373 protein-coding genes, 6 tRNA genes, 2 other RNA genes, 2 pseudogenes and 2 riboswitches (2 of these 385 only partly in view) are annotated in these 461,373 nt (G+C 66.3%); of the genes and pseudogenes, 209 read left to right on the top strand and 174 right to left on the bottom strand.

The genetic code is table 11. The features are described from left to right. The 6 genes from ABC728_RS20030 to ettA all read right to left on the bottom strand — a co-directional run. Positions 1–1,418: the 5' portion of a sensor histidine kinase gene (locus ABC728_RS20030; RefSeq protein WP_416620729.1), read on the bottom strand. Its footprint begins 304 nt before the window's first position; only the first 1,418 of its 1,722 coding nucleotides appear in the window; the start codon lies at positions 1,416–1,418; the stop codon falls past the left edge of the window. 55 nt (positions 1,419–1,473) lie between these two features. Continuing rightward, on the bottom strand, positions 1,474–2,511 hold the full coding sequence (locus ABC728_RS20025; protein WP_416620730.1) for a peptidoglycan -binding protein: 1,038 nt from the start codon (positions 2,509–2,511) through the stop codon (positions 1,474–1,476). Positions 2,512–2,514: 3 nt separating this feature from the next. After that, entirely contained in the window at positions 2,515–3,732 is a 1,218-nt protein-coding gene (locus tag ABC728_RS20020; RefSeq protein ID WP_416620731.1) for a flagellar motor protein MotA, read from the bottom strand. Beyond that, positions 3,729–4,352, bottom strand: a complete 624-nt coding sequence (locus ABC728_RS20015) for a hypothetical protein (protein ID WP_416620732.1) — start codon at positions 4,350–4,352, stop codon at positions 3,729–3,731. The genes ABC728_RS20020 and ABC728_RS20015 overlap by 4 nt, the downstream gene beginning before the upstream one ends. Positions 4,353–4,504: 152 nt before the next feature. Continuing rightward, complete coding sequence (locus ABC728_RS20010) at positions 4,505–5,623, bottom strand: hypothetical protein (protein ID WP_445376469.1); 1,119 nt, start codon at positions 5,621–5,623, stop codon at positions 4,505–4,507. Between the two features lie 148 nt (positions 5,624–5,771). Then, positions 5,772–7,448 (bottom strand): energy-dependent translational throttle protein EttA, encoded by a 1,677-nt coding sequence (ettA, locus tag ABC728_RS20005; protein WP_416620734.1) that lies wholly within the window; start codon positions 7,446–7,448, stop codon positions 5,772–5,774. Positions 7,449–7,650: 202 nt separating this feature from the next. Here ettA and ABC728_RS20000 point away from each other — a divergent pair, with 202 nt between their 5' ends. The 6 genes from ABC728_RS20000 to ABC728_RS19975 all read left to right on the top strand — a co-directional run bounded on the left by ABC728_RS20000 (position 7,651) and on the right by ABC728_RS19975 (position 13,192). After that, the gene (locus ABC728_RS20000) at positions 7,651–8,127 is read left to right on the top strand and encodes a VOC family protein (RefSeq protein ID WP_416620735.1); all 477 of its coding nucleotides are present in this window, start codon (positions 7,651–7,653) and stop codon (positions 8,125–8,127) included. A gap of 87 nt (positions 8,128–8,214) precedes the next feature. Then, the gene (locus ABC728_RS19995) at positions 8,215–8,571 is read left to right on the top strand and encodes a hypothetical protein (protein ID WP_416620736.1); all 357 of its coding nucleotides are present in this window, start codon (positions 8,215–8,217) and stop codon (positions 8,569–8,571) included. 97 nt (positions 8,572–8,668) lie between these two features. Further along, entirely contained in the window at positions 8,669–9,766 is a 1,098-nt protein-coding gene (locus tag ABC728_RS19990) for an ATP-dependent 6-phosphofructokinase (RefSeq protein ID WP_416620737.1), read from the top strand. 72 nt (positions 9,767–9,838) lie between these two features. Then, positions 9,839–10,558, top strand: a complete 720-nt coding sequence (locus tag ABC728_RS19985; protein WP_416620738.1) for a TIGR02444 family protein — start codon at positions 9,839–9,841, stop codon at positions 10,556–10,558. A gap of 86 nt (positions 10,559–10,644) precedes the next feature. Beyond that, entirely contained in the window at positions 10,645–12,672 is a 2,028-nt protein-coding gene (locus ABC728_RS19980; RefSeq protein ID WP_416620739.1) for a M13 family metallopeptidase, read from the top strand. 76 nt (positions 12,673–12,748) lie between these two features. Next, entirely contained in the window at positions 12,749–13,192 is a 444-nt protein-coding gene (locus ABC728_RS19975; protein ID WP_416620740.1) for an acetyltransferase, read from the top strand. A 122-nt stretch (positions 13,193–13,314) separates the two neighbouring features. Here ABC728_RS19975 and ABC728_RS19970 read toward each other — a convergent pair whose 3' ends face one another. After that, the gene (locus tag ABC728_RS19970; RefSeq protein ID WP_416620741.1) at positions 13,315–15,831 is read right to left on the bottom strand and encodes a cation:proton antiporter; all 2,517 of its coding nucleotides are present in this window, start codon (positions 15,829–15,831) and stop codon (positions 13,315–13,317) included. A gap of 256 nt (positions 15,832–16,087) precedes the next feature. Between ABC728_RS19970 and ABC728_RS19965 the strand changes: the two genes are divergently transcribed. Continuing rightward, positions 16,088–18,328 carry a GGDEF/EAL domain-containing response regulator gene (locus tag ABC728_RS19965; RefSeq protein WP_416620742.1) on the top strand — a complete coding sequence of 747 codons (2,241 nt, stop codon included), beginning with the start codon at positions 16,088–16,090 and terminating at the stop codon, positions 18,326–18,328. On the opposite strand, the gene ABC728_RS19960 is transcribed toward ABC728_RS19965, so the two are convergent. Next, positions 18,268–18,645, bottom strand: coding sequence for an ArsR/SmtB family transcription factor (locus ABC728_RS19960; protein ID WP_416620743.1), 378 nt, complete (start codon positions 18,643–18,645; stop codon positions 18,268–18,270). The genes ABC728_RS19965 and ABC728_RS19960 overlap by 61 nt on opposite strands. Before the next feature lie 76 nt (positions 18,646–18,721). On the opposite strand from ABC728_RS19960, the gene ABC728_RS19955 reads away from it, so the two are divergent. The 5 genes from ABC728_RS19955 (at position 18,722) to dxs (ending at position 23,285) form a co-directional block, all read left to right on the top strand. Then, on the top strand, positions 18,722–18,994 hold the full coding sequence (locus tag ABC728_RS19955) for a sulfurtransferase TusA family protein (RefSeq protein WP_445376468.1): 273 nt from the start codon (positions 18,722–18,724) through the stop codon (positions 18,992–18,994). Between the two features lie 107 nt (positions 18,995–19,101). Then, a complete protein-coding gene (locus tag ABC728_RS19950; protein ID WP_416620745.1) occupies positions 19,102–20,031 on the top strand; it encodes a histone deacetylase family protein in 930 nt (309 codons plus the stop codon). A 79-nt stretch (positions 20,032–20,110) separates the two neighbouring features. Beyond that, entirely contained in the window at positions 20,111–20,362 is a 252-nt protein-coding gene (locus ABC728_RS19945) for an exodeoxyribonuclease VII small subunit (protein ID WP_416620746.1), read from the top strand. Between the two features lie 10 nt (positions 20,363–20,372). Beyond that, the gene (locus ABC728_RS19940; protein WP_416620747.1) at positions 20,373–21,272 is read left to right on the top strand and encodes a polyprenyl synthetase family protein; all 900 of its coding nucleotides are present in this window, start codon (positions 20,373–20,375) and stop codon (positions 21,270–21,272) included. 96 nt (positions 21,273–21,368) lie between these two features. Continuing rightward, complete coding sequence (gene dxs / locus ABC728_RS19935; RefSeq protein WP_416620748.1) at positions 21,369–23,285, top strand: 1-deoxy-D-xylulose-5-phosphate synthase; 1,917 nt, start codon at positions 21,369–21,371, stop codon at positions 23,283–23,285. A 245-nt stretch (positions 23,286–23,530) separates the two neighbouring features. Here the strand turns inward: dxs and ABC728_RS19930 are convergent, their stop codons facing one another. Then, on the bottom strand, positions 23,531–23,893 hold the full coding sequence (locus ABC728_RS19930; RefSeq protein ID WP_416620749.1) for a cupin domain-containing protein: 363 nt from the start codon (positions 23,891–23,893) through the stop codon (positions 23,531–23,533). Continuing rightward, complete coding sequence (locus tag ABC728_RS19925) at positions 23,893–24,354, bottom strand: nucleoside deaminase (protein WP_416620779.1); 462 nt, start codon at positions 24,352–24,354, stop codon at positions 23,893–23,895. Before ABC728_RS19925 ends, ABC728_RS19930 begins: the two co-directional genes overlap by 1 nt. A 119-nt stretch (positions 24,355–24,473) precedes the next feature. Here ABC728_RS19925 and ABC728_RS19920 point away from each other — a divergent pair, with 119 nt between their 5' ends. Both ABC728_RS19920 and ABC728_RS19915 read left to right on the top strand, forming a co-directional pair. Continuing rightward, the gene (locus tag ABC728_RS19920; RefSeq protein ID WP_416620750.1) at positions 24,474–25,751 is read left to right on the top strand and encodes a pseudouridine synthase; all 1,278 of its coding nucleotides are present in this window, start codon (positions 24,474–24,476) and stop codon (positions 25,749–25,751) included. Next, entirely contained in the window at positions 25,732–26,298 is a 567-nt protein-coding gene (locus tag ABC728_RS19915; protein WP_416620751.1) for an RsmD family RNA methyltransferase, read from the top strand. The genes ABC728_RS19920 and ABC728_RS19915 overlap by 20 nt, the downstream gene beginning before the upstream one ends. 14 nt (positions 26,299–26,312) lie before the next feature. On the opposite strand, the gene ABC728_RS19910 is transcribed toward ABC728_RS19915, so the two are convergent. The 4 genes from ABC728_RS19910 to ABC728_RS19895 all read right to left on the bottom strand — a co-directional run bounded on the left by ABC728_RS19910 (position 26,313) and on the right by ABC728_RS19895 (position 32,853). Continuing rightward, positions 26,313–27,782 carry a sensor domain-containing diguanylate cyclase gene (locus ABC728_RS19910; RefSeq protein WP_416620752.1) on the bottom strand — a complete coding sequence of 490 codons (1,470 nt, stop codon included), beginning with the start codon at positions 27,780–27,782 and terminating at the stop codon, positions 26,313–26,315. 272 nt (positions 27,783–28,054) lie between these two features. Further along, a complete protein-coding gene (locus ABC728_RS19905; protein WP_416620753.1) occupies positions 28,055–29,020 on the bottom strand; it encodes a ribonucleotide-diphosphate reductase subunit beta in 966 nt (321 codons plus the stop codon). Positions 29,021–29,261: 241 nt separating this feature from the next. After that, on the bottom strand, positions 29,262–32,252 hold the full coding sequence (locus tag ABC728_RS19900; RefSeq protein WP_416620754.1) for a transglycosylase domain-containing protein: 2,991 nt from the start codon (positions 32,250–32,252) through the stop codon (positions 29,262–29,264). A 145-nt stretch (positions 32,253–32,397) separates the two neighbouring features. After that, on the bottom strand, positions 32,398–32,853 hold the full coding sequence (locus ABC728_RS19895) for a GtrA family protein (RefSeq protein WP_416620755.1): 456 nt from the start codon (positions 32,851–32,853) through the stop codon (positions 32,398–32,400). Positions 32,854–32,937: 84 nt separating this feature from the next. Here ABC728_RS19895 and ABC728_RS19890 point away from each other — a divergent pair, with 84 nt between their 5' ends. The 7 genes from ABC728_RS19890 (at position 32,938) to ABC728_RS19860 (ending at position 40,616) form a co-directional block, all read left to right on the top strand. Beyond that, positions 32,938–33,957: a class I SAM-dependent methyltransferase gene (locus ABC728_RS19890; protein ID WP_416620756.1), complete on the top strand. Its 1,020-nt coding sequence runs from the start codon at positions 32,938–32,940 to the stop codon at positions 33,955–33,957. 130 nt (positions 33,958–34,087) lie between these two features. Beyond that, on the top strand, positions 34,088–34,480 hold the full coding sequence (locus ABC728_RS19885; protein ID WP_416620757.1) for a hypothetical protein: 393 nt from the start codon (positions 34,088–34,090) through the stop codon (positions 34,478–34,480). Between the two features lie 104 nt (positions 34,481–34,584). Continuing rightward, the gene (locus tag ABC728_RS19880) at positions 34,585–36,615 is read left to right on the top strand and encodes a TonB-dependent receptor family protein (RefSeq protein WP_445376467.1); all 2,031 of its coding nucleotides are present in this window, start codon (positions 34,585–34,587) and stop codon (positions 36,613–36,615) included. A 122-nt stretch (positions 36,616–36,737) separates the two neighbouring features. After that, on the top strand, positions 36,738–37,583 hold the full coding sequence (dapF, locus tag ABC728_RS19875) for a diaminopimelate epimerase (RefSeq protein WP_416620759.1): 846 nt from the start codon (positions 36,738–36,740) through the stop codon (positions 37,581–37,583). 161 nt (positions 37,584–37,744) lie between these two features. Beyond that, complete coding sequence (mtaB, locus tag ABC728_RS19870) at positions 37,745–38,947, top strand: tRNA (N(6)-L-threonylcarbamoyladenosine(37)-C(2))-methylthiotransferase MtaB (protein WP_416620780.1); 1,203 nt, start codon at positions 37,745–37,747, stop codon at positions 38,945–38,947. Continuing rightward, entirely contained in the window at positions 38,941–40,143 is a 1,203-nt protein-coding gene (gene ftsY, locus ABC728_RS19865) for a signal recognition particle-docking protein FtsY (RefSeq protein WP_416620760.1), read from the top strand. Before mtaB ends, ftsY begins: the two co-directional genes overlap by 7 nt. Positions 40,144–40,211: 68 nt before the next feature. Beyond that, positions 40,212–40,616 (top strand): VOC family protein, encoded by a 405-nt coding sequence (locus tag ABC728_RS19860; RefSeq protein ID WP_416620761.1) that lies wholly within the window; start codon positions 40,212–40,214, stop codon positions 40,614–40,616. A 95-nt stretch (positions 40,617–40,711) separates the two neighbouring features. Here ABC728_RS19860 and lepA read toward each other — a convergent pair whose 3' ends face one another. Next, the gene (gene lepA / locus ABC728_RS19855) at positions 40,712–42,514 is read right to left on the bottom strand and encodes a translation elongation factor 4 (protein ID WP_416620762.1); all 1,803 of its coding nucleotides are present in this window, start codon (positions 42,512–42,514) and stop codon (positions 40,712–40,714) included. A gap of 153 nt (positions 42,515–42,667) precedes the next feature. After that, positions 42,668–43,567 carry an alpha/beta fold hydrolase gene (locus ABC728_RS19850; protein WP_416620763.1) on the bottom strand — a complete coding sequence of 300 codons (900 nt, stop codon included), beginning with the start codon at positions 43,565–43,567 and terminating at the stop codon, positions 42,668–42,670. A gap of 336 nt (positions 43,568–43,903) precedes the next feature. Here ABC728_RS19850 and ABC728_RS19845 point away from each other — a divergent pair, with 336 nt between their 5' ends. Next, positions 43,904–45,187, top strand: coding sequence for a mechanosensitive ion channel family protein (locus ABC728_RS19845; RefSeq protein ID WP_416620764.1), 1,284 nt, complete (start codon positions 43,904–43,906; stop codon positions 45,185–45,187). Positions 45,188–45,251: 64 nt separating this feature from the next. Here ABC728_RS19845 and ABC728_RS19840 read toward each other — a convergent pair whose 3' ends face one another. Continuing rightward, positions 45,252–46,289 carry a DUF1838 family protein gene (locus tag ABC728_RS19840; protein WP_416620765.1) on the bottom strand — a complete coding sequence of 346 codons (1,038 nt, stop codon included), beginning with the start codon at positions 46,287–46,289 and terminating at the stop codon, positions 45,252–45,254. Between the two features lie 196 nt (positions 46,290–46,485). On the opposite strand from ABC728_RS19840, the gene ABC728_RS19835 reads away from it, so the two are divergent. The 4 genes from ABC728_RS19835 to ABC728_RS19820 all read left to right on the top strand — a co-directional run bounded on the left by ABC728_RS19835 (position 46,486) and on the right by ABC728_RS19820 (position 49,521). Next, the gene (locus ABC728_RS19835; RefSeq protein WP_416620766.1) at positions 46,486–46,890 is read left to right on the top strand and encodes a YciI family protein; all 405 of its coding nucleotides are present in this window, start codon (positions 46,486–46,488) and stop codon (positions 46,888–46,890) included. Further along, positions 46,887–48,143, top strand: coding sequence for an RNA polymerase sigma factor (locus ABC728_RS19830; RefSeq protein ID WP_416620767.1), 1,257 nt, complete (start codon positions 46,887–46,889; stop codon positions 48,141–48,143). Before ABC728_RS19835 ends, ABC728_RS19830 begins: the two co-directional genes overlap by 4 nt. Positions 48,144–48,231: 88 nt before the next feature. Continuing rightward, positions 48,232–48,696: a VOC family protein gene (locus tag ABC728_RS19825; protein WP_416620768.1), complete on the top strand. Its 465-nt coding sequence runs from the start codon at positions 48,232–48,234 to the stop codon at positions 48,694–48,696. Between the two features lie 96 nt (positions 48,697–48,792). After that, complete coding sequence (locus ABC728_RS19820) at positions 48,793–49,521, top strand: SIMPL domain-containing protein (protein WP_416620769.1); 729 nt, start codon at positions 48,793–48,795, stop codon at positions 49,519–49,521. A gap of 226 nt (positions 49,522–49,747) precedes the next feature. Here the strand turns inward: ABC728_RS19820 and ppdK are convergent, their stop codons facing one another. From ppdK to ABC728_RS19795, 5 genes are all read right to left on the bottom strand, one after another. Further along, positions 49,748–52,429 carry a pyruvate, phosphate dikinase gene (gene ppdK, locus ABC728_RS19815; protein WP_416620770.1) on the bottom strand — a complete coding sequence of 894 codons (2,682 nt, stop codon included), beginning with the start codon at positions 52,427–52,429 and terminating at the stop codon, positions 49,748–49,750. 429 nt (positions 52,430–52,858) lie between these two features. After that, positions 52,859–54,979, bottom strand: coding sequence for a glycine--tRNA ligase subunit beta (gene glyS, locus ABC728_RS19810; RefSeq protein WP_416620771.1), 2,121 nt, complete (start codon positions 54,977–54,979; stop codon positions 52,859–52,861). 51 nt (positions 54,980–55,030) lie between these two features. After that, on the bottom strand, positions 55,031–55,939 hold the full coding sequence (locus tag ABC728_RS19805; RefSeq protein ID WP_416620772.1) for a glycine--tRNA ligase subunit alpha: 909 nt from the start codon (positions 55,937–55,939) through the stop codon (positions 55,031–55,033). Between the two features lie 153 nt (positions 55,940–56,092). Beyond that, positions 56,093–56,347 carry a hypothetical protein gene (locus tag ABC728_RS19800; protein ID WP_416620773.1) on the bottom strand — a complete coding sequence of 85 codons (255 nt, stop codon included), beginning with the start codon at positions 56,345–56,347 and terminating at the stop codon, positions 56,093–56,095. 52 nt (positions 56,348–56,399) lie between these two features. Then, a complete protein-coding gene (locus tag ABC728_RS19795; RefSeq protein WP_416620774.1) occupies positions 56,400–57,221 on the bottom strand; it encodes a S49 family peptidase in 822 nt (273 codons plus the stop codon). Between the two features lie 206 nt (positions 57,222–57,427). Between ABC728_RS19795 and ABC728_RS19790 the strand changes: the two genes are divergently transcribed. Then, positions 57,428–58,120, top strand: coding sequence for a substrate-binding periplasmic protein (locus ABC728_RS19790; protein ID WP_416620775.1), 693 nt, complete (start codon positions 57,428–57,430; stop codon positions 58,118–58,120). Between the two features lie 7 nt (positions 58,121–58,127). Here ABC728_RS19790 and ABC728_RS19785 read toward each other — a convergent pair whose 3' ends face one another. Together ABC728_RS19785 and ABC728_RS19780 are read right to left on the bottom strand one after the other, a co-directional pair. Further along, positions 58,128–58,892, bottom strand: coding sequence for a tRNA1(Val) (adenine(37)-N6)-methyltransferase (locus ABC728_RS19785; protein WP_416620776.1), 765 nt, complete (start codon positions 58,890–58,892; stop codon positions 58,128–58,130). Continuing rightward, a complete protein-coding gene (locus ABC728_RS19780) occupies positions 58,889–59,104 on the bottom strand; it encodes a putative signal transducing protein (protein ID WP_416620777.1) in 216 nt (71 codons plus the stop codon). The genes ABC728_RS19785 and ABC728_RS19780 overlap by 4 nt, the downstream gene beginning before the upstream one ends. Positions 59,105–59,264: 160 nt before the next feature. Between ABC728_RS19780 and ABC728_RS19775 the strand changes: the two genes are divergently transcribed. Both ABC728_RS19775 and ABC728_RS19770 read left to right on the top strand, forming a co-directional pair. After that, complete coding sequence (locus ABC728_RS19775; RefSeq protein ID WP_416620778.1) at positions 59,265–60,287, top strand: polyprenyl synthetase family protein; 1,023 nt, start codon at positions 59,265–59,267, stop codon at positions 60,285–60,287. Between the two features lie 213 nt (positions 60,288–60,500). After that, positions 60,501–60,577, top strand: a tRNA-Pro gene (locus ABC728_RS19770). 176 nt (positions 60,578–60,753) lie between these two features. Here ABC728_RS19770 and ABC728_RS19765 read toward each other — a convergent pair. Beyond that, positions 60,754–61,872, bottom strand: a complete 1,119-nt coding sequence (locus tag ABC728_RS19765; RefSeq protein WP_445376466.1) for a branched-chain amino acid aminotransferase — start codon at positions 61,870–61,872, stop codon at positions 60,754–60,756. A gap of 88 nt (positions 61,873–61,960) precedes the next feature. Then, positions 61,961–63,685, bottom strand: a complete 1,725-nt coding sequence (locus ABC728_RS19760) for a gamma-glutamyltransferase (RefSeq protein ID WP_416618547.1) — start codon at positions 63,683–63,685, stop codon at positions 61,961–61,963. A 570-nt stretch (positions 63,686–64,255) separates the two neighbouring features. Here ABC728_RS19760 and ABC728_RS19755 point away from each other — a divergent pair. Beyond that, positions 64,256–65,542, top strand: a complete 1,287-nt coding sequence (locus ABC728_RS19755) for an MFS transporter (protein ID WP_416618546.1) — start codon at positions 64,256–64,258, stop codon at positions 65,540–65,542. 129 nt (positions 65,543–65,671) lie between these two features. Here ABC728_RS19755 and ABC728_RS19750 read toward each other — a convergent pair whose 3' ends face one another. From ABC728_RS19750 to ABC728_RS19735, 4 genes are all read right to left on the bottom strand, one after another. After that, entirely contained in the window at positions 65,672–66,361 is a 690-nt protein-coding gene (locus ABC728_RS19750) for a TetR/AcrR family transcriptional regulator (protein ID WP_416618545.1), read from the bottom strand. A 23-nt stretch (positions 66,362–66,384) separates the two neighbouring features. Further along, on the bottom strand, positions 66,385–68,088 hold the full coding sequence (locus ABC728_RS19745) for a gamma-glutamyltransferase (RefSeq protein WP_416618544.1): 1,704 nt from the start codon (positions 68,086–68,088) through the stop codon (positions 66,385–66,387). A gap of 33 nt (positions 68,089–68,121) precedes the next feature. Beyond that, positions 68,122–69,441: a spinster family MFS transporter gene (locus ABC728_RS19740; protein WP_416618543.1), complete on the bottom strand. Its 1,320-nt coding sequence runs from the start codon at positions 69,439–69,441 to the stop codon at positions 68,122–68,124. Positions 69,442–69,510: 69 nt separating this feature from the next. Continuing rightward, complete coding sequence (locus ABC728_RS19735) at positions 69,511–71,199, bottom strand: DUF885 domain-containing protein (RefSeq protein ID WP_416618542.1); 1,689 nt, start codon at positions 71,197–71,199, stop codon at positions 69,511–69,513. A 357-nt stretch (positions 71,200–71,556) separates the two neighbouring features. On the opposite strand from ABC728_RS19735, the gene ABC728_RS19730 reads away from it, so the two are divergent. The 3 genes from ABC728_RS19730 to ABC728_RS19720 all read left to right on the top strand — a co-directional run bounded on the left by ABC728_RS19730 (position 71,557) and on the right by ABC728_RS19720 (position 102,864). Beyond that, complete coding sequence (locus ABC728_RS19730) at positions 71,557–73,806, top strand: TonB-dependent receptor (RefSeq protein WP_416618541.1); 2,250 nt, start codon at positions 71,557–71,559, stop codon at positions 73,804–73,806. A gap of 417 nt (positions 73,807–74,223) precedes the next feature. Further along, positions 74,224–101,307 (top strand): autotransporter-associated beta strand repeat-containing protein, encoded by a 27,084-nt coding sequence (locus ABC728_RS19725; protein ID WP_416618540.1) that lies wholly within the window; start codon positions 74,224–74,226, stop codon positions 101,305–101,307. Between the two features lie 24 nt (positions 101,308–101,331). Beyond that, complete coding sequence (locus ABC728_RS19720) at positions 101,332–102,864, top strand: TolC family protein (protein ID WP_416618539.1); 1,533 nt, start codon at positions 101,332–101,334, stop codon at positions 102,862–102,864. 265 nt (positions 102,865–103,129) lie between these two features. Here the strand turns inward: ABC728_RS19720 and ABC728_RS19715 are convergent, their stop codons facing one another. The 4 genes from ABC728_RS19715 to ABC728_RS19700 all read right to left on the bottom strand — a co-directional run bounded on the left by ABC728_RS19715 (position 103,130) and on the right by ABC728_RS19700 (position 107,347). Then, positions 103,130–103,333: a DUF4287 domain-containing protein gene (locus tag ABC728_RS19715; protein WP_416618538.1), complete on the bottom strand. Its 204-nt coding sequence runs from the start codon at positions 103,331–103,333 to the stop codon at positions 103,130–103,132. Positions 103,334–103,490: 157 nt separating this feature from the next. Continuing rightward, entirely contained in the window at positions 103,491–104,933 is a 1,443-nt protein-coding gene (locus ABC728_RS19710; protein ID WP_416618537.1) for a helix-turn-helix domain-containing protein, read from the bottom strand. Between the two features lie 158 nt (positions 104,934–105,091). Continuing rightward, entirely contained in the window at positions 105,092–105,763 is a 672-nt protein-coding gene (locus ABC728_RS19705; protein WP_416618536.1) for an HAD family hydrolase, read from the bottom strand. Between the two features lie 15 nt (positions 105,764–105,778). Next, entirely contained in the window at positions 105,779–107,347 is a 1,569-nt protein-coding gene (locus ABC728_RS19700) for a diguanylate cyclase (RefSeq protein ID WP_416618535.1), read from the bottom strand. Between the two features lie 263 nt (positions 107,348–107,610). Here ABC728_RS19700 and ABC728_RS19695 point away from each other — a divergent pair, with 263 nt between their 5' ends. Then, complete coding sequence (locus ABC728_RS19695) at positions 107,611–109,848, top strand: S9 family peptidase (RefSeq protein WP_416618534.1); 2,238 nt, start codon at positions 107,611–107,613, stop codon at positions 109,846–109,848. A 31-nt stretch (positions 109,849–109,879) separates the two neighbouring features. Then, positions 109,880–110,371, top strand: coding sequence for a hypothetical protein (locus tag ABC728_RS19690; protein ID WP_416618533.1), 492 nt, complete (start codon positions 109,880–109,882; stop codon positions 110,369–110,371). Here ABC728_RS19690 and ABC728_RS19685 read toward each other — a convergent pair. The 10 genes from ABC728_RS19685 to ABC728_RS19640 form a co-directional block, all read right to left on the bottom strand. After that, positions 110,362–110,841, bottom strand: coding sequence for a hypothetical protein (locus ABC728_RS19685; RefSeq protein ID WP_416618532.1), 480 nt, complete (start codon positions 110,839–110,841; stop codon positions 110,362–110,364). The two genes, ABC728_RS19690 and ABC728_RS19685, sit on opposite strands and share 10 nt — an antisense overlap. A gap of 223 nt (positions 110,842–111,064) precedes the next feature. Then, on the bottom strand, positions 111,065–111,466 hold the full coding sequence (locus tag ABC728_RS19680) for a hypothetical protein (protein ID WP_416618531.1): 402 nt from the start codon (positions 111,464–111,466) through the stop codon (positions 111,065–111,067). A gap of 64 nt (positions 111,467–111,530) precedes the next feature. Then, positions 111,531–113,402, bottom strand: coding sequence for a DNA mismatch repair endonuclease MutL (gene mutL / locus ABC728_RS19675; RefSeq protein ID WP_416618530.1), 1,872 nt, complete (start codon positions 113,400–113,402; stop codon positions 111,531–111,533). A 94-nt stretch (positions 113,403–113,496) separates the two neighbouring features. After that, the gene (locus ABC728_RS19670) at positions 113,497–114,783 is read right to left on the bottom strand and encodes a pentapeptide repeat-containing protein (RefSeq protein ID WP_416618529.1); all 1,287 of its coding nucleotides are present in this window, start codon (positions 114,781–114,783) and stop codon (positions 113,497–113,499) included. Between the two features lie 119 nt (positions 114,784–114,902). Continuing rightward, positions 114,903–116,546: a glucose-6-phosphate isomerase gene (pgi, locus tag ABC728_RS19665; RefSeq protein ID WP_416618528.1), complete on the bottom strand. Its 1,644-nt coding sequence runs from the start codon at positions 116,544–116,546 to the stop codon at positions 114,903–114,905. 183 nt (positions 116,547–116,729) lie between these two features. Then, the gene (locus ABC728_RS19660; RefSeq protein WP_416618527.1) at positions 116,730–117,278 is read right to left on the bottom strand and encodes a hypothetical protein; all 549 of its coding nucleotides are present in this window, start codon (positions 117,276–117,278) and stop codon (positions 116,730–116,732) included. Then, positions 117,275–117,901 (bottom strand): hypothetical protein, encoded by a 627-nt coding sequence (locus ABC728_RS19655; RefSeq protein WP_416618526.1) that lies wholly within the window; start codon positions 117,899–117,901, stop codon positions 117,275–117,277. Before ABC728_RS19655 ends, ABC728_RS19660 begins: the two co-directional genes overlap by 4 nt. A 169-nt stretch (positions 117,902–118,070) precedes the next feature. After that, a complete protein-coding gene (gene greA, locus ABC728_RS19650) occupies positions 118,071–118,544 on the bottom strand; it encodes a transcription elongation factor GreA (RefSeq protein WP_416618525.1) in 474 nt (157 codons plus the stop codon). An 82-nt stretch (positions 118,545–118,626) separates the two neighbouring features. Continuing rightward, positions 118,627–121,911 carry a carbamoyl-phosphate synthase large subunit gene (gene carB, locus ABC728_RS19645; RefSeq protein ID WP_445376465.1) on the bottom strand — a complete coding sequence of 1,095 codons (3,285 nt, stop codon included), beginning with the start codon at positions 121,909–121,911 and terminating at the stop codon, positions 118,627–118,629. Between the two features lie 186 nt (positions 121,912–122,097). Continuing rightward, positions 122,098–122,577: a hypothetical protein gene (locus ABC728_RS19640; RefSeq protein WP_416618523.1), complete on the bottom strand. Its 480-nt coding sequence runs from the start codon at positions 122,575–122,577 to the stop codon at positions 122,098–122,100. A 217-nt stretch (positions 122,578–122,794) separates the two neighbouring features. Between ABC728_RS19640 and ABC728_RS19635 the strand changes: the two genes are divergently transcribed. After that, positions 122,795–123,688 carry a DMT family transporter gene (locus ABC728_RS19635; protein ID WP_416618522.1) on the top strand — a complete coding sequence of 298 codons (894 nt, stop codon included), beginning with the start codon at positions 122,795–122,797 and terminating at the stop codon, positions 123,686–123,688. Between the two features lie 109 nt (positions 123,689–123,797). Here ABC728_RS19635 and ABC728_RS19630 read toward each other — a convergent pair. The 10 genes and pseudogenes from ABC728_RS19630 to ABC728_RS19585 all read right to left on the bottom strand — a co-directional run bounded on the left by ABC728_RS19630 (position 123,798) and on the right by ABC728_RS19585 (position 129,917). Further along, positions 123,798–123,873: transfer RNA gene (locus tag ABC728_RS19630), tRNA-Phe, on the bottom strand. A gap of 129 nt (positions 123,874–124,002) precedes the next feature. Then, positions 124,003–124,200, bottom strand: a complete 198-nt coding sequence (locus tag ABC728_RS19625; RefSeq protein WP_416618521.1) for a DNA gyrase inhibitor YacG — start codon at positions 124,198–124,200, stop codon at positions 124,003–124,005. Continuing rightward, on the bottom strand, positions 124,193–125,377 hold the full coding sequence (locus ABC728_RS19620; RefSeq protein WP_416618554.1) for a ribonuclease E/G: 1,185 nt from the start codon (positions 125,375–125,377) through the stop codon (positions 124,193–124,195). Before ABC728_RS19620 ends, ABC728_RS19625 begins: the two co-directional genes overlap by 8 nt. After that, entirely contained in the window at positions 125,377–126,036 is a 660-nt protein-coding gene (locus tag ABC728_RS19615) for a Maf family protein (RefSeq protein WP_416618520.1), read from the bottom strand. Before ABC728_RS19615 ends, ABC728_RS19620 begins: the two co-directional genes overlap by 1 nt. Positions 126,037–126,052: 16 nt before the next feature. Beyond that, positions 126,053–126,271: a translation initiation factor IF-1 gene (infA, locus tag ABC728_RS19610; protein ID WP_028097283.1), complete on the bottom strand. Its 219-nt coding sequence runs from the start codon at positions 126,269–126,271 to the stop codon at positions 126,053–126,055. 148 nt (positions 126,272–126,419) lie between these two features. Beyond that, positions 126,420–126,860 (bottom strand): arsenate reductase ArsC, encoded by a 441-nt coding sequence (locus tag ABC728_RS19605; RefSeq protein WP_416618519.1) that lies wholly within the window; start codon positions 126,858–126,860, stop codon positions 126,420–126,422. 11 nt (positions 126,861–126,871) lie between these two features. Then, positions 126,872–127,354, bottom strand: coding sequence for a UPF0262 family protein (locus tag ABC728_RS19600; RefSeq protein ID WP_416618518.1), 483 nt, complete (start codon positions 127,352–127,354; stop codon positions 126,872–126,874). A gap of 40 nt (positions 127,355–127,394) precedes the next feature. Then, positions 127,395–128,695: pseudogene (gene hisD / locus ABC728_RS19595) on the bottom strand (histidinol dehydrogenase). Continuing rightward, positions 128,685–129,356, bottom strand: coding sequence for an ATP phosphoribosyltransferase (gene hisG, locus ABC728_RS19590; RefSeq protein ID WP_416618553.1), 672 nt, complete (start codon positions 129,354–129,356; stop codon positions 128,685–128,687). The pseudogene hisD and the gene hisG overlap by 11 nt, the downstream one beginning before the upstream one ends. A 114-nt stretch (positions 129,357–129,470) precedes the next feature. Next, a complete protein-coding gene (locus ABC728_RS19585) occupies positions 129,471–129,917 on the bottom strand; it encodes a DUF2948 family protein (RefSeq protein WP_416618516.1) in 447 nt (148 codons plus the stop codon). Positions 129,918–130,226: 309 nt separating this feature from the next. Here ABC728_RS19585 and fsa point away from each other — a divergent pair, with 309 nt between their 5' ends. The 3 genes from fsa to ABC728_RS19570 are packed head-to-tail and all read left to right on the top strand — an operon-like array spanning position 130,227 to position 132,645. After that, positions 130,227–130,907 carry a fructose-6-phosphate aldolase gene (fsa, locus tag ABC728_RS19580; RefSeq protein WP_416618515.1) on the top strand — a complete coding sequence of 227 codons (681 nt, stop codon included), beginning with the start codon at positions 130,227–130,229 and terminating at the stop codon, positions 130,905–130,907. A gap of 53 nt (positions 130,908–130,960) precedes the next feature. Beyond that, entirely contained in the window at positions 130,961–131,701 is a 741-nt protein-coding gene (locus ABC728_RS19575) for a DUF484 family protein (RefSeq protein ID WP_416618514.1), read from the top strand. Then, on the top strand, positions 131,695–132,645 hold the full coding sequence (locus tag ABC728_RS19570; protein WP_416618513.1) for a tyrosine recombinase XerC: 951 nt from the start codon (positions 131,695–131,697) through the stop codon (positions 132,643–132,645). Before ABC728_RS19575 ends, ABC728_RS19570 begins: the two co-directional genes overlap by 7 nt. Before the next feature lie 193 nt (positions 132,646–132,838). Here the strand turns inward: ABC728_RS19570 and ABC728_RS19565 are convergent, their stop codons facing one another. Together ABC728_RS19565 and ABC728_RS19560 are read right to left on the bottom strand one after the other, a co-directional pair. Then, entirely contained in the window at positions 132,839–133,573 is a 735-nt protein-coding gene (locus ABC728_RS19565) for an SDR family NAD(P)-dependent oxidoreductase (protein WP_416618512.1), read from the bottom strand. 169 nt (positions 133,574–133,742) lie between these two features. Beyond that, the gene (locus tag ABC728_RS19560) at positions 133,743–136,865 is read right to left on the bottom strand and encodes an Rne/Rng family ribonuclease (protein WP_416618511.1); all 3,123 of its coding nucleotides are present in this window, start codon (positions 136,863–136,865) and stop codon (positions 133,743–133,745) included. A gap of 663 nt (positions 136,866–137,528) precedes the next feature. Between ABC728_RS19560 and ABC728_RS19555 the strand changes: the two genes are divergently transcribed. Further along, positions 137,529–138,722, top strand: coding sequence for an N-acetylmuramoyl-L-alanine amidase family protein (locus tag ABC728_RS19555; protein WP_416618510.1), 1,194 nt, complete (start codon positions 137,529–137,531; stop codon positions 138,720–138,722). Positions 138,723–138,899: 177 nt separating this feature from the next. Further along, the gene (locus tag ABC728_RS19550) at positions 138,900–141,359 is read left to right on the top strand and encodes a penicillin-binding protein 1A (protein WP_416618509.1); all 2,460 of its coding nucleotides are present in this window, start codon (positions 138,900–138,902) and stop codon (positions 141,357–141,359) included. A 278-nt stretch (positions 141,360–141,637) separates the two neighbouring features. Here the strand turns inward: ABC728_RS19550 and ABC728_RS19545 are convergent, their stop codons facing one another. After that, on the bottom strand, positions 141,638–143,059 hold the full coding sequence (locus tag ABC728_RS19545) for a methyl-accepting chemotaxis protein (protein WP_416618508.1): 1,422 nt from the start codon (positions 143,057–143,059) through the stop codon (positions 141,638–141,640). Between the two features lie 311 nt (positions 143,060–143,370). Between ABC728_RS19545 and lpdA the strand changes: the two genes are divergently transcribed. Beyond that, entirely contained in the window at positions 143,371–144,780 is a 1,410-nt protein-coding gene (lpdA, locus tag ABC728_RS19540) for a dihydrolipoyl dehydrogenase (protein ID WP_416618507.1), read from the top strand. A gap of 260 nt (positions 144,781–145,040) precedes the next feature. Here the strand turns inward: lpdA and gcvA are convergent, their stop codons facing one another. Beyond that, positions 145,041–146,006: a transcriptional regulator GcvA gene (gene gcvA, locus ABC728_RS19535; RefSeq protein ID WP_416618506.1), complete on the bottom strand. Its 966-nt coding sequence runs from the start codon at positions 146,004–146,006 to the stop codon at positions 145,041–145,043. A 131-nt stretch (positions 146,007–146,137) separates the two neighbouring features. Between gcvA and ABC728_RS19530 the strand changes: the two genes are divergently transcribed. Further along, positions 146,138–146,344 (top strand): hypothetical protein, encoded by a 207-nt coding sequence (locus tag ABC728_RS19530; RefSeq protein WP_416618505.1) that lies wholly within the window; start codon positions 146,138–146,140, stop codon positions 146,342–146,344. A gap of 13 nt (positions 146,345–146,357) precedes the next feature. Here the strand turns inward: ABC728_RS19530 and gor are convergent, their stop codons facing one another. The 4 genes from gor to ABC728_RS19510 all read right to left on the bottom strand — a co-directional run bounded on the left by gor (position 146,358) and on the right by ABC728_RS19510 (position 151,404). Continuing rightward, complete coding sequence (gor, locus tag ABC728_RS19525) at positions 146,358–147,725, bottom strand: glutathione-disulfide reductase (RefSeq protein ID WP_416618504.1); 1,368 nt, start codon at positions 147,723–147,725, stop codon at positions 146,358–146,360. Positions 147,726–147,920: 195 nt separating this feature from the next. Next, the gene (gene cysQ / locus ABC728_RS19520; RefSeq protein ID WP_416618503.1) at positions 147,921–148,703 is read right to left on the bottom strand and encodes a 3'(2'),5'-bisphosphate nucleotidase CysQ; all 783 of its coding nucleotides are present in this window, start codon (positions 148,701–148,703) and stop codon (positions 147,921–147,923) included. A gap of 7 nt (positions 148,704–148,710) precedes the next feature. Further along, positions 148,711–151,041: a xanthine dehydrogenase family protein molybdopterin-binding subunit gene (locus ABC728_RS19515; RefSeq protein WP_416618502.1), complete on the bottom strand. Its 2,331-nt coding sequence runs from the start codon at positions 151,039–151,041 to the stop codon at positions 148,711–148,713. A 93-nt stretch (positions 151,042–151,134) separates the two neighbouring features. Continuing rightward, positions 151,135–151,404, bottom strand: coding sequence for a BrnA antitoxin family protein (locus ABC728_RS19510; protein ID WP_416618501.1), 270 nt, complete (start codon positions 151,402–151,404; stop codon positions 151,135–151,137). Positions 151,405–151,591: 187 nt separating this feature from the next. Between ABC728_RS19510 and ABC728_RS19505 the strand changes: the two genes are divergently transcribed. Then, complete coding sequence (locus tag ABC728_RS19505) at positions 151,592–152,299, top strand: SOS response-associated peptidase (RefSeq protein ID WP_416618500.1); 708 nt, start codon at positions 151,592–151,594, stop codon at positions 152,297–152,299. After that, positions 152,296–152,835, top strand: coding sequence for a thermonuclease family protein (locus tag ABC728_RS19500; protein WP_416618499.1), 540 nt, complete (start codon positions 152,296–152,298; stop codon positions 152,833–152,835). The genes ABC728_RS19505 and ABC728_RS19500 overlap by 4 nt, the downstream gene beginning before the upstream one ends. A gap of 70 nt (positions 152,836–152,905) precedes the next feature. On the opposite strand, the gene ABC728_RS19495 is transcribed toward ABC728_RS19500, so the two are convergent. Continuing rightward, positions 152,906–152,980 (bottom strand) — tRNA-Val (locus tag ABC728_RS19495). 185 nt (positions 152,981–153,165) lie between these two features. On the opposite strand from ABC728_RS19495, the gene ABC728_RS19490 reads away from it, so the two are divergent. Beyond that, positions 153,166–153,990, top strand: coding sequence for a DUF3108 domain-containing protein (locus ABC728_RS19490; protein WP_416618498.1), 825 nt, complete (start codon positions 153,166–153,168; stop codon positions 153,988–153,990). A gap of 13 nt (positions 153,991–154,003) precedes the next feature. Here ABC728_RS19490 and gph read toward each other — a convergent pair whose 3' ends face one another. Continuing rightward, on the bottom strand, positions 154,004–154,681 hold the full coding sequence (gene gph, locus ABC728_RS19485; RefSeq protein ID WP_416618497.1) for a phosphoglycolate phosphatase: 678 nt from the start codon (positions 154,679–154,681) through the stop codon (positions 154,004–154,006). A gap of 85 nt (positions 154,682–154,766) precedes the next feature. On the opposite strand from gph, the gene glmU reads away from it, so the two are divergent. The 4 genes from glmU to ABC728_RS19465 all read left to right on the top strand — a co-directional run bounded on the left by glmU (position 154,767) and on the right by ABC728_RS19465 (position 160,526). After that, positions 154,767–156,128: a bifunctional UDP-N-acetylglucosamine diphosphorylase/glucosamine-1-phosphate N-acetyltransferase GlmU gene (gene glmU / locus ABC728_RS19480; protein ID WP_416618496.1), complete on the top strand. Its 1,362-nt coding sequence runs from the start codon at positions 154,767–154,769 to the stop codon at positions 156,126–156,128. 163 nt (positions 156,129–156,291) lie between these two features. Beyond that, a complete protein-coding gene (locus ABC728_RS19475) occupies positions 156,292–156,519 on the top strand; it encodes a hypothetical protein (RefSeq protein WP_416618495.1) in 228 nt (75 codons plus the stop codon). Between the two features lie 250 nt (positions 156,520–156,769). Further along, positions 156,770–159,235: a TonB-dependent receptor gene (locus ABC728_RS19470; RefSeq protein WP_416618494.1), complete on the top strand. Its 2,466-nt coding sequence runs from the start codon at positions 156,770–156,772 to the stop codon at positions 159,233–159,235. Between the two features lie 115 nt (positions 159,236–159,350). After that, complete coding sequence (locus ABC728_RS19465; protein WP_416618493.1) at positions 159,351–160,526, top strand: alpha/beta hydrolase-fold protein; 1,176 nt, start codon at positions 159,351–159,353, stop codon at positions 160,524–160,526. A 282-nt stretch (positions 160,527–160,808) separates the two neighbouring features. Here ABC728_RS19465 and ABC728_RS19460 read toward each other — a convergent pair whose 3' ends face one another. Then, a complete protein-coding gene (locus ABC728_RS19460) occupies positions 160,809–162,548 on the bottom strand; it encodes a tetratricopeptide repeat protein (protein WP_416618492.1) in 1,740 nt (579 codons plus the stop codon). Positions 162,549–162,948: 400 nt separating this feature from the next. Here ABC728_RS19460 and ABC728_RS19455 point away from each other — a divergent pair, with 400 nt between their 5' ends. Further along, entirely contained in the window at positions 162,949–163,218 is a 270-nt protein-coding gene (locus tag ABC728_RS19455; RefSeq protein WP_416618491.1) for a hypothetical protein, read from the top strand. A 216-nt stretch (positions 163,219–163,434) separates the two neighbouring features. After that, entirely contained in the window at positions 163,435–163,908 is a 474-nt protein-coding gene (locus tag ABC728_RS19450; protein ID WP_416618490.1) for an MmcB family DNA repair protein, read from the top strand. 7 nt (positions 163,909–163,915) lie between these two features. On the opposite strand, the gene ABC728_RS19445 is transcribed toward ABC728_RS19450, so the two are convergent. From ABC728_RS19445 to ABC728_RS19435, 3 genes are all read right to left on the bottom strand, one after another. Next, on the bottom strand, positions 163,916–165,271 hold the full coding sequence (locus ABC728_RS19445) for a hypothetical protein (protein ID WP_416618489.1): 1,356 nt from the start codon (positions 165,269–165,271) through the stop codon (positions 163,916–163,918). Beyond that, positions 165,252–165,827 (bottom strand): BON domain-containing protein, encoded by a 576-nt coding sequence (locus ABC728_RS19440; protein WP_445376464.1) that lies wholly within the window; start codon positions 165,825–165,827, stop codon positions 165,252–165,254. Before ABC728_RS19440 ends, ABC728_RS19445 begins: the two co-directional genes overlap by 20 nt. Before the next feature lie 128 nt (positions 165,828–165,955). After that, positions 165,956–166,783 carry an N-acetylmuramoyl-L-alanine amidase family protein gene (locus tag ABC728_RS19435; RefSeq protein WP_416618487.1) on the bottom strand — a complete coding sequence of 276 codons (828 nt, stop codon included), beginning with the start codon at positions 166,781–166,783 and terminating at the stop codon, positions 165,956–165,958. 330 nt (positions 166,784–167,113) lie between these two features. Here ABC728_RS19435 and ABC728_RS19430 point away from each other — a divergent pair, with 330 nt between their 5' ends. After that, complete coding sequence (locus ABC728_RS19430; protein WP_416618486.1) at positions 167,114–168,952, top strand: ABC transporter ATP-binding protein; 1,839 nt, start codon at positions 167,114–167,116, stop codon at positions 168,950–168,952. Positions 168,953–168,995: 43 nt separating this feature from the next. Here the strand turns inward: ABC728_RS19430 and ABC728_RS19425 are convergent, their stop codons facing one another. Both ABC728_RS19425 and ABC728_RS19420 read right to left on the bottom strand, forming a co-directional pair. Next, positions 168,996–169,931, bottom strand: coding sequence for a bifunctional riboflavin kinase/FAD synthetase (locus ABC728_RS19425; RefSeq protein ID WP_416618552.1), 936 nt, complete (start codon positions 169,929–169,931; stop codon positions 168,996–168,998). Positions 169,932–170,050: 119 nt separating this feature from the next. Continuing rightward, the gene (locus tag ABC728_RS19420; protein WP_416618485.1) at positions 170,051–171,235 is read right to left on the bottom strand and encodes an MFS transporter; all 1,185 of its coding nucleotides are present in this window, start codon (positions 171,233–171,235) and stop codon (positions 170,051–170,053) included. A gap of 99 nt (positions 171,236–171,334) precedes the next feature. Between ABC728_RS19420 and ABC728_RS19415 the strand changes: the two genes are divergently transcribed. Beyond that, positions 171,335–172,240, top strand: a complete 906-nt coding sequence (locus tag ABC728_RS19415) for a LysR family transcriptional regulator (protein ID WP_416618484.1) — start codon at positions 171,335–171,337, stop codon at positions 172,238–172,240. Between the two features lie 4 nt (positions 172,241–172,244). Here ABC728_RS19415 and ABC728_RS19410 read toward each other — a convergent pair whose 3' ends face one another. Next, positions 172,245–172,727, bottom strand: a complete 483-nt coding sequence (locus ABC728_RS19410) for a MaoC family dehydratase (protein WP_416618483.1) — start codon at positions 172,725–172,727, stop codon at positions 172,245–172,247. A gap of 185 nt (positions 172,728–172,912) precedes the next feature. On the opposite strand from ABC728_RS19410, the gene ABC728_RS19405 reads away from it, so the two are divergent. Further along, on the top strand, positions 172,913–173,815 hold the full coding sequence (locus tag ABC728_RS19405) for an alpha/beta fold hydrolase (RefSeq protein WP_445376463.1): 903 nt from the start codon (positions 172,913–172,915) through the stop codon (positions 173,813–173,815). Between the two features lie 44 nt (positions 173,816–173,859). Here ABC728_RS19405 and ABC728_RS19400 read toward each other — a convergent pair whose 3' ends face one another. Further along, a complete protein-coding gene (locus tag ABC728_RS19400; RefSeq protein ID WP_416618481.1) occupies positions 173,860–174,597 on the bottom strand; it encodes a PhoH family protein in 738 nt (245 codons plus the stop codon). A gap of 678 nt (positions 174,598–175,275) precedes the next feature. Between ABC728_RS19400 and minC the strand changes: the two genes are divergently transcribed. From minC to ABC728_RS19380, 4 genes are all read left to right on the top strand, one after another. After that, entirely contained in the window at positions 175,276–176,094 is an 819-nt protein-coding gene (gene minC, locus ABC728_RS19395; RefSeq protein ID WP_416618480.1) for a septum site-determining protein MinC, read from the top strand. A gap of 39 nt (positions 176,095–176,133) precedes the next feature. Beyond that, positions 176,134–176,949 carry a septum site-determining protein MinD gene (minD, locus tag ABC728_RS19390; RefSeq protein ID WP_416618479.1) on the top strand — a complete coding sequence of 272 codons (816 nt, stop codon included), beginning with the start codon at positions 176,134–176,136 and terminating at the stop codon, positions 176,947–176,949. After that, complete coding sequence (minE, locus tag ABC728_RS19385) at positions 176,946–177,239, top strand: cell division topological specificity factor MinE (RefSeq protein ID WP_416618478.1); 294 nt, start codon at positions 176,946–176,948, stop codon at positions 177,237–177,239. Before minD ends, minE begins: the two co-directional genes overlap by 4 nt. Positions 177,240–177,386: 147 nt before the next feature. After that, a complete protein-coding gene (locus ABC728_RS19380; protein ID WP_416618477.1) occupies positions 177,387–178,964 on the top strand; it encodes an ABC transporter substrate-binding protein in 1,578 nt (525 codons plus the stop codon). Between the two features lie 32 nt (positions 178,965–178,996). Here ABC728_RS19380 and ABC728_RS19375 read toward each other — a convergent pair whose 3' ends face one another. Next, complete coding sequence (locus ABC728_RS19375) at positions 178,997–179,437, bottom strand: hypothetical protein (protein ID WP_416618476.1); 441 nt, start codon at positions 179,435–179,437, stop codon at positions 178,997–178,999. Continuing rightward, positions 179,437–180,761: pseudogene (fliI, locus tag ABC728_RS19370) on the bottom strand (flagellar protein export ATPase FliI). Before fliI ends, ABC728_RS19375 begins: the two are co-directional and overlap by 1 nt. Before the next feature lie 168 nt (positions 180,762–180,929). Between fliI and ctrA the strand changes: the two are divergent. Both ctrA and ABC728_RS19360 read left to right on the top strand, forming a co-directional pair. Continuing rightward, positions 180,930–181,640 (top strand): response regulator transcription factor CtrA, encoded by a 711-nt coding sequence (gene ctrA, locus ABC728_RS19365; protein WP_416618474.1) that lies wholly within the window; start codon positions 180,930–180,932, stop codon positions 181,638–181,640. Continuing rightward, the gene (locus tag ABC728_RS19360; RefSeq protein WP_416618473.1) at positions 181,637–182,704 is read left to right on the top strand and encodes an NAD(P)/FAD-dependent oxidoreductase; all 1,068 of its coding nucleotides are present in this window, start codon (positions 181,637–181,639) and stop codon (positions 182,702–182,704) included. Before ctrA ends, ABC728_RS19360 begins: the two co-directional genes overlap by 4 nt. A 52-nt stretch (positions 182,705–182,756) precedes the next feature. On the opposite strand, the gene ABC728_RS19355 is transcribed toward ABC728_RS19360, so the two are convergent. Both ABC728_RS19355 and ABC728_RS19350 read right to left on the bottom strand, forming a co-directional pair. Continuing rightward, on the bottom strand, positions 182,757–183,998 hold the full coding sequence (locus ABC728_RS19355; RefSeq protein ID WP_416618472.1) for a CobW family GTP-binding protein: 1,242 nt from the start codon (positions 183,996–183,998) through the stop codon (positions 182,757–182,759). 87 nt (positions 183,999–184,085) lie between these two features. After that, on the bottom strand, positions 184,086–184,598 hold the full coding sequence (locus ABC728_RS19350) for a Fur family transcriptional regulator (RefSeq protein WP_445376462.1): 513 nt from the start codon (positions 184,596–184,598) through the stop codon (positions 184,086–184,088). A gap of 184 nt (positions 184,599–184,782) precedes the next feature. On the opposite strand from ABC728_RS19350, the gene ABC728_RS19345 reads away from it, so the two are divergent. The 6 genes from ABC728_RS19345 to panC all read left to right on the top strand — a co-directional run bounded on the left by ABC728_RS19345 (position 184,783) and on the right by panC (position 190,951). Then, positions 184,783–185,487 carry a DUF6134 family protein gene (locus ABC728_RS19345; RefSeq protein WP_416618471.1) on the top strand — a complete coding sequence of 235 codons (705 nt, stop codon included), beginning with the start codon at positions 184,783–184,785 and terminating at the stop codon, positions 185,485–185,487. Next, complete coding sequence (locus ABC728_RS19340; RefSeq protein WP_416618470.1) at positions 185,484–187,022, top strand: cryptochrome/photolyase family protein; 1,539 nt, start codon at positions 185,484–185,486, stop codon at positions 187,020–187,022. Before ABC728_RS19345 ends, ABC728_RS19340 begins: the two co-directional genes overlap by 4 nt. 91 nt (positions 187,023–187,113) lie before the next feature. Next, on the top strand, positions 187,114–188,715 hold the full coding sequence (locus ABC728_RS19335) for a tetratricopeptide repeat protein (RefSeq protein ID WP_416618469.1): 1,602 nt from the start codon (positions 187,114–187,116) through the stop codon (positions 188,713–188,715). Between the two features lie 80 nt (positions 188,716–188,795). Next, on the top strand, positions 188,796–189,554 hold the full coding sequence (locus tag ABC728_RS19330) for an SDR family NAD(P)-dependent oxidoreductase (RefSeq protein ID WP_416618468.1): 759 nt from the start codon (positions 188,796–188,798) through the stop codon (positions 189,552–189,554). Positions 189,555–189,596: 42 nt separating this feature from the next. Further along, entirely contained in the window at positions 189,597–190,037 is a 441-nt protein-coding gene (locus tag ABC728_RS19325) for a nuclear transport factor 2 family protein (protein WP_416618467.1), read from the top strand. 74 nt (positions 190,038–190,111) lie between these two features. Beyond that, positions 190,112–190,951, top strand: coding sequence for a pantoate--beta-alanine ligase (gene panC, locus ABC728_RS19320; protein WP_416618466.1), 840 nt, complete (start codon positions 190,112–190,114; stop codon positions 190,949–190,951). A gap of 102 nt (positions 190,952–191,053) precedes the next feature. Here panC and ABC728_RS19315 read toward each other — a convergent pair whose 3' ends face one another. Together ABC728_RS19315 and ABC728_RS19310 are read right to left on the bottom strand one after the other, a co-directional pair. Beyond that, entirely contained in the window at positions 191,054–191,473 is a 420-nt protein-coding gene (locus ABC728_RS19315) for a VOC family protein (RefSeq protein ID WP_416618465.1), read from the bottom strand. 17 nt (positions 191,474–191,490) lie between these two features. Beyond that, on the bottom strand, positions 191,491–191,652 hold the full coding sequence (locus tag ABC728_RS19310; protein ID WP_416618464.1) for a hypothetical protein: 162 nt from the start codon (positions 191,650–191,652) through the stop codon (positions 191,491–191,493). A gap of 58 nt (positions 191,653–191,710) precedes the next feature. Here ABC728_RS19310 and amt point away from each other — a divergent pair, with 58 nt between their 5' ends. Next, a complete protein-coding gene (amt, locus tag ABC728_RS19305) occupies positions 191,711–193,846 on the top strand; it encodes an ammonium transporter (protein ID WP_416618463.1) in 2,136 nt (711 codons plus the stop codon). A gap of 19 nt (positions 193,847–193,865) precedes the next feature. Here the strand turns inward: amt and ABC728_RS19300 are convergent, their stop codons facing one another. Then, positions 193,866–195,095 carry an SLC13 family permease gene (locus ABC728_RS19300; protein ID WP_416618462.1) on the bottom strand — a complete coding sequence of 410 codons (1,230 nt, stop codon included), beginning with the start codon at positions 195,093–195,095 and terminating at the stop codon, positions 193,866–193,868. 199 nt (positions 195,096–195,294) lie between these two features. Here ABC728_RS19300 and ABC728_RS19295 point away from each other — a divergent pair, with 199 nt between their 5' ends. Further along, entirely contained in the window at positions 195,295–195,669 is a 375-nt protein-coding gene (locus ABC728_RS19295) for an ArsR/SmtB family transcription factor (protein WP_416618461.1), read from the top strand. Further along, on the top strand, positions 195,647–196,564 hold the full coding sequence (locus ABC728_RS19290) for an SRPBCC domain-containing protein (RefSeq protein WP_416618460.1): 918 nt from the start codon (positions 195,647–195,649) through the stop codon (positions 196,562–196,564). The genes ABC728_RS19295 and ABC728_RS19290 overlap by 23 nt, the downstream gene beginning before the upstream one ends. Positions 196,565–196,607: 43 nt before the next feature. Here ABC728_RS19290 and ABC728_RS19285 read toward each other — a convergent pair whose 3' ends face one another. The 3 genes from ABC728_RS19285 to pdxH all read right to left on the bottom strand — a co-directional run bounded on the left by ABC728_RS19285 (position 196,608) and on the right by pdxH (position 199,191). Then, entirely contained in the window at positions 196,608–197,468 is an 861-nt protein-coding gene (locus ABC728_RS19285; protein ID WP_416618459.1) for an MBL fold metallo-hydrolase, read from the bottom strand. Between the two features lie 208 nt (positions 197,469–197,676). Continuing rightward, positions 197,677–198,579 (bottom strand): cation diffusion facilitator family transporter, encoded by a 903-nt coding sequence (locus tag ABC728_RS19280; protein WP_416618458.1) that lies wholly within the window; start codon positions 198,577–198,579, stop codon positions 197,677–197,679. 21 nt (positions 198,580–198,600) lie between these two features. Then, positions 198,601–199,191 (bottom strand): pyridoxamine 5'-phosphate oxidase, encoded by a 591-nt coding sequence (pdxH, locus tag ABC728_RS19275; RefSeq protein WP_416618457.1) that lies wholly within the window; start codon positions 199,189–199,191, stop codon positions 198,601–198,603. 157 nt (positions 199,192–199,348) lie between these two features. Between pdxH and ABC728_RS19270 the strand changes: the two genes are divergently transcribed. Then, positions 199,349–199,819, top strand: coding sequence for an RT0821/Lpp0805 family surface protein (locus ABC728_RS19270; RefSeq protein ID WP_416618456.1), 471 nt, complete (start codon positions 199,349–199,351; stop codon positions 199,817–199,819). A gap of 162 nt (positions 199,820–199,981) precedes the next feature. Then, the gene (locus ABC728_RS19265; protein ID WP_416618455.1) at positions 199,982–200,941 is read left to right on the top strand and encodes a DnaJ C-terminal domain-containing protein; all 960 of its coding nucleotides are present in this window, start codon (positions 199,982–199,984) and stop codon (positions 200,939–200,941) included. Between the two features lie 360 nt (positions 200,942–201,301). On the opposite strand, the gene ABC728_RS19260 is transcribed toward ABC728_RS19265, so the two are convergent. After that, the gene (locus ABC728_RS19260) at positions 201,302–201,499 is read right to left on the bottom strand and encodes a hypothetical protein (RefSeq protein ID WP_416618454.1); all 198 of its coding nucleotides are present in this window, start codon (positions 201,497–201,499) and stop codon (positions 201,302–201,304) included. Between the two features lie 93 nt (positions 201,500–201,592). Next, positions 201,593–202,153 (bottom strand): UbiX family flavin prenyltransferase, encoded by a 561-nt coding sequence (locus ABC728_RS19255; protein ID WP_416618550.1) that lies wholly within the window; start codon positions 202,151–202,153, stop codon positions 201,593–201,595. A gap of 287 nt (positions 202,154–202,440) precedes the next feature. Between ABC728_RS19255 and ABC728_RS19250 the strand changes: the two genes are divergently transcribed. Then, the gene (locus ABC728_RS19250) at positions 202,441–202,608 is read left to right on the top strand and encodes a YdcH family protein (RefSeq protein ID WP_416618453.1); all 168 of its coding nucleotides are present in this window, start codon (positions 202,441–202,443) and stop codon (positions 202,606–202,608) included. Positions 202,609–202,675: 67 nt separating this feature from the next. Here the strand turns inward: ABC728_RS19250 and thiC are convergent, their stop codons facing one another. Beyond that, on the bottom strand, positions 202,676–204,517 hold the full coding sequence (gene thiC / locus ABC728_RS19245; protein WP_416618452.1) for a phosphomethylpyrimidine synthase ThiC: 1,842 nt from the start codon (positions 204,515–204,517) through the stop codon (positions 202,676–202,678). 67 nt (positions 204,518–204,584) lie between these two features. Beyond that, positions 204,585–204,713: riboswitch (TPP riboswitch) on the bottom strand. 107 nt (positions 204,714–204,820) lie between these two features. Here thiC and ABC728_RS19240 point away from each other — a divergent pair. Beyond that, positions 204,821–206,284 carry an ankyrin repeat domain-containing protein gene (locus ABC728_RS19240; RefSeq protein WP_416618451.1) on the top strand — a complete coding sequence of 488 codons (1,464 nt, stop codon included), beginning with the start codon at positions 204,821–204,823 and terminating at the stop codon, positions 206,282–206,284. A 20-nt stretch (positions 206,285–206,304) separates the two neighbouring features. On the opposite strand, the gene panB is transcribed toward ABC728_RS19240, so the two are convergent. From panB to ABC728_RS19225, 3 genes are all read right to left on the bottom strand, one after another. Further along, the gene (gene panB, locus ABC728_RS19235) at positions 206,305–207,129 is read right to left on the bottom strand and encodes a 3-methyl-2-oxobutanoate hydroxymethyltransferase (RefSeq protein ID WP_416618450.1); all 825 of its coding nucleotides are present in this window, start codon (positions 207,127–207,129) and stop codon (positions 206,305–206,307) included. A gap of 150 nt (positions 207,130–207,279) precedes the next feature. Then, positions 207,280–208,191: an RNA polymerase factor sigma-32 gene (locus tag ABC728_RS19230; RefSeq protein WP_416618449.1), complete on the bottom strand. Its 912-nt coding sequence runs from the start codon at positions 208,189–208,191 to the stop codon at positions 207,280–207,282. Between the two features lie 197 nt (positions 208,192–208,388). Next, on the bottom strand, positions 208,389–210,515 hold the full coding sequence (locus ABC728_RS19225) for a protein-disulfide reductase DsbD family protein (RefSeq protein WP_416618448.1): 2,127 nt from the start codon (positions 210,513–210,515) through the stop codon (positions 208,389–208,391). A 304-nt stretch (positions 210,516–210,819) separates the two neighbouring features. On the opposite strand from ABC728_RS19225, the gene trxB reads away from it, so the two are divergent. Continuing rightward, positions 210,820–211,773, top strand: a complete 954-nt coding sequence (gene trxB / locus ABC728_RS19220) for a thioredoxin-disulfide reductase (protein ID WP_416618447.1) — start codon at positions 210,820–210,822, stop codon at positions 211,771–211,773. A gap of 301 nt (positions 211,774–212,074) precedes the next feature. Beyond that, positions 212,075–212,986, top strand: a complete 912-nt coding sequence (locus tag ABC728_RS19215; protein WP_416618446.1) for a LysR family transcriptional regulator — start codon at positions 212,075–212,077, stop codon at positions 212,984–212,986. A gap of 321 nt (positions 212,987–213,307) precedes the next feature. Here the strand turns inward: ABC728_RS19215 and ABC728_RS19210 are convergent, their stop codons facing one another. After that, on the bottom strand, positions 213,308–214,309 hold the full coding sequence (locus ABC728_RS19210) for an MBL fold metallo-hydrolase (RefSeq protein ID WP_416618445.1): 1,002 nt from the start codon (positions 214,307–214,309) through the stop codon (positions 213,308–213,310). Between the two features lie 201 nt (positions 214,310–214,510). Between ABC728_RS19210 and ABC728_RS19205 the strand changes: the two genes are divergently transcribed. Beyond that, positions 214,511–214,747 carry a hypothetical protein gene (locus ABC728_RS19205; protein ID WP_416618444.1) on the top strand — a complete coding sequence of 79 codons (237 nt, stop codon included), beginning with the start codon at positions 214,511–214,513 and terminating at the stop codon, positions 214,745–214,747. A gap of 14 nt (positions 214,748–214,761) precedes the next feature. Here ABC728_RS19205 and ABC728_RS19200 read toward each other — a convergent pair whose 3' ends face one another. Both ABC728_RS19200 and ABC728_RS19195 read right to left on the bottom strand, forming a co-directional pair. Continuing rightward, positions 214,762–215,337, bottom strand: a complete 576-nt coding sequence (locus tag ABC728_RS19200) for a hypothetical protein (RefSeq protein ID WP_416618443.1) — start codon at positions 215,335–215,337, stop codon at positions 214,762–214,764. Next, positions 215,334–215,939, bottom strand: coding sequence for a hypothetical protein (locus tag ABC728_RS19195; RefSeq protein ID WP_416618442.1), 606 nt, complete (start codon positions 215,937–215,939; stop codon positions 215,334–215,336). Before ABC728_RS19195 ends, ABC728_RS19200 begins: the two co-directional genes overlap by 4 nt. A 263-nt stretch (positions 215,940–216,202) precedes the next feature. Between ABC728_RS19195 and ABC728_RS19190 the strand changes: the two genes are divergently transcribed. The 8 genes from ABC728_RS19190 (at position 216,203) to ABC728_RS19155 (ending at position 224,523) form a co-directional block, all read left to right on the top strand. Next, a complete protein-coding gene (locus tag ABC728_RS19190) occupies positions 216,203–216,625 on the top strand; it encodes a VOC family protein (protein ID WP_416618441.1) in 423 nt (140 codons plus the stop codon). Positions 216,626–216,646: 21 nt separating this feature from the next. After that, entirely contained in the window at positions 216,647–217,366 is a 720-nt protein-coding gene (pdeM, locus tag ABC728_RS19185; protein WP_416618440.1) for a ligase-associated DNA damage response endonuclease PdeM, read from the top strand. A 271-nt stretch (positions 217,367–217,637) separates the two neighbouring features. Further along, entirely contained in the window at positions 217,638–219,116 is a 1,479-nt protein-coding gene (locus ABC728_RS19180) for a cryptochrome/photolyase family protein (RefSeq protein WP_416618439.1), read from the top strand. 16 nt (positions 219,117–219,132) lie between these two features. Beyond that, on the top strand, positions 219,133–220,467 hold the full coding sequence (locus tag ABC728_RS19175; RefSeq protein ID WP_416618438.1) for an NAD(P)/FAD-dependent oxidoreductase: 1,335 nt from the start codon (positions 219,133–219,135) through the stop codon (positions 220,465–220,467). Next, positions 220,464–221,297, top strand: a complete 834-nt coding sequence (locus ABC728_RS19170; RefSeq protein WP_416618437.1) for a DUF1365 domain-containing protein — start codon at positions 220,464–220,466, stop codon at positions 221,295–221,297. The genes ABC728_RS19175 and ABC728_RS19170 overlap by 4 nt, the downstream gene beginning before the upstream one ends. After that, entirely contained in the window at positions 221,294–222,532 is a 1,239-nt protein-coding gene (locus ABC728_RS19165; protein WP_416618436.1) for a class I SAM-dependent methyltransferase, read from the top strand. The genes ABC728_RS19170 and ABC728_RS19165 overlap by 4 nt, the downstream gene beginning before the upstream one ends. A gap of 43 nt (positions 222,533–222,575) precedes the next feature. Next, positions 222,576–223,913, top strand: a complete 1,338-nt coding sequence (locus ABC728_RS19160) for an MFS transporter (protein ID WP_416618435.1) — start codon at positions 222,576–222,578, stop codon at positions 223,911–223,913. A gap of 49 nt (positions 223,914–223,962) precedes the next feature. Continuing rightward, positions 223,963–224,523, top strand: coding sequence for a DUF3833 domain-containing protein (locus ABC728_RS19155; protein WP_416618434.1), 561 nt, complete (start codon positions 223,963–223,965; stop codon positions 224,521–224,523). A 56-nt stretch (positions 224,524–224,579) separates the two neighbouring features. On the opposite strand, the gene ABC728_RS19150 is transcribed toward ABC728_RS19155, so the two are convergent. From ABC728_RS19150 to ABC728_RS19125, 6 genes are all read right to left on the bottom strand, one after another. Continuing rightward, positions 224,580–225,371 (bottom strand): hypothetical protein, encoded by a 792-nt coding sequence (locus tag ABC728_RS19150; protein ID WP_416618433.1) that lies wholly within the window; start codon positions 225,369–225,371, stop codon positions 224,580–224,582. A 148-nt stretch (positions 225,372–225,519) separates the two neighbouring features. Next, a complete protein-coding gene (locus ABC728_RS19145) occupies positions 225,520–226,290 on the bottom strand; it encodes a GIN domain-containing protein (RefSeq protein WP_416618432.1) in 771 nt (256 codons plus the stop codon). Positions 226,291–226,474: 184 nt separating this feature from the next. Beyond that, a complete protein-coding gene (gene ligA / locus ABC728_RS19140; RefSeq protein ID WP_416618431.1) occupies positions 226,475–228,610 on the bottom strand; it encodes an NAD-dependent DNA ligase LigA in 2,136 nt (711 codons plus the stop codon). A 57-nt stretch (positions 228,611–228,667) separates the two neighbouring features. Then, positions 228,668–228,964, bottom strand: coding sequence for a hypothetical protein (locus ABC728_RS19135; protein WP_416618430.1), 297 nt, complete (start codon positions 228,962–228,964; stop codon positions 228,668–228,670). 101 nt (positions 228,965–229,065) lie between these two features. Beyond that, complete coding sequence (gene rnhA, locus ABC728_RS19130) at positions 229,066–229,557, bottom strand: ribonuclease HI (protein ID WP_416618429.1); 492 nt, start codon at positions 229,555–229,557, stop codon at positions 229,066–229,068. Beyond that, positions 229,554–230,522, bottom strand: coding sequence for a homoserine kinase (locus ABC728_RS19125; RefSeq protein ID WP_416618428.1), 969 nt, complete (start codon positions 230,520–230,522; stop codon positions 229,554–229,556). The genes rnhA and ABC728_RS19125 overlap by 4 nt, the downstream gene beginning before the upstream one ends. Positions 230,523–230,872: 350 nt before the next feature. Between ABC728_RS19125 and ABC728_RS19120 the strand changes: the two genes are divergently transcribed. From ABC728_RS19120 to ABC728_RS19110, 3 genes are all read left to right on the top strand, one after another. Then, positions 230,873–231,016, top strand: coding sequence for a hypothetical protein (locus ABC728_RS19120; protein WP_416618427.1), 144 nt, complete (start codon positions 230,873–230,875; stop codon positions 231,014–231,016). 58 nt (positions 231,017–231,074) lie between these two features. Beyond that, complete coding sequence (locus tag ABC728_RS19115) at positions 231,075–231,749, top strand: PspA/IM30 family protein (RefSeq protein ID WP_416618426.1); 675 nt, start codon at positions 231,075–231,077, stop codon at positions 231,747–231,749. 77 nt (positions 231,750–231,826) lie between these two features. Then, positions 231,827–232,120 carry a PspC domain-containing protein gene (locus ABC728_RS19110; protein ID WP_416618425.1) on the top strand — a complete coding sequence of 98 codons (294 nt, stop codon included), beginning with the start codon at positions 231,827–231,829 and terminating at the stop codon, positions 232,118–232,120. Positions 232,121–232,199: 79 nt separating this feature from the next. Here ABC728_RS19110 and hisS read toward each other — a convergent pair whose 3' ends face one another. Together hisS and ABC728_RS19100 are read right to left on the bottom strand one after the other, a co-directional pair. Beyond that, complete coding sequence (gene hisS / locus ABC728_RS19105; RefSeq protein WP_416618424.1) at positions 232,200–233,585, bottom strand: histidine--tRNA ligase; 1,386 nt, start codon at positions 233,583–233,585, stop codon at positions 232,200–232,202. Positions 233,586–233,762: 177 nt separating this feature from the next. Beyond that, complete coding sequence (locus tag ABC728_RS19100) at positions 233,763–234,284, bottom strand: pentapeptide repeat-containing protein (protein ID WP_416618423.1); 522 nt, start codon at positions 234,282–234,284, stop codon at positions 233,763–233,765. 171 nt (positions 234,285–234,455) lie between these two features. On the opposite strand from ABC728_RS19100, the gene ABC728_RS19095 reads away from it, so the two are divergent. The 3 genes from ABC728_RS19095 to metH all read left to right on the top strand — a co-directional run bounded on the left by ABC728_RS19095 (position 234,456) and on the right by metH (position 240,551). Then, the gene (locus tag ABC728_RS19095; RefSeq protein WP_416618422.1) at positions 234,456–236,657 is read left to right on the top strand and encodes an ATP-binding protein; all 2,202 of its coding nucleotides are present in this window, start codon (positions 234,456–234,458) and stop codon (positions 236,655–236,657) included. 92 nt (positions 236,658–236,749) lie between these two features. Beyond that, positions 236,750–237,817, top strand: coding sequence for a homocysteine S-methyltransferase family protein (locus tag ABC728_RS19090; RefSeq protein ID WP_416618421.1), 1,068 nt, complete (start codon positions 236,750–236,752; stop codon positions 237,815–237,817). Positions 237,818–237,869: 52 nt separating this feature from the next. Beyond that, the gene (gene metH, locus ABC728_RS19085; protein ID WP_416618420.1) at positions 237,870–240,551 is read left to right on the top strand and encodes a methionine synthase; all 2,682 of its coding nucleotides are present in this window, start codon (positions 237,870–237,872) and stop codon (positions 240,549–240,551) included. Between the two features lie 255 nt (positions 240,552–240,806). Here metH and ABC728_RS19080 read toward each other — a convergent pair whose 3' ends face one another. The 3 genes from ABC728_RS19080 to ABC728_RS19070 form a co-directional block, all read right to left on the bottom strand. Next, complete coding sequence (locus tag ABC728_RS19080) at positions 240,807–241,247, bottom strand: DUF29 domain-containing protein (RefSeq protein WP_416618419.1); 441 nt, start codon at positions 241,245–241,247, stop codon at positions 240,807–240,809. Between the two features lie 342 nt (positions 241,248–241,589). Next, positions 241,590–242,120, bottom strand: a complete 531-nt coding sequence (gene moaB, locus ABC728_RS19075; protein WP_416618418.1) for a molybdenum cofactor biosynthesis protein B — start codon at positions 242,118–242,120, stop codon at positions 241,590–241,592. Between the two features lie 67 nt (positions 242,121–242,187). Then, the gene (locus tag ABC728_RS19070; RefSeq protein WP_416618417.1) at positions 242,188–243,111 is read right to left on the bottom strand and encodes a 4-(cytidine 5'-diphospho)-2-C-methyl-D-erythritol kinase; all 924 of its coding nucleotides are present in this window, start codon (positions 243,109–243,111) and stop codon (positions 242,188–242,190) included. 208 nt (positions 243,112–243,319) lie between these two features. Here ABC728_RS19070 and pepF (ABC728_RS19065) point away from each other — a divergent pair, with 208 nt between their 5' ends. The 4 genes from pepF (ABC728_RS19065) (at position 243,320) to ABC728_RS19050 (ending at position 249,718) form a co-directional block, all read left to right on the top strand. Then, positions 243,320–245,239, top strand: a complete 1,920-nt coding sequence (gene pepF / locus ABC728_RS19065; protein WP_416618416.1) for an oligoendopeptidase F — start codon at positions 243,320–243,322, stop codon at positions 245,237–245,239. 295 nt (positions 245,240–245,534) lie between these two features. Beyond that, positions 245,535–247,442 carry an oligoendopeptidase F gene (gene pepF, locus ABC728_RS19060; protein ID WP_416618415.1) on the top strand — a complete coding sequence of 636 codons (1,908 nt, stop codon included), beginning with the start codon at positions 245,535–245,537 and terminating at the stop codon, positions 247,440–247,442. Positions 247,443–247,511: 69 nt separating this feature from the next. Next, positions 247,512–248,975 (top strand): aminodeoxychorismate synthase component I, encoded by a 1,464-nt coding sequence (pabB, locus tag ABC728_RS19055; protein ID WP_416618414.1) that lies wholly within the window; start codon positions 247,512–247,514, stop codon positions 248,973–248,975. Next, the gene (locus tag ABC728_RS19050) at positions 248,972–249,718 is read left to right on the top strand and encodes an aminotransferase class IV (RefSeq protein ID WP_416618413.1); all 747 of its coding nucleotides are present in this window, start codon (positions 248,972–248,974) and stop codon (positions 249,716–249,718) included. The genes pabB and ABC728_RS19050 overlap by 4 nt, the downstream gene beginning before the upstream one ends. Positions 249,719–249,748: 30 nt before the next feature. Here the strand turns inward: ABC728_RS19050 and ABC728_RS19045 are convergent, their stop codons facing one another. Next, positions 249,749–250,234: an Lrp/AsnC ligand binding domain-containing protein gene (locus ABC728_RS19045; RefSeq protein WP_416618412.1), complete on the bottom strand. Its 486-nt coding sequence runs from the start codon at positions 250,232–250,234 to the stop codon at positions 249,749–249,751. A gap of 133 nt (positions 250,235–250,367) precedes the next feature. Between ABC728_RS19045 and putA the strand changes: the two genes are divergently transcribed. Together putA and ABC728_RS19035 are read left to right on the top strand one after the other, a co-directional pair. Beyond that, complete coding sequence (putA, locus tag ABC728_RS19040) at positions 250,368–253,496, top strand: bifunctional proline dehydrogenase/L-glutamate gamma-semialdehyde dehydrogenase PutA (protein WP_445376461.1); 3,129 nt, start codon at positions 250,368–250,370, stop codon at positions 253,494–253,496. Positions 253,497–253,743: 247 nt separating this feature from the next. Next, positions 253,744–254,466 (top strand): response regulator, encoded by a 723-nt coding sequence (locus ABC728_RS19035; protein ID WP_416618410.1) that lies wholly within the window; start codon positions 253,744–253,746, stop codon positions 254,464–254,466. Between the two features lie 21 nt (positions 254,467–254,487). On the opposite strand, the gene ABC728_RS19030 is transcribed toward ABC728_RS19035, so the two are convergent. Together ABC728_RS19030 and ABC728_RS19025 are read right to left on the bottom strand one after the other, a co-directional pair. Continuing rightward, positions 254,488–255,255 carry a response regulator gene (locus ABC728_RS19030; protein ID WP_445376460.1) on the bottom strand — a complete coding sequence of 256 codons (768 nt, stop codon included), beginning with the start codon at positions 255,253–255,255 and terminating at the stop codon, positions 254,488–254,490. Continuing rightward, a complete protein-coding gene (locus ABC728_RS19025) occupies positions 255,147–255,848 on the bottom strand; it encodes a hypothetical protein (RefSeq protein WP_445376459.1) in 702 nt (233 codons plus the stop codon). The genes ABC728_RS19030 and ABC728_RS19025 overlap by 109 nt, the downstream gene beginning before the upstream one ends. Before the next feature lie 271 nt (positions 255,849–256,119). On the opposite strand from ABC728_RS19025, the gene ABC728_RS19020 reads away from it, so the two are divergent. Further along, entirely contained in the window at positions 256,120–257,043 is a 924-nt protein-coding gene (locus tag ABC728_RS19020; protein ID WP_416618408.1) for a peptidoglycan-binding domain-containing protein, read from the top strand. 188 nt (positions 257,044–257,231) lie between these two features. After that, positions 257,232–258,299 carry a Glu/Leu/Phe/Val family dehydrogenase gene (locus ABC728_RS19015; protein ID WP_416618407.1) on the top strand — a complete coding sequence of 356 codons (1,068 nt, stop codon included), beginning with the start codon at positions 257,232–257,234 and terminating at the stop codon, positions 258,297–258,299. A gap of 53 nt (positions 258,300–258,352) precedes the next feature. Here the strand turns inward: ABC728_RS19015 and ABC728_RS19010 are convergent, their stop codons facing one another. From ABC728_RS19010 to ABC728_RS19000, 3 genes are all read right to left on the bottom strand, one after another. Next, positions 258,353–259,906, bottom strand: a complete 1,554-nt coding sequence (locus tag ABC728_RS19010) for a SpoVR family protein (RefSeq protein ID WP_416618406.1) — start codon at positions 259,904–259,906, stop codon at positions 258,353–258,355. Then, positions 259,903–261,225 (bottom strand): YeaH/YhbH family protein, encoded by a 1,323-nt coding sequence (locus ABC728_RS19005; protein ID WP_416618405.1) that lies wholly within the window; start codon positions 261,223–261,225, stop codon positions 259,903–259,905. The genes ABC728_RS19010 and ABC728_RS19005 overlap by 4 nt, the downstream gene beginning before the upstream one ends. Positions 261,226–261,620: 395 nt before the next feature. Beyond that, complete coding sequence (locus tag ABC728_RS19000) at positions 261,621–263,570, bottom strand: PrkA family serine protein kinase (RefSeq protein WP_416618404.1); 1,950 nt, start codon at positions 263,568–263,570, stop codon at positions 261,621–261,623. 1,083 nt (positions 263,571–264,653) lie between these two features. Here ABC728_RS19000 and ABC728_RS18995 point away from each other — a divergent pair. Then, positions 264,654–264,845 carry a hypothetical protein gene (locus ABC728_RS18995; protein WP_416618403.1) on the top strand — a complete coding sequence of 64 codons (192 nt, stop codon included), beginning with the start codon at positions 264,654–264,656 and terminating at the stop codon, positions 264,843–264,845. A gap of 355 nt (positions 264,846–265,200) precedes the next feature. Continuing rightward, positions 265,201–267,228, top strand: coding sequence for a putative bifunctional diguanylate cyclase/phosphodiesterase (locus ABC728_RS18990; RefSeq protein ID WP_416618402.1), 2,028 nt, complete (start codon positions 265,201–265,203; stop codon positions 267,226–267,228). 47 nt (positions 267,229–267,275) lie between these two features. Here the strand turns inward: ABC728_RS18990 and ABC728_RS18985 are convergent, their stop codons facing one another. Then, the gene (locus tag ABC728_RS18985; protein ID WP_416618401.1) at positions 267,276–267,803 is read right to left on the bottom strand and encodes a hypothetical protein; all 528 of its coding nucleotides are present in this window, start codon (positions 267,801–267,803) and stop codon (positions 267,276–267,278) included. Positions 267,804–267,990: 187 nt separating this feature from the next. On the opposite strand from ABC728_RS18985, the gene ABC728_RS18980 reads away from it, so the two are divergent. Then, complete coding sequence (locus tag ABC728_RS18980; protein ID WP_416618400.1) at positions 267,991–268,383, top strand: dihydroneopterin aldolase; 393 nt, start codon at positions 267,991–267,993, stop codon at positions 268,381–268,383. Between the two features lie 69 nt (positions 268,384–268,452). On the opposite strand, the gene ABC728_RS18975 is transcribed toward ABC728_RS18980, so the two are convergent. From ABC728_RS18975 to hflK, 6 genes are all read right to left on the bottom strand, one after another. Then, positions 268,453–269,694, bottom strand: a complete 1,242-nt coding sequence (locus ABC728_RS18975) for a threonine ammonia-lyase (RefSeq protein ID WP_416618399.1) — start codon at positions 269,692–269,694, stop codon at positions 268,453–268,455. Positions 269,695–269,944: 250 nt separating this feature from the next. Continuing rightward, entirely contained in the window at positions 269,945–273,553 is a 3,609-nt protein-coding gene (locus ABC728_RS18970) for a hydantoinase B/oxoprolinase family protein (protein ID WP_416618398.1), read from the bottom strand. Between the two features lie 253 nt (positions 273,554–273,806). Beyond that, positions 273,807–275,363 (bottom strand): DegQ family serine endoprotease, encoded by a 1,557-nt coding sequence (locus tag ABC728_RS18965; protein ID WP_416618397.1) that lies wholly within the window; start codon positions 275,361–275,363, stop codon positions 273,807–273,809. A gap of 215 nt (positions 275,364–275,578) precedes the next feature. Continuing rightward, positions 275,579–275,764, bottom strand: a complete 186-nt coding sequence (locus tag ABC728_RS18960; protein ID WP_416618396.1) for a DUF2065 domain-containing protein — start codon at positions 275,762–275,764, stop codon at positions 275,579–275,581. A 97-nt stretch (positions 275,765–275,861) separates the two neighbouring features. Beyond that, positions 275,862–276,737 (bottom strand): protease modulator HflC, encoded by an 876-nt coding sequence (hflC, locus tag ABC728_RS18955; RefSeq protein WP_416618395.1) that lies wholly within the window; start codon positions 276,735–276,737, stop codon positions 275,862–275,864. 12 nt (positions 276,738–276,749) lie between these two features. Beyond that, the gene (hflK, locus tag ABC728_RS18950; protein ID WP_416618394.1) at positions 276,750–277,916 is read right to left on the bottom strand and encodes an FtsH protease activity modulator HflK; all 1,167 of its coding nucleotides are present in this window, start codon (positions 277,914–277,916) and stop codon (positions 276,750–276,752) included. 174 nt (positions 277,917–278,090) lie between these two features. On the opposite strand from hflK, the gene apbC reads away from it, so the two are divergent. Both apbC and ABC728_RS18940 read left to right on the top strand, forming a co-directional pair. After that, a complete protein-coding gene (gene apbC, locus ABC728_RS18945) occupies positions 278,091–279,248 on the top strand; it encodes an iron-sulfur cluster carrier protein ApbC (RefSeq protein ID WP_416618393.1) in 1,158 nt (385 codons plus the stop codon). 217 nt (positions 279,249–279,465) lie between these two features. Beyond that, positions 279,466–279,762, top strand: coding sequence for a hypothetical protein (locus tag ABC728_RS18940; RefSeq protein ID WP_416618392.1), 297 nt, complete (start codon positions 279,466–279,468; stop codon positions 279,760–279,762). A gap of 175 nt (positions 279,763–279,937) precedes the next feature. Here the strand turns inward: ABC728_RS18940 and ABC728_RS18935 are convergent, their stop codons facing one another. Both ABC728_RS18935 and ABC728_RS18930 read right to left on the bottom strand, forming a co-directional pair. Next, a complete protein-coding gene (locus ABC728_RS18935; protein ID WP_416618391.1) occupies positions 279,938–281,101 on the bottom strand; it encodes a cystathionine gamma-synthase in 1,164 nt (387 codons plus the stop codon). Between the two features lie 31 nt (positions 281,102–281,132). After that, positions 281,133–281,756: a CatA-like O-acetyltransferase gene (locus tag ABC728_RS18930; RefSeq protein WP_416618390.1), complete on the bottom strand. Its 624-nt coding sequence runs from the start codon at positions 281,754–281,756 to the stop codon at positions 281,133–281,135. A 205-nt stretch (positions 281,757–281,961) separates the two neighbouring features. Between ABC728_RS18930 and ubiA the strand changes: the two genes are divergently transcribed. Then, a complete protein-coding gene (gene ubiA / locus ABC728_RS18925; RefSeq protein ID WP_416618389.1) occupies positions 281,962–283,023 on the top strand; it encodes a 4-hydroxybenzoate octaprenyltransferase in 1,062 nt (353 codons plus the stop codon). After that, a complete protein-coding gene (locus ABC728_RS18920) occupies positions 283,001–283,672 on the top strand; it encodes a class I SAM-dependent methyltransferase (RefSeq protein WP_416618388.1) in 672 nt (223 codons plus the stop codon). The genes ubiA and ABC728_RS18920 overlap by 23 nt, the downstream gene beginning before the upstream one ends. Here ABC728_RS18920 and ABC728_RS18915 read toward each other — a convergent pair. Next, positions 283,635–284,090 carry a DUF3291 domain-containing protein gene (locus tag ABC728_RS18915; protein WP_416618387.1) on the bottom strand — a complete coding sequence of 152 codons (456 nt, stop codon included), beginning with the start codon at positions 284,088–284,090 and terminating at the stop codon, positions 283,635–283,637. The two genes, ABC728_RS18920 and ABC728_RS18915, sit on opposite strands and share 38 nt — an antisense overlap. 123 nt (positions 284,091–284,213) lie before the next feature. Between ABC728_RS18915 and ABC728_RS18910 the strand changes: the two genes are divergently transcribed. Together ABC728_RS18910 and ABC728_RS18905 are read left to right on the top strand one after the other, a co-directional pair. Continuing rightward, positions 284,214–285,725, top strand: coding sequence for a UbiD family decarboxylase (locus ABC728_RS18910; protein ID WP_416618386.1), 1,512 nt, complete (start codon positions 284,214–284,216; stop codon positions 285,723–285,725). A 103-nt stretch (positions 285,726–285,828) separates the two neighbouring features. Then, positions 285,829–286,224: a hypothetical protein gene (locus ABC728_RS18905; protein ID WP_416618385.1), complete on the top strand. Its 396-nt coding sequence runs from the start codon at positions 285,829–285,831 to the stop codon at positions 286,222–286,224. Between the two features lie 60 nt (positions 286,225–286,284). On the opposite strand, the gene rpoH is transcribed toward ABC728_RS18905, so the two are convergent. Together rpoH and ABC728_RS18895 are read right to left on the bottom strand one after the other, a co-directional pair. Continuing rightward, on the bottom strand, positions 286,285–287,169 hold the full coding sequence (gene rpoH, locus ABC728_RS18900) for an RNA polymerase sigma factor RpoH (protein ID WP_416618384.1): 885 nt from the start codon (positions 287,167–287,169) through the stop codon (positions 286,285–286,287). Between the two features lie 127 nt (positions 287,170–287,296). Beyond that, positions 287,297–288,280: an RluA family pseudouridine synthase gene (locus ABC728_RS18895; protein ID WP_416618549.1), complete on the bottom strand. Its 984-nt coding sequence runs from the start codon at positions 288,278–288,280 to the stop codon at positions 287,297–287,299. 125 nt (positions 288,281–288,405) lie between these two features. Here ABC728_RS18895 and ABC728_RS18890 point away from each other — a divergent pair, with 125 nt between their 5' ends. From ABC728_RS18890 to ABC728_RS18880, 3 genes are all read left to right on the top strand, one after another. Further along, on the top strand, positions 288,406–288,804 hold the full coding sequence (locus ABC728_RS18890; protein ID WP_416618383.1) for a hypothetical protein: 399 nt from the start codon (positions 288,406–288,408) through the stop codon (positions 288,802–288,804). A gap of 44 nt (positions 288,805–288,848) precedes the next feature. Then, positions 288,849–289,877 carry a threonine aldolase family protein gene (locus tag ABC728_RS18885; RefSeq protein WP_416618382.1) on the top strand — a complete coding sequence of 343 codons (1,029 nt, stop codon included), beginning with the start codon at positions 288,849–288,851 and terminating at the stop codon, positions 289,875–289,877. 58 nt (positions 289,878–289,935) lie between these two features. Continuing rightward, positions 289,936–290,011, top strand: a tRNA-Glu gene (locus tag ABC728_RS18880). Between the two features lie 112 nt (positions 290,012–290,123). Here ABC728_RS18880 and ABC728_RS18875 read toward each other — a convergent pair. The 5 genes from ABC728_RS18875 to ABC728_RS18855 all read right to left on the bottom strand — a co-directional run bounded on the left by ABC728_RS18875 (position 290,124) and on the right by ABC728_RS18855 (position 295,664). Next, a complete protein-coding gene (locus tag ABC728_RS18875) occupies positions 290,124–291,254 on the bottom strand; it encodes a THUMP domain-containing class I SAM-dependent RNA methyltransferase (RefSeq protein WP_416618381.1) in 1,131 nt (376 codons plus the stop codon). Positions 291,255–291,367: 113 nt separating this feature from the next. After that, positions 291,368–292,879, bottom strand: a complete 1,512-nt coding sequence (locus ABC728_RS18870; protein WP_416618380.1) for an AMP nucleosidase — start codon at positions 292,877–292,879, stop codon at positions 291,368–291,370. A gap of 123 nt (positions 292,880–293,002) precedes the next feature. Beyond that, positions 293,003–294,025, bottom strand: a complete 1,023-nt coding sequence (fliG, locus tag ABC728_RS18865) for a flagellar motor switch protein FliG (protein ID WP_416618379.1) — start codon at positions 294,023–294,025, stop codon at positions 293,003–293,005. A 184-nt stretch (positions 294,026–294,209) separates the two neighbouring features. Continuing rightward, the gene (locus tag ABC728_RS18860) at positions 294,210–294,728 is read right to left on the bottom strand and encodes a hypothetical protein (protein WP_416618378.1); all 519 of its coding nucleotides are present in this window, start codon (positions 294,726–294,728) and stop codon (positions 294,210–294,212) included. Positions 294,729–294,851: 123 nt separating this feature from the next. Further along, positions 294,852–295,664, bottom strand: coding sequence for a glycine zipper 2TM domain-containing protein (locus ABC728_RS18855; RefSeq protein ID WP_416618377.1), 813 nt, complete (start codon positions 295,662–295,664; stop codon positions 294,852–294,854). Between the two features lie 224 nt (positions 295,665–295,888). On the opposite strand from ABC728_RS18855, the gene ABC728_RS18850 reads away from it, so the two are divergent. The 6 genes from ABC728_RS18850 (at position 295,889) to ABC728_RS18825 (ending at position 301,368) form a co-directional block, all read left to right on the top strand. Then, positions 295,889–297,169 (top strand): 3-deoxy-D-manno-octulosonic acid transferase, encoded by a 1,281-nt coding sequence (locus ABC728_RS18850; protein ID WP_416618376.1) that lies wholly within the window; start codon positions 295,889–295,891, stop codon positions 297,167–297,169. Continuing rightward, positions 297,169–298,167, top strand: coding sequence for a tetraacyldisaccharide 4'-kinase (gene lpxK / locus ABC728_RS18845; protein ID WP_416618375.1), 999 nt, complete (start codon positions 297,169–297,171; stop codon positions 298,165–298,167). The genes ABC728_RS18850 and lpxK overlap by 1 nt, the downstream gene beginning before the upstream one ends. Continuing rightward, positions 298,154–299,056: an LpxL/LpxP family acyltransferase gene (locus ABC728_RS18840; protein ID WP_416618374.1), complete on the top strand. Its 903-nt coding sequence runs from the start codon at positions 298,154–298,156 to the stop codon at positions 299,054–299,056. Before lpxK ends, ABC728_RS18840 begins: the two co-directional genes overlap by 14 nt. Positions 299,057–299,117: 61 nt before the next feature. Then, positions 299,118–299,585 (top strand): putative quinol monooxygenase, encoded by a 468-nt coding sequence (locus ABC728_RS18835; RefSeq protein WP_416618373.1) that lies wholly within the window; start codon positions 299,118–299,120, stop codon positions 299,583–299,585. A 117-nt stretch (positions 299,586–299,702) separates the two neighbouring features. Continuing rightward, a complete protein-coding gene (locus tag ABC728_RS18830; protein ID WP_416618372.1) occupies positions 299,703–300,929 on the top strand; it encodes an acyl-CoA desaturase in 1,227 nt (408 codons plus the stop codon). A gap of 130 nt (positions 300,930–301,059) precedes the next feature. Then, positions 301,060–301,368: a hypothetical protein gene (locus ABC728_RS18825; RefSeq protein WP_416618371.1), complete on the top strand. Its 309-nt coding sequence runs from the start codon at positions 301,060–301,062 to the stop codon at positions 301,366–301,368. Between the two features lie 118 nt (positions 301,369–301,486). On the opposite strand, the gene ABC728_RS18820 is transcribed toward ABC728_RS18825, so the two are convergent. Continuing rightward, positions 301,487–302,251, bottom strand: coding sequence for a TlyA family RNA methyltransferase (locus ABC728_RS18820; protein ID WP_416618370.1), 765 nt, complete (start codon positions 302,249–302,251; stop codon positions 301,487–301,489). Between the two features lie 65 nt (positions 302,252–302,316). Here ABC728_RS18820 and ABC728_RS18815 point away from each other — a divergent pair, with 65 nt between their 5' ends. Next, positions 302,317–302,454, top strand: a complete 138-nt coding sequence (locus tag ABC728_RS18815) for an entericidin A/B family lipoprotein (RefSeq protein WP_416618369.1) — start codon at positions 302,317–302,319, stop codon at positions 302,452–302,454. Between the two features lie 65 nt (positions 302,455–302,519). On the opposite strand, the gene ABC728_RS18810 is transcribed toward ABC728_RS18815, so the two are convergent. From ABC728_RS18810 to ABC728_RS18790, 5 genes are all read right to left on the bottom strand, one after another. Beyond that, positions 302,520–303,860, bottom strand: a complete 1,341-nt coding sequence (locus tag ABC728_RS18810; RefSeq protein WP_416618368.1) for a M16 family metallopeptidase — start codon at positions 303,858–303,860, stop codon at positions 302,520–302,522. A gap of 8 nt (positions 303,861–303,868) precedes the next feature. Beyond that, positions 303,869–305,308, bottom strand: a complete 1,440-nt coding sequence (locus ABC728_RS18805) for a M16 family metallopeptidase (protein WP_416618367.1) — start codon at positions 305,306–305,308, stop codon at positions 303,869–303,871. A gap of 123 nt (positions 305,309–305,431) precedes the next feature. Further along, positions 305,432–306,034 (bottom strand): manganese efflux pump MntP, encoded by a 603-nt coding sequence (locus tag ABC728_RS18800; protein ID WP_416618366.1) that lies wholly within the window; start codon positions 306,032–306,034, stop codon positions 305,432–305,434. Positions 306,035–306,038: 4 nt separating this feature from the next. Beyond that, a riboswitch (yybP-ykoY riboswitch) is annotated at positions 306,039–306,215 on the bottom strand. Positions 306,216–306,289: 74 nt separating this feature from the next. Further along, positions 306,290–306,655: a hypothetical protein gene (locus ABC728_RS18795; protein WP_416618365.1), complete on the bottom strand. Its 366-nt coding sequence runs from the start codon at positions 306,653–306,655 to the stop codon at positions 306,290–306,292. A gap of 15 nt (positions 306,656–306,670) precedes the next feature. Beyond that, positions 306,671–307,141, bottom strand: a complete 471-nt coding sequence (locus ABC728_RS18790; RefSeq protein ID WP_445376458.1) for a hypothetical protein — start codon at positions 307,139–307,141, stop codon at positions 306,671–306,673. Between the two features lie 348 nt (positions 307,142–307,489). On the opposite strand from ABC728_RS18790, the gene ABC728_RS18785 reads away from it, so the two are divergent. The 3 genes from ABC728_RS18785 (at position 307,490) to ABC728_RS18775 (ending at position 309,921) form a co-directional block, all read left to right on the top strand. Continuing rightward, entirely contained in the window at positions 307,490–308,332 is an 843-nt protein-coding gene (locus ABC728_RS18785) for a hypothetical protein (protein ID WP_416618363.1), read from the top strand. A gap of 130 nt (positions 308,333–308,462) precedes the next feature. Further along, the gene (gene ftsE / locus ABC728_RS18780) at positions 308,463–309,161 is read left to right on the top strand and encodes a cell division ATP-binding protein FtsE (RefSeq protein WP_416618362.1); all 699 of its coding nucleotides are present in this window, start codon (positions 308,463–308,465) and stop codon (positions 309,159–309,161) included. Positions 309,162–309,213: 52 nt separating this feature from the next. Beyond that, a complete protein-coding gene (locus ABC728_RS18775; protein ID WP_416618361.1) occupies positions 309,214–309,921 on the top strand; it encodes a pseudouridine synthase in 708 nt (235 codons plus the stop codon). 7 nt (positions 309,922–309,928) lie between these two features. Here the strand turns inward: ABC728_RS18775 and ABC728_RS18770 are convergent, their stop codons facing one another. Next, a complete protein-coding gene (locus ABC728_RS18770; RefSeq protein WP_416618360.1) occupies positions 309,929–310,564 on the bottom strand; it encodes a beta/gamma crystallin-related protein in 636 nt (211 codons plus the stop codon). Positions 310,565–310,761: 197 nt separating this feature from the next. On the opposite strand from ABC728_RS18770, the gene ABC728_RS18765 reads away from it, so the two are divergent. Further along, positions 310,762–312,378 carry a peptide ABC transporter substrate-binding protein gene (locus ABC728_RS18765; RefSeq protein ID WP_416618359.1) on the top strand — a complete coding sequence of 539 codons (1,617 nt, stop codon included), beginning with the start codon at positions 310,762–310,764 and terminating at the stop codon, positions 312,376–312,378. Positions 312,379–312,421: 43 nt separating this feature from the next. On the opposite strand, the gene ABC728_RS18760 is transcribed toward ABC728_RS18765, so the two are convergent. After that, on the bottom strand, positions 312,422–313,420 hold the full coding sequence (locus ABC728_RS18760) for a zinc-dependent alcohol dehydrogenase family protein (protein ID WP_416618358.1): 999 nt from the start codon (positions 313,418–313,420) through the stop codon (positions 312,422–312,424). Positions 313,421–313,646: 226 nt separating this feature from the next. Between ABC728_RS18760 and ABC728_RS18755 the strand changes: the two genes are divergently transcribed. From ABC728_RS18755 to ABC728_RS18715, 9 genes are all read left to right on the top strand, one after another. Beyond that, positions 313,647–314,879, top strand: a complete 1,233-nt coding sequence (locus tag ABC728_RS18755) for a metal-dependent hydrolase family protein (RefSeq protein ID WP_416618357.1) — start codon at positions 313,647–313,649, stop codon at positions 314,877–314,879. Positions 314,880–314,941: 62 nt separating this feature from the next. Continuing rightward, positions 314,942–317,626: a LuxR C-terminal-related transcriptional regulator gene (locus ABC728_RS18750; protein WP_416618356.1), complete on the top strand. Its 2,685-nt coding sequence runs from the start codon at positions 314,942–314,944 to the stop codon at positions 317,624–317,626. Positions 317,627–317,744: 118 nt separating this feature from the next. Then, positions 317,745–319,322: a hydantoinase/oxoprolinase N-terminal domain-containing protein gene (locus ABC728_RS18745; RefSeq protein WP_445376457.1), complete on the top strand. Its 1,578-nt coding sequence runs from the start codon at positions 317,745–317,747 to the stop codon at positions 319,320–319,322. A 22-nt stretch (positions 319,323–319,344) separates the two neighbouring features. Next, entirely contained in the window at positions 319,345–320,448 is a 1,104-nt protein-coding gene (locus ABC728_RS18740) for a DUF917 domain-containing protein (RefSeq protein ID WP_416618354.1), read from the top strand. A gap of 117 nt (positions 320,449–320,565) precedes the next feature. Further along, complete coding sequence (locus ABC728_RS18735) at positions 320,566–322,572, top strand: molybdopterin-containing oxidoreductase family protein (protein WP_416618353.1); 2,007 nt, start codon at positions 320,566–320,568, stop codon at positions 322,570–322,572. A gap of 52 nt (positions 322,573–322,624) precedes the next feature. Beyond that, entirely contained in the window at positions 322,625–323,170 is a 546-nt protein-coding gene (locus tag ABC728_RS18730; RefSeq protein ID WP_416618352.1) for a nuclear transport factor 2 family protein, read from the top strand. A 71-nt stretch (positions 323,171–323,241) separates the two neighbouring features. Then, positions 323,242–325,374 carry a TonB-dependent receptor gene (locus tag ABC728_RS18725; protein WP_416618351.1) on the top strand — a complete coding sequence of 711 codons (2,133 nt, stop codon included), beginning with the start codon at positions 323,242–323,244 and terminating at the stop codon, positions 325,372–325,374. A gap of 76 nt (positions 325,375–325,450) precedes the next feature. Beyond that, complete coding sequence (locus tag ABC728_RS18720; protein WP_416618350.1) at positions 325,451–325,861, top strand: ester cyclase; 411 nt, start codon at positions 325,451–325,453, stop codon at positions 325,859–325,861. A gap of 190 nt (positions 325,862–326,051) precedes the next feature. Then, on the top strand, positions 326,052–326,501 hold the full coding sequence (locus ABC728_RS18715; protein ID WP_416618349.1) for an acyl-CoA thioesterase: 450 nt from the start codon (positions 326,052–326,054) through the stop codon (positions 326,499–326,501). On the opposite strand, the gene ABC728_RS18710 is transcribed toward ABC728_RS18715, so the two are convergent. The 4 genes from ABC728_RS18710 to ABC728_RS18695 form a co-directional block, all read right to left on the bottom strand. Next, positions 326,483–326,704 carry a hypothetical protein gene (locus ABC728_RS18710; protein ID WP_416618348.1) on the bottom strand — a complete coding sequence of 74 codons (222 nt, stop codon included), beginning with the start codon at positions 326,702–326,704 and terminating at the stop codon, positions 326,483–326,485. The two genes, ABC728_RS18715 and ABC728_RS18710, sit on opposite strands and share 19 nt — an antisense overlap. A gap of 467 nt (positions 326,705–327,171) precedes the next feature. Then, on the bottom strand, positions 327,172–327,921 hold the full coding sequence (locus ABC728_RS18705; RefSeq protein ID WP_416618346.1) for a TrmH family RNA methyltransferase: 750 nt from the start codon (positions 327,919–327,921) through the stop codon (positions 327,172–327,174). Between the two features lie 230 nt (positions 327,922–328,151). Further along, the gene (guaB, locus tag ABC728_RS18700) at positions 328,152–329,621 is read right to left on the bottom strand and encodes an IMP dehydrogenase (protein WP_445376456.1); all 1,470 of its coding nucleotides are present in this window, start codon (positions 329,619–329,621) and stop codon (positions 328,152–328,154) included. Positions 329,622–329,937: 316 nt separating this feature from the next. Next, complete coding sequence (locus ABC728_RS18695; RefSeq protein ID WP_416618344.1) at positions 329,938–331,248, bottom strand: CAP domain-containing protein; 1,311 nt, start codon at positions 331,246–331,248, stop codon at positions 329,938–329,940. Between the two features lie 214 nt (positions 331,249–331,462). Here ABC728_RS18695 and ABC728_RS18690 point away from each other — a divergent pair, with 214 nt between their 5' ends. The 22 genes from ABC728_RS18690 (at position 331,463) to recN (ending at position 357,385) form a co-directional block, all read left to right on the top strand. Further along, positions 331,463–332,338: a DMT family transporter gene (locus ABC728_RS18690; protein ID WP_416618343.1), complete on the top strand. Its 876-nt coding sequence runs from the start codon at positions 331,463–331,465 to the stop codon at positions 332,336–332,338. 184 nt (positions 332,339–332,522) lie between these two features. Beyond that, a complete protein-coding gene (locus tag ABC728_RS18685; protein WP_416618342.1) occupies positions 332,523–333,197 on the top strand; it encodes an N-acetylmuramoyl-L-alanine amidase in 675 nt (224 codons plus the stop codon). 45 nt (positions 333,198–333,242) lie between these two features. Beyond that, positions 333,243–333,671: RNase P RNA component class A (rnpB, locus tag ABC728_RS18680), an RNA gene on the top strand. A 625-nt stretch (positions 333,672–334,296) separates the two neighbouring features. Further along, positions 334,297–334,785: a division/cell wall cluster transcriptional repressor MraZ gene (locus ABC728_RS18675; RefSeq protein WP_416618341.1), complete on the top strand. Its 489-nt coding sequence runs from the start codon at positions 334,297–334,299 to the stop codon at positions 334,783–334,785. Next, the gene (rsmH, locus tag ABC728_RS18670) at positions 334,785–335,750 is read left to right on the top strand and encodes a 16S rRNA (cytosine(1402)-N(4))-methyltransferase RsmH (protein ID WP_416618340.1); all 966 of its coding nucleotides are present in this window, start codon (positions 334,785–334,787) and stop codon (positions 335,748–335,750) included. The genes ABC728_RS18675 and rsmH overlap by 1 nt, the downstream gene beginning before the upstream one ends. Further along, complete coding sequence (gene ftsL, locus ABC728_RS18665) at positions 335,747–336,184, top strand: cell division protein FtsL (RefSeq protein ID WP_416618339.1); 438 nt, start codon at positions 335,747–335,749, stop codon at positions 336,182–336,184. Before rsmH ends, ftsL begins: the two co-directional genes overlap by 4 nt. Beyond that, on the top strand, positions 336,181–337,992 hold the full coding sequence (locus tag ABC728_RS18660) for a peptidoglycan D,D-transpeptidase FtsI family protein (protein ID WP_416618338.1): 1,812 nt from the start codon (positions 336,181–336,183) through the stop codon (positions 337,990–337,992). The genes ftsL and ABC728_RS18660 overlap by 4 nt, the downstream gene beginning before the upstream one ends. Before the next feature lie 20 nt (positions 337,993–338,012). Further along, positions 338,013–339,461, top strand: a complete 1,449-nt coding sequence (locus tag ABC728_RS18655) for a UDP-N-acetylmuramoyl-L-alanyl-D-glutamate--2,6-diaminopimelate ligase (protein ID WP_416618337.1) — start codon at positions 338,013–338,015, stop codon at positions 339,459–339,461. 84 nt (positions 339,462–339,545) lie between these two features. Further along, the gene (locus ABC728_RS18650; protein WP_416618336.1) at positions 339,546–341,009 is read left to right on the top strand and encodes a UDP-N-acetylmuramoylalanyl-D-glutamyl-2,6-diaminopimelate--D-alanyl-D-alanine ligase; all 1,464 of its coding nucleotides are present in this window, start codon (positions 339,546–339,548) and stop codon (positions 341,007–341,009) included. Position 341,010: 1 nt separating this feature from the next. After that, entirely contained in the window at positions 341,011–342,096 is a 1,086-nt protein-coding gene (gene mraY, locus ABC728_RS18645; protein WP_416618335.1) for a phospho-N-acetylmuramoyl-pentapeptide-transferase, read from the top strand. Positions 342,097–342,103: 7 nt separating this feature from the next. Next, positions 342,104–343,504: a UDP-N-acetylmuramoyl-L-alanine--D-glutamate ligase gene (murD, locus tag ABC728_RS18640; RefSeq protein WP_416618334.1), complete on the top strand. Its 1,401-nt coding sequence runs from the start codon at positions 342,104–342,106 to the stop codon at positions 343,502–343,504. Between the two features lie 2 nt (positions 343,505–343,506). After that, complete coding sequence (locus ABC728_RS18635) at positions 343,507–344,631, top strand: FtsW/RodA/SpoVE family cell cycle protein (protein WP_416618333.1); 1,125 nt, start codon at positions 343,507–343,509, stop codon at positions 344,629–344,631. Further along, on the top strand, positions 344,628–345,734 hold the full coding sequence (gene murG, locus ABC728_RS18630; RefSeq protein WP_416618332.1) for an undecaprenyldiphospho-muramoylpentapeptide beta-N-acetylglucosaminyltransferase: 1,107 nt from the start codon (positions 344,628–344,630) through the stop codon (positions 345,732–345,734). Before ABC728_RS18635 ends, murG begins: the two co-directional genes overlap by 4 nt. Positions 345,735–345,796: 62 nt before the next feature. After that, entirely contained in the window at positions 345,797–347,227 is a 1,431-nt protein-coding gene (gene murC / locus ABC728_RS18625; RefSeq protein ID WP_416618548.1) for a UDP-N-acetylmuramate--L-alanine ligase, read from the top strand. Beyond that, complete coding sequence (gene murB, locus ABC728_RS18620) at positions 347,227–348,180, top strand: UDP-N-acetylmuramate dehydrogenase (RefSeq protein ID WP_416618331.1); 954 nt, start codon at positions 347,227–347,229, stop codon at positions 348,178–348,180. Before murC ends, murB begins: the two co-directional genes overlap by 1 nt. Before the next feature lie 239 nt (positions 348,181–348,419). Further along, the gene (locus tag ABC728_RS18615; protein ID WP_416618330.1) at positions 348,420–349,352 is read left to right on the top strand and encodes a D-alanine--D-alanine ligase; all 933 of its coding nucleotides are present in this window, start codon (positions 348,420–348,422) and stop codon (positions 349,350–349,352) included. Then, complete coding sequence (locus ABC728_RS18610; protein WP_416618329.1) at positions 349,340–350,251, top strand: cell division protein FtsQ/DivIB; 912 nt, start codon at positions 349,340–349,342, stop codon at positions 350,249–350,251. Before ABC728_RS18615 ends, ABC728_RS18610 begins: the two co-directional genes overlap by 13 nt. A 14-nt stretch (positions 350,252–350,265) precedes the next feature. Then, a complete protein-coding gene (gene ftsA / locus ABC728_RS18605; protein ID WP_416618328.1) occupies positions 350,266–351,546 on the top strand; it encodes a cell division protein FtsA in 1,281 nt (426 codons plus the stop codon). A 120-nt stretch (positions 351,547–351,666) separates the two neighbouring features. Beyond that, complete coding sequence (ftsZ, locus tag ABC728_RS18600) at positions 351,667–353,346, top strand: cell division protein FtsZ (protein ID WP_416618327.1); 1,680 nt, start codon at positions 351,667–351,669, stop codon at positions 353,344–353,346. A gap of 387 nt (positions 353,347–353,733) precedes the next feature. Beyond that, on the top strand, positions 353,734–354,627 hold the full coding sequence (lpxC, locus tag ABC728_RS18595) for a UDP-3-O-acyl-N-acetylglucosamine deacetylase (protein ID WP_416618326.1): 894 nt from the start codon (positions 353,734–353,736) through the stop codon (positions 354,625–354,627). Between the two features lie 225 nt (positions 354,628–354,852). Then, a complete protein-coding gene (locus ABC728_RS18590; RefSeq protein ID WP_416618325.1) occupies positions 354,853–355,680 on the top strand; it encodes an outer membrane protein assembly factor BamD in 828 nt (275 codons plus the stop codon). A gap of 28 nt (positions 355,681–355,708) precedes the next feature. Then, positions 355,709–357,385, top strand: coding sequence for a DNA repair protein RecN (gene recN / locus ABC728_RS18585; RefSeq protein WP_416618324.1), 1,677 nt, complete (start codon positions 355,709–355,711; stop codon positions 357,383–357,385). A 32-nt stretch (positions 357,386–357,417) separates the two neighbouring features. On the opposite strand, the gene ABC728_RS18580 is transcribed toward recN, so the two are convergent. Then, positions 357,418–357,900: a peroxiredoxin gene (locus ABC728_RS18580; protein ID WP_416618323.1), complete on the bottom strand. Its 483-nt coding sequence runs from the start codon at positions 357,898–357,900 to the stop codon at positions 357,418–357,420. Between the two features lie 167 nt (positions 357,901–358,067). Between ABC728_RS18580 and ABC728_RS18575 the strand changes: the two genes are divergently transcribed. Both ABC728_RS18575 and pal read left to right on the top strand, forming a co-directional pair. Next, the gene (locus tag ABC728_RS18575) at positions 358,068–358,646 is read left to right on the top strand and encodes a YqgE/AlgH family protein (protein WP_445376642.1); all 579 of its coding nucleotides are present in this window, start codon (positions 358,068–358,070) and stop codon (positions 358,644–358,646) included. A 226-nt stretch (positions 358,647–358,872) separates the two neighbouring features. Beyond that, positions 358,873–359,403: a peptidoglycan-associated lipoprotein Pal gene (pal, locus tag ABC728_RS18570; RefSeq protein WP_416618321.1), complete on the top strand. Its 531-nt coding sequence runs from the start codon at positions 358,873–358,875 to the stop codon at positions 359,401–359,403. A 166-nt stretch (positions 359,404–359,569) separates the two neighbouring features. On the opposite strand, the gene epmA is transcribed toward pal, so the two are convergent. Next, a complete protein-coding gene (epmA, locus tag ABC728_RS18565; RefSeq protein WP_416618320.1) occupies positions 359,570–360,628 on the bottom strand; it encodes an EF-P lysine aminoacylase EpmA in 1,059 nt (352 codons plus the stop codon). 68 nt (positions 360,629–360,696) lie between these two features. On the opposite strand from epmA, the gene ABC728_RS18560 reads away from it, so the two are divergent. Further along, entirely contained in the window at positions 360,697–361,665 is a 969-nt protein-coding gene (locus ABC728_RS18560) for a lipid II:glycine glycyltransferase FemX (protein ID WP_416618319.1), read from the top strand. Positions 361,666–361,843: 178 nt separating this feature from the next. On the opposite strand, the gene ABC728_RS18555 is transcribed toward ABC728_RS18560, so the two are convergent. The 4 genes from ABC728_RS18555 to ABC728_RS18540 all read right to left on the bottom strand — a co-directional run bounded on the left by ABC728_RS18555 (position 361,844) and on the right by ABC728_RS18540 (position 364,718). Beyond that, positions 361,844–362,323: a DUF6265 family protein gene (locus ABC728_RS18555; protein WP_416618318.1), complete on the bottom strand. Its 480-nt coding sequence runs from the start codon at positions 362,321–362,323 to the stop codon at positions 361,844–361,846. Between the two features lie 117 nt (positions 362,324–362,440). Further along, positions 362,441–362,917 (bottom strand): DUF6265 family protein, encoded by a 477-nt coding sequence (locus tag ABC728_RS18550; RefSeq protein WP_416618317.1) that lies wholly within the window; start codon positions 362,915–362,917, stop codon positions 362,441–362,443. Between the two features lie 47 nt (positions 362,918–362,964). After that, on the bottom strand, positions 362,965–363,567 hold the full coding sequence (locus ABC728_RS18545; RefSeq protein ID WP_416618316.1) for a glutathione S-transferase N-terminal domain-containing protein: 603 nt from the start codon (positions 363,565–363,567) through the stop codon (positions 362,965–362,967). Then, positions 363,564–364,718 carry a YbfB/YjiJ family MFS transporter gene (locus tag ABC728_RS18540; RefSeq protein WP_416618315.1) on the bottom strand — a complete coding sequence of 385 codons (1,155 nt, stop codon included), beginning with the start codon at positions 364,716–364,718 and terminating at the stop codon, positions 363,564–363,566. The genes ABC728_RS18545 and ABC728_RS18540 overlap by 4 nt, the downstream gene beginning before the upstream one ends. 110 nt (positions 364,719–364,828) lie before the next feature. Between ABC728_RS18540 and ABC728_RS18535 the strand changes: the two genes are divergently transcribed. Further along, positions 364,829–365,740, top strand: a complete 912-nt coding sequence (locus tag ABC728_RS18535) for a LysR family transcriptional regulator (protein ID WP_416618314.1) — start codon at positions 364,829–364,831, stop codon at positions 365,738–365,740. Positions 365,741–365,776: 36 nt separating this feature from the next. Here the strand turns inward: ABC728_RS18535 and ABC728_RS18530 are convergent, their stop codons facing one another. The 4 genes from ABC728_RS18530 to ABC728_RS18515 all read right to left on the bottom strand — a co-directional run bounded on the left by ABC728_RS18530 (position 365,777) and on the right by ABC728_RS18515 (position 371,498). After that, on the bottom strand, positions 365,777–366,031 hold the full coding sequence (locus ABC728_RS18530; protein WP_416618313.1) for a hypothetical protein: 255 nt from the start codon (positions 366,029–366,031) through the stop codon (positions 365,777–365,779). Positions 366,032–366,098: 67 nt separating this feature from the next. After that, a complete protein-coding gene (locus ABC728_RS18525; protein ID WP_416618312.1) occupies positions 366,099–366,698 on the bottom strand; it encodes an EF-hand domain-containing protein in 600 nt (199 codons plus the stop codon). 450 nt (positions 366,699–367,148) lie between these two features. Next, complete coding sequence (locus tag ABC728_RS18520; RefSeq protein ID WP_416618311.1) at positions 367,149–368,840, bottom strand: methyl-accepting chemotaxis protein; 1,692 nt, start codon at positions 368,838–368,840, stop codon at positions 367,149–367,151. A gap of 798 nt (positions 368,841–369,638) precedes the next feature. Further along, positions 369,639–371,498, bottom strand: a complete 1,860-nt coding sequence (locus ABC728_RS18515) for a ribonucleoside-diphosphate reductase subunit alpha (RefSeq protein ID WP_416618310.1) — start codon at positions 371,496–371,498, stop codon at positions 369,639–369,641. A 413-nt stretch (positions 371,499–371,911) separates the two neighbouring features. On the opposite strand from ABC728_RS18515, the gene ABC728_RS18510 reads away from it, so the two are divergent. Beyond that, the gene (locus ABC728_RS18510; protein ID WP_416618309.1) at positions 371,912–372,982 is read left to right on the top strand and encodes a serine hydrolase domain-containing protein; all 1,071 of its coding nucleotides are present in this window, start codon (positions 371,912–371,914) and stop codon (positions 372,980–372,982) included. 145 nt (positions 372,983–373,127) lie between these two features. Further along, positions 373,128–374,489: a CRTAC1 family protein gene (locus ABC728_RS18505; protein ID WP_416618308.1), complete on the top strand. Its 1,362-nt coding sequence runs from the start codon at positions 373,128–373,130 to the stop codon at positions 374,487–374,489. Here ABC728_RS18505 and ABC728_RS18500 read toward each other — a convergent pair. Next, positions 374,467–375,294, bottom strand: coding sequence for a hypothetical protein (locus tag ABC728_RS18500; protein WP_416618307.1), 828 nt, complete (start codon positions 375,292–375,294; stop codon positions 374,467–374,469). The two genes, ABC728_RS18505 and ABC728_RS18500, sit on opposite strands and share 23 nt — an antisense overlap. 171 nt (positions 375,295–375,465) lie before the next feature. On the opposite strand from ABC728_RS18500, the gene dgcA reads away from it, so the two are divergent. From dgcA to ABC728_RS18485, 3 genes are all read left to right on the top strand, one after another. Further along, complete coding sequence (dgcA, locus tag ABC728_RS18495; protein ID WP_416618306.1) at positions 375,466–376,473, top strand: N-acetyl-D-Glu racemase DgcA; 1,008 nt, start codon at positions 375,466–375,468, stop codon at positions 376,471–376,473. A gap of 131 nt (positions 376,474–376,604) precedes the next feature. Further along, positions 376,605–377,735: a pentapeptide repeat-containing protein gene (locus tag ABC728_RS18490; RefSeq protein WP_416618305.1), complete on the top strand. Its 1,131-nt coding sequence runs from the start codon at positions 376,605–376,607 to the stop codon at positions 377,733–377,735. A 137-nt stretch (positions 377,736–377,872) separates the two neighbouring features. Next, on the top strand, positions 377,873–379,021 hold the full coding sequence (locus tag ABC728_RS18485) for a pentapeptide repeat-containing protein (protein WP_416618304.1): 1,149 nt from the start codon (positions 377,873–377,875) through the stop codon (positions 379,019–379,021). A gap of 17 nt (positions 379,022–379,038) precedes the next feature. On the opposite strand, the gene ABC728_RS18480 is transcribed toward ABC728_RS18485, so the two are convergent. After that, the gene (locus ABC728_RS18480; RefSeq protein ID WP_416618303.1) at positions 379,039–379,980 is read right to left on the bottom strand and encodes a nucleoside hydrolase; all 942 of its coding nucleotides are present in this window, start codon (positions 379,978–379,980) and stop codon (positions 379,039–379,041) included. An 85-nt stretch (positions 379,981–380,065) separates the two neighbouring features. Between ABC728_RS18480 and ABC728_RS18475 the strand changes: the two genes are divergently transcribed. The 6 genes from ABC728_RS18475 (at position 380,066) to ABC728_RS18450 (ending at position 384,736) form a co-directional block, all read left to right on the top strand. Next, entirely contained in the window at positions 380,066–380,674 is a 609-nt protein-coding gene (locus ABC728_RS18475) for an HAD-IB family hydrolase (protein ID WP_416618302.1), read from the top strand. A gap of 105 nt (positions 380,675–380,779) precedes the next feature. Next, positions 380,780–381,769 (top strand): metal ABC transporter solute-binding protein, Zn/Mn family, encoded by a 990-nt coding sequence (locus tag ABC728_RS18470; RefSeq protein ID WP_416618301.1) that lies wholly within the window; start codon positions 380,780–380,782, stop codon positions 381,767–381,769. Positions 381,770–381,781: 12 nt separating this feature from the next. Continuing rightward, on the top strand, positions 381,782–382,594 hold the full coding sequence (locus ABC728_RS18465) for a metal ABC transporter ATP-binding protein (RefSeq protein ID WP_445376641.1): 813 nt from the start codon (positions 381,782–381,784) through the stop codon (positions 382,592–382,594). Beyond that, entirely contained in the window at positions 382,594–383,502 is a 909-nt protein-coding gene (locus tag ABC728_RS18460) for a metal ABC transporter permease (RefSeq protein WP_416618299.1), read from the top strand. The genes ABC728_RS18465 and ABC728_RS18460 overlap by 1 nt, the downstream gene beginning before the upstream one ends. Continuing rightward, positions 383,499–384,458 carry a metal ABC transporter permease gene (locus ABC728_RS18455; protein WP_416618298.1) on the top strand — a complete coding sequence of 320 codons (960 nt, stop codon included), beginning with the start codon at positions 383,499–383,501 and terminating at the stop codon, positions 384,456–384,458. Before ABC728_RS18460 ends, ABC728_RS18455 begins: the two co-directional genes overlap by 4 nt. Beyond that, complete coding sequence (locus tag ABC728_RS18450) at positions 384,455–384,736, top strand: hypothetical protein (RefSeq protein WP_416618297.1); 282 nt, start codon at positions 384,455–384,457, stop codon at positions 384,734–384,736. The genes ABC728_RS18455 and ABC728_RS18450 overlap by 4 nt, the downstream gene beginning before the upstream one ends. On the opposite strand, the gene ABC728_RS18445 is transcribed toward ABC728_RS18450, so the two are convergent. The 3 genes from ABC728_RS18445 to ABC728_RS18435 form a co-directional block, all read right to left on the bottom strand. After that, entirely contained in the window at positions 384,711–386,318 is a 1,608-nt protein-coding gene (locus tag ABC728_RS18445) for a hypothetical protein (RefSeq protein WP_416618296.1), read from the bottom strand. The two genes, ABC728_RS18450 and ABC728_RS18445, sit on opposite strands and share 26 nt — an antisense overlap. Positions 386,319–386,520: 202 nt before the next feature. Continuing rightward, positions 386,521–387,240 carry a Bax inhibitor-1/YccA family protein gene (locus ABC728_RS18440; protein ID WP_416618295.1) on the bottom strand — a complete coding sequence of 240 codons (720 nt, stop codon included), beginning with the start codon at positions 387,238–387,240 and terminating at the stop codon, positions 386,521–386,523. A gap of 130 nt (positions 387,241–387,370) precedes the next feature. Next, positions 387,371–388,309, bottom strand: a complete 939-nt coding sequence (locus ABC728_RS18435; protein WP_416618294.1) for a complex I NDUFA9 subunit family protein — start codon at positions 388,307–388,309, stop codon at positions 387,371–387,373. 186 nt (positions 388,310–388,495) lie between these two features. Between ABC728_RS18435 and ABC728_RS18430 the strand changes: the two genes are divergently transcribed. From ABC728_RS18430 to ptsN, 9 genes are all read left to right on the top strand, one after another. Continuing rightward, a tRNA-Leu gene (locus ABC728_RS18430) sits at positions 388,496–388,580 on the top strand. A 203-nt stretch (positions 388,581–388,783) separates the two neighbouring features. After that, positions 388,784–388,868 (top strand) — tRNA-Leu (locus tag ABC728_RS18425). A gap of 211 nt (positions 388,869–389,079) precedes the next feature. After that, the gene (locus tag ABC728_RS18420) at positions 389,080–389,691 is read left to right on the top strand and encodes a ribonuclease D (protein ID WP_416618293.1); all 612 of its coding nucleotides are present in this window, start codon (positions 389,080–389,082) and stop codon (positions 389,689–389,691) included. A 114-nt stretch (positions 389,692–389,805) separates the two neighbouring features. Next, entirely contained in the window at positions 389,806–390,483 is a 678-nt protein-coding gene (gene lptC, locus ABC728_RS18415) for an LPS export ABC transporter periplasmic protein LptC (protein ID WP_416618292.1), read from the top strand. Beyond that, complete coding sequence (locus ABC728_RS18410) at positions 390,480–391,457, top strand: LptA/OstA family protein (protein ID WP_416618291.1); 978 nt, start codon at positions 390,480–390,482, stop codon at positions 391,455–391,457. Before lptC ends, ABC728_RS18410 begins: the two co-directional genes overlap by 4 nt. Then, the gene (gene lptB / locus ABC728_RS18405) at positions 391,454–392,233 is read left to right on the top strand and encodes an LPS export ABC transporter ATP-binding protein (protein ID WP_416618290.1); all 780 of its coding nucleotides are present in this window, start codon (positions 391,454–391,456) and stop codon (positions 392,231–392,233) included. The genes ABC728_RS18410 and lptB overlap by 4 nt, the downstream gene beginning before the upstream one ends. Positions 392,234–392,467: 234 nt before the next feature. Further along, on the top strand, positions 392,468–394,000 hold the full coding sequence (rpoN, locus tag ABC728_RS18400) for an RNA polymerase factor sigma-54 (protein ID WP_416618289.1): 1,533 nt from the start codon (positions 392,468–392,470) through the stop codon (positions 393,998–394,000). 115 nt (positions 394,001–394,115) lie between these two features. After that, positions 394,116–394,733: a ribosome hibernation-promoting factor, HPF/YfiA family gene (hpf, locus tag ABC728_RS18395; protein ID WP_416618288.1), complete on the top strand. Its 618-nt coding sequence runs from the start codon at positions 394,116–394,118 to the stop codon at positions 394,731–394,733. A 69-nt stretch (positions 394,734–394,802) separates the two neighbouring features. Then, complete coding sequence (gene ptsN, locus ABC728_RS18390; protein WP_416618287.1) at positions 394,803–395,261, top strand: PTS IIA-like nitrogen regulatory protein PtsN; 459 nt, start codon at positions 394,803–394,805, stop codon at positions 395,259–395,261. A 445-nt stretch (positions 395,262–395,706) separates the two neighbouring features. Here ptsN and gltB read toward each other — a convergent pair whose 3' ends face one another. The 5 genes from gltB to clpS all read right to left on the bottom strand — a co-directional run bounded on the left by gltB (position 395,707) and on the right by clpS (position 405,462). Then, positions 395,707–400,248, bottom strand: coding sequence for a glutamate synthase large subunit (gltB, locus tag ABC728_RS18385; RefSeq protein WP_416618286.1), 4,542 nt, complete (start codon positions 400,246–400,248; stop codon positions 395,707–395,709). 2 nt (positions 400,249–400,250) lie between these two features. Then, a complete protein-coding gene (locus ABC728_RS18380; protein ID WP_416618285.1) occupies positions 400,251–400,913 on the bottom strand; it encodes a glutathione S-transferase family protein in 663 nt (220 codons plus the stop codon). A gap of 56 nt (positions 400,914–400,969) precedes the next feature. Beyond that, complete coding sequence (locus tag ABC728_RS18375; RefSeq protein WP_416618284.1) at positions 400,970–402,421, bottom strand: NAD(P)-dependent oxidoreductase; 1,452 nt, start codon at positions 402,419–402,421, stop codon at positions 400,970–400,972. 407 nt (positions 402,422–402,828) lie between these two features. Further along, entirely contained in the window at positions 402,829–405,129 is a 2,301-nt protein-coding gene (gene clpA, locus ABC728_RS18370; protein WP_416618283.1) for an ATP-dependent Clp protease ATP-binding subunit ClpA, read from the bottom strand. A gap of 6 nt (positions 405,130–405,135) precedes the next feature. Continuing rightward, the gene (clpS, locus tag ABC728_RS18365; RefSeq protein ID WP_416618282.1) at positions 405,136–405,462 is read right to left on the bottom strand and encodes an ATP-dependent Clp protease adapter ClpS; all 327 of its coding nucleotides are present in this window, start codon (positions 405,460–405,462) and stop codon (positions 405,136–405,138) included. Positions 405,463–405,610: 148 nt separating this feature from the next. Between clpS and ABC728_RS18360 the strand changes: the two genes are divergently transcribed. After that, on the top strand, positions 405,611–406,549 hold the full coding sequence (locus tag ABC728_RS18360; protein WP_416618281.1) for an undecaprenyl-diphosphate phosphatase: 939 nt from the start codon (positions 405,611–405,613) through the stop codon (positions 406,547–406,549). A gap of 4 nt (positions 406,550–406,553) precedes the next feature. Next, a complete protein-coding gene (locus ABC728_RS18355; RefSeq protein WP_416618280.1) occupies positions 406,554–407,363 on the top strand; it encodes a TrmH family RNA methyltransferase in 810 nt (269 codons plus the stop codon). A gap of 45 nt (positions 407,364–407,408) precedes the next feature. Here ABC728_RS18355 and ABC728_RS18350 read toward each other — a convergent pair whose 3' ends face one another. Beyond that, positions 407,409–409,406, bottom strand: coding sequence for an HWE histidine kinase domain-containing protein (locus tag ABC728_RS18350; protein ID WP_416618279.1), 1,998 nt, complete (start codon positions 409,404–409,406; stop codon positions 407,409–407,411). A gap of 251 nt (positions 409,407–409,657) precedes the next feature. Between ABC728_RS18350 and trpA the strand changes: the two genes are divergently transcribed. The 4 genes from trpA to ABC728_RS18330 all read left to right on the top strand — a co-directional run bounded on the left by trpA (position 409,658) and on the right by ABC728_RS18330 (position 414,233). Beyond that, positions 409,658–410,515 (top strand): tryptophan synthase subunit alpha, encoded by an 858-nt coding sequence (gene trpA, locus ABC728_RS18345; protein ID WP_416618278.1) that lies wholly within the window; start codon positions 409,658–409,660, stop codon positions 410,513–410,515. A gap of 219 nt (positions 410,516–410,734) precedes the next feature. Continuing rightward, positions 410,735–411,685, top strand: a complete 951-nt coding sequence (gene accD, locus ABC728_RS18340) for an acetyl-CoA carboxylase, carboxyltransferase subunit beta (protein ID WP_416618277.1) — start codon at positions 410,735–410,737, stop codon at positions 411,683–411,685. Further along, entirely contained in the window at positions 411,682–413,007 is a 1,326-nt protein-coding gene (locus tag ABC728_RS18335) for a bifunctional folylpolyglutamate synthase/dihydrofolate synthase (protein WP_416618276.1), read from the top strand. Before accD ends, ABC728_RS18335 begins: the two co-directional genes overlap by 4 nt. A 290-nt stretch (positions 413,008–413,297) precedes the next feature. Further along, entirely contained in the window at positions 413,298–414,233 is a 936-nt protein-coding gene (locus tag ABC728_RS18330; protein WP_445376291.1) for an IS110 family transposase, read from the top strand. Positions 414,234–414,358: 125 nt separating this feature from the next. On the opposite strand, the gene trxA is transcribed toward ABC728_RS18330, so the two are convergent. Beyond that, a complete protein-coding gene (gene trxA, locus ABC728_RS18325) occupies positions 414,359–414,682 on the bottom strand; it encodes a thioredoxin TrxA (RefSeq protein ID WP_416620556.1) in 324 nt (107 codons plus the stop codon). Positions 414,683–414,929: 247 nt separating this feature from the next. Between trxA and ABC728_RS18320 the strand changes: the two genes are divergently transcribed. The 3 genes from ABC728_RS18320 (at position 414,930) to fumC (ending at position 418,949) form a co-directional block, all read left to right on the top strand. Next, positions 414,930–416,069 carry a hypothetical protein gene (locus ABC728_RS18320; RefSeq protein ID WP_416620557.1) on the top strand — a complete coding sequence of 380 codons (1,140 nt, stop codon included), beginning with the start codon at positions 414,930–414,932 and terminating at the stop codon, positions 416,067–416,069. Positions 416,070–416,080: 11 nt separating this feature from the next. Continuing rightward, complete coding sequence (locus ABC728_RS18315) at positions 416,081–417,472, top strand: hypothetical protein (RefSeq protein WP_445376640.1); 1,392 nt, start codon at positions 416,081–416,083, stop codon at positions 417,470–417,472. A gap of 82 nt (positions 417,473–417,554) precedes the next feature. Beyond that, on the top strand, positions 417,555–418,949 hold the full coding sequence (gene fumC, locus ABC728_RS18310) for a class II fumarate hydratase (protein WP_416620559.1): 1,395 nt from the start codon (positions 417,555–417,557) through the stop codon (positions 418,947–418,949). Between the two features lie 55 nt (positions 418,950–419,004). On the opposite strand, the gene ABC728_RS18305 is transcribed toward fumC, so the two are convergent. From ABC728_RS18305 to thyA, 3 genes are all read right to left on the bottom strand, one after another. Continuing rightward, entirely contained in the window at positions 419,005–420,009 is a 1,005-nt protein-coding gene (locus tag ABC728_RS18305; protein ID WP_416620560.1) for a TIGR00266 family protein, read from the bottom strand. Between the two features lie 255 nt (positions 420,010–420,264). Then, positions 420,265–420,876 carry a DUF1013 domain-containing protein gene (locus ABC728_RS18300; RefSeq protein WP_416620561.1) on the bottom strand — a complete coding sequence of 204 codons (612 nt, stop codon included), beginning with the start codon at positions 420,874–420,876 and terminating at the stop codon, positions 420,265–420,267. Positions 420,877–421,127: 251 nt separating this feature from the next. Beyond that, complete coding sequence (gene thyA / locus ABC728_RS18295) at positions 421,128–422,024, bottom strand: thymidylate synthase (protein WP_416620562.1); 897 nt, start codon at positions 422,022–422,024, stop codon at positions 421,128–421,130. Between the two features lie 95 nt (positions 422,025–422,119). Here thyA and ABC728_RS18290 point away from each other — a divergent pair, with 95 nt between their 5' ends. The 7 genes from ABC728_RS18290 (at position 422,120) to ABC728_RS18260 (ending at position 428,447) form a co-directional block, all read left to right on the top strand. Beyond that, positions 422,120–422,626, top strand: coding sequence for a dihydrofolate reductase (locus ABC728_RS18290; RefSeq protein WP_416620563.1), 507 nt, complete (start codon positions 422,120–422,122; stop codon positions 422,624–422,626). Between the two features lie 167 nt (positions 422,627–422,793). Then, positions 422,794–423,288 carry a PaaI family thioesterase gene (locus tag ABC728_RS18285; RefSeq protein ID WP_416620564.1) on the top strand — a complete coding sequence of 165 codons (495 nt, stop codon included), beginning with the start codon at positions 422,794–422,796 and terminating at the stop codon, positions 423,286–423,288. After that, positions 423,261–423,872 (top strand): TetR/AcrR family transcriptional regulator, encoded by a 612-nt coding sequence (locus ABC728_RS18280; RefSeq protein WP_416620565.1) that lies wholly within the window; start codon positions 423,261–423,263, stop codon positions 423,870–423,872. Before ABC728_RS18285 ends, ABC728_RS18280 begins: the two co-directional genes overlap by 28 nt. An 88-nt stretch (positions 423,873–423,960) precedes the next feature. Further along, complete coding sequence (locus ABC728_RS18275; RefSeq protein ID WP_416620566.1) at positions 423,961–424,602, top strand: elongation factor P hydroxylase; 642 nt, start codon at positions 423,961–423,963, stop codon at positions 424,600–424,602. Between the two features lie 83 nt (positions 424,603–424,685). After that, positions 424,686–426,065, top strand: coding sequence for a pyridoxal-phosphate dependent enzyme (locus ABC728_RS18270; protein WP_416620567.1), 1,380 nt, complete (start codon positions 424,686–424,688; stop codon positions 426,063–426,065). A 175-nt stretch (positions 426,066–426,240) separates the two neighbouring features. Beyond that, positions 426,241–427,020 carry a 16S rRNA (uracil(1498)-N(3))-methyltransferase gene (locus ABC728_RS18265; RefSeq protein WP_416620568.1) on the top strand — a complete coding sequence of 260 codons (780 nt, stop codon included), beginning with the start codon at positions 426,241–426,243 and terminating at the stop codon, positions 427,018–427,020. A gap of 59 nt (positions 427,021–427,079) precedes the next feature. Next, entirely contained in the window at positions 427,080–428,447 is a 1,368-nt protein-coding gene (locus ABC728_RS18260; RefSeq protein ID WP_416620569.1) for a glutamate--cysteine ligase, read from the top strand. 203 nt (positions 428,448–428,650) lie between these two features. On the opposite strand, the gene ABC728_RS18255 is transcribed toward ABC728_RS18260, so the two are convergent. Next, a complete protein-coding gene (locus ABC728_RS18255) occupies positions 428,651–429,880 on the bottom strand; it encodes a DUF2336 domain-containing protein (protein ID WP_416620570.1) in 1,230 nt (409 codons plus the stop codon). A 79-nt stretch (positions 429,881–429,959) separates the two neighbouring features. Continuing rightward, positions 429,960–430,760, bottom strand: coding sequence for a substrate-binding periplasmic protein (locus ABC728_RS18250; protein ID WP_416620571.1), 801 nt, complete (start codon positions 430,758–430,760; stop codon positions 429,960–429,962). A gap of 358 nt (positions 430,761–431,118) precedes the next feature. Between ABC728_RS18250 and zapE the strand changes: the two genes are divergently transcribed. Together zapE and ABC728_RS18240 are read left to right on the top strand one after the other, a co-directional pair. Continuing rightward, positions 431,119–432,237 carry a cell division protein ZapE gene (gene zapE, locus ABC728_RS18245; RefSeq protein WP_416620572.1) on the top strand — a complete coding sequence of 373 codons (1,119 nt, stop codon included), beginning with the start codon at positions 431,119–431,121 and terminating at the stop codon, positions 432,235–432,237. Between the two features lie 32 nt (positions 432,238–432,269). Then, entirely contained in the window at positions 432,270–432,497 is a 228-nt protein-coding gene (locus ABC728_RS18240; RefSeq protein ID WP_416620628.1) for a ribbon-helix-helix domain-containing protein, read from the top strand. Here the strand turns inward: ABC728_RS18240 and ABC728_RS18235 are convergent. Further along, positions 432,487–432,675 carry a DUF1192 domain-containing protein gene (locus tag ABC728_RS18235; protein ID WP_416620573.1) on the bottom strand — a complete coding sequence of 63 codons (189 nt, stop codon included), beginning with the start codon at positions 432,673–432,675 and terminating at the stop codon, positions 432,487–432,489. The two genes, ABC728_RS18240 and ABC728_RS18235, sit on opposite strands and share 11 nt — an antisense overlap. A gap of 93 nt (positions 432,676–432,768) precedes the next feature. Here ABC728_RS18235 and ABC728_RS18230 point away from each other — a divergent pair, with 93 nt between their 5' ends. From ABC728_RS18230 to ABC728_RS18210, 5 genes are all read left to right on the top strand, one after another. Then, positions 432,769–433,764, top strand: coding sequence for an NAD(P)H-quinone oxidoreductase (locus tag ABC728_RS18230; RefSeq protein WP_416620574.1), 996 nt, complete (start codon positions 432,769–432,771; stop codon positions 433,762–433,764). 90 nt (positions 433,765–433,854) lie between these two features. Beyond that, positions 433,855–434,223, top strand: a transfer-messenger RNA (tmRNA) gene (gene ssrA / locus ABC728_RS18225). 207 nt (positions 434,224–434,430) lie between these two features. Next, positions 434,431–434,934, top strand: coding sequence for an SspB family protein (locus tag ABC728_RS18220; RefSeq protein WP_416620575.1), 504 nt, complete (start codon positions 434,431–434,433; stop codon positions 434,932–434,934). A gap of 204 nt (positions 434,935–435,138) precedes the next feature. Then, entirely contained in the window at positions 435,139–435,885 is a 747-nt protein-coding gene (locus ABC728_RS18215; protein WP_416620576.1) for an enoyl-CoA hydratase-related protein, read from the top strand. Positions 435,886–435,967: 82 nt separating this feature from the next. Further along, positions 435,968–436,837, top strand: a complete 870-nt coding sequence (locus ABC728_RS18210; protein WP_416620577.1) for a MipA/OmpV family protein — start codon at positions 435,968–435,970, stop codon at positions 436,835–436,837. 43 nt (positions 436,838–436,880) lie between these two features. Here ABC728_RS18210 and glgB read toward each other — a convergent pair whose 3' ends face one another. Then, entirely contained in the window at positions 436,881–439,097 is a 2,217-nt protein-coding gene (gene glgB, locus ABC728_RS18205) for a 1,4-alpha-glucan branching protein GlgB (RefSeq protein ID WP_416620578.1), read from the bottom strand. Between the two features lie 99 nt (positions 439,098–439,196). Continuing rightward, on the bottom strand, positions 439,197–440,039 hold the full coding sequence (gene hexR, locus ABC728_RS18200; RefSeq protein ID WP_416620579.1) for a transcriptional regulator HexR: 843 nt from the start codon (positions 440,037–440,039) through the stop codon (positions 439,197–439,199). Positions 440,040–440,417: 378 nt separating this feature from the next. Between hexR and zwf the strand changes: the two genes are divergently transcribed. From zwf to eda, 4 genes are read left to right on the top strand one after another with little or no spacing between them, the layout of a single operon-like run. Further along, positions 440,418–441,896, top strand: coding sequence for a glucose-6-phosphate dehydrogenase (gene zwf, locus ABC728_RS18195; protein ID WP_416620580.1), 1,479 nt, complete (start codon positions 440,418–440,420; stop codon positions 441,894–441,896). After that, positions 441,880–442,584, top strand: coding sequence for a 6-phosphogluconolactonase (gene pgl / locus ABC728_RS18190; RefSeq protein WP_416620581.1), 705 nt, complete (start codon positions 441,880–441,882; stop codon positions 442,582–442,584). Before zwf ends, pgl begins: the two co-directional genes overlap by 17 nt. A 42-nt stretch (positions 442,585–442,626) precedes the next feature. Then, on the top strand, positions 442,627–444,459 hold the full coding sequence (gene edd / locus ABC728_RS18185) for a phosphogluconate dehydratase (protein ID WP_416620582.1): 1,833 nt from the start codon (positions 442,627–442,629) through the stop codon (positions 444,457–444,459). A 15-nt stretch (positions 444,460–444,474) separates the two neighbouring features. Further along, complete coding sequence (gene eda, locus ABC728_RS18180) at positions 444,475–445,107, top strand: bifunctional 4-hydroxy-2-oxoglutarate aldolase/2-dehydro-3-deoxy-phosphogluconate aldolase (protein WP_416620583.1); 633 nt, start codon at positions 444,475–444,477, stop codon at positions 445,105–445,107. Positions 445,108–445,839: 732 nt separating this feature from the next. Here the strand turns inward: eda and ABC728_RS18175 are convergent. Continuing rightward, positions 445,840–446,370 (bottom strand): GNAT family N-acetyltransferase, encoded by a 531-nt coding sequence (locus ABC728_RS18175; protein ID WP_416620584.1) that lies wholly within the window; start codon positions 446,368–446,370, stop codon positions 445,840–445,842. 11 nt (positions 446,371–446,381) lie between these two features. Continuing rightward, the gene (locus ABC728_RS18170; RefSeq protein ID WP_416620585.1) at positions 446,382–447,410 is read right to left on the bottom strand and encodes an NUDIX hydrolase; all 1,029 of its coding nucleotides are present in this window, start codon (positions 447,408–447,410) and stop codon (positions 446,382–446,384) included. A 252-nt stretch (positions 447,411–447,662) separates the two neighbouring features. Here ABC728_RS18170 and ABC728_RS18165 point away from each other — a divergent pair, with 252 nt between their 5' ends. Then, the gene (locus ABC728_RS18165) at positions 447,663–452,516 is read left to right on the top strand and encodes an NAD-glutamate dehydrogenase (protein ID WP_416620586.1); all 4,854 of its coding nucleotides are present in this window, start codon (positions 447,663–447,665) and stop codon (positions 452,514–452,516) included. 13 nt (positions 452,517–452,529) lie between these two features. Here the strand turns inward: ABC728_RS18165 and ABC728_RS18160 are convergent, their stop codons facing one another. Then, positions 452,530–452,952 (bottom strand): YbaN family protein, encoded by a 423-nt coding sequence (locus tag ABC728_RS18160; RefSeq protein ID WP_416620587.1) that lies wholly within the window; start codon positions 452,950–452,952, stop codon positions 452,530–452,532. A 207-nt stretch (positions 452,953–453,159) separates the two neighbouring features. Here ABC728_RS18160 and ABC728_RS18155 point away from each other — a divergent pair, with 207 nt between their 5' ends. Next, positions 453,160–453,999 (top strand): isopenicillin N synthase family dioxygenase, encoded by an 840-nt coding sequence (locus ABC728_RS18155; protein ID WP_416620588.1) that lies wholly within the window; start codon positions 453,160–453,162, stop codon positions 453,997–453,999. A gap of 102 nt (positions 454,000–454,101) precedes the next feature. Further along, positions 454,102–455,171, top strand: a protein-coding gene (locus ABC728_RS18150) for an IS630 family transposase (protein ID WP_445376639.1) whose coding sequence is annotated in 2 segments (ribosomal slippage) — positions 454,102–454,591 and positions 454,591–455,171 — 1,071 coding nt in all. Because the reading frame shifts where the segments join, the coding sequence is not laid out codon by codon here. A gap of 202 nt (positions 455,172–455,373) precedes the next feature. Here ABC728_RS18150 and ABC728_RS18145 read toward each other — a convergent pair. Then, positions 455,374–455,847: an OsmC family protein gene (locus ABC728_RS18145; protein WP_416620590.1), complete on the bottom strand. Its 474-nt coding sequence runs from the start codon at positions 455,845–455,847 to the stop codon at positions 455,374–455,376. 133 nt (positions 455,848–455,980) lie between these two features. Further along, positions 455,981–456,811: a substrate-binding periplasmic protein gene (locus ABC728_RS18140; protein ID WP_416620591.1), complete on the bottom strand. Its 831-nt coding sequence runs from the start codon at positions 456,809–456,811 to the stop codon at positions 455,981–455,983. Positions 456,812–457,059: 248 nt separating this feature from the next. Here ABC728_RS18140 and pyrC point away from each other — a divergent pair, with 248 nt between their 5' ends. Further along, positions 457,060–458,124 carry a dihydroorotase gene (gene pyrC / locus ABC728_RS18135; RefSeq protein ID WP_416620592.1) on the top strand — a complete coding sequence of 355 codons (1,065 nt, stop codon included), beginning with the start codon at positions 457,060–457,062 and terminating at the stop codon, positions 458,122–458,124. An 85-nt stretch (positions 458,125–458,209) separates the two neighbouring features. After that, the gene (locus ABC728_RS18130) at positions 458,210–458,884 is read left to right on the top strand and encodes an orotate phosphoribosyltransferase (protein WP_416620593.1); all 675 of its coding nucleotides are present in this window, start codon (positions 458,210–458,212) and stop codon (positions 458,882–458,884) included. A 22-nt stretch (positions 458,885–458,906) separates the two neighbouring features. Here ABC728_RS18130 and ABC728_RS18125 read toward each other — a convergent pair whose 3' ends face one another. Together ABC728_RS18125 and ABC728_RS18120 are read right to left on the bottom strand one after the other, a co-directional pair. Then, positions 458,907–459,518, bottom strand: coding sequence for a hypothetical protein (locus ABC728_RS18125; RefSeq protein ID WP_445376638.1), 612 nt, complete (start codon positions 459,516–459,518; stop codon positions 458,907–458,909). Between the two features lie 317 nt (positions 459,519–459,835). After that, positions 459,836–461,373, bottom strand: partial view of a methyl-accepting chemotaxis protein gene (locus tag ABC728_RS18120; RefSeq protein ID WP_416620595.1) — the 3' portion only. It continues 181 nt past the right edge of the window; the window shows 1,538 of its 1,719 coding nt (coding positions 182–1,719); its start codon lies beyond the right edge, outside the window; it ends in the stop codon at positions 459,836–459,838.

The raw sequence follows: 461,373 nt of genomic DNA, 5'->3' as shown, positions 1-461,373 counted from the left end.
TTGACGGCATTGTTGATCAGGTTCAGCAGCACCTGCCGCAATTTCATGCCATCCGCCCGCAGCATGGGGCCCGCCGCCGCCACCTGCGTGTCCAGGGACAGATGGCCCATTTCGACCCGGCCCCGCATCAGCCGGGTGCAATCATGGACCAGCCGCGACAGATCGACGGTTTCCAGCGTCAGTTCCATACGGCCCGCCTCGATCTTCGACAGGTCCAGGATGTCGTTGATCAAGGCCAGAAGGTGAAGGCCTGAATCGCGGATATCCTCGGCATACTCCGCGTATTTGGGGTTGCCCATGCTGCCATGGATGCGATGGACCATGACCTCTGCGAAGCCGATGATCGCGTTCAGCGGTGTGCGCAGCTCGTGGCTGGCGACCGCCAGGAACTGCGACTTGGCGGCCGTGGCCTGCTCCGCCTCCGCGCGGGCCTGGCGGGCCGCCGCCTCGCTGGCCTCCAGCTTGTCGACATAGCGGTGGACCAGAAGCAGCAGGGCCAGCACGATGATGGTGCCGATGGCGCCCTGGAGCAGGGCCTGGTTGCGCAATTGCCGATAGGGCCGCAGCACATGGTTCAGATCCTGTCCCACGGATACCAGAAGCTGGGTGCCGGGCAGCAATTCGTAACTGGCGATGTGGTCCGCCCCGTCCAGCGGGCTGACCGCGCGGACCAGCCCGTGTTCGCCCCCTTCGCGTGCGGCCCCGACCGCGGGCAGGTCGGGATAGGACTGGCCCACGATGCCGGGCGTGCTGGCCCCGCGGGCATAGACCGTGCCGTCCAGGTCCAGCACCGTGGCCACCGCCGACAGGTCCAGGTCGACGGCACTGAAGAATCCAGCGAAATATTCCGACAGGACATCACCGACGATGACGGCCCGCAACGTGCCGTCGGGCTCCTCCACCCGCACCCAGAAAGGGATGGACGACATGAGCGGCGTGCGCCCGATGATCGGCTTGCCAAAGCCCAGACGCGGCGCCCCCCGCGCGGTGGCCTGCTGGAAATAGTCACTGTCGGACATGTCCAGCCCGACCGCGCCCGGCCGGGTGGCATCCACGACCGTGCCGCGGGCATCCATGATGCCGAAGAATTTGGAAACGCGGTCAAGGCCGGCCACGCGCCGGCGCATGGCCTCCAGGTCGGCTGGATATCCCGCCTCCACCCGGTCGGACACTTCCTGAAGCAGTTGCTGTACCTGACTGACCGTGCGGCTGACATACTGGCCGAAGGCGCGGGTCAGGTTGGCCGAGTCACGCTCCGCATCGGCCAGGGCATCGCGGTAGGATGTCTGTATCTGCCAGCCGACGAGCAACCACAGCCCGCCCAGCACCATGGCCGACAGCAGGTTGATGCCGGTGCGGCCCAGCAGGGCCGGGGGGCGGCGGCGGCGGCGCCCCGTGTCTCCGGTCTTTCTTCCCATTACGGGTCTAATATCACGCAGGCGGGCGGTCGTCAGCAAGTGCGCTGAAACAGGTCTAGCGGCTGTCCAGTTTCAACTCGATCCGCCGGTTCATGGCCAGCGCCGCGGGGCCGGTCCCCGGCTCCAGCGGCTGGAATTCGCCGAATCCCGTAGCCGCCAGCCGTTCCGGCGGCACGCCCATTCCGATCAGGTAATTCACCACGGAGATGGCGCGCGCCGTCGACAGTTCCCAGTTGCTGGCATAGCGCCCGCCCCGGATGGGAACAATGTCGGTATGACCGTCGATACGCAGGATCCAGTTTATCTCCGGCGGCATGCGGGCGGACAGGTCCATCAGCGTGCGCGCCAGACTGCCCAACTGCACCTGCCCCGCCTCCCCCAGTTCGGCCGAGCCGCTGTCGAACAGCACTTCCGACTGGAAGACGAAACGGTCGCCCACGATGCGCACATCGTCGCGATTGCCCAGCACCTCGCGCAGGCGGCCGAAAAATTCCGACCGGAACCGCGCCAGTTCGGCCACCTTGCTGGCCAGCGCGGCATTCAGGCGCCGGCCCAGTTCGGCGATCTGCACCTCCTGCTCCCGCGCCCTGGTCTCCGAAGCGTCGAGGGCGGTGACAAGCTGCTGCAACTGCTGGCGCAGGGCCGCAAGCTGCTGGTTCAGCAAATCGACCTCGCCGCGGGCGGCGGCACTGATGCGGCGCTCCGCCTCCAGTTCCCGGACCAGGGCGGCATGGCGCTCATCGGCCGATATCGCCGCATCCTCTGCGGCCCCCAAGGCGGAAAGCCGGCTTTCCAGCACCTCCCGCTCCGCCAGCGTGGCGCGCAACCGTTCGGTCAGCAACCCCAGATCGGCCTGCAGGCGCGCACTGTTGTCGCGTTCCAGGGCCAGGGCGTCGGCAAGCTGTGCGATGCGGCTGTTGAGGTCGGCCAGTTCCCGGTCGCGGCCCTGCAAGGCCGTGGACAGGTAGAACTGCCCCACCACGAAGACCATCAGCAGGAAGATGACCACCATGGTCAGGCTGGACAGCGCATCCACCCAGCCCGGCCAGATGTCCACTTGCTCCCGCCCGGCGCGGCGGCGGACATAGGCCATGGATCAGCGCTCCGTGTCGCCCAGCGCCGCGACGGTGCGGGCCAGGATCTTGATTTCGCTACGGATTTCCTGAGTGGACTGGACCCGCCCCTGGCTGGTCTCCTCCAGGATGCGGGCTGTGTAGAGTTCCAGGTTGCGGATATGTGCGCGCGTGGCATCATCGATCCCCAGGCTGCCGCCATCGGCCAGCGCACCCGTCAGCTTCTCCATAAGCGGGCGCATCTGGGCCGTCCCCTCGGCCAGGCGCAGCATCAGGGTCTGCTCGGCCCGCATCTGGTCGGTCAGTGTGGCCAGCCGTTCCGTCAGGTTGACCAAATGCTGGTTCTGGGCCTTGCGCCCTTCCTCCGCGCTGGCCATGGTGAATTGCAGACGCTCGATATTCTCTGCCGTCTGTTCCAGCAACGCCTGGATATAGACGGGCACGGAGGCACCGCCACCGCCGCCGTCCCCTTCGCCCAGCGCACCGCTGGACAGCCGCGTGATGCCGGCCAGCCAATCCTCCAGTTCCGTGTAGAACCGGTTCTGGGCCTGGCCCGCCTGCAATTCCAGAAAGCCCAGGACCAGCGATCCCGCCAGACCGAACAGGGAGGAGGAAAAGGCCATCCCCATCCCCGACAGCGGCGCCACCAGACCCGCCTGTAAATTGCTGAACACGCCCGCCACATCGGCATTGTCGGGGGTCAGGCTGGCGATGACGCCGCCGATGGAGAAGACGGTTTCCAGCAGGCCCCAGAAGGTTCCCAGCAGGCCCAGGAAAATCAGCAGCCCGATCAGATATTTGGATATCTCCCGCCCCTCGTCCAGGCGGGTGCCGACACCGTCCAGCAGCGACCGGCTGGCCACCGCGGACAGGGTGAACCGCCCGCCCTGACGCTCGCCCAGCATACGGGCCATGGGGGCCAGCAGGCGCGGCGGCGTGGGGCTGGGCCGATTGGCGCTGAACGCCTCCAGCCAGGCGACCTCCGGCCCCAGTGTCAGTACCTGTCGGAAGATGAACCAGACACCCAGCAGCAGGGTGAACAGGATCAGCCCGTTCAGGGCCGGGTTCGCCAGGAAGGCCTTGGCCAGGGCCGGTGACAATACCGCCGCGATGACGGCGACGGCGACGGCGAACAGCGTCATCCGCAGCAGGAACTTGCGGGGGCGGCTGGCCGGGGGCGCCGGCGGCGGGACGGCTTCGGAAGCGGGGCCGGGGCGGCGGTCGGCGGACAGGCTGGTCATTGGCGGATCACCAGATCGATACGGTCGGGCGGCGGGCTGGCGGAAGCGGCATCGGGCGGCGATGCCTCGGCGAAAACCAGCAGGCGCAGGGGATCGAGGCCCTGCTGCACCAGCCGGTCCCGCAGGGCGCGCACCCGCAGCAGGGCGATGCGCCGCCCATCCCCGGCCCGGTCGGCCGGGCCCGTGGCATGGGCCCGCAGTTCCAGCCGTTCAGACGGCCGGGCCCGCAGGCGGGCAACGATATCCGCCAGCACGGCATCCGTGCCGGCCGGCAGCACATCCGCACCGGGCGCATAGACCAGCGTGCTCTGATCGGCCGGCAGGCGTGCCGGCGCCGCACCGTCCGGCAGTCCCGGAACACGCGGGGGCGGCAGTTCGGCAACGGGTGCGGGGGGGATATCACCCTGGTCGGGTGCAGCGGGCAGCGGGGGCACGGACAGGTCGGGCCGGGCCGGCGCGCGCAAGGGCGCGCGCGTCACGGGGGGGCGGTCGGCGCCGGCGTCGGGCAAGGGGCCGATGCTGTTCTGCGCCAGTGCGCCGACCGGCAGCACGAACATCAGAACCGACGGCAGCAGCAACCGGCGAACGGAAAAGGACAGGCGCATCATCATGCCCGGCATGAAACCTCACAATTATGACCCCGGCATGTCGCGACAACGCTCCGGCGACGGGGCCGGCATGGACGATACTGGACAATGGCCCGACGGACCACCCCGTCATCTGGCATTTTCCCGTCGGCCGGACCGGAAAAGGCCCCCACCGCCGTCCGGTCCTATTCAGGCTGGGTGCGAGGCGCGCGCTCGATGCGCTGCGGTGGCGACGGCCGGTCCCGGCGACGCTCCTCATCCAGCCGGCGGCGGGCTTCCTCCATGGCGCGGCGCTGTTCCTCGGCCTGGCGCTGGCGAGCCTCGTCCTGTGCCTGGCGCTGCTCCTGCTCCACCTGACGGCGGACCTCTTCGGCGGCCCGCCGCTGTTCTTCCGCCTGACGACGCGCATCATCGCGCGCCCGGCGCCTTTCTTCCTCCAGGCGCTGGCGTGTATCCTCGTCGGCGCGGCGATCCCGGTCGCGGCGGCGATCCATTTCCTGCTGCTCGCGCCGGCGGCGTTCTTCCATGCGGCGGCGCGCCTCCTCTGCCGCACGGCGCGCCTCCTCCTCATTGGCGAAGGCCGGGGGTGGGCGGTCGCGATCGCGCTCCCATCGGCCGGGACGCTCCGCCTGCCGGCGGCGTTCCTCCTCCAGGCGGCGCTCGGCTTCCTCCCGCCGCCGCCTTTCCTCACGCAGGCGTCCTTCATAGGACCGGCGGCGGCTTTCAAGGTCCAGCATCATCATGCGGTGACGCCGGTCCTGCTCCCACCACCAGGAATTGCTCCCGCCCCATGTGCGGAACATGGAGCCGGAATCATAAAGAACGCCCGGCCCCCAGTAGAGCGCGTTGCGGTCGACCCCCATCACGACGGTCGATCCCGGCTCGTACCGGACGGGCGGACCGCCCGTGCCCATGCCGGAACCGGTTTCCAGCAATACCTGCAATTCCTGTCGTTCGGCCGGGTCCAGGGCACGGCCCGGCGTGCCCGTCATCGGGTCACCGGCACAGATGCGGCGGAATTCTTCCACCCGCGGATTGGATAGGGGAATGCTGGCCCAGACGACGGGATCATCCTCGATCATCATGGCAACCAGGCGCCGCTGTTCCGCCGCCTCTTCCGGCGACAGGGGCCGGCCGGGCAACCCCGCCTCGGGGCTGCCCATGCAGGCCATGCGCAATTCCAGCAGGCGCCAGGAGGTCTGGGCCATCCAGCGATAGCGGGCTTCCTGCCCCCCATCCTGTGGAAACTGGGTACAGCCGCCCAACAGCAGAAGGGCGGCAGCGGCGATCGACAGAAGGCGCATGCGGGTGGACCGTTCAGCGGTTCCTTTCAGCCGGCGACGATCGCCGGCCCGCCCATCAGATATCACCCGAATGGCGAAATTAGGACAGGCTGGCAGCCATCAGACCGTCGGCCAGGATTACAACCCCGGCCGATGGTCCGATGGCGGATCAGCGCTCCAGCGGCTTGTACTTGATACGGTGCGGCTGGTCGGCCTCCGCCCCCAGGCGGCGGCGCTTGTCAGCCTCATAATCAGCGTAATTGCCCTCGAACCAGACGACCTGACTGTCACCCTCGAACGCCAGGATGTGCGTGGCCAGACGGTCCAGGAACCAGCGATCGTGCGAGATGACCACGGCGCAGCCGGGGAAGGTGGTCAGCGCCTCTTCCAGGGCGCGCAACGTTTCCACGTCCAGATCGTTGGTCGGTTCGTCCAGCAGCAGGACGTTCGCGCCGGACTTCAGCATCTTGGCCAGATGCACCCGGTTGCGCTCACCGCCCGACAGCTGGCCCAGCTTCTTCTGCTGGTCCGGCCCGCGGAAATTGAAGGCGCTGACATAGGCGCGGCTCGGCATGGACTTCTTGCCCAGCTCGATCACGTCCAGCCCGCCGGAGATTTCCTCCCAGACATTCTTCTTGTTGTCCAGGCTGTCGCGGCTCTGGTCGACATAGCCCAACTGCACCGTCTCGCCCACGCGGAAGGTGCCGCCATCGGGCTGTTCCTGCCCGGTGATCATGCGGAACAGGGTGGTTTTACCGGCACCGTTGGGGCCGATGATGCCCACAATGCCACCTGGCGGCAGGCGGAAGGAAAGATCGTCGATCAGCAGCCGGTCGCCAAAGCCCTTGCGCAGGTTCTCGGCCTCAATAACCACATTGCCCAGGCGCGGCGGCGTGGGAATGACGATGCGGGTTTCGCCGATGGCTTCCTTCTGGTTGGCGGAAGCCAGCAATTCCTCGTAAGCCTGGATACGGGCCTTGGACTTGGCCTGACGCGCCTTCGGGCTGGCGCGCACCCATTCCAGTTCCTGCGCCAGTTGCTTCTGCTTGGCGCCCTCTTCCCTTCCTTCCTGCTCCAGACGCTTCTGCTTCTGTTCCAGCCAGGCGGAATAATTGCCCTCGTAAGGGATGCCCGACCCGCGATCCAGTTCCAGAATCCAGCCGGTGACGGCATCCAGGAAGTAACGATCGTGGGTGACCATCACCACGGTGCCGGGATAGTCGGCCAGGAAGCGCTGCAGCCAGGCCACGCTTTCGGCGTCCAGATGGTTGGTCGGTTCGTCCAGCAGCAGCATGTCGGGCTTGGACAGCAGCAGCTTGCACAAGGCCACGCGGCGCTTCTCACCGCCCGACAGCTTCGACACATCGGCATCCCCGGCGGGGCAGCGCAGCGCGTCCATGGCGATTTCGACCGTGCGGTCCAGATCCCAGGCGTCGGCCGCGTCGATCTTTTCCTGCAACTCGGCCTGTTCGGCCATCAGCGTGTCGAAATCGGCATCCGGGTCGCCCATGGCTTCCGACACGGCGTTGAACCGGTCCAGCAGGGCCTTGGTCTCCCCCACCCCTTCCATGACATTGTCCCAGACATTCTTGTCGGGGTTCAATTGCGGTTCCTGCGGCAGGTAACCGACCTTCACACCCTCGGCGGACCAGGCCTCGCCGTTGTAATCCTTGTCCAGCCCGGCCATGATCTTCAGCAAGGTCGACTTACCCGCACCGTTCACGCCCAGCACGCCGATCTTGGCACCGGGATAGAAGGACAGCCAGATGTTCTCGAACACCTTCTTGCCGCCGGGATAGACCTTGGTCACACCCTTCATCACATAGACATATTGATAAGCGGCCATGGGGGCTTCCTTCAGGTAGGCGTCTGCAAGAGGTTTGCGGGCCTTGTACCGCAGCGGGACGCGGGGTGCAATCGGGGTGGGTCGCGCGCCCGCGGAAGGCCGGGGTAAAAAATCCGTCCCCCCCTGTCGGGCGGCGGGACCGCCGGCCGTCCTTGGGAGAGCAGCCGATGCGGACAGCCAGGATCAAGGAGAGGCCCGACCCATGACGACCGTCAAGCAGCATCTCTGGTTCGAGAAGGACATGGAAGCGGCTGTGCGCTTCTATACGGGGCTGATCCCCGGTTCCATCCTGGAATGGGTCACGCCACTGCCGGCCGACACCCCCAGCGGCCCGGCCGGCAGTGTGCGCCTGGCCGTCTTCACCCTGGGCGACCAGCGCTACATGGCCATCGAGGCGGGACCGCTGGACGCCTTCAATCACAGTTTTTCCATCATTGTGGAATGCGATGATCAGACCGAGATCGATCGGCTATGGTCCGCCCTGTCGGAGGGCGGGCAAGTCGAGCAATGCGGGTGGCTTCGCGACCGCTGGGGCCTTTGCTGGCAGATCACGCCAAGGCGCCTGGGTGAATTGATGCAGGGCGATCCGGGGCAGGCGCGGCGTGTGACGGAAGCGATGCTGAAGATGGTGAAATTCGATATTGCAGCCCTGGAAGCAGCCGCCAAAGCCGGGCCGTAAGCGCAGGAAAAGGGGTTTACAGACGCACCCTATCCCGATGATGTCCGCAAACCCCTAACAGGACAGGATTTTCTCTGTTAGGATCAGATGTTGACCACGTCGCGGCAGGTCCCCATGGGTATGTTCGATTTCCTGAAGGTGGATGTTGTCGAGAAGGTGCGGGTGCCCAACTACACCGCCCATCTGAAAATCGACGGCAAGTCACTGACCATTGCCAACCTGGGGCTGAACAGCGTCACCGTGGCCGGGGCCAAGCTGAAGGTCGGGCAGGCCGTGACGTTCGATCTGGACCTGAAGGACCCCAAGCAGAAGTTGTCGCTGAAGGCTGCCGGCACGGTCGCCGCGGTGGAAAAGGCCGGCACCAGGATCAATTTCACCAACCTGCCCGAGGATAGCCGCAAGGCCGTGGCCCTGTTCCTGGCCCGCTACGCCATCGCGCGCTGAAGCCGGCAGCGGCACTGGAAAGGTTGCCCACCGCGCGCGCTTCCTGGCAAAGTCCCCCCTGCGGCGCAATGCCGGTGAGCAGGAGGAAGGGACGTTCATGAGCGCCAACAAGCGGATCGGCATCCTGACCAGCGGCGGCGATTGCGCCGGGCTGAACGCGGTCATCCGGGCGGCGGTCCATCGCGCCGCGCATTACGGCTGGGAGGTCGTGGGGATCGAGGATGGCACGCAGGGCCTGCTGTCACGGCCCGTCCGCTATATCACGCTGGACACCAACCGTGTCGATTGCGCCATGATGCGCCAGGGCGGCACCATCCTGGGCACCACCAACAAGGGTGACCCCTTCGCCTATCCCATGGCCGACGGGTCCCGCAAGGACCGGTCGATGGAGATCATCGGCGGCCTGCGCGAACTGGGCGTGGACAGCCTGATCGGCATCGGCGGCGACGGATCGATGGCCATCCTGCGCAAACTGGCCGATGTCGGCGGGCTGAAACTGATCGGCATCCCCAAGACCATCGACAATGACCTGGGCATCACGGAGATGTCGGTCGGCTTCGACACGGCCGTGGCCGTCGCGACGGAGGCGCTGGACCGCCTGCAGCCCACCGCCGCCAGCCATGACCGCGTCATGGTGCTGGAGGTTATGGGGCGCGACGCCGGCCACATCGCGCTGTCCGCCGGCATCGCGGGCGGGGCCGATGTGATCCTGCTGCCCGAACTGCCCTGGTCGGTGGCCGGCATCGCCGACAAGATCCGTCGCGTACAGGCCGACGGACGCAATTTCGCGCTGGTCGTCGTGTCGGAAGCCGCCAAGACCATGGAAGGCGGCACAGCCAAGCAGGAATTCGCCGACGGGCAGAAGCGCTATGGCGGCATCGGCAATTATGTCGGCCACCTGATCGCGGAGGCGACGGGGGCGGAGACGCGCGTCACCGTGCTGGGCCATGTGCAGCGCGGCTGCCCGCCGGGGCATAATGACCGCGTCGTGGCATCGGCCTTCGGCGTGGCGGCCGTGGATCTGCTGGCGGCGGGAAAGTCCGACCGGCTGGTCGCCTGGTCCAACCGCCGCGTCATCGACATCCCCATCGCCGATGCCATCGCGACCTATGCCGCCGTGGACCTGGACGGTACGCTGATGCGCACCGCCCGCGGGCTGGGCATCTATCTGGGGGACGAGCCGCGGGGCGGATGAACCGGGCACAGAGGGGGTGTGAAGGGCCGGAGGGGTGCAACGGCCATAGGGTGCAAAGATAAGGATGGCGTGATGGGCAGCAACGCGGGCACGGTCGCCGACCGGATCATCACCCTGGTCCGGGCCCGTCCGGGCCTGACGGAGATCATGATCGCCGAACATCTGTTCGGCCACGGGGCCCGGCAGCAACGTGTCAACCAGGATTGCCGCCTGCTGGTCGCCGCCGGTGCGCTGGAGCGCCGCGGCGGTGGCGGGCCCGGTGATCCCTATCGGTATCATCCGCCCAGGGCTGCCCGTGTGCCGGCCGCCCCCTCGGACATTCCCGACCTGTGGCCTTTTTCCCTGGCGGTCTATGCGGGGCCGGACGTGGCGGCGGCCTGCCTTTTGGCGCAGGACGAGCACGGGGCCGATGTGAACCTGCTGTTATGGGCCGCCTGGCTGGGTGCCCGCGGCCATGTGCTGACCCCGGTCGAACTGTCCGCCGCCCGGCATGCGACAGCCCCCTGGCGACAGGATGTCGTGCAGCCGCTGCGCGCGCTTCGCCGCCGCCTGAAATCGGGGCCAGCGCCCGCACCGGAGGATGCAGCCACCCAGGCCCTGCGCGCACAGGTCAAGGCCGCGGAACTGGAAGCGGAGCGCATCCAGCAGACCGTTCTGGCCCGCCTTCCCCTCCACCGGCGCACCGATGCGGGCTGGGACGAGGCCCTGGCCGCCAACCTGTCGCTGTTGCTGCCCGGTGACGCCGCCACGGCTGTAACAGAGCCGTTACACAGCGCCATTCGCGGCCTGTGAAACCCGGTGCTACGGTCGCTGTCCAAGAGCCGCCGTCAGGCGGCCCGACAATACACGTCAGCAATCCCCGTACCGGAGTGAACAGCATGAAGGGCCTGTCCGCCAGCACCTGCCTGGGCGCCCTCGGCCTGACCCTGTTGATGGGTCTGGGCCAGCCCGCGATGGCGCAAGCTTCCAGCACGCCGGCCGTCGATCCCGGCATCAGCCCCTGCGATGATTTCTTCCTGCATGCCTGCGGCCCCTGGATCAAGGAGAACCCCATCCCGGCCGACCGGGCCCGCTGGGGCACCTTCGACGCGCTGCAGCAGAGCAACCAGAACCTGCTGCACGCCATCCTGGAGAAGGCAGCCGCCGGCACCGAACCGGGCACGGCCAAGATCGGCGCCTTCTATGCCGCCTGCATGGACGAGGCCGCCGTCGACAAGGCGGGGCTGGCACCGGTGAAGCCGCTGCTGGACCGGATCGCCGCCCTGAAGGACAAGAAGCAGGTCGCCGGTCTTGTGGCCGTGCTGCACGACGCCGGGGTAAACGCCCTGTTCAGCTTCGGCCCGCAGCAGAGCTTCGCCAGGGCAGAGGACACCATCGCCGCCTTCGACCAGGGTGGCCTGGGGCTGCCCGACCGCGATCTCTACCTGAAGGATGATGAGCGGTCGGTGACGCTGCGGGCGGCCTATGAGAAGCATGTAGCCGCCATTTTCACCCTGGCCGGCGACGATGCCGCCACGGCAGCGCGCAAGGCAGCAGCCGTGATGGCGTTCGAGAGGAAGCTGGCCACGGGCACGATGCCCAAGGTGGAACGGCGCGACACCAGCCGGCTGGACAATCCCACGACGCTGAAGGATTTCGCGGCCGGACATGCGGGCGTGGACTGGGCCGCCTATGTCAGGACGGTGGGCGCTCCGGCTTTCACCGAGATGAATGTCAACGATCCCGGCTTCTTCACGAACCTGGACAAGACGGTCGCCGACAGCGACCTGGGCGATATCCGCACCTATTTCACCTGGCAGGCACTGCGCCGGTCTTCCCCGTGGCTGTCGAAGCCCTTCGTGGAGGAGAATTTCGCGTTCTACGGCAAGACCCTGTCGGGCGCGCAGGAATTGCGGCCGCGCTGGAAGCGCTGCACCGACGCCGCGGACAACGCGCTGGGCGAGGATCTGGGCCGCCATTACGTGGAAAGCGCCTTTGGGCCGGAACACAAAAAGCGCATGCTGGTCATGCTGGACGATCTGCGCGCCGCCTATGCGCAGGAAATCCGGGATCTGGACTGGATGGGGCCGGAAACCAAGGCCAAGGCCCTGGAGAAGCTGGACGCCATGGCCCAGAAGATCGGCTATCCCGACCAGTGGCGCGACTATACGGCGCTGACCGTCGCCAGGGACGCGCTGCTGGGCAACCTGTTCCGGTCCGCCGCCTTCGAGAATGCCTATCAGAACGCCAAGATCGGCAAGAAGGTGGACAAGAACGAATGGTACATGACGCCACCCACCGTGAACGCCTATTATGATCCCAGCCAGAACAACATCAATTTCCCGGCCGGCATCCTGCAGCCGCCCTTCTTCGACTTCAAGGCCGACGATGGGTTGAACTACGGCGCCATCGGCGCCGTCATCGGGCACGAGATGACCCATGGGTTCGATGATCAGGGCCGCGCCTTCGATGCCCACGGCAACCTGAAGGATTGGTGGACGGAGGCCGACGCCACGCGGTTCAACGAGAAGGCGCAATGCCTGGTGGACCAGTACGGCGCCTATACTGTGGCCGGCGACACCCCCCTGAACGGCAAGCTGACGCTGGGGGAGAACACGGCCGACAATGGCGGCCTGCGTCTGGCGCTGGCCGCCCTTCGCAACCGCCTGGGTGGGCAGAACGCCCTGAGCGCGCGCGGGGCCGATGGGCTGAGCGCGGAACAGAAGCTGTTCTATGGCTGGGCCGGGGTCTGGTGTTCCTCCGCCCGGCCCGAGGCGGAACGGCTGCGGGCGCAGACGGACCCGCATTCGGCCGCCCGCTATCGCGTCAACGGTACGGTGGCCAACATGCCGGAATTCGCCAAGGCCTTCAATTGCAAGCCCGATGACGCCATGGTGCGCGGCGCCAAGGCATGCAAGGTCTGGTAATCCGGCCCTTTTTCGGCAAGCATGCAGGGGCCGGCCCGGTGACGGGCCGGCCCTTTCCATTAGTGCCCGGATCCCGATGCCCCTGCCCGCCCTGCGCCTTTCCACACCCGACGATGTCGCCGCCATCCATGCCGTCTGGCGCGCCGCCGTCGATGCCACGCATGGCTTCGTGGCGCCGGCCGACCTGGATTTCTATGAAAACCTGCTGCTGACCCTCTATCTGCCGCAGGTTCCCGTCTGGCTGGCAACACTGGAGGATGGGACGGCCACCGGCTTCATGGGATTGACGGGCCCCAAGATCGATGCGCTTTTCGTCCATCCCGCCTTCCACCGCACCGGTGTCGGCCGCCGGCTGATCGACCATGCGGCCAGTCTGCATGCGCAATTGCTGGTCGATGTGAATGCCCAGAACCCCGGCGCGGTAACCTTCTACCGCACCCTGGGCTTCCGCGTCGTGGGCCGTTCCCCCATCGATCATGGGGGAAAGCCCTATCCGCTCATCTTCATGGCACGGGTATAGAGCGGTTCTCCTTTGACTGGAAAGCCGCGTGAAGCCGCAGATGCGGCGCCGGCAATTGAGGGCGGTGACCAGAACCAATAGGTTCTGGTCACCGCAAAATAGTATGAGTGATGGAGCCGTAATCAGGCGGACAGGCGCCTTTCGATGGCGCTGTCGATGTGGCGCTTCAGGTCGGGATCGGTGGTGTAGAGACGGTTGAAATCGCGGCGATCCAGCAGCAGAAGCCGGCAATAGGCGATGGCCGTGACGTCGGCATTGCGCGGCTGGTCCAGCACCAGCGAAATCTCGCCGAAGAAATCGCCGCTGCCCAGGCGGATCGGCGCCTCCAGCCCCGGCACATGCACGGCGACGGCACCTGAAGAGATGAAATAGACCGTGTCGCCCCGCTCCCCCTTGCGCACGATGGGCTGACCGGGGAAATAGAGTCGCGGCTTCAGCAGCCGTTCGATCTGCGCCAGCCGGTCGGGCGCCAGACCGGTGAACAGCGGCACGCGGGCCACCAGTTCATGCGTGGCCAGCCCCAGGTCGAGTTGCGGCGGCTTGCTGACACCCTGCCAGCGCTCCCGCAGGTCACGTTCCAGGTCGTTCAGGATCTCGCGGCTGATCAGCGCCTCCTCGAACAGGGACTGGGTCGATCTTTCCTCCATCCGCAGGCCCGCGCGGATCAGGTACTGCGACTGCACGGCGTCCAGATAGGCCGGGTATTGCAGCCGGATGGAATCCAATGCCTCGTCCACGATCTTGAGGCGCTGGACCAGCCGGGTCCGCACGGCGTCGGCCGTGGCCTTGCCCAGCATGGGCACCAGGCGGTCCCCGGTGAACTCCATCGTCTCCTTCAGGCAGAAACGCAGGGCGGTCAGCATGGCATAGCGCTCCGACAGCCGCGCCGACACCGGCCGTTCCAGGCCGAACCGCCGATGCAGCCAGAGGGCCAGCCGCAGCGACCGGCCCGGCCGCAACTGCTTGGCCGCCACCTTCTCATAGGCTGCGGCCCCACCCGTCTTCAGCGCATCCTGCAGGCGCCCCGCGGCGGCCGTCAGCGTCTGCACCGACAGGCGGGAAATGACACCGTCGCGGAAATAGGACAGGAACCGCTGTTCCTCGTACCGGGCCAGGGTGGAGAGGCCGATATAGACCTTGTCATCCGGCGACAGTGCGCCATAGCGGCTTTCCAGATCCAGCTGCTCCTGCGCCAGTTCGGCGCCACGCTCCAGCAGGGGCTCCACCGCATGTTCGACCGGAAAGCCGAACCGCTTGGCCACTTCCTCCAGGTCGCGGCGGACATTGGTCAGCGACAGGCCGACGGCCCGGTTGCGCAGGTTCAGTTCCACCGGCGTCAGCCGGTCCAGCTTCAAAAGCCTGATCAGCGGCCGCAGTGTCGTACCCTGCACGAACAGGGTGAACAGCACGAACCCGGTGACGACGACGGCTACATGCTCCTTGATATAGACGGGAAGCTGCGGATGCTCGGTCACGGCCAGCGCCAGTGCCAGCGATACGGCACCACGCAACCCGCCCCAGGTCATGACGATGCGGAACCGGTTGCCGATCCGGTCGCTGGCACCGATCCAGGCCAGCATGGGCAGCAACCCGAAGATCACCAGCGCGCGGGCCACCAGTGCTGACACGATCAGCGCCCCCAGCAGGGCAAAATGGCTCCATTTCGCATTCATCAAGGTCGGCGGCACCAGCATCGACGCGAACAGGAAGATCAGGGAATTGGCCCAGAATCCCAACTGCTTCCATACCTGGTCCAGGCTGGCCCAGCTTTCCGGGCTGACCCGTGTGCGGCCCGACGACGCCATGACCAGACCCGCCACCACCACGGCCACCACGCCCGACACCCCCAGGAAATGTTCCCCAAGGATGAAGGTGAGATAGGCCAGCGTCAGGGTCAGCGTGATTTCCGACAGGGTCTGGCCCCGCAACGGCGTGATGATCAGGGCCGCGGCCCAGGCCATGGCCCAGCCCACCACGACGCCGCCCGCGAATTTGACAATGAAGTCGGAAGTGGCCTGCCCCAGGTCCGGTTCCCCGCCCTGGGTCAGCAATCCCAGCAACAAGGTGAACAGGACGATGGCGGCGGCATCGTTGAACAGGCTTTCGCCTTCCACCAGAATGGTCAGCCGCCGGGGCGCGCCCAGGTCGCGGAAGATGCCGACGACGGCGGCGGGATCGGTGGTGGCGATGATACTGGCCAGCAGCAGGCAGATGATCAGGGCCTTCTGCGTCGGCATCCCGTGCCAGATACCCCACACCCACCACATGGCCAGGCCGGAAATCAGCGTGGCGATCAGCACGGCCACGACGGCCAGCAGCAGGATGGGCCCCAGATCGTCCATCATGCGCCGCACATCCACGCCCAGCGCGGTTTCGAACAGCAGGATGGGCAGGAAGATATAGAGGAAGGCCGACGAGGTCAGCTCCACCTCCCCCACCGCATGGATGAAGGCGTTGAACGGTCCCGTCCCCTCGCCGAACAGCGACCCCGATCCGTGCAGCAGCAGGCCGAAGCCGACGCCCAGCGCCGCCAGCACAACCGTGTAGGGCAGGCGCAGACGCTGGGCCAGTGGCGGCAGCAGGCTGACCAGCCCCAGCAATCCGGCGACGGCCAGCAAGGTGTTGATCAGGGGTTCCATGATGCGATGGGGCACCGGCAAGGGCGGGAACGGTGGCGGACAGCATGACATGGAAGCGGGCCGCGATGCCAGCACCGCCACCGGCGTGCAACCGGGGAGCCGGAATGCGCGGGCGTGGCCTGAACGGTCGTATGGCGCGGCGCCATAAATTCATCTACCTTGCGGAGCCTTGAGAAACAGAGACGATCGTTGCAGAGCGGGAACAGATCGTCCAGGGCGTGGGGCGCCATGGACAAGGTTGGGGGGCGGTCGCGAAATGGTGGACGATCTGGTTGATTTCGCGGCCGAGCCGACGGGGGAGCCCGCGGCGCCCGAACTGCCCCCCTGGCTGGTCCTGATCGCCGATGACGACCCGTCCGTCCATAATGTCACGCGGCTGGCGCTGCGTGACATGCGGCACGATGGCCGCCGCCTGCTGTTCCTGTCCGCCTATTCAGCGGCAGAGGCGCGGCAGATGCTGGCCGTCTATCCCGATATCGCCCTGATCCTGCTGGATGTGGTGATGGAGAAGGATGATGCCGGCCTGACCCTTGCGCGCGCCGTGCGCGAGGAATTGGGCAACCACCATGTCCGCATCATCCTGCGCACAGGCCAGCCGGGACAGGCGCCCGAGCGCGAGGTGGTGGAGCGCTACGACATCAATGATTACCGCGCCAAGGACGAGTTGACGGCGCGACGGCTGTGGACCTCCGTCTACACGGCCCTGCGTGCCTATGAGCAGGTCCGCGCACTGGCGGATAACCGTGCCGGGCTGACCCGCGTCCTGGACGCCACGGCCCGCCTGTTCGGTGAACGCGACCCCGACATCCTGGCCGCCATCGCGGTGCAGGACCTGTGCGCCCTGGCCGGGCCGGGAACGGTGGGATTGCTGGTCCGCGGCGAGCTGGTGGGCGGCGTGCCCACGGGGGAACCGCTGGTGCTGGCCGGCACGGGCGGGCATGGCGGTCCGCTGGCTCCCGGCCTGCTGTCGCATCTGGTCCCGGCGGAACGCGGACAGCAGGTCGTCCGCGCCCTGACGGCCGACGGCCCGGTGGGCGGCGACGACTGGTTCGCGATCGCGGCCGCGCTGTCGGACGAAACGGCGATCGTGCTGCATCTGGCCAACCTGCCGGCCGGCCGCATGCCCCAGGCCGGCATGATGGCCCTGTTCGCGCGCACGGTGGCGGTGGCGCTGGAGAATGCCCGGCTAGTGGCACAATTGTCGAAGGACCGCACGCATGACCGCGCCACGGGCCTGCTGAACCGGGTCGGCTTCATCCAGGCGATCGAGGCACGGCTGGAGGAATTGCAGCATGGCGGGGTGGAAAGCGCCGCCGTGGGCATCATCGACCTGCGGCATTTCCGCGACATCAACCAGGAACTGGGCGTGGCCAGCGGCGACCGGCTGTTGACCACCACGGCGCGGCGCATCCTGGACGCCGCCGGCCCCGGCGCGGTCTGCGCCCGCACGGGCGGCGACCAGTTCGCCCTGCTGCTGCCCGGCTCCCCCCGGCTGGCCGAAGCCAGGGACCAGTTGCACGCTGCCGCCAGCGCCGTCAGCGAGCCCTTGGTTCTGGCCGGGCGGGAGGTGCATCCCATGTCCTCGCCCGGTCTGGCCTGGTGCAACTGCATGGGCCGGCATGGCGAGGAATTGCTGGCCCGGGCGGAAGAAAGCATGCAGGCATCCAAGCGCGCCTTCGGCCGCCTGCAGGAGGTGGTGATCGGCGCGGAGCCGCTTGATGGCGGCCGGCTGGGCCTGACCATGGAACTGGGCAGTGCGCTGAAACAGGGTCAGTTCGAGCTTTATTACCAGCCCATCGTCGATGCCGGAACGCGCGAGGTGGTGGCGTTCGAGGCGCTGGTGCGCTGGAATCATCCGTCGCGCGGGGTGGTGATACCCGCTGCCTTCATCCCCACAGCGGAGGAAACGGGCCTGATCGTGCCCATCGGCACCTGGGTGATGCGCGCCGCGGCCGAACAGACGGCCACGTGGACGCGGGCCGCCGGCCGCCCGGTCTGGGTCAGCGTCAACATTTCCGCCGCGCAATTGTCCGAGCCCGGCTTTCTGGACCATGTGCGCTGCGTGATCCGGGAGACGGGCGTCGATCCGACGCTGCTGAAGCTGGAAGTGACGGAAAGCACCATCATCGGTGATCCGGGCCACGCCGCGGAAATCCTGACGGGCCTGCGCGGGCTGGGCATCCGTCTCTGCATGGATGATTTCGGCACGGGCTATTCCAACCTGGCCTACCTCCAGACCCTGCCCTTCGATTTCCTGAAGGTGGACCGGGCCTTCGTGTCCAGCATGATCGACCGGTTCGAAAGCCGGACCATCCTGCGCACCATGCTGGCCCTGGCCCAGCAATTGTCGCTGGAAGTCGTGGCGGAAGGCGTGGAAACGCAGGAGCAGGCGGATGAGCTGGCGCGTCTGGGCTGCGGCTTCCTGCAGGGCTTCCTTTACGGCCGGCCCATGCCAGCGGCCGCGGCCGGACGCCTGATCGGCGCCGGTGCGGCGTGACCATCGTCGGCCATGGGATCGGCATCGACCGGATAGATACGCGCCAGGAGGGACAGGACGGCGGTCACCGCCTCCCCCCGCAGGCTGTAGAAGATGGTCTGCGCCTGACGGCGGGTCTGGACCATACCCTCCAGCCGCAGCAGGGCCAGATGCTGGCTCAGCGCCGATTGTGACAGGCCGACAAGGGTTTCCAGTTCGCCCACCGCCTTCTCGCCTTCGGCAAGATGCAACAGCACGCACAGGCGTCGTTCATTGCCCATTGCCTTCAGCAGGGCGGCCGCATCGGTGGTCTTGACAGGCAGGACAGGCGCATTCATAGGGCTTTAACTGTATCGCGGGGGCAGGGCGTCAAGCCCGCCGGGACGATAAAATTCCAGCCAGGGAAACGGTCAGATGGACAGCACCGGCATGCAAGCCGACCTCACGCTGGACTGCACGGGCCTGAAATGCCCCATGCCGGTGCTGCGTGCGGCCAAGGCGCTGCGCGCCATGCAGCCGGGCCAGATTCTGCACGTGACCGCCACAGACAAGGCGGCACAGAAGGATTTCGCCACCTTCTGCCGGGAAGGCGGACACATCCTGCTGGGCACCGATGCCTTGGGGCCGGCGGCCGGCGGTGATGCGACACGTTTTCGCATACGGCGAGGCGGCCATGCGCCGGCCTGATGATCTGCCGCAATGACGACGACCGGCATCCGCCCCCATGATATCCTGGCGTGCCCGCCGGCGTTAATCAGGCGGGCGGAGAACCGACCAGGGGGACGTGACGCCGGATGAACACGCTGCTTTTCTCGCATTCCGACTGCCTTGAACATGACACGGGCTATGGCCATCCCGAATGCGCCGACCGGCTGCGCGTCGTGCTGTCGGCGCTGGAGGACGAGGTCTTCATGTTCCTGGACCGGCGCGACGCGCCGCTGGCCACCCGCGAACAGTTGGAGCGCGTGCATCCCGCGGCCCATGTCACGGCCCTGCTGGATGCCATTCCGGCCCAAGGCCATGGCAGCATCGATGCCGACACCGTGCTGTCGCCCGGCACGGGCACGGCCGCCCTGCGGGCGGCGGGCGCCGTGGTCGCCGCCGTCGATGCCGTGTGCGGGGGACAGGCGCGCAATGCGTTCTGCGCCGTGCGCCCGCCCGGCCACCATGCCGAGCCTGACCAGGCGATGGGCTTCTGCCTGTTCAATAATATCGCGGTCGGGGCGGCCCATGCCCGTGCCATCCATCGCGTTCAACGGGTGGCCATCGTCGATTTCGATGTGCATCACGGCAATGGCACACAAACCTTCTGCCAGCACGACGCGGACCTGTTCTATGGCTCCACCCACCAATGGCCGCTTTATCCCGGCACGGGGTCCGTGCGGGAGAAAGGCGATTTCGGGAATATCGTGAATGCCTGCCTGCCGCCCATGTCCGGCAGCCCCGAATTCCGCCATGCCATCCAGGCCCAGATGATCCCGGCGCTGGATGCCTTCCGGCCCGACCTGCTGATGATTTCCGCCGGGTTCGATGCCCATATGCGCGACCCGGTCGGGGGGCTGGACCTGACAGACGATGATTTTGTCTGGGTCACAGGCAAACTGATCGAGGTGGCGGACCGCCATGCCCGCGGCCGCATCGTTTCCGTGCTGGAGGGTGGGTACGACCTGCGCGCGCTGGCCAGTGCGACGGCCGCACATGTAAAGACCCTGATGGTGGCCTGACGCCTTCGGCCATGCGTGGCACTTGAACCGGCGGGCCGGGGGACATACAGTCCGGCCTTCCGAAAGCCAATGCGATGCCATGACCGACCAGACCCTGCCCCCCGATATCGCCGCGCTCTCCTTCGAAGATGCGCTTGCCGAGCTGGAGCGGATCGTCCGCCAGTTGGAGGAGGGCAAGGCCAAGCTGGACGACGCCATCCAGTCTTACGAACGCGGCACCTGGCTGAAACGGCATTGCGAAGCCAAGCTGCGCGAGGCGCAGGCCAAGGTGGACCGCATCACCATCGCCGCCGATGGCACCATCAGCGCCGAACCTGCCCGCCTGGATTGAGGTCCCCTTGATGCCGTCATTGCCCAAGACATTGACCACCGCCATGGCGGATACCGTCGAACAGGTGGAAGCCGCCATCGAGGTGCTGCTGCCCCGCACCAGCCTCATGGAAGCGCGGCTGTTCGACGCCATGCGCTATGGTTGCCTGGGCGGAGGCAAGCGGCTGCGGCCCTTCCTGGTGATGGAAAGCGCCCGCATGTTCGGGGTGAACCCGGCCTGTGCGCTGCGCACGGCCGCCGCGGTGGAGTTCATCCATTGCTACAGCCTGATCCATGACGATCTGCCGGCCATGGACGACAGCGAGTTGCGGCGGGGCCGCAAGACGGTGCATCTGGAATTCGATGAGGCGACGGCGATCCTGGCCGGCGACGCATTGCTGACCCAGGCGTTCGAGATTCTGGCCAATCCCGAAACGCATGAGGATGCACAGGTGCGCTGCCGGCTTGTGGCCGGTCTGGCCAAGGCCGCCGGGCCCAGGGGCATGGTCGGCGGACAGATGCTGGACCTGATCGCGGAGACGACACCACTGGATATCGGGGCCATCACGCGGCTCCAGCGCCTGAAGACGGGGGAGATGATCGCCTTTTCCGCCGTGGCCGGCGCCATTCTGGGCCGGGCCGGCTCGCCGCAGCACCATGCGCTGCAGGCCTATGCCCACGATCTGGGCCTGGCCTTCCAGATTGCCGACGACCTGCTGGATGTCGAAGGCAGCCAGGAAGAGGTGGGCAAGCCCGTGGGCAGGGACAACGTCGCAGGAAAAGCCACATTCGTGTCCATCCTGGGCGTGGAGCGGGCCCGCGACCAGGCGCGCCGGCTGGCCGGTCAGGCGGCCCAGCACCTGGAGATATTCGGGGACCGGGCTGAAATGCTGCGTCAGGTGGCGCATTATGTGGTCGAGCGGCGTGCATAAGGGCAGCCGCCATCGCGGATGACACCCGGGGGCCGCAGACCGGCGGTGCCCGGCGTTCAAGGGGCGCTGGTGGAAACAGAAAAAGAGGAAGGGACCATGTCCCAGTCGAAGACGCCGTTGTTGGACCAGGTCAATATCCCCGCCGATCTGCGCCGGCTGGCACCCACGCAATTGCGCCAGCTTGCCGATGAGTTGCGGCAGGAAACCATCGACGCGGTGTCGGTGACGGGTGGCCATCTGGGCGCCGGACTGGGGGTGGTGGAGCTGACCGTCGCCATCCATTACTGCTTCGACACGCCGGACGACCGGCTGATCTGGGATGTGGGCCATCAGGCCTATCCGCACAAGATCCTGACGGGGCGGCGCGACCGTATCCGCACCCTGCGCATGGGCGGCGGCCTTTCCGGCTTCACCAAGCGGTCGGAGAGCGAGTACGACCCGTTCGGCACGGCGCACAGCTCCACCTCCATCTCCGCCGGGCTGGGCATGGCGGCCGCGCGCGATCTGGCCGGGCGGACCAACAATGTCGTGGCCGTCATCGGCGACGGGGCCCTGTCGGCCGGCATGGCGTATGAAGCCATGAACAATGCTGGTGCCCTGCAATCGCGGCTGGTCGTCATCCTGAATGACAACGACATGTCCATCGCGCCGCCTGTGGGCGCGCTGTCGGGCTATCTGTCGCGGCTGATCTCCTCCAAATCCTACCGCGGGTTCCGGGATTTCTCCAAGCAGGTGGCCGAACACTTGCCCCGCCCCCTGCTGAACGCCGCCCGCCGGGCGGAGGAATATGCCAGGGGCATGGTGACCGGCGGCACGCTGTTCGAGGAACTGGGCTTCTATTATGTCGGGCCCATCGACGGCCATAATCTGGACCATCTGCTGCCGGTCCTGGAAAATGTCCGCGACGATCCGACAGGTGGCCCCGTCCTGATCCATTGCGTGACGCAGAAGGGCAAGGGCTACGCCCCGGCCGAGGCATCGGCCGACAAGCTGCACGCCGTGGGCAAATTCGATGTGATCACGGGCACCCAGGCCAAGCCCAAGGCCAATGCCCCGTCCTACACCCGTGTCTTCGCCGAAAGCCTGATCAAGGAAGCCGCCAGGGACGAGAAGATCGTCGCCATCACGGCTGCCATGCCGTCGGGCACCGGGCTGGACCTGTTCGAGCAGAAATTCCCCAAGCGCAGCTTCGACGTGGCCATCGCCGAACAGCACGCCGTGACCTTCGCGGCCGGCATGGCCACCGAGGGGTTCAAGCCCTTCTGCGCCATCTATTCCACCTTCCTGCAGCGCGGCTATGACCAGTTGGTCCATGACGTGGCATTGCAGAACCTGCCCGTGCGCTTCGCCATCGACCGCGCCGGCCTGGTCGGGGCCGATGGGGCCACCCATGCCGGCGCCTTCGACGTGGCCTATCTGGCCTGCCTGCCCAACATGGTGGTGATGGCCGCGGCGGACGAGGCGGAACTGGTGCATATGGTGGCAACCTGTGCCGCCCATGATGCCGGCCCCATCGCCGTGCGCTATCCGCGCGGCGAAGGCGTGGGCGTGGAAATGCCCGAACAGGGCCTGCCCCTGGCCATCGGCAAGGGCCGTGTCATCCGCGAAGGATCGAAGGTCGCCATCCTGTCACTGGGGGCGCGTCTGGCGGAGGCGCAGAAGGCGGCAGAAGATCTGGCCGCCCTCGGTCTGTCCACCACCGTCGCCGATGCCCGGTTCGCCAAGCCCATCGACATGGAACTGGTGGAACGGCTGGTCCGGGACCATGAGGTGCTGATCACCATCGAGGAAGGCAGCATCGGCGGCTTCGGCAGCCATGTGCTGCACCACCTGGCGACCAGCGGCCTGCTGGATCTGGGTTGCAAGGTCCGCCCCATGGTCCTGCCCGACACCTATCAGGATCATGACAGTCCGGCGAAGCAATACGAGCAAGCCGGCCTGACCGCCCGCGACATCGTGGCCACGGCGCTGAAGGCGCTGGGGGTGGAGGGGAAGGCGGCCGTGGGGGCGTAGCCAAGCCCACGAATGTGGGCGGCGGCGGTTGAGGCCGGTGATCGGTTGCGATCACCGGGCCTAAGGTACACCGCTGCCCTCAGAGAATCCCAGGAGAGATCTCACATTTTCCTTGATTTTCAGAGGCTTAAACAAGAGATTTCGAGGATTCTCTGGTCATTTGGGTATATAAGAGCACAACGCCCGGATCGCTCCCCCTCGCAAATGACGGCTCCGAATCGAACTGGTGGATGGTTGAGCCACGGTTACTCGTAGACCGCGTAATATTTGCGCGCCGGCTCCCTGATATCCCAGACGCCGGTGAAGCCGGCCGGCATGATGAAGGCGTCGCCAGCCCTGAAGGTGCGGCTGGAACCGTCATCGCCCGTCACCACGACCAGCCCTTCCAGCAGATGGCAGAACTCGTTCTCCGTGAAGACGACGCGCCAGGCGCCGACGGCGCCCGTCCAGATACCGCAGTTGAAGCGGCCATCGGTGCTGCTGAACCGGTTGCTGACGGTCTGCACGGGATCGCCGCCCAGCAACCGGTCCGACGCGGGGCGGTAGGTTTCGGGCGCCGGACCGGGGTCGGCCAGGGCGATGATTGCGGGAAAGGGCTGGTCATTCATCACGTCACCTCCGTCCGGGGACCGGCCTGGCGCCGGTCCTTGAAGAAATCGCGCAGCAGGGCAGCCGCCCTGCCCTCCCCCAGGCCGCCATAATGGTCGGGCGCATGGTGGCAGGTCGGTTGCTGGAAAAAGCGCGGGCCATGATCCACGGCCCCCCCCTTGGGATCATAGGCCCCGAAATAGAGCCGCCGCAGCCGGGCGAAGCTGATCGATGCCGCGCACAGGGCACAGGGCTCCAGCGTCACATAAAGATCCAGCCCCGGCAGGCGCGGACTGCCCAGCAATGCCGCGGCCTGCCGGATGGCCAGCACCTCTGCATGGGCCGTGGGATCGCACAGTTCCTCCGTCCGGTTGCCGGCGGCAGCCAGCACGCGCCCCGTGGCCGGGTCGATGATGACGGCACCCACCGGCACCTCGCCGCGAACGGCCGCGGCCGCGGCTTCGGCAAAGGCGATATCCATGGGCGACGGGCGGAAACGGGGATCGGTCATGATGTGCGCAAGGCTGCATGGGACGGTCGCGCCCGTCAAGCCGGGGCCCGCTTGCGGGGCGGGGGGCTTTGCGCGTAATCTCCGGCCCCATGTCCCAGAATTCCTATGACCCCCTGCGTCAGGTGCCTGTCGAAGACGGCACCGATGATGCCGAAACGGATGACGCCACCAACCTGCCGGGTGGGGAGCGCATCGCCAAGCGGCTTGCCCGCGCCGGTGTCTGTTCCCGGCGCGATGCGGAGCGCTGGATCGCCGACGGCAGGGTGCGCGTGAATGGCAGGGTGCTGGACACCGCCGCCTTCCTGGTGCGTGACGGCGATCGTATCCAGGTGGACGGCCAGAATGTCGGGGAACCGGAACCGACGCGCCTGTGGCGCTATCACAAGCCCGAGGGGCTGGTGACGTCCGCGCGTGACGAAAAGGGCCGGGCCACGGTGTTCGACCATCTGCCGGCGCACATGCCGCGCGTGATCTCCGTCGGCCGGCTGGATCTGTCGTCGGAAGGGCTGCTGCTGCTGACCAATGACGGTGCGCTGGCCCGGCACCTGGAACTGCCGGCCACGGGCTGGCTGCGCCGGTACCGCATCCGCGTGCATGGTGTGCCGACACCGGAAACCATGCGCAAGCTGGCCGAGGGCGTGGTGGTGGAGGGGCTTGCCTATGGCCCTATCGAAACTGTGATCGACCGCACCGTCGGTTATAATTCCTGGCTGACCGTGGGCCTGCGTGAAGGCAAGAACCGCGAGGTCCGCCGCGTCTTTGAATGGCTGGGCCTGCCCGTCAGCCGCCTGATCCGCGTCGCCTATGGCCCGTTCCAGCTGGGCAAGCTGGAACGGGGCGCCGTGGAGGAGGTGCCGCGGCGCGTGCTGCGCGACCAGATCCCCGCCTTCTTCCCCGAAGGGCAGGAAGAGGGAACAACGGAGAGCGCCGGCCAGCCCGCCGCCGCCCCGCGCATGCGCTATGACCGCCTGCCCAAGGCCATGGCCCCGGCCGCGCCCGCCGGCGCGACCAAGGGCGGCCGCAAGCCGTCGGCCGCCAAGGCCCGCGACAGCGTGGAACGGCTGGTGGGCGGACGCGCCAAGCCGGCCCCCGCCCGCAAGCCCGCTGCACCACGGGACGAGGTGGAGGCACCGAAGCCCGCGAAGCGCGGCCCCGCCGCACAACTCAGCGAGAGCGCCCGCCGTGCCGTGGCCAAGCTGGACCGCGTGCTGGCCAAGGGCGACATTGCCGACGATGCGCCCGCCCCCCGGCGCAGTGCCCGCCCCGCCCCCGCGAAAACGGCCAGCACCCCCGTGAAGCCGTCGCCCGGCGGCAAGCCGGCCCGGCCGGCATCGAAGGGGGGCCCGCGTGCGGATCGTCGCCGGTAGGCATCGCGGGCGCCGGCTGGAGGCACCGTCGGGTCCCGATGTGCGCCCCACCAGCGACCGCACACGACAATCCCTGTTCAACATCCTGTCGCATGGTGACTGGATGGCGGATGGCGGCGACGCGCTGGAAGGGGCGGATGTACTGGACGCCTTCTGCGGCACCGGCGCCCTGGGGCTGGAGGCATTGTCGCGGGGGGCCGCCCGCGCCGCCTTTCTGGACCGGGCGCGGCCATCACTGGACATGGCGCGGCGCAATGCGGAAATGCTGGGCGAAACGGGAGAGTGCCGCTTCGTGCTGGGCGATGCGGGACGCCCTCCCGCCGCCCCCTTTGCCGCCGGTCTGGCCTTTCTGGACCCGCCCTATGGCCAGGGACTGGCACCGCCGGCCCTGTCCGCGCTGTCGGCAGCCGGCTGGCTGGCACCGGGCGCCCTGGTCTGCGTAGAAGTGGCTTCAACCGATGCCTTTGCGCCTCCGCCGGGTTTTGATCCGCTGGATCACCGCGACTACAGCCAGGCCCGCATCTTCTTTCTGCGACATCGCGGCTGATCCGCCCCGGACGATCACACCGCCGCCCCCAGTATCAGGCTGGGTACCGGCGGGCGGTGTATTTCGATGCGGTTGCGCCCGTTGCGCTTGGCATCATAGAGAGCGCGGTCGGCCAGTGTAAGCAACTGCTCCAGGGTCGTGCCCTCCGGCTGACCAAAGGTCCCTGCCAGACCGATGGACACGGTGACATGCTGGTGCGGGCTGCCGCCGTGCCGGATGCCGATGGCGGCCACCAGTTCATGCACCCGCTCGGCCACGGTGATGGCGCCCGCCATGTCGGTGTCGGTCAGCAGCACACCAAATTCCTCGCCCCCCAGACGGGCTGCGGTGTCACCGCCGCGCGGCACGGCCGCCGCGATAGCCTGTGCCACAGAACGCAATGCTGCGTCGCCGGCCCCGTGACCGTAGGTGTCGTTAAAGGGCTTGAACAGGTCGATATCAATCATCATCACCACGGTGTCGTGCGGCTTGCGCGATATCCGGGCCTGCTCGCGGCGCATAAGGTCGTCGAACATGCGGCGGTTGGCGATACCCGTCAACGGATCGGTCGTCGCCAATTGTTCCAGCCGGCTGTTCGCCTCCGCCAGTTCGGCTTTAGCCCGGCTGCGCTGCAGGGCATCCAGGTGCGCCTTGATGATCAGGGTGACGAAGCCGACTAGCAGGGCTGCGGCCGTAAAACCCACGGTCAGCGCGTTGGCGCGCCAGTCCTGATAGATGTCGTGCAGCGGCTTGGCCAGTTCCAGCCGCAAGGGCCATTGGGTCACAGGCGTGGTGATCACCAGATGATCATCGACACGGCTGGCTTGTGGACGGCCGGATCGCACGGCGCCTGCAATCGGCAGCAGTACCGTTTCCTGCCGGGTGATCACCGCGTCTGCTTCCGGAAGGGCCGGCTTGCGGGCCAGCACGGTGCTACCATTCAGCAGCAGGGTGACGCTGGCATTGGGCGGCAGGGTGATGTCGGCGAACAGACTGTCGAAATATTCCAGACGCATGGAGGCGGCAACGACACCCTGGAACGACCCATCCGGACCGCTGACCCGCATCGACAGCATGAGCACGGGCTCTCCCGTCGACAGGGCCAGATAGGGACCGGAAATCAGCAGGTCACGATCATTCCGGCGGCGATGATGATCGAAATAGGGCCGCCAGCTCCGGCTTTCGCCCGTCACCAGCCCATCCCCGGCCCCCATCATGATCGTGCCCGTTGCATCCGTTACGAACAGCACGCCCATTTCGTGCGGTATGGCGGAATGTTCGAACAGGAACCGTTCCCGCAATTCCGGCGGTATCTGGCTGAAGGCCGGCGATGTGATCGTATCGCGCAGGGTTCCCAGAAGGAATTGGAACAGGTTCAGGTGGCGGTCGATATCACCGGCGATGGCACTGCCAAGGTTGGTCGCCTCGGCTTCGGCCCGGATACGGGCGTTACCGCGATCCAGATAAATCTGGGCCATGATGATGAAGGACATGGCCAGGGCCATGGCGATGCCCAGACCGGGCAGAAGCCATCCGGGCCGGGAAAACGTCCAGCCGACCGTCCCTGACCTAAGCCTATGCGGTATGCCCAAAGTGTTTTTCATGACAACAGGATAACTGCCATCGATCCACCGGGAAGGGCTTCCACCTCATCCGCAAGGATAGGTTATCTTTTCCGGCAACCGGCCTAGAACCGCTGAAACGCCCGCATCAAGAATCGCCATAAAAAAGGGCGGCCCCGCAAAAGGCCGCCCCGGTCATCGGTACGTACCGATGCTCAATCCGCGAAAGCGTCTTCCCAGGAACCCTTCGTGGCGGCCTTCGAATATTCCGTGGCCCGGTTCTCGAAGAAGTTCGTATGTTCCACGCCATTCAGGATGGCATCCATCCACGGCAACGGATTCTTGTCTGTCTTGTAGATGGGCTGCAGGCCGAGCTGGGCCAGACGACGGTCGGCGATATAGCGGATATATTTCTTCACATCCTCGCCTTCCAGGCCCTTCACCGCCCCCATCTCGAACGCCAGGTCGATGAAGGCATCCTCGTGGTGCACGATGGTCTCGCACGCCTTGTAGAGTTCGCGTTGGAATTCCTCGTCCCAGACCTCGGGGTTTTCGCTGATGAAGGTCTTGAACAACTGGATGATCGACTGCGTATGCAGGCTTTCATCACGCACCGACCAGGTCACGATCTGGCCCATGCCCTTCATCTTCCCGAACCGCGGGAAATTCATCAGGATGGCGAAGCTGGCAAAAAGCTGGAGCCCTTCGGTAAAGGCGCCGAACACGGCCAGGGTCTTGGCAATGTCCTTTTTACTGTCGACGTTGAACTCCTGCATGTAATCATATTTGTCCTTCATCTCCTTATAGTGGAGGAAGGCGGAATATTCGACCTCGGGCATGCCGATCGTGTCGAGCAGATGGCTGTAGGCCGCGATATGCACCGTCTCCATGGCGGAGAAGGCCGCCAGCATCATGCAGACCTCGGTCGGCTGGAACACGCGGCTATAGTGCCGCATGTAGCAATTGTTCACCTCGACATCGGCCTGGGTGAAGAAGCGGAAAATCTGGGTCAGCAGGTTCCGTTCGGCATCGGACAGGTTGTTGCGCCAATCCTTGACGTCATCGGCCAGGGGCACTTCCTCCGGCAGCCAATGGATGCGCTGCTGGGTGAGCCAGGCCTCATAGGCCCAGGGGTAGCGGAAGGGCTTGTAGACCGGATTGGGCGTCAGCAGGGAGGACATGGCACCAACACTAGATGTAGGGGGTGGATGCCCTAACCTAGCACAATGGAACCGGGGGGAAAGGCCCGCTCCTGTGGATTGATTGTGGATAACGGGGGTGGTGGTGGCCAGTGCCGCCCGCCGCCTGCGTCCCCGCCCGCACGGCCAAATGGGCATACCCCATCCGATAGCCGGCCCGCGGGCAGCCGATTGCGGGGCCCGCGGCCCGTCGGGAAAAAAGCAGGGGGGAATCGGGCCGGTCCTATCGTCCCCGGTCGGCCGTCTGCGTATCGTCGTTCAGCAACGGATTGAGTGCCGGCGCCAGGATTTTCAGCAACTGTGCCGGCAGGGCGGACGTGAAGCGGTATTCCGCCGCCTCCGGCCCGTGAACATGGGCCGTGATCACCCCGAAGAACCGGTCACCGATATAGAAGACGAACGTGGCCGTGCGGTTGACGACACGGCTTTCCAGCACCACGCCGCCAGGACCGTAGCGTTCGAACCGGTGGTCGCCCGTGCCGGTCTTGCCGCCGACGGGGATTTCCGCGCTGTCGGCGGCCGTGAAGGCACCCTTCACACGCCGGGCCGTGCCATTGTCCACGATATCGCGCAGGTGCCGGCGAACCACGCGCGCCACTTCCGGCGCCATCACCTGTTCGGCCCTGTCCAGCAGGCTGGCCGGCACGAAACTGGTCTCATACGGGGTGGCGCTGGCGAAATGCAGGCGGTTGACGCGCAGGGTGGGCAACCGGACACCATCATTCAGGATGATGCCCATCAGTTCGGCCAGGGCCCCCGGCCGGTCGGCCGAACTGCCGATGGAGGTGGCATAGCTGGGCACCAGCCTGCCGAACGGATAGCCCAGACGCTGCCATTCCTCATGAATGCGGGTGAACGCCTCCTCCTCCAGCACGATACCGATGCGCGTGTCCTGTGCCCGCTTGGACCGGGAGGAAAAGAGCCAGTTATAGCTTTCCTGCCGCGACTCGCTGCTATCCTTCAGCATGTCGCGGCGCTGGGATGCGGGGCTGTCCTGGAGATAGGATACCAGCCACAGTTCCAGCGGATGCACGCCGGCGATATAACCGCGGTCGTTCAGCGACCAGTTGTCGGGAGCGTAGCGGTCGTAAAGCGCGCGGACCTGCGCTTCCGGCGGCCCGCCGGCCGGCATGTGCCGGTCCAGGAAGCGCGCCAGGTCCTGCACGGGCGCGTTGGGCAGCGCCGAGCGGAAGATCACGGACAACCGGTCCGGCAGGGGCCGGATGCGTCCGGCCAGCTTGTCCAGGGCGGCGGCCGGCTCCAGCCCCTGATAGGTCGACCAGAACCGGTTCAGGAAGGTGCTGCCCTCCTGGTCGGCGAACTGCGACAGATAGGTGCGGCGCGCCGGATGGCGGGGATCATCCATCAGGTCGGTGCGGTTGTCGGGGCCTTCCGCGATGTAATGGTTGGCGATGTCCCGCATCATGCGGATGAAGACCAGATTGACGGAATGGCGGAACGCCTCCGCCACGCTGATCACCTTTCCATCGTCCAGCCTGTCGAAATTGCCGAAGCTGTGCAGCCCGCCGCCGGTGAAGAAGCGCTCCGCCGGGCTGGCCGAATAGGGGCGCTGCATCGCCAGGTCGAGCAGGCCCGCAATGCCCAGGCCCGGCTGGGCCGACATGGTGCGCAACACCCATTGCGTCAGCCGGTCCGGCGCATCCAGGGCCGCGGCATCCAGTTCATAGGTCTCCCGCCCGACATAGCGGTCGTGAAGCTTGGCGATGATCTCCAGATAGGTCACCAGCGTTCGCAGCTTGGCCGTGGAGCCGAGATCCAGCTTCGCCCCCTCGTTCAGGTCCAGCGGCTGGGGCAGCGTATCGACCTGCACCCGCACAAGGTTGGCGTCCGCCGTGCGCTCGAACAGGGTGACCGAATAGACGATGCGGGCCGGATCGGCCTGGTTCAGCAACCGCTCGCCGACCAGGCCCAGGGCGGCGGCCTGCACGGGATCGGCCAGCTTGCGCAATGTCTGCGTGACGCGCGCCTGGGTCGGCTGGTCCAGCGTGGTGTCCACAGCCAGGTCCAGCCTGTCCAGCGCGTAGAGGCTGGGGACACCCAGCATGCCCAGCAGGCGGGAGCGGATGGCGTTGGTCGCCTTCTGTTCCACGAAGCTGGGTTCCGGCATGGAAGGCGGCTCGGCCCGGAATCGCAGGGGGAAGAAGCGCGCCGCGTCTGCCAGGGGTGCCGGCACGATGCCCGACCGCTCCAAAAGGCGCAGATGGCCGTTGGCCAGTTCGTTCAGCGCCTGCCGGCCGGTGCCCGTGCCCAGATAGGCAGATGGCCGGCGCTGGGCCAGCAGCAGGCTCAACACCTGCTTGTAAACGACGGCCTGGAGCTGAAGATCCTCCTCCGTCCGCGGACGGTCGCGCAGGATGCGGTTGGCCAGGGCGAAATCGGTGCCGTACCAGGCCCACAGCCCGTCGCCCAGGCCATTCACCTCGCCCATGCCGGGCCGGGCGGACAGCGGCGTGGAATTCAGGTAATCGACCAGGATCTGATGGCGGGCCCGTGTCGTGTCCGGCCCGCCCTTGTAGGCGCGGACGGAAGCCGACATCATCTGCCGCAGCTTTTCCATGCCGCTGCCCGTGCGGCCTTCAGGCGAATGCCGGTATTTCTCGATCTGCGTGGCCAGGGTGGAACCGCCGGCCCGCGGATTGTCGGGATTGACCAGTTTCAACGGGATATTGGCCAGGGCCAGGGCAAACCGGTCCCATTCCACGGCCGGGTTGCGATGCGGATGGGTCGGGTCCAACAGCTCCCGGTTCTCGATGAACAGAAGCGTATCAGCCACCAGCCTGGGCACTTCCCCGAACCCGGCATAGGTGCGCTCCGGATAGCGCGCGTCGAACAGGGGGTGACCGTGCGGGTCGCGGATCGACAGGCCGCCGGCCGTCTTCTCCGCATAGGGGGCGAATCCGCCGAAATCCATGTAATCGCGCAGGGCCGGACTGGGCCGCGCCTGCAGGTCCACGCGGTAGTTGGCGGCCACCAGCCGCTCCACGAAGCCCGGGATGCCGGCATAGCCCAGGCGCTGGTCATAGGGGCCGGGGCCGGGAAACCGGATATCGGGGTTGGGGCCGGGCTCCAGTTGCCAGGTCAGGTCCCGACCATAACGGGCCAGCACCTCCGCCTGCAGGCGCGAGGTCCTGGTTTCGTGCCAGACCATGGCACCCGCACCGGTGACCAGCGCCAGGGTCAAGCCCCAGGTCATCCACCGATAGAACCGCGCCGACGGCATTCCCCGAAACGCTCCCCCGATCTTTGTTTCCGCCCATCCATAGCATGGGGGATGCAAGCACCGCTACGTGGGCCGTGGGGCGTCACCGGCTGAAAGGACGGGGAAGGACCCGCGTTTCCTAACGGGATTGGCGGAAAACCAGACGCCTGGACAAGACAAAGTTGAACACCAGCCCCGAGACGCTGCCGGCCGCCACCCCGGCATAGGGCAGAAGCGCCGCCAGCGCCGCCGGCCACAGGCCGACCCAGGCAATGACGGGCCCGCCCAGTTGCAGGACCACCACATAGACGGCGTAATTGACCAGCGCCCCGACGGCATTGGCCGCCAGGAACCGCAACCATTGCCGCAACGCCCCACGCCGGCTGACACCCGCGAAGGTATATTGCCGGTTCATGTACCAGGTGAAGGTGGCCGCCATGAGATAGGAGAAGACGCGGCCGCCATAGGGGTCCAGCCCCAACAGATGCAGCGCCACGGCCAGCGCCGCCATATCGACGAACAGCCCCCCGACCCCGATCAGGGCGAAGGTGAGGAACTGGCGCGGAACGGGTTTGGTCATGGCAGGAGCGGTCATGGCGGCGGTTCCATGCCTACACGCTTTTGCCCGGCGGGTCACGCCGCTCGACAGCGCGTCGCAGATGGGATAGGCGTGGCAGCCATGTCGATCGCCAAAGCCATCCACCACCCGTTCGCCACCGGCCTGCTGCCCCTGCCCGCGCGGGGGACCGGCTTCATCCTGAACGCCGGGGCCGACAGCGCCCTGTCGCCGGACCTCCGCCCCCTGATCTGCGTCACCGGGTTCAAGCCGGCACATGATGCGCTGGTGCAGGCCGGGTTCCAGGTGGTGCGCGACCTGCCCGCCGGCCCGTACCGGACCGGCCTGTGCCTGATGACCAAGCACAAGGCTGAAAGCCTGGCCGCCATGGCGCAGGCCTGGGAGGCGCTGGAGCCCGGCGGGCTGCTGGTCTGTTGCGGCGACAATGATACCGGCGTGGCCAGTCTGATGAAGGCTGCCAGGCAGGCTTTCGGCGAGATGGAGAACCTGTCCAAGCATCATGCCCGTGTCTTCTGGACCGTGAAGCAGGCCGGGCCGCCCCCGGCCATTCTGGCCGAATGGCAGGAAGGGGCCACCGTGCGGCGGGTGGAAGCCACCGGCTTCATGGCCGGACCCGGCATGCATGGCTGGAACAAGGTGGATGCCGGCTCCCGCCTGCTGGCCACCCAGTTCCCCGGCGCCATCCGGGGGCGGGTCGCCGATCTGGGGGCCGGGTGGGGCTATCTCTCGGCCGAATTGCTGCGCGCCGGACCCGGCCGCGTGGCAGGCCTGGATCTTTACGAAGCCGATGCGGCGTCGCTGGCCGCCGCCGCGACCAATGTGGCGCCCCTGGCCGGCGGCACGGTGCTGAAATACCATTGGGCCGATGTGACGGCCGGCCTGCCGCGCGGGCGTTTCGACTGGATCATCACCAATCCGCCCTTCCATGCCGGCAAGGCCACCGACGTGACGCTGGGCAGCCAGTTCATCATCCGCGCGGCGGAGGCGCTGGGGACGGGCGGCACCCTGCTGCTGGTCGCCAACAAGCACCTCCCTTACGAAGCCGTTTTCGACGGACATTTCAAATCGCGCCGCACCGTGGCGGAGGCGGAGGGCTTCAAGGTGATCGAAGGCCGGAAGTAACCCTTGCCCCGGCAACGGCCGGCCATTTCCAGACTGCGGAACCCTTTTCGGGTGGATTTATGCACGGGTGATGGGGTAGTCCCTCCCTGATCCGCCCCATGGAAACGCCGACCCCGAGGCTGCCGCCACCGTGCATCCGCTCCGCCATTTCCTCCTGAACCATCGGCTGCTGGCCGGCGTCGTCATGATGCTGGCCTTGTCGATGAAGCTGATGGTGCCGCCGGGCTTCATGCCGGTCACGCCGGACGGCCAGTTGGGCATGAGCATCTGCTGGGGTGCCGGTCCCAAGACCGCGGACCTCGCCGGCAAGGCGGATAACGGCAAGCCGGTGCCCAGCCCGCAGGGCACGCCCTGCGCCTTTGCATCCCTGTCCATGCTGTCCCTGGCGGCAGTCGCGGCGATCCTGGCCTTCGCGCTGCTTCAGCCCGTCATCACAAGGGGCCCCTGCCCTTCCCGGACGGCCCCGCCATCGATACCGGCACGCCTGCGGCCACCACTGCGCGCACCACCCCTTCCTGTCTGACCGATATCCGGACTGCCTGCTGCCGGGACGGCCCCGTCCCGCGCCTGAACATTCGCCCCCTCGGGAAAGGCCGCAAGGGGGCGCGCCCCCAAGGATATGTCAGCATGAAGAATCTGCTTCTGGCGTCGAGCGCCCTGCTCGGCCTCGCCATCACGCCTGCCGTCGCGCAGGATGCCCGCCCCGTCGCGGAGGGCGACATCGTCGTGATCGGCAACCGCGCCATCGAAGAGGCCGAGGCCGCCATCCGGCGCACGGCCGGCGCCGTGGAGGTGGTGCCCGACACCGCCTTCAAGAACAGCCCCGTCCAGACCATCAAGGACATTCTGGGCTATGTGCCCGGCATCGTCGTGCAGCCGCGCTTCGGCGACGATGCCCGCCTGTCCATCCGTGGTTCCGGCCTGTCGCGCAATTATGGCAATCGCGGGCTGTCCATCTATCTGGACGGTGTGCCCATGAACATGTCCGACGGGCTGGTCGACCTGTTCGAGGTGGATCCCAGCGCCTATCGCCATGTGGAAATCTTCAAGGGTGCGAATGCCCTGCGGTACGGGTCAAACGCGCTGGGCGGGGCCATCAACCTCGTCACTCCGACGGGACGCGACGCCGCCCGCTTCGACGGCCGCCTGGATGTGGGCAGCTTCGGCTACGTCAAGGGACAGGCCAGCACCGGCGGCGTGTCGGGCGCGCTGGATTATTTCATCACGGCGTCGGGACAGGATGCCGACGGTTACCGCGACCATAGCGACGGCCACCAGGTGCGCGGCAGCGGCAATGTCGGCTACAGCATTTCGCCGGACGTGGAGACCCGCTTCCATGTGAATGCCAATTCCATCCGTCAGCGCATCCCGGGCGAGATGACGAAGCAGGAAGCGCTGGAAACCCCGCGCGCCGCCCACCCGGCCTGGATCGACCAGGATCAGCAGCGCAACATCAACTCGGTACGCCTGGCCAACAAGACCACGGTGCGCCTGGACCAGACGCGGATCGAATTCGGCCTGTTCGGCCAGCACCGGCATGTCATGCACCCGATCTTCCAATGGCTGGATTTCAAGGTGAACGACTATGGCGGTTTCGTGCGTGCCGTGGACGACCGGTCGCTGGGCGACCACCGCAACCGCCTGACCATCGGCGCCAATATCCATAACGGCCGGATCGATACAAGGCAGTATATCAACCTGTCGGGCGCCGTTAAGGGCGCGGTGGCCGCTTCCATGCTCGACAAGTCGGAGAATATTTCGGCCTATGCCGAAAACGCCTTCCATCTCCGCCCCGACCTGTCGCTGATCGCCGGCGTCCAGTACCTGCACGCCAGCCGCGACCGGCGCGACCGGTTCCTGTCCAACGGCGATCAGTCGGGCCGCAAAAGCTATGACCTGTGGAGCCCGCGCGTCGGCGTGCTGTGGGACATCGATACAGGCTGGCAGGCCTTCGCCAACATCTCGCGCAGTGCAGAGGTGCCCAGCTACGACGCCAATTCCTTCGCCACACCGGCCAGTTCCAACCTGACGGCCCAGCGCGCCACGACCTATGAGATCGGCACCCGCGGCGGGCGGGAGGATGTGGCCTGGGATATCACACTCTACCGTGCGGAGATCAGGAACGAGCTGCAATGCCTGACCACGGCGCCCTGGGCGGCCTGCAGCGTCGTCAACGTGGACAGCACCGTCCATCAGGGGATCGAGGCCGGGCTGGAGGCCGTCCTCCTGAAATCGGCTGGCGTGGCCGATGACCGCGTGATGCTGAACCTCGCCTATACTTATAATGACTTCTTCTTCGACGGGGACGCCCTCTATGGTGACAACCGCCTGCCGGGGGTGCCCAGGCATTTCCTGCGCGCCGAACTGCTCTACAAGCATCCGGAAGGGTTCTATGCGGGACCGAATGTCGAATGGGCGCCCGGCCATTACTATGCAGACAATGACAACAGTCTGACCATCGGGTCCTATGCCCTGCTGAATTTCCGGGTCGGCTACGATACCGGCAGCGGCTGGTCCGGCTATGTCGAAGGCCGCAACCTGACCGACAGGCACTATATCTCCAGCGTCGCCATCGCCGGCACGGCCGGCCCCGCGTCGCAGATATTCAATGCCGGCACAGGGCGGGCCTTCCATGGCGGGCTGCGTTACCGCTGGTAGGCCGTTGCGGTCAGCAGGTGGCGGGCAGGTGCCCGCCCGCCCCTTGCATCCCCGCCCCTTGCATCCCCGCCCCGTCCCCAGCAGACATTTACGCTGGGGCAGCGGGGGCTTATATAAAGCCCATGACGATACAATTCCTGAAGATGCATGGGCTGGGCAACGATTTCGTGGTCATCGATGCCCGCAACCGGCCCGTCCCCCTGACGGCGACGCAGGTGGTTGCCATTGGCGACCGCCGGCGCGGGGTGGGTTTCGACCAGCTGATCCTGATCGAACCACCGCAGGACACGGCGGCAGACATCTTCATGCGCATCCTGAACCCCGATGGTAGCGAGGCCGGGGCCTGTGGCAACGCCACGCGCTGCGTCGCCTCGCTGGTTGGCCGGGGCCTGGTGCGCGACGAACTGGTGATACAGACCATTTCCGGCCTGCTGCGCTGCTGGCTGCATGCCGATGGCACCGTGACGGTGGATATGGGACCGGCACGGCTGGACTGGCAGCAGATCCCCGTGGCGGAAGCCTGTGACACGCTGCATCTGCCGGCATCGGCCGGCCCCTTGTCCGATGGCGTCGCCGTGAACATGGGCAACCCCCACGCCGTGCATTTCGTGCCGGACGCGGAAGATGTGGACCTGACACGCTGGGGCCCGGAGTTGGAGCGCCACCCCTTCTTCCCCGATCGCGCCAATATCGAGGTGGCAAGCGTGACCGGACCGTCATCGGTCCGCATGCGCGTCTGGGAACGCGGGGCCGGCATTACCGATGCCTGCGGGTCGGGCGCCTGCGCCGTCGGCGTGGCGGCCATCCGCCGGGGTCTGGTGACGGGGCGGCGCGTCTGCGTCACCCTGGATGGCGGGGTGCTGGATATCGAATGGCGTGAGGATGGCCATGTCCTGATGACGGGACCCGTCGCGACATCCTTTGCCGGCACGCTGGGCGCCGATCTGCTGGGTGGAGAGGCGCTGTGAGCGTCGAAACGGCCCTGACCGATACCGCCGGAACGGCCCTGGCCGATACAGCCCATGTGCATGAAAGTGGCGAAGGCGGCCCGCCGGAGGTGACCGGGGGGCTGGGCGAACCGACCCTGGTCACCTTCGGCTGCCGCCTGAATGCCTATGAGTTGGAGGTGATGCGCACCCATGCGCGGCAGGCCGGGCTGGATGATGTCGTCATCGTCAATACCTGCGCCGTGACGGCGGAGGCAGAACGTCAGGCGCGGCAGACCATCCGGCGCCTGCGCCGCGAACGGCCGGCATCGAAGATCATCGTCACCGGCTGTGCCGCCCAGGTCAACCCGGAGACCTTCGCCGCCATGGGCGAGGTCGACCATGTGCTGGGCAACGATGCCAAGCTGACGGCCGCCCCCTGGGCGGCGTTCGGCGGTGCGGATGCCGAGCGCGTCGTCGTCAACGACATCATGAGCGTGAAGGAAACGGCCGGCCACCTGATCCAGGGGATGGAGGGGCGCGCCCGTGCCTTCGTGCAGGTGCAGAACGGCTGCGACCATCGCTGCACCTTCTGCATCATCCCCTATGGCCGCGGCAATTCCCGGTCGGTACCGGTGGGGGAGATCGTGTCCCAGGTCCGCGCCCTGGTGGAAGCGGGCTACAACGAAGTCGTGCTGACCGGGGTGGATGTCACCTCCTATGGCGCGGACCTGCCGGGCAAGCCGTCGCTGGGGCAGATGGTCCGCCGGTTGCTGGCACTGGTGCCCGACCTGCCGCGCCTGCGCCTGTCGAGCCTGGATGCGGTGGAGATGGATGACGACCTCTGGCGTCTGGTGGCCGAGGAGCCACGTCTGATGCCTCACCTGCACCTGTCCCTGCAGGCCGGGGACGACATGATCCTGAAGCGGATGAAGCGCCGGCACCTGCGCGCCGACGCCATCGCCTTCGCCGACAGGGCGCGCCGCCTGCGCCCCGACATGGTGTTCGGCGCCGACATCATCGCCGGCTTCCCGACCGAGACGGAGGCGATGTTCCAGAACAGCCTGGACATCGTGGAGCAATGCGGCCTGACCTGGCTGCACGTCTTCCCCTACAGCCCCCGCCCCGGCACCCCCGCCGCCAAGATGCCCCAGGTCCCCGGCCCCGTCCGCAAGGAGCGCGCAGCCCGGCTGCGCGCGGCCGGCACCGTGCAGGTGGCGCGCTATCTGGCCGCACAGGCGGGTCGTTCCGCCAACGTACTGATTGAACGCCGGGGCCTTGGCCGGAATGAAGGCTTTGCCGAAGTGGCCATGGCGGATCATTATGAACCCGGAACGATCATCCGCTGCATCATCACCGGTGTGGCCGGGACGCAATTGACCGCGCGAGCCATCGACCCATGCTGAACTGGTTCAAGAAGAAGCCGGCCACCCCGCCCGCACCCCAGCCGGCCCCCGCCCCGCCGCCCCAGCCGGAGATCACACCACCGGTTGATCAACCCGCAGCCGACCCTGTCGGGCCGGCCGGGGATGCGCAGGCGGCTCCGGCACCGCTGGAAACGGCGGTGGATGGGACGATGGCAGAAGAGATCGTGGTGGCTGCCCCCACCCCTGTTCCCCCCCCCGTCCCGCTGCCTTCCCCCCTGGCGGTCGCCCTGCTGCCGGAACTGGAGGACAAGCCGGAGAAGAAAAGCTGGTTCTCCCGCCTGAAGGACGGGCTGTCCAAGTCCACCAGCCGCCTGACCGACGGCATCACCGGCATCTTCACGAAGAAGAAGCTGGATGACGAGGCGCTGGAGGAACTGGAGGAACTGCTGATCCGGGCCGATCTGGGCCCTGTCACGGCTGCCCGCCTGACGGCGGGGCTGGCCAAGACCCGCTTCGGCAAGGAGGTCTCCGCCGAGGAGGTAAAAGACTATCTCGCCACGGAGCTTCAGAAGATCGTGGAGCCGGTAGCCCGCCCGCTGGTCATCGACCCGTCGAAGAAACCGCACATCATTCTTCTGGTCGGCGTCAACGGCACCGGCAAGACGACCACCATCGGCAAGCTGGCCCGCCAGTTCCGGGATGAGGGCAAGATCGTCTGGCTGGCCGCCGGCGATACGTTCCGCGCGGCGGCCGTGGCACAGTTGAAGGTCTGGGGCGAGCGCACGGGCTGTCCCGTCGTGGCCCGCGACACAGGCGCCGACGCGGCCGGGCTGGCCTATGACGCGGTGGAACAGGCGACGAAGGCCGGGGCGGACGTGCTGCTGATCGACACGGCCGGGCGCTTGCAGAACAAGGCCGGCCTGATGGAAGAGCTGCGTAAGATCGTGCGCGTCATCAAGAAGCTGAACCCCGAGGCGCCGCACACCACGCTGTTGACGCTGGACGCCACCACGGGCCAGAACGCACATAGCCAGATCGAGGTGTTCAAGGACATGGTGGCCATCAACGGCCTGATCCTGACCAAACTGGACGGGTCGGCCCGCGGTGGTGTGCTGGTGGCCCTGGCAGAGAAGTTCAAGCTGCCCGTCCATGCCATCGGCGTGGGCGAAGGCGTCTATGACATGCGTCCGTTCGAGGCCCGTGCCTTCTCACGCGCGCTGGTGGGGATGGAATAGGCATACCCCATCCTGTCGGCATCGGCGCAGCCGGCACCGATGCCCAACCCGACCCGATGGAGGAAACCATGCCCCGCCAGATCTCGACCTTCCTGATGTTCCAGGGCAAGGCAGAAGAGGCCATGCGCTTCTACACGTCGCTGTTCGCCGACGGGGAGATCACGGCGCTGTTCCGTTACGGTCCCGACCAGGGCGGCGTGGAAGGCACGGTGATGCAGGCCGCCTTCCGCATGGCGGGCCAGAATTTCGTCTGCATCGACAGTTCGATCGATCACGGTTTCGGCTTCACCCCCGCCATCACCCTGTTCATCGACTGCACCGACGATGCCGAACTGGAGCGGCTGTACCAGGCCCTGTCGGTCGATGGGCAGGTGCTGATGCCGCTTGGCGAATATCCTTTTGCCCAGCGCTATGTCTGGCTGGTCGACCGTTTCGGCCTGAGCTGGCAACTGGCCCTGAAACGGGTGGGCTGAGAATTCCGGCCATAGAATAAGAAAAGGGGGCAGGTGGAAAACCACCTGCCCCCTTTTCTTCAGCGCAACGACGGGCGGCCGTCACATCCGCCCGATCAGTTGTCGCCCATCTTGAGGGCCGCGATGAAGGCGCTCTGCGGGATTTCAACCTCGCCGAACTGGCGCATGCGCTTCTTGCCTTCCTTCTGCTTGTCCAGCAGCTTGCGCTTGCGGCTGATATCGCCGCCATAGCATTTGGCCAGCACGTCCTTGCGCAGGGCCGCGATGGTCTCGCGCGCGATCACCTTGGCCCCGATGGCAGCCTGGATGGGAATCTTGAACAGATGGCGGGGGATCAGGTCCTTCAGCCGCTCGCAAAGCTGACGGCCACGATATTCGGCCTGGCTGCGATGCACGATCATGGACAGCGCGTCCACCGGCTCCGCATTGACCAGGATCGACATCTTGACGAGATCACCCTCGCGATAGCCTTCCAGATGATAGTCAAAGCTGGCATAGCCGCGGCTGATCGATTTCAGCCGGTCATAGAAATCGAACACCACCTCGTTCAGCGGCAATTCATAGACCAGCATGGCACGGCCGCCGACATAGGTCAGGTCCACCTGGATGCCGCGCCGTTCGGTGCAGAGCGCCAGCACACCGCCCAGATATTCATCCGGCAGCATGATCGTGGCCTTGATCCACGGCTCCTCGATATGGTCGATCTTCACCACGTCCGGCATGTCGGCCGGATTGTGCATCTCCAGCACCGTGCCATCGGTCATGAACATCTTGTAGACCACCGACGGCGCCGTGGTGATCAGGTCCAGATCGAATTCGCGCTCCAGCCGCTCCTGGATGATCTCCAGATGCAGCAGGCCAAGGAAGCCGCAGCGGAAACCGAAGCCCAGCGCGGCCGAGCTTTCCGTCTCATACTGGAAGCTGGCATCATTGAGCGCCAGTTTGCCCAGGCTGTCGCGCAGATGCTCGAAATCGGCGGCATCGGCGGGGAACAGGCCGCAGAACACGACGGGGATGGACGGCTTGAAGCCGGCCAGCGGCTTTTCGGCCAGCCGGCGTTCCTCCGTGATCGTGTCGCCGACCTTGGTGTCGCGGATATCCTTGATGGCGGCCGTGACGAAGCCCATTTCGCCGGGCCCCAGCCTGTCGACCGCCACCTTCTTGGGCGTGAAAATGCCGACGCGGTCCAGTTCACGGGTGGCGCCCGTAGCCATGAAGCGCACCTTCTGGCCCAGCTTCAGTTCGCCGTTGAATACCCGCACCAGGATGATGACGCCCAGATAGGCGTCATACCAGCTATCGACGATCAAGGCCTGAAGCGGCGCCTCCCGGTCACCCTTGGGCGATGGCAGGCGGGCGACGATGGCCTCCAGCACGCCTTCGATATTCAGGCCCGTCTTGGCCGAAATCTCCACGGCGTCCGAAGCATCCAGCCCGATCACATCCTCGATCTGCGTCTTCACGCGGTCCACATCGGCGGCCGGCAGGTCCACCTTGTTGAGAACGGGTACGATCTCGTGGTTGGCGTCCAATGCCTGATAGACATTGGCCAGGGTCTGCGCCTCCACCCCCTGGCTGGCATCGACCACCAGCAGCGACCCTTCGCAGGCCGCAAGGCTGCGCGAAACCTCATAGGCGAAATCGACATGGCCCGGCGTGTCCATCAGGTTCAACTGATAGGTCTCGCCATCCTTGGCATTGTAATTCAGGCGCACGGTCTGCGCCTTGATGGTGATACCGCGCTCCCGTTCGATATCCATGTTGTCGAGCAACTGCGCCTTCATGTCCCGCGCCTCGATGGCGCCGCAGAATTCGATCAGCCGGTCGGCCAGCGTCGACTTGCCATGGTCGATATGGGCGATGATGGAGAAATTGCGGATTTTTGACAGGTCGGTCATGGATCAAGCCAGGGTGCAGGGATGCGGCGCAAGATAGGGGGTGGCGGACCTTCTGGCAATGACCCGTGGGGGGCATGGGCTGGCAGGGGTGATATGTGGCCGGCCAGCCGGCCACATCGATGGCGGTATCCGGCCGGCGGCGGCCCCGGCTGTTCAGTCGGCCGGCACCGGACGGAAGGCGCCGACATGCGCGGGATAGCGTGGCCCCAGGGCGGAGAGCGGCGGCACGATCCCGGCGAAGGGGTCCCCCGCAGCAGCGTCCAGAAAGGCACGCACCATCAGGGCGGCGTCGGCCGTGTGCATATCCAGGAAGCCATGCCCCCAGCCGGGCACCTCAATCAGGCGGGCGGTGCGGGCAAGGCCGTCCGCCCGGCGGGTCTGCACATCCAGGTCATCGCCCGTCACCAGCACCAGGGCGGGCTGGTCCAGTCCGGCCATGCGCCCCGCCAGGTCATAGGCGAAGGCCGCCTGATGTCCCCAGGCCGACTTGGCCCCGCCCAGCAGCGCATCGGGGAACTTCTCGGCAATCGCCTCCAGATCGGCACCCGGCCGCATATGGTAGTAGTGGAAGCCCTGCCAGCGGGCCAGCAGGTGGCTGCCATCGGCCTGCACCGGCTTTTCCCGGTAAAAGGCGCGGAACTGCTCCCGCTCCTGCGCCGTGATGACGGGGGCGGCCACCATGACCAGCCGGCGGATGCGGGACGGGGCCTGCCGGGCCATTTCAACCGCAATCATCGAACCCGTATGATAACCCATGACATCCACCGGACCCTCAATGCCCAGCGCCGACAATCCGTCCAGCAGGGCGCCGGCATAGTCGGCGATGGAAGGGGGCGACGGCGGCGGGTCCGACAGGCCGAAACCCGGGGTATCGAAGGCGATGGCCGTGCGGTCGGCGCCCATCTCGCCCAGAAAATCCTCAAATACCCGACCGCTCATCGGGCTCATATGGATGCAGAGCAGCGGGGGCCGCCCCCCGCCCCCTTCCCTGGCGATGCGAAGGTGCATCTGACCGAAGCGGCCATCCACATAGGCCCGCCGAACCATCACCATCACGCCCGCTCCATATAATGATGTAACATTAGGTCATTTAATGATGACGATATCCGGGCATGCCGTCAATTCCATCGGCGTCACGCTCTGTGATGGCATCGCCTGCTTATCGCCGGAAGGGAACAGCGCGGGGATTTTCGCCATCAAACCGCGTCATGAAGACCGTTGGAGAGGTGACAGGCACCTGACGACATCGATGCCGGTCAGGATTTCCTGGCATCAAAGGTAGAATTTGACGGGCACCGCCTCTATATTCGCTGGGTCTTCCATCCAGATGCTGGCTTCACACCCGTTGCCGCAGGCGATGAACGCAATTGAATTTGGAAAGGGAAATCGATGGATTCGGATTATTTTCATAATCTGATAGCGGAAAATGCCGACCTGATCCGGACACTGATCGGCTTGACCATTCTGATACTGGCCGCCTGGATTACCAATTCTGTCGTGAAGAAACTGGTATTGCGCCTGATCCAGCGGGGGCTGTCCCTGACCCGCTATGGCAGCGACGAGGCATTGGCCAGCGAGGGGTTGATCCCGCGTCTGGCCAATGTCATGCCGGCGCTGGTCATCATGGCCGGCATCAACCTCGTGCCGGGCCTGCCCGATGCGGTGGTGCTGGTCGTCCGCAATGTCTGCGCGGCCTTCATCATCCTGACCCTGGCGCTGGCCGTCAGTGCCGCGCTGAATATCGTCACCATCGTCTATAGCCGCCGGCCGGATGCCCACCGCAAACCCATCAAGGGCTATGTGCAGTTGGTGAAACTGGTGGTCTTCGCCATCGCCACCATCCTGGTCATTGCGGCGCTGATGGACCGCTCGCCCCTGATCCTGCTGTCGGGCGTCGGTGCGCTGGCGGCCGTGCTGATGTTGGTCTTCCAGGATACGCTGCTGTCCCTGGTGGCCAGCGTGCAAATCTCCTCCGGCGACATGGTGCGTGTCGGCGACTGGATCGAGATGCCGCAGATGAATGCCGATGGCGATGTCATCGACATCGCCCTGCATACGGTCAAGGTCCAGAACTGGGACAAGACCATCACCACGCTACCCACGCGCAAGCTGATCTCCGAGCCCTTCAAGAACTGGCGCGGGATGCAGGAATCCGGTGGGCGGCGCATCAAGCGTTCCCTGTTCCTGGATCAGAACAGCGTGCGCTTCCTGAACCCGCAGGAGATCGAGAATCTACATAATTTCAAGGTCCTGGCCGGCTATCTGGACAGCAAGCAGCAGGAAATTGCCCAATGGAACGCCACGTTGGGCAAGGATGATGAGTATAATATCCGGCGGCTGACCAACCTGGGCACCTTCCGCGCGTATCTGGACCAGTATCTGCGGCAGCATCCCGGCATCCATCAGGGCATGACCATTCTGGTCCGCCACCTGGCCCCAGGGTCAGAAGGGCTGCCCATGGAAATCTACTGCTTTACCAATGACACGGCCTGGGGAAATTTCGAGGCCATCCAGGCCGATATTTTCGACCATTTGCTGGCCATCCTGCCGGAATTCGGGCTGCGCGTCTTCCAAAGCCCCGGCGGATCGGATCTTCAGCAGCTCAACAGGCTTCTGGCGATGCCCCCGCTGCATGCCGCCAACGAGGGGGCGGGCGCCGCAAATCCTGGCTGACCATCTGGCCCCAAGCACAGGTCCTGTGGCGGGGGGGGCGATATCGCCCCCCCCCGCCCATTCTTCAGCCCTTCTGTTCAGCGCGCTTCCGGGCCAGCGGGGAGACATAGCCCGGCACCTCCGGCGGCACGTCCTCCGCATAGGCTTCCAGGGTGCCGCGCACGCCTTCATCCGGCCCGTCCGTCGGTTCCTCCAGCAGGTCCGGCCGGTCGCGTTCCACCCGCTTCAGCACGGCGCGGGGAATATCCTCAACCGTGCCGGTAATCTTGTAACTGTGCATGCGCCCGGTCAGCACGCCATGCACACCGCTTTTGCCCATCAGCATCCAGGGCCACCAGGGGCCCTGCCGCATGAAACCGGCATGGAAACGGGCAGACGGCAGCGAGCGGTCATCGATCTCCGCCGTCGGGGTGAAGATACAGAAATGCTCCGACGGGTTGGCCCGGCGGCCCGTGGATGCCTTGGGCCAGCCTTCGGGCGTCACGGGGTTGGTATATTCATGGGCGTAATCCCAGCTCAACAGGTACTGGTCGCCGATCCGCTGCCAGGGCAGCAGGAAGGGCTTGCCCTTCTGGCCCTGCGTTCCATTGTCGTTGTTGATCGTTTCCCCGTCACCGATCTTGAACACCTTCTGTTCAAGGGTCAGCGTTCCGCGCCAGCGATCGTTCAGGAAGGGGAAGACCTCCACCCGCTCCCCGGTCCAGGGATTGTCCCAGTAATCCAGGATCTCCCCTGTCGCCAGGTCGGTGAAATAGCCGCATTCCTTGCCCATCACCTTGACCGACCCGTCCGGCTGGATGACGTTACGGTTGTTGCCGAAGCCGCAATAGCCGAACAGCGGCATGGCGCGCTTGTCACCGACGATGGCGTACTGCACGCCCTGATAGCCCGACAGCACCGCCTTCGGACCAATGGTCCCCCACATCTTGGCAAAGCCGTAGAGATTCTCCCGCGGGTCCATTACATCCAGCGGCCGGATATCGCCCTTGGCCCTGCCTGTCGCGCCGAAGGCCGGAGCGGATGCCGCCATGGCACCCATACCCGCCAGCCCACCGAACATCGCGCGCCTGGACAGTGAATTGAACATCGCTTCCTGGATCATGGCCCTTACCCGTCTTGTTGGCTTTAAAGGGGCAGCCGCCCCCTGAAAACCTTCGGCCATGATGGTTCGGCCGGCGAAGAATGAATGTCCGCCCTATCCGACCCGCGGGAATCCCACCGTCTGGAAATTTTTCTGAAAGCCCTGTCGGCACGGGGCATAATCCAGCGTCCTGTGGATGAGGAAGGAGGGCCCGCACATGCTGTACGCCATTTTGTGCTACAATGAGGAAGATGTGGTCGGCGCCTGGTCGGCAGAAGAAGATGCCATCGTCATGGACCGGCTGGGCCGCGTCCAGGAGGGCTGGGCGAATGCCGGCAAGCTGGGGCCCGTCGCACGGCTGCTGCCCACGACAGCCGCCGCCACCCTGCGCAAGGGCAAGGAGGAACCTCTGGTCCTGGATGGTCCGTTCGCGGAAACCAAGGAACAGTTGCTGGGCTTCTACATCGTCGATTGCGACGGGCTGGAGGAAGCCATCGAGAAGGCCCGCGAACTGGCCCGCGCCAATCCCGGCACCGGGTCCTATGAAATCAGGCCCGTGGCGCTGTTCCGGCCCGGAGGGCCGCTGGCCCTGTCCCAATCCGAAGGGCCGCTGGCCCCATGAGCGACATCGCCTGGATCAACGCCGCCCTGGCCGCGGCACGACCCCAGGCGATGGGTGCGCTTCTGCGGTATTTCCGTGACCTGGACCTGGCCGAGGAGGCCTTTCAGGAAGCGGCATTGCGCGCGCTCTCGTCCTGGCCCCGCAACGGTCCGCCACGCGACACCGCCGCCTGGCTGATCATGGTCGGCCGCAATGCCGGCATCGATCAGACGCGCAGACGGGCACGGCATGTGGCCCTGCCCGAGGATGATGCCGCCCTGTCCGACCTTTCCGACGGGGAGGCGGCGGCGGCCGAGCGGCTGGATGCCGCCGATTATCGCGACGATGTGCTGCGCCTGCTGTTCATCTGCTGCCACCCCGACCTGCCGTCGACGCAGCAGATCGCGCTGGCCCTGCGCATCGTGTCGGGCCTGAGCGTGCGCCAGATCGCCCGTGCCTTCCTGGTCGGCGACAGCGCCATGGAACAGCGCATCACCCGCGCCAAGGCCCGCATCGCCGCCCGGCCCGTGCCATTTGAGGCGCCGGGCGCCGCCGACCGGCCGGAACGGCTGGCCGCCGTCGCCGCCATGGTCTATCTGGTCTTCAACGAAGGCTATTCGGCCGGCACCGGGGAGCAGTCGGCCCGCGCCCCGCTGTGCGAGGAGGCGATCCGCCTGGGCCGCCTGCTGCTACGCCTGTTCCCGGCCGAACCGGAGGTGATGGGCCTGCTGGCCCTGATGCTGCTGCAACATGCGCGGCGCGCGGCCCGGTTCGCCGCCGATGGCTCCGTTATCCTGCTGGAGGAACAGGACCGTTCGCTGTGGCATCGCCCGGCCCTGACGGAAGGACTGGCGCTGCTGGACAAGGCCGTCCGCCACCGCCGGTCCGGCCCCTATCAGATCCAGGCCGCCATCGCGGCCCTGCATGCCCGTGCGCCCACGGCATCGCAAACCGACTGGGCACAGATCGAACTGCTCTATGGGGGGCTGGAGCTCCAGCAGCCATCGCCCGTGGTCACGCTGAACCGTGCCGTGGCCGTGTCCAAGGTGAAAGGGCCGGAAGCGGCGCTGGCCATGGTGGAACCGCTGGCGGCCCGGCTGGACGGATATTTCCATTTCCATGGGTTGCGCGGCGCGCTGCTGATGCAGTTGGGGCGCAGCGGACCGGCGCGGGAGGCCTTCGGCCGGGCCATCGCCCTGGCCAGCACCCCCGCAGAGGCCAGCCATATCCGCCAGCATCTGGACCGTTTACAGGCCGACGGCCCGGGATCATGATTTTTGCGCGGCATTGTCGGGACCGGCCGGGGGCCGGCGTCCTTGGGATATGGCAACCGGCCGCCACGGCACACAGAAGGGAAGCACCATGTCCGAAACGACCAATCATGCCCACAACGTCCCCGGCGTGATCCCGCATCTGATTGTACGCAACGCCCATGCGGCCATCGACTTCTATATCCGCGCCTTCGGCGCCACGCCGGTCATGCAAATGCCGGCGGAGGACGGGAAGCGCCTGCTGCACGCCCAGTTGCTGATCAATGGCGGCCCGCTGATGCTGTGCGATGATTTCCCCGAATATTGCACCGAGAGCCCGACGGAATTCCCCAGGCGCCCGCCTGTGACGCTGCATCTTGCCGTGGGCGATATCGATGCCGTCTTCGCCCAGGCGCTGGCCGCCGGTGGTGAGCCCGTGATGGCGCCGGCGGACATGTTCTGGGGCGACCGCTATGCCCAGTTGCGCGATCCGTTCAACCATATCTGGTCCCTGTCCACCCCCAGCAAACCCGGGGCAAAGGCCCAGGATTGCGGCCCGGAAACGGCGAAGGCGTGACCGCCATCGCCGCGGCGTCGCTGTCATGACGCCATGACAGCGACATGATCGCCTCGCAGGGTGGGGCAACCCATCCCCCTGCCCGGCGAGGCGATCATGCGCACATCCGTTCTTCTTGCCACGTCCCTCATCGTTTCCGTGGGCATCGCCCTTGGCGGCTATCTCGCCGGTTCGCAACTGGCCCGGATGCGGCTGGCCGATCGCGTGGTCAGCGTGAAGGGGCTGGCCGAGCGGGAGGTGCGCGCCGACCTGGCCATCTGGCCGCTGCGCTTCGTCGCCACCGGCAATGATCTGGGCCAAGTCCAGGCCAAGAGCGCCAAGGACGAGGCCGCTGTACTGGCCTTTCTGGCCCACCACAGGATCGGGGCGGAAGCGGTCGTGTCGCGCGGGCTGGACGTGGTCGATCTGCTGGCCCAGCAATATCGCCAGGGACCTGTTGACAGCCGCTATATCGTCACCCGTACCCTGACCGTGCGCACGGGCGATGTCGACGCCGTCGTCGCCGCCAGCCAGGACATGGCCAGCCTTCTGGACCAGGATGTCGTGCTGGGGGGCGACCAGGGGGGCGGCAACGGGCCGACCTATGCTTTCACCCGCCTGAACGATGTGAAGGCCGAGATGATCGCGGAGGCGACGCGCAACGCCCGCGCCTCTGCCCAGCAATTCGCGGCCGACAGCGGCGCCACCATCGGCGGCATCCGCCGCGCCAACCAGGGCGTCTTCCAGATTCTGGCCCGCAACGAGGTGCCCGGCAGCTATGAAGGGCGGCAGGTCGACAAGACGGTGCGCGTCGTTTCCACGGTCGACTGGGACCTTTCGGAATAACCACCCATGAAAAAGGGGGCCGTCGCCGGCCCCCTTCCCTTCCCCATGTTCAGGCTGGAAAGCCTGGTCGCGGCCTATCTCATACCAGATCCCGGTGAGAGCAACTCACCGGGATCTGGAACGGCAGCGACCGCCGCCGCGCGCCACGTGGCGCGTAGCCAAGCAACGGATGTGGGCGCCGGCGATTGCGGTCCCGGTGATCGGTTGCGATCACCGGGACTTGATATCACGCCTCGCTGGCGCGCTGTTCGCCCTCGATGGCGGCCTGTGCGGCCGCCAGGCGGGCGATGGGCACGCGGTAGGGGGAGCAGGACACATAGTCCAGCCCCACCTTCTCACAGAAATAGACCGAGGACGGGTCGCCGCCATGCTCGCCGCAGATGCCGAGCTTGATGTCGGGCCGGGTCTTGCGGCCACGCTCGGCGGCGATCTGCACCAGTTCGCCCACACCATCGGTATCCAGCGTCACGAACGGGTCATGTTCCAGGATACCCGTCCGCTGATAGTCGGGCAGGAAGGAACCGGCATCGTCGCGGCTGATGCCGAAGGTGGTCTGCGTCAGGTCGTTGGTGCCGAAGCTGAAGAACTGCGCCGTCTCGGCGATCTTGGCCGCCTGCAGGGCCGCACGCGGCAGTTCGATCATGGTACCGACCAGGTACTCGACCTTGCGGCCGGCGGCAGTGCTGACCTCCCCGCCCACGCGGTCGATGACCTCCTTCAGGATGTCCAGTTCCTTCTTGGTGCCGACCAGGGGGATCATCACTTCCGGGGTCACAGTCTCACCCGTCTCCTTGAACACCTCGACCGCCGCCTCGAAGATGGCGCGGGCCTGCATCTCGTATATCTCCGGATAGGAGATGCCCAGACGGCATCCACGATGGCCCAGCATCGGGTTGGCCTCGTGGAGCTGCAGGGACCGGTGCTGAACCTTGGACAGGTCGGTGCCGGCGGCCTTGGCAACCTCTGCCATCTCCGCGTCCGAGTTGGGCAGGAATTCGTGCAGCGGCGGGTCGAGCAGGCGGATCGTGACGGGAAGGCCCTTCATGATCTTGAACAGTTCGACGAAATCCTTGCGCTGCATGGGCGCGATCTTGGCCAGGGCGACGCGGCGGCCGGCCTCCGTATCGGCCAGGATCATCTCACGCACGGCAATGATGCGGTCGGCGTCGAAGAACATATGCTCCGTCCGGCACAGGCCGATGCCTTCCGCCCCGAACTTGCGGGCCGTGCGAGCGTCCAGCGGCGTTTCGGCGTTGGTGCGCACCTTCATGCGGCGATGCGCGTCGGCCCAGCCCATCAGTTCGGCGAAGTCGCCGGACAGTTCCGGCTGGATCGTCTGCACCTCGCCCAGCATCACCTCACCCGTCGACCCGTCGATGGTGATGATGTCACCGGCCTTCACCTCCACATTGCGGACGGAGATGATGCCCCGCTTGTAATCGATGCGCAGCTCGCCGGCACCGGCCACGCAGGACCGGCCCATGCCGCGGGCCACGACGGCCGCGTGGCTGGTCATGCCGCCGCGGGTGGTCAGGATGCCTCGGGCGGCGTGCATGCCGTGGATGTCCTCCGGGCTGGTTTCCACCCGGCAAAGGATGACATTCTCGCCCAGGCCCGCCAGCTTCTCTGCCTCTTCCGCCGTGAAGACGACCTTGCCGCTGGCGGCACCGGGGCTGGCCGGCAGGCCCTTGGCGATGATCTGCTTCGTCGCCTTGGGGTCCAGCGTGGGATGGAGAAGCTGATCCAGCGACTTCGGCTCGATCCGCAGGATGCCTTCCTTCTGCGTGATCAGGCCTTCGCGGACCATGTCCACCGCGATCTTCAGCGCGGCCGGGGCCGTGCGCTTGCCCGACCGGGTCTGCAGCATGTAGAGCTTCGACTGCTGGACCGTGAATTCGATGTCCTGCATGTCGCGATAGTGCCGCTCCAGCTTCAGCCGCACCTCGTTCAACTGCCGGAACACCTCCGGCATGCTCTCTTCCATGGCCGGCAGGTCGGAGCCGTTGGCGATCTTGCCGGCGATGGTCAGGTGCTGCGGCGTGCGGATGCCGGCCACCACATCCTCGCCCTGGGCATTGATCAGATATTCGCCATAGAAGGCGTTCTCGCCCGTGGACGGGTTGCGGGTGAAGGCGACGCCCGTGGCGCAATCCTCGCCCATATTGCCGAACACCATGGCCTGGATGTTCACCGCCGTGCCCCATTCGGCCGGGATGTCATGCAGCTTGCGATAGGTGATGGCGCGGGCATTCATCCAGGAACCGAACACGGCGCCGATGGCGCCCCAGAGCTGTTCCTGCGGGTCCTGCGGGAAGGGGCGGCCCAGGGCCTCCTGCACGACTTCCTTATAGCCCTTGATCACCGCCTGCCAGTCCTCGGCCGTCAGTTCGGTGTCCAGGTTCAGGTCATGGTCGCGCTTGTGGTCTTCCAGCACTTCCTCGAAATGATGGTGGTCCACGTCCAGCACGACATTGCCGAACATCTGGATGAAGCGGCGATAGCTGTCATAGGCGAAGCGGGCGTCACCCGACCGGCGGGCCAGACCCGCCACCGTCACATCGTTCAGCCCCAGGTTCAGCACGGTGTCCATCATGCCGGGCATGGAGGCGCGGGCGCCCGACCGCACGGAAACCAGCAGCGGGTTTTCCGCATCGCCGAACGTCATGCCCACGATCCGCTCGATCTCCGCCAGGGCGGCACCGACCTCGGTGCGCAGCGTGTCGGGGTATTGACGGCCATTGGCGTAAAAGTAGGTGCAGACCTCCGTCGTGACCGTAAAGCCAGGGGGCACCGGCAGGCCGAGATTGCTCATCTCCGCCAGGTTGGCACCCTTGCCGCCCAGGAGGTTCTTCATCTCCGCGCGACCTTCGGCCTTGCCTTCACCGAAGCTGTAGACCCACTTCGTCATGATCTTGGTCCCGTTTGATTATGGGGTTGGGATTGGTCTGGTGGTGACGCTGTGAAACACCGTGCAACAGGATTGGGGATGTCATTGCACGGCAGACGGGCCGGGGCCCGGATGGGGGATGTCGATTGGCGACCCTGTACGGTGGTAACGACGCGGGCAGCACCCACTGTCATCCCCGCGAAAGCGGGGACCCAGCGTAAGGCGCGGTCAGCGCCGATATGAGTCATGTCGCGGCTACCGCCGCTCTCGCTGGATCCCCGCTTTCGCGGGGATGACGGTGGGGCGGGCGGGTGGAAGGGGCGGACAGTGTCGTGCCCCGCCACTACCAAACTACCGCACTGCAACAAGGATAACGTAATTCCACTACCTACACCGCCGCACCCCGCCCGCCGTTTGGGGCGGGGGGTGCAGGGGTGATGGATCATGGGGTCAGCCTTCGATCTTCGAGAAGTCGGCGATTTCAGAGAAAAGCGCACGCAGCGCCGCATAAAGTCGAAGCCGGTTCTCGCGAACATCAGCTTCGGGTGCGTTCACCATGACATTGTTCGCGAACTGGTCAACCGGGCCACGAAGAGCGGCCAAGGCAACCATGGCCTCTTCGAATCTCTCGTTCGAAATCAATGTTGGAATGGTTGAATTAGCCGTACCCAGTGCGTCATAAAATTCGATCTCAACCGGCTCGCCCCGCCGCTCCGGCATGCCCGTTACGATACGGTCTTCCTTACCCTCTTCCTTAAAAAGAAGGTTGATCCCGCGTCGATATGTGCCAAGGAGGTTGCCGCCGTCTGGAGAAGCAAGAAAACTTGAAAGCGCCCTGACCTTGTCGATCAACAGCGTCAGGTCAGTTACTCGACCATTGTTTTCACGAACTGCCCGAATAACGTCAGCCCGGATGCCTTGCTCCCGAAGAGCAACTTCCAGTCGGCCGTAGAAGAAGAAGACCAATTCGCCGACAGTGGTATCGGCGGCTCCGGCAGCTTTGAAAATTGCTGCCAAATCGACTCTGAGGTTGTTCTCAAGAATTAGCCGGATCACACCGAGCGCTGCACGGCGAAGACCAAATGGGTCGCGGCTACCGGTCGGGAGTTCTTCGATCCCAAAGAACTGGACCAGCGTATCGATCTTTTCGGCCAGGGCCACGGCCACCGACACCTTGTCGGTCGGCACGCGGTCGCTCGGGCCCAGCGGCTTGTAATGGTCGGCAATCGCCTCGGCCACGGGGGCGGGCAGCCCTTCGTGATAGGCGACGTAGCGGCCCATGATGCCCTGGACCTCGGGGAATTCACCCACCACGCCCGTGGTCAGGTCGGACTTGGACAGGCGGGCGGCCAATGCTGTCTGTTCCACCACCGTCGTGTCCCAATTCAGGGCCTTGGCGATGGAAACCGACAGAGCCTCAATCCGCTCCACGCGCGCATGCAGCGTACCCAGCTTGGCATGGAAGGTGATGTCCTTCAGGCCGGGCAGCCGGTCTTCCAGCTTCACCTTCAAATCCTGGTCCCAGAAGAACTTGGCGTCCGACAGGCGGGCGCGCAGCACGCGCTCGTTCCCCGCCACCACGGCCACACCGCCATCAATGGTGTTGCGGTTGGCAACCACCACGAAGCGCGGGGCCAGCCTTCCATCGGCGGTTTCCAGGGCGAAATAACGCTGATGCGTGCGCATCGACGTGGTCAGCACCTCGGCCGGGACGTCCATGAACTTGTCATCGATGGCACCGGTCAGCACGACGGGCCATTCGACCAAACCCACCACTTCCTCCAGCAGGCCGGGATCATCCTTCAGGACGAAGCCCTCCGCCACGGCGGCCTTTTCCGCTCCGGTCAGGATCAGGCGTTTGCGGAACTCCCGATCCAGCACGACATGGGCCTTCAGCAGCTTGTCCTTGTAGTCGGCGAAGCCGGTGACGGTGAATTCACCGGGGGACAGGAAACGGTGGCCCTGCGTCTTGTCGCCATAGGGGATGGTGACGGCCTTGACCTCACCGGCCAGACAGACAGTGCCGTCCGACTGTTCCGGTGCCGTTTCCGCCGTCGCCAGGGTCAGGGCGCCGGGAATGACCGCGCCGTCGAACAGGGCCAGGATGGAATGCAGCGGGCGGACCCACATGAAATCATTGGCCCCCCAGCGCATGGATTTGGGCCAGGGCAGTTCGCGGATGGCGGCATCGATGATACCGGGCAGGGCGTCGATGGTGGCGCCGCCCTTCTTCTCGATCACCGCGAAATAGAACACGCCCTTGCCGGTGTCGCGCTGTTCGGCCTGATCGATGCTGGACAGGCCGGCGGATTTCAGGAACCCGGCCAGCGCCTGTTCGGGCGACCCGACGCGCGGCCCCTTGCGCTCGTCACGCACATCGGCCTGGGCGGCCGGCACGCCATCCACCACCAGGGCCACACGGCGCGGCGTGGAATGGGCCTCCGCCCGATCGAAGGTGATGCCGGCGGCCGTCAGCTTGTCCGTCACCAGGCGCCGGAAATCATCGGCCGCACGCACCTGCATGCGGGCCGGGATCTCTTCCATGAACAGTTCGATCAGCAGTTCGGCCATTTTGGTCACAAGCGTCCGGAGATTATTGTTCTGGTATCGTAATGATCAGCTTCAGGCGGCCTGCCCGCGGCGGTAGCCATCGGCCAGCCACGCCTCGCAGCAGGCCTTGGCCAGTGTGCGCACCCGCAGGATGTAGCTCTGCCGTTCCACCACCGAAATGACACCGCGCGCATCCAGCAGATTGAACAGGTGGCTGGCCTTGATGCACTGGTCATAGGCCGGCAGGGCCAAACCGTGGGACAGCAGGGAAGCACACTCCTTCTCCGCGTTCTGAAAATGCTGCAGCAACATCCCCGTATCCGCATATTCGAAATTATGCGCGGAATATTCCTGTTCGGCGCGGTGGAACACCTCGCCATATTTCACGGCCGGACGATCACCCACGGGATCGTTGAAGCGCAGGTCATAGACGTTTTCCACGCCCTGGATATACATGGCCAGACGTTCCAGGCCATAGGTCAGTTCCGCCGCCACCTTGTCCACCGCGATGCCGCCGACCTGCTGGAAATAGGTGAATTGCGACACTTCCATCCCGTCGCACCACACCTCCCAGCCCAGGCCCCAGGCGCCGAGCGTCGGGCTTTCCCAGTCATCCTCGACAAAGCGGATATCGTGCAGGGCGGGATCGATGCCCAGCGCCACCAGAGACTGCAGGTACAGGTCCTGGATGTTGGCCGGCGACGGCTTCATGATCACCTGGAACTGGTAATAATGCTGCAGCCGGTTGGGATTTTCACCATAGCGGCCATCCTTGGGCCGGCGGGACGGCTGCACATAGGCGGCGTTCCAGGCGTCCGGGCCCAGCGCGCGCAGGGTGGTGGCCGGGTGGAACGTGCCGGCACCCACTTCCATGTCATAGGGCTGCAGAACCAGACAGCCCTGGGCCGCCCAGAAATTCTGCAAGGTCAGGATGACACCCTGGAAGGAGAGGGGCTGTTTGCCCGATGCGCTGGCCGCCATTGTCCTTGAACTTCACACTACTGTTGCAGTGCGTGGCACCTTAATGAGCGTCAAGGACCAAATCAAGGCAGCCGCCCGGTTACGTTCTGTGCGGGGAACGCAGGGCTGGCGATGGTTTGTTGCGCACAAAGGGTGATGGCGGCCGCCCCCGCCTCAGCGCGGGCAGCCCGGCGTGCCGCACTTGCCCGCACCGGCCGCGACATAGACGCCGCAGACGGTGCATTTGGCCATGTCCTGCGTATCGGCGGGTTCCTGGCGGCCGGTCCCCTTGCGCGCGGGTCGTTCCCCGCCGCCATTGCGGCGCAGCGCGTCCTGGCGTTGGCGCTGTATCCTGCCCAGCAGGCGGAAGCCGTACCAGACGACGAACAGGATGCCGATCAGGGTGAGGAGTTTGGTGAGGGAGATCATGGGCGCCAAAGGTGGGAGAAGCCGCCGCGCGGGGCAAGTGAAATCGGCAGGCTCACAGCCCGTAGCGGGCAAAGGCAGCCCGTTCGGCCGCCATGTCGGCCAGGCCGTCGGCCAGCCTCCCGGCGTCCAGCCCGATCAACCGCCCCAGCCCGCCCCGCCGGGCCGGGTTGATGGTGCGCACCTGCACCTTGTCGCCGAACCGTTCACGCAACACACTGTGCAGGCAGCCCAGCCGGTCGGCCAGGCCCAGTTCCACGGCGCGCCGGCCCGTCCAGACATTGCCGTTGAACAGTTCATCCTCCGTCGCGTTCAGGCGCCCGGCCCGCCGTTCGCGCACCCATTGCTTGAACTGCTCATGGATATCGACCTGCAGATCGCGCACATGCGCCACATCCTCCGGCCTTTCCGCCTGGAACGGGTCCAGCATGGATTTGCGGGTGCCGGCCGTATAGATGCGGCGGTCGACACCCAGCTTGTCCATCAGGCCCGTGAAGCCGAAGCCGGCAGAGATGACCCCGACCGACCCCACGATGGAACCGCCATCCACCACGATCTCGTCCCCGGCGCAGGCCAGCCAATAGCCGCCGCTGGCGGCCAGATCCTCCACGAAAACCAGGACAGGCACGGATTTCTCCACCGCCAGGGCGCGAATCCGGCGCGCGATCAGCGCCGACTGTACAGGTGAACCACCCGGCGAATTGATCGCCAGCGCCACGGCCGCCAGATCGGCCGGGGCGAACGCCCGCTGGATATCCTGTTCCAGCCCCTCCAGCGACAGGCCCCGGCGTTTCGTGCCGATGACACCGGAAAGGCGCAGCACGTTGACCAGCGGCGAAACGGACAGGCCGGCAATCTTCTTCAGGCGGCGGATCATATCGGTGAACCTTCGGTCTTCATATCAACCAGCAGAAGGTGGGGATGCGACCCGCCGACCGGAAGACCTCTCCACCATCCGAAAGAACAATAGCGGCATTTGACCTTGCCCGATGCAATGTGCAGTCTAAGCATATGAAAAAGGGCAATATCAAAATATACCTTTATGCATACGCCCTTCTTCTCGCACTGGCCGTGGCGGGGGGGATGCCCACCCACGCGCACGCCGGCAGCAGGAATGTGGATATCCTGGCCGTGCAGTCGCCGCCGATGGCGATGGAAAATGCCGAGGCACCGGGCGCGGTCCTGGAACTGACACTGGCCGCGATCCGCCGCGCGGGCATGGAGCCGCAGCTCCGGTTCATCCCGTGGCGCCGGGCACAGGAAATGGTGGTGGCCGGCAAGGACATGCTGATCACACCCGTCACCTGGCTGCCGTCCCGCGACGGGAAATTCACCTGGATTGCGCCCGTGTGCCGGATCGAACGGGCAATCGCCAGCCTGAAGGCGCCGATCGACAGCCTGGAACAGGCCATGGCCGAACGGCGGACCCTGGTGGTCGGTGCCGGCAGCGCCCAGGAGCAGCAGTTGCGGGACATGGGCTATCCCGCCGAACTCATCAGCACGCCGCCGCTAGGCTCCCGGGAAGCCGACATGCTGGCCAGCGGCCGGGTCGACGGGTGGTATGGCAGCACGCTTCATATCCGGATGCGCTGGCAGCAGGAGGGCCGCGGCCTTCCCCTGCATATCGGGCGCAAGGTGGCAGATGACGAGATATTCCTCGCCTGCTCGCGCGATTGCAGCCCGTCCCTGGTCGCGGCCCTGCGCACCGCACTGGAAAGCCTGCAGGAGGACGGGACGCGGGACCGTATCCTGGCCCGCTATAGCCTTTCCTACTGATCCCCCGTCACCCGACGGGCAGGGGCATGCCATCGCGCAGGATCGCTTCCGCCGCCGGCATATATCCCTGTCCGTCCCCATGCAGGACCAGACCCGGCAGCAGGGACAGGGGACCTCGCGCATCCCGCCGCGCGGAAAGGATGATCCGCCGCGCCGGCTGGCCCGCGCGCGGCCACAGCGGCAGAAGCCGGATATCCCCGAACCGCCCCGCCAGCAGCGACAGCAACAGGTCCAGCCGGTCGGCGGGATAGATCAGCGTCAAGGTGCCACGGCTGCGCAGCAGGCGCAGCGCAGCCTGGATGAAACCGGCCAGGTCACCGGTCCCCTCCCCCGCCCCCTCCCCATGGCTGGCCGCCTTGTGCCCGCTGGGTGACGGGGTGTGCCGGCCGGCCGGCCAGAATGGCGGGTTGGCCATCACATGGTCGAAGCTGTTGGGCCGCAGGTCCGGCGGCGGATGGGCAAGGTCACCCTCCAGGATGCGGACCCGTGCGTCCAGGCCGCTGGCCGCCGCCGCCTGCCGGGCCAGGCCGGCGGCCATGGGCTGGATTTCCAGCCCCGTGACCTGAAGCCCGGGCACCCGCGCCGCCAGGCACAGCAGGGCCGCCCCCGTGCCACAGCCCAGTTCCAGCACGCTGTCCCCCGCTGCCGCCCCCACGGCGGCAGCCAGCAGCACGGGATCGATGGCGGTACGATATCCCTGCCGGGGCTGGAACAAAGTGACGCGCCCACCCAGAACGGGGGTACGTTCCACCAGGGACGCATCGTCCGTCATGGCACCACCGGCAGGCCCGCGTCGCGCAACAATGCGCGCGCCGCCGCAAAATCGGCATCGGCCACGCATAGACGCCGGGGAATGGCACCGATGCTGCCTTCCAGCGCCGATGTATGCTGGTCCAGAAGGATGGCGAGGATACCCGCATCGGCCAGCAGCGATTGTGCAAAACTCAGCTCAACGGGGTCGTTGCTGCGGATCAGGGGCTGCATCTGGGTCCTGTCAGGTGGCAAGCTCAAGGCGGACATGCCGCGCGCAGGCGCGTGCGGGCCTTGACCCCACGCCCTGCCCCGCTATGCTCCCCCGCAATCCTGGGCCCGTCAACCGGGCTTCGATCCTGTTTGCCGTCTTCTCGCGATGGAGCCTTGACCCGTGGCCACCGTGACCACCCTTGATCCCAAGCGCCGGAAGCCGGACACGAACGCGCTCGACCAGCTTGTCGCGCTGGTCGCCGATGATCTGGCCGATGTCAACGAGATCATCGTTGACCGCATGCATTCACCGGTGGAACTGATTCCCCAGCTGGCCGGCTATCTGATTGCCAGCGGTGGCAAGCGGTTGCGCCCCGTGCTGACCCTGGCCGCCGCACGCATGTGCGGTTATCAGGGCGAACAGCACAAGCCGCTGGCGGCCTGTGTGGAGTTCATCCACACCGCCACCCTGCTGCATGACGATGTCGTCGATGAAAGCGATCTCCGCCGTGGCCAGGCCAGCGCCAATGCCGTGTTCGGCAACAAATCCTCCGTGCTGGTCGGCGACTTCCTGTTTTCCCGCGCCTTCCAGGTGATGGTGGAGGCGGGGTCGCTGGATGTGCTGCGCATCCTGTCCAATGCCTCGGCCGTGATCGCGGAGGGCGAGGTTCTCCAACTCACCACCTCCAACGATACGGAGACGAGCGAGGAGGCCTATCTGGAGGTCATCAGGGCCAAGACCGCGGAACTATTCGCCGCCGCCTGCCGGATCGGCGCCGTGGTGGCTGGCCGTTCGGCGGCAGAGGAAGAAGCGCTGCGTTCCTACGGGCTGAACCTGGGCGTGGCCTTCCAGCTTGTCGATGATGTGCTGGACTACTCCGCAGCGCAGGCCCGGCTGGGCAAGACCATCGGCGACGATTTCCGCGAGGGCAAGATCACCCTGCCCGTCGTGCTGGCCTTCCGCCGTGGCGACGACGAGGAGCGGGCCTTCTGGCGCCGGACGATGGAGGAGCTGGACCAGGGCGAGGATGACCTGGACCGGGCCATTGCCCTGATGAACAAACACAATACCCTGCGCGACAGCGTGGAGCGGGCCCGCCATTACGCATCGGTGGCCCGCGATGCGCTGGGACTGTTCCCGTCCAGCCCCGTGAAGCGGGCGCTGCTGGAGGTACTGGAATTCGTTGTGGACCGCGATTACTGACGCGGCGGCTTCCAGATGGATATTGCCAAGGCCGGGAAAGGATGCCTTTCCCGGCCTTTTTCTTATCGAAAAGAGGGGCTTGCCGGCGCGCGGCTGCCATGCGGCACCCCGGGGGTGGGAAAATGCGATCTAGTGCTTGCATGGTCCATTCGATGGCGCTATACAGCCGCCCACGCAAACGACGCCCCCGGCGAAACGATGCGTGAAGCATGACGGAGTATAGCTCAGCCTGGTAGAGCGCTGCTTTCGGGAGGCAGAGGCCGGAGGTTCGAATCCTCTTACTCCGACCAGCTAGACATGTAAAACGGCTCGGGTTTTCCCCGGGCCGTTTTGCTTTTGGCGGGTTTGCGGCGCCAATACCCACAAATGAGAACGGCACCCGACCGATCACGATCAGGTGCCGTTGAAAGCCAACATATCGGACGGCGGCAGTCACCGCCGCACCCGTTCGATCCAGGGGCCGGTATCAGGCCACCGGTCCCTGCCCCCTGCCAGACAGGCCCGTCAGGACGGTGTGGCGCCAACCCAGCGGGTCAGGGGCATCCCCGCGCTGTATGGCGGTGAGCCGCGTCCTGAGGCTTCTTGTGACCTCGCCGTCGGTGCCGCCGCCGATGGTGAAGCTGCCATCCTTGTAGCGGACGGTGCCGATGGCGGAGACGACAGCGGCGGTGCCGCAGGCAAAGACCTCGCGCAGGCGGCCGCTGGCCGCGTCCTGGCGCCACTGGTCGAAGGAATAGAGGCTTTCCTGCACGCTCATCCCCTGACCACGGGCCAGCCTGATGATGCTGTCGCGGGTGATGCCGGGCAGGATGGTCCCGGTGAGCGGCGGGGTCAGCAGCGTGCCATCGTCGAAGACGAAGAACACGTTCATGCCGCCCAGTTCCTCCACCCACTTCTTCTCCGCCGCGTCCAGGAACACCACCTGGTCGCAGCCCTGGCGGATGGCCTCGGCCTGGGCGATCAGGCTGGCCGCGTAATTGCCGCCGCACTTGGCAGCCCCCGTGCCCCCGGCCGCCGCGCGGGTATAGTCCGTCGAGGCCCAGACCGACACCGGCTTGGCCCCGCCCTTGAAATAGGCGCCGACCGGGCAGGCCACGACGCAGAAAATGTAGCTGGCCGCCGGGCGCACACCCAGAAAGCTCTCATTGGCGAACATGAAGGGCCGCAGATAGAGGCTGCCCCCCTCCTCCTTCGGGATCCAGTCGGCATCGGTCCGCACCAGCGTTTCCACCGCCTCCAGGAAAAGCTGCTCGGGCAGGTCCGGCATCGCCATGCGCGCCGCAGAGCGTTGAAAACGCCGCGCATTCTCCAGCGGGCGGAAAAGCACCACCTCCCCATCCGCTGTCCGATACGCCTTCATCCCCTCGAATATCTCCTGCGCGTAATGCAGGACGGACGCCGCAGGGTCCAGCGTGAACGGACCCCGCGCCCGCAACTGGCCATCGTGCCAGCCCTTCTCCGCAGACCATTCGATCGTGACCATATGGTCGGAGAAGACCTTCCCGAAACCCGGATCGGCGATCAGCCGGCGCCTTTTATCTGCGGGTGTCGGTACGGGATGGGGAATGTGCCGGATATCGGCCATGGTTTCCGATCCTTGGAAGAACGATGCAATGTTCCCGGCCGGCGGCCAGACACCGCGCAACAGGGCCGGCCGCCGGTGCGGTGGCGTGTCAGAACGCCACCGCGTCGCCATTGTTGCGGTTATGCGAGGCGGCATGCAGTTCACCGGTCTTCGGATCGCGGCTGATGGCCACCCATTTTCCTTCACCGCCCAGCCGCGCCTCTTCCAGCGGCATTTCACGGAAGGCGTAGCCGGTGCCTTCCAGTACCTTGCGGTCGAAACGCCCGACGGGCACCACCAGGGTCGTCTCCCCCGTTTCAGAATTGACCGATGGCAGGAAGAAGTCCGGTGTGTTGATGGCTTCCTCCACATTCATGCCGAAGCAGGTATAATTCAGCAGCCCCTGGAAGGTGCGGTGATGCAGGCCGGCGCCCATGGAGGCGAAGCCCAGGACGGCATGGCCATCCTTGAACAGGACACCCGTTTCCGTCGGCGCGGGCAGCCGTTCGCCCGGCTTGACCCGTGCCACGGCCGCCTGCTGGAAGGAAGCGGCGTCGGAGATGGAAACGCCATCGACGAAGATCGCCGTCTTGCCCCAGTTGACGGTATTGATGGAATGGGTGATGGCAGCGATGTTGCCTTCGCCATCGATGGCCACCACGTCGTCGGAATGCATCGGCGTCGTGCGCTTCCATTTCGTGAAGGTCTTACCCGAAGCCATCTGCGCCCAGAGGGCCGCGGCATGTTCCTTGGTGATGCGGGAGGCCGGGCTGAAATCAATGCCGGGGAAGATGGCAGCGCGCGCCGCCTCGGGGAACATCGTGATGCCGAACAACTGCGTGATGTCCAGCGCCTTGCGCAACTGCTCCGACGATCGGGTCCAGTGGGTGCCCCCACACAGGCCGGCGGCATCGGCCAGGTTTTGCGCCTCCACCAGGGAATAGCCCCCGAAATTGGGCATGGGGCTGGTGCGCACCGAATAGCCGTTGCGCAATTCCGCCACCAGCGGATCGGCCCACAGGACCTGATAATTGCGCAGGTCTTCCAGGGTCATCTTGCCGCCATCGGCCTGCACGGCGGCCACCAGCTTGCGCCCCCAGGGGCCGTCATACATATGGTCCGCGCCATCCTTGGCCACGGCGCGCAGCGTCTGGGCCAGGGCCGGCTGGCGGAAGATGTCGCCCTCGGCATAGGCGGTGCCGTCCGGCTTCACCAGCGTGGCCCGCGTTTCGGCCAGACGGCGGATGTCGGCATCGCGGAAACGGAAGATGTCGGCCAGGAAGCCCGTCACCGGGATGCCCTGTTCCGCCATGTAGATCGATGGTTCGAACAGGTTCGCGAAGGACAGCTTGCCGAAACGGCGATGTGCCGCCTCCACCCCGCGCATGAAACCGCCGACCAGCGCCGTGCGGCCGCTGGGCGCGCCCTTGCCCCGCAGCGCCTCCTGACTGGAGAAATCATAGCCGCCGGGAATGCTCATGGGGTCGGTCTCGCCGGCCACCGTGTTCCATTCGGCGTTCATCGTATAGGTCTTGCCCGTCTTGGCCTCGTGATAGACCAGCGACATGATCCCGAAGAAGCTGATGGGCGCGCCGACGGCCAGCACCACCTGGGCCAGGGCCGCCGTCATGGCCGCGTCGATGGCGTTGCCGCCCTGGACCAGCGCCTCCAGCCCGGCCCGCGCGGCCAGGCCGCTATAGGCGACCGTGACGGCGCCCTTGCGGCCGCGCGCGGCACCCGCAACCGTATGGTCCACGCCCTGGGCCTTGAGGTAGCGCTCATAATCGCCGGCAGCCCACCGGGTGGGCGTCAGGTCGACCTTCGGCCGAGCCATGATCGCCGGCGCGGAAACCGCAAGAGCGGGCACGGCAAGCATTCCGGTAAGGGCGGTACGCCGGGTGACATGCATGGTCTTTTCCCTATCGTTGGTAGTCGTTTCAGGCCGCCCCTGTCCGCGGCCGACAGCCCGGGGGAACGGGCCTGTCGTCCCGCCCCCCGATGGGGTTTTCCCGCCGCGCCCCTGTGAAGGGCGCAACGCACAACCGGCAGGCCCGCACGAGCACGGGATCGCCGCCTTAACAATACATTTCTGTATTTATTTTTTGCTGTCAAGCCTAAGAGCATTTTCGTGCGGAACACGCCATTTGCTCACATCGATTGAGGATAGCCGTGATGACCCGCTCTCATCACCGGCATGGCTCGCGGATCGCTTGTCGACAAAAACAAGACACTAATGTATCTAAATTCCGAACCCGTCTTCGGCCCCCTTGCAGGTTGCCCGGCGGGCCGCGGGACCAGTGGCGGCCCCCCGCACCCACACCCGCGAAAGCCATTGCATGAGACGGTATGGAGCAAAGGTGCCGATGCGCACTCATCCGGAACGAAAAGACTGGAGACGCAGCCGATGACGACGGACGCCCCCCCTTTCCTCAGGCGCTATTGGGTGCTGCTGGTCATCACCCTGGTCTATGCGATGAACATCGCCGACCGTTTCGTGCTATCCACGCTGATCGAGCCCATCAAGGCGGAATTCCAGCTTTCCGACAGCGCCGTGGGCTTTCTGACGGGCGTGGCCCTGGCCTTGTTCTATGGCGCGGCCGGGCTGCCGCTGGGGGCACTGGCCGACCGCACGCACCGGCGCAACATGATCATGTGGGCGCTGGCCATCTGGTCGGCCTTCACCGCGCTGTGCGGCATGGCACAGAATTTCTGGCATCTGCTGCTGGCCCGAATCGGCGTCGGGGTGGGTGAGGCGGGGGGCACCCCGCCGTCCCATTCCATCATCGCCGATTATTTCCGCCCGTCAGAGCGGATCGTGGCCATGTCGATCTATGCCCTGGGCATCGCGCTGGGCTCCGCCATCGGCGGCATCGGCGGCGGGTTGCTGGCCGAGAAATATGGCTGGCGTTCCGCCTTGATCATCTTCGCGTTCGGCAGCCTGCCCGTGCTGATCCTGCTGCTGAGCGTGCGGGAGCCCAAGCGCGGCGCCAGCGACCCGCATGCGATCGTGTCGGCCGCGGGAACGGGGGTGGGGCTGCGGCCGGCCCTGCGCTTCATCCGCTCCCAGCGGGCCCTGCTGCATGTCATGGCCGGTGCGACCATCGCCACCTTCTCCGGGATGGGGCTGATCTGGTGGACGCCGGCCTTCCTGGGACGCTCGCACGGCCTGTCCGTCGGCGAGGCCGGAACCATGGTCGGCTTGATGAGCGGGGCCGGCGGCGCTGCGGCCATGGTGGCCGCCGCCGTGGTGACTTTGAAGCTCGCCCGGATGGAAGCCAAATGGCAGTGCCATTTCCTGGCCTTGATCACCCTTCTGATCACGGTGCCGGGCGTGGCCGCCCATCTTGTGGACGACCGCGATGCTGCGGTCTGGCTGCTGTGGCTGTTCGTGCCCTTCGCCAACCTTTATGTCGGCCCGACACTAGCCCTGATGCAGAATCTGGTACGCTCGGACATGCGGGGGGTGACGGTGGCAGTCATGCTGTTCTCCGCCAACATCGCCAACCTGGCCCTGGCCCCGCAATTGATCGGCTTCGCGTCCGACCTGCTCGCGGCACACATCGCCGAACCGGCCCATTCGCTGCGCATCGCGCTGGCCATCGCCGGGCTGACCGGCCTGTGGGCGGCCGGTCATTTCTGGGCCGCCATCCGGTCCCTGCCGGGCGACCTGCGGCGCGCCGGCAGCGCCTGACGACAAAGCCCCCGGCGGGTTGGACCCGCCGGGGGCTTCTTGTCTCCTGCCGCCCGATGCGGACTTGCAGGTCATACCCTGGTCCCGGGGCGTTCTACCCCCGGGACCAGGGTATGAGATGGCCGATGTTCAATCCATCAGATCGCCCGGCGCGACCTTGCCGGTGAGGATCTTGTAATAAAGCGGCATGGTCGCCCGGCGGTCCGCCCGGCGTTCCTTCAGCGACAGGGTATAGTAGCCGACCTGGTGGAAGTAGAGCACGCGCGCCCGGATGGCGCATTCCGCCTCGTCATAGCCCATGTTGCGGAAGATGTCGCAGAACAGGACCGTGCGCTCCTCGTCCACCCGGCGCAGCAGGGCCGACGCCGTCTTGGAATGGCGGGCCCAGTCGCGCACGGCATTGTCGAAGCTGGGGGAGAAATCCTTCTCCTCCAGCCAGGTCCGGATCAATGCCTTGAACTGCGCCAGCCCATCGCCGCCATTGCCCTCGATGGCGGTGCGCAGGGCCGTGGTGTTGGTGTCGCGCCAGTAGGTCAGCAGGGCCGCCAGCAGCTCCCCCCGGCTTTTGAAATGCCAGTAGAAGCTGCCGCGGCTGACCCCGATCTCCCTGGCCAGCCGGTCGATCTTCACAGCATCCACGCCCCGGGCGACCAGGGCCTTCTTGGCGGCAAGAACCCAGTCATCCCGCCCCAGCCGGGGACCGGAAGGTGTCTTGCGGGGTCGTCTGGCCGGCAGGGCGCCGTCCGGTTCGGTGGCCGCCGGCATGGCGTCGTCCGGCCCGCCACCGGCCAGGCCGGTATCCGGCATGATGTCTCGCATGTTCAATTCCGGAACCGCCCTCCTCACGCGGGAATGCCATCGGCCGCCGCACAACGGCGCGGATCGGCCACGGCCGTCAGATGTCCCGTCACCTCGTCGCGCGCAATCACGGAAAAGCTGCCCATATGGTAGTCATAGCCGGGCAGGACACCGACCCTGACCCCCAGCTTGTGCAAATCCTCCACGACGCCGGGTTGCAGCCGATCCTCCACCACCACCCCCCGGTTTTCCGTCATGGGCAGCATCCGGGGCGCATCGACCGCCTGATAAGGGTCCAGCTTGAAATCCAGCAGATAGGTCAGCACCTGGGGCAATGTGCAATGGATATTGCCCGGCGATCCGGCAGAGAAGACGGGCTTTCCATCCTTCAGGACCAGCGTGTTGCCGATGATGCAGCGCGCCTTGGCGCCCTTCACCAGCGTGGTGTCCATCGAGCTTTGCAGATGGCCGAAGGTGGCATGGCTGCCGACCATCGGCACCCCGCCGACCACCTGGCCGGGAATACCGGACCCTTGCAGCGTGTCCATCATCTGGACCCAGTTGCCTTCCGCATCCGCCACGGCAATCTCGCAGGAGCCGGAAGGCTGCTTCTCGGTCTGTGAAACCAGCCGCGGCCGGCCACCACTGCCGCCCAGCGCCGACATGAAATCGCCGCCGCCGGGCACATCGCCGGCCAGCCGGAGATGGGAGGTCAGATCGACCCGGGGCCGGCTGCCGCGGATCAGGCGCGCCAGATGGGCATGATAGGTATCGTCCAGCACGGCGTCGCGCGGCACATCATAGATCGTGTCGTCCTGCGCATATTCCCAATGGCGCTGGCCCTGGCGCAGGGCATGCCCCATGGCCCAAAGATGCTCCGCCGATCCCGGCTGCATGTCCCGGATGCCCAGATGCTTCAGGACACCCATGGCAACGGCCGTGAAGAAGCCCTGGGCCTGCGGCGGTCCCAGGCAGACGATCTCATACTCATTATAAGCGAAGCGAAGCGGCTCCACCCAGCGGGGCGGCGTTTCCACCATATGGTCAGGCGTGATGGCCCAACCCATCTGGTTCGCCTTGGCCACGAAGGCCTGTGCCCAGGGCCCCCGGATCATATAGTCCGGCCCCTGGTCGCGGACGCCCCGCATGGTTTCCGCCAGCCCCCTTGGCACGAAAACCTCGCCGACATTGGGGAAATAGCCGTCGGGTTGATAGAAATCCCGCCCTTCCGGGAAGTGGGTGATGAACTTCTCCCCGAAGACATTCACCCCATATTCGAAGGTGGACACGACATGACCGCTTTCCGCCCACGTCACCGCATCGGCACACAGCCTGCCCCAGGGCAGGACGGCGAACCGCTCGTGCATCGCCTTCAAGCCGGGCATGAAACCCGGAATGATGGCGGATGGCGGCAGCAGCGCATAAGGCCCCGCCCCCTGCGGCACGGGCCGGAAAGGCGAGAGACCCGACGGATGGCCCCCCAGGCTGTCGAGCTGATGCAGCGTCCCGGTCTTCGCCTCGTAATAGAGACAGGTGACCAGCCCGGCATGATTGGTCATGAACGGTTCCACCGCCGCCTGCACCATGGCACCGGCGATGGCGGCATCCACCGCATTGCCCCCCTGGCGCAGGATGTTCACCATGGTCTCGGTGACAATGGCGGAATCCGTCGTCACGGCCGCCTGCAGGCCTGAAACCGGGGCCTTCGGGCCGGGGTTGCGGATATAGCGGGACAGGTTGTCCGGCATGTCATTCTCCTGTCTTGAAACGCGCGAGGGGCATCAGGGTTCGGCATCCGCATTGAGATGCCGAGCCGCCCGCAGCATGAAAATCCCGCTGGGCACCAGGGCCAGCAGGATGATGATCAGCGCATAGCGCAGGCTTTCCGCCGGACCCAGGCTAGGGGCCAGCATGTCGCTGATCAGGCCCGTGGCGACCGGCCCCAGGCCCAGGCCGATAAGGTTGGCGAAGAAGAAAACCAGCGCCACCGCCATGGCACGCCGCGGCGACCCGCACACCACGTGCAGGGCGGAGAACATGGACGGGACGGCACCGGTCAGGACGATGCCCGTCACGCTCAGCACGGCCAGCATGCTGACCATGTCGGGCATGAGGAAGGCCACCTGATAGAAGGGGGCGACGAGCAGCAGACCCCATCCCGGCATCCGGGCCAGCCAGGCCGGGTCGCGTTTGGCCAGCTTGTCCGCCAGCGCACCGCCGGCCAGATTGCCGATCACCGCCCCCACAGCCGACTGGATGCCGATGATCATTCCGACGGTCGCCAGATCGATCTGATGAACCCGGACCATGAACGACGCGAGGAAGATCAGGGCACCATAGGACACCAGGAAATAGAAGGTCATCGAATAGATCATGTTCCGGTAGGACGGCTTGCGCATGAGAATGCGGAATGTCGCCATCACGCTTTCCCCGCCGCCGGCCGGGGGACGCAGGGTGCCGCCGGCAAGGCGCGGTTCCCGCAAAACGGTGCGGGTGACCAGCGCCAGCGCCAGCCCCGGCAGCCCGACAATGATAAAGGCCGCACGCCAGCCGTAATGCACGGCGATCCAGCCGCCCGCCACCAGCCCCAGGATATAGCCGGCGATGGAACACATCAGATAGGCGCCCAGCGCCTTTGCCCGCTGGTCGGGCGGGAAATAATCCGCGATCAGGCTCTGGGCCGGCGGGATGGCACCAGCCTCGCCCACACCGACGCCGACACGGGCGGCGGCAAGCTGCCAGAAATTCTGCGCCATGCCGCACAGGACCGTCATCAGGCTCCAGACGGTCAGGGCCAGCGTGATGACGAAGCGCCGGTCCCCCCGATCGGCCCAGCGCGCCACGGGAATGCCCAGCGTCGCATAGAAAAGGGCGAAGGACAGCCCCGACAGCAGGCCTAGCATGGCGTCGGATACGCCGAACTCGGCCTTGATCGGTTCCAGCAGGACGCCGACGATGTTGCGGTCGACATAGTTCGACGTGCCGACCAGAAACAGGACGAACAGGAACAGGTTGCGCTGGCGTGGTGTGTAAAGCCGCCATGGCTCGGCACCCGGCGACAGCGGCGCCCCGACGGCACCGGGGGTCGTGGTGGTGGACATCAGGCGGGGTTCCCTTGTGCGGGCGGCTGCGGCGTGCCCCCCCGGGGGAACACCGCACGGGGTCGCGGGTCAGGCAGCAGCGCGCCGGGCCGTCCAATCCGCCATAAGATCGTCCAGCACCTGCAGGGTGACCGGCCCCGCCGCCATCAGGGCGTCGTGGAAATCACGGATCGGGAAGTCGTCGCCCAGCGCCGCCTCCGCCCGCCGCCGGACATCCTTGAATTTCAGGTTGCCCAGTTGATAGGCCAGTGCCTGGGCCGGCAGCGCAATATAGCGATCAACCTCCGCCTCCATGGTGGAGGCGGGCATTGCCATGTGCTTGCCAAAGAAGGCAAGGGCCCGATCACGGGTCCAGCCCATGTGATGCAGGCCGGTATCGACGACCAGCCGCACGGCGCGCCACATCTCCATTTCCAGCCGGCCGTAAAGCTTGGCCGGCGCGTCATAGAACCCCATGTCCTCCCCAAGGCGCTCGCAATAGAGCGCCCAGCCCTCCAGGCACGCCGTGTAGCGCAGCGCACCGAAGCGGCGGAATGCGGGCAGATGCTCCATCTCCTGAATCAAAGCCAGATGCATGAGATGGCCCGGCCATGCCTCGTGCAGCGCCAGGGGCACATGCATGTAACGCGGCAGCTTGCCCGGTACAGAACTGACCCAATGGACGCCGGCGGCCGTGCCGTCGGCGGGATTGGGCTGGGCATAGGCGGGCGGCATCTTTTCGGCAATGGCCTCCGGAATGCTCTGCACGCCATAGGTGGCGCGGGGCACCCGGCCGAAGAATTCCGGGATGCGGGCATCGATGCGCTTGGACAGGATCTCGATCTCACCCCGCAATATCGCGGCCGTGGGGGCATATTGCGCGGGGTCCGCCTGCAGGGATTCCCGCCAGCCCGGCAGGTCGCCGGGATATCCACCGGCCGCCGCCGTGGCCAGCATCTGCGCGCTGATACGGTCCACCTCGGCCAGCCCCAGCGCATGGATGTCACCCGGGGACATGTCCAGCGTCGTCGATTGCCCGACAAGATAGCGGTAGAAGGCATCACCGTCCGGATCATCGGTGCAGGCCAGGCTGTCGCGCGCCGCGGCCCCCAATGTTCTTTCCAGGAAATTCGCATAGGCGTGCAAGGCGGGATAAAGCTGATCGGTGATCAGCGCCAGTCCCTGTTCCGCCAGATCGGCCAATGCGGGTGAGCGGCCGGCCACACGCAGCAGGGGCTGGGCGAAGGGATGGGACCTTACCGGCACCGCCAGCGTCCCGCGCACCTGTGCCACCGCCCGGTCGATGACCAGCCGCGGATAGCGGTAGCCGCGATCCCGCCCGGCCAGGAGCGAGGCCCGCGCATCCGCCATGGCCGCGGGCACCGTCGCCAGACGGGCAAGATAGCGGCGGGCATCAGGAACATTGGCCAGGGCCGTGATGTTCGCCCAATATATGAGCATGAAATCCGGACCCAGCGGATAGAGCGACGGGCGCAGATGCGCACCGCAGGCAACCATGTCGCAAAGGGCCGTGAACTCGCGACGCAGCAGCGCATGGGTCGCCCGGTCCTGCGTATCCAGTCCCCTTGGGTCGATTGACGCCAGTTCCTTCACAGCCACCGCCGCCCAGGCCGCACGCCGTTCATGGTCGGCCGGCGCCTCCCGCATCAATGTATCCGCGTCACCGGGCTGGCCAGCCTGGATCGCCATTAGGGGGAACTCTTCCCGCTGGAACGCCCAATAGCGTTCGGCCAGTTCGCCGATCTTGGCCTTACACATGTTTCGTCCTTTCCCGATGTCCCGCCTGTTCATTCTGCTGTACGGCCCCGCAGGCCGGAGGCGCAGGCCCGATCATCCTACCTGCCGCACCATCACAATTCAATACTGTATGGAATTTATGGTTCCCGACCGACACAAACGTCGAGACGGCAGATATCCGCCGTGGCCTTGCTGAGGCAGACAAGACCCGACCTCCGCTCGCGACGAAATCTTCGCCCCAGCAACCGGTTCGCCGACACCCAATCAATTTACGTACAATACTGTATTGTCAAAAATTGGAAGTGCGTCTAAGGTCTATTCCGGAATGGCAGGCCACCCGAAAAGAGCCGGCCCCTTGAACAGCGGAAGGTGATGCACATGCGCAAAGGAACGTTCCACGCACTCTGGATGTCGAGTGCCTTCATCATCCATGCGCCGATGGCCGGCGCCCAGGCAGTGGACGCGGGCTCCGACTTCATCCTGGAGGAAATCATCGTCACGGCGAACAAGCGGGCGGAGCGGATACAGGATGTGCCCTCCTCCGTGACCGCGGTCGGCGAACAGTTGATCGGCCGCGTCATGGCCAACAATCTGGACGATGTGTCGGCCTATGTGCCGGGGCTGGACGTCCGGCCGTCGGGGGTGGATGGCAACCGGCTGGTCTTCCGTGGCCTGTCGACGGGGCCGAACGATCTCAGCCCCACGGCCGGGGTCTATATCGATGATGCATCATTCGGCGCCCGCAGCGGCTTTGCGCTGGGCGCCCTGTTCAGTCCCGACATGGACCCCAGCGAACTGGCCCGGGTGGAGGTGCTGCGCGGTCCCCAGGGCACCCTTTATGGCGCCAGCACGCTGGGCGGTCTGGTGAAATACGTCACCAAGGCCCCCGACACCCACGCCACCTCCGGCCATATCAAGGTCGATTACGGGCATGATGCGGGGGCGGACGCCAACCGTCATACGGTCCGCGGCGGGATCAACGTCCCCTTGATCGACGGCAAGGCGGCCCTGCGGCTGAGCGGCCACTACGCCTACCGGGAAGGCGACCTCACCGATGTCCGCACGGGGCGCGACGAACTGAATGCCAACCGGCGCAAGGGTGGCCGGGCGGACCTGCTGCTGCTGCCCAACGACGACCTGACGATCCGCATTGCGGGTACCGTCGCCATCAACAAGACCCCGCAAAGCGGCAGTGTCCTGGGCAATGCCGTCACCCTGCTGCCCCTTTACGGCGAGTACGGCACCTTTCGCAACGTCGACAGCTTTTCCAAGTCCCGGTACCATTTCATCCAAGGCAATGTCGAATATCGGGTCTCCGACGATCTGACGGCCACATCGACGACCGGGTATTCCAAATTCCGGGTCAATATTCTTTCCGACTACACGCCGACCTTTCAGCCGGCATTCGGCCCGGCCCTGGGACCTTTGATGCAGTTCTATGGCACGACCAGTCCCAGCACGGAGAAGCTGACGCAGGAATTGCGGCTGGCCTCCTCCGGGTCGGGCCCCGTGGAATGGCTGGCGGGCCTGTTCTATGATCATGAGAAGAGTGATTATCACAGCGGTATCAATTCGATGTACCAATATGGCACCGCCACCCCACCGGCGGCGTTGCAGCCGACGGTGGCCGCCCTGGCAAACTATCAGACCGTGGCACTGGCCAGCCGGTATGTCGAATATGCCGTGTTCGGCAATGCCAATTACAGCATCACGCCCGAATTCGATCTCGGCGCCGGCCTTCGCTACAGCTACAATGACCAGAAGCTGACGCGCGTGGCATCGGGCTATCTGGTCAATATCGGCGCTTCGCCGCGGCTGGCGGTGGCCGATTCCGATGACGGCGTCTGGACACAGACGGTCGATGCACGCTGGCGTTTCCAGCCTGACACGATGCTTTACGGGCGCGTGGCGCGCGGTTACCGCCCCGGCGGGCCCAACACCAGCGGCGGCACGTTCGACCCCGACACAACCTGGAACTATGAGCTGGGCCTGAAATCCACGCTGCTGGGCAGCCGGCTGACCACCAACATCGCCGCCTTCTACATCGACTGGACGAACATCCAGCTCAACTATTTCAACGGCACCAACACCGTTATCGGCAATGCCGGCGATGCCCGCAGCAAGGGCGTGGAGCTGGAAACCAGCTTCACGCCGTTCTACGGCCTGACCTTCGCCGGCAATCTCACCTACACCGATGCGGAGATCACGGGTCTGTTGCCGGGGGCCGTCGGCGGTGCCGCCATCGGCAATACGCTGCCCTACAGCGCCAAATGGGCCGGTGCCGTCAGGGCTGATTACTATTTTCCCCTGACCAACAGGGTGGAAGCCAATGTCGGCGGCGGCGTGCGGTATCGCAGCAGTTCCACCACGACATTCCCCGGCGATACCGGGTCGCGTTACTACAAGCTGCCTGAAACCACCTTCCTGGATCTGCGGGCCGGGGTGGACCTGGATACACGCTACACGCTCAATCTTCAGGTCCTGAACGTCACGGATGAGCGCAACCTGCAGGGGGCATCGCAATCGCTTGCCGTGCCCGCCGCCACCGCGGATGCGATGGGCCAGCCGGCAACGTTGGACTTCATGCCCGGCCGTACATTCTACCTGTCCGTCGGCGCCCGATTCTAGGTGTCCGTCCGGCAAGTTTCAGATGGCTTCATCCCATCACCGTCACCCCAGCGAAGACCGGGGCAACGGAATGAAACGTTAACACGCTGCAAAACAAGAGAGATTTTCCGAACAGGTTCTAAACCTTCTTCATCATGGAACAGGCCCGACGGTGACCGCCGTCGGGCCCGAAACACGTTCAGGCTTCTTTTGCTGCTGCTCGATTGATGTGCGATTGCAATAAATTGAGTGGCGACGACGGTATCAGCGCCGTGACCGGGCATGCTGGTGAGCGCCGCCGGCCGATAGCGGGAAGATCGAAGCAATTTCATTACGATAAGCGCCCCGCTAACGCATTTACTTTTGCGCTGAACGAGAGATATACCTTTGGTTGGGTCTTGATGCCCCGGAACGGGGTAGTCCATTCGGGGGTAATAAATGTCGCGTTCGGTGCAAACGGGCCGCAAGGGTCGCAAGGGCAATCGTGGACTTTCGGCCCCCCTGGCCCTTGAACCGCGCATGATGTTTGACGCGGCGGCCGTCGCCACGGCCGCCGATGTCGCGCAGGATGTGGCGGCCAAGCCACTGCCCGACCATCCGGCGGATGATCTGGGCGTGGCCAGTTTGCTGGCTGGACTCAGTGACGTTGCCCCCACCCCGACCGCCATATCGGAACCCGTCCGCCGCGAAGTGGCGTTTATCGATACCGGCGTGGCCGACTGGCAGACCCTGCGGGATGGGATAAAGGACGGGGTGGAGATCGTCCTGCTGGATGGCAGCAAGGATGGCCTTGCCCAGATGGCCGCCTGGGCCGAGGGCAAAAGCGGGTATGATGCCATCCATGTGTTGAGCCATGGCACTGAAGGCCAAGTGACTCTGGGCACGCTGGCGTTGAACGCTGCGGCGACCGAGGCACGGGCCGCCGATCTGGCGACGCTGGGTGCGGCGCTGAGCGCGGAAGGTGATCTGCTGTTTTATGGGTGCGGGGTGGCTTCGGGCGACGGGGCGGCTTTCGTGCACCTCTTGGCCGGTTTGACTGGTGCCGATATCGCGGCGTCGAGTGATCCGACCGGCGCTTCCAGCCTGGGCGGCAACTGGACGCTGGAGAAGCAATTTGGCACTTTTGAAACCGCAAGCCTTTCGATTGCAGCCTATACCCACATTCTCGCCGATGATGCCGGCGAGCAAAACACGGTATTCGATTTCGATTTGGCCACGTCTCCCACGATAACTGTTGATGCAAATACCTATGCATCGGCAAGTACCGTTCAGCAAACATTGTCGGACGGTACAAAAAACAACACGATCCAGCTTGTCGCGTCCTCCAGCGGCGATACAAGCGGAGCCGATAATTCCTCTGTTTTGGTCGCGGCGCAACTCGTGGACGCTGTGGGTTGGGGAGCTGCAGGCAACGGAAACGGAACTGCTTACGCAACATTCGATGCCGGTGTCGATGTCGATGCCCTCAAGACTTACGAGTTTACCGTTACCGGGGGGAAAATATTCGATCTCGTGTCGATGGGGATTATTTCGACCGATTCGACAGCGAGAAGCCTGACGATCACTACGGACAAGGGAGCCAGTGAGACAGTAGATGTCATCGACACTGAAACAGCCACCTTTACACCGGCTGATGGAGCGGCGTTTGACAATGTTTCATGGGTCCGGATTACGGCAACCGACGGGAATGCCGTCAATCTTGCGTTCGACGATGTGACACTTGAGGATATTCACACACCCGTCAACCCCGACGCCCCCGTCATCCACGATCTGGATGGCGATGTCACCAATCTGGGTGGATTTGCCTTCATTGATGATTTCAATCCTGGCACGGGTGCCACCGTCAGTGACGCGCAGAATGATTGGGATGGCGCCACGCTGGTTGTGGAGCGCACCGGCGGTGCGTTGAGCATTGATAATTTCGACTTCAGTACGATCCTTTTTGTCGCAAGCAATGGTACATTGTCCAAAAACGGTGGGGGTGATTTCGGCACTTATTCCACTATCGGGAACAAGATGTCCATTACCTTCAATGGTAGTGCTGATGCGGATTTAATCGGTCAGGTTTTAAGAAGCATAAGCTATAGCAGCACTAAATCCTATGGCGATACGCCGCTTACCATCACGCTGACCGATGCTGCCAATAACAGCACCACCGTTACGACCACGGTCAACATCGATACCATCTATATCGATAATGCCACCGATACGGCGACCATCGACCTGAGCGATGGCGTCAGTTTCAGTGAAGCGATTGCTATTGCGGCGGCTGATACAAGTGGCTTGCAAACGCTGATGTTCGACAGCGCCCTGATGAGCGGTACATCGATTACCCTGGCCGGCGATATCACCATCAATGAGAATTTGGACTTTGCGGCCCAGACTGCTGGCAGCGTGACCCTGACCGGTAGCACCATTACGCTCGGCGCCGGCACCACGCAGGGTTTCTATATCGCGTCGGACACGACGCTGACCATTGCCAGCGCCCTGGGCGGCAGCGGCGGCTTAAACAAGGGCTCGCCGGGCACACTGGTCCTGTCGGGCACACAGACCGGCACCGGTACCATGAATGTCACCGGCGGCACCCTGTCGGTGGCCAGCGATGCCAATCTGCTGTCGGGCGCGCTGACCCTTAATGGCAGCACCGCGACCTTGGCCGTCACCGGTGCAACCACCATCGACAACGCCATCACCCTGGGCAGCAATGGGGCCACGGTCAATGCCGGTGCCGATGTTACCCTGTCTGGTTTGATCAGCGGCACCGGCAATCTGGTCAAGTCCGGGTCTGCAACCCTGACCCTGAGCAATACCGGCAACGAAGCGGCCTGGTCGGGCGCCATCACGCTGAGCGCAGGCGCGCTGTCGATTGCCGATGATGATGCGCTGTCCAGCGGCACCTTGAAGTTCAATGGCGGCACCCTGATCGCCACGGACACGACCACCGTCGACAATGACATTTGGATGGGCCCCACCGCCATGGCTGATGGCAATGGCACCATCAATGTCGGTACCGGGGTGACCCTGACCCTGTCGGCCGCCAGCCTGGGTGGCGGCGGTGGTACCCTGACCAAAACGGGTGCCGGCACGCTGGCGTTGGGCATGACCACGGCCCACCCCACTGCTTTTTTTGACGTTGCGGCGGGCACGCTGGCCCTGGCTGATGGCGGCATGATCAGCAGCATTCTGACCCTGTCCGGCGGCAACCTGTCGCTGGCGGGCGGCACGCTGACCGGCGACGTCTCACTGAACGCCAGCGCCACCATCACCACCACTGGCGACGCCACCATTTCGGGCTACTTTATGGGGGGGTCTTCTGCCAGCCTGACCAAGGCGGGCACGGCACAACTGACCCTGTCCGCCAGTAATCTTGATCTTGAAGGTGCGATTACCGTTTCCGCCGGTACGCTGGTGGCGGGGCACAATAACGCCCTGGGCGGCGGTTCTGGCACCACAACCGTCAACAGCGGCGCATCGCTGAAGCTGGCCGATAATGTGACGGTTGGACAAAACATCAATCTGAGCGGCACCGGGGTTGGCGATGCCGGCGCGCTGATTGGCGGCGTCGATTCCGTGGTTACGGGTAACGTCGCTGTCACTTACGATGGCACATCAATCGGTGCCGCCAGCGGGGCGAGCCTGACCATTTCCGGCGTGCTCACAGACAACAACAATAAGCTGATCAAAACCGGCGCGGGCAATCTGGTGCTGACGGGCACCAACTCGTTGATCTATCTGGTGGATATCGAGGCTGGGACGCTGACGGCGGGTTCGGCCGGCGCGCTCGGCACCGATACCACAATGGTTTTGAGGACCGATAGCACACTGTCGGTCACGGCCAATGTCTCGGCTGATCGAGGCATCAAAATGGAAGCCGGTGGCGGCACTCTTGATGTCGCCACGGGTGTCACATTCAACGTGGTGGGCTTGGAGAATGGCGGCGTCGGTCTAACAAAGGCGGGGGCCGGCACGCTGGCGCTGACCAACGCCGGCAATAACGGTGCCTTGTCGGGGCCCTTCTCGATTTTGGCGGGCACGGTCGCGGCCCAAGGCAGTCTGGATGGCGGCGCGGTCAGCGTCGCGTCGGGGGCCACATTGACCCTGACGGGCGCCTTGTCCCTCCTGGAGGGCCTGTCGGGGGACGGAAATGTCGGGCTGGGCAGCTACACCCTGACCACCGCCGGCAGCACCGACACCACCTTCTCCGGCGTGATGAGCGGCACGGGCGGGCTGACCAAGACGGGCAGCAGCACGCTGACGCTTGCCGGCCAGAACAGCTTTACCGGTGCCGTTACCCTGTCGGCCGGCGGGCTGACCCTGGCCAGCACGGGCTCTCTGGCCGATGGCGCAAATGATGTTTCCGTGGCGACCGGTAGCACCCTGACACTGAACAGCGCCAACGCGCTGAAGTCGCTGACCGGTGACGGCAGCGTTGTGCTGGACACCACCACCACAGTTGGCCGCAACAACTCCAGTGATTTCGCCTTTGCCGGTACCCTGTCGGGCAGCGGCGGTCTGACCAAAGAGGGCAGCGGCAAACTGACCCTCAGTGGCACCAACAGCAGCTATTCAGGCCGCTTGACGCTGTATGGCGGCACGGTGAGCATCGCCGGCAGCAGCAATGTCGGCACTGGTGCCATCTGGACGATGGATACATCGACGCTGGAGATTACTGGCAACGCCAGCTTGACAAATGATTTCAGCGTGAGCGCTGCCTCAACGGTCAATGTTGGCAGCGGCACAGCGGTCACACTGTCGGGCGCTGTTTCTGGCATCGGCTCGCTGATTAAAGCCGGTTCTGGTCAACTGACCCTGACGGGTGACAACAGCTATTACGGCCACACGACGGTTTCCGCCGGCACGCTGATCGCTGGTCATGCCAACGCGCTGGGCGACAACATCGCGAACCTGGATGGCGGCACCAGTGTCAACCTGAACGCCGAACTGCTATTGGCCGATGGCATCACGCTGGCCGAAGACCTGATCCTTGCCGGCGGTGGTTTGGGGGTTGTCCAAGATGGAACCGCCACGGCCAGCGGCAGCATAACGCTGACCGGCCATTCTCAACTGCTTCCGTTTGGCAGCGACAGCAGCCTGACCCTGTCTGGCATTATCAGCGATGGCAGCTCGAGCTTCGGCCTGATGGCGAGCGGTGACGGCACGGTTATTATTAGCGGCAATAATACGTTTGACGGCAATTTCACCGTCAGTACGGGCATTGTGGTTTTGGCCCATGCCAATGCTTTGGGTTCAGCCAGCGGCACCAACACGGTTCAGGATAGCGCTACGCTGAAGATCGATGCCGGCATCACCCTGTCAGAGGCGGTGAACATCACCGGTACCGGGGTCGATGACCAGGGCGCGCTGGTGGGTGGCGATGGCGCGGTGATGGCCGGCAACGTCACCCTGGGCGCCGGGGGCGCATCGATCGCCGCCACCTCGGGCAACACCTTCACCATCAGCGGCGAGATCAGCGGCACCGACAACGCCTTGAGCAAATTCGATGCCGGTACGGTCATATTGTCCGGCAACAACACGCACAACGACGCCACCATCGTTGAGGCCGGCACCCTGGTTGTTGCGCATGCCAATGCCCTGGGCACCACTGATGGCGTTACCGAGGTCCGCAACGGCGCAACGCTGCGGGTGGCGGATTCGATCTCGATTGCTGAAAGCCTGGTCCTCATTGGCACGGGCGTTGGCAGCGGGGGCGCATTGGTTGGGGGCGCGGGGGCAAGCGTGTCCGGCAGCATCACCCTGTCGGCGGATGCTTCAATCGGCGTAGGAACGGGCGCGACCTTCACCATCAGCGGTACAATTTCCGATGGCACGAACAGCTATCGGCTGACCAAAGTTGACGATGGCACGCTGGTACTCTCGGCGGCCAGCAATAGCTTCGATGGCGGGTTAACGATTTCCGGCGGTACGGTTAGTGTTGCCAATGTCGGCAGCCTGGGTACCGGTACAATTACGCTGAACGACGGTACGCTGACTTATACCGGCTCTAACGCCACTCTGGCTAATGCGGTTGCCACGACCAATCAAAATGGCACCCTCTCGCACACGAATAACTTAACCATTTCGGGCCTGTTGTCGGGGGCTGGCACGCTGACAAAGACCGGCAACGGGACTCTAACCTTATCCAATACCGGCAACGAAGCCGCGATGAGCGGCGGCATAACCGTAACGGCAGGCACACTGATCATCACCAATGATGATCAGTTGAGCGCCGGCACGCTGACGCTGGAAGGCGCCACCCTTTCCAGCAGTGGCATGACAACTATTGACAATTCGATAGTGCTCAATAGTGGACAAAATATCTTCTCCGTGACGGGTAACGCATCTTCAAATATTTTGACGTTATCCGGCATTATTTCAGGTGATGGAATTCTGGTCAAAAACGGTGCCGGCGCAGTATCATTGACCGGTGATAACACCTATAGCGGCGGCACCACGATTCGCCGCAGTACATTGCAAATTGCCGGCGCCAATAGTTTGGGCACCGGCGCTTTGACCATTGAAGATACGCATTCTGACCTTGCGAGCACCCTGACCACAGCTTCATCCTCCAACTTTACCCTGGCAAACAATATCTCCGTCTCTGATTCCAGCATCGACAGCACGCCGCTGGCCATTCGCGTAACCGGTTCCGGCACCTTGACCCTTGGTGGGGTTATTTCGGGCAGTGGCCCTTTCCACAAGGTGGGATCGGGCACGTTGGTGCTGGGCAACACCAACACCCTGACCGGCGGCATTGTGGTGGATGATGGTACCCTGGGGGTTTCCGCCGATGCCAATCTGGGTGCGGGCGGGCTGGTGCTGAATGGCGGCGCGTTGGGCGTGACCAGCGCCACCACGCTGACCAAGGACATCACCATCGCGGCGGACAGCACGATCAACACCGCCGGCACCTTGACCCTGTCCGGTGTGATCAGCGGCGCAGGCAACCTGACCAAGACCGGCACCAGTTCCCTGACCCTGTCAGGCAACAACACCTATCAAGGGGCCACAACGGTTTCTACCGGTGTGCTGATTGTTGGGCATAACAATGCGCTGGGCACCAATGACGCTGGCACCACCGTGGCCGACGGTGCAACCATGCGCATTCTTGATGGGCTGACAATTGCCGAAGACCTGACCATCAGCGGTGGCGGTGTCAGTAACGGCATTGGCGCGGTGAAGGTGAATACCGGCAGCGCCACGATCAGCGGCAACATCACCCTGGCGGGCGATGCGGATATCGGCGCCTATGTCGGCGGCGATGTGTTGACCATTACCGGCGATATTTCCGGCAACTTCGATCTGACCAAGGTCGGCGCCGGCACGGTGGTGTTGAGCGGTACCAACAGCCACATTGAAACCACCTTGAGCAGCGGCACGCTCAGCATCGGTGCGGATGCCAATATCGGTACTGGCCAACTCAATTTGGCCGGCGGCACGACCCTGACGCTGACGGGCACAACCATCAATATCGACAATGCCGTGGTTCTAACCGGTTTGGCCACCATTTCGGTGGCGACCGGCGATGCAGCAACGCTGTCGGGTAGTATCTCCTCCACGAGTGGGGGCTTCAACAAGATCGGCGCTGGCACCCTTACACTGGCCACCAGCGGTTCCAACATCAGCCAAAGCCTGCAAATTGACGCCGGAACCGTGCTGATCAATGATGCAAGCTTTCAGGCATACAGCATCATCGTCAACAGCGGAACGCTGGGCGGCTCAGCCCAGATCACGGGTGCCATCACGGTGTATAGTGACGGCATATTGTCACCAGGCAACAGCCCCGGCTTGATAACGGCTAACAGTTCAGTAATTTTTTCCAGCGGCTCAGCTTTCAATGTTGAAATTGCCAGCTCCGATACTGTCCCGGGCACGGATTTCGACCAAATTACAGCCGCAGGCTTTACAGTCATTGATGGCGTAACGCTGAATGTGTCCGTCATCGGTTCGCCGACGCTTTCCGCCGGCACGACCTATACGATCATCAACAAAACCGACAATGACGCGGTTGTCGGGACCTTCGCCGGCCTGGCAGAAGGGGCAACCTTCACCGGCGACGCGGGCCAGTTCAGCATCAGCTATACCGGCGGCGATGGTAATGATGTGGTGCTGACCTATCTGGGCACCGCCCCCACCCTGACCGACCTGTCGGGTGACAGCGTGGCGCTGACGGTGGGTACGCCGGTGCGGCTGGATAGCGGCACTGCTGCGATGGTCAATGAAGCGACGCTGGATGCGCTTAATGGCGGGGCCGGCGATTGGGCCGGCGCCAGCGTTTCAGTGCAGCGGGTAACCGGGGGCACGGCGGACGCAACGGTGAATGATGTGTTCGCGTTCGACACCACGGGCGCCGATTTCATCCTGACCGATGGCAAGCTGCGCACTGTCAATGGTGACACGGAATTCGCCACCGTCACCAATGCTGGCGGCGTACTGACGGTCACGTTCACCGGCACCAATGCCGCCACCACGGCGCTGGTGCAGCAGGTGGTGCAGCGCATCACCTATGCCAATGACACACCCTATGGCGATGCCACCCTGCGCGTGACCGTCGACAATGGAACCGGCAATAGCGCCACCGCCGATGTGACGGTGACCAGCAACCTGATCTATGTCGATAGCAGCAGCGACGATGCAACCGGCAATGCCGCCGACGGCTTCAGTCTGCGGGAAGCACTGGCCCGCGGTGTGACGCAAGCCGGGGCGGATACGATCAAGGTGGTCCTCGCCGATAATTCCACCATCACGCTGGGCAGCGGTGTGACCAGCGGCGTGGACGATACGCTGGACCTGGACGGGGCCAATGGACTGACCATCGCCGGCAGCACGCTGACCCTGGGCGGCACGCTGAGCATCAGCAACGGCACCGGCGACACGGCAATCATTTCCACGGTGATTGCCGGCAACAATCTGGGGCTGACCAAGACCGGGGCCGGCACGATCACCCTGTCGGGCACCAACACCTACACCGGCGCCACCACCATTTCCGCCGGCACGCTTGCCATCAGCGGTGGGGAAGCCCTTTTCAATAATGGCGCTGTGAACGTGGAAAGCGGCGCCACGTTTGCGTTGGATGCCACCGAGACCATCGGTGTGTTGAGCGGTGCTGGCAGTGTCACGCTGGGCAGTTACATACTGGCCCTGGGTTCGGGTGGTGGCTCCGGCACCTTCTCGGGCGTCATTTCCGGCTCGGGCGGACTGATTAAGGCCGGTGGTGGCACCCAGACTCTGACCGGTGCCAACACCTATACCGGGGAAACCAGTGTTTCAGCCGGCACATTGGTGGCAGGCCACAGCACGGCGCTGGGCAGCAGCGGCGCCGGCACCACGGTTACCAGCGGCGCCACGCTGAATGTGGCCGATGGCGTCACCCTGGCGGAAAACCTGACTTTGACCGGCACCGGCATCAGCACTACCGGCGCACTGATCGGCAGCGGCACCGCAACGGTCAGCGGCACTGTCACGCTGACGGGCAATACAATTATCGCAGCCGGACCAAGCGCCAACCTGACGCTCAGCGGCGTCATCAGTGGTGATTTTCTACTGGTCAAGATGAACACGGGCACGCTGACCCTGACCGGCGACAACAGCAACCATGGTGGCGGGATCACCATTAACGCCGGTACGCTGGTCGCCGGTCACAATAATGCGCTGGGCAACACCACCGGCACCACGACCATAGGCAGCGGTGGCGCCCTCGCCCTGGCCGATGGCGTCACGGTGGCTGAAAATATCACCATTGCCGGCACCGGGATTTCCAACACCGGGGCATTGCGGGTCGATAGCGGCAGTGCCACGCTCAGCGGCACTGTCACCATGTCCGCCGCCAGCCAGATCGGCGCGGCCTCGGATGCCAGCCTGACCCTCAGCGGGGCCGTCAGCGGTGCCTTTAGCCTCACCAAGGTCAGCGCCGGCACGCTGACACTCGGCGGGGTCAACACCTATACAGGCAACACAAATATCACTGGCGGCACCCTGCTGGTCACCGGTTCGCTGGGTGGCACATCGGCCGTTTCCTTGTCGAGCGGTGCGACGCTGGGTGGCACCGGCACCATTTTTGCCGCCAACTCAACCAATCAGGTGACAATCGGCAGCAACGCCACCCTGTCGCCGGGTGTCGCCGGCACCAATAATGGCGTCGGCACACTGACCATCAATGGCAATCTGGAGATACAGACCAGCGCCACCCTGGCCGTTGACATCGCCGGCGCCACGGCTGGTACGGGCTATGACCAGGTGGTGGTCAATGGCACGGTATCGGTGACCAATGCGGTGATTTCCGCCACGCATTCTTACGCTGCCGACAGCCTGGACCAATATGTGATCATCAGCAATGATGACGCCATGCCGACCATCGATGCCATCACCGGCACCTTTACCGGCGTAGCCGAAGGCGGCACTGTTACCGCAGGCGGTAATGGCACTGTACTGACGGCCTCTTACACGGGGCCCGGCGGTACCGGGAATAATTTCACCCTGACAGCGCCGGCAAACAATGCGCCGGTGATTACCAACCTTGCGGGTGACAGCGTCGCCTGGGCCGGTGTCGGGGGCACCATCGGGTTGGATGCGTCCAACGATGTGACCATCAGTGACGTGGAAAATGATCTGGCCGGCAACTGGGACGCGGCCACTCTCACCATTCAGCGCAAGGACAATGCGCTGACCAGCGATGTTTTCGGCTTCGACCTGGAAGGGTCCGGCATCAGCACCAGCGGCACCGATCTGGTGTCCAACAGCCAGACAATTGGCAGCTACACCAACAGCAACGGCGTGCTGACCATCACCTTCAACGCCAATGCCACGACTGCCCTGGTGCAGGAAATCACGGGTCGCGTCACCTATCGCAACGACACGCCGACCGGCGATACAATCATTCGCTTCACGCTCAGCGATGGTCGCGGGGAATCGTCCACGGCCGATGTGACCGTCACCAGCGACACGATCTTTGTAACAAACGCCACTGACACCGCCACCATCGACGTGACCGACGGTGTCAGCTTCAGCGAAGCCGTGGCGATTGCCGCCGCGGATACAACCGGCACACAGACCATTGTGCTCGCCGGTTCCTTGGCCGGCACCACCCTGACTCTGGCCGGTAATCTGTCGCTCGGCGAAAGCCTGACCATCGATGCCGACGCCGCCAGCGGGGCGACCATCGCGGGCAGCACACTGACCATCGTTGCGGGCAATACGCTGACCCTCTCGAACGGAACCAGCGACACGGCGACGATCAGCAGCGTCATTGCCGGCTCGGGTAGTCTGACCAAGACGGGTGCGGGCACCATCACCCTGTCGGCGACCAACACGCTGACCGGCGCGCTCAGTATCACAGGTGGTACGCTGGCGGTCGGCGCGTCCTCCATCTCGACCACCTCGGGCCTGACCCTGGATGGCGGCACGCTGGCCGGCACGACAGACATCAGCTATTCCAAGGCCATCTCGCTGGGCACCGGCGGTGGTACAGTGGATCTGTCATCGGGCAGCGCAAACCTGTCGGGTACCATCAGCGGCAGCGGCAAGCTGACCGCGACCAGCACCAATGCCGGCAAGGCCCTGACGCTTTCCGGCAGCAACACCCATACCGGCGGCACCACGCTGGACAGCGGCATTCTGCAGTTCAATACCGACAGCGCCGCCGGCACCGGCACCCTGACCATCAATGGCGGCAAGGTCCGCGCCGGTCTGGCCGCCCGCACACTGACCAACGCCGTGGTGCTGGGCGGCAACATGACCCTGGCGGGTTCCTACGCCCTCACCCTGTCCGGCTCGGTCGATCTGGGCAATGCCAGCCGTTCCGTCGATAACGGCCTCACTGTCGACCTGACCTTCGGCGGCGCCGTCAGCAATGGCAGCCTGACCATCAATTCGAACGGTACTGGCAAGGTCATCCTGTCCGGCACCAACAGCATGAGCGCCGTCTCTGTCACCAAGGGCGTTCTCAGCGTGGTGGACGGCGACAATCTGGGTTCCGGCACGCTGACGCTGAACAACGGCACGCTGACCGTGACGGGCAGCAATGCCACCATCAGCAACGCCGTCACCCTGGGCAATGGCGGCGGCACCGTCAGCAACGCCAACGCCGTCACTCTGTCGGGCGTGATTTCCGGCACCGGCAGTCTGACCAAGGCCGGTGCGGGGTCTTTGACCCTGTCGGGCACCAACACGCATAGCGGCGCCATCGATATCGAAGCCGGCACCCTGATCGCATCGGGTGGCTCCGCCATCGGCGACAACAGCGCCGTCACCCTGTCCGGTTCCGGCGTGCTGCAGGTCAACAGCAGCGAGACCATCGGCGCCCTTTCGGGTAACGGCACGGCCGGTACGGACGTGTCGCTGGGCAACAATGTCACGCTGACGGTCAATCAATCGACCATTACGACATTCAGCGGGGTGATCGGCGGGGGCAATGGCGGCAGCGGCCTGATCAAGACCGGCACCGGCACTCTCACGCTGAGCGGCAACAACAGCTATACCGGCACCACCACCGTCAATGGTGGCGGCCTCACGCTGAACCGCGCCGGCGGCGCGATCAGCGACAACAGCGCGGTGACCGTGGGGGCCGCCGGTACATTGACGCTGACACAGGACGAGACCCTGGCATCCCTGGCAGGCGCAGGCACGGTTTCGCTCGGAACAAGCGAACTCACCATCGGCATCAACAACACATCCACCACCTTCTCCGGCAGCCTCCAGGGTACTGGCACCCTGATCATGGAAGGGTCGGGTACCTTGACCCTGTCCGGCACCGGCCATGATGGCGCGACCCACGTGAAGGGCGGCGGCACCCTGTCAGTGGCCAGCGACAGCAACCTCGGCAACGGCAGCCTGACACTGAATGACGGGACGCTGACGGTCACATCCAGCACCACGATCGACAACGAGATCATTCTGGGTGTCAACAACGGCACGATTACAGCCGATACTGGCGTCGTCGTCACACTGATGCAGGGGATCGCCGGCAGCAACAGCACGCTGGGCAAGTCGGGCACCGGCACGCTTATCCTGAACGGCGGTAATACCAGCCTCATCTCCCTTACGGTCGACGCAGGCACCCTGCAGGTCGGCAGCGGCGCCACCGTGAGCGCCACCAACGGGTTGACCGTCAAGAACGGCGGCACCCTGTCGGGTAACGGCACCCTCGCAGCCTCTGTCACCATCGACAGCGGCGGCACGCTGGCGCCGGGGGTGGATGGTATCAATAACGGCGCTGGAACGCTGACCCTGGATACCGGGGCCAACCTGATCCTGAACGGCACGCTGAAGCTTGATCTGGCCGGGGCAACGGCGGGCACGGGCTATGACCAGGTGGTGGTCAAATCGGGCAGCGTGACGCTGGGGGCCGACAGCAGCTTCGACACCACTCATTCGACCTCCGGCAGCAACACCTTCGTGGTCATCGACCAGCAGGGCAGCGGCACCGTCAGCGGCGTGGTGGACGGCGTCGCCGAAGGTGAGGTGCTGACCAGCAACGGAAAGCGTTATTTGGTCGGTTATGCCGGCGGCAGCGGCAATGATGTGACCCTCTTCGACAGTCCAGGTCCCGTCGTGGAGCTCAACGGAGACGGGAGCGTCGCGCTGGACGATGCCGATGACGGCCTGCTGTCGGCGACCACCATCAGCAGCAGTGACGGCAACTGGAACGACGGCACCCTCACCCTGCAGCGCGTCACCACCGGCGGCACAGCCGATGGCAGCCCGAACGACCTGTTCAGTTTTGTGGCAGGCAATGGCCTGACCTTCACCGGCAGCATCACACAGGGCCAGGATTCCAGCGGCAGCGTGTCCGATGGCGGGACCGGTTTCGCCTCCTGGTCCTATGATACGGTGACCGGGACGCTCACCTTCACCTTCAACGACAATGCGACCGATGCAGGGGTACAAGCCCTGGCCCGCGCCATCGGCTATGCGAACGAAACCCCTTATGGCGATGCAATCATCCGCTTCACGCTGCGCGATAGCAACGATGGGGGCGCATCGACCATCGACGTGACAGTCGCCAGCAATGTCATCTATGTGGACAGTGACAGCGACGACGGCGACGGCGACGCGGCGGATGGCTTCTCGCTGCGCGAAGCCATGGCGCGCAGCGTGGCACAGGGCGGCGCAGATACGATCAAGGTCAAGCTGGCCGACAATTCAACCGTGACGCTGAGCAGCGGCGCGACGGTTGGTGCGGGTGATACGCTGGATCTGGACAGCGCCAACGGGCTGACCATCAGCGGCAGCACCATCACCATGGAAGGCGCCTTCACCCTCAGCAATGGCAGCGCCGACACCGCCATCATCAGCAGCACCATCACGGGTGCCGCAGATCTGACCAAGACCGGGGCCGGCACCATCACCTTGTCCGGCACCAACACCTATACCGGAACGACCACTGTATCCGCGGGTACGCTGGTGGCCGGTGATGATGGGGCCCTGGGCACCACGGCCGGCGGCACCACCGTATCCTCTGGCGCCACCCTGCAGGTCGCCGCCGGGATCAGCATCGCCGAGGCGCTGACGCTGAGCGGCACGGGGGTGGACAATGCCGGCGCGCTGGTCGCGTCGGGCAATGGCACCGTCTCGATCACGGGGGCCATCACCCTGGATGCGGCAGCGACGGTTTCGGCAGCGGATGCCGATACCACCCTGTCGCTGTCGAACAATATCGGCGGTGCCTTCGGCCTGACCAAGGCCGGGGCCGGCACCTTGTCGCTGGGCGGCAACAGCCAGGGCTTCACCACCCTGACCATCAGCGCCGGCAGCCTGTCGGCGGGGCTGGATGCCAATCTCGGCTCCGATGCGGTCACACTGGAGGATGGGACGACCTGGTCCATCGTCAACAATGGCGGCACGATCGACAACGCCATCGTCCTGAACGGCTCGGCGGCGCTCAGTGCCACACTGACGACGACCCTGTCCGGCAACATCACCGGCAGTGGCAGCCTGACCAAGCAGAGCGGCGGCACGCTGATCCTGTCGGGCACCAACAGCTATACCGGCACCACCACCATCACCGGCGGCACGCTGTCGGTGGCGGGCGATGGCAATCTGGGCAGCGGCACGCTGACGCTGAATGGCGGTACGCTGAGCCTGACCGGCAGCGGCGTGACCATCGACAATGCCATTGCTATCGGCAGCAATGGCGGCACGATCAGCAACGCCAATGAGGCGACCCTGTCCGGCGTGGTTTCCGGCACCGGCGGTCTGACCAAATCGGGCGCGGGCGTGCTGACCCTGTCGGGCACCAACACCCACACCGGGGCGGTCACTGTTTCGACCGGCACCCTGGCCGTATCGGGCGGCGCGTCGATCGGCGACACCAGCGCGGTGACGGTGGCGTCCGGGGCGATCCTGGCGCTCGCTGGCGGCGGTGAAACCATCGGGTCCCTGGCGGGGGCGGGCACGGTCAATCTGGGGTTGGATCCCAGCCAATCGCCGACCTACCAGCTGACGGTCGGCGGCGACAACAGCAATTCGGTCTTCTCCGGCGTGATCGCGGGCACCGGTGCCGGCATCACCAAGACGGGCACGGGCACCCTGACCCTGACCGGGGCCAATACCTATACTGGCACAACCACGATTTCTGCTGGGACGCTGCAGATTGAGGGCGGCGCTGCCATCGCCGATACCAGCGCGGTGACGGTGGCGGCGGGCGCCGAACTGCTGCTGTATCTGGACAACGAGACCGTGGGCGGATTGTCGGGCGCGGGCACTGTCTCGTTGAATGACGGCACGCTGACGGTGGGCGGTGATACCTCCAACAGTTTCTCCGGCGTGATCCAGGATGGTGCCGGGGGCAGCGGCGGGCTGACCAAGGCGGGTACCGGCACCTTTACCCTGTCAGGCAACAATACCTATACTGGCAACACCCAGATCCAGGGCGGTACACTCAGCGTGACAAGTGGCGCTAATCTGGGCACTGGCCATATTGCCATCGCCACCGGCACCACCCTGCAGGTCACAGGCACGGGCGTCACCATTACTAACAATGTTATTCTGGCCGCCACGGCCCCTGGTGGAACGATCCAGGTAGACAATTCGGCGACCTTCTCTGGTGTACTTTCCCAATCCATCGGCAGCGGCACGTTGGTAAAGACCGGTGCAGGCACGCTGACCTTGTCGGGCACCAACACGTACTCCGGCACCACCACGGTGTCGGAGGGCACGCTGGTGGTGGGCAATGACGCTGCTTTGGGCACCAGCGCAGGCGGCACGGTCGTCACATCGGGCGCCACCTTGCAGATTTCTGCCGGGATCAGCATCGCCGAGGCGCTGACGCTGAGCGGCACGGGGGTGGACAATGCCGGCGCGCTGGTCGCGTCGGGCAACGGCACCGTCTCGATCACGGGGGCCATCACCCTGGATGCGGCAGCGACGGTTTCGGCAGCGGATGCCGATACCACCCTGTCGCTGTCGAACAATATCGGCGGTGCCTTCGGCCTGACCAAGGACGGGGCCGGCACCTTGTCGCTGGGCGGCAACAGCCAGGGCTTCACCACCCTGACCATCAGTGCCGGCAGCCTGTCGGCGGGGCTGGATTCCAATCTGGGTTCCGATGCGGTCACGCTGGAGGATGGGACGACCTGGTCCATCGTCAACAATGGCGGCACGATCGACAACGCCATCGTCCTGAACGGCTCGGCGGCGCTTAGTGCCACACTGACGACGACCCTGTCCGGCAACATCACCGGCAGCGGCAGCCTGACCAAGCAGAGCGGCGGCACGCTGATCCTGTCGGGCACCAACAGCTATACCGGCGCGACCACCATCACCGGCGGCACCCTGTCGGTGGCGGGCGATGGCAATCTGGGCAGCGGCACGCTGACCCTGAACAATGGCACGCTGACCGTGACGGGCAGCGACGCCACCATCGACAATGCTATCACCCTGGGCAGCAATGGCGGCACCGTCGGCAATACCCACACCGTCACCCTGTCGGGCGCCATCACCGGCGCGGGCGCCCTGACCAAGACCGGGTCGGGTGAACTGATCCTGTCGGCCGGCGATGGCGCCAACACCTATGGCGGCGGCACCAGCATCACCGGTGGCACGCTTGGCATTTCCCGCACATCGCATCTGGGCACCGGCGCCATCACGCTGGATGGCGGCAGCCTGCGGCTGCTGAGCGGCGGCAATCTGAGCTTCTCCGCGCCGATCACCAACAATGTGATCCTGGCCAGCGACAGCACGATCGAGATAGAAACGTCCATCGTCGTGTTCAATGGCGTCATCAGCGGCGACGGATCGCTGACCAAGACCGGCAGCGGCCGTTTGCACGTGACGGCGGCCAATACCTATACCGGCGACACCAACATCAACGAAGGCGGTATCGTCATCCAGAGCAGCACCGCCACGCTGGGCGGGCCCGATGCCGGCAACGGCAATGTGTATGGCACGCTCACCATCAGCGATGGCGCGCAGTTGATCTTCAACTATGCGGTCGACATCGCCAACGACGTGGTCGTCAGTGGCGTCGGTGACGGGTATGGCGCCATCATGGGCACCTATGCCTCCAGCAACATCACCTTCACCGGTGCCGTCACGCTGGATGGCAATACCCTGGTCGATCCGGGCAACATCACGCTGGAATTCTCCGGCGGCATCAGCGATGGCGGCAACGGCCATACCCTGACCAACGCCTGGAACGGGACGGTCAAGCTGTCGGGCACCGCCAGCAACTGGACCGGTGGCATCGCGACAACCGCCGGGCACACCGGCACCTTCTCCATCACCGATGCAAGCAATATCGGCAGCGGGCAGATCACGCTGAATGGCGGCACGCTGGCCGTTACCGGCAACAGCAGCACGCTTGCCAACGCCATCACCCTGGGCAGCGGCGGCGGCACCATCAGCAATGCCGCCAGCCTCACACTGTCGGGCATCATCTCCGACAGCGGCAACCTGACCAAGGCCGGCGCCGGCAATCTGACCCTGTCGGGCAGCAATACCTATACCGGCACGACGTCGGTGACGGCCGGCACATTGTCGATCGCCGGCGATGGCAACTTGGGCGGCGGCGCGCTGACGCTGAGCGGCGGCACGCTGGCCGTCACCGGTGCCACCACCATCGACAACGCGATCACCCTGTCCTCCGACAGCACCATCAGCAACAGCGCCGCCGTCACCCTGTCGGGGGTGATTTCAGGCAGCGGCTTGTTGAGCAAGGTCGCGGAGGGTGTGCTGACCCTGGCGGGGACACAGACTGCCACCGGCGGGCTGAGCGCAAGTGAAGGGACGGTGACGATTGCTACTGCGGCCAATATGGTGGGCGGCACACTGACGCTGGATGGCAGCAGCCTGACGGTGACGGGCAGCAATGTCACCATCGACAATGCCATCACCCTGGGCAGCAATGGCGGCAGGATCAGCAATGCCGATAGCGTCACGCTGTCGGGCAACATCACCGGCACGGGCGACCTGACCAAGACCGGCGCCGGCACCCTGACCCTGTCGGGCACCAACACCGGCACCGGCGCCACAATGATCGATGGCGGCACCCTGTCGGTGGCGGGTGACGGAAACCTGCTGGCCGGGGACGTGACGCTGGATGGCGCCAGCCTGACCATCACGGGGTCGGGCGTCACCATCGACAATGCCATCATCCTGGGCGCCGGCACCGGTACCGTCAGCAATACCAATGCCGTTACCCTGTCCGGCACCATCGCCGGCAGCGGCAACCTGACCAAGACCGGCAGCGGCAACCTGACCCTGGCCGGCACCAACAGCTATACGGGCGGCACCACGGTGTCGGCCGGCACCCTTTCAATCACCGACGGAACCAACCTGGGCAGCGGCGAGCTGACCCTGACCGGCAGCACGCTGGCCGTGACGGGCAGCACCGCCACCATCGGCAACAGCATCACGCTGGGCTATCAGGGCGGCACCATCGAAAATGCCGACACCGTTGCCCTGTCCGGCACCATCGCCGGCAGCGGCAACCTGACCAAGACCGGCACCGGCACGCTGACCCTGGCCGGCAGCAACAGCTATGCGGGTGACACCACGGTGTCGGCCGGCACCCTGTCCATCACCGGGTCGGTAGCCGGGAACGCCAGCGTGTCCAGCGGCGCCACCTTGGCCGGCACCGGCACCATCACCGGCGACCTGACCATCGCCAACGGCGCCACGCTGGCGCCCGGTGTCGCTGGTACCAATGACGGGGTCGGCAAGCTGACCGTCGGCGGCAACCTGACGCTGAACGGAGCTGCCCTGTTCGAACACAAGGGCAAGGATACCGCCGGCGCCGACTATGACCAGGTGGATGTGGCCGGAACGGTGACCATCGGTGCCGATGCGTCGCTGACCGTCACAGCGCTGGGCGGTTATGGCCTGCAGGCCAATGTCATCGCCCTGATCGCGAATGGTGATGCCGATCCCGTGGTGAACAATTCCACCACGCTGGTCACCAACGCGCTGCTGACGGGCAATTTCCTGCTGAACATGGCCGGCGGCAGCGACAGCAACGATATCACCATCATGGGCAACCGCCCGCCCGTCGTGAACACCAATGCCGGCACGACGGTTGCCGAGAACGGTACCGTCACGATCGGTACGGCCGTGCTGTCGTCCAGCGATCCGGACGGCTCGACGGCCGCCCAGCTCAGCTACACGCTGACAACCCTCCCCGCGCACGGCACCCTGTTCGTTGACAGCAATGCCAACGGTCTTGTCGATGACGGCGAGGCGCTGGGGCTGGGGAACAGCTTCACCCAGGCCGATATCGATGCCGGGCGCGTCAAGTATCGTCAGAACGGCGCCGAACAGGCCAGCGACAGCTTCATCTTCACCCTGGGGGACAAGGACGGCGTCACGCTGAGCAACCAGAGCTTCAGCCTGACCGTCACGCCCGTCAACGATGCTCCCGTCCTGGGCAATTATGCCAATATTATCGACTTCACGGAGAAGGGGACCGCCGTCACGATCAACATGACGGCCACCATCAGTGATGCCGACCTGGGTTCCGGCAGCTTCGCCGGCACCACGCTGACAGTGCAGCGTGCAGGCGGCGCCAACGCCGATGACCGGTTCGCCGCCAGTGGCAGCCTTGCGACCATGGTGTCGGGTCAGGCGCTTGTGCTGGGCTCCACCACCATCGGCACCGTGCTGCTGAACGAGGGCGGGGTGCTCAGCCTTTCCTTCAACGCCAATGCCACGGCCAGCAATGTTCAGGAGGTGCTGCGCGCCGTCACCTACGACAACGGCTCCAGCGCACCCCCGGCCAGCGTCACCCTGGTCACCAGCTTCAACGACGGCAATACCGGCGCGCAGGGCACCGGTGGCGCCTTGTCGGCCACCGGCCTGACCACGGTCACCATCACCCCCGTCAATGACGCGCCCACCAGCCTTTCCCTGACGGGCGGCCAGATCACGCAGAGCGAGGCCGGCAACGGCGGCACCATCGGCACCCTGACCATGGTCGATCCGGACGGGCCGGGCCCGTTCCGCTACACCATCGACAGCGGCAACAATGACGGCTATTTCACGATCACCGACGGCCGGGTGGTCGCCACCGGCAATGTACCCCCCGGCAGCTATACGCTGACCATCACCGGCTATGATGGCGGTACCCCCGATCTCAGCCGGACCGGCGATGTCACCATCACCATCATCGACGATCAGGCGCCCGCCGGTTATGCCGTCGGCCTGTCCAGCCCGCTGGTCAATGCCGCGGGCCGCGACAGCCTGACCATCGGCCTGACCGGCGCGGAAGTCGGTGCCACCTACAGCTATACCATCACCTCCAGCGGCGGTGGCAGCGTCACCGGTACCGGCACCGTCACGGATGCCGGCATGACCATCAGCCCCGGCACCCTGGCGGCCCTGGCCGACGGCACCCTGACCCTGACCTTCAGCCTGACCGATGCGGACGGCAACAAGGGTATGGAGGTCACGGCCACCACGCTGCTGGACACGACCCCGCCCGGCGGCAACGCCAGCTTCTCCACCAACCTCATCGGCGGCGCGCAGGCCGGCACCACCACTGTGGGCCTGACCGGCCTGACCATCGGTGACAGCTACAGCTACACCATCACCTCGTCTGGCGGCGGGACGCCCATCACCGGCTCGGGCATCTGGACCGCGACCAGCCAGACCCTGGTACCCGGCTCCCTGGCGGGGCTGGCCGACGGTACGCTGACCCTGACCATCCAGCAGACGGACGCAGCCGGGAATATCAGCCAGCCCGTCACTGCGACGGCGGTACTGGACACGACCCCGCCCACGGGCGCCCTGTCCATCCCGCTGCAACGCATTACGGCGGCTGACCAGCCGACCCTGACCATCACCGGCGGGGAGACGGGGGCAACCTACACCTACACCGTCACGTCCGCCGCCGGCGGTGCCCCCGTGACGGGCGCCGGCACCCTGGCCGCCGACGGCACCATCACCCTGCCGTCCCTGGCCGGCCTGAATGATGGCATCCTGACCGTTACACTGACCCTCACCGACGCGGCCGGCAACAGTGCCGCCCCGCTGACCGCTACCACCGAGCTGGATCTGATCGTCGCCCCCAACCCGCCCGTGCTGGGAGAGACGGGCCCGCTGACCATGGCCGAGGACGAGGCCGGGGCCGGCCTGCCCCTGCCACTGGACAGCGCGGGCCTGCCGCTGGACCGGTTCACCTTCGGCCTGTCGGGGCTGGACCCCGCCCTTGTCGCCTCGGCCGGCGTCGATCTGGTGGATGGCAGCCCCGTCCTGCGTGTCACGCCGCAGCCCGACGCCTTCGGTCAGACCAGCGTGACCCTGACCATCGCCGCCCCCGACGGCACGGTGATCAGCCGCGTCATCGACATCACCATTGCCCCCGTCGCCGATGCACCCGTCACCAGCATCATCCGCGACAACGCCACGGCCACGGCCGGGACGGCCTTCACCTATACTCCCCCGGCGGGCAGCATCCGCGATCCCGATGCCCCGACCGGTGACACCAGCCAGCTCCGCTACAGCCTGGAAGGCGCACCCGCCTGGCTGGCCATCGATGCCGCGACCGGCACCCTGACGGGCATGCCGGACGCCAGCGACGCGGGCAATGTGGCGGTGACCCTACGCATCGCCAACGCCTCCGGCCTGTCGGCGACCTATGTGCTGGACATCGCCGTCCTGGGCGCCAACCAGGGTCCCGTTGCCAATGCCGACACGGGCCGCACCAACGAACTGTCCGTCCTGGCGGGTCCGTCCGTCCTGGCCAACGATACCGACCCCGACCAGACCGACAGCCTGCGCGTCACAGCCGTCAATGGCAGCGACGTGGCGGTCGGCACCGCCATCACCCTGTCTTCCGGCGCACGGCTGACCGTCAATCCCGATGGCACCTATCGCTATGATCCCAATGGTGCCTTCAACTATCTGTCGGGCGGGCAGACAGCCACCGACAGCTTCACCTACACCGTCACCGACGCGGCCGGCGCCAGCGCGACCGCCACGGTCACCATCACCATCGACGGCATCAACAACGACCCCATCGTCGAACAGCCCAAGCAGGTGGTCATCGCCCGCAATGCGGGTGCGGTCGGCCTTTCCATCGACATGCCCGTCGATCCGGATGGCGATCCGCTCACCATCACCATCACCAGCCTGCCGGGCAACGGCGCGACCCTGCGGGGCGATGGCAGCATCGTCAATGTCGGTGACACGCTCACCCCGCAGGAACTGACCCTGCTTCAGTTCGATGTCGATACCGGCTTCTCCGGCAATGCCGGGATCCTGACCTACACCATCTCCGACGGGCAGAGCGAACTGAACGGCGCGGTCGAGGTGGTCATCGCCGAGGAGCAGATCGTCGCGATCCGCAACGCCCCCGGCACGGCCTCCATCCAGGCCGAACCCCTGGAAGGCGGCATCACACGGTTCACGTTCGAGATATTCCGCACCGCCGGTACCGATGCCGCCACGAATGGCACCATCACCGTCGATTACCGGGTAGAGGCCGGAAACGGCATCGATGCCAATGATTTCGGCGGCATCCTGCCCAGCGGCACCGTCACCCTGGCCGCCGGCGAAAGCAGCCGGATCATCACCATCGACGTCATGGCCGACGGCATCGCGGAAGGAGACGAGACCTTCACCGTCTCGCTGGACAACCTGCGCCATGACGGGCTGAGCCTGTCGCCCCGGGTCAACGACCCGGCCAGCGCCAGCGCCACGATCCTGGACCGCGACACCGATCGCACGCCCCCCGCCGTCACCGGCGTGGAGGTCCCGGCGGCCGGCACCTATTTCCCCGGCGACGACCTGTCCGTCACCCTGCTGTTCAGCGAGGCGGTCACCGCGTCCCAGGGTGCCAGCATCACCCTGCTGGTCGGGGATACCACGCGGACGGCCACGCTTGCCGGCGGCAGCGGGACCAATCGCCTGACCTTCACCTATGAGGTCCAACCGGGTGATGTCGACCGCGACGGCATCACCATCGCCGGCACCCTGGACGGTATCGTCAGCGATGCCGCCGGCAACCGGGCGGCCGACAGCTTCCAGGTCCGCGACAGTGGCGGGAACCTGCTGGGTCTTGCCGACATCCTGGTCAATACCGTCCGCGGCAAGACCATCGACGGCTATATCCAGGGCGCCCTGGTCTTCGCCGACGCCAACCGCAACGGCATCCTGGATGCCGGCGAGGTGAGCGCCACCACAGACGCCGCCGGCAATTACGAGATCAGCGGCGGCGACGGCCCCTACATCATGGTCGGCGGGCGCGACATCTCCACCGGGATCGCGTTCGACGGCATCTATGTTGCGCCGCCACGCGCCACGGTGATCAACCCCCTGACCACCGCCATCGCCGGCACGGCCGGTCTGGCCGCCGACAACGATGCCTTCGCGGCGGCACAGGACAGCGTCCGGGCCGCACTGGGCATCGATCCGGGTATCGACCTGTTCAATACCGACCCGATCGACGCCGCCACCGCCACCGGCGCCAGCGCGGATACCATTGCCGCCGCCCTGAACGCCCAGGCGCAGGCCAACGGCATTTCCATCCTGCTCGTGCAGGGGGCCAGCCTGCTTACCGCCACCGCGGGGGCAGACGGGACGACCCTGGCCGCCGGGGCCGCCGGCAACGCCATCACGGCCGCCCTGGGTGATGCCATCAACGCCCTTGGAACCGGCGAGCGGCTCGACCTGACGCATCAGCCCACGTTGCAGGCCATCCTGGACAATGCGGCACAGCGGCTGGGCCTTGCCCTCTCCGATGGCATGTCGGCCGGCACGGCCACCCTGGCGGCACAGGCCAATGCCCGCATCATGGATGCCCGCGATGCGGCCGGCACGGCGCTGGACCGTCTGTCCAGCATGGCAAAGGTCCAGGTCGTGGCACAGGGCGACGCGGCCCTGGCCATCAAGGCCGGCGTCGCGGCAGGCAGCCTGGACACGGCCCTGACCGCCTATACCGGCCAGACGCTGGACCAGGCCATCGCCGCCGCACAGGTCGGCACCATCGTTCCGGCCCGTATCGCCGTCACCGCGCTGACCCCGTCGGCACGGGAAGGCGACAGCGGCCAGTCCACCAGCTACAGCTTCCAGGTCACCCGTTCAGGCAGCCTGGCAGGTCAGACCAGTGTCGACTGGTCGGTGTCCGGCGATGGCGGGCTGAACGCCGCTGATTTCGGCGGCACCCTGCCGTCCGGCACCATCACCTTCGCCGATGGTGAAAGCGTCAAGACCATCACCGTCGAAGTTTCCGGCGACGACAGCGTCGAGGCCGACGAACGCTTCACCCTGACCCTGTCCAATGCCAGCAACGGCGCCGATATCCGCACCGCCGCGGCCAGCGCACTCATCATCGACAACGATCCCACCACGCCAACCTATCGCGGACCCGACAGCCTGGCCGTCCTGGCCGGGGTCAGTACCCGTGTCCCGACCATCGCCATCCTGGACGGCGACAGCGACAGCATCACCGTCACCCTGACACCCACCGGTGGCTTCATCGCGCTGATCGGACCGGCCAGCATCACCAGCATCAACGGTGTCACGACCCTTACCGGCAGCGTGGAAGCCGTCAACGCCACGCTGGCGACGCTGGTCCTCACGCCCGAGGCGGGCGCCAGGACGGGCAGCCTGCGCATCCAGGCCAGCGATGGCGACCCCGCCACGGCCGACCTGGACCGCACCCTGTCCATCCGCGTTGCATCCGCACCGGAGAACCGCCTGCCCGTGCAGCCGACCATCGTCGGCGGCGTGGCGACCGAGATCATCGGCGTCGGTGTGCGCGACAGTGACAGCCCGACCCTGGCCGTCACGTTGAAGCCCACCAATGGTCAGGTTTCCCTGCGCACCTTCGGTACCGCCACGGTGACCCGCGATGCGGACGGAACCCTGCACATCACCGGCAGCACCGCCGATGTCAATGCCAGCCTGGCGACCATCGACTTCACGGCGCTGACCACGGTGCGTGAGGCCAGCCTGCGCATCACCAGCAGCGATCAGGACGCCGTCACACCCGATGACAGCGACCTGATCTTCATCCGCGTCGTGCAGTCTCCCACCATCACCCTGCCTGACAGCGGGCGCATCACGGCAGGCATTTCGCAGCCGCTTGCCGGCATCACGGTCGGTGATGCCGACAGCGACACGCTCTCCGTCACCCTCACCCCTGCCGGGGCCACCCTTGCACTATCGGCGGTCGGCGGCGCCAATGTCGCAGATGCCGGCAACGGTGCCCTGCGCATCACGGGTTCCGTCGCCGACATCAACGCCACCCTGGCGGGGCTTTCCATCACCGCCGATGCGAACGCCTCCAGCGCCAGCATCACCATCCAGGCCGGCGACAGCGATCCGCTCAGCCCCGATCCGACCCGGACGCTCACCCTGTCCGTCGCGGCGCAGCCGACCGTCAGCCTTCCGGCCCAGCCCGATCCGCTGCGGGCCGGCCAGACAGGCAGCATCACCGGCATCAGCGTCGCCGACCGCGATAGCGCCACCCTCACCGTCAGCCTGTCGGCCGGCAGCGCCACCCTTCTGGATGTCCCCGCCGTCGCGGGGTTGACTGTCACCCGCAACGCCGATGGTTCCGTCGTGCTGGCCGGCGCCACCAGTGCCGTCAATCAGGCGCTGGCCGGCCTCACCGCCACCACGCCGGCCGGAACGACGGCTGCACGTCTCAGCGTCACCGTCACCGACGGAACGACACCGGCCGTGACGCGGACCCTCGACCTGCCCGTCATCGCCAATCAGGCTCCCCAGACGGGCAATGACAGCGTCCGTGTACCGGCGGGAACCACCGTCACCGCGAATGCCGCCACGGGCCTGCTGGCCAACGATACCGATCCGGATGCCGGGGATACCATCCGCATCACGGCCATCAATGGCGACAGCACCCTGGTCGGGCGCACCATCACCTTGCAGACCGGGGCCCGCGTCACCATCCAGGCCGACGGCACCTACAGCATCGATACCAGCGGCGCCTATGGCGAAATGCCGGAAGGCGCCGCCTATACCGAAACCGTCCGCTACACCATCACCGACAGCAATGGCGCCATGGACAGCGCCAGCTTCACCATCACCATCGAAGGTCGCAACGACGCGCCCACCGCGACCACGACGCCCCTGACCCTGCCTGCCGGCCGGGCCGGTGCAGCCTATGCCTACACCCTGCCCGCCGGCCTGTTCACCGACCCCGATCTGGGTGACAGTCTGACGCTGTCCATCACCGGACTGCCGCCCGGCCTGGCCTATGACGCGGCAACCGGCACGATCCGCGGCATCCCCGATTTCGGCGGTGTCGGCCAGCGGACCATCACCGTGACGGCCACCGATGCGGCGGGCGCCACGGCCAGCCGCACGGTCACGCTGACCATCACGCAGGATGCGGTCGCCATTCTGCCCACCCCGGTCATGCCGTATAGCGGGCCGGGTGCGGATTATGACACAGGCATCGAACCGCCTCTCATGGTGGCGCCGGCCATCGACATGGGCGCCGCCTCCCTGCAGGCGGGCGCGCAGCCGATCGTCATGGCCGGCTTCATCACCGGCCGGGCGCTCGGCACCGACCCGCTGGACCCCGCCCGTATCGATGGTATCCAATTCCGGATCAGCGAGCCGTCGGGCTTCGTCGCCACACGCCTGCCCGAACCCGGCGAGCGCCCCTATCTGCGCACGCCGGAACCCCGGATCACCGGGCGCATCAGCATCGATCCCGCCACGGGACAGGGGCACTACACCCTGCCGGCCGGCACTTTCGCCACGAACGACAGCGGCCTGGCGATTTCGGCCGGTCTGGCGGGCGGGCGCCCGCTTCCCGCCTGGCTGGCCTTTGACGCACGCACCGGGACACTGGCCTTGCGCGACAGGCCGCCACCCGGAACACCGGACCGCATCATCATCGAACTGACCGCCACCACCCGTGACGGACAGCGCGAAACCATTCGCCTCACCCTGCGCCTGGCCGACCAGCAGGCCGCCCTTGCCGACATGCCCGTCGGCAAGCAGGCCGTCTCCACAGCCATCCGCGCCGCATCCACGACCGCCATCCATCGCGATGGCCTCGCCCTGCTGAACAGTCTGTCCGGGTTGCCGGCAGGCACCCACCCCATCGCTGCCCGCTGACCGGCCGACCTGGAGAGCCCAAGAATGAACCGCATGTCCCGCAAAAGCCGCGTCAGCCTGCTCGCCGGCTCGGCCATCCTGCTGATCCTCACCGGCTGCACCGTCACGCCGGAACCCCTCACCCTGGACCAGCAGATCGCCCAGGCCGCCGCTGACCGTCAGGCCATGTTCGCCAGCCAGGAGGCCGTTACCGCCCCCCTGACACTGGAACAGGCCATGGCCCGCGCGCTGAAATACAATCTTCAGCACCGCGTCACCCTGATGGAACAGGCGCTGGAGGACAGGATCCTGGGCACCAGCGGCATCGATATGCTGCCCAAGCTGGCCACGCGGGCCGGTTTGCGCACCCGCTCCAACGTCCTTGCCTCGGTTTCGGAATCGGTGGAAACGGGCCAGGTCTCTCTGGTGCCGTCGACAAGCTCCGAACGGACCAGCGCTTCGGTCGACCTCCAGCTCGGCTGGAATGTCCTGGATTTCGGCCTCTCCTATTACGGCGCCAAGGCGCAGGCCAACAAGCTGCTGGCCGCAGAGGAACGCCGCCGCCGCGTCGTTCTCAACATCATCGAACAGGTCCGCGCCGCCTGGTGGGAAGCCGCGACCGCAGAGCGCCTGAAGCCCCAGGTCGCCGCCATCCTGGATGAAGCCCGTCAGGCGCTGGAACAGTCCAGACAGGCCGAGGAACAGCGCCTGCTGCCCCCGCTGGATGCCCTGCGCTATCAAAAGGCGCTGCTGGAAATCGTGCAGCAGCTCGAAGCCCTGGAAGCCGATATGGCCATCGCCAGGACGCAACTCGCCAGCCTGATGAACCTGCCACCCGCCACGCCGGTCCAGGTCGCCGTTCCCGATGAAGCCAGCCTGGTGGTACCGAAGCCCGGATATACGCTCGCCGATCTGGAAGCCATCGCCATGGTCGAACGGCCCGAAGTCCGGGAAGAGGCCTATATTGCCCGCAATGCGGCCATCGAAACCCGCATGAGCCTGCTGAAGCTGCTGCCGGGGGCCACCCTCTTCGCCGGCCTCAATTATGACAGCAACGATTATCTGGTGAACAATGATTGGGCCGACGCCGGCGTCCAGGTTTCCTGGAACCTGCTGAACGTCCTGCACTGGTCGAAGATCGAAGAAGCCGGCGAGGCCCGGGAGAAGGTGGCCGAAATCCGCAGACAGGCCCTGCGCATGGCCGTGCTGGCCCAGGTCAACCTCGCCTGGCACCGCCATGCCCGCGCCGAGCGTCTCTATGACCGCTATGCGAGCCTGGAAGCCGTAGAAACCCGTATCCAGAACCAGATCGCCGCCGCCGCGGCCAGCGATGCCCAGACGAAACTCGAGCGCATCCGTTCCGCCGCTTCCGCCCTGCTGGCAAAGCGGGCCCGCGACCGGGCCTATGCCGAACTCCAGAATGCCTATGGGGCGATCAACCAGGCCGCAGGCTTCGACCCGGTGCAGCAGGCCGACAGTGAAAGCAACATCGAAACCATCGCCAACGCCATCAATGCGCAGGCACAATTGATCCAGACCGGCGCGGGCAGCCGGGCACTCCAGACCCCCGGAAGCTGAGCGCCCGTCAGAACACTCTTATATCAAGTCCCGGTGATCACAACCGATCACCGGCCTCAATCGCCGGCGCCAACATTCGTTGGCTTGGCTGCGCCGCACGAGCGGCGTGATGGCGGTCGCCGCCGTACCGGATCCATACCGGCCCAACGGCCCGGTATGCCCCTCACCCCGGCGACAAGCCGGGGTGAGGGGCTATCACGGTCGCAGGCAAGCCACTGATAAAGGGTAACGATAGGGCGAAGCCGGAAGCGCTTCCGGGCATGTACTATTCGCGTAGCGTATCCGCGACGAGCGCATTGGCATGGCCATGCCCCATGCCATGCTCTGCCTTCAGCCAGGCGACAAGCTCCATATGCTTTTTCCCGCTCTGCCCGCGGATAAGCGCTTTCCACTCCGCGATAGGGCGGCCGTATTTTGCCTCGATGGAGGGGAAATAGGAGGCAGGCCCCTTGATCGCATCTTTTGTCATGACACTTCCCGGACAACAATGACTTCAACTGCGGACAATAGCAGAAATAGCCTTCTATCCCCCTATATGTCTGTCCGGAAAATTTTATTTTACTTCAATGCCTTATACTATTTTGCGGTGATCAGAGCCTATTGGCTCTGATCACCGCAAAATAGTATCAGACCGCCCCCACATTCACATAGCTGGAAACGCCGCGGATATGCTCATCCACCGCCAGGCGGTGGGACAGGGGCGGGAAGGCGCGCTGCGTGCAATCCAGGCGCGGGCAGATGCGGCAATTGACGCCGATCGGCGTCGCCGTCTCCGGATCGGACAAATCCAGCCCATCGGCATAAACGAGTTGCCCCGCATGGGCCAGGTCGGACCCGATGGCGATGGCGAACTGCCGGGCCGGCTGCTTCCAGCCGCCGCCCGGCTTGGTGACCGTGCGCGTTATGGAAAAATAGGTGGTGCCGTCCGGCAGGCGTGCCAACTGTGTCTGGATTTCGCCGGGATGGCGGAAGGCATCATGCACATGCCAGCGCGGGCAGGCCCCGCCGAACCGCGCGAAGTGAAAACCCGGCGCGGCACTGAATCGCTTCGACATGTTGCCGGCCGGATCGACCCGCGCGAAGAAGAAGGGCACGCCCTTCGCCCCCGGCCGCTGCAACGAGGTCAGCCGGTGGCAGACCTGCTCGAAACTGGCCACGAAGCGCCGGGACAATATTTCGATATCGTACCGGACCTCCTTGGCTGCCATCAGGAACCGGCCATAAGGCATCATGATGGCCGAAGCGACGTAGTTCGCCAGCCCGACCCGCGCCAGCTTGCGGGATTCATCATGGCTGAAGCTGCCACGGGCCACCGCCGCCTCCAGCAGCGGCGCATGGCCCAGCAGCGCCGCCTGGCTGGCGAGCTGGAACGTGCGGCCCGCCGGGTCCAGCATTTCAGAGATCAGCACACGACGGGAATGCCGGTCGAACCGGCAGATGGCGCCGCCCATCACCTCGGTCGGCATAAGCCGCACCCGCACCCCGTGCTTCTTCAGCAGGTACGCCGACAGCGACCCGTACAGGTTGCCCCCCTCCAGATCACCATCGATCCACAGGGTTTCCGCAGCCGTTTCCAGGTCGGGGAAATGATTCTGCTCCCCCTGGAAGAATTCCGACACTTCCTCCTGCGGGAAGGCCTGGGCACCCATCACCTGCAACTTGTCGCGGTCGGCCACCTTTTCCGCCAGGGCACCCAGATCCTCCCGCGCCTCCCGATAGGCGCGATAGAGCGAGACGATGGCATGGCCCAGATTGGGGGCGGCGGCGGCCACCTCCTTCATGTCCTGGCCCTTGATGTCACCCGTCTCGAACAGGGGGTCGGCGAAGACCTCACGCATGCTGGCCACCAGCCGCGTCTCGTCATCCTCCGCAAAGCTCGCCATGTCTATGCCATAGACCGACGCGATCTTCAGCAGCAGCGGCACCGTCAGGGGCCGCTGGTTCGCCTCGATCAGGTTCAGATAGCTGGGGGAGACGCCGATCTCCTCCGCCATCTGCGCCTGAGTCATCTTCAGGTCGCGGCGCAGGCGGCGGACCTTGTGGCCCAGCATGGCTTTCTTTTCGGACATTCGCGGATTCTGTCCCCGGATGGCCCGCCGGCAGGGGCGGGACAGTTCGGGGGGCGGCTGGGCCTGCCCCCGATAAACAATTAAAATCAGCTACTTGCCGTAGGGAAGACCATATCAGACCTGAACCCGCCGGCGCAAGCGGCCCCTGGTTCGCGGCGTCAGGCGAACAGGGCCCGCACGCCGTGCAGGTCATCGGCCACATGCAAGGCCAGACGGTGCATCTCCGCCGTCGCCGGCAGCAGGTCCGGCACCATGACGGGCATCAGTCCGGCGGCATGGGCGGACCGGATGCCATTATGGCTATCCTCCAGCGCAACGCACAGGGACGGATCGGCATCAAGCCGGGCCGCAGCCGTCAGATAGGGTTCCGGATGCGGCTTGCCCCGCTCCACATCGTCACGGGTGACCAGAGCGGCGAACCGGTGGCGGATGCCGGCCTGATGCAGATGTTCCTCCGCCTTGTCCCGGCCCGTGGAGGTGGCGACCGCCAGGGGCAGGCCCAGCACCTCCAGATGGTCGATGATCTCCACCACCCCCGGCATCAGGGCGATGGCCGTGCGCAACAGGGCAATCCGGGTCTGGAACGCCGTGCGGAACCGGCCAAAGCCTTCGTCACCGCCGAAAAAAGCCCGCAGCATGGCATAGGTTTCCGGCCAGGGCGTACCGATGATGCCGGCATAGAAATCGTCATCAATGGGCTGGCCGATCTCGTCGGCGGCCCCCAGCGTGGCGACGCGGACATGCCGTTCGGTGTCGATCAGCAGCCCGTCCATGTCGAAGATCACGGCCTGGACGGTGCGGGGAAAAGCGGGAAAGGACAGGAGGGTCACGGGACGCGGCGGCCTTCAGGTTGGGGGAAGCGCGGACGCCTCCACCCGGTCGCGCCCATTCTGCTTGGCCAGATACAGCGCCTGATCGGCCCGGTCCAGCAGCTTGTCCAGGCTTTCACTCTCCCCGCGCCATTCGGCCACGCCGATGCTGGCCGAAAGGGGAATGAACCGCCCCTCATGCTCCACGGGATGGGCGGCGATGGCACTGCGCACGCGCTCGGCCACCTGCGTCGCCGCGGCAAGGTCCGTTTCCGGCAGCAGCACCACCAATTCCTCCCCGCCATAGCGGGCAAGGCTGTCACTGGTGCGCAATGCGGCGGCGGTGCGGCTGGCCGCGCTGCGGATGGCCATATCGCCCGCCGCATGGCCGAACCCGTCATTGATGCGCTTGAACTGGTCCATGTCCAGCAGCAGGACGGCGAAGGTCCGGCCATAGCGCCCCGCCCGTTCCCGCTCCGCCTGGGCCAGTTCCATGAAGCAGCGGCGGTTGAGAATGCCAGTCAGGCCGTCCGTGCTGGCCAGTTGCTCCAGCTTGGCGTTGGCATCCAGCAGGGCGGCCGTGCGCTCCGCCACCCGGTGTTCCAGGGTCTGCGTCAGGGCGCGCAGGTCGGTATTGGCCTGGCTCAACCGTTCATAGAGCACCAGATTGACAAGGCCGGCGGCGAACTTCGCCGTCAGCACGCCCAGCATCTCCGCATCGGCCGGCAGCAGCGGGCGGTCGCAATCCAGAAGGGCGAGGAAGATGGTGCCGTCCGGCCCCGGCATATGCAGCGTGGCCGACCGGCCCGATACACCGGTGCGACGGACGGCCAGCGCAGCTTCCAGCCTGTCATGCAATGCCGATCCCGGAGCCGGGGGCATCAGGGGTGCGAGACTGCCGGTCACGGCCAGGGGACGGAACCGCCCGCCGGCGCCGCCGCCCCCTGCCAGATCATCCACCACACAGACCAGCCCGCTGGCATTGGCCCCCAGGATGGGGCCGGCCTGTTCCAGCATGGTCTGGGCGTAGGCATCGATCCCCATATCGGGACGCAGCCGGTCATCCAGGGCAATCATGCGGCGCAGGCCGCGCCGGTTCGCCTCTATCGTGACGATGCTGTCATAGGCGCGCAGCGCCGCGATGACGGTGGTGAACAGCTTCTGCGCCGTCAATTCCGTCTTCGCCTTGTAATCATTCACGTCGTAATCGGCGATCACCCGTTCTTCCGGTGCCTGACCCGGCTGGCCCGTGCGCAGGATGATGCGCACGGCACTATCAGCCAGATCCTCCCGGATGGCGCGGACCAGCCGCAGGCCGGCATCGTCGGTTTCCATGACCACGTCCAGCAGGACGAGCGCGATATCCTTTTCCGCCGACAACATGGTCTGCGCCTGGGCCGCGGAATAGGCGGACAGCAATTCCAGCGGGCGGTCGCGGAAGCACACCTTGCGCAAGGCATAGCGGGTGACCGAATGCACCTCCTCATCATCATCGACGATCAGGATGCGCCAGGGCGGCCCCTCCGGCAGGCGGCGTTCCGGCAGCGGTTGGGGCGCGCCCTTCAGCGTGCCATCCTCCGCAAACAGGAAATCGTCCTGATCCACAGCGACACCCCATTTCCCCGATTGCCACGTGGGCAACCAATCCAACCAAATAATGCAAAAGACAGGAAACTAACAATATCAGCAAAACGACCGCCCCACCCTTGACGTGCGGGACGGCGAAACCGGTCAATTAAGTGTGATCATAAACCCTTTTGCGCCTGAATTCCCGTTATAAATGATGACCATGCCAGAAAACGCCATTGGCGCCCGCCCCGCGCTTGCCTATCCTGTTGCGCAATTCCCAGGCCAGCGAAGAGGCGGAAATGTCCAGTAGCGGTAAACCAGCCGGCGGGCCACGCCGGCCCGGCATCCTGATCCTGTTCGCCGCCCTGGTCGGTGCCACGACGCTGGCCTATGTGATGATGCCGAGGAAGCCTGTGGAAAAGCCTGCCGAACCCGTCGCCGAAGCGCCCCTGCCCCCCCTGCGGCAAAGCCTGTTCGCCGCCCCGCCCGTGGCCAGGCAGGTGCCCGTGGACCATGTCCGCCATGGGGAGACCTGGACCGACCCCTATGACTGGCTGCGGGACAAGGATTATCCCAAGGTCGACGATGCCGACGTGCTGGATTATCTGAAGGCGGAGAACGCCTATACCGACCAGGTGATGGGCGGTGAGGAGGACGGGCTGCGCGCCGCCCTGTTTGCCGAATTGAAGGCACGGGTGAAGGAGGACGACACCGGCGTCCCCTACCCGCGCGGCGCCTATGTCTACCAGTCGCGCTTTTCCGCCGGCCAGGACCACCCCGTCTTCGTGCGGTGGCCCAAGGACGGTGCCAGCAACGGCGAGCAAGTGGTGCTGGACGTCAACACCCTGGCCGAGGGCAAGGATTTCTATGACGTGGAGGCGCTGGAACCCAGCCCTGACGGCCGTTACCTGGCCTACAGCTTCGACGATAACGGGTCGGAGAATTTCACGATCGTCGTGAAGGACATGCAGAGCGGGGAGCTGGTCGGTGAGCCGATTCCCGGCACCTCGGGTTCCGTCGTCTGGGCTGCGGACAACCGCACCCTGTTCTATGTCCTGAAGGATGAAAGCCAGCGGCCCAAGCAGGTGATGCGCAACAGCCTGGGCGCTGCCCCGGCCGCGGCGACCCTGGTCTATGAGGAAGCGGACCCGTCCTGGTGGGTCGGGATCGGTGAAAGCCAGTCCGGCCGCTTCGTGGAGATCGGCAGCGGCACGCTGATCGCCAATGAAACACGCCTGATCCCCACCGATGACCCCACGGCAGCCGCCCGCGTGGTCATTCCACGCCAGGACGACCGGCTTTATTCCGTGGCCGACCAGGGCGAGAATCTTTGGATTCTCATCAACGACAAGCATCTGAATTTTCGCCTCGTCCAGGCGCCGCTGGCCGACTGGTCGGAAGGGAACTGGACGGAGGTGATGGCCGGCAGTGACCGCCAGTATCTGACGGGCCTGCTGGCGCTGAAAGACTGGCTGGTCGTCTTCGGCCGCCAGGACGGAACGCAGCAGGTCTGGGTGCGCGGAACGGACGGGCAATCGCACACCATCGCCTTCCCCGACGCCGCCTTCGCCGTCTCCCCGCTGAACAACGAGGAATATGAGACGGGTACCTTGCGCGTGCGCTACCATTCGCTGGTCACGCCGCCGACCGTCTTCGATTACGACCTTGCCGGGCGCACCCTGACCGCACGCAAGGTGCAGGAAATCCCAAGCGGGTACGACCCGTCTCTCTACACCTCCGAACGACTGATGGCGCCCGCGCGCGACGGCACGCCCATCCCCGTGTCCATCGTCTATCGCAAGGATTTCAAGAAGGACGGCAAGGCACCGCTGCATCTCTACGGCTATGGTTCCTATTCCATCGCCATGGAACCCGGCTTCTCCACGGCCCGCATCGGCCTGCTGGACCGCGGCTTCGCCTATGCCATCGCCCATATCCGCGGGGGGGAGGAGATGGGCCGCCCCTGGCACGATGCCGGGCGCCTGACCAACAAGCCGAACACTTTCAACGATTTCCTGGATGTGGCCCAGTTCCTGGTCAACCAGGGATATACAAGCCCCGGCCAGATCAGCATCGAAGGCGGCTCGGCCGGCGGCACGCTGATGGGGGCCGTGCTGAACATGGGGCCGGACGGCATGTTCGCCGGCGCCGTGGCCCATGTACCCTTCGTCGATGTGCTGAACACCCTGTTCGACGAGACGCTGCCCTTGACGACGGGTGATTATCCGGAATGGGGCAACCCCAATATCCCGGAGATCTATCAGGTGATGAAGACCTACAGCCCTTATGACAATGTGGCCCGCCGCCCCTATCCGCCGATCCTGATCACGGCCGGGCTGAACGATTATCGCGTGACCTACTGGGAGCCGGCGAAGTGGGCGGCAAAGCTGCGCACCCACAAGACCGACGACAATGTACTGCTGCTGAAGACGGAGATGAGCGCCGGTCATGGCGGCTCCACCGGCCGATTCGACAAGCTGAAGGAGGTGGCGCTGTCGCAGGCCTTCATCCTGCGTGCCCACGGACTGTCGAAATGACCCCCACGGCCGGCCGGCGGGGCGGGCCGGCATGACCGCTCCCGCCAGCCGCTATCCACCCGAAACGCTGAAGGCCGACTACCTGCGCACGGCGCTCGGTCTGGCCGCCACGGCGGGACCGCTGGCGCTGGCAGGTGGTCAGGCGCACCCGCTTGTCGCCGTGCCGCTGGCGGCGGGGGCCGCCCTGTTCATCTGGCTGGGTGGCCGCACGCTGCTGCGCGGACGGGTACGGTATTTACTGTTGCCCGATGGGCTGGCAGTGGAAGGCGGGCTGTTCGCCGGCCTGCTGGCCTGGGACCGGATCACGGATGTGAAGCTGCGCTATTACGCCGTGAAGAAAGACCGGTCGGGTGGATGGATGCAACTGACGCTGCGCGCCGGCCGGCGGCGGCACAGTATCGAAAGCCAGTTGACCGGATTTGACGGCATCGCGGCCCGCGTGGCGGCCCTCGTGGTTGAACGGAACCTGCCGGTCGATGAGACGACGCGGGAAAATTTCATGTCACTGGGACATTATATGTGACGATCCCGCAGACCAGTCGAAGGGACTATGCCTTTCGGACCGGGATTATGACCGTAACGACGACCATGATTGCATTGTGCAACTGAAGATCGCGCTGCATTTCGATAGCCTGTCCCGTCCGCCGGCACCGACCACCAGCCCAGGAGGGTGGCAGTGCGGGCGACCAGGATACCGGCCAGCGCCCCAAGCGCGGATGGCAGGGTGGCCACGGCCGCCGCAATCAAACCACGTTCCAGGCCCGGCATGGAACTGCCCGGCGGCGGGATCGCCATCAGATGAGCCAACAGCACGCCGGCCGCCAGACCGATCACGCCGATGGCGGCCAGTCGCGGCACGAACAGGGCCAGCAGAAAGGCGGAGGCGGCCAGGATCGCCAGGGTGCCGGTCAGCGTGTCGGCCGTCAGGTCCCACAATCCGGCACAGGCGCCCAGCAGGGCGGCCAAGCCGGAAAGCAGCAGAATTTTTGTCATCGCCGTCATCGCACCGATACCTTCGATCCCGACCGCACCCATCGCGGTCATAGATCAAAGGATGGGGGCAGATTACGGCGAAAGCCGGACATGGGGCGGGCGGCGGCGGGGCGGCGCCTGGGTCTTGCCATGGCCCGCGACCCGCCGCCATCACTTGTCACAACGGAGAATAACAGATCCCGGTGAGTTGCGATCACCGGGACTTGGGATCATGGGACCGCCATCACTCCGCCGCCACCGCACGGCGCATGGGCGGGGTGAAAATGGCGACCTTGGGCAGGGGCCGGGCGGCCTGCAGCGCCTCCACCCCGGTTTCCCCCTCCACAGCTCCGACCTGTTCCCGGGCCTGACGGGACAGTTCGGCATGCTCGCGCACCAGATTGCGCAGCACGGCCCAATGGCGGCGAATGCTGTCCTCCACCTCGCGCAGGCGCATATCCGGCCCGGCAGGTTCTGCCGCCAGGGCGGCAAGAATTTCCGACAGGCCGACATCGTTCGAGGCATCGTCCAGGATGCGCAGCCCGGCTGGCAACCCGTCGAACCCGCCGGAACCCTTGGGTTCCCGTAATCGGGCGGGGCTGCCGGGCGATTTGCCGGCATGGGGGCGGTTCAATCGGTCTTGCATTCGGACCCTCCCGGAGAAACGGATAGTCCAGCAAAGCAAAGCCCGTGCCGCGCCCCATGCGCCTTCAGCGCCGGCCGAACAGCCGTTCGATATCGCCCAGCTTCAATTCGACATAGGTGGGGCGGCCATGGTTGCACTGTCCGCTATGGGGCGTGGCCTCCATCTGGCGCAGAAGGGCATTCATCTCGTCCACATTCATGGCGCGGCCGGCCCGCACGCTGCCATGGCAGGCCATGCGGGAACAGATCGCCTCCAGCCTTTCCTTCAAGGCAAGGGCATCACCCAGTTCCGCCAATTCGTCGGCAATATCCCGGACCAGCCCGCGCACATCGGCCCGGCCGCCCAGCATGGCCGGCACCTCGCGCACCACCACGGCACCCGACCCGAATGTCTCCAGCACCAGCCCCATTTCAGCCAGTTCGTCGGAACGCTCCCCCACCCTTTCCGCATCGGCGGGGTCCAGTTCCACGACCTCCGGGATCAGCAGCATCTGGCGCTTCACGCCCTCACCCAGCATTTCCCGCTTCATGCGCTCATAGACCAGCCTTTCATGCGCGGCATGCTGATCCACGATCACGATACCGTCACCGGTCTGGGCCACGATATAGGTGGCATGGACCTGCGCCCGCGCCGCACCCAGGGGGAAGCTGGCCGGTGGCGCGGCACCGGCCTCTCCTGCCTCGTTCCGCGCTGCGGGGGCGAAGCCGGCGGGCGGGACACCGACGGGCTGGGGCGCCTGGAAACGAAACGCCGCCTCCGCCATTTCACGCGCCACGGGGGGCGGTGCCTGGTGATGCGGGGCGAAGCTGTTGGCCTGCTGCACGGACGGCAGCGGCGGGGCGGGCTGCGGTTCCCAGAACAGTGCCGTCTGCGGTGCCACGCGCGGGGTCAGGCTGGCCAGCGTATCGGCGGCAACCGTCGTGCTGGCCCGGTGGCCGGCCGCCGCCAGCGCGTGTTTCAGCGCGCCCACGATCAGGCCACGGATCAGGGCCTGATCGCGGAACCGCACCTCCGTCTTGGCGGGATGGACATTCACATCCACATCCTGCGGATCCAGCGTCAGGAACAGGGCCAGCACGGCGTGACGATCCCGGGCCAGGAAATCGGCATAGGCGCCGCGCACGGCGCCAACCATCAGCCGGTCCTTCACAGGGCGCCCGTTCACGAACAGGTACTGGCCCGCGGCCGTCGGCTTGTTGAAGGTTGGCAGGCCGATATGGCCCACCAGGCGCACGCCGGCCCGCTCGGCCTCCACCGGGATCGCATTCTCCTGGAACTCCCGCCCCAGCACGGCCCCCAGGCGCGACAGGTGCGCGCTGCCATCGCCACCCGTGCTGGCCGCCAGCCGCAGCGGCGTCCGCCCCTCGTCGGTGACGGTGAAGGCGACATGCGGATGCGCCATGGCCAGACGTTCCACGATATCGATGGCGTGCTGGCTTTCCGTGCGGCTGGTCTTCAGGAATTTCAGCCGGGCCGGCGTGGCGAAGAACAGGTCCCGCACCTCCACCCGCGTACCGGGACCACCAGGGGCCGGCCCCACGGGATGTACGGCGCCACCTTCGACCAGGATGGCGCTGGCATGATCGGCATCGACCGTGCGGCTGGTGATGGCCAGGCGGCTGACGGCCCCGATGCTGGGCAACGCTTCGCCCCGGAACCCCAGGGTGCGGATATCGGTCAGGTCGCCATCGGGCAGCTTGGAGGTGGCATGCCGTTCCACCGCCAACGCCAACTGGTCCGGGTCCATGCCGCAGCCATCATCAGCCACCGCAAGCAGCGCCTTGCCCCCATCACGCAGGGTCACGTCGATGCGACGCGCACCGGCATCGAGCGCGTTTTCCACAAGTTCCTTGACGGCGGCGGCAGGGCGTTCAACCACCTCGCCGGCGGCGATCTGGTTGACGAGCGTATCGGGCAGGCGACGGATGATCGGCATGGCATGGTCATAGCACCGATTGCGGCCTGTGGCCAAGCCAGCCACAAGTTATGGGACCCTAAGCAAATTCTCCGAACGCCGCCCACACATGGTATCAGGGCAGTTTCAGCCCTTCGACCTCGGCCAGTTGTTCACGGCGCAGCCGGGCGCCGGCCAGGCGCGCCCCCGTCATGTCGGCCCCTTTCAGATCGGCCTGGGACAGATTGGCGAAGGAAAGGTCGGCGCCAGCGAAATTCACCTTCACCAGCCGGGCGCCCGTCAACCGGGCATAGCGCAGCCGGGCACCCGCCAGTTCGGCCCGCACGATGCGCGTGTCATCGATTCGCAGATAGCCCAGATTGGCTCCCGACAGGTCGGCATTGCCCAACTGGGCATCGGTCAGGTTGATGCCGCGCAGGTCGCAACCGGCCAGATTGGCACCCCGCAGATCGGCACCGGCCAGATTGCCCACCTGCATCTGTGCCGCCGACAGGTCCACGCCATAGAGAATGGCACCCGGCGCGTGCAACCGCGTCAGACAGGCATGCGACAGGCAGGTCGCCCCGCGCAGGTCATATCCCTTCAGATCCAGCGCCATGCCAGCCTGTCCGGCGCTGCCCACCCAATCGGCATGCAGCTTGACCATCTCTTCCAGCGGGCGCGGCAGATCGGCAAGGGGCCGGCCGGCCGGCTTGTCCGTCAGCGCCCCGTCCATGTCGGCTCCGCCCAGTTCGGTCAGGACCAGGACGGCACCGGTCAGCACCGCCCCCTTCAGGCTGGCGCCGCGCACATCGGCCCCCGACATGTCGGCGCCTTCCAGGATGGCCCCGTCCAGCGTGGCGTTGCGCAGGTTGGCACGCACCAGCTTGGTGCCCCGCATCACGGCATCGGTAAAGTCGGTATGCATGGCGACCGCACCCGACAGCTTGGCCTGGGACAGGTTGGCATTGGCCAGCCGGGCGCCCTGCATGTCAGCGGGGCTGGCGTCGCTTTCCACGACCACAATGCGCAGGCTGCCATCGGACGCCCGTTCGGCCAGCGACCCGTCGCGCAGATCGGCGCTGACCAGATTGGCCCCGGTCAGGTCGGCGCCGCGCAGGCTGGCGCCGCGCAGGTCGGCCTTCACCAGCGAGGCACCGGTCAGGTTCGCCTCCCTGATATCGGCCGCGAACAGGGTGCAGCAATCCAGATTGGCGCCGGCCAGATTGGCTCGCCGCAGCACGCTGCCCGTCAGGTCGGCGTGCGCCAGATCGCGACCGCCCAGGTCCAGGCCCGTCAGGTCGAAATTGGTCAGGATGGCGCGCGCACCGCCCATGCGGGCATTGCGGAACATCTCATGCCGCTTCACGACGGCGTCGAGCTGTTCCTGCGTTATCCTGTGATGCGGACGATTGTCGCCCAATCTGGCACTCCCCATCTGCGGACACGCCATCATGGCCCCGCACGGTGGAGAATTTCATTAAAATCCACCACCGTACGACAACGCATCAGGATAGCGCCACGGACCGGACGGGGTGCGGATCAGGCGACCTTCCCCCCATTCACCAGCCCGACCAGCCCGACCGTGCTGGCATCGTGGGGCTTCGTCCCCTGCCCTTCCAGTTCCGGCAGGATCACCTTGGCCAACTGCTTGCCCAGTTCCACGCCCCACTGATCAAAACTGTTAATGTTCCAGATCACGCCCTGGACGAATACCTTGTGCTCATAAAGCGCGATCAGCATGCCCAGGCGGCAGGGGTCCAGTTGATCCACCAGGATGGTATTGGTCGGGCGGTTGCCCGCGAAGACCTTGTGCGGCAGCAGGGCTTCCAGCGCGGCACCCGACCTGCCTTCCCTTTCCAGTTCGGCACGCACCTCCGCCTCGTTCTTGCCACGCATCAGCGCCTCTGTCTGGGCCAGCGTGTTGGAAAGCAGCATGGCATGATGCCGGCCCGTGGGGTTCTGGCTGGTGATGGGGGCGATGAAATCGCAGGGGATCAGGTGCGTGCCCTGGTGGATCAACTGATAGAAGGCGTGCTGGCCGTTCGTACCCGGTTCCCCGAAGATGATGGGGCCGGTGGCATAGTCCACCGGCGCCCCGTCACGGTCCACCGACTTGCCGTTGCTTTCCATGTCCAGTTGCTGGAGATAGGCCGGCAAGCGGGCCAGATACTGGTCATAGGGCAGCACGGCATGGGCCGCTGCCCCCCAGAAATTGCCGTACCACACGCCCAGCAGGCCCAGGATCACCGGCATGTTGGCGTCCAGCGGTGCCGTGCGGAAATGCTCATCCATCGCGTGGGCGCCGGCCAGCAGTTCCCCGAACCGTTCCGGCCCCACCATCAGGGCGATGGGCAGGCCAATGGCCGACCAGAGGCTGTAGCGGCCACCGACCCAGTCCCAGAAGCCGAACATATTGTTGGTATCGATACCGAACTTCGCCACCTCCGTGCTGTTGGTGGACACGGCCACGAAATGCCGCGCCACCGTCTCCGGCGTGCCGCCATTGGCCAGGAACCAGTCGCGGGCCGTGTGGGCGTTGGCCAGCGTTTCCTGGGTGGTGAAGGTCTTGGACGCGATGATGAACAGGGTCGTGGCGGGGTCCACGCGGCGCAGCACCTCGGCAATATGGGTGCCATCGACGTTGGAGACGAAATGCGCGGCCAGATGTGGGTGATGCCAGGGCGTCAGCGCCTGTGTCACCATGACGGGGCCCAGGTCGGACCCGCCGATGCCGATATTGACGATATCGGTGATGGGCTGGCCGTCATAGCCCCGCCACTCACCGTCGCGCACCTTGTGGCAGAAGGCGTACATCCGGGCCAGCACCTCCTGCACCCCCGGCATCACATCCTCACCATCGACCAGGATGGGCCGGTCCACGCGGTTGCGCAGGGCCACATGCAGGACGGCCCGGTCCTCCGTGATATTGATGCGCTGGCCGCCGAACATCGCATCGCGCATCGGCTCCAGCTTCTGCTGCAGCGCCAGACCGGTCAGCAGCGCCAGCGTCTCATCCGTGATGCGGTTCTTGGCATAGTCCAGCAGCATCCCGTCCAGCGCGATGCGGTAACGGTCGAACCGGCCGGCATCGGCCGCGAACAGGTCACGCAGCGCAGTGCCTTCCAGGCTGGCACGATGAGCGGCCAGCGCCTTCCAGGCGGGGGATCGGGTCAGGGCGGACATGGGTTCTCTCTCCGGCCGGAATGCAGGGGATTTCATGCGATTGATAGCATGAAGCCCGCGCGCCACAAGCGCGCAAACTGCTGCAAATCCACCGGGAACAGTGATTTTGACATCCGGGCAGAACGTAATCCGGCAAAAGAAACAGGCCGGCCGATTTCGTAATGCGGTTACGAAACGCACATTCTAGAAATTATCCTGATTGCCCTCATAGGGGGCCGGCTGACCCACGCGGTATCCCTTGTCCTGGTTGAAGCGCATGCTGACCTTGGCGTGGGCCATCTTGTCGCTGGCGGCCCAGATCAGATAGCGCCGACCGGCCTTCCATGACTGCACGACCTCGTCCGGGGCGTTGCGGGCCAGGTTGTTGAAATCGGGGTGGGTGATCATGGAGACAAAGGCCGTGTCACCGATATTCTTGCGTTCATCGAAGACATAGATCTGCGTATCGGCCACCTTCTCACGCTCGGCCTGCTGTTCGCATTCCTCGATGATCTGCTCCAGTTCGGCCAGTTCCACTTCCATCTGCCGCTGCTCGCGTTTCAGGGCCAGCGTGGCCCTGGCATGCTCTCGCACGGCCTGGCTGGCGTTATGGACGCGGCCCTGATGGCCCTGGTGCTGCCGTTCGGCGCGCCGCAGGCGCTGGCGCACATTGGTCATGACCTGCAGCGCCACCACACCGCCGCCCAGGATGCCGAACCACAGGGGCAGCGCATCGAACAGCCGATCCATCATCCCGTCACCCGCTCGCTCAAGGCCGCGGCCAGTTCGGCATTCTCCAGGGCGGTCATGTCATCCCCCTCGCTCTGCGGCTCGGAAATCTCGGCCACGAAGAAGCCCGTGGCAGGGGGAAAGGCGCGCTCGGCCAGAATCTTGGCATCGCCGATGGTGGAGGCCCAGATCACGACCTGCTGGGTACGCGCCCAGCCCTTGGACAGGAAAGGATGTTCCTTCTGGTCCATCTGCGCGCGCTGAACATGGCGGTTCACGACATGGGCGATGAATTTGCGCGCCGGCCGCTCCGTCCGCAGGAAAGCATCCTCCTCCCCCTGCACCCGCAGCAATTGCGAACGGGCGATCTTCATGTCCGTGATCTTCTTGTTGACCATGTAATGGCGGCGGCGGGCCGATTTCACCTTGGCGTCCAGCTTCACCAGCACGGGCAGCAGGGTCTGGCGCCGGGCCTGCAGACGCTGCGACAGCGCGCCCAGCCGCTGCATGCGCGCTTCAAGGCCGACGCCCTGCTGGCGCTTGCGCAGGGCGCTTTCGACCGAATGCGCGATTCCGGTGCCCAGCAGATAGGAGATGCCGGCGATGATGAAGAAGGCAATCGCCGCTTGGGCAAGTTTTTCCAGCATGGGAAAGGCACCGGGCCGCAATGACGGGAGCCCCCGCCGGGCCAATGATTATAGATCGAAGTACCTGCCCGGCGAAAGCATTGCCGCACGGGCGCCACCATCAAAAGCCAGAACCCGCCACGGCCGGGGCCGGGCGGGTTCTGGACATGCGGCATCTGGTCGATACCGTTTACTTGAAGGCGATGCCCACGACCTCATAGCTCTTGGAGCCGCCTGGGGTCGTCACCTCGACGCTGTCGCCGACCGACTTGCCGATCAGCGCGCGGGCCAGCGGGCTGGTGATGCTGATCATGCCCTGCTTGATGTCGCTCTCATCCTGGCCGACGACCTGATAGGTCACCTCCTCATCGGTGTCCTCATCAGCCAGGGTGATGGTGGCACCGAACTTGACGGCATTGCCGGACAGCTTCGTCGGCTCGATCACCTCGGCCCGGCTGATCTTGTCCTCCAGCTCCATCACACGGCCTTCGATGAAGCTCTGGCGCTCCCGCGCCGCGTGATATTCCGCGTTTTCGGACAGGTCGCCATGCTCACGGGCCTCTGCGATCGCCTTGATCACGGCCGGACGCTCGACGCTCTTCAGATGCTTCAACTCATCTTGCAGCCGGTTATACCCCCTGGCCGTCATGGGAACTTTTTCCATCGTGCCCTATCCCAAGTAAGGTAGCCCAGAAAAACAAAAGCCCGCCGGAGCGGTCGCCCGCCCCGCCGAGATCCGCCTGTCCTCAGTACGAACCGCTCAAGTAGGACTGGAGCGGAGCCACGTCAAGACCGCCGGCTTTCAGCGCCGAGATGGCTTCGACCGCCGCCTCGGCCCCGGCCACCGTGGTGTAATAGGGGATGTTATTGGTCAGCGCGGTGCGGCGCAAGCTGAAGCTGTCGGACACCGCCTGCGACCCTTCGGTCGTGTTGAAGATGAGCTGAACATCGCCATTGATCATGGCATCGACGATATGGGGCTGGCCCTCGACCACCTTGTTGATGGCCGCGACCTTCACGCCGTTTTCGGCCAGGTGCCTGGCCGTCCCGCGCGTGGCAACCACCTTGAAGCCCAGTTCCAGCAGCTTGGCGGCCACCGGCACCATGGCGGGTTTGTCGCGCTCGCGCACGGAAATGAACACCGTCCCTTCCTTGGGCAGGGTGACGCCGGCGCCCATCTGGCTCTTGGCGAAGGCCATGGCGAAGTTGCGGTCCAGGCCCATCACCTCGCCCGTCGACCGCATTTCCGGCCCCAGCAGGATATCCACGCCGGGGAAACGGTTGAACGGGAAGACGGCTTCCTTCACGGCCGTGTGCGGCGGGAACGGACCGGACAGCTTGAACTGGCCAAGCTTCTCGCCGGCCATGATCCGGGCCGCGATCTTGGCGATGGGCGTGCCCGTCGCCTTGGCCACGAAGGGCACCGTGCGGCTGGCGCGCGGATTGACCTCCAGGATGTAGATGTCGAAACCGTCGGTGCCCGACCCGTCGGCCGACTGCTTGACCGCGAACTGGATGTTCATCAGGCCGACAACGTTGAGCCCCTTGGCCAGCTTCACGGCCTGGACCGACAATTCATCCACCACGGCCTTGGACAGCGTATAGGGTGGCAGGGCACAGGCGCTGTCGCCGGAATGGATGCCGGCCTCCTCGATATGCTCCATGATGCCGGCGACATAGACTTGGCCGTCGGCATCGGCCACGGCATCCACATCCACCTCGATCGCGTCCTGAAGGTAGCTGTCGATCAGCACAGGGTTCTTGCCCGACACCTTCACCGCGGTGGCGATGTAACGGCGCAGGCCGGCCATGTCATGCACGATCTCCATGGCGCGGCCGCCCAGCACGTAGGACGGGCGGATGACCACGGGGAAGCCGATCTGGCCGGCGACCTTCTCCGCCTCTTCCAGCGAACGGGCCAGGCCATTGGCGGGCTGGCGCAGTTCCAGCTTGTGCAGAAGCTGCTGGAAACGCTCGCGATCCTCGGCCAGGTCGATGGCGTCGGGCGTGGTGCCCAGGATGGGCAGGCCGGCCTGTTCCAGGGCGGTGGCCAGCTTCAGCGGCGTCTGGCCGCCGAACTGCACGATCAGTCCCTTGACCTCGCCGTTCTGGTTTTCCTTCTCCACCAGCTCGATCACATCCTCCGCCGTCAGCGGCTCGAAATAGAGGCGGTCGGCCGTGTCATAGTCGGTGGAAACGGTTTCCGGGTTGCAGTTGACCATGATCGTCTCATAGCCCGCCTCCTGGAGTGCATAGACGGCGTGGACGCAGCAATAGTCGAACTCGATGCCCTGACCGATGCGGTTGGGACCGCCGCCCAGGATGACGACCTTCTTCCTGTCGGTCGGCGCGCTTTCGCATTCCGCCGGCTCCAGGCCGTTGCCTTCGTAGGTGGAATACATATAGGGCGTGCGGCTGGCGAACTCCGCCGCACAGGTGTCGATGCGCTTGAAGACCGGGCGCACGTCCAGCGCGCGGCGATGGGCCGACACGGCCGATTCCGGCTGGCCCGTCAGCGTGGCGATACGGGCATCGCTGAAGCCCATGGCCTTGATGCGGGCCATCGCCTGCGCGTCCAGGCCTTGCACGCCCGTGGCCCGGATGGCCTCCTCCTCCTGCACGATCGCCTGGATCTGGCGCATGAACCAGGGGTCGTACTTGCACTCCTCATAAATCTGCTCGATGGTCCAGCCATGGCGCATGGCCTGGGCCACCATCAGCAGACGCTCCGGCGTCGGGCGACTCAGCATGTGGCGCAGGCGGGCATCGTCGACATTGCCGCTGGCATCGCGCAGGTCGATCTCGTCGAAGCCGGTCAGACCGGTTTCCATCCCGCGCAGGGCCTTCTGCATGCTTTCGGCGAAGGTGCGGCCGATGGCCATCACCTCACCGACCGACTTCATCGAAGTGGTCAGCGTATTGTCGGCGCCGGGGAACTTCTCGAACGCGAAGCGCGGGATCTTCGTGACGACATAGTCGATCGTCGGCTCGAAGCTGGCCGGCGTGGAACCGGTGATGTCGTTGTCCAGTTCATCCAGCGTGTAGCCGACGGCCAGCTTCGCGGCGATCTTGGCGATGGGGAAGCCCGTGGCCTTCGATGCCAGCGCGGAGGAACGGGAGACCCGGGGGTTCATCTCGATCACGACCATGCGGCCGGTGTCGGGATGGATGCCGAACTGCACGTTCGACCCGCCCGTATCCACGCCGATCTCGCGCAGCACCGTCAGGCTGGCATTGCGCATGATCTGGTATTCTTTGTCGGTCAGCGTCAGGGCCGGGGCGACCGTCATGCTGTCGCCCGTATGCACGCCCATGGCATCGATATTCTCGATCGAGCAGATGATGATGCAATTGTCCTTGCTGTCGCGGACAACCTCCATCTCATACTCTTTCCAGCCCAGGACCAACTCCTCGATCAGCACCTCGTTCACGGGGCTGGCGCGCAGGCCGCCGCGCACGATGTCTTCGAACTCCGCGCGGTTGAAGGCGATGCCGCCGCCGGTGCCGGCCAGCGTGAAGGACGGGCGGATGATGGCGGGCAGGCCCACGAAGGCCAGCGCGTCCAGGGCCTCGTCATAATTCTTCACGACGCGCGACCGCGGGCTTTCCAGCCCGATCTTGTCCATGGCGTCGCGGAACTTCAGCCGGTCCTCGGCCTTTTCGATGACATCGGCCTTGGCGCCGATCATCTCGATCCCCAGCCGGTCCAGGGTTCCGTCGCGGAACAGCGACAGGGCCGTGTTCAGCGCCGTCTGCCCGCCCATGGTGGGCAGCAGCGCGTCAGGCCGCTCCTTTTCCAGGATCTTGGCGACCATGGCCGGCGTGATCGGCTCGATATAGGTCGCATCGGCCAGACCGGGATCGGTCATGATGGTGGCCGGATTGGAGTTGACGAGGATGACGCGGTAGCCTTCCTCCTTCAGGGCCTTGCAAGCCTGGACGCCGGAATAATCGAATTCGCAGGCCTGTCCGATGATGATCGGACCCGCGCCGATGATGCAGATGGATTTGATGTCGGTGCGTTTCGGCATGATCAATCGGACCGTCTTTTTCGGGCGGGAAGGGCGATGTGGTCGCGCCAAAACGCCCCCCGCTCCACAATGGGTGCGGGGGGCGCCCGGCTGAGGGGCCTATATAGAGAGGTCGCCTTCCGAATTGAAGTGCCCAGCTTGGGGCGCTGGGATGCGTGTTGCGGGATGCAGGGGGGACGTGGCCCGTCACGGACCGATATAGAAGCGGCGCAGATCCTCCTGCCGGGCCGTGAAGACGGCGCAGCGCGTCGTGTCCTGATCGCGGAAAAAATAGACCGTATCGTCTTGTCGCCTGTGCAACGGGTCGTAAAGATTGACGGCCATGCGGCCATAGGCCACGCCGAAAGCCCGTTCCCGCGGGCCGAACGCACGGTAATGCAGGTCGATCAACTGCATGAACCGGCCGGCCCGGCACAGTTTCGATAATTCCGGGTTGGCGGTGAGCTGGGTCCGGCCCGCCTGGTCGAACGCATAGACGATGCGGTCGCGGCGCTGCGGCACGGGCCGCGGCGGCAGGCGGCCCGGATCGATCCAGCTCTGCCAGGGCAGCTTGCCCATCCCGCCGCCCTGCTCCGGTCGCGCTGCCGCCGGCCGCTCCGCCCAGGAGGGGCCGGCAGGCACAAGCAGACACAGGGCAAGCAGCCAGGAAAGGCAGGAACGCGACATGGGACCAGTCGGTAACAGGGACCAGACGCCGCCATATTGCCTGCCCGCACCCCCCGGCACCATCCCTATCGCCCCTTATCGGCGACGAGCATACGAAAGGACAGGTCGGGCCGGCCATATGAACGGCCCGCAGGGCAGACCCCAGCCCATTGAAACCGCTGGACGGCGCCCCTTGGGTTGGCAGCAAATGGGGCGCCGAACCGATGAGGACAGGGTGATGGGTACGCGGCCGAACATGATCGTGGAACTGGGGCTGCTGCTGGTCCTGGCCTGCCTTTGGGGGGCATCCTATACCTTCATCAAGATCGGGGTGGAAACCATTCCGCCCGTCACCCTGATCGCCGTGCGCACCCTGATCGCCGGAGGCCTTCTGGTCGCAGTCATGGCCTGGCGCCGCCTGACCCTGCCGCGCGATCCGGTGATCTGGCGGCGCTTCCTGTTCCAGGCCTGCATGAACAGTGCCCTGCCCTTCACCCTGGTGGCCTGGGCGGAACAAAGCACCGATGCCGGCCTGACGGCCATCCTGAATTCCACGACACCCATCTTCACCTTCCTGCTGACAGCCTTCGTCACGCGGCATGAAGCGGTGACAGCGCCCAAGCTGTTCGGCGTGGCCGCGGGCATGCTGGGTATCTGCCTGATCATCGGGGTGCAGGCGCTGGACGGGCTGGGCCGGGAACTGGGCGCACAGCTGGCCATCGTGGCAGCCACCGTCAGCTATGCCGGGGCCGCTGTCTACAGCCGGAATTTCAAGGGCCTCTCGCCCCTGGTTCCGGCAGCGGGGTCCATGCTGTGCGGGGCCATGCTGCTGGTGCCTGTCAGCCTGGCGGTGGAAAGGCCCTGGACGCTGACACCGTCCGGCCAGTCGATCCTGGCGCTCTTGTGCCTGTCTGTCTTCTCCACCGCGCTGGCCTTCACCATCTATTTCCGGCTGGTCCAGACATTGGGGTCTGTCGGCACCACGGCCCAGGCCTACCTGCGCGTGCCCGTCGGTGTCGGTATCAGCCTTATCGTGCTGGGCGAAACCCTATCGCCCACGGCCTGGATCGGTCTGGCCTGCGTATTGGCCGCCGTCATAGCCATGACAATGCCGGCCCGCCCTACCAAGTAACCAGGACTGGGAAATCGGCACGTGACGCTAAAAATAAACTAAGAAAACAAAAAACCCCTCCGATTTTACTGGAGAGGTTTGGCAAATTAAAGAATATGACTTTCTGAAGTGGTGCCCAGGGACGGAATCGAACCGCCGACACGGGGATTTTCAATCCCCTGCTCTACCGACTGAGCTACCTGGGCACACCGCACATCAAGCACCAGAGCGTCTTTTGTTCACCGCCGCCCGGTGTGGAGCGCCTTATAGACAAGCCGTTCGGGGCTGTAAAGCATTGAATTACGGCGCCCGGGAAATTTTCCCGAAAATTTTTCTCAAGGTTCCTGCTCCCCCGCCTCGTCCTCCACCGGGACGCGGTAAACCTCGCCCAGCCAGCGGGACAGATCCACGTCGGCACAGCGCTTGGAACAGAAAGGGCGAAAGTCCGGCACCGGCGGCTTGCCGCATATAGGACAGCCGGCAGCCTTGCGGGGGCGCCGGGCGCTGGACAGGTCGATAGGGTCGTCACTCATGTCTTGTTCCTTGTTCAGCCCGGCTTCCGCCGACCAGATCGGCCAGGGGTGGGCCGCGGCGCGCGCGTGTCACCTCCACCAGGCCCAGACGCGACATGCCATAGACATGGGTCGCCACGGCGTCGTCCGCCACCGCCGTGGACAGGCACTGGATCACCGCCTCCCGGTCACCAGCCCGCGCCATGTTCACGAAATCGACCACCACGATGCCGCCGATATTGCGCAAGCGCAATTGCCGCGCGATTTCCCGGCAGGCATCCAGGTTGGTTGCCAGGGGATTGCCGCGTTCCCCGCCATTCACATCGATGACGGTCAGCGCCTCCGTCCGGTCGATGACCAGGGAACCCCCCTGTGCCAGGGGCACATGCCGATCGGCCAGGGCGGCGATGGCGCCGTCCAGGTCGCCCTGATCGAACAGCGCATCGGGACCCTTGTGCAAGGTCACCAGGGGCAGCAGGTCGGGCGCCAGGCCCAGGCAGGCCGTTCTGACAGCTGCCAGCGTCTCCGGCCCTTCCACCCGCACCTCTGCCAGCCCGTCGCGCGGCAGTTCCACCAGGGCGCGACGGATGGCATCGGGGGCAGGCAACAGGAGAGCGGGCGCCTGTCCCGACACCGCCGGCCGGGCCCGGTGCGCATCGGCCAGCAACGTTTCGGCCTCCGCCAGCACCAGGGCGGGATCGGCGTGCAACGCCTCTGCCCGGACGATCCAGCCGCCCCCGTTGGGCAGGTCCTGCGACAAACGCTGGCGCAGGGATGCGACGACCGGCCCCTTGCCCAGGCGTCGGGAGATATGCAGGCCGTCGCCAAGCGGGTTGTAGACCAGGAAACGGCCGGGCAAAGACAGGTCCATGGTCAGGACCGCTCCCTTGCCGTCATGGGCGTCAGCCTTGACCTGCACGGTAATGGTCTGCCCCGTGCGCAGCAATTGCCCGATCCGTGCATCACGCCGGCCGGGCCGCACATCGCCTGCGGCCAGGAAGCCTGCAAGGCTGTCCCCGAACTCCACAAAGGCGGCGTCCAGCCCGGAAACCAGCCGCCCGACACGCCCCTGCACGATGGCACCCTGCCAGACGGGCCGATCGACATTGTCGATGGCCAGATCGGTCAGCACGCCATCGGACAGCAGCGCACAGCGCCGCAAGGGGCCGCGCCGGTCGATCAGCAGCCGGCGGCGCATCAATCTGCGACGCTGGTCCGGACCGCGGCGGCGGCCAGGGCAAGCGCATCAATGCCGGCCGCGCGCAACATCCCCGACACCTCGGTCAGGGGCAAACCCACAACATTGCTGTAGCTGCCGCCCATCTGCCGCACGAACAGGCTGGCAAGCCCCTGGATGGCATAGCCGCCGGCCTTGCCCTTCCAGTCGCCGGTGGCGATATACTGATCGATCTCGGCGGGCGACAGGGTGCGGAAAATCACCTGGCTTTCCACCACCCGGTTCCAGCACCGCCCGTCGGCCCCGACAAGGGCCACACCGGTATAGACCCGGTGCCGCCGGCCCTGCAGAAGGGCCAGACAGCGGCGTGCCGTGTCGGCATCGTCGGCCTTGGGCAGGATGCGGCGCCCCAATCCCACCACGGTGTCGGCCGCCAGCACGACCGCCCCCGCATGGCGGGCGGCCACGATGGCCGCCTTCTCCCGCGACAACCGCGTGGCATGGGCGGGGGGCAGTTCATCCTTCAGGGGTGTTTCATCGATGTCGGCCGGATCGATCATGTCCGGCACCAGCCCGATCTGAGCCAGCAATTCCCGCCGCCGGGGCGACCCGGAAGCCAGAATCAAGCGCGGCCGGTCCTTGCCGGAGATATCGGGCGACGCCGCCGCGCGTATATTCATGCCCAATCCCTGCCGCTCACTTGAAGCGGAAGGTGATCCGACCCTTGGTCAGGTCGTAGGGGGTCATTTCGACATTGACCCGGTCACCGGCCAGCACGCGGATGCGGTTCTTGCGCATCTTGCCGGAGGTGTGGGCCAGCACTTCATGCTCATTGTCGAGCTTCACGCGGAACATCGCGTTGGGCAGCAGTTCAGTCACTGTGCCAGAAAACTCGATCAGATCTTCCTTGGCCATGTTTTCCTGATTGCGGGAGCCTAAAACGCGCACATAGGTGATGGCCGCAGGGCCCGCGGTCAAGTGTTTTCAGCAGAAAGCAGGGGCGTTTCCCACGCCGGGCATGGCTGGGGCGGGACGGGTGGGTTCCCGTGCGTATCGCTGCGGTTCACGATGCGGCGAAGCGTTTCTTCAGGCGCTTCAGCAGCGTATCGCGCACCTGCCGGTAGGCGTCGAGTCGTGCCTCCCGGCTGCCTTCGACCAGCGTGGGGTCGAAGGTGTTCCAGAATTCCACGTCACAGGCCGTGGTACGGGTCATTTCCACGGCACGGTGCTGCGCCTCCGGTGACAGGGAGACGACCAGATCGAAGCTGTCATCCTCCAACTGATCGAATGTCTTGCAGCGGTGACGGGACATGTCCACACCCAGTTCCGCCATGACGGCCGTCACGAACGGATCGATCTCCCCTTCCCGCACGCCGGCGCTGTCGACATAGATCGACTTGCCCATCAGCATCTTCAACAACCCCTCGGCCATGGGGGAGCGGATGGAATTGTAGGTGCAGGCGAACAGGACGCTGGAGATACGGGTCGGATTGGTCTCTGCCATCGACGGCGCCGTCAGCTACGGATGTGCAGCACGCAGATGAGCGTGAACAGACGCCGGGCCGTATTCAGGTCCATCTCGGCCTTGCCGGCCAGCCTTTCCCGCAGCAGTTCCGACCCCTCGTTGTGCAGACCGCGCCGGCCCATGTCGATGGCCTCGATCTGCGAGGGCGACGCCGTCTTGATCGCCTTGTAATAGCTGTCGCAGATCATGAAATAATCGCGCACGATGGTGCGAAACGGCGTCAGCGGCAGGGTGATGCGGGTTAGCGCACAATCATCCTCCCGCCGCAGGTCGAAGACCAGACGATTATCCTCCGTCGACAGGAACAGGCGGAACGGCCCTTCCTCCGGCGTCTCCACCAGGGCGAAGCTGTTCTCGTCCAGAAGGTCGAACAGGGCGACGGCGCGCTCATGCTCCACCTCCATGTTGCGGCGGATGACATTCTTCTCCACCAACTCGACATGGGCGATACGGTGGTTCGGCGCGGTCATCATCCCTCCCCGGTCGTGGTCGTGGCTTGCTGCCAGCCTGCTTTCATGCGGTGCGATTGGCAAGCCGGATTGCAACCGACAATGCGTGCGCGCCCAGTCCCTCCGCTTCGGCCAGGGCCACAGCGGCCGGCCCGATGGCCGCCAGGCTGTCGGGGGAACAGCCGACCAGTGTCGTGCGCTTCATGAAGTCCAGCACGTTGAGCCCGCTGGAGAAGCGGGCCGACCGGGCCGTGGGCAGCACATGGTTGGGGCCCGCTACATAATCACCGATGGCTTCCGGCGTGTGGCGTCCCAGGAAAATGGCCCCGGCATTGCGCACCCTTCCTGCCAGACCGTCCGGATCGGCCACGGCCAGTTCCAGATGCTCCGGCGCGATGCGGTCCACCAGGGCCACCGCCTCGTCCATCGCACCGACCAGGATGATGGCGCCATGCGTGCGCCAGCTTTCCTCCGCGATCCGCGCCCGCGGCAGGCGGGCCAGATGGGCATCCACAGCCGCCGCGACGGCGTCGGCGAAGCCGGCATCGTCGGTGACCAGGATGCTCTGGGCGGAGGTGTCGTGCTCGGCCTGGGACAGAAGGTCGGCCGCGATCCAGGCGGGATCGTTGGCGCCATCGGCAACGACCAGGATTTCCGACGGTCCGGCGATCATGTCGATGCCCACCGTGCCGAATACCTGACGTTTGGCGGCCGCCACAAAGGCATTGCCGGGGCCGGTGATCTTGTCCACGGGCGAAATGGTCGCCGTGCCATAGGCCAGTGCCGCCACGGCCTGCGCCCCGCCGATGCGGTATATCTCCGTGACGCCGGAAAGCTTCGCGGCCGCCAGGACCAGGGGATTGACCACGCCATCGGGCGTGGGCACGACCATGGCGATGCGCGGTACGCCCGCCACCTTGGCCGGGATGGCATTCATCAGCACCGACGAGGGGTAGGAGGCCGTCCCCCCGGCACGTAGAGGCCGACAGCCCCCACGGGCGTCCAGCGCGCGCCCAGGCGCACCCCGGCGGCGTCCGTGTAGAAGTTGTTCTCCACGGCCTGCCTACGATGGAACGCCTCGATCCGGTCGGCAGCCAGCTTCAGCGCGTCCAGCGTGCGGGCATCACAGCGGGCGACCGCCGCCTCCACCTCCGCATCGCCGACGACCATGCCTTCCGGTGTCAGGTCCAGCCGGTCCCAACGCCTTGTATAGTCCAGCACGGCCGCATCGCCGCGGGCGCGCACATCGGCCAGGATGGCGGCGACGGCGTTGTTCAGGTCTTCCTGCACTTCCCGCTTGGCACCCAGCAACGCCTGGAACCGGGCCTCGAAATCGGGATCACGGGTGGAGAACTTAACCGGCATTGCCGATACCCTCCTGGAAACGGTCGATCCAGCCCTGGATCTCGCCATGGCGCGTCTTGAAGGCGGCCCGGTTCACGACCAGACGGGAGGAGATGTCGGCGATATGCTCGATCTCCACCAGCCCGTTGGCCTTCAGCGTGCTGCCCGTGGACACAAGGTCGACGATGCGGCTGCACAGGCCCAGGGTCGGGGCCAGTTCCATGGCGCCGTTCAGCTTGATACATTCGGCCTGCACGCCGCGCGCCGCGAAATGGCGCCGGGTGATCTCCGGATATTTGGTGGCTACGCGCACATGCGACCAGCGCGACGGATCGTCCTTCCCCGACAGGTCCGCCGGCTCGGCCACGGCGATACGGCACCGGCCGATGCCCAGGTCCAGCGGCGTGTAAATCTCCGGATAGTCGAATTCCATCAGGACATCGCTGCCGCACACGCCCAGATGGGCCGCGCCGAAAGCCACGAAGGTGGCCACGTCGAAGCTGCGCACACGGATGATCTTCACATGCGGCAGGTTGGTATCGAAACGCAGGGCGCGGGATTTCGGGTTGTCGAAATCGGCTTCCGGCTCGATCCCGGCATGATGCAAAAGCGGCCTCACCTCTTCCAGAATCCGGCCCTTGGGCAGGGCCAGCACCAGCAGGTCATTGGCGGCGGGCGACATCATGTCCTGGACGCTCCAGGTGGGGGAAGGGGCTGACTAAATGGCACGCCCGCATGCCGCTCGTCCACCCGCCGCAGCGAAAGGCCGGGTTGCGTGAAGCTCCGGCCGATACCGTCATAGCCCGTGATCGGGGCGCAGGGTGACGGGCCATGGCTGGCCGCGATCCTCAAGCCGGCATTCGATGGCCTCACCCTCCAGCCGGATGTCGGCCCCGCCCGAAAGGTGCAGCAGCACGACACCGTCACCCGCCGCCTCCACCGACAGCAGCGACAGGAACTGGTCCCGGCGGGCCAGGTCCAGGCCGCGCCGGCGCACGCCACGCACATTATGGAAACGCACGGCGCACAAGATGCGATACGACCGCTCCTCCCCGTCGTCGGGGCTGGGGCCGCCATCCTCGGGCACGCCTTCCCACAGGAAACGGCTGGCCATCAGGATGAACAGCCCCTCCTGCGGCAGGAAGGCAAGATCGCCAATGGGAATGATCGCATCCTGCAAAAGTGCAGACACCACCGCCAGATCTTCCGCGTCCCGCGCGCGCAGCCGCATGCCTTCCGCCATCTCTCCCCTCCCCCGGAACGCCCCTTGATAAAGATCTCTCCCCAACGTCGTCCGGCCCCGGACGGTTCCCGACAGCCCCGGACGGACGGACAGGGGGAGAGGACATCGGGTGTATCACGACCCGGCGATGGCGGGGCAGGGGCTTGAAGCGGGGCGGCCGATTTGGCAGAATCCCCATCGCCGCCCACCCATGCGCGCCATGGTCGGCGGCGGCGCTGGCGACGGGGACGGGATGTTGCTACTTTCCCCGCCACGGATCGGGTGCTGTGCCCGGTCACCCCATCTCATCGCGCCCTTAGGACCCGACCCATGAAGTTCTTCGTCGATACCGCCGACCTCGCCGATATCCGTGACCTGGCCGATACCGGCCTGCTGGACGGCGTGACCACCAACCCGTCGCTGGTCGCCAAGGCCGGCCGCAACTTCGTCGAACTGATCGCCGAAATCTGCGACGTGGTGCAGGGCCCGGTCAGCGCCGAGGTTGCCGCCACCGATTTCGACACAATGCTGAAGGAAGGCCGGTATCTGGCCCAGATCGCCTCGAACGTGGCCGTGAAGGTGCCGCTGACCCCGGCCGGCCTGAAGGTGTGCCGCACGCTGGCCAACGAAGGCACCATGGTCAACGTGACCCTGTGCTTCTCCGCCGCCCAGGCCATTCTGGCCGCCAAGGCCGGCGCCGCCTTCATCTCTCCCTTCGTCGGCCGCCTGGACGATATCGGCCAGAACGGCCTGACCCTGATCCAGGAAATCGTCGAGATTTACGCCAATTATCCCGGTTTCACGACAGAAGTGCTGGTGGCTTCGGTGCGTAACCCGATCCATGTCGTGGAATCGGCCCGCATGGGCGCCCATGTCGCCACCATGCCGCCCAACGTCATCCGCCAGTTGGCCGGCCATCCGCTGACCGACAAGGGCCTGTCCCAGTTCGTGGCCGACTGGGCCAAGACGGGGCAGTCGATCCTGGACCAGCCCCTGCCCAAGCGCGGCTGATCCCCCGCCGGACAACAGACGGACATGGCGCAACCGACCAAGGACAAGGCCCCATGAGCAGCGGACCCGGACAGATCACCACCAGCGCGATGGATGAACTGACGGCCGATGACGTGGCGGCCTTTCTGCGGGACCACCCCGATTTCCTGGCCCGCCGGCCGGAACTGCTGCACCAGTTGCTGCCGCCGGCCGGGCCGGAACGGGGGGCCGGCGTGGTCGATATCCGCGAACGCATGCTGGAACGGCTGCGGGGAGAGGTCGGGCGCCTGTCCGATCAGCAGCAATTACTGGTCGACACAACCCGCGCCAACATGATGAACCTGCGGCGCGTCCATGCCGCCGTGCTGCATCTCCTGTCCTGCCGCGGACTGGAGGCGATGGTGCAGGCCGTCACCGGCGACCTGGTGGTCCTGCTGGACCTGGACGGGGCCAGCCTCGTCGTTGAACAGCCGGCCGGACCGGTGGCCAGCATCGGGCCGGTCGGTCTGGGCATGGCACCGCACGGCACCATCGACCGCATCCTGGGCCGCGCCGATGTGGCGCTGCAATCCGACATCCTGGGATCGGTTGAGGTCTGGGGCCATCAGGCGGGGCTGATCCGCAGCCAGGCGCTGGTCCGCCTGCGCCTGGCCGTGGAGGGCGCACCGGAAGGGGTGGACGGGACGCCGGCCCTGCTGGCCTTCGGTTCCGCCGATCCAGATCTGTTCCAGCCGGGTCAGGCGACCGACCTGCTGCTGTTCCTGTCGGGTGTGGTGGAACGGGTCATCGCCGCCTATCTGGATCCGGCATGGTGACGGCCAGCCTGGGTTTCGCGGCACAGCCGGACCTGGCCGACGCCATTGAACGCTGGCAGCGCTGGCTGGTTGCGGAAAAGGGGGTCAGCCGGGCCACCATCCGGGCCTACAATAACGACCTCTCCGGGTTCCTGTCCTTCATCGCCGGTCATCGCGGCCGCGCGCCGGGGTTGAACGAACTGGCGGCCCTGACCTTGTCCGATTTCCGCGCCTGGTTGTCGGCCCGCGCCGGGGACGGGGCCGGCGCGGCGACCAGGGCCCGCAGCATCGCGGGCGTGCGCAACCTCTATCGCTGGCTTGACCGTGGCGGGGTTCTGCACAACCCGGCCATCGGCGCGCTGAACAGCCCACGGGTGAAGCGCCCCCTGCCCCGCCCGCTGACGGCTCCCGATGCCGCCGCCCTGCTGGAAGAAGCGGCCAGCCTGCCTGATGCGCCCTGGATCGGCCTGCGCGACCAGGCGCTGTTCACACTGCTTTACGGCTGCGGCCTGCGCATCGGCGAGGCGCTGGCCCTGAACCAGGGCGACCTGCCATCGGGTGCCACCACGGTGCGCGTGCTGGGCAAGGGGTCCAAGGAACGGCAGGTCCCTGTGCTTCCGGCCGTCCATGCCGCGCTGGAAGCCTATCGCCAGGCCTGCCCCTGGCCGGTCACGGGCAGCGATGCCCCCCTGTTCCGCGGCAGTCGTGGCGACCGGCTGAACCCATCCGTCGCCCGCCGGCAGATGCAGATGCTGCGCGCCCAGATGGGCCTGCCCGACAGCGCCACACCGCACGCGCTGCGCCACAGCTTTGCCACCCATCTGCTGGGCAGCGGCGCCGACCTGCGGGCCATCCAGGACCTGCTGGGCCATGCCAGCCTGTCGACCACCCAGCGCTACACGGATATCGATACCGAGAAGCTCCTGGCCGTGTACGAGGATGCACACCCCCGTGCCCGGCGATAGGGACCGGTGCCGGCAAAGACCGGCCCGGCGCCCCGAGACAAAAAAGAAACCCGCCAGCCCGGGCGGGGCGGCGGGTTGAAGGCGGGGGCGTCAGCCCGAGGGGAAGGGATGGAACCCGACGGGCATGCCGAACGGGGAATGATCAGCATGGGAAGAGCCTATATCCCCGCCCCGGCCATCGCTGTGACGCGGGTCACGCCGGCGAAAGATCGATCAGTTCCCCATGCAGGGCGCAGGCGGGCACCGTGAATTCAACGATGGCGCGCGCCACGTCCGCCGGGGTGCGCAGGCTTTCCGGCTGTTCGCCGGGAAACGCCTTCGCCCGCAACGACGTGGCGACGGGACCGGGATCGATCAGGTTGACACGCAAGCTGGTGTTCAGCGTTTCGGCGGCCCAGGTGCGGCCCATCATGTCGATGGCGGCCTTGGCGGCGGCATAGGCCGACCAGTAGGCCGTCGCCTCGCGCCCGACGCGGTCGGTCAGCAGAAGCGCGCGACCGGCATCGGACCGGCGCAACAGCGGATCGGTGGTGCGAATCAGCCGCATGCCGGCCGCCACACCAACCCCCATCACCCGGTCCCAGTCACGGGGATCGGAATGGGCGATGGGTCCCAGGGTGCCCAACTGGGCGGCGGCATGCACGAAAATGTCCAGCCGGCCGAACCGCTCGTAAAGGGCCGGCCCCAGACTGTCCAGCTTGGCCCCTTCCATCAGGTCCTGCGGGATCAGGGTCGCGGCACCGCCCAGCGCCTTGATCCGATCGTCCAGTTCCTCCAGCGCGCCAAGCGTGCGGGCGATCAGTACGACATGGGCACCTTCGCACGCCAGTTGCTCGGCCACGGCGGCGCCAATGCCGCGCGACGCACCCGTCACCAGGGCGACGCGGCCCGTCAGGCGGGCTGTGGGGGAAAGGGTCGAACCGGTCATGACAATATCTCTCGGCAGGAACTCGCGCGGTTGCTTAGCGCATTCGCGACGGCAGGGAAAGCGACGGATCGCCGCCCCGGCCCCAACGGACCCGTCATTCCGGCACCACAACGAAAACGGGGGAGGTGGAAAACCACCTCCCCCGTTCGTTCCGTTATCGCAACAAGCCTCAGGACTTGCGGCTCCACCAGCCGCGCCGCGGCTTGGCTTCGGGCTCGGCCGGCACCTCCACAACGGGTTCCACCGCTTCGGGGGCGGCTTCCACCGGGGCCGGTTCGGCCAACGGTGTGGCTTCCACCGGCGCAGCGACCTCGGCCAACGGCGCCACGTCCTCGGCAACCTTCTTGCGGCTGCGCGTCGCGCGCTTCTTCTTCGGCGCCTCCTCGGCAGGGGCGTCAGCGGCCGCCGGCTCAACCGGGACCGGCTCCGGGGCCGGCGCGGCCTCGACCTGGACGACTTCGGTTGCCGCTTCCTCGGCAACCTTCTTGCGGCTGCGCGTCGCACGCTTCTTCTTCGGCGCCTCCTCGGGCGGGGCCTCTGCCACCGGGGCCGGTTCGACAGCCGCTGCCGCCTCTACCGGCACAGCAGCCTCGGCCACCGGCGCCGCTTCCTCGGCAACCTTCTTGCGGCTGCGCGTCGCGCGCTTCTTCTTCGGCGCCTCCTCGGGCGGGGCCTCCGCCACCGGGGCGGCCTCCACCGGAGCGGCTTCGACAACCGGCTCGCTCACCACAGGGACCGGCTCCACCGTTGCCGCGGCGGCAGGCACCGCTTCCGGCTCGGCGGCGGCTTCCGGTGTCGAAGCAGACTCGGCGTCGACCGCTTCCTCCTCGCCATCCTGCTGCTCTGCCCCCGTCTCGTCGCGGCGGCCACGACGGCGACCGCCACGCTTGCCACGGCGGCGCTTCTTGCGGGCCTCCTCATCCTCATCATCGGCGGCGTCAGTGGCGGCGGGCACGTCGCCGGCCGTCTCGGCGACCGGTGCCTCGACATTGTCGCCGTCGGCGGCAACCGGAGGAGCCTGCGTGTCATCGACACCGGTCTCGTCCTCGCCCTCCGGCTCGCCATCGCCATTCGCGCTGTCGGCATCCGCGCCATCAGATGCCGCACCCTCGCCACGCTCACCCCGCCGACGACGACGGCGGCGGCGGTTGCGGCGACCATCACGGTCCTCCCGCTCGGCACGGGGCTGCGGCTTCTCCGCGACTTCCTCGGTCTCCTCGGCCTCGATCTCGGCGGGCTCGACCTCGGTCTCTACCTCCTCCATCTCGATGGCGCGTTCGGTCTGGGCCATGACGCGCTCGGCGCTGACCGGCGCGGCCGCGGCAACATCATCAGCCGGCGTGCGGGCCCGCAGCCGTTCCAGGCGGTGGTCGGGACCATTCAGATGGTCATCGGCCAGCAGATAGACCCGCAGACCGTGGCGCCGCTCGATATCCGCCAGCGCTTCACGCTTATGGTTCAGGATGTAAAGCGTCACGCGCGACGCGCAGGTCACGGTGATCTCCGCCGAACGCTTGCGGATACCCTCTTCCTCCACGGCGCGCAGAACGGCCAGGGCCGCACTTTCCTGGCTGCGCACCATGCCGGTGCCCTGGCAGTGCGGGCAGCGCTCGAAATTGATCTCCTGCAAGGAGGGGCGCAGGCGCTGGCGCGACAGTTCCAGAAGACCGAAGGCGGAGATGCGGCCCAACTGGATGCGCGCACGGTCGGCCTTCATGGCGTCCTTGATGCGCTTTTCCACCGCGGCGTTGTTGCGCGGGTCCTCCATATCGATGAAGTCGACCACAACCAGACCGGCCAGGTCGCGCAGGCGCAACTGGCGGGCCACCTCCTCGGCGGCCTCCAGATTGGTGCGCAGCGCCGTTTCTTCGATATTCCGTTCCTTGGTCGACCGGCCGGAATTCACGTCGATGGCGACCAGCGCCTCGGTCTGGTTGATGACGATATAGCCGCCCGACCGCAACTGGACGATGGGATTGAACATCGTCTCGATGGCACCTTCCACCTGGAACCGGTGGAACAGCGGAATGCCGGGATCGTTATAAAGCTGGATCTTCTTGGCGTGGCTGGGCATCAGCATGCGCATGAAGTCCTTGGCCACGCCATATCCGGCCTCGCCCTCGACATGGACCTCGTCGATGTCGCTGGAATAGAGGTCGCGGATGGTGCGCTTGATGAGGTTCGCCTCCTCATAGATCAGCGCCGGTGCGACGGATTGCAGCGTCGTCTCGCGGATGCTGTCCCACAGGCGCATCAGATATTCAAGATCGCGACGGATTTCCGGCTTCGACCGCTCGATGCCGGCGGTGCGCAGGATGACCGACATGCCTGACGGAATGTCGAAATCCTCCAGCATCTCCTTCAGGCGCTTACGGTCGGCCGGGTTGGTGATCTTGCGGCTGATGCCGCCGCCACGCGGCGTGTTGGGCATCAGCACGGCATAGCGGCCGGGCAGCGACAGATAGGTAGTCAGGGCGGCACCCTTGTTGCCGCGCTCCTCCTTCGTCACCTGCACCAGCAGGATCTGGCGGCGCTTGATGACTTCCTGGATCTTGTAGGACTTCATCGGCCGGCGGCGGGGCTGGGGCGGACGGCTTTCCTCCACCTCCTCCTCGACGCTGTCGCCATTATCCTCGGCCTGGGCCGCCACCGGGCGATAGCGGCGCGCACGACCACGGCTTTCCCGACCGTTGCTGTGCGTGAAGGGCGAGGCCTCGCCCGTGCCGGCGGTTTCGCCATCGCCTTCGCCGCCGTCAGGCTCCTCGCCGGCCGGCACGCCTTCCGCGTCCCCGGCTTCCACCACGTCCGACACCGCGTCGACGACGACCGGCCCGCCGATATCATCGGTCACAATGGCCGCAGGCGCGGCACCACCGATTTCCTCCGGCGCCGGGACGGCACCGGCATCCTCGCCATGGTCGGCCAGATCGCCGTCGATGGCGCTGTCACCGCCCACGGCGTCGCCATCATCGCCCCGATCGGCGCGGGCCTCCCGCTCCTCCGCCAGTTCCTGCTGTTCGCGCAGCAGTGCCTCCCGGTCGGCGACCGGAATGCGGTAATAGTCGGGGTGGATTTCGGAGAAAGCCAGGAAACCATGCCGGTTCCCGCCATATTCGACGAACGCCGCCTGAAGCGACGGTTCGACCCGGATCACCCGGGCGAGATAGATATTGCCCTTGAGCTGTTTCCTGGAGGCGATCTCGAAATCAAGCTCTTCCAGGCGGTTACCATTGACCACGACGACCCGGGTCTCTTCCGGGTGCGTGGCGTCCACAAGCATACGCTTGGCCATATGTCATCCCCGTGGCAAGGGTTCCCCACCCCTCCGCGCGACGGGACGGAGGTCGGGCCCTGCCACCATTACGGTGCGAGGCGTACAGCATGGGCACGGATGGTCACAATCGAACAGCGCCTGCCCCATTGAGGGGAAGCAGCCAGGATGGACCGGCACCAATGCCGGACCCGCGCCGAATAAACCGGACGGGCCAGCCCCAAGGTTTCCACTGCAACCGCACCAAGCTGGGGTCGATCCCTTTGGGCGTCACCTGCGCGGGGTGCTGCTAAGACGGCGTGACAACCGGCAGCAATCCCCAGGCGCGACGCCGAAGCCCGTTTCAGGGCCCTGGCAAGATGCGGTTTGTCGCGCTTCACACCATAAACACTCCCCCCCTTTTCCACAACGAAAGAATTGATCCTTTCGGGTGGTCGCGTGTCGATTCCCGTGCCCCGGTCCGGGCCGGCCGGCATGCAGGCGGGCACCATTTCAAGCGATCTCTGATGAAATCCGTTGAAGTCCCTGATTTACCGGCCCTATATTGGTCCCATCAATTGAGCTTCATGCTGACCGGCCCGGAACATGCCGGTCTGACGATGGGGACAGGACCGCTTGCCAAACCGGGGGGGACCGACAGGCATCGCCGCTTTTCTGGCGTCAGCGACCCGCTGGGTGCTGGCAATGACCTTTTTTTGCCTTGTCTGGCTGGTGGCCGCGAACGTCGCGATGGCCCAGGCGCCTGTGCAAACCGCTGCCGTCGCGGCGACGATGCCGGCCACCCTCCCCGGCCCTGCGCGCATCCTGGCCGCACGCATGGGCGATCACGGTGACAAGACGCGCTTCGTTCTGGAACTGACGCGCGACACGCATTTCATTCTGGATGCATCCCGGCCCCAGATGGTGGTCGTGGACCTGGAGGCGTCGATCGACAGCGGTCTGCCGCCGGGCAAAGGACTGGTCCGCAACGTGCGCCTGGAACCGGGCGCCTCTGCCAGCCGGCTGCGTCTGGTCCTGTCGACCACGGCCCCCGTGCATATACAACTGGCGGAGATCATCCCGCCACGGGACGGCATGCCGCCGCGCTTCATCCTGGACCTGGGTCCGGCGCCAGCGGGCACCGGCGCCGCAGCCCTGACGCCGGCCAGCGTCAGCACCCTGGCGCCACCCCCGCCACCCAAGGCAAAGCCCAGGCCGGAACTGCCCATGATCGTCCTGGATGCCGGCCATGGCGGCCAGGACCCCGGCACGATCGGGGTCGGTGGCGCCTATGAGAAGGACATCGTGCTTGCCGTGACGCTGGAGCTGCGCCGGCAGTTGCTGGCAACAGGCCGCTACCGCGTGGCCCTGACACGCGACAAGGACCTGTTCATCCCCCTGCGCCAGCGCGTGGCGATCGCCCGGACCAAGGGGGCCGACCTGTTCATCTCGCTGCATGCCGACAGCATCGCATCGCGCAACATTCGCGGGCTGTCGGTCTATACCCTGTCCGACAAGGCATCGGACCGGGAAGCCGAAATGCTGGCCCAGCGGGAGAATCAGGCCGATGCCATCGTCGGGATGGATCTGTCCGTCCAGTCGTCGGACATCGCCAATATCCTGATCAGCCTGTCCCAACGCGACACGATGAACCAGTCCCGCCACTTCGCCAGTCTGGTGGTGCGCCATGTGGACAAGCAGGTGCCGGTCCTGCCGTCACCCCTGCGGTCCGCCGGGCTGGCGGTCCTGACAGCACCCGATGTGCCCTCTGTTCTGGTCGAACTGGGCTATCTCAGCCATCCGCAGGATGCCCGGCTGCTGGCCACCGACGCGCATCGACGCCGGCTGGCCGGATCGCTGGTGCGGGCTGTGGACGGCTATTTCAGCAGCCAGCGGTAAAAGGGGATGGTCCCGCGCGGGGCGGATGGCTCGCTTTCCGCCAACGCGGCCCCTTGATGGTCATCAGGGCGACATAATCCTGCGCTTGCTGTTATTGTCTTGGGGCCGGTGCCGCTCCTTCTCGGGCGGCACCCTTGTTTTATCCGGCTGCGCGGCCGGCTTCGGGTGGGTTGGACCATGAATCGTGTTGTGAAGGGGTTGTTGATCGCCGGCGTATCGCTTGCGGTGCTGGGGGCGGCAACCGCGGGGGGCGGCTGGATCTATTATGGCAAGGACCTTCCCGACCATACGACCCTGGCCAACTACAACCCCTCGGTCGCCACGCGCGTGCATGCCGGCGACGGGCGCCTGGTGGCGGAATTCGCCAGCGAGCGCCGCGCCTTCGTGCCGATCGAGGCCATCCCCAAGCGGGTCAGCAACGCCTTCATCTCTGCCGAGGATCAGAATTTCTACAGCCATGGCGGTGTCGACTGGCTGGCCGTCGTCCGCGCCCAGTTGCAGAATATCAGGAATATCGGCCAGGGCCGCCGCCCTATCGGCGCCAGCACCATCACCCAGCAGGTGACCCGCATCTTCCTGCTGTCGAACGAGGTCTCCTATGTCCGCAAGATCAAGGAAGCCATCCTGGCCGGCCGGATCGAAAAGGCGATGGGCAAGGACAAGATCCTCGAAATCTACATGAACGAGATTTTCCTGGGGAACCGCGCCTATGGTGTGGGCGCCGCGGCGCTGAACTATTTCAACAAGTCGCTGGGTGAGCTGACCATCGCGGAGGCCGCCTTCCTGGCCAGCCTGCCCAAGGCGCCCGACCGCTATTACCGGGAGCGCCACCGCGATGCCGCCATCGCCCGGCGCAACTATGTCATCGGCCGCATGGAGGATGACCGCTACATCACGCGGGAGGAGGCGGAGGCCGCCCGGGCCGAACCGCTTGTCTTCGCCGACCGGTCGGGCGACAGCAACATCCGCGCCGATTATTTCGTGGAAGAGGTCCGCCGCGAGCTGGCCAAGCTCTACGGGGAACAGACGCTCTATGCCGGCGGCCTGTCGGTGCGCACCACACTGGACCCGGACATCCAGGCCGCCGCGTCCACGGCCCTGCGCGACGGGCTGATGGCCTATGACCGGCGTGACGGCTGGCGCGGTCCCGTCACCCGCCTCGACAATCTGGAGAACTGGCCGGAGAAGCTGGAAGACCTGCGCACCCCGCCCGGCGGCGAGGAATGGGATCTCGCAATCGTCCTGGCCGCCGATGCCGACCAGGTGGAGGTCGGGCTGGCCGATGGCAGCCGCGGCAGGATCCCGCTGGCCGAACTGAAATGGGCACGCAAGGTCCAGGACGGCAAGTTCGTAGGCCCCACCATCCAGAAGGCGGCCGATGCCCTGGCCGTGGGCGAGGTCGTGCTGGTGGAGCCGCTGGACGAGAAGGCGCATACGCTGGCCCTGCGCCAGATCCCGGAGGTTCAGGGCGCGCTGGTCGCCATGGACCCGCATACGGGCCGGGTGCTGGCCATGTCGGGCGGCTTCAGTTCACGCATCAGCGTGTTCAACCGCGCCACGCAGGCTTATCGCCAGCCCGGCTCCGCCTTCAAGCCCTTCGTCTATCTGGCGGCGCTGGACGAGGGTTTCACGCCCAGCACGCTGGTGCTGGACGCACCGTTCGCGCTCGACCAGGGCGCGGGCCTGGGCAAATGGAAGCCGTCCAACTTCTCCGACCGCTATTACGGCCCGACGCCGCTGCGCGTCGGCATCGAGAAGTCGCGCAATGTCATGACCGTGCGGCTGGCCCAGTATATCGGGATGGAACCGGTCGTCGATGTCGCCCGCCGGTTCGGCATCAACGACAATCTGCAACCCACCCTCTCCATGGCGCTGGGCGCGGGTGAAACCACCGTGCTGCGCCTGACGGCGGCCTATTCCATGCTGGTCAATGGCGGCCGCAGGATCGAACCCAGCTTCATCGACCGCGTGCAGGACAAGGCCGGCAAGACCGTCTATCGCCACGACATGCGCGACTGCCCCGGGTGCCAGACGGCGCCGGACGGCATGGCCCCGCCGGCCGACCCCGGCATCGTGCCGAAGATCGCCGATACACGCGAGCAGATCGCCGATCCGCGCACGGTTTATCAGGTCGTGTCCATGCTGGAAGGTGTGGTGCAGCGCGGCACCGGTGTGCGCCTGCGCGAGATCGGAAAACCGCTGGCCGGCAAGACCGGCACCACCAACGACTCCATGGACGCATGGTTCGTCGGCTTTTCCCCGGACCTGGCCGTGGGCGTCTTCGTCGGCTACGACCAGCCGCGTTCCATGGGCAGCCATGAAACCGGATCAAGCATCGCCGTGCCCATCGTGAAGGATTTCATGACAGCGGCCCTGAAGGATGCCCCGGCCACGCCCTTCCGCGTGCCGCCGGGGCTGCAGCTTGTGCGGGTCGATCCGGAAACGGGGCGGCGTGCAGCACCCGGCACCCGAAACGCCATCTGGGAAGGCTTCATCCCGGGGACGGAGCCCCGGGGCACCGAAGGCGTGCTGGATGGCGGCGATACCGGGGCCGGCTTTGTCCAGGGCGGTCCCGGACAGCCGGCCGCCACGGCACCACAACCGGCCATCGGCACCGGCACCGGCGGCGTTTACTAAGCAGATTTTCCGAACGCCGCCCACAGATGGGCGGGCTCGGAAAATCTGCAAACCATGGAGTCGGCGGGTTCCTCCAGGCCGGGCCATGTGTGGCCCGATCTGGAGGAACCTGCTTAGAGCGTGTTTCCGGTGACCGGAACATCCTCTTGCTTTTCGTGTTCCTCAAGCGTCGGCGCGACATCCGCCGCCTGTGCTTCACGCGGCACGTGCCGCGCGGCGGCAGTGGCCGCCGGTAGCGGCCGGGGTCCGTCGCACGCAGGGCGGGACGGCCCCATGCCTCACACCTTGTAGGCCAGCCGCACCGCCCCCCAATGCCGGCCCGCGACCAGAATGGGGGCCGAACAGTCCTTCATCAGGGCGTAGGTGCCGTTCCCCATGTCGCGCCGGTAGGCCTGGAGCAGGAAGGGCTTGGTGTTGCGCCCGGCGGCCAGCCCCACCCGGTCGTCGAAGATGCGGCGATTGCGGCAATTGGCCGTGTTCCAGGCCACATCACCCGGCCGCTGCGGCTGGCTGAATTTCCGGTTATGGGTGGGCAGATAACCGTTGCGGTCCACGGCCGCGCAGAACACGACCTTGTCCGACAGCAACAGCGCCGGTTCCTGGATGTCGGGCAGCAGCCGGTCCGTCAGACTGGTGAAGCGGGTGACATGCTGCTCCGGGTCGGTACCCGGCACCGACCGGTAATCGGTGTCGAAAAGATCGCCGATGCTGAGCGTTCCGTCCGCCACGGCCCGCTCGAATGCAGCCGCGATCCGCGTCGCCACCTCCCGCACCGTGCGGATATAGGGGGTGTCGACCGTTTCCACATCCAGTTCAGCGGAATGGCCGATCAGCCGCTCGCTCAGTTCCAGCAGGCTGTTCAGCCGGTCGCCGGCCACCTTCAGGCTGCCCGAACTGTCCTTCACGTCCCCGGCCAGCCCGCCGATGCGGCCATCCACCGCCGTGATGGATGTGCTGATGGCGCGCGCGGCCCCATCGATATGGGCCTGCTGGTCATCCACCTCCGTCATGGCCTGGGCCAGACGCTGCATCACCTCGCCGATACGGGTCGTATCGTTGCGCACGGCCGTGGCCTTGGCGGCACCGGCGGCACCGCGCGCCGACAGGGCCTTCACCTGCTCGCCCAGGTCGCGCATGGTGGCGTCGATCTCCTGCGTCGCCTCCGCCGTCTTGTTGGCCAGCGCCTTCACTTCCGTCGCGACAACGGCGAAGCCACGACCGGCATCACCGGCCCGGGCCGCCTCGATCGTGGCGTTCAGTGCCAGCAGGTTGGTTTGCTTGGCGATGGTATTGATCTCCGCCGCCACGCGGCCGACCCGCGCCAGCGCATCGGTCAAACCCGCCAGTTGCCGTTCGATGCCGCTGACATCCTCTGCCAGCGCGCGGATATCGGCCAGGGCATGATCCACCTGCGCCCGGCTGTCGGCGACTTCCTGGCGGGCCCGGCCGGCGACGGAACGGGCGGCGGACGCGGCCTCCGTCACCCGCGCATTGCCGGCCGCCATGTCGCCGGCCTGACGGCGCAATTCCTCGAAAATGGCGGCCTGGCGGGCGATGCGGCCCGACACATCACCGACATGGCCCGCGACATCGGCGATGGAAACCCCCAGCGTCCCCACCTCCTGCGCCAGTTCGGCAATGGCGTTGCGGGTACGCGTCGTCGTCGTGGCGGTTTCCCGCCACCCGGAAAGGTGATCCATGTTTCCTCCCAACCCTTGCGCCATGTTTTCGGTCCCCGCGACGGTGGAACCAGGCATTCTGGTTTATGTCGGTATGGTGTCACCCTTTCTCGTACAAAGGTAGCTATCCTTTGGTCGGTTGTTACCCGAAAACTGTCTTAAAATTGCGGTAAATTGCCTTTGCAACAGCCTTTCCGATCCAGCCATGTGCGGGGGCGGCATCTGGTCCCAGGGTCGGGCGTTGGACAGGGGGCGAAGGGATTGCCATAAATTCCAGCGATATGAACCAGGACCCTGGACGGGGTCGTCACAAGAAACGGATGGTCATTCCCATGGCTGATACGCAGTTCGACCTCGTCGTCATCGGTGCCGGTCCCGGCGGTTACGTCGCCGCCATTCGCGCCGCCCAGTTGGGCATGCGCGTGGCCTGCGTGGAAAAGCGCAAGACGCTGGGCGGCACCTGCCTGAATGTCGGCTGCATTCCGTCCAAGGCCCTGCTGGTCGCGTCGGAAAAGTACAGCGAGGCCAGGCACCATCTGGGGGCCTTCGGCGTGAAGGTGTCGGGCGTGGAACTGGACCTGCCCGGCGTCATGAAGCACAAGGACGATGTGGTGAAGTCGAACGTCACGGGCGTGGATTTCCTGTTCAAGAAGAACAAGATCACCCGTTACACGGGCCTGGGCTCCATCAAGGCCCCCGGAATGGTCACCGTCACCAAGGATGATGGATCGACCGAGGACGTGACGGCCCGGAACATCCTGATCGCCACGGGTTCCGACGTTGCCCCCCTGCCGGGCGTCACCATCGATGAGAAGCGCATCGTCTCTTCCGACGGCGCCATCGCGCTGGACGCCGTGCCGGCGCGCATGGTGGTCATCGGCGGCGGCGTCATCGGCCTGGAGCTGGGGTCGGTCTGGCAGCGGCTGGGCGCGAACGTGACGGTCGTGGAGTTCCTGGACCGCATCCTGCCGACCATGGACGGCGAGGTGTCCAAGCAGATGCAGCGCATCCTGGCCAAGCAGGGCATGTCCTTCAAGACCTCCACCAAGGTCACCGGCGCCGTGACCGGGGGAGAGACCGTGAAGCTGACGCTGGAGCCCGCCAAGGGCGGCGAGGCCGAAACAGTGGAAGCCGATATCGTGCTGGTCGCCATCGGCCGCCGCCCCTATACCCAGGGTCTTGGCCTGGAAGCCGTCGGCGTCGAACTGGATGATCGCCGCCGCATCAAGACCGACCATCATTTCCGCACCAACGTGCCCGGCATCTGGGCCATCGGCGACGTGGTTGCCGGTGCCATGCTGGCCCACAAGGCCGAGGAGGAAGGTGTCGTCGCCGCCGAGGTGATGGCCGGCCAGTCGGGCCATATCAACTATGACGCCATCCCCGGCGTCGTCTACACATGGCCCGAAGTCGCCGCCGTCGGCAAGACGGAGGAGCAGTTGAAGGCCGAGGGTGTGGCCTACAAGGCCGGCAAGTTCCCGTTCATGGCCAATGGCCGTGCCCGTTCCATGAACGCCACCGATGGTTTCGTGAAGATCCTGGCCGACGCCAAGACCGACCGCATCCTGGGTGCCCATATCATCGGCGCCTCGGCCGGGGAAATGATCGAGGAACTGGGCCTGGCCATCGAGTTCGGCGCCTCTGCCGAGGATGTGGCCCGCACCAGCCACGCCCACCCCACCCTGACGGAAGCCATCAAGGAAGCGGCCCTGGCGGTCGATGGCCGCCCGATCCATATCTGATCGCCGGAGGCATCCGGTCAGCAGGACCGGTATACCAACTTGCGATGAGTAGAACTCATCGCAAGTTGGTCCGGCGGCGACTGCCACAGCACCGCTCGTGCGGCGTCGCCCGCGCCAACGAATGTTGGCGCGGGCAATTGAGGGTGGTGACCAGAACCTATAGGTTCTGGTCACCGCAAAATAGTATAAGGGGGCCGGGGCGGCAACGTCCCGGCCCTTTCCTTTTCACCGGCCCCATGGGAACCGGCGCGGGACCGGCATCAGGCCGAGAGGCGTGGACCCGTCAGGCCGATATTGAGAACACCGCCCAGCGCCCCGCACTGGCCCGTGCAGGCCGCCACCTCCGACAATATCCAGTCGCGGAAGGCCTTGATCTTCGGTTCTTCCGCCCGCCGCTGGCTGCTGACCAGCCAGTAGGACCGTTCGGTCGACAAGATCAGGTCGGGGAAAGGCTGGACCAGCCGGCCGGACACGATATCCGCTGCGAAGAAGGCCGGGCAGACCAGCGCCACGCCCTGGCCCATGACAGCGGCCTGGCCCGTGATGGACTGCACATCATATTGCGGGCCGCCGCGCAGCCTGTCGACCGCCACGCCGGCCAGGGCGAACCAGCCGTGCCAATAGCGGACATCGTCCACCTGATCGTAATCCAGCAACGGCAGGCCGGCCAGATCGGACGGATGGCGGATGCCGCCCGCCCGCTCGGCCAGGACGGGGCTCAGCACCGGTGTCAGTGTATAGTCGATCAACCGTTCGGCCCGCGTACCGGGCCATTGCCCCTTGCCGGCACGGATGGCGATGTCGAACCGCCCGTCCAGATCACCCAGCGCCACCGAACTGTCCAGCCGCACGGCCAGATCCGGGTGACGCAACTGGAAATGACCCAGCCGCGGCACCAGCCAGTGCGAGGCGAAGGTGGACAGGGTGGTGACGGTCAGCACCTTGTCCTCCGCCGCGTCGGTCAGCTTGTACATCGTGGAGCGGATGCGGTCGAAGGCATCCTGCACCGCCCCCTGCAGCTCCACCCCGGCGGCGGTCAGCTCCAGCCGGCGGGTCAGGCGCCGGAACAGATCCCGGCCGATATGCTCCTCCAACTGCCGTATCTGATAGCTGACGGCGGCCTGGGTCACGGCCAGTTCATCGGCGGCACGGGTGAAGGACAGGTGCCGCGCGGCCGCTTCAAAGGCCCGCAGCGCGTTCAAGGGTGGCAGCCGCTTGTCCATCATCCCCCCATGCACAAAAACAGCTTTTGCATCCTATCCGGATTACTCGTTTGTCGTCCAGGCTGGTTTCAGCGAAATTCGGGGTGTGACAGCGACCCGTGCATCCGCCGCGGTCCGGATAAGGAATAGCGATAATGCAAAAGCTGGATTTGGCCCATGGGGCGGCATCGCCGCTCCAGACCCCCTCCCTTGCCTGCACCGTGCCGCCTTCCCGGCGGGCAACGGCCCTGGCCGGGCTGGCCGGTCAGTTGCACCTGGTGCTGACGGAGCTGCTGGCCGGTGAAAGCTACCGCACCGGCATCCCGCCGCACCTGCATCGCGACGTGGGCCTGGGGAAATAGCCGGCACGCGCGCTCAGGTCGGGTCGGGCGACTTCGTGCGCATGGTGACGAACTCCTCCGCCGCCGTGGGGTGCAGGCCGATTGTATTGTCGAAATCCTGCTTGGTGGCGCCGGCATTCATGGCCACTGCCACACCCTGGATCATCTCCGGCGTATCGGCCCCGACCATGTGGCAGCCCACGACCTTCTGCGAGGCACGGTCGACCACCAGCTTCATGAAGGTACGCTGGTCACGGCCCGAAAGCTGATGGCGCATGGGCTTGAAATTGGACCGGTAGACATCGACCCCGCCGGGCAGGCTGTCGCGGGCCTTTTCCTCCGTGATGCCGACGCTGGCAACGGGGGGCAGGGAGAAGACGGCCGTGGGGATATTGTCATAATTCACATCGCGCTGCCGGTCGCCATAGAGGCGGTCGGCCAGCACATGCCCTTCGGCCAGGGCCACGGGGGTCAGGTTCACGCGGTTGGTGACGTCACCCAGGGCATAGATGCCGGGAACGGAGGTCTGGTACTGGTCATCGACCTTGATGGCCCCGCCACCGTCCATCTCCACGCCCAGCGCCTCCAGCCCCAGCCCCTGGCTCATCGGCTTGCGGCCGATGGCATAGACCACGGCATCGCATTCCAGCGGCGTGCCATCGGACAGATGCGCGATCAGCCCGCCTTCCACCTTCTCGATCCGGTCGATGATGGCGTGGGTGCGCAGGTCGATGCCGGCCTTGCGCATTTCGTCCGCCGTGAAGTCGCGCACATCCTTGTCGAAACCGCGCAGGATCTGGCTGCCGCGGTAAAGCTGCGTGACCTTGGCACCCAGGCCATTGAACAGGCTGGCGAATTCCAGGGCGATATAACCGCCGCCGGCCACGACGACGCGGCGCGGAAACTCCTTCAGATAGAACACCTCGTTGGAGGTGATGCCATATTCCTTCGCCCCCGGCTGGTCCGGCAGCTCCGGCCAGCCACCCGTGGCAATCAGGATGCGTTCCGCCGTCACGCGCCGGCCGTCCACCTCCACCGTGTGGGGGCCGACAATGGTGGCCCGTCCTTCGAAGATCGTCACACCGGCCCCCTGCAACAGGTGGCGATAGATGCCGTTCAGCCGGGCGATCTCCTTATCCTTGGCGGCGATCAGGGCTTGCCAGTCATGGATGGGCTTGCCGACCCGCCAGCCGAATCCGGCCGCATCTTCCAGCGCCTGGCCATATTCCGCGCCATACACCAGCAGTTTCTTCGGCACGCAGCCGACATTGACGCAGGTCCCGCCGAAATACCGCTCCTCCGCCACCGCCACCCGCGCACCGTGACCCGCCGCGATGCGCGATGCTCGCACCCCGCCTGAACCGGCCCCAATGGTGAACAGGTCGAAATCATACTGGGCCATGGCGGAAATGTTCCTCAAGGTTGGTGGCTGTCGCCGTGCATATGGGATCGGATCAGGGATGGCCGCAAGGGCGGGGCCGGGTTGCGGGGCCGGCAGGACGGGTGGGGACCTGCCAATCCGTCCCGTGCCGGGTGGCTGGTGCGCCGACGCGGGCGCGGGCCACCAACAAGGGTCATCTGTCCATGACCCCGGATTTCACGCCCCGCCCCAGGCCACGAAATGGGGGTTCAGGAAGGTGGGTGCCTTGCCATAGGGGAAGGCTTCGCCGTCCAGCAGCGTCAGGCTGCCGCCCGCGCCCAGCAGCACGGCATGACCGGCCGCGATGTCCCATTCGCAGGTGGGGCCCAGGCGGGGATAGACATCGCCCACGCCTTCCGCCACGCGGCAGAATTTCAGCGAGCTGCCGGCCGCCACCCTTTCCGCCACGCGCCGGCCGGTCAGGAACGCCTCCACCGCCGCATTGTCGGCATGGCTGCGCGATGTCAGAACCGTCAGGCCCCGGGCTGGCACGGCGCGCACGGCGATGGGCGCGTCCGGCTGCCCGGGCTGGCCGCGCACCGCCGTGCCGGGGCCGGCTGCGGCATAGACCGTCCCGTCCACAGGCAGCATGACAACGCCCAGTACGGGCTCCCCGCCCTCGATCAGGGCGATGTTCACCGTGAACTCGCCATTGCGCTTGATGAACTCCTTGGTTCCGTCCAGCGGATCAACCAGCCAGAAGGTGCCGCCGCTGATGTCGGGAATGCGGCCGGCCGCCACCTCCTCCTCCGTCACGACGGGGATATCAGGGGTCAGGGCGCGCAGGGCGGCCAGGATGATGGCGTCGGCCTCGTTGTCGGCCGCGGTCACGGGGCTGCCGTCAGCCTTGGCCGTGGCGGCGGCTCCGGCGGCGTAATGGCGCAGGATGGCGCGGGAAGCCTGTTCAGCGGCCGCACGCACGGCCGGCAGCAGGCCAGCCCGTTCTTCTGTCGTCGTCATGGGTTCTTCACGCCGCGCGGGCGGCCCCGGATTGGTTGATCAACCGCCACAGCGTCTCCGCCGTGGCCGGCATGTCGATATGGGTGACACCATGGCCGGACAGCGCGTCGACCAGGGCGTTGATGATGGCCGGGCAGGCACCGATGGCCCCCGCCTCGCCGGCGCCCTTCATGCCCAGCGCGTTGGTGGCGCAGGGAACAGGCCGCAGCGCGAAATCGATCATGGGCAGAAGATCGGCCCGCGGCATGGCGTAATCCATGAAGGACCCCGTCAGCAACTGGCCGCTGTCGGGATCGAACCGGATCAGTTCCAGCAGCGCTTGGCCCGCCCCCTGGGCGATGCCGCCATGCACCTGACCCTCCAGCAGCAGCGGGTTCATGACCGTACCGAAATCATCGACGACGGTGTAACGCTCGATGCGCGGCACGCCCGTTTCGATCTCCACCGAGATTTCCACGACATGGGTGCCGTTGGGAAAGGTTTGGGCCGGCGGTGCCCAGCGGGCCTTGGCCCGGAAGGCCAGGCCGTCGGCATCGGCCGGGGCGGCGGCGGCCACCTCGCGGAAGGAGGCGAAGCGGTTGGTTCCGGCGACGGCAAAGCCGCCCCCCTCCCCCGTCACCTCGAACCGCACCTCCTCCTCCGGCGCTTCCAGCAGGCGGGCCGCGATGGGCGTGGCCAGCTTGATGACGCAAAGCGCGCCGTCCCGCACGGCCACCCCACCCACCGGCACGCTGCGCGACCCGCCCGTGCCATAGCCGAAGCTGATCACGTCGCTGTCACCCTGCACCACGGTGACCTGTTCGGGCGCGATACCCAGCATTTCGGCGATGACCTGGCTATAGGCTGTCTCATGCCCCTGGCCGTTCGACTGCGTGCCGATCAGCAGCCGGACCGACCCGTCCGGGCCGATCAGCAATTCGGCCTGTTCCGGCGCACCGCCGGAACAGGCTTCGATATAGGTGGCGATGCCCAGGCCCAGCAGGCGTCCCCCGGCCAGGGCCTGGGCCCGCCGGACCGGGAAGCCGTCGCGGTCGGCGCGCAGCAGGGCGGCATCCAGCGTGCCGGCGAAATCCCCGCTGTCATAGACATGGTCCAGACCGGTGGCATAGGGCATGGCCGATGCCGGGATCATGTTGCGGCGGCGGAATTCCGCGGGATCGTCGCCGATCTCCCGCGCCGCCTTGTCGATCAGCCGCTCGACCAGATAGGCCGCCTCCGGCCGGCCGGCCCCGCGATAGGCGTCCACGGGCTGGGTGTGGGTGAACACCCCCCTGACACGGGCGTATATGGCCGGTATGCGATAGACGCCGGACAGCATCCGGGTCTGCCCCTCGGTCTGGATATAAGTGGCGAAGTTGGAAAGGTAGGCGCCCATGTTGGCGATGATGTCGGCCCGCAGGCCCAGGATGCGCCCTTCCGCGTCCAGGGCCAGTTCGGCACGGGTGATATTGTCGCGGCCATGGTCGTCGGACAGGAACGCTTCGGACCGGCTGCTGGTCCAGGCCACGGGCAGGCCCAGCCGCCGCGATGCGAAACAGGCCAGCACATATTCGGGATAGCAGAACAGCTTCATGCCGAAGCCGCCGCCCACATCGGGGGTCACGACGTGGAAATTCTCCTTCGGCTCGGCAAAGGCGGCGGCCAGCAGGCCGCGCATGTCATGCACGCCCTGGCTGCCCAATGTCAGGCGTGTGCGACCCGTCGTCCCGTCATGCCGGGCCAGACAGGCCCGCCCTTCCATCGGGTTGGCGGACAGCCGGTTGTTGATCAGATCCAGCCGCACGATGCGGGCAGCCGCGGCAAAGGCCGCATCGGCCGCTGCCGCATCGCCCTTCTCCCAGTCAAAGCAGAGATTGCCGGCCACGCCACCATGCACCTGTGCGGCACTGCCCAGGGCGGCGGCCGCATCGGCCACGGCGTCCAACGGTTCGTAATCAACCATCACGGCTTCCGCCGCATCCATGGCGGCGTTCAGGTCGTCGGCCACGATGAAGGCCACCGGCTCCCCCACATGGCGGACGAAGCCATCCGCCAGCACGGGCCGGTGCTGCATGGCCAGCCTTGTACCGGGACGTACCTTCAGCGATGCGACGCAGGGGATGGGCCGGATGCCGGCCTGTGCCAGATCCGTGGCCGTGATGATGGCCCGCACGCCCGGCATTGCCAGCGCGTCGGCAGCGTCGATTCCATGCAGTGCGGCGTGGGCATGCGGGCTGCGCAGCACATAAGCGGCAAGCTGCCCTTCCACCCGCACGTCATCGGTATAGCGCCCGGCCCCACGCAGCAGACGCGCATCCTCGGTACGGGAAACAGGCTGTCCGATACCGAACCTGGTCATGGGCGCGTTCTCCTGGGACTGACGCGACGCAAAGGGAGCGCGATCATAGGCCATGGAACGTGCGGGGCAACAGGTTGTTTTAAGCGGGGCCGGCTACTCGCCGTCATCCTGACTGTCGACATGGTCGCGCAGCACAGCATTCATCCGGGCCTGCCAGCTCCTGGCATCCCCGCCATTGCGCTTGAACCATTCGATCAGGTCGGCGTCCAGCCGCACCGTGACATTGGTCTTTTCCCGCCGCACGGGGCGCAGGGACGTACCGGCATCGCCCCACAGGCGACGTTCCCGGTCGCGTGGTTCGTCAAGGCCCAGAAGGGCGGCCCTCTCGGCCGCCGTCAGCAGAACTCCCGATGGAAAAGACAATGCTACCTCCCGCCGGCATCGGTTTCCCGGCCCTGTTCGCATGATGCCCCTTCCCTTCAACGATGGAGTCTACAGCCGGTTCCATTTCCCTGCCTGTGACATTTCTCACACGTTTTTGCATGGAAACGCCTGCCGCGTCCGGCCGCTTGCTGTAAACTGCCTCTGAAGCGAGGTTGGGAGCGGTGGCATGTGCGGGCGTTTCGTGCAGAAGAACCTGAAGGATCTGGCCCAGGCATTCGATGCGCGGCTGCGTGCCGACCTGCCGGCCCGACTGCTGGCTCCCCGCTATAACATCGCTCCCACGGCGGAAATCGGGGTGATCGGACTGGACCGGGCGGGGGTGCGATCGGCCACCGCGATGCGCTGGGGCCTAGTGCCAGGCTGGGCCGATGATGCCACGGGGGCCGCCCGCATGATCAATGCGCGCAGCGAGACGGCGGCCGAGAAGCCGTCCTTCCGCGAGGCCTGGCGGCACCGCCGCGCCGTGATCCCCGCCGACGGCTTCTATGAATGGCCCCAGCAGGGCGATCGCAAACAGCCCTGGTTCGTATCCCGTGCCGATGGCCGACCCATGGCCTTCGCGGCATTGTGGGACATCTGGCGCGGCGGGGAGGCACCGCTTTTCACCTGCTGCATCCTGACGACCGCCGCCAACGATGAAATGGCGCGCGTGCATGAACGCACGCCGGTGGTGCTGGCCGACGAGCAGGCCATTCACCGCTGGCTGGACCCGGCCACGCCGGAGATATCCCGCCACGGCCTGATGCGGACCCCGGCCAATGGCAGCCTGCTGCTGCGGCCCGCCACACCGCTGGTCAATGCCGTGCGCAATGACGGTCCGGAACTGCTGGAACCGGTGCAACGCCCGGCCGCTGCGGGCGGGGTCCTGCTGTGAGGGCGGCCGCAGGAACCCTGCTGGCCGCCCTGCTGCTGGCCATGCTGCCCGCAGCGGCACAGGACAAGGCCGATGCCCCGACGCGGGGCATCGGCACGGCGCTGGAAGGCGATCTGGTCAGTGTCAAGGGCCAGGAATTCAGGCTGTACGGCATCGACGCACCGGACAAGGGCCAGACCTGCGTCAATGTGAAGGGCCGGGAATATGATTGCTTCTCCCTGTCGAAGGAGGTGCTGCGCCGCCTGATCAACGACCGGGAGATCGAATGCACGCCCCATGGCAAGTCACCGCATACGGGACCCAAATTCGCCATCTGCCGGGCAGAGAACGGGGACGACCTGGCCTTCGCCATGGTCCAGCGCGGCTATGCCCTGGCTTATCGCGCCCTGTCACCAGCCTATATCTCGGTGGAGGCGCGGGCCATCTCCTACCGGCGGGGCCTGTGGGCCGGACGGGTGGAGCCGCCCTGGCTGTGGCGGTCGCGGCAAACCGCCGAACAGTTGCAGCAGATGCGCCGGCCCGCCCCCCAGCCATGAAGACGGGAAAGCCCGAAAAGCGAAAAAGCCGCGGGCACGGGGGCCAGCGGCTTTTCAGGAACCGAGAGGATGGTGGGCGCGGCAGGGATTGAACCTGCGACCCCCGCCGTGTGAAGGCGATGCTCTCCCGCTGAGCTACGCGCCCATCCGTCGTCGGTGGAGCGGGCTTATAAAGGGGGTGTACCGGACCTGTCAAAGGGAAAATTCGGGCCGGTGCCGATTTTCTTCACCGCCCGCCCGCGGGAACCCGGCCGCGGCACCTTGCAGCCGGCCCTGCCGTGATCCATCTTGAAACCATCGCCGCCCCCATCATTGGAAGGCCGAACCGATATGCCGACCCCCGCCGCCGCCCGCCCCGCACTGGCCGCCGCCGCCCTGTTGATGCTGACCAGCGGCGCGACCGCGCAGGAGGTGGCCGAACCCGGCGGCCTGATGCTCGTCTATTCCGTGCATGTCGGGGGATTGCATGTGCTGGATGCCAGCGCACACATGGACATGGATGATGACGGCTACCATGCCGGCCTGTCGATGCAGACGGAGGGTATCCTGGGGCGCATCGCCAGATGGAAGACCGATGTTCGGGCCCGCGGCGACCTGGCGGCCCCCCTGCCCCGCCCCCACCAGTTCACGGCACATGGCAGCTGGCGGGACGAGCCGAGGCTGACCACGATGGACTATACCCCGGACGGCACCCCCACCCTGACATTGGCCGATCCGGCGCCGGAGAAGGACCGGGAGCCGGTGCCCGCCGCCTTGCGGCAAGGGACGGTGGACCCCGTCAGCGCCATCGTGGCCGTGCTGGACCGGGTGGCACGGACGGGCGACTGTGATTTGACCGTCCCCGTCTATGACGGGCGTCAGCGCTACAACCTGATCTTCGCCACACGCGGGCAGACGGTGCTGGAAGCCAGCAGCCTGTCCGTCTATGCCGGGCCGGCCACGGAATGCACCGCCCGTTACGAACCGCTGGCCGGCCGCTGGAAGGAGAACCGGCCCCGCCGGGAGCGCGGCGGGGACAACCGGCGTGACACGCCCGTGACGCTTTTCATCGCCCCCGCCGTGGAAGGGGGCCCTCCCGTACCCGTCCGGCTGGAGGCCGACAGCAATCTGGGGGCCGTGAAGCTGCACCTGTCATCGGTACGCCAGCCGGGCTGAACCGCTTCCCCCATCAGGCCAGACGGGCCAGAGCGGCCGGCAGGTCCGCGAAACGGTCGATGACGGCATCGGCACCCAGATCGGCCACGGACATGCGCGGATAGCCGTAGGACACGGCTACCACCGGAACGCCCGCGCCGCGCGCCGCGGCCACATCATTGGCATTGTCCCCCACCATGACGGCCCCGTCCGGCCCGACACCCAGCCGGTCCATGACCCAGCGGAGCGGGGCCGGGTGCGGCTTGCGCTGGGCGACCGTGTCGCCACCGGCCACGGCATCGAACAAGGCGGCCAGCCCCAGTTCGGCCAGCAGGTCCCGGCTGATGCCGGCCGGCTTGTTGGTACACAGGCCCAGCCGGTGGCCGGCATGCCGCAATGCCGCCAGGGTCTCCGTCACCCCCGGGTAAAGGCAGGCGGGATCAGCCGGCAGGGCACCATAAAGGGCCAGGTACCGTTCCGTCATGGAAGGCAACGCCTCAGCCGGCAGGGACGGGCCCGTCGCCGTGAACGCCTGGTCGACCAGGCGGGCGGCGCCATCGCCGATCATGGCCTTGACCGCGGCCAGCGGCAATTCCGGGCGGCCCTGCCCGGCCAGCAGCCGGTTAAGGGCCAGGGCGATATCGGGGGCGCTGTCGATCAGGGTGCCGTCGAAATCGAAGATCAGGGCGGGAAACCGCATGGTCACGTTCATCTTTCTTGCCGTTCCGCTTGGCCTGGCCGGGGGGCCATGTGCTACACCGGCCAGAATAGCCAACCAGCCGACCGGCCCGCCACCCATGACCGCACGTCCGCTTGCCTGCATCATCCTTGCCGCCGGCAAGGGTACACGCATGAAATCAGCCCTGCCCAAGGTGCTGCACCCGCTGGGCGGTCGACCGATGGTCGCCCATGTGATGGCCGCCGCGCAAAGCCTGTCGCCGGAGCGCATGGTCATCGTCGTCGGGCCGGGCATGGATGATGTGGCGGCAGCCGTCGCCCCGCACCCGACCGTCGTGCAGGAACGGCAGCAGGGCACGGGCGATGCCGTCATGGCCGCCATGGGCGAACTGGCCGGCTTCACGGGCGATGTGCTGGTGCTGTACGGCGATTCGCCGCTGATCACCCCGGCCACCCTTTCCGCCATGGTCGCGGCGCGGCGCGGACCGGCGGACCCGGCCGTGGTCGTCCTGGGCATGCGGCCAGCCGATCCCGGCGCCTATGGCCGCCTGATCCTGGGCGCCGGTGGCGGGCTGGAACGGATCGTGGAATTCCTGGACGCCACGGCCGACGAACGCGCCGTAACCCTGTGCAATGCCGGCTTCATGGCCTTTGACGGTGCCCGCATGGCCGGCCTGCTGGCCGGTATCGGCAATGACAATGCCAAGGGGGAATATTACCTGACCGATGCCGTCGCCGTGGCCCGCGCCCGCGGCCATGCCTGCGCCGTCGTGGAAGGCCCTGTGGAGGATACGGCCGGCGTCAACAGCCGGGCCGAACTCGCGGGGATCGAGAAAATCTTCCAGGCCCGCCTGCGCCGGGCCGCCATGGACAATGGAGCCACGCTGCTGGATCCCGACACAGTCTATTTCGCAGCCGACACGGTGCTGGGCCGTGATGTGACCATTGGCCAGCATGTCGTGTTCGGCCCCGGCGTGACCGTGGCCGACGGGGTGGAGATCAAGCCCTTCAGCCATCTGGAAGGCGTGGTGGTGCGAAAGGGCGCCATCATCGGCCCCTATGCCCGGCTGCGGCCCGGCAGCGACGTGGGCGAAGGGGCCCATGTCGGCAATTTCGTGGAACTGAAGAATACCAACCTGGGGCCAGGCGCCAAGGCCAACCACCTGACCTATCTGGGTGACAGCGACGTGGGCGGTGGTTCCAACATCGGTGCCGGCACCATCACCTGCAATTATGACGGGGTGCTGAAGCACCGGACCCGCATCGGGGACGGGGCTTTCATCGGCACCCATTCCACGCTGGTTGCCCCCGTCAGCATCGGTGACGGGGCCTTCACCGCGGCCGGCAGCGTCATCACACGGGAAGTGCCGGCCGGTGCCCTGGCCATCAGCCGCGCGCCCCAGCAGGAAAAGCCCGGCTGGGCCCCCCGTTTCCGCGCCGCCAAGCTGGCCTTGAAAGCCAAGCTGGCCCGCAAGGAGTGACAATATTCCCGGTGACCGGGTCGGTCACCGGGGGCCTTTCTATCCCAATGCCCCGATCCCGTCACAAACTCGCCCCCCGACCGGCACATCGCCGTTAAGAGGGCGACAATCATTGCACGCTACAATCTTCCTATCCTGAACAGGGCAAGCGGGGGAGGTGGCAATGTCCCGGATCATGGACAAGGCATATGCGGTCAAGGACCGCTTGCTGACGGTCATCCTGTGGGCCGGCCTGCTGGCCGCCGCCTGGTCGCTTCCCGTGCTGGACCGTATCCAGGCCCATGCCGAACGGGAGAGGATGCAGTCGGGCTATTACTATACGGCCCGGCTTCCCGCCGATGCCCAGCGGGCCGCGGCACAGGATGAGCGGCAGCCCGAAGCCCGCCGCTGACGCCATCACCATACTCCCGACGGCCCGCCCCCTGACCGCGTGGCGGATACCGGCCGCGTTCGGCTTGAACTGTTTCCCCCCAAAACACATCAATCGATAAGGCCTATGACAACATTGCCATAGGCCGACCAAGGCAGATCGCATGCGACAGGCGTGGGTGCCTCAACAGGTGTCCGCGGTGCGGTTCTGCGCATGGACAATAAAGAACAAAAATCTCGGGACGCATTTCCACATAAAATCTGGGGGACAGATGAGAAAGAGCAGATTCCACATGCTGATCGGCGCCTCGACTTTGGCGCTGGGCATGACGGGGCCGACCATGGCCCAAACGAATACAGTGCCGGATCAAACCGAGCAGACCTACGAACTGACGGAAATCATCGTCACGGCCCGTAAACGAGCCGAAAACATCATGAAGACGCCGGTTTCCGTCACCGCCGTGACGGCAGAGGAGATTGAACAGCGGGGTATCGCGTCGGTCCAGAACCTTTCCGAACAGACACCCGGCTTCAACATCAATAACAACTTCTCCGGCCGTGGCGACCGGTCTTTCCAACAGTTGATCCTGCGTGGCTTCACGCCCGCCACCACCGACAGCACGCCGGTGGCGACCTTCATCGACGGCGTTCCCGTTTCCTCGCCCACCGCGGTGATGAGCGTGTCCAGCCCCGAGCGGATCGAGCTGCTGCGCGGCCCGCAATCAGCCTATTTCGGCCGGAATACCTTCGCCGGCGCGCTGAATGTGGTGAACAAGCAGCCGGGCAATGATTTCAGCGGCAGCGTGACGGGCATGATCGGCACCCACGCGAACCGCCGCATCCAGGGCGAGCTGGAAGGCCCGCTGGTGGAGGACAAGCTGGCCTTCCGCATTGCCGGCGACTACAACACCAAGGACGGCACGTACAAGAATTATGCTGACCGGTCCCAGACGCTGGGAGATCAGTCATCGCGCAACGCCAACCTGTTGCTGGTCGCCACGCCCAGCGACAACCTGACCATCAAGGCCTTCGGCCTGCTGTCCCGTGACAAGGATGGCCCTGCCGCCCTGGGCCTGATCAGTGCCACCGCCGTGACCGACAGCACCGGTCGCGTCGTCGTACCGGGTCAGGCGAATTGTGTCCTGGGGGGCTTCAACCCGTTCATGTGCGGCAAGGTGCCGTCATTGCCCGCCACCACGCCCGCCGGCAATTACGATGTCGACAGCTTCGTGACCAATGCGCTGGCCACGACGACGAACCGTCTGATCGACCCCGATGACAGCGTTGACACTTATGGTCTGGTGCGTGACTACCGGCATGCCCATCTGGTCATCGACTATGAAATCCCCGACAGCAATTTCATGATCAGTTCGCTGACCGGCTATAATCACGAGGAATGGGCCTCGCTGTCCGATATCGGCAATTACGACAGCACCGGCATCCCCAATCCCAACTACACACCGGGCAGCGGCCTGCGCAGCTATTTCAGTTCCGCCTATCTGGTGGAGAATATTTCCAAGGATTTCTCCCAGGAAATCCGCACCAGTTATGATGATGGCGAAGCGCTGCGCTTCGTGGCCGGCCTGTCCTACCTGAGTGCGAATGGCCGCCGCACGGTGGACACGCTGGACAACATGATCCAGACCCAGCAGGTCACACCGTCGGGCAAGACGGAATCCAAGACCTATGGCGGCTTCTTCGGCGTCACCTACGACATCACCGACAAGCTGACCGCCAGCGTCGAGGGCCGCTATCAGATCGACAAGCTGTATGCCTACATCTCGCCGCTGGCCGATGTGGTGGTGACCGACAGCACCTTCGTGCCGGCCGGCACCTATGCCGCCGGATCGAAGCTGGCCGAACAGACATACAAGAATTTCCTGCCCCGCCTGATCGCCCAGTACGAATGGACCGACGACGTGATGACCTATGCGTCGGTGGCCAGGGGCGTGAACCCGGCGTCGCTGAATTCCGGCGTCGTCACCTATACCGGACAGGCGGCAACCATCGCCAAGAGCCTGGGTATCGAACTGTTCGTGAAGCCGGAGAAGGTCACGACCTATGAACTGGGCCTGAAAGGTACCGCGGTCGACAATCGCCTGCGCTACAGCGTTGCCGCCTACTATTCGCAGTGGCGCGACCAGTTGAACCAGTTGCTGCAGACCTATGTCACGGAAACCGGCGGTTTCGGCAGCCTGTTCGGCACCGTCAATAGCGGCAATACGGACATGAAGGGCCTGGAATTCGACAGCAGCTTCCGCCTGACCAGCATGATCACGCTGACGGCGGCCGGTGCGCTGAATGACAGCAAGATCAAGGATTACAGCGCCCCGCTGGTCACTTTCCTGGTCGGCAGCACGGATTTCTCGGGCAATGAGCTGCCGGCCACCTCCAAATACTCGGCCGCCGGCGGCGTGATGTTCAATGGCGATTTCGCCTTCCGGCAGGATGCAAGCTGGTTTGCCCGCATCGACTATAACTACAAGTCCGGCGTCTGGGCGGACGTGGCCAATGTGCTGAAGACCCGTGAGACACACATCTTCAACGCCCGTGCCGGTGCCACCATCGGGGCAGTGTCGTTCGATGTGTTCGCCAACAACCTGTTCGACAGCCGCCGCTATACGACCGTCAATAACAACATCCTGTTCACGCCGGCACCGTCCTTCACCTATTCCACGGTGAATGTCGGCCTGCGCGACGGCCGCACCCTGGGCATCCAGGCCAAGTACAAGTTCTGACCGTGAAACCATGCCCATGGGGACAGCCTTGTCCCCATGGGCATGGTGCCGCCCGGCCCTTGCCCCGCCGGTGGCGCAGCCCCCAGGACAGCGCCAACGCCAATCAGGAGCGACCATGCGCCAGCTTTTCCTTCCCCTTCTTGCCACCCTGCCTCTGCTGCTGGGTGTGCAGGCCGCCGCTGCCGCGGACCTGCCTGCCTGCGAGGAGCGGAGCTTTATGCAGCCCCCCTTGTTCTATCCGTCCGTTGAGCCGCAGCCCGATGGCCGCGTGACCTTCCGGCTGTGTGCCAAGACCGTGCGCGAGGCGCGGGTCATGGCCGGCGAGGTGAACGGCGTGCCCAACGGGCTGGACGGGACACCGCCCGGCCTGCCCATGAGCCTGGACGACAAGGGCTACTGGCAGGCGACGACGACGGCCGCCGTCGACCCCGGCATCTACACCTATGCCTTCCGAGCGGACGGCCTGCGCATCCCCGATCCGCAGGCCAAACGCTTCTCCGAAGGGTTCGGGGGGCCGCAATCCATCTTCGAAATCCGGGGCCCGGCCATCGCCGACCAGTTCTACAATGCCCAGGTGCCGCACGGCCTTGTTTCGATTCTGGAATACCCGTCGGCCAGCCTGGGCATCACGCGCCGCGCCCATGTCTATACCCCACCAGGCTACGAGGCGGGGGGCAAGGAACGGTACCCCGTGCTGTACCTGGTCCATGGGTACAGCGATGCCGACGATGCCTGGGTGCAGAAGGGCAATGCCAACGCCATTCTGGACAATCTGATCGCGGCCGGCAGGATCAAGCCGATGATCGTGGTCATGCCGCACGGCCACACGCCGGAACGCGACGGCGTGGCGGGAATGGAGAATACCGATTTCGGGACCGACCTGCACAAGGACCTGATCCCCTATATCGACAAGCATTTCCGCACCCAGGCCGGTCCCGGAAAACGGGCCATGGCCGGCCTGTCGATGGGCGGCGCGCATACGATCCAGTTCGGCCTGCCCCGCCCCGACCTGTTCGGCGCCATCGGCATCTTCAGCATCGGCCTGTTCGGCGAGCAGGAACAGAAATACCGGGATACTAATGCCGACGCCCTGAAGGCACGGGCCAAGGCCGGGGGCCCCGTCTATCTAGCCGTCGGCAAGGAGGATTTCGTCATCAACATGGTCCCGCCGCTGCGCCGGGTCATGGACGATAGCGGGATCAAATACACCTATGAGGAGACGGACGGCGGCCATACCTGGACCAACTGGCGCGACTATCTCGGAAAGTTCCTGCCGCTGCTGTTCCGCTGATCCGGAGCCGCCGCAATGGCGGGCTCCTGATCCGGTCCCTCCCCCGCCCCATGGCTGGAAAGGCGGGACCGGGTGGCCCCCGTGCCGGGGAGGGAGAGGGGGAGCCCCCTCCCGCGTTGCCAGCACAGCGCCTCTTCCTTTCCGGCGCGGGCCCGCCACAAGCGGGACCCGTGTCACGGATTCCCCCGATGTGACTTGTACCAGCTTGCGATGATTAGAACTCATCGCAAGCTGGTCCGGCGGCGACCGCCGAAACGGTTTTCCAGTCAAAGGAAAACCGCTCTAGGGGCCGGTATTGTCGGCCTTCACGGTATTGACCAGCCCGTTGCGCAGCTTGGACTGGGCGGATCGGCGCAAACCATCGCTATCCGCCTGATGTGCAGCGCGGGTCCATTGGAACCGGGCCTCGTCCAGACGGCCGACGGCCCAATAGGCATCGCCCAGATGGTCGTTGATCTCCGGATCGCCCGGCTCCAGTTCGACCGCCTTTTCCAGCAGTTCGACCGCCTCCTCCACACGGCCCATCCGGAACAAGGCCCAGCCCAGGCTGTCGGTGATGAAGCCGTCCTGTGGGCGAAGGCTCAACGCCTTCTCGATCAGGGCCTTGCCTTCCTCCAGCCGTTCTTCCCGGTCTATGTAGGAATAGCCGAGATAGTTCAGCACGCTGGGCTGGTCCGGGCGCAGTTCCAGCGCATGGCGCAGGCCCTTTTCCGCCGCGGGCCAGTCGCCCTGCGCATCCAGCACCATGGCGCGGGCATAGACCAGCGGCCAATCCGCAGGACCCGGCGTCTTCACGCGCGCCAGCGCCCTGTCATAGGCGGCCAGCGCGGCATCGCCACGCTTGGCGATACGGTGGATGTCGCCCTGCCGCAGCAGGGCGTCGGTACGGTCCGGCCGCTCCGCCGCCAGCCGTTCCAGCAAAGCCACCGCATCCGCCGGCCGGTCCAGTCTGGTCAGGACCTCCGCCTGGCGCATGCGGGCCATCCAGTGGGCGGCGGCCCCCTGCCCGGCCTTGACGGCCTGATATTCCTCAAGCGCCGTTTCCTCCCGGTTGCGGCTGTTCAGCAGATCGCCGACCAGCAGGCGCGCCAACGGTTGCCCGCCATCCAGGTGCAGGGCGACACGGCCATAAAGCAGCGCCATCTCCAGCGCGCCCTCCTGCTGCAATGCGGCGGCCAGACCGAACAGCGCCTCGCTCAGCCCCTGCCGGGCATCGCCGACCAGCCGTGCCGGCGCCTTGATCTCACGCCCCGGCTTTTCCTCCAGCCGGGCCAGCGCATCCTCCACCATCATGGAGCCGGGATTGGCAGCCAGATAGGATTGGTAAAGGGTCCGGGCAGCCTGGATGGCGCCCGCCCGTTCCTGGAAATTGCCGATCAGCAGGGTGACGCGCAGCGCACCGCCATGCTTGGCCGCCTCCGCGTAATGGCGGAACGCTGCCTCATTGTCGCCACGGAGATCCTCTATCAGGGCAAGCTGAAGGGCACGGATGCCATCGAAGCCCTGGTGGCTGGCCAATGGCTCCAGCGCCTTGACGGCATCGTCGAAGCGCTTTCCCTCCACGGCGATCCAGGCCGACAGGAGCGGGCTGATATAGGGCGCCATGCCATCGGCCGGCAACCGGTCCATGTGCGCCTGCGCCTCGTCCGTGCGGCCGTTGCGCAGGGCGTCGGCCACCAGCAGCGCATGGGCGACGAAGCTGCCCTGGCCCGTTTCGGCCAACCGCCGGCCCAACGCCACGGATTCCGTCTGTTTGCCCTCGCCCAGGGAAAGCAGGAAGGTGCGGCGCAGCAGCGACACATTTTCCGGGTCCTGCCGCAGTGCCACGGCAAGGTTGGCCGACGCGACGTCCCAGTCGCCCGCATTCTGCGCGATGCGGCCTGCCAGGTATCGGGCAACGGCGCTGCCGGCCGGGGAACCATCATTCTGTGATTGAGCCAACGCTGGCGAGGCGGCAAGGGCCAGGGCCAGCAACACACCATTCAGGGCCGCCTGACGCGACCGCATCCACCAAGCTACCACGCCGCCATCCTTCCATGCCCGGTCACGGGACAAAGGTAATCATCAACAGCCGCACTATTCAATAGCACGCCGAATCAATACCACCACCGTCGCAAAAGGATGGAATAAGGTCACAGCCCCGGGACTGGAAACCGCAGAAACCCTGGACCCGTCCTGTGATACATCCCAAGCCTGTGCCGGTTGCGCTCCACAGCCTGCGGTGGCGGCACATGCATGCATAATTTGCGGGCCGGCTGCGCAAATCAGCAGCAATCCATTGCCTGATTTTTAACAATTTCAGGCGTAATAAAGGGCCTGCTGACGGCGAAGTCGTCGGCCGCATCGAACCCAGGGACCTTGCATGTATCCCGCAGTGGCGACCGGAGCCCTTAATCCGGCCGACGGCATGGTGGCTGCCGTGATGCCCACCACAACGTATGACCCGTCCAGCATCGCCACACTGCCCCCGGCCAATGATGCCGCGTTCGACAGTGTGGAGGTATTGACCGACCAGATACTGACCGCCGTGGCCCGCAGCCAAAAGCTGGGACATCGTGGCACGCGCATCACCCTCACCCGTCCGACAGAGACGGTGGAAGGTGTGCGCAACCGGCTTCTGATGGCCGGTTTGGCGCCTGTTGTCCGCGCCTCTTCGGTGGGCGGGCAGTCGGTGCTCAGCCTGCGCTGCTGATCGGCAACCGGACCAGCCGCCGCGAAACCAGTGACCGGCCCCGACAGGGCTTGCCGGCGCGGATGGATTTGTTCATGATACGTACCCATGAACAACACATTCGCCCCATGCTGTATCGGGGATGGCCCTGCCGATGAACCTGCGGATGTTCCCGCCGGCCAAGCCGTGATAGCACGGCCACCTGCGCCAGTGCCGGACGGCGCGGCACCAGATGGCATGGGTGGGCCTGCCCTCCTGCCCGGCGTGGCCTTGCCGCGTCCCGCGTCCGACCCTGCCGCCGCCATCACGCGCGGCGTGCGGCGCATGCTGGCCGAGCGCGGCATCCGCGGGCTTGTCGAATTCCCCCTGGCCAATGGCCGACGCGCCGACATCCTGGCCCTGGCCGATGACGGCGAGGTGTCCATCGTGGAAGTGAAAAGCAGCGTCGTGGATTTCAGGACCGACCAGAAATGGCCGGAATACCTTGAATTCTGCGACCGCTTCTATTTCGCGGTCGATCCGCACTTCCCGCAGGAGCTGATTCCGGCCGGCTGCGGCCTGATCGTGGCCGATGCCTTCGGGGCGGAGGTGCTGCGCCCGGCGCCCCTGGCCCGGCTGGCCGGTGCGCGGCGCAAGGCCCTGACATTGCGCGTCGCCCAGGTCGCGATGGCCCGCCTGCACAGGGTGGAGGATCCGGGCCTGGGCTGGTGAGGCGCGCCTATTCCAGCATGGGCAGCCCGGTCTCGATCTGAACCAGGGCCGCCAGCAGGGGCACCGCCATGTCGCGCCGCTGGCCCGTTCCCCGTTCCGCCTCCGACAGGGCCGACTGAAACGTGCCGCGCCAGCGATTGTCCTGAAACAGCAGCTTGTCGGCACGCGCGCGCTGGACCAGGGCCATGGGCGTGCGCGTGTCGGTGACGGTCTTGTCCAGCCGCGCGGATAACAGGTCGGCCTGCGACCGGTCCCTGGCCCGCAGCGCGCCGCCGATCAGTTGCACATAGGTTTCCGCCCGTAGATCGGTGTCCTGAAGCTGGTCTGCATAGGTCAGGGTCAGCACCTTCTCGCCCCGTTGTTCCAGCTTGCCCAGCACGACGGGGATGGTCCAGGGGCTTTCATCCTGCACGGTGCGCAGCAGTCCCAGCGCCAGATTGGTGTCGCCCAGGTCGCCCGCAGCCACAGCCAGTTCCGGCGGACAGCAATTGCCGCGCTGTTCCTTGAAGCGGCTGAACTGCTCCTCCACGGTGTTCAGGAACAGGGTCCGGGCCCGCGCTTCCAGCCCGACATGCAGCAGCGATTGCGCCACCAGGCCCAGTTCCCACGCGCAGCCCTGGGTACGGGCGAATTCCGTCACTTCCTCGGCAATCTGGACCGCCCGCGGCATGTCCCCCTGCCAGACCAGCGCCTCCACAATGTCCGCCAGGTTATAGACACGGGTCGAACAATCATTGAACTGGCGTGTGACGGCCAGCGCCCGATCCACCTCGCCCGTCAGGGCCAGGGTGCGGCTGACGAAAAGATCCTGGCTGATATCGCTCTTGGCACTGCCCGTGCGGACCGCCTGCAGAAAGGGCGCCACGATGGGGCGCACCCGTTCCTTGCTGCCGATATGGTAATGGGCGACGGCGAGTGACAGCCAGTCCCAGCGCGGGGCCACGATCGGCTGTTCAAGCGGCGTCACCAGCGCCTCGATCCGATGCAGCAGGCAGGCATTGGATTTCGGGTCGACGCAGGCCAGCCCCCGCAACCTGTTCTTGAACTCTACATAATCGAAATCGCCGATGAACTGGTTGGTCATCAGTTGCACGGCGAGCGTGCTTTCCGGCAGGCGCGCGATGATATCGGACAGCAGCGTGTCGGCCTGCTGGAGAAGACGGGCCTGCTCCGCCTCGTCATAGGCCTGGTCGGCCTGGCGGATGGCCTGCATCGCCTCCACGAACTGGCGGTTGGCCTGCGCATTCTGATCGACCGATTGCGCCCAGGCGGTGGCCGGCACCAGTAACAGCATGACGGACAATGCCGCCGTCAGGCAGAAACCGGCCCAACTCAAACCGGTTTCAGTATGGGACTTGGACATGACTGACCACCTGCCGGACCCGCGCGATGTTCCGCGCATGGTTGCGTACCCGCTCCAATTCCACCGAGGATCGTCCCCGACCCATCAGGTAGATCGTCTGGTTCACGGTTTCAATCGTATAGTTGCGCGAACTGATCTCCGCGTCGGTCATCAGCCTGGTGCGCAACTGTGCCGTGATCCAGGCGTCGGTGGCCTTGTCGGACAGGCTGCTTTCATCGCCGATGCCGATCTCATTGATCACTTCGGCCACGCCATCCACCTGCCAGGCAAGACGCACGGCCAGCAAACGCTCGTCGGCATTGGCCGCGCGGCCGGTCAGTAGCGCCCGGCCGTCGCGCACCTCCACCCGGACGCGCGAATCCAGATCGTCGGCCGAATCCCACAGCTTCTCGATGGCGGCCTTCAGATCCCGGTCACTCACCTTGCGGGGAGCCGCATCGGCGGCCGGCGGCGCGTCGCCGGCACCGGCGCTGCCGCCGGTTGTGGCGCATCCCGCGGTCAGCGCCAGCGCCGCGGCCATCAGAATCCCCACGCCCTTGGGCGCCATAAGGCGCATGTTCCCCATCGCTCATGCCTCCCGCGGCCGTTCCTGCTCTATCGGAAGGCCCGAATTTAAAGACGAAATGTGGTAAGAACCGGGCCGGGGAATGCTGTTCTGTCCCGGCGGGGTCCGTCTTGCGCGCCTCAGGCGAAGGGAGCGGCACCCATTACCGCTGAAAGTTCACGGGCCAGGATGCCGGCGATGCGCCGTCGGGCCGCCGCGTCGCGCAGCAGCGCCTCGTCCTGCGGATTGGAGAGGAAGCCGGTCTCGATCAGCAGCGAGGGGATATCGGGCGCCTTCAGCACGGCGAAATTCGCCGATCGCATCGGGTTTTCCAGCAGCCGGACATCCTTCCCCGCCCCCTGGATGATCGATTGTTTGGCGTGCAGCGCCGCCGTCACCGTATGGCGGGCCGCCAGATCAACCAGGATGGCGGCCACATTCTCGTCCAGACCGGAGACATCCACGCCCAGCCCGCCGCCGGCGATATTCTCCTGCCGGGCGATGGCGGCTGCGAAATCATCGCTCGCCTTTTCCGACAACGTATAGGCGGACAGGCCACGCGCGCCCTTGTTCGGGGCACTGTCGGCGTGGACGGAGATGAAAAGGTCGGCGCGGGCCTTCTGCGCGATGCGCACCCGTTCCTTCAGGTCGATGAAACTGTCGCCGTCGCGCGTCAGTTCCACCTGCCACCCCGTGGTCCGCGAGGCGATGCGGGCCATTTCCTTGGCAATGTCCAGGACGACGTTCTTCTCATAGGTGCCGCGGGCGCCGATGGCGCCGGGATCGCGGCCGCCATGGCCGGGATCGATCATGACAAGGCGCGGCGGGCGCGGCTTGCGGCCCGGCGGCTTGGGCTTGCCCCCGTCCTGTGCCTGGGCCATGGCGGGGGCATGCAAAAGGGTGACCGAGGCCATCGGGGCAAGAACGGGCACACCCAAGGCGAAACGGATCAGATCCCTGCGATTCATCGACCAAGACCACCTATCGGGTCCGGGTAGCGGACCCCTTTAGTCAATCTCGTCATGTTTGGCCCGGCCTGCACCGCTATGCAACAGAAACCTGCATCCTTGTTGCGCGGATGCGGCATAGGACCGCTGCATCCTCTTCCGCCCAGGCCATGGCCGGCATATGCCCAAGCGGATTTGATGGATGGAACAAGATTTTTCACCGTTGACAGAATTCTAACCATCCTACATCACTTCCGACATCGGATGTATTGTGCGGCGCAGGTTGGAAACAGGCGCCGGAGATCGGGGTGGAAGATGTTTGCCGCCATGTTGCGCGCGGGGATGCGCGCGGTGCGTATCGATGACCTGAACCGTCAGAACCGGGATTTCGCCTGGGAGGATGCGGAGCCGGCCAGGCCGCTGCCGGCCAGGCCTTTCCCCTTCATCTGGGGTCTGGTGCGGGAAAAATTCGCCGGCCGCATGACGCTGCTGCTGCTGGCCGTCGTGATCGGCCAGGGGATCGAGGCGTTCGAGCCCTATGCCCTGAAGGCCGTCGTGGACGCGCTGACGGGGGAAACGGGCGGGGGGGACACCCAGATCCACGGGCTGGGCGTGTTCGGCTGGTTTGTGCTGCTGCTGGCCATCTGGCTGGGCAGCATGGGCATGTACCGTGTCCACCAGATCATCGATGTCTATACATCCCCGTCCATCCGGGCGCTGGCGCAAAAACGCATGTTCTCCTGGCTTCTGGGGCACAGCCCCCGTTATTTCCAGGACAATTTCGCCGGCAAGCTGGGGCAGAAGATCAAGCAGGGCGCCAACGCGGTGCTGGGCGTGATCGAGATTCTGACATGGGACGTGGTGCGCGTCCTGGTGCTGCTGGCTGTGGCGCTGGTATTGCTGTGGACGGCCTCGCCGCTGTTCTCGGCCGTGCTGGCCGTCTGGATGGTGGTCTATGTGGCCATGTCGGCCTGGCTGGCCCGCCATTGTTTCACCCTGTCGGAGAAGATGAGCGATGCGGTGTCCAGCTCGTCCGGCCGGATCATCGATGCCATCACCAATGCCGACCTGATCCGGGGGTTCGCCCGGACGGCGTTCGAACGCCGTTTCCTTGGCCATTACCTGAATGACGAGCGGTTCCACTCGCGCCGGCTGCGCTGGTTCCTGGTGGCCGTCCGGGTATTCCAGATGCTGTCGATCATCGCCCTGCTGGGTGTTCTGGTATGGGTGGCCATCGCCCGCACCCTGGCCGGCGGCATGAGCGTGGGTGAGTTCACCCTGGTCTTCACGCTGGCCTTCCAGATTTCCAACACGGTCTGGCACCTGTCCGATCGCCTGCTCTCCTTCTTCGAGGAACTGGGAACGCTGTCGGAAGCGCTGGACCTGGTGTCGGCCCCGCACGAGATCACGGACACGACGGGCGCCCCGGCCCTGCGCGTGCAGGCAGGCGGGATCGAACTGCGGGAGGTGCATTTCAGCTTCGCCGACGGCACGCGGGTGTTCAACGGGCTGAACCTGACCATCCGGCCGGGCGAGAAGGTCGGGCTGGTGGGCCGGTCGGGCGCCGGAAAAAGCACGCTGGTCAAGCTGCTGCGCCGGCAGTACGACCCGCAATATGGCCGCGTGCTGATCGATGGGCAGGATATCGCCCATGTGACGCTGGAAAGCCTGAACCAGGCCATCGCGGAGGTGCCGCAGCAGCCCGGCGTCTTTCACCGCACCGTGGGAGAGAACATCGCCTATGGCCGGCCGGATGCGGGGCTGGAGGAGGTCCGGGCGGCAGCCAGACAGGCCCATGCCGACGAGTTCATCATGAAGCGTCCCACGGGCTATGACACGGTCGTGGGCGAACAGGGAGTGAAGCTGTCGGGCGGGGAGCGCCAGCGCGTCGCCATCGCCCGCGCCCTTTTGAAGGACAGCCGCATCCTGATCCTGGACGAGGCGACCAGCGCGCTGGACAGCGAGTCCGAGCATCTGATCCAGGAGGCGTTGTGGAACCTGATGGAGGGACGCACGGTGCTGGCCATCGCCCATCGCCTGTCCACCATCACAGGCATGGACCGCATCCTCTATCTGGAAGGCGGCAAGGTGGTGGAGGAAGGGTCCCACAGCGAGTTGCTGGCCATGGGCGGCCGCTATGCCCAGCTCTGGCACCGGCAATCCGGCGGGTTCCTGGCCGCGGCGGAGTGATCCGGCATCAAGGCCGGGCCGGGCTGGCCGTCATCGCCGCCGGTCAGCCCAGCAGCGCCCGCGCCCTGTCGCTGTCGGCGGTGATCTGGTCCTTCAGGGCCTGGAAACTGTCGAACTTCATTTCCGGCCGGATGAAATGGCGCAGGCGCACCCGCAGATGGCGGCCGTAAAGGTCGCCATTGAAATCGAACAGGTGCGCCTCAAGCCGTTCGGTCATGCCGCCCACCGTGGGGCGCCGGCCGATATTGGCGACACCCTTGTGCCAGACGGTGGCCGACCCCTCGTCGATACCGGCCAGGATGGCATAGACGCCCAGGCGCGGCCGCAGATAAGCGCCCAGTTCGACGTTGGCCGTGGGGAAACCGATGGTGCGGCCCCGCTTGTCGCCATGCTCGACCCTGCCCTCGATCTCCCAGTCATGGCCAAGGATGGCGGTCGCCGCCGCCACCTCCCCCGCTTCCAGGTGCCGGCGCACGCGGGTGGAGGAATAGACGGTGGCATCGGGTGCCGCCACAGGCCGCACTTCCGTCACCGCGAAGCCGTGCCGCGCACCGGCATCGCGCAGGAAACCCATATCGCCGCCGCGCCGGTGGCCGAAGACGAAATCATAGCCGGCGACGACATGGCGGGCCGCCAGCCCGTCCACCAGCACCTTCTGCACGAAATCATCCGCGGTCAGTCGGGAAAAGGCCTCGTCGAAATGCACATCGAACAGTGCATCGACCCCCAGCGCCTCGATCAGGCGCGCCTTGATGCGCCAGGGGGTCAGGCGGAAGGGGGGATCGTCGGGGCGGAACAGGCTTCTGGGGTGCGGCTCGAAGGTCAGCACGGCCGACGGCACCCCCAATTGCCGGGCGGCATCCTGCGCGGTCTGGATCACGGCGCGGTGGCCCAGATGCACGCCGTCAAAATTGCCCAGCGCCACGGCGCAGCCGCGGACGGCGGCCGGAAGATCGGTAGTGTGGCGGAAGATCAGCATGGCGCCGCGCGGGTCGTTACAGGTTCCGCCATGCATATAGTCGGGAAGCGCGGCAGCGGTCCAGTCCCTGGGGGCGCAACCCACCCTGTCGACCGGACCGCCAGCCACCCCCGAACCGGTCAATGCAGCGGCGCCGCCACCACGGGGCGGGATGGCACGCCCCGGTCCAGCGCCCGGCTCCACAGTGCCACAGCCAGTCCTGTCAGCGTGACCAGCGCCGCCACCCAGGTCACGGCCGGCAGGCCCGGCCCATGGTCGATGGTCGCCCCGCCGACCCAGGCACCCAGGGCATTGCCCAGGTTGAAGGCGGCGATGTTCAGGCTGCTGGCCAGTCCCTGCCCCGCCCCTTCGGCCTTTTCCAGCACCCGCATCTGCATGGGCGCCACGGTGGCGAAGGCGGCCACACCCAACAGGGCGACAAAGAAGACCGTGGCGATCCGGTCATGCAGAGCGAATGTCATCAGGCCCAGCACAACCATCAGGGCCGCCAGCGTGCCCAGCAGGGTCGGCATCAGCCGGCGGTCGGCCAGCCGCCCGCCCAGCAGGTTGCCGGCCGCCAGCCCGCCACCGAACACCAGCAGGATCGGCGACACGGCCGCATCGGAAAAGCCCGTGACCTGTGTCAGCAAGGGCTGGATATAGGTGAAGACGGCGAAGACCCCGGCGAAGCCCAGCGCCGTGATGGCCAGACCCAGCCAGACCTGCGGCCGGGCCAGGACCGACAATTCCCGGCGAAGGGACAGGGGCTGCGGCGCAACCTTGTCGGCCGGCACGAAAAGGGCCAGCACAAGGGTCGCCATGACGCCGATCAGGGCCACGGCCCAGAAGGTGGCGCGCCAGCCATGGGTCAGGCCCAGCCAGGCCCCGAAGGGCACGCCCAGCAGCGTGGCCATGGTCAGTCCCGTGAACATGATGGCAATGGCCGATGCCTTGCGGTCGGGCGCCACGAGCCCGGTGGCCACGATGGAGCCGACGCCGAAGAAGGTGCCATGCGCCAGCGAGGTGACGACACGGGCCGCCATCAGCCAGCCATAGTCCGGTGCCAGCGCACAGGCGATGTTGCCGATGGTGAAGACCACCATCAGCGCCACCAGCAGCGTCTTGCGCGGCAGCCGGCCCGTGGAGAGCGTCAGAACGGGCGCGCCCACGAAAACCCCCAGCGCATAGCCGCTGATCAGCAGCCCCGCCATGGAAACCGAAACGTCCAGGTCGGCGGCAACCTGCAGCAGCAGGCCCATGATGACAAATTCCGTCGTGCCGATACCAAAGGCACCGGCCGTCAGGGCGAACAATCCGATAGGCATGATCCGTTCCCGAATGAACATGACATGCCGCGAAGATGGACGAGGCCCCATCCGTGAACTAGATTGCCTGTAGGCACATGATTTGTGAGATCAGGTCACATGTCCCGACTGGACATCAACCGCGCCGGGGAGATGGAGGTCTTCGTCCGCGTCGTGGAAACGGGCACCTTCTCCGGGGCTGCCCGCGCGCTGGACATGACCCCGTCGGCCGTCAGCAAGCTGGTGGCCCGCATGGAGACGCGGCTGGGGGCCCGGCTGCTGAACCGCACCACCCGACAATTGGGGCTGACGCCGGAAGGCGCGCTGTTCCACGACCGTTGCCGGTGCATCCTGGCCGACATGGCGGAAGCCGAGCAGTCGGTGTCAGCGGGGGCCATGCCGCGCGGACCGGTCCGCATCAACAGTTCGGTACCGTTCGGCATGCTTCATCTGCTGCCTCTGGTGCCACGGCTGTCGGCGCTGTACCCGGAAATCCAGTTGGACATCACCCTGACCGACATGGTGGTGGACCTGATGCAGGAACGGGCCGACATCGCCATCCGCATCGGCCCGTTGAAGGGTGCCAACCTGATGGCACGCAAGCTGGGGGAAGGCCGCGTGGTGGTGGTCGCCTCCCCCGACTATCTGGCCCACCGGGGCACGCCGCGCACACCGGCCGATCTGGCGCATCACAACCTGATGGCCTTCGGCTTTGCGCGCAGTGTCGGACCCTGGCCCTTCCGCCTGCCGGATGGCACGCGGGTGGAGGTGCCCGTGCGCGGCAATGCCATCCTGGGGGACGGGGAAAGCATGCGCCATCTGGCGCTGGCGGGTCACGGGCTGGCCCGGCACGCGATGTTCCATGTCGGCCCCGATGTACGGTCGGGCCGGCTGGTCCCCCTGCTGGAGGAATACAATACGGGCGACACGGAGATGGTGCATGCCGTCTTCCTGGGCGGGCCCGTCATGCCGCCCCGGATCCGGGCCGTGATCGATTTCCTGGCGCGGGAGGTCCGCGTCGGATAGGCCCCTATTCCGCCGCCTCGCTGGCGATGGCCCTGGCCGGCACCATCACCATGGCATCACCATCGATCACAATCCTGTCACCGACCGTGCAGTTGGTGGACAGCAGCACCCGCCGCTTGTCCGGCACCAGGCCCGTCACCGTCACGGTGGTCGTCACCGTCTCCCCGATCCGCACGGGTGAGCGGAAACGCAGGTTCTGGGACATGTAGATGCAACCCGGTCCCGGCAGGCGCGTGCCCAGCACCGTGGTGATGAAGCAGGCCGACAGCATGCCATGCGCGATGCGCCCGCCGAACGGGGTCGCCCTGGCATATTCCTCGTTCAGGTGCATGGGGTTCGTGTCGCCGGAGATGCCCGCGAACATCACGATGTCCGTCTCGGTGATGGTGCGGGCGTAAACGCCTTTCATCCCGATGAACATATCCTCGAAATAGAAGCCGGTCAGATCGGCCGGGTCCAGACCGGAACGGCGTGCGACATGATCCATCGGATGGTGCTCTCCCGCTTGGCGGCCGGTCCACCGGCACCTATGTTGCTTGGCACCGCTCATATAGGCCTGGCGGGGACGGGCGGTCAAACCGGCGATGGTCGGAACGGGATGCAACGGCAACGGATATGGTGGGGATGCGGGACGGGGCGCAGATATCGGATGGGCATTGGACGCACCATCGCATGGAACGGCCCGATGGTGCCTTCCTGCGGCTGTCGCGCTGGAACCCGGCCAGCCCCGCACCGCCGCCGGATGCCGCCACCCTGCTGATCCTGCCCGGCCGTGCGGAATATGTGGAGAAATATGCCGAGCTGGCAGGCGATTTCACCCGGCGCGGCCTGCATGTCGTGGCGATGGACTGGCGCGGCCAGGGCGGCGCCTCACGCCTGCTGCCCGACCAGAGCATGGGCCATGTCGAATTGTTCGACATTTTCCTGGATGATATGGCCGCCGCCCTGCCCCGGCTGCTGGATGGCACGGCCGGCCCCGCCCTGGCACTTGGCCATTCGATGGGCGGGCACATCCTGTTGCGGTTCGTGGCCGAACGCACCCATCCGTTCCATGGGATCATTGCCAGCGCCCCCATGCTCGGCATCAATACCGCCCCCCTGCCGGAAGGGGCGGCCCGGCAACTGGCGCGGCTGGCCGTCCGGATGGGACATGGGCAGCGTTATGCGCTGGGCCAGTTGCCCTTCGCGGCCGACCCGCCGCCGGCCTTTGCCGGCAACCGGCTGACCAGCGACCCGGACCGGTTCGCCCGCAACCACCGGTTCTGCCTGGAAGACCCGGCACTGGCACTCGGCGGCGCGAGCTGGGGCTGGCTGGACGCAGCCCTTGCCTCCATCCGGCACTATTTCGACCAGGACCGGCTGGAGCAGGTGGACCTGCCCATCCTGCTGCTGTCGGGCCGGGCCGACCGCATCGTGCGCACGGATCGCCATGATCTGGCCGCCCGGCGCCTGCCCCGCTGCACCCTGGCCAGCTTTCCCGAAGGCCGCCATGAACTGCTGATGGAGGCAGACCCCATCCGCAACCGCGTCCTGGCCGCCATCGATGATTTCCTGGCCCGGATTCTTCCCGCCTGACATTCCGCCGGCGTGGGGACCGGCGGAAGGAAGGGGAGCGGCTGTCAAAGTACGGTCAGCATGCTGGCCACCAGCGGATGACGGACGATATCGGCATCGGCCAGCCGTACCACGGCAATGCCTTCCACCACCTCCAGCCGGCGGGCGATTTCCGCCAGGCCCGACAGGCCGTTCAGCAGATCGGACTGGTCGGGATCGCCCGTCAGGATCATCGTGGAATGCCAGCCCAGGCGGGTCAGCAGCATCTTGATCTGGGCATAGGTGCAGTTCTGCGCCTCATCAATGACGACAAAGGCATTGTTCAGCGTGCGGCCGCGCATATAGCCCACGGGCGCGATCTCGATCGACCCGTCGGCCATCAGCGCCTTCAACCGCTTGGCCCCCAGCCGGTCCGACAGCGCGTCATAGAGCGGGCGCAGGAAAGGGGCCATCTTCTCGTTCATGTCACCGGGCAGATAGCCGATGCTTTCCCCCGCCTCGATGGCGGGGCGTGACAGCACGATACGGTCCACCTCCCCCTTCTCCAGGGCCGCCACGGCGGAGGAGATGGCCAGATAGGTCTTGCCCGTCCCGGCCGGACCCAGGGCCAGGGTCAGATTATGGTCCTTGATGGCCTGCATCAGCAGCCCCTGGCCGGGGCTCATGGGCTTCACGGTGCGGACATAGGATTGCTCCCGCCGTTCCTCGCCGCCCAGCGGGTCCCAGCCCCCGGAAGGGCGGGGAAACAGGGCGTGGACCTTGGTTTCGCTGCTGGACGCGGGCTTGGGCTGGCGCTTGGCCATATGTGCATCTCCTCACTGTCTGCGAAGGACGGATGTCCTGTTGAAGCGGGAACGCGGCTGGCGGCGACGCGGACAACAAAAAACCGCACCCTCGGGCCGAGTGGTGCGGTTGGAAGAAGTGTCGCCATCGACGGTCGGCCCCGGACGGGGCGGGGCGCAGGGTGCTGCACGGCATGTCGCCGTTGCGCTGCGGTATGATGGTGCCGGGCGGTTTGCCAGTGTCACGATCAAATCAGTCCCCTGGTCTGGGCCAACAGGGGGGATTCTAACGCAATGATTCCGCGGCGTCACCAGACTTTGCGGCCGACACCAAATCATCATACAACATCTGGCGGGGTACGCCTTTCGGGTCGAACGCCCGATTCGACCCGCCCAGCCGTGTCGCCGCACCTGCGAAGACGCGGTCATCAACCGCGAACCCGCCAAAGGCGCCAGCGGGCGCGCCGGCGCCCGCCCGTTTAAATCATGGTCGCATAGCCGGAATAGATATTGTGGAACAAAGCCCCCTTGTCGCAAAATGTGCCAAAGGAAAGCCTTGACGCCGCCCAGCGATTCGGGCTTGAACGGCGTCATGGTGCAAGATCGTTGGGCAATTGATGGCGCGTCGGTGGCGGCGGCCATAATATCGTGCGTTCCGGGAACGAATTCCGGGGATCAATCGTGGGGTCGGAACAGGATATGAGCACGCAGGTCGCTTACAGGGACGCGCCTTTCCAACTGCGCGGCAGCACCTTCACGATGATGGTGCTGAAGGTCAGCGACCCGCACAATCCCAACTTCTTCCCCGTCCTGTCGGGCAAGATCGCGCAGGCCCCCAATTTCTTCCGCCATGCCGGCGTCGTGCTGGATCTGGATGACCTGCCGGCCGGCACACCTTTCGATATGGAGGCTTTCTGCCGGCTGCTGCGGAACCTGGGCCTGATGGCCGTGGGGCTGCAGGGCGGCACGAAGGAACAGCAGGATGCGGCGCTGGCACGGGGCATGGCCCTGCTGGCCGCCCCGCGCGGCAAGGTGGAAACCTTTGATCCGCTGGCCGGCACGGGACGCAGCCCGGCCCAGGGCCTGGGCAATGTCCAGGGCCGGCCGCAGGCGCCGGTCGCCCCGGCCGCTCCGGCCCCGGCCACCGTGGTCGCGATGCCCGAGGCGCCGCCGCAACGCAGCACGATGGTGATCGCCGAGCCGGTCCGCTCCGGCCGGCAGGTCTATGCCGCAGGCGGGGACCTGGTCGTGATCGGGGCGGTCAGCCCCGGCGCCGAACTGCTGGCCGACGGCTCCATCCATGTGTATGGTGCGCTGCGCGGCCGTGCCCTGGCCGGGGTCAGCGGCGACCAGACGGCCCGCATCTTCTGCCAGAGCCTGGATGCCGAACTGGTATCCATCGCCGGGCTTTACCGCGTATCCGAAGATATCGGTGCGGATATCCGCCGTCGTCAGGTCCAAATTCACCTGAACAATGGCTATCTGCACATCGACCCGCTTTCGCCGGCCGCGGCGTAAGGGACCTGTTGATCAACCTTTGACCTTGGGAGACGCCTCTTGGCCAAGATCATTACGATGACCTCCGGCAAGGGCGGCGTGGGCAAGACCACATCGAGCGCCGCTTTCGGCACCGGCCTTGCCCTGCGCGGTTTCAAGACCTGCATCATCGATTTCGATGTGGGCTTGCGCAATCTGGACCTGATCATGGGGTGCGAACGCCGCGTGGTGTTCGACTTCATCAACGTGATCAATGGCGAGGCACGGCTGAGTCAGGCGTTGATCAAGGACAAGCGGGTTGAGAACCTGTACATCCTGCCGACCAGCCAGACCCGCGACAAGGATGCGCTGACGCTGGAAGGCGTGGGCAAGATCCTGGAGGAGTTGAAGAAGGAATTCGACTATATCCTCTGCGACAGCCCGGCCGGCATCGAGAAGGGCGCGCTCATGGCGCTCTATTGGGCCGACCATGCCATCATCGTGACCAACCCGGAAGTCTCGTCGGTCCGCGACAGCGACCGTATCCTGGGCGTGATCCAGGCCAAGTCGCGCCGGGCCGAACAGGGGCTGGAACCCGTGCAGGAACATCTGCTGGTCACCCGCTATGATCCGGAGCGGGTGGAGAAGGGAGAGATGCTGAAGGTAGAGGATGTCCTGGAAATCCTGGCCATCCCGCTTCTGGGCATCATCCCGGAAAGCCCTGCGGTGCTGAAGGCGTCCAATGTCGGCATGCCCGTCGTGCTGGACGACAAGTCCAATGCCGGCCTTGCCTATGGCGATGCCGTGGGCCGTTTCCTGGGCGAGACGCTGGAACACCGCTTCATCAAGCCCGAAAAGAAGGGCTTCCTGGATCGCCTGTTGCGGAGGAGCGCATGAGCCTGCTGGATATTTTCCGCCGGTCCAAGCCGCCGACTGTGGCGGCCCAGGCCAAGGAGCGGCTGCAGATCGTGCTGGCGCACGAACGGTCCGGCCGGGACAGCCCCGATTTCCTGCCCGCACTGCAGCAGGAACTGCTGGCTGTCATCAAGAAGTATGTCAGCGTGGACGAGGACAAGGTCGCCGTGAAGCTGGAACGCGAAAGCGGCTGTTCCATGCTGGAAGTGAATGTCGAACTGCCCGTGCCCTCCAAGCGCAAGCCTGCGGACAAGCCGGTAACAGTGAACTGAATCCTTCGCGCGGGGACGGGACAACAGCGCTTGCCCCGCCCCGGCGGCAAGGGCATGATTTCGCGTTTTCCAGATGGGCGCGGATGGTCCGTTTTGCTGGGGTGCGCTGCTGCCAGGGTCGGACTGTTTGTTGCAGCGCTGCTGGCGGTGCCCGCACCTCCCGTGGCGATGGCCGATGGCAGGCCGGCGGGTGCAACTCCACCATCCGGTGCCGGCCGTGATCTGGTCGTCGCCCTGTCCGGCGGGGTGACGGCCACCGATCCCCACCTGGCCCGCACGGGCGCCGATTTCCAGTATTATGAACATGTTTTCGATACACTGGTCACCCGCGACGGGTTCGCCACGGCCCCCCGTCTGGCCACAAGCTGGCGCAGTGACGACCATCTGACCTGGACCTTCCTGCTGGACCCGGCCGCACGCTTCGCCGACGGCCAGCCCGTGACGCCGCGCGACGTGGCGTACAGCCTTTGCCGTTTCCAGGAAGTATCGCGCGATGTCGGACGCGAGCCGCTGGGCCTTGTCAGCGTGGCGGCCGGCAGGCCAGGGCAGATCACCTTGGTGCTTGCCGCACCCTACCGTCTGTTGCCGGCGGCCCTGTCGCTGGCCTTCATCATGCAAGCCCCGGATGATGGCTCGGCAGGCGGGCCGCAGGGCTGCGACCCGGATCGGGTGCGGGCCGGACTGGGCCGTCACCTGACGGGCAGCGGTCCCTTCATCCCGGCGGCGGGGTCGGACGGCCGGCAGGACCGCCACCTGCTGACCCTGTCACCCCTTTGCTGGACCGCCTGCCCGCCATGGCAGCGTCTGGTGCTGGTGGAGGAACCGGACGCGCGCGAGCGGCTGCGGCTGCTGGTGACGGGCGAGGTGGATATCATGGAGGATGTCGCCCCGGTCCATGAGCGCTATCTGCGGGGATTGCACAATCTCGCCCTGTCGGAACTGCCCACCGACCGCACATTGCTGCTGACCTTCAATCTGCGCCCGGCCCTGCCGGACGGCAGCGCCAATCCCCTGGCCGATCCGCATGTCCGACGCGCCGTGTCCCTGGCCGTGGACCGGCACCTTCTGGTGGAACGCGGGCTGGAGACATTGGCCGGGCCAGCCTGGCAACTGGCACAGCCCGGGATGGAAGGTTACCAGCCCGACCGGCCACTAACCCGCCCGCCCCGACCGGACATCGCGCGCGAATTGCTGGTGCGATCGGGACATGCGGACGGGCTGACCCTGGAATTGCTGTTGCCGCTGACCCGGATCACCGACCGGCCGCGCGTCGCCGACGCCCTGGCAGGTCTGCTGCGGGCCGTGGGCATCCAGGTGACCGTGCAATCCATTGCCGCGGGCGAGATGCGCCAGCGGATCATTGACGGCGATTTCCAGATGATGTTCGCCGGGCTGGGCCTGACGGCGGGGTCGGCCATGGAAGGCTATGCCGCCATTGCCGGCACGCCGGAAAGGGACAGCACCATCAATCCCAGCGGGTACCGGAACGAGGAATTGCAGACCCTGCTGCTACGGTCCCGCGGGGCGACGGCCGCCAGCATCCCGGCTCTGGCAGCGCAGGCCACCGCCATTCTGGAAACGGATCTGCCCATGGTGCCGCTGCTGCATATCCGTGATCTGGTCGCCCATCGGCAGGGACTGGAGATCCGGGCCCGCGACACTGCCCGCGCCTTCGGCCGGATCACGGTTCCGGCCTGTGAAGCAGCCGCGCCGCCGCCCGACTGAAAGACCGGGCCCAGGGGGTCAGGGGTCAGGGGTCAGGCCTCTTCCCCCTCCCCCGCCGCATCCTGCTGGCGGGCGAAGCGGACGGAGGCGACCTCGTCGAACATCTGGGTTTCGCGATAGCGACGGGCCTCCTTGGCGGCCAGGTCGCGCTGCTCCTGCACCTGCTCGAACTTCTTCAATTCACGAAAGGCCTCGGCCACGCTCTCCTCGGCCTTTTCGATCTCCCGCAGCAGCAGGATGGCGCGATGCTCGTAGGCTTCGCGCCGGATCAGGGCCTGTTTGGCAAAGGGAGGATAGGCGCGGGCCAGCATAAGATCGGTGGCGGCCAGTTGCCGTTCCTCCACCACCTGCCGCTCGAACGCCTCCCGCTCCTCGGCCAGCCGCTGTGCGGCCTCCTGCAAATGAACCAGCACGCGGCGGCGTTCGTCGACCTCCCGCTGGTTCAGGCGGATCAGGGGTTTCAGGTCCTTCATCAGCCGGCTCCGCCCAGGATGGCCGCCAGTTCCTCATACCCCTGGTCCAGCGTGCAGCGCTCCCCCTTGCCCTGGCGCAGGAACGCCTCCAGCGCCGGGTTGAAATGGATCGCCTCGTCCACCTGCGGGTCGGAACCCCGGCGATAGGCACCCAGCCGGATCATCTCCTCCATGTCGGAATAGGCAGACATCAGGCGGCGCGCCTTGCCGACCAGGGCGTTCTGCTCCGGCGTGTTGCACCCCGGCATGGTACGGCTGACCGAGCGCAGGATGTTGATGGCGGGATAGCGCCCGCGCTCCCCGATACGGCGTTCCATGACGATATGGCCGTCCAGGATGCCGCGCACGGCGTCGGCGATGGGTTCCTCCATGTCGCCCCCTTCGACCAGCACCGTGAACAGGCCGCTGATCGTGCCTTTGCCCGTGCCCGGACCGGCCCTTTCCAGCAGGCGCGGCAGCTCGGCGAACACGGTCGGCGGATAGCCCTTGGTCGTCGGTGGCTCCCCCGCCGACAGGCCGATCTCGCGCTGGGCCATGGCGAAACGGGTGACGCTGTCCATCAGGCACAGCACATCCTGTTCCTGGTCACGGAAATATTCGGCCACGGCGAAGGTCATGTAGGCCGCCTGCCGGCGCATCAGCGGCGGCTCGTCGGAAGTGGCGACGATCACGACGCTGCGGGCCAGTCCCTCCTCGCCCAGGTCATGCTCCAGGAACTCCTGCACCTCGCGCCCGCGCTCACCGATCAGGCCGATGACGCTGATATTGGCCTCGGTATATTTGGCCAGCATGGACATCAGCACGGACTTGCCCACGCCGGACCCGGCGAAGATACCCATACGCTGGCCACGGCAGCAGGACAGGAAGGTGTTGATGGATTTCACCCCCAGATCCATCTTTCCCCCACCCGCTTGCGGGCATGGGCCGGCGGCGGGCTGGCCTTGATCAGGAAGGGCACCTCGCCCTGGGGCAGCGGACCCTTGCCGTCGATGGGCTGGCCCAGCGCATTGATGACGCGGCCCAGCCAGGCCGGGGTGGGATAGATCGATGCCTGCCCCTCCGCCACCTCCGCCCGGCAGCCAAGGCCGATATCGTCCAGCGTGCCGAACGGCATCAACAACGCGCGGCCGCTGCGGAAGCCCACCACCTCGCACGGGACCGGCCGGCCGCCGCGCGTGATCACGCGGCAGCGCCCGCCGATGGAAAGCCGGCGTTCCACCCCGCCCACCTCCACCATCATCCCCAGGACGGAGGTGACCCGGCCGAAGACGGCATAGGATGGCAGGGCGTTGATCTCTTGCAGCAACTGATCGTGGTCAAGCATGGCGACAGGCACCCTACCACAAAATCGCAAAGCCGGGGGGTTGCACATACCAATGAATATACCTACCCCCCTGGCCATTCCTTTGGTCCGATAGCATATCTGTAGAGCCTCTGTTAACCTATCTGCCGTAGATGGGTTTCTGCCCCACGGAATGCCGAGGAACTTGTCATGCGTGTCCTGCTGGTCGAAGACGATGCCGCGATGCAGAAAAGCATCCAGCTCATGTTGTCCGCCGAAGGCGGGTACATCGTGGACGCCACCAGCCTGGGGGAGGACGGGCTGGAGATTGGCAAGCTCTACGATTATGACATCATCATCCTGGACCTGATGCTGCCTGACATGGACGGGTACGAGGTGCTGCGCCGGCTTCGTCAGGCGCGCGTCAACACACCCATTCTGATCCTGTCGGGGCTGTCGGACCTGGACAACAAGATCAAGGGGCTGGGTTTCGGGGCAGACGATTACCTGACCAAGCCTTTCGACAAGCGCGAGCTTATCGCGCGCGTCCAGGCCATCATCCGCCGGTCCAAGGGACATTCCGACAGCGTCATCCGCACAGGCAAGCTGAGCGTCAACCTGGATGCCAAGACGGCGGCCGTGGAAGGCCAGCCGCTGCACCTGACGGGCAAGGAATATGGCATTCTGGAGCTGCTGTCCCTGCGCAAGGGCACGACGCTGACCAAGGAGATGTTCCTGAACCACCTCTATGGCGGTATGGACGAACCGGAGCTGAAGATCATCGACGTCTTCGTCTGCAAGCTGCGCAAGAAGCTGACGACCGCCACCGAAGGCGAGAATTACATCGAGACGGTCTGGGGCCGCGGCTATGTGCTGCGTGACCCGCAGGAAGGGGCGGCCGCGGCGAAGGCCGCGGGGTGAGCCGTATCCTGTTGCTGGGGTGCGGCCATGCAAGGCCGCCGCTGCTGGCCCGTCTGTCTCACCTGAAACGGCGTGGCCACGACCTCGCCCTGCTCTCTCCCGCCGGCATGGTCTGGCCCGAGGCCGTGCCCGCCATGCTGTCGGGCCGCATCGCATCCGGTGCGGCATTGCTGAACGCCATGGACATGGCCCGGGCCGCGGACATGATCGGCATCGATGACGATGTCATGGGCATCGACGTGAAGGCCGGGATGGTCCACCGGCATGAGGGCGACCCGCTTTATTTCGATATCGTGTCAATCGCCCCGCCGGCCGGTACGCGCCCCCTGCCCGGCACGGAGGGCCATGCGCGCTGTTACGACACCCGCCCCCTTTCACAAATCCTGGCCTTGCGCACGGCGCTGGAGACCCGGTTCGAACAGCATCCGGGCCGGGTCATTGCACTGACCATTGCCGGGGGCGGCGTCACGGCCATCACGCTGGCCCTGGCTGTCATTGCCCTGGCCGACCGGCTGGGCGGGCATGTCGGCATCACCATCCTGACCCGCGGCCGGCTGCTGACCGGCCTGCCCGAACGGGCCGGGGTGCGCGTGCTGGAAAGGCTGGCCGCGCACGGGGCCATCCTGCAGGAAATGGCCCCCGTGGCCAGGGTCGATGGAAACGAGGCGGTGCTGGCCACCGGCGACCGCATCGCCTTCGATCTGTTCGTCAATGCCACAGGTGCTGCCGGGCCCGACTGGCTGCGGGGCAGCGGATTGACGGTTGATGCGTCGGGCCTGCTGATGACCGACAATTTCCAGCAGGTCGCGGGGCGGCCGCTGATGCTGGCCGGCGGTGAGGCCGTGCGGGTGGCCGATGGCCGGCATCCCGGCTGGGCCAGCCTGGCCGGCAATATCGAAGCCCTGGCCCAGGGCCAGTCACCCCGCCCCGCCCCGACCCGCCGGCCGCCGCAATTCATCGACCTTGGGGGCGGACAGGCCTTGGCCTGGCGGGGCCGGCATTGGACCCTCGGGCGCATGGCACTGTGGGCCCTGCGCTGGGCAGAAGGGCGCTGGCTGCTGTGAGGGACCGCCAATGGGGCCGGAGCCATCCGGCCCTACCGCGGCATGGGTCCGGTCAGGCCGCCTTGGTGTTCACGACGCTGTCGAACAGGTCCTGCACCGTCTCGCGGCTCAGTTCCTTCACGATGAACACGATGCGGGTGCTGTGATCCTGTGTCGGCCAGGCATCCAGTTGCACGGGCGGATGGAACAGGTGCTGCACCCCGTGGATGACGATGGGGCGCTCCGCCTCCTCGACATTCAGCAGGCCCTTCACGCGCAGGATATTGTCGCCCTGCGCCTTGGCCACCGTTTCAAAGAACGTCACCAGGGCGTCCCAGGGCAGGGGCTTTTCGGCACGGATCACGAAGGACGAGATCTTGTCGTTATGGCGGTTGACGTCGTGATGATGGTGCCCATGGCCATGATCGTGGGTGCAATGACCATGGTCATGGTCGCAATGCGCGTGGTCATGGTCATGATGGCCATGGTCATGATGGTGGCCATGGCCGTGTTCGTGGCCGGCGTCACCATGGTCGTGATGGCAATGGCCGTGATCATGGTCGCAATGGTCATGACTGTGGTGGTGATCGTGCTGATGGTCGTGGCCGTGCCCGCCTTCATAAGCCTCCGCCTTCAGCCAGCGCTGCACGTCCATCGACTTGGTGGCCGGGTTGTACAGGCCCGCATCGAACAGCAGCACGGGCAGGTGCTGGTCCTTTTGCGCATCGACATGCACGGCACCGGAATTCAGGTCGTGCAGGCGACGGCGCAGCGCGTCCACGGCGGCGGGCTCGGCGATGTCGGTCTTGGTCAGCACGACGCGGTCGGCCACGGCCGCCTGCTTCAGGCTTTCCTCATGCTCGTCCAACTGCTTCATGCCGTGGACGCTGTCGATGGTGGTCACCACCCCGTCCAGCCGGAAGCGCGAGGCGATCAACGGATCGGTCATCAGCGTGTGCAGGATGGGGGCGGGGTCCGCCAGTCCCGTCGTCTCGATCACCACCCGGTCGAATTCAGGGATGTCGCCGCGCATGCGCCGCATGTAAAGGTCGCGCAGCGTCTCGGCCAGATCCGACCGGATGGTGCAGCACAGGCAGCCGCTATCCATCAGCACCGTATTCTCGTCGGCCTGTTCCACCAGCAGATGGTCCAGCCCCACTTCCCCGAACTCGTTGATCACCACGGCGGTGCGCACCATGGCCGGATCGCGGATCAGGCGGGACAGAAGCGTCGTCTTGCCGCTGCCCAGAAACCCGGTCAGGACGGAAATGGGCAGGCGGGGCGGCGGGCTGGGCGGGGTCTGGGTCGTGGACAAGGCGTTATTCCTGGCAACAGGGGCAAGGGGTCGGGCCGGTCGTCCGGCCTTTCATGCAACAGATGTGGGACGCCGGGGGCGGTTTCGTCAATGGTCGCGGCAGGCGGGGCAGATCCCCGATACCTCCACGGTCTGGCGCTGGATGGCGAAGCCCTGGGCAGCAGCACTTTCGGCGATGGTGGCAGCGATGCGGGGATCGGTCAGTTCCGTGGCCTCACCGCAGCAGGTGCAGACCAGGAACTGCCCCATATGGGCCGTGCCGGGGTCGGGACAGCCGACAAAGGCGTTCTGGCTTTCGATCCGGTGGATCAGCCCCTGCTCCAGCAGGAAATCCAGCGCGCGATAGACGGTCAGCGGCGCCACCCGCTTCCCATCGGCCGACATGTCTTCCAGGATGGCATAGGCGCCGCGCGGCTTGTGGCTGGACCAGACCAGTTCCAGCACGCGGGCGCGCTGCGGCGTCAACCGCACGCCGCGGTCGTTGCACAGCGCATCGGCCCGGGCCAGCGCATCCTTCACACAAGCACCATGGTCGTGGCGCGGGGTCGCACCATGGTCGTGGCGGGACATATCGTCGTGGTCGTGCGCGTGGGGGGCCATGGATAATTTCACGAAGAGGGCGGCGGAACAGGCGGAGTGTAAGGCCCGGCGGAATGGAAATCGACAGTTTGCTGTCAGCCCCCTCGACATGGGCATCGCGCGCCCTAGTTCCCAGAGGGGAGGTGCCGGGAGCGGGCGTCCAGGCCAGAGACCAGCCCCCGAGGCGTTCAGGGAGGAACACGCGATGCCGACACGCCGTCTTGTCCTTGCCGGTGCCGCCGCGGCCCTGGCATTCCGCATGCCTGCGCCTGCGGCCGCTGTACCGGCCGGCGACCGGCTGGATTTTTCCGTATTCCGGAAAAAGGCCAGCCCGATGGGCAGCCATCGCCTGCGCTTCACGCGGGATGGCGACCGGCTGATCATGGAAAAGGAAATCCGCCTGGAAGTCCGCCTCGCCTTCATCACCGCCTACCGCTACCGGCATGTGAACCGGGAGGTCTGGCAACAGGGCCGGCTGGTGGAGATCGATACCCGGACCGACGATGATGGCGAGGAATATCAGGTGTATGGCCGGGCCAACCCCGAGGGGTTCCAGGTGGAAGGCAGCCGTGGCCGCTTCACGGCCCCCGCCGACATCATCCCCACCAGCTATTGGAACATCGCCACAATAGGCGCGACACGGCTGCTGGATACACAGCGCGGGCTGGTCATGGATGTCCGCATCGACAATCATGGAAAGACGGATGTGGAAACGGCGGATGGCTCCCTGATGGCACGCCACCACAGTATCAACATCCTGTCCAATCCGCCCGGAAGCACGGACCGGATCGACCTTTGGTATGATATCAATGACCGCTGGGTGGCACTGGGGTTCGAGGCGAAGGGCCAGAATATCCATTATATTCTGGACAGCGCCGATGGCGGCACCCCCGCCGCCGACCGGTCATGACAGGTTGCCTGCGCCTGGCGCTGGGAGATCAGCTTTCCGCCTCGCTGGCCGGCCTGCGCGGGCTGGACCCCGCCTGCGACCGCGTGCTGATGGCGGAAGTGATGGCGGAAGCCACCTATGTTCCGCACCACCCGCAGAAGATCGCCTTTCTGTTCAGCGCCATGCGCCATTTCGCGGCCGATCTGGCCGCCCGCGGCATCGCCGTCGATTATGTCCGCCTGGACGATCCGGACAATACCGGCACGCTGGGCGGTGAATTGGCCCGCGCTGTGGACCGCTGGCAACCGGAGCGGGTGATCGTCACCTTTCCGGGCGAGTGGCGGGTCTGGAAGCAGATGCGGCAATGGCAGCGCGAACTGCCCGTGCCCGTGGAGGTGCGGGAAGATGACAGGTTCTTCTGCCCCATCGCCCGGTTCCGTGCCTGGGCCGAGGGTCGCCGGCAATTGCGGATGGAGTTCTTTTATCGGGAGATGCGGCGCACCCATGCCATCCTGATGGACCCGGACGGAAAGCCTTTGGGCGGGCAATGGAATTTCGACGCGCAGAACCGCAAGCCGCTGCCTAAGGGCCTGCGCATCCCCGAACCATTCCGCGAACCGCCCGACACCATCACGCGCGACGTTCTGGCCCTGGTGGCCGACCGGTTCGGCGGGCATTTCGGCACGCTGGAGAGCTTCGCCTATGCCGTCACGGCGGAAGGGGCCCGGCAGGCGCTGAACCATTTCATCCTTCATGCCCTGCCATGGTTCGGTGACTATCAGGACGCGATGGCGACGGGGCAGGAAACGCTGTTCCATTCCGTCCTGTCACCCTACATCAATGCCGGCCTGCTGGACCCGCGCGCGGTCGTGGCGGCGGCGGCCGACGCCTTTCATCGCGGCCACGCCCCCCTGAACGCCGCGGAAGGCTTCATCCGGCAGATCCTGGGCTGGCGCGAATATGTCCGCGGCATCTATTGGCTGAAAATGCCGGCCTATGCCGACACCAACGCGCTCGGGGCGCAGCGGGCCCTGCCGGATTTCTACTGGACGGGGCGGACATCCATGAATTGCATGGCACAGGTGATCGGCCAGACCCGGCGCCACGCCTATGCCCACCATATCCAGCGCCTGATGGTGACCGGCAATTTCGCCCTGCTGCTGGGGGTAGAGCCGGCACAGATCGAGCAATGGTATCTGGCGGTCTATGCCGATGCCTATGATTGGGTCGAACTGCCCAACGTTCATGGCATGGTGATGCATGCCGATGGCGGCCTGCTGGGGTCGAAACCCTATGCCGCCAGCGGCCGCTACATCCAGCGCATGTCCGACTATTGCAGCCATTGCCACTTCGATGTCACCACCGCAGAGGGGGAACGCGCCTGCCCGTTCAATTTCCTCTACTGGAATTTCCTGATGGAGAACGCAGCCCTGCTGCGCGCCAACCCGCGCATGGGCCTGGCCTACAAGGGCCTGGACGCCATGGCCCCGGCCCGGCGCGATGCCATCCGCCAGCAGGCGGAGCGGTTTCGGAGCGGAATTGCAGGAGGATACTGAAATATAAATTTCATCCAATCACACACTTGCCATCGTCAACCCAGGAGAGTCATTCTTTAAAAGATGATCACCTGATGCGGGCATTCTGCACATGTGGAAGGTGGCAAACAGCGAGTTTCCCCTTATAGTCAAGGCGCTTCAGGAGCGATGGAAGCAAGTGGCCGCCTTCGCCACATTGCTGGGCCTGATCGCTGATGCCTTGACCCTGCTTGCACCCATTGCCCTATGGCTCATGATCACGGCAATGGCCGCTGCCATCCTGGCCGCCGTCATCGCCGGATGCCGCCCCCCTCGGGCTGCGGGATGCCGGGCCGTTCTGGCCCACGCGATTATCATCGCCCCCATGTCCGGGGGGTTACATTTCGCCCATATCTCCAGCGGGGAGCAGGAGCGCGGCTTCTTTGACGCGATGACAGGCCAGTTGGGCGATTTGAAAGAGGCAGCGGCGCGGATCGAGCAATCCCAACAGCATACCCTGAAGGGCCAGCAACATATCCTGGATATTTTGCAGTCCCAGCATAGCGATACTTCACCCATTTTCAGGCAAGGCCAGGAAAGTGCCATCACTGCCGCCGTCACCGGTGCCGCAGCCGGCAACCAGCGCATGGCGGCCGCACTGGACCATCTGAACCGGGGCGACATCACCGCCGCCCGTGCCTTGTTCGAAAAAGAGGCGGAAGCGCAGAAGGCAGATGCGGAGACCCGAAATCATCAGGCCGCGGCCGCCTTTCGACACCTTGGCGCCATCACGGGCCCAGCCGACCCGATGCGTGCCCTCACGGCCTATAAGCAGGCTGTGGCCCTTGATCCGGACAATGTACAGGGGCTGGTTTACGCCGGGGATTTTGCCTTTGACAGCGGGGACTTGGCCTATGCGCACGAAAAGTTCCGGCGGGCGGTGGATCTCACGCCCGCCGCAGACCTTTCCTATGATCGCTATTGGGCGCTGATACGGCTTGGAGATATCGCGGCACTGGAAAAGGATAATGCCAGGGCCAGACAACATTTCGATGCCGCGTCGGCCATCGCCTTCCAGCGTGGCGAGCAAAGCCCCGACGACCTTGAATGGCAACGAGAATTATCAGTCATCCACAATCGCATCGGAGCAATACAACTGGCGGGCCGGGATTATGAGGGGGCCTTGACGTCCTACCGTCAGGGTTTATCCCTCGCCCGGAAACTGGTCGATCAATCAGCCAACACGCATTGGCAACGGGATTTGTCGATCAGTCATGAAAGGGTCGGCGATACGCTTCGCGCACTGAGGAAATTGGACGCTGCCTTGGAATCCTATGGTTCCAGCCTGATCATAGCGGACAATCTGGCACGCAGCAGGCCTGATCATTTGCAATGGCAACATGACCTGTCCGTCATTCACAACAAGATCGGCGCCACCCTTTTAGCGAAAGGCAACCTTGATGGTGCCCTGGCAGCCTACGAACAGGGGGTCACCATTCGCAAGGGCCTGGTGGACAAGCAACCGACACATCTCCAATGGCAGCGTGATCTCTCGATCAACAATGCCTACCTGGGTTCGGTCCTGGCCAGAAAGGGAGACAGGGTGCGCGCGCGCAAGGCCTTTGAGGAAGCGCGGGACATCATGATCATGCTGCTGGCCCGGTTTCCGGCCAATCAAAAATGGCAGCAAGCCGAGCGTTTGTACGACAGGCAGGTTCGAGCGCTGGAGAAATAGCGGGGCGCCGGCTTTTCTTCGGGGCCGGCGGGGCTATGTCGTTCCCCGTGCCGTTCACACCGACCGACAGGACCGTACCGATGCATACCCCCACCCCCACCGACAGCCTTGCCTGGGTGACCGGCGCCTCCAGCGGCATCGGGGAACATGTGGCGCTGGCCTTGGCGGCAGAGGGGTGGACCGTGCTGGCCAGTGCGCGCGGCGCCGCGGCGCTGGCGACGCTGGCGGCCAGGACCGCGGGGCCGGGCCGGATCATTCCCGCGCCGCTGGATGTCACGGACGCGGCGGGGGTGAAGGCAGTGCTGGCAGCGCACGGGCCGGTGGCACTGGCCGTGCTGAATGCCGGCACCTATCGGCCCGACGCCGCACGGGACCTGGACCCCGCCCAGTTCGGCCGCACCATGGATGTCAACCTGATGGGTGTCGTCAATTCGTTGGCCGCCATCCTGCCCGGCATGATCGGGCGGCGGCAGGGCCATGTCGTGATCGTTTCCAGCGTGGCGGGGTATCGCGGCCTGCCCCGCTCGCTGGCCTATGGCGCGTCCAAGGCCGCGCTGATCAACCTGGCCGAAAGCCTGAAGCTGGATGTGGAACGGCACGGCATAAAGACGCAACTGGTCTGTCCCGGCTTCATCAAGACGCCCCTGACCGACCGCAACGACTTTCCCATGCCCTTCCTGATGCCTGTGGAACGGGCGGCGGCCCGGCTGGTGGCGGGACTAAAAGGTAACGGTTTCCAAATAACCTTCCCGCGCCGCTTCACCTGGCCGCTTCTGCTGTTGCGCCGGTTTCCCGATGCGCTGTATTTCATGCTGGCCTGCAGAATTATGCCAAAATAGGGCGGGTGGCAGGAACGGCTTGAATCGGACCCACGGATGGCGGTGAACGGACAGATCCCGGTGGAACAGGCATTGGCAGGCTATATTCGCTTCTACCAGGAATTACGGCCGGAAACCGTTTCCAGGTTGGACCGGCTTGCCACGCCCGATGTGCATTTCAAGGACCCGTTCAATGATTTCCGGTCACGCGACCGGATGAAGGCCGTGTTCGCGCATATGTTCCAGATGGTGGAGCAGCCGCGGTTCATCGTTCGCGACCATGCGCTGTCGGAACAGACGGCCTATCTGCGCTGGGGCTTTGTGTTCCGCCGCCGGGGCCAGCCGCGCCCCGCCACGATCGAGGGTATGTCGGAAGTGCGATTCGACATGGCGGGGCAGGTGACCAGCCATATCGACCATTGGGACGCCGCCGGCCAGTTCTATGAGAAACTGCCCGTTCTGGGCTGGGTGATGCGCAAGATCAGGGCCCGTATGGCGGAATAGCGCTTGTGGCGGGCGGGCGGAATGCATACCTCCCTATGCCGTCGCCCACCTTCCGGCCGTTGAGAGCGAAGACCATGACCCTTCCCATCGTCCGCACCGTCGCCGATCTGCGTGCGCATGTCGCCGGCTGGCGCCGCCAGGGGGAGCGCGTGGCCCTGGTCCCCACTATGGGCGCCCTGCATGAAGGGCACCTGACGCTGGTGCGCCGCGGACGGGAACTGGCCGACCGGGTGGTGGCATCCGTTTTCGTGAACCCGACCCAATTCGGCCCCAGCGAGGATTTCAGCCGCTATCCCAGGGACGAGGGCGGGGACGCGGCCAAGCTGGCTTCCGCCGGCTGCGACCTGTTGTTCGCGCCGACGGTCGATGTCATGTATCCTGCCGGTTTCGCCGCCACGATCGATCTCGGGCCTGTCACCCGCCGGTGGGAAGGGGCGTGCCGGCCCGGCCATTTCCAGGGCGTGGCCACGGTCGTGACCAAGCTTCTGCTGCAGGCCGGGGCCGATCTCGCCTGTTTCGGGGAAAAGGACTATCAGCAGCTTTGCACCATCCGGCAACTGGTCCGCGACCTGGATATTCCCGTCACCATCGAGGGGGTTCCCACCGTGCGGGAAACCGACGGGCTGGCCCTGTCCTCGCGCAATGCCTATCTGTCCGCCGAACAGCGGCAGGTGGCCGTGCGGTTGAATCAAGTGATGCGTGACGTGGTGGCAGCGCTGCGCGGCGGGGCGCCCGTGGCACCGGCGCTGGAGGCCGGAACCGCCACCCTGCTGGCCGCCGGCTTCGCCGCCGTGGATTATCTGGCCCTGGTCGATGCCGCCACGCTGGAACCGCTGGACCAGCCCGGTCCCGGCCGGCTGATCTGCACCGCCCGCCTGGGCGCGGTGCGGCTTCTGGACAATATGGCCGTCTGACAAACCGGGGGCGGACAATTTGGCCATGTGAGCGCGTCGCCCCGCCATTGCGGGCGGGCGGGCGGGGTCGCGCCCCGCCCGCCCGCAATGGCCGTCCGTCCCTTACCAGACCCCGGTATTCGCCATGCTGGCCCAGGGTTCCTGTCTGGGCAGCGGCTTGCCCTTCTGCAAAAGCTCGATGGAGATATTGTCGGGCGAGCGGATGAAGGCCATGTTCCCGTCACGCGGTGGGCGGTTGATGGTAACACCCTTGTCCATCAGCGACTGGCAGGTGGCGTAGATATCATCCACCTCGAACGCCAGATGGCCGAAATTGCGGCCCCCGCCATAGGTTTCCGGGTCCCAATTGTAGGTCAGTTCAACCTGCGCATCCGGCGTTTCATCGGCCGCCAGGAAGACCAGGGTGAAACGCCCGGCCTCGTTCTCCATACGCCGCAATTCCTTCAAGCCCAGTTTGTCACAGTAAAATTCCAGCGACTGGGCCAGGTCGGTCACACGGACCATCGTATGCAGATACTTCATGGTTTCATATCCATGGGTTAGCGGAAAGGGATGCCGGTAAGATGGGGGAAACCGGTGCCATATCCCACCCCTTGGATGTGCCGGGACGGACCGTTTCCCACAAAAACGGCGAAAAAGTTCGATTGCAATGCAGCATGATCCATGCTGGCATGGAAGTAATCCTTGTGGTCGAAGACCATCAACAAAATTTCCGGTCCGCCCCCTGATGGGAGGGGGCAAGGCCCGGCGGGGACGTGGATGACGAGCGATCCGGTCGTTCATATATGGGTAATGACGGCGACCGCCATGGTCTTCGCCATGCAATTGGGATTCTGCCTGCTGGAGGTCGGCTTCGTCCGGGCCAAGAATTCCATCAATGTCGCCATCAAGAACGTCATGGATTTCTGCATTGCCGGCTTTGTCTTCTGGCTGTTCGGCTATGCCGTGATGTTCGGGCCGAGCTGGCTGGGTCTGATCGGCACCGGACATCTGATGCCCGATCATCTAGACCCCGCCACCCCGCTGGTCTTCATGTTGTTCCAGCTTGTGTTCTGCGGCACCGCCACGACCATCGTTTCCGGCGCCGTTGCCGAACGGATGGGTTATGGCAGCTACATCATTGTGTCCGCCCTGCTGTCGGCCCTGATCTATCCCATTTTCGGGCATTGGGCCTGGGGCGGGCTGGCAGGCATGGACAGCCAGGGCTGGCTGTCACGCCTGGGCTTCATCGATTTCGCGGGTTCAACCGTTGTCCATTCGGTGGGCGGCTGGCTGTCACTGGCGGCATTGCTGATCATCGGACCGCGGACGGGACGCTATAACCAGGGCGTGCGATCGATGGGCAGCAGCAACCTGACCATGGCGGCATCGGGGGTCCTGGTGCTTTGGTTCGGCTGGCTGGGGTTCAATGGCGGGTCGGTGATGGGCGACCTGGACAAGGCGCCCGGCGTGCTGCTGAACACCATCGTTGCCGGTTGCGCGGGCGGGCTGGCCGGGCATTTCCTGTCCGTGCTGATGGAGCCGAAGCCAAGGGTGGAGCATTTCCTCAACGGTATCCTGGGTGGACTTGTCGGCATCACGGCCTGCGCCATCGTTGTGGAGACATCGGCCGCGGCCCTGATCGGCGCCATAGCCGGCGTCATCGTCATCGCGGGGGCCGCACTGCTGGACCGGTTGCGTATCGATGATGCGGTCGGTGCCGTACCGGTGCATCTGTTCGCCGGCATCTGGGGCACGCTGGCCGTGGCCCTGTTCGGTGACGTCACCCTGTTCGGCACGGGCCTGTCCCGGTGGGAGCAGTTGCAGGTACAGGCGCTGGGCGTCGTGGCCTGTGGCGCGTTCGCCTTCACCACCGGCTTCCTGCTGCTTTACGTGATCAACCGCATCTATCCGTTGCGCATCGATATCGAGTCCGAGCGGCTGGGTTTGAACGTGGCCGAGCATGGCGCCACCTCCCCCATGCTGGACCTGGCGGCGGAGATGGAGCGCCACCGTCAGGAGGGCAAGTTCGACCGGCCCGTGCATGTGGAACCCCAGTCCGACGTCGAACTGATCGCCGCGCAGTACAACCGCGTCATCGGCCGCGTGACGGAGGAGATCCAGCGCCATTCCCTGCTGCTGGACGAGTTGGGCCGGGCCAAGGTTGAGGCGGAGAATTCCAACATCGCCAAGTCGCAGTTCCTGGCCACGATGAGCCATGAATTGCGCACGCCGTTGAACGCCGTCATCGGCTTTTCCCACCTGATCGCCGACCAGGCCTATGGCGGGATCGATGAGCGCTATGTCGAGCATGCCCGCGATATCCACGAGGGCGGCAAGCACCTGCTGGCGCTGGTCAACGACGTGCTGGATTTCTCCCGCCTGGAGGCGGGGAAGTTCCAGTTGAACGAGCAGCCGCTGGACCTGCGCCGCATCGTGCGCGGCGTGCATCGCCTGATGCTGCCACTGGCGGAGGCGGGGTCCCTGGGGCTGCACATGGATGTGGAGGGCGATATCCCCGCCCTGCTGGCCGATGAACGTGCCGTCCGGCAGATCCTGATCAACCTGGTCGGCAATGCCGTGAAGTTCACCCAGGCCGGGGGGCAGGTGCGCATCATCGCCGTGCTGGAACCCGACCGCCGGCTATGCTTGTCGGTCGCCGACACGGGCATCGGCATGGACCCGTCCTTGATCCCGAAGGCGCTGGAACCCTTCACACAATTGGAAGGCGGGCTGACCAAGGGCCATGGCGGATCGGGGCTGGGCCTGTCGCTGGTCAACGCGCTGGCGCGGCTGCATGACGGCACCCTGGTCATCCAGACGGCGCTGGGCCGGGGCACCACCATCCATATCCGCTTCCCCATCGACCGCACGATCGACACCGCCGCATCGCCGGCGGAGAGAAGGGCCGTCTGATCCCTGCAGGGTCCCGGCATCACATGCCGGCATGCCCCATGAACCACAGCCAGCCGATGGCCAGCACCAGCGAGGCCAGCGTCATGGGGATGCCGCACCTGGCATGGTCGGCAAAGCCCAGCCTGACACCACTGGCCGCGGCCCGCTCCACCACGATGAGGTTCGCCAGGCTGCCCAGCAGCAGAAGGTTGCCCGACAATGTGGACAGCACGGCCAGGGCGTAAAGCGCGCCTTCCGGCGGGCTGGGCCAGACCTGCATCAGTAGCAGCACGGCCGGCACGTTGCCGATGCTGTTGCTGGCCACCAGCGACAGGGGGGCCAGCACCGAAAGCCGGTCCAGCGGCCATCCGCCATCGGCCAGGCGCTGCACCAGATCCCCCGGCAAGCCGGTGCGGGCCAGCGCCGCCGTCACCACGAACAGGGCGGCGAACAGCACCAGCAGATGCCAGTCGACCAGCCCCAGCATCCGCCGGCTGGCGAAGCGGCGGCTGACCAGCATGGCCGCCGCCACGGCCAGAACCCCTTCTTCCTGCGGCAGGGGTGTGGCGAAGAAGACCAGCAGCGCCACCGTCGCCAGCAGCGCCTTTTTCAGATGCCACAGGTCCAGATCCGGCGGGGCCAGAGGCAGGGGAGCGGTGCGGAGCAGTTCCAGCCGGCCGCGCCAGACCCAGGCGACGGTGGCGAAGACGCAAACCATGCCCAGCAGCGCCGGTACGCCGCAGGCCGCCAGGAAGGGCCAGAAATCCAGACGGCCCAGTTGCCCGATCAGGATGTTCTGCGGATTGCCGATGATGGTGGCCGCCGATCCGGCATTCGCCGCCCCCGCCAGCGCGATCAGATAGGGCCGGGCATCCAGCCCCCGCGCCGCCAGCCCCGCGCAGAGCAGCGGCGTCATGGCGAAGACCACCACATCATTGGCCAGCACGGCCGAGAGCCCGCCCCCCACCGCCACCACCAGCGCCAGCAACGCCACGGGACCGTGGGCGGTCTGCGCCAGCCGGATGGCGCACCAGCCATAGAACCCCGCCAGTTCGAACTGCGCGGACAGAATCATCAGACCCAGCAATATGAACAGGGTCGGGTAATCAACGGCCGCCCCCAGCGCATCCGCCGGCATGGCCCCGGCAAGCGCCAGTATGACCGCCCCCAGCAAGGCGATGCCGGTGCGGTCGATCTGCAAGCCGGGAAACCGGCCGATGGCCATGCCCAGATACACCAGCACGAAAATCGCAAGGATCAGCAGGGTCATGGAGCGCCGCCGCGGAAGGAATGACGTTCCCTGGCGTACAACGTCGGGCGACACGGAGCCACGGGAATTTGGAGGCGGACGCTGCGCGACGTCACGGACCGCCGCCGCGATAGGCCCCGGCGTTTCGGGCGCGGGCCAATAGTTAGGCGTTCTACAAACTATCTCTTGCGATCCTCCGCCCACCCTGATACTTAGGTATATGCCTAACACTCAATCCAACCCCGTCAATCTCGACCGCATGTTCCACGCCCTGGCCGACCCATCGCGCCGGGCCGTGCTGGAAAGGCTGGCGGAAGGGCCGGCGAGCGTGGGGGAACTGGCGAAGCCGCTGCCCATGGCCTTGCCCAGCCTGATGCAGCATTTGCGGCTGCTGGAGGATTGCGGCCTGATCCGGACCGAGAAGGTGGGCCGTGTGCGCACCTGCCGGCTGGAACCCCACGCCATGGATGCCGCCGGCGAATGGATCGCGCGGCAGCGGGCCGTATGGGAGGCCCGGTTCGACCGGCTGGACGCCTATTTGCAGATTTTGAAAAAACAGGAGCAAGCGACCGATGATGAACCCGCCGCCCGCTGATCGCAGCATGGTGATCACCCGCACCCTGAACGCACCGCGTCTGCTGGTGTGGAAGGTGCTGACCGACCCGAAGCATATTCCCCTGTTCTGGGGGCCCAACGGCTTCTCCACCACGGTCCATCAGATGGATGTGCGGCCGGGGGGCACCTGGCGTTACACGATGCATGGCTGGGGCCAGGATTTCGAGAACTGGATCCGCTACCGCACGGTGCAGGAACCGGCCTTGCTGGAATATGAGCATGGCGGCGACGATCCCGACCATTGCCTGTTCGATGCGTCGATCCGGCTGGAGGAGGTCGGGAGCGACAAGACCAAGGTCACCCTGACCATGGTCTGCCCCACCGTGGAGTCGCTGGAGGAAAAACGCAAGTTCGGGGCTGAGGCCGGCGGCCACCAGACCCTGGAACGGCTGGAGCGGCAGGTGCTGGTGGCCGACCGCGACCTGGGCATCACGCGCATCCTGGATGTGCCCCGCCACCTGGTCTGGAAGGCCTGGACCAGCCCCGAACATCTGAAGCAATGGTGGTGCCCGCGCCCCTGGCAGACCAAGGAAGTCCGCATGGACCTGCGGCCGGGCGGGGAATTCTATACCCGGATGGAAGGGCCGGATGGCGGTGCGTCCGACAATCCCGGCATCTATCTGCTGATCGAAGAAGGCAGGCGTCTGGTCTTCACCAACACCATGGCGCCGGGTTTCCGCCCCGTGACGCCGGGCTTCATCGCCTTTACGGCCGACATCACCTTCGAGGACCATCTGGGCGGCACGCGCTACACGGCCCGCGCCATGCACCTGACGCCCGAGGGCGCAGCCAGCCATGCGGAGATGGGGTTCTATGACGGCTGGTCGACCGCCGTGGACCAGTTGGTGGAGGCCGCGAAAAGCTGGGAGGCGTGATCATGCTCGTGAACCGGGCGGGGGGCACTCCTCCCCGCCCGGTTCACGCCGCCGCGACCACACCGCCGACCGCCGGCAGGTTCATCAGGTCCAGCACCGCACCCTCGCGCGCCGCAAAGGCGCCGGCAAAGGCCCGGCGGGCATCGCGTTCGATGGCAGCCATGGCGGCGTCATCATGGTCGGGATCGTGGTGGAACAGGCACAGGCGCTTGGCCCCCGCTTCCCGCACCAGCTTCACACCCTCGTTCCAGGTGGAATGGCCCCAGCCGACGCGCGTGGCATATTCCTCTTCCGTGTATGTCGTATCATAGGCGACGACATCGGCCCCTTCGATCAGGGCCAGGATGTTCTGATCCAACTGGCCGGCCACATGTTCGGTATCGGTGATGTAGCAGAAGGCCCGGCCGCCATATTCGATGCGATAACCCACGGCCCCGCCGGGGTGGTTCAGTTCGCCCGTCTTGATGACAAGACCCGGCGCGAAATCGATCTGGTCGCCGGCATGCAGATTCTGAAAGGCCATGCGCGCGCGCATGGTGGTCAGCGGTACGGGAAACAGCGGCTTTTCCATGCAGGAGGTCAGCACCTCCCCGATACATTCGCAGCCCGTCAGGTCACGGGCGAAGATGTCGAGCGAGAAATCCGGCCAATACCCCGTCTCGAAGAAGGGAAAGCCATTGATATGGTCCCAATGCGCATGGCTGAGCAGCATCGTGGCATTGCGGATTTTATCGCGCAGCAGGCGCTTGCCCAGGCCGCGCAGGCCCGTGCCAGCATCCAGGATCAGCGTGCGGTCGCCGGCCGTGACCTCGATGCAGCTCGTATTGCCACCATAGGCGAGGTGGGAGGCATAGGCGCAGGGAAAGGTGCCGCGCACGCCCCAGAACTTGACCTTGAACTCCATTTCATGCCCCTGTGGCCGGGCAGGTCGCCCCGCCATCCGTACCCCCGACGAATGGATGGAAACATTCCATCGAATGCGTCGAAGTTCCATGAAAATAAATGCGTCCGTGCCGGTGAACCTGTGACGATGCACACAGGTCCGGTCACGATTCCGTCATGGGTGGCGTGCGCAAACCCACCTGACTGAACGGATAGGCGATGTCCTGGGGTTACCTTATCCGGTGATCCAGCCGCTCGTCATCCAGGCCTGCCGGCTCCTGGTGGATGGCGAATTCGGCACTGGGGAAGGCCGCACGCAATTCCCGCTCGATCTCATCGGTAATGTCGTGCGCCTCGGCCAGGGTCAGGTGCGGGTCCAGTTCCAGGTGGAACTCTATATGCTGGCCGATGCCAGTGGAGCGCGTGCGCAGGTCATGGATGCCGCGCGCCTGGATATGGGCCTTGACCACGGTGGTCACCCGGTCCCGGTCCGCTTCCGGCAATTCGCGATCCATCAGCACGCCCAGCGCGGCACGCAGGATGCGGCTGGCTCCCCAGACAAGGAAGGCGGCGATGGACAGGGCGAAAATCGGGTCCCAATAGGGCCAGCCGCTCCACGCCGTCAGCGCCAGGGCGGCGATGACGGCGCTGTTCATCAGCAGGTCGCCGCTGTAATGCATGCTGTCGGCCGCAATGGCCATGGAGCCGGTGCGACGGATCACCCAGCGCTGCACGATGAGCAGGCCCCCCGTCATCAGGATGGCGAAAACCATCGTGGCGATACCCAGTTCCGGCGCCGTCACGGGGCGCGGATCGACCAGCCGCCCCACTCCCTCATAGGCCAGGAACACACCGGACCCGGCCACGAAGGCCGACTGTGCCAGGGCCGCCAGGGGTTCCGCCTTGCCATGCCCGAACCGGTGAGTGCTGTCCGGCGGCCGCAAGGCCTGTGCCACCCCCAGCAGCGTGACGACGGAGGCCAGCAGATCCACCGAGCTGTCCATCAGGGAGGACAGGATCGACACCGCGCCCGTCGCCATGTAGGTCGCCAGCTTGGCCGCGATCAGGATCAGGGCGACGGTGACGCTGGCATAGGTGGCCAGCCGCCGATACCGGTCCACATCCGCCGCCATGCCACCCCCTCCCGACCAGGATCAAGGATAAAGCCGGCCCTTGTCCCACCCCCCATCCGAACGGGTGAAGATGATGCGGTCATGCAGCCGGTATTCCCGATCCTGCCAGAATTCGATCCGGTCGGGAACGACGCGATAGCCCGACCAGTGCGGCGGGCGCGGCACGGCCTGATCCGCGTACCGCGCCTGCGTATCGCGCACGGCCTGTTCCAGGGTGCTGCGGCTGTCCAGCGGCCGGGACTGCTGGCTGGCCCAGGCGCCGATCCGGCTGCCATGGGGCCGGCTGGCGAAATAGGCGTCGGCCTCCGCCTCCGTAACGGGCTCCACCAGCCCATCCACCCGCACCTGCCGCCGCAGCGACTTCCAGTGGAAATTGATGCCGGCCACCTGGTTGGCCGCCAGATGCTCGCCCTTGCGGCTCTGCGTGTTGGTGTAGAAGGTGAAGCCCCGGTCATCCAGGGCCTTCAACAGCACGATTCGCACCGTGGGGCGGCCATCGGCGCCCACGGTGGCGACGGCCATGGCGTTGGGGTCGTTGATTTCCGTGGCCTCGGCCTCGGCGAACCAGTCACGGAACAGCGCAAAAGGATCGGTGGCGGCTTCCAGCGTCATGGCTTGATCTTCGTCATAGTTGCGCCCGAATTGATGGGGAGGATAGAGAGCATCGAACGATTGTCCATGTGCTTCCCCCGCATGGCACCCGCCCGCAGGCCGATCAGCCCGGCGGCAAATGATGGGGGAAGGATATGATTTGGAAAGGCTCGGAAACATGATTCGCAAGATTGTCGTCGCCACCGCGCTGGTGGCCCTGCTGGCCGGGTGCCAGAACTCGGGCGGCAACAAGCAGACCGGCGGCGCCGTGATCGGTGGCCTGATGGGCGGCTTGGCCGGCAGCCAGATCGGTGGCGGTTCGGGCAAGCTCTGGGCGACGGGTGCCGGTGCCGTTCTGGGCGCGCTGATCGGATCGGAGGTCGGCGCCTCGCTGGACCGTGCCGACCGCCAGGCGCTGGAGCGCAACACCTACGCTTCGTTCAGTGCGCCGTTGAACCAGCCCATCATCTGGGACAACCCCAACAACAATAACCGCGTCATCGTGACGCCGACCCAGGAAGGCCGCCAGGCCGAAACCGGCGCCTATTGCCGCGAATACCAGCAGACGATCATTGTCGGCGGCCGCAGCGAGCAGGCTTTCGGCCGCGCCTGCCAGCAGCCGGACGGCAGCTGGAAGATCGTGAGCTGACGCCAACCCCGCCTCAACCCCCGCCGGGTCACCCCATCCGGCGGGGTTTTTATACGCATGCGCCACCCCCTTCCTGTCGGGCACGCTTGACCCGCCCAAGCCGGGGCGTAGGATGCGGCAGGATTTCCCCCTGTTGCCTTCCCCGTTGCTTCTCTGGTGACCATGCGCGATCCCTACCTGGTCCTTGGCGTGATGCGAAGCGCCTCCGCCGACGATATCAAGCAGGCGTTCCGCCGGCTGGCCAAGCAGTACCATCCCGATCTCAATCCGGGTCGGGCCGACATCGAACAGAAATTCAAGGAAGTCAACGCGGCCTATAGCCTGCTGTCAGACGCCGACAAGCGCGCGCGCTTCGACAAGGGCGAAATCGACGCAGCCGGCAACGAGCGGGCAGGCCACGGTTTCCGCCGCGGTCCCTGGCAGGGCCCGGGCGGTGCGGGCCGCAGCGGGGCCGGGGCCAAGGGCCGCGCCGGCGGGGATGCGGGGGGCGACGATCCCTTCGCCGATGAATTCTTTAATGACATCTTCGGGGCCACCCGCCGCCGCTATTCCGCGGGCGGGGGTTCCGGTGTGAAGGCCAAGGGCGCCGATGTCAGCTATTCGGTGTCGGTCAGCTTCGCCGATGCTTGCCTGGGCGCCAAGCGGCGGCTGACCCTTTCCACGGGCAAGACCATCGATGTCAACATTCCGCCCGGCACACGCGACCAGACACGGCTGCGGCTGAAGGGCCAGGGGCTGCCCGGGCTCGGTGGTGCGGGGGCCGGTGATGCCATCGTCGAGGTGCAGGTCGACAACCATCCGCTGTTCACGCGCAAGGATGACGACATCCATATTGAGGTGCCGGTCACCCTGCCCGAGGCGATATTGGGGGCCGCCATCAAAGTGCCGACGCTGGACGGGCAGGTGGCCGTGAAGGTCCCGGCCGGTGCCAACAGCGGCACCATCCTGCGCCTGAAGGGCAAGGGCATCCCCAATCCCGACCGCAAGGTGACGGGCGACCAATACGTGAAGCTGGTCGTCATGCTGCCCGACAAGCCCGATGCCGAACTGACCAGCTTCATCGAGAAATGGTCCAAGGGCCGCGGCGATTACGACGTGCGGCGCAAGCTGGGGATCGGATAGCACTCATCGGCCTGACAGGGAGGTCTGATATGTATCTGCATTGATCAGATCCTTTGGTCCTGATCAATGCACCCCGCATGCGCCGGGCGCCGCCATCCGGCGGCTGGGCTTGCGCGCGCATGGGCGCGCGGGCGCTCAATGCGCCAACCAAGATGCGATGCGCCAACCAAGATGCGATGAGTTCCACTCAACCCGCCTTGGTATGACAGGAACCGGCGCCCGCCTGCCATCCGTCTGCCACCCGTCTGCCAACGGCTCGGATGCGTGGACGGCGGGGGTGCGGGAGCCCAAGCCCCGCACCCCCGCCGTGACTTGTCACCCGGCAGCCTTGACGCTGTGGTCGATCAGCCGGGCTGGCGGTCAATCCCGCGCGCGGTCCAGGCGATCCTCGATCTTGTCGCCGGCATCTTCCAACTGATCGCCGGCCCGCTCGGCCGCATCATCGATCTTCTCGCCGGCCCGCTCGGCAGGACCCTTGTTGTCGCAGGCGGCCAGCGCCAGGGGGGCGGCGGCCAGGAAGGTGACCAGGGCGAAACGGTTCAGCAGCTTGGTGGACATGGCTCTGCTCGTCTGTTGTTGTTCGATCCGGCGCATTTGACGCCGTTATTCAATCAACAGTGCAGCCACACGGGATGTTCCCTATCCATCCGGTCAGGTGCCTCCCGCTTCTCCCCATCGCCGCACACGGCCCGTATCCAGATCAAACAGGTCAAGGACGCGGCCGATCGTGTGATCCACCATTTCCTCGATGCTGGCAGGCCGGGCATAGAAGGCCGGCACCGGCGGGTAGACGATGGCCCCCATTTCCGTCACGGCAGCCATGGACCGGATATGGCCCAGATGCAGCGGCGTCTCCCGCAGCATCAGCACCAGCCGCCGCCGTTCCTTCAGCACCACGTCGGCCGCGCGGGTCAGCAGGGTGCTGGTGACGCCTGACGCGATCTCCGACAGGGAGCGCACCGAGCAGGGGGCCACGATCATGCCCATGGTCCTGAAGCTGCCCGACGAGATGGCGGCCCCGATATCGGTGATGGAATAGTTCACATCGGCCAGCGCCCTGATGTCGGCAACCTTCAGCCCCGACTCATGCGCACAGGTCACTTCCGCAGACCTGCTCAGAACAAGGTGGGATTCGATGCCAAGCCGGCGTAACGTGGAAAGCAGGCGTATGCCGTAAACAATGCCCGACGCCCCGCTGATCCCGACGATCATCCGTCGGGCCGGTGTGGCGGCCGGGTACTGGTCAGGACCGGAGGAACCGGCCGGCTGTGGGAGGATATCTGCCATGGAGGTGATGTAGCGCCCCCGATGGTTTTCGTCCAGGGTGGCTAGACGACCCTCGAAAAAACCGACCACCCTATCCATATGCATAGACGGACGGATGACAAAACCATGTCAGGATCGTCCATCAGCCATACGGATCGGAAAGGCCGTCCGCGTTTCAGGTTCCAACAATCAGACACGTCCATTGTTCCATCGTTACAGAAGGAGAAGGCCGTATGTTGTTCCCCGAGCGTGTTGAAGCCCTGCGCGTCAAGCACGAAACCCTGGATCGGGAGGTGCGGTTGGAAGCTCGCCGCCCCCTGCCGGATACAACGACCCTGACCCGCCTGAAAATGGAGAAATTGCGCGTGAAGGAGGAGATGGACCGTCTGGCCCGCGCCTGACGGCATCTCCGGCCCGATCAGCCAGAGGAAAGGCCCCCGTCCGAACACCGGACGGGGGCCTTTTGTTTCAATGATGATCGTCCGGCACCGGCCTGTCCGACAGGTAGACCTGCCCGCCCTTTTCCTTGAATGCCGCAGACATGGCGGCCATCCCCTCCTGCGCCGCCGCATAGTCGCGCACTTCCTGTGTGATCTTCATGGAGCAGAATTTCGGCCCGCACATGGAGCAGAAATGCGCCAGCTTGGCGCCTTCCGCCGGCAGGGTCTGGTCGTGGTATTTCTCCGCCGTCTCCGGGTCCAGCGACAGGTTGAACTGGTCGCGCCAGCGGAATTCGAACCGGGCGCGGGAGAGCGCATCGTCACGTTCCTGCGCGCCGGGATGGCCCTTTGCCAGGTCGGCGGCATGGGCGGCCAGCTTGTAGGTGATGACGCCCACCTTCACATCGTCGCGGTCGGGCAGGCCCAGATGTTCCTTGGGCGTGACATAGCAGAGCATGGAGGTACCGAACCAGCCGATCATGGCCGCCCCGATGCCGCTGGTGATGTGGTCGTAGCCGGGTGCGATGTCGGTGGTCAGCGGCCCCAGCGTGTAGAAGGGTGCCTCGCCGCAGACCTTCAACTGCTTGTCCATATTGGCCTTGATCTTGTGCATGGGCACATGGCCCGGCCCTTCGATCATCACCTGCACATCATGCTTCCAGGCGATCTGGGTCAGTTCGCCCAGCGTGTCCAGTTCCGCGAACTGGGCGGCGTCATTGGCATCGGCGATGCTGCCGGGCCGCAGGCCGTCGCCCAGCGAGAAGGCGATGTCATAGGCCTTCATGATCTCGCAGATTTCCTCAAAATGGGTGTAGAGGAAGTTCTCCTTGTGATGGGCCAGGCACCATTTGGCCATGATGGAGCCGCCGCGGCTGACAATGCCCGTCACGCGCCTGGCCGTCAGCGGGATATGGGCCAGCCGCACCCCGGCATGGATGGTGAAATAATCCACGCCCTGTTCGGCCTGTTCGATCAGCGTGTCGCGGAACAGGTCCCAGGTCAGGTCCTCCGCCTTGCCGCCCACCTTCTCCAGCGCCTGATAGATGGGCACCGTGCCGATGGGCACCGGCGAATTGCGGATGATCCATTCGCGGATCGTGTGGATGTTGCGGCCCGTGGACAGGTCCATCACCGTGTCGGCCCCCCAGCGGGTGGCCCAGACCAGCTTGTCCACCTCGTCCGCCACGCTGGAGGTGACCGCCGAATTGCCGATATTGGCGTTGATCTTCACCAGGAAGTTCCGGCCGATGATCATCGGCTCCGTTTCCGGATGGTTGATGTTGTTGGGGATGATGGCACGACCGCGCGCAATCTCGTCCCGCACGAATTCCGGGGTCACGTGATCGGGGATGGATGCCCCGAAATCCTCCCCGTCGCGGGCGGCCTGTCCGGCCAGATGCTGCCGGCCCAGATTTTCGCGGATGGCGACATATTCCATCTCGGGCGTGACGATGCCCTTGCGGGCATAATGAAGCTGGGACACGTTGGCCCCCGGCCTAGCGCGCAGCGGCCGGCGGGATGCGCGGTCGAACAGGGGGACGGGGCTTTCCTGGCCGTCCTTCAGCCCATTATCCTCCGGCTTCACGTCCCGGCCGTCATAGGCTTCCACATCGCCGCGCGCCTTGATCCAGGACCGGCGCAATTCGGCCAGCCCCCGCCGGATATCGGTCCGCACCCCCGGGTCGGTATAAGGGCCGGACGGGTCATAGACCCGCACGGCCGGCTCATCGGCGCTGGGCGAAAGGTCGATCTCCCGCATGGCGACGCGGATGTCGGGGAAGCGTTCTCCCGCCACATGCACCTTGCGCGACGCGGGCAGCGGGCCGGTCGTGACGCGGAATTCGGGATCGGTAATGGTGGTATCTGGCATCTGGACCTCCGTTGGCTGGAGATCCGGGTTTGCGCACGGAACGCGGCGGCACGTGTGGGGCGGTACGGGGCCCCTATGCTTCCATCCCTACGCCGGTACGACCCGGATCAGGTTCGAAGGGTTCCCGCGCCGGTGCCGCCTGTCGGCGGTCCATGCGGTGTCTCAGCCCCTTGCCGGGGTTCCCCTTGGACAGGGCGGAGGGTGCGGCGGCAGGCGGCGGATGTCAAGACGGGGTGTTTCGGTTTCCGCATGGTTGGCATCATGATAGGGTCCGGCCCGTTTGCGGCACACGGGAGAGGCCCCATGTCCCTGCTTCGATCCTTGCTGGCCTCGGGTTTGCTTCTGCTGGCCGTGACCATTCTGGCCGGTGGCGGGACCGGAGATGGGGTCGGCGGCGACGCCTATGACCGCGCCATCGCCGGCATGGACCGGGACCCGGCGGCGGCAGAGGCGGCGATGCGCGGCGCCGGCACCCCGCTGGCCCGGCTGGACCTGCTGCTGTACCTGCATGCCTTCCGCCCGGATGGCCGGCAGGAAATCGCGGCACTGGCCCACGATCTGGCCACTCTGCCAGACGGGCGCACCGATGATTACATGCTGGACGTGCTGGGCCCGCCCCTGCCCTATGACGGCACGGATGAAAGCCTGCTGCCGCTGGTGCGGCTGCTGTCCAGCACGGGGGCGGTGAACAGCCATTCCGCCTTTTATGCCATCCCCTGCGCGGTGCTGGCGCGACGGCCCGGCCTGCTGGCCGCCACGCAGCCGCAGTTCGCCGGCAACCGTGACAATTTCCTGCCCCGGTCGGGATGCGATTGGAACCGGGGTACGGTCACCGGCTTTCCCGACGCCGCCATGACGGCTTTCATGGAAGCCGGGCGGCTGGCGGACGGCGATTTTCTGGGCACCCATGGGGGCACATTACGGTTCGCGCTGGGCGGCCGGCAGGCGGCCCTTCTGGAACAGGCACGGCTGGACCCGGCGGGGCTGCCGCCGGCCCCGCCCGGCAATGGCGGGCCCTATGCGGTCTGGGCCTATCTGTCACCCGCCAACCATCGGGCTTTCATCGGCCGGATACAGCCATCCTACGCGGCCGCAAGGGCGGCACTGACCGCGTATTACCGGCCGGCCCACGGGCAGGAAGCCGAACAGCTGGCGCGCAACGCCCTGTTCGCGGTCGTATGGGGTGGCGATTGCGGGGAGGCTGGGGTGCCGTCCGGCCATGCGCGCACCCTGTTGCTGGATGATGCGCCGGCGGATGCCGTCCGCGCCGCCATGGAAGCCGGTAATACGGACAGGCCGGATGATGCGTTCGCCCGCTGCGCGCGTTGGGCCGGGATCGACCCGCTGTCCCATCTGGCCGCTGCCCGGCGACCCGATCTGCTGCCCGACATGGTGTCCGGGAACGGTCCGGACATGCCCAACGGCTTCGGCAAGACGCCGCTGATGGCCGCGGCGCAGGCCGACCAGCCGGCATCGGTGGCGTGGCTGCTGGACCAGGGCGCGCGGGTGGATGCCGCGACGGCCGAAACCGGCCCCTATGACGCCCCCCGGCATGGGAAGCGCACGGCGCTGCATTATGCCGCCGCCAATGCCGGCCTGCCTGTCATCCGGGCCTTGCTGGCCGCCGGTGCCGATCCCGGCGCGCGGGATGATGAAGGGCTGACGCCGCTGGACTATCTGCGGGGAAATGGCCCCGTGCCCGTCAACCCCCGCCTGGCGACCGGGGATCGGGACCAGGCGGGCACCCTTCTGTCCCCCGACCGGTAGGACAGCCGGAGGGGGACGGATCAGCCCTTTTTCACACCGAACAGATGGGCGGGGCCCGGAAAGGCGCGCGACCGCACCTCTGCCGCATATTCGGCGGCGGCACTGGATATCTGATCCCCCAGCTCGGCATAGCGTTTCACGAATTTGGGCGTAAAGCCGCCGAACAGGCCCAGCATGTCGTCGGACACCAGGACCTGACCGTCACAGGCAGGGCTGGCGCCGATGCCGATGGTGATGGCCGGCACATTCTCCGTGATGGTGCGGGCCAGCGGCTCCACCACCCCTTCCACGACGACGGAGAAGGCACCTGCCTCCGCCACGGCGCGGGCATCTCCCAGAATCTTCTGCTGTTCGGCGTCAGACCGGCCGCGGGCCCGGTAACCGCCCAGCGCGTTGACGGCCTGCGGCGTCAGGCCGACATGCCCCATGACGGGAATGCCGCGCCGGACCAGGAAATCGACGGTTTCCGCCATCTCTTCCCCGCCTTCCAGCTTCACGGCCTGCGCACCCGTTTCCGCCAGCACGCGGGCGGCGTTGCGGAAGGCCTGCTGAGGGCTTTCCTGATAGCTGGCCCAGGGCAGGTCGACGATGACACAGGCCCTGGACGATCCGCGCACCACGGCGGCACCATGATTGATCATCATGTCCAGGGTGACGGGCAGTGTACTGTCCAGCCCGTAAAGCACCATGCCCAGACTGTCGCCGACCAGCAGGCAATCACAGTGCGGGTCCAGCAGGCGGGCCATGGAAACGCTGTAGGCAGTCAGGATGACGACGGGTTCCTGCCCCTTGCGGGCCGCGATGTCGGGCACGCTGACGCGCTTCACCTGGGCGCTGGCACTCATGGCCGTATCCTCCAGTCGTGATTATTTGTGCGTTGCGGCAAGCCCTACATCACTTCGGGGAACAGGTAAAGCACGGCGGGCCGGCCACAAGGGCCGGCCCGTCAAAGGCTGGGGAGAAGAAAAAGGGGCAAGGGCGGGACAAAGGGCGCCTCAAGCCATGGCCATCGCCGCCGTGCGCCGGCCCAGCGCCATCGGCGGGGGCATGGGGGCGACCGTGTCCACCTGGGCCCGCACGCGCCGCACGACCTTCTTATAGGCGCCGCTTTCGATCTGGCGGATGCGCTCCTTGCTGACACCATACTGGCGGGCCAGTGTCTCCAGCGTCACGGGCTGGTCGGCCAGATTGCGCGCGGCGAAGATGTGCCGCTCCCGGTCGCCCAGTTGCGTCAGCGCGTCCGTCATCAGCGCGCGCCGGGCATTCAGCTCACCCTGCTCGGCCAGCCGCTCCTCGACACTGTCCTGGTCATCGGCCAGCAGGTCGATGGCCTCATGGTCACCCTCTTCGCCCACCTGCACGTTCAGCGAACTGACGGGGGTGGCGAAGCGGTGCTCCATCTCCCGCACCTCCTCGATGCTGGCGCTGAGCTTCTCGGCCACCTGTGCGGCTTCCTCATCGCTCATGATCCGGTCATGGATGCCCAGTTTGCGCTGGGTCTGACGCAGATTGAAGAACAGGCGCTTCAAGGTGGCGGTGTTGCCGCCCTTCAGCAGCGACCAGTTATGCAGCACGAAGGACTGCACCTCCGCCCGGATCCACCAAAGGGCATAGGTGGCCAGACGGAAGCCGCGGGTCGGGTCGAAACGCTGCACGGCCTTGATCAACCCGATATTGGCTTCCGACACGAGATCGGCCACGGGCAGGCCGGAGCGGGCATATTTGGCGGCGACCTTCACGGCAAGGCGCATATGGCTGTGGACAAGCTGATCGAAGGCGCGGCGGTCCTGGCGTTCCGTCCAGTCGCGCGCCAGCCTGTCCTCCTGCTCGGGCCGCAGCATGGGATAGCGGTTGGCCTGGGCCGTGAAGCTCCGCAGCAATTCGGGACTTTCGGTGTAACTGGCCATAATCTGTCCTCCCGGATGTCGCACGGGGCACCGGTGCGCCGGCCGCGCCATCCTTCTTAGAATAATTCTAAGATAAGGCGCGGACCATGGGGCCGCAAGCCCGCCAGGGGTCATATCCTCAAGGACATATCGGCCCGGCGCTGCCGGCATCGCTCCAGGGGGGAACAACGCTGAGTGGTGATAGGTTCCGTGGCAAATCAGGCGGGCGGCAGGGGAGCGAGCGCGTCCAGCACAATACCCTCGGTCAGGATCTGCGGCAGGATCACGGGCACCTGTTCGCCCGGCCGGTACAGCAAATAGAGCGGAACGCCGCTGCGGCCATGGCTTTCCAGCACTCGGGCGATGGTGGCATCGCGGTTGGTCCAGTCGCCCTTCAGATAGGTCACGCCCTTCTGGCCCAGCGCCTGGCGCACCCCTGCCGTCGACAATGATGTCCGCTCATTGACCAGACAGGTCACGCACCAGGCCGCCGTGAAATTCACGAAGACCGGCTTGCCCTGGGCCAGCAGGGCGGCCTGGCGGTCCGGAGTCCAGGGCTCGAACCCGGCGGCGGCCGCATCGGCGGTGGCGGTGGGGCCCTGCCCGCCCGCCGCCGTGGGGGCAGCCGTGGTCGCCCCGGCGATGGCGCCGCCCAGGGCCAGCACGGCCAGCACGGTGCCGAACGCACGCATAGCCCCGCCGGACAGCCGCGTCTGGCCATAGACCCAGGCGGCGAACGCGATGGCCACCATGCCGGCCAGCACCGTAGCCAGGGCCGCCGGCCCGGCCTGGATCGACAGGACCCAGAGCAGCCAGGCGGCCGAAGCATAGAGCGGAAAGGCCAAGGCCTGCTTGACCCGATCCATCCAGATGCCCGGCCGGGGCAGGCGCCTCAGCAATGCCGGAGAGAAGGACAACGCCAGGAAAGGCAGTGCCATGCCCAGGCCCAGGGCCAGGAACACCGACAGGGCCACGGGCCAGGGCTGGGTGATGGCGAAACCCAACGCTGTGCCCATGAAGGGTGCCGTGCAGGGTGTGGCAACCACCGTGGCCAGAACGCCGGTGAAGAAGCTGCCCGCCAGCCCGTCACGCCCGGCAAGCCCCTGGCCGACCCCCATGATGGAGCCGCCCAGCGTGAAGACGCCCGACAGCGACAGTCCCAGCAGCAGCATGACATAGGCCAGCACGGCCACGACCAGCGGGTCCTGAAGCTGGAAGCCCCAGCCGATGGCCGCCCCGCCGGCACGCAGCGCGATCAGCGCCCCGGCGACAATGCCGAAGCAGACCAGCACGCCCGCCGTATAGGCGAGCCCGTGCCGCCGCGCCTCCCCCGGCCCATGGCGCATCAGGGCCAGCGCCTTCATGGACAGCACGGGGAACACGCAGGGCATCAGGTTGAGGATGGCACCGCCGGCCAGGGCCAGCAGCAGCGCCGACAACAGGCCGGTCTGCAATCCGGCCGGCGGCGGGGACAGTGCCGCCGCGGGCGGTCCCACGGCCGCCTCCACCGCCAGGGCATGGCGCAGGCTCTGGCCGTCCAGTTGCTCGGTGAAGGTCAGCACGCCCGTGACGGGCCCGGCCGGCAACGCGCCCGCCGGTTCCAGCGTCAGGGTCAGCCCCGCCGCATCCAGGGTGATGGGCTGTGTCGCGTTGGAGGCGGCCACCGTATATTCATGCGGAAAGAAGAACACATCCGTGACACGGCCGCGATCCAGACCAGGGGCGGCCAGGGCCAGCCGATGGGTCTTGTCGCCCGGCGACAGGGTGGCTTCATACGGGCTCGGCACCGGCAGGGCGGCGCGCGCCGCCGCGAACAGCGCCGCCGCGTCGGGGTCCACCGGGGCCGTTTCGGCCAGCACGGGAACGGCGATGGACAGTGCGGCCGATTCGGGGATGCAGATATCCTCGCAGACCAGCCAGTCCACCTGGGCGTCCAGCCTGACCGTCTGGCCGGCCGGCGCATCGGCGGGCACGGTCAGCGGCACCAGCAGATGCACCGTGTCCTTGTAGCCGAAATTGACCAGCGGCCCGATGGGAAACCGCTCGGGCGCCGGCCAGGTAATGGCGTCCGCCTTCCAGCCTTCCGGCAGGGTCCAGGCGATTTCCGTCGGGATGCCGCTATCGCCGGGATTGACCCAATAGGTGTGCCAATGGGGACGGATATTCTGGGTCAGGGCGGCCCAGACGGTCTGGCCCGGCGCCACGCCCGTGGTTTCCAGGGTGATGAAGGTTTCCACATTGTCCGTGGCGGCAATGTTGCTGCGCACGCCTGCCGCGGCCGCGGCAACGGACAGGCCGGCAGCCAGAAACAGGGCGCACAACACGGACAGGCCGTATTTCTTCATCACCAGGAACCATGCAAGAGCGGCGGATCGCCTCCCTATGTAGTGTGCCGGGCGCCCCGGGGCCAGCCCCGGTGTGCCGTCCGGCGGGGATTTCGGGGTATTTCGCCCGGCACGTCCCATGCCGCAAGGCACCAGCCCGCCTGCCCGACCGTCGGAAAGCGGGGCACAAGACCGATTGCCCCCGCCGGGGCACGGCTGTAGGGTCGCAACCCCGCCCCGACCGGCATGCCCCTTGCCGGACCCGCAGGGTCGCCCCCATTTGCCAGGCAACCCCAACAGCATTAAGCCCTTCGAAGGAAGCATCATGGCCACCCACCGTTCCAAGGTCCTGATCATCGGCGCCGGCCCGGCCGGCTATACCGCCGCCATCTATGCCGCCCGCGCCAGCCTGGAGCCGGTGCTGGTCCAGGGCATGACGCCCGGCGGCCAGTTGACCATCACCAAGGATGTGGAGAATTACCCCGGCTTCGCCGACCCGGTGGAGGGCCCGCACCTGATGGAACAGATGCGCGCCCAGGCGGAACGCTATGGCACGAAGATGTTCTTCGACATCATCAGCGACGTCGATTTCACGCAGCGCCCCTTCGTCTGCAAGGCTGACAGCGGGGATGAATTCGTGGCCGACACCGTGATCATCGCCACGGGCGCACAGGCCCGCTGGCTGGGCATCCCCGGCGAGCAGCATTACCAGGGGGCCGGCGTCTCCGCCTGCGCCACCTGCGACGGGTTCTTCTTCCGCGGCAAGGAAGTGGCCGTGATCGGTGGCGGCAATACCGCGCTGGAAGAAGCGCTGTACCTGACCCACCATGCCTCCAAGGTTACCCTGATCCATCGCCGCGACAGCTTCCGCGGCGAGCGTATCCTGCAGGAGCGTGTGGCCAGCAATCCCAAGATCGAAATCGTCTGGGACAGCGTGGTGGAGGAGATACTGGGCCAGGGCGGCTCCAGTTTCACCGACCCCAAGCTGGTCACGGGCGTGCGTCTGCGCAACGTCAAGACGGACGGCGTCACCGAACTGTCGCTTGACGGCGTCTTCGTCGCCATCGGCCATGATCCGGCCACCAGCGTCTTCAAGGGCAAGGTGCGTATGGACGATGAAGGCTATATCGTCACCGACCCGGACAGCACCCGCACCAACGTTCCCGGTGTCTTCGCGGCCGGCGACGTGAAGGACAAGGTATTCCGCCAGGCGGTCACGGCCGCCGGCATGGGGTGCATGGCGGCGCTGGAAGTGGAACGTTTCCTCGCCGGCCATTGATTCGACAACCGGCACGGGAAATCACGGTTAACGCACCCGACAGGCAGGTCAAAACATACCTCCGCCTGTCGGGATGATACCACCTAAGGGCAGGATGCCGGGGACTTTCGGCGCCGAACTGTTGCAAGAACAATACGATAGCTTGCGGTCGATCGACAAATTGATGACAAGCCCTAGCATTGGCGGCGGGGGCTGTATATCATCCATGCGTCGGGCGCATTCCCGTGTTCGACCAACAGGACAGGGCGCCAGGGACGTCATCCGGCGTTCGGCAGTTGCGCCACTATCTAGGGACGGGTCCATGGACTGGGACAAGCTTCGCGTCTTTCACGCTGTGGCAGAGGCGGGCAGCTTCACGCATGCGGGGGAAACCCTGAACCTCAGCCAGTCGGCGGTCAGCCGGCAGATCAGCGCGCTGGAGGAAAGCCTCCATGTGCCGCTGTTCCATCGCCATGCACGCGGGCTGATCCTGACGGAACAGGGCGAGTTGCTTTATCGCACCGCGCGGGAAGTGTTCGCCAAGCTCTCGATGACGGAGGCGATGCTCTCCGAATCGAAGGAACATCCGAAGGGCCCGCTGAAGGTCACGACCACCATCGCACTGGGCTCCACCTGGCTGACACCGCGGGTGAAGGACTTCCTGTCGCTCTATCCGGATGTGCAGCTCACGCTGCTGCTGGATGATAATGAGCTGGACCTGTCGATGCGGGAGGCGGATATCGCCATCCGCCTGTCGGCCCCGCGTCAGCCGGACCTGATCCAGCGCCACCTGATGACGGTGCGTGTCCATCTCTATGCCCACAAATCCTACATCGAAAAGCGCGGCGTGCCGCAATCGGTGGCGGAATTGGACCAGCATGACCTGATCGCCTACCCCAACGAGGCGCGGGCGCCGGTCACCAACATCAACTGGGCCCTGCATGTCGGCGACCCGCCGGGCGGGGAGCGTCGCACCGCCCTGCGCGTCAACAGCCTCTATGCCATGTTCCGCGCCGTGCAGTCCGGCCTGGGTATCGCATCCCTGCCCGACTATGTGGTGGACGGACAGCCGGATATCGTTCGCGTTCTGCCGGAAGTCAGCGGCCCGCGCATCGATGCCTATTTCGTTTACGCGGAAGAATTGCGCCATTCCAAGCGCATTGCCGTCTTCCGTGATTTCCTGGTCAAGAAGGTGGCTGAGACGTTCCCGTCAAGCCATGCATCAAACGCATAACTCGGGCTTGGCTTCACCCCTGGTATAATCGGCCAAGATGCATAAATCTTAGGCCATCGCTGCTGCGACGCAGCGGCGATGTTTCACCCCGATTTACCCGGTCGGGGTTGGGTCTTTGACCCAGCGTCTCCCAGACGTGAAGCCTCCCTGTTCAACTCGGCCGGAAGCCCATGGCTTTCCGGCCGTTTTTTTGTCTGGATATCATTGCCCAACCAGCAGGCACCCCGCTGCCCGTCCGATAGGCACACCCTTGCTGGCCATCGCCCCGCCCCGGACCAGGGAGCCGGGACAGGGCGAATCAGGCATGGGCAGAAGAGAGGGTTACGGCCCCGGCTTTGCCACCGGTGCATATTCCAACGGAACCCATCCATATCCCGTTCCCTCGGCGCGCACATGGCCGATGCCGGGGAACGGCAGATGGGCACCGGCAACCCAGATCCGCTTGCCCGCTGTCCATTCCAGCAGGCGCTTGCGCGTGGCCACGGCCCGGTTGCTGTCGATATCGAACTCGATCGCAACCTCCGGACGGGCGAACTGCACGGCGTGGCTATGGATGATGTCACCCCAGACCAGCAGGCTTTCGTCACCCACGGTCAGCAGGAAGCCGCTATGCCCCGGCGTGTGGCCGCCCGCCTCAACGGCACGGATACCGGCCAGCAATTCCTCATCGGCCGCGAAACTCTTGAAACGCCCAGCCGCCTGATAGGGGGCGACGGCATCCCGTGCCATCTTGAAGAAGGGCTGCGCATCGGCCGGCGCCTTGGCCGCCACTTCCGCGCTCAGCCAGAAATCGATATCGGCCTGGGAGGCGCGAACCGTGGCGTTGGGAAAGGCCGCCTTGCCATCGCGCGACAGCAGCCCCCCGGCATGGTCGGGATGCAGATGGGTCAGCAGCACGGTGTCGATGCGGGAGGGCTCATACCCGGCCGCCCGGATATTGGCGACCAGCCCGCCGGCGTCCGGCCCCAGCAGTCCGGCGGCACCGCTATCCACCAGCACCAGGCGGTCACCGGTATTGACCAGATAGGCGTTCACTGCCGTCTGGACCCCCTCGGCCGATGACAGGAACCGGGCGGCCAGCAGGCTTTCCAGATCATCGGCGGTGATGTTCTTCAACAGGCTGGTGGACAGGCGCAGATTGCCGTCATAGATGGCCGTGACCTCCATCGTGCCCAGCTTGAACCGGTGAAAGCCGGGGGCCTGCGTCCATTGCCGGGCAACGGCATCGGCCGCAAGTGCGGCGGGCACCGCCGGCACCAGCAGGGCGGTCGAAGCCAGGGCCGCCAGGACAAGCCCGAGGAGGGGGGACGATCGATGCGGCATGTTGCTTCCTTTGCGTGTCGGGATGGATGATCCGATGATTGTGCCGGCTGTCCCCCTGTGGCGACGGTAGCCCGCACGAGCGCTGCTGTGGCAGTCGCCGCCGCACCAGCTTGAGATGAGTTCTACTCATCTCAAGCTATTAGTATAAGACTATCCGCCTGTACAGTTCCGGCGGCCGCGGTGCGGGTATAGGATGGGCCCATGGCAATATCCGGCATCAGCAATGGCAGCACCGGCAGCTATACAGCGCCGGCCCCGCCGACGCCCCAAGGGGCGCCGGGCAAGCAGTCTGCCGATCCCGCGCCGGCCCCGCCACCACCGGCCCCAGCCCCCGCATCGCGGCTGCCCGACAGAAACCTGCCCCCGGTCCCACCGGTCACAATGGACCCTGTGCAGCCCGTGCAGCTTCGCGGCTACCTGCTGGATATCCGCGTCTGACAGCATCACGCCCGTCAGGCGCTCTGCCTTTGCTTGTCAGGGTTATTGGCGCCCAGCGCGGGCGGATCGGAAAGATCACCCTCATGCGGCTTCACATCGACGATGCTGAAGCCGTTCTCCTCTGAAAAGCGGGTCAGGACCTTGCGCCGGGCCCGCGCCTGATCGGAAGCGAAGAAGAAGAGATAGCGCCCTTCATCCCACAGGCGGGTGATGACCGCCGGCTCCAGCGGAGAGGCCACCGACGGGCTGCGCCGCACACAGATGATCCACCCGGTTTCCGACAGGCCGCGCCGTTCATCCATAACCAGCACACGGCGATCCTCGGCTTCCAGTTGCTCGATCATGCGCTGGAGCTGTTCCAGCCGGCCGTTCAGGGCATCGGCTTCATTGTCATCCTGACCGGCCGTCAGGCGCTGGTTCAGGCTTTCCCGCGCCAGCGAGCGCAGACGCTGGCTCAGCGCCTGCTGGCGGCGGCGCAGTTCCAGTATGGCTTTCTTGGCTTCGCGGACCGTGTGATTGGCCTTGATGACCGTCGGCTTCAGGGACAGGAAGACGATCATGGCGCCCAGGGCAACAGTGAAAAGGCTCATGCGGGCACCGCCCCTTCCGCCTCTTCGCTTTCGACCGGGTCCTTGGGGGCGGCAGCCCCGGTCAGGGGTTGTGCATAGACGGCCTTGAAGCCCGAAGCCTTCGGGTAGACCCGTTCGAATTCGGCCCGCGCCTCTTCCGGGCCGCGGGCCCAGACATGCACGGGACAGGGCTGTGCCCAACTGCTGTCATAGAAGGGGTGGCGTTCCCCCCGCTTGACCTGGTGGGAAACCGACGTGTTGATGACCAGGAATTCGTAAGGCTTGTTGGGGAACTGCTCCGCCCCGATCATGCGCACGAAACGATGGGGAGCGTTTTCCAGTTCCCGGATGCGGGCCTTCAACTGTTTTTCCTGCCGCTGGGCACCAAACAGGTGGGAAGCCGCCCCGGCGGCGGTGTTCTTCCGCGCTTCCACCCGGTTCGACAGGCCCGTGACGATGCGGGAATATCGTGCCAGCCGATCGCGCAATCCCGTCTCGTCGGATTGCGCCCGGATGATCTTGGCGATCAGATAGGCACCCATGGCAACCACAAGATTGACCCCGACCGCCGCGACGAACGTGACGACAGCAAACTGGATCAGTGCGATGATATTATTCAGCACCAGATGCCTCGGGGAAATCACAGAACAATATTGTATAGAAAATTTCATTTCTTTGAAAGGGGCAATGGACGGCGCGGGAACCCGCGGTCACAAGGCGTCAGCTTTGGCCGCGGATCAATATAGTTCACCAGCGCTTGTATGCTTGACCATACAGGCCGCATAGGGATTGCGGTCGCGCTGCGCTCCGGGGCCGATCGCGCTTGCCCTTTGCCCGCCACTATGGACCAATAGGCACCTCCCCCCTCCCCGCATGGAAGGCCCCCATGGAACAACGCATCACCCTGGTTACCCTGCGTGTTGCCGACGTGGCCCGGTCGCGCGGCTTCTATGAAGGATTGGGCTGGACGCCAGCCGCCGGCAGTCAGGCCGGCTTCGCCTATTTCCAGATGGGGGGCATGGGGCTGGGCCTGCTGACCGCCGCCGATTACGAGAAGGAGATCGCGGGCGATGCCGGCAAGGTCGCGCCCGGTCCGGCGATGCTGGCCCACAATGTCCATGACAAGGCAGAGGTGGACCGCCTGGTCTCCTTTGCGCTGACCCAGGGCGCCCGTCTGGTGCGGCCGCCCACGGACCAGCATTGGGGCGGCTATTCCGGCATCTTCGCCGACCCGGACGGGCATTACTGGGAAATCGCCTGGAACCCGCATTGGCCACTGGCCGATGACGGCACCGTCACCCTGGTCTGAGGTGGGGGATTGAGCCCTGCCATGGAAATCCCCCTGAACGGGGCCCTATTGCAGGCCGACCCGGCCGGCGCCCTGTTCTGGCCGACGCGCGGCTGGCTCCTGGTCGCCGACCTGCATCTGGAGAAGGGATCGGCCTTTGCCCGGCACGGCCAGTTCCTGCCGCCCTATGACACCGCCGCCACCCTGACCCGGCTGGAGGCATTGTGCGCCCGATGGCGCCCCCTCCGCGTGGTCTGCCTGGGCGACAGCTTCCATGACCGCGATGCGGCTGCACGCATCTCCGCAGGTGACGGGCGACGCATCGCGGCATTGACGGCCGCCCATGACTGGATATGGATCGCCGGCAACCACGATCCCGCCCCGCCCGCCGGCTGGGGCGGATCGGTGGTGACGGCGGTCTTGCGCGAAGGCCCCCTGGTGCTGCGGCATGAGGCGGTGACCGACCCGGAACAGGCGGCGGGTGAAGTGTCGGGCCATTTCCATCCCAAGGCGGCGGCTGTCGTGCGCGGCCGGCGGATCAGTGCGCGCTGCTTCGCCGGCGACGGCCAACGGCTGATCCTGCCGGCCTTCGGCGCCTATACCGGGGGGCTCAATGTGCTGGACCCGGCGATGGCCGGCCTGTTCCGCCGCCCCTTCCATGCCTGGATGCTGGGCACGGGCCGGCTTTTCCCCCTGCCATCCACACGCCTGGCGCCCGACGGTGCCGCACGCCGGGACATGGCGGCGCGCCGGGTCCTGTAGGATCCCGACATCCGGAAATGGAACGCCCCCGGATGGCGGACCAACCGGGGGCGTTCAGGAACGGGCGGCCCTGGGGGGGAAGGGGGATACCCGCCGGGGAACGACGGGCACGGACCGCCACGGTCCATGATCGGCAGATAGTCCGCCCAGCGGATAATTCAAGCGGGTGTGCTGAAAAATATATCGGCATCCGGCGGTAAACCGGGTGATCCAGCCGGGCGGCGCGGGCGTAAGAGACAAGAACAGCCCGTTGCCAAGGCCCATCGCACGCATGACCGACGCCGCCCCCATCATCGTCTGGTTCCGCCAGGATCTGCGCCTGGCCGACAACCCGGCCCTGGCCCATGCCGCGGCCAGCGGCCGGCCCCTGTTGCCTGTGTATGTGCTGGACGATGTCACGCCCGGCACCTGGCGCCAGGGTGGGGCCGCACGCTGGTGGTTGCACCACAGCCTGCGACAGCTTTCCGCCGACCTGGAACGGCGGGGCAACCCGCTGCTGCTGCTGCGCGGGCCGGCCGACCATGTGATCAGCGACCTTGCCCGACAGGTGGGTGCGGCCGAAATCGTCTGGAACCGCTGTTACGAGCCTTTCGCCATTGAACGCGACAGCCGGCTGAAGGCCGCGTTGAAGGACCGTGCCAGGGTGGTGAGCTTCAAGGCCGGCCTGCTGAATGAACCGTGGGAGGTGCTGACGGGCGCCGGCACGCCCTACAAGGTCTTCACCCCTTATTGGCGGGCGGCTCTGTCCATCCTGGCGCCGTCCGATCCCCTGCCCACCCCCGACCGGCTGTGCCCCTTTGCCGGCCGGCCGGCCGGCGACAGGCTGGCGGATTGGGACTTGCTGCCCACCCGGCCCGACTGGGCCGGCGGGTTGCGCCACACCTGGGAGGATGGCGGGCGCGTCGGCGAGGCCGCGGCCGCCGCACGCCTTGCCATGTTCCTGGATGGTGGCGGGGCCGCCGGCTATGCCACCGGCCGCGACGTACCCGGGATCGACGGCACGTCGCGCCTGTCGCCGCACCTGCATTTCGGGGAAATATCCCCGCGTCAGGTCTGGCACGCTGCCCGCATCGCGGCGGCGGCGGACGATGGACTGGCACGCCAGATCGACAGCTTCCTGCGCGAAATCGGCTGGCGTGAATTCTGTCACGCGCTGCTGTACCATTTCCCGCACCTGCCCGACCGGCCCCTGAACCCCGCTTTCGAGGAATTCCCCTGGACCCGCGACGACACGGCGCTAACCGCCTGGCAGCACGGACGCACCGGTTATCCCATCGTGGATGCCGGCATGCGCCAGCTCTGGACCACGGGCTGGATGCACAACCGTGTCCGCATGATCGCGGGCTCGCTGCTGGTCAAGCATCTGCTGCTGCCGTGGCAGGCGGGGCAGGCCTGGTTCTGGGACACGCTGGTGGATGCCGATCTGGCCAACAACGCCGCGGGGTGGCAATGGATCGGCGGCTGCGGGGCCGATGCCGCCCCCTATTTCCGGGTATTCAACCCCATGCTTCAGGGGCAGAAATTCGATCCGGATGGACATTTTGTGCGCCGGTGGGTGCCCGAACTGAAACACATGCCCGACAAATATATCCATGCCCCGTGGACGGCACCGCCGATGGTGCTGCGCGGGGCCGGGGTGATCCTGGGACGCGATTATCCCGCCCCGATCATCGACCATGCCCTTGGCCGGCAGCGTGCGCTGGACGCCTTTGCCGCCCTGCGTGCCGACAGCCTGGCCGAGCCGGCCTGACGAAAGGATTTTTCCGATGAGGATCGCTGTTATCGGTGCCGGTATCTCCGGGCTCAGCGCCGCCTGGCTGCTGAACCGGCAGGGGCACGACGTGACGCTGTTCGAACAGAACGACTATCTGGGCGGCCATTCCAACACGGTCGACGTGAAAGGCGCGGACGGTCGGTCCATCGCCGTGGACACGGGGTTTATCGTCTTCAACCAGGCCACATACCCCAACCTGCTGGCATTGTTCGCGCATCTGGGCGTGCCGGCCATGCCCTGCACCATGAGCTTCGCCGTCAGCCTGGACCGGGGGCGGCTGGAATATTCGGGCAGCAACCTGGCCGGCATGTTCGCGCAGAAGCGCAATCTGCTGTCGCCCACCTACCACCTGATGCTGCGCGACATCATGCGCTTTTATCGCGAGGCGCCGAAGCTGCTGCGCGACCCGGCCGCCATTTCCATGACACTGGGCGAATATCTGGACGCCGGCCGCTATGGCCACCGCTTCATCTATGACCATCTGCTGCCCATGGGGGCGGCTATCTGGTCCTCGACCATTTCCGAGATGCTTTCCTTTCCGGCGCACAGCTTCATCCGGTTCTTCCAGAATCACGGGCTTCTGAAGGTCAAGAACCGCCCGCAATGGTACACGGTGAAGGGCGGCAGCCGGACCTATGTCCGGGCCCTGGCCGATACCCTGGCCGGCCGGTTCCACACGGGCCGCGCCATCATCGCCCTGCGCCGCACGCCGGCCGGCGTGCTGCTGCGTGACATTGACGGGCAGGAAAGCCAGTACGACCATGTCGTCATCGGTGCCCATGCCGATCAGGCGCTGACCATGCTGTCCGACGCGGATGATGCGGAAAGGCGCGTGCTGTCGGCCTTCCGCTACCAGTTGAACCGCGCCCATCTGCATCGCGACCCGGCCTTGATGCCCCGGCGGCCCAAGGCGTGGTCCGCCTGGAACTACCTGGCCAACGGCACCCGCGACCGCAATGCCAAGGTGGCCGTCACCTATTGGATGAACGAGCTGCAGGGCATCGACCCCGCCGATCCCCTTTTCGTGACGCTGAACCCGATCCAGCCGCCGCGGCCCGAATACCGTATCCGGGAATTCATCTACGACCATCCCATGTTCGACACCGCCGCCATCCGGGCGCAGGCCCAGATGGCCACGATCCAGGGGGTGCGCCGGACCTGGTTCTGCGGAGCGTATCTGGGTTACGGCTTTCACGAGGATGGCTTGTCGGCGGGACTGGCGGTGGCGGAGGCACTGGGCGCCACCCGGCCCTGGACGGCCGTCGATGCCTCGCCCGCCGGCCGCAATGCCCGGCCGCTCCGGCCTTTCCAGGCCGCGGCCGAATGATCGCGGCCGCGGATGACAGTGGCCCGCACGCGCTCTATCTTTGCCGCGTGTTCCATGCCCGGCTGCGCCCGTTCCGCCACCGGTTCAGCTATCGGGTCTATTCGCTGCTGCTGGACCTGGACGTGCTGGACCGGCTGCCCTGGCCGCTGACCCATAACCGGCCGGGTCTGCTGTCCATCCAGGACCGCGATCATGGCCGGCGTGACGGCACCCCCCTGCGTCCCTGGGTGGAAGAGGTTCTGGCCGCCCATGGCGTGACGCTGGCGGGGGGGGCCATCCGTCTGCTGTGCTTCCCGCGTGTGCTGGGATATGCCTTCAACCCGCTGTCGATCTATTTCTGCCATGGGCCCGGCGGCGGGCTGCGCGCCATCCTGTGCGAGGTGAAGAACACCTTCGGCGACCAGCATTGCTATGTGCTGCCCATGCCCGGCGGGGTGCCGGCCGGCGGGGAGGTCCGCCAGGCCCATGAAAAGGAGTTCCACGTCTCCCCCTTCTTCGCCATCGACGGCACCTATCGCTTCCGCCTGCGCGTGCCGGGGGACAGGCTTGCCGTCGATATCCGCTATGGCGACGCGAACGGCGACCTGCTGGTCGCCACCCAGACGGGGCGACGCCGCCCGCTGACGACGCGAAGCCTGTGGTCGGCCATCGCCTGCCATCCGCTGGTGACCCTGAAGGTCATCGCCGGCATCCATTGGGAGGCGCTGCGTCTCTGGCGAAAGGGGGCACGCTTCCACCACCGTCCCGAACCGCCCGTGCGTATCCGGCCGCTTGCCGAAACGCCCGCACGCCCCATTTCAACCACCGCCCAGACATTGGTGGAACCATGACCGAACAGACCGAAAGCCAGATCATCGGCCTGCGCCACGGCGCCGTTCCCTATCATCCGTCGCGCATGATGCGCTTGCTGCTGTCCCTGGCGCCGGCCATCCGCCGCGGGGCCCTGACCGTCGTGCTGCCCGACGGGCGCAGCCACCGGTTCGACGGAACGGAACCGGGGCCGCATGGCGTTCTCTATGTCCGCAACGACCGCGTAGCGCGACGCATGCTGTTCGGCGGCAAGCTGGGCTTCTGCGAAAGCTATCTGGACGGCGACTGGACCAGTCCGGATGTGCCGGCCCTGTTCGAGATGGCGCTGCTTAACGAGGCCGAACTGGACCGCGCCATGAACGGCAAGGCCTGGATGCGGGCCGTGAACTTCCTGCTGCATGCCGCCCGGCCCAACACGAAGGGCGGGTCGAAGCGCAACATCGCCTACCATTACGACCTGGGCAACAGCTTCTACGAACGCTGGCTGGACCCCAGCATGACCTATTCCGCCGCCATTTTCGCCGATCTGGACAAGGCAGAGCCGCTCGACGCGGCGCAGGAGCGCAAATATGCGCAAATCGCCCGCCGGATGGATTTGCGGGCCGGCCACCATGTACTGGAGATCGGCTGCGGCTGGGGCGGTTTCGCCGAATATGCGGCCGGCACCGTGGGTGCCCGCGTGACCGCACTGACCATCAGCCGCGCACAGCATGATTACGCGGTGGAACGCATGCGCCGGGCGGGCCTGTCCGACCGGGTGGAGATACGCCTGCAGGATTACCGGGACGTGACGGAACAGTTCGACCGCATCGCCAGCATCGAGATGTTCGAGGCGGTGGGCGAACGATACTGGCCCGTATTCTTCCGCAGCCTGGGCGACAGGCTGAAGCCCGGCGGCAAGGCCGCGCTGCAGATCATCACGATCGCGGAAGAACATTTCGACAGCTACCGCCGCGGCGCCGATTATATCCAGCGCTATATCTTCCCCGGCGGCATGCTGCCCAGCCCCGCCCGCCTGCAAAGCGAGATCGAACTGGCAGGCCTGCGCTATGAGGGGGCGAAGGGCTACGGCCTGCATTACGCCCGCACCCTGGATCATTGGCAGGAAAACTTCCAGGCCGCTTGGCCCGTGCTGGAGACCCAGGGATTCGACCGGCGTTTCAAGCGCATGTGGGAACAATATCTCTGGTACTGCGCCGCGGGCTTCAGGGTCGGCACGATCGACGTGCTGCATGTCGGCCTGTCGAAGGGCTGATACCCGCAACGTTGTGATCCATGGCCCGGCCCCCGAAGGGATCATGATGGCCCCACCTCCGCCCGTGGCGAGCCGGCATCTGCTCGCCTATGCCCTGCCGGCACTGCCATTGGCCATGCTGGTCCTGCCCACCTATGTCTATCTTCCCGCCGTCTATGCCCAGGCCGGGGTGCCGCTGGCCAGCGTGGGGCTGGTGCTGCTGCTGGCCCGGCTGTGGGACGGGGTGACCGATCCGCTGGTCGGCATGCTGTCCGACAGGACACGCAGCCGTTTCGGCCGGCGGCGGCCCTGGATCGCGGCCGGTTTGCCCCTGACGCTGATCTCGCTCTGGTTCCTGCTGGTGCCGGGTGACAGGGCGGGTATCGGCCATCTGCTGGGTTGGAGCATGGCGCTCTATCTCGGCTGGAGCATGATGATCGTGCCGCTGACGGCCTGGGGCGCCGAACTGTCCGGTGACTACCACCAGCGCACGCGCATCGCCGGCTTCAGGGAAGCGGCAACCGTCATCGGGACGGTTCTGGCCCTCTCCCTTCCCTTTGCCGCCGGCGTCGGCGGCGCGGGCCGACAGGCCGACGCGCTGCGGCTGCTGGCGCTGACCGTTCTTATGCTTCTGCCTGCCCTCACAATAATCGCCCTGCTTGCTGTTCCGGAATATCCGCAGCCGCAAAGTCGCAAGCTGAACTTCAGGCGCGGCATGAAAATCATTTTTGCAAATGGGGCTTTTCGGAAACTGATCCTGGCCTATGTCATCAATGGCGTGGCGAACGGCCTTCCCGCTCAACTCTTCCTTTTCTTTGTTCAGCATTTGCTAATGGAAGGGGATCGGGCCGGTCTTCTGCTGCTTTGCTATTTCGCATCAGGATTGGTGGCGGTGCCGCTATGGTCGAGGTTGAGCCACAAATACGGCAAGCATGTCGTCTGGCGCTGGGCGATGATCTGGAACATTGCCTGGTTCCTGCCCGTGCCATTGCTGGGGCCGGGGGATTTCGTTCCCTTCCTGGTCATCTGCGTCATGACCGGCCTGTCGCTGGGGGCCGATCTGGTTCTGCCTTCGGCCATGCAGGCCGATGTCGTGGACATGGATACGGCCCGCACGGGCCGGGCCCGGACGGGCCTGTATTTCGCCTTCTGGGGTCTGGCGACAAAGCTGGCCACGGCGCTGGCGGCCCTGGGGCTGACGGTGGCCGGCCTGTTCGGCTTCGATCCGGCCACGGGTGGCACGCCGCCCGGGCTGACCGCCCTGGCGGCCCTTTATGTCGGCGTCCCCGTCATGTTCAAGGCCGCTGCCATCGCCCTGCTGTGGCGCTGGCCGCTGACGCCGGCTGTTCAGGCCGGTCTGCGCGCCAGGATCGAACGCCGGTGGCCGGCGGCCGGCACCTGACCCCATCCGCCGCCTTCACCATCATCCCCCCTTCAACCCCGAGGCCGCCATGTTCCGCCGCCTGTTGCTTCTGGCCGCCCTTTTCACGGCCCTTTCCGGGTGCAGCAACATGAAGCCCGAACAGTTCGCAGGCCAGCAGCCCACCCTGGTGCTGGAGGATTATTTCCAGGGCACGACCCGCGCCTATGGGCTGGTGGAAGACCGGTTCGGCAATGTGCGCCGCACCTTCACCGTGGATATAAGCGGGGATTGGGACGGCAGCACGCTGACCCTGACAGAGGATTTCCTGTGGAATGACGGGGAGACGGAACAGCGCATCTGGCGGCTGCGCCGCCAGGGGGCCGGCGCCTGGGAAGGCACCACCGACGACGCGGACGGCCCGGCCCTGGGCCGCTTGTCCGGCAACGCCTTCAACATGGTCTATGATTTCAATCTGAAGCTGGACGGCCGGCGGATGAAGGTGCGGTTCGACGATTGGATGTTCCTGATGCCGGACGGTGTGCTGCTGAACCGTGCCACCATGACCAAGTTCGGCATCCATCTGGCCACCGTCACCATCGCCTTCCACAAGGCGCCGGCCGCCGGGCGGGCGGCTCACGCGGCGGAGTGATCCCCTGTCGGGTGCCGGGGGAAACCCCGGTCACGCCACCGCTCAGCTTCTTTGCGTCACAAACGCTTGCCGTTCACCCGCACGCTGGCCAGCCCGCTGGTGCTGACGCGCCGGTCCCTGGCCTCGCCCTGGAAGCTCAAGGACCCCAGACCCGATACGGCAACGTCCAGCATATCCACATCACCCTTGTTGAGATCGATGTCGCCGACCCCGCTGACCTGTACCTTGACGGACCCGTGGATGCCGGCGACATCGACATTGCCGAAGCCGGAAACGCGGATGTCGGCGCCCTGTCGCACGGTTCCGACATTCACATCCCCGGCCCCGGCGATGGACAATTCCAGGGACCCGGCGATATCCCCGGCGCGGATGCCGGCGGCACCCGCCACATCGACCCGCATGCTGGACAACCGCCCCGCCTCGATATCGGCTGCCGCGCGGATATCGGCGGTCAGCGGGCCGTCCAGGTCGCCGACCGACAGCTTGCCCACCATGTCATCCACATGGATGGGCGTGGCCTTGGGCAGGGTGACCGTGATGACCACCTCATTATTGTCCACCCGCCATCCGGACCGCTTCTTTTCCGGAGGCCGGGTGCGCGCCACCAGCAGTTCGTCACCCTGAAGGCGGGCCGACAGCAGGTCGAACTCCTCGCCTTCGGCATCGATGGTCACAACCATGTCCTTGGCCGCGGGATCGACCGTGACCTTCACCTCGCCCACCACGTCGCGAATGGTCAGGCGCTTGGCGTCGAAACGTTGCGGGCCCGTGCTTTCGGCCCAGGCGCCTGCGGGCAGGACAAGGCCAAGGACGAAACCGGCGAGCAACAGGGCGGAAAAACGGCGCATGGCATGCCTCCTTTGGTCGGATCAGCAGGGTTGCGCCCCGGCCCCGGCAGCAATGGCCGGCAGCAATCGGTCAGGCGGCACCCTGTCATTTTGTGAACCCGGACCGGATCCGGGACGATGAGCGGGAAAGAAAAGCGGGGGAAACCGGTCAGCCGGCGCGGCCGGTGACACGGACCTTGCCGGAACCGGACTGGTCGATATCCTGATGGCGGGCAATGCCATCCAGCAGGACGGAGCCCGAGCCACGGATATCGACGACCAGCGGATCGGCCACCCCGGCCCGGATATTGATGTCCCCGGACCCGTTCACCTCGGCCTTCACGGGACCGTCGGCGCGGGCCAGATCGATCTCGCCGGAACCGTTGATCTCCATATCGGCCGTGCCGGCCGTGCGGCCGGTCCGGATGGACCCGCTGCCATTGATCTCCAGCGCCACGTCCCGGTCGATGTCACCGACCACCACGTCGCCGGATCCGGCCACACTGATCTCCGCCGTGGAAACATGGCCGATGGTCAGACGACCGGCCGTCAACCCGTCGACCGACAGCGGCCCGCGCAAATCGCCGACCCGGCCCTCGCCGGTGAAACCGTCGATCTCCAGCTTTGTGCCGGCCGGCACGGTAACACGGACATCGATCCATTCATCGGTGTCGCGCAGCCGGCGCTGGCGCGGCGCGTCCTTCTGGTGGATCACCAGATCATTGCCTTCCAGCCTGACCTGCACCCGGTCGGTCCAGCGCGACGGGCCCGTGACGCTGGCGGTCACCTGACTGGCCTTGTTGTCCACCACCACTTCCAGCCGGCCGAACACGTCCTTCACCGTCACTTCACCGGCATTGAACGCCTGCGGCCCAAAGGCCAGCGCCGGCAACGCGGCCAGGGAAAGGGCGGTGGCGAACAAGGCGGCTTTGACGGACATGATGATCGGGCTCCCCATCGGATCGGTTGACTGCACCCGTGACAGCAAGGTGCGTGCCAAGTGGAAAATGACGGAAATCCTCGAGGGTGGCCCATCCGCCGATGGCCAATATGACAACAAAATGGCGGCGCTCACAATTCCATGAAAGGACTGGCAATTCCGCCCTCCCTCGCCCTTTCCACATCTAATATCCCGCGACCAGGGCCGTCCATTCCTCCTCGCTCAGGATCGTCACGCCCAGTTCCTGGGCCTTGGCGGCCTTGGACCCCGCATCGGCGCCGACGATGACATAATCGGTCTTGCCACTGACCGACCCGGCCACCTTGGCGCCCAGCGCCTCCGCCCTGGCCTTGGCTTCCGACCGGCCCATGGTGACCAGCGTGCCCGTGAAGACCACGGTTTTGCCCGTGACGGGGGATGCGGCGGCGGCCGACGGCACATGTTCCTTCACCGCCACCTCGGCCAGCAGCGCGGCCAGCGCGTCGAGATTATGCTGTTCGCGGAAGAAGTCGGTCAGGTCATCGGCCACGCTCATGCCGATCTGTTCAATACCGCACAGTTCGGCATAGGCCTCGCCCACCAGTTCGGGTTTCTTCTCCTCCCGTTTCTCCCCGCGCTCGGCAGCAGCAGCGATCATGCGGTCGCGCCAGTTCTCCACCGTGCGGTAGGCCCTGGCCAGCAGCTTGGCCGTCGCCTCGCCGATCTGGCGGATGCCCAGCGCGAAGATGAAACGATCCAGGTCTATGCTGCGCCGCGCCTCGATGGCCTGGAACAGCTTCTCCACGGATTTCTTGCCGAACCCGGTCATGCTGACCAGCCGGTCGATCCGCGCTTCCTCACGCTTTTCCAGCGTGAAGATGTCGGCTGGCTGCTTCACGCGACCCTGCTCGAAGAAAAGCTGGATGCGCTCGATCCCCAGGCCTTCGATGTCGAAGGCGTTGCGCGAGACGAAATGGCGCAGCCGCTCCACGGCCTGTGCGGGACAGACCAGCCCGCCCGTGCAGCGGGTGATGACCTCCCCCTCCTCCCGCACGGCGATGGACCCGCATTCGGGGCAGCATTCGGGAAAGGCATAGGGATCGGCCCTGTCGCGGCCCGGCTCGGGGACGAAGCCGACGATCTGCGGGATCACGTCCCCGGCCCGCTGCACGATGACAAGATCACCGACGCGGACATCCTTGCGCTCGATCTCGTCCTTGTTGTGCAGCGTGGCGCGGCTGACCACGACACCGCCGACATTGACCGGTTCCAGTTCCGCCACAGGCGTCAGCGCGCCCGTGCGCCCCACCTGGATCGTGATGTTGTTCAGGCGGGTCGTCGCCTGCTCGGCCGGATATTTATGGGCCGTGGCCCAGCGGGGGGATCGGGAGATGAAGCCCAGACGTTCCTGCAGGGCCAGGCTGTCGACCTTGTAGACCACGCCATCGATATCGAAGGGCAGTTCCGGCCGTGTCCGCCCGATCTCGCGGTAATAATCCAGCAGTTCCGCGGCCCCGGTGCAGCAGCGCGACGGGCTGGACAGCGTGAAGCCGAAGCCGGCCAGCCGCTGCCGGCTGTCCCATTGCGTCGGGCCCAGCGGTTCCGACAGGGCGCCCCAGGCATAGGCGAAGAAGCGCAGGGGCCGACCCGCCGTGATCGAACTGTCCAACTGGCGCAGGCTGCCCGCGGCGGCGTTGCGCGGATTGGCGAAAACCTTGTCGCCCTTGTCCGCCTGCGCCTGATTCAGGGCCAGGAAATCCGCGCGGGTCATATAGACCTCGCCCCGCACCTCCACCAGATCTGGCGCTTCGCCCGACAGAAGATGGGGGATGTCGCGGATCGTGCGGACATTGGCCGTCACGTCCTCCCCCTCCGCCCCGTCGCCGCGGGTGGCTGCCTGGACCAGCCGTCCCTTCTCGTAGCGCAGCGACAGCGACAGCCCGTCGATCTTGGGTTCGGCCACGAAACGGACGGGCTCCGTTTCCGGCAGGTTCAGGAAGCGGCGGATGCGGCCCACGAAATCATCGACATCCCCATCCTCGAAGGCGTTGGAAAGCGACAGCATGGGCACGGCGTGACGCACCTTGCCGAATCCGGCGGCCGGGGCCGCCCCCACCGTCTGGCTGGGACTGTCCGGTGTGATCAGCTCGGGAAACCGCGCCTCCAGGGCGCCCAGCCGCTGTTCCAGCCCGTCATAATCGGCGTCCGCCAGGACGGGCGCGTCCTTGGCGTAATAAAGCGCGCGGTGATGTCCGATTTCAGCCACCAGGGCCTTGTGCTCGGCACCGGCCTCCTCCAGCGACAGGTCATCGACAGCGATCAGGCGCAGATCGGCTTGCATGGGGCGCTCTCTCGGGGAACAAGGTGATGCGGTGAAACCCCTTGTACGAGAGCGCGGTCAGCACGGCAACAGGTTGGCCGGCTCCATCGTATGCAGCCCGTCGGGCAGCGCGCGGTTCTGGAAATAGGTCAGCGCGAACAGATCCAGTTCCAGCGACAGGCTGCGCTTGCGCACGCGCCGTGCGATATTGGCCACCAGATTGTCCAGCTTCAACCCCTCGCGCTGGCAGATATCCGCCAGCGCTTCCCAGCATTCCTCGCTGACGCAGGCCGTCAGCTCCTGGCCGTCGACCATGAAGACGCGACGTTCCAGCCGGTATGACAATTGGTCCAGGACGCGCAGAAGCTGGTGCAAGGCGTGACCATGCCTAACGGTTAGCCGACCAGAACAGTATACTGTCGGACAGGCTGCAACGCAAACGCAACCTCCGGTCACTACATTATCAGCACCACAGCTTAATCGGCCGACCCATCGCGCGCCTCGCGCTGGAAGTCGCGCGCCTCGCGCAGGCCATCGCGGGCCAACTGGTCGGCGCGCTCGTTCTCCGGGTGGCCGGCATGGCCCTTGACCCAATGGAATTCAACCTGATGGCGGGCCGTGGCCATCTCCAGCCGCTGCCACAGATCGGCATTCTTCACGGGGTCCCGGGATGCCGTCTTCCAGCCATTCTTCTTCCAGCCATGGATCCAGGTCGTGATGCCATTCTTCACATACTGGCTGTCGGTGTGCAGCCGCACGCTCATGGGGCGCTTCAACGCCTCCAGCGCGTTGATGGCGGCCAGCAGCTCCATTCGGTTGTTGGTCGTGGCGGCCTCCCCGCCCTTCAATTCCCGCTCATTGCCGTTCCAGCGCAGCAAGGCGCCCCAGCCGCCGGGACCGGGATTGCCCGAACAGGCACCATCGGTATAGGCATCGACAACCTTGTCGCCGGTATTCACGTCGCTCACGACCGGTCAAGCCCGTAATCGGCGGTATGGCGGATCTGCTGGTGGAAGCGCAGCTTGTGCAGATATTCCAGCGGGTCCTTGCGCTTCACCATGGCCCCGGCCGGCGTGTTCAGCCAATCGTAAAGCCGGGTCAGCAGGAAGCGGATGGCGCTGCCGCGCGCCAGCACGGGCAGGGCCGCCCGCTCCGCCACCGACAGGGGGCGCACGGCTTCATAGGCACCCAGCAGCAGCCGGGCCTTGGTGACATTGAAGGCGCCGTCGGCCTCGAAGCACCAGGCGTTCAGGCAGATGGCCACGTCATAGGCCAGCAGGTCGTTGCAGGCGAAATAGAAATCGATCAGGCCCGACAGCTTCCCGTCGCTGAAGAACACATTGTCGGGGAACAGATCGGCATGGATGATGCCGTGGGGCAGGTCGGCGGGCCAGACGGCCTCCAGATGGTCCAGTTCGGCGGCCAGCGCATCAGCCAGGCCGGGCTTCACCTCATCGGCGCGCGCACGGGTCGCCTCGAACAGCGGGCGCCAGCCCGGAACCGACAGGGCATTGCGGCGGGTCAGCGGAAAGCCCTCCCCCGCCAGGTGCAGACGGGCCAGCCCGCCACCCAGGCCGGCGCAATGTTCCGCCGTGATGCGGCGTGGCCACATGCCCTTCAGGAAGGTGACGATGACAGCCGGCCGGCCGCACAGGAACCGCAGCGCCACGCCGTCACGGCCCGCCACAGGCTGCGGACAGGTCAGCCCGCGCGCGGCCAGATGGTCCATCAGGCCCAGGAAGAAGGGCAGGTCGGCCGGGTCCACCCGCTTTTCGTAAAGGGTAAGGATATAGGGGCCCTTGTCCGTCACCAGAAGGAAGTTGGAATTCTCCACCCCTTCCGCGATGCCCTTGCAGGACATCACATCGCCCAGATCGTACTGGGCGACGAACGCGCGGACTTCTTCGTCGGAAACTTCGGTATAGACGGCCATGCGCGATGCGTAGCCGGTTCCGATGCGCCGGTCAATCGCACATCGGGACCCGCACCGCCCGCACCGGCGCGTGCCTGGACTGCGGCCCCGCCTCGCCATGGGTGACGGGCCGTGGCGGGCCCTTGCAGACAACACCCGCAAAGCCGTCGCGCGTCCGTCGCCAACCTTTCGCGAATTCCGCCATTCGATCGCCAAAATCACCACACTCGTGAAGTGAGCCAAATTTCCTAGCCGCCAGGAATGGCGGAATTCCGCCATTTCCGCCCCTCTTACGGCACTTGGCACGCCCCTTGCTTTAAAGGAGGCATGGCCGCAACGGCCACCGAAATTCGAACCTGATGGAGCCGACAATGACCACGATGAACTTCCTCGCCAGCCGCGCCGCCCGCAACAGCAAGCTGAACAGCGAACTGGACCTGGCGAGCCTGGCGGAGATGCTGCCGGTTCTGGCCGCCGCCCTCGTGGTTCTGCTGGGCATGAACTTCCTGGCCTGAGCCCATCCCCCCGGCCCTACCATATTCTCTATCGTCCCTGTCAGAAGGAGCCCCGAAAATGGGCCTGATCGACCGCCTCGGTGATGTCATCAACGCCAACCTGTCCAGCCTGCTGGACCGGTCGGCCGACCCGGAGCAGACGCTCAACCAGGCGATCCGGGAGATGGAGGACACCCTGTCCGAAGTGCGCTGCGGCACCGTCCGCATGATCGCGGAAAAGAAGGAACTGGCGGCCCACTGGCGCGCCGCCGAGTTCGAGATGCTGGAATGGGAACGCAAGGCTGAAATCGCATTGTCCCACAACCGCGAGGATCTGGCCCGTGCCGCACTGGCCGCCCGGGAGGAGATCCGCCGCGCCACCACCCCGGCGGAGACCGAGATCAAGGCCCTGGAAGATGCCATCGCCCGCATGACCGAGGATGCGCGGGCGCTGGAAGACAAGCTGGCCGAGGCGCATGCCCGCCGGCGGGGCCTGGCCGCCCGCTACCGCGGCGCCGTCGACCGGTTGCGGGTGCGGACCAGCCTCTATGATGGCCGCCTGGATGAAGCGCTGGCCCGTTCCCGCGAACTGGAACGCGAGATCGACCATGTGGAAGCCGCCGGTGATACGTTGGGCATGGGCCGGCCCCGCACCCTGAAGGACGAGTTCGCGGACCTGGAAAGCCGCGGCCGCGTCGAGGATGAACTGAGCGCGCTGAAAAAGCGCATGGCCGACCGCGGCAACGCGGCCTGACCGGCCGGAAGGAGCCCCCTGGCGCCGGCACCGGCGACGGGGAACCTCGGACAACCAACGGAACGATGGAGAGAAAAGTGAACCGCCACAACCGCCATTTCGACCGCTTCGCCCAGCGCTTCCAGGGCGGCAAACTTTACAAGAACAGTGCCAACGGCATGATCTTCGGCGTGTGCGCCGGCGTGGCCGACTGGCTGGGGATCAAGAGCTTCTGGGTGCGTCTGGCCACGGTGCTGGGCCTGATCTTCCTGACGGGTCCGACGATCGTCGCCTACTTCGTCGCGGCCCTGGTGCTGAGCAACCGTCCCGTGGCGCGCGTCGACCGCTACGCCCGCGCCTTCGGCGACGATTACCGCGAATGGCGCCGCTGAGCCCGCAAGGGCCGGGCGGGCCGCAACCGGGCGGGGGCCGGGGGGACCCCGCCCGGTCTGTTTTGCCGGGACCGTCGGGTCAGACCGCCTCCCCCTCAGCCGGCAAGCGCTTCTGATCGATGATCCAGGCCAGGGTGGTGGCCAGGGCCTCACGCCGCACACCGGCCTGGCCGCCGGCGATCATGTCCTTCACCGTCACTTCGCCCCTGGCCTTCTCGTCCCCGCCCATGATGACGGCGAAACGGATGCCGGCCTTGTCGGCATATTTGAACTGCTTGGCCGGCTTGTCGGGCGACAGGTAGATTTCCGTGTTCACGCCCGCGGCACGCAGTTCGGCCCCCATGGCCAGATAATCGGCCAGCAATGCCGGATCGAACTGGGTCACCAGCGCCTGCACGCTGCTGTCCCCGTCCTGCACGATGCCGGCCTGTTCCAGCGCATAGAACAGGCGCGTCAGGCCGATGGATATGCCCACACCCGGCAGCTTCGATTTCGTGTAGAGTCCGGCCAGATTCTCATATCGCCCGCCGGAGCAGACCGACCCCAGCGACGGATGGTCGGTCAGGAACGTCTCATAGACCGTGCCCGTGTAGTAATCCAGCCCCCGTGCGATGGCCAGATTGACGCGCCAGTGCGTCTCCGGTACGCCGAAGGCCTTCAGGGCCGCCACTACCTGCGCCAGTTCGTCCAGTCCTTCCCGGAACAGCGCATTGTCCAGGCCCAGGCGATCCAGATGGGCCAGCGTGTCGGCCGCCGGTCCGCTGAACCCGATCATGTCCAGCACGCTGGCCGCCTGCCCGGCCGACAGGGCGATACCCTCCCCCGTCAGCAAGGCCAGCACCTCGTCGCGTGACAGCTTGTCCAGCTTGTCGACCTGACGCAGCACCAGGGTGCGGATGCCGGGGTCGATGACGCCCAGCGCCTCGAACATGCCCAGCAGGATCTTGCGGTTGTTGAAGTTGATCTGGAACGGGCCGACATCCAGTTCCGTGAAGACCGAATAGATGACGGCCGGCATCTCCGCATCATAGGCGACGGGCAGGCTGTCCTTGCCGATCACGTCGATGTCGCACTGATAGAATTCCCGGTAGCGCCCCTTCTGCGCCCGTTCCCCGCGATAGACGCGCTGCATCTGGTACCGGCGGAACGGAAAGGCCAGGTCGCGCTCATGCTGGGCCACATACCGGGCGGTGGGCACGGTCAGGTCGAAGCGCATCGCCAGGTCGGGCTTGTGGCCCTGTTCGATGGCGCCCGTGGATTGCACGAAATAGACCTGCTTCTCTGTCTCCCCGCCCGACTTGGACAACAGCACGTCCGCCACCTCGAACACCGGCGTTTCCAGCGGGATGAAGCCGAACCGCTCATAATTGCGGCGGATGGTGTCCAGCATGCGCTGGAAGGCGATCTGCCGGCGCGGCAGCAGTTCCATGGTGCCGGCAGGGGTGCGGGGGGTGATCAGGGCCATAGGATCGGTTTCCAGCGCGTGTCGGGGCAGGTTGCCTGGACTTTTAGCCAGCCCGCGCGCGAACCGCCAGCGGCTTTGCCGTCAGCCCACGCCTGCGTGCCCGGCACGGGGGGAGCGGCACCCCTGGTCCGGTCCCCGCGACCATGCCCCGACCGTCACGATGCTCAGTGGGGACGATCAGTGGCACTGCCCCATCGACCCTTCCGCGCAGGTGCGGCCATCGGTCCAGACCGCCTGCGACAGGTCGGCATTGCGCAGGTCCGCCCCCTCCAGCCGCGCACCCGTCAGGTCGGCGCCCTTCATGCTGGCACCCACCAGCTTGGCGTTGCGCAGATCGGCTTCCTTCAGGCTGGCGCCTGCCAGATCGGCGCGGGTCAGGTCGGCCTCGATCAGCCGGGTCCCGTCCAGCACGGCCCCGGCCATGCGGGCGGAGATGAATTTCGCGCGATAGGCGTCCGCGCGGGGCAGTTTGGCGCCGGTCAGGTCGCTGCGCTGGAAAGTGGTTTCCCGCAGCATGGCGCCGTCCAGCGCCACCCCTTTCAGGTCACGTCCATCCATGTAGCAGCGGCGCCAGTTCACCCCCGATGCGGCCGGATCGGTGCAGGCGGCCTGTGCGACACCCGCCGACAGCAGGGCCAGGACCAGCAGGGTTCCCGCACGCGGGAGAAGGGCGGGGCGGCGCGCTTGCCGGACGGGCATATTCCTCATGGTGATAGAGATAAGGTGGCGGTGCCGTTCTGCCAACATCAAAGCGCCCGCCGGCAACGCCGCCCAAGACAAAATCGGGGCAAACTGATAAGCAGGGTTAATGGCGCCGGCCGCAGGCCGCGCCGGTAACGTTGGTCGGGGATCACACGGGGAAAAATGGCCTTGCAGCGTCATCTGGACCGGAAGGGTATGGTCCGCTGGTTCTGGGCACCCCTGGTTGCGACCCTCATCCTGTCCGCGCTCTGGGCCGGCCTGTCAGCCGCCCTGGCCCACCGCCCCCTGGCCGTGGATGGGGTCCTGGACCTGCGGGAATGGGATTTCAACCGGCGGGGCGCCCTTTTCCTGGAAGGCGACTGGCAGTTCTGGCGCGACCGGCTGGTCACCCCCGATGCCATCGCCGACGGCACAGCCCCGTCGCACCGGCTGCTGGCCGTGCCCGGCCGCTGGACAAGCCAGAGCGTGGACGGCGTGCCCCTGACGGCGGAAGGCGTGGGCACCTATCACCTGCGCGTGCTGCTGCCGCCTGACGCACCACCGCTGGCCATGCGGCACAATCAGCGGTTCGTGGCCTGGAACGTCATGGTCAATGGCAGTACCGCCATCCATGCCGGCAGGGTCGGCCCCGATGCGGCCCGGACCAGCAGCGCCGGCCAGAAAGCCATCGCCGCCGTGCAGCCCGTTGACGGGGTGCTGGACATCACGGTGCAGGTGGCGGCCTTCGGCGGCTATGGCGGCATTCCCCGTGCCCTGCTGCTGGGCGAGGCCGACGGCATCTATGGCGACTGGCAGCAGGAACTGGCCCTGCGCACGGCCTTCCTGTCCTTGTGCCTGTCCATCGGGCTTTTGTACCTGATCCTTTACCTGCTGCGCCCGCGTGACCGGGAATGCCTGGTCTTCGCGGTCATGTCGGTGGCCATCGCCATGGTACAGTTGACCAGCAATACACCGCTGGGCAGCGAGGTCCTGTCCAATCTGCCGGGTCAGTTGCTGGGTTTCCTCAACAATGTGATGTTCCCCTTCGTCTGGCTGTCCTGTCTGGCCAGCGCCACGCTGCTGTTTCCGGGATCATTGCGGCCGGGGCTGGCTTGGCCGTCGATCCTGTGCATCCTGGCCGTGCCAGTGGCCAGCCTGTGGACACTGTCGTTTCCGTCGCTTCTGACCTGGACGGCGACGCTGGGGCTGGTGCTGGCCATGATGGCGCTGCTCTACGCCACCCTTGTGGCGGCGCGGCGACGCCAGCCGCTGGCCCTCCCCATGGCGGTGGCCTGGACCGTGCTGGGCCTGTCCAATCTGGCGCTGGTCCACCGCATCGGCTTCACAGGCATCATGGAAGCGGGCTATTGCTTCATGTTGTTCCTGCAGGCGGCCTTGCTGATCGACCGGCTGCGCCACATGCTGGATCAGGCCAAACAATCCAACGCGCGCCTGGCCGCCCTGAACGGCGCGCTGGAGGATCAGGTGGCCGACCGCACCCGCCACCTGTCCGACACGGTGGACCGGCTGCAGCTTGCACAGGAACGGATTGTGCAATCGGAAAAGCTGGCCAGCCTGGGCCGGCTGGTGGCCGGCGTGGCGCATGAGGTGAACACACCCGTCGGCACGGCACTCACCACGGCCACCCATCTGGCCCAGCAGGTCGATGCCGCGGAACGGGCCATGGCCTCTGGCACGCTGACACGCCGCCAGCTGGCCGATTTCCTGACGGAGGTGAAGGAGGCGGCCGACCTGCTGACAACGACCGTGGAACGCACCGCCGCCGTCGTGCAGAGCTTCAAGCAGATCGCTGCCGAGCGTGCCGACGACCGGAACCGCCGCCTGGACCTGCACGACCTGATAAAGGAGCTTCGCCCCGCGATCGAGGTGCGGATCGGCACCCCGAACGTGTCCCTGCGGCTGGACACGAAGCCCGGCCTGGTGCTGGAAACCAATGCCGGGGCGCTGACCCAGGTCCTGGGGCTGCTGCTGGGCAACTGCATGGACCATGCCTTTTCCGATGGGCGGCCCGGCACCATACAATTGTCCAGCCACCTGACCGGGGATGGCTGGCTGGAACTGGTGGTGGAGGATGACGGCATCGGCATCGACCCCATGATCCGCCCCCGCCTGTTCGAGCCGTTCACCACCACCAGCCGGGCGGAGGGGCGCACCGGCCTGGGCCTGCACATGGCCTATACCCTGGTTGCCGGCCCGCTGGGCGGCAGCATCGAGGTGCAGGACCGGCCCGCGGGCGGCACCCGCGTCATCGTGCGCCTTCCTGCCAGCCCCGGGGAAAAGGCGGCAGAGCCGGACACAGCGGACACACCGGCCGGCCAGGCGGGGGACACGCTGCTTCCTGCCGCCGGCATGTCTGCCATCATCACATAAAGATATCTTTATGTTTGCATGCGTCGGACTGCCGGGTTAGAACCGGGATCAGGGATGCAACATGCCCGGATGCAGTGGAAAGGGCCTGGAAGATGACAAGGACGGAACGGCTGTCGCGGCTGCGCGACATCGCGCGCCAGCGCATCCTGGTGATCGACGGGGCCATGGGGACTATGATCCAGCGGCACAAGCTGGAAGAGGAAGATTACCGCGGCGACCGGTTCAAGGACTGGGACCATGATGTGAAGGGCAATAACGACCTTCTGTCGGTGACGCAGGCCAAGATCATCTACGACATCCACGCCCAGTATCTGGATGCCGGTGCCGACATCATCGAAACCAACACCTTCAATTCCACCAGCATCAGCCTTGCCGATTACGGCATGGAAAAGCTGGCCTATGAGCTGAATTTCGAAGGGGCCAGGCTGGCGCGCCAGGCCGCCGACGCGGCGGAAGCCGCCGACCCGTCGCAGCCGCGCTATGTCGCCGGCGCCCTTGGCCCCACCAACCGCACCGCCAGCATCAGCCCCGTGGTCACCGACCCCGGCTTCCGCAATGTCGATTTCGACGAATTGCGCCTGGCCTACAAGGAACAGACGGCGGGCCTGATCGATGGCGGAGCCGACCTGTTGATGGTGGAGACCATCTTCGACACGCTGAACGCCAAGGCCGCGTTGTTCGCAATTGAAGAGGTACTGGAGGAAAAGGGCCTGGACCTGCCCGTCCTGATCTCCGGCACCATCACCGACCGGTCGGGCCGCACCCTGTCCGGCCAGACGACGGAGGCTTTCTGGAACAGCCTGCGCCATGTGAAGCCATTCTCCATCGGCCTGAACTGCGCGCTGGGCGCCGATCTGATGCGCCCCTATATCCAGGAACTGTCGCGCATCGCCGACGTGTTCGTGTCGGCCTACCCCAATGCCGGCCTGCCCAACGAGTTCGGCCAGTATGACGAGAAGCCCGAGCATATGGCCGCCGACCTTCAGGGCTGGGCCAGGGACGGGCTGGTGAATATCGTCGGCGGCTGCTGCGGCTCCACCCCCGACCATATCCGCGCCATCGCCCAATCAGTAAAGGGCCTGCCGCCGCGTGAACCGGCCCATCCGGAACGCGCCATGCGCCTGTCCGGCCTGGAACCGTTTACGATGCCGGCCTTCTGATCACTCCACCGGTCCCGCCCCTGCCTTCCCTTATCAGCGACAGAGCCCCATCATGACCGCCCCCCGCACCGCCAGCTTCATCAATATCGGCGAGCGTACGAACGTCACCGGCTCGGCCAAGTTCAAGAAGCTGGTCCTGGACGGAAACTATGAGGCGGCGCTGGACATCGCGCGCGACCAGGTGACGAACGGCGCACAGGTGATCGACGTCAACATGGACGAAGCGATGCTGGACAGCGAGGCGGCGATGGTCCGTTTCCTGCGCCTGATCGCCTCGGAACCCGACATCGCCCGCGTGCCGGTGATGATCGACAGTTCCAAATGGAGCGTGATCGAGGCGGGGCTGAAGAATGTTCAGGGCAAGCCCATCGTCAATTCAATCTCCCTGAAGGAAGGCGAGGAACAGTTCGTCGCCCAGGCGAAGAAGATCCGCCGCTATGGTGCGGCCGTCGTCGTCATGGCCTTTGACGAGACAGGACAGGCCGACACCCGCGCCCGCAAGCTGGAGATTTGCAAGCGTTCCTACGATGTGCTGGTGAACAAGGTCGGCTTCCCGCCCGAAGACATCATCTTCGACCCCAACATCTTCGCCGTCGCCACGGGCATCGAGGAGCATAACAACTACGCCGTGGACTTTATCGAGGCCACGCGCGACATCCGCCGCGACTGCCCCGGCGCCCATGTGTCGGGCGGCCTGTCCAACGTGTCGTTCAGCTTCCGCGGCAACAACACGGTCCGCGCGGCCATGCATTCCGTATTCCTCTACCACGCCATCCCGGCGGGCATGGATATGGGCATCGTCAATGCCGGCGAACTGCCCGTCTATGACGACATCCCGGAGGAATTGCGGGAGCGGGTGGAGGATGTGATCCTCAACCGCCGTGACGATGCGACCGACCGCCTGCTGGAAGTGGCCGACAAGTACAAGGGGGGCGAGAAGAAAAAGGCCGCCGACCTGACCTGGCGCACCCGCCCCGTGACGGAGCGGCTGACCCATGCCCTGGTCCATGGGATCGATGAGTACATCGATACCGATGTGGAAGAGGCGCGGCTGGCGGCCGAGCGGCCGCTGCACGTCATCGAAGGCCCGCTGATGGACGGCATGAACGTGGTGGGCGACCTGTTCGGTGCGGGCAAGATGTTCCTGCCGCAGGTGGTGAAGTCCGCCCGCGTCATGAAAAAGGCCGTCGCCTGGCTGCTGCCCTTCATCGAGGCGGAAAAGGGCGGCGCCAAGTCCGAGCCGGCGGGCCGCGTGCTGATGGCCACCGTGAAGGGCGATGTCCATGATATCGGCAAGAACATCGTGGGCGTGGTGCTCCAGTGCAATAATTTCGAGGTGGTGGATCTGGGCGTCATGGTGCCCTGCGCCCGCATCCTGGACGAGGCCAAGGCCCACAAGTGCAACATCATCGGCCTGTCCGGCCTGATCACCCCGTCGCTGGACGAAATGGTGTTCGTGGCCAAGGAGATGCAGCGCACGGGCCTGAAGATGCCCCTGCTGATCGGCGGGGCCACCACGTCCAAGGTTCACACCGCCGTCAAGATCGACCCGAATTATGACGGCCCCGTGGTGCATGTGCTGGATGCCAGCCGCGCCGTCGGTGTGGCGCAAAGCCTGCTGAACCCCACCAACAGCCCCGCCTATACGGCCAAGACCAAGGCCGATTACGCCGCCATGCGGGAGGCGCATGCCGCCAGCCAACTGACCCGCAGCCGCCTGCCCTTCCCCCAGGCACAGACAAATGCGCTCAAGCTGGACTGGGCCGGATACGCCGCGCCGCAGCCGCTGAAGCCCGGCGTGACGGTGTTCGACGATTACGATCTGGCCGAACTGGTGGCCCGCATCGACTGGAAGCCCTTTTTCCAGGCCTGGGAACTGCACGGCAATTTCCCCGCCATCCTGGAGGATGCGAAGGTGGGGGAAAGTGCGCGTGCGCTGTGGGCCGACGCGCAATCCATGCTGCAGCGGATCGTGGGTGAGAATTGGCTGCGCGCCAATGCCGTCGTGGCGCTGTGGCCCGCCAACAGTGTGGGCGACGATATCGAGCTTTATACCGACGAGACGCGCGGCACCGTCCTGGACCGCCTGCACATGCTGCGCCAGCAGATGGCCCGCGACCCCGGCCGCAACCGCGCCCACCTGTCGTTGGCCGATTACATCGCGCCCAAATCCAGCGGCATCCAGGACTGGATCGGCGGTTTCGCCTGCACCGCCGGCATCGGCCTGGACGAACGCGCCAAGGCGTTCGAGGCGGCGCATGATGATTACAGCGCCATCCTGCTGAAGGCGCTGGGCGATCGTCTGGCGGAAGCCTTCGCCGAACGCCTGCATGAGCGTGTGCGTACCGAACTCTGGGGCTATGCCGCCGGAGAGGAACTAACCAACGAGCAGTTGATCGCCGAACAATATCGCGGCATCCGCCCCGCCCCCGGCTACCCCGCCTGCCCCGACCACACGGAAAAGGCCACCCTCTTCCGCCTGCTGGACGCCACCCGCATCGCCGGCATCACGCTGACCGAGAGCTTCGCCATGGTCCCCACGGCGGCGGTCAGCGGCTGGTACTTCGCCCATCCCGACGCGAAGTATTTCGGCGTGGCCAAGATCGAACGCGACCAGGTGGCCGACTACGCCGCCCGCAAGGGCATGAGCCTGTCGGACATGGAACGCTGGCTGGCACCGAACCTGAACTATGATCCCGACGCGGCAGACCGGGCGGCGGTGACGGCGGCGTAGTACCAATCCGCCTTGACCCTGCCCGATGGTCAAGGTTTTCGGCACCTCAAGCGCCGGCGCCCACATGCCAACAGCTCGGGCGCGCGCCACGTGGTGCGCGGCGGCAGTCGCCGCCATACCAAATCCCGATGAAACAACTCGCCGGGATTTGGTATACTGCGCCCCTCAGAGAATCCCGGGAGAGATCTCACATTTTCCTTCATTTTCAGAGGCTTAAACAAGAGATTTCGAGGATTCTCTGGTCATTTGGGTATATCAGTGCTCATCCGGCCAGAACTCCATATCCATAATCTGGCCAAACGACCACGGGCATTCCGCCGGGAATGTGGTTTCCGGCATCCCGGTTTCATCGGCGGCCTGGATCACGGCCGTACCGTAAGCCTGTTCAATCGCCTCACCCACCTTGGCCTTCAGGCTGGGGTTGTCTTTCAGATGAACGACAAGGTCCCGGCGCTGCACCCTGATTGTGGTTCGCCAGGAATTGGCACGACGCAGCGGTTGGAACTGCCATTTCAGAAGGTGCAGCAGCAGAACGGTGAGACGATTGGCAAGCTCACGCTTCTCGGTCCTGCCCATGCTCTCGATTTCCTCGGCAATATTCTCGATGTCCGCCGCCGACAGCTTGCCCGCCCGCAGCAGGGCCGCCTGCTCATTAGCCCAGGCATAGAAATCCGTCTCATAAAGATTCCCGCTCATGGCGCACCTCTACCCATCGAAACAGCTTGGATCATAGGGTTCAGACTAAAACCTGTCCAGCAAGGCACCTCGGGTGCCAAAGGGGCGAGCGCCCACGCACCGTTCGCGGCAGGAGATTAGCCGGGGGTGGATCATGGGGGATGCGACCCACCAGAATACCCCCGGCGTAGCGGCGAGACACCAGGCGATCCGACCGCCTCCATCTTCAAGACAGGCATCCTGCGCGGCAAGGTGGGCGCCGTCCCGGATTCTCTGAAACCGATGGAAGCCGAAGACTTGAACCGTTGGGAAGCCCTGGAATGACCGGGCGGCGGTGACGGCCGATGTTAGGATGGTGCCCCCTCACCTCTCCTGCAAACGCGGCATCAGTTCCACGAGGTTGCAGGGCCGGTGGCGGTTGTCGAGCTGAAATTTCAAGATCAGGTCCCAGCCGTCGCGGCAGGCGCTGGGGCTGCCCGGCAGGGCGAACAGATAGGTGCCGCCGGCCAGACCGCCCGTGGCGCGGGATTGCAGGGCAGAGGTGCCGATCTTCTGATACGACAACATGCGGAACATCTCGCCAAAGCCGTTGATCGTCTTCTCGAACAGGCTTTCAAAGGCTTCCGGCGTCACGTCGCGGCCCGTCAGGCCGGTGCCGCCCGTGGAGATGACGACATCGACCTGCGGGTCGGCGATCCATTGGCGAAGCTGATCGATGATGGCACGCACATCGTCGCGGACGATGGCGCGGCCGGCCAGGGCATGGCCATCGCTGGTCAGCCGTTCGACCAGCGTGTCGCCCGATTTGTCATCGGACAGGTCGCGCGTGTCGGACACCGTCAGCACGGCGATGTTCACAGGCAGGAAGGGGCGGGACGTGTCGATGCGGGACATGGGATCGCTCAACTCCTCGAAAAAACCGGGGTCCTCAAAACCTCAGGCATGGGCCGGTGGCGGCGCGTCAGGGCCAGTCCAGCAGGGTGGCACCTTCCAGCACCTCCAGCCCCGACAGGTCGTTCAGCAGCGCACCCGGCTGCACCCACCATCTCGGGCGGGCCCGGGAAATCAGGGCAGCCGCCGCCACGGCGCGGTCGGCACAGGTATAAAGGCCAAAGCAGGTGGCCCCACTGCCCGACATGCGGGCCAGATGACAGCCCGTCGTCGATTCCAGGGCCGCCAGCACCTGCCCGATGACGGGGTTCAACCGTTCGGCCGCCGGGGCCAGATCGTTCCGCCGCCCGTCTTTCAACAGGCCCGCCAGTTCCGCGGCGTCGGCCGCTTCCATCTCCAGCCGCGCCGGCGCGGAAAAGGCGCCGTCGCGGGCCTGGAACACGGCGGGCGTGGGCACGGCCACGCCGGGATTGACCAGCACGACCCAGCATTCCTCCGGCAGGGCCGGTGCCGGCGCCAGATCGGTGCCCGTGCCGCCGAAATGGGCCGTGCGCGCGTGCAGGCAGACAGGCACATCGGCCCCCAGCCGCGCAGCCAGGTCAAGCACGGCGGGACTATCCGGGGGCACATCCCACAAGGCGCACAGGGCGCGCAGGGTGGCCGCCGCATCGGCGGACCCGCCGCCGATGCCCGATGCCAGCGGCAGGTTCTTGGTCAGCTTGACCGTCACCTCCGGCCGGCGGCCCAGGGCGGCGGCCAGGCCCTTGGCGGCCCGCGTCACCAGATTGCTGTCCGTATCCTCCATCAGGAGGGTCAGGGCATTGGGTCCATGCAGCGACAGGCTGAAATAGGGGGTGCTTTCGACCTCCACCACGTCATGGGCCGTGGCGAATCCGACCAGGCTGTCCAGCAGGTGGTACCCATCCTCGCGCCGGCCCAGCACATGCAGGTAGAGGTTCAGCTTCGCGGCGGCCACGGCGCGGATGACGGTCATGATGGGCAGTATGTCCGGCGGTTACAATGCAGACGCGCAGCATAACAGGGCGGGGCCGGCTCCTGAAACCACCCCGTTACAAAATTCCGCGCCTATGGGCCCGGACCCGGCCTATAAAAGACCGCACAGCAATCAAACCGTGCCGGCCCCCCGAATAAGGACGGCCCCACGGGAAAAGCAAAGCAGCCGAACAGGGAACAGCATGCACATGCCAAACAGCCATACCCTCACCGCCGCCACCCGCCGCCTGCTGGGCGCCACGGCGCTGGCGCTGGTCGCCGCCCTGGCCCCCGTGGCCGTGGCGGGTGCCCAGGAAACGCCGGCCGCCGCGGCCGACGCGAAGCCGGCCGTCGATCCGCGCTATGTCTGGGATCTGACCCCGATATTCAAGGATGACGCCGCCTGGGAGGCCGGGCGCCAGCAGGCGCTGGCTGAGTTGCCGGGGGTTTCGGGGCTGAAGGGCACACTGGGCACCGACGCCGCCACCTTGCGCACCGCCCTGGACCGCATGTCCACCGTGGGCCACATGGTGGAAAAGGTGATGGTCTACGCCTATTTCCAATATTCGACCGATACGCGCAATCCCACCTTCCAGGAACGCTGGAGCCTTTCGCAGTCGCTCGCCGCCCAGGGGCAGGCCGCCATCGCCTGGCTGTCGCCCGAAATCCAGACCATCGGCGCTGAGAAGATCGAAGCTTTCATCAAGGCCGACAAGGGGCTGGAGAAGCACGCCTTCCGCCTGCACGACATCCTGCGCCTGAAGGCGCACACCCTGTCAGCGGAGACGGAGGCGGCGCTTGCCGCCTATGGCCCCGTGATGGGGGCCGCCAGCAACACCTATTCCGCGCTCGCCAATGCCGATATCGACTGGCCCCAGATCACCCTGCCAGACGGGACGGAACGCAAGCTGAACCAGGCCGGCTATCAGGCGCTGCGCCAGCATGCCGACCGCGCCGTGCGCAAGCAGGTGTTCGACACGTTCTGGACCAAGTTCGGCCAGTATGCGACCAGCATGGGCAACACGCTGAACGCCGCCGTCCAGGCCGGCGCCATCGATGCCAAGCTGCGCTCCTATCCGACGGCTGTGGCCGCGTCGCTGGCCGCCAACGACATTCCCGAATCCGTCTACCGCACCCTGGTGGCAGAGGCGAACAAGGGCCTGCCCACCCTGCACCGCTATTTCAAGCTGCGGCAGAAGATGCTGGGCCTGCCCGACCTGCATTATTACGACATCTATCCGTCCATGGTGTCGCTGGACAAGAAATACACGCTGGATGAGTCGCGGGCCATCACGCTGGCCGCCACCAAGCCGCTGGGCAAGGCCTATACCGACCGGCTGGCGGAACTGACATCGCGGCGCACCATGCATGTGCTGCCGGCCGAGGGCAAGGACAGCGGTGCCTACCATTGGGGCACCTATGGCGTCGATCCCTATGTCTTCCTGAACCATCAGGACGATTACAACTCGATGTCCACCTATGCCCATGAATGGGGCCACGGCATGCATTCGGCCCTGGCACAGGCGGCACAGCCCTATGAACTGGCCGGCTATTCGCTGTTCGTGGCGGAAATCGCGTCCACGGCGAATGAAATGCTGCTGACCGATTACCTGGTGTCGAAGGCCAAGAGCAAGGAAGAGAAGCTGTTCTATCTGGGCCAGTCGCTGGAGAATCTGCGGGCCACCTTCTATCGCCAGACCATGTTCGCCGAATTCGAACTGGCCACCCATGATGCGGTGGAACGGGGCGAGGCGCTGTCGGGCGCCAAGATGACCGAAATCTATTGCGGCCTGCTGAAGAAGTATCACGGCCACGACCAGGGCGTGATGCAGATCGACGAGAAATATTGTGCGGAATGGGCCTTCATCCCGCATTTCTACCGCCCCTTCTATGTCTACCAGTACGCCACCTCCATCGCGGCCGGCACCTATTTCGCCGAACAGGTCGTCAAGGGCGGGGCCAAGGCACGGGAGAATTATCTGAACGTGCTGCGCGCCGGCGGGTCGGAATATCCGGTGCCGCTGCTGGCCAGGGCCGGGCTGGACATGGCGTCCGGCGCGCCCTATCAGGCGCTGATCCGGCGCATGGACGCCACAATCGACCAGATGGAAAAGCTGCTGGCCCCGTAATACGTATCTGCATTGATCAGACCCTATGGCCTGATCAATGCATCCCTCATGCGCCGGGCGCCGCCATCCGGCGGCTGGGCTTGCGCGCGCATGGGCGCGCCAACCAGGTTGCGATGAGTTCAACTCACCGCACCTTGGTATAAAGCCGTTGGCAATCGCCCGGTACCGGCCCCCCCGCCGGTGCCGGGCGGGTCCTCCGCACCCGCCACGCCCCAGGCTTGCGCCCAGGTTCTCGGGAACCGTTGCCCATGCCCGTCCGTTGCGATACCTCACGGCAAAATCAAGAGGCCGAGAAATGACCCTGTCTGTCTTCCGCACCCGCCTGGCCGGTGCGGCCGCCATCGCGCTGGCCGCCGCCGCCATCATCCCCGCCGCCGCCATGGCACAGGCCCAGTCCCGACCGGCCGCCGGCGTCCCGGCCCCGGACCGTGATGTCTGGGACCTGACCCCGCTTTTCAAGGACCGCGCCGCCTGGGATGCCGAGCGCCAGTCGGTGGCCGACGCCATCCCGCGCCTGTTGGCGCTGCGCGGCACGCTGGGCAATGACGCCGCCAGCCTGCGGGCCGGGCTGGATCAGATTTCCGCGGTGCGGCTGCGCTTCTACCGGCTGGCCGTCTACATGTCGACGCAGTTCAGCACGGATGCCCGCGATAATGCTGCCCAGGAAGGCAGCAGCGTGATCCGGCAACTGGGCGCCGACATCGGGGCCGCCACGGCCTGGCTGGACCCTGAAATCCAGGATATCGGCGATGACAAGATCGAAGCCTTCATCCGCCTGGACAAGGGGTTGCAGAAGCACGCCTTCGCCCTGCGTGACGCGCTGCGCAACAAACCCCATACGCTGACCCGCGATACGGAGGCGGCCCTGGCCGCCGTCGGCCCGGCCATGTACGGCGCCGGCACCACCTTCCAGCTTCTGACCAGTTCCGACATCGACTGGCCCAGCATCACGCTGGCCGACGGGTCCAGCGTCAAGATCAACCAGATCGGCTATTCCCGGCTGCGGGAGAGCCCGGACCGCGCCGTGCGCAAGCAGGCCTTCGACACGTTCTGGACCAGGTTCGGCCAGTACAGCAACACCAATGGCAGCCTGCTGGCCAACCGTATCCAGGCTGGCACGGCGATGGCCAGGCTGCGCCACTATCCCACCGCCGTGGCGGCGTCGCTGGCCGCCAACGACATTCCGGAAACGGTCTATCGCACGCTGGTGACGGAAACCAACAAGGCCCTGCCCACGCTCCACCGGTATCTGAAGCTGCGCCAGCGGATGCTGGACCTGCCGGACCTGCATTATTACGATATCTATCCGCCGCTGGTGCATCTGGACCGCAGCTTCCCCATCGACGAGGCGCGCCGCCTGACACTGGCCTCGGCCAAACCGCTGGGCCAGGATTATGTGAAGGGGCTGGAGGAAGCGCTGGACGGCCGCTGGATGCATGTGTACCCGGCCGACGGCAAGCGGCCGGGTGCCTATCAGACCAGCGTCTATGGCGTGCACCCCTATGTCTTCCTGAACCATCAGGACACGTTCGACAGCGTCTCGACATTCACCCACGAATGGGGCCACGGCATGCACACCAAGCTTGCCAACGCCAGCCAGCCATTCGAGACCGCGAGCTATTCCCTGTTCGTGGCGGAAGTTGCATCGACGACGAACGAGATGCTGCTGGCCGACCATATGCTGAAAGGGGCCAAAACCAGGGAAGAGAAGCTGTTCTATCTGGGCCATGCCCTGGACAGCCTGCGCAGCACCTATTTCCGTCAGACCATGTTCGCCGAATTCGAACTGGCCACCCATGACGCGGCGGAGCGGGGAGAGGCGCTGTCAGGCGCACGGATGACGGCGATCTATTGCGACCTGCTGAAGCGCTATCAGGGCGACGAACAGGGCGTGATGAAGATCGACCCGAAATATTGCGCCGAATGGCAGATGGTCAGCCATTTCTACCGGCCCTTCTATGTCTACCAGTATGCCACCTCCATCGCGGCGGCCGCCTATTTCAGCGAGCAGATCGCAAAGGGCGGCGCCAGGGAACGTGACAATTACCTGGCCGTGCTGAAGGCCGGCGGGGCGGAATATCCCTATCAGCTTCTGAAGAAGGCGGGCGTGGACCTGGCCACCCCCGCCCCCTATGAGGCATTGATGCGCCGGATGAACACCATCATGGACCAGATGGAAAGGCTGCTGGACGAGAAGCGATGACAGACGGGGGAGCATCGATGCCGCGCAAGGGCATTGTTGAACGCCCCGCCTGCCGCTAACGTGGCGCGCATGACCAGCCCCGCCCTGCCCCATGTCCTGCCCCTTTGCCTGTCCGACCCGATGGCGGCCTTCGGTGCGCTGGCCGGGCGGCGCGGTGCCGTCTTGCTGGATGGCGGGGCCGCCGATGCCGGGCGGGCCCGCTACAGCATCCTGGCCGCCGATCCCTTCGCCTGGATCGAAGCGGCCGGGGACGGGAGGGTGCTGCGCGACGGTGGTCCCCTGGCCGCCGATCCGTTCACGGCCCTGGAACAGGCCCTGCGCCCTTTCGCGCGTCCGGCCGCGGGCGGGGAACTGCCCGCCTTCACCGGCGGTGCCATCGGCTTCATGGGGTATGAGCTGGGCCGCCATCTGGAACGGCTGCCACCCCCGCATGCCATGGGCCTGGACCTGCCTGACATGGCTTTCGGGCTGTACGACACCGTCGCCGTGCTCGACCACGCGACGGGAACGGGGTGGGTGATCAGCGGGGGGGAGCGCGAGGCCGATCCCGCCGCCCGGCCCGCCTTGGCGCGACGTCTGGCCCGGGATCTGGCGGACCGGCTGGCCGCCGCCCCCGCCCTGCCGCCGGACACGGGTGACGGGCTGATGCGCCCGCCCGGCTGGCAGGCGGAACTGGACCCGGCGGATTATCGCCACCGGGTGGCCCGCATCCTGGACTATATCCGCGCCGGCGACATCTACCAGGCCAACATGACCCAGCGGTTCCTGGGCCGGCTGCGCCCCGGTGTCACGGCCTGGGATGCCTATCGCCGCCTGCGCCCGCGCATGGCCGCCCCGTTTTCGGCCTTCCTGGATCTGGGCGGCGGGCGGGCCGTGGCCTCCGGCTCCCCGGAACGGTTCCTGTCGCTGTCGGCCGGTGGCGCGATCGAGACACGGCCCATCAAGGGCACCCGGCCCCGCCATGCCGATCCCGTCCGTGACGCGAACCTCGCCGCCGAACTGCTGGCCTCGGAAAAGGACCGGGCGGAAAACCTGATGATCGTCGACCTGCTGCGCAACGATCTCTCTCGCGTGGCCGATATCGGCAGCGTCAGGGTGCCCGGCCTGTGGGAACTGGAAAGCTACCGCACGGTGCATCACCTGACATCGGTGGTGACCGGGCAGCTGCGGTCCGGCCTGGGGCCCCTGGACCTCCTGCGCGCCACCTTCCCCGGCGGATCCATCACGGGGGCGCCCAAGATCCGCGCCATGGAGATCATCCACGAACTGGAACCCGCACGGCGCGGCCCCTATTGCGGGTCGGTCATGTGGATCGGCTGGGACGGGGCGATGGACAGTTCCATCGTCATCCGCACCGCCGCCCTGGCCGGCGACCGGGTGCAGGTGCAGGCGGGCGGCGGCATCGTGGCCGACAGCGACCCGGAAGAGGAATATCAGGAAAGCCTGACCAAGGCGCGCGCGCTGCTGACCGCCTTCGACCCGGCCATGGCCTGGCCCCCGGTCGCCAGCCGGGAACAGGAGGAAGCGGCATGAGCGTCATCTGGCTGAACGGGGCGTTCCTGGCCGCCGACAAGCCGGCATTGCTGGCCCATGACCGGGGGTTGACGCTGGGCGACGGGCTGTTCGAGACCATCGCCGTGAAGGCCGGCGTACCGCTGCGCCTGGACGCCCATCTGAAGCGCCTGCGCGAAGGGGCGGATTTCCTGGGCCTGCCCGTGCCGCTGGACGATACGGGCCTGCATGACGCCATCCTGGGTCTGGCCGGCGCCAACGGCCTGACGGAAGCGGCGGTTCGCCTGACGCTGACAGCCGGTCCCGGCCCGCGCGGCCTGCCCCGGCCGGAGGTGCCGGCACCCACCCTGATGCTGGCCGCCGGCCGCATCCCGGCAGAGGCGCCGCCGGCCCGGCTGGTGATTGCCCGCACCACCTGCCGCAACGAGAAATCGCCCCTCTCGCGGCTGAAGACACTCAATTATCTGGACAGCATCCTGGCCCGGCGCGAAGCAACGGCCCGCGGGGCCGACGATGCCATCCTGCTGAACAGCCAGGGCCGCGTGGCGGAAGCCACGGCCGCCAACCTGTTTCTTTCGCTGGACGGCCATTGGGTCACCCCGCCGGTTTCCGACGGTGCCCTGCCCGGCACCATGCGCGCCGCCCTGGTCCGCAACTGGCGGGCGCAGGAGCGGCCCGTCAGCGTGGAAGACCTGCACCGGGCCGACGATTATGTGCTGACCAACGCGCTAGGCATCCGCAAGGTGCTGAAAATACTGGATTAAATCCTTACCTGGGTGGGGAATTCCTGATTGTCACCGCCCCGGCACGGGCAGGACATGGGTGTTCTTGACCTCTTCCATCACCATATAGGTATGGGTCTGCGATACCCCCTTGATGGATGTCAGTTCACCCAGGAAGGCGCGGTAATCGGCCATGTCCGCCACCCGCACCTTGATCAGGTAATCGAAGCCGCCCGCCACCATGTGCGCTTCCTGCACATCATCGAAACGGCGCATGGCATCGGCGAAGATCCGGAACGCATCGGACGTGGTGTGATCCAGCCGCACCTCGACATAGGCGGCCAGCGGCCGTTCCAGCCGGTCGGGGTCCAGCAAGGCCACATATTGGCGGATATAACCCTCGCGCTCCAGCCGGCGCACACGTTCCAGGCAGGGCGTGGGCGACAGGTGGATGCGGCGGGCCAGTTCCACATTCGATATCCGGCCCTCTTCCTGCAGGATGCGCAGGATGTTCTGGTCGATGCGGTCGAGCTTCGCGGCCCCTGGATCGCTTGTCATCATTTCGTCCGGCAAATTGGCGCTTTATCCATATTATATCCTGCATATTCCCTATATTTGGAGAAAAATCACACAGCTTTCTTGCCATAATGCGGTGACTTTCACCACACGAACGGCCAACGGAGTGACGGCGATGACCACCGCCAGCCTGGGCGAATTGCGCGCGGCCCTGCGCGCCACCAAACATGCCGACGAGGTATCCGCCGTCTCGCGGCTTTTGCGGGCGCACGGGCTGTCCGCGGCCGAGCGCCAGGGCGTGCATGAGCGTGCCGTGGCCATCGTGAACGCCGCCCGCAAGCGCCGCCGGGAACTGGGGCCGCTGGATAATTTCCTGCAGGAATTCGGCCTGTCGAACAATGAGGGCATCGCCCTGATGTGCATCGCCGAATGCCTGCTGCGCATCGCCGATCCCGATACGGCCGACCGGCTGATCGCCGAGAAGATCGCGCAGGGCCAGTGGGATGCCCATCTGGGCCGCAGCGACAGTGCCTTTGTGAATGCCGCCGCCTGGGGCCTGATGCTGACGGGCAAGATCACCGACCTGGAGCGCGGCGGGGAACGCGACGCCGGCAGCTTCCTGAAACGTCTGGTCGCCCGGTCGGGCGAAAGCGTCATCCGCACGGCCATGGGCCGGGCCATGCGCGTCATGGGCGGCCATTTCGTGCTGGGCCGCACCATTCGGGAAGCCATGGCGGAGGCCCGCAAGGCCAGGCCGGCCGGGACCGTCCATTCCTATGACATGCTGGGCGAGGGCGCCCGCACCTGGGAACAGGCCGACCGGTATCTGGATGCCTATGTCAAGGCCATCGACGCCGTCGGGGCGGAGGCTGCGGGCCGCGGGCCGGTGGCGGCGCCGGGCGTGTCCATCAAGCTGTCGGCCCTGCACCCGCGCTATGTGCAGGCGCAGAAGGCCGATGTGCTGGCACGCCTGGTACCGGCCGTCAAAGGGCTGGCGCAGCAGGCCAGGTGCTGGGACATCAACCTGACCATCGATGCGGAAGAGGCCGACCGCCTGGACCTGTCGATGGACGTCCTGTCCGCGCTGTCCCACGATCCGGACCTGGCCGGGTGGAACGGGCTGGGGCTGGCCATCCAGGCCTATTCCAAGCGCACCCATATCCTGGTCGACTGGCTGGTGGCGCTGGCCCGGTCGGCCGGCCGCCGTCTGATGGTGCGGCTGGTCAAGGGGGCCTATTGGGATACCGAAATCAAGCTGTCGCAGATCGCCAGCCATGATGATTATCCGGTCTTCACCCGCAAGGCGGCCACGGACCTGTCCTATCTTGTCTGCGCGCGCAAGATGCTGGCCGCGCAGGACGCCATCTATCCGCAGTTCGCCACCCACAATGCCTATACCATCGCCGCCATCCTGCATCTGGCCGGCGACAATCGCGACCTGGAGTTCCAGCGCCTGCACGGCATGGGCGAACTGCTCTATACCGCGACGCGGGAGGTGTTCCCGGACATGCCGCGCGTGCGCATCTATGCGCCCGTCGGCACGCATGAGGACCTGCTGCCCTATCTGGTCCGCCGCCTGCTGGAGAACGGCGCCAACAGCAATTTCGTCAACGCCTATATGGACCCGGACATACCCGTGTCCGACGTCGTGGCCGATCCGGCCGCTTTCCTGGAGAGAGAAGGCATGCTGCGTCACCCGCGCATCCCCACGCCCGCCGACATCTATGGTGCGGAACGCGCCAATTCCAAGGGCTTCGACCTGACCGCACCGGAGAAGGTGGAAGCGTTGCAGGCCAGCATGAAAGCCGCGCTGACCCGCCCCTGGACGGCCGGTCCCATCGTGGGCGGGCAGACGCTGGACGGGCCGGTCCTGCCCGTGTCCGACCCGGCCAGGCCTACCCGCCAGGTCGGCACGGTCGTGTCGGCCGGTCCGCAGGCGGTGGAACAGGCCCTGTCGCTGGCCACAGCGGCCCAGCCCGGCTGGGACCGGGCCGGCGCCGACCACCGGGCCACCTGCCTGGAACGCGCTGCCGACCTGATGGAAGAGGACATGCCGGCCCTGCTGGCCCTGCTGTCGCGCGAGGCTGGAAAGACCCTGCCCGACGCCGTGGCGGAGGTGCGGGAGGCCGTGGATTTCTGCCGCTATTATGCCGTCCAGGCCCGCACCGGGCTGAAGCCGGTCCTGCTGCCCGGCCCGACGGGGGAGCGTAACGAATTGCATCTGACCGGCCGCGGCGTCTTCGCCTGCATCAGCCCGTGGAACTTCCCGCTGGCCATTTTCACGGGCCAGGTGGTGGCGGCGCTGGTCGCCGGCAATGCCGTCATCGCCAAGCCCGCCGAGCAGACGCCGCTGGTCGCCGCCGAAGCCGTGCGCCTGCTGCACCGGGCCGGTGTGCCGGGTGACGTGCTGCATCTTCTGCCGGGCGACGGTGAAACGGTGGGCGCACCGCTGGTGGCCGACCGGCGCGTGGCCGGCGTCTGCTTCACCGGTTCGACCGAAACGGGCCGCGCCATCAACCGCAGCCTGGCCGACCGCGAGGGGGCCATCGTGCCGCTGATCGCCGAAACGGGCGGCCAGAATTGCATGATCGTCAATTCAACCGCCCTGCTGGAACAGGTGGTGGATGATTGCATCACCTCCGCCTTCCTGTCGGCGGGCCAGCGCTGTTCCGCCACCCGCGTCCTGTTCGCGCAGGAAGAGATCGCCGACAAGCTGGCCGACATGCTGGCCGGTGCCATGGACCTGATCCGGCTGGGCGATCCGATGGAGATCACGACCGATATCGGCCCCGTCATCGATGACGACGCCCGCGACATCCTGGTGAAGCATGCCACCCGGATGGATGGCGAGGCCCGGCTGGTCAAGGCCGTTTCCGTCCCGGAAATCCTGCGCGACGGTACCTTCTTCGGACCGCGCCTTTACGAGATCGACGGTCTGTCACGCCTGAAACGGGAGGTGTTCGGCCCCATCCTGCACCTTGTCCGTTTCAAGGCGTCGGACCTGGATAAGGTGGTGGCGGAGATCGCGGCCACGGGCTATGGCCTGACATTCGGCGTGCATAGCCGGCTGGAAGGACGCGCCCACAACCTGTTCAAGGCGTTGCCGGTCGGCAATACCTATATCAACCGCAACATGGTGGGTGCTGTCGTGGGCGTGCAGCCCTTCGGCGGCCAAGGCCTGTCGGGCACGGGGCCGAAGGCCGGCGGCCCGCACTACCTGCATCGTTTCGTGACGGAAAAGACGCTGACGGTCAACACCACGGCGTTCGGCGGCAATGCCTCCCTTCTGGAACTGGGGGCCTGAGGCCTCGCCCCTTCCTGCCATCCATGGCGAGCCCATAGAGGGGAAGGGGCAACCCATTGCGGTTTTATTTATGCCGAATATGAACAATTTAAGATAGCAAACCCATCTGCCACGCCGTTGGAAAGGCTGCCCCAAAGAAGGTGTAGCACCGTCCAACGGCTTCATTTTTCAGACAAAACCGGGTATAGGCGAAGGGCCTGCGTGTCGTGACCGACGCTTCTTGTCCCCTTTATGGAGCCTTTTCCGGATGGCCGAGATCGCCGATGCCCCGCTGGTCCTGATCGTTGAGGACGAGCCCGCAACCCGCGCATTGCTGGCCGGGTATTTCCATCAGGCCGGCTTCCTGGTGGCAGAAGCCGAGAATGGAAAGCAGACGCGGGAGGTGATGCAGCGCCAGCCGCCCGATCTGGTGTTGCTGGACATCGAACTGCCGGACGAGGACGGGTTCAGCCTGGCGCGCAGCATCCGCGAGATATCGAATGTCGGCATCATCATCGTCACCCAGCGTGCCAATGACGGCGACCGCGTGTTCGGCCTGGAAACAGGCGGCGACGATTATGTGACCAAGCCGCCCAACCCGCGGGAATTGCTGGCCCGCGCCCGCAACCTTCTGCGCCGGACCCATCCCAGCAAGATGCATAAGGCCGAAGGAACGGTGCGCTATTTCGCGGGCTGGACCATGGATCTGGCCCGCCGCCGTCTGGTCGATCCGCAGGGCCTGGAAGTGCGCGTGACGCGCGGGGAGTTCGAGTTGCTGGGCCTGCTGGTGCGCTCCGGCGGGCGGGTCGTGACGCGCGACCAGTTGATCGACGCGGTCAGCGGCACCGACCGCAATCCCAACGACCGCACCATCGATGTGCTGGTCAGCCGCTTGCGCCGCAAGATGCAGGATAGCGGCTCGATGGATGTCATCCTGACGGAAAAGGGCCTGGGCTATCGCCTGGCGGCCGAGGTCACGGACCAGGCCTGACCGGTCCGTCGCGGCCCGTCATCATCGCGACAGCCTGTCCCGCCGGAAGGCGGCCAGGCCCGCCATGCCGGCGGTGAAGGCCGACCTGATCTGGCCGGCATGATCACGGGCGGCGGCACCGTCCTGCCGCTTGGCGGCCGTATCGGCGGCCTTGGCCAGGGTGGCCAGCGCCGGCAGGCCCACCGTCAGGGCGCCGGACGCCAGCTTGTGTGCGGCACGGCCCAGGGCCGGCACATCCCCATCCTGCAATGCCTGGTCGATCTGGTCCAGGGTGGCCGGAGCGTTGCGGGTGAAACTGTCGATGATCTGCGCCACCCGCTCGGCCCCCAGCAGGGTCAGATGCTCATCCAGCACGGCGAGGTCCAGCACGGCCGGGCCCCTTTGCGGGGAGGACGGCACGGATGGCGGTGCCGATGATGATGCCGGCGGCGGGGATGCCGCCACCTGCCCCCGCCTTTCCAGAATGGCGCCCAGGCGCTCGGCCAGCCCCTCCGGCGTCACGGGCTTGGTCAGCATGCCTGACAGCCCGGCCCGTGCGCGAAGCCGGTCCGGCACGATATCCACGCGGGCGCGCATCAGGATCACGGGCGGTCCGCCGCCGCGCCTGATGCACCAGGACAGGGCCAGGCCGCTGTGCCGGCCGATGCGCGCGGCGATCAGCGCTACATCCGGCCCTTCCATCAGGGCCATCTCCAGCGCCATCTTGGCATCGTCGGTCTCCTCCACCCAATAGCCGGCCCGTTCCAGCAACAACCGCACCAGCGTGCGCCCCACGGGGTCGTCATCCACGACCAGGGCCGAGAGGCCGTTGGGGGCGACGGGTGCCGGCCGGGCCTGGACGGCGGGCGGCGGCTCGGGTGCCGGCGGCGGGGCGGCCTCCCCCCCCGCTCACCAAGCCGTTGCCGGACCAGGGCCCGCATCTCAGCCACCTCGTTGCGCAACAGGCGAAGCTGAATGGCCTGGGCCGGGGTCCCCGGCGCCGCCGCCAGCGCCTCCAGCTCCACTTCCATGCCGGTCAGTCGGCTGGACAGGCTGTCGGCGGTCAGATGCAGGATGGCGACCGGCACGCCCGCTTCGGCTGGCGCCCCGGCCCGGGCCGGGCCGGCCGCACCGAAGCCGCGGATGATCGGCGCGGACACCGGCAGCAGCAGGAAGCCCGCCAGCATGCCGCCGCCCATGACCAGCGCGCCCGCATCCCCGCGGGCCCACATATAGGCAGCGCAAACCTGGCCCAGCATGGTAACCGCCAGCCAGAGCGGGCCCAGCCAGGATGGCCCCCGCCCGCCACGCCAGGACCAGAAGGACAGCGCCACGACGCCCAGCAGCCGCATCCCCAGCAGGGTCGGCGACGGCCCCAGCAGCAGGATGTCCAGCAGCGTCATGATCAGAAGCCACGCGCCGCCGGCCACCATCAGGTCCGGCGGCAAAGCGTGGCTGTCTTGATGAGGTGGGGGCGATGCGGACAAATCGGCCTTCGAAAGGACAAGATCGCCGCTGATTATAGGATCGGGTCGAAGGGCGGTCCATCCTTCCGGTACATGCCGGCCGAATGACCACTCTTTCCTTGCCATCCACCGGCCGGGGTGTCATCCCTTTGCTGCGACGCCACAGGAAGGGCGTCCTCGGTCGGTTCCGCCTCAGGGGTGCATAGACGTGTTCGTGCCGGTTCGTTTCCGTTCCGCCCGTTCCCTTCTCCGTCACGCGGCCGGCGCCACGGCCCTGACCTTGCTGCTGACTGTCGCGGTGCCGGTGGCCGGCGCGCAGGACCAGCCGAATGCCGCGACCATCCAATGGGCGCAGCAGATTCTGGACCAGCAGGGCTTCTACCAGGGGCGCGCCAGCGGCCGGATGGACAGCGCCACGGCCGCCGCCATCGCCAATTACCAGCGCAAGAACGGGCTGAAGGCCACGGGCCGGCTCGATCAGACCACCATCGACCGCATGCTGGAAAGCAGGCCCGAGCGGCAAGGCGTCGGCAATCTGGCCGACCCTAACAGCCGGGCCCGCGCCAGCCAGCCGCTGAACCTGCGGGAAGAGGATGTGCGGCCCCAGGCGGCACCCGTCACCGCCGGCGTCGAACGCGGCGGCGGCACGGAAAGCACCCTGCTGGGCGTGTCGCGCGGGGCGGCGGAAACGTCGCCGCCGCGCACCGCCGCACCACCCGCCGCCAGCACGCCCGCCCCGGCTTCGGGCGTCGACCGGGGGGATGTCGGCACGACCATCGCCGGCCGCTTTGACGGCCCCACGGCCGCGCCTGCCAGCGGGGTCGAGACCGAGGTGATGATGGACAGGCAGGAGGGCGAGGATGGTTTCAGCCTGTCCGCCGCCCCCGATTGGGTCCGCTACGGCCTGATCGGCGGTGTCGGCGCGCTGCTGATCGGCATGCTGGGGTTCTGGTGGGGCAGCGGCCGGCGCGCCACGAAGCCCGCCCCCCGCGCCGCCGCACCCAAGGGCCGGCCGCAAGGCACGGGGGCGCCCCGCCGTGAGCCGACGCTGGGTGGCGATCCCGCCCGGCAGGATGGGCGCCGCGACCCTGTCCTGACGGCCCCCAGCCGCGATCCGCACCGCACACGCTGACGCAAGATCGGCATGTGAACGGACCCGCGACAGGAAATTTTCCGAAACCCCTGTCCGGTGTGCGTTTCGTGCGGAACCCCGCCGAACAACGAAATCGACCTGGAAAGCCGTCCAAGCCTAGACTTTCGCTGTAAAAGCCGCCCACGGCAGAGGCGGTGACAGCGATCCCCAGGCCGGAGACCCTTTCCATGCTGTTCGATTTCCCCGATTTCGATGATCACGAGCTGGTTCTTTTCGGTCGCGACACGGCGACCGGCCTGTCGGCCATCATCGCCGTGCATTCCACGGCGCTGGGTCCGGCCTGCGGCGGCTGTCGCATGTGGCCCTATGCCAACGACACGGAGGCCATGCGTGACGCGCTGCGCCTGTCGCGCGGCATGAGCTACAAGAACGCGATGGCCGGCCTGCCGCTGGGCGGGGGAAAATCGGTCATCATCGGCAACAGCCGCACGGACAAGTCCGACGACCTGTTCCGTGCCTTCGGCCGCGTCATTGACAGCCTGGGCGGCAGATATATCGCAGCCGAGGATGTGGGCATCACCGTTGCCGACGTGATGACCATGGGCCAGACCACACGGCATGTCGCCGGCCTTACCGGCGGACATGACGCCTCCGGCGACCCCTCGCCCTTCACCGCCTATGGCGTCTATCTGGGTATCAAGGCCGCCGCCCGGCACAAGCTGGGCGCCGACAGCCTGAAGGGCGTGCGTGTCGCGGTGCAGGGACTGGGCAATGTCGGCAGCCATCTGTGCCAGCATCTGGCCGATGACGGCGCCGTGCTGACGGTCACCGACATCCACGCCGACAATGTGCAGCGCGCCGTCGACCGGTTCGCAGCCGTTTCCGTGGCCCCGGAGCGCATCCATGCGGCCGAGGTCGATGTCTATGCGCCCTGCGCCCTGGGGGCTGTGATCAACCCCCGGACCCTGGCCGAGTTGAAGGCCACGGTCGTGGCCGGGGGCGCCAACAACCAGCTTGAAACCGACGCCATGGGCGAGGCCCTGCGCAGTGCCGGCGTGCTGTACGCGCCGGATTATGTCATCAATGGCGGCGGCATCATCAATGTGTCCGCCGAAGTGACGCACGCCTACGACCGCGAATCCGTGCTGCGCCAGGTCGAGCGTATCCCCGCCACCTTGTCGGAGATTTTCCGGCGCGCCGACCGCGAGGCGCGGCCGACCAGCGCCGTGGCCGATGAGATGGCCCGCGAAATCCTGGCCGCCGGCAAGGACGGGCAGAAAAAGGCGGCAGCCTGACCGGGCTGCCCCTGGCGGCCGGTGCCGGGCGGATACGGGGAGGGAGGACGGCGTCACCCTCCCCCCAGCACCACGCGCGGGCTGACCGCGATGCGCCGCAGCGGGGTGCCACCGGGCGTCTCCACCTCGGCCAGCACGACCTCGTACCCCCACAGGTCGGCCAGATGCTGCATGACGGGCCGCGCCTCCTCCTCGTCCAGCAGGATCTGGTTCATCACGTGATGTTCCAGCATCAGCTTGCGGTCACCGACCAGGTCGACATCGACGATCTGGATATCGGCCTCCGCCCAGGCGATATCATATTGCCGCGCCAGTGCCTGACGCACGGCCCGGTATCCGCGTTCGTCATGGATGGCGGCCACCCTCATTTCCGGATCGCTGGCATCATCGGCCACATGGAACAGCCGGAACTTGCGGATGATGGCCGGTGACAGATATTGCAGGATGAAGCTTTCATCCCGGAAATTGGCCCAGGCGTCGCGCAGGGCACCCATGGCATCGCCCTTCCCGGCCAGGTCCGGGAACCAGACCCGGTCCTCGTCGGTGGGCCGGGTCGCGATGCGCTCGATATCCTGCATCATGGCAAAGCCCAGGGCATAGGGATTGATCCCGCCATAGCGCCGGTCATCGAAATCGGGCTGGAACACCACGTTGGTGTGACTGTGCATCGCCTCCATCCAGGCGCCGTCCGTCAATTGCCCCCGTTCATGCAGGGTGGACAGGATGCGGTAATGGCAATAGGTGGCGCAGCCCTCATTCATCACCTTGGTCTGGCGCTGCGGATAGAAATACTGCGCCACATGGCGCACGATGCGCAGGATTTCCCGCTGCCAGCCCTGCAGGCGCGGCGCCTTCTTTTCCAGGAAATAGAGGATATTCTCCTCCGGCAGTTCCAGCACGGCACGGCGGCGGTCGCGGTCGGACAGGGGGCTGGCCCCGCCCGCCTTGGTCGGCACGGTGCGCCACAGGTCGTTGAAGGTGCGCTCGGCATGTTCCAGCCGCTCGCGTGCGCGTTTTTCCTCGTTGCGCAGGTCGGGGCCGCGGCGGCGGGGATAGCGGTGGACGCCGTGGTTCATCAGGGCGTGGGCGGCATCCAGCACCCGCTCCACCATGGCATGGCCATACCGTTCCTCGCACTGGGTGATATAGGCCTTGGCGAAGGACAGATAGTCCAGGATGCCGTCGGCATCCGTCCACTGCCGGAACAGATAATTGTTCTTGAAGAAATGATTATGGCCGAAGGCGGCGTGGGCGATGACCAGCGTCTGCATCGTCATGGTGTTCTCTTCCATGATGTAGCTGATGCAGGGGTTGGAATTGATGACGATCTCATAGGCCAGGCCGCGCTGGCCCTTGCGGTACATGGCCTCGTCACGCGCAAAATGCTTGCCGAACGACCAATGCTTGTAGAAAAGCGGCATGCCGATGCTGGAATAGGCATCCAGCATCTGCTCCGACGTGATCACCTCGATCTGGTTGGTATAGACATCCAGCCCCATTTCGCCCACGGCCACCTTCTCGATGGCGTCATAGACGCGGCGGACCTTGTCGTAATCCCAATCGGCACCGGTATAGAGCGGGTTGCCGTCGAAGGCTGTCAGGGTCATGCGCTCACCTCCGCCGGCTGGCCGGCCTTGTCCCTGGCGAACAGTTCACGGAACACGGGATAGATCTCACGCCGTTCCGTCACCCGCCGCATGGCCAGCGCGCCGCCGGCCTCGATGGTCTTGTAGGTGCGCCACAGGTCGGTTTCCCGCGATCCGCCACCATAGGGCAGGCCGGGACTGATCCCCTCCTGCCCCACTTCCAGATAGGCATAATACTGGCAGACGGGCAGGATGGTCCCGCCCATCAGTTCCGCCGTCCGGGTATTGTCGGACAGGGCATTGTCGCCGTCACTGGCCTGTGCGGCATAGATGTTCCATTCCGCGGGCGGGTAGCGTTCCTTCACCACCCGCGCCATCTCCTCCAGCGCCGTGGACACCACGGTGCCACCCGTCTCGGGGCTGTAGAAGAAAGTCTCCTCGTCCACCTCCTGTGCGCGGTGGGTGTGGCGGATGAAGACCACGTCCACATGCTTGTACCGCCGTGACAGGAACAGGTAGAGCAGCATGTAGAAACGCTTGGCCAGGTCCTTCATATGCTCGGTCATGCTGCCCGACACGTCCATCAGGCAGAACATCACGGCCTGGGCCGCCGGGCGCGGCGTGGCCGCGAACCGGTTGTAGCGCACGTCCACCGGATCGATATAGGGGATGCGCTGGGTCCGCCGCAGCGCCTGTTCCAGTTCCTCCCTGGCCAGGGCCAGACGGTCCCGGTCGCGGCCCGTCCGCTCCAGATCATCGATCTCCTGCCGCAGGGCCTTGATCTCGTCGCCCGTGGGACGGTTCAGGGCCATGCGCCGGGCCAGCGAGTTGCGCATGGTGCGCACAAGGTTGAGGTTGGCGGGCGAGCCGGAAACCGAATAGCCGGCCCGGTGCCAGTCCATGGCGTCCGTCACGGCCAGCTTGCGCTTGGCCAGGTCCGGCAGTTCCAGGTCTTCCAGGAACAGGTCGATGAATTCCTCCCGGCTGAGGACGAAGCGGAACTCGTCCTGGCCATCACCATCCTCGGCCCCCTCGCTGCCCGCGGCACCGCCGCCGCCGGATGGCGGGCGCTTGATCTTGTCGCCGGACAGGAACTCCTTGTTGCCGGGGACGACATGGTCACGCCGCCCGCCCGAGGATGCGCGATGCAGCGTCGGCTCCCGGATGCCGTCAGGGGAAATGGCGATATCGCCGCCCATATCGATGTCGCGGATGCCGCGCTTGGCCGACGCATCGCGCACGGCCCGCATCACCTGTTCCTTGGCGCGGCGCAGGAACCGCTGGCGGTTGGCCAGCGACTTGCCGGAAGGGTTGAGACGTCGGTCGACAATGGTGAACAAGGTTGCACCGTCCTTTCGATGGCCCTTCCGGTCACCGTTCCTCCACCGTCATTCCCGCGAAAGCAGGAAGCCAGAACCAGGGTGAAGGTCCAGCAGCCGGAGACGCATTTAGCACCGTCGTCTGGATTCCCGCTTTCGCGGGAATGACGGTGGAGAGGGCCTATTTTCTGTGCCTGGAAACCTTCCCATCTGAATAAAATTGCGACCTCTCCATTCCGTTGCCCTTGTTACGAACGCTAAGTTCAGCCGAAGGAACGAATGTGGAGAGTTGCCGTGCAAATTGGAGAGCTTCCTGCTTTGTTGAACATGCAGTGAGCGAAGTCCCATTTCTACGAACCACCCAGTCTCTACCATCGAATGAAACTGAGACTCGCTCACTGTCCATTATAACCCCCTCACCCCGCCTGCTTCACCCGCATGTACCATTCGACCAGCCGGCGAACCTGCCGCTCGGTATAGCCGCGTTCCATCATGCGCTCGACGAACTCGCTGTGCTTCTTCTCCGTCTCGCTGTCCTTCTTGGAACCGAAGCTGATGACGGGCAGCAGTTCCTCCACCTGGCTGAACATCCGCTTCTCGATGACGTCGCGCAGCTTCTCGTAACTGGTCCAGGACGGGTTGCGCCCGCCATTGGATGCCCGCATGCGCAGCGCGAACTTCACCACCTCGTTGCGGAAATCCTTGGGGTTGGCGATGCCGGCGGGCTTTTCGATCTTGGTCAGTTCCTGGTTCAGCAGGTCGCGGTTCAGCAACTGGCCCGTGTCGGGGTCCTTGAAGTCCTGGTCCTCGATCCAGGCGTCGGCATAATCGACATAGCGGTCGAACAGGTTCTGTCCGTAATCATGGTAGCTCTCCAGATAGGCCTTCTGGATTTCGTTGCCGATGAACTCCGCATAGCGCGGGGCCAGTTCGGCCTTGATGAACTCCATGTATTTCTTTTCGGTGTCGTCGGGGAACTGCTCCCGCTTGATGGCCTGTTCCAGGATGTACATCAGATGAACGGGATCGGCCCCCACCTCCGTATTGTCGTAATTGAAGGTGCTGGCCAGAACCTTGAAGGCGAAGCGGGTGGAGATGCCGTTCATCCCCTCATCCACACCGGCCGCGTCCTTGTATTCCTGCAGGGTCTTGGCCTTGGGGTCCGTCTCCTTCAGGCTTTCGCCGTCATAGACGCGCATCTTGGAGAACAGGTTGGAATTGCCATGGTCGCGCAGGCGTGACAGCACCGTGAACCTGGCCAGCATCTCCAGCGTTGCGGGCGCGCAGGGGCTGCCCGACAATTCAGAGGTCTTGATCAGCTTCTCATAGATGCGCTGTTCCTCCATCACCCGCAGGCAATAGGGTACCTTGACCACGCAGATGCGGTCGATGAAGGCCTCGTTGTTCTTGTTGTTCTTGAAGCTCTGCCATTCCGCCTCGTTGGAATGCGCCATGATGACGCCCTGGAAGGGCAGTGCGCCGATATTCTCGGTGCCGATGTAATTGCCTTCCTGCGTGGCGGTCAGCAGGGGATGCAGCATCTTGATGGGCGCCTTGAACATCTCCACGAATTCCAGCATGCCCTGGTTCGCCCGGTTCAGGCCGCCGGAATAGCTGTAGGCGTCGGGATCGTTCTGGCTGTAAAGCTCCAGCTTGCGGATATCCACCTTGCCGACCAGCGAGGAGATGTCCTGGTTGTTCTCGTCCCCCGGCTCGGTCTTGGAAATGCCGACCTGGCGCAGGCGCGACGGACGCAGCTTGACCACCTTGAACCGGCGGATGTCGCCATCGAACTCATCCAGCCGTTTCAGTGCCCAGGGGCTCATCAGCCCGGTCAGGCGGCGGCGGGGGATGCCGTATTTCTCCTCGATGGCGGCCCCCATGGTAACGGGGTCGAACAGGCCCAGCGGGCTTTCAAAGACGGGGCTGATCTGGTCCCCGGCCTTGAGGGCATAGATGGGCTTGTCCTCCATCAGTGCCTTCAGCCGCTCGGCCAGCGAGGATTTGCCGCCCCCCACGGGGCCCAGCAGGTACAGGACCTGCTTGCGTTCCTCCAGCCCCTGGGCGGCATGGCGGAAGAAGCCGACGATTCGCTCGATCGTTTCTTCCATGCCGTAGAATTCGGCGAAGGCAGGATAGATCTTGATGGTGCGGTTCATGAAGATGCGCGCCAGACGCGAATCCCTGGCCGTGTCAATGATCTCCGGCTCACCGATGGCCGACAGAAGCCTTTCCGCAGCGCTGGCATACATCAGCGGATCGTCGCGGCACCCTTCCAGATAATCCAGCAGCGACATCTCCACGTCGCGGCGGCTTTCATACGAACTGGCGTAACTGGCAAAAAGGTCTGTGACCAGACTGGTCATGGGCACTCTCCTTCCTGGCGGCCGGTCGGCGGGCGGATGGGAGGGCATGGGCAGGCCATGCGCCATGCTTGCCCGCCGGCGGGGGGCATTGGAAATCGGTGGCGTTCAAATCCTTGTGCGAGGCCTCCCCAGCCTCCACCCGTAACAGCCGTATTGAAACGGTCCGCCGGGACAATCGTTCCGGAAGTACCGGGGCGGCACCGGCGGCCGGCCGCACGAAGGCACCCAGCCGCACCGGCCGCAGGGCCCCCTGTTTCGCTGGCTTCACCGTCACCCATCACCGCGTCCTCCCGTGCATTCCAAGGGGGTCAATCGGCAATCAAGTCCTGGCACCGAACTACAACATTCAACGTACCGACAAATCGGAGTCTCTTCCCCGATTGGGGCAGACCAATGGCACAGGTCCGTTTTCGGCCCCTGCCCCTCCCGGTGGCATTCCGCCACCCTTGTCCTTCGGGCCTTGTCCACCCGTTCCGGCACACCGCCCATCCAGCAGCGATGCGGTCACAGCAGCATGACCTGAACCAGCCCATCGGTCAAACATACAGGGGAAGGCTTTAATTTTGGCCTAATACCAGGGACATGAATTTATGATTCATGTCCCTGGTAAGGCCGGCGACTGCCGGCCCGGCGCCCCTGCGCCGCAAGCCCAAGCCGACGGATGGCGGCGCCCGGCGCTTGAGGTGCCGAAAGAGAATTCAGGGGACCCACCACCGCGAACAGGCCTGCCGTAAGGCCATCGCGGATGCTGGCGGGCGATACCCGCCGCGGCAAACCCGATCCCCCGACAAGTCGCGGGGCCGGACGAGAGGGGGGACTCGGGCGGAAGGGGCGGCGGCCTGCAACCCTCACCTGCGCTGCGGAAGATCGGCCATGCGTTGTTCGCTGTTGCAACAGATCAGCCTTTGATTTGTTCTGGATAGGCGAAAGCCATCGTTTTGGATCAACAGCTTCGCAATTTGGCCGCAATGGCCGGCGATGCTGCGATGCGTGAAGGCAAGGGCTTTTCGGCCCGCAACCGTTACCGGTCCGACCACGATGGTCCCCGATCGTGACAAACGTCCAACCTGCGAAGGTGACAAGATGCACAGCGCCGATTTCCAGAACAGCTTCAATGCCGCCTGCGCCGAGCTGGGACTGGACCCTGCCAATACCAACGTGTTCGCCCTGGAATGCCGCCGCCAGGGACTGGACCCGAGGCAGACCCGCGCCTTCGACCTGGACAAGAACCCCTCCGCCATGTGGGCCGAATTCCGCAAGCTGAAGCGCGCCTGACCGGCGACGGCCCCGCGGGCCACCGGGTGCATACTGGGGGTGCCTACTGGGGGTGCCCACCCGGGGGTGCATGCCCGGGGTGCCTGCCGCCATCCGGCCCGATGACAGCACCAAGTTGGCCAAAGGCCGGTCCCCGCTGCGGGGGCCGGCCCTTTTTCATGCCCGATTATCCTTATCCATCCCCGAAAACAAGCCGCCTGCCCTTTTCGGACACCGGGCGCGCGACTGATAAATGCTTGTGCAACCGTCGCGGTTTTCAGGCATGATGACCGCGACTGCATATCGCACCTCGCCCCCCCCAAGGAGGCCGGAACGGTGGCGATAGGCAGCCGGACGCAAGCCACCGGGGAGGGCTATGCTGAAGGGCCTGGGCAGTTCATTGGCGGCCAAGCAGGCGGCGCGCGCCGTACTGGCCGCCTGCCTGATCGGATTGTTCCTCAGCGGGCTGGAGGTGGCATGGGCCACGTGGCGCGAACGGGGAAAGGCCAGCGTGCTGGTCGAACAGGTGCTGGACCTGATGGAGGGCAGCGCCGCGGCGGCCGCCTGGAACGTGGACGAGGCGCTGGCCCAGCAGATCGGCACCTCCGCCCTGTCCATCGGCGCCATTGCCGGTATCGATATCCGCATTTCCGAACAGCAGTCGCTATGGTCCCGCCGGCGCCCGACGGAGCAGACCGGCCAGGGTGACAGCATGATCGGCCGGCTGGTATTCGGCGATCTGGCGCGCGGCACCCGCCTGCTTTACCGCCCCCTTCCCGACGGGCGGGAAAAGCCGCCCATCGGGCTGCTGCGCATCGACCTGGACATGGCGCGCATCTCCGCCGACTACATCGCCTTCGTCGGCACCTCGCTGCTGGGCGGCCTGTTGCGCAACATCCTGCTGGGGCTGATGCTGACCTGGGTCTTCCACCGCTTCCTGACCCGCCCGCTGGTCGAGCTGGAACAGGCCGTGGCCGATATCGACCCCGACAACCCCCGCGATACGCGGCTGCCCCTGCCGCGCGGGCATGAGGAAGATGAGCTGGGCCGCCTGACCCTGCGCATCAACGAGACGCTGGACCGGCTGGATGACAGCCAGGGGCAGTTGCGCCAGCTCGCCACCCGCGATCCGCTGACGGAATTGCCCAACCGCGCCCTGCTGCTGGAACGCCTGGATCACGCGCTGGCCCGGGCCCGGCGCACGCGGCGCGGTGTGGCCGTGCTGTTCCTGGACCTGGACCGGTTCAAGCATGTCAATGACAGCCTGGGCCACGACATGGGTGATCAGATGCTGCAGGCCATCGCCCAGCGCCTGGACGGCACGCTGCGCCATTCCGACACGGTGGGGCGCCTGGGTGGGGATGAGTTCCTGGTCGTGGTGGAGGATGTGGGCGAGCCGAAGGAGGCGATCCAGGTCGCCGACCGGGTCCTGGCCTCCCTGGCCCGGCCGCTGGAACTGGATGGGCATATCCTGCATCCTAGCGCCTCGATCGGCATCTCCCTGTGGCCGGCCGACGGACAGGATGCGCGCCAGATCCTGCGCTGTGCCGATGTCGCCATGTACGCGGCAAAGGCCGCCGGCACCGGCTGCTGGCGCATGTTCTCCGCCGAGATGTCGGAACAGGCCATGACGCGGCTGCGCACGGAGGCACGGCTGCGCGCCGCGGAGTTGCGGGGCGAGTTCGAACTGTTCTATCAGCCCAAGGTCGATCCGCGCAGCTTGGCCCTGCGAGGGGCGGAGGCGCTGCTGCGCTGGAAGACGGAGGATGGCTATATCGCCCCCGGTGATTTCATCCCCGTGGCGGAGGAAACGGGCCTGATCGGCCCCATCGGTGACTGGGTTCTGGGGGAAGCCTGCCGGCAGGCTTCCCATTGGCGCCGCCTGCATGGCGACCTGCCCGTGGCCATCAATGTCAGCCCGCGGCAACTGGCCGATGGGGAGTTTCCCAACCGCGTGCGTGCGGCCCTGGCCACCTCGGGCCTGCCGGCGCATCTGCTGACGCTGGAGATCACCGAGACGGTGGCCATGACGCAGGCCACGGGTGATTTCGCCATGCTGCGCATCCTGCATGATATCGGCGTGGGCATCGCCATTGATGATTTCGGCACGGGCTACGCCTCATTGTCGCATCTGCGCCGCATCCCGCTGACGGTGCTGAAGATCGATCGGGGCTTCATGCAATCCGTGCCCCACGACGTGGCCATCGCCGCCACGATCCTGGAACTGGGGCAGCGCCTGGGGCTGGAGATCGTGGCCGAGGGGGTGGAGACGGAGCCGCAGCGCGAATGGCTCTGCACCATGGACTGCCAGACGATCCAGGGCTTCCTGATCTCCCGCCCCGTGCCGGCCGCCGATTTCGAGGCGCGCTTTCTGGCCGGCGGCGGCGTGCGCGCCACCGGCTGAGCGGGGATACCGGCCGCCAGGGGCAGCGCCGCAGAGCATCGGGCGGGCTAGTCGAAGGTCCGCAAGGGGGCCGGTGCGGTCTTCAGCAGATTGTCCAGCAGGCTGACGATCTCCTCGATCTGGACGCGCACCTTGTCCAGTTCCATGGAGGATTTGTCGTCCAGGGCCGCTTCCATCAGCATCATGTCGAAATCGTTCAGCAGGCTGAGCAGGCTGACCCGCTCATCCTGCAACAGGTCATAGGCACCCAGCGCGTGGATCAGCAGGTCGGGCGGGTCGCGGAAAAAGGCCAGAGACAGGCGGGTGAACGTGGTGATGGCCCGCAGCCGCATGCGCACCAGCCAGCCCTTCAACTCGGCCGGCACGCCCCGGTTGGGCGCCTCTTCCGCCTTGTCCGTGATCGTGAAGATCATGGCCTGGATTTCAAGGTAACGGGCACGCGCCTTCTTGTAGTCCGGGAAGGTGGACAGCTTCACGCTCTCCTGCTTCTCGAACAGGCTGACGGCACCGGCGAGCGACTGCGACAGATGCCGCAAGACCGTCGCCCTTTGCGCCGCTTCCTGTTCATAACGCATGGAAGATCCCTTTCCTCCCGACCCGGATCGACATGTATACCAACCGACGCGCACTCTAGACGCAGCGGCGCCAGCCCGCCACTATGGCGAACGGGCAGGGCCAAACGGCTGCAACGCCGTTTGGCTGGGGGCAGCCGCGCGCCGCGGACGGCTTGCCCGCCGGGCCGTGCCGATGATACAGCAGCGCATGCTCCAGACCATGCTGCGCCCGCTTTCCAGCCCCCAACCCGATCCGCCGGCCCGTGAAGGCGCCCAGGTCGTGCTGGTGGTTCGCGACCTCGTGGTGACCACGCTGATCGGCATCTATGATTACGAGCATGTGAAGCCGCAGCGCCTGCGCGTCAACCTGGAAGTGGACCTGGCTCCATCGACCACGCCCTGGACCCATGCCGCCCTGGCCGAAACCGCCGCCGCCCTGGTCACGGCTGGCCATACGAACCTTCTGGAATGCCTGGCCGAACGGCTGGCCGCCGCCATCCTGGCCAATGACCGCGCCCGCACCGCCCTGGTCCGCCTGGAAAAACTGGACGCCTTCGCGGAATGCGAGGCGGTGGGCGTGGAAATCGTGCGAGCGGCCTGACCGCACACAAGCCCTTGGGGCCCAACGGTTGGGCCGGTGTCGCCACCCAACCGCGCGACGATCGGTCCGTCACTCCACCCCGCCGGCCAGAACCTGCACCTTTAGTCCACCCCTGGTGCGCAGGGCTTCCAGCACCCGTTCGGCATGGCGCCTGGACCGGCATTCGATGGTGAGGTCGATGTCGGTGGCCTTGACGGTGGTGGTGGTGAACAGGCGCTGGTGGTTGGCCTCGATGATGTTGCCGCCGGCATCGCCGACCAGACCGGTGATCTTGGCCAGCACGCCGGGGCGGTCCGGGATGGCGATGCGGATGGCGATGAGCCGGCTTTCGCGGACAAGCTGGCGCATGATCACCTGCGCCAGCATGCGGCTGTCGATATTGCCGCCCGTCAGCACCAGGCCGACCTTCGACCCGCGAAACAGTTCCGGATGGACCAGAAGGGCGGCAAGACCCGCGGCGCCGGCCCCCTCCGCAACCGTCTTTTCGATATTGAGGAACAGGGCGACGGCTTCCTCCACCGCCACGTCGGGCACCAGCAGCACGCGATCGACCAGCGCGCGGCAGATTTCCAGCGTGTTGGCGCCCACATTCTTGACGGCGATGCCTTCGGCGATGGTGTCGCCGCCAACCGTCACGGGCTCCCCCTTCAGCGCCTGCTCCATGGCGGGATAGGCTTCCACCTCCACCCCGATGATGCGGATCTCCGGCTTCATCGCCTTGGCGGCGATGGCGATGCCGCTGATCAGGCCGCCACCGCCCACCGGCACGACCAGCGTGTCCAGCTCGGGCACGGCCAGCAGCATCTCCAGCCCCACGGTCCCCTGCCCGGCGATCACGTCGGGATCGTCATAGGGATGGACGAAGACCAGCCCGTCTTCCTGCGACAACCGCTCGGCCTCGGCCGCCGCCTCGGCCAGGACGGCCCCCTTCAGCAGGACGCGGGCACCATGCTCCTCGGTCCGCTCCACCTTCGTGAAGGGGGTGCCCTCAGGCATCACGATGGTGGCCGGGATGCCCAGGCGGCCGGCATGATAGGCGACCCCCTGCGCATGGTTGCCGGCCGACATGGCGACAACCCCCCGCGCGCGCTCCGCCGCCGTCAGCTTGCGCAGCTTGTTCAGTGCGCCGCGTTCCTTGAAGCTGGCCGTGAACTGCAAATTCTCGAACTTCACCCACACCTCGGCCCCCGTCAGTTGCGACAGGGTGTGGGATGGGACGCAGGGCGTCTCCAGCACGTGACCGGACAGGGCGCCGGCCGCCTGCTTGATGTCGGACGGGCTGATGGGCAGGGCACGCGGCAGGGCGGTCATGGATGCTGTCTCCTGGGAGAGGCGGGCGGGCACGATGGCCCGGCCGGTGGTGCCCTTCGGATACGGACACGTCGTTGGTTCCCTGTTCGCATGAAGGGTCGTTCCTGGCGAGACGATTTTTCACAGCACAGCTAGGCAGGTTCCTCCAGATCGGGCCACACTTGGCCTGGCCTGGAGGAACCTGCCGGACTCTACAGGTTTGCCGATCGTCCGGGCCCGCCCATGTGTGGGCGGCGTTCGGAAAAGCTGCTCAGGCAGGTGGGCCGAAGCCGCCACCGCCCGGGGTCTCGATCACGAACACATCTTCGGCCCCCATGGCGGCCCTGGCCGTGGCGGAAAGGACCTCTACCCCGCCATCCGCCCGTTCCACCCGCGCGCCGCCCGGCTGCGCGTCGCCGCCGCCGGACAGGCCATAGGGCCGGATACGCCGGTTGTTGGACAGGATGGCCGCCGTCATCGGGGCCAGGAAACGGATACGGCGCTCCACCCCCTCCCCACCCCGGTGCCGGCCGGCCCCGCCAGACCCGGCGCGCAGGCGGAAACCGTCCAGCATCACGGGGAAGCGCCATTCCAGCACCTCCGGATCGGTCAGGCGGCTGTTGGTCATGTGGGTATGGACACCATCGGTCCCGTCGAAATCCGGACCGGCGCCGGACCCGCCGCAGATCGTCTCGTAATATTGATGGGTCTCGTTGCCGAAGGTGAAATTGTTCATCGTCCCCTGCGACGCCGCCATGACACCCAACGCCCCGTACAGGGCGTTGGTCACGGCCTGGCTGACCTCCACATTCCCGGCCACGACGGCGGCCGGATAGGCAGGGTTCAGCATGCAGCCATCGGGGATCACGATATCCAGCGGCGCCAGACAGCCATCATTCAGCGGAATGTCGTCATCCACCAGGGTGCGGAAGACATAGAGCACCGCGGCCCGCACGATGGCGGACGGGGCGTTGAAATTACCCCGCTGCTGCGCCGATGTGCCCGTGAAATCGATCCGGGCCGACCGGGCCCGCCGGTCGATGGATACGGCCACACGAATATGCGCGCCGTTATCCATTTCGATATCGAAATGTCCATCCTTCAGCACGCCGATCACGCGGCGCACCTGTTCTTCCGCATTGCGCTGGACGTGCCCCATATAGGCACGAACCGTTTCGAGCCCGAAAAGATCGACCATCTTCATCAGCTCGTCCCGACCGCGCGCGTTGGCAGCGATCTGGGCACGCAGGTCGCCCAGGTTCTGGGCGATGTTGCGGGCCGGATGGGGGCCGCCGGACAGCAGGTCCACCACCGCCTGTTCCAGCAGGACACCATCACGGACCAGCAGGAAATCATCGATCAGAATGCCTTCCTGGTCGATATGGACACTGTCGGGCGGCATGGAACCCGGCGTGATCCCGCCGATATCGGCCTGATGCCCGCGGCTGGCCACCCAGAACAGGATGGTGCTGCCGGCCGTGTCGAACACGGGCGTCACCACGGTCACGTCGGGCAGATGCGTACCACCGCGATAGGGGTTGTTCAGCATCACGGCGTCGCCGGGGCGCAGCGTATCGCGGCGGGCCGCGATGATGGTGCGCACGCTGTCACCCATGGAACCCAGATGCACGGGAATGTGCGGGGCGTTGGCGATCAGGTTGCCGCAGGCATCGAACAGGGCGCAGGAGAAATCCAGCCGCTCCTTGATATTGACCGAATGGGCGGTGTTTTCCAGCGCCAGACCCATCTGCTCGGCGATGGACATGAACAGATTGTTGAACACTTCCAGCATCACGGGGTCGGCGTCGGTGCCGACCGCCACGCGGGCCGGCAGCGCCACGACCCGGCGCAGGACAAGCCCGCCGCGGGCCGTCACGCGGGCCTGCCAGCCCGGTTCCACCAGGGTGGTGCCCGTCGCCTCCGTCAGGATGGCCGGCCCGTCGATCACGGTGCCGGGGGGCAAGGAAGCGCGGTCATGCACGGGCACGGGCTGCGTGGCCCCGCCGGTCCAGACCGGCACCGTGGCGCGCGGGGACGGTGCCGCCAGGATGGCGGGTTCCTCCGGCATATCCCCGGCCGCTGCGGGCGCGCTGGCGGCCACGGCCTCCACCGACAGGCTTTCCACGACCAGCGGCCGGTCGGGAACATCGAAGCCGAAGCGCTGGCGGTGGGCCGCGGCGAAGGCGGCCCGCATCTCCGCCGGCGATCCGAACGGCACCTCCAACGCCGCATCGGTGCCGGCCACCTTCATCCGGGCCGTGCAGGTCCGGCGGATGGCGTGATCGGCAACGCCCTGCGCCTGCAATTCCGCCGCCGCCTCCGCGCCCAGCGCCTGCAGCACGGCCGACAATTCATCCATCATCTCCGCCCCCAGCGGGCATTCCACCGACCGGTCACGCAAGGCCCCCAGATCGGCCAGCCCCATGCCATAGGCCGACAGCACGCCCGCGAACGGATGCAGATACACGGTCTTCATGCCCAGGGCATCGGCCACCAGACAGGCATGCTGCCCCCCCGCCCCGCCGAAACAGTTCAGGGCATAGCGGGTGACGTCATATCCGCGCTGGACGGAGATATGCTTGATGGCGTTCGCCATATTCTCCACGGCGATCTTCAGGAAACCGTCGGCCAGCGCCTCCGGCCCCATGTCGCGACCCGTCGCCGCCGCCACCGCCGCCGCCATCTCCGTGAACCCGGCGCGCACACGGTCGGCGTCCAGCTTCTGTTCGCCATCGGGGCCGAAGACGGCCGGGAAGAAGTCGGGATGCAGCTTGCCGACCATGATATTACAGTCGGTCACCGTCAGCGGGCCGCCGCGGCGATAAGCGGCGGGCCCCGGATCGGACCCGGCCGATTGCGGACCGACGCGCAGCCGCGCCCCGTCGAACCGGCAGATGGACCCGCCGCCGGCCGCCACCGTATGGATGCGCAGCATGGGCACGCGCAGCCGTACCCCGGCCACGACGGTTTCCAGCGACCGTTCATAGGTGCCGGCATAATGCGACACGTCTGTGCTGGTGCCACCCATGTCGAAGCCGATGATGCGGTCGAACCCTTCGGCCGCCGCCGTCCGCACGGCACCGACGATACCGCCCGCGGGGCCGGACAGGATGGCATCGCGCCCCTGGAAACGTCCGGCCTCCGTCAGGCCGCCATTGGATTGCATGAAATAGAGCGGAATGCCCGGCAGCGCCCCGGCCACCTGCGCCACGTAACGGCGCAGGATGGGCGACAGGTAGGCATCGGCCACCGTCGTATCACCACGGCCCACCAGCTTCATCAGGGGGCTGACCTGATGGCTTGCCGACACCTGCGTGAACCCGACCTCCCGCGCCAGGGCGGCCACCGCCGCCTCATGTTCGGGATAGCGGTAGCCGTGCATGAAGATGATGGCGCAGGCGCGGTAGCCGGCATCGAAAGCCGCCCGCAATCCGGCCCGTGCCGCGTCCGGATCCAGCGGCCGGCGGACGGCGCCATCGGCCATCACCCGTTCCGGCACCTCCAGCACCCGGTCATAAAGCTGCTCGGGCAGGTCGATGCGGCGGGCGAATATCTTCGGCCGCGCCTGATAGCCGATGCGCAACTGATCCCCCAGGCCGGCCGTGATGACCAGCAGGGTCTTCTCTCCCTTGCGTTCCAACAGGGCGTTGGTGGCCACCGTCGTGCCCATGCGGACCTGTTCCACGGCATCAGCCGGAACGGGGTCCTGCGGCGACAGGCCCAGCAGGTCGCGGATACCCTGGACCGCGGCGTCACGATAACGTTCGGGATTTTCCGACAAAAGCTTGTGGGTCAGCAAAGTCCCGTCGGGGCGGCGGGCCACGATGTCGGTGAAGGTGCCGCCACGGTCGATCCAGAACTGCCAACGCCCATCCGTCATCCCGGCACCCTTCCTTCCGGCCCTGTAACGCAACAAGGCGCGGAGTGTGCCGGGAACCGCCGGCAGACGCAAATACCCTTCTACCCATCGTGCCGGGCGCGGCCCGCGTGCCCGACACGATGGCAACGGCCGGAAGCCGGCCGTCCGGCAGCTTCGGCTTGCGCGCCCACCAGGGCACGGACGCTCGATGCACGAAGCAGGCTGTGATGCGTTCCACGCACCGCAGCCTGTCAGGGTGGACCGCCCCCCGGTACTACTTCGCCTCTTCCAGGGCCAGCGCCAGGAAGGTCTGCTCACCCTTGCGATCGACCAGCAGCAGTACGGCCTTCTGGCCGGCCTGCCGTGCGGCATCCACCCGCTCCTGTACATCGCCTGGTGCCGCGACGGGCTGCTGGCTGACCTCCAGCACGACGTCGCCGGGGCGCAACTGCCGGCTCTGCGGCGGGGCATCGGGGTTGACGCGGGTGATGACCACACCCTTGACCCCGTCGGCCAGCGTGAATTGCCGGCGCAGGTCGGGGGTGATGGCGGACACGGTCAGGCCCAGCGCATCCACCTGCTGCTGTGCGCCGTCGGTCACGCTTTCTTCCGGCTGCGCCGGGGTTTCCGCGGCGGTCGGGTCCTCCGGGAATTCGGCCAGGGTGATGGGAACGGTCAGCGCCTCACCCTTGCGGGAAATGCCGACGGACACCTTCGTGCCGACCGGCGTGCCGGCCACCATGCGGGGCAGGGTGCGATTGTTCAGCACTTCCTTGCCGTTGAAGGTCAGGATCACGTCGCCGGGACGCAGGCCTGCCTCCGCGGCGGGGCTGCCATCGGTGACGGTGCCGACCAGAGCACCCTTGTGATGGGCCAGCCCCATGCTTTCCGCGATCTCCGGTGTCACGGACTGGATCTGCACACCCAGCCAGCCGCGACGCACCTTGCCGTTCTTGCGCAGTTCCTCGATCACGGTGCGGGCCATGCCGGACGGGATGGCGAAGCCGATGCCGACCGAACCGCCCGTGCGGCTGTAGATGGCGGAATTGATGCCCACCACGTCACCCGCCAGATTGACCAGCGGGCCGCCCGAATTGCCCTGGTTGATGGCGGCATCGGTCTGGATGAAATCATCGAAGCGGCCGGCGCCGATATCGCGGGCGCGGGCCGACACGATGCCGGCCGTGACGGTACCGCCCAGGCCGAACGGGTTGCCGATGGCCACGACCCAGTCGCCGACCTTCAGCACGTCGCTGTTGCCCCATTTCAGGGCCGTCAGCCGCAGCTTGGTGTCGATCTTCAGCAGGGCCAGGTCGGTTTCCTTGTCCGTGCCGATCAGCTTGGCCTTCAGCTCGGTCTGGTCCTCATCCTGCAGGATGACGGTGATCTCGTCCGCCCCCTCGATCACGTGATTGTTCGTGACGATATAGCCGGCCGGATCGATGACGAAGCCCGAGCCCAGCGATTGCGCCCGACGCGGCGTGCCGGGGTTCTGCTGCTGACGCTCATAGAAGTCGCGGAAGAATTCCTCGAACGGGGAACCGGGGGGGAAGTCCGGCATCGGCACGGGGGACCGGCCACCGGGTCGATTCTGGATCGTCTGGCTGGTCGAGATGTTGACCACCGCCGGCAGTGTCTTTTCCGCCAGTGCGGAGAAGCTTTCCGGCGCGCCGCGCTGGGCCAGCGCGGGCGGGGCGACGAACAGGGCGGCAACCAGCGGCAGCACCGACAACAGCGACAGCCAGCCGGTCAGGCGGCCTTCCCGGGCCGGGGCCCCGGCACCGGCAGGCGCGGCGGGGCAGGCGGGACGGGAACGGGGGGCTTCGATCACGTCAATCTCCAGGGGCCGGCCAGCGGCCACCGGAAGGCGGCGCGCATCGGCGTCCCGGCCCTTCTGGGACACGCCGATGCCAGGGAATATAGGATGCGAAATGCCGGCTGCGAAGCATTCCTTCACTGTCCGCGCGCGAAGCAGGCGCGGTTTATACGGGTATAGGGGGTAAATCCCCGTACCGGCACCCGGCGGACACCCTGTCATCAGGGGTTTCAGCCGCGGATGATGGCCAGGGCCAGCACGCCCAGCACCGCCACACCCAGCCCGATACGCCGCAGAAGGGCGGGTTCCATCCCGATGATGCGGGTGGCCATGTCCCGCATGGATACCGGTGCTATGGCATAAAGCAGCCCTTCGATGACGAAGACCAGGGCCAGCGCTGTCAGGAAATCGGTCACGGGTCGGGTCCGGCACGGGAGGCAGAAACAGAACTGCCCCGGCGCTTGGGCGCAACCGGGGCAGTCTTGATGCGGCGATCAGGCGGGTGCCAGCGGCTCAGCGCCGCTGTGCATTACCCATGCTGTTGAAATACCGGAAGAATTCGCTGTCCGGCGACAGCACCATCTGGGTGTTCTCACCCCGGACAGAGGCACGGTAGGCTTCCAGCGAGCGATAGAAGGCATAGAAATCCGCGTTCTTGGATGCGGATTCGGCCACGATGCGGATCGCCTGATTGTCGCCCTCACCCCGCAGCACCTGGCTGTCGCGCTGTGCCTCGGCCAGGATCACCGTGCGTTCACGCTCGGCACGGCTGCGGATCTGCTGCGCCTGCTCGTTGCCCTGGGCGCGGGCCTCGCGGGCCTCGCGCTCACGCTCCGAGCGCATCCGGTCATAGACAGCCTGCGAGGTGGCCTCCGGCAGGTCAGCGCGGCGGATGCGCACATCCACGATCTCCACGCCGAACCGGCGGGCCTCCTGGTTCACCTGTGCCTTGATGTCGGCCATGACCCGGGCGCGCTCCTGCGACAGCACGGCCAGCAGCGTGGCATTGCCCAGCACGCGGCGCAGGGCGGAATTCACGGTGGCGGCCAGACGCTGCTCCACCACCATCTCGTTGCCCACCGACTGGTAGAATTGCAACGGCTCGGTGATGCGGTAGCGGGCGAAGGCATCCACTTCCAGGCGCTTCTGGTCGGCCAGGATCACCTGTTCCACGGGCGGGTCAACGTCCAGCACGCGGGCATCCAGCAGGACGACATCCTGGATGAACGGTATCTTGGCATGCAGCCCCGGTTCCTTGATGGTGCGCTTCCATTCACCGAATTGCAGCACCAGCGCCTGCTGGGTCTGGGCAACGGTGAACAGGGAAGTGGACGCCAGGATCAGGGCGACGGCGGCAACAATGCCCAAAGCGACGAGTTTGCGGCTCATATCCAGTCCCCCTTACTGGCGCGGCGCGGTCTGGGTGACCGGCGTCTGCTGTCGGAGCTGGTTGGTCAGTTCGTTCAGCGGCAGGAAGGGCACGACACCCGTCCCCTTGCCCTGGTCGATGATGATCTTGTTGGTCCCGCCCAGCACTTCCTGCATGGTTTCCAGGTACATGCGCCGTGCGGTGATTTCCGGCGACAGCGAATAGGCCGACAGCACCTGCGAGAAGCGCTGCGCGTCACCCTGGGCCAGGCTGACCACCTGTTCGCGGTAGGCCGATGCCTGCTGGATCAACTGTTCCGCCTCGCCGCGGGCGCGGGGAATGATGTCGTTGCGGTAGGCCTCGGCCTCGTTGCGCAGCCGCTCGCGGTCCTGGCGGGCGCGCTGCACGTCGTTGAAGGCATCGACGACGGGTCCGGGCGGGTCCACCTTCTGAAGCTGGACCTGGCTGATCTCGATACCCGACTGGTATTCGTCCAGCATGGTCTGCAGCAACTGGCGGGTCTGCTGCTCGATATCCTGGCGGGCCTCGGTCAGGGCCGGCTGGATGTCGGTGCGCCCGATCACCTCGCGCATGGCGCTTTCGGCCGCCTTCTTCACCGTCTGTTCCGGATCGCGGATCTTGAACAGATAGTCGCCGGCGTCCTTGATCACCCACAGGACGGTGAAATCGATATCGATGATGTTCTCGTCACCGGTCAGCATCAGGCTTTCGTCGGGCACGTCGCCGCCGGCCCGGCGGTTGTCCCCGGCCGAGCGATAGCCGATCTCCAGCCTGTTGACGCGCGTCACCTTGGGCGTCACCGCCCGTTCGATGGGCACCGGCAGGTGATAGCGCAGGCCCGGCTGCTCGGTCCGCACATACTGGCCGAATCGCATGACGACACCCTGCTCATCGGGTTCGACGCGATAGATGCCCGACAGGCCCCAGAGAACGGCCAGGGCCAGCACGCCGAACATGATGGTCCGGCCGCCGCCGAATCCGCCCGGCGTCAGGTTCTTGAACCGCTCCTGCCCCTTGCGCAGCAGCTCCTCCAGGTCGGGCCCGCCCGGTGGCTGTCCGCCACCGCCGCCGCCGCCCGGTGGACGGCCCCAGGGATTGTTCCCGCCGCCACCGCCGCCACCCGGGGGCGGGCCCCAGGGCCCGCCGCCATTGCCGCCACCTTGATTATTCCAGGGCATATTTCCGACCCTTTGGTGATTGGTCCCGATAACTGCCAAACCGACCGGCCTGTCCACCAGGGACAGGACGCTTTCATGCTTGCTGTCGCCACCCTATATATCGCGACGCGCCAGCGAAAGGCCCTTGGCCCGGCGGTGCTTGCAGATATTGGGAAAAAAGCGGGGTTTTCAACCATGGCCATGGTGAGTGAGGAGCAGGTTCTGAACGCCCTGCGCAATGTGAGGGACCCGGACCGCGATAAGGACATCGTCACCCTGGGCATGATTTCCGGCTTGGTCGTGAAAGGCGGCAACATCGCCTTCGCCATCGAGGTGGACCCCGCACGGGGTGCGGCCCTGGAACCGTTGCGCCAGGCGGCGGAACGCGCGGTGGATGCGCTGCCGGGCGTCACCTCCGTCACCGCCATGCTGACGGCCCACCGGCCGCCGCCCGGCATGGGCGCACGCGCCGGCGGGCATGACCATGCCGGGCACGGGCACGCCGGACACGGGCACGCCAAGCCAGCCCCGCAGCAGCGCCCGGCCCGGACCGGCGTGCCGGGCGTGCGTGCCATTGTCGCGGTCGCTTCCGGCAAGGGCGGGGTCGGCAAATCCACCACCGCCGTCAACCTGGCCTTGGGAATGGCAGCCAACGGGCTGCGCGTCGGGCTGCTGGACGCCGACATCTACGGCCCCTCCCTGCCCCGCATGATGGGCCTGTCCGGCAAGCCGGAGACGGTGGACGGCAAGGTTCTGCGCCCGCTGGTCAACCATGGGGTGAAGGTCATGTCCATGGGCTTCCTGGTGGCCGAGGACACGCCCATGATCTGGCGCGGCCCCATGGTGATGGGCGCCATCCAGCAGATGCTGCGCGACGTGGCCTGGGGCGAGTTGGACGTGCTGGTCGTCGACATGCCGCCCGGCACGGGCGATGCCCAGCTTTCCCTGGCCCAGAACGTGCCGCTGGCCGGGGCCGTCATCGTCTCCACCCCCCAGGACATCGCCCTGCTGGACGCCCGCAAGGGGCTGAACATGTTCCGGCGGGTGGATGTGCCCGTGCTGGGCATCGTGGAGAACATGTCCTATTTCTGCTGTCCCAATTGCGGCCATCGCAGCGACATCTTCAGCCATGGCGGCGCCCGCGCCGAAGCCGGCAAGCTGGGCATCGAGTTTCTGGGCGAGGTCCCGCTGGACATCGCCATCCGGGAGACCAGCGATGGCGGTGCCCCCATCGTCATGTCCCAGCCCGACAGCGAGCATGCGAAGGTCTATCGCACGATCGCCGCAAAGGTCTGGGACAAGGCGGGCGGCGGCGCGGCGGTGCGCGCGGCACCCCGCATCGTGATCGATTGATCCGGACGGCCGCCGGCCCCGGCAAAGGCTGTAATCCAGCCCGGGCCGGGGCCGGTCCGCAACTGGTCACAATACAAATGAATGTTTGAAACACCCTTTCCCGGCAAGCCCGCCAAAAGACGGATTGCTGCACTGCGTATCCTGCAATGGATTTTTCCTTTCCGTCGGAAGGGGTATTTGGTACATAAACTGCGTGCTCCGGCGGAGGACGGACAGGATGTATCACAACGAGCCGATCAGAGTTGCATATGCGTTTCGTGACGGCGCCCATTCCTTTCGGGCTGCCGATCCCCGTACAGGTGATATCCAGGTTGCCCATGGCGTACCGGAAATCGCCTACGAGGAAGTAACGCGCACGCTGAGCGCCCGGGTCGCCGATCATCTTGGCGCATATGCGCAGGCCCGTCCCCAGTTGGCGTTCAAGGAATTCTGGACATGGTTGCAGATGAATCCCATCGCGGCCATGCCGAACACCCCTTGCCATGTCGAGTTCGCTTGGGAAGTCCGACCCTGAACCCGGTATGGCAAGTCGCCATGTAGGCGGTATGTGTATGGATTGCTGAACAACTGGCGCCCGGCCCCAATCCGGGCGCCATTTTTTCGTTCCCGCCCCATACGGCCCTGCCCCCGTCCCGGCAGGCGCGACCCTTTCAAGCGCCACCCCTGTCGGGTGAGGCGGATGGGTGCGTTTACCGCAACGCGCTGTCCAGATCGGCGATCAGGTCGGCCACATCCTCCACCCCGACCGACAGGCGGACAAGACCGTCATCGATGCCGATGGCGGCGCGCTGTTCGGGCGGGATGCTGGCATGGGTCATGATGGCCGGATGTTCGATCAGGCTTTCCACCCCGCCCAGGCTTTCCGCCAGGCTGAACAGCTCGGTGCGTTCCAGCATGCGCCGTGCCGGTTCCAGCCCCCCCTTCAGGTGGATGGTCACCATGCCGCCGCCGGCCCGCATCTGGCGCCGGGCCAGATCGTGCTGTGTATGGCTGGGCAGGAACGGATAGCGGACCCGGGCCACGGCAGGATGCCTTTCCAGCCATTCGGCCACCTGAACGGCGTTCTGGCAGTGCCGCTCCATGCGCAGGGCCAGCGTCTTCAGGCTGCGCATGACCAGGAAGCTGTCGAACGGCCCCTGGATGGACCCGACGGCATTGTGCAGGAAGGCCATGCGGTCGGCGATCTCCCCCGCCTCGCGCACCACGGCAATGCCGCCCACCATGTCGGAATGGCCGTTCAGATACTTGGTCGCGGAATGGACCACGATATCGAAGCCCTGCTCCAGGGGCCGCTGGATCCAGGGACTGGCAAAGGTGTTGTCGGCGACGGAAATCAGCCCGCGCCGCCGCGCCAGATCGGCCAGCGCCTCCAGATCGGCCAGCTTCAGCAGCGGGTTGGTGGGCGTCTCCACCCAGAGCATGCGCGTTTCCGGCCGGATGGCCGCTTCCACGGCTGCCAGATCCGCCAGATCCACCGTCGTCACGGACAGGTTGGCCGTGCGTGACCGGACCCGGTGCAGCAGGCGATAGGTGCCGCCATACAGGTCGTCGGACGCGATGACATGGGAACCGGCATCCAGCAATTCCAGGATCGTCGCCTCCGCCGCCAGGCCAGAGGCGAAGGCATAGCCGCGATGGCCCGATTCGAGGTCAGCCACACAGGCCTCGTAGGCCATGCGGGTCGGGTTCTGGCTGCGGGCATATTCATAGCCCTTGTGGACGCCGGGGCTCTCCTGGACGAAGGTGCTGGTGGCATAGATCGGCACCATGATGGCGCCGGTCGTCGGGTCCGGCTGCTGCCCGGCATGGATGGCGCGGGTGGCGAAACCCTGGCGGTTGGGACGGTCGGTCATGCTGAACTTCCTTATCGTTGGCGCCCGGCCTCTATCGGGCCGGGTCGTTGACGGCGTCGCCCAGCACCTCTTCCAGCCGGGCGATGAACCGGGCGATATGAATCCCGTCGACCAGCCCGTGATGGGCCTGGATGGCGACGGGAAAATCCACCCGCCCGCCTTCGTGGCGGAACCGCCCCACGGCGATGTTGGGGATGGAACAATCCCCGAACCGGGCCATGGGATGCTGGATGGCCGTGAAGCGCAGCCAGGGCAGGCAGGTGGCAAAGATATAGTCGCGCGTGACCAGGGGTGTAAGGCGCAGGTCCAGCGCCACGCGCGCCTGTGCGCGGTCCGTCCGGTAGGCATCCAGGAACGCCTGGAAATCGGCCATGTACGGGATGGTGGAGAAATTCAGGTTCCCGTCCTGGCCCAGCACCGTATAGGACAGGTCCAGCGTCTCCACCTCGCTCACCCGTCCATCCAGCACGCGCAGGCGGAAATGCGGGATCTCCAGACTGACGCGGCCGATGGCGTGCAACACACGGGCAAAGGGCGGCACGCCGGCCGCCTTGGCCGCCGGCACGAAATCGGGGCAGTCGGCCATGGCCGTGATGTTCACGGCGGGCTGGTCATACCGGTCGAAAAGGGCGAGCTGACGGCTTCTGTCGATCATCGGTGCATCCCTTCCGGGTTCCCGACCCGATCCGGGGCACTTAGTTTGCGAGGTGCGGGAAAGCACCCGTCGGCTCCGCCAGAGCAGGGCCCTGGATAACCGCGCCCGCCGGTCAGGTCAAGCGCCCAGGACGGGGAGCCGGGTATCGCCACCAGCCCATGCCGGCCTTTGCGCAGAAGCCGGCGAACCGGTAGTATCCGTTGCCATGACGAACGCCACCCAGACCAGCACCGCCCCGGATGGCCCCGGCCATACCGATATCAGGGCCGGCGATTGGATCGACCGCCGCCTGCCGGCGGCGTGGCGCCCCTATGCCCGGCTGATGCGGCTGGACCGGCCCATCGGCACCTGGCTGCTGCTTCTGCCCTGCTGGTGGTCCATCGCCCTGGCCGCACCGGCCGGGGGCTGGCCTGACCTGTGGCTGATGGCCCTGTTCGGGATCGGGGCCGTGGTCATGCGCGGCGCCGGCTGCACCGTCAACGATATCCTGGACCACAAGCTGGACGCCATGGTGGAACGCACCCGCGTGCGCCCCATCCCCAGCGGACAGGTCAGTGTGCGCCAGGCCATCCTGTTCCTGGCGGCGCAATTGCTGGTCGGGCTGCTGATCCTGATACAGTTGAACGGATTCGCCATCCTGCTGGGGGCGGCATCGCTGGTGCTGGTGGGGCTCTACCCCCTGATGAAGCGCATCACCTGGTGGCCGCAGGCTTTCCTGGGCCTGACCTTCAACTGGGGCGCGCTTCTGGGCTGGGCCGCCGTGCGGGGGGACCTGGGATGGCCGGCAGTGCTGCTCTATCTCGGCGGCATCCTGTGGACCCTGGGCTATGACACCGTCTATGCCCATCAGGACCGGGAGGACGACGCCCATGTCGGGATCAAGTCCACGGCCCTGCTGTTCGGTAACGATTCGCGTCGCTGGGTCGGCATGTTCTATGCCGGGGCCTTCGTGCTGTGGCTGCTGGCGCTGGAGCCGCGGGGCATGTTCTGGGGCATCGCCGTGCCGCTGGCCGCCACGGGTGCCCTGATGTTCATGCAGGTCCGCGGCTGGGACATCAATGACCCGGCCGACAGCCTGGCCACCTTCAAGGCGGCCCGCTTCATCGGCATGGCGCTGCTGGTGGCCATCATCATCGGCGTGGCCAGCCTGCCCAAGGCAATGCATGGCGGCGGCGGGCCGATGGATGGCATGCGCCTGCTCCCCAAACCCTACATGCAGCCGCAGATGCTGCGCATGGCCGATCTTGATCCCCTTCCCCGCCGCTGATCCGGCCGCCTTCATCCGCGCCCATACCGCGCCGGCCCCGGTGCCGCTGCGGCCCGATATCCTGCTGTGGCAGGCCACGGAGATCACGCCTATCTGGCAGGCGACGGAGGAATGGCTGGCACGCAACGGCGTTCCCCCGCCCTTCTGGGCCTTTCCTTGGGCCGGCGGGCAGGCCGTGGCAAATCTGATCGCCGACGATCCGTCGCTGGTGGCCGGCAGGCGGATACTGGATTTCGCGGCCGGGTCGGGATTGATCGCCATCGCGGCCATGAAGGCGGGCGCCGCACACGCCACGGCCGTGGAGATCGATCCGTTCGCCGTTGCCGCCACGCGGATGAATGCCGAACTGAACGGCGTGGCCGTCACCGGCATCACCGACGACATTATCGGCCGGCCGCTGCCCGGCATCGACATCGTGCTGGCCGGCGATGTCTGCTACGAACGTCCCTTTGCGGAAGCGGCCCTGTCCTGGTTCCGCGATCTGGCGCGGGCCGGCACCACCGTGCTGGTGGGCGACCCCGGCCGGGCCTACCTGCCCGCCCAGGGGCTGGACAGGCTGGCCACCTATGCCGTGCCGACCACGCGCGAGCTGGAGGACCGGGAGGTCCGCGTCACGGATGTGTGGCGGGTGCCGCAAAGCGCTGCTTGAAGGTGAAAGCGAACGGCGTGGGTCCATGACCTTCCAGGTGATCCAGCCTTTCGCGCGCATCGGCCAGGGTGGGGACCTGCCCGGCCGGCACCCACCACAATGCCATGTGCGCCCGGTCGGGCCTGGCGAACCAGTCGCGCCGGCCGCGCATCACGGCTGTGTGGTCGGCCTGGCGATATGTGAAATCGAACAGCGCATCGACATTTTCCCAGACCGACATGTTGATGATCAATTCGGGATCGGGGAAGGGGCGCAGGCTGGTGGCGTCGTTGCCATCGCCGACCAGACGCCAGACGAAGCCGGGCGCCGCCTCCGCCAGGGCGTTCACCGCATCCAGGCGCGACGTGAATCCCAGAAGTTGCGGACTGTCGATTGGATACAGCAGACGGGCGATATTGACCTGTGCCAGATGATGCATGGGGCGTACCTTGTCCGAGAATGCACCCTTATGTGGGATGGCCGCGACAGGCTGCAAGCTTGACCCGGCCGCCGCGGCCCCCGATCTTACGCCCCACAGACCCGGAACCCCCGAAGGCCCATCATGCCCTATGCCTCCCTGCGCGATTTCATGGCCCGCCTGGAACAGGAGGGGCGGCTGGTGCGCGTGACGGAGCCCGTTTCCACCGTGCTGGAAATGACGGAAATCCATACCCGCCTGCTGGCCGAACAGGGCCCCGCCGTGCTGTTCGAGAATGTGATCAGGGCCGATGGCAGCAAAAGCACCATGCCCGTCCTGATCAACCTGTTCGGCACGGTGGAGCGTGTGGCGTGGGGCATGGACCGCCAGCCGCATGAATTGCGCCAGGTCGGGGAGACGCTGGCCTTTCTGAAGCAGCCCGAACCGCCCCGCGGCCTGAAGGAAGCCTTCCAGCTTCTGCCCCTGGCCAAGCAGGTCATGGCCATGCGGCCGGGGTCGGTATCCAGGGCGCCCTGCCAGGACGTGGTGCTGACGGGGGATGATATCGATCTTTCCACCCTGCCCATTCAGTCCTGCTGGCCCAGGGAGCCGGCCCCCCTGATCACCTGGCCCCTGGTGGTGACCCGGGGCCCCGGTGAGGCACGGGAGGATAATTTCAACCTGGGCATCTATCGCATGCAGGTGCTGGGGAAGAACAAGACCATCATGCGCTGGCTGAAACATCGCGGCGGGGCGCAGCATCACCAGCGCTGGAAACAGGCCGGCAAGCGCGAGCCGCTGCCGGCCGCCATCGTGCTGGGGGCCGACCCCGGCACCATCCTGGCCGCCGTGACGCCGGTACCCGACACGCTGTCGGAATACCAGTTCGCCGGCCTGCTGCGCGGGAAGAAGGTGGATCTGGTCGCATGCAAGACCGTGCCGCTGAAGGTGCCGGCCACGGCGGAGATCGTGCTGGAAGGCTATGTGAGCCTGGATGAATATGCCGATGAAGGGCCCTATGGCGACCATACAGGCTATTACAACTCGGTCGAGCAGTTCCCCGTCTTCACCGTCACGGCCATCACCATGCGCCGGGACCCGATCTTCCTGTCCACCTTCACGGGCCGCCCGCCGGATGAACCCAGCGTGCTGGGCGAGGCGCTGAACGAGGTGTTCATCCCCCTTCTTCAGCAGCAATTTCCCGAGATCGTGGATTTCTGGCTGCCGCCGGAAGGCTGTTCATACCGCATCGCGGTCGTGTCCATGAAGAAGGCCTATCCCGGCCACGCCAAGCGCGTGATGATGGGCGTCTGGTCCTTCCTGCGGCAGTTCATGTACACCAAATGGGTCATCGTCGTGGATGACGACATCAACGCGCGCGACTGGAAGGACGTGATGTGGGCCGTCAGCACCCGCATGGACCCGGTGCGCGACATCACGATGATCGAGGGCACACCCATCGACTATCTCGACTTCGCCAGCCCCGAAAGCGGCCTGGGCGGCAAGGTCGGCCTGGATGCCACCAACAAGCTTCCCCCCGAAACCCATCGCGAATGGGGGGAGAAACTCTATATGGACCCGGCGGTGGTGGACCGGGTCAGCGGGATGTGGGACCGGCTGGGCCTGCCCGGCACCGGCAAGCCCATCTGGAAGTGACGCCCGACAGAGGGAGGCCCCCCTTGCGCACAGATGTTGCCAGCACGGCCCGCAGACCCCATCTTTGCAGGACAGGACAACAAATCAGGCAGTTGGAACAACCATGCCCATCATGGACCGCGACACTCTCATCGAATTGCTGAACCGCCTGGGCGATGCGGATGATCAGGCGGTGCTGGCCGCCGCCCGCACGATCCATGCCCGCGTCAGCGATTCCGGCTATGGCTGGAACGACCTGCTGGTCGGCGCCGCGCCGGAAGCCGCGCCGGCACCGGCCGCGCCAGCCGCGGCGGCATCAACGGCATCCGCTGCCCCCGTTCTGCCGGTCGAAGGCGATATCCTCACCATCATCGACGGGCTGCTGGCCCATCCGGAAATCTCCACCGACACGCGGATCGACCTGCAGGACATGCGGCAGGAGGCGGAGGCCGGAACATTGGACCCCGGCGATGACAGCTATGTCCGCGCCCTGGCCGCACGGCTTTCCGCGGACCGGTAGCATCCTGCCGCAGGCGAGGCAGGGGACGGGCCGCATGCCGCCCCCCGATGACGGGACGGGTCAGGCGAGTTGCTGGGCCACGGCCGCCGACTTGATGGCCTTTTGCAGCTTCTCGAAGGCCCGCACCTCGATCTGACGCACGCGCTCCCGGCTGATGCCGTAATGCTGCGACAGGTCTTCCAGGGTCGTCGGCTCCTCGCGCAGGCGGCGTTCCATCAGGATATGCCGCTCCCGCTCGTTCAGCCCCTTCATGGCGTTGGTCAGCAGGGCTTTGCGCTTGCCCAGTTCCTGTTCCTCGCCCAGGCGGATTTCCTGGCTTTCCCGCTCATCCACCAGCCAGTCCTGCCATTCCCCGTCACCATCGATGCGCAACGGCGCGTTCAGGGAATGGTCGCCGGCGGCCAGGCGCTGGTTCATGGAAACGACGTCGGCCTCTGGCACGTCCAGCGTGGTGGCGATCTTCGTCACCACCTCGGGCGGCAGGTCGCCATCATCGATGGCCTGCATCTGGCCCTTCAGCTTGCGCAGGTTGAAAAACAGCTTCTTCTGCGCGGCCGTCGTGCCCATCTTCACCAGCGACCAGGAATGCAGGATATATTCCTGGATCGCAGCCCGGATCCACCACATGGCATAGGTGGCCAGACGGAAACCCCGGTCGGGCTCGAACCGCTTGACGGCCTGCATCATGCCGACATTGCCTTCCGAGATCAGTTCCGACACAGGCAGGCCATAGCCGCGATAGCCCATGGCGATCTTCGCCACCAGGCGCAGATGGCTGGTCACCAGCCTGTGCGCGGCCTTCGTGTCCTCATGCTCGCGCCAGCGCTTGGCCAGCATGTACTCCTCATCCGGTTCCAGCATGGGGAACTTGCGGATCTCCTGGAGATAGCGGCTGAGGCTGCTTTCCGAACTGACGACGGGAATGGCGGGAACAGAAGCGGTCATGGTTACCCCCTTCACATAAGGCTGGTCAGCGCCACCGGCCCGACAGGCACCGGCAACGACATGCAATTCACGAACACAGGCGCCTGGCGCCCGTCCATCAAGGCACGGATGTCATGCGCGATGGCCATCATACCATCTCCAGCGCAGACGTTAAGTCCTTGAAATCATCCGGTAACACAGTCGTGAAACCGACCTTTCGGCCCGTTGCCGGATGGATGAACTCGATCGCGGCCGCATGCAGCGCCTGGCGGGGGAAACCCTCCAACGCACGGCGCTGCCCGTCGCCCAGCCCGCGGGTGCGGCCAGGCCGGATACGGCCATAGACGGGGTCGCCGACCAGCGGATGGCCGGCATGGGTCATGTGGACACGGATCTGATGGGTGCGGCCCGTCAGCAGCTTGCATTCGATCAGTGCCGCCGCCGGGCCCAGCGGGCGGACCATGGCATAGCGGGTGATGGCCACCTTGCCGCCGCGTTCAAGCACGGCCATGCGCTTGCGGTCGCTGGGATGGCGGCCGATATTGGCGTCGATTTCCCCCGCACGCGGATTGGGCACGCCCCAGACCACGGCCTGATAGGTCCGCGACAGGGACCGGTCGGCAAACTGGGCTGACAGGGCCTGATGCGCCCGGTCGGTCTTGGCCACCACCATCAGGCCGCTGGTATCCTTGTCCAGCCGGTGGACGATGCCGGGCCGGCGCACGCCACCAATGCCCGACAGCCGGTCACCGCAATGAAACAGCAGTGCATTGACCAGCGTGCCATCGGGATTGCCGGCAGCAGGATGAACCACCATGCCGGCCGGCTTGTCGATGACCAGCACATCGGCATCCTCATGGATGATGGATAGCGGGATGTCCTGTGGCACGGGCAGGGCCGGCGCGCTGGCCGGAACATGGATGTCGTAACGCTGGCCGGCTTTGACCCGGCGGGAAGCGTCGTCTATGGTCTGTCCGCCTGTGCTGACATGGCCCTGGTCGATCAGGGCGCGCAGGCGGGAGCGTGACAGGCCAGCACCGGCCAGCGCATCCGCCAGCGCCTTGTCCAGCCGGTCGCCATCCTGGGGGGCGGCGATGTCGACCTGATGATGGGCGGCGGCCGTCGGGCCCATGCCGGCACCATCGGCGGCGGGGGACAGGAAATCCTCGTCGCACAGATCGTCATCCAGGTCGAATTCCAGGCCGGCGGGCGGGGTATCCGTCCGTCCGGTGGCTTTCAACTGGGGATATGTCGAACGTGCGCGCACTGAAAATCATCCTTATCCTGGGGGCCGTGATCATCGCGGCCGGCTTCGCCTTCCTGGGCTATGAAGTCTACAAACGTTCCACGGACCCCAGCCATCCGCGCAAGTTCGCCGATCGCTTCGGCACCGCTGCACCCAAGCCGGCGGATGTGCCTGTCGCACCGCACCCGGCCGGCGCCTCCGCCCAGGCACCATTGCCGGGCGCACCCGTCCGGGCGCCACTGCCCACCACCCCCGCGGTCCTGCCGGCGGGGGCGGCGCTGCTACCCGGCATCGCCGCCATCGACGGGCGGTTGGCCGTACAGGTGCGGCTGTCCGATGGCCGGACACAGGTCCTTCTCATCGATCCGGCCACGGGCGAGAATGGGGCCCTGCTGACCACGCTGCCGTGATGCATGTCACAATAAACCCCAAATCAAGGCGGAATGGACGTTAAATGAATTTCATGTCCGATAATGTGGCGGGTGCGGCACCGGAAATCCTGGCCGCCCTGACCGCCGCCAGCCAGGGGACCGCCCCGTCCTATGGGGCCGACGAATGGACACGGCGCCTGACGGCCCGCCTGTCGGCCCTGTTCGAGCGCGAAGTGGCGGTCTTCCCCGTGGCCACGGGCACGGCGGCCAATGCCCTGGCGCTGGCGGCGCTGGCCCCGCCCTGGGGCAGCATCTATTGCCACGCAGAAGCCCACATCCATGCCGATGAGTGCGGCGCACCGGAGATGTACACGGGCGGGGCCAAGCTGGTTCCCCTGGACGGCATCGATGGCAAGCTGGCCCCCGACACGCTGTCTGCCGCCCTGGAACGGGCGCCCAAGGGTTTCGTGCATGCCGTGCAGCCTGCCGCCCTGTCCCTGACCCAGGCGACAGAGGCCGGAACCGTGTACAGCCCGGCCGAGGTGGCCGCCCTGTCGGCCATCGCCAGCCGTCACGGGCTGCGCGTTCACATGGACGGGGCCCGCTTCGCCAACGCCGTGGCCTCGCTGGGCTGCTCACCGGCCGATGTAACCTGGCGCGCCGGGGTGGACGTGCTGTCCTTCGGCGCGACGAAGAACGGGGCGCTGGGGGCGGAAGCCGTGGTGTTCTTCGACCGCGACCTGTCGGCGGATTTCGGCTATCGCCGCAAGCGGGCGGCCCATCTGTTCAGCAAGATGCGCTTCCTGTCGGCACAGTTGGAAGCCTATGTGACCGACGGGCTCTGGCTGCACCTTGCCGGCCATGCCAACCGCATGGCCCGGCGTCTGGCCGATGGCCTGTCGGCCCTGCCCGGGGCCGAACCGGTGCATCCGGTGGAAGCCAACGAACTGTTCATCGCCCTGCCCGAACCGGTGATCGCCGGGCTGGAAGCGGCCGGCTTCGGCTTCTACCGCTGGAATGGCTCCGTCCTGCGCCTGGTGACCGCCTGGAACACCGAACAGGCCCATGTGGATGCCCTGGTGGCAACGGCGGCGAAATTGTCGGCCGGATGAAAAAACCGCTTGATCTTGAAACCGCCCTCACCTACAAAGCGCGCCTCGCACGGCTCTAGTCCCCATCGTCTAGAGGCCTAGGACACCGCCCTCTCACGGCGGTAACAGGGGTTCGAATCCCCTTGGGGACGCCAAGCGCCTCAAAAACCCCGCCGCATTCCGGCGGGGTTTTTGCGTTACGCCCCTCATTCGCGTTACGCCCCCCAATGGCCGGCCCCCCAATGGCCGGCAAGGCGACCACGCGGTTCACCCCCCGCCCAGCACCCCCGTCCGGTACAGCGTTACCGGCAGGCCGCCATGGGATATGGCAGGTGTCGGTGGCAGGAAGGGAAGGTCGGTCACCCGGGCCAGGGCGGGCTCGTTGGTGATGATGCCGACGCGCCAGCCGGCGAAACGGTTCAGCAGCACCTTGCCCAGCGTGCCGTAAAGGGCATAGAGCTGGCGCGTATCGCCGATGCGGCCGCCATAGGGGGGGTTGACGATGACAAGGCCGGGTGGGCCGTCCGGCGGGTTCAGGTCGCTGATCGAATGCGCCCTGAAATCGGTGAGGGCGGCCACGCCGGCGCGGTCGGCATTGGACTGGCTCATGCGGATGGCACCGGCGTCACGGTCGCTGCCGTAAAAGCGCAAGCGGGCGGGAGCCGCATCCACCGCCGACGCCCGGTCGCGGAGGGCGACCCAGGCGGCCTCATCGAAACCGGCCAGTTGCTGGAACGCGAAGGCGCGGGCCCGGCCGGGTTTCAGCCCGGCGGCGATCTCTGCCGCCTCGATCACGAAGGTGCCGGACCCGCACATCGGGTCCACCACGGGCTCGCCCCCCTTGTATCCACATTGGCGCAAGAACATGGCAGCCAGATTTTCGCGCATCGGGGCTTTGTTCACGGCCTCCTTGTATCCGCGCTTGTGCAGCGCCTCCCCCGAACTGTCGATGCTGAGGGTGCAGAGATCATCATCGATGCGTGCCTTGACCACGATCACGGCATCATCGGCGATGGGGGTCCCCAATTCCTCCTGGATGGCGCGGGCGATACGCTCCGCCGCCGCGCCCGCATGATAGATGCGGGATTTGTTGCAGCTTGCATCCACCCGGACCGGCTGGTCCGGGCGCAGGAAGTCCGCCCAGGGGAATTTGCGCGCCCGCTTGTCCAACTGGGCCAGGTGCAGGGCACGAAAGGCCCCGATGCGGACCAGCACGCGGGCCGCCCCGCGCAGTTCCAGGTTGGCGCGCCAGACATCGGCCCAGGTGCCGCGCGTCGTCACCCCGCCCTTGCCGGGTTGCGGCTTGGTGAAGCCGGCCGCCTTCATCTCCGCCGCCAGGGGCATTTCCAGCCCCGGCGTGGTCACGACATAGATTTCAAGATCGTCGGTCTGTTCCATGGCGCCTTCATATCCCGGCACCGGCATGGCGGCGAGGGCTTTCTTCGCCCTGTCGAATGGCGCCGGACAGGGGACGGGCGGCGCAGCGGGGCCGGCCCGTCCCCTGTTCCTTCCTACTGGAACGCCGCCTCCGCGAAGCTGCGCAGCTTGCGGCTATGCAGCCGTTCCAGCCCATAGTCGCGCATCTTCTCCATCGCCAGCATGCCGATGGCCAGATGCTGATCCACCCGGGCCCGATAGAAATGATTGGCCATGCCGGGCAGCTTGATCTCGCCATGCAGCGGCTTGTCCGACACGCAGAGCAAGGTGCCATAGGGCACGCGGAAGCGGAAGCCGTTGGCCGCCACCGTGGCGGATTCCATGTCCAGCGCGATGGCGCGCGACTGGCTGAACCGCTGCACGGGCTCGCTATGGTCGCGCAGTTCCCAGTTGCGGTTGTCGATGGTGGCCACCGTGCCCGTGCGCATGATCGATTTCAGTTCCCAGCCTTTCAGCCCTGTCACCTGCTCCACGGCCCCTTCCAGGGCCACCTGCACCTCGGCCAGGGCCGGGACGGGCACCCAGGTGGGCAGATCGGCGTCCAGCACCTTGTCCTCGCGCACATAGCCGTGGGCCAGGGCATAATCACCCAGCCGCTGGGTATCGCGCAGTCCGGCGCAATGGCCCAGCATCAGCCAGACATGCGGGCGCAGCACGGCGATATGGTCGCTGATCGTCTTGGCGTTGGAGGGGCCGACGCCGATATTGACGATGGTGATGCCGTTGCCGTCCCGGCGCTTCAGGTGATAGGCGGGCATCTGCGGCAGGCGGGCCACCTTCTGGCCTTCCGGGCCACGGTCGGGATGCACGGCCTGGTTCCAGGTGACATGGTCGCCCGGTTCGATGAACGCCTCGTACTGCCGGCGATAGGCCTGGGTGGCGGGATCGTCTGACGGCTCCATGATCTCCAGGCCCCGGCGCACGAACTCGTCGATATAGAACTGGTAGTTCGTGAACAGGACATAGTTCTGGAAATGATCGGGCTTCGTCGCCGTGTAATGTTTCAGCCGATGCAGGCTGTAATCGACGCGCGGGGCCGTGAACAAGGCCAGCGGCCGCGGCGCACCGGGCGGCGTGATATGCGTGCCATTCACGATGCTGTCATCCATATAGACCAGATCGGGCAGGTCGAAATGGTCGCGAAGCTGGTAGAGCCGCTCGGGCGTCAGGTCGCCTTCGACATGCATGCCCTCCGGATAGGCGAACTGTATGGGAATGGGCGTGTCACTGACGCCGACCTCCAGCGGGACGCCATGGTTCTTCACCAGCAGGGTCAATTGATGGTGAAGATAGTAATCGAACAGGTCCGGCCGCGTCACGGTTGTGCGGAACGTACCCATGCCATGCACGAAACCATAGGCCAGCCGGCTGTCGATGCGCGGCTCACTATCGATGCGGATCTGCACGAAGGGATAGAAGGCGCGAACCCGTCCCCCCAGATCCTCGCCACGGGCAAAGGCTGAAAACCGGTCACGCAGATATTCAACGGCCTGATCATACAGCGCCCGGACGCGGGCATAAGCAGTATCGGCGTCGGCGAAGCTTTCCACCGACGGTTCATCGTTTGAATTGTTGGATGAAATCACTGTGCAAGCTCCTTGGAGTTTGCACTTCTTTATGCGCCATGCCGGGGGGTGTTGGGAAGGGGGATTCTGTCCCCTGTCGGGACCGCCGGCCGGTCCTGGCATTTTTGCATCAGGATCGATGCATCAATAGACCAGTTCGTCCTCGCCCTTGCCGCTGGCGATGACGATTTCCCCGCGGGCCGCCATGTCCTTGGTAAGCTGGACCATGTACATCTGCGCCTCGTCCACGTCGCGCAGGCGCACCGGCCCCATGGCGCCCATATCCTCGCGCATGATCTTGGCCGCGCGTTCCGACATGTTGGTGAAGAACAGGTCCTTCAGCGTATCCGACGCCCCCTTCAGGGCCGTCGCCAGCTTCTGCTTGTCCACATTGCGCAGCAGGGTCTGGATGCCGCTGGGGTCCAGCTTGGACAGATCCTCGAACGTGAACATCAGGGCGCGGATGCGCTCCGCGCTGTCGCGGTTGCGTTCTTCCAGGGCAGCCAGGAAACGGCTTTCGGTGTTGCGGTCGAAGCTGTTGAAAATCTCCGCCATCATCTCGTGCGCGTCGCGGCGGTTGGTGCGGGCCAGGTTCGACATGAATTCGGTGCGCAGCGTGCGCTCGATATCGTCGATGACTTCCTTCTGCACCGCCTCCATGCGCAGCATGCGCATGATGACTTCCATCGCGAAGCTTTCCGGCAGAAGCTGCAGCACGCGGCCGGCATGGTCGCCCTTGATCTTGGACATGATCACGGCGACGGTCTGCGGATATTCGTTCTTCAGGTAGTTGGCCAGCACCTGCTCGTTCACATTGGTCAGCTTGTCCCACATGGTCCGGCCAGCGGGACCACGGATTTCCTCCATGATCTGGTCGACCTTGTCCTTGGGCAGGACCTTGGTGAGCAAGCGTTCGGTTGAATCGAAGGTGCCGACCAGCGAGCCGGTGGAACTGATCTGTTCGGCAAATTCCACGAACAGGCGTTCGACCAGGTTGGAACTGACCGAGCCCAGGTTGGCCATGGTCTGGGACAGTTCCTTGATCTCATCATCGCCCATCAGCGAGAAGAGCTTGGATGCGATTTCCTCACCCAGGGCCAGCATCAGGATGGCGGCCTTTTCGGGTCCGGTCAGACCGCGATAATCCTCACGGACACGCATCGCCATGGTGGCAACTCCAACGCCAGGACGGCCGGAAAACCGGGGCCGAACAAAAATCCGGGCACGAGTTTAGCACAGCGGAAACCCGAGGTGAATCCATCAAGAATGGTAATTCGCCGGGAAGGGCACGGGCCGGCCGCGCCCGACTGCGGCGCCCCGGCCCGTCACAACCGATCCGGGGAAAGGCCGGTCAGCGGCGGCCATCCCAGAAATGCAGCGGGGCCGACACCGACGGCAGGCCGGCGATATTCCCGTCATACATGTGGCGCAGGAAGCTTTCATTGTAGTTCAGGCGCGGCGTGGCGGCGGAATAGCCATAGGGCGTGTAATAGCCGCGATTGTTGGAATAGAACGGTTCCGCGTCATAGCCGAGTTGTCCATCACCCAGAAGCTGGTTGGACCGGCGGGCCCCATAGCCGCTGCTGAAGGCCGGCATGTTGCCGCCCACGGACATGGTCACGCCGGAACGGCTGGCGGCACCGCTACCGCCCTGGGTCAGGGCCAGAGCGGCGGCGGCATTCACCTCGCTGGTGGGCCGGGCATAGGACTGCGCCGCGGCACGTTCGCCGGGCGTCATCTCGCGGGCGATCGGCTTGAAACCGTTCACCGGCTGGTCAGCTTCCGCCGCCGCGGCCGGCATCACCACCAGCGGTACGGCCAGCAGGGCGGCCAGACCGGCGGAGCGGGAGCAGGAGGCAACGTTACGCATCAGGATTCTCCACTACCAGGCGGCATCTGCCGCGTACAGGAGGGACCGGGCCACACAGCAGGTGCCCGCACATGCCTATAAGGTCATGCCTGCGGGCGCTCGCGTCAAGGCCCCTTTGGTCGATCAGCCCACAATCTCCCAACTGCCGTCGGGCTGGCGGCAGGCGGTGCCATGGACGGACTGGCGCCGCCCGCCGATTTCGGCCTGGCTGGTATATTCCCGGCAATAGCGGCCGGGAGAGGCCTGATAGGTGCGGGTGGGCGTCAGGGTATAATGGGTGTTCAGGTCCGGATTGTGCCAGACCACCGGCTGGCCCGTCGGGGCACGTTCGAACGTCTGCACGACGCAGCCATGGTCGGCGGCGCCATAGCCGCCCGACAGGCTGTTGCCGATGGCCGCCCCAACCAGCACACCGCCCAGCGTCGCCGCCACCTGTCCGCTGCCACCACCGAACTGCGACCCGGCCAGCCCGCCGGCCACGGCGCCCAGCAGGGTGCCGACATTGTTGCCGACCAGCCGGCGGTCGCAGCGACCCCGGTCGATCCCGGCATTCAGGGCATAGAATTCAGGCATCCGGTGCCAGCGACGGCCGTAATGGCCATGCCAATGCTGTGGCTGGACCACATGGTAATGCACCACGGGCGGCGGCGGGCGATGATAGTGGCGATGCACCACGCGCGGCGGGGGCGACGGCTTGTGATAATGATGGTGGTGGTAATGCACCTTGGGCGGCGGGGCCGGCCGGTGGTGATCATGCCGGTGGTCCTTGCGGCCCCGGTCATGATGCCGGTCGTGCCCGCGGCCCCGATCGTGATCGCGCCCACGATCATGGCCGTGGCGGCCGCGATGGTCGTCCCGGTCGGCCAGCGCCACGCCGGCCGGCGCCAGGGCCAGAAGAACGGCCGTGACGGCCGCGAGCGGCAGGGAACTGCGCATGGGTCGATATCCCTGATGTTGATCCGGGGAGCGGGCCGGCACTGTCGGGCCGGGCCGGCACCATTTCTGGACGCGATCCTGTTGGGCGAACAAGGCCGGATTGGGGCAAGGGCTGGGCATTTCTCGGGTCCCGGTCCGATCCGGCGCCTGCATGCTGGCGGCCGGATCGGACCGCATGCTAGGTAGGATGATCACCTCGCTACCGAACATCAGCCCGACCCTTCATGCTGGAAAGCCTTTACCGTGGCCTGACCCGCCTTGCCGGGCCCGCGATCGACCGCCTGCTGGACAGGCGCGCCCGGCGGGGGAAGGAAGACCCCGCCCGCCGCCATGAACGGCTGGGCCGGCCGCGCCGCCCGCGCCCCGTCGGGCGGCTGGTCTGGGTGCATGCGGCCTCGGTGGGGGAGGCGCTGGCCGTGCTGCCGCTGGTGGAACGGTTGCTGGCCGGCCGGCCGGGCCTGTCGGTGCTGGTCACCACGGGCACGGTGACATCGGCCGAACTGATGGAAAGGCGGCTGCCGGGACCGGCGGCCTTTCACCAGTATGTGCCGGTGGACCTGCCCGCCGCGGTGGATGGCTTCCTGGACCATTGGCGCCCCGACCTTGTGCTGTGGATCGAATCGGAATTCTGGCCCAACCTGCTGGCCGGCATCCGCGACCGCGCCATTCCCTGCGCCCTGGTCAATGCCCGGCTGTCGCAGAAAAGCTTCATGAACTGGCGGCGTGTGCCGCACACGGCCCGGCGGCTGCTGCGCGTTTTTCGCCTGGCGCTGGCCCAGACGGCGGTGGAGGCCGAACGGCTGCACCGCCTGGGCATCGCGGATTGCCGGGCCATCGGCAACCTGAAATATTCAAGCGCGCCGCTGCCCGCCGCGGACGAGGCCATGGCGGCACTGCGCCAGGCCATCGGCGACCGGCCCGTCTGGACCTTCGCCAGCACACATGCGGGAGAGGAGGCGATGGCCATCGCCGCCCAGCAGGCGCTGCGCACCCGGCTGCCGGCAGCCTTGCTGCTGCTGGTGCCCCGCCACCCGGACAGGGGGGAAGCGGTGGCGGGCCTGCTCACCGCCGCCGACGCCCTGCCCTTCGCCCGCCGCCGCGCGGGTGACCTGCCGGGGCCGGGGGACGCCGTCTATCTGATGGATACGCTGGGCGAGATGGGGCTGGTCTTCCGGCTGGCGCCAGTGACCGTCATGGGTGGGTCCTTCATGCCGGTCGGCGGACACAATCCCATTGAGCCGGCCCTGCTGGGCAGCGCCGTGATCCACGGACCCCACATGTTCAACTTCGCCGAGGTGACGCAGGCCATGCAGGCCGAGGGCGGGCTGATGGAGGTGGACGGCCCGGCCGGCATCGCACCGGCCGTGGCGGGGCTGCTGTCCGACGCAACGGTCCGGCAGACCCGGGCGGATGCCGCCCTGGCCGTGGCCCGGCGGAATGCCCAGGCCGCGGACAGGGTGATGGCAGCGCTGGACCCGCTTCTGGCCGAGGCGGGGATCGGCTGATGCGGACACCTTCCTTCTGGTACGAACCGCCGGGGGCCGCTGCGACCCTGCTGGCGCCCCTTGCCCTGCTGTGGCGGGCCGGTGCGGCGTGGCGGGCCTGGCGGACAAAGCCACGCACAGCGTCCGTGCCCGTGCTGTGCGTCGGCAACCTGGTGGCCGGCGGCAGCGGCAAGACACCCGTGGTCATCGATCTGGTGACCCGGCTGCGGGCGCGCGGCCTGGCGGCGGCATCGCTGTCACGCGGGCATGGGGGCCGGCTGCCGGGTCCCGTCGCCGTGGACCCCGGACGGCACGGCGCCGGCGACGTGGGGGACGAACCCCTGCTGCTGGCAGCCCGCAACCCGGCCTGGATCGGCCGCGACAGGGTGGCCGCGGCCCGCGCGATGGCAGGGACCGGGCTTCAGGTCGTGGTCATGGATGACGGCTTCCAGAATCCGGGACTGCGCAAGGATCTGTCACTGATCGTCGTCGATGGCGCCAGCGGCTTCGGCAATGGCCGCCTGATCCCCGCCGGCCCGTTGCGCGAACCCGTGGCGGCGGGCATGGCGCGGGCCGATGCACTGGTGGTCATCGGGGAGGGGCCGGGGCTGGACGCCGCCCGTGCCGCCGGCGGTGAATGCGCTGTGCTGACGGCGCGGCTGCGGCCGGACCCTGCCGTAGCCATCGCCCTGGCCGGCCGGCGCGTGCTGGGCTTCGCCGGCATCGGCCGGCCGGGGAAGTTCTTTGCCACCCTGCGCGGCATCGGCGCGCAGGTGGTGGAAGAACATTCATTCCCCGACCATCATGTGTATGACGCAGCGGCGCTGGAGATGCTGTCCCGCCGCGCGCATGAAAGGGACGCCATCCTTGTGACAACGGAAAAGGACGCCATGCGCCTGCCCCCCGGCCTGCGGACAGGGATCACCGCCCTGCCCGTCGCCCTGGACTGGGACGATCCGGACGCGGTGGAACGCCTGCTGGACCGGCTGGAAACGGGGGCAGGCGATGGCCAGGCATAGCCGGCTGCGTCGCCGGTTCGACCGCCTGATCGGGTACCGCCTGCAGGCGGCGCTGGTGTGGCTGTTCATCCGCGCCATGCGGATTGTGCCGGTGGAGCGGGCCTCCGGCCTGGGCGGCGGTCTGCTGCGCCGGCTGGGGCCGCTTCTTTCCCGCTCGCGCCGCATGCGCCGCGACATCGCCCATGCCCTGCCCGATCTGGAACCGGCCGGCATCGACGCCATCATCACGCAGGCCTGGGACAATCTGGGCCGCACCTTCGCCGAATATGTCCATCTGGACCGCATCGCCGCCCGATACGACGCCCATGTCGAACTGCTGGGGGCGGAACATCTGCGGGCGCTGGTCGATGACGGGCGGCCGGGCATCGTTTTCACGGGTCATTTCGCCAACTGGGAATTGTGCGCCATGACCTGCGCCCGGCTGGGCCTGGACCTGACCTATGTGTTCCGCAAGCCCAACAACCCGTTCGTGGCCGACATGCTGGCCCGCGCCCGCGCGCCGCTGGGTGGCACCATGGTACCCAAGGGGCGGGAGGCGGCACGCGGCCTGATGGCCGCCATCCGGGCCGGCGGCCATGTCGGGCTTCTGGTGGACCAGAAGCTGAACGAGGGGCCGGCCCTGCCCTTTCTGGGCCGGCAGGCGCATACGGGCACCGTGCTGGCCGACCTGGCCCTGCGCTATGACGCGCCGGCCGTGCCGATCCGCGTCACGCGGCTGGGACCGGCCCGGTTCCGGGTGGAAGCCCTGCCCCCCCTGATGTTCCGTCGCACGGGCGATGCACGGGCAGACACGCTGGACGCCATGGCCCAGGTGAATGCGCTGCTGGGCGAATGGGTGCGCGAACAACCCGGACAATGGATGTGGCAGCATCGGCGCTGGCCGGATTGATAGGGGCGGACCTATGCTGGGCCGGCATCTGTCAGCCCTCCGATCGCACAGGACACCAGCCATGGCACCGGACGACATCCCCACCCCGCCACGGGACCGGCCCGCCTTGCCCGACAGGCGCGCCTTCATGGCGGCGGGCATGCTGTTCGCCCTGGCCCCCGGTGCGGCCGCCCAGCAAACCCTGCCAGGACACAAGGGAGATCAAGGAATGTATGGTCTGATCGGCCGCATGATCGCGGCCCCGGGCAAGCGCGACGAACTGGCCGCCATCCTGCTGGAGGGTACGGGCGGCATGCCCGGCTGCCTGTCCTATATCATCGCGGCCGACCCGGCGCATGCCGACGCCCTTTGGATCACCGAGGCCTGGGACAGCCGGGAAAGCCATGCCGCCAGCCTGAAGCTGCCGGCCGTGCAGGCCGCCATCGCCCGCGGGCGGCCGCTGATCGCCGGGTTCGACAGCCGGTCCGAAACCGTTCCGCTGGGCGGGCACGGGCTGGCGGCAGCGGCGGCCGTGACGGACCCGACCTGACCATAAGAACCGCCGGCCACGGGGCCCGGCCTGCATGCCCGCGTGAATTTGTCCCGAGGGTTGACGCCCACGGCATGCTATAAGACATCCCTTGCTGTTTTTGGAGCCCGACACCCCGTGACCGCACCGTTGGATACCGGCCGGCAGAACTCCCCGCCGGCGACACCTTCCCTGAACGCGAAGCCTCTGGCCGCAAAGCCCCTGGACGAAAAGATCAACTACGCCTCCATGATCCCGTTCATCCTGGTCCATGTCGCCTGCCTGGGCGCCATCTGGACCGGTGTGGCATGGCAGGATGTGGTGCTGGCGCTGGTTCTCTACGGTGCCCGCATGTTCGGCATCACGGGCGGGTATCACCGCTATTTCTCCCACCGTTCCTACAAGACCGGCCGGGTCGTGCAGTTCCTGCTGGCCTTCCTGGCGCAAAGCTCGGCCCAGCGCGGCGCCCTGTGGTGGGCCGCCACGCACCGGCACCACCATAAATATTCCGACACGGTCCATGACGTGCATTCGCCGCGGCACAAGGGTTTCTTCTATGCCCATGTCGGCTGGATCTTCACGGCAAAGCACGACAAGGCCGACTACCGCGCCATCGGCGACCTGACCAAATATCCCGAACTGGTCTGGCTGGACCGGCATTATTATGTGCCGCCCGTGCTGCTGGGCTTCGCCACCTGGGCGCTGTTCGGCTGGTCGGGGCTGGTGGTCGGCTTCCTGTGGAGCACAGTGGCGCTGTACCATGCCACCTTCTGCATCAATTCGCTGGCCCATGTGCTGGGCCGCCCGCGTTACCTGACGGGCGACGACAGCCGCAACAACTGGGCCCTGGCCATCGCAACCATGGGCGAGGGCTGGCACAACAACCACCACCATTACCAGTCCGCCGCCCGCCAGGGCTTCCGCTGGTGGGAGGTCGATACCTCCTATTACATCATCAAGGCCCTGCAGGCGCTGCGCCTGGTGTGGGACGTGCATGAGCCGCCGGCCTCGGTGGTGCGCAATGAGCAGCGCCTGGGCACCAAGGTGATCGAGGCCGCCGCCGCCCAGCTTGCCGCCAGCTTTCAGGTGGACAAGCTGACAGCCCAGGTCCGCGAGGCGCTGGCCCACACGCCGACCCTGGCGGAGATCGAGGAGCGGGTGCGTCAGGCCAGCGAAAGCGCCAAGGTGCGGGTCGAAGCGCTGGTGGCCAACATCCATCTGCCGCACCTGCCCACCACGGACGAGTTGCGCCTGCGGGCCAGCAAGATGTTCGTGCGCACGCCCAGCATGGACGACATCGTGGAGCGGGCCCGCCAGATCCTGGTGGCCAATATCTGCCGGCAACTGGCCACAGCCCCCGCCTGACTGGGGGCAATGTCTCTTCCCGCATATCCGACCCGTTGAATTGGTCACGGGGTTTCCTCTTCCCCTTACACCCCTTGGGACGTTAACCTAATGCCCAGGGGCGCTTCTTGACTTTCAACGGAAACTGACGATGACCCGTCTTACGACCTCCCTGCTGCTGGCCGCCGCCCTGGTGGCGGCCCCGGTCAGCGCCTTTGCCCAGTCGGCCCCGACCAGCGCGCCGACGGCCCCCGCCACCGATGCACCGCGCGTCAGCGGCGCGGCCGCGGGCGCCAACAAGGCCTCCTTCTTCGCGTCGGGCAACCTGATCCCGATGGCCGGTGTTGCCGCCGTGGCCGCGGCCGGCGTGATTGCCGCCACGATCGGCGGCGGCGATGACGAGGCTGGTCCCCCGACCGCCACGAGCACCGCGACGGCAACGGCAACGACGACGAACTGACCGTTGGCCTGACAATAAGGGGCGCGAACCCCGCCACCTTTCCAAGGTGGCGGGGTTTTTCATGCGCGGTGCGCGCCGGCGATGCCCATGGCGCGCGACCCGAAAGCGCCGATGCCGATCAGGCGTCCCGCCGGCCGGCGATCAGGAATTCCTTGTTGCCTTCCGGCCCCGTGATCGGGCTTTCAGTGATGCCCAGCACGGTCCAGCCGGGCTGCGCGGCGAGCCATGCCTGGATGCGGTCACAGACCTCCTGGTGCAGTTCCGGCTCCCGCACGACACCGCCCTTGCCGACCCGTCCCTTGCCCACCTCGAACTGCGGCTTGATCAGGGCCAGCAGAAAGGCGCCCGGCCGCGTCAGGCCCATGGCGGCGGGCAGCACCGTTTCCAGCCCGATGAAACTGGCATCGCAGACGACGATGTCGGCGGGATCGGGAATGATCTCCGCGGTGAGATGCCGGGCGTTGGTCTTTTCAAGCACGGTGACGCGCGGGTCCTCCCGCAGTTTCCAGGCCAGTTGGCCGTGCCCCACATCCACCGCATAGACACGCGCGGCCCCGCGCGTCAGCAGCACATCGGTGAACCCACCCGTGGAGGCGCCGACATCGACGCCCGTGAAACCAGTCGGATCGATTGCAAAATGATCCAGCCCCTTGACCAGTTTCAGGCCACCCCGGCTGACCCAGGGATGGTCCTGGCCCTTCACATGCAGGGATTGGCTTTCCGGCACCGTGTCCCCGGCCTTGTCGATGCGGCGCGTATCGGCATAGACCAGCCCCGCCAGGATCAGGGCCTGCGCCCTGGACCGGCTTTCCGCCAGACCCCGATCGACCAAAGCCTGATCCACCCTGACTTTCGCTTCCTTGACTTTTGGCGGTTTGGACATGCGGGCCCGGTTTTGCGATAAAGGGGTTACCTGGGATTGATAGTCCCTGAACCATGGATACGCCAATGAAACACGCCCTGATCATCGCATCGCTGACCCTCGCCGCCCTGTCGCTTTCCGCCTGCAACACGGTCGAAGGCGTGGGCAAGGACATAAAAAGCGCCGGCCAGGCGATCGAGGGGAGCGCGCAGGGGGCGAAGTGACGGCGGGTCGCCGCCGCGACCGATGGTCAACCATGTCGACCGTCGGTCGCGGCGGCTGAGGGGCGTCAATTGTAAAGCGTGCCGTCGGCCGTCACGCCCGCCGGCTGGCCCACCAGGATGGTGGTCAGCCTGGCCGGGTCCAGCAGGCGGGCCGCCACGCGGCGGACATCGGCCAGCGTCACGGCGTTGAGCAGGTCGTTGCGCTTGTTCAGATAATCGATACCCAGATTGTCCCGCTGCACCTGCAGCAGCAGGCCGGCAATGGCACCATTATTGGTGAATTGCAGCGGGAAGGAACCGGTCATATAGGTCTGGGCATCGCGCAGTTCTTCCTGCGTGATGCCGTTCTGTGCCACGTCGGCCCATATCTCCTTCGTGACGCTGAGGGCCTCGGCCGCCTTTTCATTGACGGTGGACCCGCTGACCGTGATCAGGTTGGCATGGTCGTAGCTGACCAGGCCGGACCCGATACCATAGGTCAGGCCGCGCTTTTCCCGGACCTCGTCCATGAGACGGGAAGAGAAACCACCGCCGCCCAGGACATAATTGAGGATGCTGGCCGCATACCAGTCGGGATCGGACCGGTCCAGGCCGGCATGGGCCATGATCATGACCGTCTGCGGGATGGGGCGGGGCACCAGGATGGTCTTGCCGGGGGCCGCCGGCACCGTGTCCGCCACGGGCGCCAGGGTGGCACTGGCCGGCAGTTCACCGAACAGCCGGTCAAGCAGGGGCGCCAGTTCGGCGGCGGTGATATCCCCCGAAACAGCCACCTTCAACCCGTCGCGCACCAAGCGCGTGCGGGCGAATTCCACCAGATCCTCGCGCGTGATGGCGGCCAGCGTTTCCGGCGTGCCGCGCTGGGGCAGGCCATAGGGATGGCCCGGGAACACTGTGTCGCCAAAGGCAAGCTGCGCCCAATAGCTGGGATCGGCCTGCGACCGGCGCAGGCTGGCCAGCAACTGGCCCCGCAGCCGTTCGATCGCATCCGGGTCGAAGCGCGGGCGGGTCAGCGCCAGATGCAGCAGGTCGAACGCCGTGTCCTTGGTTTCCACCAGCGTCGTCACGCGACCCACGAAGCCGTCACGGCCGGCGCTGAACGCCAACTGGATGGAATTGTCGTCCAGCCTGCCCTGGAAGGCCTGGGAATCGAGCTCGCCTGCCCCTTCATCCAGGGTGCTGGCCGCCATGATGGCCAGGCCCAGCTTGCCGGCCGGGTCGCGTTCCGTACCGCCCTGGAAGGCGAACTGCATGGCGATGATCGGGTTCTTGGTGTCGCGGACCAGCCAGGCCTCCACCCCGCCAGGGCTGACCACCTTTTCGATATCGATGGCGGCGGCGGGCAGGGCGGCAAACAGCAGGGCCGCAGCCGTCAGCAGCAGGGCGGCGGTCCTTTGCATCATCATCCGGGCAATCATTGGATGGTCCCCTGGTTGCTGGCGGGGGCGCCGGCCGGCGGCGCGGCGGCGGCCTCGGCCGTGACGGCGCCCGGCAGCAGGATGCCGGTGGCATGGTTGTCCCGGCCCAGGACGGTGCGGGCCGCCTCGTTCACCTGCTCCACGGTCACGGCATCGATCCGGTCGGGCCAGGCCTCCACATCCGCCACCGTCTGCCCCGTGGTCAGCGCGACGCCGAAGGCATAGGCCGGCCCCTGCAGGCTGTCGCGGGCGAAGATGGCGTCACGGCGCAGGCGCACCTTGGCGGACTGCACCTCTGCCGGCGTCACCCCGTCCTTCAGCAGCCGGGCCAGTTCGGCATCGATGGCCTTTTCCAGCGCCTCCACCTCCTGCCCCGGGGCCGGCGTGGCGGAGATGCCGACGGTTCCCAGGTCCAGGGCATAGGGATTGTAGAAAAGGCTGATCCCGGCTGCGACCTTCTGTTCCACCACCAGCGACCGGTAAAGCCGGCTGGTCGCCCCGTCGGCCAGAACCGTCTCCAGCACCTCCAGCGCGTGGGCAAGGCGGGTGTCCCCGGCATTGTAGCTGGGGGCCTTCCACAGGCGGGTCCAGTTGGGCTGGCGAACCTGATCGTCGGAAAGCGTGATGCGGCGCGCGCCCTCCGTCGGGGGTTCCGTCACGCGGACGCGGGCAGGGATATCCTCGGCTGGCCTGATCTTGCCATAGGTCTTCTCGGCCAGCGGCTTCAGTTCGGCCGCCGTGATGTCACCGGCCACGACCAGGATGGCATTGTTGGGCGCGTAATGCCGCTTGTAGAAATCAAGCGCATCCTGAGTGGTCAACTGCTCGATCTCGTGCATCCAGCCGATGATCGGCGTGCCATAGGGGTGATGCACGAACAGCAGGCTGTAAAGCTGCTCGTACAGGCGCGATGCGGGCTCGTTCTCGGTGCGCTGGCGCCGTTCCTCCTGGATCACCTTGCGTTCCGGCAGGACGATGGCGTCCGTCAGGCGCAGATTGACCATACGGTCCGCCTCCATCCCCATGACCAGTTCCAGCCGGTCGCGGGCGATATTCTCGAAATAGGCGGTATAGTCGTAGGAGGTGAAGGCGTTGTCGCGCCCGCCATTGCGGGCCACCGTGCGGGAGAATTCCGACGGCTTCATCTTGGCCGTGCCCTTGAACATCAGATGTTCGAGATAATGGGCCAGCCCGGACTTGCCCGGGTCCTCGTCGGCGGACCCGACCTTGTACCAGACCATGTGGCTGACCACGGGCGCGCGGGGATTGTTCACCACCACCACCTGCATCCCGTTCTTCAGCGTGAAGGTCTCCGGATCGAAGACGCGGGCGGCGGCGGGAAAGATCGCGGCGGCAACCGTCAGGGCCGACAGCGCCACCCCCGCGGCAAGCCGCCGCCAGCGGCGGTGGGGTGCGGGGCGTGCATTCTGGGTCACGGGGCTTACATCCTCCCGGCTTCAACGACAGGCATCCAATGTGGGGCCGCCCGCATGGATTGCCAATGGAATTCGCCAATGGAAGCTTGATGCACGCCCGTCACCCGGCAGGCCGCCGGCGGATCAGCCGCCGGCCAGCATGCCCAGATGTTCCAGCAGGATCTTGGTGCCCAGGCCCACCAGGGCGATGCCGCCGACAATCTCGGCGATACGGCCCAGGCGACCGCCCACGACCCGGCCCACCAGCATGCCGATGGTCGACATGGCGAAGGTGGCCGCACCGATGCACAGGGCAATGACCAGGATATTGACCTCCAGGAAGGCCAGGCTGACCCCCACGGCGGCGGCGTCGATGCTGGTGCCGACGGCCGTGGCGACCAGCGCCAGCGCCCCTGCCCGCCCTGTCCGGGCCGCGACATCATGCAGCGGCTGATCCCCGCCCGGCCCTTCCTCGCCACGGGCCATGGCCTCCCAGACCATGCGGCCGCCGACCAGGACCAGCAGGCCGAAGGCGATCCAATGGTCGATCGCCTCCACGAAGCCGGCAGCCACCATGCCCAACGTCCAGCCCAGCAACGGGGTCAGCGCCTCGATCACACCGAACACCAGCCCATGGCGCAGGGCCATCGGGACGGAGGGGCGATGTGCGACACCACGGCCGATGGATGCGGCGAAGGCGTCGGCCGACATGCTGAAGGACAGGATGGCAATGGCAGCGGGGGTCATCACGGGCAATCCACCGGGCAGGACACACAGCACGTCCATTCGCCCGGCCGGTGCGGACGATGAAGCGCGCTGGTCTTGCTAGGCAGATATCCAAACTGCTGATCGCGCCATGCCCGGCAAACCGGACAAGTATGTTGACGCGATCCCGGCCTTCCAGACCGGAAGCTACTCCCCAACGGGGGTTCGGGTACTCCAGAATGACGCGCTGCGTCAAGCGTCAGGGCGTCGCGGCCGGACGGCCCATCACGGGAACGATCATTTGGCCAAGCCGGAGGCACCCCAGAGCGGGGCGATGAAGCCGAGGCCCGTCGCCTTCGACAAGGCGTCCCACAGCGCCCCGACGACAGCGTTCCAGAGCTTTTCCAGGGTGACCAGCACGACGCCGACCAGCACCCGCAGCAAATTGGCCGCACTCTGTTTCAGACTATCGAGAAAGTAATCCTGAAGCGCGGGGCGGATACGCCCCGTGGCGATGCCGTCGGCAAGCAGGGCGGCCTGTGCTGCCAACCCCTCCAACTGCTGTTCGGAAAAGCCCGCCACGAGCTTGATATCCTTGCCCACGATGGCGGTTGCCTCGTTGGTGATCTGGGTGACCAAGGCACCCACGTCAAAATAGGCCATCACACACCCCCCTCGTTACTGGTCACGATTTAATGCGTTCTCGTACATCAGCGCCTGCTGGACATCGATGCTGAAGCCATTCTGGAAAAGCCGCGCCTCCTCCAGGCTCAGCCCCGCCTGCTGATCGGATTGCCGCATCATGGAAAAGTCGTTGGCAATCTTGGTCAGGATGTCGCCCGTCGGGGCGGCGAAGGTCTGCACCTTCGTCCAGTCCTTGAGCTTCAATTCCACGAATTTCGGCAGCCCCGCCGGATCGGGCCGGGCCCTGGCCAGATTGGCCAGGGCGGTGGCCTGTCCGATCAGGGCGGTATAGGTCTCCTCCCGCTTCTGGAAGGTGGCCTGCGGCACCCCGCCCGCGGTCTGCGCGAAAAGCTGCATGGCCTGCTGATTCAGGGTCTGCAAGCCCTGGACCAGGGCGGGGCTGTAGGCCGGCGCCAGTTGGGCGGCACAACCCGCCAGCAACCCACCCAGCAACAGAAAAGCCACCAGAAATCGCAACCGGACCAGCACAATTCCCGGGCCCGGTAAATATGCCGACACCGACCTCCACATGTCCCCACCCCGCTGATTTAAAGTTCTTAAAAAGCGTATCATTCGATAAAATAAATATTAGTAGCTATTAATAGATATATGACCTTCGAAGCCATGCAAAAAGCCGCCATCATGGCGACAGGGCGACATCGGCGGTGAAAATCGCTGTCACCCACCCGGCGGCATTGAAGGGCAACGGGAAAACAGGTAACGATTCCGCGCTGCGGGGGCGTCGGGTCGGCACAAGGGCCGGGAACCGCCTCCGCCTTGTGATTTTAAGGCTGGGCGCAGGAGACGATTGGCATGACGCGGACCTTCATCTCGATGGCGAAGACGGGTGGACAGGGCAAGACCCTGACGGCCCAGATGCTGGTGCTCCAGCACGAGCAGAAGGGCGTGCCGGTCAAGCTGGCGGCCGCGGACAGCGACAGCCTGAACCAGCGGTCCAAGTTTGGCCGCCTGTTCCACAATGTGAAGGAACTGGGCATCGGCGAGGACCTGACCAAGGTCAAGAGCTCCACCGACCCCAACCTGGCCATCAAATATTGGGACGAGTTCGGCCGCACGGTCCTGGAAGGCGGCTATGTCATCGATGTCGGCGCCAATGTCGCGGCCGAGCTGTTCTCCTGGGCGGAAGCGCGCAACGCCGGCTCTCTGCTGCGCCGCCGCAACTCGCCCCCCATCGACCTTGTCGTGACCACCAAGGCCGAGGGTCAGGCCATCGAGGATGCGCGCGGGCTGATCCAGTACAGTTTCGACAAGAGCGAGTGGCTGCCCGTCGGCCGCCGCTATGTCGTGCTGAACGAGGTGTCGGGTGGCTTCGCCGCCTATGAGAACGATCCCGGCTTCAAGCGGCTGAAGGCGTTCCAGGGCATGGGCGTCCATATGGTCACCATGAAGCGCTGTGAAAGCGATATCTGGAACCTGCTGGAGCGTGAGCTGATCTCCGTCCGCGACGCGCTGAAGATGACGGAAGTCGACCTGGAAAAGCGGTTCGGCATCGATGTCTGGACCGGCCATGGCGGCCTGACCGACCTGAAGGCCTGGGCCGACGAAACGCTGGCCGCGTTCGAGAAGGTGGGCCTGGTGCCGGTGCGTGACGGTGCCGGCGGCAATCTGGAAGCGGTGGGTGCGGGCTGTTCCTGAAAGGATCTGGTCCCGGAACCCGCGCGGGAGGAGGCCCCCACACCACCCCCGCGCAAGGGCCGGAAACGGAAATGACGAAGCCGGTCCCGTCGGCCGGGACCGGCTTCGTTCTTGAAGGGAGGATGGGCGCTTGGTCCGTTTCGAGAATGTCGGGTTGCGCTACGGCAACGGGCCGGAGGTATTGCGCGACCTCAGCTTCGAACTGGCGCCCGGATCCTTCCATTTCCTGACGGGACCGACCGGCGCTGGCAAGTCCAGCCTGCTGAAGCTGCTTTACCTGTCGGAAAGGCCGTCGCGCGGGCTGATCACCCTGTTCGGGGAACCCTTGTCCAAGGTGCCGCGGGAACAACTGCCCGACATGCGCCGCCGCATCGGCGTGGTGTTCCAGGATTTCCGCCTGCTGGATCATATGAGCGTCTTCGACAATGTGGCCCTGCCGCTGCGCATCGCCGGGCAGGGGGAAAAGCACACGCGCGAGGCGGTCAGCGAGCTTCTGGAATGGGTGGGGCTGGCCGACAAGCTGGACGCCCTGCCCCCGACCCTGTCGGGCGGACAGAAGCAGCTTGTCGCCATCGCGCGCGCCGTGATCACCAGCCCGCAACTGATCATCGCGGACGAGCCGACGGGCAATATCGACCGCGACATGTCGATGAAGATCATGCGGCTGTTCATCGAACTGAACAAGCAGGGTACAACCTGCATCGTGGCCACCCACGACTGGCCGCTGATCGACAAGATCAAGCGCCCCATGCTGGAACTGTTCGAAGGCAAGCTGGCCGAGGCCTCCTGGTGGCTGAAGCCCGACGAGACGCTGGAAGACCCCGCCTGACCCGCTCCGGTCCTGTCTCCGGCACCCTGATCCAACCCGCAGGAACATTCCCATGCGTCTTGTCCGCCTGATCGCCAACCTGGGCTATGGCAGCCAGCGCGACGTGAAGATGCTGCTGCGCGCCGGCCGTGTGACACGGGCCGACGGCACGATGCTGTCCGACGGGGACAAGGCGGACCACGCCGACATCCGCATCGATGAAGAAGCGCTGGACCCGCCGCAGGGGTCGGTGCTGATGCTGCACAAGCCCGCCGGCTATACCTGCTCCACCAGCGATCCGGGCCGGGTGGTCTATGAATTGCTGCCGGAACGGTTCCAGTACCGCAATCCCATCATGGCACCCGTCGGCCGGCTGGATCGGGATACGACCGGGCTGCTGCTGCTGACCGATGACGGGCAGTTGCTGCACCGGATCATCTCACCCAAGGCCAATGTGCCCAAGGTGTACGAAGCCGAACTGGCCCGCCCCCTGACGGGGGAGGAGGCCGGTATGTTCGCGTCCGGCACCCTGATGCTGAAATCGGAGAAGACGCCCCTGCTTCCCGCCACGCTGGAAGCGCTGGGGGAAACGCGGGCGCGGCTGACCATCAGCGAGGGGCGCTACCACCAGATCCGGCGCATGTTCGCGGCCGTGGGCAACCATGTGGAGGCGCTGCATCGCGTTTCCATCGGCGCCCTGCGGCTGGACGGGCTGGCGGAAGGGGAATGGCGGCTGCTGTCGCCCGGCGAGGTGGCGCGGGTCTTCGCCCCCGCCACCTGAAACGCCGTCAGCGCCAGATATTGGTCTGCCCGCCGGCACAGCGGTAGCGCCAGGGCTGCCCATCCCACCAGATGGTGCCTTCCACGCTGCTGCCGGAGAATTCGGTGCGGGCACGGAAGCCGTAGCGCTGCTGGAAGGCCCGCTCCACCTGGGTCTGGCAGGCATTCTGCGGCCGGCTGGAAACGGGGCCGGCGGCCCCGCCGCCCGGCCCGTTCCAGATGATGTCGTCATCGCGGTGGCGCGGCGGTGGCGGTGGCGGACCGGGCGGCGGGTTCCACGCCCAATGATCATGGCCGCGCCCGTCGTCCCGTGGCTGGCTGCGCCCCACCTCGCGCAGGGAGGTGATGCCGCCGCGCAGATATTTCACCTCGGCCGTGTCGGCCACCCGCGCGCCGCCGACAAGCGTGCGGCAATCGTCATACCGCTTGTTCTTGCAGATTTCCCAGGTTCCGGAATGCACGACCAGCGACCGCGCACGATCGTTCCAGGGCGGCAGCTTGGTCAGCGAGTCCACATCGCGCGTGATGGTGATGCGGTCGCCCCGGAAACCGGGCTGCGAATAAAGCGTGACGGACCCGGCCAGCACCTGGCCCGCCACCAGCATGGACCCCATCGCGGCCAAAGCCGCCAACCAGCGTTTCATCCCCATCCGGCCGCCGTTCCTGTTTCCGGTCGGCCGCTCCCTTTCAAACCGCCCGATCCGCCGGGCGTACAGCCATACCGTGACCATGCTTTGTGGCGGGCCCGCGGCACGGGCGGGGCGGGATTTCGATGATGGGTCCGATCACCCCCCTCGACAGGGCCCCACCGACCGGCCACCCTGTCCTGCCACGAGGAAGAATGGAAGAGGCCGGACCCTTGCCCCAGCGCCGCATCACCCGCCGCACCCTGATCGCCACGGCCGCGTCCCTGCCCCTGCTGGCGGCCGGAACGGCACCGGCCGCCGGCCGGCCCGTGCTGGATATCGGCCTGGGGCCGGAAGTGGACACGCTGGACCCGCACCGGTCCACGACCATCGTGGCGGGCGCCCTGTTCATCGAATTGTGGGAGGGGCTGACCAGCTTTGCCGCCGATGGCAGCGTGGCGCCCGGCGTCGCAGAGCGCTGGGAAACCAGCGTTGACGGCCTGACCTGGACCTTCCACCTGCGCGCCGATGCCCGCTGGTCCGACGGCAGCCCCGTCACGGCCGACGATTTCGTCTTCGCCTGGCGGCGGGCCGTGACGCCGGCCACGCGGCTGGGCCTGCCCGAATGGGTGGCGCCCATCCGCAACGCCCTGCCCATCCTGCAGAACGGCGCCCCGCCGGAAAGCCTGGGGGTGGCGGCACTGGACGACCGCACCTTGCAGGTGACCCTGGAACATCCCAAGCCGGACCTGACCGTCTATACCGCCTATTGGGTGCTGTGCCCCTTGCACCGGCCGTCGCTGGCCGCCCATGGCGACAGCTTTGTACAGCCGGGCCGGCTGGTCGGCAACGGCGCCTTCACCCTGGCGGCAGCCGTGCCGCAAAGCCATTACGCGCTGACGGCGAACCCGCATTACCACGGTGCGGCGGCCCTGCGCGTCGCCGGCGTCAATTATCATGTGACGGAGGATCTGCAGACCGAGCTGAAACGGTTCCGGGCCGGCGAACTGGTGGCCACCAAGGAGGTGCCGCCCACCCAACTGGATTGGGCGCGCACCCATCTGGCCGACAGTTTGCGCCTGGCCTATCGGGCCAGCACCTTCTTCCTGATCCCCAACCTGACCCGCGCGCCCTGGAAGGACAATCCCGATCTGGCCACAGCCCTGTCAATGGCCATCGACCGGCGGACCATCGTGGAGAAGATCACGCGGGGCGGGGAACTGCCGGCCTTTTCCATGACGCCGGAGGGGCTGGCCGGGTACAACCCGCCGCAGGCCGGCTGGGCCGGGCTGGCCGACAACGACCGCATCGCCGCCGCCCGCGCCCTCTACGCACGGGCAGGATATGGTCCCGGCAGGCCGCTGTCGCTGGAACTGCTCTACAACACCAACGAATTGAACCGTCAGGTGGCGGTCGCCGTCGCCGCCATGTGGCAACAGGTTCTGGGCGTGCGGACCACCCTGGCCAACCAGGAATTCAAGGTCGTGGTCGGCCGGATGAAGGAACATTCCTATCCGGACATCGTGCGCATCACCTGGGCCGTGGGGCTGGTGACGGAATATCTGAACCTGCTGCGCTCACGCGCCAATACGGTAGGGCCGGGCTATGTCAACCCCGCCTTCGACCGGGCGATGGCGGATGTGGACCAGTCCGTGACCATCGGCCAGTTCCATGAAAGGCTGGCGGCGGCGGAACGGCTGGCCATGGCCGACATGCCCATGATCCCCATCATGCGCCAGTCCAGCCGCCGGCTGGTCAGCCCGCGGCTGCAAGGCTGGGTGGACAATGCGCTGGACCTGCATTCCGCGCGGTTTCTGTCACTGGCCGGATAAGCGGACGGCGACGGGAAAACGGGCGGGGCAGCGGCCCGCCGCCTCAGCCGTAGCGGGTCTGCATGACGATCTTGCCCTTCTGCGCGCCGCTGTCCATGTAGGCATAGGCGTCCAGCGCCTGTTCGAAGGGGAAGACCCGGTCGATGACGGGGCGGATGCGCCCATCCGCCATGGCCGCAGCCACGAAGGCGCGCGACCGCTCCACAGCACCCGGATCGCGCAACTGGTTGATCAGGGAATAAAGATGGATCTGTGCCGCCACGCGGATCAGCGGCACGATGGGGCAATCGATGGTGGGCGACCCGCCCATGGCGCCATAGACGAAGATCATCGCACCGGGCGCCAGCGCCTCGGCATATTGATGGAAGAAATCGCCGGCCACCGCCTCATAGACGATGCGGACGCCCTGGCCGCCCGTGGCCGCCCGGATCTGGCCGGCCACATCGCCCTGGTCCATCACGATGACATGGTCGGCCCCGGCCTGGCGCAGGAAATCGGCCTTGGCCGCGCTGCGCGTGCTGGCCAGCACGGTGGCGCCCAGCAGGCGGGCGATCTGGATGGCGCCAAGCCCGGCGCTGCTGGATGCAGCGGTGACCAGCACGGCGTCACCGGGACCGGCGGCGGCAATCTCCTTCAGCGGGAAATAGGCCGTCAGGTACTGCATCCAGGCGCCCGCCGCCTCCACCGCCGAATAGCCTTCCGGCCAGGGGGCGATGAAGGGTTCCGGGGTGATGGCGAATTCACCGCCCACGCTATAGGCCGGGTCGCCGAACGGCATGGCGCTGACCCGGTCGCCGACCTTCACGGACGTGACGCCGGGCCCCACGGCATCGACGATGCCAGCCGCCTCGAAGCCAATGCGGCTGGGAAAGCTGGTCTGCGTGTAATGCCCCCCATGCAGGTACAGAAGATCGGCCCGGTTCAGGCCGATGGCATGCACCTGGTACCGTACCTCCCCCGGACCCGGTTCGCGCCGGTCGATGGGGCGGATGACAAGGCGGTTCTCCCCGTCGATGCGGTCGACAAGCAGGGCATTGTTCATGATCTCTCCTTCGGGTCCCGTGATTGGCCTTGTGCCGCACACAATCTAGCCCGCCCGGCGCGCCCATGCCCGCGCACCATGGGGTAGTCGGGCCGCAACTGGTGTAGCGGCGGGCCGGCCACGCTACCCGAACCGTCCGGCTTCTACCCCACGGGGCGCATTTGTCCCCAAGCACCCCTGGCCGATGATGGAGGCCCATCATCATCTTGTCTGCCGGGAAGTCTTCATGCTGACGGAACTGCGCAACTGCACCATCTTCGACGGGTACGACCCCACCCTGCTGCCGGGCCGGTCGATCCTGATCGAAGACGGCATCATCCGTGAAATCGCCGAGCGGCCGGGCAGCGCGGCGACGGCGCGGGTGGTGGATGCCGGCGGCCGCTTCGTGATGCCCGGCCTGATCGATGCCCATTTCCATGCCTATGGGGTGGAACCAAACCCCGCCCATGTGGATCGGCTGACCCCGCAATTGCGGGCCCTTTACGCCCGCGACATCCTGGAAGGCGCGCTGAAGCGCGGCTTCACCACCGTGCGCGATGCCGCCGGCGGCGATTACAGCCTGTGGGCCGGGATCGAGCGGGGCCTGATCCCCGGCCCGCGCCTGTTCTATTCCGGCCTGGCGCTCAGCCAGACGGGCGGGCATGGCGACCTGCGGGCGGCGGGCCATTACCTGGAAGGGGCCATGTGCGCCTGCGGCTATTGCGGGGCCATGGCGCGCGTCGTGGACGGGGTGGACGAGATGCGCCGCGCGGCGCGCGACCAGCTTCGTGACGGGGCCACGCAGTTGAAGCTGTTCATATCCGGCGGCGTCCTGTCGCCGACCGATCCTTTCTGGATGAACCAGTTCTGCGAGGATGAGATCCGCGTGGCGGTGGAGGAGGCGCGGTCGCGGCGCACCTATGTCATGGCCCATGCCCATACGGCCGAAGCCACCATGCGCTGTCTGCGCAACGGCGTGCGGTCCATCGAGCATGCCACCGCCATCGACGCCGAAACGGCCCGTGCCGTGGTGGCGCACGACGCCTATGCCGTGCCCACGCTGGCCATCATCCATGCCATCCAGACGGCGGGGCCATCCATGGGCCTGCCCCAGGTCATGCTGGACAAGCTGGCGGAGGTGGCGGGTCACGCCCTGGCCTCCATCGACCATCTGATCGCCGCGGGCGCGCGCATCGGCTTCGGCACGGACCTGCTGGGCCTGCGCATGATGCCCCTGCAATCCCATGAATTCACGCTGCGCCGGCAGGTGATGCCGGCCCTGGACATCCTGCGGTCCGCCACCTCCGTCAACGCCGCCCTTCTGATGATGGAAGGGCGGCTGGGCACCGTGGCACCGGGGGCCTTCGCCGACCTGTTGGTGCTGGACGGCAACCCGCTGGAGGATATAGCGGTGCTGGAGCAGCCCGACCGGTTGAAGCTGGTGATGAAAGGGGGCACAATCATGGTGGACAACCTGTGACAGGGCGCGGGTCGCCATACCTGCCCGCCCCCGATGGTGGATTTGCGAGCGAACCTGCCTTTGTGAGGAACGACGGCCCCCTTCCCGACCCGGATATCGGCCGCACCTGGCGGCAGCGCGGCCGGCTGGCCCCGCCGCGCCAGCGTGTGCCGCTGTGCCACCGGCATCAGGTGCTTCGGTCGCTGAACCTAGCCCGCGCCGGCCGGCTTTCCCTGCTGATCGCCCCCGCCGGCTATGGCAAGACGACGGTCCTGTCACAATGGATCGGAATGCTGCACGACCAGGGCGTCGGGGCGGCATGGTGCAGCCTTTCCGCTCGGGAAAGCGACCCCGGCGCCTTCTTGAACATGCTGGCCCGCGCCCTGCACCTCAGCGGCATCGACATGGGCGATACGGGCCTGCTTCTGGATGGTGACGTGAACCCCGATGCCGCGCTGGACGCCATCGCCGGCAAACTGGAACTGTCCGACGGCGGTCAGGTCATCATCCTGGACGATTTCGACAATGTGCAGGGTGCCGACGTGCCCCGCCTGATCGATGAGATCACCGAGTTGCTGCCCAGCCAGACGCATCTGGTCCTGGCCGCCCGGCGCAAGCCGCCGCTGGCCCTGTCCCGGCTGCGCACACAAGGACAGGTCCGCATCATCGAGCCGGAGGAACTGCGGCTGGAGTTCGAGGAGATTACCGAGCTGCTGCGCGACAGCATCCCGGAAGATCAGCTTCGCGATATTGCCGACTGGACCCAGGGCTGGCCCGTGGCGGTGCAGATGCTGCGCCTGTGGCGGGAGCGCGAGGGGACGGACCGGGTCGACCCGCCAGGCCGCTGGCCGGCCCAGCCCATCACCGACTACCTGGCCGAGCAGGTTTTCGCGGGCCTGGACCCCGACCAGCGGGATTTCCTGGGCATCGTCGCCACCCTGGACGAGATCGACCCCGTGGCGCTTGATCGCATCATGGGCATGGGCGACAGCCTGTCACGGCTGCGCGCCCTGCAGACGGCCCTGCCCTCCCTGATCGAAACGGCGGAGACGGGGGATCATCCGCTGTTCCGGCTGCACCCGCTGGTGGCGGAAGCGGCCCGCGCCAGCTTCCCCCTGGCCCCGGCACGCGCCGCACGGCTGCATGTGGGGCTGGCCCGCTGGTTCATGGCGCATGAAAGGCCGGTGGAGGCCATCCGCCATGCGGCCGCGGCCGGCGACATGGACGCCGTCCAGGCGGTTATCGACGGGCTGCGGCCGCTGGACATCTTCCTGCGCACGGGCCTGGGAGAGGTACGGGCCATCATCCGCGAGATCCCGGCCCGCCTGCTGGACGAGCCGCGCGTGGCGCTGATGCGCGCCCTGGTGCATTTCAAGAGCGGCTTCTTCCGGGAAGGATCGGACGCGCTGGCCCATATCACGGAGCCGGCCGGCGGACCGGCCGCGGTGCGGGCCGCCTATCAGGTCGAACGGCTGGCGCTGGAGACAACCTTCCGCATCTATATCGGCGATTGCGGCGCGGTGGTGGACAAGGCGCTGGAGCGGCTGCGGGAACTGACGCCCAACGACCCGCTGATGTGGGCCTGGCGCGTCAACCTGTCCATCGTGCTGCATGAACAGCGCGGGGAAATCCGTCAGGCGCGCGCCGCCGTGGACCAGTGCGACGCCATCTATGATCTTCAGGGCATGCGGTTCGCCAGCTTCCACCTGCTGATCCACCGCACCCTGCTGAACCTGGCCGAAGGCAACCTGCGCGAGGCGTCCGGCGAGGTGACCCGCACCCTGAAACGCCGGCGCGCCGAATTCGGCAGCGACAATCCCGTGCTGTCCATGGCCCGGCTGGCGGAAGCCGCCATCGCCTATGAACGCCGCCCGGCGGAGGCGCTGGAGGAAATGGTGCTTCAGGCGCTGGTGCAGTTCGGGGACAGCGAAAGCTGGTTCGAGCAGCGGGCCGTGGCGGCCCCCATCCTGGCCGACATCGCCTATTATCGCGGCGGATTGCCGGCGGTTTCCGCCTGGGTCGCGGAATGGCGGGAATGGGCGGCCAAGCGCGGGGTCACCTATCTGGATGTGCTGCTGCCGGCCTTGGAGGCGCGATATGCGCTGCTGGCCGGACAGACGGCGATGGCCGACGGGCTGCTGACCCCGTTCCTGGACCGCGACATCGCCCTTCTGTGTCCCCGCTGGCGGGAGCGGGAGACAATGCTGGCCGCCCTGTGCCTGCGGGCGCTGGCGCTGGACGCCACCGGCGAAGCCCGCACCCATGCCCAGCGCATGCATGCCGAGGCGCGGGGCCACGGCCGGCTGCGCGGCATCATCACCGCCCATATCCTGCTGTCGCACATTGCCGAGGCGGATGGCGACGGCATGGCGGCCGAGGCGGAAATGCTGAACGCGATACGCGCCGCGCATCCCGACGGCTATGTCATGCCCTTCACGGAAGCCGGCTTCACCACCCGCCATATCCTGGAACGGCTGCTGTCCGACCCGGCACTCATGCCGATGGACAGCCAGCATGTCGAACTGGCAATCCGCAGCTTCACCCTGCAGCCGTCGCACAATCCGCATGATCTCAGCCTGCGGGAGATCGAGATCATGCGCCACCTGTCGGACGGCATCTCCAACAAGCTGATCGCCCGGCGCATGGGCATCACTGAGAACACCGTGAAATTCCACCTGAAAAAGGCCTTCCAGAAGCTGGGCGTCACCAGCCGGCGGGCCGCGGCGGCGGCCTTCACGGCAGAGCGGGAAGCCGGCTGCTACCCTTGAACGGGCCAATCTACCCGGCACCGCCATACCGCCGCGTGCCCCCCCGCCGATAAGCTTTGCCCCATGGAAATGGCCCCGGACCGCGCTGGCGGCCGGGGCATGGAGAGGGGAGCGGCAATTGGGCCAGGGACAGGTCAGGCTCGGCATCGATGTCGGGGGAACGAACACCGATGTGGTGATCATGCGCGGCCAGGAGGTGCTGGCCAGCGCCAAGGGCTTCACGACGGCCGATGTCGGCCAGGGCATCGTCCGGGTGGTGGGGGAGTGCCTGGCGGCCTGGAACGGCGACCGGTCGGACATCGGGTCGGTGATGATCGGCACCACGCAGTTCGTGAACGCCTTCATCGAACGGCGCGATCTGGCCCGCGTCGCGGCCATCCGCATTTCCCTGCCGCGCGGCGATGGTGTGCCCCCCCTGTCGGGCTGGCCGCTGGAGCTGCGGCAGAAGCTGGATGCCGCCACCTACATGATCGGCGGCGGCTCCTTCTATACCGGCAAGGATTATGCCCCGCTGGACGAGGATGCGCTGGCCGCCGCCGCCGCCGATGCCCGCGACCGGGGGGTGGAAAGCGTGGCCATCACGGCCAATTTCGCGCCCATGCGCCCGGATATCGAGGAACGGGCAGCCGCCATCGTCCGCAAGACCCTGCCGGATGCCGACATCACGCTGTCGGCCTCGGTCGGCGGCATCGGGCTGGTGGACCGGGAGAACGCGACCATCGTCAACGCCTCGCTCTCGCGGCTGGCCCGGCGGGTCGTCACCTCCTTCGTGCAGGCCTTCGCCGACCTGTCGATCAATGCGCCCATCTATATCAGCCAGAATGACGGCACGCTCATCTCCACCGAGATGGCGATGCGCTATCCGATCCTGACCTGTGCCGCGGGACCGACCAACAGCATCCGGGGTGCCGCCTTCCTGACGGGACTGACCGACGCCATCGTCGTGGATATCGGCGGCACCACCTCGGATATCGGCTTCCTGTTGAACAATTTCCCGCGTGAGACGACGACCGCCAACTATATCGGCGGCGTGCGGACCAATTTCCGCATGCCCGACGTGCTGTCCATCGGCCTGGGCGGCGGCAGCCTGGTCAAGACCGGGCCGGATCGCGTGACCGACCTGGGACCGGAATTGGTCGGTTACCGCCTGGTGGAGAAGGGGCTGGTCTTCGGCGGCGACGTGCTGACCACGACCGATATCGCCGTGCGCGCGGGATCGGCGCGGCTGGGCGACCCCAACCGGGTGGCGCACCTTGCCAACGATCTGGTGGAACAGGCCGTGGACCTGATCCATGCGAAGCTGGAAGAGGCCATCGACCGCATCAAGACCAGTGCGGCGCCCATGCCGCTGATCCTGGTGGGCGGCGGCTCCATCCTGGTGTCACGCCCGTTGAAAGGCGTGTCGGAGGTCCTGCGCCCCGCCTATGCGGAGGTGGCGAACGCCGTGGGTGCCGCCATCGCGCGGGTCAGCGGCCGCGTTGACAAGCTGTATGATTTCCAGGCCCTGGGCCGGGAAGAAGCCCTTCGACAGGCGGCGGCCGATGCCAAGGCGGAAGCCGTGAAGGCCGGCGCCGACCCCGACAGCGTCGAGGTCATCGACATTGTCGAACTGCCCATGACCCACATGCGCAGCGGATGCGTGCAGGTCCGCGCCCGCGCCGTCGGCTCGCTGCTGGCCGGCATGAACGCCGCCTGACCCTTTCGCCCGAGGAACCTTCATGACGAGCATTCAAAGCCTGGAAGATGTCCGCGACCTGGCGCGCGGGGCGGTGTTGCTGGGAACCGGCGGCGGCGGCGATCCCTATATCGGGGAACTGTTCCTGTCGAACCAGATGGAGCGCGGCCGCGCCGTGCAGGTCATCCCGGCCGATGCGCTGGCCGATGACGCCTTCGTCGTCTCCATCGCCGGTATCGGGTCGCCGCCGGTCCTGCTGGAACATCTGGTCAGCGAGGTGACGCTGACCCATTTGCTGGCGCGGGCCGAGGCCTATTACGGCCGGCGGATCGATGCCATCATCAGCGCGGAGATCGGCGGCGCCAACGCCATGTTCCCGTTGGCGCTGGCCGCCATCAGCGGCACCCCCGTCATCGATGGCGACGGCATCGGCCGCGCCATGCCGCATATCGAGATGACGACCTTCAGCATCTATGGCTGCAAGGCCACGCCGGCGCTGCTGATGGACGACCTGGGCAATTTCGTCACCATCGACGCCATTGATGACCGGACGGCGGAAGACCTCTGCCGCTCGGTCACCATGTCGATGGGGTCCATCGCCTTTTCCGCCGTCTATCCGATGAGCGGGGCGCAAGTGAAGCGCTGCGCCGTCCACCGCACCCTGACCCATGCGCTGGAAATCGGCCGTTGCATCCGCCAAGCCCGTGCCGGATCGGACGATGTGATCGGCGACCTTGTCACCTTTCTGTCCGGCTGGGACGACCGGCCGGCCCGGGTGCTGTTCGACGGCAAGATCATCGATGTGCGGCACGAGACGCGGGACGGCTGGCATTGGGGCCAGGCGGTGCTGGCCCCGTTCGGCGACGGGCAGGACCGTTTCACGGTCGATATCCAGAACGAGTTCCTGGTCGCCCGCCTGAACGGGGAGATCGCGGCCATGGTACCCGACCTGATCACCATCCTGGACCGGGAGACCGGGGAGCCGCTGACGGCGGAAATGCTGGCCTACGGGCAGCGGGTGAAGGTCGTGGCCTATGCCGCCGACCCCATGCTGCGCCGGCCGGAAGCGCTGGAGGTCATGGGCCCGCGCCAGTTCGGCTTCGATTTCGACTATCAGCCCCTGGAGGCGCTGGCCGGCCGCGGTTGAAGGCGGGGCGGGCCGCTACACCGATGCGGCCCGCACTACCCGCCGGCCACCCCCCATCCCGGCCGGGCATTGGCTAGGCTGGATTGCCCCGAAAGAGCGACGCGGAGGTCCACCGACATGGTTACGGAAAAACGCAGCTTTTGCCGCCTGTGCGGCAGCTTCTGCGCCTTCATCGCGACGGTGGAGGACAACCGCATCACCGCCATCCGGCCGGACGCGGACGATCCCGTGTCACGGGGCTATATGTGCCTGAAGGGCATGGCGCTGGGGCGCCTGCACCACCATCCGAACCGGCTGGATCAACCATACATGCGTGTGGATGGTCGGTTATCGGAAGTGAAATGGGATGCGGCCCTGGACGATATCGCCGGCAAGCTGCGATCCATCATCGACCGGCACGGGCCGCAGGCCATCGGCGCCTATGCCGGTACGCCGGCCGTGCCCTGCGCCAGCCTGAATGTCTGGCGCGGCTTCATGGCGTCGCTGGGATCGCCGCAGATCTATTCCACCGTGTCGGTGGATGTCGCCTGCGGTCCGCTGGTGGCCGAACGGGTGACGGGCAGCCCCATGATGATCGCCCAGCCCGACAGCGACACGCGCATGGCCGTGCTGATCGGCATCAATCCCATGGTCTCGCACGGCCATAACTACTTCATGCCGGCCCCCAAGCTGCAATTGAAGCAATGGGCCGACCAGGGGGAATTGTGGGTGGTCGATCCCCGCCGCACGGAAACGGCGGAACTGGCCACCCACCACCTTGCCCCCTGGCCGGGCAGCGAATTCGCCCTGTTGGGCCATGCGGTGCGGGAGATCCTGCGCGACGGGGCCGACCGGGACTTCATCGAAACCGGGGTGGCCGGCATCGATGCGCTGCGCGACGCGGTGGACCGTTTCACCCTGGACGAGGCAGCGCGGCTGACCCGCCTGCCGGCAGAGGCGCTGACCGGGTTCGTGGCCGCCATCCGCCGGGCCGGACGCATCGGCGTGGTCTGCGGCACCGGCATTTCCATGGGCGCGCATGCCAATGCCACCTGGTTCCTGGGCTGGGCGCTGATGGGGGTCACCGGCTCGCTGGACCGGCCGGGCGGCTCCTACTTCAATCCCGGCTTTGCCCGCAACTATGCCGAACAGGGCTGGACACCGATGGATACGACGGGGCCCGGCCCGGCCAGCCGCCCCGACCTGCCGTCCCGGCTGGGTGAATATCCCTGTGCGGCCCTGGCCGACGAGATCGAGGCCGGGAACCTGAAGGCCCTGTTCATCATTGCCGGCAACCCGGTTCTGGCCCTGCCGGACACCGGCCGGCTGCTGGCCGCCTTTGCCAAGCTGGACCTGCTGGTGGTCGTGGAGATGATGGAGACGGCGACGACGGCCGAGGCCACCCATCTGCTGCCCGGCACGGGGCAGTTGGAGATGTCCGACATCACCCTGTGGGATTTCCTGAACCCCCTGGAATATGCCCGCTATGCCGAGCGGGTGGTGGAGCCCGTGGCTGGGCGCCGTCCGCTGTGGTGGATGCTGCGGGAGATCGGCCGCCGGATCGGTGTCGATAGCGGGGTGCCGGACACGGTCGTCCATGATGACGACGTGATCCGTCCCATGCTGCCGCACGCCCGCGCCGGCTTCGACGTGATCCGGCAGAGCCCTGCGGCGGTGGTGGGCGGGCGGACCCATGGCTGGGTCGCGCCCCACCTGCCGGGCGGGCGCTGGAACCTGGGTCCGGCAGACCTGCTGGCCCAGGTGGCCACGGCCGACATGGACGGGGCCGACATGGTGCTGACGCCACAGCGGCAGCGGGCGCGCGTCAACGGCCTGATGAATGACGGCTTGGCCAACCCCCGCCGGCCGGAGCGTCCGGAACTGCACATCAACCCCGGTGATGCCGCGGCCATGGGCATCGCCGAGGGGGAGATGGTACGGGTGGAGACCGACCGCGGCCATGTCGATGTGCCGGCCCGTATCGAACGCCGCTATCGCCCCGGCGTCGTCTCTCTGCCGCACGGGTTCGATCAGGCCAATGTCAACCACCTGACCGATGCGCGCGACACCGACCCGCTGAGCGGCATGCCCACGCTGGGGGCCTTTCCCGTGCGGGTGCGCAAACGCCCGGCCGACAATCCCTGAACAAACATTCCGCCGCAATGCGCGGGGTCCATCCTGAACAGAAGAGGTTTTCATGAAGTTGCTTGCAAGACGGGGGCTGGCCCCCATCGCACTGGCCACAGCCGCCCTGCTGCTGCCGCTGGCCCCGTCGGCCCGTGTCCAGGCGGCGGAAGGCAATATCCCCGCACAGCGCACCGCGCTGAAGGTCGTGGAGGATGCGTTCGCCTGGTTCAATGATGTGGGCGCCCGCCGCACGGCCCTGACCCGCGAGGGCGTGGCCACCCATTTCCACCCGCAGGCCAGCATCCGCATCGACAACGAGATGAAGGGCATCGGCGCGGAGGGCATGTATCTGCGCTTCGCGGAGATGCTGGAGAAGCTGGATTACTGGGAAGCGACGCAGCCCTTCACCATCGCCCTGACCGATGGCGACCACGCCGCCGGCCAGTACCAGTACCGCTATCGCGACAAGCAGGGCGGCACCGGCGTCATCGACCTGATCTCCATCTGGACCGTGCGCGACGGCAAGGTGCTGGACACGGTGGAACAGGCCAAATACAGCGGCGCCGACCTGTCGCTGGCCACCCACGGCAAGGATGGCGGCACCGCCAAGCCCTGATACGTGACGAGACAACCTGACTTGCGCCCCCCCGGCCGGGGGGCGTCAATGAGAAGCAACGGGGACGGCAAATGAAACTGTTCGAGATGAAGGATCGGGCCCATCGCACTTCGCTGCGCCGCGGGGTTGCGGCCCTGCTGGCGGCCGGAACGGCCCTGGCCGGCATGCCGGCGCTGGCCCAGGCGGACATGGGCACCGGCAGCGCCGCCGGCAGCGGCGATTACGTGCTGGAGGAGATCACGGTGACGGCGCGCAAGCGCGCGGAATCGCTGGTGGAGGTGCCGGAGGCCATCACGGCCTTCGACGAGAGGCGGATCGAGACGGCGGGCCTGCGCTCGCTGGGCGAATTCTCGGCCATGACGCCGAACATCAACATCAATGCCGGCTCCGGTGCCGGCTATCCCAATATCATGGTCCGCGGCTTGGCGCAGGCGCAGGGCGGTGAGGCCCCCATCGCCGTCGTGGTCGATGGCGTGCAGATCTCCCAGCCCGCCTTCATCAACCGCGACTATGGCGACGTGGCGCAGGTGGAAGTGCTGCGCGGCCCCCAGGGGTCGCTCTATGGCCGCAACGCCATCGGCGGCGCCATCAACATCACCACCAAGCAGCCCACGAACGAATTGTCGGGCATGGTCAAGGCCTCCTATGGCGTGGCCGACACGGTGACGCTGGATGCCTCCCTGTCCGGTCCGATCGTGGAGGACAAGGTGCTGTTCCGGCTGGCGGGATCGTATAAGGATACCGACGGGCGGATCACCAACCAGACGTCCGGCCTGAAGGCCGATTACGGCGAGAGCAGCTTTGCGTCGGGCCGCCTGATCTTCAACCTGTCGGAAGACTGGACGCTGGACCTGCGCGGCAGCTATGGCAAGGACAAGCTGGGCGGCCTGTCGGCAGAGGTGGTGAACACGGCCGACTGGAACGATTTCAAGCCCGGCTATTTCGTCAACGACCCCCGCCAGTCCGACGAACGCGAAATCTGGGACGTCTCGGCCAAGCTGGATTTCGAAGGCGACTATCTCTCCTTCAGCTCCATCACCGGCTTCAGCAAGCTGGACGAATTGCAGAAGGGCGATGCCGATTTCATGGCCGCCCCGATGCTGCTCCAGCATGTGGAACTGGGGGTGGAGGCGTTCACGCAGGAAGTGCGGCTGTCGTCGCCCTCCAACGACCGGTTCCGCTGGCTGGTCGGCGCCTTCTATCAGAATCGCGACACCACCAATTTCCTGGACATCCCGTTCGATGACGGCACGGGCAACCCGGCGCCGGGTCCGCTGGCCGTCTCCTCTCACGATGTCGGTACGTCCAAATCGTGGGCGGGTTTCGGGTCGGCCAGCTATGACATCCTGCCCAGCCTGGAATTGACCGTCGGCGCCCGCTATGACGAGGACAAGCGCACCTCGATCGACGAGGTGTTCGCCAATTCCGATGTCGCCAGCACCTTCACCTCCTTCCAGCCCAAGGTGCAGATGGCCTGGAAGCCGTCGCGCGATCTCAACCTCTATGCCACCTATGGCGAAGGCTTCGGTTCCGGCGGTTTCAACGCCTACATCGCCGGCCCGTCGGCCCGTCGCTATGACGCGCAGACGGCCAAGAACTATGAAGTGGGCCTGAAGGGTGCCGTGCTGGGCGGGACCGTCACCTATGGCGCCTCCCTGTTCCAGGTGGATTACGACAACCAGCAGCTTTTCTTCATCATCGCCAACCCGCCGTCGCAGAACATCGTCAATATCGACCAGACCCGCGTGCGCGGCGCGGAACTGGAACTGACGGTGCGCCCGGCCGAGGGGTTGCAGATCGCCGCCGGCCTGGGCCTGACGGACCCGGAAATCCGGGCCTTCGCCCTGGACCCGTCGGCCGTCGGCAACCGCACGCCGCAGGCCACCAAATACACGTTCAACCTGAATGGCGACTATACCATGCCGCTGACGGCCGACCTGGACCTGCGGGCCTATGCCGGTTATCGCCGCCAAAGCTCGGTCTATTGGGATGCGGCCAACAGCCTGCGGACCGGGCCGAAGGATTTCGTCGACCTGCGCCTGTTCCTGGACACGGAAAGCTGGTCGGCCGGTGTGTTCGCCAAGAATATCGGCAATACCCAGTATCCGACCCAGGCCGCAGCGCACGCGCTGGGGCCGGACATGCACCTGCGCATTCCCAGCACGCGCGGTGTCTATGGGGTGGAAGCCAGCTACCGCTTCTGATCCCCCATGCGATGCTGCCGGGCGGCCCGCCAGCCGTCCGGCAGCCTTGCCCCTTCACAAGCGCAGGACGAAACCCATGTCCAACCCGACATCCAGTCAGATCGCGCAGCGTTTCACGCAGATGTATATCGACGCCTACAAGGGCGATTTCACCTTGCTGCGGGATATCCTTTCAACGGCCTTCCTGTGCCGCAACCCGCTGCGGCCGGCCGACGGGCCGGATGCCGTGGTCGATCTGCTGCAGGCACAGATCGACGCCTTCGCCGATCTTGAATTCGAGGTGCGTTCGGCCTTTGCCAGTGAGCAGGGGTTCGCCATCGCCTATGCCATCAAAGGCCGACATATAAAGCCCATCTTCGGTATCGAGCCCAGCGGCAAGCCCTTCACCGTGACGGGTGTCAGCCTGCATGAAGTGGCGGACGGCCGGTCCATCGGCGTCTTCTCCAGCGCCAATTTCGTGGAGGTGCTGGGCGCCCTGTCGGCCTGACCACCGGCCGCCGCCGGTCAGGAAAGCATAAGCCCATGAGCAGCCGCAAACGGCTCCATCCTTGACAAGTGCCTGCCTTCCGGCCCATCCGGACACCGCATGCTTCAGGCCACAGGCTTCAGGCCAAACGCTTCAGGCCAAACGCTTCAGGCCAAACGCTTCAGGCCAAACGCTTCAGGATGGACCCCGGATGACCGCATTGCCCCCGTTCCGCTTCCGCCACCGTGTCCGCTATGGTGAATGCGATGGACAGCAGGTCGTGTTCAACGCCCGTTACGGCGATTTCATCGATATCGGCCTGACCGAATATCTGCGCCATCTGGTGGGCGGCACCCAGGGGCTGGCCGATCGCGGGCTGGACATGATGGTGGTCAAGCAGACCAAGGAATGGAAGGGACCCGCCCGGTTCGACGACGTGCTGGAACAATCCATCCGCACGGGCCGCGTCGGCAGCAGTTCACTGACGATCCTGACCGATTTCACGCTGGTCCCGTCGGGAGCGCCCGTCATGGTGGCGGAAACGGTCTATGTGATGACGGCCTACGGCCTGCCGAAAAAACGGGTCATTCCCGGGGATCTGGCGGCATTGCTGCTGGCCGGTGTGCCCGGCCGCCTTGTGGATCACGCCGGACCGGTGTGATCCGACCCCTCCGCGCCCGGCAGCCAGTCGACCGTCGAGACATCCAGATAGTCGCGCATATAGATGGCCAGCCGGTCGGCGATGCGCCGCAGATTGGCAGCCTCGTCCGGCTTGCTCCGCTCAAACCGCGCAGCCTCGGCCTGCATCTCGTCCGCCTTCAACAATATGTCGCGGCGAAGGTCGTTCAGGTCCTGGATCGTCATCGTGATACCCGCAGAAAAGCATCCCGCACCCTTTTAACCATGATGGCACAAAAGGGCGCCCTGTGACGCTACAACTATGCATGGTAGTCACGAATTGATGAATACCCGCTTAAGGTCAGGGCGAAAAGGGGGTGCCGCCAGCGTGGCAGACACAAAGGAGCTATGCAATGTCAACAGGTTAGGGGATTTCACCCTATACGGAAGTATCAGTTTTCCCCTTCTGGTCATCGCCGGTTTCCGCCCGGACCTTCGCTTCCAGGGCGTCGATGCGCACCTTCAGCGTGTCGATGCGCGCCAGCAGGTCCGGCAGGCCCAGAGCGCTGGCCGTGGACAGCGCCGCGATACTGTCCGACAGGTCCGTCGCGATGGAAGCCAGATCGGGACCAGTATCAGGACGGGCGGCATCGCCGTCCCCTGCTGCCAGGGTGGGACGGGCGGCCGCCTGCCCCCCTCCTCCGGCCCCCCGCTCATTGCCCGCCCGCGTAATAGGTGAACAGCGCGATGGAGGCGGCGACGGTGGCGTTCAGGCTTTCGACATTGCCGGTATTGCCGATGGTCAGACGCTGAGCAGCCACCTGTGCCGGCACGCCCTGCCCCTCTTCCCCCAGGATCAGACGGGCATCCTCGGGCCAGGCGAAGGTGGCCAGATCGTCGCCGCCGGAATCCAGCGCCAGCAGCGGCCCCGCCGCCTGATCCAGGGCCGCCCAGCGCCCGCCGCGCACAATGTCCAGCGTGAAGACGGCGTTGCTGGCGGCGCGCAGGCATTTCGGGTGGAAGGGATGGGCCGCTTCCTCCAGCAGGATCACCTTCGACACGCCAAACGCCGCCGCGCTGCGCAGCAGCGCCCCCAGATTGGCAGGGTCGCCCAGCGCGCAGACCAGTTCCAGGCCGCGCGGCGGCAGAGACAGGTCGGCCTGACCGATGGTCGGCAGGGTGCCCACCAGGATCGGATAATCCGTGCCCGACACGTCCAGTTCCCGGAACAGGGGACCGGCCAGCACCACGGGCTGGATATGCTCGGGCAACGGCCAGTCCACGATCCATTCGGGATGGCGGATCAGGATACGGGTGAAATGCTGCGGCCAGCGCGTCAGCGCCTCCGGCACGGTCTTCAGACCCGCCAGCAGGAACTGCCCCTGCTTACGGATGCCACGGCTTTCCAGCAGCCCGGACCAGGACTTGAATTGCGGGTTCTGGGGGCTGTCGATCTGGTGCATGGGGGCATCCTGTCGTCATGGAGCGGAGGGCAGGCCATCAGGCATCGCATCCGGTGCCCGCCCCGCGACCGATACGTCCCCCCGGCGTGCGGCGTGACAGCGCCCAGTCCCCACCGATCATGGCCCCAGTGCCCCAGCCTCGAAGAGTAAGCCTGTTGCACCGGGGGATGAAGCAGCGCCGACGGGCCGAACCGGGAATGAAAGCAAAAGCGGGCTGAACGCAGCCGCCCTTACCCCTGACGGTAATTCGGCGCCTCGTTGGTGATGGTGATGTCGTGGACGTGGCTTTCGCGCAGGCCGGCGTTGGTGATGCGCACGAACTGCGGCTTGGTGCGCATTTCCGCGATGGTGGCGCAGCCCGTATAGCCCATGGAGGCGCGCAGGCCGCCGATGAGCTGATGCACCACGGCGCCGATCGGGCCCTTGTAGGGTACACGGCCTTCCACGCCCTCGGGCACCAGCTTCAGCGTGTTGGACACTTCGGCCTGGAAGTAGCGGTCGGCGGAGCCGCGCGCCATGGCACCGACGGAGCCCATGCCACGATAAGCCTTGTAGGAGCGCCCCTGGAACAGGATGACCTCGCCGGGAAACTCATCGGTACCGGCGAACAGGCCACCCATCATGGCGCACGACGCACCGGCCGCGATGGCCTTGGCCAGATCGCCGGAATATTTGATGCCACCATCGGCGATGACGGGAATGCCGTGCTTCTCGCAGACCGCGACCACATCCAGCACGGCGGTGAGCTGGGGCACGCCCACACCGGCCACGATGCGGGTGGTGCAGATGGAACCGGGGCCGATACCGACCTTGATGGCATCCGCACCGGCATCGATCAGGGCCAGGGCCGCGTCGGCGGTGGCGACATTGCCGGCGATGATCTGGGTATAGCCCTTCAGGTCGCGGGCCGCGCGGACCTGATCGGCCACCTTGCGGGAATGGCCATGGGCGGTATCGATGACCAGCACGTCCACGCCGGCATCGAACAGGGCCGCCGCACGCTCCAGCCCGTCGGGCCCGGTGCCCGTGGCGGCGGCGGCCCGCAGGCGGCCGGCCTCGTCCTTGGCGGCGTTGGGGTGGTTTTGCGCCTTTTCGATATCCTTCACGGTAATCAGGCCGATGCAGCGATAGGCATCGTCCACCACCAGCAGCTTCTCGATCCGGTTCTGGTGCAGCAGGCGCTTGGCCTCCTCCTTGCCCACGCCCGGCTTGACCGTGACCAGCCCTTCCCTGGTCATCAGTTCGCTGACGGGCTGGTTGGGGTTGGTGGCGAAGCGCACATCGCGATGGGTCAGGATGCCGACCAGCTTGCCGCCCTCATCCGTGACGGGAAAGCCGGAGAAACGGTAGCGGCGCTGCAATTCCTGCGCGTCGGCCAGGGTATTGTCCGGGCGCAGCGTGTAGGGGTTGACGACCATCCCCAACTCGAAGCGCTTGACGGCCCGCACCTCGTCGGCCTGCCGGCTGATATCCATGTTGCGATGGATCACGCCGATGCCGCCGGCCTGGGCCATGGCGATGGCCAGGGCCAATTCCGTCACCGTGTCCATCGCCGCCGACAATAGCGGGATGCCAAGCTGGATCGACTTGGTAAGCTGGGTCTTGGTATCGACCTCGGCCGGCATCACCGACGATTCCGCCGGCACCAGCAGGACATCGTCAAAGGTCAGGGCTTCGCGGAAACGATCGGCGGTGGACATGAACCTGGTTCTCCGATGCGCGGCGGACGGGGCCGCTGGATACGGGTTATGGGACACCGGCCCGGCCCCGCACCCATGCGCGACAGCCGGTTCCATGTCCCAGATCAAAAGGTTCGCCGCACTATACACATGCGTGATTGATTGGGAAGCTACCAGGGATAGCGGGCCTGGGTTGCCTTTTTGCCTAGGCGGGCCATCCGGCTAAGCAGGTTCCTCCAGGCCGGGCCACACATGGCCCGGCCTGGAGGAACCTGCCGACTCCATGGTTTGCAGATTTTCCGAGCCCGCCCATCTGGGCGGAGTTCGGAAAATCTGCTTAGGCCAGCCAGAGCAGACCATCCAGCTCTGCGGGGGTGCCCAGCGTGGCCCGGACATGGCCCGTGAAGGTGACGGCCACATCCGTCCCCCCGTCGCCATCCAGGTCGGCAAACAGCGTGGCGCCGGTAAAGCCGGCGGCGCCGGCCCCCTCCTGCCAATGCAGGCGGCTGATGCCGGGCTGCCAGCCCCAGATGCTGACCTGCTCCCCCGGCTCGAAATCGACGATGGTGCTCCAGCTCGTCTGCCCGCCGCGGCCATCCACGAAGAAGATGTCGTTGCCGGGGCCGCCCTGAAGGAAGTTGGACCCCGTGCCGCCGTCCAGCACATCGTCCCCCGCGCCGCCATTGACGGCGTCGTCGCCGCCGGCCGCGTTGATGAAATCGTTACCCGCGCTGCCGGCCAGGTTTTCCCCAGCACCGGTCCCGATGAACTGCCAGTCCAGATGCTGGACGGGGCCGGTATAGGGCTGTGGCGTCAGCGGCACGAAGGCACCGGCCGCATCGTTCCAGGACTGGAACTGCACCGGCGTGAATTGCGCGGCCCTGGCATCCAGCCCGACATTGCGGCCCGCCATGGAAAGGGTCTGGTAATAGGCGCCGTCCAGCCCGCCACCGCTGAACCCCACGGTCCAGACCCCGGTGGCCAGCGGCACGGCATAGCCGCCCGCGGCGGAGGTGTGACCCGCGACCTGGCCGTTGATGGTGATGGCGACGCCGCCCAGCCCTTCGCCCGGATTATAGAATCCGTCACCGTTCAGGTCATTGAACACCACGCCCGTGGCAAAGCGCGCCTGGCCCGTCGCCGCGAAGTTCTGGGTGATCATGGAGGCATTGTAGCCGTTGAACGGCCCCACCTGCTGGCTGATCCCGACCTCGCGGAAATCATCGTTCATCAGGTTGACGCGATGGCCGGGGCTGACGAACAGGCCGCGATGCTGCTGTTCGATATAGCCCGACAGCATCGCCGCGGTCAGCGGCCCCGTGGTGCCCGCCCAGGACACATTCTCCCCCCAGGTGAAGGGGCGAAGGAAATCATAACCGGCCGCGGCCATCCGGTCGCCGGGGTTCGATCCGCCCGCCCCGGTATGGGAGAAATTGCCCGTGGCCAGCATCCAATCGCTATGCCCCTCGGCCGCTGCTGCCAGGATGTCATTGGGGGCCAGGGGCTGCTTTGCCGCCGGCGTGATACGGCCCGCTGCCAGGCCTTCGTTCAGGTCAATGCCGAAGGAGGCCGCCGCTGCGGCCGGGTCCTGCCGGGCCCGGTTGATCAGCGTCAGCATGTAAAGCTCGTAGGCGTCGAATTCGGCCATGGCGTTCTGCTCCCCGGACGGATCATCCCATAAGGGCCCATAAGGGATGGAACACCCCCGTCGCCCGGGCGGTTCCCCCACCGGCCTGTGACGATTGCCGGGACGGGGTTCATATTGCATTGCAGGGTGGCTGCCTGCGCGTTCGCACCGGCCGGCCGGTTGGCGATAGGGTGATGGACCTTTTGCCGGATCCTTTTGCCGGATGTTGTCCGCCATGAAACCCGTTCACATGCTGGGGGCCCTGTTCGTCATGGCCCTGTGGGGCACGAACTTCGCCGTATCCCGCTATACGCTGGGTGAATTCTCGCCCATGCTGCTCATGGCGCTGCGCTATCTCGCCGTGGCGATCCTGCTGCTGCCCTTCGTGAAGGTGCCGCGCGGGCAGATGCGGCAGATCTTTTTCTATTCCATCGTGCTGGGCGGCGTGCATTTCCCCCTGATGCTGCATGGCATGCTGGGGGCGGAAGCGTCCACCGCCAGCATCGTCATCCAGCTGCAGGTCCCCTTCGCCAGTCTTATGGCCGCCTATTTCTTCAAGGATGCGCTGGGCTGGCGCCGGGGCGTGGGCATGGGCATCGCCTTCATGGGCGTGGCACTGATCGCCAGCCGCGGCGGCGGGGGGGACAGCGATCCGCTGCATCTGGGCCTGATCGTCCTGGCCGCCGCCGCCTTCGCCTTTTCCAACATCCAGGTCAAATGGATGGGCGCCGTCGACGCTTTCCAGTTGAACGCCTACATGGCGCTGTTCGCCGTACCGCAACTGGCTTTCTACAGCCTGCTGCTGGAGGACGGGCAGATGCAACAGGTGATGAATGCGAGTTGGGGCGGCTGGCTGGGCTTTGCCTACATGGTCGTCATGTCCACCATCGTCGCCTATGCCATCTGGCAGCCCATGGTGAAGCGGTACGACGTGAACCAGACGATCCCCTTTCTGATGCTGGTGCCCGTGTTCGGGGTGGCGTCGGGCGTGCTGTGGCTGGGCGAGGTGATGAGCTGGGCGCTGATCGTGGGCGGCGGGCTGGTCATCACCGGGGTCGGCATCATCCTGATCCGCCGGCCGAAGATCGTGGTGGCGCGCAACACGGTCTGATCCGGCGGCCTTGCCCGCGGCACCATGGACACAATATCATCCCGGAAACCCATCCAGGTCCGAGGGATCATCCCGGACCCATCCGGGTCCGAGGGCCGCAGGCAACCACGTGACTTCGCTTCCGCCCATCATTTCCCATCCCAGCCCCAATCACGGACCGCGCCGCACGGCGGCGGGGCCGGACATGCTGATCCTTCATTATACCGGCATGCGCACGGGCGCCGATGCGCTGGCCCGGCTCTGCGACCCGCAGGCGGAGGTCAGCGCCCATTATCTGGTCGAGGAGGATGGCCGCATCTTCCAGCTTGTGCCCGATGACCGGCGCGCCTGGCATGCCGGCGCCTCGTTCTGGGCGGGGGACCGGGATATCAACAGCCGGTCGATCGGCATCGAACTGGTCAATCCCGGCCACGAGTTCGGGTATCGACCGTTCCCGCAGGCGCAGATGCGCGCCGTGACGGCATTGGCCGGCAGCCTGATGCGCACCCACGCCATCCCGGCGCGTCATGTCCTGGGTCATTCCGACATCGCGCCCGCCCGCAAGCAGGACCCGGGGGAAAAGTTCGACTGGCTGGCGCTGGCCATGGCCGGCATCGGCCTGTGGCCCGACCCGCGGCCGGCCGATGGGATGGCATGGGATGGGAACGAGGTGGCCCGCCTGCTGCAAAGCTTCGGCTATCAGGTAACATCGAATGGGATTTCATGGGACGACCATATCGCCCGTGGGAAATCATGGGACGAAGCGACGGATTCGGCCCTGACCGCCTTTCAGCGGCATTTCGTACCCGCCAGCCTGGGCAGGGGCGCCGATCGCGACAGCGTCGCCGCCCTGCGCGCCCTGGTGAGAGACTCGGACTGAAACTCCTCGTTGCTTTCCGGCGGCCAAGCGCCTACAACCCGCCGGCCAGACGGTCGGATGGTCGCTCCCATGCAATGGGGAAACCCGCATGGGGGAGGAAAGTCCGGGCTCCACGGAAGTACGGTGCCGGGTAACGCCCGGCGGGGGCGACCCCAGGGAAAGTGCCACAGAGAGCAGACCGCCGGCGCCCTGTAACCCCTTGGGATTACAGGGTTCCGGTAAGGGTGAAAGGGTGCGGTAAGAGCGCACCGCACCCCTGGCGACAGGGGTGGCATGGTAAACCCCACCGGGAGCAAAACCGAATAGGGACGGCATGGGCGGCAACGCCCGGGCGTACTTCCGCGCTGTCGTCCGGGTGGGTTGCGTGAGGCGTCCGGCAACGGGCGTCCCAGAGGAATGACCATCCCCCGGATACCATCCACAAGTGGGATATGGTCCGGCGGACAGAACCCGGCTTACAGACCGTCTGGCCCTATCTATTTTGCGCCGCACATGAATCTATTTACCCACCGTTGACACGTGTGCCGTGATGGGTAGCCGCAACCTGTGCAGGCTTCTGCGATCAACTGTCAAAGCGCCCATATTTGGGGGCAATTCTTTATGGAAACCACAAAATATGGGCGATTTCCTGGAGGCTGAAATTTAAATATCACGATTTTCGATGCATATCCCGAGTCTCGACCGATATTTCAAATTTCTTTATATTCACAGGCACAAAGTAAAAAAAGGCATATTCCAAAATAAAATCCCAACCAAGACTCCTATGACTTGCAGTCCGAAAGGCATATTGAATCTAATTATAATAAGAAATCACCCAATAACTCGTACCGCCCAACTTGTTTATCATCTTGCCACGCACATTATCCACAGATCGAGTCGCAAACTGTGGATAAATGCTCGAATCGGCGCACACAATACTGTGCGCCCATTGACCGCCCATGATTTCCCATGATATCCCATAAAAACCCAATGACAGGGACATCAGCCCTTTTCCGCCCAAATGACGACGCCACGGCGATCGTTGAACGGGGCGGCGGGAGGCCAATGGCCGGGTCGGCGGGCATCGGGTGCCGGGGTGGCGCCAGCAAGGTGGGGCGTGATGGGCTTGTTCCTGTCCACATTCGTCAACAAGGTTGACAAGAAGGGTCGGGTATCCATCCCCGCTCCCTTCCGCTCGACCCTGGCGGAGGGCCGGACGAACGCGCCGATTGATGTCGTCATCTATCCCTCCCTGACCCATCAGGCGCTGGACGCCTGCCCGCTATCCTACCTGGAAAAGCTGTCCGACGCGCTGGACAACGACGCGCTGCCGGCTGAATACCGCGACCTGATCGACACGACCGTGTTCGGCCGTTCGGTGCAACTGACGCTGGACCCCGAAGGACGCATCAACCTGCCCGACCATCTGCTGGATTATGCCGGCATCACGGAGAACATCTCCTTCGTCGGCGTGCGCAAGATCTTCCAGCTTTGGGACCCGGCCGCCTTCGACACGCACGAAAAGGCGACCCGCGACAAGGCACGGGCCAACAATATCTCCCTTTCCACGATTCTCGCCAAGGCAAACAGCCTTGCGAAGGGGGCGTGATGGCAGAGACCGGCACGCATATCCCCGTCCTGCTGGCCGAAATGGTCCAGGCCATGGCCGTCCGCGATGGCGACATCCTGGTGGACGGCACCTTCGGGGCCGGTGGCTACAGCCGCGCCCTGCTGGACAGTGCAGCCTGCATCGTCCACGCCATCGACCGCGACCCCGCCGCGCATGAGCGCGCCCGGCCGCTGATCGCCGCCTACGCCCCGCGCCTATCGGTGCTGGAAGGCTGCTTCGGCGATATGGAAGCGCTGCTGGCGGCCCGGGGCGTCCCCCGTGTCGATGCCATCGTGCTGGATATCGGCGTCTCCTCCCCCCAGATCGACACGCCGGGACGGGGCTTCAGCTTCCGCTTCGACGGGCCGCTGGACATGCGCATGGGCAATACCGGCCCCACCGCCGCCGATATCGTCAATGGTGCCGGGGAAGAGGAACTGGCCGATATCTTCTACCGCTACGGGGAGGAGCGCCTGTCCCGCCGTGTGGCCCGCGCCATCGTTCTGCGCCGGGCCGAGCGGCCGTTCGAGCGGACGGCCGATCTGGCCGACGTGATCCGTTCCTGCGTGCCCAAGTCCAAGGACGGGATCGATCCGGCCACCCGCAGCTTCCAGGGCCTGCGCATCCATGTGAATGACGAGCTGGGCGAGCTGGAACGCGCGCTGGCCGCGGCCGAAAGGCTGCTGGTGCCGGGCGGGCGGCTGTGCGTGGTGACCTTCCATTCGCTGGAAGACCGGCTGGTCAAGGATTTCATGCGGGAACGGTCGGGCAATGTCCCGGGCCCGTCCCGTCACCTGCCCGGCCCCGTCGGGGCCGGACCGGCACCCACCTTCCGCCTGCTCAGCAAGTCCGGCACCGCACCGGGTTCCGAGGAACAGGCCCGCAACCCCCGCGCCCGGTCCGCCCGGCTGCGCACCGCCATCCGCACCCAGGCACCGGCCTGGGTCCAGGGAGAAGCCGCATGATCGCGAAGTCCACCATCCTTTGGATCGCCGTCTCCTGCGTGGCCAGCGGCGTGCTGTACCAGACCAGCTACCAGGCGCAGGAGCAGGAGCGCGAACTGGCGCGCCTGAACCGCGCCATCACGGTGGAACAGGACAGTATTCAGGTGCTGAAGGCGGAATGGGCCTATCTGAACGAGCCGGCCCGCCTTGAGCGGCTGGTGTCCGAGCATCTGCTGATGCAGCCCACGACGGCGCAGCAGATCGCCGCCCTGACCGACATTCCGGACCGGAACCCCGACCAGCCGGCCCCGCACACCCCCATTCCCGGCCGCAAGCCCGGCACCCCCAAGCCGGACATGATCGACCGCGCGCCCAGGACCGCCCCCGTTCCCACGCCCCCGCAGCGCCAGCCGGAAGGCCCGATGCTGCTGGCCAGGTATGGAGCCACGCGATGACCGACGTGAATTACAGCCTGACCGGTTTCGACCTGGCCGGTGGCGACCGTCACAATCCGGCCGGCCGCGCCGAACCCCGCATCCGGGTCAATGCCCGCGCCGCCGGCGCGCTGGCCATGGGCAAGGCGCGACTGCTGGTGCTGATGTCGGCCTTCACGCTGGGCTTTGGCGCGGTGGGCCTCAAGCTGGTCGATGCCACGGTCAGCTTCGGGTCCAAGGAACCGGGCGCCGCCCAGGCCGTGGCCCGCACCGCACCGACCAGCCGCGCCGACATCGTCGACCGCAACGGCGTGCTGCTGGCCACCTCGCTGCGCACCGCCTCCCTCTATGCCGATCCCCTGCTGATCCTGGACGCGGCAGAGGCGGCACAGCAGATCGCCACCGTCCTGCCCGACCTGGATGTCCGCCAACTGACGGCGGACCTGTCGTCGGACAAGCGTTTCATCTGGATCAAGCGCAACCTGACCCCGAGGCAGGAGAACGACGTCTTCCGCCTGGGCATTCCCGGCATCGGTTTTCGCAACGAGGAACGCCGCGTCTACCCCCAGGGCGCGCTGGCCGCCCATGTCGTGGGTTTCAGCGGGGTCGACAATAACGGCCTGATGGGTATCGAGCAGGCTTTCGACAGCCGGCTGAAGGACAGCGGTGAACCGCTGCGCCTGTCGGTGGATGTCCGCCTGCAGCATGTGCTGCGCAAGGAACTGGCCGCCACGGTACAGGAATTCAGCGCCATCGGCGCTGCCGGCATGGTGATGGATGTCAAGACGGGCGAGATCCTGGCCATGGTCAGCGTGCCCGATTTCGACCCCCACGCACCGCCGGCCCCGCAGCAGGAGCAGGACACCGATCCGCGGTTCAACCGCAACACGCTGGGCGTGTACGAGATGGGTTCCACCTTCAAGATCTTCAACACGGCCATGGCGCTGGAATCCGGCCGGGTGCGCATGAACGACATGTTCGACGCCACCCGCCCGATCCGCATCGGCCGCTTCACGATCAGCGACTTCCATCCAGAGAACAAGTGGATGGATGTGGCCGACGTGTTCAAGCATTCCTCCAACATCGGCTCCGTCAAGATGGCCATGGAACTGGGGCCGACGGCGCAGAAGGAATTCATGGGCAAGCTGGGCTTCCTGAAGCCCGCCAGCCTGGAACTGCCCGAGCGGGGCTGGCCCATGGTGCCGAACCCGTGGCGGGAAGTGAACATGATGACCATCAGCTTCGGCCATGGCATGTCCGTCAGCCCGGCACACCTGCTGACGGCGGTCGGCGGCGTCGTGAATGGCGGCATCATGCATCCGGCCACGCTGCTGAAGCGCGACAAGCCCGCCGATATCCCCGGCACGCGCATCATCTCGGAAAAGACCTCCGACCAGATGCGCCGGCTGATGCGGCTGGTGGTGACGGAAGGTACGGCGACCAAGGCCGATGCGCCGGGCTATATCGTCGGCGGCAAGACGGGCACGGCCGACAAGGTAAAGGGCCGTTCCTATGCCGGCAATGCCCGCATCTCCAGCTTCGCCGGCGCCTTCCCCATGACCGATCCGCGCTATGCCATCTATGTCATGGTGGACGAGCCCAAGGGCACCAAGAAGACCTATGGCTATGCCACGGGCGGCTGGGTGGCGGCCCCCACCATCGGCGCGATCGTGTCGCAGATCGGCCCCCTTCTGGGCGTCAAGCCGCAGGATGCCACCAGGCCGGAGGTCATGCAGGCGCTGGCCATCCGGCCCATCGTCCCCCCCGCCCACGGCGCGCAGGTCGCCGCCGTTCCCGCCTCGCTCCAGACCGGGGGCGATGGCGATTGATGAAAAGATTGTCGGAGATCATGGCATCACGGACGGAATTGGCGGTATCGGCGCTGGCGCTGGAACGCGACCCTCCCATCACCAACCTGACGGCGGACAGCCGCAAGGTCGTGCCCGGAACGCTGTTCGCCGCGTTGCCGGGCACGCTGCGTGATGGGCGTGACTTCATTCCGCAGGCCGTGGCTGCGGGTGCCGTCGCCATCCTGGCGCCCAAGGGCACCGTGCTGCCGCCCGGCGCGGACCATGTGACCCTGATCGAGGATGCCAATCCCCGCCGCCGTCTGGCGCTGCTGGCCGCGTCCTTCCATGGCAGCCAGCCGGAGCGGATCGCCGCCGTCACGGGGACCAACGGCAAGACCAGCACGGCGCAGTTCACCCGGCAGATTTGGGCCGGGCTGGGGCGCAAGGCCGGGGCCATGGGCACGCTGGGGCTGGTCGCGCCCGGCTTCCCACAGACCGACAGCCTGACCACGCCGGACCCGGTGGCCCTGCACGCGACGCTGGCCGACGTGGCCCGGGCCGGGGTGACGCATCTGGCGCTGGAGGCTTCCAGCCACGGGCTGGACCAGTTCCGCCTGGACGGGGTGTTGGTCTCGGCAGCGGGCTTCACGAACCTGACGCGCGACCATCTGGATTATCACGGCACCATGGAGGCCTATCTGAAGGCCAAACTGATGCTGTTCGACCGCGTGATGCCCAAGGGCATGACGGCCGTCATCAATGCCGACATCCCGGAATTCGACCAGATCGCCGCCGCGGCGCACGCCCGCAAGCAGACCGTGATCGGCTTTGGCGCGGCCGGCCGCGAATTGCGCATCATTGATGTCGCCCCCCTGCCCCACGGCCAGCGGCTGGAACTGGAGCTGTTCGGCCGGCGCCGGACGGTGGAGATGCCGCTGGTGGGCCGGTTCCAGGTCTGGAACGCGCTGTGCGCCCTGGGTCTGGCCATCGGCACGGGCGAGGATGCCGACCGCGCGGCAGACCAGCTTGCAATGCTGGCCGGCGTGCGCGGCCGGCTTGAGATGGTTGCAACCCTGAAGAACGGCGCGGCGGTCTATGTGGATTACGCGCACACGCCGGACGGGCTGGAAACGGTGCTGCGCGCGGCGCGCCCGCATACGCAGGGGCAACTGGCCGTCGTGTTCGGTTGCGGCGGCGACCGCGACAAGGGCAAGCGGCCCATGATGGGGGCCATCGCGGCCCGCCTGGCGGACCGGGTCATCGTCACCGATGACAACCCGCGCAGCGAAGTGCCTGCCACGATCCGGTCGGAAATCATGGCGGCCTGCTCCGGCGCGCTTGAGGTGGATGACCGTGCCCGCGCCATTGCGGCGGCCATCGGCGACCTTGGCGCCGGCGACGTGCTGGTCATCGCCGGCAAGGGGCATGAACAGGGACAGATCGTGGGAACGGAGGTCCGTCCCTTCGACGATGCCACGGTGGCCCGCCAGGTTGTGGCGGACCGGTGACCGGTCCGGCGACCGGCGTTTGAGGAGGGTCCTTGATCGGTACCGGTCAAAGACCGGCATTATTATTGGAGTGGAGCGGTACGGATGTCGGACATCCTGTGGACAGGATCGGAAGTGGCGGCGGCCTGCAACGGCCGGACGGCGGGCGATGCCGCCTGGACGGTCACGGGTGTGTCCATCGACAGCCGCACCATCATGCCGGGCGACCTGTTCATCCCGCTGAAGGGCCCCCATTTCGATGGCCATGCCTTCGTCGGGCAGGCACTGGCCCAGGGCGCGGCCGGCGCCGTCGTGGCCGACATTCCCGCCGGCTTCGAACATGATGCCCGCCTGATCAAGGTGGATGACACGATGGTGGCGTTGCAGGATCTGGGCCGCATGGGCCGGGTGCGCGCCACGGGCAAGGTGCTGGCCGTCACCGGCTCGGTCGGCAAGACCGGCACGAAGGAGGCGCTGAAGGTCGCCCTGGAAAGCCAGGGCGCCACCTTCGCCACGGCCGGTTCGCTGAACAACCACTGGGGGGTTCCCCTGTCGCTGGCCCGCTTCCCCGCCGGCAGCCTTTTCGGCGTCTTCGAGCTGGGCATGAACCATGCCGGGGAGATCGGCCCTCTGTCGCGCATGGTGCGGCCCGACATCGCCATCATCACGACGGTGGAGGCCGTCCATATCGAGTTCTTCGCCAGCGTCGAACATATCGCCGACGCCAAGGCGGAGATATTCGAGGGCATGGACCCGGCCGGCACGGCCATCCTGCCGCGGGACAACCCGCATTACGCCCGGCTGCTGGCCGCCGCCCGGACCCAGGGGCTGACCCGGGTATTGTCCTTCGGCATGGCGGAAGGGGCCGACGGGCGGCTGCTGTCCTATGCGCCGCATGCCGACCATGGGGTGGCCAGCGCCCGGATCGACGGGGTGGAGGTCACCTACACCCTGCCCCTGCCGGGCCTGCACCATGCCGTCAATTCCCTGGCAGTGCTGCTGGCGGTCAGGGCGGCCGGCGGCGACGTGGCCGTTGCGGCCCGGTCCCTGGCGGGCCTGGCGCCCATCAAGGGGCGCGGGCAGCGCCGGTCGATCGATGTGCCCGGCGGCCGTTTCACGCTGATCGATGAAAGCTACAATGCCAGTCCCGTGTCGGTCGCGGCCTCTGCCGGCGTGCTGGGCCAAGCCATGCCCGGCCCCGGCGGCCGGCGCATCGCCGTGCTGGGCGACATGCGCGAACTGGGCGACCATGCCCCCGCGCTGCACGTCGGGCTGGTTGAACCCGTCGTCTCGGCGGGCACCGATCTGGTCTTCTGCTGTGGCCCCAACATGCGCCATCTGTTCGACGCATTGCCGGCCGAAAAGCGCGGCGCGCATGCGCCCGACAGCACCACCCTGGCACCGCTGGTGACCGCCGCCATCCGGGCCGGCGACGCCGTGATGGTGAAGGGATCGGCCGGCAGCCGCATGGCGCTGGTCGTGGAGGCGCTGAAGGCGATGGACCACGGCCGACAGGACAATAACCCGCAAGGGAACACCGCCGGACAGGCGGGGCAACCGAGAGACTGAGATGCTGTACAACCTGCTCTATCCCCTGGCGGATGAGTTCCAGATATTCAACCTTTTCCGGTACATCACGTTCCGGACGGGCGGCGCCATCATGACGGCGCTGGTGATCAGCTTCGTCATCGGCCCCCGCGTCATCCGCTGGCTGAAATCCAAGCAGGGCGAGGGGCAGCCCATCCGCACCGACGGGCCGGAGACGCACCTGAAGAAGAAGGGCACGCCCACCATGGGCGGCCTGATGATCATGATCGCCCTGATCATCTCCACCCTGCTGTGGGTGGACCTGACCAACACCTATACCTGGATCGTGCTGCTGGTCACGGTCGGGTTCGGTCTGGTCGGGTTCGGCGACGATTACCTGAAACTGACCAAGCGCAACACCAAGGGCCTGTCGTCGCGGCTGAAGCTCATTGCCACGCTGGTGGTCGCCGCGGTGGCCACGGCCTGGTATCTGGCCGTGACCCCGTGGGAGATGGGAACAGGGCTGGCGCTGCCCTTCTTCAAGGATCTGCTGATCAATCTGGGCTGGTTCTATGTGCCGTTCGCCATCGTCGTGATCATCGGCTCGTCGCATGCCGTGAACCTGACCGACGGGCTGGACGGGCTGGCCACCGTGCCGATCATGATCGCCGCCGCCTGCTTCGGCCTGATCGCCTATCTGTCGGGCAACGCCATCTTCTCCAACTACCTGGGCATCCACCATGTGCCGGGCACGGGCGAACTGGCCGTGTTCTGCGGCGCGCTGGTGGGGGCGGGGCTGGGCTTCCTGTGGTTCAACGCCCCGCCGGCCATGGTGTTCATGGGCGATACCGGCTCGCTGTCGGTCGGCGGCGCGCTGGGCGCCATCTCCGTCATCACCAAGCATGAACTGGTGCTGGCCATCATCGGCGGCCTGTTCGTGCTGGAGACCCTGTCGGTGATGATCCAAGTGGCATCGTTCAAGCTGACGGGACGCCGCGTGTTCCGCATGGCGCCCATCCATCATCACTTTGAAAAGAAGGGCTGGTCGGAACCGACGGTCGTGATCCGCTTCTGGATCATCGCCGTCATCCTGGCGCTGATCGGCCTGTCCACCCTGAAGCTGCGGTGAGGGGGCGATGATCGATCTGGGGCACCTGAAGGGACGGAAGATCGCGGTGATGGGCCTGGCACGCTCTGGCCTGACGGCCGCGCGTGCGCTGGCGGCCGCCGGCGCGGACGTGCTGGCCTGGGACGATGGCGCTGCCGGGCGCCAGGCGGCGACCGAAGCCGGCATCGCCCTGACCGACCTGCACACGGCCGATCTTTCCGGCGTGACGGCCGTGGTCCTGTCGCCCGGCATCCCGCATACCTTCCCGGCCCCCAACCCGGTGGCCGCGCGCGCGCGGGCGGCCGGCCTGCCCCTGATCAGCGATATCGAACTGCTGCGCCAGGCCCAGCCACAGGCGACCTATGTCGGGATCACCGGCACCAACGGCAAATCCACCACCACGGCCCTGACCGCCCACATCATCGCCGGAACGGGCCGGCCGACGCAGGTCGGCGGCAACCTGGGCATCCCGGCGCTGTCCTTCGATCCGCTGGGCGCGGACGGCTTCTATGTGCTGGAAATGTCCAGCTACCAGCTTGAGCTGACCCCGTCGCTGGGCTTCGACGCGGCCGTGCTGCTGAACATCACGCCCGACCATCTGGACCGGCATGGCGGCATGGACGGCTATATCGCCGCCAAGAAGCGCATCTTCCAGCGGGGGTCGGCCACAGGCACACAGGTGGCCGTGATCGGGGTGGACGACCCGCACAGCGCCCGTCTGGCCGACGCGCTGGAGGCCGGCGGCTTCCCCGGCAAGCTGATCCGCATCAGCGCGGAGGCTCCGGTCGCCGGCGGCATCGGCGTGCAGAACGGCATCCTGATCGATGATCGCGGCGGCCAACATCATACCGTCACGGATCTGCGCACCCTGCCGGCCCTGCCCGGCCGCCACAACTGGCAGAACGCCGCCGCCGCCTATGCCCTGGCGCGGGCGGTGGGCATCAACCATGCCGACATCCTGGACGGTCTGCGCACCTTCCCCGGCCTTGCCCACCGGCAAAGCAGGGTGGCCGACATCGGCGGCATCCGCTTCATCAACGACAGCAAGGCCACCAACGCCGACGCGGCGGCGAAGGCCCTGGCCTGCTACCAGCCCATCTACTGGATCCTGGGCGGCAGGGCCAAGGATACCGGCCTGGACGGGCTGGACCCGTTCATGCCCGCCGTGGCCCATGCCTTTCTGATCGGGGAGGCCAGCGACGCCTTTGCCGGCTGGCTGTCGGCACGCGGCGTGGCCCATACGCGCTGCGGCGTGATGGAGGACGCCGTGAAGGCGGCCTTCCGGCAGGCGCGGACGGATGGGCAAACGGGCGCCGTCGTCCTGCTGTCCCCGGCCTGCGCCAGTTTCGACCAGTATCCGAATTTCGAGGTCCGCGGCGATGATTTCGCCGCCGCGGTCCGGCGGCTGTCCAGCGGGGAGATCGTCTGATCATGGTGTCCTTTTCCCGTACAGATCATTCGATCCTGGGCCGCTGGTGGTGGACGGTCGACCGCTGGACCATGGCCGCCGTGATGTTGATCGCGGTGATCGGCGTCGTCCTGATCCAGGCTGCCAGCCCGGCCGTGGCCAACCGCATCGGCCTGACCACCTTCCATTTCATCGAACGCCACCTGATGATCCTGCTGCCGTCCCTGGCGCTGGTGGTGGCCGTGTCGCTGTTGTCACCGCGCGGGGTGCGGCGGCTGGCCGTGATCATGTTCCTGGCCGCCCTGTTCGGGGTGCTGATGACCCTGTTCGTCGGCATGGAGATCAAGGGCGCCACGCGCTGGCTCCAGCTTCCCGGCCTGTCGGTGCAGCCGTCGGAATTCCTGAAGCCTGCCTTCGCGGTGGTGGCGGCCTGGCTGTTCGCCCTGCACCGCAATCAGGAAAATGTGCCCGGCATTCCCGTGGCGGCCGGCCTTTATGCGCTGATCGTCATCCTGCTGATGAGCCAGCCCGACCTGGGCCAGACCTTCGTCGTCACCTGCGTCTTTTTCGGCCAGTTCTTCCTGGCCGGCCTGCCCATCGTGTTCGTTGCCTCGCTGGTGGTGCTGGGCGTGACGGGTCTGGTCAGCGCCTATTTCCTGTTCCCGCACGTGCAAAGCCGCATCGACCGTTTCCTGGACCCGTCCACGGGCGACAATTTCCAGGTCGCAAAATCCATGCAGGCGTTCGAGCGGGGGGGTATCTGGGGTACAGGCCCCGGACAGGGCCAGGTGAAGATGACGATCCCCGATGCCCATGCCGACTTCATCTTCTCCGTGGCCGGCGAGGAACTGGGGATGGTGGTCTGCGCCATCATCATCTGCCTGTTCGGCTTCGTCGTGCTGCGCAGCCTCAGCCGCGCCTCCAACGACCAGAGCCTGTTCGTCATGCTGGCAGCCAGCGGTCTGACCATGCAGTTCGGCCTGCAGGCTCTGATCAATATGGGATCGGCCCTGCATCTGATGCCGACCAAGGGCATGACACTGCCCTTCATCTCCTATGGCGGATCGTCGCTGATCGCGCTGGGAATCGGCATGGGCATGCTGCTGGCCCTGACGCGCAAACGCTTCGGACCGGGAGAAAGCCTGTGACCGGCGACCGTCCCGTCATCCTGGCGGCCGGCGGCACCGGCGGCCACATGTTCCCGGCAGAGGCCCTGGCCCGCGCACTGATGGTGCGCGGGCATCGTGTCATCCTGGTCACCGACAAGCGCGGCAAGGCCTTCGGCGACAGCCTGCCCGACGTGCAGGTCGAGCGCATCCGTGCCGCAACCACGGCACCCGGCATCCTGGGCAAGCTGCGCATGGCCAGCGAACTGGTCATGGGCACGGCCCAGGCCCGGTCGCTGCTGCAGCGCATCCGGCCGGGGCTGGTCGTCGGGTTCGGCGGTTATCCCTCCGTGCCCACCGTCTTCGCGGCCCAGACATCGGGTGTTCCCACCCTGCTGCACGAACAGAATGCCGTGCTGGGCCGCGCCAACCGGCTGCTGGCCGGCAAGGCCCGGCTGATCTGCACCAGCTTCCCGCAGGTGGCCGGGCTGGACCGCCTGGACGGACGCCGCATCATCCGGACGGGCAATCCCGTCCGCCCGGCCATCCTGGCCCTGCGCGACGCACCCTATCCGTCCCCCATTCCCGGCTGTGCCTTCAACCTGCTGGTCACCGGCGGCAGCCAGGGCGCCAGCATCTTCGGCGAGGTGCTGCCCCGCGCGGTGGAGATGCTGGGCGAGGATGCCCGCTACCGGCTGAAGATCGTGCAGCAGGCACGGGCCGAGAATATCGAGGAGGCCCGCACCGCCTATGCCCAGATGGGCGTGGAGGCGGAACTGGCCACCTTCTTCAAGGACATGCCGGCCCGGCTGGCCGGGTGCCACATGATGATCGGTCGTTCCGGTGCCGGAACAGTGGCTGAATTGTCGGTCGTCGGCCGGCCGTCCCTGCTGGTTCCCTATCAACACGCCATGGACGACCACCAGACGGCAAACGCCTGGTCGCTGGTGGAGGTTGGGGGCGCCTGGCTGATGGCCCAGCAGGATTTCACCCCCGTTGCGGTAGCGGAACGATTGAACAGCTTCCTGACGGCGCCCGGCCAGTTGACCCAGGCCGCCAAGGCCGCGGCGGCCTGGGCCATCCCGGACGCCGCCGATCGGCTGGCCGATGCCGTGGAAGGCCTGCTGCGGGGGGGCGTGCCATGACCCCGCCCGTCCCGCCCCCCGCCCTTCGCACCACCTCCCCCGTCGCCTTGGAGTTTGACCCCATGCGGGCCTTGCCGCTGAACATCGGAACCCTGCATTTCGTCGGCATCGGCGGCATCGGCATGTCGGGCATCGCCGAGGTGCTGCACAATCTGGGCTATGCCGTGCAGGGCAGCGACATGTCGGACAATTACAATGTCCAGCGCCTGCGCAAGCTGGGCATCAGGGTGGAGATCGGGCACCGGGCAGAGAACCTGGGCGATGCCGATGTGCTGGTCATCTCGTCTGCCGTGAAGAAGGACAATCCCGAGGTGGTGGCCGCCCGAGCCGGCATGATCCCCGTGGTCCGCCGGGCAGAGATGCTGGCCGAGTTGATGCGCCTGAAATGGTCCATCGCCGTGGCCGGCACGCATGGCAAGACCACCACCACCAGCATGGTCGCGGCCCTGCTGGAAGGCGGCGGCCTGGACCCCACCATCATCAATGGCGGCATTATCAACTCGCTGGGCACCAATGCCAAGCTGGGCAGCGGCGACTGGATGGTCGTGGAGGCAGACGAAAGCGACGGCACCTTCACCAAGCTGCCCTCCACCATTGGCATCGTGACCAACATGGATCCGGAGCATCTGGACCATTACGTAACGTTCGAGGAGGAGCGGAAGGCCTTCGACCGGTTCGTGGAGAACATCCCCTTCTATGGTTTCGCGGCCCTGTGCATCGACCATCCGGAGGTGCAGGCCATGCTGGGCCGCGTCGACCGGCGCGTGGTCACCTATGGTTTCAGCCCGCAGGCCGATGTGCGGGCGGTGAATGTGCGCACCGATGCGTCGGGCAGCTATTACGATGTGGAACTGTCCGACCGGGCGACGGACACGCCGCGGACCGTGACGGGCCTGCAACTGCCCATGTATGGCGACCATAATGTCCAGAACTCGCTGGCCGCCATTGCCGTGGCCATCAATCTGGGCATCAGCGACGAGGCCATCCGCCAGTCCTTCGCCAGGTTCTCCGGCGTGAAGCGTCGCTTCACGAAGACGGGCGAAAGCAACGGCGTCACCGTCATTGACGATTACGGCCACCATCCGGTGGAAATCGCCGCCGTGCTGAAGGCCGCGCGCATGGCCGGCAAGGGCCGGACCATCGCCGTCGTGCAGCCGCACCGCTATTCCCGGCTGCAAAGCCTGTTCGGGGATTTCTGCACCTGCTTCAACGATGCCGACGCCGTCGTCGTGGCCGACATCTATGCCGCAGGGGAACAGCCGATCGAAGGGGCCGGCCGCGACGATCTGGTCGAGGGGCTGCGCGTGCGCGGCCACCGCAACGTCATGCCGCTGGCCAGCCCGGCGGCCCTGCCCAGCCTGATCCGCGAGATCGCGCGGCCGGGCGACATGGTCGTGTGCCTGGGTGCCGGCACCATCACCCAATGGGCCAACGCCCTGCCGGCGGAGTTGGACAAGCTGCACGGCCTGGAAAAGGCCGGAAGGGACGATTGATGACACCGCCGCGGATACTGGACGGAAAGGCGCTGGTCGAACGGTTGCGGGCCGCCGCACCGGACCTGCGCGGCCGGCTGGCCGCGGATGCCCCGCTGGGCCCCCTGACCTGGTTCCGGGTCGGTGGCCATGCCGAGGCGCTGTTCCGTCCCGCGGACGAGGATGATCTGGCCCATTTCCTGGCCCATTGCCCCACCGACGTGCCGGTGACCGTGATCGGCGTGGCCAGCAACCTGCTGGTCCGCGATGGGGGCGTGCCGGGCGTGGTCATCCGCCTGGGCGGTCCCTTCGCCGACATCGCGGTGACGGGGGATGTCATCACGGCGGGAGCCGGCGCACTGGACCTCAACGTGGCCTTGACGGCGCAGCAGGCCGGCCTGACCGGGCTGGAATTCCTGTCCGGCATTCCCGGCACCATCGGCGGGGCCGTGCGCATGAATGGCGGCGCCTATGGTGGGGAAACGGTGGATGTGATCGTGGCGGCCGACGGCATCGACCGCCAGGGGAACCGCCGCACATGGAATGGTGGGGAACTGGGCCTGACCTATCGCCATTGCAGCGTTTCAGAGGATGTGATCTTCACCCGTGCCCGGTTTCGCGGCCGGCCGGGCGATCCCGCCGCCATCAAGGAACGTATCGACGCCATCCAGCAGGCCCGCGCCGACAGCCAGCCTGTGCGCGCCCGTACCGGCGGGTCCACCTTCGCCAATCCCGACGGGCACAAGGCCTGGCAGTTGATCGACGCTGCCGGCTGCCGCGGCCTGACCATCGGCGGGGCGCAGATCAGCGAAAAACATTGCAACTTCCTGCTGAACCTGGGCGACGCCACGGCCCACGACATCGAATCGCTGGGGGAAGAGGTGCGGCGGCGCGTGAAGGCGGCCAGCGGCATCGACCTGCGCTGGGAAATCCGCCGCATCGGCTTACCCCGTTCGAATGGGGAGGCGTCATGAACATCACCCCCGATTTCAAATGTGAGTCCGCGCTGCAACAGATTGCCGGGTCCCGAGTCGCTTTTTCAAAAGGCGGTGATTTTGCCGCTTGCGGGGGTGAATCGCCTCCCTTACACCAAATCTTGTGGGATGGCCGGGGTCGGCCCACACCAAATCTTGCGTTACCGCAGAAGGTGCCGGGCAGGCCGGCAGGGGGGCTGGCGCGTGGCCGCGCGGCAGCCGAGGGGGAGTCTGGCGTGATGGATGGGAACCGTTCGAAGCATGTGGCCGTTCTGCTGGGCGGCTGGTCTGCCGAGCGGGAAGTGTCGCTGGTCAGCGGCGCGCGCATCGCAGAGGCGCTGGAGAGCAAGGGCTACACCGTCACCGCCGTCGATGTGCAACGCGACCTGGAAGGGCTGGTCGCCGCCCTGACGCCGCGCCCCGATGTCATCTTCAACGCCCTGCACGGCAAGGGCGGGGAAGATGGGCTGATCCAGGGCGTGCTGGAATATCTGGGCATCCCCTACACCCATTCCGGCGTCCTGGCATCGGCCGTCGCCATGGACAAGGCCATGACGAAGCGCCTTCTGTCCACGGTGGGCATGCCCGTGGCCGAGGGGGTGATCGCCACGAAGGAACAGGTGCTGGCCGGCCATGTCATGGCCCCGCCCTATGTCGTGAAGCCTGTGGACGAAGGGTCCAGTGTCGGCGTGCGCATCGTGCGCGAGAGCGACAATTTCACGGTGCTGGAGGAGGATAGCTGGGTCTATGGCCGGCGCGTGCTGGTGGAGAAGTTCGTTCCCGGCCGTGAATTGACCGTGGGCGTGGTCGGTGACCGCGCCCTGACGGTGACCGAGATCGTGCCCGCCCAGGCCTTCTACGACTACACGGCCAAATATGCCGATGGCGGGTCGGTCCATGTCTGCCCGGCGCAGATCCCCGAGCCTGTGGCGGGGGAGGCCATGCGTCTGGCCCTGCTGGCCCATCAGACGCTGGGTTGTTCCGGCGTATCGCGCACCGATTTCCGCTGGGATGACAGCCTGCCGGGCGCCACCGGCCTGTGCTTCCTGGAGACAAATACCCAGCCCGGTTTCACGCCGACCTCGCTGCTGCCCGAGCAGGCGGCCGCCCTGGGCATCAGCTACGCCGACCTTTGCGCCTGGATTGTGGAGCACGCCCGATGCCACGCATAGCCAGCAGTCACGCCACAGACAATCCCCGTGTCCGCTTCGCCGAAAAGTCGAAGCGCGCCACCCTGCGCGCCACGCAGGAGGCCAACCGTCGCCGCGCCCTGCCCCGCTGGGCCGGGCCGGCCATGAAGATCGGCCGCCGCATGGCGCCCGTGCTGGTGCTGGCGGCCGCCGGCTTCTGGGGCTGGGGTTCCGGCTTCCTGCCCATGGCCGGCGCCATGGTGACGGACCGGTTCATGACGGCCAGCGTGGATGCCGGCCTGTCGGTGCAGGAGGTGCTGGTCACGGGCCGCGACCGCACCGCGTCAGCCGACCTGCTGGCGGCGCTGGAAGTGCGGCGGGGCGCCCCCATCCTGGCCTTCGACCCGCATGCCGCGCGTGAAGCGCTCGAACAGATCCCCTGGGTCCGTCATGCGCGGGTGGAACGCCGCCTGCCCGACACGATCGCCATCACCATCGTGGAGCGCGAGCCCATGGCGTTGTGGCAGGAGGACCGGCAGATGCGGCTGATCGACGCCGACGGCGTCGTGCTGACCGACAATGACCTGTCGCGCTGGCCCAACCTGCCGCTGCTGGTCGGGCCCGAGGCGCCGCGCCACGGCCCCGGCCTGCTGCGCGTGCTGGCCAGGGAACCAAGCGTGGGGTCGCGGGTGGAGGCCGCGGTGCTGGTTGCCAACCGCCGCTGGGACCTGCGGCTGAAGAACGGCATCGATGTCCGCCTGCCCGAGCATGACATGGCCCAGGCGCTGAACCAGCTTGCCATGGTGCAGCAGACCAACGGCATCCTGGACCGCGACGTCGTCGCCATCGATCTGCGTATCCCGGACCGGCTGGCCGTGCAGACATCGGCCACGGCGGCCGATGCGCGCCGCAAGCCCCCCGAAAAGAAACAGCGAACCTGAGGAAGCTCGAGAACATGGCCTTTCCCGGCGCCCTCACCCCCCGTCCCAAATCGCGCAAGCCCGTCCGCGGCGGCACCATCGCCGCCCTGGATGTCGGCTCGGCCAAGATCGTCTGCTTCATCGCCAAGGTCGACGATCCGGGCAATATCCGCGTCATCGGCATCGGCCATCAGGTCAGCCGCGGCGTGCGGTCGGGCGGCATCGTGGATATGGACGCGGCTGAAACCGCGATCGGAACGACGGTGCATGCCGCGGAGACCATGGCCGGCGAGCAGATCCGCGAAGTACTCGTCAGCCTGTCGGGCGGCCAGCCCGAAAGCCAGACGCTGGTGGCCGAGGCGGCCGTTGCCGGTTCGGAGATCGGCGACACCGACGTGCGCCGCGCCCTGGCCGAGGCGCGCAAGCTGGACGTGTCGCCCGACGCGGAATTGATCCATTCCATTCCCGTCGGCTATGCCATCGACGGGGCCAAGGGCATCCGCGACCCCCGCGGCATGGTGGGCGAGCGGCTGGGCGTGCGCATGAATGTGGTGACGGCCGCCGCCGGGCCCGTGCGCAACCTGTCCACCTGCGTCGGCCGCTGCCATCTGGGGGTGGAGGGCTTCGTGATGAGCCCCTATGCCGCCGGGCTGTCCTGCCTGGTGGAAGACGAGATGGAACTGGGCGTCACCGTCATCGACATGGGCGGCGGCACGACCAGCATGGCCGTGTTCAACGATGGCAAGATGGTCTGGTGCGACAGCATCCCGCTGGGCGGGGTGCATGTCACCAATGATATCGCCCGCGGCCTGACCACGCCCGTGGCCCAGGCCGAACGGCTGAAGACCCTTTATGGCAGCGCCGTCTCCGCCGTGTCTGACGAGCGGGAGATGATCGACGTCCCCCAGGTGGGCGAGGAGGAGCGCGGCCAGGCCAACCACGTGCCCAAATCCCTGCTGGTCGGCATCATCCAGCCGCGCATGGAGGAGATTTTCGAACTGGTCCACGGCCGGCTGGAAAGCTCCGGCTTCGCCAAGGCCGCCGGCCGCCGCGTCGTGCTGACCGGCGGGGCCAGCCAATTGTCGGGCGTGCGCGAACTGGCCGCCAATGTGCTGGACAAGCAGGTCCGGCTGGGCCGGCCGCTGCGCATCGGGGGCCTGGCCACCAACGTGTCCGGTCCCGCCTTCGCCTCCGCCGCCGGTCTGCTGGCCTATGCCATGCAGCAGCACCATGAATTGCCGGTCCTGGCCCCGCTTGCCGAAAAGCAGGCGGGCTGGTGGGGCCGGTTCAACGGCTGGCTGCGGGAGAACCTATGATCCGAAGACCGCAGCCCGTGGCCAGCGCCCGCCCCTGACGGCAGCCGACAGCCCAGTCCCCCCAATCTTCCGCCGCCCTTGTTCCTGAATTTCCCTCCCCCGCCAGAGGAGTCCACCGCGATGAGCAGCATCAAGATCACCATCCCCAGCGTCGAAGTGCAGACCAAGCCCCGCATCACCGTCTTCGGTGTCGGTGGTGCCGGCGGCAATGCCGTCAACAACATGATCCGTTCCGCCCTGGAAGGGGTGGAGTTCGTCGTCGCCAACACCGACGCACAGGCCTTGCAGGGCAACCTGGCGGCCAAGCGGGTGCAGTTGGGCTCCACCATCACCCGCGGCCTGGGTGCGGGTTCCCGCCCCGACGTGGGTCGCGCCGCGGCGGAAGAACAGCTTGAGGAGATCCTGGGCCACCTGACGGGCACCAACATGTGCTTCATCACGGCCGGCATGGGCGGCGGCACCGGCACGGGTGCGGCCCCCGTTATCGCGCGCGCCGCGCGTGAGCAGGGCATCCTGACCGTGGGCGTGGTGACCAAGCCCTTCAATTTCGAAGGCGCGCACCGCATGCGCACGGCAGAAGCCGGGATCACCGAGCTGGCACAGTATGTCGATACGCTGCTGATCATCCCCAACCAGAACCTGTTCCGCATCGCCAACGAGAAGACGACATTTGCCGACGCCTTCAAGATGGCCGACGACGTGCTGCATGCCGGCGTGCGCGGCGTGACCGACCTGATGGTCATGCCCGGTCTGATCAACCTGGACTTCGCCGACATCCGCACCGTGATGAGCGAGATGGGCAAGGCCATGATGGGCACGGGCGAGTCCGACAGCGACCGCCGCGCCATTGATGCCGCCGAAGCCGCCATCAACAACCCTCTGCTGGACGATATCAGCATGAAGGGGGCGCGCGGCGTACTGATCAACATCACGGGCGGTCATGACATGACGCTGTTCGAGGTGGACGAGGCCGCCAACCGCATCCGCGACGAGGTCGATCCCGAGGCCAACATCATCTTCGGTTCCACCTTCGATGAGAGCATGTCGGGCAAGATGCGGGTTTCCGTCGTGGCCACCGGCATCGACAACGCCGTGCAGCAGCGCCCGCCCGTGGGGCAACCGCAGCTTCAGGTCGTTTCCGGTCGCCGCGTCGGCCCCGGCCCGGTTCCCGCCCCCGCGCAGCAGGCACCGGCCGCCGCCGTCAGCAGCCCGGCCCACAACATCCCGACCCGCCCGGCGCTGCAGCCGGCCCCGATCCCCGGTACGCCGGCCGCCGCCTTCGCACCGATGCAGCCGGCCCCGATGCCGGGCGCCCCGGCACCGGCACCGATGCAGGCAGCCGCCCCGGTGGAGGCACCGGGCGCCGAGCAGCCCGTTGCTGAGATGGCGGTTGCACCGTCCCATCCGCACCAGGAACTGCGGCCCATGGACATGCGGCCCACGGCACCGGTCCCGCCGGCCGCCGCCCGCCGCGAGGATGCCTTCATTCCGCCGCGTCCGGCCGAGGGCGCGCCGCGCGCCGCCCATACCGCACCGGCCGAGCGATTCGTGCCGCCGCAGACGGAGAAGCGCGGCCTGTTCGCCAAGCTTTTCGGTGGTGGCAGCAACCCGGCACCCGCACCGCGCCAGCCGGCACCTGTCCCCGCCGCGCCGCAATTCGCCGCCCAGGCGCCGCGGCCGGCCCCGACTGCGCCGCAGCAGTCCGCCGTGCAGGCCGATCCCGCACCGCGCCCGAAGGCCGCACAGAGCGAGGATGAAATGCTGGACATCCCGGCCTTCCTGCGCCGGCAGGCCAACTGACCTGCCCCGCCCGGCCGGGTGGAGATGGTGTCTGGCGGCCCGCCCCACCGGCCGAAAGGCCTGTGAACTTTGTTCAATATCAAGTGCTTGTCGCGTTGCAACAGAGGGGCCGGCCCGGCGGGGACCGGCCCCTTCTTCATTTTCCGTTCACCAATTTGGACAAAATTGTGACGTCAAATCAGAGGCTTGCGGCATGTGTTTCGTAACATTTGGTAATAAAGAGTGATTTGAGCCTGGACAGGGATGCTGGCATTGTCAGTCTGCGGAGATGACATCGGCACCGCATTGCAACGTAGGTGGGATAACGTTGCAACCCGCACGGGTCTGGTGGCCTTGTTGTTCCGTGTCAGGGGGCGCATACTGACGAAGTGAGAAAGGGACAAGCCCATGTCCTGGCAACAGACGCTGAATTCGAACATCCATTGCGCCGGCACCGGCCTTCATTCCGGGCGGCGTGTCCATCTGGCCCTTCGGCCGGCTCCGGCCGACCATGGCATCGTCTTCATCCGTACCGACGTGCCGCGTGACCGCGCCGTCATCCCGGCCCGTTGGGATCTGGTGACCGATACGCGGCTCTGCACCCTGCTGACCAATGCGCAGGGCACCCAGATCGGCACGGTGGAACATCTGATGGCCGCCCTGCGCGGCTGCGGCATCGACAATGCCGTGGTCGAGGTGAGCGGCCCCGAACTGCCCATCATGGATGGCAGCTCCGCCCCGTTCATTTTCCTGATCGAATGCGCCGGCATCAAGGTGCAGGACCAGCCGCGCCGGCTGATCCGCGTGCTGAAGGATGTGCGGGTGCAGGATGGCGACAAGATCGTCAGCCTGAGCCCGTCGCCGGTTTCCACCTTCCGGGCCGAGATCATCTATGACAACACGGCCCTGATCCGCCGGCAGGAAGGTTTCCTGCGGCTGACCGATGGCGCCTTCAAGGCGGAAGTGGCCGATTGCCGCACCTTCGGCTTCGCGCACGAGGTCGAGGCCATGCGCAAGGCCGGCCTGGGGCTGGGCGGGTCGCTGGACAATGCCATCGTGATCGAGGGTGACCGCGTGCTGAACCCCGGCGGGCTGCGCCATGCCGATGAGTTCATCCGCCACAAGATCCTGGACGCCGTGGGCGACCTGTATCTGGCCGGCCATCAGATTCTGGGGCATTTCCAGGGTACGCGGCCGGGCCATGCCATGAACAATGCCCTGCTGCGCGCCATGTTCGCCGACGAGCAGGCCTGGCGCCTGGAAGACGCGCCGGTCTGGGAAGACCGCGCCGCCGTGGCCTGATGGCAGTTGCAATGCATATGCAAGAGGGGGAGGTGCGGTCCGCACGGGGCCGCACCTCTTTTTCTTTGCGCATCCGGGCTGCCATGGTTCGGCCAGGATTGGCCCCTAGCTTCCACGAAAAGCGCCATTGCGCACCCGGACACGACGTTTGCCGCTTGGCGCACGCCGTCCCGTGCGTGCTATAAGGCATCCCGCGTTCTAGCTGCTGCCTGGTTGTTCCTGCCGATGCTTCGCACCGACCGTCCGCTCCGCCTTCGTTCCGTTGCCCGCGTTCTCGCGCCGGCGGCCTTCCTGCTTCTTGCGGCCTGTTCCGGCCAGAAGGAGGAGTTGCCCTATGTCGAGCGGCCCGTGGAACAGATCTACACCGAGGCCGCCAACGCCATCGACAACCGCAACTTCACCAAGGCAGCCCTGCTGTTCGACGAGGTGGAGCGCCAGCACCCCTACAGCCAGTGGGCCGTGCGGGCGCAGTTGATGTCGGCCTACGCCCATTACCAGGCGGTGCGCTATGATGATGCCATCACGACGCTGGACCGGTTCATCGCCCTGCATCCGGGCAACCGTAACGCGGCCTATGCCTTCTATCTGAAGGCCCTGTGCAATTATGAACGCATTTCCGACGTGCGCCGCGACCAGAGCACGACCTATGAGGCCCTGCAGAACCTGCAGGAGGTGGTCCGCCGCTTCCCGGCCAGCCCCTATGCCCGGGATGCCCGCCTGAAGATCGACCTGACAAATGATCATCTGGCCGGCAAGGACATGGAAGTGGGCCGCTTCTATCTCAACACTGGCGAGTATATGGGCGCCATCAAGCGCTTCCGCCGCGTCGTGGACGAATTCCAGGGCACCAGCCATGTGCCGGAAGCGCTGCACCGGCTGGTGGAGGCCTATCTGGCACTGGGCATCCGGGAAGAGGCGCAGGTGAACGCAGCACTGCTGGGGCACAACTACCCCGGCACCGTCTGGTATCAATATACCTATGCCCTGATGAACCGCGCCGAGCGGGGCGAGCGGCCGTCCCTGTTCCAGCGGGCCATCGACTGGGTTCTGTGATCCCCCTTCCCTCGCGTCAGGCGCCGGCATGCTCGTCACCCTCTCGATCCGCGACGTCGTCCTGATCGAACGCCTGACGCTGGCGTTCCAGTCCGGGCTTTGCGTGCTGACGGGGGAGACGGGGGCCGGCAAGTCGATCCTTCTGGATGCGCTGGGGCTTGCGCTGGGCGCACGCGGCGACAGTTCGCTTGTCCGCCATGGCAGCGAACAGGCCGGCGTCACCGCCGAGTTCGACCTGGGTGCCCGCCGCGACCATCCCGCCTTTACCATCCTGCGTGAGCAGGAACTGGAGGTGGAGGACACGCTGGTCATCCGCCGCACGCTGACGGCCGACGGACGGTCGCGCTGTTTCGTCAATGATCAGCCCGTGGGTGTCACGCTGCTGCGCCGCCTGGGGGAGACGCTGGTCGAGGTGCATGGGCAGTTCGATACCCATGGCCTGCTGGACCCGCGCACCCACCGTGACCTGCTGGATGATTACGCCCAGCTTTCGACGCAGGGACAGAAGGTCGCCGCCGCCTGGCGCGCCTGGCGGCAGGTGGAACAGGCCCGCCTGACCGCCGCCGAGGACGCGGCCCGCGCCCGCGCGGAGGAGGAATATCTCCGCCATGCGGTGGAGGAGCTGGACCAGCTTTCCCCGGAAGAAGGCGAGGAGAAGGGCCTGGCCGAACAGCGCGTCGTCCTTCAGCATCGCGAGAAGCTGATCGAAAGCATCACCCAGGCTTCCACCGAACTGTCGGGCGAGCGCGGGGCCGAACGGGCCCTGGCCGGTGCCCTGCGCACCCTGTCGCGCATTGCCGACAAGGCGGGCGGCAAGCTGGATGCCGTGATCGCCGTGCTGGACCAGGCCGCCGACGAGGTGGGGGAGGCATCGCGCGCCCTGCAGGGTTTCGCCGCCGACATGGACAGCGACGGCGGCAATCTGGACAAGATCGAGGAAAGGCTGTTCGCACTGCGGGCTGCGGCCCGCAAGCATGGCACGGACGTGGACGGTCTGGTCGCCCTGCGGGCCAGCATGGCCGCCAAGCTGAACCTGATCGAAGACCAGGGCGACCTTTTGCAGAAACTGGCCGACCAGGCCGCATCCGCCAAGGCGACCTATCTGGAGGCGGCCCGCACCCTGTCGGCGGCACGGGCCCGGGCCGCGTCGAAGCTGGATCAGGCCGTCGCGGCGGAGTTGAAGCCGCTGCGCCTGGAAAAGGCCCGCTTCGCCACCAAGGTGGAACCGGTGGGCGAGGAAGGATGGAGTGCGGCGGGCATCGACGACATCGCCTTCCAGGTGGCCACAAATCCCGGCACACCGCCGGGCCCGCTGGCCAAGATCGCATCGGGCGGCGAACTGGCCCGCTTCATGCTTGCGCTGAAGGTGGTGCTGGCCCAGGTGGGCACCGTGCCGACCCTGGTGTTTGACGAGGTGGATACCGGCGTGGGCGGGGCCGTGGCGGACGCCATCGGCGAGCGGCTGGCCCGGCTGGGACGGCACGACCTGCAGGTGCTGGTCGTCACGCACAGCCCCCAGGTGGCGGCCCGCGGTGCCCATCACTGGAATGTACGCAAGAAGGTGACGGCCGGCCGCACGGCGACCGAGGTCGTGCCCCTTTCCCCTGCCGAACGGCTGGAGGAGGTGGCCCGCATGCTGGCCGGCGCGGAAATCACGCCGGCCGCACGCGCAGCGGCGGAAAGCCTTCTGGCCGGACAGGGCTGAACCCCCGGGGCCGGCCAGCAGGCGGGCCGGGTTTACAGGCCCTTCAGCACATATTCGGCGCTGGACACCTCGAACGCCCCCGGCTTCTCAACTTCCAGCTTGGTGATCACCCCATCTTCGGCCACCAGGGCGAAGCGCTGGCCGCGATGACCGAGATTATAGGCCGTGCCATCCATTTCCAGCCCCAGCGCCTTGGTCAGGGACCCATTGCCATCGGGCAGCATCGTGACCTTGCCGGTCACATTGTTGGCCTTGCCCCAGGCCTGCATGACGAACGGGTCGTTCACGGCCAGGCAGACGATATCTTCCACGCCCTTGGCCTTGAAGGCCTCTGCATTTTCCACGAAGCCCGGCAGGTGCTTGGCAGAGCAGGTCGGGGTGAAGGCGCCGGGAACGGAGAACAGCACGACCTTCTTGCCCTTGAAGAGATCATCGGTGCTGACCTCCTGCATGCCGGACTCGGTCAGGTGCTTCAGGGTGACCGACGGAATGCGGTCGCCAACCTTAACGCTCATCTGGTTATCCTCCGATCGGGGGAAGTGGATGGAACTATGGCACCGTTTCTAGGCCAGCGCCGTGGCGCGGACAAGGAAAACGGCGCGTGCCCAAATTCCGCCATGCCCCGGCCGCACCCGGCTGCTATGATCAGTCACACCTGATCCGACAGCCATGCCGAAAGCCCATGCCGCAGTCCGACAAGAAGTCACTCACCTCCCTGACCGGGCAATTGCTGATCGCGATGCCGCAGATGCCCGACCCGCGGTTCGAGAAATCCGTGATCTACATCTGTGCGCACAATGCCGACGGGGCCATGGGGCTGGTGGTCAACAAGCTGTTCGACGGCATCGGCTTCACGCAACTTCTCCATCAGTTGGATATCGACGTGACCGAACCCGCCCGGGAATTGCGGGTGCATTTCGGCGGCCCTGTCGAATTGGGGCGGGGCTTCGTCCTGCACAGCGATGATTACAACCGCGAGGGCAGCATGCCCGTCAGCGACGGTGTCATGCTGACGGCGACCGTGGAAATCCTGCGCGCCGTGGCGGAGGGCCAGGGACCGGAACAGGCCATCCTGGCGCTCGGCTATGCCGGCTGGGGGCCGGGACAGTTGGATCAGGAAATGCAGGCGAATGGCTGGCTGCATGCCCCTGCCGACCGGTCCATCCTGTTCGACGCCGATCTGGACCGGAAATGGGAACGGGCCCTGGCCGGGCTGGGCATCAGCCTGTCCATGCTGTCCGCGGATATCGGCCACGCCTGATCAGCCCCCCTTCGCATCGGCCATCCATGCCATGGTGCGCGCGTGCCCTTGCGGCCGGTGCTTGCGGCCGGGGACGGATGCGCGTTTCCCGGTTCGTGGTTCCGTGTCATTGGCCATGCCCAAGACAGGCCCGGCTTTGGTCCAAGTGCCGCCGCAATCGCGCGCTTGGATGATGTGGGGACGTCGGCCCGGCCGGCAGAAAACTTCTGGGAATGAGAGATCAGCCATGAAACGCTTCAACCTTCTGCTGCTGGCGCCGACGATGCTGCTGGCGGCCTGCAGCTCCGTCAGCGACCGTGAACAGGCCGCGACCAGCGGCGGCGGCTATACCACCCCGTTTCCAGGCGCCGACACCGGCACCACGGCGGGGGCCGGCGGGGTCGATCGTTCCGACCTTTCCAACCTGTCACCGCAGCAGCAACTGGCGCAGATCGGCGACCGCATCTTCTTCGGCAGTGACCAGCATGAAGTGTCGCCCGAGGCGGCATCGACCCTGGACCAGCAGGCACAGTGGATGCGCACCTACCCGGCCGTGACCCTGACAATCGAGGGTCATTGCGACGAGCGCGGCACGCGCGAATATAATCTGGCCCTGGGCCAGCGCCGTGCCGATTCGGTCCGCCGCTATCTGATTGCGGCCGGCATCGACGCCAACAGGCTGGAAACCATCAGCTTCGGCAAGGAACGCCCCGCCGTCGTCGGCTCCACCGCCGATGTCTGGCAGCAGAACCGCCGCGCCGTCAGTGTCGTGAACTGACCGGCAGGGTCCAAGACCGTGTCCCGGTGATCGCCGCCGATCACCGGGCCTGGAGCGTATTTCCGCTCAGCGGAAACACGCTCTCGCCTTTCAGTTTCTCAAACGCCGGCACCGCATCCGCGGTTTGGCTTCACGGCGCATCAGCGCCGTGGCGGCCGTCCCCTTTTCATGCCGGCGCCACGGGGGCCCACAGCACATCATCGATGCTGTCGGCTCCCGCAATGATCATGGCCAGCCGGTCGAACCCCAGGGCGATGCCGGCGCTGTCCGGCATCAAAGCCAGGGCGGCCAGGAACTCCGAATCGATGGGGTATCGTTCCCCGTAAAGCCTTTCCTTCTCGGCCATGTCCGCCTCGAACCGGGCCCGCTGCAACACGGGATCGGTCAATTCCCCGAACGCATTGGCCAGTTCGACGCCGCAGCCATAAAGCTCGAACCGTTCGGCCACGCGGGGATCATCCGGTTTGGGCCGGGCCAGGGCTGCCATTGAAACCGGATAGTCGCAAAGGAAGGTGGGCACATCCATGCCCAGATGCGGTTCGACCCGGTCCAGGCTGACCCGAAAGAACAGATCCTCCCACGTATCGGTGTCGGCCACCCGGATGCCGATCCGCTTCACCTCGGCTGCCAGCCGGTCACGATCCGGGTGCAGCGGATCGGGTGCCGTGGCCAGCAGGTCGATCCCGGCATAGTGCAGAAAGGCATCCTGAACGCTCAGCACGCGCCATTCGGCAAACGGATCGCACCGGGTCCCCCGGAAGCGCAGCAGATCCCGCCCCGCCGCCGTGCAGGCCGCCCGCACCAGGGCGATGCAATCTGCCATCAGGTCGCGATAGCCGGCACCGGCCCTGTACCATTCCAGCATGGCGAATTCCGGATGGTGCGTGCCCGACCGCTCGCCATTGCGATAGACATGGGAGAGCTGGAACAGCTTCGGCACCCCCGCCGCCAACAGCTTCTTCATGGTGAATTCAGGGCTGGTGTGCAGGTAAAGCCGGCGGCGATCGTCGGGATGCGGCCCCACCAGTTCGGTGGCGAAGGCCATCAGATGCACCTCCAGCCCCGGTGAGACCTGCAGGGCCGGCGTCTCCACCTCGTCGAAGCCCTCATCCTCGAACCAGCGGCGCAGGCATCGCATCACCGTCTGGCGCACCGCCAGATGCGGGCGCCGTTTATGGAAATGGTCGGGATGCCACCAGGGCGGGGTCGGGGGGGCCTGACGCATGATCTCTCGACAGGGGGACGGGAAGACGGGCACTCTCGCCTTCCCCGCCGCAACTTGCAACCCGCGCGATGACCCAGCCCGAAAGCCCGCCCAACCTCCGCATCGTCTGGGACGTGGGCCGCCTGTCGGAATGGGCGGGACTGCTGGCCGAATGCGGACAAAGCAGCCTGACGCAGGCCTTCGGCTACAATCAGGCCATGCTGACGGTGGAAGGCTGGCGCCCCCGGCTGGGCATCATCGAGTTGGAGGACCGTGCCATCGGGCTGGTGGTGATGAGCGAACGCCGGCTGTTCCGGCTGGTGCGCATCGCACGGCTGCACCGGGGGCCCCTGCTAAGGCCGGAAGCGCGCCGGCCCGCCGTCTTCGCCATGGTGATGAAGCATATCCGCCAGGAATATCCCAGCGGGCCGCTGAACTGGACCGCCGTGGTGCCGGAATGGCCCGCGGGGGACGAAGGAGCGGCCATGATGCGCTGGGCCGGCTTCCGCCGCGACCGCGCCCCCGGCTACCGTACCATATGGCTGGACCTGCGGCGGACGGAGGCCGAATTGCGCGCCGGACTGGCCCAGAAATGGCGCAATGCCCTGAATCAGGCCGCGCGCGCCGGGCTGGTGGTGGAGGTCGATCGCGACGGCCGCCAGCAACTGCCCTGGCTGCTGGAACAATATCAGGCCGACAAGGCGGCCAAGGGCTATCACGGGCCATCGGCGAAGCTGGTCATCCGCATGCGAACGGGCATGTACAAGGATGGCGACATCCTGCTGATCCGCGCACTGAAGGACGGAGTGCCCGTCGCTGGCATCCTCGTGCTGGGCCATGGCCGGGCCGCCACCTACCAGATCGGGTGGAGCGATGCGCTGGGCCGGCAGACGCGGGCGCATAACCTGCTGCTCTGGCGGGCCGTGCAGGAACTGCGGGACCAGGGCCGGCACTGGTTCGACCTGGGTGGCCTGCTGCCCGACACCGCACCCGGCGTCACCGCCTTCAAGCGCGGGCTGGGCGGGGAAGAGGTGGAACTGATCGGGGCCTGGCGGTGAGACACCGCGTGAAGCCGGCCCCTTATGCTATTTTGCGGTGATCAGAACCTACTGGTTCTGATCACCGCCCTCGATCGCCGGCGCCAACATTCGTTGGCTTGGCTACGCCGCGCGAGCGGTGCTGTGGCCGTCGCCACCGTACCGGCTTGCGATGCGTTACACTTATCGCAAGCCGGTTTTATGGCGCGTCGCCAGCCAGCCGCCAGGTCCAGCGATAGCGGCGCACGCCGCCCTTGCCGTCCGGCCCCTCCATCGCCGCGACCACATTGCGGCCATAGCGGTTATAGACGATCCGCTGGGGATAATGATGGTCGGGGTTGGCGAACACGACCATGTTGTCCCCCGACTCCACCAGCGTGAAACCGACGATGTGCGGATTGCCCAGCGGTTGCGCATAATAGACGATGCGCCCATCGGGTTCCGCGACGATGCGGATGAACTCGGTATCGGCCGGGCGGCTGGTCGACAGGCTGCGCCGCATGCCCAGCATGACACCGCCGGCAGGCTTCATGAAATGTTCCTCGGCCCGGGCAACCCCGTCGCGGCCGATCCATTGGCCCGACAGCCAGGAAAGCGATTTCAGCGGATCTTCGCCACGGGCCTGGGCGGGTGCGGCCACGCACAGGGCAAGCAACAAGACGGCAAACAGGCGAGACATGGTGCGGCTCCTCCGTTTGGTATTGTTGGATCGAGCCTACGCCTTAATTTCCCCTCCGTCTCCGGCCGGAACCGAAATTGACGTAAATGCCGTACCGCGAATGGCGGGCCGGCCCGGTCAGGGCGCGGGACCGGCCCGGCGCCATGTCCAGCTTGCCCGCCGCATGCCGGCATCACCGTCCGGCCCCTCGATCGTGGCAGTCAGTTCATCCCCCATCAGGCGGTAAGTGATCCTTTGCGGGAAGTCATGGGCCGGGTTGGCGAACACGGCCAGTCCCGGCCCCTGCTCCACCAGGGGGAAGCCAGCCGGCGCCTGGCCCAGCGGATGGGCGTGATAGGTCAGACGCCCGTCCGCGCCCGGGGCGATGCGGATGAACTCCACCGAGGGCGGCCGGCCGGGCCGCACGCTACGGCTCATACCCACGATAACCCCGCCGGCCGGGCGCATGTAATGCTCTTCCCACCGCTTGTCGCCATCCACGCGCAGCCATTGGCCCGACAGCCAGGACAGCGTCTCAATATCCGCACCCGCCCCGCCCTGAACCGGCAGGGACAGGGCCAGCAAGGCCAGAGCGGCCACGAAACGGCGGACCATGCCTTTTGCCTTCCATACGTCTTTCGCAGCGCCTGCAGGATAGACGATCAGCGCGGGTCCGTCGCGCATAGCGAGGACCGGCCGATATTCTGCGCGAACCAGACGGCCAGCGCCGGACAATCCCCGCGCCAGTCCAGCCCGGCATGCCGGAAATCCAGATAGTCCAATGCCACGGCGACCGACAATCCCCCCAGGCCGAACCCGTCGGCCCGCAGGTCGGGCACGGCGGCCTCCAGCGCGGGCAGGCTGCGGGTGATGGCGGCCATCTGTCGGGCCACCCAGCCGGGAGACCGCTCCCCTTCCGGCCGGCGCCCTTCAATGACGGCGGCGAAGGCGGCATCCGTCATCCCCTGGGCCAGGGCGGACAGGCGCAGCCCGCGCCAGCGCCCCGCCCCCTCAGCCGGCAGCAGGCGGCGGCCCGGCAGCACCGCATCCAGGTAATCGGCGATGGCCCAGCTTTCACCCAGGCTCCAGCCATCCCCGGTGACCAGGGCCGGCACCTTGCCCGCCGGCACGGCCGCGTGCAGGGCGGCCGGATCGGTCCAGGGGTCCACGGGCAGCACCTGAACCAGGCCGGCCGCATCCTTTTCATGGATCAGCACCTGGATTTTGCGGGCATAGGGAGAGGTGCGGGCGACATACAGCTTCATGGCGGCATCCTTTTCATCAGCCAGAGGCCGGACAGGCCGGCCAGCATGCCCAGCGCCAGCACGATGGCACCGGCCAGGAACAACGGCGCATGCAGGCCCGTCGCCGCGAACAGGGCGGACAGGGCATAGCCGCCACCCGCCTGCATCGCGGCGAACAGGGCCGTCATCCGCCCCCAGGCCGCCGTATGGCCCGCCGGTCCGGCCAGCAGGCCGGCAACGCCCGAGGCCAGGGCCACACAGCCGGGCGTCAATGCCCCGACCAGGAAGGCCGACAGGCCCAGCGGCAGCAGGGTGGAGGATAGCAGCGGCAGGGCCACGGCCAGGGCCTTGACGCCCAGCGCCAGGGTCAGCGCGCGGGGAAAGCCGATGATCCCGGCCAGCCGCGATACCAGCAGCGGTCCCGCCAGGGCCCCCAGGCCGAAGACGAACCAGTAGGCGCCGCCGGCCGCCACGCCCTGGCCCAGACCGCGGGCCACATAGTCCGACAGGAACAGCGTGTGCGGCACGAACCCCATGCCGTCGGTGGCATAGGCCGCCATGAACAGCCAGAGCGGCCAGGAGGATCGCGGCGCGGCCATCGCCGCCGCCGGGGCAGGTGCCCCGGTGGGCCAGCGCCGCCAGGCCAGGGCCGTGACCAGCAGCGAAAGGAGCCCCAGCCCGGCCCAGGCGGTGGCGACACCGAACCCCGCCAGCCAGGGCAGCAGCGTGCCGCTGATCATCACGCCGACACCCAGACCGGAAAAGACGATGCCGGCCACCAGCGGCCGGTCACCGGCCGGCACATATGCCATCAGCGCCGGTGCAGCCAGGATCATCAGCACGGCACCCGCAACCCCGGCCACCAGACGCCAGAATCCCAGCCACGCCATGCCGCCATCCCAGGCGCAGGCCAGCAGCGACAGGGCGACCGCCAGCATGGCGGCCCGCAGCACGGGCACCGCCCCCCAGGCCCGGCCCAGCCGCGCCGCCGTGACGGCACCCAGCAGATAGCCGGTCAGGTTGGCTGCCCCCAGCAGGGCGCCGCCGGTGGCATCCACCCACCCCTCGCCCACCAGCGCCGGCAGCAGCGGGGTATAGGCGAAACGCCCCAGACCGACGCCCAGCAACGTCCCCGCCAGTCCCGCCAGGGCCAGCCTCCACGGTCCCGCCATTCCCAACCCCTTCGGCTGCCAAGATGCAGGGTTGGACGGTGACACGGGATTGACATCATGAAAAATGAAATGAAAGGATATTTGATATCGATATTGGTGATGGAAGCCTGATGAACAGCACCGATCTGGCCTTCTTCCTGGCCGTGGTGGAAGAAGGCGGCATAACCGCTGCCGCGCGCCGGCTGAATTGCGTGCAGTCCAACGTCACTGCCCGCATCCGCGCGCTGGAGGCGGGACTGGGCGTACCCCTGTTCCATCGCAACGGGCGCGGTGTGGTGCCGACACGCGCGGGAGAAAGGCTGCTGCCCCATGCGCGGCAGGTGACGGCGGCCCTGCGCGCAGCGCGTGCCAGCCTGCACGACCTGATGAACCCCGGCCGGCCCGCGGGCCGTCTGGCCATCGGCAGCATGGAAACGACGGCGGCCTGCCGGCTGCCGCCCGTGCTGGCCGCTTATCACGCGGCCTTCCCCGATGTGGAATTGAGCCTGCGCACAGGCGGCACGGGACCGCTGGTGGACGAGGTTCTGGCCTTCCGCCTGGATGCCGCCCTGGTGGGGGGCCCCATCGATCATCCGGACCTGGTGGCGGCCGATATCGGCACGGAACATATGGTGCTTGTCACGGCAGCCGGCGTGGCGTGGGAAGAGGCGCTGGCCCGGCCGGCGCCGGCCGCCCTGTGCTTCCGGCGCGGCTGCGCCTATCGCGAACGGCTGGAAAGCCTTCTGGCCGGTATGGGGGTCCGCCACGCCCGTTTGCAGGAATTCGGCACATTGGAAGGCATCATCGGCGGGGTCGCGGCTGGCATCGGCCTGTCACTGCTGCCCCTGGCCGCCGTGGACCGGTCACCGCTGCGGCCGGCCCTGGCCATCCACGAGGCTCCCGCCCCCTGGGCCGTGGCGCCGACCCAGTTGATCCACCGCCGCGATGGCGTGATGACGGCCGCCCTGGCCCGCTTTATCGAACATGCAAGACTTGGCTGGTCACGGCCATTGCATTTCGCAATGCACCTGCAAAACGCCTGACGTTATATACCGGGACTCTGTTGGAGTCCCGGTATATTACCAGACGATGGAGACAGCCGGCCGGTAAGGCGCCTGTTCAAACATGCCATTGACCAGCCCTTGCAACTGTATCCGCGCGCCTTCCGGTTCCAGGGACGGCACATCGGCCTTGGACAGGGCGGTGACGTGGAAACCGCTGCCCCGCAGCCGCTTCAGGGTAATGCGCGCATCCTCCGCCCGGGACGGATGGATGGCGGCAACCGTGGCCACCCCCTGCGGGGGACGAACGATGAACAGGCCGAATTCGGTCATGGCAGCTCCCTATACCAATGGATAGGGGCCCCCAAGCAAGGCGGGTGCCAGCGTGAGGGGACTACCTCTATTGGACAGCCCAGGCCCGCATCGGACCTTCCGCATGTTCCATGAATTCCGCCAGGGTGATGGCACCGTCATCGTTCCTGTCCATCATGGACAGGCGCCGCGCGGCTTCGGCCCGCAATTCCTCCCGCGTCACGCGGAAATCGGCATTGGTGTCGGCCGCCATGACGGGATCGATCCCCATACGATATTGCGGCCGGCCTTTGCCTTCGCGCGTCAGGCTGGCCGCTTCGTCCGGGGTCATGTCGATCCGGCCGGGGCGCAGGCGGCGCCCCGTGTCGGCCGGCAAGGCATGGAACGGGGTCGAAACGCGATAGCTGGTCAGTTCCGCCGAGGTGATCTGGCCATCCCCGTTCAGATCATAAAGCGGGAAGACACGGTCGGCCTCCGCCTGTATCTCGGCCAGGGACAGCTTGCCGTCCCCGTCCTTGTCGGTGCGAGCGAACCATTCGCGCATGGCCTGACGATAGGGGGCGGGATCGGCACCTGGCGGACCCAGTGGTTCCCCCAGCGGGCTGACGGGCACATAGCGGATGCCGGGCAATGGCCGGTCCGGCTTGCCCCCACCACCACCGCCGCAGGCCGAAAGGGTAAGGGCCATACCCAGAAATACCAAGCCGGCCATCGGCCACCGCACTGTCCGCATACCCTGTCCTCCCTGTGCCTGACACCGACTTGCGATGCGTAGAACTCATCGCAAGCTGGTCCGCCGGCGACTGCCGGCGCGCCGATCGTGCGGCGTCGCCAAGCCAACGAATGTTGGCGCCGGCGATTGCGGGCGATGATCAGAACCAATTGGTTCTGATCATCGCAAAATAGTATGACACCTTGATCCTGCTTAGCGGGGCCGGCCGGAAGGCGCCAGCCAAAACGGCAAAGGGGTGGCAAGGGTCCATCCCCCTGCCACCCCCTTTGCTCTAAGCAGATTTTCCGAACGCCGCCCACAGATGGGCGGGCTCGGAAAATCTGCAAACCATGGAGTTGGCAGGTTCCTCCGGGCCGGGCCATGTGTGGCCCGATCTGGAGGAACCTGCTTAGACGCCCCCGGCAATCAGGCTGCGCGCACCCCTTCGATGAAGCGCGCGACGCCGTCGCGCAGTTCGACCGACTTGTGCGCCAGTTCCCCGGCGGAGGACAGGACCTGGCTGGCCGCGGCCGCCGTGGTGCCGGCCGCCTCGCGCACACCGTTGATGGTGCCGGAAACCTCCTGCGTGCCACGCGCCGCTTCGGTTGCATTGCGCCCGATCTCGGCCGTGGCTGCCGCCTGCTGCTCGGCGGCGCTGGCCACGCTGGCCGCCACGCCGTTCAGCTTCTCCACGACGGCCGCGACATGGCCGATCTTGGCCGACGCAGCCTTGATGGACGCCCGCATGGCCTCCACCTCCGACCGGATGTCCTCGGTGGCGCGGGCCGTCTGGTTGGCGAGCTGCTTCACCTCGCTGGCTACGACGGCAAAGCCCTTGCCGGCCTCCCCGGCGCGGGCCGCCTCGATGGTGGCGTTCAGGGCCAGCAGGTTGGTCTGGCCTGCCACATCCTGGATCATGGCGATGACCCCGCCGATGCGCTCACCCGCCGTTTCCAGCAATTCCACTTCCGACCGGCTGCTGGCCGCCTCGCGCGCCGCATCGTCGGCGATGGCGCGGGCCTGATGCATCTGCCGCGTCACCTCCTGCACCGTGGCCGACAGTTCCTCCGTTGCCGATGCCATGGTCTGGACATTGGCCGTGGCCTGTTCAGAGGCCGCCGCCACGGCGCCGGACTGCTTCTCCGTCTCCTCCGCCGTGCTGGACATGGTGTTGGCCGTGGCTTCCAGTTCCGTCGTGGCCGATGCGATGACATCCACCACTTCCGCCATCTTGCCCTCGAACTCCTCCACCAGGCGCTGCACTTCCGCGGCGCGGGCCAGACGCTGCTGCTGTTCCTGCTCCTGCTCCTTCAACAGCTTCTGCCGCTGGACGGCGTTGTCCTGAAAGACCAGCATGGCATCCGCGATGTCGCCGATTTCATCACCACGGCCACGGCCGACGATCTCCAGCCCCAGTTCGCCATTGGCCAGACGCCGCAGGCACTGCACGGCCGCGGTCAGCGGCTTCACCACGCCGAAATTGGAGATGAACCACGCGCCGGCAGCACCGATCAGGATGCCCAGCGCCGCCACGATCAGCAGCGACCAGCCCACGACATTGCCCGTCCGCGTCGCATCGGCGGCGATGCGGTCCGACTTTTCGGTCGTGTATTCGACCAGTGACGTCATCTCCTGACGCAACCGGTCCGCGACGCCGCGGCTCTTGACCACTTCGTTATAGATGGTCTGCTGGGCCTGGGTCAGCGTCACGTCCCCCGCCGCCTTGGCCACATCGATGGTGCCGTTCAGTTCCCTCTCATAGGTGGCATAGGTCTGACGCACCCGCTCCAGAAGGCGGGCCTGCTGATCATCGACCAGGCCATCCAACTGGCTGAAATTGCGCATGGCGCCCTGGATGACCTCATCCAGATCGGCTTCGATCTGTGCCGCTTCGGCCGGATTGGCGGCGATGGCATATTCCGCCCGGTTCATCATCACCACGAAGCGGTTGAGCTGCGCGCTCAACAGCATGGCCCGTGCCGCCTGATTGGACTGGGTTGCCATCTCCTCCATACGGTTGGTGCCGTTGAGGCCGACGATCGCAATGATCACCGAAACCGCGCTGAGAAAACCGACGACCGCAAATATCTTGGCCGATATCCTGTACTTCGAAAGCATAGACCCCCTCCACCCCTCTAGAACTTTAGCATCAGTCCCATAGGACTTTGGGTAAGGAGGCTGCCCCACACACAAGTCTTCAGCAAGAAAGATTCTTGTTAATTTGGCATTAAAGCAAGCTATTTTATTTGATTTTCCGATATGGACATGGTTTATATTTATTAACGCACAATTAATACATAATATAAATAAAATCCAAATTGGAAATATTTCATATGAGCTTATTTATATTTCGAAATATTTACAGAATTACAAATACAATATTAGTTTAAAAATTATTTCCTGAGTATTAATTCAAATATATTTTCATAATTCTGGACCTTGCCAAGAAATTTTGACAGCCCACCATAGAATAGTATGACAGGCACCCCACCAGAACCATTATCCGGAATAGACAGAGAAAATTTCCAAAAGGAAACGAAAAGTCGTTTTCTGCATCCTTATATGGGGATTTTCCGGCAGACATCTCTCAAAGCGGGGCCTGCGCTTCATGTTCGCTCTTGGCGTACTAACGGCCAAAATCCAGGAACTTGGAACATGGACCGCTGCTATATTCTGCTGTTTTCTTGAAAATAAAGACGAATTTAACGAACTAGAATGCCTTTGGTGTGCGTCAAGAGCACCGAATGCGGAAAAATCAGGCCGATCCTTGCCGCAGATGCCGCGAATCCGAAAAATCGTTGCGTGCCGAAAAACCGAACGCCCGGCTCTCCCCGGCACCGGCAACCCGCCCACTCCTTGACAATAAAAAGGGGGCCACGGCTTTCGCCACGGCCCCCGATCTTCCCGAACCTGCCCTTACTGGCAGGCCAGGCATTCCTCGTACTTGTTGGTCTCCGTCACCTGGGTGACAGGCTTCGCCTTGCCGATCTCCTTGGTGGCGTTGCTCTCTGCGCGCTGCACCGACATGGAGCGCAGATAGTACAGGCTCTTCACACCCTTCTTCCAGGCCATCATGTGGATCTGGTGCAGGTCACGCTTATGCACGTCGGCCGGCAGGAAGACGTTGAGCGACTGGCTCTGGCAGACAAACGGTGTGCGGTCGGCGGCATGCTCGATCAGCCAGCGCTGGTCCAGTTCGAACGCCGTCTTGAACACGTCCTTCTCATCCTGGGTCAGGAAGTCCAGGTGCTGCACCGACCCGCTGTTCAGCGTGATCTCCGACCAGGTATCCTCGTCGTTGCGGCCCTTCTCCTCCAGCAGCTTGACCAGGTACGGGTTGCGCACCGAATGGCTGCCCGACAAGGTCTTGTGCGTATAGGCGTTGGCGGCCATCGGCTCGATCCCCGGCGAGGCGCCGCCGGTGATGATGGAGATGCTGGCCGTCGGCGCGATGGCGATCTTGTTGGAAAAGCGTTCCATGATCCCGTATTCGGCGGCGTCGGGGCAGGGCCCGCGCTCCTGCGCCAGCTTGACCGACGCGGCGTCAGCCTGGCGCTTGATCAGGGCGAACATGCGCTTGTTCCAGACCTTGGCCATCACACCTTCGATCGGGATCATCTGGCTTTGCAGGAAGCTGTGGAAGCCCATGACGCCCAGCCCCACCGACCGCTCGCGCATGGCCGAATATTTGGCGCGCTCCATGTCGTTGGGGGCCTTCTGGATGAAGTCCGTCATGACATTGTCCAGGAACCGCATCGTGTCTTCGATGAAGGTCGGATGGTCCTGCCATTCCAGGAAGTTTTCCAGGTTCAGCGATGACAGGCAGCAGACGGCGGTACGCTGCCTGCCCCAAGGGTCCATGCCGGTGGGCAGCGTGATCTCGCTGCACAGGTTCGACATCTTCACCGTCAGGCCGGCCAGCTTGTGATGTTCCGGGATGGCCCGGTTCACATGGTCGATGAACAGCATATAGGGTTCGCCCGTCTCCATGCGGGCGGTCAGGATGCGGATCCACAGGTCGCGCGCCTTCACGCGGCGCAGGACCTTGCCATCCTTCGGGCTGGTCAGCGCCCATTCCTCATCGGCTTCCACGGCGCGCATGAAGGCGTCGGGAATCGCGATGCCATGATGCAGGTTCAGCGCCTTGCGGTTCGGGTCGCCGCCGGTGGGGCGGCGCATCTCGATGAATTCCTCGATCTCGGGGTGCGAGACGGGCAGGTAGCAGGCGGCAGAGCCACGGCGCAGGCTGCCCTGGGAGATGGCCAGCGTCAGTGAGTCCATGACGCGGATGAAGGGAATGACGCCGCTGGTCTTGCCGCTGTCCTTCACCTGCTCGCCGATGGAGCGCAGGTTGCCCCAGTAGGACCCGATGCCGCCACCCTTGGCAGCCAGCCAGACATTCTCGTTCCACAGGCCGACAATGCCTTCCAGGCTGTCGCTGGCCTCGTTCAGGAAGCAGGAGATGGGCAGGCCGCGGGCCGTGCCGCCATTGGACAGGACGGGCGTGGCGGGCATGAACCACAGGCGGGAGATATAGTCGTACAGGCGCTGGGCGTGCGCCTGATCGTCGGCATAATAGCTGGCGACGCGGGCAAACAGGTCCTGATAGGTCTCACCGGGCATCAGGTAGCGGTCGTCCAGGGTCGCCTTGCCGAACGGTGTCAGCAATTCGTTGCGCGTGTGATCCACCGTGACCGCCGGATGCTTGCGCATCTGGATCTGCCCGAAGACATCGGCGCCCTGCGGCCCCCACTCGTTCACTTCGCCGTCGCGCATGACTTATCCCCGCTTTCCCCAGTGCCCGGCTGTGGATAACTGCCCACAGAACACTACATGTTGTTGGGTGAGGTCGGGATCGTACCAAATCCCGTGCCACTCACAAGGCAGAAATTTCCCGCCTGTCCATCATGAATAGGCTTGACGTCAGGCCTTCCAAGGGGTCCGGCCTATGCAGCCGGGCCATGCAAGACGGGGCGCTTGACGAAGGCCGGCGGGATGAGTAGCCGCCCCATCGCCACATAATCGCTTGATTTCTGCCGATGATGAACCGATTGCGGGCGCGCGGCAACAAAGACGCCGCCGGGGTTTTGGCTCCGAAGGCAGGATGTCACGCGGCATCTGCGGGGCCGGGCCCCGCTCCCTGTCGCCTTGCCCGATCATCCTCCCGATACCCCGTGACGGAGCGTGACATGCCGGACGATCCCGCCATCATCCACAGACGCCATCTGCTGCAAGACGGGGCGGCCTGCATCCTGGGTCTGGGCCTGGGGATGGGGATGGTCGCCACGGCCCGGCCGGCCCGCGCCAGCGGCCGCGCGCCGGCCCTGGCCGGCATCCTGGAGGCGGCGGGCCGGCTGGAGCCGCTGGAGACGGTCATCGTGGCGCGCAACGGCGCAGTTCTGGCCGAACGCGGCTATAATGGCCATTCCCCCGCCGCGCCCACCAATATCAAGTCCGCATCCAAGACCGTCATCACGGCCCTGGTCGGCATGGCCATCGACCGGGGCGCGCTGGCAGGCGTCGACCAGCCGATCGCCGGCATCCTGCGCGACCAGATACCCGATAAGGCCGATCCCCGTATCGAACAGGTGACCATCGGTCATCTTCTGTCCATGCAGGCCGGGCTGGGTCCGACATCGGGCCCCAATTACGGACGCTGGGTGGGTAGCCGCAACTGGGTGCGCGCCGCGCTGGACCAGCCCTTCGCCGACGATCCGGGCGGACGCATGCTGTATTCCACAGGCTCCAGCCACCTGCTGTCGGCCATCCTGACCCGTGTCACGGGCCGGTCCACGCGGGAGAATGCGCGACGCTGGTTCGCCGATGTCGACGGTTTCGCCATCGGCGGCTGGCAGCGCGACCCGCAGGGCATCTATATGGGCGGCAACGAGATGGCGATGAGCCCGCGTTCCCTGCTGGCCTTCGGCGAGATTTATCGCACCGGCGGGCGGACGGCGGACGGGCGGCGCGTCCTGTCGCGGGACTGGATCATACGCTCCTGGCAGCCGCGGACCCGCTCGGCCTATACAGGCGACGGGTACGGCTATGGCTGGTTTCTGCGCCGCATGGGCGGGGAGGACATGGCCTATGCCTGGGGCTATGGCGGGCAGATGCTGTATATCGTGCCGCGGCTGGGGCTGAGCGTGGTGATGACGTCGGACAACAGCCCGCGCCCCACCACCATCGCCGATCGCGACAACCTGCATACCCTGATGGGCCGTATCATCGCGGCCTTTCAACAGGCGGGGGAGGATTCCTGACCGGGGGGCATGACAGATACCCCCCGTCGATACCCCCAATGACCAGGGCGGGTGCGGGGCTGCCCCCCTTGCCCGCCCTGCCGGTCCGGGATATTGAGGATGATCCGTTCCGGTGCCGGGACGATGATATTTGCGTGGGGGGCGGATGTTCATCGAATGCTCCAACCTGATCGCCGGCAACCAGCCCGCCCTGCATTACGGCGTGGCCGTGGCCGATATCGACGGCGACGGTCAGGACGAGATCATCGTGGCGGGGTATGGCGGCCCCAACCGCGTCCTGAAATGGGACGGGCAGCGGATGGTCGATATCGCCGACCCGCTGATCGCCGATGACGGGCGCCGGGCCATCGGGCTTGCCTGCGGCGATGTGGACGGGGACGGGCGCGAGGAACTCTACATCCTGAACGGCGACGGGTTTTCCGGACCCAAACAGGTGATGGACAGGCTGCTGGCCTGTTTCGGCAGCCGGTGGGTCGATCTGTTCGCACTGTCGGAGAACATGGCCGCCGCCAACCGTTTCGCAGGCCGCAGCGTCGCGGTCATCGACCGGGCGGGCAGCGGCCGGTACAGCATCGCCGTCGCCAACCATGGCGGCCCCATGCGACTCTACGAAATGGGCGCACGCGGTCGCATCGTGGATGTGGCGGAGGAAGTGGGGCTGGACGCCATCGCGGGCGGGCGCTCCCTGCTGGCAGCCCCCATCCTGGGCGACCGGCCCGACATCTTCATGGGCAATGATGCCGGGCCCAACCTGCTGTTCCGCAACCGCGGCGACGGCACGTTCGAGGAAATGGCCGCCGCCCTTGGCCTGGATGATCCGGCCCGGCCGGCGCGCGGCGCCGCCCTGATGCAGGGGGAGATGCTGTTCGACATCATGCTGGGCAATTGGGAAGGGCCGCACCGGCTGTTCCAGCACCGGGCCGGCGGCGGCTTCACCGACATCGCCCCCCCGGCCCTGGCCCAGCCATCCCGCGCCCGCACCGTCATCGTCGCCGATTTCGACAATGACGGGTATGAGGAAATCTTCATCAACAATCTGGGGGAGCCGAACCGGCTGTTCGGCTGGCGCGACGAACGCTGGGTGTCCATCGACGCCGGCGACGCCACCCTTCCCCACGGGCTGGGCACGGGGGCGGCGGTGGCCGATCTGGACGGCGACGGGCAGTTGGAACTGCTGGTCGCCCATGGGGAACAGGCGCCCCAGCCGCTGTCGCTGTTCATCGCCGAACCGCGTGCCAACCATTGGCTGCGCGTCAGGCCGCTGACCCCGGCCGGCGCCCCGGCCCGCGGGGCCGTCATCCGGCTATGGGCGGGCGGGCGCATGCAGATGCGGGCCATCTGCGCCGGATCAGGCTATCTGTGCCAGATGGAACCCGTGGCCCATTTCGGCCTGGGCCGCCTGGAGGTGGTGGAGCGCATCGAAATCCGCTGGCCGGACGGCGCGGTTCAGCGCATCGACCGGCCTGAGCCCTGCCGGATGCTGGTCATTCCTCATCCCGGACGATGATACGGGGCTGATAGGGACCGATGGCGACGCCATAGATTCGGGCCCAGAGCAGGGCCGTCGTCGCCGTGACCAGCGGATGGGTGATCGACAGCAGGATATTGGCCAGGAAGACCACCAGCAGGCTGCCATCCTTGATGCCCCATATCAGCAGCAGGGCCGCCGGCGCCTGGATGGGCAGGTTGACCAGCACAAGCGCCAGCAGCGGCGGCAGGCCGAACAGATGCCCCGTCGCCTTCCAACTGGCCCCCATCACGAACCGTCCATCCTGCACGACGGAGCCCATGGCCGGCCCCAGCCGCGCCACGGGCAACAGCGTCAGGAAAATGATCACCAGATAGGTCACCAGTTGGAACCAGCCGGGCAGGATGGTCGCCAGGGTCGCAGGATCGGGCGGCGCCTCGCCGCTGCCCAGCCCGTGGCCCGTGACACCGGCCAGCAGGGTCATGAAGACCGATGCCGGCAGGATCGACACCAGCCCCGACAGCAGCAGCATGGACAAGAGCAGCCCGCCCGTGCGCCACATGCGCCGTTCAAATGGCATGTCCCAGAACTGCACATTGTCTTCCCCGAACAGCAGGAAACGGGACCAGCGGACCGTCCACACGCCCAGGCCCCAGATCATGCCCAGCACGGACAGGAACAGCAGCAGGCTGCCCCCGCCTTCCCCGGACCGGGTCATCTGCGCCACGCCCAGCACCGCCAGCACCAGGGCGGGCGCCCCCGCGAAGCGCAGAACGCGCCGCGGGTCCGACAGCAACAGCAGATAGATCGCCAGTGATTCGCGCCAGGCGTCCTTGAAATTCATTGTGCGTCCAGGTCCCGTGACAACAGGTGGCTTCGGGTGCCAACGGTCTACCACATGGGGTTTCGTGGCGCGACCGCAATGGTGTGTCGGGCGATCAGGGCGCAACCCCTTCCGATCACCCCGGCTTCCCGCTATAAAATCAAATACTTGCAGTCCTGTTCGGAGATGCCGATGTCCTCCTCCCGCCCTCCCGCCCTGGCCCTGACGGTCCGGCAGGAGCGTTTCCCCATCCGCGGCACCTTCCGGATCGCACGCGGCGCCAAGACGGAAGCCGTCGTGCTGGTGGCAGAGCTGCGCGACGCGGACGGGCGTATCGGACGGGGGGAATGCGTGCCCTATGCCCGATACGGGGAAAGCGTGGAGGGGGTGGCCGCGGCGATGCAGGGGCTAACGGCCCCGTTCGCGGCCGGCGGGATGGACCGCCGCCGCCTGTTGTCCGCTCTGCCGCCGGGTGCTGCACGCAATGCCCTGGATTGCGCCCTGTGGGATCTGGAGGCCAGGCGCACGGGCCGGCCGGTCTGGGAACTGGCGGGGCTGGCCGCACCGGAACCCCTGGTCACGGCCTTCACCCTGTCCATCGACGCGCCCGCCGCCATGGCGACAGCGGCCCGCACCGCGGCACGCCCGCTGTTGAAGCTGAAGCTTGCCGGCGATGGCGGCGACCTGGAGCGGGTGGCCGCGGTGCGGCAGGCATCCCCCGAAAGCCGGCTGATCGTCGATGCCAACGAGGGCTGGACCCCGCAGGACCTGTCCAGCCTGCCCGCCGCCTTCGCCCGGCTGGGGGTGGAGATGATCGAACAGCCGCTGCCGGCCGGCGCCGATAGCGCGCTGGAAGGGTTCCGGAGCCCCGTCCCCATCGGCGCCGATGAAAGTGTCCACGGGCTGGCAGGGCTGGAGGCGCTGGCCGGCCGCTATACCGTGGTGAATGTGAAACTGGACAAGGCCGGCGGCCTGACGGAGGCGCTGGCCGTCAAGGCGCGGGCCCAGGCGCTGGGGCTGGGGGTCATGGTCGGCTGCATGGTGGCCACCTCCCTGTCGATGGCCCCAGCCCTGCTGCTGGCACAGGGCGCCGACTATGTCGACCTTGACGGTCCCCTGCTGCTGGACCGGGATCGGGAACCGGGCCTGCGCTATGACGGTGCCACACTCTACCCGGCCGATACATCCATCTGGGGTTGAACAGTCCGGTGCGGTGATAGGTCACCGGCCTATACCGTTGGTGAAGGACTGAAAGCATATGTTGGCGGCTTACCCGCAGGCCCATGTATGGCATACTTGCGTTCCAAGGCCCGAAAGACACCGATCGCCCGATGAATAAGCCGCAAAGTGCCCACACGCTGCCATCCCATGACATGCAGGTCATGCTGGCCCAGCACACGCTTTTCGCCCGCGGTCATGCCGGCAAGCGGCTGGAGATGCGTCTGCAGAACCTGTCGGGTCTGAAGCTGCATAATTTCGACCTGTCGCAATGCCTGCTGCTGGCCTGCAATCTTTCCTATACAGACCTGGAAGGATGCAGTTTCCAGGCGTCGAACCTGTCCAACAGCCTGTTCATCGGCGCCAACCTGAAACATTGCGACTTTACGCGCGCCGACCTGCGCGGCACCCGCTTCTACAAGTCCGACCTGCAGCAGGCCAAGATGACCGGGTCGGACATGCGCGTCGGCTCCATCACGCTGAACAGCGGCGGGGTGGCAAAGCAGCGGGAATTCACCACCGACCTGTCCTTCTGCAACATGGAGGAGGCGACGCTGCAGGATGCCGTGCTGCACAATGTGCGGCTGCGCGGCGTCAATATGCGCAATGCCGACCTGTCGGGCGCCGATCTGTCCGGGGCAGACATGCAGGGCGTCGTCCTGCTGGGCGCCCATATGGACCGGGCCAAATTCACAGGCGCCAATATCAAGAACGCCGTGTTCACGGTGAATGACGAGACGCGGCGCCTGTTCGCCGGCAATCCCGCCTTCGAGGAACATCTGGCCAACCTGAAGGAGACGGATCGTATCGTCACCGCGCATGAGGAATGGGTCAATTCCGCCGGCCGGTCGGGCGCGCGGGCCGATTTCGCGGGTCTGGCCCTGCGTGGCGTGGATCTGCGCGGACGTGAATTGTCGGCCGTGTCCTTCCGCGGCGCCGACCTGACCGGGGCCAAGCTGGCCCACGCCCGTCTGGCCGCGGCCGATTTCAACAGCGCCACGCTGGCCTATGCCGAACTGTCCAATGCCGACCTGCGCGGGGCCGGGCTGGAAAACGCCCGCATGCTGCATACCATCGTCGACGGTGCCGATTTCGGCGACCTGGAACTGCGCGGCGGCGGCCGGCTGGCCGTGCGCTTCGCCGGCGCATCCGTGGAATGGACCAATTTCGCCGAATGCGCCATCACGCCCGAACAGTTGAAGGGCGCCGTCCTGCGCGAATGCCGCATGCCTGAAGAGACATGAAGCAAAAGCTGCACCAGAATTAACTTATTAATCATTTATTTCTGCAATCAATACGGTCATCATCCGATTCGCCGTTGGTGAAACGCCATCGTTCATGGCCTTGCCGGCGCGAATTCACGCATACGATCGAATGATTGATGACACAGCGCCCCATCGATACCGGGTCGGCGCGGACCGACCTGACGACGCACCTCGCCATGCATTCCCTTTTCTTGAAGAACAAGGGTGGCCGACGGCTGGAACTTCGCCTTGCCAACCTGGAGGGTACACGCCTTAGGGGATTTGACCTGTCGCAAGCCACCTTGCTGGCGTGCAACCTGTCGCAGACCGATCTGGAGGGCGGCAAGTTCCGGGAAACCGACCTGGCCAACAGCCTGTTCATCGGCGCCAACCTGAAACATTGCGACTTCACCCGGGCCAACCTGCGCGGCGCACGTTTCTACAAGACCGACCTTGCCCAGGCGCGGCTGGACGGCAGCGACCTGCGCGTCGGCAACATGACCCTTCACCGCAAGGGGGCCGGCGGGACGGAAGTGGTCAGTCGCGAGTTCGTGACCGACCTGTCCTTCTGCAATCTGGAGGAGGCGTCACTGGAGGACGCCGTGGTCCGCAAGGTGCGGCTGCGCGGCGTCAACATGCGCAATGCCAACCTGTCCGGCGCCGATTTCAGCGAGAGCGACCTGCAGGGCGTCGTGCTGCTGGGGGCCAGGATGCAGGGCGCCAATTTCCTGCATGCCGACATCAAGGATGCCACCTTCACGGTGAATGACACGACCCGCCGCCTGTTCCAGGGGCTGCCCGCCTTCACCGAACATCTCAACAACCTGGCGGAGATCGACCGGATCGTGGCCGCGCACGAGGAATGGGTGGAAAGCGGCGGCAAGGCCGGCACCCGTGCCGATTTCGCGGGCCGCAAAATGAAAGGCGTCGACCTGCGCGGGCGGGAGCTTTCCACCATCTCCTTCCGTGGGGCCGACCTGACGGGCGCGCAACTGGGCCATGCCAAGCTGGCGGCCAGCGATTTCGGCGGGGCCAACCTGGCCTATGCCGACCTGTCGGGCACCGACCTGCGCGGCGCGGGGTTCGAGGGGGCGACCCTGCGCCACACGGTCCTGGAGGCGGCCAACATGACCGACCTCCAGCTTCGCGGTGGCGGGGCCCTGCCCGTCCGCCTGCATGACGCGGCCGTCGAATGGGTCGATTTCAGCGGGGCGCAGATCCCGCCGGAAAGGCTGAAGGGCGTGAAGCTGCGCGACTGCACGCTGCCGGATCAGGTCACCCCCTGATCCGGGCGCGGGGCCTGTCAAAGCCGGGCCAGCCGCTCCACCAGCAGGTCGAAGAAACCCTCCGCATCCGCCTTCAGCATGTAGAGGACGTTCTTCGGCCGGCCCGTGGTGCCCCAGCGATCGACCACGGTCTGGCCGATGGTCAGCGTGCTCGCCGTCTCCACCTCCACATTCACCTGACGGCCCACGAACAGGTCGGGCCGCAGCAGCCAGGCGATGACGCAGGGATCGTGCAGCGGGCCGCCATCGGTGCCGTATTTGGCCTCGTCATACCGGCGGTAGAAATCCAGCATCTCGTATGTCACGCGCCCCACCGGGCCGGGGATGGCGCGCACCCGGTCCATCTGGTGCTGTGCGGTCAGGACCTGGTGCGTGACGTCCAGCGGGAACATCACGATTTCCACGCCGGATGTCAGCACGATCTGCGCCGCATGCGGATCGACGAAGATGTTGAATTCCGCCACGGGGCTGGAATTTCCCCCTTCCCATTGCGCGCCGCCCATCAGGACGATGCGCCGGATGCGCGCCGCAATGTCGGGCGCGCGGGTCAGGGCCGTGGCGATGTTGGTCAGCGGTCCCAGCGGGCACAGGGTCACACTGCCGGCCGGTTCGGTGCGCAAGGTATCGATGATGAAATCCACCGCGTGCCGTTCCTGCAACGGCATGGTGGGTTCCGGCAGGTCCGGCCCGTCCAGACCTGTGTCGCCATGCACTTCCGGCGCGGTATGCAGGTCCAGGAACAGCGGCCGGTCACAGCCCGCGAACACCTTGGCGTCTGGCCGGCCGGCCAGTTCGCAGATCTTGCGGGCGTTCAGTTCCGTCAGGTGCAGCGGCGCATTGCCGGCCACCGCCGTCACGCCCAGCACCTCGATCTCCCCCGGCGAAGCGAAGGCCAGCAGCATGGCCACGGCATCGTCCTGGCCGGGATCGGTGTCGATAATGATCTTCTCGCGCGCCATGGCGCCCCTCCATAACCGGTCTGGCCCTGCACATAGCGGGAAAACGGTTGCCGGAAAAGCATGCCGCCTGTTTTATGCGCGCATCATGACGCGACGCATCGCCATTTTTGATTTCGACGGCACCCTGGTGGGGGGCGACAGCCTGCTGCCCTTCCTGGGGCGGGTGGCGGGGCGCATGCGCTCCGGCCTGGTTTTCGCCCGGGCCATCCGTGCAGGGCTGATGCGGGCCGGCAGCAATCCCGACGATGATCTGCGCACCCGCATCAAGGCCGGCATGCTGGCCCGCGCCCTGACGGGCGTGCCGCTGGAACAGGCCCACGCGGCAGCCGACCAGATGCGCCGCTGGCCGCGCTGGCACCAGCCGACACTGACAGCCCTGAAGCGTCATGCCGATGCGGGAGACATGGTGGTGGTGGCCACGGGCGCGCTGTCACTCTACATACCAACCCTGCTGGATGGGTTGCCCGTCGACCGGCTTCTGGCAACCGAGATGGAGGTGGCGGACGGCGTGCTGACGGGGCGCATGCAGGGCGGCAATTGCGTGCGGGCGGAAAAGGCCCGGCGGGTATCGGCCCTGCTGGCCGAACTGGGGCCGTTCGACGAGACGCACGGCTATGGCAACCGCCCGTCCGATCTGCCCTTCCTGGCCCTGATGAGCCACCCGACCGTGATTCCCACCGTGCCCCGGCGATGATGTTGCGATAGAACTAACCCGATCATCGCCTTGCAGCCGGCTTTGGCCGGTTTATATGCAGGAGATGAGCCACCAGCAAGGTCCCGTACCAGAAAGCCGCCGCCCGTGCCGCCCGATGTCCGCCTCCCCCGCCGCCATATGCTGGCCCTGGCCGCCGCCGGGTCGCTGCTGGCCGCGCCCGGCGGCCGGGCTGCGGCCCAGGTCCCGCCGGGGCCGGCGCTGCTGGCCACGACGGGACAGGTGGCCGAACTGCTGCGCGCCGTTGCGGGAGACGCGGCCCGTATTTCCAGCCTGATGGGGGAAGGCATCGACCCGCACAGCTACAAGCTGACGCGGGCCGACACGGTGGCGCTGATGAAGGCCGACGCCGTGTTCCATAGCGGCCTGCTGCTGGAAGGCCGCATGGGCGAGATGCTGGCCCGGCTGGCCGATGCCGGCCATCCCGTGCATGAGGCGGCCGGCGCCCTTCCCGCCGACCGGCTGATCCACCCGGATGGGGCCGACGGGCATCCCGACCCGCATGTCTGGATGGACCCGACGCTGTGGCGGCTGGCCCTTCTGGGCGTCCGGGACCGCCTGTCCACCCTTTACCCCGCCCTGGCCGGCGGGTTCGCGGCACGGGCCGAACAGGCGGCGGGCGATTACGACCGTTTGCACGCCTATGCCGCGCGCGTGCTGGGCAGCGTGCCCGGACGGGGCCGCGTCCTGGTCACGGCGCATGACGCCTTCGCCTATCTGGGCCGCGCCTATGGGCTGGAGGTTGTGGGCATCCAGGGCATCAGCACCGAGTCGGAGGCGGGGCTGCAGCGCATCGAGGCCATGGTGTCGATGCTGGTGGAACGTCGCATCGCGGCGGTCTTCGTGGAAACGTCGGTCTCCGACCGCAATGTGCGGGCACTGGTCCAGGGCGCTGCGGCGCGCGGGCACAAGGTGGCGGTCGGTGGCGCACTCTATTCCGACGCGATGGGGCCGGCCGGCAGCTATGAAGGCACCTATGTCGGCATGATCGACCACAATGTCACCACCATCGCCCGCGCCCTGGGTGGAACCGTGCCGGATGGCGGGTTCCAGGGCCGGCTTGCCGCCGCGCGATAAGGGGGAGATGGCATGCTGCAGCGCCTTTCCACCGATAATTTCGTGCCGCCGGCCGATGCCGGCGTTGGGGCCCTGTCCGTCAAGGGCCTGTCGGTCGCCTATCATCAGCGGCTTGTCCTGCGCGATGTGACCTGGACGGCCCCGGCTCAGGGGCTGGTGGCCGTGGTCGGTCCGAACGGGGCGGGCAAGTCCACCTTCCTGAAGGCCGTGCTGGGCCTCACCCCCGCCCTGGCGGGGGAGGTGGAGATCTATGGCCGGCCGCTGAAGCGCCAGCGTGCCCTGGTGGGCTATGTGCCCCAGCGCGAATTGGTGGACTGGGACTTTCCCGTCAGCGCGCTGGACGTGGTGACCATGGGGCGGTATGGCCTGATCGGCTGGGGCCGCCGCATCACGCCCGGACACCGGGCGGCGGCGATGGCCGCCCTGGACCGTGTCGGACTGGCCGACATGGCGGGGCGCCAGATCGGCCAATTGTCGGGCGGGCAGCAGCAGCGCGTCTTCCTGGCGCGCGCGCTTGCCCAGGAAGCGCGCATCTATTTCATGGACGAGCCGCTGGCCGGCGTGGACGCCGCCACGGAACAGGCCATCCTGGCCGTGCTGCGCGAACTGGACGCCGAGGGACGGACCGTCATCTGCGTCCACCATGACCTGCAGACCGTGGCGGCCACCTTCGACCATGTGCTGATGCTGAATGGCGGGCTGGTCGCAGCCGGTCCCATGGCCGATACGCTGACAGAGGCCAACCTGCGCAGCACCTATGGCCATCAGGCCGGTGGCCTGTTGTATGGCCATCAGGCCGCCGGCCCGATGGCGGAACGACGCTGATGGGTGGTATCGGCCACAATACGCTGGTCGTGCTGGGCGGGGCGACGGCGCTGGGGCTGGCCGCGGGCATGGTCGGCTGTTTCATGGTGCTGCGCCGCCGCGCCCTGGTCAGCGACGCGCTGAGCCACGCCACCCTGCCCGGTCTGGTCGCTGCCTTCCTGGCCGGGCTGGCGCTGGGGGTGGAGGGGCGGTCGCTGCCCCTGCTGCTGGCCGGAGCAGCCGCCAGCGGCGCCCTGTCCGTGGCGGCCATCCAGGTCATCACCCGTTGGACCCGCCTGGCGGAGGATGCAGCCATCGGGGCCGTGCTGTCGGTCTTTTTCGGGGTCGGCGTCGTGCTGCTGTCGGTGGTGCAGGAACTGCCCGCGGCCAACGCCGCCGGTCTGAAGGGCTTCCTGTTCGGACAGACGGCGGCCATGCATCGGGGCGAGGCGCTGGGCCTGGCCGCACTGGCCCTGCTGGCGGCCGTGGCCGTCTGGATATTCTTCAAGGAATTCCGCCTGCTGGCCTTTGACGAGGGGTTCGCCCGCGCCGCGGGCTGGCCCACGGGCCGTTTCGACCTGGGCCTGATGGCGCTGGTCACGCTGGTCACCGTGGTGGGCCTGCAGACCGTGGGGCTGGTGCTGATCATCGCGCTGTTGATCACCCCAGCCGCCACGGCCCGGTTCTGGACCGACGATCTGGGCCATATGCTGGCCATCGCCGGGCTGTTCGGTGCGGCGTCAGGCGGCATCGGTGCCCTGCTGTCGGCCCGTTTCGCCGACCTGCCGGCCGGGGCCGTCATTGTGCTGGTCGCCACGGGCTTCTTCTTCGCCAGCCTGCTGGTGGCGCCGTCGCGCGGGCTGCTGGGCCGCAGTCTGCGCCGGGCGCGGCTGCGGCGCCGGCTCCTGGCGGGGGAACCGCTGTCGTGACCCTGCCCGACGCCCAGACCTTCCTTTCCATCGACCTGCCAGCCCTGCTGGCCGCCCTGTTCGCCTGCCTGTCCTGCGCGCTGGTGGGCAATTTCCTGGTGCTGCGGCGGCAAAGCCTGATGGGCGATGCCATCGCCCATGCCGTGCTGCCCGGCATCGTGGCCGGCTTCCTGGTCGCCGGCACGCGCGACACCTTTCCCATGCTGGCCGGTGCGCTGGTGGCCGCCCTGGTGGCCGGCGGCCTGATCGAACTGGTGCGACGCCTGGGCCGGGTAGAGGCAGGGGCCGCGATGGGCGTGGTCTTCACCGGCATGTTCGCCCTGGGTGTGGTGCTGATCGAACAGGGGGCCGCGCGGCAGGTGGACCTGGATGCCGATTGCGTGCTGTACGGCCAGTTGGAATCCATCCTGTGGCTGGCGCCGCGTGGCTGGGCGGACCTGGCCGACCCCGCCATCTGGGCGGCATTGCCGCGCCAGGTGGTGCAACTGGCCGTCGTCTTCGTTCTGTGTCTGGCGGTCATCCTGTTCTTCTTCAAGGAATTCACGCTGGTCAGCTTCGATGCCGCCCTGGCCGATACGCTGGGCCTGAAAAGCGGGCTGGTGCAGCATGCCATCGTGGCCCTGGCCGCCCTGGCCGCCATCGCCGCGTTCGAGGCGGTGGGATCGATCCTGGTCATTGCCATGCTGATCTGTCCCGCCGCCACGGCCCGGCTCTATACCGACCGCATGGGCGGGCAGGTGACGCTGTCGCTGCTGATCGGGGGTGCCACGGGGCTGGGCGGCTATGGGCTGGGTGCCTTCGGTCCTGCGCTGCTGGGCTATGACATGGCTGTCAATGCCGCGGGTGCCATCGCCACGCTGGCCGGCATCATCCTGGGCCTTTCCATCCTGCTGGCACCGCGCTATGGCGTCATCGCCCGGCAGCGGCGCCGGATGGTGGATGGGGTGATGGCGTGAACGCGACCGAACTGGCCTATGTGGTGCTGGGCGTGACGGCGGGCACGGCCGCCGCCTGCCGGGCGCTGGCCACCCATGGCGGCTGCTTCACCATCATGGACACCGACCAGGATCGGGGCCACCGCCTGACCCTGGCCCTGAACACGGGCAGCCGCGGGCGCGCCATCTTCATCCCCGGCAACCCGGAAAATGCCGGGGACCGGGCCGACGCGCTGGCCGAAACCGCCCGCTGCTGGCCTGATCAGGCCGCCATCATCCTGTCGCCCGCAGGGCCCTGACCCCGTCCAGGATTTGCCGCAGCATTTCCTGGCGTGACGACAATTGGGCAAAGCGGGCGCGGGCCGCCGCCACGGCCGCCGCGCGCGCGGCGGGATCGTCGGCCAGCCGCGCAGCGGCCACGGCGAAATCGCCGAAACCGGCCAGATGGAAGGCCGGGCCCACCACGGTGCCAACATCACCCGCGGCCAGGCTGTAGGCCGGCACGCCCGCCGACAGCGCATAGGCCGCCGAACTGCCGCCGCCGCCCCGCGGCGGGTTGAGATAAAGATCACAGACCGACAGGACCCCCATCACGTCCGTCTCATAGCCATGGGCCCGCGACCGCGCGGCCAGATGCGGACAGGGGGCCACGCGGTGGTCATATTCCTCCATGGGTCCCACGAACAGGAAGAACAGGCGCGGTTCCCGCCGCACCATGTCATCCAGCACCGCCGCAAAGGCCGGCGTCACCTCGCTGGCCAGCCGCAGACCGACGATCGCCGTCAGGATGGCATCCTCCGGCACGCCCAGCGCCGCCCGGCTGCGGGGGGCACCGGCCGGCGGCGGGGCATAGGTGTAGTTGATGGACAGCACGCGCCCGCGCGTCAGCCCGGCCGCAGCCAGCGCCGCGTCGTCGCCCGGGCCGACCACGCGCGGCAGGGCCAGATAGTCGGGTTCGGCCAGCGGCAGGTAACTGCCATAGGGAATGGCCACCACATCCACCAGCCCCCGGCACAGGTCGGCCACCGGGCTCATCGTGCCGAAGGACAGGACCATGTCGGGCTTCATGTCCAGGATCTCATCCACCATGGCGGCAGCCATGTCCGGGCTGGTGAAGCCGGGCGGCAGGTGGCGGAAAGGGATGGGCAGGCCATCGGCCGTCAGGCGCCGGATGGCCACCAGTTCGGCATCAGCCGAACTGGTAAAACCGCCCAGGCAGGGGAAATGGGCCGATACCGGACCATCCGCAGTATTGACCAGTACCACGCGCCGCCCCAGCCGAAGGATCAGCGTGCGGGCGAAATCGACGATATCCAGCGAAGGCTGGTGCATGCCGCGCACGAACTGGCCCGTCAGCAGCACGATCAGGTCCCGCTGCCTGTCCGCCCGCGCCACGGGCTGCCGCCCGGCCAGGGCGGGGCGGTAAGCCTGCAGGATGGCATGCCACAGCCGCCGCAGCGCCAGATCATGGGCATGAGGGTCATTTACCCGGATGCGGTTGGACCAGAGGGCGAAATTGACGCCGCGCAACACATAATCGGCCTGGGCCAGCATGGTCCGCGGCCGGTCGGCGGAAAGGTCGGCGGCCAGGCAATCCACCGCCGCCGTCGCACCATCGCCGTCCAGCAGCAGATGGGCACGCAGCAGATGCAGGATCGCCCGGGAACGCAGAGTGTCGGGTGGCGGTACCGCATCCAGCACCGCGCCCAGGGCCGCTTCCGTCACCCGCCCTTCCTGCCGGGCAGCAACCAGGGCCTCCATCCGCCCCTGCAGGCGGGCCCAGCGGTCGGCATCGTACAACATGCCGTCCAGCGGTGGGGCCAGGTCCCGGCCCAGGGCCGCCAGAAGCGCGGGAACATCGGCGGCGGGCTGTGGGATCATGGCGCGTCACGGCGGGCGGTGGTCGGGTCCGCCCGCACGGTAGAAGATGGCCGACACCTTGTCACGGCCCCTGTCACGCCGCCCGACGCAGCCGGGACCGCCGCCGCCCGACGCAAGCCCACCGGGGCCCGAAAACGAAAGCGCCCGGCATGGGGGTTCCCATGCCGGGCGCTGCCCGCGTCAACGGACCTGAGCCACGATCCTATTCGTTGCGCTGGCCCATCAGGGACAGCAGCATCTGGAACAGGTTGATGAAGTTCAGGTAGAGCGACAGGGCACCCATGACGGCAAGGCGGCTGTTCGCCTCCTCTCCCCAGGAAGAGGCATAGCTCTCCTTGATGTTCTGGGTATCCCACGCGGTCAGACCCGTGAAGACCACGACGCCGATCACAGAGATGGCGAATTGCAGGGCGCTGGACGCCAGGAAGATATTGACCAGGCTGGCGATGATGATGCCGATCAGGCCCATCACCATGAAGCTGCCCATCTTGGACAGGTTGGCCTTGGTCGTATAGCCGTAAAGGCTGGTGCCGGCGAACATGGCGGCCGTGATGAAGAACACGCGCGCAATGCTGGCACCGGTGAAGACCAGGAAGATGCTCATCATCGACAGGCCCATCAGGCCGCTGAAGATGATCAGGCTGGTTCGCAGGGCCGTCGCCGACATCCGGTCGGGCCGGAAGCCGAAGAAGATGAAGCCCAGCGGGGCCAGCATCACGACCCACTTCAGCGGGGTGCCGTAGATGAGGGCCACCAGGGCTTCGCTCTGGGCGCCGACGAACGCGACGACACCCGTGATTGCCAACGCCATGCACATGTAGTTGTAGACGCGCAGCATATGGGCACGCAGACCGGCGTCGAAAGTCGCCTGATCCATGGCCCGGCTGGACGCCGCATACGGATTATAGGGTCCGTTTACCATCGAAGTATCCTCGACAGGGGCTGTTGAGAGGTACGCACACGCGGGATATATTGGGGGATGGGGGGCCCGGATCAACGGAAAAAGCCCTGCATTACACGCATTTCATGCGGGCTGTGCCCTGCCCGCGCCGTCAATGCGCCCCACCGGGCGGCTTCAGATAGGTCGGCACGACCAGTTCCAGGGCCGTCGGGCGGACACCCAGCGCGGCCAGCCCCGGCAGGGCGCCGGACACCACATTGTCGCATTTCAGCAGTTCAACCTGATCGCGCGTCAGGGGCTTGCCGGGCAGCATTTCCATAAAGAATGCCTGTATCCGGGCCAGCGCGAAGGGAATCGGCAACAGCAGCCGGTGCGGCACGCCCGCCTGCCGGCAGGTATAGGCCAGCAGCGCGCGGAAACTGTAGACCTGCGGGCCGCCCAGTTCATGGATGCGCCCCCGCGCCGCGGGAACGACGAGAGCCGCCAGGACGGCATCCGCCACGTCCCCGACATGAACGGGCTGGAACCGCGTATGCCCGCCGCCGATCAGCGGCAGGAAGGGCAGCAGCCAGGCCATGCGGCCGAACCGCGCGAAGAACCCGTCACCCGGCCCGAACACGATGGAGGGGCGAAGAATGACGGCACCGGGAAAGGCCGCCGACACGGCCGCTTCCCCCGCAGCCTTGGACCGGGCATAGGCGGAAGGCGAGGCAGCATCCGCACCGATGGCCGAGATATGGACGAAATGACGGGCACCGGCCGCATGTGCGGCACGGGCGATGCGTTCCGCCGCACGGTGCTGCACGGCATCGAAACCCCCGCCCCGCCCCGGTGCCAGGATGCCGATCAGGTTGATGACGATATCGGCCCCGGCCACCGCGCGCGAAACGGAGGCATCGTCATGGATGTCGGCCGCCACCGGCACCACCTGCCCGACCTCACCCAGCGGGCGCAGGCCGGCCAGCAGGCCCGGCCGGCGGGACGGAATGACGACCATGGCACCGGCGCGCGTCAGCCGCTGCACGACATGGCGGCCGATGAACCCGCCCCCGCCGAACAGAACCGCCTTGCGCCCGTTCAGATCGCCCATGACCGCCTGCCTCCCGCCCTGTATGGTGCCGATGATAGCACAGACCGGCATATAGCCCGACCGGCATGCCGAAAAAGCCGGCCGACCATGAAAAACATCTGTTGACGACACCGAAGCGGGTCATTATAAGCCCCCTCCACGACGCACTGCCAGACGGCAACGACGGATGGATGCGGTTCGGAAAACGCCCAGATGGCGGAATTGGTAGACGCGCAGGTTTCAGGTACCTGTGCCGCAAGGCGTGGAAGTTCGAGTCTTCTTCTGGGCACCATTCCGATAGTAACGCTGTTCAGGCCGCCGGCATCCCCGGCGGCCTGAAGCGTTTTTGGGGCCCCGTGCCAGCCCGACACGGGCCGGAAATGCCGCCTTCCGATTTTCTGCAAAAGATGTGTTGACGCCTCCGGCGCGGGTCGCTATACACCCGCCCCACGACGCACCACCCGACGGCAACGACGGGCGGCGCGGTTCGGAAATGCCCAGGTGGCGGAATTGGTAGACGCGCAGGTTTCAGGTACCTGTGCCGCAAGGCGTGGAAGTTCGAGTCTTCTCCTGGGCACCATTCCGATAGTAACGCTGTTCAGGCCGCCGGCACCCCCGGCGGCCTGAAGCGTTTTGGGCCTTGCCCCTTCCCGGCATCGGACCCTTGCGGCATCGGCCCTTGCGACGGCGGGGCAGGCAACCGATAAGGAAGATGAGCCGGGGCCTGGAACACCTGGCGAAGACCACCCTGTCCCCTCCCCCTCCTGAATGCCTGCCAAGGAACCGCACCCATGTCGATCACGCTGTATGATGGTGACCTGCCCGATGGCCTCGACCTCGGTCCCGTGGTAGCCGTCGATACGGAAACGATGGGCCTGAACCCCATCCGCGACCGGCTGTGTCTGGTGCAGCTTTCCGGCGGGGACGGCAACGCGCATCTGGTGCAGATCCGCCGGGGCCAGAGGACGGCCCCGAACCTGGCCCGCCTTCTGTCCGACACGGGCACGCTGAAGCTGTTCCATTTCGCCCGGTTCGACGTGGCCGTTCTTCGCCATGCGCTGGGCATCGTCTGCCAGCCCATCTATTGCACGAAGATCGTGTCCAAGCTGGTCCGCACCTCCACCGACCGGCATGGCCTGAAGGACCTGTGCAAGGAACTGACGGGGATCGAACTGTCCAAGCAGCAGCAATCCAGCGACTGGGGCGCCGCCGAACTGAACGAGGAGCAGCTGAAGTACGCCGCGTCCGACGTGCTGTACCTGCACCAGATCAAGCAGAAGCTGGATGCCCTGCTGGAACGCGAGGGCCGGCACGAACTGGCACAGGCCTGCTTCGCCTTCCTGCCGGCGCGCGGCCAGCTCGACCTGCTGGGCTGGGACGAGCCGGATATTTTCTCGCACTGAGCCCCGCGCGCCCCGCATGGCGGGCCGGCCCTGTGCGGCGCGTCACAGAATTGCCGCCAACAAACACCATGCTGTCATCTGCCTGAACATTATCCAAAGGAACGTCCCGCCCTGATGGCCCTGCCTGAAACCCCGTCCAGCCGGCCGACCACGGCACGCCTGTCCGCAGGCGGCAGACGGGACCCCTATGCCCATACGCGGGCGGTGCGGGTGGCGCGGGTGGCCTTGCCGGCCCTGGCCGGCGCGGTGTTGCTGACCATCTTCATCTGGCCGCTGCTGGGCGGGTCGCCGGACAAGTCGCGCCCCGGCCCGGCGCAAGGGGACCTGGAACTGACCCAGGCCCGCTATCTGGGTACCGACACCAGCGACCAGCCGTTCGAGATCAGGGCGCAGCGCGCAGCACAACAGGGCGGGGAGGGTTCGGTCGTGGATCTGTCGGCCCCCCAGGCCGATATCACCTTGAAGCAGGGAACATGGCTGGCCATGGCCGCAGAGACCGGCATCTATGACCAGGACCGCCAGGTGCTGACCCTGGACGGGGCCGTATCCTTCTACCATGGATCGGGCTATGAACTGCGCACGCCGGCCGCCACATTGGATGTGAAGCAGGGCATCGCCTGGGGCAACCGCCCGGTGGAGGGCCAGGGACCGCTTGGAACGGTGGAGGCCGGCGGCTTCCGCGTGCTGAACGATGGCGACACCCTGGTCTTCACGGGCCATGCACGCCTTCGGACCTTCGGTGCCGCCGGCAAGACCACAAGTAACGAGAAGCCGGGGGAAACGGCGCCATGATGGCTGTATCGCGCGGACATAAGGTGTGGGCACGCCGGCTGGCGCCTTTGGCGCTGGGGCTGACGTTGGCCGCCGGCACCGGCCTGGCGCAGCAGGGACCCGATGCCCCCCAGGGCCCGGGGGCGCCCGAGGCCGCCGCTACCCCATCCCTGGATATCGGCGGGTCCCGTCCCATCGATATCGAGGCACCCGGCGGTTTCGAGTATCATGACAAGCAGCAGGTCGCCATCGCGCGCGGCGGGGCCACGGCCACGCAGGACGACATGGCCCTGACGGCCGACACACTGGCCGCCTATTTCCGCAAGGCGGAGAATGGCGGCAACGAGGTCTACCGTCTGCTGGCGGAAGGCAATGTGCGCATCACGAACAATGACCGCGTGGCCTACGGCTCGCGCGCCATCTACGATCTGGATCGGTCTGTGGCCGTGCTGACGGGCGAGGGCCTGCGCCTGACCACGCCGACGGAAACCGTCACGGCACGCGACAGCCTGGAATATTGGCGCGAGCAGGAACTGGCCGTGGCGCGGGGCGACGCCCTGGCGGCGCGCGACAAGGACCGCATCCGCGCCGACCGTCTGGTCGCCCTGCTGGCGCGTGACGACCAGGACAAGCTGGGCCTTTCGCGCGTCGATGGCGACGGCAATGTCGTCATCACCACCCAGTCCGAAACGGCGCGCGGCGAGAAGGGCACATACGATCTGGACAGCGAGATGGCGCTGCTGACCGGGAATGTCCGGGTCACGCGCGGCCAGAACCAGTTGAACGGCCCCGCCGCCGAGGTGGACCTGCGATCGGGTGTCAGCCGCATCCTGTCGCGCGTGCCCGGCGCACCGGCCCCGGCCGGCACGTCCGCCCCGCCCCGTGACGGGTCGGGCGAGCGTGTGCGCGGCCTGTTTATTCCCAACCGGCAAGGCGAAGGCGGCGTGCCGCAGCAGCCGGCGCCGGCCAACCCGCAGGGGAGTTCCACGCCATGACCCAACCGACCCAGGATCAGCCCGGCTCGACCGGTCCCCGTCTGGTGGCGGAAAATGCGGGGCTCGTCGCCTCGCGCATCGGCAAGGCCTACAAGGGCCGGCCCGTCCTGCGCGACATCAGCCTGTCGGTGAACCGGGGAGAGGCCGTCGGCCTGCTGGGGCCCAACGGCGCGGGCAAGACCACCTGCTTCTACATCATCACCGGCCTGATCCTGCCCGATCACGGGTCCATCACGCTGGACGGGATGGATGTGACGGACCTGCCCATGTATCGCCGTGCGCGGCTGGGCATCGGCTATCTGCCGCAGGAAGCCAGCATCTTCCGTGGCCTGTCCGTGGAGAACAATATCCGCGCCGTGCTGGAGGTGGTGGAGCCTGACCGCAACGTGCGCGAACAGCGGCTGGACGAACTGCTGGCCGAGTTTTCCATCACCCATCTGCGCCGCACGCCGGCCCTGGCCCTGTCGGGCGGCGAGCGGCGGCGCGCGGAAATTGCGCGCGCCCTGGCCAGCCAGCCGCACTTCATCCTGCTGGACGAACCATTCGCCGGCGTGGACCCCATCGCCGTGAACGAGATCCGCGAACTTGTCAGCCACCTGCGTGAACGCGGCATCGGCGTGCTGATCACCGACCACAATGTCCGCGAGACGCTGGATATCGTGGACCGCGCCTATATCCTGCATGACGGCGTCGTGCTGATGGAAGGCAAGCCGTCGGAGATTGTGGCCCACAAGGATGTGCGCCGCGTCTATCTGGGCGAACGCTTCAGCCTCTGACAATCCTGCGTCCCGTTTCTGTTCGGGCTGCCGCCATGGGTCCCCGGCCGGGCCGGTGACGCTGTGCATAGGCCATTGGCCCTAGCCCCGCGTTTCAGGAATTCCGCCTTTTGGCCGTAATTGTTGCGATATGGGGCCGAGATTCGTACTGTTGTGCCAATCAGGCGGATCGGTCCCGGGGTTTGACGCCCCGCAATCCGGCCGCACCCCTTAACCGGTGGTGTTTTCAGGGAAATGGCGCTCCAGCAACGGCTCGATATACGTCAGTCACAGTCGCTGGTGATGACGCCGCAATTGCAGCAGGCCATCAAGCTGCTGCAATTGTCCAACCTTGAACTGGCCGACTATGTGGACCAGGAACTGGAACGCAACCCCCTGCTGGAGCGCGACGACGGGGAGGGCTGGAACGATGCCCCCGCCAACGGCGTAGACCGGGAGGAAGCGGCCCCCGTTCCGGCAGAGGGTCGCGTGGCCGACACGGTGGAACTGGCCACCAGCGACCGGCTGGGCGCCTCCGGTGACGCACCGCTGGATACCGATTTCGAGAATGTCTATACCAACAGTTCCACGGCCGACATGGAAAGCGCCGGCTTGGGGTCCGGGGAACAGTTCGGCGACTGGTCGTCCCGCGGTGGCGGGTTCGACGATGACGAATCCGGTTTCGAAGCGACGCTGACCGAGCGGCCCAAGCTGCGCGACCATCTGGAGGAACAGATCACCATGGATCTGTCCGACCGGGCGGATCGCATGGTGGCCTTCGCCCTGATGGATCACCTGGACGAGGCCGGCTATTTCACGGGCAGCCTGGAAGAGGTGGCCGTGCAACTGGGCTGCGGGCTGGAACAGGTGGAAGCCGTGCTGAAGCGCCTGCAGCGCTTCGACCCGGCCGGCATCTTCGCCCGCACGCTGTCGGAATGCCTGGCCATCCAGTTGCGGGAGAAGAACCGGCTGGACCCCTGCATGCAGGCGCTGCTGGACAACCTGCCCCTTCTGGCGGCCCGCAATCTGCAACAGCTTCTGAAGGTCTGCGGCTGCGACGCCGAGGACCTGTCGGACATGGTGGCCGAGATCAAGGCCCTGAACCCCAAGCCGGCACTGGCCTTCGATTTCGAGCCGGTGCAGACGGTGGTGCCCGACATCCTGATGCGGGCCAGCCCCGGCGGCGGCTGGATCGTGGAACTGAATAACGACACGCTGCCGCGCGTGCTGGTCAACCAGCGCTATCATTCCCGCGTCAATGCCGGGGCCCGCAACAAGCAGGAAAAGGAATATATCGCCGAGCAGTTCCAGTCGGCGAGCTGGCTGGTGAAAAGCCTGCATCAGCGGGCCAACACCATCCTGAAGGTGGCGACCGAGATCGTGCGCCAGCAGGACGCCTTTTTCCTGCATGGGCTGCAATTCATGAAACCGCTGATCCTGCGCGACATCGCGGAGGCCATCGGCATGCATGAAAGCACCGTCAGCCGGGTTACCACCAATAAGTTCCTGTCCAGCCCCCGCGGGGTCTTCGAACTTAAGTACTTCTTCACTTCCGCCATCCAAGGTGCCGACGGTCAGGCGGCCCATTCGGCGGAAGCCGTGCGTTATCGTATCAAGGCCCTGATCGATGCGGAAAAGGCGGACGACACGCTGTCGGATGATAAAATCGTCGAAATCCTGCGGGCGGACGGGATCGACATTGCACGACGGACGGTCGCAAAGTATCGTGAGGGTATGAAGATACCCTCTTCAGTCCAGCGCCGTCGGGAGAAGGCCCTTGGGTTGTAGTCCCTGCGCTGGCCGTTGAAGGAAGACCTGTCCTGGGGCACTCCCGGTCTGGATGCCGGTCCCGGGTCGACGGTTCCTTCAATATGGCCATGCGCCCTTAAACGACAGGTCGAATATGCAAGTCACCGTCAAAGGCAAGCAACTGGATGTGGGAGATGCCCTGCGGACCCACGTGAAGGATCAGCTGGCATCCTTGGTCGGGAAATATTTCGGCAATCCGATAGAGGCGACGGTCATCCTTTCCAAGGATGCTCATCTGTACAAGGCGGATATCCAGGTCCATGTGGGCCGCGGCATCCTGCTGCAATCGAACGCCGAAGCGACGGAACCCTACCCCGCCTTCGACGAAGCCGCCGACAGGGTCGCCAAGCGCCTGCGCCGCTATAAGCGCCGGCTGAAGGACCATCACGAGCGAACGAACCTGAACCAGCTTCCCGTTCAGCCGGCCCGCAAGTACATCCTTGAAGCGGCCGCGGAAACAGACGATTATGAGGAGGATGAAAACACCCCGCCGGAGGCCAATGGCCATTACGGCACGGTCGTCGCCGAGATGGAAACCGCCATCGAAATGCTGACCGTCAGCGAGGCCGTGATGCGCATGGACCTTGCGGAATTGCCGGCCTTGATGTTCCGTAACCGGGCACATGGCGGCTTGAACATGATATACCGCCGCCCGGATGGCAATATCGGCTGGGTCGATCCCGCCGGTGCGAACGGTTCGTTGAAACAGTAAGGCGATGCGTACCCCATGGCTCTTTCCTTGCGCTCCGTATCCCCTTCATTGCAGGCGCCTTCGGCTACGATGAATGATCTTTTGACGCCGGAGGCGATCCTCCCGAACCTCAAGGCCGGCTCCAAGAAGCAGGCCTTGCAGGAACTGGCCAGGAAGGCGGCCGAGTTGACCGGCCAGCACGAGCGATCGATTTTCGACGTGCTGGTGGAACGTGAACGGCTGGGCACCACGGGCGTGGGGCGTGGCATCGGTATTCCCCATGGCAAGCTGCCGGGCCTGCCCGGCGTCATGGCCATTTTCGCCCGGCTGGAGAAGCCGGTCGATTTCGAGGCGATCGACGAGCAGCCGGTGGATCTGATCTGCCTGCTGCTGGCCCCGGAAGGGGCTGGTGCGGATCACCTGAAGGCGCTGGCGCGTGTGTCCCGCCTGCTGCGGGACCCGGCGCTGTGCGACAAGCTGCGCGGCGCGGAAACGGGTGATGCCCTTTACGCGCTGCTGGCCCAGACCGAAGAGGTCAGTGCCGCATAATAATCAGGCTTCACGTTCTATGGGTAAAACAGGCCGGCGCCCCACCAGGGGCGCCGGTTTGCATTGGAGGACCCAGATCATGGGCCGGCAGCCCTTGCCATATCCTGTTCCTTACAGACTCTCTTCACCTCATACCAAGTTGCGGTGATTTGAACTCATCGCACCTTGTTTGGCGCGCCCATACGCGCGCAAGCCCAGCCGCCGGATGGCGGCGCCCGGCGCATGAGAGCTGCATTGATCAGGACCGTCGGTTCTGATCAATGCAGATACGCATCACAGGTAAGGATAGAAGCGAAAGGCCCGGTCCGGCCTGCGACTCGTAACCCGCAGAAAGCCTGACATCCCGAGTCGCGCATGAAAAGGAAAAGGGGGCCTTACGGCCCCCTATCCTTACTTGTCCTCATCCGATCCCGGTGAGTGGAGCTCACCAGAACAGGGGATATCCTTACTCCGCGCTCAGTCGTTCCGCTGCCGTAACGGGGACCGGCAGCCGGCTCAGCATCTCCTTCGGCACGACCTGCCAGAATTTGCCCCGCACCAGTTCCCAATCATTCAGAAGCTGGGCTGCCCAGCGGCTGCCCGTCTCGTCGACATGCTCCTGGATCAGGGCTTTCAACTGGTCCTCGTAATGCGGCACTTCGAGGCGCTGCCAGATCACGCTTTCCGGGTTCACGAACAACGGGAAGCTGCCTTCCTCGTCATAGACATAGGCCATGCCCCCCGTCATGCCGGCGGCGAAATTGTCGCCGACCCTGCCCAGGATGGCCGCGAGGCCGCCCGTCATGTATTCGCAGCCGTTGGAGCCGCAGCCTTCGACCACCACGGTGGCACCGGAATTGCGGACCGCGAACCGTTCACCGGCCTGGCCCGCCGCAAACAGCTTGCCGGCCGTGGCGCCGTACAGCACCGTGTTGCCGATGATCGTGTTCTCGTTGGTCTTCAGCGGGCTGGCCGTCAGCGGACGGACCACGATGGTGCCGCCCGACAAGCCCTTGCCGACATAGTCGTTGGCGTCGCCGAACACTTCCAGCTTAAGACCCTGCACCGCAAACGCACCCAGCGACTGGCCGGCCGACCCGCGCAGACGGACGGTGGCGTGGCCGGGCTGCAGGCCCTTCATGCCGAACTTGCGGGTGATCATGCCCGACAGCGCCGTGCCGATGGCACGGTGCGTGTTCTGAGCGTGATACTGCATCTGGGTCTTCTCCCCGTCCTCGAACAGGGCGCGGGCGTCCTTGATCATCTGGGCGTCCAGCGTGTCCGGCACCTCGTTGCGGCCGACCAGCGTGCAGTACCGGGCATATTCGCCCGGATCGGCCACGGCCAGCAGCGGGTTCAGGTCCAGGTCGTCCAGGTGGGCGGCACCACGGCTGACCTGATGCAGCAGGTCGGCGCGGCCCACCACCTCGTTCAGGGTGCGGAAGCCCAGCCCGGCCAGGATCTCACGCACCTCTTCGGCGATGAAGCTGAACAGGTTGACCACCTTTTCCGGCGTGCCGGTGAACTTCTCGCGCAGCGCCTCATCCTGCACGCAGACCCCGACGGGACAGGTGTTGGAATGGCACTGGCGGACCATGATGCAGCCCATGGCGACCAGGGCCGCCGTGCCAATGCCGAACTCCTCCGCCCCCAGCATTGCCGCCATCACGATATCACGGCCGGTCTTCAGGCCGCCATCGGTGCGCAGCGTCACGCGGTGGCGCAGGCGGTTCAGCGTCAACACCTGCTGCACCTCCGACAAGCCCATTTCCCACGGCACGCCGGCATATTTGACCGACGTCTGGGGAGAGGCCCCCGTGCCGCCATTATGGCCGGCGACCAGGATGATATCGGCACCGGCCTTGGCCACGCCGGCCGCGATGGTGCCGATGCCCGAGCGCGACACCAGCTTCACGCAGACCTTGGCGATCGGGTTGATCTGCTTCAGGTCATAGATGAGCTGGGCGAGGTCTTCGATCGAGTAGATATCATGGTGCGGCGGCGGGCTGATCAGCATCACGCCCGGCGTGGAATGGCGCAGCTTGGCGATCAGTTCGGTAACCTTGAAGCCGGGCAACTGCCCGCCTTCACCGGGCTTGGCGCCCTGGGCCACCTTGATCTCGATCTCGCGGCACTGGTTCAGATATTCCGCCGTCACGCCGAACCGCCCGGACGCCACCTGCTTGATGGCGCTGTTCCAGTTGTCGCCATTGGCGTCCGGCTTGAAGCGTGCCGGGTCCTCACCACCCTCCCCGCTGACCGAGCGGGCGCCGATACGGTTCATGGCGACGTTCAGCGTGCCATGCGCTTCCGGCGACAGGGCGCCCAGCGACATGCCCGGCGTGATGAAGCGGCGGCGCAGGCTGGTGATGCTCTCCACCTCGTCCACCGGCACGGCCTTGGCGCCATGCTTGAAGTCCAGCAGGTCGCGCAGGTTGATGGGCGGCCGCTTGTGCAGGGCCTCGGAATATTTCTTGAAGGTGGAGAAGCTGTCGGTGCCGACGGCCGTCTGCATCAGATGGATCAGGCCCCCTTCCCAGGCATGGCGGTCGCCGCCCTTGCGGAAACGGTAGAAACCGCCGACCGGCAGGGCCACCACATCCTCGTCATAGGCCGTCTGGTGCTGGCCCAGCACCTCTTCCTGGATACCCAGCAGACCCAGGCCGGAGATACGGGACGGCAGACCGGGGAAATATTCCGCCGCCAGGGAGCGGGACAGGCCGATCGCCTCGAAATTAAGGCCGCCGCGATAGGAACTGATGATGGAGATGCCCATCTTGGACATGACCTTCAGCAGGCCGTCATTGATGGCCTTCTTGTAGCGCTTCAGGCAGTCTTCCAGGCTCATCTGCCCGAACAGGCCGCGGCGATGACGGTCGGCGATGGCTTCCTGGGCGATATAGGCGTTGACGGTGGTGGCACCGACGCCGATCAGCACCGCGAAATAATGCACGTCCAGACATTCGCCCGATCGCACATTCAGGCTGGTGAAGGTGCGAAGCTGCTGGCGGATCAGGTGGGTATGAACCGCACCGGTGGCCAGGATCATCGGCATGGGCGCACGGGTGCCGTCCATGGCCTCATCGGTCAGGATGACATGGGTGGCACCGCCGCGCACCGCGTCCTCCGCCTCCTGACGGATGCGGCGCAACCCGTCGCGCAGGGCATTGTCGCCGGCCGCCGGGTCGAAGGTGCAATCGATCTCCGCCGCCGTGGTTCCCATATATTTGCGCATGGCGCGGAATTCGGCACTGGTCAGCACCGGGCTTTCCAGTTGCAGCAGGCGGCACTGGGTCGAATCCTCGTCCAGGATATTGCCCAGGTTGCCCAGCCGCGTCTTCAGCGACATGACGCGGGTTTCGCGCAGGCTGTCGATGGGCGGATTGGTGACCTGGGCAAAATTCTGACGGAAATAATGGTGCAGACCGCGATACTTGTCGGACAGCACGGCGATGGGGCTGTCGTCGCCCATCGAGCCCACGGCCTCCTTGGCGTCGTCCACCATGGGCTGCAGGATCAGTTCCAGATCCTCCATGGTGATGCCATAGGCAAGCTGGCGGCGGCGCAACTCGTCCTTGGACAGTTCCGCCGGCTCCACCGGGGCCTTCTTCACCAGATCATCCAGAACCGTGATCTCGCCAATCCAGTTTCCGTAGGGCCGCTGGGCCGCCAGATTGTCCTTGATCTCCCGGTCATGGAACAGCCGGCCTTCCTTCAGGTCGACGGCGATCATCTGCCCCGGACCCAGGCGGCCCTTCTCCACCACGGCCTGCTCATTGATCTTGACCATGCCGGTTTCCGAACCGCCGATGATCAGACCGTCGCCCGTGATGACATAGCGCAGCGGGCGCAACCCGTTGCGGTCCACACCCCCCACGACCCAGCGGCCATCATAGATGGCCAGGGCGGCCGGGCCGTCCCACGGCTCCATCACGGCGTTGGAATAGGAATAGAGATCGCGGTGAGCCTTGGGCATCACCTCCTTGTTCGACCAGGCTTCCGGCACCAGCATGGTCTTGACCATGGGCGCCGAGCGGCCGGCCATCATCATCAGTTCGAACACGGCGTCCAGCGCGCCGCTGTCGGACGAGCCGACGGGGATGACGGGCTTCAGATCCTCCACCCAGGCGCCGAACAGCTCATGATCCATCCGGGTCTCATGCGCCTTCATCCAGTTCACGTTGCCGCGCAGCGTGTTGATCTCGCCATTATGGGCCAGCGTGCGGAACGGCTGGGCCAATTGCCAGGTCGGGAAGGTATTGGTGGAATAGCGCTGGTGATAGACGGCGAAATTGCTCTCGAACCGTTCATCCAGCAGATCGGGATAAAAGGCCGTCAACTGCTCGGCCAGGAACATGCCCTTGTAGATGATGGACCGCGCCGACAGGGTGCAGATATAGAAGCCGCCGATCTGCTCGCTCGCCACCGCCTTCTCGATGCGGCGGCGGATGATGTAGAGGTCGCGCTCGAACTGGTCTTCCGGCACATCCTTGGGGTTGCCGACCATGATCTGCTCGATCTCCGGCCTTGTGGCGTTGGCCTTCTCGCCGATGATGGAGATGTTGATCGGCACCTGGCGCCAGCCATAGATCGTATAGCCCCAGTTGAGAATCTCCGTCTCCACGATGGCGCGGCAACGCTCCTGCGCCGACAGGTCGGTGCGCGGCAGGAAGACCTGACCGACGGCGATCAGCCCCTGGGGCAGCGGATGGCCCGTGCGCACCACATGCTCGCGGAAGAAAGACTGGGGCAGTTGCACATGGATGCCCGCACCGTCGCCCGTCTTGCCGTCGGCATCGACGGCACCGCGATGCCAGAGCGCGCGCAGCGCCTCCACGGCCTTTTCCACCACCTCGCGCCGCGGCTTGCCGTCGATGGCCGCCACGAAGCCGACGCCGCAGGCATCATGCTGTTCGGTATCGACGAAGGCGGTGGTGTCCAGCAGGGCCTTGTTGGCAACGTATTCGGCCGCGAAAATCTCACCGGCGTGAATATTGGCGTCGGTCATGGTCAGGCCCCTTGGCGTTCGGAAGTCAGTGCATCGGCCACGGACACGGGCGTGCCCACGGCGTCGGTGATCTTGATGTGGTTGGGCTGGGCCGCGAACCGGTCCAGCCAGTCGCGGATGGCGGGATAGGGGGCAAGGTCGAAGCCCCCCTCCTCCGCCACATGGGTATAGGCATATAAGGCAATGTCGGCGATGGTGGCGTTCTGCCCGACGAACCAGTCACGGCCCGTCAGGTGGCGTTCCATCAGTTTCAGCGCCGCATGCCCGTTCTCGCGCTTGGCGATCAGGGCATGGATGCGCTCCGGGTCCATCGCCACCTTGTGCGTGATCCAGAACCGGGCCGTCGCGATGTTCGGCTCGTGGCTGTACTGTTCCCAGAACAGCCATTGCAGGACGGCCGCCTTGTCCCGGCGGTTATCCGGCCAGAAGGACGTATCCTCGGCCAGCCAGCGCAGGATGGCGTTGCTTTCGGCCAGAAAGTCGCCGGGCGCCAGCCGCAGCATGGGAATGCGGCCATTGGGGTTGAGCGCCAGGAATTCCGGCGTCCGCGTCTCACCCCTGTCGATATCCATTTCCACGCGCTGGAACGGATGCCCGAGCTGCGTCAGCAGCCAGCGGCACTTGTAGCCGTTCCCTGAGGAAAGATGATCGTAGAGGCGGAGCATGGACGCAATTCACCTGTCGACGGCGGATTGAAGGAAACGCGCGCTGGCAGGGCGGCTCACTCGGCGGCCACGGCCACCGGCGCGGTCGCGATCCTGGCCTGGATGTAGCGGTGGATGCCATCGGCGGCGTCGCGGCCATCCTTGATGCCCCACACGACCAAGCTGGCGCCGCGCACGATGTCACCGGCAGCGAAGACACCGTCCAGGTTGGTCATCATGGTGGCGTACTTCACCTGCACCGTGCCCCAGCGGCTGACCTTCAGCTCCGGCGCACCGAACAGGGTGGGGATATCCTCCGGATCGAAGCCCAGCGCCTTGATCACCAGGTCGGCATCCATGGTGAAGTTCGACCCCTCGATGGGCAGCGGCGTCTGGCGGCCCGTGGCGTCGGCCACGCCCATATGCATCTTGTGGGCCTTCACGCCCGTCACCTGGGCGTCACCGGTGAAGCCCTCGGGCGCCGTCTGCCAGACGAACTCCACGCCCTCTTCCTCGGCATTGGCGGTTTCGCGCTGGGAACCGGGCATGTTCTTGCGGTCGCGGCGATAGACGCACTTCACCGACATCGCCCCCTGGCGGATGGCGGTGCGCACGCAATCCATGGCCGTGTCACCGCCGCCGATGACGACGACATTCTTGCCCGCGGCGTTCAGCTTGCCCGTCTCGAAATCCAGGACCGTGTCGCCCAGGCTCTTGCGGTTGCTGGCCGTCAGATAGTCCAGCGCCGGCACGATGCCGTCCAGCCCGGAGCCCGGTCCGCCCAGATCGCGGGCCTTGTAGACGCCGGTGGCGATCAGCACGGCATCATGTTCGGCGCGCAGGGTCCGAAGATCGGTGCTGCGCCCGATCTCCACGCCCAGATGAAACGTGACGCCGCTTTCCTCCAGCAGCTTCCAGCGGCGGATGACCACATCCTTTTCCAGCTTGAAGCCCGGAATGCCGTACATCAGCAGCCCGCCCACCCGGTCGTACCGGTCATAGACATGGACCTGATAGCCCTTCTTGCGCAACTGGTCGGCCGCGGCCAGGCCGGCGGGACCGGCACCGATGATGGCGACGGACTGCGCCCGCTCCACGCGCGGCACGGTGGGCTTGACCCAGCCATTATCGAAGGCCGTGTCCGTGATGTATTTTTCCACCGCCCCGATGGTCACCGTGCCGTGGGTCGACTGCTCGATCGTGCAATTGCCCTCGCACAGGCGATCCTGCGGGCAGATGCGGCCGCAGATTTCCGGCAGGTTGTTGGTGGCCTGCGACAGTTCATAGGCCTCTTCCAACCGCCCCTCGGCCGTCAGCTTCAGCCAATCGGGAATGTTGTTGGACACGGGGCAATGCACCTGACAGAAGGGCACGCCGCATTGCGAGCAACGTCCCGCCTGCTCGGCCGCCCCCTTGTCGGAGAAACGGGCATAAATCTCGTTGAAATCCTGGCGCCGCGCCTCGGCCTCGCGCTTTTCGGGCATGCGCTGGTCGGTGTGGACAAAGCCGAGCATCTTCTGCGTCGCCATGGAACCGTTCCTTACAAATCTCGCCTCAATCACCGGCGGCGGGGGCCGCCATTTCCGACACGACCGGGGCCTGGGCCGGAAACGGCGCTTGCGGGCAGGTAATCCCCTTTCCCGAAAAGCGCCGTCCATGAGCATATAAAGCGGCGAAAGGCCGTTTACCAGCAGTTTTTTGATGTTAGGTCAGTATAGTTGACCTTTATTCGGCGCATGATGCCCTTGCGATTCCGTTATAGGCCATTGCGAACAGTTCGCAACTGCAAAAATAGGTCCGAACTGGTACCATCTGGGTCGCACGCATTCTTTTCTGCACATCACACAGAGTTGTAAGGGATTGAAGAAAAAGAAAAAGAAACGCCCGGCAAGCGGACTTGCCGGGCGGCTTATGTGCAGGAGGGGCTGATTGGCTGTCAGGCCAACTCCTCCACCTTTTCCTCACGCTTGGACGTCTTCGGCTCGGCATAGTCGAAATCCAGGCCGTCGCCTTCCTTGTTCAGGACGACGCGGACGGCCCCGCCCTTCGACAGCTTGCCGAACAGCAATTCCTCGGCCAGCGGCTTCTTCACATATTCCTGGATGGTGCGGGCCAGAGGGCGGGCACCCATGACGGGATCGTAGCCCTTTTTGGCCAGCCAGGCGCGGGCGCCGTCGGTCAGTTCGATGGTCACGCCGCGGTCCGTCAACTGGGCTTCCAGTTCCATCACGAACTTGTCCACCACACGGGCCACCACTTCCGCCCCCAGGTTCGCGAACGGGATGATCGCATCCAGGCGGTTGCGGAATTCCGGTGTGAAGGCCTTGTTGATGGCGTCCTGGTCCTCGCCCGTCCGCACGCCGCTGCCGAAGCCGATGGCGGGCTTCGCCATGTCGGCGGCACCGGCATTGGTGGTCATGATCAGGATGACGTTGCGGAAATCCACGATCTTGCCGTTATGGTCGGTCAGCTTGCCATGGTCCATCACCTGCAACAGGATGTTGTACAGGTCCGGATGCGCCTTCTCGATCTCGTCCAGCAGCAGCACGCAGTGCGGATGCTGGTCGATGGCGTCGGTCAGCATGCCGCCCTGGTCGAACCCGACATAGCCCGGCGGTGCGCCGATCAGGCGGCTGACCGTATGGCGCTCCATATATTCGGACATGTCGAACCGGACCAGTTCGATGCCCAGGGTACGGGAAAGCTGCTTGGCCACCTCCGTCTTGCCGACACCCGTGGGGCCGGAGAACAGGTAGTTGCCGATGGGCTTTTCCGGCTCACGCAGGCCGGCTCGCGCCAGCTTGATGGCCGACACCAGCGCCTCGATCGCCTGATTCTGACCGAAGACCATGGTCTTCAGGTCCCGTTCCAGGTTCAGCAGCACTTCCTTGTCGTCGCGGCTGACCGACTTGGGCGGGATACGGGCGATCTTGGCCACCACCGCCTCCACATCCTTCTGGGAGATGGTCTTCTTGCGCTTGGCCTCGGGCAGCAGGGCCTGGGCGGCCCCCACCTCGTCGATCACGTCGATGGCCTTGTCCGGCAGCTTGCGGTCGCCGATATAGCGCGCCGACAATTCAACGGCGGTGCGGATGGCATCCTTCGTGTAGCGGACCTTGTGGTGGCTCTCATAATAGGTCTTGATCCCTTCCAGGATCTTGACCGCATCCTCGATCGACGGCTCGTTGACATCAATCTTCTGGAACCGCCGGACCAGGGCACGATCCTTCTCGAAATAGGACCGGTATTCCTTGTAGGTCGTGCTGCCGATGCAGCGCAGGGCGCCCGAGGCCAGCGCCGGCTTCAGCAGGTTGGACGCATCCATGGCACCGCCGCTGGTGGCGCCCGCACCGATCACCGTATGGATCTCGTCGATGAACAGGATGGAGCCGTCCAGCGCCTCCAGTTCGGAGACCACGGCCTTCAGCCGCTCCTCGAAATCGCCGCGATAGCGCGTGCCGGCCAGCAGCGACCCCATGTCCAGCGAATAGATCGTGGCCTTCTTCAGGATCTCCGGCACCTCGCCATGGACGATACGGCGTGCCAGCCCCTCGGCGATGGCGGTCTTGCCGACGCCGGGATCACCGACATAAAGCGGGTTGTTCTTCGACCGGCGGCACAGAATCTGGATGGTGCGCTCCACCTCCTGTTCCCGCCCGATCAACGGATCGATCTTGCCCGACAGCGCCTTCTTGTTCAGGTTGACGCAGTAGGCCTCCAGCGCCTCGGTGCCTTTCTTCACGACCTTCTCCGCCTGGGCGTCATCGTCCGCACCGGACACGCGCTTGGGCTCGGCGCGGCCGGGGGCCTTGGCGATACCGTGGGAGATGTAGTTGACCGCATCGAAGCGCGTCATCTCCTGCTCCTGCAGGAAATAGACGGCGTGGCTCTCCCGTTCGGAGAACAGCGCGACCAGAACATTGGCGCCTGTCACCTCCTCCCGGCCAGAGCTTTGGACGTGGATGGCGGCGCGCTGCAAAACGCGCTGGAAGCCGGCCGTGGGCTTGGCATCGTCGGTCCGGGTGGTGACGAGGTTCGCCAGCTCACCGTCCAGATACTCGACCAGTTCCGTCTTCAGCTTGGCCACATCGACGCTACAGGCCCGCAGCACGGCCAGCGCGTCCTGATCCTCCGTCAGGGCCAGCAGCAGATGTTCCAGCGTCGCATATTCGTGACGCCGTTCATTGGCGTTGGCCAGGGCCCGGTGGAGCGTCTGTTCCAGATTACGCGACAGCATGATGCGCTAATCCTTTTCCAGGGTACACTGTAACGGGTGCTGATGCTGGCGGGCGAAATCCATCACCTGGGACACTTTCGTCTCCGCCACCTCATAGGTGAACACACCACAAACGCCGACGCCACGCCGGTGGACATGCAGCATGATACGGGTCGCTTCATCACGGTTCTTGTTGAAGAAGCGTTCCAGCACATGCACGACGAACTCCATGGGGGTGTAGTCGTCGTTCAGCATGAGCACCTTGTACATGGAGGGCTTCTTGGTCTTGGGCGCCGCCTTGACGACCACGCCCGTCACCGTCCCTCCGTTCCCGTGCTTCTCATCCTCAGACATGGCGGTTAACGATCAATTGATGGGTCCCCCTGACGCGCCCTTCGATCATATGAAATGAATCGGTCCCGTTGGAAGGGCGTATCTGCATTGCCACCCGCGCTACACCCAGAATTTTGGGCCCGCCTTGAAAAGCGGCAGGCGCAAACCCATGACGCCGGCTGCCGGTACCCGCATCCGCCATGTCGCCTTGAATTTCACCATCGCACCTCTCGCCCGGCCCGGCACCGGCTGCTATAAGGCCCGCTGCCCGCGACATGAACGGACCAGAGCCTTGACCGACACCATCCCGTACTTCGACGCCATCCTGCTGGGCCTGCTGGAAGGGCTGACGGAATTCATCCCCGTGTCGTCCACCGGGCACCTGATCCTGCTGGGCGAGATGCTGGGCTTCAAGGGACAGGCGGAGGATGTTTTCAAGGTCGTGATCCAGCTCGGCGCGATCCTGGCCATCCTGCTGGTCTATTTCAACAAGCTGTGGGACGTGCTGAAGGGGCTGTTCGAGCGGCGGACCGAAAGCTATCGCTTCACCGCCGCCATCCTGCTGGCCTTCCTGCCCGCAGCCGTCATCGGCGTGTTCGCCCATTCCTACATCAAGAGCGTGCTGTTCAACCCGACGGTCGTGTCGGTGGCACTGATCGTCGGCGGGGTCATCATCCTGCTGGCGGAAAAGCTGCGACCGCCGCCGCGCCACTTCACGGTGGAGGCTTTCCCGGCGCGCCTGTCGCTCTCCATCGGTTTCGTGCAATGCCTGGCCATGATCCCCGGCGTGTCACGGTCCGGTGCGACAATCATCGGCGCCCTGCTGATGGGTGTGGAGCGCAAGGCGGCGGCAGAGTTCAGCTTTTTCGTGGCCATCCCCACCATGCTGGGCGCCGCCGTCTACGACCTCTACAAGAACCGGGAGGTGCTGGAGGTCGGCAATGTCGGCATGATCGCCGTGGGCTTCGTGATGGCCTTCCTGTCGGCGCTGGTCGTCGTGCGCTGGCTGGTCGATTTCGTGGGTCGGCACGGTTTCACGCCGTTCGCCTGGTATCGCATCGTCATCGGTTCCATCATGCTGGGCTGGCTGACCCTGTTCGCGGGCTGATCCGATGCAAGACCGTTCCACCCTGTCCTTGAAGCCCAAGCCCGCCGCGGCGGCGGCCGGGTCCGGCAAGGCGCGGCGCAAGCCGTTCCGCATCGCCGGCCTGCCGGCGGTGGCCGCCCTGTTCGACCGTGATCCCGACAGGGCGGAAAAGCTCTATTTCGATGAGAGGCTGAAGGAGGCCGCCGGCCCTTTCTGCGCCCGGCTGGCCGCGGGCCGCAAGCCCTACCGGCTGGTTCCCGCAGCGGAACTGGAGAAGATCGCCGGATCGGCCATGCATGGCGGCATCGTGGCCGAGGCCGCACCCCGGCCGGTGCTGCCCTTCAGCCTGGACCTGGCGCGGGGCTGGGCGGCCACGGGCCTGCCGCTGCTGATCCTGGATGGGGTGTCCAATCCGCACAATCTGGGCGCCATCCTGCGCACGGCGGCCTTTTTCGGGATCGACCGGGTCCTGATCTCCGACCACCCGTCCCAGGCCCTGCCGTCGGAGGCCGCCTATCGCGTGGCGGAAGGCGGCTTCGAGCATGTGAATCTTCATCGGACCGCTGATTTCCCGGCCACGCTGAAGGCCCTGGGTGGTCTCTACCGCACCATCGGCACCGCGCTGGGGCCTTTCCCGTCCCTGTCGGACCTGACCCGCCGGGCAGAGGGAAAGCCCGTGGCCGTCGTGATGGGGAACGAGGAACATGGCATGCCGCCGGCCAGCCAGGCGGCCTGCACCGAACTGGTCACCATCGCCGGCAGCGGCCGGGTGCAATCGCTGAACGTGTCGGCGACCACGGCCATCCTGGCCTTTCTGATGACCCGGGGCGCATAGGGACGGGCCGGCGAGGAGGCAGCCGGCCCGCGTGGCCGGCGGCCGTCACGGCTGCGGGCCCAGCGGCAGGGAGATGTGGCAGCGCAGGCCGGTTTCCGACCAGTCCATGTCGATCTTGCCACCCAACTGGTGGCGCAGCACCTGACCCAGCAGGGTGGACCCGAAGCCCTGGCGGGTCGGGGGGGCCGTGACGGGGGGGCCGCCCTTTTCCTCCCAGTGAAGGTCCAGCGTGCTGCGACGGACCGACCAGTCAACGGTGACGGTGCCGCCCGGCATGGACAGCGCGCCATGCTTGGCCGCGTTGGTGGCCAGTTCGTGGAAGACCAGGCCCAGCGACTGGACCATGTCGGCCCCCAGCCGCACCCTGGGTCCCCGCAGGGCCAGGCGGGCCCTGTCGGTCAGGAAGGCCTGGACCTCGTCCTCCACCAGCTTTTCCAGGTCCGCCCCCGACCAGGCGGCCTGGGCCAGCAGGCTGTGCGAGCGGGCCAGGGAGGAGATGCGCCCCTCCACCGCGCTGGTGAAGGCCTCGATACTGTCGGCGCGGCTCAACCGCACGACGGCCTGGGCCACGGCCAGGGCATTCTTGGCCCGGTGATCGACCTCGCGCATCAACAGGCGCTGGCGGTCCTCCGCCTCGTACCGGCCCGTGACGTCCAGCACCGTGGCGGTGCAGCCGATGATGCGCGCGCCCTCGTCCCGGATGGGCACGGCGTTGACGGACAGGACCTGGCGCGCCCCGGTCTTGGGATCGCGCAGGGCATATTCGCAATCCCGCACCACCTCTCCCGCCAGGGCACGGGCCGTGGGATAATCCACGCTGGCCATGGGCCGGCCGTCCAGCGTCGTCGCATGCCACAGGGCCGCATCATGGCGCACGCCGATGATGGCGCTGCGCGACAGGCCCAGGATGCGCTCGGCCGCGGCGTTGCAATCGGTGTACCGGCCGTCGGCCCCCACCTCCATGATCGCCACGGGCGTGGCGTTGAACAGGCGGCTCAACCGCTCCTCGCTGCGGCGCAGATCCTCCAGCGCCATGTCCAGATGGGCCGTGCGTTCCCGCACGCGCGCTTCCAGTGCCGCATTAGAGGAGCGCAACAGCCCCTGGGCCTGTTCGGCCTGCCGGGTCTGGCGCAGCGCGACCAGGGCCAGCGGCAGCAGCAGCAGGGCTGCAACCAGCGCGAAGCTGAAATGCCCCAGCGCCGTCCAAAGCCAGTCCGATTCGAGCCCGGCGGTGGAGATGCCATAGACCACGCGGGCCGGCACCCGGTCGACATCGGCAACCGCATACAGCCTTTCCTTGCCGTCGAACGGCGAGATGGCCGTCATCAGCCCGGTGGCGGGGTCGCGCTTGCCCACCAGATCAGCGACATTGCCGATGCCCACCTCACCGGATGTCACCGACGGGTGGCGGGCCAGCACCTCGCCATCCTCACGCACCAGCATCACTTCCACATCGGGGCGAAAGGCGATGCTGGCATAGAACGCCTCGAAATAGGCCGGACGCAGCGACACCTGCGCAACACCCAGGAAATTGCCGTCACGCCCTTCCAGCCGGCTGGACAGGGCGAAGAACACCTCCGGATTCAGGCGGCCGGACAGGCGCGCGCTCAGATGGGGTTCCGAACGGCCGTCACGGTGCGGCAGGAAATAATCGCGGTCGGCGACATTCATGTCCGGAACGGGCCAGCGCATCGTCGTGATGCGCACCCGCCCCTCGGCATCGACCAGCCAGTAGGATTGCACCTCCGGCGCTTCCGACGCCAGGTCGCGCAGCCATTCATGCACGCGCGGCGTGGCCGCCACCTCATCCCAGCCCTCGTTCAGGACCAGCCATTCCGCATTGCGCAGGATGAGGGTGTGGGCGCCCATCATGCGGGCCGCATGTTCAGCCAACTGGTCGGCACTGGACCTGATGTCGGCCACGGCCTTGTCCATCAGCCGGGCGCGGCCCAGCACGATCTCCACCCCGAACAGGCCCAAGGCCACCAGCAGCGCCGTCAGCGCCAGCCAGACGACGGCGCGCGACGGGCTTGCCGGCCGCATCGACCCCTCCTCATGCGAACCGGCCGCTATATTGGCATTATCCTGCAAGCTGTAATTCCCGATGATCGTTGCAAAGCAGATAACGCTGTTATCGGGTCCAGTTGAAGATGTTTCATCGTCTAACAGGGGCGTAGACCGAATAGCATAGGAGGCCCTTTTCCGCCGGGCCCGCCCGCGCAAAGCGTCATTGTTTCAGAGGTGCCCACGGTCTATGGTGCGCCGCCTTTCTTCGCTGTCCGGAACCTTTGATCATGACCAGCGCCCCGATCCAGGTCGCCCCGGCCACCGGCCGCATCGACCGCCGCTTCGCCGCCCTGAAGGCAGCCGGCCGGGCCGGCCTCGTCACCTTCGTGACGGCCGGCGACCCCGATCATGAAACCGGCCTCGCCCTGCTGAAGGGCCTGCCGGCGGCCGGTGCCGACATCATCGAACTGGGCATGCCCTTCACCGATCCGATGGCCGACGGGCCGGCCATCGAGGCCGCGGGCCTGCGCGCCCTGGCTGCCGGCGCACGCATGACCCGCACGCTGGACATGGTGCGTGCCTTCCGCCAGGGCGACGACGACACGCCCATCGTGCTGATGGGCTATTACAATCCCATCTATTCCTATGGCGTGGACCGGTTCCTGACCGATGCGCGGGGCGCCGGGGTCGACGGGCTGATCGTGGTCGACCTGCCGCCGGAGGAAGATGCGGAACTGTGCGTTCCCGCCCTGCGCGCCGGGGTCAATTTCATCCGGCTGACGACGCCGACCACGGATGATGCCCGCCTGCCGGCCGTCCTGGCCAACACCTCGGGCTTCGTCTATTACGTGTCGGTCACCGGCATCACAGGGGCGGGCAGCGCCACAGCGACGGCCATCGACGAGGCCGTCACCCGCCTGCGCCGCCATACCGACCTGCCGCTGGCCGTCGGCTTCGGCATTTCCACGCCCGAACAGGCCGCGGCGGTGGCCCGTGTGGCCGATGCCGCGGTCGTGGGCAGCGCCATCGTGCGCCGGGTGGAAGCGGGCCTGGACGCCGATGGCAAGCCCACTGCCGGGCTGGTCCCCGACGTTCTGGACTTCGTGGCCACCCTGGCCAGCGGTGTGCGCGCGGCGCGTGGCTGATCCGGCTTGACCTTTGCCGGTTGCAGCGCCTTATTGACGGACATGGGTGGTTCGGATTACCGAAGCGTCCAGGAACTGTTTGAGGACCGCGAAGCCATCGCCACGGCAGGTTTGCCGCAACAAAGCCGACCATGCCCGCGACCATGGCCGAGTGCAGCGGGACCCCGTCCCCGCCTCGGCAGAGTATAGCGGGACCCCGTCCCGCCTTGAAGGTACCCCATGAACTGGCTGACCAATTTCGTCAAACCGAAGATCCAGGCCCTCGTTTCCAAGAAAGAGGTTCCGGACAATCTCTGGCACAAGTGCCCATCGTGCGAGGCGATGCTGTTCCACCGTGACCTGGAGGAACAGCTTCACGTCTGCCAGCATTGCGGCCACCACATGCGCCTGACCCCCGTGCGGCGGCTGAACATGCTGCTGGACCCCGGTTACCAGACGATCGAACTGCCCAAGGTCGTGGTCGACCCGCTGAAGTTCCGCGACCAGAAGCGCTATACCGACCGCCTGAAGGAAGCGCAGGCCAAGTCCGGCCGCCAGGACGCCATCGTCGTGGCCCATGGCAAGATCAACGGCCAGGGCGCCGTCGTCGCCGCCTTTGATTTCGGCTTCATGGGCGGATCGATGGGCATGGCCGTGGGCGAGGGGCTGTTGGCCGCGGCCCGTCTGGCCGTGCTTCAGCAGGTGCCCCTGATCGCCGTGCCGGCATCGGGCGGTGCGCGCATGCAGGAAGCCATCCTGTCGCTGATGCAGATGCCGCGCACCGTCATCGCGGTGGAAATGGTGAAGGAAGCCGGCCTGCCCTATATCGTCATCCTGACCGACCCGACCACGGGCGGCGTGACGGCCAGCTTCGCCATGCTGGGCGATATCCATATCGCCGAGCCCGGCGCCCAGATCGGCTTTGCCGGCGCGCGCGTCATCGAAAGCACGATCCGCGAGACGCTGCCGGAAGGGTTCCAGCGGTCTGAATACCTGCTGGATCACGGCATGGTCGACATGGTGGTGCATCGCAAGGAGTTGCGCGGCACCCTGGCCCGCATCATCGACCTGCTGCGCCGCACCGGCCCCGGCGCGGACATCGTCAAGATTTCGCGCGGCGGGCGCGACCGGTCGGGCTCACGCAAGGGTCCGTCGGTCAGTGCCATCCAGGGTGGCGCCGGCTTCCAATGATCAAGGCCGCGCCGCTGGTGCCGGCCTCCCCCCGTCTGGAGGCGGCACTGGACCGGATGCGGCAACTGCATCCGGTCGTGATCGATCTATCCCTGGGCCGGATCGAACGGCTGCTGCACCGGCTGGGCAATCCGGAGCGGCATCTGCCACCCACCGTCCATGTGGCCGGCACCAACGGCAAGGGCAGCACCGTCGCCTTCCTGCGCGCCATGGCGGAGGCGGCAGGCCATCGGGTGCATGTCTACACCTCCCCCCATCTGGTGCGCTTCAACGAGCGCATCCGCCTGGCCGGCGACCTGATCGGCGACGACGCGCTGGCCGATATCCTGGAAGAGGTGGAACGCGCCAATGACGGGGACGCCATCACCTTCTTCGAGGTGACGACGGCCGCGGCCTTCCTGGCCTTCGCCCGCCAGCCGGCCGACCTGCTGCTGCTGGAGGTGGGGCTGGGCGGACGGCTGGATGCCACCAATGTCATTGCCAGCCCGGCCGTCAGCCTGCTGACGCGCATCTCCCTGGACCATACCCAGTTCCTGGGCCCCACCCTGGCCGAGATCGCAGCGGAGAAGGCCGGCATCGTGAAGCCCGGCCGGCCGGTCGTGGCGGGCCCCCAGGCCGACCCGGTGGCCGCGCAGGTCTTCACCGACCGGGCGGCGGCCGTCGGCGCGCCGCTGTCGCTGCACGGGCGGGACTGGCATGTGACGGCCACGGCGGACGGTTTCCGCTTCACCGATGCCGCCCGGCGTCTCGACCTGCCCCCGCCGGGGCTGGCGGGGGCGCATCAGATCCACAATGCCGGACTGGCCATCGCCGCCACGGCCCATCTGCCGCTGGCCATCGGCGACGCGGCGATCCGCACGGGTCTGGCCCGCGTCGAATGGCCCGCCCGCCTGCAGCGCCTGCGGCGGGGTCCGTTGGTGGAACACCTGCCGGCCGGGTGGGAGCTTTACCTGGATGGCGGGCACAATGACAGCGCGGGCGAGGTGCTGGCGGCCCAGTTGGCCCGCTGGACGGCCGACGGCCGGCCGCTCGACCTCGTGTTCGGCATGCTGGGCAGCAAACGGCCGCTGGATTTCCTGGCTCCCCTGGCGGCGCATGTGCGCCGGCTGCGGGCCGTGTCCATCCCCGGCGAGCCCAATAGCGTCAGCGCCGGCGACGCCGCCGGCTTCGCCCGGCAGGCCGGGATGGAGGCGGGCGACGATGCCGATGTCACAGCCGCCCTGCGTGCGCTGGCACAGGCCGCGGCCGGCGCCCCCCCCGCCCGGGTGCTGATCTGCGGCTCGCTTTATCTGGCAGGCACGGTCCTGGCCACCAACGGCTGACACTATTTTTCGGTGATCAGAACCTATTGGTTCTGATCACCGCTCTCAATCGCCGGCGCCCACATCCGTGGGCGTGCGCCGGCGCCCACATCCGTTGGCTTGTGTTTTCGAAATGTCAGTAAGATGTGTGATCGCCGGCCGGGGCATGCCCCGGCCGGCGATCCGTCCGGAAGACCGCTCCGTGGAAAGGTAGATCATACACCGTAGCCAAGCATGGTTCTCCGGTCGGCCCCTTCATTGACCCGAACAGTTGCTTGGGGTTGCAGCCCCGTACGTGCAAGGCAGGGAGTATGAAGATGGCACAACAGGACTCTATCATCGCCCTGGACGTCAGCAAGGCCCGTCTGGACGGGTTGGATGCCGAGACAGGAGAGGCTTTCCAAGTCGAGAATGCCGAGGCTGGTTACAGTCTCCTTCGGCGACGGTGTGGCAAGCGCGCCGTGCAGGTCGTCCTGGAAGCCAGTGGTGGCTATGAGCGGCCGGTCATGGAGGCTTTATCGAAAGCCGGCATTCCCGTCCGCCTCGTCGATCCTCGCAAGGTCCGGCATTTTGCCAGGGCGCATGGACGCTGGGCCAAGAATGACCGGCTGGATGCCCGGATGATCGCCGCCTATGCCCAGGCGATCCCCGGAGCCGCCTACCAACCCGATCCGGAACGGGAGGTCCTGGCGGAACTGGCCACCTACCGGCGCCAGTTGCTCGACGAGCAGACCATGGTCAGGAACCAGGCCCAGACCCTGGCGGATCCGGAACTGCGCCGCTTGGCCAAGCGGCGCCTGGATGCCATCGCCCTGCTGATCCTGCGCCTCGACAAGCGCATTGCCGAGCAGATCGCGGCATCCAAAACCTTGAAGGTCAACGACAACCTGCTCCAGTCCATTCCTGCTGTCGGGCCGGTGCTGGCGGCCACCCTGCTGGCCCATATGCCGGAGTTGGGCACACTGACACGACATCAGGTCGCCGCCCTGGCCGGCGTTGCCCCGATGGATAACCAGAGCGGCAAACGCGATGGCCCGCGCAGCATCTACGGTGGAAGGCCCGTTGTCCGAACCGTCCTTTACATGGCTGCCGTCGTCGCCAGTCGGCGAAATCCACCCTTGGCCGCCTTCTATAAAAAACTCATCGCCGCTGGAAAGAAGCCAAAGGTTGCCCTCGTTGCCATCATGCGAAAGATCGTCGTCCTCGCCAATGCCATCATCCGCGATCAGAGAACTTACGCCGCATGAAAACAGTTGCTTGGCTGCGCCGCACGAGCGGCACGCCGGCGGGCCCCAACGGAAAAGGGCCGGTCCCATCGGCGGGCCGGCCCCTTCCCTGATCCTGTCCTGATCCGGCCCGAAGGCCCGGAAGGTCACAGGTTCTGTTCGATCCAGGACTTCAACTGCGACTTGGGCAGGGCGCCGATCTTGGTCGCCGTCACCTGACCATCCTTGAAGATCATCAAGGTGGGGATGCCGCGCACGCCGAAACGGCTGGGGGCATTGGGATTGTCATCGATGTTCAGCTTGGCGATGGACAGCTTGCCGTCCAGTTCCTGGGCCAGTTCGGCCAGGCTGGGGGCCAGCATCTTGCAGGGGCCGCACCATTCGGCCCAGAAATCCAGCAGAATCGGACCGCTGCCCTTCAGGACATCGGTTTCAAAGCTGGCGTCGGTGACATTGATGATTTCAGCCATATTTCCCTCGGCGGGTTTTGTTAAGGGGCGCGGTCAGCCCGTCGGACCGCCTCTCAACAGCAAATGTAGGCACCCGCCGGAGTGCCGGTCAAGCCGCCGTGGACCGCAGGCCTGTGCTGCGATCCCGCATGCTTGAAAGCATCCGCTGCCGCACTGCGGAATTGTGTCCAACTACCTAAAATGCGACATATATCGGGAACAGGCCGCGACAGACGGCCCGGAGAGGCGAGACAGGGTCGGCCGGAACATGACGGATCAGAGTGACGTCAACCGCAAGATGCGGGCCATGCTGGAGGATTTCGCGCCGGCCACCTTCGAGGAGCGGGGCGTGACGGTCCCCTTCACCACACCGCTGCTGAGCCAGGCCCGCCTGCGCCGCGACGACATGGACCGGTTCGAGTTCCTGCTGCCCAACTTCACGGCCGGCAAAGGCACCTATGTGCTGCCCTGGAAGGGGCTGCCCAGCGTCATGACGCTGACCCTGCATGACCGGCTGCTGTTCGAGGAGATCGAGAAGCTCGAACTGCATTCCCCCGAACAGATCCGTGCCTGCGCGCTGACCGTCCAGGCATCGGGCATCTGCGGGCCGGACGCGGCCACCCGGGCCGCGCAATTGCGTGACCAGGATGGGCAATATCTGGTGCTGACCCAGTTCATCCTGGTGACCGAATTGCTGAAGCTGGTGGGGATCAGTGCCGCAGACCTGCTGCGCCCCGGCATGACGACGGATGACAGCAAGCGCGTGGCCCGCCAGGCCCTGGCCCGCGTCGCCGCCATGGTCGATATCCAGCCCGACGACATGACGGCCCGCGTCGACCAGTTGGGCGAGGCGGTGGCCCCCGTCGGCCTGCCGCAGGCCCCCAAGGCCGGCCGGCTGCGCGGCCTGGCGGAGCGGCTGGGCGGCTTCGCACAAAGCACGCAGCATTTCGCCGATACCGACCCGTCCGACGTGGCCATGCTGGGCGCCTATGTCGCCACGGTCGCCAACCACACGCTGACCCTGGCCCGCCAGCGCATCGCCAAGCTGGACAATGCCTGCCGCGATGCGCGCCAGATCGTGAATGACGCGCCGAAACTGCTGACCGCCATCAGGGAATATGTCGGGCGCATCTCGTGGCTGCTGGACGGATGGGATTTCCTGATCGCCATGTGGGAGGCGGTGAAGGACGGGCCGCCCGCCGCCCGCCAGACGGCGATCAGCGACATATCCCGGCTGCTGCCCCTGATCCCGAAGGAGGAGGTGAGCCATGCAACCGAGCAGTTGGACCTGGACGCCATCGCGCGGCTCCAGCGCCGCTGGGTGCGGGTCAACCAGGATTGGCGGACGGGGGTCCTGGATATGGATGCCGTCATGCGGCTTGAATCGTTGAAAGCGGCGATGGGCTGAGGGAGGATGGCATGAACGACAGCAAGACCCCCGCCCCCGAGACACCCGCCACCCCGGTCAGGGGCAGTGACTGGGCGGTGCTGGCCGCCGATGCTTCGCGCCTGCCCGACCGCAAGCTCCTGCAGATTTACCGGCTGCTGGAGCAGGTGGGCGACAAGCCGGAGGTGTCCGGTGCCTTCGAGGCCATGCGGCCGCGTCTGGTGACGCTGCGCCCGCCCCGGCGGCCGGCCCTGTCACGGCTGTTCTTTCTGCCTGTGGAGGATCTGCTGGATGATGCAGGGCAATATAGCCGGCGCCTGAACCGCATCTGCCGGACCACGCTGGGCCCCTGCTGGCAGGCCGTCAAGGACCGCATCCCGGCCGCGTTGCTGCAAAGCGCGCAGCGCGAAGCCGCTGCCGCGGATCTGCGAGACGGGGTGGCCGTCGCGTCCATCTGCGCGCCTCTTTGGGAAGCCGGCGTGACGGCCCTGGCGGCCATCACCGCCGAATGCCAGACCAACCTGAAATACAAGATCGGCCTGTTCGGCCGCGACGACGACGTGCAGCGCCAGTTGGAAACGATCCGGCAGGTGCTGGTCGTGGCGGAACGGATCGAAAAGCTGAAGGCCGCCCTGCCGGCGCGCCCCATCCTGGATCTGGCCGAGTTGCACCTGGACATCATCCGGGCCAATCTGATGGAACTGGGACGGGAGGATGCAGCGCTGACCCAGCCGCTGCTGCTGGTGCTGGCCTCGCGCATGCAACGCCCCGGCGAGCTGTTGCGCATGCTGGGGGAGGTGCGCCTGGGCGGCACGGTGGCGGAGAAGGAGAACCTGACGCGGGAGATGTCAGGCTATGTCGTCGGCAACCTGCTGCGCCAGACGGCCGAGTTCGACCGGGAAAACCCACTGGTCTCCGGCGATCCGGCCAGCCTGGCCGCGGCGGCGGAGCGGCTGACCGACGGCCTCAATTCCGTCAACGACACGGTGCAGAGCCTGCGCGACAAGGACATCACCAACAAGATGAAGAACGCCCGCGCCGAGGTGGGGCAATTCGTGCTGAAGAATATCTGCGCGGATGTCGACCAGGGCCTGCACGCCGCCCTGTTCGGCCGGGATGGCGGCCTGCCCGACGATGCCACCATGAAGAAGGCCGAACAGTTCGCCATGGCGCTGCGCCGTTCATCCAAACTGGCGGGCGCGCTCGGGATCCAGCGGGAGGTCAGCGCCAAGATCAGCGAAACGCGCCAGCAGGTGGTCAGCACGACCCAGGCCAGCCTGCGCGCGGCCCCGCGCAACCGCGACGGCACGTTGGGTGCCGACGGCCAGCGGACCATGTTCAACAGCCTGCGCATCGTGGAGATCCTGTCCGGATCGGACGAGGCGGAACGGCTTTGCCGCGAATGGCGCACGCAGTTCCGCTGAGCCGGCCGGTGCGCAGCGGGGGGGACAGGGATATCCGCATCTGTTACCGTCGGCGTCCAGACTGGAAACGGGGGAACGGGTGATGGCCGCCAATGTCCGCATCGAGACCGACAGTTTCGGCCCCATCGAGGTGCCGGCCGATCGGTATTGGGGCGCGCAGACCCAGCGGTCGCTGCTGAATTTCAAGATCGGCGGGGAAAGGATGCCGCCGGCCCTGATCCGGGGCCTTGGCATCGTGAAGAAGGCCGCCGCCAAGGCCAATGTGGCGCTGGGAACGCTGGATGCGCGCCTGGGCAGCGCCATCGTCGGTGCCGCCGACGAAGTGATCGACGGCACGCTGATCGACCATTTCCCCCTGGTCGTCTGGCAGACCGGATCGGGCACCCAGACCAACATGAACGCCAACGAGGTCATCGCCAACCGCGCCATCGAGATGCTGGGCGGGGAGATCGGGTCCAAGAAGCCCATCCATCCCAACGACCATGTCAATCGCGGCCAAAGCTCCAACGACAGCTTTCCGTCGGCCATGCATATCGCAGCGGCGGAGCGCATCCATCATGATCTTGTGCCGGCCCTGGAACAGTTGCACGCCGCCCTGTCCGCCAAGGCCGATGAATTCGCCCCCATCGTGAAGATCGGGCGCACGCACCTGCAGGATGCCACCCCCATGACGCTGGGGCAGGAATTCGGCGGCTATGCCCAGCAGGTGGCCTATGGAATCGGGCGGGCGAAGGCCGTGATGCCGGCCCTGCTGCGCCTGGCGCAGGGCGGCACGGCCGTTGGGACGGGCCTGAACAGCGCCCCCGGCTTCGATCAGGCCTTCGCGGCGGAGGTCGCCGCCATCACCGACCTGCCCTTCGTCGCCGCCCCCAACAAGTTCGAGGCACTGGCCGCCCATGACAGCATCGTGGAAGCGTCGGGCGCGCTGAACACGGTGGCCGTTTCGCTGATGAAGATCGCCAACGACATACGCCTGCTGGGCAGCGGCCCGCGCAGCGGCATCGGAGAGATCAGCCTGCCGGAGAACGAACCCGGCAGTTCCATCATGCCGGGCAAGGTCAACCCGACCCAGTCGGAGGCCATGACCATGGTCTGCACCCAGGTGATGGGTAACCATGTTACCATCACCCATGCCGGTGCGACGGGCCATTTCGAACTGAATGTCTTCAAGCCCGTGCTGATCTACAATCTTCTGCAGTCCATCCGTCTGATCGCCGACGCCAGCCGCAGCTTTGCAGAGAACTGCGTGGCCGGCATCACCGCCAACGAGGATCGCATCCGCCGGCTGATGGAGGAAAGCCTGATGCTGGTCACGGCACTGAACCCCCATATCGGCTATGACAATGCCGCCAGGATCGCCAAGAAGGCGCACCAGGAAGGCACAACCCTGCTGGAAGCCGGGCTGGCGCTGAATTTGCTAAGCGAGGAGCAGTTCCGCGCCTGGGTGCGGCCCGCCGATATGGTGCATCCGGGATAGGTCGGGCTTCCGGAGGGGGCGGCATCGCCACCCCCTCCCGGATTTCGTGTGCCTGCTATCGCTTGTTGCCCATGACGATATCGCCCAGCGGCCCCAGCATACTGCCTTCGCCCTTGCTGGCGCCCGGCATGGCGGCCGACAGCATGCGGCCGGCCAGGCGGGAGAAGGGCAGCGACTGTATCCAGACCCGGCCCGGTCCGCGCAGCGTGGCGAAGAACAGCCCCTCTCCACCGAACAGCACTGATTTCACGCCGCCGACCTGCACCAGGTCGAAATCCACGTCGGGCGTGAAGGCGGCAACGCAGCCCGTATCGATGTGCAGCACCTCGCCGGGCGCCAGTTCGCGTTCCATGATGGAACCGCCGACATGGGCGAAGACCCAGCCGTCACCCGTCAGCTTCTGCATGATGAAGCCTTCGCCGCCGAACAGGCCCGTCAGGATGCGGCGCTGGAAATGGATGCCGATCGACACGCCCTTGGCCGCCGCCAGGAAACTGTCCTTCTGGCAGATCAGCGTACCGCCCAGATCGGCCAGGTTCAGCGGCAGGATGGTGCCCGGATAGGGGGCGGAAAAAGCGACATGCGCCTTGCCGCGGCCGGTATGGGTGAAGACGGTCGTGAACAGGCTTTCGCCCGTGATCACCCGCTTGCCGGCGCCGATCAGCTTGTCCAGGAAGCCGCCGGTATTGTTGCCGTCGCCGAAGATGGTGTTCATCTGGACGCTGGCATCCTTGTAGACCATGGCCCCCGCCTCGGCGATGGCGCTTTCGCCGGGGTCCAGTTCCACCTCCACGAACTGCATCTCCTGCCCGTGGATCTTGAAATCGATATCGTCGGCGCGGGCCCGGCTGCGGGCGCCGGGCGGCGGCGGCATGCCGGGCGCACCGGCCCAGGGGTTGGGCTGTGACGACAATTCGCCCACGGCGCGCACGGGCAGCCATTCGGCCATGCCGTTGCGCCAGCAGAAGGCATCCGGATGCACGCGCACAAAATCCAGCGCCGCCTGCCCGTCCAGCGGGCCGACCCGCTGGTCGCCATCATGGAAAAACCACTGCGTCATGAATACCCCCTTTTTCCCCGCGATCCGCACCGCCCCGGAATGGTCCGGGGCGCGGCATCGGCTCCCTTCAGCATATCGTGCCCGGCCCTGAAAAGAAAAAGGCCGGCTGCGCGTGGCAAGCCGGCCAATTTCCGATGATCGGCGGGGTCCATTGGCACCCCGCGCCGCGTGGCCGGCATGGAGCGGCGGACGCCGCGTGGCCAACGTGTAGCGGCGGACGCCGCGTGGCCAGCGTGGGGCGGCGGACGCCGCGGCTCAATCCTGAGCTTCGTCCTCGTCCCCGGACAGGGCCGCAGGCTCCATATCCTCGTCGATGGCGTCCATGTCAGCCGTCTCCGGCTCCGGACGGCCGCGGCGGGCCTTTTCCAGGGCGGCATCCAGTTCCCGCTGGCTGCCCAGGCCCAGCAGCACCGGGTTGCGCGCCTTGATGTTGGCCGAGTTCCAATGGGTCTTGTCGCGCACGGCGGCGATGGTCGGCTTGGTGGTGCCGATCAGCTTGCAGATCTGCGCGTCCGACAATTCCGGATGGGCCTTCAGCAGATAGGCGATGGCATCGGGCTTGTCGCCGCGCTTGGTGACCGGCGTGTAGCGCGGGCCCTTGGCGCGGGCGACCGGCTGCGGCAGGTCCTGCACGCGCAGTTTCAGCTTCAGGTTGGGATTGGCCTCGACGCGGGCGATCTCCGCCGCGGTCAGTTCGCCGCCGGCGACCGGGTCGCGGCCGACCATGCCCACCGCCACCTCGCCATCGGCGATGGCCTGCACCTCAAGCTCGTGCATGCCGCAGAATTCCGCGATCTGCTCGAAGCTGAGACTGGTGTTCTCGACCAGCCAGACGGCGGTGGCCTTCGGCATCAGGGGCAGTGCCATGCTTCCTCCTCAAACGCTTTACCGGCGCTGGCCGGTCAAAACGATCCGTTTCAAAACGATCCGCTAACGCAAAAACCGCCCGTCGCGCGCGGGCGGGGCCCCGCGCAGCCAACCGGACGGACAAGTCAACTACCCTTCTCCTATAGCGTTCCGCCACGGGACAAGCCACGGGATTTTTCAGCCCGGCGGTTGATTTGAAATGCCGGGACGCGGCAAGGGCGGTTTTTCGGGGATGTCGCGTCGGCCGGCATTCACACCGCCACGTCGGCCTTGATGGGGGGGTGCGGATCGTACCCTTCCACCGCGAAATCCCCGATCCGGTAACCATCGATGCTGTCCGCCCGGCGGGCCAGCATCAGGCGCGGCAGGGGCCGGGGGTTGCGGGTCAATTGTTCCCGCGCGGCATCCAGATGGTTCAGGTACAGATGAACATCGCCGCCCATCCACACGAACTCGCCCAGCCGCAGCCCGGCCTGCTGCGCCAGCATGGCCTGCAGGGCGACCGCCCCGGTCAGGTTGAAGGGCAGGCCCAGCAGCACGTCGCAACTGCGCTGGTACATCAACCCGTTCAGGCGGCCGTCGCTGGTCACATGGTACTGATAGACCATGTGGCAGGGCGGCAGGGCCATGCCGCCCAGTTCCGGCACGTTCCAGGCATGGAACAGCAGGCGCCGGCTGGACGGATTCTCCCGCAATCCCTGCACCAGGGCGGCGATCTGGTCATGCTCTCGCCCGTCGGGTCCCAGCCAACGGCGCCATTGCTTGCCATAGACAGGCCCCAGTTCACCCCAGCGGGCGGCGAAGGCATCATCCTCGACGATGCGCTGCTCGAACGCGGCCTGGCTGATATCCTCCCCCGTCTCACGGCGGTAGGCGGCCAGCGGCCAGTCGGTCCAGATCGTGACCTTTTCCTTCAGCAGCGGCTGGATATTGGTGCCGCCGGTCAGGAACCACAGCATTTCCTTGACCGCCATCTTCCAATAGACGCGCTTGGTGGTCAGGATGGGCACGGTGCCGTCCGACAGGTCGAACCGCATCATCGACCCGAACAGCGACAGGGTCCCCACGCCCGTCCGGTCCACGCGGCGGTCGCCGCGGGCCAGGATGTCACCCATCAGGTCCAGATATTGCTGCTCGGGATGGCGCATCGACCGTCGGCTCCGCTTGGGACCAGCTTGCTGTGATGGTTGGTATTAGCGGGCCGGGCGGCTATTGTCACCCATCGACCGCCTGGAGACCTGCCTTGTTCCTTTCCGTGATCGCCGCCGTCGCCCGCAACGGGGTCATCGGCCATGAAGGCCGCATGCCCTGGAAGCTGCCCAACGATCTTCGCTTCTTCAAGCAGGTGACCATGGGCAAGCCCATGATCATGGGCCGCAAGACCTGGGACAGTTTCGGAGGCAGGCCCCTGCCCGGCCGGCCGCACATCGTGGTCACCGGCAACCGGGATTTCCGGGCGGAAGGCGCCATCATCGTCCATGACCTGGAAACCGCCATCACAACGGGCAAGCGTCTGGCAGAGGAAGCGGACGGCGACGAGGTGATGGTGATCGGCGGCGCGCAGATCTATGCCGCGGCATTGCCGCTGGCCGACCGTGTCTTCCTGACGGAGATCGCGGCCAGCCCGGCGGGCGACACCTTCTTCCCCGAATTCGACCGTACCGCCTTCCTGGGAGAGGAACTGGGCATACAGATGGCCAAGGGGCCGGACGAGCCCGCCTTCCGCGTCATGCTGTTCCATCGGCGCTGAGAGGGCGGGAAACCTGCCGCCCCCCCAACCCCAGCGCGAATGCTGACGGCGGGAGGCGGGGCGCCCCGCTGATCTCCCCCCATGCACGAATATAGGGCGATACCGCCGGCCGGGACCCTTGACCGGCGGTTCGTTTCGGGGCAATGTCTCCATCGGAGACTTTGCTGATGCTGAAAATCATCCTTCCCCTGTTGTTCAAGGTGAGGCCCAAGATGGTCCATGACATGATCCGCCAGCAGATGGCGGGCTCCCTGCCCTTTGTGCGCCATTGCGGCATCGATCTGGTCAGCCTGGGCGATGGCACCGCGGAGGCGCGGGTGACGGACCGGGCAGAGGTGAAGAACCATCTGGGCACGCCGCATGCCGGCGTGATCTTCACCCTGGCCGAAACGGCCAGCGGCGGCGCCATGGCCGGGGCCATGGCACCCGTGCTGATGAATATCCGCCCCGTGGCGGCACAGGCCACGATCCAGTATCTGACCCTGGCCAGGGGCGACCTGCGCGCCGTGGCCCGCACGGGCCGGGCGGGTGCCGACCTGCGGGCGGAACTGGCGGCGGAGGGGAAGGTGCGCTTCCCCGTGGAGGTGGAGATTACCGACGCGGCCGGGCAGCCCGTGTCGAAGATGGTGGTTGAATGGTACGTCAGCCCCAAGCGCCCGTGACCGGGGAAGCACCCCGCCGCGACAATTTCCACCATGGTGATGTGCGTGCCGCCGCCCTGGCGGCCGCCCTGGCGATGGTGGTCGCGGATGGGCCGGACGCCCTTTCCTTCCGGGCCGTGGCGGCCGCCATCGGCGTCAACCACCGGGCGCTTTACCGCCATTTCGCCGACAAGCATGAACTGACCCTGGCCGTCGCGGCCCAGGGTTTCGACGCCCTTGCCACCGTGATCCGGGCCGGATTCGATACCGGGGACGGCCAGCCCCGACCCGGCCCGCTGTACCGTGCCTATGTGGATTTCGCACTGGCACAGCCGGCGCTGTATGCCCTGATGTATGGCATTGCGGGACAGAATTACCTGTCACACCCGGCACTGGCCCCGTCGGTGGCCAAGGTGACGGCCCTGGCGGCCGATGCCTTCCGCCATGCCGGGGACCCGCCCGGCTTCTCCCTTGCGCTGCGCGACCGGGTGATGCGTGCCTGGGGGGAGGTGCATGGCCTGTGCGACCTGTGGCGGCGCGGGGCCCTGCGCGCCCGGGATGCGGAGGCGGCGAAGGCCTATATCCTTGCTTTGCTGGCGCAATGATGCGGCGGCCACCTCTGCGCCCCGCGATAGCCGGCCGCGCGTCATTGGCACTTCCCCCTGCGGCGCGGCCGGATATCTTCCTGGTCCCATGCAGCTTACGACCATCCCCCACGAGACCCTGCCCGAGGCGCTGGCGGTGCTGGCCGGCCGGCTTGCCCCCCGCAGCCGCACGGCGCGGGTGCTGGCCCGCATCGCGGCCACACGCGACCTGATCGCCCTGGGCGTGGACACCCAGGCCCACCGCGACGCCGCGGTCGATCTGGCGCGCGCCTTCGGCATCGGGGTGATCGATGAAGCGCCGCAGGATGCCTTCTCCTATGATGGCACCTGCATCCGCACCCGGTCGGAAGCCTATGTTCTGATCCACGAGGTGGCGCATTGGCTGATCGCCCCGCCCGAACGGCGCCGGCTGGTCGATTTCGGCCTGGGTGCCGGCCCGGAATCAGGCCGGGTGGCAGAGGCGGATCAGGCCATTGCCGTCGGGAAGGAAGAGCAGATCCGCGAGGAGGCACTGGCCTCCCTGCTGGGCATCCTGTGGGAGGCGGAACTGGCCCAGCCGGCCATCCTGGCCTTCCTGGAACAGAACTGGCTGGAAGGCTGGGAGCGCCCGGCCTGTGCGGAGAATCTGGCGGAGAATGTGGAAGCGCTGTTCGCCGCGGGATTGATCGATGCCGATGGGCGCCCGATCCCGCCGGAATCTTTCACGGCACCCGGACGGGCCGCAGCTTGATTTCTTTGTTCGCCCGGCCCTTGCGGTCGGGCCGTTGATGCGTTTCCCTGTTGGTCAAAACCATTTGCCCCAGGGGGGAACCCATGTCCGCGACGCCCGCTTCGGCGCCTGCCATCCTGTCCATGATCGGCAATACCCCGATCGTCCGCATCACTCGCTTCGATACCGGCCCGTGCGAGTTGTATCTGAAGCTGGAGAACCAGAATCCCGGCGGGTCCATCAAGGACCGTATCGCGCTGCGCATGATCGAGGCGGCGGAGGCGGCCGGCCACCTGTCCCCCGGCGGCACCGTCATCGAGGCGACGGCCGGCAATACCGGCCTGGGCCTGGCCCTGGTCTGCGCCGCGAAAGGCTATCGCCTGATCCTGGTCATCCCCGACAAGATGGCGACGGAAAAGATCAATAATCTGCGTGCCCTGGGTGCTGAAATCCACATCACCCGGTCGGATGTGGGCAAGGGCCATCCCGCCTATTACCAGGACATCGCGGAACGTCTGTCGACGGAAATCCCCGGCAGCTTCTATGTCAACCAGTTCGCCAACCCCGCCAACCCGCGCACGCATGAGGAATGGACGGGTCCGGAGATGCTGCGCCAGATGGATGGCGACATCGACGCGGTGGTGGCGGGCATCGGGTCGGGCGGCACCTTCACGGGGCTGGGCGCCTTCTTCGCCAAGGCCAGCCCCAAGACGCAGATGGTCATCGCCGACCCCGTCGGGTCCATCATCGCCGATCTGGTGAACAAGGGCACGCACGAGGAACCCGGCTCCTGGGTCGTGGAAGGCGTGGGCGAGGATTTCGTGCCGCCGGTCTGCGACCTGCAATATGCCAGGGCCGCCTTCTATGTTTCCGACACGGAAAGCCTGAACGCCGCGCGCGACCTGCTGCGCCTGGAAGGCATCCTGGCCGGATCGTCCAGCGGCACCCTTTTCGCCGCCGCGCTGAAATATTGCCGCGCCCAGACGCAGCCCAAGCGCGTCGTCACCCTGGTCTGCGACACGGGCAACAAGTACCTGTCGAAGATGTTCAACGACGCCTGGATGGAAGATCACGGCTTCCTGCCGCGCGACCGGCACAACGACCTGCGCGACCTGATGACCCGGCGCCACGACAAGGGACAGGTGGTGACCGTCGGGCCGGAGGATACGCTGCTGACGGCCTACAAGCGCATGCGGATTTCCGACGTGTCGCAATTACCCGTCATGGAAGGCGACCGGGTGATCGGCATCCTGGATGAAAGCGACCTGCTGTTGCATGTCGAGAAGGACCCGGCCCGCTTCCGCGACAAGGTCTATACCGCCATGGTCAACCGGCTGGAGACCCTTCCCGTCACGGCGACCATGGCCGATCTGAAGGCCCTGTTCGATCGCAACATGGTGGCCATCATCCAGGACGGGCCGACCTTCCTGGGCCTGCTGACCCGGACGGATGTCCTGAACCATCTGCGCCGGCAGTTGGGCTGAACCGCCGTTGGGGGCTCCGGGGGACAGCGGTGCGCTCCCCCGGACTATTTCCATGAAATCAGTGGATAATGCGCGGGGCGTGGGCCTGCCCTGCGGTTGACGCTGGCCGCTTGGCCGCGGGGCCGGGGCCGGCTATCTGTTGGACCTCTGACATTCCCGGAACCGACAGCGCCCCATGTCCGACGCCCTGCCCCGCACCCGGCTCTATATCGACCAGCCCCTGTCCGCAGGGGCGGCGGTGGCGCTGGATGCCGGCCGCGCCCACTATCTGCGCGCCGTGCTGCGGCTGGGGCCGGGCGATGCCGTGCTGGCCTTCAATGGCCGCGACGGGGAATATCTGGCCGGTATCGGGGCGCTGGGCAAATCGGCCGGCACATTGCGGGCCGACCGGCAGACCCGTGCGCCCGACACCGGCGCCCCACCCCCGCCCCGGCTGCTTTTCGCGCCGCTGAAGGGCGGGCGCAGCGAATATGTGGTGGAAAAGGCCGTAGAACTGGGGGCGGGCCGCCTGACCCCCGTCTTCACGCGGCGCGGTGATGTTTCCCGCGTCAACCTGGACCGGATGCGCGCCAATGCCGTGGAAGCGGCAGAACAATGCGAGCGGCTGGACATCCCCGACATTGATGACGGGATCGACCTGCACCGGCTGCTGGCCTGCTGGGACCCTTCCATCCCCCTGCTCGTCGCCGCCGAAAGCGGGGCGGCACAGCCGCTGGTGACCGCCGTCACAGCGGCCGCGGGACAGGCCGTCGCATTCCTGGTGGGTCCGGAGGGGGGATTCGACCAGCAAGAACTTGACGCCCTGCGCCGCCTGCCCTTTGTGGTGGGTGTGGGGCTGGGACCGCGCGTGCTGCGCGCCGACACCGCCGCCTTCGCCGTCCTGTCCGTGTGGCAGGCGGTGGCAGGCGACTGGCGATGTCGGCAGGCCGATATGCGCCCGCCCCATCGTGCCTGATCGCCATCGCCCCGCCGTCCCGTCAACGCGCCCGACGCTTCCCCAAGGAACCTACCGAAATGTCCGCACCCCCGACTTCGCGCGGCGAGCCGATCACCGACCGCCGCCAACTGGTGGCGTATCTGGAACAGGGCATGAAGCCGGCCGTCGACTGGCGCATCGGCACGGAACATGAGAAGTTCGTGTTCAGGGGTCCCGACCATGCGCCCGTTCCCTATGCGGGTCCCGGCGGCATCGGGGAAATCCTGGGGGAATTCCACCGCCGCTTCGGCTGGGAGCCCGTGCGCGAGGGCGACAACATCATCGCCCTGACCCAGGGCATGGCCAATATCAGCCTGGAGCCCGGCGGGCAGTTCGAGCTGTCGGGCGCGCCGTTGACCACCATTCACCAGACCTGCGGGGAGGTGGGGTCGCATCTGGCGCAGGTGCGCGCCATCGGCCAGGATCTGGGCTTCGGCATGCTGGGCATGGGCTTCAACCCGAAATGGCCGCGCGCCGACATCCCCTGGATGCCCAAGGGCCGATACAAGATCATGCGCGAATACATGCCCAAGGTCGGTTCCCTGGGGCTGGACATGATGACCCGGACCTGCACGGTCCAGGTCAATCTGGACTTCGCGTCGGAAGCCGACATGGTGAAGAAGTTCCGCGTGTCGCTGGCCCTGCAGCCCATCGCCACGGCCCTGTTCGCGGCCAGCCCCTTCATGGAGGGCAAGCCCAACGGCTATCAGAGCTATCGTTCCCATATCTGGACCGACACGGATGCCGACCGCACGGGCGACCTGCCCTTCGTGTTCGAGGATGGATTCGGGTTCGAGCGTTATGTCGACTATGCGCTCGATGTGCCGATGTATTTCGTCTATCGCGACGGACGCTATCTGGACGCCTCCGGCCTGTCGTTCCGCGATTACCTGGATGGGCGGCTGTCGATCCTGCCGGGGGAAAAGCCGTTGATGACCGACTGGTCGGACCATATGACGACCATGTTCCCGGAAGTGCGGCTGAAGAAATATCTGGAGATGCGGGGCGCCGATGCCGGCCCCTGGGGCCGGCTGTGCGCCCTGCCGGCTTTGTGGGTGGGCCTGCTGTATGACACCACGGCGCTGGATGCCGCCTGGGACATCGTGAAGGGCTGGACGCGGGAGGACCGCGCCACGCTGCGCCGCGACGTGCCGCGGCTGGGTCTGGCCACCCCCTTCCAGGGCGGGACGGTGCAGGATGTGGCACGCCGCGTCGTGGCCATCGCACGCGAGGGGCTGCGCAACCGGGCGCGTCTGGCCGGCATGGGCGACGACGAGACGCATTTCCTGGAACCGCTGGTCGCCATCGCGCAATCGGGCCGGTCGCTGGCGACGGAGATGCTGGAGAAATATCACGGCCCCTGGGCCGGATCGGTCGATCCCGCCTATCAGGAATATGCCTACTGATAGGTATCTGCATTGATCAGAACCTATGGTGCTGATCAATGCAACCATGCGCCGGGCGCCGCCCCGATGCCTGGGCTTTGGCCACGCGGCACGGACCGCGCGACGGCGGTCGCCGCCCTGCCATCGGTCAAACATTTTGGCCGATGGCGCAAGGGCATGGGCACCATGCTGGCCGGGCCTGATCCCCATGCGACCGCCCGGCATCACTCCACGCCGAAAAGCCCCAGTTGCCAGCGCATCTCGGCTTCTGTCATCGGATAATCGATGCCGTGGCGGGCGTTCAGCAGCTTGGTCGGCGGCAGGCCGGATTTCAGTTGCAAAAGCCGGGCGCAGCGCATGGACAGACCCGCCCGCCAGGCCAGCGCCGTGATGGCGCGGGCGCTCTGCGTATCGATGATCCGCTGCACCAGGTCCGGCGGCAGATCGGCGCGCAGGGCCAGCGCCTCGCGCACGAAGGGCTTGTCGCCCCAGGACAGGGCATCCCAGACGGCATTCTCATCCAGCTTGCCTTCGGCCTTCAGGCGGGCCGCCTTGGCGTCGGGCGCCTCCCGCTTCACATAATCACGCGCCCAGTCCAGCCGGCGGCGGGTCACCTCCACCACCTCCTGCCGGTCCAGCTTGTCGAACCCCTGGCCGGCCAGTTCGCCGCGGATGCTGTCCTCCACGATCCCCGCCAGCTTGCCCAGCAGGGATGGCGGCAACAGCGGCTTGGCCGCCGCCCGGCCGCTGTCGAACACGGCGAGCGGCTTTGCCACCAGCCGCGTCATGGTCCCGTCGCCGATGGCTGCACCGGGATTGGCCAGAAGGCTGGCCGTGGCCACGGGATCGCCGGATGCCGCCACGGCGTCGGCCACAGGGGACGACACATGATCGCGGCGGGCGATGGCCTCCAGCACCCAGGGAACGGGCTGGGCCGCGATGATGGCCAGCAACTCTTCATCCGGCAGGTTCACGCAGCCGCGCAGGATGGGCTCCGCCACATCGCGGGCCACGTCGCGGGCCAGTTGCCCCACCAGGGCCGGCGGGGCAACGGCCACATCGCGCAGGGCGCCGGCCAGGGCCGCACGCACCCGCACCACCTGATCGGCGGCCAGCATGGTCAGCGCATGCTGGGCCAGATCGCGGATGGCAGCATGTTCGGGTCCCGTCAGGTGGGGCAGGACCCGGGCCAGCTTGCGCGACAGCAGCACCCGAACGTCGGTGTCACTGTCCCGCGCCAGCCGCGGCGCCGCCTGTACCGGTGTTTCCGCGCGATAGGCGACGGCCCGCCGGACCAGCGGATCATCATCATCGGCCAGATAATAGAGCAGTTCCGGCGGCGTGCCGGGCTGCAAAGCCAGATCGGCCCGCGTGGCCGCATCGGGGCTGGCCGCCAATGCCTTGGCCCGTTCATAGGCGATGACCGGCCGTTCCGGATCGGGCCGGTCGGTCATGGCGGAGATGGGGGCTGAACAGGGACAACAGGCAGCATGGCGCCACGATCCCCCATCCGCCGGCACCTTTCAACCCGGATCAGCTATCACCTGTACCGACGATGCGTGCCACGGTGCCATCGGCCCGCATCGCGGCCAGCGCGGCATCGAACCGGGCCGGAATGGACGGGTCCAGCTTCGCGGCGACACTGAAGACGACATAGGCCTCCGGTCCGCTGACGGGCATGGGATGCGCCTCCACCTTGTCCACCAGGTCCAGGCGGCCGGCCCGGTCCATGGCGACGCGGTAACCGTCCAGGAAGCCGTCGATCCGGTCGCGCATCAGCATGGCCATGGCGCTTTCCCCGTTCTGGACGGCGACCAGATTGCCGGCCAGCGCGCCGTCATTGACCAGATCCTCGAACTCCTGGCTGTAGCGGCTGCCCTGTACGATACCCAGGCGGAAGGACGTGCCGGCCAGATCCCGCAGGCTGGCCAGGGGAAAGCGCGCCGCCTCGCCCCGGCGGACGACCAGCACGTTGCGGCCATGGCGCAGCGGTGCGGAATAGAGGCCGATGGCCTCCCTCTCCGCCGTCCGCGCGACACCGGCCACGGCATCCACTTTGCCTTCCTGCAACAGCACCATGGCCCGCTGGCGCGGAGCCTGTTCCCATTCCACGCGGCAATCCATGCGCCGCGCCACTTCGGCCACCAGTTCGACATCGATGCCGGCCGGCCTCCCATCCTTCAGCGACTGGAACGGCGGCAAATCGGCCAGGGCGAACCGCAGATGGCAGCCGGGCACAGCAGATGCCCCCGCGCCCGCCGACAGGACGGGCAACACCAGCAAGACCGCAAGGGCGGCCGGAAGAACACGGATGCGCAATTTCATGACGCGCATGAATGCACATAATTTCGTTAAAAATGTAACGACCAATTTGGCAAATCTCGCATGAACCATTCCGCTGCCGAACCGGTCGCCGCCGCCGCGCCGCACATGCGGCGTCGCCCAAGCCCACGGATGTGGGCGCCGACGCACGCCCAAGCCCACGGATGTGGGCGCCGGCGCACGCCCACGGATGTGGGCGCCGGCGATTGAGATGCCGGTGATCGGTTGCGATCACCGGGACTTGGCATAAGGCATTGGCGATGCGCCCGCCGGCCCGGCAAGGCTGGGTCAATGCCGCTGCACTTGTCCATCCCGGTCCCGGCCGTTACCACCTTGTGCGGAAGCCCTTGACCTTATTCGTGAAAGCGCCATGACCGACGGCCCCCTCTCCGTCTATCGCGCCCGCCGGGGCACCGGCACGCTGAAAGCCGATCCGGCCCAGGAACTGGCCGCCGAAAAGCTGGAAAGCCTGTGGCGCGCCCTGAAGGGATACCGTCCTTCCACGGGGCAGACGGGCTGGCGCGCGCGCTTCGGGCTGACCCGCCGGCCGGACCCGGCGCCGCAGGGCCTGTACATCTATGGCGATGTCGGCCGGGGCAAGTCCATGCTGATGGATCTGTTCTTTGAAACGGCGCCTGTGGCGGAGAAGGTCCGCGTGCATTTCCATGCCTTCATGCTGAACGTGCATGAGCGGATGCACGCCATCCGCCAGGAGGGCCGCGCCAAGGCCGGGGACGAGGTGGTGGAGGTGGCCCGCGAGATCGCGGCGCGCGGCTGGCTGCTGTGCTTTGACGAATTTCACGTCACCGACATCACCAACGCCATGATCCTGGGCCGCCTTTTCACGGCCCTGTTCGACCTGGGCGTCGTGGTCGTGGCCACCAGCAACTGGCCGCCGGAGGATCTTTACAAGGACGGCCTGAACCGCCAGCTTTTCCTGCCCTTCATCGCCCTGCTGAAGGAAAAGCTGGACGTGCTGCACCTGGCATCCGAACGGGATTACCGGCTGGCGCGGCTGATGGGCGCCAAGGTCTACCATTATCCGTTGACGGCCGGCACGACAGAGGCCATGCGGCGTACCTTTGCCGACCTGACCGACGGGCAGGACCCGCAGGCCACGCATCTGACAGTTCAGGGCCGCACCGTGGAAGTGCCGCGCAGTGCCAAGGGCGCGGCCTGGTTCACCTTCGACGAATTATGCGCCCGCCCGCTGGGAGCCGGCGATTACCTGGCCATCGCCACACATTTCCACACGGTGCTGATCGACATGGTGCCGCGCCTGGCGGAAGCGCAGCGCAACGAGGCCAAGCGCTTCATGACCCTGATCGATGCGCTGTATGAGCACAAGGTCAACACCATCATCGCGGCCGAGGTGGCCCCCGAGCGCATTTATGCCGAGGGGACACATGCGTTCGAGTTCCAGCGCACCGTCAGCCGCATGATGGAAATGCAGGCTGAGGATTACCTGGCCCGCCCGCACCTGACCTGACCGGGCCCGAAGGGAGCGACGCCGTGACCGAAGTGCGCAAACGCTCCGTGATGATCGCCGGCCATCCGACCAGCGTGACGCTGGAGGAACCGTTCTGGGAGGCCTTGAAGGAACTGGCCGCCGCGGAGGGCATCGCCGTGAACCTGCTGATCGAACGGGTGGACGCAACGCGCACGGGCAACCTGTCCAGCGCGCTGCGCGTGCATGTGCTGGCCGCATTCAGAAAGACCGCCGCGCCAGACCCCGGCCCTATCGCTTGAAGAAGGCCTGCGCCGCGGTCTGGACATCCTGCTTGTCCTTGATCGCGGTGCGGACACGCACGATCTCCGCTTCCAGGGCGGCGATATAGTCGTTCAGGTCACCGATGGACAGGCCCGCCAAGTCGACGGGTTTGGACGGCTTCCTGGCGGGAAGCAGTTCATCCAGGTCGAAAGCCATCGTCGTTCCCCCTGTCCCGGTGCCTTTGCCTTGCTGCCATTGTGCGGTATCAGACCATGGATCGCAATCATCCGCCAAAGCCAGGAGAACCCCATGACCCTGCCCCAGACCATGCGCGCCGTGGAAATCCGGGAGCCCGGCGGACCGGAAGTGCTGGTCCCCGCCACCCGCCCCCTGCCCGTGCCGGCCGCCGGCGAGGTGCTGATCAAGGTGGCGTTCGCCGGGGTCAACCGCCCTGATGTGATCCAGCGCCTGGGCCAGTATCCGCCGCCGCCGGGCGCCAGCGACCTGCCGGGGCTGGAGGTGGCGGGCACCATCGCGGCGGTGGGGCCGGAAACGACGGGCTGGCAGATCGGCGACACGGTCTGCGCCCTGCTGGGCGGCGGCGGCTATGCCGAATATGCCACGGCGCCGGCCGGGCAGTGCCTGCCCCTGCCCGACGGGCTGGACATGGTGCAGGCCGCCGCCCTGCCCGAAACGGTCTTCACCGTCTGGACCAACCTGTTCGAACGGGCGGGGCTGGTGTCGGGCGAGAGCGTGCTGGTCCATGGCGGAACCAGCGGGATCGGCACCATCGCCATCCAGCTTGCCAAGGCGATGGGTGCCACCGTCTTCGCCACGGCCGGCGGGCCGGAGAAGGTGGCCGCCTGCACGACGCTGGGCGCGGATCATGCCATCGACTATCGCAGCCAGGATTTCGTCGCCCTGGTGAAGGACGCGACGCAGGGGCGCGGCGTCGACGTGGTGCTGGACATGGTGGGCGGCGACTATCTGCCCCGCAATATCGATTGCCTGGCCATGGATGGCCGCCATGTCACCATCGCCTTCCTGCGCGGCCCCAAGGTGGCGCTGAACCTGACCCCCATCATGCTGAAACGCCTGACCCTGACCGGCTCCACCCTGCGCGCCCGGACGACGGTGCAGAAGGTGGCACTGGCCACGGCCGTGCGGACCCATGTCTGGCCCCTGGTCACGGCCGGCAAGGTCCGCCCCGTCATCGCCGCCACCTTCGCACTGGAACAGGCCGCCGACGCCCACAGGCTGATGGAAAGCTCCACCCATATCGGCAAGATCATGCTGCGGATCTGACGGCGTACCCATCTGCATCGATCAGGACCTGTCGTTCTGATCGATGCGGCCCTGAAGGCGCCGGGCGAGAACCCGGCCGGGCTCAAGATCCCCCTTTAATCCGGCGGGCGGACCGACTATATAGGTCTTGTCGGGTTCGCCCGACTATGGAGATAAACGCGGTGTGGAATAGACGTTGCGGACCCGGGGGCGGTACCCGGCGCCTCCACCATTCACCGTCGGCCGGCCCCTGATCGGGCCAAGGGCCGCCGGTTCATGGGGGCGAAACAGGATCGACGCGCGTAATAAAGGCACAGTCTTCTCTCGGCATGATACCGCCGTTATCGGGTCAAACCTCATAGATGCCAACGATAACTCGGCGTCTGACCTTCGCATGGCTGCCTAATTCCCCCTAAAGGGCGTTAGTCAGTTTGCTTAAGTCGCAGCCCGGGGGGAGCTGGGCAACAGAATCCCCCCACCTTCCATCTTTGCAGATGCATCTGCACATATGCATGTGTGTCTGCACATGCGCATGCCCCCGTCGTGCCCGTGCTTTACCGCATGGCTGTGCAGGCCATACCCGCCTTTTGCGCCCGAGGCTTGATTATCCGCCCGTAATAGGCTTGTCTGGTTCCGTGGGGGACGGCAATCTGCCGTCGCGTTCGTTACCAGGGGTTCAGGTTACAGATGTCGCAGGAAATGCTCCGCTATGACCGCATGGTCGAAGCCGCCAAGCGTGGCGTGGTCAGACAGGCCCTGCGCGAGGTGCTGAGCCGTGGCGGGCAGTTGCCGGGTGAGCATCATTTCTACGTCACCTTCCGCACCGATGCCGAAGGGGTGGAACTGCCGGACTATCTCCGCGCCAAGTACCCGACGGAGATGACCATCGTCCTGCAGTATCAGTTCTACGACCTGATGGTGGAGAATGACCGGTTCGGCGTGACGTTGAGCTTCGGCGGGGTGCTGCGCCGTCTGGTGATTCCGCTGTCCACCATCATCACCTTCGCCGATCCGTCGGTGAACTTCGTCCTGCAGTTCCAGCCGGACGACGCACCCGACGTTCTGGTGGAAGAGGAGACGGAGGCGGAACCCCCTGTCGCCACCGACGAGCCCCCTGCCGACGATGACCAGTCCGATCAGCCCAAGCCCACGGGCACGGTCGTGGCACTGGATGCTTTCCGCAAGAAGTAACGGCCGGCCGGGCTTGCCCGCACCGCCCCGGAGCATCGACTTCACGACGACCGGTAGAACGAAACCGCCATCCGGACCGGCTGGCGGCCGCTGGGAAATTGCGCTGCCGGCCCCTTTCCGCACGGTCGTGCGTTTCGTCTTGACGTGGCTGGCGGCTTCGGGCGTCCTGATGCCAACCAAAGCCGAGCCCGGAGGGATAACGCCATGACCGACCATGTATTGGTGAGCGACGCCGATGCGGTCCGCACCATCACGCTGAACCGCGCCGACAAGCGCAATGCGTTGACGGCCGCCATGTATGCCACCATGGCCGAGGCCGTGCGCACTGCGCCGGATGCCGGCATGCGCGTCATCCTGTTCGAAGGTGCGGGCGGCTTCTTCACGGGCGGCAACGATATCGGCGACTTCCTGGCCAACCCGCCATCCAGCGAGGATGCGCCCGTCTTCCGTTTCCTGGCCCAACTGGCGACGACGCCGCTGGCCCTGGTGGCTGCGGTGGAAGGCATGGCGGTGGGCATCGGCACCACGATGCTGCTGCATTGCGATCTCGTCTATGCCGCCCCGGATGCGCGGCTGCATGTGCCCTTCGTCGATCTGGGGCTGGTGCCGGAGGCGGCCAGTTCGCTGCTCATGCCACGCACGATGGGGCATGCCCAGGCGGCCCGCATGCTGATGCTGGGCGAGCCGATCGGCGCGGAGGAGGCGCTGGCCACCGGCATCCTGTCCGGCATCGTGCCCACGGCCGATCTGTCTGCGCACGCTCGGGCCAAGGCCGCGGCCCTGGCAGCCAAGCCGGCCGGCGCGCTGCGCCAGACCAAGGCGCTGATGCGGCCCGATCAGGCGCTGATCCTGGACACGATGCGCAAGGAGGCCGGCATTTTCGGTGCCTGCCTGCGGTCGCCGGAGGCCATGGCGGCGTTCCAGTCCTTCATGACGCGCGGCAAGCGCTGATCCGTTCGGGGTAGTGGCGGCGGGGACGGCAATGCGATAGAGCTATGCCGCCCCTGCAACAAACCGGTCCGTCCGTGCCCCGATGATGCGCCGCCTTCTCGCCCTGAGCACCGCCCTGCTGGCCCTGTCCGGCAGTGCCGCCGCCCAATCCGCCCTATTCGGGATGGAGACGACGAACGACACGGCCCCCCTGTGGGAAGCCAGCCTGCTGGCGGCCGGCGGTTACATCGCCCACTACCCGGCCGCATCGGAGGGCCAGTTCAAGGCCCTGCCCATTCCCTTCCTGATCTATCGCGGCGACCATCTGCGCATCGGCGATGATGGCTTCATCCGCGCCCGCCAGGAAATGGCGGGGGGGCGGCTGGAACTGGATATCGGGCTGGACGGGTCCTTCGATGTCGACAGCAAGGACAACAAGGCCCGCAGCGGCATGCCGGACCTGGACCTGCTGATCGAGGCGGGACCGAAGCTGACCTGGCACTTCCTGCCTGGGGATGCCAGCCGGCAGATCGACCTGGGCGTCGAACTGCGCGCCGTCATCGCCACGCGCTTCATCGGCTTCGATTACGAGGGGATCACCCTGAACCCCGAATTGAGCTGGTTCGAGCGGTCGCTGGGCGGCACGAAGATGCGGGGCTATGCCTCCATCGGTCCCATTTTTGGCTTCGACGGCGTGAATGATTATTTCTATCAGGTGGACCCGGTCTATGCGACGCCGGATCGCCCCGCCTACCGCGCACAGAACGGCTATATCGGCACCAAGACGACGCTGGGCCTGGCCTATCCGGTCACCGAACGGCTGCTGGTGTTCGGCGCGGCCCAGGTCGGCTATTACGGTGGCAGCGCGAACGAGGACAGCCCCCTGTTCCGCGAGAAGACCAATGTCAGCGTTGGCGCCGGCCTGCGCTGGTCCTTCTGGCAGTCCGAAGCACGGGTGCCCGTGATCAGGTAGTTGTACGGCTTTCCTTCGCCTGGAAAGCCACGCCGCCAGCCGGTCAGCCCGGCACGAAGACCAATGCGGCCAGCGGCGGCACGGTAATTTCAGCGGAGCAGGGCTGGCCGTCCCAGGGCAGGGACTGTGCCATCACGCTGCCGCCATTGCCGATGCCGCTGCCGCCATAGGCCGCGGCATCGCTGTTCAGCACCTCCTGCCAGCGCCCCGGACGGGGCAGGCCGACGCGGTAGCGTTCGCGCGGGACAGGCGTGAAGTTCAAGACCGTGACGGCCACGGCATCCCCGGCCATGCCATGCCGGCTGTAGGCCAGCAGGCTTTCATCCGCGGCCCCGCCCTTGATCCAACGGAACCCCTCCGCCTCGCAATCGCGCTCGTGCAGGGCGGGGATGTCCCGGTAGATCCGGTTCAGGTCGCGGACAAGGTCGCGCACGCCGCGATGCCAGTGGCCGCCGAACGGATCGTCCAGCAGATGCCAGTCCAACTGGCTGTCATGGTTCCATTCTCGGGCCTGCGCGAACTCCCCGCCCATGAACAGCAGCTTCTTGCCCGGATGGGTCCACATGAAGCTGAAATAGGCGCGCAGGTTGGCGAATCGCTGCCAGTCGTCGCCGGGCATGCGGGCCAGCAGCGAACCCTTGCCATGCACAACCTCGTCATGGCTGAGCGGCAGGATGAAATTCTCCGAAAAGGCGTAGAGCAGGCCGAAGGTCAGGTCGTGATGATGGTGGCGGCGGTGGATGGGGTCGCGCTGCATGTATTTCAGCGTGTCATGCATCCAGCCCATGTTCCATTTATACCCGAAACCCAGGCCGCCGGCATGGGCGGGCTGCGATACGCCGGGCCAGGCGGTCGATTCTTCCGCAATGGTGATGGCCCCGCCGCCCTGCCCCTCATCGGTGCCATAGACCAGGGCGTTCATGGCGCGCATGAAATCGATGGCTTCCAGGTTTTCCCGCCCGCCATGGCGGTTGGGCACCCATTCCCCTTCCTTGCGGCTGTAATCCAGGTACAGCATGGATGCCACGGCATCCACCCGCAGCCCGTCCACGTGATAATGACGCAACCAGAACAGGGCGTTGGCGGTCAGGAAATTCGTCACCTCGTTCCGGCCGAAATTGTAGATGGCCGTGTTCCAGTCCGGGTGATAGCCCTGGCGCGGGTCGGCATGCTCGTAAAGGTGGGAACCGTCGAACCGGTAGAGCCCATGGGCGTCGGTGGGGAAATGGCCCGGCACCCAATCGATGATCAGACCGATATCCGCCTGATGGCAGGCATCCACGAAGGCCTGGAAATCGGCCGGCGTGCCGAACCGCGCGGTGGGCGCGAACAGGCCGAGGGCCTGATATCCCCACGACCCGTCAAACGGATGCTCATGCACGGGCATCACCTCGATATGGGTGAAGCCCATGTCGCGCACATAGGGCACCAGCAGCGCCGCCAGGTCGCGCCAGTTCAGATAGGAACCGCCATCCGGGCGCCGCCACGAACCGGGATGCACCTCGTAGATCGAAAGCGGAGCATTGCGGGCATTGCGGGCGGCCCGGGCCGACAGCCATTGCCCGTCCCGCCATTCATGCCGGTCGATCCGCGTCACGATGGACGCGGTGGCGGGCCGGAATTCGGCAGCCTGCGCATAGGGGTCCGCCTTCAGCGGCAGCAGATGGCCCGCCGCGTCCAGCAATTCATATTTGTAATGCGCCCCCTCCGCCACGCCGGGAACGAACAGTTCCCAGATGCCGGCGCCCAGGCGCAGGCGCATCGGATGGATGCGGCCATCCCAGCCGTTGAAATCCCCCACCACCGAAACGCGCCGCGCATTGGGCGCCCAGACGGCGAAGCGCACGCCGGACACACCATCGATCACATCCAGATGCGCGCCCAGCTTCTCATAGGCGCGCCAATGCCGCCCCTCCCCCAGCAGGTGCTGGTCCATTTCCCCCAGCAGGGGCGGGAACCGGTAGGGGTCGTCGATCTCCCACACGGCGTCGCCACGGTGCAACCGCAGCCGATAGCCGGTCGCCTGTTCCAGCGTCAGCGTGCCGTCGAACAGGCCAGCCGGGTCGATGCGGGCCAGTTCCAGCCGGACGGCCCCGTCGGGGCCGATCACGGTCACGCGGTCCGCGTCGGGGCGCAACACCCGCAGCGCGACCCGGTCCGACCCGTCATGGAACCGGTGCGGTCCCAGCACCGCGAAGATGTCACCATGGCTGGCACCGGTGATGGCGGCGATCTCGGCGGCGGAAAGGGCAAGGGACATTGGCGGGCCTGGACAGGGAAGGGGTCGGTCTGTTTACCATATTTCCGGGGCAAGGGAGATGGGATCGACAACCGCCGCCACCCGCTCCCGTCCCGCCCGTCAGCCCCGCTGGGTCAGCCGGCGCTCGCGGATCGGCCGCTTGGACCGGGCAAGGCTTTCCGCCAGGTTCACGCCCTTGCGCAGGGCGACAGCCACCTGCAGCACGTCCAGCATGGCCAGATGCGCCAGACGGCTGACCATGGGCGTGTACATGCTGGTATCCTCCACCACATCCACCAGCAGCGACACGGTGGCCTTCTCCGCCAGCGGGGACCCGCCGCTGGTCAGGGCCACGACCTTGGCCCCGCTGTCCAGCGCCAGATCGACCGACCGCAGCAATTCCCGCGTGCGGCCGGTATGGGAGATGACCAGGGCCGCCGCGTTCGGCCCCAACAGGGTGGCCGACATGGCCTGCACATGGAAGTCGGTATAGGCGACGCAGGGGATGCCCAGCCGGAAGAACTTGTTCTGCGCATCCATGGCCACCACGCCCGATGCGCCGAAGCCGTAGAATTCCATGCGCTGCGCCGCGGTCAGGATGCTGACCGCCTGTTCCAGCGCCTCGGGATTGGTGTGGTTGCGCACACGGGTCAGGGACGCGATGGACCGGTTCAGCACCTTGGCCGCCACATCAACCACGGGATCATCGGGCCGCACCTCCTCATGCACATAAGGGGTGCCCGTGGCCAGGTCCTGGGCCAGGCGCAGCTTGAAATCCTGGAAACCGGCACAGCCGATGGACCGGCAGAAGCGCACGACGGTGGGCTGGCTGACCTGCGCCTCGCGCGCCACCTCCGCCACAGAGGCGTTGACCACCGAATGCGGGCGCTTCAGCACCACTTCGGCGATCTTCTGTTCCGACCGCCGGAGACCGGCCTGCATGCCGCGGATACGTTCAAGCACGGTCGCGCTCCCCAAACCTTCAAATCCGAAAGGGCCGCGGGCGATGCGGCGATGTAAGGGAATTACACGAAATCCATCGGGATTTGGCAAGGCCGGCATATCGGCGGTAATGGCGGGGCACGGTTGTTTCCCCCGCTTTGATCATTGCGCGTGCAAAATGCCTTTCAGAGGGCATGGAACGTAGTAAAGTTACGCCGCAGCGCAGCGTGGCGGGACGAAACATGCGCACCTTAGCCGGAATCGCTATACTTGCACGTAATGCCCGCTTGCCCCGGACTGTAATTCTGCTACATTCACAGGCAGAGGGCCGCGCGGGGTTCCGCGCGGTCGCGGCCGGAGAACGGCTGGAAAGACGAAGAAACGGGCGGGCCGGGTGCCATGGCTGATGTGATGCAGGTGAACCCCTTCGATTACGTGGTGTTCGGCGGTACGGGCGATCTCGCCCTGCGCAAGCTGATGCCCGCGCTCTACTATCGGGAGCGCGACCATCAGTTGACGGACGACAGCCGCATCGTGGGCGTGTCGCGCACCGACCAGGGCACCGCGCAGTTCCGCCAGCAGATTGCCGCGGCGCTGGAACAGTTCGTGCCGGCCGACGATATCGACCCCGCCGTGCTGGACCGGTTCCTGGGCCGCATCGCCTATGTGGCGCTGGATGCGACCAAGCCGGACGGCCACTGGCCGCAACTGGCCGAGGCGTTGAAGGACGGGGGCGAGAAGGCCCGCGTCTTCTATCTGGCCACCTCCCCGGCGCTGTTCGGCGCCATCTGCCGCAACATCCGCCAAGCCGGCCTGATCTGTCCGAAGACGCGCGTCGTGCTGGAAAAGCCGATCGGCAAGGACCGGGCATCGGCCAACGCCGTAAATGACGAGGTCGGCGCCATCTTCAAGGAAGAGCAGATCTTCCGCATCGACCATTACCTGGGCAAGGAGTCGGTGCAGAACCTGATGGTCCTGCGTTTCGGCAACGCCCTGTTCGAGCCGTTGTGGAATGCCGGCTATATCGACCATGTGCAGATCACCGTGGCCGAGAAGGTGGGCGTGGAGGGGCGGGCCGAGTATTACGACAAGGCCGGCGCACTGCGCGACATGGTGCAGAACCATTTCCTCCAGTTGCTGTGCCTGGTGGCCATGGAGCCGCCTTCGTCGCTGACGGAGGACATGATCCGCAACGAGAAGATCAAGGTGCTCCGCGCCCTGCGCCCCATCACGGTGCAGGATGTGAAGGCCAAGACCGTGCGCGGCCAGTACCGGCCCGGCGCGATCGAGGGCAAGTCCGTCCCCGGATATCCCGACGAACTGGGCAGCAGCTCGAACACTGAAACCTTCGTCGCCATCAAGGCGGAAATCGACAATTGGCGGTGGGGCGGGGTGCCGTTCTATCTGCGCACCGGCAAGCGCATGGCGACCCGCTATTCGGAAATCGTCGTGCAGTTCAAGGCCGTACCCCATTCGGTGTTCGATCGTGGTGCCGGCGAACTGACCGCCAACCGGCTGGTCATCCGCCTGCAGCCCGACGAGGGCGTGAACCTGTCCATCATGACCAAGGTGCCGGGCCCCGGCGGGTTGCGCCTGCGTTCCGTGCCGTTGAACCTTTCCTATGCCGAAACGTTCAAGGATCGTTATCCCGATGCCTATGAACGGCTGCTGATGGATACGGTGCGGGGCAACCCGTCCCTGTTCATGCGCCGGGACGAGGTGGATGCCGCCTGGGCCTGGATCGACACGATCCTGAAGGGCTGGAAGGATGCCGACCAGGCGACCGAACCCTATCCGGCCGGAAGCTGGGGGCCGCTGTCGGCCGCCCTGCTGCTGGCCCGCGACGATCGGCGGTGGAACGATGCCGAATATCAATGAGTTCAAGGCATTCGCCGACAAGCCGGTATTGGTGGCGGCGCTGGCCGACCATGTCGCCGCGACGATCGTGGCAGCCGTCGCCGATCATGGCTGGGCCTCGCTGGTCCTGTCCGGCGGCTCCACGCCGGCCGACCTGTTCGTGCGGCTGGATCGCATCGACCTGCCTTGGGACAAGGTCTATCTGACCCTGTCGGATGAGCGCTGGGTCGATCTGGACGATCCGGCCAGCAACGAGGCGATGGTCCGCCGCACCCTGGCCACGGCCGTGGCCGGGGGGGCAACCGTCGTCGGGCTGAAAAGCGTCGGTACCACGCCGGCCGACGGCCTGCCCCGCACCAGCAGCCGGCTGGCCACCATGCCACGCCCCTACGACCTTGTGCTGCTGGGCATGGGGGAGGACAGCCACACGGCCAGCTTCTTCCCCGGTGCCGCCGGCCTGGAAGAGGCGTTGACCGGGTCGCTGGGCCTGGCGGTGGCGGCCGTGGCCCCGGTCGGGGGCGTGCCGGCCCGCATCACCCTGACCCGGCCGGAATTGCTGCGCACACAGCAGGTGATCCTGCTGATAACGGGGCCCCGCAAGAAGGAGGTCCTGGAAATGGCGCTGCAACCCGGCCCCATGGAGGCGGCCCCCGTCCGCGCCGTCCTGCACCAGGAACAGGTTCCCGTTTCCATCTGGTGGGCGCCGTAACCCCCGTCCATGACCGGGCGCCCCTGAAGGAGGAAGTTCGAGATGACACAGGACGCCATCCGCCGCGTCACGGACAGGATCGTCGGGCGCAGCGTCGCTACCCGATCCAGATATCTGGAGCAAACCCGCGCCGCCGCCGGCAAGGGTCCGCGCCGCGGCACGCTGGCCTGTGGCAACCTGGCCCATGGCTTCGCCGCCTGTGCGCCCGATGACAAGGCCAAGCTGAAATCCGGGATGGAGCCGAACATCGCCATCGTGTCGTCCTACAACGACATGCTGTCGGCGCATCAGCCGCTGGAGCGCTATCCGGCCCTGATCAAGGACGCCGTGCGCAAGGTGGGGGCCGTGGCGCAGTTCGCGGGCGGCGTGCCCGCCATGTGCGACGGCGTCACCCAGGGGCAGCCCGGCATGGAACTGTCCCTGTTCTCCCGCGATGTCATCGCCATGTCGACCGCTATCGCGCTGTCGCACAACATGTTCGATGCGGGCCTGTATCTGGGTGTGTGCGACAAGATCGTGCCGGGCCTGTTCATCGGCGCGCTGTCCTTCGGCCATCTGCCGGCGGTCTTCGTGCCGGCCGGCCCCATGACGTCCGGCCTGTCCAACCCGGAAAAGGCCAAGGTCCGCCAGCTCTATGCCGAAGGCAAGCTGGGGCGCGACGCCCTGCTGGAAGCGGAGTCGCAGAGCTATCACGGGCCGGGCACCTGCACTTTCTACGGCACCGCCAATTCCAACCAGATGATGATGGAGATCATGGGCCTGCACCTGCCCGGCTCCAGCTTCATCAACCCCAACACGCCGCTGCGCGACGCGCTGACGGTGGCCGCCGCCGAACGGGCGGCGAGGATCACGGCGCTGGGTGACGAATATACCCCCATCTGCGACGTGATCGACGAGAAGGCCATCGTCAACGCCGTCATCGGCCTGATGGCGACGGGCGGGTCCACCAACCATGCCATGCATCTGGTCGCCATGGCCGCCGCTGCCGGCATCCTGATCGACTGGCAGGATTTCAGCGACCTGTCGTCCGCCGTCCCGCTGCTGGCCCGCGTCTATCCCAACGGCGTGGCCGATGTGAACCATTTCCACGCGGCCGGCGGCATGCAGTTCGTCATCTCCGAACTGCTGGACAACGGCCTGCTGCATGGCGATGTGAAGACGGTGGCCGGTGATGGGCTGGATGCCTATCGCCAGGACGCCTTCCTGGACAATCACGGGGTCGCCACCTGGCGCCTGGGCGTCCGGCAGAGCGCCGACACCAAGGTGCTGCGCCCCGTCGCCGACCCGTTCGACAGCACGGGCGGCATGCGGCTTCTGTCCGGCAATCTGGGCCGCGGCGTCATCAAGGTGTCGGCCGTGAAGCCCGAACACCGGATGATCGAGGCGCCTGCCGCCGTGTTCGACAGCCAGGACGACCTGCAGGCCGCCTTCAAGGCCGGCGCGCTGAACCGTGATGTGGTGGCCGTGGTTCGGTTCCAGGGGCCGCGCGCCAATGGCATGCCGGAACTGCACAAGCTGACCCCCGGCCTGGGCGTGCTGCAGGACAAGGGGTTCAAGGTGGCCCTGGTCACCGACGGCCGCATGTCGGGGGCCAGCGGCAAGGTGCCGGCCGCCATCCACATCACCCCCGAATGCCTGGGCGGCGGCCCGCTGGCCAAGGTGCGCGACGGCGACATCATCCGTCTGGACGCCGAAACCGGGGAATTGAACGTGCTGGTCGATGCCGCCGAATTCGCCGCCCGCACCGTGACCATGCCCGACCTGTCGGGCAATGAATGGGGCATGGGCCGCAACCTGTTCGGCGCCTTCCGCGCCGCTGCCACCGGCGCGGAGCAGGGAGCCTCCTGCTTCGCCGCACCCGCAACCACCGCCTGACCGGACCTGACCCCGATGCGCATGGATATCGACCACATTGCCAGCCTTGCCCCGGTGATCCCGGTCATCATCATCGACCGGCTGGAGGATGCCGAGCCGCTGGCCAAGGCCCTGGTGGCCGGCGGCCTTCCCGTGCTGGAGGTGACGCTGCGCTCGCCCGCGGCCCTGGATGCCATGGCCATCATGGCCAAGGTGCCGGGCGCGGTCGTCGGGGCCGGCACCGTGATCGACAAGGCGCAGGTGAAGGATGTGGCCGACGCGGGCGCCAGGTTCATCGTCAGCCCCGGCGCCTATCCCGACCTGGTGGATGCGGTGCTGGACAGCACCATCCCCTATCTGCCCGGCGTCGCCACCCCGGCAGAGATGATGTATCTGCTGTCGCGCGGCATCCATCACCAGAAACTGTTCCCCGCCACGGTGGTGGGCGGCATCGACATGCTGAAGGCCGTGGCCTCGCCCCTGTCGAAGATCCGCTTCTGCCCGACCGGTGGCATCACCGCCTCCACAGCCCCCGATTTCCTGGCCCTGCCCAATGTCATGTGCGTGGGCGGGTCCTGGGTGACGCCGGCCAGGCTGGTGAAGGATGGCAACTGGGCGGCGATCACCGAACTGGCCCGCCAGGCCGCGGCCCTGCGTCCGGCGGGATGACTTTTCACACGCCCGGTACCGCGCCCCAGCGGGGCCGTACCGGCCATCAGGGTCCTCTACGACCGCCGTTGTCCGGTCATTTCACGGCGGTCGACCTTGTGGGCGGTCGGGGTCATCCCCGGCCGCCCTCCTTTTTTTGCAGGGTCCGCCCATTTACGCGCCAGTGCCGCCCTTTTGGGCAAGGTTCATGCCGCCACCATCCCGGTCCGGCCGTCCAAGTGCCTGATCCTGAAGGCCGGGCAACCGGCACCACACTTGGCACGCGATTCGCAATCCGGTTACCCGCACATGCGGCGGAGATATTGGGCTCTCCACCGGCTGGCGACAGGCGGGCAGCATGGTGTGGAATTGGGTCCGTGGTGGGGCCCGACCCGGGTGGCGGCGTCGGCTGGCAGGTTTCCTGCCACCGGCGCCGTTTTTTTCGGCCCGGGTGCCGATCACCGGCAATACGGCTCTAATACTATTTTGCGGTGACCAGAACCTATTGGTTCTGGTCACCGCCCTCAATTGCCGGCGCCAACATTCGTTGGCTTGGCTGCACCGCACGAGCGGCGCGGCGGCCGTCGCCGCCGGACCAACTTGCGATGAGTTCTACTCATCGCAAGTTGGTATAAGCAGATTTTCCGAACGCCGCCCACAGATGGGCGGGCTCGGAAAATCTGCAAACCATGGAGTCGGCAGGTTCCTCCAGGCCAGGCCAGGCCATGTGTGGCCCGATCTGGAGGAACCTGCTTAGGCGGCCGGCGACCGATACAGCACGTGCCGGCACAGCGGATGGTCCGTCGCCAGCGACGGATGGTCGAAATCGCCATCAGCGTCACGGATCAGACCGATCCGCTCCATCACGGCCCGGCTGGCATGGTTGCCGACAGCGGTGATGGCCACGATATCGGACAGGCCTGCCTGCCGCCGGCCGAAATCAAGCGCCGCGCGGGCCCCCTCCGTCGCCAGGCCGCGCCCCTGCCATGCCGCGCCCAGACGCCAGCCGATATCGATGGCGGGGGTGAAATGCGCGTCGAACCGTGTGGGCTGCAACCCGATCATGCCGACCAGACCGCCCCCGTCCCGCAGGCACGCCGCCCAATAGCAGAAGCCCAGCCGCTGCTGATACTCCTGCTGCCGCGCGATGGCAGCAGCCGTCATGTCGCGTGTGATGGGCCCACCCAGCCAGCGACTGACGGCGGGATCGGCATTGATGGCGGCCAGGGCCTCCAGGTCCCCGTCCCGCCAGGGGCGAAGGATCAGACGGTCGGTTTCGATCATCCCCACCGGCCTCAATCCACCATGCGGACCTGCGGCAGGCCGATGCCGGCCGCCACCCGTTCCCGCAGCACGTCGCGGCGGAACCGGTGCAGCTCGGCCGGCCGCCCGCCCGTTCGGGCCTCCTGCGTGCCGGTAGCCTCCACCAGCCCGCCGGCCAGCACCAGTCGGCGGAAATTCTGCTTGTGCAACTGCACGCCCGACAGGGCCTCCACGGTGCGCTGCAGGCGGAACAGGGTGAATTGCGGCGGCAGCAGATCGAAGACCAGCGGCCGGTATTTCAGCTTGCCCCGCAGGCGGCCCAGCGCCACCGCCAGGATGCGCCGGTTGTCCTGCGCCATGGGCGACCCCATGCGGGCGGCCAGACCGGGTTCATCCAGATGGCCATTGTCCAGGACCAGCCCCAGGCGCTGGCGGATGGCACGGTCGCGCCGCGCCTCCTCCACCAGCCCGGCGCTGTATAGAAGCTCGTAGCGCTCCAGCACGCGCTCGGTGTCCCACAATTCCTCCTCCGCGAAGGTGGTGGAGACACGCTCGGCCCGGGCCGCGGCGATGGCGGTGTCCGGCGCGGCGGCGATCCAGCGCGACAGGGCGGGCGCAATGGTCCGGGTCAGGATGTCCGGCTTGCCATCGCGCCAATCCTCCCAGGGGAAGTAATCGTACCAGTCGTGCCATTCCGCGGCCCCGCTGCCCGACAGCGGCGCCTCGCGCGCCAGCGCCATATAGCCCACGGAAACTACACGCGGCCCCCCTTCCAGCTCGCGCGGGTCACGGTACTTGTCCCCGAAGGTATAGAGCTGCTCGACATAGCGTAGCGGCAGGCCGGTCTGTGCCTCCACCCAGCGGCGCAGGCCCTGTTCCAGCGTGCGGTCGCGCTCGGCCGCGAACGGGCCGAAGGGCAGCGCGTCCAGCCCTTCGGTGGCATCGCGCTGTTCGGGGGTGGCCAGATTGTGCGTCATGCGCCGCACCACCAGCACACGCGGCACCTCGTCCGTCACCGCGACGATGACGGCGGTCAGACCCAGGACGGTCGAGTCGGCCATGGGCACGGGTGCCTTTCCCCCTCTCCTGCGGTGCCGCGCTTGGCAGCGGATTCGAAAACAAAGCCGCAGTCGCTTGTAAAGCAATGGAATGCCGTATACCAGCCCATCGGCGGCATTTGCGTTTCGGTTCTCCGAACATCACCGCCAAGGCCTTTCTGCGGACACATAAATGGCGCAAGGTGCCCCGGCAAACCGTGCCGGGGCCGATCCATGGGCTCCGACAAGATACGGTGCCATAGTGGGAGATCAGTCATGGCGTTCAAGCTCGAACAGCGTAAGTCCGAGCTGTTGGAGCAGGTGGTCGCGAGGTTGCGTTCCCGCCTGTCGAAGGAAAAGGCCGGTCTGGCCGAGGCGTTTGTCAGGGCTTTCTACCGCAACGTGTCGCCCGACGACATGCTGCGGTCCACGGCCGATGAACTGTACGGTGCGGCGATTGCCATCATGCAGTTCGCCTGCATCCGGCGGCCCGGCGAAGCGCTGGTGCGGGTCGTGAACCCGCGCATGGACAGCGATGGCTGGCATGCCCACCACACGGTGGTGGAGATCGTCAACGACGACATGCCCTTCCTGGTCGACAGCGTGTCGGCGGAAATGAACCGCCGCGGCCTGACCGTACATCTGGTCGTCCACCCTGTCATACGCGCCACCCGCGATGCCAATGGCCGCCTGACAGCCATCTACACCGCCGAGGACGCACCCGCCGCGGCATTGCTGGAATCGGTGATGCATATCGAGGTGGACCAACGCACCGATCCGGCCGAGATCGAGGCCATCCGGGCCGGGGTCGCCACCGTGCTGGCCGATGTGCGCGCCGCCGTGGCCGATTTCCAGGCCATGCGCGCGCGCCTGGCCGACACGCTGGCCGCAAGCGAGCAATCCCCCCTGCCCCTTTCCTCCGAAGAAGTGAAGGAGGGCCTGTCCTTCCTGCGCTGGATGGACGAGGACCATTTCATCTTCCTGGGCGTGCGCGAATACCGGCTGGGCCGCGACAAGGATGAGGAGACGCTGGACATCCTGGGCGGTGAGGGGCTGGGCCTGCTGCGCGACGACGATGTCAGCGTCTTCGACGGGCTGCGCCATTTCTCCGCCCTGCCGCCGGAGGTCCGGGCCTTCGTGCGCCAGCCGCGCTTCATGATGGTGACCAAGTCCAACAAGGACAGCACGGTCCATCGCCGCGCGCCGCTGGACGCCATCATGGTCAAGCTGTTCAACACCAGCGGGGAGGAGATCGGCGAGCGCCTGTTCGTCGGCCTGTTCACCAGCACCGCCTATAACCGTTCGGCCCGCGACATCCCGTTCCTGCGCCAGAAGGTGAACCGCGTGCTGGCCCGTTCCGGCTTCGATCCGAGGGGCCATGACGGCAAGGCGCTGGTCCATATCCTGGAGACCTACCCGCGGGAGGAACTGTTCCAGATCGGTGATGACGAATTGAGCGACATCGCCAATGGCGTCCTGCATCTCCAGGAACGCCAGCGCATCGCCCTGTTCGTGCGCAAGGACCCGTTTGAACGTTTCGTTTCCGCATTGATCTATGTTCCCCGCGAACGTTACGATACCGATCTGCGCCGGCGCCTGCAGGCTCTGATCGAAAGGGCCTATGACGGCACCAGCACCCAGGTGAATGTCGCCCTGGCGGAAAGCGTGCTGGCACGGGTCCACCTGATCATCCAGACCACACCCGGCAAGCTGCCCGACGTGGATGTGGTCGAGCTTGAAAACCAGTTGATCGAAACGGCCCGCGGCTGGCGCGACCGGCTGACCCAGGCGCTGGTGGAGGAAAGGGGCGAGGCCACCGGCCTGGCGCTGGCCCGCAAATATGCCGGCAGCCTGCCCGCCTCCTACCAGGAAGCCTATACCCCCGATGACGCCGTGGTGGACATCGCGCGGGTGGAGCAGATCCTGTCCAGGGGCGGCATCGCGATGAACCTGTACCGGCCGGTGGAAGCCGACGCCGATCAGTTGTTCTTCAAGGTCTATCAGGCAGGCACGCCCGTGGAACTGTCCAAGGTGCTGCCCATGCTGGAGCATCTGGGCCTGCGCATCCTGGCCGAGGGCGGGCCGTTCGAGGTGGAGCTGGCCGGCGACACGCCCAACATCTTCATGCAGGATTTCGACATGCGCACAGCCGACGGCAGTGCCGTCGAACTGGACCGTGTGAAGGCCGCGTTCGAGGAGGCGTTCCTGCGCGTCTGGACGGGCCAGGCGCAATCCGACGGTTTCAACCGCCTGGTGCTGCTGGCCGGCATGGACTGGCGGGAGGTCACGGCCCTGCGCGCCTATGCCAAGTATTTGAAACAGGCCAAGTTCGACTTCAGCCAGGAATATATCGAAAACACGCTGGCGGCCCATGCCGGCATCGCCCGGCTGTTGCTGGACCTGTTCCGCATGAGCCATGATCCGGCACTGCTGACCCGGCTGGGCCGTGACGAGGTGGACACCCGGCGCAAGGGCCTGATCCTGGAGATCGACCACGCGCTGGACGATGTGTCGAACCTGGACGAGGATCGCATCCTGCGCCGGATGCTGAACATCATCCGCGCCACGCTGCGCACCAATTTCTTCCAGAAGGCCGGCGACGGCAAACCGAAATCCTATATCAGCTTCAAGCTGGACAGCGGTTCCATCGATGACCTGCCGCTTCCCCGCCCCTGGCGGGAAATCTGGGTCTACAGCCCGCGGGTGGAAGCGATCCACCTGCGCGGCGGCAAGGTGGCGCGCGGCGGCATCCGCTGGTCCGACCGGCGGGAGGATTTCCGTACCGAGATCCTGGGCCTGATCAAGGCACAGATCGTCAAGAACGCGGTCATCGTGCCCGTGGGCAGCAAGGGCGGCTTCGTCGTGAAGAACCCGCCGCCGGCCAGCGCCGGGCGCGACGTGCTGATGGCCGAAGTGGTCGAATGCTACAAGACCATGATGCGCGGCCTGCTGGACATCACCGACAACCTGCGCAACGGCGCGGTCGTGCCGCCGCATGACGTGGTGCGGCTGGACAGCGACGATCCTTATCTGGTGGTCGCCGCCGACAAGGGTACGGCCACCTTCTCCGACATCGCCAATTCCGTATCCCGCGAATATGGCTTCTGGCTGGACGATGCCTTCGCCTCGGGCGGGTCGGCCGGCTATGACCACAAGGGCATGGGCATCACGGCCCGCGGCGCCTGGGAGGCGGTGAAGCGGCATTTCCGCGAACGGGGCAAGGACATCCAGAACGAGGAATTCACAGTGGTCGGCGTGGGCGACATGTCGGGCGACGTGTTCGGCAACGGCATGCTGCTGTCCCGCCATATCCGCCTGGTCGCCGCCTTCGACCATCGCCACATCTTCATCGATCCCACCCCCGATGCCGCGACCGGCTGGGCGGAGCGCAAGCGGCTGTTCGACCTGCCGCGTTCCTCCTGGGCCGATTACGACACGACGAAATTGTCGCCGGGCGGCAGCATTTTCGACCGCAATGCCAAGTCGCTGCCGCTGTCGGCGGAGATCCGGGCCGCCCTGGACATCCAGGCCGAGCGCGTGACCCCGGCCGAACTGATGCGTGCCGTGCTGAAAGCCAAGGCGGAGCTGCTGTGGCTGGGCGGCATCGGCACCTATGTCAAATGCAGCGAGGAGACCAACGCCGACGCCGGCGACAAGGCCAATGACCCCATCCGCATCAATGGCCGCGAGCTGCGCGTCCAGGTCGTGGGCGAAGGGGCCAACCTGGGCTTCACCCAGCGCGGCCGCATCGAGGCGGCGCTGACCGGCATCGCGATCAACACCGATGCCATCGACAATTCGGCCGGCGTCGACACCTCCGACCACGAGGTGAACATCAAGATCCTGCTGCGCGACGTGATGGACAAGGGTGGCATGACGCGCGAACAGCGCGACGTGCTGCTGGCGGGCATGACGGACGATGTGGCCGCCCTGGTCCTGGCCGACAATTACAAGCAGACCCAGGCCCTGACCATCGCCCAGGCCGTGGCCGTGGAGACGCTGGAGGACCAGGCCCGCTTCGCGCGGTGGATGGAGAAGGGCGGCAAACTGTCCCGCGCGATCGAGTTCCTGCCCGATGACGAGGAGGTGGCCGCCCGCGCCAATGCCCGGCGCGGTCTGACCCGGCCGGAAATGGCCGTGCTGCTGGCCTATGCCAAGATCGACCTGTACGATCGGCTGCTGGCCTCCGACCTGCCCGACGACCCGGTGCTGGAACGCGACCTGATGCGTTATTTCCCCGACGCGCTGCGCGAAAGGTTCGGCGACGCCATCTGCCGCCACCAGTTGCGGCGGGAAATCATCTGCAGCTCCGTCACCAATGGCATGGTGAACCGCGTCGGCCCCACCTTCACCTGGGAAATGGTGGAACAGACGGGCCGCAGCGAGGGCGATGTCGCCCGCGCCTATCTGATCGTCCGCGACGCCTTCGGCCTGCGCGGATTGTGGGAAGCCGTGGAGGGGCTGGACACCAAGGTGCCGGCATCGGCGCAGACCGCCATGATGCTGTTCACGGGCCGGCTGATGCGCCGGGCCGTGCCCTGGGTGCTGGCCCACGGCGCCTATCCGCTGGACATCGCCGCGGAATGCGAGCGCCTGTCCCCCGTGGTCGGCGAACTGACGGGGCACCTGCCCGACGTGCTGTCGCCGACGGCCCTGAAATGGCTGGCGGAAACGGCGGGCAACTGGTCCAAGGACGGCGTGCCGGGCGACCTTACGCGCCGCGTCGCGGCCCTGCCCCTGCTGGCGGCCGCGACCGATATCGCGGAAATCGCGGTGGAGGTGGGCAGCGATGCCGCCGATGTCGCCAGCCTTTATTTCGATCTGGGCGACCGCCTGGGCCTGGAATATCTGCGCGAGCGCACGGCGGAGGTGAAGACGGAGAACCACTGGCAACGCCAGGCGGTCGCCGCCGCACTGGACGATCTGTTCAACCTGCAGGCCCGGCTGACGGCCCGTGTGCTGGCCCAGCCGCAGGACCAGGGCGACCGGTTTGAAAGCTGGGCCGGCCAGCGGCAGGGGCCGCTGGACCGCATCCAGTCGCTGCTGGCCGAACTGCGCACGGTGGCGCATCTGGACATCGCCATGCTGGCCGTGGCCGGACGACAGTTGCGCGGGCTGCTGGCGGGCTGATACCCGGCGGCGTTCAGGAAAGGGGCGGCCCGGCGACGGGTTGCCCCTTTTTCCTTTTCGGGGCGGGGCGCGTGGCGACGAAGGTCGCCGTGCAACACAGGATGCCGCCCACCACGACCGGCACCCAGGGGTTGGTCGCCGTCAGGAACACGATCAGCCAGGACAGGGACATGACGGCCACGGCCGCGATCTTGGCCCGGGTCGGGATGGCGCCCTGTTCGCGCCAGTCGCGCAACGGCGGGCCGAAGCGCGGATGATCCAGCAGCTTTTGCGCCTTTTCCGGATGGGACCGGAAATAGGCCCACAAGGCCACCAGCAGGAAGGGCGTCGTCGGCAATACCGGCAGCACCGCGCCAGCCATGGCCAGCGCCACGCAGACATAGCCAAGCGCCATGTAAAGGGGCCGCCAGCGGCTTTTTTCCTTCGGCTCGTTCATCCCGCCCGCCGCCAATCGCAAATCATTCGCAACATTTTGGCCTGGAAGGCGGATGGATGGCAAGGCTCCCCTGGCATCGGTGGCAGGTTATCGCACCGGGAGATAACCCGGCCGGGATGGCCGCACGCTATTGACGCCCGGCGGGGCTGCGTGATGATAGGGGGGCAACCATGCACCAAGAACCGCCAACACCAGGGCACATCCCCCATGTTCAACATCGCCACCGTGGATTTCCAGGCCCCCGACGCCGCCGGGCAGTTCACCCGTTCCATGCATGAGACGGGCTTCGCCGTGCTGCGCAACCATCCGATCGACACCGCCCTGATCGGGGAACTGTACAAGGTCTGGGCCGGCTTCTTCGCCGGTGACGACAAGTTCGACTACCGGTTCGATCCGGAAATCCAGGACGGCTATTTCCCCTTCAAATCGGAAAACGCCAAGGACAGCGCCGTCAAGGACCTGAAGGAATTCTACCATGTCTATCCGAACCGCCGGCTGCCGCCGCCAGTGAAGGGGGCGACGGACCGCATGTATGCCGACCTGCGGACCCTGGGCGACACCCTGCTGGGCTGGATACAGGCCAATGTGCCGGCCGCGGTGCGTGACGCCTTCTTCGAGCCGCTGCCCGGCATGATGCAGGGCTCCACCAGCACGCTTTTCCGCATCCTGCACTATCCGCCCATCGGCGAGGGGTATGAGCCGGGGGCCGTGCGCGCCGCCGCGCACGAGGATATCAACCTGATCACCCTGCTGGTCACGGGCAGCGAACCGGGGCTGCAGGCGCAGGACACGGCGGGCAACTGGCATGACGTGCCATGCGATGCCGGGATGATCGCCGTGAATGGCGGCGACATGCTGAAACTGGCGTCCAACAACTACATCCCGGCCACGCCCCACCGCGTCGTGAACCCGCCGCCCGAGCATAATGTGTCGCGCTATTCCATGCCCATGTTCCTGCACCCGCGGCCCGATGTCCGCCTGTCGGCCGACCTGACGGCGGGTGCGTTCCTGGATCAGCGCCTGCGGGAGATCGGGTTGAAGAAGTAATACCAACCCGCCGATGAAGTGACTCTCGTTGTGATATGGGAGATTCCCCTGACAGCGTGGCTGTGATTCCCTTATCGCGCATTTTGAGCGTTGGGGGTGGCGATGTCAGGGGCAATCAAGATTATCCGTGAAGGTTCGGATGCGGCGACGCTACGTCGGGAGGCGGTGGGGAGCCGGGATGCGAATGTGGCCCGCCGCCTTTTGGCGCTTGCCCTGATTGCGGAAGGCAAGACGCGGGAGGAAGCGGCTGCGGCTGCCGGCATGGATCGCCAGACGTTACGGGATTGGGTGCACCGCTATAACGCGGAGGGGATAGCCGGCCTGGCGGATCGTCGATCAAAGGGCCGGCCTGGGATTTTGTCCGCAGAACAACTGGAAGAGCTTGCCAGTTGGGTGCGCCAGGGCCCCGACCCGGAGAAGGATGGCATCGTTCGCTGGCGTTTGAGTGATCTGGCGATACGGATTTCTGATCGCTTTCACGTGGCAATCGCCGAAGGAGGGGTGGGCAAGATCCTGCACCGCCTGGGCTTCAGCCACATCTCAGCCCGACCGCGTCACCCGGGTCAGGACACGCAAGCCCTTGAGACGCATAAAAAAACTTCACCGCGCTGGTCGCCGATGTGATCCCGGAGCACGCAAGCGGCAAGCCGCTGGAATTGTGGTGGCAGGACGAGGCCCGCGTCGGGCAACAGGGAACGCTCACCTACGTCTGGGCCGACAAGGGCAGCCGGCCCCGCCAGTTAAAGGACACCCGCTATAGCTGGGCCTATATCTTCGGCGCTGTCTGCCCGGCACGCGATGTCGGTGCCGCCCTGGTCCTGCCCCGTGCCAACGCAGAAGCAATGAACAAGCATCTGGCTGAAATCGCCACTCAGGTCCAGCCGGGAAGCCACGCCGTTCTCATTCTCGACGGGGCCGGATGGCACCAGACAGGCGGAAGACTGAAGGTCCCCGATACTATCAGCATCCTTCATCTGCCACCCTATTGCCCCGAACTCAATCCCGTCGAAAATATCTGGCAGTACCTGCGCCAGAATTTCCTCGGAAACAGAATATTCAATGATTACAACGATATCGTTGATGCCTGCTGCAACGCATGGAACAGCCTCATCGCACAAACAGGGAAAATTCGACAAATCGCTTCAAGGCAATGGGCAACGGTCAATCATTAGGGAGATTGGTATAATACTATTTTGTGGTGATCAGAACCTATAGGTTCTGATCACCACCCTCAATCGCCGGCGCCCACATTCGTGGGCATGCGCCGGCGCCAACATTCGTTGGCTTGGCTCCGCCGCACGAGCGGTGCGGCGGCGGTCGCCGCCGCACCAACTAGCGATGAGTTCTACTCATCGCTAGTTGGCATAAGCCCTGTCAGCCCGTATGGAATTCCGGCAGGGCTTCCACGGGGAAATTCACCGACCGCGCGATGAAGCATTTCTCATGCGCGGTATGGTGCAGGTGGCGGGCCTTTTCCACATCGCTGCCGGGCGCCAGGGTCACGCGCGGGCGCAGCAGGACGCGCGTGAACTGCCCCTCCCCGCCCGGCAGTTCGCTCATCCAGCCTTCCGCCCGATCCTCATAGGCCGTGACGACGATACCGGCCCCCGCACACAGGCCCAGATACCAGAGCTTGTGACAGGCCGACAGCGAGGCGACCAGCAGATCCTCCGGGTTCCAGCAGGCCGCGTCGCCGCGGAAGCCAGGATCGGAAGAACCCTGGATGGCGGGCTTGGCCCCCGCCTCGATCCGGTGGGCACGGCTATAGGCGCGATAGCCGCTGGTCCCCGTCCCCTGATTGCCGGTCCAGGTGACGGTGACGGCGTAGTGATGTTCCTTGCCGGACATGCAGGACCCCTTCCCCTTGGTTCAGGGCGCGCCCGTCCGCAGGATGGCGGTGGTGGCGCCGCGCCGGCATGGTAACGCCCGCCGGCCCCGGCGTGCGGGGGCAATTGTGCAGGCCAGGACGGTGCCGGCCGCATCAGGGGCGGAAACGGTGCCCGCGCGCCGCCACCTCGGTCCGCATGTCGGGCAACGGCTTGTTGCGGGCCAGGATATCCGCATAGGCGGGACCGGCCAGCACCCGTTCATAGGCCGCTTCGAACATCCGCCGTTCCAGCGACGCGGCGAAGGGGCGGGAAAAGCCCATGTAGGAACGCTGGGCGGAGAGCGGCTGACCCGCCGGCAGCAGGCGGCTGCCCGGGCGCTCGGCCTGGAACCGGGCCACGGCCCGGGCATGGGCCGCCACCGCATCCAGCCGCCCCATCAGAAGCAGGTTCAACGCCAGGTCAACGGTCCGCACGATCTCCAGCACCGTGCCCGGCCGGCGTTCCAGGTCGCCCCCCACAGCCCAGCCCAGCGGGACGCCGATCAGCCGTGGTTCCTGTGATGGCAGGGGGGCGTCGCCCGGCGGCACCGACCGGAACAGCCACATCTGATCGACATAGAAATATTCCTGGCTGAACACCAGCCAGGTCGACCGTTCCGGCGTGTAATAGGGGCCGATCAGGATATCGGCCGCCGCCATCTCCACTTCCTTCTGGGCGCGCGGCCAGGGATATTGCTGGAACCGGCACTGAAGGCCGGCATCCCCGCAGGCCGCACGGGCCAGTTCGGCCCCGATCCCCCGCTCGCATGCCGGCCCGTCCGACACGAAGGGCAAGGGGCCGCACACGATTTCGACGGCAGGCCCTTCGGTCACAGGCTGCGGGCCGGCCCCATCCGGCGCCCCGGCAACGGTGGCCGGCTGCAACAGGATCGCCGCCAGCAGGACGGCCGGAAGGAACCGCCATGGGCGGCCGGGGACACGCATCAACGACACCTGCCATGAAGGGTGGTGGGAAATGGCGGGGCCCGCAGATGGCCGGACAGGTCCGAAGCCCGGCCGACGGATTGCAAGCCTATGAAGTTCCCGGCCGGCGGTCAACAACCCAGCCGCGCATCACCACCCCTCTTGCGGGGCCGCCCGTCCCCGGCGCAGGCCCGGCCTTCCACCGCAACGCTTGAGTGGCAGGGGCTTTGGCCCTAGACAATCCGGCAACTGCCAGGGGATCGAACGACATGACCGCGCCCGCACAGCCAGGCCCGCAGCGCCTGACCATCCATCGCCCGGACGATTGGCACCTGCATCTGCGCACCGGCGCCATGCTGCGCGCCGTGCTGCCGCATTCCGCAGCACAGCTTGGCCGTGCCATCGTCATGCCCAACCTGGTGCCCCCCGTCGTCACCGCCGCCCAGGCCGATGCCTATCGGGCGGAGATCATGGATGCCCTGCCGGCCGGCAGCGGCTTCCGGCCGCTGATGACGGCGTACCTGACCGACGGCACCGATCCCGATGACCTGGAAGCCGGGCACAAGGCCGGGATATTCACCGCCGTGAAGATGTATCCGGCCCATGCCACCACCAATTCCGCCCATGGGGTCACCGACCTGGACAAGGTGGCGCCGGCACTGGACCGCATGGCCAGGGTCGGCCTGCCGTTGCTGGTGCATGGCGAGGTGACGGACCAGAAGATCGACATTTTCGACCGCGAGGCGGTGTTCATCGATAGTGTCCTGCCCCGGATCATGGACCGGCACCCCGACCTGAAGATCGTACTGGAACATATCACCACGGCCGAAGGTGTGGCGGTGGTGCGCAGGCACGGACCAGCCGGCCGGCTGGCTGCCACCATCACGGCGCATCACCTGATGATCAACCGGTCCAGCATCTTCGCGGGCGGCATCCGCCCGCATCTCTACTGCCTGCCCATTGCCAAGCGGGAAACCCACCGGCTCGCCCTGCGCGAGGCGGCGACCTCGGGGGAACCCTGGTTCTTCCTGGGCACCGACAGCGCGCCGCACCCGGTCGGCGCCAAGGAAACGGCCTGCGGCTGTGCCGGCATCTATACCGCCGCCACCGCCATCGAACTCTATGCCCAGGTCTTCGACGAGGAAGGGTCGCTGGACCGGCTGGAGGCTTTCGCCAGCCTGAACGGCCCCGCCTTCTATGGGCTGGCCCCCAACGCAGACACCATCACGCTGGAGAGAAGCGGCCTGACCGTGCCCGACATCCTGGATGTCGACGGCCGCAACGCCGTGCTGCCCTTCCGTTCGGGCGAGCGTCTGGACTGGCGCCTCGTCTAATAGCCGTGCCCGTCGGCGCGGATACCGGGGTCAAGATCTCCCGGCCCCGGTTCAACCCGCCCCCACCCGTCCGCAGGAACATGCCATGATCGACGCCGCCACCGCCGCCACCCAGACAGCCCGCATCCTGATCGAGACCAAGTCGGTCCTGTTCAACGCGGAAAAGCCGTTCATCTTCACGTCCGGCCGCGCCAGCCCCGTCTATATCGATTGCCGCAAGCTGATCAGCTTTCCGCGCGCCCGGCGCTTCCTGATCAATGCGGCCAAGGATCAGCTTTGCCGCGAGGCGGGGTTCGAGGCGTTCGACGCCGTGGCGGGCGGCGAGACGGCCGGCATCCCCTATGCCGCCTTCATCTCCGACGCCATGGACCTGCCCATGCTCTATGTGCGCAAGAAGCCCAAGGGCTTTGGCCGCAACGCCCAGATCGAAGGGCAGCTGCTGGAGGGCCAGCGTGTGCTTCTGGTGGAGGATCTGGCCAGCGAGGGCGGATCGAAGATCAATTTTGTCAAGGCGCTGCGCGATGCCGGCGCCATCGTGGAGCATATCTGGGTCGTGTTCCATTACGGCATCTTCCCGCAGTCCGAACAGACCATGGCCGACATGGGCGTGAAGCTGCACGCCCTGGCCACCTGGTGGGATGTGCTGCGCGTGGCCCGCGAGGGCAATTACTTCGACAGTCACACCCTGTCGGAGGTGGAAAAGTTCCTGCACGCGCCGGAGGCCTGGTCGGCCGGCAATGGCGGCACGGAAAAGGCCTGATCCGGGTCCGGCAGGGGCAGCGTCAGCGGTCCAGCGTGTCCAGGGCGATATTGGCGGTCAGCACCCCGATGGGCCGGCCCGTCCACGGGTCGGTCAGCGTGATGCTGGCCGCGATGACGTAATCATCGGCCAATTCGTCGTAAGCGGGGGGTTCCACCAGTATCGCCCCCGGCCCGGCCGGCAGGGTTTCCATGAATTTCGGCTCATCGGACTGGTCATAATCGCTGGTCAGCCGGGTGGCGGCGATCAGCAGGCCGCGATCATCCATCAAGGCCAGGTCGGCCAGCAGACCGGCCAGCGGCAACCGCAGCAGAACCAGTTGCCGTGAGAGCGGCCCGCCCAGCACCTGATCCAGAAGGGGGCCCACACCCCTTTTGGCCTGCAGGCGCCACTGGTTGTCGCGCTCGGCGATCAGGGCCGGCGGCCAATCATCATTGCCGGCACTGGCGCTGCGTACCCCGTCCAGCAGGATGGGGTCGGCCAGCAGCACGGCCGCCAGATCCCGCAACAGCCCCTCGATCCGGGGCCGCTGGTCCGACAGGCTGACAGGATCGCCCGGGGCCTGGGCGGAGCCGCGGTGGCAGGCCACCGCCAAGGTCAGGACCGACATCGCCACCAGACCGATGAAGCGCATCTCCGCTCCTTTGCCGACGTACACCTGGCCTTCGCCGACGTGACCGTCGCAAGGCATTATACAGCGGCCAAAATCCTGACCGATGGTCAAGGTTTTCGGCACCTCAAGCGCCCGCGACCACATCCGCGGGCGCCGGCGCCCGCCAAGTGGCGTGTGACGGCAGTCGCCGCCGTACCAGCTTGCGATGAGTTCCACTCACCGGGATCTGGCATTAACCATGATCATAGCAGCATCGACCGGCTGCCACCGCAACGAAAAGGCCCCCATCCGGGTGGATAGGGGCCTGTTCGGAAAGGTTCAGCAATGATGCGGATGGATCAGGCGCTGCGCACCTGGGCCAGGAACCGATCCACGGTCTGACCCAGCATGCCGGACTGCCGGGCCATGTTCCGGGCCGCGGCCAGCATGTCCGTGGCCGACGAACCGGTCTGGTGCGCCACCTGTTCCAGGCTTTCGATGTTGCGGGTCACTTCCATCGTGCCCATGGAGGCCTGCTGCACGTTGCGGGCGATCTCCTTGGTGGCGGCGTCCTGTTCCTCCACCGCGCCGGCGACCATCTCGGAGATGTCGTTGATCTCCGCGATGGTGCGGCTGATGGTGACGATGGCGTCGACCGCCTCCTTGGTGGCGTCCTGCATCGTGGTGATCTGGCTGGCGATCTCCTCGGTGGCCTTGGCCGTCTGGTTGGCCAGGCTCTTGACCTCCGAAGCCACGACCGCGAAGCCCTTGCCGGCTTCACCGGCGCGGGCCGCCTCGATGGTCGCGTTCAGGGCCAGCAGGTTGGTCTGGCTGGCAATGTCGGAGATCAGCTTCACCACGTCGCCGATGGACTGGGCGCGCTGGGCCAGCGACTGGACGGTGCCGTTGGTCTTCTCGGCTGTCTTGGCGGCATCGCGGGCGATGCGGGCGGAGGTGTTGACCTGGTTGGAAATCTCGGCCAGCGAACCGGCCAGTTCCTCCGTGGCGCTGGCCACCGACTGCACATTGGCGCTGGCCTGCTGCGTGGCGGCGGCGACGGCACTGGTCTGGGCGCGGCTTTCCTCCGCCGAGGCGGACAGGCCCTCGGCCGTGGACTGCACTTGGCTGGAAGCGCCCGACAGTTCGGCCACGACACCCTTGACGGAGCTTTCGAAGTCGGACGCCAGCTTCTCCATGGCGGCCTTCTTCTCCACAGCGGCCTGACGCTCGGCCTCCTCCTGGCGGCGGCGCAGGTTGTCCACCTCAAGGGCATTGTCCTTGAAGACCTGCACCGACTGCGCCATGGCGCCGATCTCGTCACCGCGATGGATGCCGGGGACCTGAACGCTCAGGTCGCCGCCGGCCAGCTTCGACATCGCGCCCTGCATCTCCTTCAGCGGGCTGCCCACGATCTTGTGCAGCATCAGGACCAGGATGCCGATCAACACGGCCAGCACGATGATGGCGATGATCGAATTGCCCATGGCGGCCGACGAGATCGCCGACTGCACATTGGACCGGCTCCAGGCCACGGTCAGGGTGCCCACCTGGTCACGGTTGGCACCGGCCCGCACGGGGGCCTGCGCCACCAGGAAATTCCCCATGTCCAGAACCTTCAGTTCCGGCACCGCGTTGGGCAGTTTGGCCGAGGAGAAATCGAACCCGGGCACGCCGTCCGGCAGCGGCTTGTCCTTGGTCGGATACTCGATCAGCACGTCGCCATCGGCGTCCACGACCTTCACAGCCGACAGGCTGGTGCCGGGGGCATTGGCCAGATCGGCATAGGCATCGGCGATGGCATCGGCATTCTTGAACCGGACGGCAGCCGACATCTGGGCGGCCAGCATCTCGGTCACCTGGCTTTCCGAGCGCTTCGACAGTTCCAGCATGGCGCTGC

It is taken from the genome of Niveispirillum fermenti, from assembly GCF_052474395.1.
The sequence above is the reverse complement of the archived record's forward strand: the minus strand, read 5'-3'. Positions and strand labels throughout refer to the sequence as shown.

What these genes read in the sequence shown, in the direction of transcription:
- ABC728_RS20025 (WP_416620730.1), bottom strand. Translation starts at nt 2,511, where the DNA reads ATGGCCTATGTCCGCCGCCGCGCCGGGCGGGAGCAAGTGGACATCTGG.
- ABC728_RS20020 (WP_416620731.1), bottom strand. Translation starts at nt 3,732, where the DNA reads ATGACCAGCCTGTCCGCCGACCGCCGCCCCGGCCCCGCTTCCGAAGCC.
- ABC728_RS20015 (WP_416620732.1), bottom strand. Translation starts at nt 4,352, where the DNA reads ATGCCGGGCATGATGATGCGCCTGTCCTTTTCCGTTCGCCGGTTGCTG.
- ABC728_RS20010 (WP_445376469.1), bottom strand. Translation starts at nt 5,623, where the DNA reads ATGCGCCTTCTGTCGATCGCCGCTGCCGCCCTTCTGCTGTTGGGCGGC.
- ettA (WP_416620734.1), bottom strand. Translation starts at nt 7,448, where the DNA reads ATGGCCGCTTATCAATATGTCTATGTGATGAAGGGTGTGACCAAGGTC.
- ABC728_RS20000 (WP_416620735.1), top strand. Translation starts at nt 7,651, where the DNA reads ATGACGACCGTCAAGCAGCATCTCTGGTTCGAGAAGGACATGGAAGCG.
- ABC728_RS19995 (WP_416620736.1), top strand. Translation starts at nt 8,215, where the DNA reads ATGTTGACCACGTCGCGGCAGGTCCCCATGGGTATGTTCGATTTCCTG.
- ABC728_RS19990 (WP_416620737.1), top strand. Translation starts at nt 8,669, where the DNA reads ATGAGCGCCAACAAGCGGATCGGCATCCTGACCAGCGGCGGCGATTGC.
- ABC728_RS19985 (WP_416620738.1), top strand. Translation starts at nt 9,839, where the DNA reads ATGGGCAGCAACGCGGGCACGGTCGCCGACCGGATCATCACCCTGGTC.
- ABC728_RS19980 (WP_416620739.1), top strand. Translation starts at nt 10,645, where the DNA reads ATGAAGGGCCTGTCCGCCAGCACCTGCCTGGGCGCCCTCGGCCTGACC.
- ABC728_RS19975 (WP_416620740.1), top strand. Translation starts at nt 12,749, where the DNA reads ATGCCCCTGCCCGCCCTGCGCCTTTCCACACCCGACGATGTCGCCGCC.
- ABC728_RS19970 (WP_416620741.1), bottom strand. Translation starts at nt 15,831, where the DNA reads ATGGAACCCCTGATCAACACCTTGCTGGCCGTCGCCGGATTGCTGGGG.
- ABC728_RS19965 (WP_416620742.1), top strand. Translation starts at nt 16,088, where the DNA reads ATGGTGGACGATCTGGTTGATTTCGCGGCCGAGCCGACGGGGGAGCCC.
- ABC728_RS19960 (WP_416620743.1), bottom strand. Translation starts at nt 18,645, where the DNA reads ATGAATGCGCCTGTCCTGCCTGTCAAGACCACCGATGCGGCCGCCCTG.
- ABC728_RS19955 (WP_445376468.1), top strand. Translation starts at nt 18,722, where the DNA reads ATGGACAGCACCGGCATGCAAGCCGACCTCACGCTGGACTGCACGGGC.
- ABC728_RS19950 (WP_416620745.1), top strand. Translation starts at nt 19,102, where the DNA reads ATGAACACGCTGCTTTTCTCGCATTCCGACTGCCTTGAACATGACACG.
- ABC728_RS19945 (WP_416620746.1), top strand. Translation starts at nt 20,111, where the DNA reads ATGACCGACCAGACCCTGCCCCCCGATATCGCCGCGCTCTCCTTCGAA.
- ABC728_RS19940 (WP_416620747.1), top strand. Translation starts at nt 20,373, where the DNA reads ATGCCGTCATTGCCCAAGACATTGACCACCGCCATGGCGGATACCGTC.
- dxs (WP_416620748.1), top strand. Translation starts at nt 21,369, where the DNA reads ATGTCCCAGTCGAAGACGCCGTTGTTGGACCAGGTCAATATCCCCGCC.
- ABC728_RS19930 (WP_416620749.1), bottom strand. Translation starts at nt 23,893, where the DNA reads ATGAATGACCAGCCCTTTCCCGCAATCATCGCCCTGGCCGACCCCGGT.
- ABC728_RS19925 (WP_416620779.1), bottom strand. Translation starts at nt 24,354, where the DNA reads ATGGATATCGCCTTTGCCGAAGCCGCGGCCGCGGCCGTTCGCGGCGAG.
- ABC728_RS19920 (WP_416620750.1), top strand. Translation starts at nt 24,474, where the DNA reads ATGTCCCAGAATTCCTATGACCCCCTGCGTCAGGTGCCTGTCGAAGAC.
- ABC728_RS19910 (WP_416620752.1), bottom strand. Translation starts at nt 27,782, where the DNA reads ATGGCCCTGGCCATGTCCTTCATCATCATGGCCCAGATTTATCTGGAT.
- ABC728_RS19905 (WP_416620753.1), bottom strand. Translation starts at nt 29,020, where the DNA reads ATGTCCTCCCTGCTGACGCCCAATCCGGTCTACAAGCCCTTCCGCTAC.
- ABC728_RS19900 (WP_416620754.1), bottom strand. Translation starts at nt 32,252, where the DNA reads ATGACCTGGGGCTTGACCCTGGCGCTGGTCACCGGTGCGGGTGCCATG.
- ABC728_RS19895 (WP_416620755.1), bottom strand. Translation starts at nt 32,853, where the DNA reads ATGACCGCTCCTGCCATGACCAAACCCGTTCCGCGCCAGTTCCTCACC.
- ABC728_RS19890 (WP_416620756.1), top strand. Translation starts at nt 32,938, where the DNA reads ATGTCGATCGCCAAAGCCATCCACCACCCGTTCGCCACCGGCCTGCTG.
- ABC728_RS19880 (WP_445376467.1), top strand. Translation starts at nt 34,585, where the DNA reads ATGAAGAATCTGCTTCTGGCGTCGAGCGCCCTGCTCGGCCTCGCCATC.
- dapF (WP_416620759.1), top strand. Translation starts at nt 36,738, where the DNA reads ATGACGATACAATTCCTGAAGATGCATGGGCTGGGCAACGATTTCGTG.
- mtaB (WP_416620780.1), top strand. Translation starts at nt 37,745, where the DNA reads ATGCGCACCCATGCGCGGCAGGCCGGGCTGGATGATGTCGTCATCGTC.
- ftsY (WP_416620760.1), top strand. Translation starts at nt 38,941, where the DNA reads ATGCTGAACTGGTTCAAGAAGAAGCCGGCCACCCCGCCCGCACCCCAG.
- ABC728_RS19860 (WP_416620761.1), top strand. Translation starts at nt 40,212, where the DNA reads ATGCCCCGCCAGATCTCGACCTTCCTGATGTTCCAGGGCAAGGCAGAA.
- lepA (WP_416620762.1), bottom strand. Translation starts at nt 42,514, where the DNA reads ATGACCGACCTGTCAAAAATCCGCAATTTCTCCATCATCGCCCATATC.
- ABC728_RS19850 (WP_416620763.1), bottom strand. Translation starts at nt 43,567, where the DNA reads ATGGTGATGGTTCGGCGGGCCTATGTGGATGGCCGCTTCGGTCAGATG.
- ABC728_RS19845 (WP_416620764.1), top strand. Translation starts at nt 43,904, where the DNA reads ATGGATTCGGATTATTTTCATAATCTGATAGCGGAAAATGCCGACCTG.
- ABC728_RS19840 (WP_416620765.1), bottom strand. Translation starts at nt 46,289, where the DNA reads ATGATCCAGGAAGCGATGTTCAATTCACTGTCCAGGCGCGCGATGTTC.
- ABC728_RS19835 (WP_416620766.1), top strand. Translation starts at nt 46,486, where the DNA reads ATGCTGTACGCCATTTTGTGCTACAATGAGGAAGATGTGGTCGGCGCC.
- ABC728_RS19830 (WP_416620767.1), top strand. Translation starts at nt 46,887, where the DNA reads ATGAGCGACATCGCCTGGATCAACGCCGCCCTGGCCGCGGCACGACCC.
- ABC728_RS19825 (WP_416620768.1), top strand. Translation starts at nt 48,232, where the DNA reads ATGTCCGAAACGACCAATCATGCCCACAACGTCCCCGGCGTGATCCCG.
- ABC728_RS19820 (WP_416620769.1), top strand. Translation starts at nt 48,793, where the DNA reads ATGCGCACATCCGTTCTTCTTGCCACGTCCCTCATCGTTTCCGTGGGC.
- ppdK (WP_416620770.1), bottom strand. Translation starts at nt 52,429, where the DNA reads ATGACGAAGTGGGTCTACAGCTTCGGTGAAGGCAAGGCCGAAGGTCGC.
- glyS (WP_416620771.1), bottom strand. Translation starts at nt 54,979, where the DNA reads ATGGCCGAACTGCTGATCGAACTGTTCATGGAAGAGATCCCGGCCCGC.
- ABC728_RS19805 (WP_416620772.1), bottom strand. Translation starts at nt 55,939, where the DNA reads ATGGCGGCCAGCGCATCGGGCAAACAGCCCCTCTCCTTCCAGGGTGTC.
- ABC728_RS19800 (WP_416620773.1), bottom strand. Translation starts at nt 56,347, where the DNA reads ATGATCTCCCTCACCAAACTCCTCACCCTGATCGGCATCCTGTTCGTC.
- ABC728_RS19795 (WP_416620774.1), bottom strand. Translation starts at nt 57,221, where the DNA reads ATGATCCGCCGCCTGAAGAAGATTGCCGGCCTGTCCGTTTCGCCGCTG.
- ABC728_RS19790 (WP_416620775.1), top strand. Translation starts at nt 57,428, where the DNA reads ATGCCCACCCACGCGCACGCCGGCAGCAGGAATGTGGATATCCTGGCC.
- ABC728_RS19785 (WP_416620776.1), bottom strand. Translation starts at nt 58,892, where the DNA reads ATGACGGACGATGCGTCCCTGGTGGAACGTACCCCCGTTCTGGGTGGG.
- ABC728_RS19780 (WP_416620777.1), bottom strand. Translation starts at nt 59,104, where the DNA reads ATGCAGCCCCTGATCCGCAGCAACGACCCCGTTGAGCTGAGTTTTGCA.
- ABC728_RS19765 (WP_445376466.1), bottom strand. Translation starts at nt 61,872, where the DNA reads ATGGCCGATATCCGGCACATTCCCCATCCCGTACCGACACCCGCAGAT.
- ABC728_RS19760 (WP_416618547.1), bottom strand. Translation starts at nt 63,685, where the DNA reads ATGGCTCGGCCGAAGGTCGACCTGACGCCCACCCGGTGGGCTGCCGGC.
- ABC728_RS19755 (WP_416618546.1), top strand. Translation starts at nt 64,256, where the DNA reads ATGACGACGGACGCCCCCCCTTTCCTCAGGCGCTATTGGGTGCTGCTG.
- ABC728_RS19750 (WP_416618545.1), bottom strand. Translation starts at nt 66,361, where the DNA reads ATGCGAGACATCATGCCGGATACCGGCCTGGCCGGTGGCGGGCCGGAC.
- ABC728_RS19745 (WP_416618544.1), bottom strand. Translation starts at nt 68,088, where the DNA reads ATGCCGGACAACCTGTCCCGCTATATCCGCAACCCCGGCCCGAAGGCC.
- ABC728_RS19740 (WP_416618543.1), bottom strand. Translation starts at nt 69,441, where the DNA reads ATGTCCACCACCACGACCCCCGGTGCCGTCGGGGCGCCGCTGTCGCCG.
- ABC728_RS19735 (WP_416618542.1), bottom strand. Translation starts at nt 71,199, where the DNA reads ATGTGTAAGGCCAAGATCGGCGAACTGGCCGAACGCTATTGGGCGTTC.
- ABC728_RS19730 (WP_416618541.1), top strand. Translation starts at nt 71,557, where the DNA reads ATGCGCAAAGGAACGTTCCACGCACTCTGGATGTCGAGTGCCTTCATC.
- ABC728_RS19725 (WP_416618540.1), top strand. Translation starts at nt 74,224, where the DNA reads ATGTCGCGTTCGGTGCAAACGGGCCGCAAGGGTCGCAAGGGCAATCGT.
- ABC728_RS19720 (WP_416618539.1), top strand. Translation starts at nt 101,332, where the DNA reads ATGAACCGCATGTCCCGCAAAAGCCGCGTCAGCCTGCTCGCCGGCTCG.
- ABC728_RS19715 (WP_416618538.1), bottom strand. Translation starts at nt 103,333, where the DNA reads ATGACAAAAGATGCGATCAAGGGGCCTGCCTCCTATTTCCCCTCCATC.
- ABC728_RS19710 (WP_416618537.1), bottom strand. Translation starts at nt 104,933, where the DNA reads ATGTCCGAAAAGAAAGCCATGCTGGGCCACAAGGTCCGCCGCCTGCGC.
- ABC728_RS19695 (WP_416618534.1), top strand. Translation starts at nt 107,611, where the DNA reads ATGTCCAGTAGCGGTAAACCAGCCGGCGGGCCACGCCGGCCCGGCATC.
- ABC728_RS19690 (WP_416618533.1), top strand. Translation starts at nt 109,880, where the DNA reads ATGACCGCTCCCGCCAGCCGCTATCCACCCGAAACGCTGAAGGCCGAC.
- ABC728_RS19685 (WP_416618532.1), bottom strand. Translation starts at nt 110,841, where the DNA reads ATGACAAAAATTCTGCTGCTTTCCGGCTTGGCCGCCCTGCTGGGCGCC.
- ABC728_RS19680 (WP_416618531.1), bottom strand. Translation starts at nt 111,466, where the DNA reads ATGCAAGACCGATTGAACCGCCCCCATGCCGGCAAATCGCCCGGCAGC.
- mutL (WP_416618530.1), bottom strand. Translation starts at nt 113,402, where the DNA reads ATGCCGATCATCCGTCGCCTGCCCGATACGCTCGTCAACCAGATCGCC.
- pgi (WP_416618528.1), bottom strand. Translation starts at nt 116,546, where the DNA reads ATGTCCGCCCTGACCCGATCCCCCGCCTGGAAGGCGCTGGCCGCTCAT.
- ABC728_RS19660 (WP_416618527.1), bottom strand. Translation starts at nt 117,278, where the DNA reads ATGATGGATCGGCTGTTCGATGCGCTGCCCCTGTGGTTCGGCATCCTG.
- ABC728_RS19655 (WP_416618526.1), bottom strand. Translation starts at nt 117,901, where the DNA reads ATGCTGGAAAAACTTGCCCAAGCGGCGATTGCCTTCTTCATCATCGCC.
- greA (WP_416618525.1), bottom strand. Translation starts at nt 118,544, where the DNA reads ATGGAAAAAGTTCCCATGACGGCCAGGGGGTATAACCGGCTGCAAGAT.
- carB (WP_445376465.1), bottom strand. Translation starts at nt 121,911, where the DNA reads ATGCCGAAACGCACCGACATCAAATCCATCTGCATCATCGGCGCGGGT.
- ABC728_RS19640 (WP_416618523.1), bottom strand. Translation starts at nt 122,577, where the DNA reads ATGTCGCGTTCCTGCCTTTCCTGGCTGCTTGCCCTGTGTCTGCTTGTG.
- ABC728_RS19635 (WP_416618522.1), top strand. Translation starts at nt 122,795, where the DNA reads ATGGGTACGCGGCCGAACATGATCGTGGAACTGGGGCTGCTGCTGGTC.
- ABC728_RS19625 (WP_416618521.1), bottom strand. Translation starts at nt 124,200, where the DNA reads ATGAGTGACGACCCTATCGACCTGTCCAGCGCCCGGCGCCCCCGCAAG.
- ABC728_RS19620 (WP_416618554.1), bottom strand. Translation starts at nt 125,377, where the DNA reads ATGCGCCGCCGGCTGCTGATCGACCGGCGCGGCCCCTTGCGGCGCTGT.
- ABC728_RS19615 (WP_416618520.1), bottom strand. Translation starts at nt 126,036, where the DNA reads ATGAATATACGCGCGGCGGCGTCGCCCGATATCTCCGGCAAGGACCGG.
- infA (WP_028097283.1), bottom strand. Translation starts at nt 126,271, where the DNA reads ATGGCCAAGGAAGATCTGATCGAGTTTTCTGGCACAGTGACTGAACTG.
- ABC728_RS19605 (WP_416618519.1), bottom strand. Translation starts at nt 126,860, where the DNA reads ATGGCAGAGACCAATCCGACCCGTATCTCCAGCGTCCTGTTCGCCTGC.
- ABC728_RS19600 (WP_416618518.1), bottom strand. Translation starts at nt 127,354, where the DNA reads ATGATGACCGCGCCGAACCACCGTATCGCCCATGTCGAGTTGGTGGAG.
- hisG (WP_416618553.1), bottom strand. Translation starts at nt 129,356, where the DNA reads ATGTCGCCCGCCGCCAATGACCTGCTGGTGCTGGCCCTGCCCAAGGGC.
- ABC728_RS19585 (WP_416618516.1), bottom strand. Translation starts at nt 129,917, where the DNA reads ATGGCGGAAGGCATGCGGCTGCGCGCGCGGGACGCGGAAGATCTGGCG.
- fsa (WP_416618515.1), top strand. Translation starts at nt 130,227, where the DNA reads ATGAAGTTCTTCGTCGATACCGCCGACCTCGCCGATATCCGTGACCTG.
- ABC728_RS19575 (WP_416618514.1), top strand. Translation starts at nt 130,961, where the DNA reads ATGAGCAGCGGACCCGGACAGATCACCACCAGCGCGATGGATGAACTG.
- ABC728_RS19570 (WP_416618513.1), top strand. Translation starts at nt 131,695, where the DNA reads ATGGTGACGGCCAGCCTGGGTTTCGCGGCACAGCCGGACCTGGCCGAC.
- ABC728_RS19565 (WP_416618512.1), bottom strand. Translation starts at nt 133,573, where the DNA reads ATGACCGGTTCGACCCTTTCCCCCACAGCCCGCCTGACGGGCCGCGTC.
- ABC728_RS19560 (WP_416618511.1), bottom strand. Translation starts at nt 136,865, where the DNA reads ATGGCCAAGCGTATGCTTGTGGACGCCACGCACCCGGAAGAGACCCGG.
- ABC728_RS19555 (WP_416618510.1), top strand. Translation starts at nt 137,529, where the DNA reads ATGACCTTTTTTTGCCTTGTCTGGCTGGTGGCCGCGAACGTCGCGATG.
- ABC728_RS19550 (WP_416618509.1), top strand. Translation starts at nt 138,900, where the DNA reads ATGAATCGTGTTGTGAAGGGGTTGTTGATCGCCGGCGTATCGCTTGCG.
- ABC728_RS19545 (WP_416618508.1), bottom strand. Translation starts at nt 143,059, where the DNA reads ATGGATCACCTTTCCGGGTGGCGGGAAACCGCCACGACGACGACGCGT.
- lpdA (WP_416618507.1), top strand. Translation starts at nt 143,371, where the DNA reads ATGGCTGATACGCAGTTCGACCTCGTCGTCATCGGTGCCGGTCCCGGC.
- gcvA (WP_416618506.1), bottom strand. Translation starts at nt 146,006, where the DNA reads ATGATGGACAAGCGGCTGCCACCCTTGAACGCGCTGCGGGCCTTTGAA.
- ABC728_RS19530 (WP_416618505.1), top strand. Translation starts at nt 146,138, where the DNA reads ATGCAAAAGCTGGATTTGGCCCATGGGGCGGCATCGCCGCTCCAGACC.
- gor (WP_416618504.1), bottom strand. Translation starts at nt 147,725, where the DNA reads ATGGCCCAGTATGATTTCGACCTGTTCACCATTGGGGCCGGTTCAGGC.
- cysQ (WP_416618503.1), bottom strand. Translation starts at nt 148,703, where the DNA reads ATGACGACGACAGAAGAACGGGCTGGCCTGCTGCCGGCCGTGCGTGCG.
- ABC728_RS19515 (WP_416618502.1), bottom strand. Translation starts at nt 151,041, where the DNA reads ATGACCAGGTTCGGTATCGGACAGCCTGTTTCCCGTACCGAGGATGCG.
- ABC728_RS19505 (WP_416618500.1), top strand. Translation starts at nt 151,592, where the DNA reads ATGTGCGGGCGTTTCGTGCAGAAGAACCTGAAGGATCTGGCCCAGGCA.
- ABC728_RS19490 (WP_416618498.1), top strand. Translation starts at nt 153,166, where the DNA reads ATGCCGACCCCCGCCGCCGCCCGCCCCGCACTGGCCGCCGCCGCCCTG.
- gph (WP_416618497.1), bottom strand. Translation starts at nt 154,681, where the DNA reads ATGAACGTGACCATGCGGTTTCCCGCCCTGATCTTCGATTTCGACGGC.
- glmU (WP_416618496.1), top strand. Translation starts at nt 154,767, where the DNA reads ATGACCGCACGTCCGCTTGCCTGCATCATCCTTGCCGCCGGCAAGGGT.
- ABC728_RS19475 (WP_416618495.1), top strand. Translation starts at nt 156,292, where the DNA reads ATGTCCCGGATCATGGACAAGGCATATGCGGTCAAGGACCGCTTGCTG.
- ABC728_RS19470 (WP_416618494.1), top strand. Translation starts at nt 156,770, where the DNA reads ATGAGAAAGAGCAGATTCCACATGCTGATCGGCGCCTCGACTTTGGCG.
- ABC728_RS19465 (WP_416618493.1), top strand. Translation starts at nt 159,351, where the DNA reads ATGCGCCAGCTTTTCCTTCCCCTTCTTGCCACCCTGCCTCTGCTGCTG.
- ABC728_RS19455 (WP_416618491.1), top strand. Translation starts at nt 162,949, where the DNA reads ATGCCCACCACAACGTATGACCCGTCCAGCATCGCCACACTGCCCCCG.
- ABC728_RS19450 (WP_416618490.1), top strand. Translation starts at nt 163,435, where the DNA reads ATGGGTGGGCCTGCCCTCCTGCCCGGCGTGGCCTTGCCGCGTCCCGCG.
- ABC728_RS19445 (WP_416618489.1), bottom strand. Translation starts at nt 165,271, where the DNA reads ATGTCCAAGTCCCATACTGAAACCGGTTTGAGTTGGGCCGGTTTCTGC.
- ABC728_RS19440 (WP_445376464.1), bottom strand. Translation starts at nt 165,827, where the DNA reads ATGCGCCTTATGGCGCCCAAGGGCGTGGGGATTCTGATGGCCGCGGCG.
- ABC728_RS19435 (WP_416618487.1), bottom strand. Translation starts at nt 166,783, where the DNA reads ATGAATCGCAGGGATCTGATCCGTTTCGCCTTGGGTGTGCCCGTTCTT.
- ABC728_RS19425 (WP_416618552.1), bottom strand. Translation starts at nt 169,931, where the DNA reads ATGCTGATCTTCCGCCACACTACCGATCTTCCGGCCGCCGTCCGCGGC.
- ABC728_RS19420 (WP_416618485.1), bottom strand. Translation starts at nt 171,235, where the DNA reads ATGCCTATCGGATTGTTCGCCCTGACGGCCGGTGCCTTTGGTATCGGC.
- ABC728_RS19415 (WP_416618484.1), top strand. Translation starts at nt 171,335, where the DNA reads ATGTCCCGACTGGACATCAACCGCGCCGGGGAGATGGAGGTCTTCGTC.
- ABC728_RS19410 (WP_416618483.1), bottom strand. Translation starts at nt 172,727, where the DNA reads ATGGATCATGTCGCACGCCGTTCCGGTCTGGACCCGGCCGATCTGACC.
- ABC728_RS19405 (WP_445376463.1), top strand. Translation starts at nt 172,913, where the DNA reads ATGGAACGGCCCGATGGTGCCTTCCTGCGGCTGTCGCGCTGGAACCCG.
- ABC728_RS19400 (WP_416618481.1), bottom strand. Translation starts at nt 174,597, where the DNA reads ATGGCCAAGCGCCAGCCCAAGCCCGCGTCCAGCAGCGAAACCAAGGTC.
- minC (WP_416618480.1), top strand. Translation starts at nt 175,276, where the DNA reads ATGAGCACGCAGGTCGCTTACAGGGACGCGCCTTTCCAACTGCGCGGC.
- minE (WP_416618478.1), top strand. Translation starts at nt 176,946, where the DNA reads ATGAGCCTGCTGGATATTTTCCGCCGGTCCAAGCCGCCGACTGTGGCG.
- ABC728_RS19375 (WP_416618476.1), bottom strand. Translation starts at nt 179,437, where the DNA reads ATGAAGGACCTGAAACCCCTGATCCGCCTGAACCAGCGGGAGGTCGAC.
- ctrA (WP_416618474.1), top strand. Translation starts at nt 180,930, where the DNA reads ATGCGTGTCCTGCTGGTCGAAGACGATGCCGCGATGCAGAAAAGCATC.
- ABC728_RS19350 (WP_445376462.1), bottom strand. Translation starts at nt 184,598, where the DNA reads ATGGCCCCCCACGCGCACGACCACGACGATATGTCCCGCCACGACCAT.
- ABC728_RS19345 (WP_416618471.1), top strand. Translation starts at nt 184,783, where the DNA reads ATGCCGACACGCCGTCTTGTCCTTGCCGGTGCCGCCGCGGCCCTGGCA.
- ABC728_RS19340 (WP_416618470.1), top strand. Translation starts at nt 185,484, where the DNA reads ATGACAGGTTGCCTGCGCCTGGCGCTGGGAGATCAGCTTTCCGCCTCG.
- ABC728_RS19335 (WP_416618469.1), top strand. Translation starts at nt 187,114, where the DNA reads ATGTGGAAGGTGGCAAACAGCGAGTTTCCCCTTATAGTCAAGGCGCTT.
- ABC728_RS19330 (WP_416618468.1), top strand. Translation starts at nt 188,796, where the DNA reads ATGCATACCCCCACCCCCACCGACAGCCTTGCCTGGGTGACCGGCGCC.
- panC (WP_416618466.1), top strand. Translation starts at nt 190,112, where the DNA reads ATGACCCTTCCCATCGTCCGCACCGTCGCCGATCTGCGTGCGCATGTC.
- ABC728_RS19315 (WP_416618465.1), bottom strand. Translation starts at nt 191,473, where the DNA reads ATGAAGTATCTGCATACGATGGTCCGTGTGACCGACCTGGCCCAGTCG.
- ABC728_RS19310 (WP_416618464.1), bottom strand. Translation starts at nt 191,652, where the DNA reads ATGGTCTTCGACCACAAGGATTACTTCCATGCCAGCATGGATCATGCT.
- amt (WP_416618463.1), top strand. Translation starts at nt 191,711, where the DNA reads ATGACGAGCGATCCGGTCGTTCATATATGGGTAATGACGGCGACCGCC.
- ABC728_RS19300 (WP_416618462.1), bottom strand. Translation starts at nt 195,095, where the DNA reads ATGACCCTGCTGATCCTTGCGATTTTCGTGCTGGTGTATCTGGGCATG.
- ABC728_RS19295 (WP_416618461.1), top strand. Translation starts at nt 195,295, where the DNA reads ATGCCTAACACTCAATCCAACCCCGTCAATCTCGACCGCATGTTCCAC.
- ABC728_RS19290 (WP_416618460.1), top strand. Translation starts at nt 195,647, where the DNA reads ATGATGAACCCGCCGCCCGCTGATCGCAGCATGGTGATCACCCGCACC.
- ABC728_RS19285 (WP_416618459.1), bottom strand. Translation starts at nt 197,468, where the DNA reads ATGGAGTTCAAGGTCAAGTTCTGGGGCGTGCGCGGCACCTTTCCCTGC.
- ABC728_RS19280 (WP_416618458.1), bottom strand. Translation starts at nt 198,579, where the DNA reads ATGGCGGCGGATGTGGACCGGTATCGGCGGCTGGCCACCTATGCCAGC.
- pdxH (WP_416618457.1), bottom strand. Translation starts at nt 199,191, where the DNA reads ATGACGCTGGAAGCCGCCACCGATCCTTTTGCGCTGTTCCGTGACTGG.
- ABC728_RS19270 (WP_416618456.1), top strand. Translation starts at nt 199,349, where the DNA reads ATGATTCGCAAGATTGTCGTCGCCACCGCGCTGGTGGCCCTGCTGGCC.
- ABC728_RS19265 (WP_416618455.1), top strand. Translation starts at nt 199,982, where the DNA reads ATGCGCGATCCCTACCTGGTCCTTGGCGTGATGCGAAGCGCCTCCGCC.
- ABC728_RS19260 (WP_416618454.1), bottom strand. Translation starts at nt 201,499, where the DNA reads ATGTCCACCAAGCTGCTGAACCGTTTCGCCCTGGTCACCTTCCTGGCC.
- ABC728_RS19255 (WP_416618550.1), bottom strand. Translation starts at nt 202,153, where the DNA reads ATGATCGTCGGGATCAGCGGGGCGTCGGGCATTGTTTACGGCATACGC.
- ABC728_RS19250 (WP_416618453.1), top strand. Translation starts at nt 202,441, where the DNA reads ATGTTGTTCCCCGAGCGTGTTGAAGCCCTGCGCGTCAAGCACGAAACC.
- thiC (WP_416618452.1), bottom strand. Translation starts at nt 204,517, where the DNA reads ATGCCAGATACCACCATTACCGATCCCGAATTCCGCGTCACGACCGGC.
- ABC728_RS19240 (WP_416618451.1), top strand. Translation starts at nt 204,821, where the DNA reads ATGTCCCTGCTTCGATCCTTGCTGGCCTCGGGTTTGCTTCTGCTGGCC.
- panB (WP_416618450.1), bottom strand. Translation starts at nt 207,129, where the DNA reads ATGAGTGCCAGCGCCCAGGTGAAGCGCGTCAGCGTGCCCGACATCGCG.
- ABC728_RS19230 (WP_416618449.1), bottom strand. Translation starts at nt 208,191, where the DNA reads ATGGCCAGTTACACCGAAAGTCCCGAATTGCTGCGGAGCTTCACGGCC.
- ABC728_RS19225 (WP_416618448.1), bottom strand. Translation starts at nt 210,515, where the DNA reads ATGAAGAAATACGGCCTGTCCGTGTTGTGCGCCCTGTTTCTGGCTGCC.
- trxB (WP_416618447.1), top strand. Translation starts at nt 210,820, where the DNA reads ATGGCCACCCACCGTTCCAAGGTCCTGATCATCGGCGCCGGCCCGGCC.
- ABC728_RS19215 (WP_416618446.1), top strand. Translation starts at nt 212,075, where the DNA reads ATGGACTGGGACAAGCTTCGCGTCTTTCACGCTGTGGCAGAGGCGGGC.
- ABC728_RS19210 (WP_416618445.1), bottom strand. Translation starts at nt 214,309, where the DNA reads ATGCCGCATCGATCGTCCCCCCTCCTCGGGCTTGTCCTGGCGGCCCTG.
- ABC728_RS19205 (WP_416618444.1), top strand. Translation starts at nt 214,511, where the DNA reads ATGGCAATATCCGGCATCAGCAATGGCAGCACCGGCAGCTATACAGCG.
- ABC728_RS19200 (WP_416618443.1), bottom strand. Translation starts at nt 215,337, where the DNA reads ATGAGCCTTTTCACTGTTGCCCTGGGCGCCATGATCGTCTTCCTGTCC.
- ABC728_RS19190 (WP_416618441.1), top strand. Translation starts at nt 216,203, where the DNA reads ATGGAACAACGCATCACCCTGGTTACCCTGCGTGTTGCCGACGTGGCC.
- pdeM (WP_416618440.1), top strand. Translation starts at nt 216,647, where the DNA reads ATGGAAATCCCCCTGAACGGGGCCCTATTGCAGGCCGACCCGGCCGGC.
- ABC728_RS19180 (WP_416618439.1), top strand. Translation starts at nt 217,638, where the DNA reads ATGACCGACGCCGCCCCCATCATCGTCTGGTTCCGCCAGGATCTGCGC.
- ABC728_RS19175 (WP_416618438.1), top strand. Translation starts at nt 219,133, where the DNA reads ATGAGGATCGCTGTTATCGGTGCCGGTATCTCCGGGCTCAGCGCCGCC.
- ABC728_RS19170 (WP_416618437.1), top strand. Translation starts at nt 220,464, where the DNA reads ATGATCGCGGCCGCGGATGACAGTGGCCCGCACGCGCTCTATCTTTGC.
- ABC728_RS19165 (WP_416618436.1), top strand. Translation starts at nt 221,294, where the DNA reads ATGACCGAACAGACCGAAAGCCAGATCATCGGCCTGCGCCACGGCGCC.
- ABC728_RS19160 (WP_416618435.1), top strand. Translation starts at nt 222,576, where the DNA reads ATGATGGCCCCACCTCCGCCCGTGGCGAGCCGGCATCTGCTCGCCTAT.
- ABC728_RS19155 (WP_416618434.1), top strand. Translation starts at nt 223,963, where the DNA reads ATGTTCCGCCGCCTGTTGCTTCTGGCCGCCCTTTTCACGGCCCTTTCC.
- ABC728_RS19150 (WP_416618433.1), bottom strand. Translation starts at nt 225,371, where the DNA reads ATGCGCCGTTTTTCCGCCCTGTTGCTCGCCGGTTTCGTCCTTGGCCTT.
- ABC728_RS19145 (WP_416618432.1), bottom strand. Translation starts at nt 226,290, where the DNA reads ATGTCCGTCAAAGCCGCCTTGTTCGCCACCGCCCTTTCCCTGGCCGCG.
- ligA (WP_416618431.1), bottom strand. Translation starts at nt 228,610, where the DNA reads ATGCAAGCCGATCTGCGCCTGATCGCTGTCGATGACCTGTCGCTGGAG.
- ABC728_RS19125 (WP_416618428.1), bottom strand. Translation starts at nt 230,522, where the DNA reads ATGGCCGTCTATACCGAAGTTTCCGACGAAGAAGTCCGCGCGTTCGTC.
- ABC728_RS19120 (WP_416618427.1), top strand. Translation starts at nt 230,873, where the DNA reads ATGACCACGATGAACTTCCTCGCCAGCCGCGCCGCCCGCAACAGCAAG.
- ABC728_RS19115 (WP_416618426.1), top strand. Translation starts at nt 231,075, where the DNA reads ATGGGCCTGATCGACCGCCTCGGTGATGTCATCAACGCCAACCTGTCC.
- hisS (WP_416618424.1), bottom strand. Translation starts at nt 233,585, where the DNA reads ATGGCCCTGATCACCCCCCGCACCCCTGCCGGCACCATGGAACTGCTG.
- ABC728_RS19100 (WP_416618423.1), bottom strand. Translation starts at nt 234,284, where the DNA reads ATGCCCGTCCGGCAAGCGCGCCGCCCCGCCCTTCTCCCGCGTGCGGGA.
- ABC728_RS19090 (WP_416618421.1), top strand. Translation starts at nt 236,750, where the DNA reads ATGACAAGGACGGAACGGCTGTCGCGGCTGCGCGACATCGCGCGCCAG.
- metH (WP_416618420.1), top strand. Translation starts at nt 237,870, where the DNA reads ATGACCGCCCCCCGCACCGCCAGCTTCATCAATATCGGCGAGCGTACG.
- ABC728_RS19080 (WP_416618419.1), bottom strand. Translation starts at nt 241,247, where the DNA reads ATGAGCGGGAATCTTTATGAGACGGATTTCTATGCCTGGGCTAATGAG.
- moaB (WP_416618418.1), bottom strand. Translation starts at nt 242,120, where the DNA reads ATGTCCCGCATCGACACGTCCCGCCCCTTCCTGCCTGTGAACATCGCC.
- ABC728_RS19070 (WP_416618417.1), bottom strand. Translation starts at nt 243,111, where the DNA reads ATGACCGTCATCCGCGCCGTGGCCGCCGCGAAGCTGAACCTCTACCTG.
- pepF (WP_416618416.1), top strand. Translation starts at nt 243,320, where the DNA reads ATGCCAAACAGCCATACCCTCACCGCCGCCACCCGCCGCCTGCTGGGC.
- pepF (WP_416618415.1), top strand. Translation starts at nt 245,535, where the DNA reads ATGACCCTGTCTGTCTTCCGCACCCGCCTGGCCGGTGCGGCCGCCATC.
- pabB (WP_416618414.1), top strand. Translation starts at nt 247,512, where the DNA reads ATGACCAGCCCCGCCCTGCCCCATGTCCTGCCCCTTTGCCTGTCCGAC.
- ABC728_RS19050 (WP_416618413.1), top strand. Translation starts at nt 248,972, where the DNA reads ATGAGCGTCATCTGGCTGAACGGGGCGTTCCTGGCCGCCGACAAGCCG.
- ABC728_RS19045 (WP_416618412.1), bottom strand. Translation starts at nt 250,234, where the DNA reads ATGACAAGCGATCCAGGGGCCGCGAAGCTCGACCGCATCGACCAGAAC.
- putA (WP_445376461.1), top strand. Translation starts at nt 250,368, where the DNA reads ATGACCACCGCCAGCCTGGGCGAATTGCGCGCGGCCCTGCGCGCCACC.
- ABC728_RS19035 (WP_416618410.1), top strand. Translation starts at nt 253,744, where the DNA reads ATGGCCGAGATCGCCGATGCCCCGCTGGTCCTGATCGTTGAGGACGAG.
- ABC728_RS19025 (WP_445376459.1), bottom strand. Translation starts at nt 255,848, where the DNA reads ATGACGCTGCTGGACATCCTGCTGCTGGGGCCGTCGCCGACCCTGCTG.
- ABC728_RS19015 (WP_416618407.1), top strand. Translation starts at nt 257,232, where the DNA reads ATGCTGTTCGATTTCCCCGATTTCGATGATCACGAGCTGGTTCTTTTC.
- ABC728_RS19010 (WP_416618406.1), bottom strand. Translation starts at nt 259,906, where the DNA reads ATGACCCTGACAGCCTTCGACGGCAACCCGCTCTATACCGGTGCCGAT.
- ABC728_RS19000 (WP_416618404.1), bottom strand. Translation starts at nt 263,570, where the DNA reads ATGACCAGTCTGGTCACAGACCTTTTTGCCAGTTACGCCAGTTCGTAT.
- ABC728_RS18995 (WP_416618403.1), top strand. Translation starts at nt 264,654, where the DNA reads ATGCACAGCGCCGATTTCCAGAACAGCTTCAATGCCGCCTGCGCCGAG.
- ABC728_RS18990 (WP_416618402.1), top strand. Translation starts at nt 265,201, where the DNA reads ATGCTGAAGGGCCTGGGCAGTTCATTGGCGGCCAAGCAGGCGGCGCGC.
- ABC728_RS18985 (WP_416618401.1), bottom strand. Translation starts at nt 267,803, where the DNA reads ATGCGTTATGAACAGGAAGCGGCGCAAAGGGCGACGGTCTTGCGGCAT.
- ABC728_RS18980 (WP_416618400.1), top strand. Translation starts at nt 267,991, where the DNA reads ATGCTCCAGACCATGCTGCGCCCGCTTTCCAGCCCCCAACCCGATCCG.
- ABC728_RS18975 (WP_416618399.1), bottom strand. Translation starts at nt 269,694, where the DNA reads ATGACCGCCCTGCCGCGTGCCCTGCCCATCAGCCCGTCCGACATCAAG.
- ABC728_RS18970 (WP_416618398.1), bottom strand. Translation starts at nt 273,553, where the DNA reads ATGACGGATGGGCGTTGGCAGTTCTGGATCGACCGTGGCGGCACCTTC.
- hflC (WP_416618395.1), bottom strand. Translation starts at nt 276,737, where the DNA reads ATGAGCCGCAAACTCGTCGCTTTGGGCATTGTTGCCGCCGTCGCCCTG.
- hflK (WP_416618394.1), bottom strand. Translation starts at nt 277,916, where the DNA reads ATGCCCTGGAATAATCAAGGTGGCGGCAATGGCGGCGGGCCCTGGGGC.
- apbC (WP_416618393.1), top strand. Translation starts at nt 278,091, where the DNA reads ATGGCCATGGTGAGTGAGGAGCAGGTTCTGAACGCCCTGCGCAATGTG.
- ABC728_RS18940 (WP_416618392.1), top strand. Translation starts at nt 279,466, where the DNA reads ATGTATCACAACGAGCCGATCAGAGTTGCATATGCGTTTCGTGACGGC.
- ABC728_RS18935 (WP_416618391.1), bottom strand. Translation starts at nt 281,101, where the DNA reads ATGACCGACCGTCCCAACCGCCAGGGTTTCGCCACCCGCGCCATCCAT.
- ABC728_RS18930 (WP_416618390.1), bottom strand. Translation starts at nt 281,756, where the DNA reads ATGATCGACAGAAGCCGTCAGCTCGCCCTTTTCGACCGGTATGACCAG.
- ubiA (WP_416618389.1), top strand. Translation starts at nt 281,962, where the DNA reads ATGACGAACGCCACCCAGACCAGCACCGCCCCGGATGGCCCCGGCCAT.
- ABC728_RS18915 (WP_416618387.1), bottom strand. Translation starts at nt 284,090, where the DNA reads ATGCATCATCTGGCACAGGTCAATATCGCCCGTCTGCTGTATCCAATC.
- ABC728_RS18910 (WP_416618386.1), top strand. Translation starts at nt 284,214, where the DNA reads ATGCCCTATGCCTCCCTGCGCGATTTCATGGCCCGCCTGGAACAGGAG.
- ABC728_RS18905 (WP_416618385.1), top strand. Translation starts at nt 285,829, where the DNA reads ATGCCCATCATGGACCGCGACACTCTCATCGAATTGCTGAACCGCCTG.
- rpoH (WP_416618384.1), bottom strand. Translation starts at nt 287,169, where the DNA reads ATGACCGCTTCTGTTCCCGCCATTCCCGTCGTCAGTTCGGAAAGCAGC.
- ABC728_RS18895 (WP_416618549.1), bottom strand. Translation starts at nt 288,280, where the DNA reads ATGGGCCCGACGGCCGCCGCCCATCATCAGGTCGACATCGCCGCCCCC.
- ABC728_RS18885 (WP_416618382.1), top strand. Translation starts at nt 288,849, where the DNA reads ATGAATTTCATGTCCGATAATGTGGCGGGTGCGGCACCGGAAATCCTG.
- ABC728_RS18875 (WP_416618381.1), bottom strand. Translation starts at nt 291,254, where the DNA reads ATGGAACAGACCGACGATCTTGAAATCTATGTCGTGACCACGCCGGGG.
- fliG (WP_416618379.1), bottom strand. Translation starts at nt 294,025, where the DNA reads ATGGCGATGCGTGTCCGTGAGGATTATCGCGGTCTGACCGGACCCGAA.
- ABC728_RS18860 (WP_416618378.1), bottom strand. Translation starts at nt 294,728, where the DNA reads ATGCGTAACGTTGCCTCCTGCTCCCGCTCCGCCGGTCTGGCCGCCCTG.
- ABC728_RS18855 (WP_416618377.1), bottom strand. Translation starts at nt 295,664, where the DNA reads ATGCGCAGTTCCCTGCCGCTCGCGGCCGTCACGGCCGTTCTTCTGGCC.
- ABC728_RS18850 (WP_416618376.1), top strand. Translation starts at nt 295,889, where the DNA reads ATGCTGGAAAGCCTTTACCGTGGCCTGACCCGCCTTGCCGGGCCCGCG.
- lpxK (WP_416618375.1), top strand. Translation starts at nt 297,169, where the DNA reads ATGCGGACACCTTCCTTCTGGTACGAACCGCCGGGGGCCGCTGCGACC.
- ABC728_RS18840 (WP_416618374.1), top strand. Translation starts at nt 298,154, where the DNA reads ATGGCCAGGCATAGCCGGCTGCGTCGCCGGTTCGACCGCCTGATCGGG.
- ABC728_RS18835 (WP_416618373.1), top strand. Translation starts at nt 299,118, where the DNA reads ATGGCACCGGACGACATCCCCACCCCGCCACGGGACCGGCCCGCCTTG.
- ABC728_RS18825 (WP_416618371.1), top strand. Translation starts at nt 301,060, where the DNA reads ATGACCCGTCTTACGACCTCCCTGCTGCTGGCCGCCGCCCTGGTGGCG.
- ABC728_RS18820 (WP_416618370.1), bottom strand. Translation starts at nt 302,251, where the DNA reads ATGTCCAAACCGCCAAAAGTCAAGGAAGCGAAAGTCAGGGTGGATCAG.
- ABC728_RS18815 (WP_416618369.1), top strand. Translation starts at nt 302,317, where the DNA reads ATGAAACACGCCCTGATCATCGCATCGCTGACCCTCGCCGCCCTGTCG.
- ABC728_RS18810 (WP_416618368.1), bottom strand. Translation starts at nt 303,860, where the DNA reads ATGATGATGCAAAGGACCGCCGCCCTGCTGCTGACGGCTGCGGCCCTG.
- ABC728_RS18800 (WP_416618366.1), bottom strand. Translation starts at nt 306,034, where the DNA reads ATGACCCCCGCTGCCATTGCCATCCTGTCCTTCAGCATGTCGGCCGAC.
- ABC728_RS18795 (WP_416618365.1), bottom strand. Translation starts at nt 306,655, where the DNA reads ATGGCCTATTTTGACGTGGGTGCCTTGGTCACCCAGATCACCAACGAG.
- ABC728_RS18785 (WP_416618363.1), top strand. Translation starts at nt 307,490, where the DNA reads ATGACGCGGACCTTCATCTCGATGGCGAAGACGGGTGGACAGGGCAAG.
- ABC728_RS18775 (WP_416618361.1), top strand. Translation starts at nt 309,214, where the DNA reads ATGCGTCTTGTCCGCCTGATCGCCAACCTGGGCTATGGCAGCCAGCGC.
- ABC728_RS18770 (WP_416618360.1), bottom strand. Translation starts at nt 310,564, where the DNA reads ATGAAACGCTGGTTGGCGGCTTTGGCCGCGATGGGGTCCATGCTGGTG.
- ABC728_RS18765 (WP_416618359.1), top strand. Translation starts at nt 310,762, where the DNA reads ATGGAAGAGGCCGGACCCTTGCCCCAGCGCCGCATCACCCGCCGCACC.
- ABC728_RS18760 (WP_416618358.1), bottom strand. Translation starts at nt 313,420, where the DNA reads ATGAACAATGCCCTGCTTGTCGACCGCATCGACGGGGAGAACCGCCTT.
- ABC728_RS18755 (WP_416618357.1), top strand. Translation starts at nt 313,647, where the DNA reads ATGCTGACGGAACTGCGCAACTGCACCATCTTCGACGGGTACGACCCC.
- ABC728_RS18740 (WP_416618354.1), top strand. Translation starts at nt 319,345, where the DNA reads ATGACGAGCATTCAAAGCCTGGAAGATGTCCGCGACCTGGCGCGCGGG.
- ABC728_RS18735 (WP_416618353.1), top strand. Translation starts at nt 320,566, where the DNA reads ATGGTTACGGAAAAACGCAGCTTTTGCCGCCTGTGCGGCAGCTTCTGC.
- ABC728_RS18730 (WP_416618352.1), top strand. Translation starts at nt 322,625, where the DNA reads ATGAAGTTGCTTGCAAGACGGGGGCTGGCCCCCATCGCACTGGCCACA.
- ABC728_RS18725 (WP_416618351.1), top strand. Translation starts at nt 323,242, where the DNA reads ATGAAACTGTTCGAGATGAAGGATCGGGCCCATCGCACTTCGCTGCGC.
- ABC728_RS18720 (WP_416618350.1), top strand. Translation starts at nt 325,451, where the DNA reads ATGTCCAACCCGACATCCAGTCAGATCGCGCAGCGTTTCACGCAGATG.
- ABC728_RS18715 (WP_416618349.1), top strand. Translation starts at nt 326,052, where the DNA reads ATGACCGCATTGCCCCCGTTCCGCTTCCGCCACCGTGTCCGCTATGGT.
- ABC728_RS18710 (WP_416618348.1), bottom strand. Translation starts at nt 326,704, where the DNA reads ATGACGATCCAGGACCTGAACGACCTTCGCCGCGACATATTGTTGAAG.
- ABC728_RS18705 (WP_416618346.1), bottom strand. Translation starts at nt 327,921, where the DNA reads ATGCACCAGATCGACAGCCCCCAGAACCCGCAATTCAAGTCCTGGTCC.
- guaB (WP_445376456.1), bottom strand. Translation starts at nt 329,621, where the DNA reads ATGTCCACCGCCGATCGTTTCCGCGAAGCCCTGACCTTTGACGATGTC.
- ABC728_RS18695 (WP_416618344.1), bottom strand. Translation starts at nt 331,248, where the DNA reads ATGGCCGAATTCGACGCCTACGAGCTTTACATGCTGACGCTGATCAAC.
- ABC728_RS18690 (WP_416618343.1), top strand. Translation starts at nt 331,463, where the DNA reads ATGAAACCCGTTCACATGCTGGGGGCCCTGTTCGTCATGGCCCTGTGG.
- ABC728_RS18685 (WP_416618342.1), top strand. Translation starts at nt 332,523, where the DNA reads ATGCTGATCCTTCATTATACCGGCATGCGCACGGGCGCCGATGCGCTG.
- ABC728_RS18675 (WP_416618341.1), top strand. Translation starts at nt 334,297, where the DNA reads ATGGGCTTGTTCCTGTCCACATTCGTCAACAAGGTTGACAAGAAGGGT.
- rsmH (WP_416618340.1), top strand. Translation starts at nt 334,785, where the DNA reads ATGGCAGAGACCGGCACGCATATCCCCGTCCTGCTGGCCGAAATGGTC.
- ftsL (WP_416618339.1), top strand. Translation starts at nt 335,747, where the DNA reads ATGATCGCGAAGTCCACCATCCTTTGGATCGCCGTCTCCTGCGTGGCC.
- ABC728_RS18660 (WP_416618338.1), top strand. Translation starts at nt 336,181, where the DNA reads ATGACCGACGTGAATTACAGCCTGACCGGTTTCGACCTGGCCGGTGGC.
- ABC728_RS18655 (WP_416618337.1), top strand. Translation starts at nt 338,013, where the DNA reads ATGGCATCACGGACGGAATTGGCGGTATCGGCGCTGGCGCTGGAACGC.
- ABC728_RS18650 (WP_416618336.1), top strand. Translation starts at nt 339,546, where the DNA reads ATGTCGGACATCCTGTGGACAGGATCGGAAGTGGCGGCGGCCTGCAAC.
- mraY (WP_416618335.1), top strand. Translation starts at nt 341,011, where the DNA reads ATGCTGTACAACCTGCTCTATCCCCTGGCGGATGAGTTCCAGATATTC.
- murD (WP_416618334.1), top strand. Translation starts at nt 342,104, where the DNA reads ATGATCGATCTGGGGCACCTGAAGGGACGGAAGATCGCGGTGATGGGC.
- ABC728_RS18635 (WP_416618333.1), top strand. Translation starts at nt 343,507, where the DNA reads ATGGTGTCCTTTTCCCGTACAGATCATTCGATCCTGGGCCGCTGGTGG.
- murC (WP_416618548.1), top strand. Translation starts at nt 345,797, where the DNA reads ATGCGGGCCTTGCCGCTGAACATCGGAACCCTGCATTTCGTCGGCATC.
- murB (WP_416618331.1), top strand. Translation starts at nt 347,227, where the DNA reads ATGACACCGCCGCGGATACTGGACGGAAAGGCGCTGGTCGAACGGTTG.
- ABC728_RS18615 (WP_416618330.1), top strand. Translation starts at nt 348,420, where the DNA reads ATGGATGGGAACCGTTCGAAGCATGTGGCCGTTCTGCTGGGCGGCTGG.
- ABC728_RS18610 (WP_416618329.1), top strand. Translation starts at nt 349,340, where the DNA reads ATGCCACGCATAGCCAGCAGTCACGCCACAGACAATCCCCGTGTCCGC.
- ftsA (WP_416618328.1), top strand. Translation starts at nt 350,266, where the DNA reads ATGGCCTTTCCCGGCGCCCTCACCCCCCGTCCCAAATCGCGCAAGCCC.
- ftsZ (WP_416618327.1), top strand. Translation starts at nt 351,667, where the DNA reads ATGAGCAGCATCAAGATCACCATCCCCAGCGTCGAAGTGCAGACCAAG.
- lpxC (WP_416618326.1), top strand. Translation starts at nt 353,734, where the DNA reads ATGTCCTGGCAACAGACGCTGAATTCGAACATCCATTGCGCCGGCACC.
- ABC728_RS18590 (WP_416618325.1), top strand. Translation starts at nt 354,853, where the DNA reads ATGCTTCGCACCGACCGTCCGCTCCGCCTTCGTTCCGTTGCCCGCGTT.
- recN (WP_416618324.1), top strand. Translation starts at nt 355,709, where the DNA reads ATGCTCGTCACCCTCTCGATCCGCGACGTCGTCCTGATCGAACGCCTG.
- ABC728_RS18580 (WP_416618323.1), bottom strand. Translation starts at nt 357,900, where the DNA reads ATGAGCGTTAAGGTTGGCGACCGCATTCCGTCGGTCACCCTGAAGCAC.
- ABC728_RS18575 (WP_445376642.1), top strand. Translation starts at nt 358,068, where the DNA reads ATGCCGCAGTCCGACAAGAAGTCACTCACCTCCCTGACCGGGCAATTG.
- pal (WP_416618321.1), top strand. Translation starts at nt 358,873, where the DNA reads ATGAAACGCTTCAACCTTCTGCTGCTGGCGCCGACGATGCTGCTGGCG.
- epmA (WP_416618320.1), bottom strand. Translation starts at nt 360,628, where the DNA reads ATGCGTCAGGCCCCCCCGACCCCGCCCTGGTGGCATCCCGACCATTTC.
- ABC728_RS18560 (WP_416618319.1), top strand. Translation starts at nt 360,697, where the DNA reads ATGACCCAGCCCGAAAGCCCGCCCAACCTCCGCATCGTCTGGGACGTG.
- ABC728_RS18555 (WP_416618318.1), bottom strand. Translation starts at nt 362,323, where the DNA reads ATGTCTCGCCTGTTTGCCGTCTTGTTGCTTGCCCTGTGCGTGGCCGCA.
- ABC728_RS18550 (WP_416618317.1), bottom strand. Translation starts at nt 362,917, where the DNA reads ATGGTCCGCCGTTTCGTGGCCGCTCTGGCCTTGCTGGCCCTGTCCCTG.
- ABC728_RS18545 (WP_416618316.1), bottom strand. Translation starts at nt 363,567, where the DNA reads ATGAAGCTGTATGTCGCCCGCACCTCTCCCTATGCCCGCAAAATCCAG.
- ABC728_RS18540 (WP_416618315.1), bottom strand. Translation starts at nt 364,718, where the DNA reads ATGGCGGGACCGTGGAGGCTGGCCCTGGCGGGACTGGCGGGGACGTTG.
- ABC728_RS18535 (WP_416618314.1), top strand. Translation starts at nt 364,829, where the DNA reads ATGAACAGCACCGATCTGGCCTTCTTCCTGGCCGTGGTGGAAGAAGGC.
- ABC728_RS18530 (WP_416618313.1), bottom strand. Translation starts at nt 366,031, where the DNA reads ATGACCGAATTCGGCCTGTTCATCGTTCGTCCCCCGCAGGGGGTGGCC.
- ABC728_RS18525 (WP_416618312.1), bottom strand. Translation starts at nt 366,698, where the DNA reads ATGGCCCTTACCCTTTCGGCCTGCGGCGGTGGTGGTGGGGGCAAGCCG.
- ABC728_RS18520 (WP_416618311.1), bottom strand. Translation starts at nt 368,840, where the DNA reads ATGCTTTCGAAGTACAGGATATCGGCCAAGATATTTGCGGTCGTCGGT.
- ABC728_RS18515 (WP_416618310.1), bottom strand. Translation starts at nt 371,498, where the DNA reads ATGCGCGACGGCGAAGTGAACGAGTGGGGGCCGCAGGGCGCCGATGTC.
- ABC728_RS18510 (WP_416618309.1), top strand. Translation starts at nt 371,912, where the DNA reads ATGCCGGACGATCCCGCCATCATCCACAGACGCCATCTGCTGCAAGAC.
- ABC728_RS18505 (WP_416618308.1), top strand. Translation starts at nt 373,128, where the DNA reads ATGTTCATCGAATGCTCCAACCTGATCGCCGGCAACCAGCCCGCCCTG.
- ABC728_RS18500 (WP_416618307.1), bottom strand. Translation starts at nt 375,294, where the DNA reads ATGAATTTCAAGGACGCCTGGCGCGAATCACTGGCGATCTATCTGCTG.
- dgcA (WP_416618306.1), top strand. Translation starts at nt 375,466, where the DNA reads ATGTCCTCCTCCCGCCCTCCCGCCCTGGCCCTGACGGTCCGGCAGGAG.
- ABC728_RS18490 (WP_416618305.1), top strand. Translation starts at nt 376,605, where the DNA reads ATGAATAAGCCGCAAAGTGCCCACACGCTGCCATCCCATGACATGCAG.
- ABC728_RS18485 (WP_416618304.1), top strand. Translation starts at nt 377,873, where the DNA reads ATGACACAGCGCCCCATCGATACCGGGTCGGCGCGGACCGACCTGACG.
- ABC728_RS18480 (WP_416618303.1), bottom strand. Translation starts at nt 379,980, where the DNA reads ATGGCGCGCGAGAAGATCATTATCGACACCGATCCCGGCCAGGACGAT.
- ABC728_RS18475 (WP_416618302.1), top strand. Translation starts at nt 380,066, where the DNA reads ATGACGCGACGCATCGCCATTTTTGATTTCGACGGCACCCTGGTGGGG.
- ABC728_RS18465 (WP_445376641.1), top strand. Translation starts at nt 381,782, where the DNA reads ATGCTGCAGCGCCTTTCCACCGATAATTTCGTGCCGCCGGCCGATGCC.
- ABC728_RS18460 (WP_416618299.1), top strand. Translation starts at nt 382,594, where the DNA reads ATGGGTGGTATCGGCCACAATACGCTGGTCGTGCTGGGCGGGGCGACG.
- ABC728_RS18445 (WP_416618296.1), bottom strand. Translation starts at nt 386,318, where the DNA reads ATGATCCCACAGCCCGCCGCCGATGTTCCCGCGCTTCTGGCGGCCCTG.
- ABC728_RS18440 (WP_416618295.1), bottom strand. Translation starts at nt 387,240, where the DNA reads ATGGTAAACGGACCCTATAATCCGTATGCGGCGTCCAGCCGGGCCATG.
- ABC728_RS18435 (WP_416618294.1), bottom strand. Translation starts at nt 388,309, where the DNA reads ATGGGCGATCTGAACGGGCGCAAGGCGGTTCTGTTCGGCGGGGGCGGG.
- ABC728_RS18420 (WP_416618293.1), top strand. Translation starts at nt 389,080, where the DNA reads ATGTCGATCACGCTGTATGATGGTGACCTGCCCGATGGCCTCGACCTC.
- lptC (WP_416618292.1), top strand. Translation starts at nt 389,806, where the DNA reads ATGGCCCTGCCTGAAACCCCGTCCAGCCGGCCGACCACGGCACGCCTG.
- ABC728_RS18410 (WP_416618291.1), top strand. Translation starts at nt 390,480, where the DNA reads ATGATGGCTGTATCGCGCGGACATAAGGTGTGGGCACGCCGGCTGGCG.
- lptB (WP_416618290.1), top strand. Translation starts at nt 391,454, where the DNA reads ATGACCCAACCGACCCAGGATCAGCCCGGCTCGACCGGTCCCCGTCTG.
- rpoN (WP_416618289.1), top strand. Translation starts at nt 392,468, where the DNA reads ATGGCGCTCCAGCAACGGCTCGATATACGTCAGTCACAGTCGCTGGTG.
- hpf (WP_416618288.1), top strand. Translation starts at nt 394,116, where the DNA reads ATGCAAGTCACCGTCAAAGGCAAGCAACTGGATGTGGGAGATGCCCTG.
- ptsN (WP_416618287.1), top strand. Translation starts at nt 394,803, where the DNA reads ATGAATGATCTTTTGACGCCGGAGGCGATCCTCCCGAACCTCAAGGCC.
- gltB (WP_416618286.1), bottom strand. Translation starts at nt 400,248, where the DNA reads ATGACCGACGCCAATATTCACGCCGGTGAGATTTTCGCGGCCGAATAC.
- ABC728_RS18380 (WP_416618285.1), bottom strand. Translation starts at nt 400,913, where the DNA reads ATGCTCCGCCTCTACGATCATCTTTCCTCAGGGAACGGCTACAAGTGC.
- ABC728_RS18375 (WP_416618284.1), bottom strand. Translation starts at nt 402,421, where the DNA reads ATGGCGACGCAGAAGATGCTCGGCTTTGTCCACACCGACCAGCGCATG.
- clpA (WP_416618283.1), bottom strand. Translation starts at nt 405,129, where the DNA reads ATGCTGTCGCGTAATCTGGAACAGACGCTCCACCGGGCCCTGGCCAAC.
- clpS (WP_416618282.1), bottom strand. Translation starts at nt 405,462, where the DNA reads ATGTCTGAGGATGAGAAGCACGGGAACGGAGGGACGGTGACGGGCGTG.
- ABC728_RS18360 (WP_416618281.1), top strand. Translation starts at nt 405,611, where the DNA reads ATGACGCCGGCTGCCGGTACCCGCATCCGCCATGTCGCCTTGAATTTC.
- ABC728_RS18355 (WP_416618280.1), top strand. Translation starts at nt 406,554, where the DNA reads ATGCAAGACCGTTCCACCCTGTCCTTGAAGCCCAAGCCCGCCGCGGCG.
- ABC728_RS18350 (WP_416618279.1), bottom strand. Translation starts at nt 409,406, where the DNA reads ATGCGGCCGGCAAGCCCGTCGCGCGCCGTCGTCTGGCTGGCGCTGACG.
- trpA (WP_416618278.1), top strand. Translation starts at nt 409,658, where the DNA reads ATGACCAGCGCCCCGATCCAGGTCGCCCCGGCCACCGGCCGCATCGAC.
- accD (WP_416618277.1), top strand. Translation starts at nt 410,735, where the DNA reads ATGAACTGGCTGACCAATTTCGTCAAACCGAAGATCCAGGCCCTCGTT.
- ABC728_RS18335 (WP_416618276.1), top strand. Translation starts at nt 411,682, where the DNA reads ATGATCAAGGCCGCGCCGCTGGTGCCGGCCTCCCCCCGTCTGGAGGCG.
- ABC728_RS18330 (WP_445376291.1), top strand. Translation starts at nt 413,298, where the DNA reads ATGAAGATGGCACAACAGGACTCTATCATCGCCCTGGACGTCAGCAAG.
- trxA (WP_416620556.1), bottom strand. Translation starts at nt 414,682, where the DNA reads ATGGCTGAAATCATCAATGTCACCGACGCCAGCTTTGAAACCGATGTC.
- ABC728_RS18320 (WP_416620557.1), top strand. Translation starts at nt 414,930, where the DNA reads ATGACGGATCAGAGTGACGTCAACCGCAAGATGCGGGCCATGCTGGAG.
- ABC728_RS18315 (WP_445376640.1), top strand. Translation starts at nt 416,081, where the DNA reads ATGAACGACAGCAAGACCCCCGCCCCCGAGACACCCGCCACCCCGGTC.
- fumC (WP_416620559.1), top strand. Translation starts at nt 417,555, where the DNA reads ATGGCCGCCAATGTCCGCATCGAGACCGACAGTTTCGGCCCCATCGAG.
- ABC728_RS18305 (WP_416620560.1), bottom strand. Translation starts at nt 420,009, where the DNA reads ATGACGCAGTGGTTTTTCCATGATGGCGACCAGCGGGTCGGCCCGCTG.
- ABC728_RS18300 (WP_416620561.1), bottom strand. Translation starts at nt 420,876, where the DNA reads ATGGCACTGCCCCTGATGCCGAAGGCCACCGCCGTCTGGCTGGTCGAG.
- thyA (WP_416620562.1), bottom strand. Translation starts at nt 422,024, where the DNA reads ATGCGCCATCCCGAGCAGCAATATCTGGACCTGATGGGTGACATCCTG.
- ABC728_RS18285 (WP_416620564.1), top strand. Translation starts at nt 422,794, where the DNA reads ATGCTGAAAATCATCCTTCCCCTGTTGTTCAAGGTGAGGCCCAAGATG.
- ABC728_RS18280 (WP_416620565.1), top strand. Translation starts at nt 423,261, where the DNA reads ATGGTACGTCAGCCCCAAGCGCCCGTGACCGGGGAAGCACCCCGCCGC.
- ABC728_RS18275 (WP_416620566.1), top strand. Translation starts at nt 423,961, where the DNA reads ATGCAGCTTACGACCATCCCCCACGAGACCCTGCCCGAGGCGCTGGCG.
- ABC728_RS18270 (WP_416620567.1), top strand. Translation starts at nt 424,686, where the DNA reads ATGTCCGCGACGCCCGCTTCGGCGCCTGCCATCCTGTCCATGATCGGC.
- ABC728_RS18265 (WP_416620568.1), top strand. Translation starts at nt 426,241, where the DNA reads ATGTCCGACGCCCTGCCCCGCACCCGGCTCTATATCGACCAGCCCCTG.
- ABC728_RS18260 (WP_416620569.1), top strand. Translation starts at nt 427,080, where the DNA reads ATGTCCGCACCCCCGACTTCGCGCGGCGAGCCGATCACCGACCGCCGC.
- ABC728_RS18255 (WP_416620570.1), bottom strand. Translation starts at nt 429,880, where the DNA reads ATGACCGACCGGCCCGATCCGGAACGGCCGGTCATCGCCTATGAACGG.
- ABC728_RS18250 (WP_416620571.1), bottom strand. Translation starts at nt 430,760, where the DNA reads ATGCGCGTCATGAAATTGCGCATCCGTGTTCTTCCGGCCGCCCTTGCG.
- zapE (WP_416620572.1), top strand. Translation starts at nt 431,119, where the DNA reads ATGACCGACGGCCCCCTCTCCGTCTATCGCGCCCGCCGGGGCACCGGC.
- ABC728_RS18235 (WP_416620573.1), bottom strand. Translation starts at nt 432,675, where the DNA reads ATGGCTTTCGACCTGGATGAACTGCTTCCCGCCAGGAAGCCGTCCAAA.
- ABC728_RS18230 (WP_416620574.1), top strand. Translation starts at nt 432,769, where the DNA reads ATGACCCTGCCCCAGACCATGCGCGCCGTGGAAATCCGGGAGCCCGGC.
- ABC728_RS18220 (WP_416620575.1), top strand. Translation starts at nt 434,431, where the DNA reads ATGTCGCAGGAAATGCTCCGCTATGACCGCATGGTCGAAGCCGCCAAG.
- ABC728_RS18215 (WP_416620576.1), top strand. Translation starts at nt 435,139, where the DNA reads ATGACCGACCATGTATTGGTGAGCGACGCCGATGCGGTCCGCACCATC.
- ABC728_RS18210 (WP_416620577.1), top strand. Translation starts at nt 435,968, where the DNA reads ATGATGCGCCGCCTTCTCGCCCTGAGCACCGCCCTGCTGGCCCTGTCC.
- glgB (WP_416620578.1), bottom strand. Translation starts at nt 439,097, where the DNA reads ATGTCCCTTGCCCTTTCCGCCGCCGAGATCGCCGCCATCACCGGTGCC.
- zwf (WP_416620580.1), top strand. Translation starts at nt 440,418, where the DNA reads ATGGCTGATGTGATGCAGGTGAACCCCTTCGATTACGTGGTGTTCGGC.
- pgl (WP_416620581.1), top strand. Translation starts at nt 441,880, where the DNA reads ATGCCGAATATCAATGAGTTCAAGGCATTCGCCGACAAGCCGGTATTG.
- edd (WP_416620582.1), top strand. Translation starts at nt 442,627, where the DNA reads ATGACACAGGACGCCATCCGCCGCGTCACGGACAGGATCGTCGGGCGC.
- eda (WP_416620583.1), top strand. Translation starts at nt 444,475, where the DNA reads ATGCGCATGGATATCGACCACATTGCCAGCCTTGCCCCGGTGATCCCG.
- ABC728_RS18175 (WP_416620584.1), bottom strand. Translation starts at nt 446,370, where the DNA reads ATGATCGAAACCGACCGTCTGATCCTTCGCCCCTGGCGGGACGGGGAC.
- ABC728_RS18170 (WP_416620585.1), bottom strand. Translation starts at nt 447,410, where the DNA reads ATGGCCGACTCGACCGTCCTGGGTCTGACCGCCGTCATCGTCGCGGTG.
- ABC728_RS18165 (WP_416620586.1), top strand. Translation starts at nt 447,663, where the DNA reads ATGGCGTTCAAGCTCGAACAGCGTAAGTCCGAGCTGTTGGAGCAGGTG.
- ABC728_RS18160 (WP_416620587.1), bottom strand. Translation starts at nt 452,952, where the DNA reads ATGAACGAGCCGAAGGAAAAAAGCCGCTGGCGGCCCCTTTACATGGCG.
- ABC728_RS18155 (WP_416620588.1), top strand. Translation starts at nt 453,160, where the DNA reads ATGTTCAACATCGCCACCGTGGATTTCCAGGCCCCCGACGCCGCCGGG.
- ABC728_RS18145 (WP_416620590.1), bottom strand. Translation starts at nt 455,847, where the DNA reads ATGTCCGGCAAGGAACATCACTACGCCGTCACCGTCACCTGGACCGGC.
- ABC728_RS18140 (WP_416620591.1), bottom strand. Translation starts at nt 456,811, where the DNA reads ATGCGTGTCCCCGGCCGCCCATGGCGGTTCCTTCCGGCCGTCCTGCTG.
- pyrC (WP_416620592.1), top strand. Translation starts at nt 457,060, where the DNA reads ATGACCGCGCCCGCACAGCCAGGCCCGCAGCGCCTGACCATCCATCGC.
- ABC728_RS18130 (WP_416620593.1), top strand. Translation starts at nt 458,210, where the DNA reads ATGATCGACGCCGCCACCGCCGCCACCCAGACAGCCCGCATCCTGATC.
- ABC728_RS18125 (WP_445376638.1), bottom strand. Translation starts at nt 459,518, where the DNA reads ATGCGCTTCATCGGTCTGGTGGCGATGTCGGTCCTGACCTTGGCGGTG.